Source organism: Bosea sp. BIWAKO-01 (genome assembly GCF_001748145.1).
Lineage (GTDB): Bacteria > Pseudomonadota > Alphaproteobacteria > Rhizobiales > Beijerinckiaceae > Allobosea.
In genome coordinates this window covers 5,429,966-5,886,361 of sequence record NZ_BCQA01000001.1, presented here as the reverse complement: position 1 = coordinate 5,886,361, position 456,396 = coordinate 5,429,966, and the positions used below count along the sequence as shown (strand labels likewise).

General features: G+C 65.1%; 397 protein-coding genes, 3 tRNA genes and 5 pseudogenes (2 of these 405 only partly in view). 219 read left to right on the top strand and 186 right to left on the bottom strand.

The features are described 5' to 3' along the window. On the top strand, nt 1–70 hold the end of the coding sequence (locus tag BIWAKO_RS27410) for an arylsulfatase (RefSeq protein ID WP_069881340.1). The gene continues 1,520 nt to the left of window position 1, outside the view; only the last 70 of its 1,590 coding nucleotides appear in the window; its start codon lies off the left edge, out of view; the stop codon is at nt 68–70. A 48-nt stretch (nt 71–118) separates the two neighbouring features. Here the strand turns inward: BIWAKO_RS27410 and BIWAKO_RS27405 are convergent, their stop codons facing one another. After that, nucleotides 119–334 (bottom strand): hypothetical protein, encoded by a 216-nt coding sequence (locus BIWAKO_RS27405; protein ID WP_141740252.1) that lies wholly within the window; start codon nt 332–334, stop codon nt 119–121. Nucleotides 335–482: 148 nt separating this feature from the next. Between BIWAKO_RS27405 and BIWAKO_RS27400 the strand changes: the two genes are divergently transcribed. Next, nucleotides 483–1,322 (top strand): carbon-nitrogen hydrolase family protein, encoded by an 840-nt coding sequence (locus BIWAKO_RS27400; protein WP_371332102.1) that lies wholly within the window; start codon nt 483–485, stop codon nt 1,320–1,322. A 76-nt stretch (nt 1,323–1,398) separates the two neighbouring features. Here BIWAKO_RS27400 and BIWAKO_RS27395 read toward each other — a convergent pair whose 3' ends face one another. Then, entirely contained in the window at nt 1,399–2,235 is an 837-nt protein-coding gene (locus BIWAKO_RS27395) for a helix-turn-helix transcriptional regulator (protein ID WP_069881337.1), read from the bottom strand. Nucleotides 2,236–2,332: 97 nt separating this feature from the next. Between BIWAKO_RS27395 and BIWAKO_RS27390 the strand changes: the two genes are divergently transcribed. Beyond that, nucleotides 2,333–3,796: an MFS transporter gene (locus BIWAKO_RS27390; RefSeq protein WP_069881336.1), complete on the top strand. Its 1,464-nt coding sequence runs from the start codon at nt 2,333–2,335 to the stop codon at nt 3,794–3,796. Nucleotides 3,797–3,821: 25 nt separating this feature from the next. On the opposite strand, the gene BIWAKO_RS27385 is transcribed toward BIWAKO_RS27390, so the two are convergent. Continuing rightward, nucleotides 3,822–4,553 (bottom strand): FadR/GntR family transcriptional regulator, encoded by a 732-nt coding sequence (locus BIWAKO_RS27385; RefSeq protein WP_244523566.1) that lies wholly within the window; start codon nt 4,551–4,553, stop codon nt 3,822–3,824. 210 nt (nt 4,554–4,763) lie between these two features. Between BIWAKO_RS27385 and BIWAKO_RS27380 the strand changes: the two genes are divergently transcribed. The 6 genes from BIWAKO_RS27380 (at nt 4,764) to BIWAKO_RS27355 (ending at nt 9,400) form a co-directional block, all read left to right on the top strand. Next, nucleotides 4,764–5,756: an ABC transporter substrate-binding protein gene (locus tag BIWAKO_RS27380; RefSeq protein ID WP_069881335.1), complete on the top strand. Its 993-nt coding sequence runs from the start codon at nt 4,764–4,766 to the stop codon at nt 5,754–5,756. Nucleotides 5,757–5,846: 90 nt separating this feature from the next. Then, nucleotides 5,847–6,665 (top strand): ABC transporter permease, encoded by an 819-nt coding sequence (locus BIWAKO_RS27375; protein WP_244523565.1) that lies wholly within the window; start codon nt 5,847–5,849, stop codon nt 6,663–6,665. Nucleotides 6,666–6,682: 17 nt separating this feature from the next. Beyond that, the gene (locus BIWAKO_RS27370) at nt 6,683–7,486 is read left to right on the top strand and encodes an ABC transporter ATP-binding protein (protein WP_069882846.1); all 804 of its coding nucleotides are present in this window, start codon (nt 6,683–6,685) and stop codon (nt 7,484–7,486) included. 9 nt (nt 7,487–7,495) lie between these two features. Continuing rightward, nucleotides 7,496–8,248, top strand: coding sequence for an ABC transporter permease (locus tag BIWAKO_RS27365; RefSeq protein WP_069881334.1), 753 nt, complete (start codon nt 7,496–7,498; stop codon nt 8,246–8,248). Nucleotides 8,249–8,280: 32 nt separating this feature from the next. Beyond that, the gene (locus tag BIWAKO_RS27360; protein ID WP_069881333.1) at nt 8,281–8,985 is read left to right on the top strand and encodes a fumarylacetoacetate hydrolase family protein; all 705 of its coding nucleotides are present in this window, start codon (nt 8,281–8,283) and stop codon (nt 8,983–8,985) included. A 184-nt stretch (nt 8,986–9,169) separates the two neighbouring features. Beyond that, nucleotides 9,170–9,400, top strand: a complete 231-nt coding sequence (locus BIWAKO_RS27355) for a hypothetical protein (protein ID WP_069881332.1) — start codon at nt 9,170–9,172, stop codon at nt 9,398–9,400. Between the two features lie 44 nt (nt 9,401–9,444). Here BIWAKO_RS27355 and BIWAKO_RS27350 read toward each other — a convergent pair. After that, nucleotides 9,445–12,601: pseudogene (locus BIWAKO_RS27350) on the bottom strand (efflux RND transporter permease subunit). Between the two features lie 2 nt (nt 12,602–12,603). Beyond that, entirely contained in the window at nt 12,604–13,734 is a 1,131-nt protein-coding gene (locus tag BIWAKO_RS27345) for an efflux RND transporter periplasmic adaptor subunit (protein WP_210185094.1), read from the bottom strand. Nucleotides 13,735–14,032: 298 nt separating this feature from the next. Here BIWAKO_RS27345 and BIWAKO_RS27340 point away from each other — a divergent pair, with 298 nt between their 5' ends. Continuing rightward, a complete protein-coding gene (locus BIWAKO_RS27340; protein WP_141740251.1) occupies nt 14,033–15,364 on the top strand; it encodes a helix-turn-helix transcriptional regulator in 1,332 nt (443 codons plus the stop codon). 113 nt (nt 15,365–15,477) lie between these two features. After that, nucleotides 15,478–18,483 carry a beta strand repeat-containing protein gene (locus BIWAKO_RS35585; protein WP_069881330.1) on the top strand — a complete coding sequence of 1,002 codons (3,006 nt, stop codon included), beginning with the start codon at nt 15,478–15,480 and terminating at the stop codon, nt 18,481–18,483. Nucleotides 18,484–18,630: 147 nt separating this feature from the next. Here BIWAKO_RS35585 and BIWAKO_RS35580 read toward each other — a convergent pair whose 3' ends face one another. The 9 genes from BIWAKO_RS35580 to BIWAKO_RS27295 form a co-directional block, all read right to left on the bottom strand. Further along, nucleotides 18,631–18,894 carry a hypothetical protein gene (locus tag BIWAKO_RS35580; protein WP_141740250.1) on the bottom strand — a complete coding sequence of 88 codons (264 nt, stop codon included), beginning with the start codon at nt 18,892–18,894 and terminating at the stop codon, nt 18,631–18,633. A gap of 154 nt (nt 18,895–19,048) precedes the next feature. Continuing rightward, nucleotides 19,049–21,232 carry a hypothetical protein gene (locus BIWAKO_RS27330; RefSeq protein WP_069881329.1) on the bottom strand — a complete coding sequence of 728 codons (2,184 nt, stop codon included), beginning with the start codon at nt 21,230–21,232 and terminating at the stop codon, nt 19,049–19,051. After that, on the bottom strand, nt 21,223–22,242 hold the full coding sequence (locus tag BIWAKO_RS27325) for a family 8 glycosyl hydrolase (RefSeq protein WP_069881328.1): 1,020 nt from the start codon (nt 22,240–22,242) through the stop codon (nt 21,223–21,225). Before BIWAKO_RS27325 ends, BIWAKO_RS27330 begins: the two co-directional genes overlap by 10 nt. Then, complete coding sequence (locus tag BIWAKO_RS27320; RefSeq protein ID WP_069881327.1) at nt 22,239–24,719, bottom strand: cellulose biosynthesis cyclic di-GMP-binding regulatory protein BcsB; 2,481 nt, start codon at nt 24,717–24,719, stop codon at nt 22,239–22,241. The genes BIWAKO_RS27325 and BIWAKO_RS27320 overlap by 4 nt, the downstream gene beginning before the upstream one ends. Continuing rightward, a complete protein-coding gene (bcsA, locus tag BIWAKO_RS27315) occupies nt 24,716–26,902 on the bottom strand; it encodes a UDP-forming cellulose synthase catalytic subunit (protein WP_069881326.1) in 2,187 nt (728 codons plus the stop codon). Before bcsA ends, BIWAKO_RS27320 begins: the two co-directional genes overlap by 4 nt. A gap of 26 nt (nt 26,903–26,928) precedes the next feature. Then, nucleotides 26,929–27,750 carry a cellulose biosynthesis protein BcsN gene (gene bcsN / locus BIWAKO_RS27310; RefSeq protein ID WP_069882844.1) on the bottom strand — a complete coding sequence of 274 codons (822 nt, stop codon included), beginning with the start codon at nt 27,748–27,750 and terminating at the stop codon, nt 26,929–26,931. A 155-nt stretch (nt 27,751–27,905) separates the two neighbouring features. Continuing rightward, a complete protein-coding gene (locus BIWAKO_RS27305; RefSeq protein WP_141740249.1) occupies nt 27,906–28,148 on the bottom strand; it encodes a hypothetical protein in 243 nt (80 codons plus the stop codon). Nucleotides 28,149–28,192: 44 nt separating this feature from the next. After that, nucleotides 28,193–29,104 carry an NAD(P)/FAD-dependent oxidoreductase gene (locus BIWAKO_RS27300; protein WP_069882843.1) on the bottom strand — a complete coding sequence of 304 codons (912 nt, stop codon included), beginning with the start codon at nt 29,102–29,104 and terminating at the stop codon, nt 28,193–28,195. Between the two features lie 7 nt (nt 29,105–29,111). Next, a complete protein-coding gene (locus BIWAKO_RS27295) occupies nt 29,112–29,897 on the bottom strand; it encodes a transglutaminase-like domain-containing protein (protein WP_069881324.1) in 786 nt (261 codons plus the stop codon). Between the two features lie 213 nt (nt 29,898–30,110). Here BIWAKO_RS27295 and BIWAKO_RS27290 point away from each other — a divergent pair, with 213 nt between their 5' ends. The 3 genes from BIWAKO_RS27290 (at nt 30,111) to BIWAKO_RS27280 (ending at nt 31,494) form a co-directional block, all read left to right on the top strand. Beyond that, a complete protein-coding gene (locus BIWAKO_RS27290; RefSeq protein ID WP_069881323.1) occupies nt 30,111–30,371 on the top strand; it encodes a GlsB/YeaQ/YmgE family stress response membrane protein in 261 nt (86 codons plus the stop codon). Between the two features lie 23 nt (nt 30,372–30,394). Next, on the top strand, nt 30,395–30,883 hold the full coding sequence (locus BIWAKO_RS27285; RefSeq protein WP_244523564.1) for a YidB family protein: 489 nt from the start codon (nt 30,395–30,397) through the stop codon (nt 30,881–30,883). A 182-nt stretch (nt 30,884–31,065) separates the two neighbouring features. Beyond that, nucleotides 31,066–31,494: a VOC family protein gene (locus BIWAKO_RS27280; protein ID WP_069882841.1), complete on the top strand. Its 429-nt coding sequence runs from the start codon at nt 31,066–31,068 to the stop codon at nt 31,492–31,494. 76 nt (nt 31,495–31,570) lie between these two features. On the opposite strand, the gene BIWAKO_RS27275 is transcribed toward BIWAKO_RS27280, so the two are convergent. The 3 genes from BIWAKO_RS27275 to BIWAKO_RS27265 form a co-directional block, all read right to left on the bottom strand. Further along, complete coding sequence (locus BIWAKO_RS27275; protein WP_069881322.1) at nt 31,571–32,341, bottom strand: pyrroline-5-carboxylate reductase; 771 nt, start codon at nt 32,339–32,341, stop codon at nt 31,571–31,573. A 157-nt stretch (nt 32,342–32,498) separates the two neighbouring features. Further along, the gene (locus BIWAKO_RS27270) at nt 32,499–33,143 is read right to left on the bottom strand and encodes a pyridoxamine 5'-phosphate oxidase family protein (RefSeq protein ID WP_069881321.1); all 645 of its coding nucleotides are present in this window, start codon (nt 33,141–33,143) and stop codon (nt 32,499–32,501) included. 70 nt (nt 33,144–33,213) lie between these two features. Beyond that, complete coding sequence (locus BIWAKO_RS27265) at nt 33,214–34,185, bottom strand: MBL fold metallo-hydrolase (RefSeq protein WP_069881320.1); 972 nt, start codon at nt 34,183–34,185, stop codon at nt 33,214–33,216. A gap of 135 nt (nt 34,186–34,320) precedes the next feature. On the opposite strand from BIWAKO_RS27265, the gene BIWAKO_RS27260 reads away from it, so the two are divergent. The 4 genes from BIWAKO_RS27260 to BIWAKO_RS27245 all read left to right on the top strand — a co-directional run bounded on the left by BIWAKO_RS27260 (nt 34,321) and on the right by BIWAKO_RS27245 (nt 38,849). Beyond that, nucleotides 34,321–35,235 (top strand): LysR family transcriptional regulator, encoded by a 915-nt coding sequence (locus tag BIWAKO_RS27260; protein ID WP_069881319.1) that lies wholly within the window; start codon nt 34,321–34,323, stop codon nt 35,233–35,235. Between the two features lie 111 nt (nt 35,236–35,346). Then, nucleotides 35,347–36,270, top strand: a complete 924-nt coding sequence (locus tag BIWAKO_RS27255; protein ID WP_069881318.1) for a hypothetical protein — start codon at nt 35,347–35,349, stop codon at nt 36,268–36,270. A 149-nt stretch (nt 36,271–36,419) separates the two neighbouring features. After that, entirely contained in the window at nt 36,420–38,039 is a 1,620-nt protein-coding gene (locus tag BIWAKO_RS27250) for an OpgD/OpgG family glucan biosynthesis protein (protein WP_069881317.1), read from the top strand. A 153-nt stretch (nt 38,040–38,192) separates the two neighbouring features. Beyond that, nucleotides 38,193–38,849: a DUF1345 domain-containing protein gene (locus tag BIWAKO_RS27245; protein WP_069881316.1), complete on the top strand. Its 657-nt coding sequence runs from the start codon at nt 38,193–38,195 to the stop codon at nt 38,847–38,849. A gap of 527 nt (nt 38,850–39,376) precedes the next feature. Here the strand turns inward: BIWAKO_RS27245 and dapF are convergent. Next, entirely contained in the window at nt 39,377–40,198 is an 822-nt protein-coding gene (dapF, locus tag BIWAKO_RS27240; protein WP_069881315.1) for a diaminopimelate epimerase, read from the bottom strand. Between the two features lie 113 nt (nt 40,199–40,311). On the opposite strand from dapF, the gene BIWAKO_RS27235 reads away from it, so the two are divergent. After that, nucleotides 40,312–40,674 (top strand): transposase, encoded by a 363-nt coding sequence (locus tag BIWAKO_RS27235; protein ID WP_141740248.1) that lies wholly within the window; start codon nt 40,312–40,314, stop codon nt 40,672–40,674. Between the two features lie 223 nt (nt 40,675–40,897). Here the strand turns inward: BIWAKO_RS27235 and BIWAKO_RS27230 are convergent, their stop codons facing one another. Beyond that, nucleotides 40,898–41,140, bottom strand: coding sequence for a hypothetical protein (locus BIWAKO_RS27230; RefSeq protein ID WP_069881314.1), 243 nt, complete (start codon nt 41,138–41,140; stop codon nt 40,898–40,900). A 298-nt stretch (nt 41,141–41,438) separates the two neighbouring features. Here BIWAKO_RS27230 and BIWAKO_RS27225 point away from each other — a divergent pair, with 298 nt between their 5' ends. Together BIWAKO_RS27225 and map are read left to right on the top strand one after the other, a co-directional pair. Beyond that, entirely contained in the window at nt 41,439–41,651 is a 213-nt protein-coding gene (locus BIWAKO_RS27225) for a ParD-like family protein (RefSeq protein ID WP_069882840.1), read from the top strand. After that, nucleotides 41,648–42,448 (top strand): type I methionyl aminopeptidase, encoded by an 801-nt coding sequence (gene map / locus BIWAKO_RS27220; RefSeq protein WP_069881313.1) that lies wholly within the window; start codon nt 41,648–41,650, stop codon nt 42,446–42,448. Before BIWAKO_RS27225 ends, map begins: the two co-directional genes overlap by 4 nt. Nucleotides 42,449–42,547: 99 nt before the next feature. Here map and BIWAKO_RS27215 read toward each other — a convergent pair whose 3' ends face one another. Together BIWAKO_RS27215 and BIWAKO_RS27210 are read right to left on the bottom strand one after the other, a co-directional pair. Next, nucleotides 42,548–43,024 (bottom strand): hypothetical protein, encoded by a 477-nt coding sequence (locus tag BIWAKO_RS27215; protein WP_069881312.1) that lies wholly within the window; start codon nt 43,022–43,024, stop codon nt 42,548–42,550. Between the two features lie 172 nt (nt 43,025–43,196). After that, a complete protein-coding gene (locus BIWAKO_RS27210; RefSeq protein ID WP_069882839.1) occupies nt 43,197–44,525 on the bottom strand; it encodes a PQQ-dependent sugar dehydrogenase in 1,329 nt (442 codons plus the stop codon). A gap of 461 nt (nt 44,526–44,986) precedes the next feature. Here BIWAKO_RS27210 and BIWAKO_RS27200 point away from each other — a divergent pair, with 461 nt between their 5' ends. Both BIWAKO_RS27200 and BIWAKO_RS27195 read left to right on the top strand, forming a co-directional pair. Further along, nucleotides 44,987–45,199 carry a hypothetical protein gene (locus tag BIWAKO_RS27200; protein ID WP_069881310.1) on the top strand — a complete coding sequence of 71 codons (213 nt, stop codon included), beginning with the start codon at nt 44,987–44,989 and terminating at the stop codon, nt 45,197–45,199. 122 nt (nt 45,200–45,321) lie between these two features. Continuing rightward, nucleotides 45,322–45,594 (top strand): hypothetical protein, encoded by a 273-nt coding sequence (locus BIWAKO_RS27195; RefSeq protein ID WP_069881309.1) that lies wholly within the window; start codon nt 45,322–45,324, stop codon nt 45,592–45,594. A gap of 90 nt (nt 45,595–45,684) precedes the next feature. Here BIWAKO_RS27195 and BIWAKO_RS27190 read toward each other — a convergent pair whose 3' ends face one another. Further along, nucleotides 45,685–45,876, bottom strand: a complete 192-nt coding sequence (locus BIWAKO_RS27190; protein ID WP_069881308.1) for a DUF3008 family protein — start codon at nt 45,874–45,876, stop codon at nt 45,685–45,687. Between the two features lie 285 nt (nt 45,877–46,161). Between BIWAKO_RS27190 and BIWAKO_RS27185 the strand changes: the two genes are divergently transcribed. After that, complete coding sequence (locus BIWAKO_RS27185) at nt 46,162–46,380, top strand: hypothetical protein (RefSeq protein WP_069881307.1); 219 nt, start codon at nt 46,162–46,164, stop codon at nt 46,378–46,380. Nucleotides 46,381–46,886: 506 nt separating this feature from the next. Here BIWAKO_RS27185 and BIWAKO_RS27180 read toward each other — a convergent pair. Beyond that, a complete protein-coding gene (locus tag BIWAKO_RS27180; RefSeq protein WP_201788655.1) occupies nt 46,887–47,945 on the bottom strand; it encodes a hypothetical protein in 1,059 nt (352 codons plus the stop codon). A gap of 372 nt (nt 47,946–48,317) precedes the next feature. Between BIWAKO_RS27180 and BIWAKO_RS27175 the strand changes: the two genes are divergently transcribed. The 3 genes from BIWAKO_RS27175 to BIWAKO_RS27165 all read left to right on the top strand — a co-directional run bounded on the left by BIWAKO_RS27175 (nt 48,318) and on the right by BIWAKO_RS27165 (nt 52,656). Then, nucleotides 48,318–48,650, top strand: a complete 333-nt coding sequence (locus BIWAKO_RS27175) for a potassium channel family protein (protein ID WP_069881305.1) — start codon at nt 48,318–48,320, stop codon at nt 48,648–48,650. Nucleotides 48,651–48,910: 260 nt separating this feature from the next. Beyond that, entirely contained in the window at nt 48,911–49,963 is a 1,053-nt protein-coding gene (locus BIWAKO_RS27170; protein WP_069881304.1) for an alpha/beta fold hydrolase, read from the top strand. A 290-nt stretch (nt 49,964–50,253) separates the two neighbouring features. Then, nucleotides 50,254–52,656 carry a multicopper oxidase family protein gene (locus BIWAKO_RS27165; protein WP_069881303.1) on the top strand — a complete coding sequence of 801 codons (2,403 nt, stop codon included), beginning with the start codon at nt 50,254–50,256 and terminating at the stop codon, nt 52,654–52,656. Between the two features lie 62 nt (nt 52,657–52,718). Here the strand turns inward: BIWAKO_RS27165 and BIWAKO_RS27160 are convergent, their stop codons facing one another. Next, nucleotides 52,719–53,159: an HD domain-containing protein gene (locus BIWAKO_RS27160; RefSeq protein WP_069881302.1), complete on the bottom strand. Its 441-nt coding sequence runs from the start codon at nt 53,157–53,159 to the stop codon at nt 52,719–52,721. A 367-nt stretch (nt 53,160–53,526) separates the two neighbouring features. Further along, complete coding sequence (locus BIWAKO_RS27150; RefSeq protein WP_069881300.1) at nt 53,527–53,859, bottom strand: hypothetical protein; 333 nt, start codon at nt 53,857–53,859, stop codon at nt 53,527–53,529. 219 nt (nt 53,860–54,078) lie between these two features. Between BIWAKO_RS27150 and BIWAKO_RS27145 the strand changes: the two genes are divergently transcribed. Beyond that, the gene (locus BIWAKO_RS27145; protein ID WP_069882838.1) at nt 54,079–54,726 is read left to right on the top strand and encodes an SGNH/GDSL hydrolase family protein; all 648 of its coding nucleotides are present in this window, start codon (nt 54,079–54,081) and stop codon (nt 54,724–54,726) included. 7 nt (nt 54,727–54,733) lie between these two features. On the opposite strand, the gene BIWAKO_RS27140 is transcribed toward BIWAKO_RS27145, so the two are convergent. Next, the gene (locus BIWAKO_RS27140) at nt 54,734–55,351 is read right to left on the bottom strand and encodes a GntR family transcriptional regulator (protein ID WP_069881299.1); all 618 of its coding nucleotides are present in this window, start codon (nt 55,349–55,351) and stop codon (nt 54,734–54,736) included. A 106-nt stretch (nt 55,352–55,457) separates the two neighbouring features. Here BIWAKO_RS27140 and BIWAKO_RS27135 point away from each other — a divergent pair, with 106 nt between their 5' ends. The 3 genes from BIWAKO_RS27135 (at nt 55,458) to BIWAKO_RS27125 (ending at nt 59,628) form a co-directional block, all read left to right on the top strand. Further along, on the top strand, nt 55,458–56,321 hold the full coding sequence (locus tag BIWAKO_RS27135; RefSeq protein ID WP_069881298.1) for an alpha/beta hydrolase family protein: 864 nt from the start codon (nt 55,458–55,460) through the stop codon (nt 56,319–56,321). A gap of 43 nt (nt 56,322–56,364) precedes the next feature. Then, nucleotides 56,365–57,903, top strand: a complete 1,539-nt coding sequence (locus tag BIWAKO_RS27130) for an ABC transporter substrate-binding protein (RefSeq protein WP_069881297.1) — start codon at nt 56,365–56,367, stop codon at nt 57,901–57,903. Between the two features lie 129 nt (nt 57,904–58,032). Further along, nucleotides 58,033–59,628: a gamma-glutamyltransferase family protein gene (locus BIWAKO_RS27125; RefSeq protein WP_069881296.1), complete on the top strand. Its 1,596-nt coding sequence runs from the start codon at nt 58,033–58,035 to the stop codon at nt 59,626–59,628. Nucleotides 59,629–59,693: 65 nt separating this feature from the next. Here BIWAKO_RS27125 and BIWAKO_RS27120 read toward each other — a convergent pair whose 3' ends face one another. Further along, nucleotides 59,694–60,740 (bottom strand): GntR family transcriptional regulator, encoded by a 1,047-nt coding sequence (locus BIWAKO_RS27120; protein WP_244523563.1) that lies wholly within the window; start codon nt 60,738–60,740, stop codon nt 59,694–59,696. A gap of 280 nt (nt 60,741–61,020) precedes the next feature. Between BIWAKO_RS27120 and BIWAKO_RS27115 the strand changes: the two genes are divergently transcribed. The 5 genes from BIWAKO_RS27115 (at nt 61,021) to BIWAKO_RS27095 (ending at nt 66,982) form a co-directional block, all read left to right on the top strand. After that, entirely contained in the window at nt 61,021–62,571 is a 1,551-nt protein-coding gene (locus BIWAKO_RS27115; RefSeq protein ID WP_069882837.1) for an ABC transporter substrate-binding protein, read from the top strand. Nucleotides 62,572–62,574: 3 nt separating this feature from the next. Further along, complete coding sequence (locus BIWAKO_RS27110) at nt 62,575–64,209, top strand: serine hydrolase domain-containing protein (RefSeq protein ID WP_201788654.1); 1,635 nt, start codon at nt 62,575–62,577, stop codon at nt 64,207–64,209. A gap of 78 nt (nt 64,210–64,287) precedes the next feature. Then, nucleotides 64,288–65,373: an isocitrate/isopropylmalate dehydrogenase family protein gene (locus tag BIWAKO_RS27105; protein WP_069881294.1), complete on the top strand. Its 1,086-nt coding sequence runs from the start codon at nt 64,288–64,290 to the stop codon at nt 65,371–65,373. A 64-nt stretch (nt 65,374–65,437) separates the two neighbouring features. Further along, on the top strand, nt 65,438–65,875 hold the full coding sequence (locus BIWAKO_RS27100; RefSeq protein WP_244523562.1) for a cupin domain-containing protein: 438 nt from the start codon (nt 65,438–65,440) through the stop codon (nt 65,873–65,875). 267 nt (nt 65,876–66,142) lie between these two features. After that, the gene (locus BIWAKO_RS27095) at nt 66,143–66,982 is read left to right on the top strand and encodes a hypothetical protein (RefSeq protein ID WP_069881293.1); all 840 of its coding nucleotides are present in this window, start codon (nt 66,143–66,145) and stop codon (nt 66,980–66,982) included. Nucleotides 66,983–67,059: 77 nt separating this feature from the next. Here BIWAKO_RS27095 and BIWAKO_RS27090 read toward each other — a convergent pair whose 3' ends face one another. Continuing rightward, nucleotides 67,060–68,505, bottom strand: coding sequence for an MltF family protein (locus BIWAKO_RS27090; protein WP_069881292.1), 1,446 nt, complete (start codon nt 68,503–68,505; stop codon nt 67,060–67,062). A gap of 281 nt (nt 68,506–68,786) precedes the next feature. Here BIWAKO_RS27090 and ppk2 (BIWAKO_RS27085) point away from each other — a divergent pair, with 281 nt between their 5' ends. Then, on the top strand, nt 68,787–69,686 hold the full coding sequence (gene ppk2, locus BIWAKO_RS27085) for a polyphosphate kinase 2 (protein ID WP_069881291.1): 900 nt from the start codon (nt 68,787–68,789) through the stop codon (nt 69,684–69,686). A 104-nt stretch (nt 69,687–69,790) separates the two neighbouring features. Here ppk2 (BIWAKO_RS27085) and BIWAKO_RS27080 read toward each other — a convergent pair whose 3' ends face one another. Continuing rightward, nucleotides 69,791–70,354, bottom strand: coding sequence for a GNAT family N-acetyltransferase (locus BIWAKO_RS27080; RefSeq protein ID WP_069881290.1), 564 nt, complete (start codon nt 70,352–70,354; stop codon nt 69,791–69,793). 26 nt (nt 70,355–70,380) lie between these two features. Then, nucleotides 70,381–72,750 (bottom strand): Orn/Lys/Arg family decarboxylase, encoded by a 2,370-nt coding sequence (locus BIWAKO_RS27075; protein ID WP_069881289.1) that lies wholly within the window; start codon nt 72,748–72,750, stop codon nt 70,381–70,383. 344 nt (nt 72,751–73,094) lie between these two features. Here BIWAKO_RS27075 and BIWAKO_RS27070 point away from each other — a divergent pair, with 344 nt between their 5' ends. Further along, a complete protein-coding gene (locus BIWAKO_RS27070) occupies nt 73,095–73,727 on the top strand; it encodes an HAD-IA family hydrolase (RefSeq protein WP_069882834.1) in 633 nt (210 codons plus the stop codon). Between the two features lie 210 nt (nt 73,728–73,937). On the opposite strand, the gene htpG is transcribed toward BIWAKO_RS27070, so the two are convergent. Both htpG and katG read right to left on the bottom strand, forming a co-directional pair. Then, nucleotides 73,938–75,818 carry a molecular chaperone HtpG gene (gene htpG / locus BIWAKO_RS27065; RefSeq protein WP_069881288.1) on the bottom strand — a complete coding sequence of 627 codons (1,881 nt, stop codon included), beginning with the start codon at nt 75,816–75,818 and terminating at the stop codon, nt 73,938–73,940. A 201-nt stretch (nt 75,819–76,019) separates the two neighbouring features. Further along, a complete protein-coding gene (katG, locus tag BIWAKO_RS27060) occupies nt 76,020–78,197 on the bottom strand; it encodes a catalase/peroxidase HPI (RefSeq protein WP_069881287.1) in 2,178 nt (725 codons plus the stop codon). Between the two features lie 343 nt (nt 78,198–78,540). Between katG and BIWAKO_RS27055 the strand changes: the two genes are divergently transcribed. From BIWAKO_RS27055 to BIWAKO_RS27025, 7 genes are all read left to right on the top strand, one after another. Then, nucleotides 78,541–79,446, top strand: a complete 906-nt coding sequence (locus BIWAKO_RS27055) for a hydrogen peroxide-inducible genes activator (RefSeq protein ID WP_069881286.1) — start codon at nt 78,541–78,543, stop codon at nt 79,444–79,446. A 141-nt stretch (nt 79,447–79,587) separates the two neighbouring features. After that, nucleotides 79,588–80,595, top strand: a complete 1,008-nt coding sequence (locus BIWAKO_RS27050; protein ID WP_069882833.1) for a LacI family DNA-binding transcriptional regulator — start codon at nt 79,588–79,590, stop codon at nt 80,593–80,595. 79 nt (nt 80,596–80,674) lie between these two features. After that, nucleotides 80,675–81,958 (top strand): extracellular solute-binding protein, encoded by a 1,284-nt coding sequence (locus BIWAKO_RS27045; protein WP_084652357.1) that lies wholly within the window; start codon nt 80,675–80,677, stop codon nt 81,956–81,958. A 76-nt stretch (nt 81,959–82,034) separates the two neighbouring features. Further along, nucleotides 82,035–82,883 (top strand): carbohydrate ABC transporter permease, encoded by an 849-nt coding sequence (locus BIWAKO_RS27040; RefSeq protein ID WP_069881285.1) that lies wholly within the window; start codon nt 82,035–82,037, stop codon nt 82,881–82,883. Further along, nucleotides 82,880–83,686, top strand: coding sequence for a carbohydrate ABC transporter permease (locus tag BIWAKO_RS27035; protein ID WP_069881284.1), 807 nt, complete (start codon nt 82,880–82,882; stop codon nt 83,684–83,686). The genes BIWAKO_RS27040 and BIWAKO_RS27035 overlap by 4 nt, the downstream gene beginning before the upstream one ends. Nucleotides 83,687–83,697: 11 nt before the next feature. After that, nucleotides 83,698–84,744 carry an ABC transporter ATP-binding protein gene (locus tag BIWAKO_RS27030; protein WP_069881283.1) on the top strand — a complete coding sequence of 349 codons (1,047 nt, stop codon included), beginning with the start codon at nt 83,698–83,700 and terminating at the stop codon, nt 84,742–84,744. 3 nt (nt 84,745–84,747) lie between these two features. Next, on the top strand, nt 84,748–86,046 hold the full coding sequence (locus BIWAKO_RS27025) for an MGH1-like glycoside hydrolase domain-containing protein (RefSeq protein WP_069881282.1): 1,299 nt from the start codon (nt 84,748–84,750) through the stop codon (nt 86,044–86,046). A gap of 125 nt (nt 86,047–86,171) precedes the next feature. Here BIWAKO_RS27025 and minE read toward each other — a convergent pair whose 3' ends face one another. The 6 genes from minE to BIWAKO_RS26995 all read right to left on the bottom strand — a co-directional run bounded on the left by minE (nt 86,172) and on the right by BIWAKO_RS26995 (nt 91,573). After that, nucleotides 86,172–86,447 carry a cell division topological specificity factor MinE gene (minE, locus tag BIWAKO_RS27020; RefSeq protein WP_069881281.1) on the bottom strand — a complete coding sequence of 92 codons (276 nt, stop codon included), beginning with the start codon at nt 86,445–86,447 and terminating at the stop codon, nt 86,172–86,174. Beyond that, a complete protein-coding gene (gene minD / locus BIWAKO_RS27015; protein ID WP_069881280.1) occupies nt 86,444–87,259 on the bottom strand; it encodes a septum site-determining protein MinD in 816 nt (271 codons plus the stop codon). Before minD ends, minE begins: the two co-directional genes overlap by 4 nt. Before the next feature lie 35 nt (nt 87,260–87,294). After that, the gene (gene minC, locus BIWAKO_RS27010) at nt 87,295–88,035 is read right to left on the bottom strand and encodes a septum site-determining protein MinC (RefSeq protein ID WP_069881279.1); all 741 of its coding nucleotides are present in this window, start codon (nt 88,033–88,035) and stop codon (nt 87,295–87,297) included. A gap of 494 nt (nt 88,036–88,529) precedes the next feature. Continuing rightward, on the bottom strand, nt 88,530–89,390 hold the full coding sequence (locus tag BIWAKO_RS27005; protein ID WP_069882831.1) for a GNAT family N-acetyltransferase: 861 nt from the start codon (nt 89,388–89,390) through the stop codon (nt 88,530–88,532). Nucleotides 89,391–89,533: 143 nt separating this feature from the next. After that, entirely contained in the window at nt 89,534–90,544 is a 1,011-nt protein-coding gene (locus BIWAKO_RS27000) for a hypothetical protein (protein WP_069881278.1), read from the bottom strand. A gap of 45 nt (nt 90,545–90,589) precedes the next feature. Further along, nucleotides 90,590–91,573, bottom strand: a complete 984-nt coding sequence (locus tag BIWAKO_RS26995) for an extracellular solute-binding protein (protein ID WP_176733414.1) — start codon at nt 91,571–91,573, stop codon at nt 90,590–90,592. A gap of 126 nt (nt 91,574–91,699) precedes the next feature. Here BIWAKO_RS26995 and BIWAKO_RS26990 point away from each other — a divergent pair, with 126 nt between their 5' ends. After that, a complete protein-coding gene (locus tag BIWAKO_RS26990; protein ID WP_069881276.1) occupies nt 91,700–92,755 on the top strand; it encodes an ABC transporter ATP-binding protein in 1,056 nt (351 codons plus the stop codon). Further along, entirely contained in the window at nt 92,752–94,425 is a 1,674-nt protein-coding gene (locus BIWAKO_RS26985; protein WP_069881275.1) for an ABC transporter permease, read from the top strand. Before BIWAKO_RS26990 ends, BIWAKO_RS26985 begins: the two co-directional genes overlap by 4 nt. A gap of 57 nt (nt 94,426–94,482) precedes the next feature. Here BIWAKO_RS26985 and BIWAKO_RS26980 read toward each other — a convergent pair whose 3' ends face one another. Continuing rightward, nucleotides 94,483–95,559, bottom strand: a complete 1,077-nt coding sequence (locus tag BIWAKO_RS26980; RefSeq protein ID WP_176733413.1) for a CapA family protein — start codon at nt 95,557–95,559, stop codon at nt 94,483–94,485. A gap of 233 nt (nt 95,560–95,792) precedes the next feature. Between BIWAKO_RS26980 and BIWAKO_RS26975 the strand changes: the two genes are divergently transcribed. The 9 genes from BIWAKO_RS26975 (at nt 95,793) to BIWAKO_RS26935 (ending at nt 105,696) form a co-directional block, all read left to right on the top strand. Continuing rightward, nucleotides 95,793–97,121, top strand: a complete 1,329-nt coding sequence (locus BIWAKO_RS26975) for an MFS transporter (protein WP_069882830.1) — start codon at nt 95,793–95,795, stop codon at nt 97,119–97,121. A gap of 88 nt (nt 97,122–97,209) precedes the next feature. Next, nucleotides 97,210–97,917 carry a GntR family transcriptional regulator gene (locus tag BIWAKO_RS26970; RefSeq protein WP_069881273.1) on the top strand — a complete coding sequence of 236 codons (708 nt, stop codon included), beginning with the start codon at nt 97,210–97,212 and terminating at the stop codon, nt 97,915–97,917. Nucleotides 97,918–98,585: 668 nt separating this feature from the next. After that, complete coding sequence (locus BIWAKO_RS36855; RefSeq protein WP_069881272.1) at nt 98,586–98,813, top strand: helix-turn-helix domain-containing protein; 228 nt, start codon at nt 98,586–98,588, stop codon at nt 98,811–98,813. 8 nt (nt 98,814–98,821) lie between these two features. Beyond that, nucleotides 98,822–99,058, top strand: coding sequence for a hypothetical protein (locus BIWAKO_RS26960; protein WP_141740247.1), 237 nt, complete (start codon nt 98,822–98,824; stop codon nt 99,056–99,058). Between the two features lie 887 nt (nt 99,059–99,945). After that, a complete protein-coding gene (locus tag BIWAKO_RS26955; RefSeq protein ID WP_084651883.1) occupies nt 99,946–101,004 on the top strand; it encodes an HlyD family secretion protein in 1,059 nt (352 codons plus the stop codon). Beyond that, nucleotides 101,004–103,340 carry an ABC transporter permease gene (locus tag BIWAKO_RS26950; RefSeq protein ID WP_069881269.1) on the top strand — a complete coding sequence of 779 codons (2,337 nt, stop codon included), beginning with the start codon at nt 101,004–101,006 and terminating at the stop codon, nt 103,338–103,340. The genes BIWAKO_RS26955 and BIWAKO_RS26950 overlap by 1 nt, the downstream gene beginning before the upstream one ends. Nucleotide 103,341: 1 nt before the next feature. Beyond that, entirely contained in the window at nt 103,342–104,310 is a 969-nt protein-coding gene (locus BIWAKO_RS26945; protein WP_069881268.1) for an HlyD family secretion protein, read from the top strand. An 18-nt stretch (nt 104,311–104,328) separates the two neighbouring features. After that, entirely contained in the window at nt 104,329–104,568 is a 240-nt protein-coding gene (locus BIWAKO_RS26940) for a hypothetical protein (RefSeq protein ID WP_069881267.1), read from the top strand. A gap of 66 nt (nt 104,569–104,634) precedes the next feature. Next, a complete protein-coding gene (locus BIWAKO_RS26935; protein WP_069878466.1) occupies nt 104,635–105,696 on the top strand; it encodes an IS110 family RNA-guided transposase in 1,062 nt (353 codons plus the stop codon). 484 nt (nt 105,697–106,180) lie between these two features. Here the strand turns inward: BIWAKO_RS26935 and BIWAKO_RS26930 are convergent, their stop codons facing one another. The 3 genes from BIWAKO_RS26930 to BIWAKO_RS26920 form a co-directional block, all read right to left on the bottom strand. Then, nucleotides 106,181–107,041, bottom strand: a complete 861-nt coding sequence (locus tag BIWAKO_RS26930) for an alpha/beta hydrolase (RefSeq protein ID WP_069881266.1) — start codon at nt 107,039–107,041, stop codon at nt 106,181–106,183. A gap of 11 nt (nt 107,042–107,052) precedes the next feature. Beyond that, nucleotides 107,053–108,744 carry an amidohydrolase gene (locus tag BIWAKO_RS26925; protein WP_069881265.1) on the bottom strand — a complete coding sequence of 564 codons (1,692 nt, stop codon included), beginning with the start codon at nt 108,742–108,744 and terminating at the stop codon, nt 107,053–107,055. A gap of 74 nt (nt 108,745–108,818) precedes the next feature. Then, the gene (locus tag BIWAKO_RS26920) at nt 108,819–109,637 is read right to left on the bottom strand and encodes a GntR family transcriptional regulator (protein WP_244523561.1); all 819 of its coding nucleotides are present in this window, start codon (nt 109,635–109,637) and stop codon (nt 108,819–108,821) included. Between the two features lie 71 nt (nt 109,638–109,708). On the opposite strand from BIWAKO_RS26920, the gene kynU reads away from it, so the two are divergent. From kynU to BIWAKO_RS26900, 4 genes are all read left to right on the top strand, one after another. Beyond that, the gene (gene kynU, locus BIWAKO_RS26915) at nt 109,709–110,971 is read left to right on the top strand and encodes a kynureninase (protein WP_069881263.1); all 1,263 of its coding nucleotides are present in this window, start codon (nt 109,709–109,711) and stop codon (nt 110,969–110,971) included. 123 nt (nt 110,972–111,094) lie between these two features. Continuing rightward, complete coding sequence (locus BIWAKO_RS26910) at nt 111,095–112,156, top strand: amino acid ABC transporter substrate-binding protein (protein WP_244523560.1); 1,062 nt, start codon at nt 111,095–111,097, stop codon at nt 112,154–112,156. Nucleotide 112,157: 1 nt separating this feature from the next. Further along, on the top strand, nt 112,158–113,333 hold the full coding sequence (locus BIWAKO_RS26905) for an amino acid ABC transporter permease (protein WP_069881262.1): 1,176 nt from the start codon (nt 112,158–112,160) through the stop codon (nt 113,331–113,333). After that, nucleotides 113,330–114,376, top strand: a complete 1,047-nt coding sequence (locus BIWAKO_RS26900; RefSeq protein WP_069881261.1) for an amino acid ABC transporter permease — start codon at nt 113,330–113,332, stop codon at nt 114,374–114,376. Before BIWAKO_RS26905 ends, BIWAKO_RS26900 begins: the two co-directional genes overlap by 4 nt. A gap of 150 nt (nt 114,377–114,526) precedes the next feature. Here BIWAKO_RS26900 and BIWAKO_RS26890 read toward each other — a convergent pair whose 3' ends face one another. Continuing rightward, nucleotides 114,527–115,693, bottom strand: coding sequence for a GGDEF domain-containing protein (locus BIWAKO_RS26890; RefSeq protein ID WP_201788653.1), 1,167 nt, complete (start codon nt 115,691–115,693; stop codon nt 114,527–114,529). A 282-nt stretch (nt 115,694–115,975) separates the two neighbouring features. On the opposite strand from BIWAKO_RS26890, the gene BIWAKO_RS26885 reads away from it, so the two are divergent. From BIWAKO_RS26885 to BIWAKO_RS26855, 8 genes are all read left to right on the top strand, one after another. Then, nucleotides 115,976–116,524 carry an RNA polymerase sigma factor gene (locus BIWAKO_RS26885; protein WP_371332221.1) on the top strand — a complete coding sequence of 183 codons (549 nt, stop codon included), beginning with the start codon at nt 115,976–115,978 and terminating at the stop codon, nt 116,522–116,524. 1 nt (nt 116,525) lies between these two features. After that, complete coding sequence (locus BIWAKO_RS26880) at nt 116,526–117,332, top strand: anti-sigma factor family protein (protein WP_069881257.1); 807 nt, start codon at nt 116,526–116,528, stop codon at nt 117,330–117,332. A 100-nt stretch (nt 117,333–117,432) separates the two neighbouring features. After that, nucleotides 117,433–118,761: a sulfite oxidase gene (locus BIWAKO_RS26875; RefSeq protein WP_176733412.1), complete on the top strand. Its 1,329-nt coding sequence runs from the start codon at nt 117,433–117,435 to the stop codon at nt 118,759–118,761. A gap of 2 nt (nt 118,762–118,763) precedes the next feature. Then, on the top strand, nt 118,764–119,111 hold the full coding sequence (locus tag BIWAKO_RS26870; RefSeq protein WP_069881256.1) for a hypothetical protein: 348 nt from the start codon (nt 118,764–118,766) through the stop codon (nt 119,109–119,111). Nucleotides 119,112–119,123: 12 nt separating this feature from the next. Next, nucleotides 119,124–119,513 carry a c-type cytochrome gene (locus tag BIWAKO_RS26865; RefSeq protein ID WP_069881255.1) on the top strand — a complete coding sequence of 130 codons (390 nt, stop codon included), beginning with the start codon at nt 119,124–119,126 and terminating at the stop codon, nt 119,511–119,513. A gap of 175 nt (nt 119,514–119,688) precedes the next feature. Further along, on the top strand, nt 119,689–120,216 hold the full coding sequence (locus BIWAKO_RS26860; protein ID WP_069881254.1) for a 2'-5' RNA ligase family protein: 528 nt from the start codon (nt 119,689–119,691) through the stop codon (nt 120,214–120,216). 163 nt (nt 120,217–120,379) lie between these two features. Continuing rightward, nucleotides 120,380–120,550: a helix-turn-helix domain-containing protein gene (locus tag BIWAKO_RS37425; protein WP_371332099.1), complete on the top strand. Its 171-nt coding sequence runs from the start codon at nt 120,380–120,382 to the stop codon at nt 120,548–120,550. Further along, nucleotides 120,541–121,305 (top strand): substrate-binding domain-containing protein, encoded by a 765-nt coding sequence (locus BIWAKO_RS26855; RefSeq protein WP_371332098.1) that lies wholly within the window; start codon nt 120,541–120,543, stop codon nt 121,303–121,305. The genes BIWAKO_RS37425 and BIWAKO_RS26855 overlap by 10 nt, the downstream gene beginning before the upstream one ends. On the opposite strand, the gene BIWAKO_RS26850 is transcribed toward BIWAKO_RS26855, so the two are convergent. Next, entirely contained in the window at nt 121,256–121,990 is a 735-nt protein-coding gene (locus BIWAKO_RS26850) for an SDR family oxidoreductase (RefSeq protein ID WP_069881253.1), read from the bottom strand. The genes BIWAKO_RS26855 and BIWAKO_RS26850 overlap by 50 nt on opposite strands. A gap of 484 nt (nt 121,991–122,474) precedes the next feature. Here BIWAKO_RS26850 and BIWAKO_RS26845 point away from each other — a divergent pair, with 484 nt between their 5' ends. From BIWAKO_RS26845 to BIWAKO_RS26830, 4 genes are all read left to right on the top strand, one after another. Then, the gene (locus BIWAKO_RS26845; protein WP_176733411.1) at nt 122,475–124,046 is read left to right on the top strand and encodes a DUF4153 domain-containing protein; all 1,572 of its coding nucleotides are present in this window, start codon (nt 122,475–122,477) and stop codon (nt 124,044–124,046) included. A gap of 13 nt (nt 124,047–124,059) precedes the next feature. Further along, nucleotides 124,060–124,764 (top strand): response regulator transcription factor, encoded by a 705-nt coding sequence (locus BIWAKO_RS26840; RefSeq protein WP_069881252.1) that lies wholly within the window; start codon nt 124,060–124,062, stop codon nt 124,762–124,764. Nucleotides 124,765–124,847: 83 nt separating this feature from the next. After that, a complete protein-coding gene (locus tag BIWAKO_RS26835) occupies nt 124,848–126,389 on the top strand; it encodes a sensor histidine kinase (RefSeq protein WP_371332097.1) in 1,542 nt (513 codons plus the stop codon). A 40-nt stretch (nt 126,390–126,429) separates the two neighbouring features. Further along, complete coding sequence (locus BIWAKO_RS26830) at nt 126,430–126,801, top strand: ribosomal maturation YjgA family protein (protein WP_069882826.1); 372 nt, start codon at nt 126,430–126,432, stop codon at nt 126,799–126,801. A 142-nt stretch (nt 126,802–126,943) separates the two neighbouring features. Here the strand turns inward: BIWAKO_RS26830 and ccoS are convergent. The 8 genes and pseudogenes from ccoS to ccoN form a co-directional block, all read right to left on the bottom strand. Continuing rightward, nucleotides 126,944–127,087, bottom strand: a pseudogene (ccoS, locus tag BIWAKO_RS26825) (cbb3-type cytochrome oxidase assembly protein CcoS); the annotation flags it as partial. Next, a complete protein-coding gene (locus tag BIWAKO_RS26820; protein ID WP_069881249.1) occupies nt 127,084–129,339 on the bottom strand; it encodes a cation-translocating P-type ATPase in 2,256 nt (751 codons plus the stop codon). The gene BIWAKO_RS26820 and the pseudogene ccoS, both read right to left, overlap by 4 nt. Beyond that, the gene (locus BIWAKO_RS26815) at nt 129,336–130,094 is read right to left on the bottom strand and encodes a DUF2189 domain-containing protein (protein WP_069882825.1); all 759 of its coding nucleotides are present in this window, start codon (nt 130,092–130,094) and stop codon (nt 129,336–129,338) included. The genes BIWAKO_RS26820 and BIWAKO_RS26815 overlap by 4 nt, the downstream gene beginning before the upstream one ends. Nucleotides 130,095–130,152: 58 nt before the next feature. Continuing rightward, the gene (locus BIWAKO_RS26810; protein ID WP_069881248.1) at nt 130,153–130,359 is read right to left on the bottom strand and encodes a hypothetical protein; all 207 of its coding nucleotides are present in this window, start codon (nt 130,357–130,359) and stop codon (nt 130,153–130,155) included. Then, complete coding sequence (gene ccoP, locus BIWAKO_RS26805) at nt 130,356–131,234, bottom strand: cytochrome-c oxidase, cbb3-type subunit III (RefSeq protein WP_069881247.1); 879 nt, start codon at nt 131,232–131,234, stop codon at nt 130,356–130,358. The genes BIWAKO_RS26810 and ccoP overlap by 4 nt, the downstream gene beginning before the upstream one ends. A gap of 3 nt (nt 131,235–131,237) precedes the next feature. Further along, a complete protein-coding gene (locus BIWAKO_RS26800) occupies nt 131,238–131,408 on the bottom strand; it encodes a CcoQ/FixQ family Cbb3-type cytochrome c oxidase assembly chaperone (protein WP_069881246.1) in 171 nt (56 codons plus the stop codon). Nucleotides 131,409–131,412: 4 nt separating this feature from the next. Continuing rightward, nucleotides 131,413–132,147: a cytochrome-c oxidase, cbb3-type subunit II gene (gene ccoO, locus BIWAKO_RS26795; RefSeq protein WP_069881245.1), complete on the bottom strand. Its 735-nt coding sequence runs from the start codon at nt 132,145–132,147 to the stop codon at nt 131,413–131,415. Between the two features lie 4 nt (nt 132,148–132,151). Beyond that, complete coding sequence (gene ccoN / locus BIWAKO_RS26790) at nt 132,152–133,813, bottom strand: cytochrome-c oxidase, cbb3-type subunit I (RefSeq protein WP_069881244.1); 1,662 nt, start codon at nt 133,811–133,813, stop codon at nt 132,152–132,154. Between the two features lie 514 nt (nt 133,814–134,327). Between ccoN and BIWAKO_RS26780 the strand changes: the two genes are divergently transcribed. Next, nucleotides 134,328–134,540: a hypothetical protein gene (locus BIWAKO_RS26780; RefSeq protein ID WP_141740244.1), complete on the top strand. Its 213-nt coding sequence runs from the start codon at nt 134,328–134,330 to the stop codon at nt 134,538–134,540. 43 nt (nt 134,541–134,583) lie between these two features. On the opposite strand, the gene BIWAKO_RS35570 is transcribed toward BIWAKO_RS26780, so the two are convergent. Next, nucleotides 134,584–134,802 carry a hypothetical protein gene (locus BIWAKO_RS35570; RefSeq protein ID WP_141740243.1) on the bottom strand — a complete coding sequence of 73 codons (219 nt, stop codon included), beginning with the start codon at nt 134,800–134,802 and terminating at the stop codon, nt 134,584–134,586. Nucleotides 134,803–135,111: 309 nt separating this feature from the next. Here BIWAKO_RS35570 and BIWAKO_RS26770 point away from each other — a divergent pair, with 309 nt between their 5' ends. Beyond that, nucleotides 135,112–135,708 (top strand): hypothetical protein, encoded by a 597-nt coding sequence (locus tag BIWAKO_RS26770; RefSeq protein ID WP_141740242.1) that lies wholly within the window; start codon nt 135,112–135,114, stop codon nt 135,706–135,708. Between the two features lie 60 nt (nt 135,709–135,768). Here the strand turns inward: BIWAKO_RS26770 and BIWAKO_RS26765 are convergent, their stop codons facing one another. Then, nucleotides 135,769–136,101 carry a hypothetical protein gene (locus BIWAKO_RS26765; RefSeq protein ID WP_069881239.1) on the bottom strand — a complete coding sequence of 111 codons (333 nt, stop codon included), beginning with the start codon at nt 136,099–136,101 and terminating at the stop codon, nt 135,769–135,771. 415 nt (nt 136,102–136,516) lie between these two features. Between BIWAKO_RS26765 and BIWAKO_RS26760 the strand changes: the two genes are divergently transcribed. Beyond that, nucleotides 136,517–136,963, top strand: coding sequence for a CBS domain-containing protein (locus tag BIWAKO_RS26760; protein WP_069881238.1), 447 nt, complete (start codon nt 136,517–136,519; stop codon nt 136,961–136,963). Nucleotides 136,964–137,097: 134 nt separating this feature from the next. Here BIWAKO_RS26760 and BIWAKO_RS26755 read toward each other — a convergent pair whose 3' ends face one another. Beyond that, the gene (locus tag BIWAKO_RS26755; RefSeq protein WP_244523559.1) at nt 137,098–137,733 is read right to left on the bottom strand and encodes an HAD family hydrolase; all 636 of its coding nucleotides are present in this window, start codon (nt 137,731–137,733) and stop codon (nt 137,098–137,100) included. Between the two features lie 154 nt (nt 137,734–137,887). On the opposite strand from BIWAKO_RS26755, the gene BIWAKO_RS26750 reads away from it, so the two are divergent. After that, complete coding sequence (locus BIWAKO_RS26750; protein ID WP_069881237.1) at nt 137,888–138,871, top strand: ABC transporter substrate-binding protein; 984 nt, start codon at nt 137,888–137,890, stop codon at nt 138,869–138,871. 74 nt (nt 138,872–138,945) lie between these two features. Here BIWAKO_RS26750 and BIWAKO_RS26745 read toward each other — a convergent pair whose 3' ends face one another. The 3 genes from BIWAKO_RS26745 to BIWAKO_RS26735 all read right to left on the bottom strand — a co-directional run bounded on the left by BIWAKO_RS26745 (nt 138,946) and on the right by BIWAKO_RS26735 (nt 141,192). After that, nucleotides 138,946–139,953 (bottom strand): SDR family NAD(P)-dependent oxidoreductase, encoded by a 1,008-nt coding sequence (locus tag BIWAKO_RS26745; protein ID WP_084651875.1) that lies wholly within the window; start codon nt 139,951–139,953, stop codon nt 138,946–138,948. A 214-nt stretch (nt 139,954–140,167) separates the two neighbouring features. Then, nucleotides 140,168–140,473, bottom strand: a complete 306-nt coding sequence (locus BIWAKO_RS26740; protein ID WP_069881236.1) for an AzlD family protein — start codon at nt 140,471–140,473, stop codon at nt 140,168–140,170. After that, nucleotides 140,470–141,192, bottom strand: a complete 723-nt coding sequence (locus BIWAKO_RS26735) for an AzlC family ABC transporter permease (RefSeq protein WP_069881235.1) — start codon at nt 141,190–141,192, stop codon at nt 140,470–140,472. Before BIWAKO_RS26735 ends, BIWAKO_RS26740 begins: the two co-directional genes overlap by 4 nt. Nucleotides 141,193–141,280: 88 nt before the next feature. On the opposite strand from BIWAKO_RS26735, the gene BIWAKO_RS36850 reads away from it, so the two are divergent. Beyond that, nucleotides 141,281–141,919, top strand: a complete 639-nt coding sequence (locus BIWAKO_RS36850) for a CGNR zinc finger domain-containing protein (protein ID WP_084651873.1) — start codon at nt 141,281–141,283, stop codon at nt 141,917–141,919. A gap of 218 nt (nt 141,920–142,137) precedes the next feature. Here the strand turns inward: BIWAKO_RS36850 and BIWAKO_RS26725 are convergent, their stop codons facing one another. From BIWAKO_RS26725 to BIWAKO_RS26715, 3 genes are all read right to left on the bottom strand, one after another. Continuing rightward, nucleotides 142,138–143,148, bottom strand: a complete 1,011-nt coding sequence (locus tag BIWAKO_RS26725; protein ID WP_069882822.1) for a glycosyltransferase family 4 protein — start codon at nt 143,146–143,148, stop codon at nt 142,138–142,140. A gap of 22 nt (nt 143,149–143,170) precedes the next feature. After that, nucleotides 143,171–144,769 (bottom strand): alpha-amylase family glycosyl hydrolase, encoded by a 1,599-nt coding sequence (locus tag BIWAKO_RS26720; protein ID WP_069881233.1) that lies wholly within the window; start codon nt 144,767–144,769, stop codon nt 143,171–143,173. Between the two features lie 344 nt (nt 144,770–145,113). Beyond that, the gene (locus BIWAKO_RS26715) at nt 145,114–145,323 is read right to left on the bottom strand and encodes a cold-shock protein (protein WP_069881232.1); all 210 of its coding nucleotides are present in this window, start codon (nt 145,321–145,323) and stop codon (nt 145,114–145,116) included. A 555-nt stretch (nt 145,324–145,878) separates the two neighbouring features. Here BIWAKO_RS26715 and BIWAKO_RS26710 point away from each other — a divergent pair. The 4 genes from BIWAKO_RS26710 to BIWAKO_RS26695 all read left to right on the top strand — a co-directional run bounded on the left by BIWAKO_RS26710 (nt 145,879) and on the right by BIWAKO_RS26695 (nt 148,959). Next, on the top strand, nt 145,879–146,232 hold the full coding sequence (locus tag BIWAKO_RS26710) for a hypothetical protein (RefSeq protein WP_069881231.1): 354 nt from the start codon (nt 145,879–145,881) through the stop codon (nt 146,230–146,232). 534 nt (nt 146,233–146,766) lie between these two features. After that, nucleotides 146,767–147,687 (top strand): dihydrodipicolinate synthase family protein, encoded by a 921-nt coding sequence (locus BIWAKO_RS26705; protein ID WP_084651871.1) that lies wholly within the window; start codon nt 146,767–146,769, stop codon nt 147,685–147,687. 144 nt (nt 147,688–147,831) lie between these two features. Beyond that, nucleotides 147,832–148,002 (top strand): hypothetical protein, encoded by a 171-nt coding sequence (locus BIWAKO_RS36125; RefSeq protein WP_176733410.1) that lies wholly within the window; start codon nt 147,832–147,834, stop codon nt 148,000–148,002. Between the two features lie 81 nt (nt 148,003–148,083). Further along, a complete protein-coding gene (locus tag BIWAKO_RS26695) occupies nt 148,084–148,959 on the top strand; it encodes a DUF4118 domain-containing protein (RefSeq protein ID WP_069882821.1) in 876 nt (291 codons plus the stop codon). Nucleotides 148,960–149,109: 150 nt separating this feature from the next. Here the strand turns inward: BIWAKO_RS26695 and BIWAKO_RS26690 are convergent, their stop codons facing one another. Beyond that, nucleotides 149,110–149,667 carry a dihydrofolate reductase family protein gene (locus tag BIWAKO_RS26690; RefSeq protein WP_069881228.1) on the bottom strand — a complete coding sequence of 186 codons (558 nt, stop codon included), beginning with the start codon at nt 149,665–149,667 and terminating at the stop codon, nt 149,110–149,112. A gap of 232 nt (nt 149,668–149,899) precedes the next feature. Between BIWAKO_RS26690 and BIWAKO_RS26685 the strand changes: the two genes are divergently transcribed. Then, the gene (locus BIWAKO_RS26685; RefSeq protein ID WP_069882820.1) at nt 149,900–150,346 is read left to right on the top strand and encodes a universal stress protein; all 447 of its coding nucleotides are present in this window, start codon (nt 149,900–149,902) and stop codon (nt 150,344–150,346) included. Nucleotides 150,347–150,479: 133 nt separating this feature from the next. Here the strand turns inward: BIWAKO_RS26685 and BIWAKO_RS26680 are convergent, their stop codons facing one another. From BIWAKO_RS26680 to BIWAKO_RS26620, 13 genes are all read right to left on the bottom strand, one after another. Next, complete coding sequence (locus tag BIWAKO_RS26680; protein WP_084651867.1) at nt 150,480–151,640, bottom strand: PLP-dependent cysteine synthase family protein; 1,161 nt, start codon at nt 151,638–151,640, stop codon at nt 150,480–150,482. A gap of 78 nt (nt 151,641–151,718) precedes the next feature. Further along, on the bottom strand, nt 151,719–152,105 hold the full coding sequence (locus BIWAKO_RS37420) for a DUF6455 family protein (RefSeq protein ID WP_371332096.1): 387 nt from the start codon (nt 152,103–152,105) through the stop codon (nt 151,719–151,721). Nucleotides 152,106–152,322: 217 nt separating this feature from the next. Then, nucleotides 152,323–153,294: an ABC transporter ATP-binding protein gene (locus BIWAKO_RS26670; RefSeq protein WP_069881226.1), complete on the bottom strand. Its 972-nt coding sequence runs from the start codon at nt 153,292–153,294 to the stop codon at nt 152,323–152,325. Continuing rightward, a complete protein-coding gene (locus BIWAKO_RS26665; protein ID WP_069881225.1) occupies nt 153,291–154,271 on the bottom strand; it encodes an ABC transporter ATP-binding protein in 981 nt (326 codons plus the stop codon). Before BIWAKO_RS26665 ends, BIWAKO_RS26670 begins: the two co-directional genes overlap by 4 nt. Continuing rightward, entirely contained in the window at nt 154,268–155,812 is a 1,545-nt protein-coding gene (locus tag BIWAKO_RS26660) for a gamma-glutamyltransferase family protein (protein ID WP_141740241.1), read from the bottom strand. The genes BIWAKO_RS26665 and BIWAKO_RS26660 overlap by 4 nt, the downstream gene beginning before the upstream one ends. Continuing rightward, a complete protein-coding gene (locus BIWAKO_RS26655) occupies nt 155,812–156,720 on the bottom strand; it encodes a polysaccharide deacetylase family protein (RefSeq protein ID WP_069882818.1) in 909 nt (302 codons plus the stop codon). The genes BIWAKO_RS26660 and BIWAKO_RS26655 overlap by 1 nt, the downstream gene beginning before the upstream one ends. Nucleotides 156,721–156,731: 11 nt before the next feature. Beyond that, entirely contained in the window at nt 156,732–157,517 is a 786-nt protein-coding gene (locus BIWAKO_RS26650) for an SDR family NAD(P)-dependent oxidoreductase (protein ID WP_244523558.1), read from the bottom strand. A gap of 11 nt (nt 157,518–157,528) precedes the next feature. Continuing rightward, the gene (gene nikC, locus BIWAKO_RS26645) at nt 157,529–158,386 is read right to left on the bottom strand and encodes a nickel transporter permease (protein ID WP_069881222.1); all 858 of its coding nucleotides are present in this window, start codon (nt 158,384–158,386) and stop codon (nt 157,529–157,531) included. After that, nucleotides 158,383–159,309, bottom strand: coding sequence for an ABC transporter permease (locus BIWAKO_RS26640; protein WP_069881221.1), 927 nt, complete (start codon nt 159,307–159,309; stop codon nt 158,383–158,385). The genes nikC and BIWAKO_RS26640 overlap by 4 nt, the downstream gene beginning before the upstream one ends. Nucleotides 159,310–159,315: 6 nt before the next feature. After that, nucleotides 159,316–160,821, bottom strand: coding sequence for an ABC transporter substrate-binding protein (locus tag BIWAKO_RS26635; protein ID WP_069881220.1), 1,506 nt, complete (start codon nt 160,819–160,821; stop codon nt 159,316–159,318). Next, a complete protein-coding gene (locus BIWAKO_RS26630; protein WP_069881219.1) occupies nt 160,818–161,600 on the bottom strand; it encodes a GntR family transcriptional regulator in 783 nt (260 codons plus the stop codon). The genes BIWAKO_RS26635 and BIWAKO_RS26630 overlap by 4 nt, the downstream gene beginning before the upstream one ends. A 275-nt stretch (nt 161,601–161,875) precedes the next feature. Further along, nucleotides 161,876–162,304, bottom strand: a complete 429-nt coding sequence (locus BIWAKO_RS26625) for a DUF2721 domain-containing protein (RefSeq protein WP_069881218.1) — start codon at nt 162,302–162,304, stop codon at nt 161,876–161,878. A 96-nt stretch (nt 162,305–162,400) separates the two neighbouring features. Next, nucleotides 162,401–163,111 (bottom strand): M15 family metallopeptidase, encoded by a 711-nt coding sequence (locus BIWAKO_RS26620; RefSeq protein WP_069881217.1) that lies wholly within the window; start codon nt 163,109–163,111, stop codon nt 162,401–162,403. A 20-nt stretch (nt 163,112–163,131) separates the two neighbouring features. Between BIWAKO_RS26620 and BIWAKO_RS26615 the strand changes: the two genes are divergently transcribed. The 6 genes from BIWAKO_RS26615 (at nt 163,132) to fhuF (ending at nt 171,807) form a co-directional block, all read left to right on the top strand. After that, nucleotides 163,132–164,616: an NAD(P)-binding domain-containing protein gene (locus BIWAKO_RS26615; protein ID WP_244523557.1), complete on the top strand. Its 1,485-nt coding sequence runs from the start codon at nt 163,132–163,134 to the stop codon at nt 164,614–164,616. A gap of 186 nt (nt 164,617–164,802) precedes the next feature. Continuing rightward, a complete protein-coding gene (locus tag BIWAKO_RS26610) occupies nt 164,803–165,708 on the top strand; it encodes a S1C family serine protease (protein WP_069881216.1) in 906 nt (301 codons plus the stop codon). A 201-nt stretch (nt 165,709–165,909) separates the two neighbouring features. After that, nucleotides 165,910–166,590: a redoxin domain-containing protein gene (locus BIWAKO_RS26605; protein ID WP_069881215.1), complete on the top strand. Its 681-nt coding sequence runs from the start codon at nt 165,910–165,912 to the stop codon at nt 166,588–166,590. 378 nt (nt 166,591–166,968) lie between these two features. Beyond that, complete coding sequence (locus BIWAKO_RS26600; protein WP_069881214.1) at nt 166,969–168,567, top strand: gamma-glutamyltransferase family protein; 1,599 nt, start codon at nt 166,969–166,971, stop codon at nt 168,565–168,567. Between the two features lie 152 nt (nt 168,568–168,719). Further along, nucleotides 168,720–171,062 (top strand): molybdopterin guanine dinucleotide-containing S/N-oxide reductase, encoded by a 2,343-nt coding sequence (locus tag BIWAKO_RS26595; RefSeq protein WP_084651863.1) that lies wholly within the window; start codon nt 168,720–168,722, stop codon nt 171,060–171,062. Nucleotides 171,063–171,078: 16 nt separating this feature from the next. After that, on the top strand, nt 171,079–171,807 hold the full coding sequence (gene fhuF, locus BIWAKO_RS26590) for a siderophore-iron reductase FhuF (protein WP_069881213.1): 729 nt from the start codon (nt 171,079–171,081) through the stop codon (nt 171,805–171,807). Between the two features lie 76 nt (nt 171,808–171,883). Here fhuF and BIWAKO_RS26585 read toward each other — a convergent pair whose 3' ends face one another. From BIWAKO_RS26585 to psrA, 7 genes are all read right to left on the bottom strand, one after another. Beyond that, complete coding sequence (locus BIWAKO_RS26585; RefSeq protein WP_176733408.1) at nt 171,884–172,561, bottom strand: phosphatase PAP2 family protein; 678 nt, start codon at nt 172,559–172,561, stop codon at nt 171,884–171,886. Nucleotides 172,562–172,756: 195 nt separating this feature from the next. Then, a complete protein-coding gene (phnY, locus tag BIWAKO_RS26580; protein WP_069881211.1) occupies nt 172,757–174,208 on the bottom strand; it encodes a phosphonoacetaldehyde dehydrogenase in 1,452 nt (483 codons plus the stop codon). A gap of 10 nt (nt 174,209–174,218) precedes the next feature. Then, a complete protein-coding gene (gene phnA, locus BIWAKO_RS26575; protein ID WP_069881210.1) occupies nt 174,219–175,466 on the bottom strand; it encodes a phosphonoacetate hydrolase in 1,248 nt (415 codons plus the stop codon). Nucleotides 175,467–175,614: 148 nt separating this feature from the next. Continuing rightward, a complete protein-coding gene (phnE, locus tag BIWAKO_RS26570; RefSeq protein ID WP_069881209.1) occupies nt 175,615–176,418 on the bottom strand; it encodes a phosphonate ABC transporter, permease protein PhnE in 804 nt (267 codons plus the stop codon). 20 nt (nt 176,419–176,438) lie between these two features. Continuing rightward, nucleotides 176,439–177,251: a phosphonate ABC transporter ATP-binding protein gene (gene phnC / locus BIWAKO_RS26565; RefSeq protein ID WP_069881208.1), complete on the bottom strand. Its 813-nt coding sequence runs from the start codon at nt 177,249–177,251 to the stop codon at nt 176,439–176,441. A 32-nt stretch (nt 177,252–177,283) separates the two neighbouring features. Then, entirely contained in the window at nt 177,284–178,162 is an 879-nt protein-coding gene (gene phnD, locus BIWAKO_RS26560) for a phosphonate ABC transporter substrate-binding protein (RefSeq protein WP_069881207.1), read from the bottom strand. 83 nt (nt 178,163–178,245) lie between these two features. Next, entirely contained in the window at nt 178,246–179,337 is a 1,092-nt protein-coding gene (gene psrA / locus BIWAKO_RS26555) for an iron-containing alcohol dehydrogenase PsrA (protein ID WP_069881206.1), read from the bottom strand. Between the two features lie 120 nt (nt 179,338–179,457). Here psrA and BIWAKO_RS26550 point away from each other — a divergent pair, with 120 nt between their 5' ends. Beyond that, entirely contained in the window at nt 179,458–180,327 is an 870-nt protein-coding gene (locus tag BIWAKO_RS26550; protein ID WP_069881205.1) for a LysR substrate-binding domain-containing protein, read from the top strand. A gap of 66 nt (nt 180,328–180,393) precedes the next feature. Here the strand turns inward: BIWAKO_RS26550 and BIWAKO_RS26545 are convergent, their stop codons facing one another. Beyond that, a complete protein-coding gene (locus tag BIWAKO_RS26545; RefSeq protein ID WP_069881204.1) occupies nt 180,394–181,017 on the bottom strand; it encodes a TetR/AcrR family transcriptional regulator in 624 nt (207 codons plus the stop codon). A gap of 106 nt (nt 181,018–181,123) precedes the next feature. On the opposite strand from BIWAKO_RS26545, the gene BIWAKO_RS26540 reads away from it, so the two are divergent. Further along, nucleotides 181,124–182,149 carry a saccharopine dehydrogenase family protein gene (locus tag BIWAKO_RS26540; RefSeq protein WP_069881203.1) on the top strand — a complete coding sequence of 342 codons (1,026 nt, stop codon included), beginning with the start codon at nt 181,124–181,126 and terminating at the stop codon, nt 182,147–182,149. A 263-nt stretch (nt 182,150–182,412) separates the two neighbouring features. On the opposite strand, the gene BIWAKO_RS26535 is transcribed toward BIWAKO_RS26540, so the two are convergent. Together BIWAKO_RS26535 and BIWAKO_RS26530 are read right to left on the bottom strand one after the other, a co-directional pair. Beyond that, nucleotides 182,413–182,838 carry a hypothetical protein gene (locus BIWAKO_RS26535; RefSeq protein WP_069881202.1) on the bottom strand — a complete coding sequence of 142 codons (426 nt, stop codon included), beginning with the start codon at nt 182,836–182,838 and terminating at the stop codon, nt 182,413–182,415. A 146-nt stretch (nt 182,839–182,984) separates the two neighbouring features. Then, on the bottom strand, nt 182,985–183,791 hold the full coding sequence (locus tag BIWAKO_RS26530) for an IclR family transcriptional regulator (RefSeq protein ID WP_069881201.1): 807 nt from the start codon (nt 183,789–183,791) through the stop codon (nt 182,985–182,987). Nucleotides 183,792–183,936: 145 nt separating this feature from the next. Between BIWAKO_RS26530 and BIWAKO_RS26525 the strand changes: the two genes are divergently transcribed. From BIWAKO_RS26525 to BIWAKO_RS26495, 7 genes are all read left to right on the top strand, one after another. Beyond that, entirely contained in the window at nt 183,937–185,112 is a 1,176-nt protein-coding gene (locus BIWAKO_RS26525; RefSeq protein ID WP_069881200.1) for an acyl-CoA dehydrogenase family protein, read from the top strand. 81 nt (nt 185,113–185,193) lie between these two features. Further along, nucleotides 185,194–186,183, top strand: coding sequence for an NADPH:quinone oxidoreductase family protein (locus tag BIWAKO_RS26520; protein WP_069881199.1), 990 nt, complete (start codon nt 185,194–185,196; stop codon nt 186,181–186,183). Beyond that, the gene (locus BIWAKO_RS26515; RefSeq protein WP_069881198.1) at nt 186,180–186,620 is read left to right on the top strand and encodes a PaaI family thioesterase; all 441 of its coding nucleotides are present in this window, start codon (nt 186,180–186,182) and stop codon (nt 186,618–186,620) included. The genes BIWAKO_RS26520 and BIWAKO_RS26515 overlap by 4 nt, the downstream gene beginning before the upstream one ends. Further along, on the top strand, nt 186,613–187,818 hold the full coding sequence (locus BIWAKO_RS26510) for an acyl-CoA dehydrogenase family protein (protein WP_069881197.1): 1,206 nt from the start codon (nt 186,613–186,615) through the stop codon (nt 187,816–187,818). Before BIWAKO_RS26515 ends, BIWAKO_RS26510 begins: the two co-directional genes overlap by 8 nt. Nucleotides 187,819–187,828: 10 nt before the next feature. Then, entirely contained in the window at nt 187,829–188,584 is a 756-nt protein-coding gene (locus tag BIWAKO_RS26505; protein WP_069882815.1) for an SDR family NAD(P)-dependent oxidoreductase, read from the top strand. Between the two features lie 8 nt (nt 188,585–188,592). Further along, nucleotides 188,593–189,660, top strand: coding sequence for a phosphotransferase family protein (locus tag BIWAKO_RS26500; RefSeq protein WP_069881196.1), 1,068 nt, complete (start codon nt 188,593–188,595; stop codon nt 189,658–189,660). A 24-nt stretch (nt 189,661–189,684) separates the two neighbouring features. After that, the gene (locus BIWAKO_RS26495) at nt 189,685–190,473 is read left to right on the top strand and encodes an SDR family NAD(P)-dependent oxidoreductase (RefSeq protein ID WP_069881195.1); all 789 of its coding nucleotides are present in this window, start codon (nt 189,685–189,687) and stop codon (nt 190,471–190,473) included. Nucleotides 190,474–190,645: 172 nt separating this feature from the next. Here BIWAKO_RS26495 and BIWAKO_RS26490 read toward each other — a convergent pair whose 3' ends face one another. The 6 genes from BIWAKO_RS26490 to BIWAKO_RS35565 are packed head-to-tail and all read right to left on the bottom strand — an operon-like array spanning nt 190,646 to nt 196,938. Next, nucleotides 190,646–191,446, bottom strand: a complete 801-nt coding sequence (locus BIWAKO_RS26490; protein WP_069881194.1) for an enoyl-CoA hydratase/isomerase family protein — start codon at nt 191,444–191,446, stop codon at nt 190,646–190,648. A 22-nt stretch (nt 191,447–191,468) separates the two neighbouring features. Next, a complete protein-coding gene (locus BIWAKO_RS26485) occupies nt 191,469–193,127 on the bottom strand; it encodes an AMP-binding protein (protein ID WP_084651859.1) in 1,659 nt (552 codons plus the stop codon). A 1-nt stretch (nt 193,128) separates the two neighbouring features. Beyond that, nucleotides 193,129–193,929, bottom strand: a complete 801-nt coding sequence (locus BIWAKO_RS26480) for an ABC transporter permease (RefSeq protein WP_069881193.1) — start codon at nt 193,927–193,929, stop codon at nt 193,129–193,131. Beyond that, nucleotides 193,926–194,774: an ABC transporter permease gene (locus BIWAKO_RS26475; RefSeq protein WP_069881192.1), complete on the bottom strand. Its 849-nt coding sequence runs from the start codon at nt 194,772–194,774 to the stop codon at nt 193,926–193,928. The genes BIWAKO_RS26480 and BIWAKO_RS26475 overlap by 4 nt, the downstream gene beginning before the upstream one ends. Before the next feature lie 24 nt (nt 194,775–194,798). Further along, a complete protein-coding gene (locus BIWAKO_RS26470; protein WP_084651855.1) occupies nt 194,799–195,842 on the bottom strand; it encodes an ABC transporter substrate-binding protein in 1,044 nt (347 codons plus the stop codon). A gap of 40 nt (nt 195,843–195,882) precedes the next feature. Further along, entirely contained in the window at nt 195,883–196,938 is a 1,056-nt protein-coding gene (locus BIWAKO_RS35565; protein WP_069881191.1) for an ABC transporter ATP-binding protein, read from the bottom strand. A 135-nt stretch (nt 196,939–197,073) separates the two neighbouring features. Between BIWAKO_RS35565 and BIWAKO_RS26460 the strand changes: the two genes are divergently transcribed. After that, nucleotides 197,074–197,793, top strand: a complete 720-nt coding sequence (locus BIWAKO_RS26460; protein ID WP_176733407.1) for a TetR/AcrR family transcriptional regulator — start codon at nt 197,074–197,076, stop codon at nt 197,791–197,793. A gap of 10 nt (nt 197,794–197,803) precedes the next feature. Here BIWAKO_RS26460 and BIWAKO_RS26455 read toward each other — a convergent pair whose 3' ends face one another. After that, nucleotides 197,804–198,583: an IclR family transcriptional regulator gene (locus BIWAKO_RS26455; RefSeq protein ID WP_069881189.1), complete on the bottom strand. Its 780-nt coding sequence runs from the start codon at nt 198,581–198,583 to the stop codon at nt 197,804–197,806. A gap of 271 nt (nt 198,584–198,854) precedes the next feature. Here BIWAKO_RS26455 and BIWAKO_RS26450 point away from each other — a divergent pair, with 271 nt between their 5' ends. From BIWAKO_RS26450 to BIWAKO_RS26420, 7 genes are all read left to right on the top strand, one after another. Next, on the top strand, nt 198,855–199,760 hold the full coding sequence (locus tag BIWAKO_RS26450) for an amidohydrolase family protein (RefSeq protein WP_069881188.1): 906 nt from the start codon (nt 198,855–198,857) through the stop codon (nt 199,758–199,760). 12 nt (nt 199,761–199,772) lie between these two features. Then, nucleotides 199,773–200,741, top strand: coding sequence for an ABC transporter permease (locus tag BIWAKO_RS26445; protein ID WP_069881187.1), 969 nt, complete (start codon nt 199,773–199,775; stop codon nt 200,739–200,741). A 10-nt stretch (nt 200,742–200,751) separates the two neighbouring features. After that, on the top strand, nt 200,752–201,654 hold the full coding sequence (locus BIWAKO_RS26440; protein WP_244523556.1) for an ABC transporter permease: 903 nt from the start codon (nt 200,752–200,754) through the stop codon (nt 201,652–201,654). After that, nucleotides 201,651–202,460 carry an ABC transporter ATP-binding protein gene (locus tag BIWAKO_RS26435; protein WP_069881186.1) on the top strand — a complete coding sequence of 270 codons (810 nt, stop codon included), beginning with the start codon at nt 201,651–201,653 and terminating at the stop codon, nt 202,458–202,460. The genes BIWAKO_RS26440 and BIWAKO_RS26435 overlap by 4 nt, the downstream gene beginning before the upstream one ends. Beyond that, nucleotides 202,457–203,500, top strand: coding sequence for an oligopeptide/dipeptide ABC transporter ATP-binding protein (locus BIWAKO_RS26430; protein ID WP_069881185.1), 1,044 nt, complete (start codon nt 202,457–202,459; stop codon nt 203,498–203,500). Before BIWAKO_RS26435 ends, BIWAKO_RS26430 begins: the two co-directional genes overlap by 4 nt. A gap of 41 nt (nt 203,501–203,541) precedes the next feature. Further along, nucleotides 203,542–205,176: an ABC transporter substrate-binding protein gene (locus tag BIWAKO_RS26425; protein ID WP_244523555.1), complete on the top strand. Its 1,635-nt coding sequence runs from the start codon at nt 203,542–203,544 to the stop codon at nt 205,174–205,176. 73 nt (nt 205,177–205,249) lie between these two features. After that, a complete protein-coding gene (locus BIWAKO_RS26420) occupies nt 205,250–207,367 on the top strand; it encodes an acetate--CoA ligase family protein (RefSeq protein WP_069881183.1) in 2,118 nt (705 codons plus the stop codon). A gap of 462 nt (nt 207,368–207,829) precedes the next feature. Here BIWAKO_RS26420 and BIWAKO_RS26415 read toward each other — a convergent pair whose 3' ends face one another. Both BIWAKO_RS26415 and folE read right to left on the bottom strand, forming a co-directional pair. Further along, on the bottom strand, nt 207,830–208,339 hold the full coding sequence (locus BIWAKO_RS26415) for a 6-pyruvoyl trahydropterin synthase family protein (protein WP_201788651.1): 510 nt from the start codon (nt 208,337–208,339) through the stop codon (nt 207,830–207,832). 11 nt (nt 208,340–208,350) lie between these two features. After that, entirely contained in the window at nt 208,351–209,016 is a 666-nt protein-coding gene (folE, locus tag BIWAKO_RS26410) for a GTP cyclohydrolase I (protein WP_069881182.1), read from the bottom strand. 243 nt (nt 209,017–209,259) lie between these two features. Between folE and BIWAKO_RS26405 the strand changes: the two genes are divergently transcribed. The 3 genes from BIWAKO_RS26405 to BIWAKO_RS26395 all read left to right on the top strand — a co-directional run bounded on the left by BIWAKO_RS26405 (nt 209,260) and on the right by BIWAKO_RS26395 (nt 213,438). Next, the gene (locus BIWAKO_RS26405) at nt 209,260–209,721 is read left to right on the top strand and encodes a putative pterin-binding protein (RefSeq protein WP_069881181.1); all 462 of its coding nucleotides are present in this window, start codon (nt 209,260–209,262) and stop codon (nt 209,719–209,721) included. Nucleotides 209,722–209,781: 60 nt separating this feature from the next. Then, nucleotides 209,782–212,178 (top strand): putative bifunctional diguanylate cyclase/phosphodiesterase, encoded by a 2,397-nt coding sequence (locus tag BIWAKO_RS26400; protein WP_069881180.1) that lies wholly within the window; start codon nt 209,782–209,784, stop codon nt 212,176–212,178. A gap of 525 nt (nt 212,179–212,703) precedes the next feature. Continuing rightward, nucleotides 212,704–213,438 carry a hypothetical protein gene (locus BIWAKO_RS26395; RefSeq protein WP_069881179.1) on the top strand — a complete coding sequence of 245 codons (735 nt, stop codon included), beginning with the start codon at nt 212,704–212,706 and terminating at the stop codon, nt 213,436–213,438. A gap of 359 nt (nt 213,439–213,797) precedes the next feature. On the opposite strand, the gene BIWAKO_RS26385 is transcribed toward BIWAKO_RS26395, so the two are convergent. Beyond that, on the bottom strand, nt 213,798–214,637 hold the full coding sequence (locus BIWAKO_RS26385; RefSeq protein ID WP_176733405.1) for a class I SAM-dependent methyltransferase: 840 nt from the start codon (nt 214,635–214,637) through the stop codon (nt 213,798–213,800). Nucleotides 214,638–215,367: 730 nt separating this feature from the next. Between BIWAKO_RS26385 and BIWAKO_RS26380 the strand changes: the two genes are divergently transcribed. The 4 genes from BIWAKO_RS26380 to BIWAKO_RS26365 all read left to right on the top strand — a co-directional run bounded on the left by BIWAKO_RS26380 (nt 215,368) and on the right by BIWAKO_RS26365 (nt 222,664). Then, complete coding sequence (locus BIWAKO_RS26380; protein ID WP_069881176.1) at nt 215,368–218,334, top strand: methyltransferase domain-containing protein; 2,967 nt, start codon at nt 215,368–215,370, stop codon at nt 218,332–218,334. A gap of 438 nt (nt 218,335–218,772) precedes the next feature. After that, entirely contained in the window at nt 218,773–220,398 is a 1,626-nt protein-coding gene (locus BIWAKO_RS26375; protein WP_069881175.1) for a B12-binding domain-containing radical SAM protein, read from the top strand. 204 nt (nt 220,399–220,602) lie between these two features. Beyond that, nucleotides 220,603–221,274 (top strand): response regulator, encoded by a 672-nt coding sequence (locus tag BIWAKO_RS26370; protein ID WP_069881174.1) that lies wholly within the window; start codon nt 220,603–220,605, stop codon nt 221,272–221,274. Further along, the gene (locus BIWAKO_RS26365; RefSeq protein ID WP_069881173.1) at nt 221,267–222,664 is read left to right on the top strand and encodes a sensor histidine kinase; all 1,398 of its coding nucleotides are present in this window, start codon (nt 221,267–221,269) and stop codon (nt 222,662–222,664) included. The genes BIWAKO_RS26370 and BIWAKO_RS26365 overlap by 8 nt, the downstream gene beginning before the upstream one ends. 92 nt (nt 222,665–222,756) lie before the next feature. On the opposite strand, the gene BIWAKO_RS26360 is transcribed toward BIWAKO_RS26365, so the two are convergent. From BIWAKO_RS26360 to BIWAKO_RS26350, 3 genes are all read right to left on the bottom strand, one after another. After that, nucleotides 222,757–223,632 carry an ABC transporter permease gene (locus BIWAKO_RS26360; RefSeq protein ID WP_069881172.1) on the bottom strand — a complete coding sequence of 292 codons (876 nt, stop codon included), beginning with the start codon at nt 223,630–223,632 and terminating at the stop codon, nt 222,757–222,759. A 111-nt stretch (nt 223,633–223,743) separates the two neighbouring features. Further along, nucleotides 223,744–224,568, bottom strand: coding sequence for an ABC transporter ATP-binding protein (locus tag BIWAKO_RS26355; protein WP_069881171.1), 825 nt, complete (start codon nt 224,566–224,568; stop codon nt 223,744–223,746). Between the two features lie 115 nt (nt 224,569–224,683). Next, nucleotides 224,684–225,682, bottom strand: a complete 999-nt coding sequence (locus tag BIWAKO_RS26350; protein WP_069881170.1) for an ABC transporter substrate-binding protein — start codon at nt 225,680–225,682, stop codon at nt 224,684–224,686. Between the two features lie 808 nt (nt 225,683–226,490). Here BIWAKO_RS26350 and BIWAKO_RS35560 point away from each other — a divergent pair. The 8 genes from BIWAKO_RS35560 to BIWAKO_RS26310 all read left to right on the top strand — a co-directional run bounded on the left by BIWAKO_RS35560 (nt 226,491) and on the right by BIWAKO_RS26310 (nt 242,795). Further along, entirely contained in the window at nt 226,491–234,914 is an 8,424-nt protein-coding gene (locus BIWAKO_RS35560; RefSeq protein ID WP_141740240.1) for an autotransporter-associated beta strand repeat-containing protein, read from the top strand. A gap of 219 nt (nt 234,915–235,133) precedes the next feature. Then, on the top strand, nt 235,134–236,168 hold the full coding sequence (locus tag BIWAKO_RS26340) for a substrate-binding domain-containing protein (protein ID WP_069881168.1): 1,035 nt from the start codon (nt 235,134–235,136) through the stop codon (nt 236,166–236,168). 2 nt (nt 236,169–236,170) lie between these two features. Further along, a complete protein-coding gene (locus BIWAKO_RS26335) occupies nt 236,171–237,670 on the top strand; it encodes a sugar ABC transporter ATP-binding protein (protein WP_069881167.1) in 1,500 nt (499 codons plus the stop codon). Further along, a complete protein-coding gene (locus BIWAKO_RS26330; RefSeq protein ID WP_069881166.1) occupies nt 237,667–238,611 on the top strand; it encodes an ABC transporter permease in 945 nt (314 codons plus the stop codon). The genes BIWAKO_RS26335 and BIWAKO_RS26330 overlap by 4 nt, the downstream gene beginning before the upstream one ends. Next, a complete protein-coding gene (locus BIWAKO_RS26325) occupies nt 238,608–239,561 on the top strand; it encodes an ABC transporter permease (protein ID WP_069881165.1) in 954 nt (317 codons plus the stop codon). Before BIWAKO_RS26330 ends, BIWAKO_RS26325 begins: the two co-directional genes overlap by 4 nt. 2 nt (nt 239,562–239,563) lie before the next feature. Continuing rightward, a complete protein-coding gene (locus tag BIWAKO_RS26320) occupies nt 239,564–240,604 on the top strand; it encodes a LacI family DNA-binding transcriptional regulator (protein WP_069881164.1) in 1,041 nt (346 codons plus the stop codon). Then, on the top strand, nt 240,601–241,650 hold the full coding sequence (locus tag BIWAKO_RS26315) for a sugar phosphate isomerase/epimerase family protein (protein ID WP_069881163.1): 1,050 nt from the start codon (nt 240,601–240,603) through the stop codon (nt 241,648–241,650). Before BIWAKO_RS26320 ends, BIWAKO_RS26315 begins: the two co-directional genes overlap by 4 nt. Further along, a complete protein-coding gene (locus BIWAKO_RS26310) occupies nt 241,647–242,795 on the top strand; it encodes a Gfo/Idh/MocA family protein (RefSeq protein ID WP_244523554.1) in 1,149 nt (382 codons plus the stop codon). Before BIWAKO_RS26315 ends, BIWAKO_RS26310 begins: the two co-directional genes overlap by 4 nt. A gap of 131 nt (nt 242,796–242,926) precedes the next feature. Here the strand turns inward: BIWAKO_RS26310 and BIWAKO_RS26305 are convergent, their stop codons facing one another. The 5 genes from BIWAKO_RS26305 to BIWAKO_RS26285 form a co-directional block, all read right to left on the bottom strand. Then, on the bottom strand, nt 242,927–246,382 hold the full coding sequence (locus BIWAKO_RS26305) for an autotransporter outer membrane beta-barrel domain-containing protein (RefSeq protein WP_069881162.1): 3,456 nt from the start codon (nt 246,380–246,382) through the stop codon (nt 242,927–242,929). Between the two features lie 521 nt (nt 246,383–246,903). Continuing rightward, nucleotides 246,904–247,674, bottom strand: a complete 771-nt coding sequence (locus BIWAKO_RS26300) for an acetoacetate decarboxylase (protein WP_069881161.1) — start codon at nt 247,672–247,674, stop codon at nt 246,904–246,906. Nucleotides 247,675–247,735: 61 nt separating this feature from the next. Beyond that, nucleotides 247,736–248,899 (bottom strand): patatin-like phospholipase family protein, encoded by a 1,164-nt coding sequence (locus BIWAKO_RS26295; RefSeq protein ID WP_244523553.1) that lies wholly within the window; start codon nt 248,897–248,899, stop codon nt 247,736–247,738. A gap of 98 nt (nt 248,900–248,997) precedes the next feature. Further along, a complete protein-coding gene (locus BIWAKO_RS26290; protein WP_069881160.1) occupies nt 248,998–249,636 on the bottom strand; it encodes a VOC family protein in 639 nt (212 codons plus the stop codon). A 107-nt stretch (nt 249,637–249,743) separates the two neighbouring features. Beyond that, nucleotides 249,744–249,817 (bottom strand) — tRNA-Gln (locus tag BIWAKO_RS26285). Between the two features lie 169 nt (nt 249,818–249,986). On the opposite strand from BIWAKO_RS26285, the gene BIWAKO_RS26280 reads away from it, so the two are divergent. Beyond that, nucleotides 249,987–250,607 (top strand): LbetaH domain-containing protein, encoded by a 621-nt coding sequence (locus tag BIWAKO_RS26280; RefSeq protein WP_069881159.1) that lies wholly within the window; start codon nt 249,987–249,989, stop codon nt 250,605–250,607. Between the two features lie 107 nt (nt 250,608–250,714). Here BIWAKO_RS26280 and BIWAKO_RS26275 read toward each other — a convergent pair whose 3' ends face one another. The 3 genes from BIWAKO_RS26275 to BIWAKO_RS26265 are packed head-to-tail and all read right to left on the bottom strand — an operon-like array spanning nt 250,715 to nt 254,202. Next, on the bottom strand, nt 250,715–252,400 hold the full coding sequence (locus tag BIWAKO_RS26275) for a flotillin family protein (RefSeq protein ID WP_069881158.1): 1,686 nt from the start codon (nt 252,398–252,400) through the stop codon (nt 250,715–250,717). Nucleotides 252,401–252,424: 24 nt separating this feature from the next. Continuing rightward, nucleotides 252,425–253,060, bottom strand: a complete 636-nt coding sequence (locus BIWAKO_RS26270) for an OB-fold-containig protein (protein WP_069881157.1) — start codon at nt 253,058–253,060, stop codon at nt 252,425–252,427. Beyond that, a complete protein-coding gene (locus BIWAKO_RS26265) occupies nt 253,057–254,202 on the bottom strand; it encodes a PspA/IM30 family protein (RefSeq protein WP_084651841.1) in 1,146 nt (381 codons plus the stop codon). The genes BIWAKO_RS26270 and BIWAKO_RS26265 overlap by 4 nt, the downstream gene beginning before the upstream one ends. Before the next feature lie 366 nt (nt 254,203–254,568). On the opposite strand from BIWAKO_RS26265, the gene BIWAKO_RS26260 reads away from it, so the two are divergent. Both BIWAKO_RS26260 and BIWAKO_RS26255 read left to right on the top strand, forming a co-directional pair. Then, complete coding sequence (locus BIWAKO_RS26260) at nt 254,569–255,894, top strand: aspartate aminotransferase family protein (RefSeq protein ID WP_069881156.1); 1,326 nt, start codon at nt 254,569–254,571, stop codon at nt 255,892–255,894. A 117-nt stretch (nt 255,895–256,011) separates the two neighbouring features. Then, nucleotides 256,012–256,557 (top strand): carboxymuconolactone decarboxylase family protein, encoded by a 546-nt coding sequence (locus BIWAKO_RS26255; protein ID WP_069881155.1) that lies wholly within the window; start codon nt 256,012–256,014, stop codon nt 256,555–256,557. 32 nt (nt 256,558–256,589) lie between these two features. Here BIWAKO_RS26255 and BIWAKO_RS26250 read toward each other — a convergent pair whose 3' ends face one another. From BIWAKO_RS26250 to BIWAKO_RS26210, 9 genes and pseudogenes are all read right to left on the bottom strand, one after another. Beyond that, a complete protein-coding gene (locus BIWAKO_RS26250) occupies nt 256,590–256,934 on the bottom strand; it encodes an ArsR/SmtB family transcription factor (protein ID WP_069881154.1) in 345 nt (114 codons plus the stop codon). A 280-nt stretch (nt 256,935–257,214) separates the two neighbouring features. Further along, nucleotides 257,215–258,872: pseudogene (locus BIWAKO_RS26245) on the bottom strand (OFA family MFS transporter). A 111-nt stretch (nt 258,873–258,983) separates the two neighbouring features. Beyond that, a complete protein-coding gene (locus BIWAKO_RS26240; protein WP_084651839.1) occupies nt 258,984–259,259 on the bottom strand; it encodes a formate dehydrogenase subunit delta in 276 nt (91 codons plus the stop codon). Next, nucleotides 259,256–260,098, bottom strand: a complete 843-nt coding sequence (fdhD, locus tag BIWAKO_RS26235; RefSeq protein ID WP_069881153.1) for a formate dehydrogenase accessory sulfurtransferase FdhD — start codon at nt 260,096–260,098, stop codon at nt 259,256–259,258. Before fdhD ends, BIWAKO_RS26240 begins: the two co-directional genes overlap by 4 nt. Further along, on the bottom strand, nt 260,085–262,964 hold the full coding sequence (fdhF, locus tag BIWAKO_RS26230; RefSeq protein WP_069881152.1) for a formate dehydrogenase subunit alpha: 2,880 nt from the start codon (nt 262,962–262,964) through the stop codon (nt 260,085–260,087). The genes fdhD and fdhF overlap by 14 nt, the downstream gene beginning before the upstream one ends. Before the next feature lie 10 nt (nt 262,965–262,974). Further along, entirely contained in the window at nt 262,975–264,546 is a 1,572-nt protein-coding gene (locus BIWAKO_RS26225) for a formate dehydrogenase beta subunit (RefSeq protein ID WP_244523552.1), read from the bottom strand. Next, nucleotides 264,543–265,031 (bottom strand): NAD(P)H-dependent oxidoreductase subunit E, encoded by a 489-nt coding sequence (locus BIWAKO_RS26220; protein ID WP_069881151.1) that lies wholly within the window; start codon nt 265,029–265,031, stop codon nt 264,543–264,545. The genes BIWAKO_RS26225 and BIWAKO_RS26220 overlap by 4 nt, the downstream gene beginning before the upstream one ends. 231 nt (nt 265,032–265,262) lie before the next feature. Next, nucleotides 265,263–266,177, bottom strand: a complete 915-nt coding sequence (locus tag BIWAKO_RS26215) for a LysR family transcriptional regulator (protein WP_244523551.1) — start codon at nt 266,175–266,177, stop codon at nt 265,263–265,265. Between the two features lie 68 nt (nt 266,178–266,245). Next, complete coding sequence (locus BIWAKO_RS26210; RefSeq protein WP_069881150.1) at nt 266,246–266,671, bottom strand: lipocalin-like domain-containing protein; 426 nt, start codon at nt 266,669–266,671, stop codon at nt 266,246–266,248. A 216-nt stretch (nt 266,672–266,887) separates the two neighbouring features. Here BIWAKO_RS26210 and BIWAKO_RS26205 point away from each other — a divergent pair, with 216 nt between their 5' ends. Further along, entirely contained in the window at nt 266,888–268,807 is a 1,920-nt protein-coding gene (locus BIWAKO_RS26205; RefSeq protein ID WP_084651836.1) for a hybrid sensor histidine kinase/response regulator, read from the top strand. A gap of 41 nt (nt 268,808–268,848) precedes the next feature. Here the strand turns inward: BIWAKO_RS26205 and BIWAKO_RS26200 are convergent, their stop codons facing one another. Further along, nucleotides 268,849–269,145 carry a hypothetical protein gene (locus BIWAKO_RS26200; protein ID WP_069881149.1) on the bottom strand — a complete coding sequence of 99 codons (297 nt, stop codon included), beginning with the start codon at nt 269,143–269,145 and terminating at the stop codon, nt 268,849–268,851. A gap of 247 nt (nt 269,146–269,392) precedes the next feature. On the opposite strand from BIWAKO_RS26200, the gene BIWAKO_RS26195 reads away from it, so the two are divergent. From BIWAKO_RS26195 to BIWAKO_RS26180, 4 genes are all read left to right on the top strand, one after another. Next, entirely contained in the window at nt 269,393–269,650 is a 258-nt protein-coding gene (locus BIWAKO_RS26195) for a hypothetical protein (protein ID WP_069881148.1), read from the top strand. A gap of 291 nt (nt 269,651–269,941) precedes the next feature. Beyond that, complete coding sequence (locus BIWAKO_RS26190) at nt 269,942–272,722, top strand: response regulator (RefSeq protein WP_141740239.1); 2,781 nt, start codon at nt 269,942–269,944, stop codon at nt 272,720–272,722. Between the two features lie 161 nt (nt 272,723–272,883). Next, nucleotides 272,884–274,062, top strand: coding sequence for a GAF domain-containing sensor histidine kinase (locus BIWAKO_RS26185; RefSeq protein ID WP_069881146.1), 1,179 nt, complete (start codon nt 272,884–272,886; stop codon nt 274,060–274,062). A 234-nt stretch (nt 274,063–274,296) separates the two neighbouring features. Further along, complete coding sequence (locus tag BIWAKO_RS26180; protein ID WP_069881145.1) at nt 274,297–275,049, top strand: SDR family NAD(P)-dependent oxidoreductase; 753 nt, start codon at nt 274,297–274,299, stop codon at nt 275,047–275,049. Between the two features lie 118 nt (nt 275,050–275,167). Here the strand turns inward: BIWAKO_RS26180 and BIWAKO_RS26175 are convergent, their stop codons facing one another. Together BIWAKO_RS26175 and pdxR are read right to left on the bottom strand one after the other, a co-directional pair. Then, nucleotides 275,168–275,968 carry a YggS family pyridoxal phosphate-dependent enzyme gene (locus BIWAKO_RS26175; RefSeq protein WP_069881144.1) on the bottom strand — a complete coding sequence of 267 codons (801 nt, stop codon included), beginning with the start codon at nt 275,966–275,968 and terminating at the stop codon, nt 275,168–275,170. Nucleotides 275,969–276,201: 233 nt separating this feature from the next. Beyond that, entirely contained in the window at nt 276,202–277,692 is a 1,491-nt protein-coding gene (gene pdxR / locus BIWAKO_RS26170) for a MocR-like pyridoxine biosynthesis transcription factor PdxR (RefSeq protein ID WP_069881143.1), read from the bottom strand. 115 nt (nt 277,693–277,807) lie between these two features. On the opposite strand from pdxR, the gene BIWAKO_RS26165 reads away from it, so the two are divergent. The 5 genes from BIWAKO_RS26165 to BIWAKO_RS26140 all read left to right on the top strand — a co-directional run bounded on the left by BIWAKO_RS26165 (nt 277,808) and on the right by BIWAKO_RS26140 (nt 283,860). Beyond that, a complete protein-coding gene (locus tag BIWAKO_RS26165; RefSeq protein ID WP_069881142.1) occupies nt 277,808–279,061 on the top strand; it encodes a benzoate/H(+) symporter BenE family transporter in 1,254 nt (417 codons plus the stop codon). A gap of 484 nt (nt 279,062–279,545) precedes the next feature. Beyond that, nucleotides 279,546–280,775, top strand: coding sequence for a 5-aminolevulinate synthase (hemA, locus tag BIWAKO_RS26155; protein ID WP_069881140.1), 1,230 nt, complete (start codon nt 279,546–279,548; stop codon nt 280,773–280,775). A 35-nt stretch (nt 280,776–280,810) separates the two neighbouring features. Next, on the top strand, nt 280,811–281,953 hold the full coding sequence (locus tag BIWAKO_RS26150) for an ABC transporter permease (RefSeq protein WP_069881139.1): 1,143 nt from the start codon (nt 280,811–280,813) through the stop codon (nt 281,951–281,953). Nucleotides 281,954–281,965: 12 nt separating this feature from the next. After that, nucleotides 281,966–282,688, top strand: a complete 723-nt coding sequence (locus BIWAKO_RS26145; protein ID WP_244523550.1) for an ABC transporter ATP-binding protein — start codon at nt 281,966–281,968, stop codon at nt 282,686–282,688. Then, on the top strand, nt 282,688–283,860 hold the full coding sequence (locus tag BIWAKO_RS26140; protein WP_069881137.1) for an HlyD family secretion protein: 1,173 nt from the start codon (nt 282,688–282,690) through the stop codon (nt 283,858–283,860). Before BIWAKO_RS26145 ends, BIWAKO_RS26140 begins: the two co-directional genes overlap by 1 nt. Before the next feature lie 52 nt (nt 283,861–283,912). Here the strand turns inward: BIWAKO_RS26140 and BIWAKO_RS26135 are convergent, their stop codons facing one another. The 4 genes from BIWAKO_RS26135 to BIWAKO_RS26120 are packed head-to-tail and all read right to left on the bottom strand — an operon-like array spanning nt 283,913 to nt 287,335. Next, nucleotides 283,913–284,632: a GntR family transcriptional regulator gene (locus BIWAKO_RS26135; protein WP_069882803.1), complete on the bottom strand. Its 720-nt coding sequence runs from the start codon at nt 284,630–284,632 to the stop codon at nt 283,913–283,915. Between the two features lie 23 nt (nt 284,633–284,655). After that, the gene (locus BIWAKO_RS26130; protein ID WP_069881136.1) at nt 284,656–285,528 is read right to left on the bottom strand and encodes an ABC transporter permease; all 873 of its coding nucleotides are present in this window, start codon (nt 285,526–285,528) and stop codon (nt 284,656–284,658) included. Then, the gene (locus BIWAKO_RS26125; protein ID WP_069881135.1) at nt 285,525–286,325 is read right to left on the bottom strand and encodes an ABC transporter ATP-binding protein; all 801 of its coding nucleotides are present in this window, start codon (nt 286,323–286,325) and stop codon (nt 285,525–285,527) included. The genes BIWAKO_RS26130 and BIWAKO_RS26125 overlap by 4 nt, the downstream gene beginning before the upstream one ends. Beyond that, nucleotides 286,322–287,335: an ABC transporter substrate-binding protein gene (locus tag BIWAKO_RS26120; RefSeq protein ID WP_069881134.1), complete on the bottom strand. Its 1,014-nt coding sequence runs from the start codon at nt 287,333–287,335 to the stop codon at nt 286,322–286,324. Before BIWAKO_RS26120 ends, BIWAKO_RS26125 begins: the two co-directional genes overlap by 4 nt. 171 nt (nt 287,336–287,506) lie before the next feature. Here BIWAKO_RS26120 and BIWAKO_RS26115 point away from each other — a divergent pair, with 171 nt between their 5' ends. The 6 genes from BIWAKO_RS26115 (at nt 287,507) to BIWAKO_RS26090 (ending at nt 292,829) form a co-directional block, all read left to right on the top strand. Next, a complete protein-coding gene (locus BIWAKO_RS26115) occupies nt 287,507–288,223 on the top strand; it encodes a fumarylacetoacetate hydrolase family protein (RefSeq protein ID WP_069882802.1) in 717 nt (238 codons plus the stop codon). 179 nt (nt 288,224–288,402) lie between these two features. Next, nucleotides 288,403–288,627: a hypothetical protein gene (locus tag BIWAKO_RS26110; RefSeq protein WP_069881133.1), complete on the top strand. Its 225-nt coding sequence runs from the start codon at nt 288,403–288,405 to the stop codon at nt 288,625–288,627. Between the two features lie 30 nt (nt 288,628–288,657). Further along, nucleotides 288,658–289,671 carry a DNA topoisomerase IB gene (locus BIWAKO_RS26105; protein WP_069881132.1) on the top strand — a complete coding sequence of 338 codons (1,014 nt, stop codon included), beginning with the start codon at nt 288,658–288,660 and terminating at the stop codon, nt 289,669–289,671. A 116-nt stretch (nt 289,672–289,787) separates the two neighbouring features. Then, a complete protein-coding gene (locus tag BIWAKO_RS26100; protein ID WP_069881131.1) occupies nt 289,788–291,860 on the top strand; it encodes an ATP-dependent helicase in 2,073 nt (690 codons plus the stop codon). Between the two features lie 178 nt (nt 291,861–292,038). Next, nucleotides 292,039–292,290: a hypothetical protein gene (locus tag BIWAKO_RS26095; protein WP_069881130.1), complete on the top strand. Its 252-nt coding sequence runs from the start codon at nt 292,039–292,041 to the stop codon at nt 292,288–292,290. 122 nt (nt 292,291–292,412) lie between these two features. Next, nucleotides 292,413–292,829 carry a DUF1236 domain-containing protein gene (locus BIWAKO_RS26090; RefSeq protein WP_069881129.1) on the top strand — a complete coding sequence of 139 codons (417 nt, stop codon included), beginning with the start codon at nt 292,413–292,415 and terminating at the stop codon, nt 292,827–292,829. A gap of 111 nt (nt 292,830–292,940) precedes the next feature. Here the strand turns inward: BIWAKO_RS26090 and ligD (BIWAKO_RS26085) are convergent, their stop codons facing one another. Further along, nucleotides 292,941–293,999, bottom strand: coding sequence for a non-homologous end-joining DNA ligase (gene ligD / locus BIWAKO_RS26085; protein WP_244523549.1), 1,059 nt, complete (start codon nt 293,997–293,999; stop codon nt 292,941–292,943). Nucleotides 294,000–294,209: 210 nt separating this feature from the next. On the opposite strand from ligD (BIWAKO_RS26085), the gene BIWAKO_RS26080 reads away from it, so the two are divergent. The 3 genes from BIWAKO_RS26080 to ku (BIWAKO_RS26075) all read left to right on the top strand — a co-directional run bounded on the left by BIWAKO_RS26080 (nt 294,210) and on the right by ku (BIWAKO_RS26075) (nt 295,882). Then, a complete protein-coding gene (locus BIWAKO_RS26080; RefSeq protein ID WP_069881128.1) occupies nt 294,210–294,401 on the top strand; it encodes a hypothetical protein in 192 nt (63 codons plus the stop codon). An 87-nt stretch (nt 294,402–294,488) separates the two neighbouring features. Beyond that, complete coding sequence (locus BIWAKO_RS35555; RefSeq protein ID WP_141740238.1) at nt 294,489–294,686, top strand: hypothetical protein; 198 nt, start codon at nt 294,489–294,491, stop codon at nt 294,684–294,686. A 368-nt stretch (nt 294,687–295,054) separates the two neighbouring features. Beyond that, the gene (ku, locus tag BIWAKO_RS26075; RefSeq protein ID WP_069881127.1) at nt 295,055–295,882 is read left to right on the top strand and encodes a non-homologous end joining protein Ku; all 828 of its coding nucleotides are present in this window, start codon (nt 295,055–295,057) and stop codon (nt 295,880–295,882) included. Here ku (BIWAKO_RS26075) and ku (BIWAKO_RS26070) read toward each other — a convergent pair whose 3' ends face one another. Together ku (BIWAKO_RS26070) and ligD (BIWAKO_RS26065) are read right to left on the bottom strand one after the other, a co-directional pair. Next, the gene (gene ku / locus BIWAKO_RS26070) at nt 295,883–296,671 is read right to left on the bottom strand and encodes a non-homologous end joining protein Ku (RefSeq protein ID WP_069881126.1); all 789 of its coding nucleotides are present in this window, start codon (nt 296,669–296,671) and stop codon (nt 295,883–295,885) included. It abuts the gene before it with no gap. Nucleotides 296,672–296,747: 76 nt separating this feature from the next. After that, nucleotides 296,748–299,369 (bottom strand): DNA ligase D, encoded by a 2,622-nt coding sequence (ligD, locus tag BIWAKO_RS26065; RefSeq protein WP_069881125.1) that lies wholly within the window; start codon nt 299,367–299,369, stop codon nt 296,748–296,750. A 230-nt stretch (nt 299,370–299,599) separates the two neighbouring features. Between ligD (BIWAKO_RS26065) and BIWAKO_RS26060 the strand changes: the two genes are divergently transcribed. The 6 genes from BIWAKO_RS26060 (at nt 299,600) to BIWAKO_RS26035 (ending at nt 305,402) form a co-directional block, all read left to right on the top strand. Next, a complete protein-coding gene (locus BIWAKO_RS26060; RefSeq protein ID WP_069881124.1) occupies nt 299,600–300,235 on the top strand; it encodes a DUF1989 domain-containing protein in 636 nt (211 codons plus the stop codon). Nucleotides 300,236–300,383: 148 nt separating this feature from the next. After that, nucleotides 300,384–301,505 (top strand): alanine dehydrogenase, encoded by a 1,122-nt coding sequence (gene ald / locus BIWAKO_RS26055; protein WP_069881123.1) that lies wholly within the window; start codon nt 300,384–300,386, stop codon nt 301,503–301,505. A 366-nt stretch (nt 301,506–301,871) separates the two neighbouring features. Then, the gene (locus tag BIWAKO_RS26050) at nt 301,872–302,459 is read left to right on the top strand and encodes a hypothetical protein (protein ID WP_069881122.1); all 588 of its coding nucleotides are present in this window, start codon (nt 301,872–301,874) and stop codon (nt 302,457–302,459) included. A 342-nt stretch (nt 302,460–302,801) separates the two neighbouring features. Further along, nucleotides 302,802–303,743, top strand: coding sequence for a GGDEF domain-containing protein (locus BIWAKO_RS26045; protein ID WP_069881121.1), 942 nt, complete (start codon nt 302,802–302,804; stop codon nt 303,741–303,743). 323 nt (nt 303,744–304,066) lie between these two features. After that, nucleotides 304,067–304,801 (top strand): outer membrane protein, encoded by a 735-nt coding sequence (locus BIWAKO_RS26040; protein WP_069882800.1) that lies wholly within the window; start codon nt 304,067–304,069, stop codon nt 304,799–304,801. Between the two features lie 190 nt (nt 304,802–304,991). Then, nucleotides 304,992–305,402: a DUF2177 family protein gene (locus tag BIWAKO_RS26035; RefSeq protein WP_069882799.1), complete on the top strand. Its 411-nt coding sequence runs from the start codon at nt 304,992–304,994 to the stop codon at nt 305,400–305,402. A gap of 30 nt (nt 305,403–305,432) precedes the next feature. Here BIWAKO_RS26035 and BIWAKO_RS26030 read toward each other — a convergent pair whose 3' ends face one another. The 6 genes from BIWAKO_RS26030 to BIWAKO_RS26005 form a co-directional block, all read right to left on the bottom strand. Beyond that, complete coding sequence (locus BIWAKO_RS26030; protein ID WP_069881120.1) at nt 305,433–306,455, bottom strand: SAM-dependent methyltransferase; 1,023 nt, start codon at nt 306,453–306,455, stop codon at nt 305,433–305,435. Beyond that, on the bottom strand, nt 306,452–307,255 hold the full coding sequence (locus BIWAKO_RS26025) for a DUF1295 domain-containing protein (RefSeq protein ID WP_069881119.1): 804 nt from the start codon (nt 307,253–307,255) through the stop codon (nt 306,452–306,454). The genes BIWAKO_RS26030 and BIWAKO_RS26025 overlap by 4 nt, the downstream gene beginning before the upstream one ends. Further along, nucleotides 307,252–307,878, bottom strand: coding sequence for a ChrR family anti-sigma-E factor (locus BIWAKO_RS26020; RefSeq protein WP_069881118.1), 627 nt, complete (start codon nt 307,876–307,878; stop codon nt 307,252–307,254). Before BIWAKO_RS26020 ends, BIWAKO_RS26025 begins: the two co-directional genes overlap by 4 nt. Then, nucleotides 307,875–308,444 (bottom strand): sigma-70 family RNA polymerase sigma factor, encoded by a 570-nt coding sequence (locus tag BIWAKO_RS26015; protein WP_244523548.1) that lies wholly within the window; start codon nt 308,442–308,444, stop codon nt 307,875–307,877. The genes BIWAKO_RS26020 and BIWAKO_RS26015 overlap by 4 nt, the downstream gene beginning before the upstream one ends. A gap of 82 nt (nt 308,445–308,526) precedes the next feature. Further along, nucleotides 308,527–308,898 (bottom strand): DUF2147 domain-containing protein, encoded by a 372-nt coding sequence (locus BIWAKO_RS26010; protein WP_069881117.1) that lies wholly within the window; start codon nt 308,896–308,898, stop codon nt 308,527–308,529. A gap of 32 nt (nt 308,899–308,930) precedes the next feature. After that, nucleotides 308,931–309,533: a hypothetical protein gene (locus BIWAKO_RS26005; RefSeq protein WP_069881116.1), complete on the bottom strand. Its 603-nt coding sequence runs from the start codon at nt 309,531–309,533 to the stop codon at nt 308,931–308,933. 161 nt (nt 309,534–309,694) lie between these two features. On the opposite strand from BIWAKO_RS26005, the gene BIWAKO_RS26000 reads away from it, so the two are divergent. The 3 genes from BIWAKO_RS26000 to BIWAKO_RS25990 are packed head-to-tail and all read left to right on the top strand — an operon-like array spanning nt 309,695 to nt 313,079. Beyond that, entirely contained in the window at nt 309,695–311,023 is a 1,329-nt protein-coding gene (locus BIWAKO_RS26000; RefSeq protein WP_069881115.1) for an NAD(P)/FAD-dependent oxidoreductase, read from the top strand. Then, entirely contained in the window at nt 311,020–311,823 is an 804-nt protein-coding gene (locus tag BIWAKO_RS25995; protein ID WP_069881114.1) for a DUF1365 domain-containing protein, read from the top strand. The genes BIWAKO_RS26000 and BIWAKO_RS25995 overlap by 4 nt, the downstream gene beginning before the upstream one ends. Continuing rightward, nucleotides 311,820–313,079 (top strand): SAM-dependent methyltransferase, encoded by a 1,260-nt coding sequence (locus BIWAKO_RS25990; protein WP_084651832.1) that lies wholly within the window; start codon nt 311,820–311,822, stop codon nt 313,077–313,079. The genes BIWAKO_RS25995 and BIWAKO_RS25990 overlap by 4 nt, the downstream gene beginning before the upstream one ends. Before the next feature lie 47 nt (nt 313,080–313,126). Here BIWAKO_RS25990 and BIWAKO_RS25985 read toward each other — a convergent pair whose 3' ends face one another. The 8 genes from BIWAKO_RS25985 to BIWAKO_RS25945 all read right to left on the bottom strand — a co-directional run bounded on the left by BIWAKO_RS25985 (nt 313,127) and on the right by BIWAKO_RS25945 (nt 320,974). Next, nucleotides 313,127–313,435, bottom strand: a complete 309-nt coding sequence (locus tag BIWAKO_RS25985) for a hypothetical protein (RefSeq protein ID WP_069881113.1) — start codon at nt 313,433–313,435, stop codon at nt 313,127–313,129. A 31-nt stretch (nt 313,436–313,466) separates the two neighbouring features. Then, the gene (locus BIWAKO_RS25980; protein WP_069882796.1) at nt 313,467–313,727 is read right to left on the bottom strand and encodes a hypothetical protein; all 261 of its coding nucleotides are present in this window, start codon (nt 313,725–313,727) and stop codon (nt 313,467–313,469) included. 69 nt (nt 313,728–313,796) lie between these two features. Next, nucleotides 313,797–314,018 (bottom strand): hypothetical protein, encoded by a 222-nt coding sequence (locus BIWAKO_RS25975; protein ID WP_069881112.1) that lies wholly within the window; start codon nt 314,016–314,018, stop codon nt 313,797–313,799. 599 nt (nt 314,019–314,617) lie between these two features. Continuing rightward, on the bottom strand, nt 314,618–315,916 hold the full coding sequence (locus BIWAKO_RS25965; RefSeq protein WP_069882794.1) for a glycoside hydrolase family 130 protein: 1,299 nt from the start codon (nt 315,914–315,916) through the stop codon (nt 314,618–314,620). Between the two features lie 37 nt (nt 315,917–315,953). Then, nucleotides 315,954–318,239, bottom strand: coding sequence for a glycosyltransferase family 4 protein (locus BIWAKO_RS25960; protein WP_069881110.1), 2,286 nt, complete (start codon nt 318,237–318,239; stop codon nt 315,954–315,956). Then, complete coding sequence (locus BIWAKO_RS25955; RefSeq protein ID WP_244523547.1) at nt 318,236–319,348, bottom strand: class I mannose-6-phosphate isomerase; 1,113 nt, start codon at nt 319,346–319,348, stop codon at nt 318,236–318,238. The genes BIWAKO_RS25960 and BIWAKO_RS25955 overlap by 4 nt, the downstream gene beginning before the upstream one ends. Nucleotides 319,349–319,438: 90 nt before the next feature. Then, nucleotides 319,439–319,855, bottom strand: coding sequence for a DUF1236 domain-containing protein (locus tag BIWAKO_RS25950; RefSeq protein WP_069881109.1), 417 nt, complete (start codon nt 319,853–319,855; stop codon nt 319,439–319,441). 384 nt (nt 319,856–320,239) lie between these two features. After that, entirely contained in the window at nt 320,240–320,974 is a 735-nt protein-coding gene (locus BIWAKO_RS25945; RefSeq protein WP_069881108.1) for a glycerophosphodiester phosphodiesterase family protein, read from the bottom strand. Between the two features lie 122 nt (nt 320,975–321,096). Between BIWAKO_RS25945 and BIWAKO_RS25940 the strand changes: the two genes are divergently transcribed. The 13 genes from BIWAKO_RS25940 to BIWAKO_RS25880 all read left to right on the top strand — a co-directional run bounded on the left by BIWAKO_RS25940 (nt 321,097) and on the right by BIWAKO_RS25880 (nt 342,272). After that, nucleotides 321,097–321,936, top strand: a complete 840-nt coding sequence (locus BIWAKO_RS25940; protein WP_069881107.1) for a MurR/RpiR family transcriptional regulator — start codon at nt 321,097–321,099, stop codon at nt 321,934–321,936. Nucleotides 321,937–322,022: 86 nt separating this feature from the next. Continuing rightward, nucleotides 322,023–323,618, top strand: coding sequence for an ABC transporter substrate-binding protein (locus BIWAKO_RS25935; RefSeq protein ID WP_069881106.1), 1,596 nt, complete (start codon nt 322,023–322,025; stop codon nt 323,616–323,618). 14 nt (nt 323,619–323,632) lie between these two features. Then, a complete protein-coding gene (locus BIWAKO_RS34920) occupies nt 323,633–324,478 on the top strand; it encodes an ATP-binding cassette domain-containing protein (RefSeq protein ID WP_069881105.1) in 846 nt (281 codons plus the stop codon). Further along, nucleotides 324,475–325,467: an ABC transporter ATP-binding protein gene (locus BIWAKO_RS25925; protein ID WP_069881104.1), complete on the top strand. Its 993-nt coding sequence runs from the start codon at nt 324,475–324,477 to the stop codon at nt 325,465–325,467. The genes BIWAKO_RS34920 and BIWAKO_RS25925 overlap by 4 nt, the downstream gene beginning before the upstream one ends. Next, the gene (locus BIWAKO_RS25920; protein WP_201788649.1) at nt 325,464–326,189 is read left to right on the top strand and encodes a glycerophosphodiester phosphodiesterase; all 726 of its coding nucleotides are present in this window, start codon (nt 325,464–325,466) and stop codon (nt 326,187–326,189) included. The genes BIWAKO_RS25925 and BIWAKO_RS25920 overlap by 4 nt, the downstream gene beginning before the upstream one ends. After that, the gene (locus tag BIWAKO_RS25915) at nt 326,189–327,121 is read left to right on the top strand and encodes an ABC transporter permease (RefSeq protein ID WP_069882792.1); all 933 of its coding nucleotides are present in this window, start codon (nt 326,189–326,191) and stop codon (nt 327,119–327,121) included. Before BIWAKO_RS25920 ends, BIWAKO_RS25915 begins: the two co-directional genes overlap by 1 nt. Before the next feature lie 7 nt (nt 327,122–327,128). Further along, nucleotides 327,129–328,004 (top strand): ABC transporter permease, encoded by an 876-nt coding sequence (locus BIWAKO_RS25910; protein ID WP_244523688.1) that lies wholly within the window; start codon nt 327,129–327,131, stop codon nt 328,002–328,004. A 117-nt stretch (nt 328,005–328,121) separates the two neighbouring features. After that, nucleotides 328,122–329,102, top strand: coding sequence for a LytTR family transcriptional regulator DNA-binding domain-containing protein (locus BIWAKO_RS25905; protein WP_201788648.1), 981 nt, complete (start codon nt 328,122–328,124; stop codon nt 329,100–329,102). Between the two features lie 156 nt (nt 329,103–329,258). Beyond that, a complete protein-coding gene (gene ampH / locus BIWAKO_RS25900; RefSeq protein WP_201788647.1) occupies nt 329,259–330,485 on the top strand; it encodes a D-alanyl-D-alanine-carboxypeptidase/endopeptidase AmpH in 1,227 nt (408 codons plus the stop codon). 179 nt (nt 330,486–330,664) lie between these two features. Beyond that, nucleotides 330,665–337,129 (top strand): autotransporter domain-containing protein, encoded by a 6,465-nt coding sequence (locus tag BIWAKO_RS25895; protein ID WP_141740236.1) that lies wholly within the window; start codon nt 330,665–330,667, stop codon nt 337,127–337,129. A 318-nt stretch (nt 337,130–337,447) separates the two neighbouring features. Further along, nucleotides 337,448–340,735 (top strand): adenylate/guanylate cyclase domain-containing protein, encoded by a 3,288-nt coding sequence (locus tag BIWAKO_RS25890; protein ID WP_069881101.1) that lies wholly within the window; start codon nt 337,448–337,450, stop codon nt 340,733–340,735. A 17-nt stretch (nt 340,736–340,752) separates the two neighbouring features. Next, nucleotides 340,753–341,433, top strand: a complete 681-nt coding sequence (locus tag BIWAKO_RS25885) for a peroxiredoxin-like family protein (protein ID WP_069881100.1) — start codon at nt 340,753–340,755, stop codon at nt 341,431–341,433. Nucleotides 341,434–341,462: 29 nt separating this feature from the next. Further along, on the top strand, nt 341,463–342,272 hold the full coding sequence (locus BIWAKO_RS25880) for a class I SAM-dependent methyltransferase (RefSeq protein ID WP_069881099.1): 810 nt from the start codon (nt 341,463–341,465) through the stop codon (nt 342,270–342,272). Between the two features lie 679 nt (nt 342,273–342,951). On the opposite strand, the gene BIWAKO_RS25870 is transcribed toward BIWAKO_RS25880, so the two are convergent. The 5 genes from BIWAKO_RS25870 to BIWAKO_RS25850 form a co-directional block, all read right to left on the bottom strand. Continuing rightward, the gene (locus BIWAKO_RS25870; protein ID WP_069881097.1) at nt 342,952–343,269 is read right to left on the bottom strand and encodes a hypothetical protein; all 318 of its coding nucleotides are present in this window, start codon (nt 343,267–343,269) and stop codon (nt 342,952–342,954) included. A gap of 260 nt (nt 343,270–343,529) precedes the next feature. After that, nucleotides 343,530–345,212, bottom strand: coding sequence for an aspartate-alanine antiporter (aspT, locus tag BIWAKO_RS25865; protein WP_069882789.1), 1,683 nt, complete (start codon nt 345,210–345,212; stop codon nt 343,530–343,532). Nucleotides 345,213–345,332: 120 nt separating this feature from the next. After that, on the bottom strand, nt 345,333–346,955 hold the full coding sequence (gene aspD / locus BIWAKO_RS25860; protein ID WP_069881096.1) for an aspartate 4-decarboxylase: 1,623 nt from the start codon (nt 346,953–346,955) through the stop codon (nt 345,333–345,335). Nucleotides 346,956–347,006: 51 nt separating this feature from the next. After that, nucleotides 347,007–348,698 (bottom strand): aspartate-alanine antiporter, encoded by a 1,692-nt coding sequence (aspT, locus tag BIWAKO_RS25855; protein WP_069881095.1) that lies wholly within the window; start codon nt 348,696–348,698, stop codon nt 347,007–347,009. Between the two features lie 67 nt (nt 348,699–348,765). Beyond that, nucleotides 348,766–351,516: an aminotransferase class I/II-fold pyridoxal phosphate-dependent enzyme gene (locus BIWAKO_RS25850; protein ID WP_069881094.1), complete on the bottom strand. Its 2,751-nt coding sequence runs from the start codon at nt 351,514–351,516 to the stop codon at nt 348,766–348,768. A gap of 293 nt (nt 351,517–351,809) precedes the next feature. Between BIWAKO_RS25850 and BIWAKO_RS25845 the strand changes: the two genes are divergently transcribed. The 5 genes from BIWAKO_RS25845 (at nt 351,810) to BIWAKO_RS25825 (ending at nt 358,309) form a co-directional block, all read left to right on the top strand. After that, the gene (locus BIWAKO_RS25845; protein WP_069881093.1) at nt 351,810–352,115 is read left to right on the top strand and encodes a hypothetical protein; all 306 of its coding nucleotides are present in this window, start codon (nt 351,810–351,812) and stop codon (nt 352,113–352,115) included. A gap of 108 nt (nt 352,116–352,223) precedes the next feature. After that, nucleotides 352,224–354,020, top strand: a complete 1,797-nt coding sequence (locus BIWAKO_RS25840; protein WP_069881092.1) for a DUF3300 domain-containing protein — start codon at nt 352,224–352,226, stop codon at nt 354,018–354,020. Beyond that, nucleotides 354,017–354,946: a DUF2950 domain-containing protein gene (locus BIWAKO_RS25835; protein WP_069881091.1), complete on the top strand. Its 930-nt coding sequence runs from the start codon at nt 354,017–354,019 to the stop codon at nt 354,944–354,946. The genes BIWAKO_RS25840 and BIWAKO_RS25835 overlap by 4 nt, the downstream gene beginning before the upstream one ends. Before the next feature lie 30 nt (nt 354,947–354,976). Next, nucleotides 354,977–356,563 (top strand): CYTH and CHAD domain-containing protein, encoded by a 1,587-nt coding sequence (locus BIWAKO_RS25830; protein WP_069881090.1) that lies wholly within the window; start codon nt 354,977–354,979, stop codon nt 356,561–356,563. 51 nt (nt 356,564–356,614) lie between these two features. Continuing rightward, nucleotides 356,615–358,309 carry a SulP family inorganic anion transporter gene (locus tag BIWAKO_RS25825; protein ID WP_069881089.1) on the top strand — a complete coding sequence of 565 codons (1,695 nt, stop codon included), beginning with the start codon at nt 356,615–356,617 and terminating at the stop codon, nt 358,307–358,309. Here the strand turns inward: BIWAKO_RS25825 and BIWAKO_RS25820 are convergent. The 5 genes from BIWAKO_RS25820 to BIWAKO_RS25800 all read right to left on the bottom strand — a co-directional run bounded on the left by BIWAKO_RS25820 (nt 358,306) and on the right by BIWAKO_RS25800 (nt 362,181). Then, nucleotides 358,306–358,992, bottom strand: coding sequence for a hypothetical protein (locus tag BIWAKO_RS25820; RefSeq protein ID WP_244523546.1), 687 nt, complete (start codon nt 358,990–358,992; stop codon nt 358,306–358,308). The genes BIWAKO_RS25825 and BIWAKO_RS25820 overlap by 4 nt on opposite strands. Nucleotides 358,993–359,162: 170 nt before the next feature. Next, nucleotides 359,163–359,774: a response regulator transcription factor gene (locus BIWAKO_RS25815; RefSeq protein ID WP_069881088.1), complete on the bottom strand. Its 612-nt coding sequence runs from the start codon at nt 359,772–359,774 to the stop codon at nt 359,163–359,165. A 9-nt stretch (nt 359,775–359,783) separates the two neighbouring features. Next, entirely contained in the window at nt 359,784–360,644 is an 861-nt protein-coding gene (locus BIWAKO_RS25810; RefSeq protein WP_141740235.1) for a sensor histidine kinase, read from the bottom strand. A 233-nt stretch (nt 360,645–360,877) separates the two neighbouring features. Continuing rightward, nucleotides 360,878–361,669 (bottom strand): polyphosphate kinase 2, encoded by a 792-nt coding sequence (gene ppk2, locus BIWAKO_RS25805; RefSeq protein ID WP_069882787.1) that lies wholly within the window; start codon nt 361,667–361,669, stop codon nt 360,878–360,880. Nucleotides 361,670–361,689: 20 nt separating this feature from the next. Next, complete coding sequence (locus tag BIWAKO_RS25800; RefSeq protein ID WP_069881086.1) at nt 361,690–362,181, bottom strand: hypothetical protein; 492 nt, start codon at nt 362,179–362,181, stop codon at nt 361,690–361,692. 621 nt (nt 362,182–362,802) lie between these two features. On the opposite strand from BIWAKO_RS25800, the gene BIWAKO_RS25790 reads away from it, so the two are divergent. The 10 genes from BIWAKO_RS25790 to BIWAKO_RS35550 all read left to right on the top strand — a co-directional run bounded on the left by BIWAKO_RS25790 (nt 362,803) and on the right by BIWAKO_RS35550 (nt 374,735). Further along, the gene (locus BIWAKO_RS25790) at nt 362,803–363,384 is read left to right on the top strand and encodes a hypothetical protein (RefSeq protein ID WP_141740234.1); all 582 of its coding nucleotides are present in this window, start codon (nt 362,803–362,805) and stop codon (nt 363,382–363,384) included. A gap of 59 nt (nt 363,385–363,443) precedes the next feature. After that, complete coding sequence (locus BIWAKO_RS25785) at nt 363,444–363,905, top strand: hypothetical protein (protein WP_069881083.1); 462 nt, start codon at nt 363,444–363,446, stop codon at nt 363,903–363,905. Continuing rightward, nucleotides 363,898–365,130, top strand: coding sequence for an HlyD family secretion protein (locus BIWAKO_RS25780; RefSeq protein WP_069881082.1), 1,233 nt, complete (start codon nt 363,898–363,900; stop codon nt 365,128–365,130). Before BIWAKO_RS25785 ends, BIWAKO_RS25780 begins: the two co-directional genes overlap by 8 nt. A 285-nt stretch (nt 365,131–365,415) precedes the next feature. Then, on the top strand, nt 365,416–367,119 hold the full coding sequence (locus tag BIWAKO_RS25775) for an adenylate cyclase (RefSeq protein WP_244523545.1): 1,704 nt from the start codon (nt 365,416–365,418) through the stop codon (nt 367,117–367,119). Nucleotides 367,120–367,419: 300 nt separating this feature from the next. Continuing rightward, on the top strand, nt 367,420–367,677 hold the full coding sequence (locus BIWAKO_RS25770) for a hypothetical protein (RefSeq protein ID WP_069881080.1): 258 nt from the start codon (nt 367,420–367,422) through the stop codon (nt 367,675–367,677). A gap of 589 nt (nt 367,678–368,266) precedes the next feature. Then, nucleotides 368,267–370,900, top strand: a complete 2,634-nt coding sequence (locus BIWAKO_RS25765) for an autotransporter outer membrane beta-barrel domain-containing protein (RefSeq protein WP_069881079.1) — start codon at nt 368,267–368,269, stop codon at nt 370,898–370,900. Nucleotides 370,901–371,327: 427 nt separating this feature from the next. Further along, nucleotides 371,328–371,696 (top strand): SpoIIAA family protein, encoded by a 369-nt coding sequence (locus BIWAKO_RS25760; protein WP_069881078.1) that lies wholly within the window; start codon nt 371,328–371,330, stop codon nt 371,694–371,696. A 452-nt stretch (nt 371,697–372,148) separates the two neighbouring features. Continuing rightward, nucleotides 372,149–372,412 carry a hypothetical protein gene (locus BIWAKO_RS25755; protein ID WP_069882786.1) on the top strand — a complete coding sequence of 88 codons (264 nt, stop codon included), beginning with the start codon at nt 372,149–372,151 and terminating at the stop codon, nt 372,410–372,412. A 390-nt stretch (nt 372,413–372,802) separates the two neighbouring features. Continuing rightward, entirely contained in the window at nt 372,803–374,248 is a 1,446-nt protein-coding gene (locus BIWAKO_RS25750) for a S41 family peptidase (RefSeq protein WP_141740233.1), read from the top strand. A gap of 283 nt (nt 374,249–374,531) precedes the next feature. Then, nucleotides 374,532–374,735, top strand: coding sequence for a hypothetical protein (locus BIWAKO_RS35550; RefSeq protein WP_141740232.1), 204 nt, complete (start codon nt 374,532–374,534; stop codon nt 374,733–374,735). A gap of 320 nt (nt 374,736–375,055) precedes the next feature. On the opposite strand, the gene BIWAKO_RS25745 is transcribed toward BIWAKO_RS35550, so the two are convergent. Further along, on the bottom strand, nt 375,056–375,295 hold the full coding sequence (locus BIWAKO_RS25745; RefSeq protein ID WP_069881076.1) for a hypothetical protein: 240 nt from the start codon (nt 375,293–375,295) through the stop codon (nt 375,056–375,058). A 115-nt stretch (nt 375,296–375,410) separates the two neighbouring features. Continuing rightward, nucleotides 375,411–375,662: a hypothetical protein gene (locus BIWAKO_RS25740; RefSeq protein WP_069881075.1), complete on the bottom strand. Its 252-nt coding sequence runs from the start codon at nt 375,660–375,662 to the stop codon at nt 375,411–375,413. Between the two features lie 251 nt (nt 375,663–375,913). Here BIWAKO_RS25740 and BIWAKO_RS25735 point away from each other — a divergent pair, with 251 nt between their 5' ends. Continuing rightward, nucleotides 375,914–376,261 carry a hypothetical protein gene (locus tag BIWAKO_RS25735; RefSeq protein ID WP_069881074.1) on the top strand — a complete coding sequence of 116 codons (348 nt, stop codon included), beginning with the start codon at nt 375,914–375,916 and terminating at the stop codon, nt 376,259–376,261. Nucleotides 376,262–377,193: 932 nt separating this feature from the next. Here the strand turns inward: BIWAKO_RS25735 and BIWAKO_RS25730 are convergent. Beyond that, nucleotides 377,194–377,418 carry a hypothetical protein gene (locus tag BIWAKO_RS25730; protein ID WP_069881073.1) on the bottom strand — a complete coding sequence of 75 codons (225 nt, stop codon included), beginning with the start codon at nt 377,416–377,418 and terminating at the stop codon, nt 377,194–377,196. Nucleotides 377,419–377,590: 172 nt separating this feature from the next. On the opposite strand from BIWAKO_RS25730, the pseudogene BIWAKO_RS35545 reads away from it, so the two are divergent. Continuing rightward, nucleotides 377,591–377,692, top strand: a pseudogene (locus tag BIWAKO_RS35545) (SDR family NAD(P)-dependent oxidoreductase); the annotation flags it as partial. Nucleotides 377,693–377,745: 53 nt separating this feature from the next. Here the strand turns inward: BIWAKO_RS35545 and BIWAKO_RS25725 are convergent. After that, a pseudogene (locus BIWAKO_RS25725) lies at nt 377,746–378,420 on the bottom strand (SDR family oxidoreductase); the annotation flags it as partial. A 108-nt stretch (nt 378,421–378,528) separates the two neighbouring features. On the opposite strand from BIWAKO_RS25725, the gene BIWAKO_RS25720 reads away from it, so the two are divergent. From BIWAKO_RS25720 to BIWAKO_RS25695, 5 genes are all read left to right on the top strand, one after another. Continuing rightward, a complete protein-coding gene (locus BIWAKO_RS25720; RefSeq protein ID WP_141740231.1) occupies nt 378,529–378,717 on the top strand; it encodes a hypothetical protein in 189 nt (62 codons plus the stop codon). A gap of 806 nt (nt 378,718–379,523) precedes the next feature. Further along, entirely contained in the window at nt 379,524–381,044 is a 1,521-nt protein-coding gene (locus BIWAKO_RS25710) for an MBOAT family O-acyltransferase (protein WP_069882785.1), read from the top strand. 26 nt (nt 381,045–381,070) lie between these two features. Beyond that, a complete protein-coding gene (locus BIWAKO_RS25705; protein ID WP_069881070.1) occupies nt 381,071–381,322 on the top strand; it encodes an acyl carrier protein in 252 nt (83 codons plus the stop codon). Further along, complete coding sequence (locus tag BIWAKO_RS25700) at nt 381,319–383,097, top strand: fatty acyl-AMP ligase (protein WP_371332071.1); 1,779 nt, start codon at nt 381,319–381,321, stop codon at nt 383,095–383,097. Before BIWAKO_RS25705 ends, BIWAKO_RS25700 begins: the two co-directional genes overlap by 4 nt. Nucleotides 383,098–383,125: 28 nt before the next feature. Beyond that, nucleotides 383,126–384,175: a hypothetical protein gene (locus BIWAKO_RS25695; protein ID WP_141740230.1), complete on the top strand. Its 1,050-nt coding sequence runs from the start codon at nt 383,126–383,128 to the stop codon at nt 384,173–384,175. Nucleotides 384,176–384,414: 239 nt separating this feature from the next. Here BIWAKO_RS25695 and BIWAKO_RS25690 read toward each other — a convergent pair. Then, nucleotides 384,415–384,492: transfer RNA gene (locus BIWAKO_RS25690), tRNA-Pro, on the bottom strand. A gap of 303 nt (nt 384,493–384,795) precedes the next feature. On the opposite strand from BIWAKO_RS25690, the gene BIWAKO_RS25685 reads away from it, so the two are divergent. Beyond that, a complete protein-coding gene (locus BIWAKO_RS25685) occupies nt 384,796–385,611 on the top strand; it encodes a class I SAM-dependent methyltransferase (protein WP_069881067.1) in 816 nt (271 codons plus the stop codon). Nucleotides 385,612–385,708: 97 nt separating this feature from the next. Here BIWAKO_RS25685 and BIWAKO_RS25680 read toward each other — a convergent pair whose 3' ends face one another. Both BIWAKO_RS25680 and BIWAKO_RS25675 read right to left on the bottom strand, forming a co-directional pair. Next, the gene (locus tag BIWAKO_RS25680; protein WP_084651814.1) at nt 385,709–386,974 is read right to left on the bottom strand and encodes an O-antigen ligase family protein; all 1,266 of its coding nucleotides are present in this window, start codon (nt 386,972–386,974) and stop codon (nt 385,709–385,711) included. After that, the gene (locus BIWAKO_RS25675; protein ID WP_069881066.1) at nt 386,971–388,518 is read right to left on the bottom strand and encodes an undecaprenyl-phosphate glucose phosphotransferase; all 1,548 of its coding nucleotides are present in this window, start codon (nt 388,516–388,518) and stop codon (nt 386,971–386,973) included. Before BIWAKO_RS25675 ends, BIWAKO_RS25680 begins: the two co-directional genes overlap by 4 nt. 530 nt (nt 388,519–389,048) lie before the next feature. On the opposite strand from BIWAKO_RS25675, the gene BIWAKO_RS25670 reads away from it, so the two are divergent. Beyond that, on the top strand, nt 389,049–389,405 hold the full coding sequence (locus BIWAKO_RS25670; protein ID WP_069881065.1) for a DMT family transporter: 357 nt from the start codon (nt 389,049–389,051) through the stop codon (nt 389,403–389,405). Next, nucleotides 389,402–389,740 carry a multidrug/spermidine efflux SMR transporter subunit MdtI gene (mdtI, locus tag BIWAKO_RS25665; RefSeq protein WP_069881064.1) on the top strand — a complete coding sequence of 113 codons (339 nt, stop codon included), beginning with the start codon at nt 389,402–389,404 and terminating at the stop codon, nt 389,738–389,740. The genes BIWAKO_RS25670 and mdtI overlap by 4 nt, the downstream gene beginning before the upstream one ends. Before the next feature lie 118 nt (nt 389,741–389,858). Here the strand turns inward: mdtI and BIWAKO_RS25660 are convergent, their stop codons facing one another. After that, complete coding sequence (locus BIWAKO_RS25660; protein ID WP_069881063.1) at nt 389,859–391,028, bottom strand: glycosyltransferase family 4 protein; 1,170 nt, start codon at nt 391,026–391,028, stop codon at nt 389,859–389,861. A 20-nt stretch (nt 391,029–391,048) separates the two neighbouring features. Continuing rightward, nucleotides 391,049–391,609: a polysaccharide biosynthesis/export family protein gene (locus BIWAKO_RS25655; RefSeq protein WP_069881062.1), complete on the bottom strand. Its 561-nt coding sequence runs from the start codon at nt 391,607–391,609 to the stop codon at nt 391,049–391,051. 180 nt (nt 391,610–391,789) lie between these two features. Between BIWAKO_RS25655 and BIWAKO_RS25650 the strand changes: the two genes are divergently transcribed. Next, complete coding sequence (locus tag BIWAKO_RS25650) at nt 391,790–393,964, top strand: GumC family protein (RefSeq protein WP_084651812.1); 2,175 nt, start codon at nt 391,790–391,792, stop codon at nt 393,962–393,964. A gap of 111 nt (nt 393,965–394,075) precedes the next feature. On the opposite strand, the gene BIWAKO_RS25645 is transcribed toward BIWAKO_RS25650, so the two are convergent. After that, nucleotides 394,076–395,353 (bottom strand): GNAT family N-acetyltransferase, encoded by a 1,278-nt coding sequence (locus BIWAKO_RS25645; protein ID WP_069881060.1) that lies wholly within the window; start codon nt 395,351–395,353, stop codon nt 394,076–394,078. A 106-nt stretch (nt 395,354–395,459) separates the two neighbouring features. On the opposite strand from BIWAKO_RS25645, the gene BIWAKO_RS25640 reads away from it, so the two are divergent. Further along, nucleotides 395,460–396,512 carry a polysaccharide deacetylase family protein gene (locus BIWAKO_RS25640; RefSeq protein ID WP_069881059.1) on the top strand — a complete coding sequence of 351 codons (1,053 nt, stop codon included), beginning with the start codon at nt 395,460–395,462 and terminating at the stop codon, nt 396,510–396,512. Nucleotides 396,513–396,604: 92 nt separating this feature from the next. Here the strand turns inward: BIWAKO_RS25640 and BIWAKO_RS25635 are convergent, their stop codons facing one another. Beyond that, a complete protein-coding gene (locus tag BIWAKO_RS25635; protein WP_069881058.1) occupies nt 396,605–396,817 on the bottom strand; it encodes a DUF2842 domain-containing protein in 213 nt (70 codons plus the stop codon). Between the two features lie 124 nt (nt 396,818–396,941). On the opposite strand from BIWAKO_RS25635, the gene BIWAKO_RS25630 reads away from it, so the two are divergent. After that, a complete protein-coding gene (locus BIWAKO_RS25630; RefSeq protein ID WP_069881057.1) occupies nt 396,942–398,021 on the top strand; it encodes a COX15/CtaA family protein in 1,080 nt (359 codons plus the stop codon). A gap of 129 nt (nt 398,022–398,150) precedes the next feature. On the opposite strand, the gene BIWAKO_RS25625 is transcribed toward BIWAKO_RS25630, so the two are convergent. The 3 genes from BIWAKO_RS25625 to BIWAKO_RS25615 all read right to left on the bottom strand — a co-directional run bounded on the left by BIWAKO_RS25625 (nt 398,151) and on the right by BIWAKO_RS25615 (nt 401,281). Then, on the bottom strand, nt 398,151–399,428 hold the full coding sequence (locus BIWAKO_RS25625) for an O-acetylhomoserine aminocarboxypropyltransferase (protein ID WP_069881056.1): 1,278 nt from the start codon (nt 399,426–399,428) through the stop codon (nt 398,151–398,153). Between the two features lie 67 nt (nt 399,429–399,495). Continuing rightward, the gene (locus tag BIWAKO_RS25620; protein ID WP_069881055.1) at nt 399,496–400,725 is read right to left on the bottom strand and encodes an FAD-dependent oxidoreductase; all 1,230 of its coding nucleotides are present in this window, start codon (nt 400,723–400,725) and stop codon (nt 399,496–399,498) included. Nucleotides 400,726–400,750: 25 nt separating this feature from the next. Continuing rightward, a complete protein-coding gene (locus BIWAKO_RS25615) occupies nt 400,751–401,281 on the bottom strand; it encodes a CoA-binding protein (protein WP_069881054.1) in 531 nt (176 codons plus the stop codon). 149 nt (nt 401,282–401,430) lie between these two features. Here BIWAKO_RS25615 and BIWAKO_RS25610 point away from each other — a divergent pair, with 149 nt between their 5' ends. Then, nucleotides 401,431–401,862, top strand: a complete 432-nt coding sequence (locus BIWAKO_RS25610) for a hypothetical protein (protein ID WP_141740229.1) — start codon at nt 401,431–401,433, stop codon at nt 401,860–401,862. Nucleotides 401,863–401,972: 110 nt separating this feature from the next. Here BIWAKO_RS25610 and BIWAKO_RS25605 read toward each other — a convergent pair whose 3' ends face one another. Then, nucleotides 401,973–402,788, bottom strand: a complete 816-nt coding sequence (locus BIWAKO_RS25605) for an enoyl-CoA hydratase (protein WP_069881052.1) — start codon at nt 402,786–402,788, stop codon at nt 401,973–401,975. Between the two features lie 103 nt (nt 402,789–402,891). Between BIWAKO_RS25605 and BIWAKO_RS25600 the strand changes: the two genes are divergently transcribed. The 7 genes from BIWAKO_RS25600 (at nt 402,892) to argC (ending at nt 408,040) form a co-directional block, all read left to right on the top strand. Then, entirely contained in the window at nt 402,892–403,308 is a 417-nt protein-coding gene (locus BIWAKO_RS25600) for a PaaI family thioesterase (RefSeq protein ID WP_141740228.1), read from the top strand. Nucleotides 403,309–403,592: 284 nt separating this feature from the next. Continuing rightward, complete coding sequence (gene rplM, locus BIWAKO_RS25595) at nt 403,593–404,054, top strand: 50S ribosomal protein L13 (protein WP_043232308.1); 462 nt, start codon at nt 403,593–403,595, stop codon at nt 404,052–404,054. Between the two features lie 2 nt (nt 404,055–404,056). After that, entirely contained in the window at nt 404,057–404,536 is a 480-nt protein-coding gene (gene rpsI, locus BIWAKO_RS25590) for a 30S ribosomal protein S9 (RefSeq protein WP_043232079.1), read from the top strand. 96 nt (nt 404,537–404,632) lie between these two features. After that, the gene (locus tag BIWAKO_RS25585) at nt 404,633–405,391 is read left to right on the top strand and encodes an SDR family oxidoreductase (RefSeq protein ID WP_069881050.1); all 759 of its coding nucleotides are present in this window, start codon (nt 404,633–404,635) and stop codon (nt 405,389–405,391) included. Nucleotides 405,392–405,537: 146 nt separating this feature from the next. After that, on the top strand, nt 405,538–405,783 hold the full coding sequence (locus BIWAKO_RS25580) for a hypothetical protein (protein WP_141740227.1): 246 nt from the start codon (nt 405,538–405,540) through the stop codon (nt 405,781–405,783). A gap of 21 nt (nt 405,784–405,804) precedes the next feature. Next, a complete protein-coding gene (gene speB, locus BIWAKO_RS25575; protein WP_069881048.1) occupies nt 405,805–406,761 on the top strand; it encodes an agmatinase in 957 nt (318 codons plus the stop codon). A 346-nt stretch (nt 406,762–407,107) separates the two neighbouring features. Then, the gene (argC, locus tag BIWAKO_RS25570; RefSeq protein ID WP_084652337.1) at nt 407,108–408,040 is read left to right on the top strand and encodes an N-acetyl-gamma-glutamyl-phosphate reductase; all 933 of its coding nucleotides are present in this window, start codon (nt 407,108–407,110) and stop codon (nt 408,038–408,040) included. Nucleotides 408,041–408,413: 373 nt separating this feature from the next. Here argC and BIWAKO_RS25565 read toward each other — a convergent pair whose 3' ends face one another. Continuing rightward, a complete protein-coding gene (locus tag BIWAKO_RS25565) occupies nt 408,414–409,262 on the bottom strand; it encodes a fumarylacetoacetate hydrolase family protein (RefSeq protein WP_069881046.1) in 849 nt (282 codons plus the stop codon). A gap of 431 nt (nt 409,263–409,693) precedes the next feature. On the opposite strand from BIWAKO_RS25565, the gene BIWAKO_RS25560 reads away from it, so the two are divergent. Then, nucleotides 409,694–411,055 (top strand): OmpP1/FadL family transporter, encoded by a 1,362-nt coding sequence (locus tag BIWAKO_RS25560; RefSeq protein ID WP_069881045.1) that lies wholly within the window; start codon nt 409,694–409,696, stop codon nt 411,053–411,055. Between the two features lie 83 nt (nt 411,056–411,138). On the opposite strand, the gene phaC is transcribed toward BIWAKO_RS25560, so the two are convergent. Then, complete coding sequence (phaC, locus tag BIWAKO_RS25555) at nt 411,139–412,962, bottom strand: class I poly(R)-hydroxyalkanoic acid synthase (protein WP_069881044.1); 1,824 nt, start codon at nt 412,960–412,962, stop codon at nt 411,139–411,141. A 116-nt stretch (nt 412,963–413,078) separates the two neighbouring features. Here phaC and BIWAKO_RS25550 point away from each other — a divergent pair, with 116 nt between their 5' ends. The 7 genes from BIWAKO_RS25550 to glpX all read left to right on the top strand — a co-directional run bounded on the left by BIWAKO_RS25550 (nt 413,079) and on the right by glpX (nt 419,832). After that, a complete protein-coding gene (locus tag BIWAKO_RS25550) occupies nt 413,079–413,429 on the top strand; it encodes a hypothetical protein (RefSeq protein WP_069881043.1) in 351 nt (116 codons plus the stop codon). A 161-nt stretch (nt 413,430–413,590) separates the two neighbouring features. Continuing rightward, nucleotides 413,591–414,427, top strand: a complete 837-nt coding sequence (gene blaOXA / locus BIWAKO_RS25545) for a class D beta-lactamase (RefSeq protein ID WP_069881042.1) — start codon at nt 413,591–413,593, stop codon at nt 414,425–414,427. A gap of 187 nt (nt 414,428–414,614) precedes the next feature. After that, on the top strand, nt 414,615–415,835 hold the full coding sequence (locus BIWAKO_RS25540; RefSeq protein WP_069882783.1) for an LL-diaminopimelate aminotransferase: 1,221 nt from the start codon (nt 414,615–414,617) through the stop codon (nt 415,833–415,835). A 77-nt stretch (nt 415,836–415,912) separates the two neighbouring features. After that, nucleotides 415,913–416,344, top strand: coding sequence for a hypothetical protein (locus BIWAKO_RS25535; protein WP_069881041.1), 432 nt, complete (start codon nt 415,913–415,915; stop codon nt 416,342–416,344). 158 nt (nt 416,345–416,502) lie between these two features. After that, nucleotides 416,503–417,318: a class I SAM-dependent methyltransferase gene (locus BIWAKO_RS25530; protein WP_069882782.1), complete on the top strand. Its 816-nt coding sequence runs from the start codon at nt 416,503–416,505 to the stop codon at nt 417,316–417,318. Between the two features lie 108 nt (nt 417,319–417,426). Further along, the gene (locus BIWAKO_RS25525; protein WP_069882781.1) at nt 417,427–418,773 is read left to right on the top strand and encodes a homoserine dehydrogenase; all 1,347 of its coding nucleotides are present in this window, start codon (nt 417,427–417,429) and stop codon (nt 418,771–418,773) included. A 63-nt stretch (nt 418,774–418,836) separates the two neighbouring features. After that, nucleotides 418,837–419,832, top strand: a complete 996-nt coding sequence (glpX, locus tag BIWAKO_RS25520) for a class II fructose-bisphosphatase (RefSeq protein ID WP_069881040.1) — start codon at nt 418,837–418,839, stop codon at nt 419,830–419,832. Between the two features lie 127 nt (nt 419,833–419,959). Here the strand turns inward: glpX and BIWAKO_RS25515 are convergent, their stop codons facing one another. Next, nucleotides 419,960–420,853, bottom strand: a complete 894-nt coding sequence (locus tag BIWAKO_RS25515) for a LysR family transcriptional regulator (protein WP_069881039.1) — start codon at nt 420,851–420,853, stop codon at nt 419,960–419,962. 120 nt (nt 420,854–420,973) lie between these two features. Between BIWAKO_RS25515 and ilvD the strand changes: the two genes are divergently transcribed. After that, nucleotides 420,974–422,647, top strand: coding sequence for a dihydroxy-acid dehydratase (gene ilvD / locus BIWAKO_RS25510; RefSeq protein ID WP_069881038.1), 1,674 nt, complete (start codon nt 420,974–420,976; stop codon nt 422,645–422,647). Nucleotides 422,648–422,824: 177 nt separating this feature from the next. After that, nucleotides 422,825–423,379 carry a hypothetical protein gene (locus tag BIWAKO_RS25505; RefSeq protein ID WP_069881037.1) on the top strand — a complete coding sequence of 185 codons (555 nt, stop codon included), beginning with the start codon at nt 422,825–422,827 and terminating at the stop codon, nt 423,377–423,379. 181 nt (nt 423,380–423,560) lie between these two features. On the opposite strand, the gene BIWAKO_RS25500 is transcribed toward BIWAKO_RS25505, so the two are convergent. The 3 genes from BIWAKO_RS25500 to BIWAKO_RS25490 all read right to left on the bottom strand — a co-directional run bounded on the left by BIWAKO_RS25500 (nt 423,561) and on the right by BIWAKO_RS25490 (nt 428,795). Then, on the bottom strand, nt 423,561–425,210 hold the full coding sequence (locus tag BIWAKO_RS25500) for a bifunctional aspartate transaminase/aspartate 4-decarboxylase (protein ID WP_069881036.1): 1,650 nt from the start codon (nt 425,208–425,210) through the stop codon (nt 423,561–423,563). A gap of 18 nt (nt 425,211–425,228) precedes the next feature. Continuing rightward, on the bottom strand, nt 425,229–426,914 hold the full coding sequence (gene aspT / locus BIWAKO_RS25495; RefSeq protein WP_069881035.1) for an aspartate-alanine antiporter: 1,686 nt from the start codon (nt 426,912–426,914) through the stop codon (nt 425,229–425,231). Nucleotides 426,915–427,139: 225 nt separating this feature from the next. Beyond that, complete coding sequence (locus BIWAKO_RS25490) at nt 427,140–428,795, bottom strand: FAD-binding dehydrogenase (protein WP_069881034.1); 1,656 nt, start codon at nt 428,793–428,795, stop codon at nt 427,140–427,142. 116 nt (nt 428,796–428,911) lie between these two features. On the opposite strand from BIWAKO_RS25490, the gene recJ reads away from it, so the two are divergent. Continuing rightward, entirely contained in the window at nt 428,912–430,714 is a 1,803-nt protein-coding gene (gene recJ / locus BIWAKO_RS25485; protein WP_069881033.1) for a single-stranded-DNA-specific exonuclease RecJ, read from the top strand. Nucleotides 430,715–430,844: 130 nt separating this feature from the next. Beyond that, a tRNA-Glu gene (locus BIWAKO_RS25480) sits at nt 430,845–430,919 on the top strand. Between the two features lie 291 nt (nt 430,920–431,210). Here the strand turns inward: BIWAKO_RS25480 and BIWAKO_RS25475 are convergent. The 5 genes from BIWAKO_RS25475 to BIWAKO_RS25455 all read right to left on the bottom strand — a co-directional run bounded on the left by BIWAKO_RS25475 (nt 431,211) and on the right by BIWAKO_RS25455 (nt 436,346). Further along, nucleotides 431,211–431,885, bottom strand: a complete 675-nt coding sequence (locus BIWAKO_RS25475) for an RraA family protein (RefSeq protein ID WP_069881032.1) — start codon at nt 431,883–431,885, stop codon at nt 431,211–431,213. Nucleotides 431,886–431,985: 100 nt separating this feature from the next. Continuing rightward, nucleotides 431,986–433,500, bottom strand: a complete 1,515-nt coding sequence (locus tag BIWAKO_RS25470) for a tripartite tricarboxylate transporter permease (protein WP_069881031.1) — start codon at nt 433,498–433,500, stop codon at nt 431,986–431,988. A 3-nt stretch (nt 433,501–433,503) separates the two neighbouring features. Further along, complete coding sequence (locus BIWAKO_RS25465; RefSeq protein WP_069882780.1) at nt 433,504–433,959, bottom strand: tripartite tricarboxylate transporter TctB family protein; 456 nt, start codon at nt 433,957–433,959, stop codon at nt 433,504–433,506. Between the two features lie 364 nt (nt 433,960–434,323). Beyond that, nucleotides 434,324–435,292, bottom strand: coding sequence for a Bug family tripartite tricarboxylate transporter substrate binding protein (locus BIWAKO_RS25460; protein ID WP_069881030.1), 969 nt, complete (start codon nt 435,290–435,292; stop codon nt 434,324–434,326). A gap of 49 nt (nt 435,293–435,341) precedes the next feature. Then, the gene (locus BIWAKO_RS25455; RefSeq protein ID WP_069881029.1) at nt 435,342–436,346 is read right to left on the bottom strand and encodes a hydroxyacid dehydrogenase; all 1,005 of its coding nucleotides are present in this window, start codon (nt 436,344–436,346) and stop codon (nt 435,342–435,344) included. Nucleotides 436,347–436,473: 127 nt separating this feature from the next. On the opposite strand from BIWAKO_RS25455, the gene BIWAKO_RS25450 reads away from it, so the two are divergent. From BIWAKO_RS25450 to BIWAKO_RS25430, 5 genes are all read left to right on the top strand, one after another. After that, nucleotides 436,474–437,373 (top strand): LysR family transcriptional regulator, encoded by a 900-nt coding sequence (locus BIWAKO_RS25450; protein WP_069881028.1) that lies wholly within the window; start codon nt 436,474–436,476, stop codon nt 437,371–437,373. Nucleotides 437,374–437,979: 606 nt separating this feature from the next. Continuing rightward, a complete protein-coding gene (locus BIWAKO_RS25445) occupies nt 437,980–439,149 on the top strand; it encodes a DUF937 domain-containing protein (protein WP_069881027.1) in 1,170 nt (389 codons plus the stop codon). Nucleotides 439,150–439,204: 55 nt separating this feature from the next. Next, complete coding sequence (locus BIWAKO_RS25440; RefSeq protein WP_069881026.1) at nt 439,205–439,702, top strand: hypothetical protein; 498 nt, start codon at nt 439,205–439,207, stop codon at nt 439,700–439,702. Between the two features lie 244 nt (nt 439,703–439,946). Next, entirely contained in the window at nt 439,947–440,408 is a 462-nt protein-coding gene (locus BIWAKO_RS25435) for a DUF3987 domain-containing protein (protein ID WP_141740225.1), read from the top strand. A gap of 451 nt (nt 440,409–440,859) precedes the next feature. Next, a complete protein-coding gene (locus BIWAKO_RS25430; RefSeq protein WP_069881024.1) occupies nt 440,860–441,324 on the top strand; it encodes a L,D-transpeptidase in 465 nt (154 codons plus the stop codon). An 83-nt stretch (nt 441,325–441,407) separates the two neighbouring features. Here BIWAKO_RS25430 and BIWAKO_RS25425 read toward each other — a convergent pair whose 3' ends face one another. The 8 genes from BIWAKO_RS25425 to BIWAKO_RS25390 all read right to left on the bottom strand — a co-directional run bounded on the left by BIWAKO_RS25425 (nt 441,408) and on the right by BIWAKO_RS25390 (nt 451,498). Then, complete coding sequence (locus tag BIWAKO_RS25425; protein WP_141740224.1) at nt 441,408–442,118, bottom strand: hypothetical protein; 711 nt, start codon at nt 442,116–442,118, stop codon at nt 441,408–441,410. Nucleotides 442,119–442,984: 866 nt separating this feature from the next. Next, nucleotides 442,985–443,572 (bottom strand): protein-S-isoprenylcysteine O-methyltransferase, encoded by a 588-nt coding sequence (locus BIWAKO_RS25420; RefSeq protein WP_069881022.1) that lies wholly within the window; start codon nt 443,570–443,572, stop codon nt 442,985–442,987. Next, nucleotides 443,569–444,798: a hypothetical protein gene (locus tag BIWAKO_RS25415; protein ID WP_141740222.1), complete on the bottom strand. Its 1,230-nt coding sequence runs from the start codon at nt 444,796–444,798 to the stop codon at nt 443,569–443,571. Before BIWAKO_RS25415 ends, BIWAKO_RS25420 begins: the two co-directional genes overlap by 4 nt. A 334-nt stretch (nt 444,799–445,132) precedes the next feature. After that, nucleotides 445,133–445,693 (bottom strand): IclR family transcriptional regulator, encoded by a 561-nt coding sequence (locus BIWAKO_RS25410; RefSeq protein ID WP_069881020.1) that lies wholly within the window; start codon nt 445,691–445,693, stop codon nt 445,133–445,135. Nucleotides 445,694–445,818: 125 nt separating this feature from the next. Continuing rightward, nucleotides 445,819–447,999: a glycoside hydrolase gene (locus BIWAKO_RS25405; protein WP_069881019.1), complete on the bottom strand. Its 2,181-nt coding sequence runs from the start codon at nt 447,997–447,999 to the stop codon at nt 445,819–445,821. Beyond that, a complete protein-coding gene (locus BIWAKO_RS25400) occupies nt 447,996–448,994 on the bottom strand; it encodes a glycosyltransferase family 2 protein (protein WP_069882779.1) in 999 nt (332 codons plus the stop codon). Before BIWAKO_RS25400 ends, BIWAKO_RS25405 begins: the two co-directional genes overlap by 4 nt. Before the next feature lie 34 nt (nt 448,995–449,028). Next, nucleotides 449,029–450,186 (bottom strand): GNAT family N-acetyltransferase, encoded by a 1,158-nt coding sequence (locus BIWAKO_RS25395; protein ID WP_069881018.1) that lies wholly within the window; start codon nt 450,184–450,186, stop codon nt 449,029–449,031. Next, nucleotides 450,176–451,498 (bottom strand): lipopolysaccharide biosynthesis protein, encoded by a 1,323-nt coding sequence (locus BIWAKO_RS25390; protein ID WP_069881017.1) that lies wholly within the window; start codon nt 451,496–451,498, stop codon nt 450,176–450,178. The genes BIWAKO_RS25395 and BIWAKO_RS25390 overlap by 11 nt, the downstream gene beginning before the upstream one ends. A 189-nt stretch (nt 451,499–451,687) precedes the next feature. Between BIWAKO_RS25390 and BIWAKO_RS25385 the strand changes: the two genes are divergently transcribed. Both BIWAKO_RS25385 and BIWAKO_RS25380 read left to right on the top strand, forming a co-directional pair. Next, nucleotides 451,688–452,419: a N5-glutamine methyltransferase family protein gene (locus BIWAKO_RS25385; RefSeq protein WP_069881016.1), complete on the top strand. Its 732-nt coding sequence runs from the start codon at nt 451,688–451,690 to the stop codon at nt 452,417–452,419. Further along, nucleotides 452,416–453,531: a hypothetical protein gene (locus BIWAKO_RS25380; RefSeq protein ID WP_069881015.1), complete on the top strand. Its 1,116-nt coding sequence runs from the start codon at nt 452,416–452,418 to the stop codon at nt 453,529–453,531. Before BIWAKO_RS25385 ends, BIWAKO_RS25380 begins: the two co-directional genes overlap by 4 nt. A gap of 45 nt (nt 453,532–453,576) precedes the next feature. On the opposite strand, the gene nadE is transcribed toward BIWAKO_RS25380, so the two are convergent. The 3 genes in view from nadE to BIWAKO_RS25365 are tightly spaced (at most 25 nt apart) and all read right to left on the bottom strand, a layout consistent with a single transcriptional unit that may run on beyond the window. Beyond that, nucleotides 453,577–454,584, bottom strand: coding sequence for an NAD(+) synthase (gene nadE / locus BIWAKO_RS25375; RefSeq protein WP_069881014.1), 1,008 nt, complete (start codon nt 454,582–454,584; stop codon nt 453,577–453,579). Beyond that, entirely contained in the window at nt 454,581–456,128 is a 1,548-nt protein-coding gene (locus BIWAKO_RS25370; protein WP_069881013.1) for a class I adenylate-forming enzyme family protein, read from the bottom strand. The genes nadE and BIWAKO_RS25370 overlap by 4 nt, the downstream gene beginning before the upstream one ends. 25 nt (nt 456,129–456,153) lie before the next feature. Next, nucleotides 456,154–456,396: the 3' portion of an acyl carrier protein gene (locus BIWAKO_RS25365; RefSeq protein ID WP_069881012.1), read on the bottom strand. The gene runs 24 nt beyond the window's last position; only the last 243 of its 267 coding nucleotides appear in the window; its start codon lies off the right edge, out of view; it ends in the stop codon at nt 456,154–456,156.

The window sequence follows — 456,396 nt, the reverse complement described above, 5'->3', positions numbered from 1 at the left end:
CCCGATCCGGCAGAAGCCGGCGAGCTTCAACCTCGATGACGTCATGCGCAAGCTGTCGCCCAAGAACTAGCCGGCGCATATGGTGGCCGCCGCCGATGCTGCCCGTTGGAGGGCAGTGTCAGCGGCGATCGTCATTGCGCGGTCCGCGCGCGGCCCGGCAGATAAAGGCCAGCCCGCCTGCGAGGCCAGCCAGCAGCAGGAATGCAATGACGCCGGTGTGGCGCCCGGTCATTTCGTAGAGCCCGACGAGCGCGCCCATGCCGAGCAGGACGGTGAGGCTCGGGCGGAGCTGCACGCGCCATACAGAGCTGATGATCGATTTCAGTACGGACATGAGCCCCGTCATGATGCGGCTTGGCGGGCGCTGATCGCAGCCCGGGTTCCGCATCATGGAGCAAGCGCCATAGGACTGCAGCCCCTGCAAGCGGTTTCACAGCGCGTCGAATCTTGCGAGATCTTTGGGGCGAGACGGAAAGGGGGGAGTGTTGAAGATAGCGGCCGCACAAACCGTTGTTTCGCCGGACATTGCCGCCAATGGCAGCACCATCCGCGCGATGATTGCGCGTGCGGCGGGCGAAGGGGCTCGCCTGATCAATCTCTGCGAAGGGGCGCTGTCCGGCTACGCAAAGAGCCAGATCCTGAAACAGGGCGACTGGCAGGGCTTCGATTGGGCAATTCAGGAGGCCGAACTTCGCGCGATCGCTGAACTGTGCGGGCAACTCCGCATCGTCGCGGTCGTCGGCGGGGCCCATCGGCTCGGTCGGGGATATCCGCCGCACAACAGTCTCTATGTCTTCTCTGATAGCGGAGCCCTGCTCACCCGATATGACAAGAGGTTTCTCTCGAATACCGAACTTGCCGGCTGGTACACGCCTGGAACGGAACCGGTCATCGTCGACGTCGATGGCTACAGGTTTGGCTGCGCGATCTGCATTGAATCGCAGTTCCCCGAAATCTTCAGCGACTATGAGCGTCTCGGCGTTGATGGGGTTCTGTTCTCGTCATACGGCCTTCCCGCGCATTTTCAGATCGCGCTCCGGGCTCATGCCGGCCTGAACTGCATCTGGATCGCTGCTGCCCCCCCCGCGCAGGAGGCCGCCAAAGGCCCTGCCGGCATCATTGGACCGGACGGGGCATGGGCCGCGCAATCTTCGCCATCCCCGGAGCCTGGCCTGGCCATGACAACGCTGGACCGGACCGACCCCGCCTATGAAATCGCGCTTCAAAGGGCGCGGCCCTGGCGGGCCAGGGCAAGGGAGGGGGAGATCTATCGCGAGAGGCCGGTCAACGATCCCAGGAGCGAAGACAGAAGCGCGTATTGAACCGTCGGTTCCCCCGACGGGACATCATGCCCGCGCCTTGGTTCACGCCTGAGGCTGCGCAGATGACGCGAAGCGCTCAGGTCTCCTCCAACGCAGGCAGGCACTCGGTCCGTTCGTTGGAGGTTTGAGGGGCAAGGGCGGCATAAACCACCAATCGCAGATGGCGCCCGCCATCGACGGTGAGCGACGTGTGTTCGAAGGTGACGGGGCGGCCCTCGACGCGGAGCATGCGCGTGCCGGTGCAGGGTGCGTGCACGTCCGGGCTGCGCCACCATGTCCTGAATTCTGGCGAAACATCTTCCAGTTCCGCCACCAGGGCACGCATGTCCGCATCCCCGCGCGCGCCTGCAAAATCCCGGCGAAAGCTCGCCAACATGGCCTGCGCCTGGTTTTCCCAGTCTACGAGCGTATCGGCGAGGTGCTGGTCGCAGAACAGCATCCACAGGAGGTTGCGCCGGTTTGAAGGCTGGCTGCCGAAGCGGAACAGGGCTTCGGCCGCGTCGTTATAGGCCAGCACGTCCCAGCGCAGGTTGAGAATATAGGCCGCGTGCGGAGCGAGATCGTCCATCAGCCGGTTCACCAGCGACGGAACCGTGCACCATGTCGTTCCCGGTTCGGCCGGTGGGCGCTCCTGGGCGAGCAGGAAGAGATGCCGTCGCTCGGCGCTATCGAGCTTCAGGACCCTGGCGAGATTGTCGAGGAATCCGGAGGAGACGCCGATATTGCGACCCTGCTCGAGCCATGTGTACCAAGTCAGGCCCACCCCGGCGAGCGCGGCAACCTCCTCGCGCCTGAGGCCAGGCGTACGCCGACGCTTGCCGGCGGGCAGGCCGGCATCCTCCGGCGTCAGCCGCTCGCGATGCGCACGCAGGAACTCTGAAAGCTCGGGTCGGGTCCGTTCGAAGGTCGCCATGGTCCCATCAGCACTAATAGTAATAGCATAATGAGTTAAATTGTATCAGCGTCAATGCCGCTTCATGGCTGTTGCGTCGTTAATCCGAGGACGCAACATGAGTTCCGATACCGCTACGGCCCAAGCCCTGCGCAGCCCGGCAGAACGTGACGGGGCCCGCCCGCCCTGGCTCGGTTTGTCCATTCTGCTTCTGGCGGGTTTCGTGACGATCTTCGATCTCTTCGTGGTCAATGTCGCGATCCCGGCCATGCAGGCCGACCTCGGCGCCAGCCTGTCGCAGATCGGCTTCATCGTCGCGGGCTATGAACTTGGCTTCGGGGTGCTGTTGATCACCGGTGGCCGGCTCGGCGACATTCATGGCCGCCGGCGGCTCTTCGTCGTCGGGATTGCCGGTTTCACGCTCGCCTCGGCACTCTGCGGATTGGCGCCGACCATCGAGATCCTCATCGCTGCGCGCGTTGTGCAGGGATTGGCGGCGGCACTCCTGTTTCCGCAGGTCTATGCCTCGATCCGGGTGAGTTTCTCCGCTGACGACGCTCGTCGCGCCTTCGGACTCCTCGGCATGACTTTGGGCCTTGCTGCGATCGCGGGCCAGGTGGTCGGCGGCTTTCTCGTCGAGGCGAACCTGTTCGATTTGGGTTGGCGCATGATCTTCCTCATCAATGTTCCCGTCGGTGTCTTCGCCATCCTGATGGCGCCGTACATTCCCGAGACATACGCGCCGGAGCGTCCGAGCCTTGACTGGTCCGGCGTCGCACTCGTGAGCCTGGGGCTGACGCTCCTGCTCGTGCCGCTGATCGAAGGGCCGGCGCAGGGCTGGCCGCTTTGGACCCTTGCGTCGCTGGCCGGAGCCGCCGCCCTGATCGCTGCGTTCTACTGGCAGCAGGAGAACCGACGCCGGGCGGGCCGCGAGCCTCTGGTCGATATGAAGCTCATGCGGCAATTGCGCTTTGCCCAAGGCAGCCTGTTGGTCGTCCTGATCTATTCGACATCGTCCTCATTCTTTCTATGTTTTGCTCTCCTGGCGCAGACTGGGTTTGGTCTCAGTCCCTTCGAGGCAGGTCTCAGTTTCGTCCCCTGCAGCATCGGGTTCGTCATTGCCTCCATGGCGGCGCCACGCCTCGTCGCGCGCCTTGGCGCAGCCGCCATTGCCGCGGGCGCACTTCTCTATGCCGTGTCGCTCGGCGTTCTGATCGCGCAGGTCTGGCTGGACGGAGCCGAGCTCGTCGTCGCGCATCTGATCCCGGCCTTGATCCTGGTCGGCGCCGGGCAGGGCCTCATCATGACGCCGCTGCTCAACCTCGTCCTCGGTTTCGTCGAGGAGGGACAGGCAGGCATGGCTTCGGGTGTCGTCGCAACGCTCCAGCAAGTCGGTGCGGCGCTGGGAGTGGCCGTCGTCGGCATCCTCTTTGGTGCGGCGCTTGCCGCCGGCATCGATGGGGATGGCCAGGCCCAGCTCTACGTCTCTGCCTTCGTCAGCGGGATGGCTTACAACCTCGCCGCCGCCATTGTCGCCGCTACCCTGATATTTGGGATTGCGCGCAGGAGATTGCCGCGATGACGTCGAAACTGGATCGGGGCTCGCCTCACACGGCGCGGCCGATCAGCCGGTCCTCCACGTTCTGGAGATGGCGGCGCATCGCGTCCGCGGCGCCCGCGGGCTCGCGGTGGGCGATCGCGTCGACGATCCGGTCATGGTCCTCGAAGCTGTGGTGATCGGCGGGCGGGCTTGAATGGCTCGGCCGCGGCCGCCCCCAGGTGACGGCGCGGCGCACCGCGTTCAGCGTTTCCAACAGCGCGATCAGGATCGGGTTATGCGCAGCCTCGGCGATCTGGTGGTGGAAGCGCGCATCATAGGCCTCGTATTCGCGCCAGCTCGTCGCGGCGCGGCAGGAGGCGTTCAGTTCGGCGAGCGTGGCGATCTCGGCCACCGTCGCGTTGATCGCCGCGAGGCGTGAAAGCTCAGGCTCGAGCCCGATCCGCGCCCTCATCACCTGGACCGGATTGCTGCGCTGCGCCAGGTCCGCGATATCGACCAGTTGCGGCGGCTTCGGTCCCACGAAGGTGCCCTTGCCGACATGGCGCCAGAGCTGGCCGTCGCGTTCGAGCACGGCGAGGCCCTTGCGCAGCTCGGTGCGCTTGACGCCGAGCAGTTCGGCCAATTCCCGTTCCGGCGGCAGGCGCCCGTCATCGGGCAGCCGCGCCGAGGCGATGAAGCCATAGAGCTGCGTCAGGACGCCCGAGAAATCAGCGTCGGGCGGGGTGGGGGATTTCTGATCCATCATGGCGAGACCGGTGGCAGGAGACCCGATCGTCATTCCACGGATCGCCGGTGGTTGCAACCATTTTTCAGATTGGTTGAAATTATGGCGTGGAAACGCAGGGGATTCTGATCGAAATAGCCGAAATGCCGCCCTTGACAGGATCAATCCTGCGCATGACAGTGCCCAAAATAAAATTGGTTGCGACCATAACGCAAAAGAACCAAGCCGAACTCTGGCAAACAGAACTCTGGGAGGAGTCGAGCCATGACGCTGTTAAGGAGAAGGTCCGTCCTGTTTGGTGCTGCCGCCGTCAGCGCCGCGCTGATGCTCGGAAGCGCCGCCGCGCAGGCGCAAGCCAAGGTCCGGGTGGCGCTGGGCGACGTGCTGTCGACCGAGACGCTCTCGATGATCATCGCGCTGGAGCGCGCCAAGGAGAAGGGCGTCGACTACCAGGTGACGCATTTCTCGAAGGAGGACCTTGCCATCCAGGCGGTGATCAACGGCCAGGCGGATCTCGGCGTCGGCACGCCCTATGCGGTCGTCCAGAAGAGCAAGGCGCCGCTGCGCGTGCTCTTCCAGGGCACGCGCCTCGTCTTTTTCCCGGTGGCGGACAAGTCCTACAAGACCTGGAAGGACATGAACGGCCAGCCGATCGCCTTTCACGCCCGGGCCACGGGGACCGAGGCGATCGGCAACATCATCGCCAAGCGTGAGGGCATCCAGTTCGGCGAGCGCAGCTATGTGCCGGGCTCGGAGAACCGGATCATCGGCATGATGAAGGGCCAGATCAAAGCCACCATCGTCGATCTCGCCAACAAGAACCTGCTGCTGGAGAAGGCGGGCGACCGCTTCCATGTCCTGCCCGGCGTCAGCGAGCCGGCCTCCGACGAGACCCTGTTCGGGCGGACCGACTGGATCAGCAAGAACGAGAAGCAGGTCGATGTCATCGTCACCGAATTCCTGCGGCTCTGGCAGGAAATGGCGGCCAATCCGGCCATCGTCGAGCAGGAGCGGGTCAAGCGCAAGCTGATGGCCGACCAGCCGAAGGAGGTGCTGGAGGGCATCACCAAATTCTACACGCTGGCGACCAAGGAGGGCGTCTATTCGCCGGGCGGCGGCAGTGCCGAGGTCGCGAAGGCCGATTTCGAGTTCTACACCGAGGCAGGCCAGCTGCAGGGACCGGCGGGCGAGCTGAAGGTCGAGGATTTCTGGTATCTCGCGCCGCTGGAGCGGGCACGCAAGGCCCTGGGCAGCTAGGCCCGTCCCGACCCGCCATGGGCTGGAGCGGCCTTGCCCCAGCCCATACGCCCCTCGTTTCGAAAACGTGCACAAGCGGAGTACTCTCCCTTGCAGATTTCCGAACTTGCTCCTGCCTTGCCGGCGCTTCGCAGGGCTCCGGCCCAGCGCTGGCGCGATTGGTTGATCCATCCGCTCGTGCTGCGCCTGGTGTCCTTCGCGGCCGCTCTCGCGCTCTGGGAATATGCCGGGCGGATTCCGCTCAGCCCCGCCTTTCCGACTTTCCTGGAAACGCTCAGTGGCCTTGGCGCGATCATGGCCGACGGAACCCTGTTCAAGGCCTTCCTGATCACGCTCCACCCGCTCGTCATCGGGCTGACCGCCTCGATCCTGTTAGGCGTCGCGCTTGGCGTGCTGATGGGGCTGCACGAACCCTCGGAATGGCTGTTCGCGCCGATCTTCGTGATCGCCCAGGCGGCGCCGCTGGCGGCCCTCATCCCGATCCTGACCTTCGCCTATGGCATCGGGCTGACCGCGAAGGTCATGACCGTCTGCATCATGGCGATGCCGGTCATCGTGTTGAACACGCTCGGCGCCGTGCGCAACACGCCGAAATCGCTTCTGGAAATGGGCAGCTCGTTTCTTGCGACGCGCAGCCAGAGCATCCGCCTCATCATCCTGCCGGCGGCCAGCCCGATGATCTTCGCGGGCCTCCGGCTCGGCTGCGCCGCGGCCTTCATCGGCGTCATCCTCGCCGAACTGCTGATCACGCCGACCGGCATCGGCGACGTGATCTCCTACAACCAATCGGTCGCCGATTATCCCAAGATGTACGCGGCCATCCTCGCCATCATCGTGTTCTCGGTCCTGTTCATCGAATTGCTCGAGCGGATCGAAGTCACCCTGTTTCGACCGGAGGTGCGCAGATGAATCCCAACGCAGCCATCATGCCGCAGCACCTCGGTGAGCGTCCGCCGTTTCCCGCCCGCGCGGCCCGGCCGATCGTCGAAGTGCGCAGCGTCTCGAAAACCTATGCCGGCGGCGTCGAGGCGCTCAGCGGCATCTCGTTGGAGTTTCCGGAAGGGCGCCTGACGACGCTGCTCGGCCCTTCCGGCTGCGGCAAGACCACACTCCTCAAGATCATCGCCGGCCTGATCCCCGCCACTGGTGGCCAGGTCCTCGTAGACGGCCGCGAGGTCACCGGACCCGGCCCCGAACGCGCTTTCGTCTTCCAGGATTTCGCGCTGATGCCCTGGGCCAGTGTCATCCGCAACGTCGCCTTTGGCCTCGAACTACGCGGCGTCGCCCATAGTGAACGCGAGGCGATCGCCGAACGCCATATCGCGCGCGTCGGCCTCAAGGGGTTCGAGCAGAAATATCCGCACGAACTCTCGGGCGGCATGCGCCAGCGCGTCGGCCTGGCGCGTGCGCTGGCGGTCGATGCCAAGGTCGTGCTGATGGACGAGCCGTTCTCGGCCGTGGACGAGCAGACCCGCCGGAAGTTCCAGGAAGAGCTGCTCGAACTCGTCGCCAATGAAGGAAAATCCTTCATCTTCGTCACGCACAGCATCGAGGAGGCGGTCTATGTCTCCGACCGGATCGCGCTGCTCTCGCGTCGGCCGAGCCGCGTCTCGGCGATCATCGAGCCGCAGATCATCCGTGGCGGCGACCCCGAGAAGATCAGGCGCGACAGCGCCTATCTCGATGTCGTCGAGGCGATCTGGCAGCAGCTCCGGCACTATCTGGACTAGGGGACGGCCATGGTCATTTCAGGTATCCGCCTGCCGATGATGGCGGCGCTTCTCGTCTGGGCCGTGGTCTGGGAGATCGCCGGCCATACCGATGCCGGCTTCATCCTGCCGCCGCTGTCGCGCATCATCTGGCGCGTCTTCGAGATCGTCCCGACGGCCTCGTTCCTCGACGCGCTGCTGATCACCGGCCGCGCCTTCCTGTTCGGCAATGCGATTGCGATCTGCGTCGGCGTCCCGCTCGGCATCATGATGGGCCGCTCGATCATCGCCGACCGGCTTCTGCTGCCCTGGGTGAACCTCTTCCTCTCCGCGCCGCTCAGCGCGCTGGTGCCGGTGATCATGGTGCTGTTCGGGCTGGGCGAGACCACGATCATCCTCACCGTCGTGCTCTTTTCGATGTGGATCATCGTCCTCAATACGCGCGCCGGCATCCGCGCCATTTCGCCCTCGCTGGTTGAGATGGCGCGCAGCTTCGGCGCCAATCGCTGGCAGGCTTTCAGCCGGATCTATCTTTGGGCGGCACTGCCCGAAATCCTGGCCGGAATCCGGCTCGGCATGATCCGCGCCGTCAAGGGCGTGGTCATCGGGCAGCTGCTGGTCTCCGTCGTCGGCTTCGGCACGCTCTTCGAAATCTACCAGTCGCATTTCCTGATGGAGCATTTCTGGGCGCTGCTGCTCGTGCTCTTCGCCTTCGCCTTCACCCTCAACGAACTGCTCGCCCGGCTCGAACGTCGCTTCGGCTACTACGCCGCCGCGCGCTGAAGACCTCTCTTGCCAACGAAGGATCCCGCAAGATGAATATCGCCACGCCTCAGAACCATGTCGTCCAGGCCCCGGAGCAGGTTTCGGTCCCGGTGCGGGGGACGCAAAGCCGTTTCCCCGTTCACCGCATCTACTGCGTCGGCCGCAACTACGCCGCTCATACCATCGAGATGGGTGGCGACCCCAATCGCGAGGCGCCGTTCTTCTTCCAGAAGAACCCCGACAGCGTCGTGCTCGATGGCGCCGATTTCCCCTACCCGCCGCGCAGCAGCAATGTTCACCACGAGATCGAGATGGTGGTCGCGCTTGCCAAGGGCGGCAAGGATATCCCGGTCGAGAGCGCGCTCGACCACGTCTATGGCTATGCCATCGGCCTCGACATGACGCGGCGCGATCTGCAGGACGAGTGCAAGAAGGCGGGCCGGCCCTGGGAGATCGGCAAGGCCTTCGAGCACTCCGCGCCGCTCAGTGAGATCGTGCCTGCGAGCACGATCGGCCATCCCGAGAACGGGGCGATCTGGCTCAAGGTGAACGGCGAGATCCGCCAGCAGGGCGACCTCAACCACATGATCTGGAAGGTGCCGGAGATGATCTCCTATCTGTCCGGACTGTTCGAGCTGCAGCCGGGCGATCTGATCATGTCCGGCACGCCGTCCGGCGTCGGCGCGGTCGTCCGCGGCGACGTGATGGAGGGCCATGTCGAGGGCATCGGCACGTTGCACGCCAAGGTCGCCTGAGCGACGGGCGCGCGCGTTCATGGCAGCCCGGCCTCGGCCGGTCGTGTCGTGAAGGGGCATCTCGACAGATGGGCGCCGACGGTCGCGACGAGACCGTCGGCGCTTTCGACCTGGCTGCTGTCGACAGCACCCTGGAACAGGCTCGCGGGCTGGCGGGTTACCCTGGAAACCAGGGAGGTTCCAAATGGCCAAACAACCCGAAGCCCTTGCCACATTCGCGGCAACGGCCCGCAATGACGGCAAGAAGCCCAAGGATATCGGTCTCACTGCGACGCCCGAGACGGCACCTCTTCCCGGCGACACGAAGAAGGAGGCTGATGCCGCCACCAAGGTCCTGCGCGAAGGCGTGCTCAAGAAGGACCAGGGCGCGGACGAGGCGATCGACAAGCTCCCCGACCGCACGCGGGATCTTTGAACCGAGCCGAGGGCGGGACGGACGGTCCGGCACTGGATCCGGGATCAGTGTCCAGGGCCCGGGGCCGGGGCCGGCTCGCGGGCCGGGGCCTCATCCTTCGGCCCGCTCTTGCTGCGTTCGCGCATCCGCTGGAACACGACATAGAGCATCGGGATCAGGAAGATGCCGAAGATCGAGGCGAAGAGCATGCCGCCGAAGACCGGCGTGCCGACCGCCCGCCGGCTGAGCGCGCCGGCCCCCGTGGCAATCACCAGCGGCAGCAGGCCAAGGATGAAGGCAAAGCTCGTCATCATCACCGGGCGGAAGCGCAGCCTGGCGCCAGACACCGCGGAATCGATGATCGACTCGCCCTTGGCGCGCTGCTCCAGCGCGAATTCGACGATCAGGATGCCGTTTTTCGCCGCGAGCGCGATCAGCACGACGAGGCCGATCTGGGCGTAGACGCCGAGGCTGACGCCGGTCAGCGCAACCGAGGCGACTGCGCCGAGCACCGCGACCGTGACCGAGAGCAGCACGGCGATCGGCACGTTCCAGCTCTCATAGAGCGCGACCAGGAAGAGATAGGCAAAGAGCACGGCCAGCGCGAGCACGATCGTGGTGCCGCCGCTTGCGGCCTTCTCCTGCAGGGCCGTGCCGGTCCATTCGAAACCGTAGCCCGCCGGCAGGGTCGTCGCCGAGATGCGCTCCATCGCCTGCAGTGCCTGGCCCGAACTGACGCCAGGCCGCGGCGAGCCGTTGATGATCACCGCCCGGTAGCCGTTGTAGCGCGTCAGGGCCTGCGGCCCGGTGACGAGGCGCACCTGCAAGAGCGCATTGAGCGGCACCATCGTGCCGGCATTGTTGCGGACATAGATCTTGCCGATATCGGTCACGGCCCTCCGGAAGGGAGTCTCGGCCTGGACATTGACCTGCCAGGTTCGGCCAAAGACGTTGAAATCATTGACGTAGAATCCGCCGAGCGTCGCCTGGAGGGCGCTGAAGATATTGGAGATCTGAACCCCGAGCACCTGGGCCTTGTCGCGGTCGATATCGAGATAGATCTGGGGCGTGTCGGCGGCGAAGGTGCTGAAGACCGCGGCGAGTTCGGGCTGCTGGTTGGCAGCGATCAGGAGCCCGCGCATCGTCGCGGCGATATCGGCGGGCGACTGGCCCTGCAAGGCTTCGAGCACATATTGGAAGCCGCCGGTGCTGCCCAGCCCGATGCGGCAGGTTGAAGGGAAAGACCGTTGCCTGCTGCACGGCGGCGAGCTGCGGCCGCAGCGCTCCGATGATGGCGCCGACCCCTTGCGCCGGATCCTTGCGCTCCTCGAACGGTTTCAGGCGGACGACGAAGAAGGCCTGGTTGGAGGAGGCGAGGCCGTCGATGAAATTGAAGCCGACGACGGAGAGCACGCCCTGGACGCCGGCGACCGGCCGGACGATGTTCTCGACTTGCTCGACCACGGCCGCGGTGCGGTTCACCGAGGCCCCTTCGGGCAGGCGCATGGCGATGAAGAACGCGCCCTGGTCCTCCTCGGGCAGGAAGCTCTGCGGCGTAGTCAGGAAGAGCCCGCCCGTCGCCGCGATGATGCCGATAAGGACTGCCACGACGACGATGGCGATCCTGACCAGGCGCTTGACGATCGCGGCGTAGCCGTCTCGGACCTTGTCGATGCCGTTCATCACGTAGCGCATCGGCCCGCCGCCGCCATGGCCGCGCTGGATCAGGATCGAGCAGAGCGCCGGGCTCAGCGTCAGAGCATTGATCGCCGAGATCAGCATGGCGGCCGAGACGGCGACCGCGAACTGCCGGAAGAGCTGGCCGCTGATGCCGGGAATGAACGCGACCGGCACGAAGACTGCGAGCAGCACGAAGGTGATGGCGATGATCGGCCCGGTGATCTCGGCCATCGCCTTCTTGGTCGCGTCCGCGATCGAAAGCTCCGGCTCCTCCTCGACGACGCGCTCGACATTCTCGATCACCACGATCGCGTCGTCGACGACGATGCCGATCGCGAGCACGAGCGCGAGCAGCGAGACCGTGTTGGCGGTGAAGCCGATCACCAGCATCACGGCGAAGGTACCGATGATCGAGACCGGCACCGCGATCAGCGGGATGATGGTGGTCCGCAGCTTGCCGAGGAAGAGGAAGACGACGATGCCGACCAGCACGAAGGCTTCGAGCAGGGTGTGGATGACCTCGTCGATCGTGGCACTGACGAAGACCGTGGTGTCGAAGAAGATGCCGTAGGCAAGATCCTCCGGGAAACGCTTGGAGAGCTCCTCCATCGTCGCCCGCACCTTCCTGGCGACCTCGATCGCATTGGCGCCGGGCGACTGGTAAATGCCCATGGCGGCGCCGGGTGCGCCGTTGAAACGGCTGTAGCGATCGGCCGTGCGGGCCCCGATCTCGACGCGCGCCACATCCCTGACGCGCACGACCGAGCCGCCCGGGTTGGTGCGCAGCACGATATTGGCGAATTCCTCCGGCTTGGTGAGGCGGCCCTGCGTCTTGACCGTGAGCTGGTATTGCTGGTCGCTGCTGACCGGGGCGGCGCCGATGCGGCCGAGCGCCGCCTGCACGTTCTGGCCCTGGACGGCGGAGATGACGTCGCTGGGCGTCAGGCTGAGCGCCGTCAGCCGGTTCGGATCGAGCCAGACCCTGAGCGAGTAATCGAGCGGGCCGAACAGGCTGACCTGGCCGACGCCGTTGATGCGGGCGAGCGCGTCGACCAGGTTGATGGTCGCGTAATTGCTGAGATAGAGCGAGTCGAAGCTGTGCTTCGGCGAGTGGATCTCGACCACCTGCAGCAGCGCGGCGGATTTCTTGCGGACGGTCAGGCCCTGGCGAGTAACCTCGGTCGGGAGCTGCGGCTGGGCCAGCGACGAGCGGTTCTGGACATTGACGGTGTTGATGTCCGGGTTGGTGCCGAGCGCGAAGGTGACGTTGAGCGTGTAGCTGCCGTCGGCGCCGCTGGTCGACTGGTAGTAGAGCGCGTTGTCGACGCCGTTGATCTGCTGCTCGATCGGCTGGGCGACCGTGGTCTCGACCACCTCGGCATCGGCGCCGGGATAGCTCGCGGTCAGGGTCACCTGCGGCGGCACGATGTCGGGGAATTGCGCGACCGGGATCGTCAGGATGGCGATGAACCCCGCCAGCGTAATGACGATCGAGATGACGAAGGCGAGGCGCGGCCGGTCGACGAAGATCGACGAGATCACGTCTAGCTCCCGCTTGCCGGAGCAACGGGCGTGGCGGACACGGTCAGGCCGGGGCGCACCTTGAGCAGGCCGTCGACGATGACGTTTTCGCCCTCGGTCAGCCCAGATTCGACGACGACATCGGAATCCTGCTGTGCGCCCAGCTTGATCCGGCGCTGCTGGGCCTTGTTGTCCTTGTCGACGACCATGACGTAGCTGCCGGCCTGGTCGACCTGGATGGCCGCCTGCGGCACGACGAGGCGCGGCTGCTCGCGCCGCTCGCGGACCTCGACGGAGACGAATTCGCCATCGATCAGCTGGCGCTCCGGGTTGGGCAGCGAGGCCCGCATCGTCACCGTGTCGGTCTGCTGGTCGACCTGCGGGTCGGTGTAGTTCCAGACGCCGGGATGGGGATATTCCTTGCCCGAGGACAGGCGCACGGTGATCGCGATCTTGCTCTGGCTGCCGTCCTCGCGCCGGCGCGCATCACGCAGTTCCTCAAGCTGGCGCACGCTGACCTGGAACAGGACATACATCGGATCCTGGCTGACGATGGTCGCGAGTGCGTTGCTACTGGGGCCGACGAGATTGCCCTGGGTATAGGCGGTGCGGCCGATGCGGCCGGCAATGGGCGCGATGATGTCGGTGTAGCCGAGGTTCTCCTTGGCCTGGGTCAAGGCCGCCTGGTTCTGCAGCACAGCTGCATGGGCAACGTCGAGAGCGGCGCGGTTGGAGTCGAGCGTCGCCTGCGAGACAGCCTGCGTCTTCACCAGGTCCTGCGAGCGCGCATAGGTCAGCTGGGCATTGAGCTCCTGAGCCTTCGCTGCTGCGAGATTGGCCAGTGCCTGGTCGAGCTGCGCTTGATATTGCACCTTCTCGATCTGGTAGAGGATGTCGCCTGTCTTGACGTCCTGCCCCTCGGTGAACTGGATCTTGTCGAGGAAGCCCTGCACGCGGGCCATCAGGGCGACGCTTTCCGGTGCCTTGATGCGGCCGACGAAGGAATAGGTCCAGGTCACGCCCTTCTTCATTGCCGGCATCACGCCGACGGCAGGCGCGGGCGGGGCGGCCGGAGGTTTCGCGGCCTGCCGCTCATTGCAGGCGCCAAGTGCCAGCGTCATGACCGCGATCGAGACAAGCAACCGGAACTTCATCCGCATGCCCCGCTGATCGATCCCAGGATCCAAGCCCCCCGGGAACCAAGTCCCGTGGGATCGAACCCCGCTGGGAACTGAGCCCATCGTGACAAACTTCCGGGCGCTTGCACAGGGCTCTGCTGATGCCGAAACCGCGAGGGCCCGGGTTCAGCGGACCTGGCGGCGGATCATGAGCAATTGCCTCGCCTTGCGGCATTCTCACGGTTGGAGGGGCGCGGCCGACCTTGGACGACCTGCTGCAGGCTGCGTGTCGGGACCGGTCCCCGACGCCGGCGTGACCGCATCTGGTGTGTGCTTGACGCCGCGTCAGATCATTTCATTATCTACCGTTGCGGAAGGCACGCACCGTGCCGAGGCGGGCTGCGGGAAGGGCATCGAGATGCGCCTTGGCAAACGGCCTCCGCCCGGCAATCCGCATTTGCAGGTGGCTTTGGATGCGATCGCAGACGGCGACGCTGCCCCATTTGGCGTGGGCCTTGCCAAGCCGGCCGGGCGCAAGGCTCCGCAGGGCCTTGACCTTGGAAAGCTTGAGAAGGTCGTCGCGCGCGTGCAGGACGCGGTGGCTGAACCAGGCGCCTGGGGTGGCATCCTCGAGGAGATATCGGCGGCGGCGGGTGCGCAGTGCGCGTCCCTCTTTCGTACCTCGCCAGGCATCTCCGGCGTGTCGTTGGTGGCAACGAGTACCAGTGCCGAACAGCTTGCCGAGCGCTATGTTCGCGACGGTTGGTTCCACCGTGACCTGCGCGTCCGCGCGATCCCGAAAATGCTGAAGACCGGCGTTGGCGTGGACCAGGATTTCATCACCCCACACACGATCGAGCGCGAGCCGTATTATCAGGAGTTCCTCGCACCGTTCGGATTGCGCTGGTGGGCCGGCGTCGGGTTCCAGTCGGGCGACGATCTCTGGTGCATGGCTATCCAGCGCACTGTCGGGCAAGGCTACTTCGATCCTGGCGAGCAAACGAAGTTGGCCACGCTCTGCCAACGCCTGACCGAAGCCGCGACCATCTCGCGGGCCGTCGGTCGCGCCCGCATTGCCGGGATGACGGACGCACTCGGTCTCGTCGGGCAGCCAGCCCTCGTACTCGACCATTTCGGCCGCGTCCTGCGCGAGAATACCGCGGTAACCGGTCTTTACGATCAATGGTTTCGCGTGGTTGGGGCGCACATTATCGTGCAGGACCGCGAGGCCGCAGCCGCCTTCGCCGGATTGGCCGACGCCTGCCGCTCGTATCACCCTCACGCGGTGAGCGGGAAAAGGATTCTCGTCCGTCGCGGCGAGCGTCGCCCGATCGTGGTCGAATCCCACGCCTTGTCCAGCGGGGCAATCGAGTCGTTTTCGGGCGGACGCGTTCTGCTCCTCGTGACCGATCTGGAGGCGCAGACGCGCCCTCTGGCTTCAGCCCTCGGTGCAACCTTCGGCCTGACGACCGCTGAAGCGCGGTTGGCGGCCATTATCGGCGGCGGGGGGAGCCTCGATGCTGCCTGCGAGGCGCTCCACGTGACGCGCGAGACGGCCCGCAATCAGTTGAAAACCGTTTTTGCCAAGACCAATACGCACCGACAGGCGGAACTGGTGTTGCTGCTCTCGCGCCTGTCGACAGCGTTTCCACCGCGCTCCTCTTGAGGTCCGGGAGCCGTCGCCTCTGACAGGCACCAGCTTAGCCCGTTTGGGTCATGCGGCAGTGAGCCGGACAGCGCAGTTTTGGCATCTCGCCTTCAGTTGCAGTGGAGAATGCCATGGCCCAGGTCATCGGTGACGAACTCAACAATGTCCTGGTCGGAACGGCGGAGGCTGACACGATCAGCGGCTTTGGGGGGAACGACACAATCAGTGGACTGGGCGGCGCCGACAGCATCGATGGAGGCGAGGGCTTTGATCGTGCCTCGTATCAGAACGACGCAGGCTTAGGCGGCGCAGCTGGTGTCATTATCAATCTGAGCGCGACCTCGCAGACGAGCAATGGCTTCACCGTGGCCGCCGGAACGGCCCGAGATGGCTTCGGGACGGTCGACACGCTGCTCGACATCGAGGCGGTGAGCGGCACGGCTGGTGCCGATGTCTTCTTCAGCGGCACGGGCAGCGGCGCAGCGGGGACGGCGAGCAATACATTCTTCGGGCTGGGCGGCGACGATGCCGTCTTCGGTTCGGGCGGCCAGAATGCCGATACCGTCGACTACAGCCTCGACGTCGAATTCGGCGCCACCCATGGCATCCGCGTGAACATGCGCGCGCAGACCGTTCAAGAGAGTATCCAGCCCGATACTGTTCTCGGCTCCTTCGGAGACACGGACTTCATCCCCGGTATCCGGAACATCACCGGCACGCTGTTCCGAGACGAAATCTACGGGGGGAACAATGCCAACGTTCTGAATACGGGCGCCGGCGACGACCTCGTCTTTGGCGGGGACGGCAATGATACGATCATCGCCGGGGACGGGAACGACACGATCATCGGCGGTGCGGGCGCAGACGCCATCGATGGCGGCGCCGGCGCCGATGAGCTGGACTATGGTGCCGAAGGGGGGCCACAGGGCGTCCGCGTCAACCTCAACGGCCTTGATTTTCAGATTGGCCTGCCGCCCGACACGGCGATCGACTCCTTTGGCGATACCGACACCGTTACCCGCATTCCCAATGTCACCGGCACAAGTCTCGTCGATGAGATCTATGGCGGCAATCACGATAATGTTCTGCGTGGCGGCGCGGGCAATGATGTGCTCCTGGGTGGAGCAGCCAACGACACGCTCGATGGCGGCGCAGACGACGATATGGTGAGGTATTACGGCAATCGAGCCGACTATCGAATCTCACAGAACCCCGATGGCAGTTTCACTGTCGTGGATCTGGTTACAGATATCAGCCCGCCTGCGAGCCCGGACACGCCGGCTACGATACGCGACGAAGGGACCGACCGGGTTCTCAATGTCGAACAGTTCCGCTTCGCGGACCAAACCATCGCCGCCGCACAGATCCTGATCGATGCCCCATCGATCACCTCGGACGGCGGTGGTGGCACGGCGGCAATCACCATTGCGGAGAACGGCACAATCGTCACCACCGTTACGGCGAGCGACCCGCAGGCCGGCGACACCCTGACCTATACGATCGCTGGCGGCGTCGATGGCAGCCGCTTCGCCATCAATAGCCTGACCGGTCTGCTGTCCTTCCTGCAGGCCCCCGATTTCGAGACCCCGACCGACACCGGTGGTGACAACGTCTACGACGTCACCGTTGCCGTTTCCGATGGCAATGGCGGCGCCGATACGCAAGACATCGCCGTCACCGTCGCAAACGTGGTTGGCAACTCGCCGGGTGCATCGAATGCAGCAACGATCACCGGCACGAGTGAGGACGATATTCTGACGGGTCTCGGCGGTGCCAATGCGCTGCTTGGGCTGGCGGGCAACGACATCCTCAATGGCGGCGGCGGGAGTGACACGCTCGACGGTGGCGTCGGCGCCGACACGATGGCCGGCGGAACCGGCAACGATAGTTATGTCGTCGACAATGCAGCGGACTCGGTCATCGAGAATATCGGCGCCGGGACCGACACGGTTCGGACCGCGCTGGCGGCTTACTCGCTCGCCGGCCTGGCCAATGTCGAGAACCTGAGCTTCACCGGCGCTGGCGCCTTCAGCGGGACAGGCAACGGCCTCGCCAACGTCATCATGGGCGGCTCAGGCAACGACATCCTCGACGGGGGGGCCGGCAACGATCGGATGCTGGGTGGCCTCGGCGACGACATCTACCATGTCGACAGCCCTTCCGACCTCGTGATTGAACAGGCCGGTGCCGGCAGCGATCTCGTGCTCGCAACCGCCGGCGTCTTCGCCCTCGGTGCCAATGTCGAGAACCTGACCTTCGTTGGCGTGGGGAATTTCACGGGGACCGGCAACGGTTCGGACAATGTCATCACCGGTGGAGCCGGCGATGACACCTTGGATGGCCGTGGCGGCGATGACGTGATCATCGCTGGCTCAGGCACTGACACCCTGCTTGGCGGGGGTGGGGCAGACCAGCTGGATGGCGGTGCCGGCGCAGATCTGCTGGATGGCGGTGGCGGCGCCGACGTGCTCATCGGCGGCCACGACGCTGACACCCTGCTTGGCGGAGGGGGCGCCGACCTGCTTGATGGCGGCCTTGGAGGCGATCGCATGGAGGGCGGCGCGGGATCCGACACTTACATTGTCGACGATGTGCTTGACGTGGTGATCGAAAACGCCGGCGCCGGGAGGGATGAGGTTCGAACCGATCTCCAGACCTACGTTCTGGCGGGCAATGTCGAGAATCTGAGCTTCGTCGGCTTCGGCCCCTTCACCGGCTCAGGCAATGGGCTCAACAACAGCTTGACCGGCGGAGCGGCTGGCGATGTGCTCGCCAGCGGTGGCGGCAATGACCGTCTCTCAGGCCTGGGCGGCAATGACACTGTGTCCGGTGAGGCAGGTGCCGATATCCTCGATGGCGGCGCCGGCGCCGACGTGCTCATTGGAGGCACTGGAAATGACACCTTCATATTCAGCCAGAATTTCGGCCATGACACGATCAGTGACTTTGGCGATGTCGGTGGAAACAACGATCGCATTCAGTTCTCGACCGCGACCTTCGCGAATTTCGGCGCTGTCGCGGCAGCCAGTCAGCAGATCGGAGCGGACGTCGTCATCACTGTCGATGAAAACAACAGCGTGATCCTGGCCAACATCGCAATCGGAACACTCGGATCGAGCGACTTCTTCTTCATTTAGCGAGCCGTCAGACCGTTTATGCGGGCGCGCACCGTGAGCGCCCTCATGGCCCTGTCGGTCGCTTCGACGTCACGATCTCGGCGACCGTCGAGGGCCGGCGCTCACCATGTCTGCACATTGTGAGAGGGCCTGCACCGTTCCGGCGGATCAGAGCGCTTCGACCACGTCGGGATTCATGGCGATGAAGAGTTCAGCCTGACGCTCGAACAGCATCCAGGCCGGATCATTCTCCGACCGTCCGGCGTGGCAATGCATGATCGTGAAGATCGCAACCGTCCCGGCCGGCTGCTCGGGGTCGATGCGCGCCGCTCGGCACATCGCCCTGGCAATTCTCTGGACGCGCGGATCATCCCGGCGACCTGCCGCGCTCACCCCGGCGGCTACGGGCTTTAATTCGTCGATCAGAGGCATGGCGGACCTCGCGTTCTGATAAGCCGATGCGAGACAGTGAAACGAGCGGCCCGGCCATCGGTTCCCGCGGCAAAGACGCGCGCCTTTGTCGGTTGGTCCTATGCGGGAGGTGAAGCGGTGCTCGCCCGGTCTGAGCCACTGGCCGCGTGCGAAATCAGTACCTGTTCTGGCGCGTCACATCGCCGATCGCGGTCAATCCGGCCAGCGCCTGCGGCGACCCGTTGCTCCTGTAAAGCGCCGTGAAGACCCTGCTGGCATCGGTGTAGCGGCCGAGATGGAAGTAGGACCAGCCGCGCATCATCATCAGATCGGTGGTTTCAGGCGCAAGACGGGCACGCTCCGACAGGGTCACCAAGGCGCCGTTGAAGTCCTTGTTGTCATATTGCGCATAGAACCGCTCGGAGAGCAGCAGCGCCGAGAGTTCGCGGCGCTTTGCGGGAGCCGGATTGGTCTGCGCGGCTGCGACATTGGCCTCCGCCGTCAGCCCCTGCTGGAGAGTTGCATAGGTCTTGCCCATTGCCGCGTCGGCCGCGACCTGAGCCGAACCGGTGCGCATGGCAGCCTCGAAGGCAGCGGCTGCCGCTGCAGGGCGCTTCAGGTTGAGCAGGCACCAGCCGCGCTGCAAGGCGGCTGCGCCCGACTGGCCATTGCCGCAACTGCCGGAAACGGGGGCTGCAGCCTGGCGGCGCCGGACGGGCTCGGCGTCGATATCGCTCTGGATAATCTGCCGGGCCGCCCGGGAGCGCAGGGGGCGGTTAGGGGCTGGTTCGACAAGGTCGCGCTCGCGCGCGATCGGCGCTGCCGTCGCGGCGAGATCCTCCCGGCGCAGCTGCTGGTCACGCGTGTCCTGACCTCGCACGTCTTGGCCGCGCGAGGTGCGGTTGCGGCGGGGATCGAGCAGCGCGGCAATCCGTTCCGAGCGGGCGCCCCAGTCGCTCACGATCGCGCGCAGGCCGGCCTGGTCGCGCAGGCGCTGTCGTGCCAGGGCAAGCCCATAGGCCGCCGGCTCATAGCCGCGGTCCCAGGAGAGGGCGGTTTCGAACCATGTCTCGGCCGACGAGGTCTGGCCGGCATTATAGGCATACCAGCCGAGGCCGGCCGCGCCTGGCGCGTAGCGGTCGGTCGCAACGGTCTTCGCGATCCGGTCGACGACGGCGCGATCCAGTTTTGGAGCGGGCTCCTGCGTGATCAGCGACGTCACCGCGCCGAGATAGGCCTTGCGGTTGGCGGCGCCGGCGTCCAGCCATTGCGCACCGAGCGCCTCGGCCTCGCGATATTTGCGATTGGCGGCCAGCGCGAGCACCGCGCCTTCGGCCGCCTTCGCCCCGCCCTTGCGCTGCAAGGCGGACTGGAACAGCGCCTCCGCCCTGACAGGATCATTGTGGCGCAGCGTGTAGAAGCCGAGCAGGATGGCATCGTCGGGCGTCGTCGCGGCGTTTGCCAGCGCCTCGACGCGCCGGATGTCGTCGGCGGATACGGTGAGCTTGGTATCTTCGGCAGCACGTCCGATCCGCCGCCGCGCGATCTCGTCGCGGATGCTGGAGAACTCAGTCTGCCTCTCCTGGGCCAGTAATCCGTCCGTCAGCGTATCGGGCAGCGTCGCCAGCGCCTTCTGCATCGTCCCGATCCGCTCTGCCGGGGTGTTGCAGTTGCTCAGCACATAGGCATAGGCGTCCCGGGCCCGCTCGGGCTTGCCGGTCTGCACGAAAGCCTCGGCCACCCGCCACAGCGCATCGACATTCGCGCAGGTCAGCAGGGCCGGCGTCTCGGTGCCGATCCGGATCACCTGCTCCCATTGCCGTGCATTGGAGGCATTGACCAGTCGCTGCGCCGCCTCGGCAGCATCGAGCCGGGCGACGAGATCGGCAGGCGCACGCCAGTTCGGCTCCCTGGTGCCGCGTTGCGCAATAGCGGCCCGGACCTCGGCGATCTTTCCTTCCGAGAAGAGCCTCCACAGCCGCTCGAGCTCGGGATCGCCGGTTTGTGCCGGAGATGTCAGGTCGGCGGGCGGTTTCCATTCCGGGTAGAGCGCTCGCAGACGGGCAAGCTCGGCCTCCAGGCGTCGCGTGTCGCCCTGAGAGGCGAAATAGCGCAGTGCGCTCTCGTCGACGACGGGGGGGCGCTGCGCCGATTGGCCGGACGGGGGCCCCGGCGACTGCGCCTGGGCGAGTTCCGGCGCGGGTTGCTGGCTGTCAGGCGAAGAGCTTCCGGCCGCGGCCGCCTGACGGATCGCCGCAGGCGGCGCCAATGACAGATCGACCTCCCGGCCGTGGCGGCCGAAGGCATAGAACGCGGCACTCGCCAGGGTTATCGCCAGAACGGCGTATTTCACATGCATTGCGGATACCTCTCGCGGAGCATCGAGAGGGACAAGAGGTGCAGGGTCGAGGGATAATAGGCCGTCGGCTGGAAGGTCTTCAATTCCGCCGGGATCGGCGTCTTGTCGAGCGCGCAGGCCATGGCCGCGGCGAGAATGCGATAGCCGGCGTCAGGCAGCGGCTCGACGGGATTGCCGGTCTTGACGTCGATCACGGCAGTCCCGCCGGCCCATGCCTTGCGGAACGGCTCCATGCGCGCCTTGTCGGCGAGCCCCGCCCGCATCAGATAGAGCGGGATGCGGATGGCGTTGTAGCCGAACTGGGGCGGGAAGCCGTCGGCAGGCCTGGGCGTGTCCTTGATCGAGACCCAGTCCGGGGCCAGCATCTTCGCCCTGGCAAGCGTATCGAGCAGTTTCAGGCCGCTCGCCTGCACCTGCATCCAGCTCTGATCGCCGGTGAGCTGGGCGAGCGCCGGCAGGGCTTCGAACACCCAATAGGATGGATTGACCACGGGCCCGTCGGGACGGTCCTTCTCGGAAAAACCGACGGCGCCGGGCATCAGCCAGGTCTCGCCGCCGCGCTTCAACAGCGCGACCTTGGCCAATGACCGGGCGATCTGGCGCGCCGCTGCCGTGTAGGCCGGCATGGCCCAGCGCGCGCCGGCGCAGGCGAGGGCTTCGGCGATCAGCAGATCGCCGTCGCTGGCATTGTTGATGTCGGTGACATGCGGGCTCGCCTTTGGATCCCAGCGCCAGGCCGCGAGCCCGTCGTCGCGGATCAGGAGTTCCGTGCGCGTGAAGGCGAATATGCTCGCGAAGCTGCTGCGGTCGCCCGCGAGACAGGCCAGCAGCAGGCCGTAGCCCTGGCTCTCGCTATGGCTGATCCCGCCATTGGCATCGTCGATCACGCGCCCTTCGGGCGTGACGAATTTCTGCCGGTAGAGCTCCCACGCGCCATCGGGGAGGGAGGCGGACAAGGCCGTCGTGAGAAGCATCATGGTGGCTGCGATTGTGGCCAGGAGCTTTCTCATGAGCGCCGCCCCAACCGTCCGAGCATCAACGCGGTGCCGATGCCGAGACTGATGCAGGCGGCCAAGAGCGTGAGCGCGTAGGTGCCGATATTGCTCGACATCCAGTTGGCGAGGACGAGGCGCATATTTGCCAAGCTGAAGGGCCGCGTCATGAAGAAGGAGGTGCGGTCGGCGGAGAGGACATGTGTCTCCTGCCCACCCCGGAAAGCCGTGATCCTGCCGGCCATGGCAGCCCAATTGCCCGGCGTCACGATGCGGGCGACGCTGCTCTCGAGCGCCTCTTCGCGCCGGGCGACGAAAGCGGTCCAGACCTGCCGGGTCTCCGGATCGGCGGCCTGGGCTGCGATCAGGTCGGTTCCCTCGGCAGGCTCGTAGAGCGAGGCCGCGCGCGAAGGTGTGCGCAATTGGGCAAATGACAGGTCGAAGGTGCGCTGCAGCCAGCCGTCGAAGGCAACGAGATAGCGAGCCAGCGGGCCACCGAGCGAGTTCCGCCACCGGTCGCGGATCTCGCTCGTGGATTGCGGCACGCCGCCTGAATCTTCCGGTGTCGTCTGGCGGCCCTGGAAACGGTTGAGCACGGCGTCGAACACGGCCGTGCCATCTGCATCGGGCGGGACCACGACGGCGTCGGCGCGCTGTGGCCATGTGGTGCGGACGGTGTCGGCGATGCCGACGCGCGGCAGCAGGCCGCTTGGCAACTGGCCGGCCGCTCCGACGATCAGCGCCGGGCGATCTCCCACAGTGGCGGCATTCGCAAGCGGATCGACCGCGATGGGCCGGCTGGCGCGCTGGGCCAGGCGCGCCAGCAGAGTGGCCGCCGCGCCGTAATTGGCGGCATCGAGCCGTCCCATGACCAGGGCCACGCGCGGCGCCACCGAGTAGGGAAATCCCGTGCCGGAAACGGCGGCGAGGTTTGGCTTGACGCCGATCTTCGCGAAATCCGGAACGGCAAGCGAGGTCGTATCGAACAGCGCGAAACGGCTCTTGCCCGGCAGCGTCGCGCCGGGCCCGCAGCTCAGATCGGTCTTCGCGATCGTGACGGCCTCGAGCCAGAGCTCATTGATCCCCGGCCGGAAATGCCGCATCGGCACGGTGATCGGGAACTGCTGGAACAGGCCGCCGGTCGTCGTGTTGAGCGGCACGGTCGCGGCGACATTGCCGTTGACGAAGATCTCGATATGGCTGACGCCGGGCAGGACCTCGGCGGAATAGGCTCCGTCGAGAAGAAGCGTGGCCTCACCGTAGGCGTTTGCAAAAAAGTCGCCGGGCATCGCGACGACGGCGCGCACCCGCATGCGCCGGCCGGTCGATTCCTGGGTGGGAACGCCGAGTTCGGCGAAGCGCAGCACCTGCCGGCCCGTGACGTAAGGCGGATTCGGCGTGTGCCAGCTCGCCGTATCCATGCTGGTGCGGTTGATATTGGTCGGCCTCGAAACCGGCTCGGTCAGGATCTTGGCGACGACCGCCTCGATGTCCGGCCAGCCCTGGCCCGTGACGAGAAGTGTGGCCGGACCCAGCTTCGGACTGGCGACGAAGCCGAGGAAGCTGCGGGTGGCCGCCTCCTCCGGGATCGTGCCGAGCAGTTCGCCCAGTTCGTTCGCTGTCCCGATGACAACCGTCAGCGAGCCCGGCCGCAGCCGCTCCGGTGGCCGTTCGGACACCCGCACCACGACCTGCCCAAAGCGCCCGCGCAGGGCTACGGCCTGGGCGACGGCGAGGATGGTGTTGCCCGCGATCGCCCGCGACGCGCTCGGCGCGACGATGTGGATCGTCGTCTGGCCGCTTTCGTCCCCGCCGATCGACGGCAGATCGTCGATGCCTCGCAAACGCAGTTGCGCGGCATCGGGGCTGCGAAAGCTCAGTCGCGTGCCGGCGCCGTCGATGCGCGTCCAGAGTTCGTAGGTGGAGGCCAGGGTGCAATCCGTGCGGTGGCGCTGCACGACCTCGAAACCGATCGTATTCTCGCCTGCGCGCAAAAGAGCCTTGCGGATCGCGACCGAGAGCCGCGCCAGCCGGTCCGACGATGCGATGGGCTGCTCGATGACGCGCTCGCCATTGATCCGCACGGTCAACCGCGAGGCTTCGGGCATCACGACGAGCGCATTCTGGAATGCCACGTCCAGGTTCAGATCGGCGGCGGCTTCGTCCTGCGTCAGGAAGAAAGCCCAGTTGCGGCTGTCGCTCTCGCCCTCCAGGGTGACGCGGGCGGCAGGAAGCAGCAGCTTGAACGCAAAGGGGACGGGCGCAGACGCTGCCGCCGCGGGCTTCGGCGGCTGGCTCGGGGCAGGGGGCTCGGCAGCAGGCGCAGCCGGTGCCACGGGGGCGGGCTTCACGGCCGGCGGCTGCTTCGGCGGCGCGATCATGAATGGCGCCGGCTCGGCCGGTGCCGGCTGCACGCGCTCGTCCTGTGCCATGCTGGCGCCGCAGAGCAGCGGCAGGGCCAGAACGGCCATCAGGGAGAATGGCTGCAGCCTCATTCCGCTGGCCTCGCCGGTGTCGCCGAAGAGCGTGTCAGGCGGTAGAGGCCGAAGAAATAAGACAAGCCGCGGCTCGTCTGGAAGAGCGCGATCCGCAGGAAGCGGATCGTGCCGTAGACGACCCCCATGTTCTGGCGCCGCGCCTTCTGGAACAGGGTCCAACGCTCGGCGTCGGAAAATGCGAGATCGGCGATCATGCGGCTGTGCAGGGCTTCGCTCGGGACGTAGCGGCAGCCCATCAGTAAGCCCTTGTCGTCGGGCGCAAGACGCATCACGCGCACCGGCAGCGTGCCGGCCGGCATGTCGATCGTGGTCTCGAAAGAAATGAGCGCCTCGCTGCCGACAGGCAGCTTGTCGAAAACATGGGACAGGACGCGGATGCCGACGCCGTCGACGGAGGCGTTCTCGGTGACGATCGGCGCGGTCTGCCCGTCGATGGTGATCTCGCCGCGGCGCCGCACTGCGAAGCGCCGGGCCGCGCGCCCCTCCGGCCGCTCCGAGACGACGCCGAGCGCACAGCCCGCCATCAGCAGGTTGAGCAGATTCCAGAGGCCGACGACCACGGTCGTGTCGGCATTGTAGGGCTCGGTGATGATCCGCCAGTAGGTCGCGACGACGCCGAGCGCCAGGACGCCGAAAATGATGAAGAAGGGTAGCCCCAGCTCCGAGACGCGACGGGTTTCCAGAGATTCGTTCTTGGCCGTGACCTTGAAGGTCGGCTTGCCCGGATTGATGAGGACCGAGACGACCGCGGGCAGCAGGTAGACGGACTGGATGAACTCGTAGAGTTCGGAGATCCATGGCCAGCGATAGCGGCCATAGAGATAGTTCTGCATCATCAGGTTCACGACCATATAGCTCAGGATATAGGCGAAGAATTCCGCCCCCGATGCCGTGAAGATCTGCAATCCGAAGAAGAGGTAGAACAGAGGCGAGATCAGGAAGATCCAGCGCGCAAAGGGAAACAGCCAGAACAGCGCCGAGGAGCAGTAGCAGAGCCGCTGCGGCAGCGAGAGGCCGGTTTTGAACAGCGGGCGATGATAGATCAGGATCTGCATCATGCCCTGCGCCCAGCGCGAGCGCTGCCCGATGAAGCTCGCAAAGGTCGCGGGCTGCAAGCCGGCGATCAGCGGCTTGTCGACATAGACGCTGTGCCAGCCGGTGGCGTGCAGCGTGATCGCCGTCTCGGCGTCTTCCGTGATGCTACGGCCAGCGAAGCCATTGGTGGTCTTGAGTGCCTGGCGGCGCAGCACCGCAGCCGAACCGCAGAAGAACGAGGCGTCCCATTTGTCGAGACCGCGCTGGATGATGCCGTAGAACATCTCGTTCTCGGACGGCATGTATTTGAAGGTCTGGAGATTGCGCTCCAGCGGGTCGGGATTGATGAAGAAATGCGGCGTCTGCACCAGGAACAGCTTCGGGTCCTGGCCGAAAAAGCCCACGGTCTCCGCGAGGAAGGACCGTGCGGGCGCATGATCGGCATCGAAGACGACGATCAGTTCGCCTTCGGAGTGAGCGATGCCGTTATTGAGGTTGCCGGCCTTGGCGCTGATATTGCGCTCGCGCGTCAGATAGGTGACGCCGAGGCCCTCGCATAGCTTTTGCAGCGTCGCCCGGCGCTCCCTGGCGGCGTTGGCAGCCACGAAATTATCCGCGTTGCACTTCTCGTCGGTTCCGCCATCGTCGAGGAGAAAGACCTTCAGGCGATCCGCCGGGTAATCCATCGCGAGCGCAGCCGCGAGCGTCGTCGCCAGCAGATCCGCCTCTTCGTTATAGGTCGGCACGAAGACGTCGACGGTGGGCGCATTCTGGAGGTCAACCGGCGGTGTCTTGCGCGGCGGCAAGGGAAGCGCGACCACGAACAGGCTGAGGAACAGCATGCCGATATTATAGAACTCGGCGAGGTAGAGGATCATCGCCGGGATGAAGTCCTCGATCTGGTTCGCGGGCGGCAAGGTGCTCGTCGTGCGCCAATAGATGTAGCGCAGCACGATCGCCGTTCCCAATCCCAGCGCGATCAGCCGCCAGACGCCGTCAGGCCGCAGGAACTTCAGCGCGATCATCGCCGTGACCACGATCGCACCCGCGATCAGATGCGCCTGCAGGCTGATCGGCAGCGTGATCAGCACCACGACCACGGCGGCGATCACAGCCCAGACGATGACGTAGCTTGCTGTTCGCATCGGTCTTCAGGTGATCCTGGTTGCGGTCAAGGTGACAAGGGCGGCGGAACGGTCGGGTATCCTTCCAGGGGGCGGTCCGGCAAAGGCCTGTCCGGCACAGGGTCTCTCACCTCCGTACGGGCCGGCTGCGGACGCTTCGGGCGGGCAACCCGAGGCGGCCGCTCGACCGCGTCAGGCACGGATGTCTGGGGCAGGGGATAGATCGGCGCGCCCGCCTCGCCGAGATCGGGCGAGGGGGATGGCGCATCCCCGATCGGGTTCCAGCCGGCGCGCCTGAGCGAGGCGTTGACGGAAAAGCCATAGGCCAGGCGCAGCAAGGCGGCTTCCGACGCACCCGGCGCGCAGATGCGCAGGCGCACGGAGATCACGCCCGATCTGGGACGGAAGAGGCTGTCCTCGCTCGCGACGCGCTGCCAGGCGTAAAGACAGCCATCGCCCCCGGGGCCGCGGCCGAAGGCATAGCCGAACGGGCCGTAGCGGTTCTGCACATAGGCGGCCGAGGGCACCATGGCGACGCCCGGAAGCCGCTCCTCCATCTCGCGCGCGATCGCGAAATCCTCGATGCTCGGAAGGGACAGAAGCTGGCCTTCGGCGCCGTCCGAGCTCGGAACATCGGCCGCTGTCAGGAAGGCGGCATGGATCGCATTCTCGCCCGGCGTCCGGCCTCGCGTGGCGAGCGTGATGGTCTGGGACACGGCATTTTCGTAATTGCGCTGCGTGACGTTCACGATCGGAGGCCCGCCCGGCGGCAGCATGATGAGGGCCCGGCTCGGAGCGACCGCGATGGAGCGCGTGGCGAAGGTCAGTTCGGCATCGGTCAGCCTCTGCTCGCCGCAACTGGCAGCCATCGCCCCCAGCAGGGCCGCGGTGGCAAGGCATGCGAGCCGCCCCCGGGGCTGGCCGCGCGCAGGGCCGGGCGCCGGACGCTGTCCGGACACGCTCATCGGCACGCAGGCCGGTGTCTTGGAGCGATCGACATGTCGGAACCCTTGATTAACAAAGATTAACACGCTCTTACCGCAGGCTGATGCGGCCAGTCTTTGGCCCTCGATCGAATCATGGCTCCCAGTACAGACAATTCCAGCACCGGCACCAACCCCTGTTGAGCGAGCGCAGTGGGAGATTGTGAAATACCGGCGATCTCATCCCCCATAATCTTCGCAATGGCCGCCGAGGCGTGCCTCAATAGTCGGCAGGCCTTCTCCTGTCCGGATTGAAAGCCGGCGAAGCGGATGATCTGGAACATCCTTTCGCCCGGCGTCGCACAGAGGAGGGGGCGTGCCGCCATAACTAGCGCAGCTGTGGACGGGACGCGGCGAGATCGTTGCGGATCGCTGTCGCGGCCACGCCGGCCTGACCCATGGCATGACTGATCTGGTCGAGACCGATCACGACATCGCCGGCCGCGTATAGTCCCGTGATGCTGGTGCGCTGGTGGCGATCGACCTGGATGCAGCCATCATCCGTGACAGTCGCGCCCAATGCGGTTGCAAGCTCGGAATGAACGACCGAGCCAAGGGCGGGATAGACGGTGTCGAAGCGCAGCCGCCCTGCGGCCGAAGACAGGCTCAGGCCGTCCTCCTCCAGTCGGAAATCCTGCGCCGGTCCGCCGATGATGCGAACGCCGAGACCCGTGAGACGCTCATTCAGGGGGGCGGCAAGGCCCTCGGCTCCATCGAGGACAAGGCTGACCCGCGCCGTATATGACCGCAGGAATTCGCATTCATTCGCAGCGCCGGCATCGGAGCCGATGACCGCGACGTCCTGCCCGGTGACCTCGTAGCCGTCGCAGACCGGACAGTAGCGCAGGCGGCCCGCCTTGAGCGCATCCGCATGCAGCGCGTCGGTCATCGGCGGCCGACGGTTCGTGACGCCGGTGGCGAGCAGGACCGAGCGCGCCGTGATGTCGATATCCCGCCCTCGCGCCGTGAAACCGGAACTGTCGCGGCTCAACTCCTCGATGCGGCGATCGACGATCTCCGTGCCGTAACGGATCGCCTGCGACCGCATGCGTGACAGCAGCTCGCGGCCGGAAATGCCTTCTGGGAAGCCGGCGTGATTATGGGTGCAGGGGATCTGCAGGGCCCGGCCATGGCCGGCGTCCATGACGGTGACGCCGAGGTGAAAGCGCGCAAGATAGATCGCCGCCGTCAGGCCAGCGGGGCCGCCGCCAATCACGAGGCAATCGAGTTGGTCTGCCATGCGTCCCTCAGGCTGCATCGCTGCGCCGGACCTGGACGGTCTGCGAGATCACGGTACAGGCGCTATCCGTGGTCAGGAAGGCGATATCCGTCGAATCCCTGCCATGGGCGATGCGGATGATGCCCTCGACAGGGGCGAGGCGCGTCGGGTCGACCAGCCACCAGGCGTTCTCGAGATAGACTTCCATGACGGCGTGGAAATCGGGCGGCTGGACATCGAGCGAATAGGCGCTGACTGCGCGGGCCGGTATCGACAGGGCACGGCAGAAGGTGATGCCGAGATGGGTGAAGTCGCGACAAACCCCCGCCCTGACGGTGAATGTATGCGCCGCCGTCGATTCAGGCGTGCTGACGCCCGCGACGTAGTCGACATGGGACGCGATCCAGTCGAGAACCGCCATGACCCGGCTGACGCCGTCGCCCGCGCCTGCGAACTCGCGCCGGGCAAAGCGCTGAAAGCGGTCGCTCGGGCAAAACCGGCTGGGCAGAAGATAGGGCAGCGCCTCGGCCGGCAGTTCGTTCCACGCATGCTGGCGCCCGGACGCTGGCAGCAACTGGCGCACGCCGTTATCGACCGTGGCGGTATAGCTGATCGTAGTCTCGCCCGAGAGGCAGGCCCGGAACCGGCGATCTCCCGAGGGTGTCTCGTCTGCGATGGGCCGCACATCGCCGCCGACCGTCAATTCTTCCGCAAGGATCGACTGATCGCTGGAATGTGACGCCTGGATCAGCCCGATCACCTGCGTCGGCGCAGAAAAGCCATAGACGAGTTGGGCCGATGCGATCAGCTTCATCTTGAACTCCGGACTGTCCCAGCGATCCAAACGGAGTTGGCAGTGGTTTCGTTCCGAACCGCCGGCGCGGATTCGCCCGGGCTGGCGAACCCAAGGGAACCTCTGTGCCGTTCGCCGGTTCAGGATCTGCGCTTGCGCGTCGCTTGCGGCGGCTCTTGCGCCTTCAGATGTGGCCAAGCTTCGAATGTGACCAGGCGCTTGAGGGAGGACATTATGGGCATTCTCGGGACCATCCTCGTCGGCTTTCTCGCCGGCGTGGTCGCCAAATTTCTGACACCTGGATCGAATGAGCCTTCGGGCTTCATTCTCACCACCATCCTCGGGATCGTGGGCGCCTTCGTGGCCACATACATTGGGCAGGCCATGCATTGGTACGCCCCAGGCGAAGGTGCTGGCCTGATCGGGGCCATTATCGGCGCCGTCGTCGTCCTGGCGGTGTGGGCGTTTTTCGCGAACCGCCGACACACCGTCTAACCCCGGCAGCAGGAGCAAACAGCATGAGCGACGACAACCAGGGCTTTCCGTCGATGACGGCGCTGCTGGGCCTGCTGGCCCTCGCAGGCTACCAGAACAAGGACAAGATCGCAGAGTGGCTCGGCCAGGTCACTCAGCCCAGTCAGCCGACCCCAACCGGGGCGCCCGCCGGCGACATCCCGAAAGGCGCAGATTCCGTGCTCGGCAATCTCGGCGGCACATTGGGCGCGGGCGGGATCGGCGGCTTCCTGAACGGAGGTCTGGGCGAGTTGATCGATCGCTTCAAACAGGCCGGCCAGGGTGAAAAGGCCGATTCCTGGGTGCGCCAGGGCGCCAATCAGGAGGTTGCGCCCCCGGATCTGGAACAGGCGATCGGACCCGATGTCCTGGCCAGGCTCGAACGCCAGACGGGCCTGTCCCGCGACGAGCTGCTGTCCCGGCTATCCCGGCAACTGCCTGACGCCGTGGATCGCTATACGCCCGATGGCAGGCTCCCCTCCGCCGGCGCCTGATCCCGCTCGTGCATGACCGGCAGAGCCCGTGACCGTCGACACCTCCAGCGACTGGCTCCGGTCATCCGGAGCCGGTTCGTCATCGGGCGAGGGGTTCACGAGGCTGCCGGGTCCTGCCAGATCTCGTCGCGGCCTGGAACCACGCTGTCCCGCCTGAGTCGATGCGCAATCGGGAGGAACAGATGGAAACCCAGGAACTACATCGCGGCCGGCTGATCGATCATATCCAGCTCGTTGTCGCGGATCTCGGCGCCTGCCGCCGCTTCTACGAGGGCATCTTGCGCGAACTCCACATTCCGATCGGCGGGACGGCCGAGGATTATTTCTGGGTGGACGAACTATTCGTCTCGAGCGCGCAGAGCAAGGCAGCGCAGGGCCAGCTCACGGGCCGGCATCATATCGCCTTCCAGGCCAGGAACCGCGCCATGGTCGACGCGTTCTACAAGGCTGGCCTCGACAGCGGCTTCCGGGATAACGGCGCGCCGGGCGAGCGCCCCTATCATCCCGGCTATTACGCCGCCTTCCTGCTCGATCCCGCCGGCAACAATATCGAGGCCGTCTTCCATGGCGAGGCCGAACGGAGCGCGCCATCGGTGAAGATCACATTCTGAGTGATCGGCAGGCACGCCCGGAAATTCGCGGATTCCCGGCTTCCTGCCGGGCGTCTGCGAGCGGGCTGGTCGTGGCTCACGCAGCGGCGATGCGGCGATGCACGTCGTCGAGACTGTCTGAGAAGACCTCGAATACGCGGCGATCCGTGAGCGCGCGCAAGACCTGCTCGTTGATGCCGCCGCGCGTCGCATACTCTTCCGCCAGGTGCATGAAGTCGGCACCCGGCGCAGCCTCCGGGGCGGATGCCAGCGCCTTGAACAGGCAGGCGATGTAATCGCGCGCCTGCGCGCTCTCCACGCCGCGGTCCTTCAGCCATCCGTGAATGGTGTCGAGATACTTGAAGTAGCTGGCATATGTCGCCGTCACGACACTCAGCGCATCGAACTTGCCGGGATCCTCGACCTCGATCACCTGTCCCAGCGCGCCAAACAAGGCCGCCACAGCTGGATCTGGCGGGTAGATGATCGTCGCTCCCTGCCGATGCGCGATCATGGGCATGGGCAGGGCTTTCGTCACGTGCCCGGCGGGAGCGGTCAGGGTGGCTATCGTCTCGAGCGGCAGCGTCGCGATCAGGCTGACGACATGGTGATCAGGGCGAAACCGCAAGTCCGGCACCACCTCATGCGCAATTTGCGGACGAACCGCGAGCATGACGGTGTCGCAATCGTCGAGAACGGCCTGGTTGTCCGACGCAACGCGGACATCCTGGTAGCGGGAAGCCAGGCTGGCAGCGATCTCTTCGTTGCGCGGCGACAGGACGACGGACACGGACCGGTCCGCGGCCGATCGAAGCCCGGTGACGATCGCGGCCGTGAGCGCTCCTGTGCCGATGAAGCCGAGTTTCATGGGATGCCCTGTAGCGTTGGTTTCTGGATGTCGTGTCTGGCACATTGGTAGCAGCGGTACCGGCTGGCTGGATCCTGGTATATTTGCAGTCCGCAATCAGGGTGAATCCATCGCCTTGCGGGGGACCGGCACTAACCGTCGTGGCTCGACGATGCGGTCATGCCGCCCCCGAGGCCAGGCGCTCCTTCAATTTGCGGTTCTCCTCTTCGAGAAACTGCAATCTGCTTTTGACCGGCTCCAGCCATTCGGCGAGCTCGGCCTCGCTGTAACGCGGCGTGATGTGCTGCGGACAGTTCCAGTCGAAGCCCTCGATCGTGATCGTGACAGCCCGTTCGACACGGGCGTCATAGCCCGGGACGCTCAGCCTGGCCGCCAGCGCCGTGTCGGCGGGCGCGTCGACGACATGCATATGTCCAAAGATCTTCAGACGGCGTTGATGGGCATAATCCATCAGGAAGAGCGACACCCGGTCGTTGCCGGCGACATTGCCCGTCGTGATGTATTGCCGATTGCCGCGGAAATCCGCGAAGCCCAGCGTCTTGCTGTCGAGAACCCGCAAGAAGCCGGCCGGTCCGCCGCGGAACTGGAGATAGGGCCAGCCCGTCTCGGAGACCGAGGCGAGATAGAACTCGCCGCGTTGAGCGATGAACGCCTCCTCGTCCGGTCCGAGCAGGTGATTTCGGGGCGTGGCGCCAGGATCGAGCGTGCCGTCGATCCGTGCGTATTGACCAGCGCTGCCATAGTGCTGGCGCGCAGCTTTGACGGCCGGGGTCGAAGCGATCTCAAGATATTTGTGAAGCATGCGAACCTCCGATAGCCGAGCCGGCGCAGCCGCCGGCTCGGAGCAATAGCGCCTGGCGCGACCAGGCCGTTTAGGCCTGGTAGGCCCATTCCGCAGCAAGCCAGCGCAACCGGCCGCCCTCGGAAACGATGTGGCCCAGCCCCGGGAAGGGCATGTGGGTGGCGGCAATCAAGGCCTTCTCCTCGGCCGCGCGCGGGAAGAAGCGGGCGCGCATCGCGCGGGCCGCCTCCGGATCCTGCTCGAAGACGAAGCCGATATCGGTGGCGGCCGGATGGAGCGAGGGATGGAAGAGCATGTCCGAGACCATCATCAGGCTCTTGCCGCCGTCCTCGATGCGCACCCCGATATGTCCGGGGGTATGGCCCGTCAGGTCGACGATCGAAACGCCGCGCGCAAGGCTGCGCTCGCCATCGATCGCCTGCAGCTTCGGATAAAGGCGGATGACCTCGGCCGATGCATCGAAGCTGCTCTTCAGGAAGTCAGGAGCCGCCGAGCGCTTCGCCGGATCGGTCCAGTGAGCGACTTCACGCCTGTCGACATAGATCTCTGCATTCGGGAAGTTCCGGCGCCCGCCGGCCACCAGGCCCCCGATATGGTCACGATGCATATGGGTCACGATGACCGCGTCGATGCTCTCCGGCCTGACCCCGATCGCGTCCAGGGCTGAGGGCAGCTTCCCGCTCTCTCCGATCAGGCCGGCCGGGCCCGTATCGATCAGGATGCGCCGCTCGCCATCCTCGATCAGGTACTGCGTAAACACCAGGCGGATGCCGCCGGGCCTGGCTGCGAACTGCGCCGCGGCCGCCTCTTCGATCTCCTTGGGCTGACGGCCCACGAAATAGGAGAACGGCATGTCGGCGAAGCCGTCGGTCAGCGCGGTCACCGTGAACCGGCCAATGGAGACCCGCGCCAATGGGGGAACAGCCCTCGACGCGGGCGGCTGCGCTTGAGCGATCGCGCCGCCGGCGGGCAGCACGGACGCACCTGCAAGGGAAAGCGCGGGAACGGAAAGCGCGAAGGCGCGACGGGACAGGACGGTCATCGAAGGCTCCTATGCTGCGCAGGGCAGTCTTTCAGGCTCGCACCACGCGGGGGTGAGGATCACGCTAGAGCCTTCCTTGAATCTGAGGTATCCAGAGAAATCGGGATGTTTCCTCCCGGAATTCGGGAGGCTGGAATGGATCGCTTCGACGCGATGTCGGTGCTTCTCGCGGTCGTCGACGAGGGCAGCCTTTCGGCTGGAGCGCGTCGTCTGCGCGCGCCGCTCACCACCGTCAGCCGGAAGGTGGCCGATCTCGAACAGCATCTGGGAACCCGTCTTCTCGTTCGCACCAGCCGACGGATCGCGTTGACGGATGCAGGTCGAGACTACGTCGCCATGTCCAGGCGAATCCTGGAACAGGTCGAGGAGGCGGAGCGGGCCGCTTCCGGCGAGTACAGCGAACCACGCGGCGAGCTCTCGGTAACGGCGCCGGTCGTCTTTGGGCGTCGCCATGTGCTCCCCGTCGCGGCCGGGTTCCTGTCTGAATTCGCAAGGATCGATCTGCGCCTGTTCCTGATCGATCGTCACGTCAATCTGCTGGAGGAGCACCTGGATATCGGCGTGCGCCTGGGCCATCTCGAAGACAGCAACCTGATGGCGATGCGCGTCGGCCAGGTCAGGCGCGTGATCTGCGCCAGCCCGGACTACCTGACGCGGCACGGTCGTCCCGCCGTCCCCGAGGACCTGCGCGAGCATGACGGCATCACGTTCCGCGGCTTCTCGACCTCTCCGGAATGGCGCTACCGTGGCGATACGACCGCGCTTTCGGTGGAGCCGCGCACGCGCCTGGCAGTCAACTCGACCGAAGCGGCCGTCGATGCGGCCGTGGCTGGCCTGGGGGTGGCGCGGGTGCTGTCCTATCAGATCGTCGATGAGCTGCGGTCAGGCGCTCTCGTGCCGCTGCTCGAAGCGTTCGCGCCGGAACCGATCCCGGTTCAGCTGGTCTACGCCGCCCAGGGCCAACTGCCGGTCAAGGCGCGCTCCTTCCTGGATTGGGTCGCCCCACGCCTTCGCACCCGGCTGGCGGACCTTCCAGTCTGCCCGGAATGAGATGGCGCGGAGAGCTGTCCTGCCGGTTTGAACAATTTCGGTGCAGTTGATGTTGCTTCCTGACCTCTTCCTGCGCTGAGTTCGCATATCGAGGGCAAGGGCGGAGCCGCGATGCCATCCCCGCGAGACAGCATCACCGTCGAACCGGCCGGCGAGGACAGGGCCGGCGCGACCGCGTCCTTCCCCTTTGACGCTGCACTGGTCGAGCGCTTCCGCACGGCCTTTCCCCGGGCGCGCTGGCGCGATGATCGCCATGCCTGGTTCGTGCCGGGGAGCACGGCCGAGAGGCGGCTCGATCGCTGGCTGCAGCGCGAGCTTTCTGGCGTTCTCGCCCATGCCGATGCGCGCGGCAGGGACGCCTTCGCATTCGATCCGATCGTGAGCGACTATCTCGCGCCGGCAGAGGACCTCATGGTCCGTACGCCTTATTCCAGGACCATCGTCTCGGAATTGCGCGCCGTACCCTGGGCCTGGTGGGACGGCGAGGAAAGGCTCTGGCGCATTCCCTATCGCTCGTTCGAGGAGCTGCGGCGCCGCTGGCCGGCGATCGAGGAGGCCGCCCGCCGCGCCGAGCCGGCGGAGCGGAAGCGGCGGCGAGACGAGCTGAAGGGCTCGGCAGAGCACCACGCGTTGCGCGCGAAAGCCAGGGAGCGGCAACGCCATCGCTACCCCGTCCTTGCCAGTCAGCTCCCACCCGGCGACCGCCCATTGATGTCCCATGCCGGCGCGCTGGTCTTCACCGAAGTCACGGGGGAGCTGGTCGACGACGAAAGCCTGCACCAGCATTACCCCTGGAGTGCCGGCGCGACCGGCGATTTCGTCTGGGCAAGCTGGCGCAGGCCCGGCCATGACGAGCTGGTGCGGACATGGCCGGCGCGGCAGCCGGCGAGCGGGGCGGATCTTGCCCGGGGGTGGTGGCAGCCGACGATCGAGGAGTTGCGCGACGCCCGACGAAAGGCGAGATCGCTCGAGCGCGCACAGGCGACACGCAGGCAGCGGCAGATGCAGGGAAGCCAAGAAGAGAAGCCCGTATAGGCAATGCGTTATGGCATTCCGCTTCCCTGGCTCGTCAGGGGCAGGCCAGGCGGACAGGAGATTGCACGTCCTCGTCCAATCGACCTGCGGAACATAAAGAGGCAGGCCGGGGTTAGGCTCCTACCCAATCACTGTCGAGCCGAACACTCATGAATTCAGGCGAAAGCCATTTCCACACCCGCCGCTCCGCTCTCGCGACGCTGATCGCAGCCGCCTTGCTTGCGAGAGGGCAGCCTTCGCTTGCCGCGCCAGCGCCTCAACCAGGCGCTGCCCGTTTTGGCTACGACGATGTCGTCGCGCAGGCGCGCATCCTGGGCGGGCGGCCCTTCGATTCCGGTGGCCTGACGATCCCGTCGGAGTTGTCGAAGCTGACCTATGACAGCTATCGCGAGATCCGTTTCCGTCGGGAAAAGGCCTTGTGGCAGGAGAGTGGTTCCGATTACCGCCTGCTCCCGTTCCATCTCGGCTTTCTGCACGACAAGCCGGTGCAGTTGCATGTGGTGAAGGAGGGCAACGCCATCCCGATCCCGTTCACGACGAGCCTGTTCGAATACGGCAAGGTGCCGGTGCCCAAGCAGCTCTCGCCGTCGCTTGGATTTGCCGGGTTTGCGGTGACGACCACCCTCAACGATCCCAAGGTCCAGGACGAGGTGATCTCGTTCCTGGGGGCGAGCTATTTCAGGCTGATCGGGCGGGGCCATCGCTACGGGCTCTCGGCGCGCTCGCTTGCGCTCGATGTGGGGGGCAAGCAACCCGAGGAATTTCCCTTCTTCCGTGCGCTCTGGCTGGAAGAGCCGAAGGCGGACAGCCTCGACCTGGTCATCTACGCCCTGCTGGATTCCCCGTCCGTGGCGGGCGCGTTCCGCTATGTCGTTTCGCCTGGCCGTACGACTGCGATGTCGGTCACGGCGACCCTCGTGCCGCGCGTGGAGATCCCGCGCATCGGCATCGCGCCGCTGACCTCAATGTTCCTTGCGGGCGAAGGCGACCTTGGACACCGAACCGATTTTCGGCCCGAAATTCACGATTCCGACGGGCTGTTGATGCAGAACGGCTCCGGAGAATGGATCTGGCGGCCGATCCGCAATCCCGCGAGCCTGCGGATCTCCAGTTTTGGCGACCGCGATCCGCGAGGCTTCGGCCTGATGCAGCGCGACCGCGAATATGGGCATTACCAGGACCTGGAAGCGCATTATCACGCACGTCCGGGATATTGGGTCGAGCCCATCGGTGACTGGGGCGAGGGCCGGGTCGACCTGATCGAGATACCGACCAACAACGAGGCATTCGACAATATCGTGACGTGCTGGACGCCAGCGCGGCCGCTCGACATCGGCAAGGCCAGTGAATTCACCTATCGGATCACGGCCTTGTCGACGACCAACGAGCTCCATGCCATGGCGCAGGTCCGCAACAGCTTCAGCGGTTGGGACAGCCGGGATCCCGATGCGGACGGAATGGGCAAGCAGCGGTTCATCATCGATTTTGGCGATGGCGATCTGGCGTATTTCGTGAGCGACCCCAAGCGTGTCGAGATCGTCGCCTCGACGACCGCCGGTTCGATCGCCCACACCATCATCGCCGCCAATTCTGCCACGAAAGGCTTTCGTGTCATCCTCGACGCGACCTTGCCAGTAGGGCAAACTGCCGACTTGCGCGTCTATCTCAAGTCGCGAAACCGCACCCTCTCCGAGACGTGGACGCAGTCTTGGTCGGTTCCTGCCCCTGCTGTCCGAGATGCGCCAGGCCATGTGGTCACTCGGGACTAGAGCTTCTGCCCGAAACGTGGATTGCGATTCCTGGGAAAGCCGATGCAAGCATGAGGGGCTGGATCATCGGCCCGGATGCGCCATCCCGCCCGATGATCTGACCGGCATCGCTCCGTCCTGGACAGGGTCGTTGGCCTGCAGGCGTGAGATCCGATGAAGCTCCTCCCACAATCCCTGCTCATTCGGCCCCGCCTTCTGATCGCGCTGGTGGCGGTGGTGTTGCTGACGATCGTGCTGCCGCGCGACTGGGGCTGGGTGACGCGGCTTCTGGTGGCGTGGGACGCGGGCGCGATCCTCTATCTCGGGCTGCTGACGACGATGATCTTCGGCGAGACTGTCGAGCAGATCAGGGCGCGCGCCGCCGAGCAGGATGAAGGTGCGCTTGCCATCCTGATCATTGCCTGCCTGGCGGCCGCCGCGAGCGTTGCGGCCATCGGCATTCAGCTCGCCGGCCTGAAGACCGTGCCGCCCGACGAAAAGTCACTGCACCTGGCGCTGGGCGCCGTCACCATCCTGAGCTCCTGGGCGCTGGTGCACGCCTTCTTCTCGCTGCACTACGCCCATGATTTCTACAGCGATGATGGTGCCGAGGGCGGCCTGGATTTTCCGGGGAAGGGCGAGCCCGACTATGTTGATTTCCTCTATTTCTCCTACACGATCGGTTGCACCTCGCAGACATCGGATGTCGGCGTCACCACGCGTGAGGTCAGGACGATCGTGCTCGCCCATTCCATTCTCTCGTTCTTCTTCAACACCACGATCCTGGCCTTCGGCATCAATGTCGGCGCCTCGCTGCTGTCGGGGGGCTGAAGGCTGGTCCGGGCTGGCCCTCCGGAGCGCTCACGGCGCATTCCGCCGCGATGGACGGGCGTGCCGGGTGGTCGGGTACAGTCGGGCGGGTGGTTCGGCTCTGCGTGAAGTCGGCTTATCAAGTAGAGATTCAGTCGAATATATTTCGATGCCGTAGAGGCAATATCGGAATTGCTTGCAATTTTGAAATAATGAACGCATGGCGATATTGCGTTTGCCGCTGTTCTATTGATTAGAGATCACACTAATCTGGTATTGCTCGCTTTCCCCTCCCATCGCGGGCAAGCCGGTCGGCGCGGCCTTTGCCGCTGCGCTGGCCGGCATTTTTTGCTAATCGGCGGCGTTCGTCGAAATGCCGATCGATCGCCCGACTGAACGGGAATGCCCCCCGGAATCGGGTGCGAGGCTCCGCCGGCGCAGGATATCAACTGGCGACGTCGACGCGGGAGCTGCCGACGATCTGCCGCTTGCCGCTGACGTGACGACGAAATTCCACCCGCCTGGGCCTCGTGGACAAAGGCGCCGTCCTAACGATGCATCGATTTCTCTGGGAGCGCGATTTCGCCATGGAAAACGGTTGCGACCCTGCCCGTCAGCCACACGCCGCCTCCAGCCTTCCAAGAAACACCCACGCTTCCGCCATCACATATGACCTCGACTTCGTTGTCGACAAGTCCGCGGCGGATGGCCGCTACGGCTGCGCCGCAAGAACAAGATCCTGATCCCGCCGGCACCGCTCCGCCTCGCTCCCAAATACGCAGCCGTATGCGCTTCCGGTCCAGCACTTGAACGAAATGGACATTGGTTTTTTCAGGAAACAGAGGGTGGTGTTCGATCTGCGGTCCTGCCGACCAAGGGTCGATCACTGAGAGATCATCAACGAAGAACGTGCAGTGCGGATTGCCCATGCTGCAGGCGGAAGGCTCGCCGGCAAGCGGCAATCGCAACGTGTCGCAAGGCTTGGCTAGAGGAATGTCGCGCCACTCGAGCAGAGGTGCGCCCATGTCGACGCTGATAGGCCCATCATGTGTCGACTGGCATCGCAACAAGCCTCGCTCGGTGCGCAAGGTCGTTTCTTGGCTCGCGGCCTCCTTCATCAAGAGGTGGGCGACGCCGCGCGTTGCACTGCCACACGCGCCCAGGGTCGTGCCGTCTGGATTCCAGAAGATGAGACGAGCGGCAGCATCGTCGCAGGGAAGCACCACCGCCAGCTGGTTGAAGCCGACGCCGCGGCTCCGGTCGCCAAGGAAGCTCGCGACGTCAGCATCAACCGGGTTGGGGCTCGTGCGGGCATCGACGATGACAAAGTCATCGCCGTTGGCATGCATCTTTACGAAACTGAGATTCATGCGCTGTCCATCACATCAAATCCGACGGCGCAGCCATGCGCTGCGCAGGCCAGAGTATTGGACGTCGACTGCCTGCCCAAGGCAATAATGCTGCGTATTGACGCACAGCCAACGTGTCGATTCAACGTTCCTTCCTCGAGGACGCCTTGGGCGAGCGGATCGGTCTGACGGACGAGGAATGGGCGCTGATCGGGCCTTTGCTGCCGGATGAGCGCGGGCGCGGCTGCCGACCCGCACAAGATAACTGCCGCTACTTCGAGGGCATGATGCGGCTGGCGTGCACGGGGTCGCAGTGGCGGCATCTGCCCGACGACTATGGCAAATGGAACGGCGTGTTCCGTCGGTACTGGCGCTGGCTGGAGGTCGGCGTGTTCGACGCCATGCTGGAGAGCCTGAGCGAGATGGTGGAGCGAGACCCCTCCGCTGACATGATCGACACTATCATCGTCCGGCGGATCACTGCGCAGGCGGCATAAAGAGGGGGACTCAAAAAGCCGAGGCGCTTGGCCAATCGCGCGGCGGCCTCACCGCCAGGCTCCACGCCTGCGGCGCCGCCAGGGGACGTCGCCTCGGATTTGTCCAGACGGGTGGAGAAACCCACGACATCAAGGGCTTGGCGTCGCTCCTGAGCATGATCTACGATAGGATCGAAACACTTCTCGCCGACAAGGGATACGGCGCTGACACCGTCTGCGAGGCCTAGTTGAAGGCCGCGTATTCGAGCAGCGCGATCAGGTCGTCATCCCGGATGATGATGGCGCAACCATTGGTGTGATCGATGATGATCTCCACGATTGCGCCACCCAGAAAGGCTGCATTTGCATAGCGCGCAGCCGCGCGTATGCCGATGAAAGTTGCGGTGGGACTCTCACCCGTCCAGACAGCAACCGTGCAGTTCACGGACTCGAATTGTTCCGCCATGAGCCAAGGATTGATCGTCACCTCTTGTCCCGCCCCGTTCGGCTGAAGGAGAATTATAAATCCATACTGAGGCCATCGGTGGCGCTGAAGGTGTCACAACTCGTCGGATGCGTCATCCGACCAAAGTCGATCCGGATATTTGCGGGCGGGACCTTGCGGATTGCTTGCCCGGCGGCGGTCATACCACGCTGTGCGATACGTCATGCTTTCTCCGGATCGGTGTCAGGCGGCTCGCATCGGGCGCGTGCGATGCTGCCACTTGGCTTTCGCATTTTCGGATTATATACGTTCCATATATGAAGCATATATGGAGGCCCCGATGGGCATCGTGAACATCGATGATGACCTGCACGATCAACTGCGCCGGGCGAGCAAAGTGTCGTTTCGGTCGATCAATGCGCAGGCTGCCTACTGGATCAAGCTCGGAATGCTCTGCGAGACCAATCCGGGGCTCAGTTTCCCTGAGATCATCGAGCGCGAACTGAGTGCCGCAGGCGTCAAGGCTCAGCCGCTGGCGGAGACTGACGCATGACGAAGCAGCCTCGCGAGCTGGCATTGCTGGCCGAATCCGGGAGGTTGCTGGCCTCCGTGTTCGGCATGCTGGATCGAACTGTGCTCGCCGGCCTGTCGACACTTCAGGTCAATGAATTGGTCGAGCACTTCATTGTCCATGATCTCCAGGCCCGACCTGCGAGCAAGGGCCAATATGGCTATGATTTTGTGTTGAATGCTTCGGTGAACGATGTGGTTTGCCACGGTGTTCCATCTGAAACGACCGTGCTTCGGGACGGGGACATCGTCAATTTCGACATCACGCTCGAGAAGAACGGCTATATCGCGGATTCCAGCAAAACCTATCTCGTCGGCGAGGTGAATCCCGCCGCAAGGAGGCTGGTCCAGACCACCTACGAAGCGATGTGGATGGGCATCAAGGCGGTTCGGCCGGGCGCGCGGCTCGGCGATATCGGCTGGGCGATCGAGCGGCATGCCAAGCGGAGCGGTTATTCCGTGGTGCGCGAGTATTGCGGTCACGGCATCGGCCGGGAGATGCACGAGGAACCGCAGGTCTTGCATTTCGGAAAGCCGGGAACCGGCCTCGCCCTCCGCGAGGGCATGGTTTTCACGATCGAGCCGATGCTCAATCGCGGCCGGAGTAGCGTGAGGACCGAGGCTGACGGCTGGACCGTCGTGACGAGAGACGGCTCGCTGTCCGCTCAGTTCGAGCACACCGTTGCCGTTACGGGGGCCGGCGTCTCGGTTCTGACACTCCGTCCTGACGAACAAGGCGTAGCGCCAATGAAGCGGCGTGCGCTGGCGGCGGCCGGTTGATTTAAACGGCAACGCGCGGAGGCGCTGCCGTGAGCGATCTGATCGGGGTGTCGCGGCCGGCCCCTCGAAGGCCTGGCGCAGGCGCCAGATCCCCTGAACCTAGTCCCATTCCCTCTCCTGGGATCGGATGTCGCGGATCGAGTGAACCAGACCGATCGCCTTGCTGAACAGACCGGCCCGCGGGATCGGGAGTGCGGATCCGCCGGCGGAGGATATCACCTCGGCGACGTCTTCATGGGAACTGCCGACGAACTGCCGCTTGCCGCTGATGTGAAGGGACGATGCAACTCCGTCCGCCTGGTGTCTGGATTCGAGCGGAAGCGGCCCTGATGCCTTCTCGGCATCGAACCAGACCGGCGATCCATCGGGCAGGGCGAGTTCGGCAAGCGTCGGGAGTTTCTCGCCGACGACGGCGGCGACATAGTCCGGCAGTTCGACCACCAGCAGGACATCGACGCAATCGATGCGGGTCTTGGCCTGAGGGTCGCCATCCCCGGGAACAGCCCTCCTGATCCGGGCGACCCGGCGTGGGAGAAGTTGAACCGGAGATCCGTCGGACAGCGTCAGCGAGATCATCGTCAGTCCTGGGGTTCGTTTCAGGTCAGCCAGGCTCAGCGTAATGCCCCTTCTGGCGGATACTCAATCAAGTCATCTTCATAACCTTAAGGCAGGGGCGGCGGCTGGTCTCGCGCGGCCGGATCTGACCGCCACCACATGCCGCTCGCCTGGGGGGACACCGGGCGCAGCCTCAGCCCGACGGTAGCGCCACGCGCCAGACCGTATTGCCGACATCGTCGGCCACCAGCAGACCGCCGCGCCGATCGATCAGCACGCCGACGGGGCGTCCCCGTGCCTCGCCCTTCTCGTTCAGGAACCCGGAGAGGATTTCCTGCGGCGTGCCGGCGGGCTTGCCATCTTTGAAGGGGACGAAGATCACGCGATAGCCGACCGGGCGCGAGCGGTTCCATGAACCGTGCTGGCCGATGAAGGCGCCGCCCTGATAGGGCGGGCCGAGGCGGCCCGGCGGCACGAAGCCAAGCCCGAGCGAGGCGGTATGCGAGCCCAGCGCGTAATCCGGTTTGATCGCCCTGGCGACCAGTTCCGGCTTCTGGGGCTCGACGCGCCTGTCGAGATGCTGGCCATAATAGCTGTAGGGCCAGCCATAGAAGCCGCCGCGCTTTACCGAGGTCATGTAGTCCGGCACGAGGTCGTCGCCGATCTCGTCGCGCTCGTTGACCGCCACCCAGAGTTCCCTGGTCACGGGGTTCCAGCCGATCCCGACAGGGTTGCGCAAGCCTGTCGCAAAGACCTGCGTCGCTCCCGTCGCCGGGTCGATCTCGAGCACGGCCGCGCGCCGCTCCTCTTCCGCCATGCCGTTCTCGGCGACATTGGAGTTCGAGCCGACGCCGACATAGAGCTTCGAGCCGTCGGCGCTGGCGGTCAGGCTCTTCGTCCAATGGTGGTTCCGGCCGGCGGGCAGGTCGGCGACCTTCACCGGCGCGCCCGCACTTTTGGTTTCGCCTTGCTGATAGGGGACGCGGACAAGTGCATCGGCATTGGCGATGTAGAGCTGCTCGCCGATCAGGGCCATGCCGAAGGGCGAGGTGAGGTTCTCCAGGAAGACGCTCTTCGTCTCGGCGACGCCATCGCCATCGGCGTCGCGCAACAGCGTGATCCGGTTGGCGCTGAGCGTCTGCGACCCAGCCTTCTTCATGAAGAGACCCTGCACCCAGCCGCGGATGCCCCCGCTCTTTTCCGGCGGCTTCGGTGGTGCGTCGCTTTCCGCCACGAGCACATCGCCATTGGGCAGTTCATAGAGCCAGCGCGGGTGCTGCAACCCCGTGGCGTAAGCCGTCACCTGTCCGCCGCTCGGCGTGGTCGGCTTCTCACCCAGCTTCCAGCCGATCGCATCAGCGATCTTTACGGTCGGAAACCATGTCGTCCTGGGCTCAGGCAATGTCGGGTTGGGGCCGTAGCCGGCCCCCTCGGGCAGGGTGGAGCGACTGTCGCAAGCGGCGAGCGCGAGCGCCGAGGCTGCGACGCCGGCGATGAGACTGACGGGGCGCTTGATCGCCATATGCGGTTCTCCTGCCTGGCTGCGGGAGGCACTGCCCGCCCGGATCATGGGGTGAACGTCAAACCCCGTCACTTTGTTCGCGATGGCTTGGTGCGCGACGGCCCGGGCAGCGTCCTCGACTGAGATCGCGGTGGAACGGATCAAACCGCGCGACGTTACCCCTGGACGCCCCTGTCGACGATGACACGGAAATGGAGACGAGCGATGCGCCCAGACACGAACCCGGCGGTTGAGAGCCTCCGTAAGGAACAACACGCGCAACGCAGGGCTGGGCGCGAAGTCACCGCAGATCAGCGGCTCGACAAGGCGCTGAAGGAGACATTTCCGGCGAGCGACCCGGTCGCGGTCCAGAGCCCGGCGAAGCCGGGTGCGCCCCGTCAGCGGCGGCAGTAGCGCCGTTCAACGCACGGGGCAAAACTGTCCTTGTGCGGTCGTTTCATGGTTTGCGGAAGGGAAGATGCATGCGCGCCCTCGTTCATCTCGTCGGGTTATGGCTGGCTCGCGACATTGCCGAAGGAAAGTACCCCAAGCAGTTTGCCGTTCCGCTCGGGTTCCTGATCGCGCGGTTGCGGACGCCGCCCCTGATGATCGCGGTGTTCGGCTGCGTGCTCGCCAAGCTCGCCATGGACCGACGCGGTCGGGGCAGAAAGCGCGCGCCCGCTCGGGCGCGTTGAGGGGGGCGGCCGCCCACCCGCACGGCTCCGGCCTTTCAGGTCGGCCAAAACGATTCCGCGTCAATATTTGCACTTGCATTTGAGGGGGGCGCCGCGCTCACTTCCCGTCCAGGGGAAGGTCGATGCCGTTCCATTCGATTGTCGCCACGCCAGAAGAAATCGCTGTCATCGTGGCAGCGTTCGAGACTGCGTGGGGCCAGATCCACGCACGCGGAGAGATCGAACGGTCGAGGGCGCCCTTACAACGGGAACGCCTGAGCTATATCGTGGTCGGGCTCTGGGGGGAGGGAAGCATCGGCCAGCTCGCGGAGCGGGCCGTTCAACAATTCGATGCCACGGCGGCGAACGCGCCAACGCTTCCACGACGCACGAAGCGCCCGGCTGACAGCCGCTGACCGCAGGCGTCCGTGCTCGATCGACAATTCGCCGCCGCATTCACGCCAGGTGGCCATCGACATGCGATCACCCGGGCGATGCGGCGAGGGTCAGTGCGCCTCGGGCACGTGTTCGGGTTTGCCCTTGCGTTTGGTCGAAGCCATGTCGTGCAGTTCCTCTTCGGTCATCGACTTCGCCATCGATTTGGACGCACCCTTCAGCTCGCTGGTCTTGATCTCGCCGCGCTTGGCGGCGAGCGCCGCTCCCGCGGCCTTCTGCTGGGCTTTGGATTTCGCCGGCATGATGATGCACCTCCTTTGAAAGGGCGGACGGAGATCAACGGCCGGGCCGCGCCTGCGTTCCCGGCCGGCTGAGCGATGCTGAGGCTCTGGCGCGCCAGCAGAAGTGGCGGTTGTCGTGGGAACAAGTGCCGACGCTGCGGGTTGTCCCGGCATCTCCCAGAGATCCCAAGGCACTGCCCGCCACTCCAAAAGGGGTGGCGGGCTTTTTGTCGGCGACCGGAGAGCTTGCATTTTTAAGCGCGATGGCCAGATTTTCGATGGAGCCTGGTGTTGGGGGGAGCGACGATGCCATTCTCATCGCTCACGGATCCGGTGGACATTGCGCGCGCGCAGGCGGCCTTGGATGCGGCCTGGGACAAGATCAGGCCCGGCCTCGACACTGGCCAGGACCTTGAGCGCGAACGACAGAGACTGGCCTATATCGTGGCGAACCTGGTGATGATCGCCATCGATGACGAGGACCTGATGCGGCGTACGCTCGAGAAGTTCAGGGCGCATCCCTAGCGCCGGGGCTCACAAGCGCCGGGGGCTCATACCTACCGCGCGCCTTGAATCGCGCGCAGGCTGTGGAGCCAGAGGCGCCACGATCGGCCTGAGCCCCGCCGCTTCTGCCGGAACGGCGGGGCACTGGTTTGGGCATCGGCCGCTCAATCCCGCTATCGCACGGCGGGTTTCGCCAGCCCATCGGTCCTGCCGCGTGGGGATGCCTTCAGAGCCGCCCGGCGTTTCGAACTGAGGCGGCCAACGAGATCGCCGAAGAACAGGACCTCATGGGTGGGGCCAGATGGGCCACCTCGATCGGCCTCCCTCAGGCGCCTGAGCAGTTCCTGCGCCGAACGCTCTGCTTCCACAAAGGGAGGCTGCCGGGACGCTGAAGAGCTAGGTCGTCTTTCAATTCCCGGATTCTCATGCGGGATTTCGATTGGCATGTTCGACGCTTTCAAAAATGATCGCCGGCGAGCGCGGGTGGCGCGCTCGCCATAGGGCTCGGGCTGCCTGGACGTGCCCGCCTATTGCGGGTTCGTCGCAACCGTCTGCGTTGCGCCCGCCTGCTGTTGCCGCGGGAAGCGCGGCTGGAGCTGGTCTTCGGGATTGACCGGGAAGGGGAAGCCAAGGACCGTTGACCGGCCGCGAACCCGGTTCTGCGCCTGGCATTTCTTGACGCATTCCGTGGCTGGCGGAGCGACCTCGACCGCATCCTCGCCCATCACCTGGCCCATGCGGCCGCCACTCGCCACGTCCCAGCGGGACACGCCGCCGCAATGACGCACGGTCGCGGGGCTGTTGGGAACGCGGGTGGCGATCAGGTTCACGCAGTCCGGTTCCGACCTGCGCGTGGCAACCTGAGGGCTGTCCCTGCCGACGAACTTGCGGGAGAAGTTATTGCCGAAATTGACGCGGGCTGAGACGGTGACCGTGATGTCCTTGTAGGGAACCTCGTCGCCTTCCCGGTTCCGGAAGTTGCGATTGTCGAAATAGAACGCCTTCAGCTGAGGGTTGGCGCCTTCCGCCAGGATATGGGTGAAGAGGGTCGGCGTGCCGTCCTGACGCTCCACCTCCATCTGGAAGATGCCGCCATTGGCGCAGTCCTTGGCCTGGATCTTCATGGCAAGGTTGCTGCCCGTTCGCCCGATCTCGATCGCTTCCCCCGTGATCTCGACGGTGAGGGAGCTGGTCAGTGTCAGCCCACGATGGTCGGGCAGCTTGCTGGCGTAGACCGGCGTCGGCACTCCGCCCGTGATGTCGAGCGGGTTTGGCGCGCCGGTCATCGTGAAGTTGCGGATGCCGAGGGTCGCCGAGTCGACATCGAATTGGGCATATTTGCCCTGCACCCGAAAACTCGTCCCAAGAGCGCTGGCGGGGATAGTGGCGTTCTGCGTGCGTCCCAGCACGGTAAAGCCGCCGCCCTCGCACCCCTCCGATGACGCGGCCTGGGCTGCGCCTGCTGCGAGGAGCAGCGGCAGCGCGACCAGCGCCACGGTTCCCAGATGACCGCTCGCGCGACCGCTCTCACCCGCTGCCCGCGCGCAGGGCGTAGTGCGAAAATGGCAAATACGTCGCATGACCATGAGTAACCTCCCTGGATTTTATGATTGACGGTCCCAATTTGGACCGGAGGCATATTCCAGCAGCATCGTTCGACCGGGTGATCCAGCCGGATACGCTTTGGATGACGTCGTGTTCGCTGTGTTCTTCGCAGGTGCGTGAAGGGCTTTTGGGGCATGCAGGTGCGGCGACCGGCAAACCCTACGCCGATGAACCTGACATTTACCTGACGCGACCTGTCAGGTTGTGCGTGCACCAGGGCAATGATTGGCGAAGCCAGCGAAGTGCGTCACGGAAACGTCTGGCGCCGGCCACGCGTAGCTCCTCCGCAACTGGCAATTACTGCTCGGCGAGGCTATCCTCGGCTCACGAAATCTTACGCGATTCTCAGATTCATGGATGCCAGGCAAAAGCGGCACGCTTTCTTCTTCGCGCTGATCGGGAGTTTCCGCGTGATGTGGCCGGTTCTCTCCGGTGTGCTCGCGACCATGCTCGTGCCGGGATTTCTGATCGGGCGCATCGAGGACTGGGGTATCGGCGACTCCCTCTATTTCACCTTCGTGACCGGCTTCACGATCGGCTATGGGGATTTCACGCCGACGCATTTCAGCTCGCGCATGCTTGCCGTGATCATTGGCTTCGCCGGTATCGTGCTGACCGGCCTCGTGGCGGCGGTTGGTGTCCAGGCGCTGCGAGCGACAGAGGTCGAGCCGTCGCAGGAGCAATAGGGCGACGGTTGCGGCTGTCTTGCTTCTGGAGGCTGGCGCTCGCACCGGATGAGAGGTCTGTGCCTGTCACCGTAGCCGGCGCGCTCTTCGCGCGGATCGCCTATGGTGTCCGTCCCAAGCCAGGCGGAGGCGGATTGTATCTGACCGTATCCCGGCCAGCCGATGCTACGCGTGATTTCAATTTTGGCTGCGCCGCGACACAGCCGGGATACAGCGGACCGGCTTCCTTTCCCTGTCATTCAGCAATCGGGACGAGAGCCATGTCGGACAAGATCGATCACCCCAGGAGGAGTTTCCTCGGCACTCTGGCGCTGGGAGCTGCGCTTGCTCCGTTCGCTGCGCTGGGCGATGCCCGCGCCCAGACCAGCCCGTCGCCCGCCGCCCCTGCGGGCGGCACGGGGCAGGGCGCGCAGACGTCCTTTGCCGCGCTGAAGCGGATCTCTGCCGGCGTTCTCGAAGTCGGCTATGCCGAGGCCGGGCCGGCGGATGGTCCGCCGGTGCTGCTGCTGCATGGCTGGCCCTATGACATCCACAGCTATGTCGAGGTTGCACCTCTTCTCGCCGGGGCCGGCTACCGCGTGATCGTGCCCTATCTGCGCGGATATGGAACGACGCGCTTTCTCAGTGACGGCACGCCGCGCAACGGCCAGCAAGCGGCCCTGGGCCGTGACCTCATCGCCTTGATGGATGCGCTGAAGATCGAGAAGGCGGTCCTCGCCGGCTATGACTGGGGCGCCAGGACCGCCAATATCGTCGCCGCGCTCTGGCCGGAGCGCTGCAAGGCGATGGTCTCGGTGAGCGGCTATCTCATCGGCAGCCAGGAGCTGAACAAGGCGCCGCTGCCGCCGAAGGCCGAACTGCAATGGTGGTACCAGTATTATTTCGCCACCGAGCGCGGGCAGGCAGGGTACGCAAAATACACACGCGACTTCGCGCGCCTGATCTGGGAGCTGGCCTCGCCGAAATGGGCCTTCGACGACGCGACCTTCGCGCGCTCGGCCACGGCCTTCGACAACCCCGACCATGTCGCGATCTCGATCCATAATTATCGCTGGCGGCTCGGCCTGGCCGCGGGCGAGCCGCAATATGACGAGGTGGAAAAGAAACTCGCTGCTTTTCCGGCGATCGCCGTGCCGACGATCACCATCGAGGGGGATGCCAATGGTGCGCCGCATCCGGAGCCTGCGGCCTATGCGAAGCGCTTCACCGGCAAATACGAGCACCGGCTCTTCAGTGGCGGCATCGGCCATAATCCGCCACAGGAGGCTCCTCGGGCCTTCGCCCAGGCGGTGATCGACGCCGACCGACTCTGACGGCGGTGGCGGGAGCGTCCCGGAGGCGCATGTCTCGGACGGTGTGGGGAGCGCCTCCTGCACCGTCAATGCCTGTTTTATGGGCAGGAATCCCGCCCTGAATCCGGGCATTGATCCGTGAATGGCGGTGGATTGCACAGGACGCAGCCGCGGCCCCTTCTTAAGTATAGATTCGCGCTCTGACCTTCGCCGTACGGATCGGCGGACCATCTTCTCTACAATTCGCGGCGCCCTCTAGCTATCACCGGTACGGTATTTCTGCCGCATCTGCGGCATCGGGGGAGGTCGGCATGTATCTACCGCGTCTGACCAAGGGTTTACGGCTGCGAGAGGCGCAGCGTGCGCTCGATAACCGGCTCGAGATCGTCAAGGCGCTGTCCATCGGGGAGATCACCAAGCGCGATCTGCTGCGCTGGGGCTATTTCACGGCGGGCGGCCTGCTGATCGCCAAGAACGGGCTCAGCCCCTTCGCCAAAAGCGCCTATGCGCAGGTGCCGACGGGCGCGCCGCGCAGCCCGACCTTCGGTGTCGCCAAGTTCCATGACCTGATGCCGCGCCCGGAGGTGCTGAAACCCCTGCCGCTGACGCGCATGTCGAATGGCGACGCCGCCTGGGGCGGGGCCTCGGGTGCGCAGGAACTGCCGGCGAAGAATTTCTCCTACCACACCGATTTCACCAGTTCAGGCGGTGGGCTCTACCGCAACCCGGTCACCAATGCGGGGCCGTTCGAGGGCCGCCCGCCCGGCGAGTTCTTTGCGCATCAGCGCTGGGAGGAGCTCTATCCCAAGAAGGGCTATCTTCTTTCGCTCGGGCAGGTGAAGGCCGGCTGCTCTTTCTGCGACGGCATGCCGGAACAGGCGGCGACCTCGATGTGGACCTTCGGCCCGCGCGCACCTGGCCGGGAAGGGCGGGCCGCCGGCCTGCGCACCGGCATCGGCCAGCCGACCCTGATCAAGGCGCGCTATGGCGAGCCGATCCTGACCCGGATCTATAACGATCTGCCGGTCGACCGGAGGAAGAATGGCGGCTTTGGGCGGAACGAGATCTCGATCCATCTCCATAACGCCCATAACGGCGCCGAAAGCGACGGCGCCTGCAACGCCTATCATTTCCCCGGCACCTTCTACGATTACCACTGGGGCATGGCGATGGCCCGGCGCGACATGCCGAATGTCTGGCCGACCGGTGATCGCGACTATGCCCGGAAATGCTCGGGGCCCGATGACCGCGAAGGCCTTGTCCAGGTCCCCGGCGATTTCCGCGAGATCCAGAGCAGCCTCTGGTTCCACGACCACCGCTTCTTCTTCACGGCGGAGAATGTGCACAAGGGCATCTTCGGGCTGTGCAATATCTATAGCGGCCCCGATCGCGGCCGCGAGGACCTCAATGACGGCATCAACCTGCGGCTGCCCAGCGGCTCGCAGCTGAAATGGGGCAATCTCGATTTCGACGTGAATCTGGCGGTCTCGAACCCCGCCTTCGACGCCAATGGTCAGGCCCGCTTCGACATTTTCGACACTGACGGCTTCCTCGGCGACATGCTTTGCGTCAACGGCACCTATTACCCCTATTTCGAGGTGCTGCCGCGGCGCTACCGCTTCCGCATCCTGAATGCGGCGATGGCGCGGTTCATGAAGCTGGCGCTGGCGGTCAACAAGAGCCGGCGCTTTTCACGCCTGACCAATGTGCCGTTCTACTTCATCGCCAATGACGGCAACCTGCTGGTCAACCCGATCGCCCTGACCGAGACCGACGAGATGGGCGTGGCCGAGCGTTTCGACATCGTCGTCGACTTCGCCGCCTTCGAGCCCGGCGACAGCGTCTACCTGGTCAACCTGCTGAAACAGACCGATGGGCGACTCCCCAAGGGGCCGGTCTCGATGGCCTCGGCCTTCAAGGGCGATGACGATGACCCCTGCATCGGTCCCTTCCTCGAGTTCCGGGTGGTGAACCAGCTCCAGAGCGTCGACAATCCCGGCAAGCTCTACAATGCCAGCAATCCGCTCGATGCCGATCGCAGCGCCAATTTCGCCGATCCCGACTGGCGCACGGGGACAAAGACGCTGACCACCCAGATCCCGATCGTCGCCCCTGTGCGCGAACGCGTGATCGAGTTCGGGCGCTCCGGCTCCGGCGATTCACGGGGCGCCGACGGCCAGTGCATCCCGGAATGCGGCGATATCGCGAGCTTCCCCTGGACGATCAAGATCAATGGCGAGAACGCGCATTCGCTCAACGCAAACCGCATCTCGCTCCTGATCCCGAAGCCGGGCGAGGTCGAGCACTGGACGCTGATCAATGGCGGCGGCGGCTGGGATCACCCGATCCACCTGCATTTCGAGGAGGGCGTCACCATCGATCGCGGCGGCGCGCCCATCCCGGCGACGGAGCGCCTGGCGCGCAAGGATGTCTGGCGCCTGCGGCCTTCCGGCCGGGTCAAGTTCCAGGTGCGCTTCGGCGAGTTCGGCGGCGCCTATGTCAGCCACTGCCACAACACGGCGCATGAGGATTTCGCGATGCTGCTGCGCTACCAGATCCAGACCGAGCAGCCGGGCGATCCCAATTTTCGCGGCCAGCCGCAATACCAGCTGACGATGACGCCGATCCCGACCCCGAACGGCGTCGTCTGGAAGCAGCCCGAGGTCTTGCCGGAAGGCGATCCGCGCGGCACGCGATTCGCCAGCAATGGCTGAGCGCTTATCGAAGGACGCCGTTGCCGCCTTCGGCGGCGACGGTTGCCAGATCGAGGGCGACGCTACCGTTTGAGCGGGGTTTCAGCGATCACGCGCAACCCCGCGGAATACTTGTTGAAAAGCCGCTCGCGGTCATAGACCTTCTCCATCCGCTCTTCCGCGAGGTTGTCGCGGATATCGGCCTCCTTGACGAAGCGCGCCAGCGGATGGCTGGCGGCGCGGCGGATATAGTCCACGTATTCCTCGCCGTCGCGCCGGGTCAGGGCTTCTAGCGCAGACAGGATCTCGGGGGAAAAGCCCTCGCGATGCAGGTCGTCGAGCGTCCATTTCGAATCCTGGACGACGTCGTGCAGCGTCGCGATGATCGCCGATTCCTCATTGCCGCCGGCCAGGAAGCGCGCCATCAGCCGCATCGGGTGGGCGATATAGGGGGTGCCGGCCTTGTCGAGCTGTCCGGCGTGAGCCTCTGCCGCAATACTGATCGCTCGTTCCAGGGTAGCCATCGTTCACTCTCCTCCGATGCCCCAGCTTAGGCCGTAAGACGCCCGGCAAGAAGATGGGACGTGTGCGGCGCCAGGGCGGGTCGAAAAGGCTGGGGGCTCGCTGCCGGCACCGTTGCGCCGCTCGCAGACCTATTCGCCGAGCAGAAACACACGCCAGAACCGGTCGGTGGCAATGCCAGCCATCATCAACGACAGGACGGCCAGTATCCTGTGGCCCGCGGCGAGCGGCGAGGCCCATGGCGCACCCGTGAGCCAGATGAGGGCGGCAAAGCTGACGCTGAAGCTCGCGCCGAAAAACAGCGCGTAGAGCAGCAGGGGCCCGAGAACGCTCTCGAGATAACGCTCTTGAGGATATCGCTCTTGAGGATCATGCGCCCTCAGGTCCTAGGAACCGCGCCCCGATCGGTTCGTGCAGTTCATGAAAGCCATAGGCAGGCGCGCGCCGGGACGGCCCGTTCCACTTGATCTTGCCCGGGCGATCGGGGTCTGCGGTTATCGAGCCACCATTGCTAAGGGCACAGTTGCAGCCAAGCGTATTCTTGACGCCCCTGCATTCCGGCCTCGTGCCGCCCGATTGCGCCGACGCAGTCGAGCCCAGACCCAGCATGCCCAGCAGCACGCTGCTCACGACCAAAGTCATCTTCACGGCAATCTCTCCCCAGCCGGGGGTAGCGTTCCACGCCGTGCTGCGGCTGTCCATGGGGCAGCGCCTCCCTGATGCGCCCTGGCTCGCTGGTTCCACGCTCGTCGCGAGGGGAGAGGCAGGCCGCTATCGGCTTCCATGCCTGGGTTGTCGCTGGATCTTCGATGGGCTTGATCGGTCTCGTCCCGGCGGTTACGGCAAGTCGTCCTGCTGGGACAAGCAGTCGAGCCATCGGCGGCAGCGCTGATCCGCGCTCTGCGAGATCTGGGATGTATGATGAGCTTCAATATTCTGGCTTTCGGCGACAGCCTCACCTGGGGCTCTGACCACCAGCGGGGCGGGCGCCATGCTTTTCAGGATCGATGGCCGAATGTGCTCGCGACTGGGCTGGGGCCTGCGGCGACCGTCGTGACCGAAGGGCTGGGCGGACGAACCAGCTGTTTCGACGATCACATGTCGCCGTCTGACCGAAATGGCGCGCGGATCCTGCCGACGCTGCTTGGCAGCCACTATCCGCTCGATCTGCTCATCATCATGCTGGGAGCCAACGATCTCAAGCCGCATATCTGCGGGCGGGCTGCAGGCGCCGCAGCCGGAATCGACCGGCTCATCGAGATCGCGCGGAGCTTTCCCTATGGCTGGGGTGCCGCGGCGCCCAAGGTTCTGGTGGTTTCGCCGCCGATTTTCGCCGCGTCGAGCGCAGCGGACGGGCAGCCTGCCGGCGGGCGTGATATCGCCGAGTCACAACTCCTGGCACCGGAATATGAAGCGGTTGCCCGCCGCCGCGGCTGCAGCTTCTTCGACGCCGCGTCGGTTGCGAAGGCTTCGATCATCGACGGCGTGCACCTGGACGCCGAGAACACGCGCAAAATCGGCCAGGCACTCGTGCCTGTCGTCGCCGCGATCATTAAGGCGTCGTCCTAAGGCGCCTTTACCGATCGTCAGTGCCATGCCGTCCCCTGATGACATGGTTCTCGATCAGCGCCGCCAGCAACGCCTCATCCCGTGCTGCAAGGGCGGCGATGATCGCATGATGCTCCGCATCGCTGCGGACCAGCGCCTCATGCGACGTCCACAAGGTCAGCGGGGCGGCACGCGAGCGTTCGCGAAGGGCCCAGATCGATTCTTCAAGAACGGCGTTGCCCGCGACCCGGAAGAACTTGCGGTGGAAGTCCCGGTTCGTGCGGCTGCGATCGAGATAGCTGCCGAGCTTTACCGCTTCGGAGAAGGTATCGGCGAGTTTCTCGAGCTCTTCGAGATCGGCGGAGGTGGCGTTCCTGATGATCAAGGGCGCGGCGCCCCGCTCCAGGATTGCCCTGACGGTGCGGATCTCGTTCAGGGTGGTGTCGTCGATGATGGCGACCCGATAGCCGCGATTGCGCACATGCTGGATCGCCTTGCGGACGACGAGTTCATCCAGGGCCGCGCGGACATCGGAGCGGCTGACTTCGAATTTCTCCTCGAGATCGATTTGCCGCAGCCATTCTCCAGGCCGTAGCTCGCCAGCTTCAATCGCCTCGACGATCTTGGCCGCCAGTGGTCGCTTCATCCCGTCGTTCCAGATTGCAGGTGGCAGCGCTGGAATAGCTCTTGCCGGCCCAAAATCAATCTGCAATAAAATTGGTACCAATTTTGGTTCGACGTGGAGGCGGGTCATGGGCCAACAGCTTGTTGGAGAGCGGGACAGTCTCCACGTCTTCGAACTTGGGGCGACGCCGACCGCGGCCAGCCGAGCCGATCCACGCTTCAGCTATTGCCTCTACGTTCCCCCCAGCATCGAAAGCCGACCCGAGGGCATGGAGCTCGTCGTGGCGATGCATGGCACCGGGCGCAGCTTCACGGAATATCGCGACGCCTTCTCCGCATTCGGCCGCTGGAACGATTGCATCGTCCTGGCGCCGCTCTTCCCGATCGGGCCGCTCGGAGACCGCAATCGCGACGGCTTCAAGTACATGCGCGAGGGTTCGATCCGCTATGACCAGGCGCTGCTCGCAATGGTCGATGAAGTCGTGCAGCGCTACGGCCTGTCCTGCGACCGCTTCGGCTTGTTCGGCTATTCCGGCGGCGGTCATTTTGCGCATCGCTTCCTGATGCTGCAGCCAAAGCGGTTATGGGCGGCTGCGATCGGCGCACCCGGTTCCGTGACGCTGCTCGATCCCACGCGCGACTGGTGGGTCGGCACCCGCAATGTCGCGGAACTCTTTGGAGCGCCGGTCGATCTCGATGCCATGCGGCAGGTCCCGGTCCAGATGATCGTCGGCGACGCTGACCTGGAAACGTGGGAGATAACCCATAAGCCGGGCGGTCCCAACTGGATGCCCGACGCCAATCATGCCGGCGCGACCCGTCCGGAGCGCCTCTTCTCGCTGCGCAAATCCTTCGAGGCTCACAAGATCGACGTCAGGTTCGATCTCGTGCCGAACATGGCTCATGACGGGCTGAAGGCCGTGAGCCGCGTCGAAGAGTTCTTCGCCGCCATTCTTGCCAAGCGCCGCGCCCAAGCGGCGAGGGCTGCCTGAATACGGTTGTTGCTCGACGAAAAAGAGAAAGAAGGGGATTCGCATGAACCGCTTGCTCACCTCGGCCTGCCTGTTGCCTCTCCTGTCATCCCCCGGAATTGCGCAGACCATCACCGCCGCGCTGAGCCAGGATATTCGCAGTTCGAACCCTGGCGTGAACAGGGACGGCAATACCGATATCGTCATGCTGCATGTCGTCGAGGGACTCGTCGGCTACTCGCAGGGAGGAATCCCAGGCCCACTCCTTGCGGAGAGGGTCGACGTCTCGCCGGATGGCAAGGTCTATACGTTTGCCCTGCGCAAGGGCGTGCGTTTCCACAACGGGGCGGAACTAACCTCCGCCGACGTGCTCTGGAGCTGGAACCGCTACATGGACCCAAAGACGGAGTGGCGTTGCCTGGCCGATTTCGACGGGCGCAACGGCACCAAGGTTGTCTCGGCGGAGGCTCCGGGGCCGGAGACCTTCGTGATGACGATCAACCGGCTGGATGCGATGTTTCTCGACACCATGTCCCGCCCGGATTGCGGCGGGACCGGCATTCTGCACAAGAACTCGGTGAAGGCCGACGGCTCCTGGGACAAGCCGGTCGGAACCGGACCGTTCAGCTTTGGCGAATGGAAGCGCGGGCAGTCCGTCCAGCTCCTGGCCTTTGACGCCTACTCATCGCCGAAGGGCGACAAGCGTGACGGCTTCCTGGGCGCGAAGAAGGCGCTGGTGAAGGAGGTCAAGATTCTCGCCATTCCCGACGGCGCAACGGTGAAGGCCGGGCTGCAGTCGGGAGCGATCGATATTTCGTCGGTGCCCGAGAGCGAAGTGTCGGAGATCCGCAAGAGTTCAAATCTCGAAATCAGGACCGGCACAAACCCGGTCAGGCATGGTTTCATACTTCAAACGCGCGACCCGCTCTTGAACAACGTTAAAATCCGGCAGGCGCTGGCCATTTCCATCAACTACGAAGAGCTGGTTGGCGCCGTCACCAGCGGCCTGGGCAAGGTCAATAATTCGCCGGTGTACGACACATCCCAATATTTTGGCCAGGCTGAAAGGAAGGGATTCTCCTACGATCCTGCGAAGGCTCAGGCTCTGCTGAAGGAGGCGGGATACAAGGGCGAGAAGATCTCGATCATCGCCAACAAGCGCGCGACCGTGCCGAGCTTCAATTCGGCCGTGGTGGCCCAGCAGATGTGGCGGTCGGTCGGTCTCAACGTCGATATCGAGGTGCTGGACTGGGCGACCCAGCTCGATCGCTACAACAAGGGCAATCAGATGATGGCGTCCATCACCTATTCGCCCCGCTTCGACCCGGCCCTCGGATTCGAGCAGATTTCGGGCCCGAAGGACAAGCAGCCACGCAAGGTCTGGGAAAACCCGCAGGCCCTCAAGCTGATCGAGAAGGCGAGCCAGACGACCGATGCCGCCATCCGACAGCCGATCTTCGACGAGCTCCACGCGATGCTGCTCGAGGATGTGCCGGTGATCTTCACCCATAACGACATCGACTGCCTCGCCCATAACAAGCGCATCACGGGTCTCGCGCCCTGGGCATCGAACCTCATCCTGTGGGGCGTGGCCAAGAACTGAGCGAACAGGCCGCGTGGGACAAGGCCGCCGGCTGACGGTCAGTCCATCGACGCCGCGGCGCTGAAGTCGCGGCATCGCTGACGCATCCTGGCGTCGCGACGCACTCCTTTTCTCTGGCGCAGTGAGACGATGCGAGATTTCGAACAACCCGGAAGGTCCCTGGCCGCAGCGCGGTCCGGGATGGCGGCGACATCCCATCCGGCGGCGACGCTCGCGGCGATCGACATCCTCCGGCAAGGCGGCAACGCGCTCGATGCGGCCATCGGCGCTGTCGCCGTGCAAGGCGTCGTCGAACCCGGATCGACGGGCATCGGCGGCGATTGCTTCGCGCTGCTGTCCAAGGGAGGCTCAGCCGACATCATCGCCTATAACGGCGCCGGCCGCGCGCCGGCCGCCGCAACGATCGACCGTTTCAGGCAGCTCGGCGTCGAATGCATCGACGGCCAGTCCGTGCATTCGGTCACGGTTCCAGGTGCGGTCGAGGCATGGGGCCGGCTCGTCGCAGACCATGGCAGGCTGGATCTCGGCGCAGTGCTGCAGCCGGCGATCGCACTTGCGCGGGACGGCTACGCGATCACCCCGCGGGTCGCCTATGATCTGCGCCATGCCGTCGGACGGCTCAGCGCCGACAAGGCCGCGAGCGAAATCTTTCTGGCCGAGGGCAGGGCGCTCGAATTCGGGCAGCTCCATTCCCAGCCAAGGCTTGCCTCGACGCTCGAGGCGATCGGGCGGGACGGTCCCGATGCCTTCTACAGGGGCACGATCGCAGAGGCGATGGTGGAGACCCTGCAGGATCGGGGCGGGCTGCATGAACTGGAGGACTTCGCGTCTACGCAGGGCGAATACGTCAAACCGATTTCGAGCAACTTTCGAGGCCGTCAGGTCCATGAATGTCCGCCGAACGGACAAGGCGTGATCGCGCTCCTGATCATGAATATCCTGTCGCGCTTCACTCTGAAGGGCGACCCGCTCGGGATCGACAACCTGCATCTCGAGATCGAGGCCGCGCGCCTTGCCTATGCCGCGCGCAACCGGTTTCTCGGTGACACGCCGAACGCGGGCGCCGCCACGGTGACCCATCTTCTCTCCGACCGGTTTGCGGACGAGCTTGCCGCCAGGATCGACCCGAAGGGGCGCGCGCTGAATCTGCCGAGCTTCGAAGACGTGGTGCACAAGGACACCGTCTATGTCTGCGTCGTGGACAAGGACCGCAATGCGGTCAGTCTGATCAACTCGCTCTTCTCCGGCTATGGCAGCGGAATCGCCTGCGGGACAAGCGGCGTGCTCTTCCACAACAGGGGGCAGAGCTTCTCGCTTGAGTCGGCGCATCCCAACGCCATCGCGCCCCGCAAGCGGCCGATGCACACGATTATCCCCGCCATGGTGTCCGAAGGCGGCCGCGTGTCGATGCCATTTGGCGTCATGGGCGGCCATTACCAGGCGATGGGCCATGCCTATTTCCTGTCGCGATTGTTCGACCATGACCTGGACATGCAAAGCGCCATGGCACTTCCGCGCCTGTTTCCCTTGCCGGGCACACGCATTGTCGAGGTCGAGCAGGCCCTGCTCGTGCGCCACGGCGCAGAGCTCGAACGCCGCGGCTTTGAGGTGAGGGCGGCCGCGAGGCCGATCGGAGGCGCCCAGGCGATCCGGATCGACTGGGCCAATGGCTCGCTGATCGGCGCCTCCGATCCCCGCAAGGATGGCTGCGCGCTGGGATGGTAGCCAATAGGCGGGGATCAGATGGCCGAAAGCATGCGTTGATTTAACTTCTTGCGAAGAAAAAACACTTACTGCGGAGTTGGGATCATGCTGACTGCTATCTCCAGGTGTCGCTTCATCAGCATGGAAGCCAGTTCCATATCCCCCGCCTCCAGCCTCCTCAGGATTTCCAGGTGCTCGGTGTAATTGGCGCGCACCCGTTCAAAGCCATGCTTCCAGTTGTAGATCGAGAAGCGTCGGAGCCGGTTCTGGCGCCGCATGGCTTCGAGGAAAAAGCGGTTGCCGGAGGCTTCCGCTATCCCCTCGTGAAACGCAGCGTTCATCTCGAAGAATGCGACGCTGGAGGTTTCGCTCCACGGCAGGGACAGGCTTTCATCGTGCCGGCGCCGCATCTCGTCGGCAAAGCCGGGCGGTAGCGCAAACCCGGGCTCGAGAATGGCGGCCGGCTCGATGACCAGCCGGAAACGATAGCTGTCCCGGCGCAATTCTGCGCTCCAGCTCGTCAGGAATCGCCAGCCATAGCCAGGTTTGCGCTCCACCATCTGCAAATCGGCGAGTAGATCGAGTGCTCTGCGGACCGTGGGGCGCGCGGCATCGTAGCGCTGCATCAGCTCCGTTTCCGAGATCTCGTCGCCGAGCCTGCCATTGTCCCGGTCTGTCGCGATGCGCACGAGCAGGTCGTCATCGCCGGCGCGTTCGCCGGATGCGGTCGCTTCCGCCGGCAGGGTGGCAAGCAGCTCGACGCCGCGCTGCGGCCGCCGGATGACGAGCCCGCGCATGGCCAGCAGATCAAGCGCGGCGCGCACCGGCGAGCGGGAGACGTTCAGGCGTTCGGCCAGGGTCTTCTCGTTCAGGCGGTCTCCCGGAACGACGCCGTCGACGCGGGCGAGCTCCATGATGCGCGCGGCGAGCTCTTCCTGGAGGCGCGTGGGCTGGCGGCTGGGTTCAGTGTCCATAATGGTCATTGTATCACAAAAAACATTCTGATACGTCTCGTCAAGGCTGCAGCGGGCCCGGGCGGCCCTTGAGGGGGGAGAGCTTAGCAACAATGCCGTTTTCCTCGCACTGCCCGCCGAGTGAAATCGCCAGCCCGTCGCGGCAGCGCAGCCGCCCATTCCCCGGGGGCACGCGGGATCGCAGCGGGCAGGGCGTCGGCCACCCGGCGACCCGGATGCCCGCCATTGGCGTCGCAGGGCGCCCGATCCGCGCGCTGAGCGCGCCGGCCAGGGCGCACGTCGCCGCCTGTTCGCCGGGAACGAGGATCGAAGTGCCGCGCACAACCGTCGGCCTCCCGAGCGAGGCGGCACGATCGGCGGCCTTGAATCGATCATGCCCATGGGCCGCAGCGCGACGGCCCGTGGAGCTGAAGCCAACTCAAGAAACGAGGGGATCAAGATGAGACTGCCCACGCTGCTGGTACTGTCCACCGGCCTCCTGGCCGGCATCGCCAATGCCCAGGAGGCGCAGCCGCTCCGCCTTCGCCTCAACGCCGATATCCGGTCGCTCGATCCGGGCGTCAATCGCGATGCCAATACCGACGCGGTCCAGAACCATCTTTTCGAAGGGCTGGTCGCCTTCAGGGAGGATGCGAGCGTCGGCCCGCTCCTGGCGAAATCGATCAGCGTCTCCGAGGACGGCAGGACCTATACCTTCGTGCTGCGGGACGATCTCCACTTCAGCAATGGCGAGCCGGTCGGCAGCGACGATGTCCTGTTCGCCTGGAAGCGCTACACCGATCCCGCCACCGGCTGGCGCTGCCTCTCCGAGGTCGATGGGCGCGGCGCCGTGAAGGTGACGGATGTCGTCGCCAAGGACGCCAGAACCGTCGCGTTCACGCTTGCAAAACCCTCCGCGCTCTTCCTCGGAACGCTCGCCCGTCCCGATTGCGGCGGCACCGGCATCTATCACAGGAGCTCGCTCGGCCCCGATGGCAAATGGCTTACGCCTGTCACGACGGCGCCCTTCAAGCTCGGCGAATGGCGGCGCGGCCAGTTCATCGATCTGGTCAGCAACGACAGATATTCCGCCTTGCCGGGGGAGCGGGACGGCCTCACCGGCAACAAGTCCACCACGCTCCAGAAGCTGCGCTTCGCCATCATCCCGGATGAGTCGACGGCGAAGGCGGCCCTGCTTGCGGGCAATATCGACGTCAATTTCGATGTCCAGAACGCCGATCTGGCCGAGTACAAGGCCAATAAGGATATCACTCTGGACTCGGCATCGGTGATGAATGTCAACGACATCCTGATCCAGACCAGGGATCCACTGCTGTCCGACGTCCGCATCCGGCGCGCCTTGCAGCTCGCCCTCGACCTGCCCGTCCTGGTCGACCAGGTCAGCGAGGGAACGGCCAGGCCCAACAACTCACCGATCCCACCGGCGAGCGCCTATCACGGAAAGCTCCAGGCGCAGCCGATCACGCGCAATCTCGCCCTGGCCAGGAAGCTTCTGGCGGAGGCGGGCTACAAGGGACAGCCGATCAGGATGATCACCAACAAGCGCTACCAGAGCATGTTCGACCAGGCGGTGATCGCGCAGGCGATGGCGAAGGAGGCCGGGATCAACCTCGATCTCGACGTGCTGGAATGGGGCGCGCAGCAGGACCGCTACCTCGCGGGTTCCTATCAATTGATGTCGCACGGCTTTTCCGCACGGCTCGACCCGTCCCTGTCCTTCGAGATGTTCACCGGTTCCAAGGCGGAGCAGCCCCGCAAGGCCTGGGACAACCCCGAGGCGCAAAAGCTCCTTGCTCAAAGCATGGAGATCGCCGACCCGGAGAAGCGCCAGGCGATCATGGACAGGCTCGAGGTGATGTTTCGCGAGGATGTTCCGATGATCGTGCTCTACTCGGAGGTCCGGACCAGCGCTGTCCGCTCCTATGTCTCCGGGTACAGGAGCTGGGCCATGGGGCAACCGCGAGCCTGGGGTGTCTCCATCGCCAGGTAGCCCATGCCGGGCACCGCCATGATGGCCGAAGGGCTGGTGCCGGTGCCGAAGCTGATCCCCAAAACTCTCTCGTCAGGCGCGGATGCCGGGCGCACCGCCCCTGACGCTCATTCCGCTGAACAGGACCGGACCATGACTTTGACACGACTGCCCCGGGCGACGCCTTCATCGCGCGATGTCGACGCCGCCGGGATCACGCGCTTTCTCGACGCCGTGCAACTCGCCGGCCTCGAACTGCATAGCTTCATCGTCTTCAAGGACGATGCCGTCGTTGCCGAGGCTTTCTGGAAGCCGTTCGGTCCCGACCGCCCGCATATGCAGCATTCCGCCACGAAGAGCTGGACGGCCGTCGCTGTCGGCTTCGTCCAGGCCGATGGGCTGCTCGACCTCGACGATAAGGTCGTCGACTTCTTCCCCGAGCATTTGCCGGCCGAAATCAGCCCGAACCTCGCAGCGATGACGGTCAAGGACCTGCTGACCATGCGCACGGGCCACCGCACTGGCCTGTCCGGAGGCGAATGGCGCTACCTTACCGGAAGCTGGATCGAGGCCTTTCTGAACGAGCCCGTCGTCGAACGCCCCGGCACGCGCTTCGTCTATAGCAGCGGCTCCAGCTACATGCTGTCGGCCATCGTCACGAAGCTGACCGGGCAGACCGTCAGCGACTATCTGGAACCGCGCCTGTTCCGTCCGCTCGGCATGGGCGAGATCGGCTGGGATGTCTCGCCGGAAGGCATCAGCACCGGCGGGAACGGGCTGAGCTGCTCCGCCGAGGACATGATGAAATTCTCCGTCCTGCATCTCCAGGACGGCATGTGGAACGGCCAGCAGGTGATCCCGGCCGATTGGGTCCGGGCGACACGGCACAACCATGTCGGTGAATTCGAGATGATGTCGTTCGACGGCAAGCGCTATCGCCCGGCCGATCCCGATGGCGTGCCCGATATCCGCCCGGGCTACGGCTACCAGTGGTGGACGACGCCCCATGGCGGCACCCGCGCCGCCGGCGTCTTCGGGCAATATTACATCCTGTTGCCGGAGCAGCGCGCGGCGATCACCGTCACCGCGGCCCTTCCGCTGAGCGAGAAGCGGCTTCTGAGCACTGTCTGGGCGGAGCTGTTTCCGGCCCTGACGCAGCCGGGCTCCGCGGCGGCGGATGCTGCGCTCGCTTCACGCCTGGCGACACTGGCGATGCCGGTCGAGATGGGAGCCCTGCAGAGCCCCCGCGCGGCCGAGATCAGTGGCCGCAGCATTCGCTTCGCGCCGAATGCCAACCAGGTATCGGAAGCGTCGCTCAGCTTCGGGGCAGGGAGCTGCGAATTCCGTCTCGTCGACCACCGCGGCACGCATAGGGTCACACTCGGCCTCGGACATGGCATCGAAGGCCAGACGACGATGAGCGGGCAGGATCTGCATCACGCCTACCAGCCGGACCGCATGCGCGTGATCGCAAGCGGCGTCTGGCGCGACGAGGCGACCTTCGTCATGACCTGGCGCTATGTCGAGACCGTGTTTTGCGACACCGTCATCCTCCGCATCACCGGCGACACTGTCGAGATCGACCGCAGCGTCAACGTCAATGCCGGCCTGACGAAGCACCCGACATTGAGCGGTTCGCTGTCACGGGCCGCAGCCTGAGCCGAGCGCCCTCCGGTGACAACACCCCGGAGGGCGCTCGCGTCACGCAAGCCGGCCGACAAACCCAGCAGGTTCATCATGAAAATCCTGGTTCTTCCCGGTGATGGCATCGGGCCCGAGATCACCGCTGCCACCCTTGCCGTACTCGAGGTTGCCGACGCGGCGCTCGCGCTCGGGCTCGATGTCGAGACGCGCGAGATCGGCCTCGCCAGCCTGAAGGCGCAGGGCACGACCTTGCCGCAGGACGTCATGACCCGGATTCCGGAGGTCGATGGCGTCATCCTCGGCCCGGTCTCCCACTATGACTATCCGGCACGCGACAAGGGCGGCATCAATCCGTCCGGCGAGCTGCGCGTGGTCTTCGAGCTTTTCGCCAATCTGCGCCCGTGCCGATCGCGCGAGGGCCTGAGCATCCTGCGCAAGCCGATGGACTTGGTCATCGTGCGCGAGAACACCGAGGGATTTTACTCCGACCGCAACATGTTCGCCGGCGGCGGTGAGTTCATGCCCGATCCTGACATGGCGTTGTCGATCCGCAAGATCACGGCGAAATCCTCTTCCCGCATCGCACGCGCTGCCTTCGAGCTGGCGCGCGGCCGCCGCCGCAAGGTCACCGCCGTCCACAAGGCCAATGTGGTCAAGCTGTCGGATGGCCTGTTCCTGCGCGAGGTCCGCAAGGTGGCAGCGGACTATCCGGACGTGGAGCTGGAGGAGCTGATCGTCGACGCGACGGCCGCGCTGCTGGTCCGGTCGCCGGATCGCTTCGATGTGATCGTGACGACCAACATGTTCGGAGACATCCTCTCCGACGAGGCGTCCGAGCTGTCCGGCAGCCTCGGTCTCGGCGGCTCGATCAATGCCGGCGACGATATCTGCGTCGCGCAGGCCCAGCACGGGTCCGCGCCTGATATCGCAGGGCAGAACCTGGCGAACCCGACCTCCCTCATTCTCTCGGCGGCGATGCTGCTGGACTGGCGCGGCCGGCGCGACGCCAACGCCAGGCTGATCGAGGCTGCGGGTGCAATCGAACGCGCGGTCGATATCGTCCTCGACGATCCGGCGACACGCACCCGCGATATCGGCGGCAGATTGGGCACGGATGCCTTCGCGGAGGCTGTGATCGCGGAATTGCGCCGGCAACTGTCGGGACGTGCCGCGGCCTGAAGCCGAACGCCGCCTTTGATCGGACCCGTCCGGTCCTGAACTCAATCCATCAGGAGAGACCCGCATGTCGACCGTCCAGGATATGGCCCGCGCCAGGCCCGCCGTTCTTCGTCCGTCCGAGATCCCGGCGCGCCAGCGCGGCGGTGGAGCCAAAACGATTCCGCTCGTCACGCGCCGCACGGGCTCGACCAGCTTCATCAATGGCATCACCATCTTCGAGCCGGGGGCTGCGATCCCTCTGCACAGCCACAATTGCGAAGAGAGCGTGATGCTGCTGGAGGGCCAGGCCATCGCCGAGATCGATGGGGTCGAGTACCCGATCGCGGCGGGCGACATCACGTTCATCCCCGCCAATCTGCCGCATCGGTTTCGCAACGTCTCGGCGACCGAGGGCATGAAGATCCTCTGGATCTATGCCTCGATCGACGCGACGCGAACGCTGATCGGGACAGGCGATACGCGCTCGATCGACGATGAGCACCAGGCGCCGGTGGTGCCCTGAGCAGGGGCGTACCCAGCCGGCTGAAGGTGATCGGGGCTTGGCCCTGAACTTAGGGTAGGGCGGCTGAACCCGGCCTTGCCAGAGGGGCCCGGAGGGGCAATCGCTTATGTTGCGGCGATTGGAGATGCCGCACAATCTTCGCGCAGATGTGTCCCGCAAACAACGGAGGCTCAACTTTATGTTTGCCAGGTGTTGCGAGGTCTAGCGTCCCAAACTGAACTCTGTTCCACTGGCTGCAGGCGGTCTGGACTTCAGACGGAGCATCTCATGTCTGCACGGCGCGATGGCTGCGGGCGTTTGGCACTGAGGTTCGCGCTCGCCATCTCAATCGGCTTGGCGAGCTCTTTCGCGGTCGCGCAGGAGGAACCAGGGAAAAGCACGGCCGATCTGGCCAAGGCGGCGCAGAACCCCGTTGCCGACATGATCAGCCTGCCCTTCCAGAACAACTTCAACTTCAATGTCGGGCCGCACAAGCAGCTGCAGAACGTCCTCAACATCCAGCCCGTGATCCCGATCACGCTGAACAAGGACTGGAACCTGATCACGCGCTGGATCACCCCGGTGATCTCGCAACCGGCCCTGACGGTGAATGGCGAGCGCGAGTTCGGGCTCGGCGACATCAACCCGAGCTTCTTCTTCTCGCCGAAGCAGCCGACGCACGGCATCATCTGGGGCATCGGGCCGACCTTCGTGTTCCCGACCGGCACCGACAAGACGCTCACGGCCGGCAAGTACTCGGCCGGTCCGGCCTTCGTCGCCCTGGCCATCGAAGGGCCCTGGGTCGTCGGCGTTCTCGTCAACAATGTCTGGTCCTTCGCGGGTAAGAGCAACCGCAGCGCGGTCAACGCGATGACGCTGCAGCCCTTCGTGAACTACAATTTCCACGGCGGCTGGTACCTGACCTCGTCTCCGATCATCACTGCCGACTGGGAAGCCGGCCATGGCGACCGCTGGACGGTGCCGATCGGCGGAGGTTTTGGTCGGGTGTTCAAGATCGGCCACCAGCCCGTCAACGCGCAGCTCGCGGCCTATTACAACGTCGCAAAGCCCAGCGGCGGCGCCGACTGGCAGCTCAGGGCCCAGCTCCAGTTCCTGTTTCCGAAATAATCGCGCACCGGGCATGATGGCCGGTCCGACCATCTGACCGACCGCGGATGGCGCTGACCGGGCGCCGGCGCCCCGGCTCACGGTGCCTCTGCTGCGACGCTGCGCTGCTGCTCGCGCTCGAGCATCAGCGAATAGGCGATGAAGTATTTGTAGATGTTGCTGACATACTGGACGGTCTCGCGGCCCACGACCTGGGCGGCGGCATGTTCGACATTGTCGAACCAGATAGTGGGGTTCAGCCCCTTCTCGCGGGCTATGCGCCGGAATTTCCGCAGGTTGCCCGGCCCGGCATTATAGGCCGCGAAGGCGAAGAGCACGCGATTGCGTGCATCGACGGCAGCATCCCTGACGATATAGGTCTCGGTGATGTGCCGCATATAGGCGGCCCCGGCCTGGATATTCCTGGCGGCGTCCTTGTCGACGCCTTCGATACTGATCGGCGGTGCCGCAGCGGTCTTCGGCATCAGCTGCATCACGCCGACGGCACCGCGGCGGCTGCGACGGCTCTGGTCGAGCTGCGACTCCTGATAGCCCTGCGCCATCAGCATCAGCCAGTCGAAGCGATAAGCTTCGCCCTGGCTCTTGAACTGGGCAACGAGCTCGCGGAAGCGCTTCTCGTCCTCCGGCGCATAGGCATTCCTGACGATCCGGTCGCTGCCATAGTAGCGGCGCCCGACATCATTGCCGAACGCGGTCCCCAGCCGATGCTCCTTGATGAAGGCAGCGAGTTCCTCGCGCAGGAGCGGGCTGTTCTTGCGCATGGCCCAGGCGATCGAACCATCTTCGTTGATCGCGAGATCGGGGCGCACCGAGAGACCCTTGTAGACTTTCGACCAGAGGGAGGCCTTGTGGTCGTCGACGATCGCGAAGGGCAGCAATCCGGCGCTGACCATCTCGAGGATATCCTCATCCTCGAGATTGGGGTCGGAGGGTTTCAGGGTGATGGCCTTGAGGCCGCGCCCCTCGAACGCCTTGCTCAGCGCGCGCAGATGCGTCGCATAGCTGCTGTCGGCCCGGACATAGATCTCCCGCCCGGCCAGATCGTCGATGCCCTTGAGTTCGGGGGCGGCCGGACCGGTCACCACGATCTCCCTGGCCCTCGTCGTCCAGGGATCGGCAAAATCGACCTCCGCCTGTCTTTCGGGCGTGATCGTCAGGTTGCCGGCCACGATATCGCCGCGTCCTGCATTCAGCGCGTGCAGGAGGTCTTCGCGCGGGACGGGCACGAATCCGACCCTGATGGTCAGGGCCTTCGCCTTGTGGCGCGCGTTCAGCCACGCCTCGAAGCGTTGCCCGATCTCGGCGACGACGCCGTATTGGCGCCCGCGATCGATGAAATAGAGCGACTTGCTGTAGGGGACGAGCAGCCGCACGACGCGGCGCTCCTGCATGCCGTCGAAATCGCCCGTCCAGGTTTTCAGCTGCGGAAGCGTCGCCACCGGTGCTGCCGGGCGCCTGGTTTGGGCCATCGTTGGGGCAAGCGACGCGAGAAAGACGAGCCAGGCCAGCAGGTATCCACGCATCGCGCCCTCCGGATATCGGTCTCGATGACATCAGAGGCAAAGAACAGGATGCCGTAAACCAGGAATTCTGGCCCGTTCCCCGTACGGCTATGCTCCGCCTGAGAAACCGCAGGGCATGTGGGTCATCGCAGCGTCACTTTAGCCGGCGAGACTGCTGCGGCAGGCGAGGGGCGCACAAGAATTTCGGCTGCGGATGGCGTGGATTTGATCCCCGCAAGACCGCGGTCTCCTGGTGCGTCCGTACCTCATTTGTCAAAACGCATGTCGAAGGTTTGCAGCTCATGACAATCGATCTGGACCGGATCAAAGCGGAGATCGCCGACAGCTTCGACGAGGAGCTGGAGCTGCAGCTTGAGGAGGATCGGCTCAACGAACTTGTCTCCGAGGGGCTGGGCTCAGGAGGTCCGACGCTGGACCGGAAGGTCTATTTCCGGGAGCTGTTCAACCTGCAGCACGAACTCGTGCGGCTTCAGGACTGGATCCAGTACAAGAAGCTCAAGGTTGTCGTGCTCTTCGAAGGGCGCGACTCTGCCGGCAAGGGCGGCGCGATCAAACGCGTCACGCAGCGGCTCAATCCGCGGATCTGCCGTGTCGTGGCGTTGCCGGCGCCGACCGAGCGCGAGCGCCACCAATGGTATTTCCAGCGCTATGTGCCGCATCTGCCGACGGCTGGCGAAATGGTGCTGTTCGACCGCAGCTGGTACAACCGCGCCGGGGTCGAGCGGGTCATGGGGTTCTGCTCGCAGGAAGAGCTGGAGGAGTTCTTCCGCTCCGTTCCGGATTTCGAGCACATGCTGGTGCGCTCCGGCATCATCCTGATCAAATACTGGTTCTCCATCACCGACGAGGAGCAGGAATTCCGCTTCCGCATGCGGATCGCCGATCCACTGAAGCAGTGGAAGCTCTCGCCAATGGACATGGAGAGCCGCGTTCATTGGGAGGACTATACTCGCGCCAAGGAGGAGATGTTCGATCGCACCCACACGGAGCACGCACCGTGGTGGGTGGTTCAGGCGGTCGACAAGAAGCGGGCCCGGCTCAACTGCATCGCACATCTGCTCAGCCAGATACCCTATGAAACCGTGCCGAAGCAGGACATCACCTTGCCGGAGCGGGTGCGCCATCCCGACTACACCCGAAACGCCGTTCCGCCGGAGCTCTACGTCCCGGAGGCCTACTGACGGTCGTCCGTGGGGCGGCTGACCGGAGGATCTGGCCGCGATGCGAGCCGACGGATCGCGGTGGCGGACCGTCGCGGCCCAGCTTGAAACGCCAGGCGCGCAGTTCAGGTCGGCGAGGCCGTGCCGTTTGGCGTCGCCGGCAAGGTGGCGCCAGCGCCGAGCGATCGCTGCACCATGACGCTGTCGGACCATTTGCCATAGCGATAGGCGACGCCCGGCAGCAGACCGACCCTGGCGAACGCGAAGCGCTCGTGCAGGGCAAGCGAGGCAGTGTTCTCGGCGTCGATATAGCCGATCATCTGCCTGAAACCCGCAGCCGCACAGGCGTCGATCAGCGCTTGCATCAGCAGGCGCCCGATCCCCCGTCCGAGATGGTCGTGGTGGACATAGATCGAATGCTTGACGGTGAAGCGATAGGCCGGGCGCTTGCGGAACAGGACGACATAGGCATAGCCGACGATCTCCCCTCCCAAGGTCGCGACCAGATGCGGCAGGCGGCGGTTACGCAGGTTCTTGCGCCGGTCGCGCAGATCGTCCGGCTGCGGCGTGCCGCTGTCCTCGACCCCGGCCTCGATGCCGCGCCGGATATGTCGGCGATAGATTGCCAGCATCGGCTCGACATCGGCGTCGCGCGACGGGCGGATGATGATCGGGATTTCGTTCTGCATGGCGTGTCGCTGCCGGTCCGCTGATCTTAACCCTGGGCCTGTTCGCTCACGACATAGGTGTGGAGCCGCACCCGCCCGGTGGCATCGGTCTCGCGATAGATGCCCTGGATCTCGACATCGAAGCCGGGGAAGGCATTGAAACTCGCCTCGAACATCCTGAGGTAGTCGATCATCGGCTGGGCCCGTGCGGTCAGTCGCTCGCCTGGAACGATCGATGCGATGCCTGGCGGGTAGACGACGAAGGGCGTCGTGGCGATGCGCCCGGCAATGGCGTCGATCGGCAGGTAGTCGACATCGTTGCGCACCAGGCAGCGCGCTGCGTCATGAGGCGACATCGCGATCTCCGGCAGGTGCTCGGGCGAGAACTGCCTGGCCTGCAGTCCGCTGACATCCGCCTCGCGGAAGAACCGGTGCATCTCGCCACAGAGATCGCGCAGCCGGACCCCGCCATAGCGCGAAGGCCGGCGTCGGCAGAACTCGGGAATCGCCTCCTCCAGCAGGGCGTTGTCGTCATGCAGCTTCTTGAAGGCGACGAGGCCGCTGATCAGGGTGCCGGCCTTGCTCGCCTCGACGCCCGGCGTCAGCAGGAAGAGCAGCGAGTTGAGGTCGTTCTTCTCGGCGACGATCCGGTTCTCGCGCAGAAACTGGGCGACGACCGGCGCGGGTATGCCGTGTTCGACATAGCTGCCGGTCGCGCGGTCGAAGCCCGGCGTCAGCAGCGTCAGCTTGTTGGGGTCGGTCATGGCAAAGCCCGGCTCCAGTCCAGGAAAGCCATGCCAGGCCGCCCCCGGCGCGAGCTGCCAATAGGCCGGGTCCAGGGCGAGCTGGTCGGTCGCGACCATCTCCCAGGCGACGTCATGGACCGCACCCTGCCGCGATGCATCGGGAATCGTCACCCGGTCGGGCACGAAGGGCTCGAAGAACCAGCGCCGCTCGGGCCGCGCTTCCTTCTCCTCGAATTCGCGCCGGACGGCCCGGATCTTCTTGCGCAGCTCGATTCCGAGCTTGATCGTATCGTCCCAGAGCACTTCGCCGGAGCGCCCCTTCATCATCTGCGCGCCGACATCCAGCGAGGCGAACAGCGGATAGAAGGGCGAGGTCGAGGCATATTGCATGAAGCTCTCATTGAAGCGTCGATGCTCGACCCGGCGCTTCTGCCCCCGGATGTGCCTGTCCTTGATATGGATCTGCGAGGCCTGGGAGAAGCTCGCCAGTTGCTTGTGCGTCGATTGCGTCGCGATGATGCCGGGCGCGTCAGGCCCGAGATCGGAGAGCCCCATCGCGAAGCGCCCGGCATAGAGCGGGTGGAACTTCATGAATCCGGCCCAGGCCTCGTCGAAGAGGATGTAATCGCAGAGATGACCGATGCGCTGCAGGATCATCTCGGCGCTGTGGATCGAGCCGTCATAGGTGCATTGCTCGACCACGGCGACGCGGAACGGGCGCGGCTTCTGCCAGGCATCCCGATCCGTGACCAGCGGATGCGTCCTGATGCGCTCGCGCAGCGCTGCCTCGTCGAATGTGTCCCAGCGCATCGGCCCGATCAGACCCCAGGCGTTGCGGACGGTGGGAACATAGACCGGGATCCCGCCGCCGATGAGCAGGGCGCCATGATGGGCGGCCTTGTGGTTGTTACGGTCGAAGAGCACGAGGTCGCCATCCGTGACCAGTGCCGCGAGCGCGACCTTGTTGGAGGTCGAGGTGCCGTTGAGGACGAAATAGGTCTTCTCGGCGCCGAAAATCTGGGCGGCTTCCTTCTGCGCTTTCAGCGCGGGCCCCTCATGGGTCAGCAGGTCGCCGAGATCGAGCACCGAATTGTCGAGGTCGTCGCGGAAGACCGCCTCGCCGAGATGCTCCATGAAAACGCGCCCGATCGGACTGCGGCTGTAGAAGACGCCGCCATTATGACCGGGGCAGGTCCACAGGTGATTGCCCTCTTCGGCATAGTCGACGAGCGCACCGAAAAATGGCGTTTTCAGCGTCTCGGCATATTGCTTGAGGCGGCTGATAAGGCTCTTGGCGATGAAGGGCGGTGTTTCCTCCGACAGGAATATATAGCCGTCGATGAAGTCGAGCACCTCGACCGGCACGTCCTCGAAGCGCTTGCGGCGGATCAGCAGGATGATCGGGAAGTCGAGCCCGCGGCGGCGCATCAGGTTGATCAGATGCGCCGTCTTGCCTTCCAGCCCCTTCTTGCCCCAATCGACCACCATGCAGCCGATGGCTGCATCGGTCTGGACCGCGATCTCGGCATCTTCCAACTTGCGCGCCTTGACGACCTCGAAGCCGGAGCGCTCGATCTCGTCGACGATCTGGTTGAACCGGATCCCCTCGAGATCCTCAGCGTCGAAGTTCGGCGTCGCGAACAGGAAGGTGAAGCGCCTGAAGTAATCCATGCCGGCCCCGTCGGTTCGAGCAGCGATATGTCGGTGGGTTCATGACCGTCGGACGACTTTTCGCCAGACTATGTCACAACCATGCATCCGGCGAAGAGATCCGGCGGTGTCGCCACTTTCCGTTCTCGGTCATTCGAGCTTCCGCTGCTGGACCGCGCCCACGGCTGACCTCGGTCACTCCATCGAAACCGGACTTTCCGAAATTGGCGCTGTGATCCGCGCTTGCGACGCGCTATCGGGCCAGCAGCATCTCACTCGCAAGCGACATCTCATTCAAATGAATGTCCTCAACCGCTGTCGATCAGGGTATCGCCGGCACACCGCTCACAGGTTCGACTCCGGCCATGCCTCGCTACGCGCTCGCCATCTTCGATTTCGACGGAACGCTGGCCGATAGTTTTCCGTGGTTCTGTTCGGTGCTGAACGAGACCGCCCGGCGATTTGGCTTCCGCGAGGTCCAGGAGCAGGAGAGGGACAATCTGCGGGCTCTGGGCAGCCGCGAGATCGTGGCCCATCTCGGGGTTCCCCTGTGGAAGCTCCCGGCGATCGCCGCGCATATGCGCCAGCTCAACGCGCAGAGTCAGGGCGAGGTTCGCCTCTTCGACGGGGTTGAACAGGCGCTCGCAAATCTCGCCCGTCATGGCATCCGGATCGCCGTCGTCAGCTCCAATGCGGAGGAGACGATCCGGCGGACGCTGGGCCGGGCCGCGGACCATGTCAGCGCCTTCGATTGCGGCGCCTCGCTCTGGGGAAAAAGCGCCAAGTTCAAGGCTGTAGCGAAGCGGCTTGGCATCCCGCGCGAGCGCGCGATTGCGATCGGCGATGAGCTTCGCGACATCGAGGCTGCCCGCAAGGCCGGGATGGCCTGCGGGGCGGTGACCTTCGGCTACAACGCCCCTGCTGCGCTGCTCGCGCAATGGCCGGATCTGGTGTTCACGGATTTCGCCGATCTGCAGGCTCAACTGACCAGCGGCTGAGGCTCATGCCTGCCCGTGAGGGCAGGTCGATCCAGGCGATTCAAAGTCTTAGAATTATCGGGCAATGCCTTGATTTTGCGCCTAAAAGACCGCTTTCCGTGGCCGGTTTGGCCCCCGCCGGAAACGGTGGTCTCGGACGCGTAGTCGGCACGTTCGTCTGGAGCCGAGAGGGCGTGCGCGCCGGACCGGCACGCACGCTGCATTCGGTCTCTACGAGGCTGCGAGGCCAAGCGCGACCAGCCGACCCAGGCGCTCGGAGAACGCCCTGGCATCGGTGGGACGCTCTCCGTCGAGCACGCGGGCGGTGTCGAGCAGGAGGTTCGCGACATCGCTGCGCACGGCCTCGTTCTGCACGCCGGCCAGTCCCTGGATCATCGCGTGGCGCGGATTGACCTCGAGGATCGGCTTGCTGGCGCGCTCGATGCGCCCGCCCGCGGTCAAGAGCCGCTCGAACTGGCGATCAGGACCGTCTTCCGCCGCGACCAGGCAGACCGCGCTGTCGGTCAGCCGGTCGGAGGCCCTGACATCGGCGATCTGGTCCGCGAGAACCTCCTTCATCGCTACGAGCAGGGCCTGCACCGCCTCGCTCGTCTCGGCAGAGGGCGCCGTCGCGTTGTCGAGAAGCGGGATCAGGCTGAGATCGGCAGCACCCTGCGTCACCGACTTGAAGGGCTTGCCCTCGAATTCCGGCGCTCCCGAGACCCAGAAGCTGTCGACGGGGTCGCTGAGCAGCAGCACCTCGATGCCACGCGCCCGAAAACCTTCGAGTTGCGGGGAATTCGCGATCCGCTCTGCGTCGTCGCCGGCGATATAGTAGATCGCCGTCTGGTTCTCCCTGAGCGCCCCGACATAGTCCTTCAGGCTACGCCGGCCGTCGCTTGCGGCCGTCGTCTTGAAGCGGGCGAGCCCGAGCAACTGGGCGCGGCGCTCGAAATCCTCGTAGATCCCTTCCTTGATGACCGCGCCGAAATTCTCCCAGATCCTGGCGAAGGTATCGCCGTCCTGTTCGGCGAGCTTTGACAGCTCGGAGAGAACGCGGCTGGTGACGCCCTTCTTGATCGCGCTCAGCAGCGGGCTGTCCTGGATCATCTCGCGCGAGACGTTCAGCGGCAGATCGGCGGTGTCGACGATGCCGCGCACGAAGCGCAGATAGCGCGGCAGGAACTCAGCCTCGTCGGTGATGAAGACGCGCTTCACATAGAGCTTGATACGGCCCTTGCGATCGGCGTCGAACAGGTCGAAGGGACGCCCGCCTGGCACGAAGAGTAGCGCGGTGTATTCGTGGCGGCCCTCGGCCCGGAAATGGATCGTCGCGGCCGGCTCGTCATATTGCGCGGCGACGCTGCGATAGAAATCCGTGTAGTCCTGCGTGCTGATCTCGCTCTTGGGCTTGGCCCACAGCGCCGCGCCGTCGGCCAGCGTGGTTGCCTCCGCGCCCGGCTTCTCGATCAGCGAGATCGGTACCGGCACATGGCCGGATTGTTCCCTGACGATGCGCTCCAGCGTCCAGCGCTCGGCATAGGATTTGGCATCCTCCATCAGATGCAGCGTCACGCGCGTGCCGCGCACAGGGGCATCATCCAGCGCGACCGGGGCGACGGTGAATTCGCCCTTGCCGTCCGATGACCAGAGCCAGGCCTCGTCGCTGCCGGCGCGGCGGCTGGCGACCTCGACCTTGTCGGCGACCATGAAGGCCGAGTAGAAGCCGACGCCGAACTGGCCGATGAGCTGTGCGCCTTCCTTGCCCTCGGCGGTCGCGATGCGCTCCATGAAGCCGCGGGTACCGGAGCGGGCGATGGTGCCGAGCGCCTCGATCATCTCGTCGCGGCTCATGCCGATGCCGTTATCGGCGATGACGAGCGTGCCGGCCTCCGGATCGGCCGCGATCGTGATCGCGAGCTTCAGATCGTCGCCGAGAAGCTCCGGCCTGGCGATGGCCTCGTAGCGCAGCTTCTCGCTGGCGTCGGCGGCGTTGGAAATCAGCTCCCGCAGGAAGACGTCCCGGTCCGAATAGACCGAATGCACCATCATATGGAGCAGGCGGGAGACATCGGCTTCGAAGCTGCGGCTTTCGGCTGTCTGGGTTGTCATGGCTGCATGCTGTCTGGCTGGGGAACGCGGCCCATCAGATGGCCGGAATAGCCGGATCTTGCAAGATGGGGCAGGGGCCATCGACGTCAGGGGCGTCGGGCTCTCGCTGACCCCTGGCCGGAAGCCGAGCCTGGCTCACGGGCAAGGACAGAGCTTCAGCGGCTGCCCGGGGGCGGCCGCTGAAGGTATTATTCGTCTGGATCAGACCAGATCGAAGCGATCGAGATTCGTCACCTTGGTCCAGGCTGCAACGAAGTCCTTCACGAACTTCGCCTGCGCGTCCGAGCTGGCATAGACCTCGGCCAGCGCACGCAGCACCGAGTTCGACCCGAACACGAGGTCGACGCGGGTGCCCGTCCATTTCGGTGCGCCGCTCTTGCGGTCGGTGCCCTCGAACACGTCCTTGGACTCAGGGCTCGCCTTCCATTGCGTGCCCATGTCCAGCAGGTTGACGAAGAAGTCGTTCGTCAACGCGCCGGGACGGTCGGTCAGGACGCCGTGGCTCGTGCCGTCGACATTGATGTTGATCGCGCGCAGTCCACCGACCAGCACGGTCATCTCGGGCGCGGTCAGCGTCAGCAGCTGCGCCTTGTCGATCAGGGCCACCTCGGCCGGCACCTTGAGGGCCGCCTTCTGGTAGTTGCGGAAGCCGTCCGCCAGCGGCTCCATGACGTTGAAGGCATGGATGTCCGTCTGCCCCTGCGAGGCATCGGTGCGGCCAGGCGAGAACGGCACGGTGACGTTCTGGCCGGCAGCCTTCGCCGCCTGCTCGACGCCGGCATTGCCCGCCAGCACGATCAGGTCGGCCAGCGAGACCTCCTTGCCGCCGGTCGCGGCCAGGTTGAACTCCGACTGGATGCCCTTGAGGACCTTGAGCACATTGGCGAGCTGCAGGGGCTGGTTGACCTCCCAGTCCTTCTGCGGCGCGAGGCGAACGCGCGCGCCATTGGCGCCGCCGCGCTTGTCGCCGCCACGGAAGGTGGAGGCCGAGGCCCAGGCCGTGCCGACGAGCTCGGAGACGCTCAGTCCCGAGGCCAGGACCTTGGCCTTCAGCGCCGCGACATCCTCGTCATTGATCAGGGGATGCTCGACGGCCGGCACCGGATCCTGCCAGGTCAGCTCCTCCCGGGGCACTTCCGGTCCGAGATAGCGCGAACGCGGGCCGAGATCACGATGGGTCAGCTTGAACCAGGCGCGGGCGAAGGCCTCCGCGAAGGCCTGCGGATTCTGCAGGAAGCGGCGCGAGATCTTCTCGTAAGCCGGGTCGACGCGCAGCGACAGATCGGTCGTCAGCATGGTCGGCTTGTGCTTCTTCGAGGGATCATGGGCGTCGGGAATGACGTCCTCGGCGTCCTTCGCCTCCCACTGGATGGCGCCGCCGGGGCTGCGGGTCTGCACCCATTCGTATTTGAACAGGTTCTCGAAGAAGTGGTTGCTCCACTGCGCCGGCGTCTGCGTCCAGGTGACCTCGATGCCGCTGCCGACGGCATCCGCTCCACTGCCTGTGCCATAGTTGCTGGCCCAGCCCAGGCCCTGCGCCTCGAGGCCGGCGCCTTCGGGTTCCGGACCCTTGTGGGATTCGGGCGCCGCGCCATGGGTCTTGCCGAAGGTATGGCCGCCGCCGATCAGCGCGACGGTCTCCTCGTCGTTCATCGCCATCCGGGCGAAGGTCTCACGGATGAAATGGGCCGCCGAGAGCGGGTCGCCATTGGCGCCGGGGCCTTCCGGGTTGACGTAGATCAGGCCCATTTCGGTGGCGCTGAGCGGGGCATCGAACGTATCGAGCGGGCGATGCGTCAGCCAGGCGGTCTCGGCCCCCCAGTTGACGTCGAGATCCGGCTCCCAGGTATCGGCACGGCCGGCGGCGAAGCCGAAGGTGCGGAAGCCCATGGTCTCCAGCGCGACATTGCCGGTGAGGATCATCAGGTCGGCCCAGGAGATCCGCTGGCCGTATTTCTGCTTGATCGGCCAGAGCAGGCGGCGCGACTTGTCGATATTGACGTTGTCCGGCCAGCTGTTGAGCGGGGCAAAGCGCTGCTGGCCGCGGCCACCGCCGCCACGGCCGTCACTCAGGCGATAGGTGCCGGCGGCGTGCCAGGACATGCGGACGAATTGCGGGCCGTAATGGCCGAAATCGGCCGGCCACCAGTCCTGCGAGTCGGTCATCAGCTTGCGCAGGTCATTCTTCAGCTCTTCGTAGTCGAGCTTGCTGAATTCCTGGCGATAATCGAAAGCCTGGTCCAGCGGATCGGACTTGGACGAGTGCTGGCTCAGCAAGTCGACGCGCAGCTGGTTGGGCCACCAGTCGCGGCTCTGGGTGCCGCTGGTCCCGTGAGCGACCGGGCATTTCCCGGCTCCCCCCTCAGTTTTCGCATTCATGATTCTCTCCAATTCACGTTACGCTGATTGCGCGTTTCTCGATCACAGGCGGGTCGGTGCCGGGGCAGGCGATCCGCCGTCATGGCCTGCCGGGCGAACGGGGCGGGCGCTGCAAAGGCCCGTTCCGTTCCGTAGGCCAGCCAGCCGGTGGGCTGGAAACAGGGGCGATCGACGGGCGCCGGCGGCTGCGATGGCCAGCTCGGCCATGAGCCGAACGCCAGCAGCCTTCACAACGCGAGGCGGTCTCGACATCGGCTGCTCCTCGTCTTCGCTGGAAGCCTCTTAGCAAAAGGGTTTCATTATATTAATTCCGATTTTCTGATTGCGTCGATAAGCTAAGATTATGACGAACCTGACACTGAAACAGCTCCGCTATTTCGAGGCGCTGGCCCGCCAGCGCCACTTCGGACGCGCGGCGGAGAGCTGCGCCATCTCCCAGCCGGCGCTGTCGATGCAGATCAAGGCGTTCGAGGAAGAGCTCGGCGCCGAACTCTTCGAGCGGGACCGGCGCCAGGTCCGGCTGACGAGTTTCGGCGAAGAGATCGCGCTGCGCACCAAGGACATCCTGCGCTCGGTCGACGAGCTGGAGGACTATGCGCGCAGCTCGCGTGGCGGGCTCGTCGCCAGGCTGCGCATCGGTGTGATCCCGACGGTCGCGCCCTATCTGCTGCCCGGCCTCATCGCCGACCTGACCGGCCTCCATGACGGGCTGGACCTGCATGTGCGCGAGACGCTGACGCCGAAACTCGTGCAGGAGTTGAATGAGGGCCGGCTCGACATGGCGGTCGTGGCGCTGCCGGTCTCGGAGCCTTCGCTGACCGAGGCCGCGCTCTTCACGGAGAGCTTCGTCCTCGTCCGGCCACGCGAGGAGGAGGGGAAGCCGGCTCCCAATCGCGAAGACCTTCACGAAATGCGGTTGCTGCTGTTGGAGGAGGGGCATTGCTTTCGCGAGCAGGCGCTCTCGTTCTGCAACAAGAACCCGCGCACCATGCACCCGCGCGACCTGCTGGATGCAAGCTCGCTCTCGACCTTGGTGCAGATGGTCGATGCCGGCATGGGCGTGACCTTGATTCCGGAGATGGCAGTCGCGGTCGAGACACGCTCGGCCTCGGTCTGCGTCACGCGCTTCAAGGACCCCCAGCCATCGCGCACGATCGGCATGGTCTGGCGCAAGACGAGCCCGCTCGCCAAGCAGTTTGCACAGATTGCCGAGGCCGTGCGCCTCTCGGCCGCAGCCCGCCGGGCCTAGGCACGAGCGACCTCAGCCGGAAAAACGCCGCGCAGGGGCCGCAAGCCGTGACGCATGCCAAGCTTGAACCGGCTTCCCAAAACGTTTTGGATCGGGTTATCCTGAACGTGAGGCGCCGATCGTCCAACCATTGAGATGCCGATGAGCTCGTTGCGCGCGCTGGCGCAAACGCTGGGATTGTCGATCACCACCGTCTCGCGGGCGCTCGACGGCTATGACGATGTTGCGCTCGCCACGCGAGACCGCGTGCGGGCAGCGGCGGAGGCGGCCGGTTACCGGCCCAATTCCGCAGCTCGGCGGTTGCGTCGCGGGCTGACCGAGATCGTCACGATGGTGCTTCCGGCCGGGCCGGGCCATTTCAACGAGCCGCTCTATCTAGAGCTGCTGGGCTCGATCGGCGAACGGCTGGCGGAGCAGGGCTATGATCTGACCTTGATCGCCGCGCTGCCCGGCCCCGACGAGCTCAAGACCTATCGCCGGCTTGTCGACGGCCGCCGCACCGACGCCATCATCGTCGTCCGCACCCGCCGCGAGGATGCTCGCCTGCGCTACCTCACCGATGCCGGCTTTCCCTTCGTCGCGATGGGGCGTAGCGATTTTCCAGAGCCCTATGCCTTTGTCGATGGGGATGGCGAGGCCGCGTTCCACGATGCCGTGCTGCGCCTGGCCGCCCTCGGCCACCGCCGGATCGGCCATCTTGCGGCGCCCTCGGCCTTCACCTTCGCGCATCTGCGCCGCAGCGGCTTCGCGCGGGCCCTTCGCCAGGCCGGCATTTTCGGCGCGATCATCGAGGACAGCGCCGACGAGGCCGGCGGCTATCGTGCGGCGGGGCTGATTCTGGCGCAGCCGGCGCAGCCCACCGCGCTGCTCTGTGCGACCGACAGCATGGCGCTGGGCGCGATGCGGGCCATCCGCGAGCGCGGTCTCGTCGTCGGGCGCGACATCGCGATCATCGGCCATGACAACATTCCCGCCTCCGCCTTCTCGGACCCCGCGCTCGCGACGATGGAGCTGCCCATCGCCGCGACCGGCCGCCGCCTCGCGGAGATGGCGTTGGCGCGCATCGGCGGAGCCGACCCCCGCGACCTGACCGAGATCAATTCGGTCGAGTTCATTGCACGCGCCTCGCTGGGGGAGGCGCGTCGCTGATCCGATCACGGAAACGGCCAGGCGCTCGCAACCGGCCTTATCCCAAGCAAACCAGAACAAGCGAGGCAGGGAGGACGATATGAAGACGCTCAACCATCTGGCATGCGCCGCCGTCGCGGCGGGGGCCATTCTCGTGGCGCCCGTAGCGAAGGCGCAGGACCTCGTTTTCCTCTCGACGCAGCTGCGCCCGATCGACGAGGCGCAGAAGGTGCGCGAGGTCCTGCTCAAGGGGGCGCCGAAAACCACCTATGTGGTCGAGGAGCCGCCGCAATTTGCCGTGCGCATGAAGGCGGAGCAGGCGGCAGGCAAGCGCACGATCAGCCTGATGGGCGCGCTGCATGGCGAATTACAGCCGCTCGTGCCGGCAGGCTCGCTCGACACGGTCGACGATATCGCGGCCAAGCTCGCCTCCAGCGGCATTCCGGCCGGGCTGATGGAACTCGGCAAGCTCGGCACGCCCAATCAGCAATATATCCCCTGGATGCAGGCGACCTACGTCCTCGTCGTCAAGAAGGCGGCGCTGCCCTTCCTGCCGGCTGGCGCCGATGTCAATGCGCTGACCTATGAACAGCTAACAGCCTGGGGCAAGGCGATCCAGGAGAAGACCGGCCAGCGTCGCATCGGCTTCCCGGCCGGTCCGAAGGGCCTGTTCGCCCGCTTCGTGCAGGGCAATCTCGTGCCCTCCTATACCGGCTCGATGGTGACCGAGTTCCGCTCGGCCGCGGCCGAAAAGGGCTGGGCCGATTTCAAGGCGCTCTGGGCGACCGTGAACCCCAACGCCAACAACTATAATTTCATGCAGGAGCCGCTGATGGCCGGCGAGGTCTGGATCGCCTGGGACCATATCGCCCGCGTCAAGGACGCCCTGACCGCCGAGCCCGACCAGTATCTCGTCGTGGCGCCTCCGGCCGGCGCCAAGGGGCGCGCCTATATGCCCGTCATCGCCGGGCTCTCCATCGCCAAGGATGCGCCGAACCGGGCCCAGGCCGCGGCCGTGATCGAGCACCTGCTGAAGCCTGCGACGCAGCTTGCCGCGGCGCAGGAGGTCGGCTTCTTCCCGGTCGTGGATGCGCCCCTGCCGCCCGACCTGCCGGCCGGCGTCAAGCTGCTCGCCGACGGCGTCGCCAAGACGCAAGGGGCGAAGGACGCGATCGTCGCCCTCCTGCCGATCGGCCTCGGCGACAAGGGCGGCGAGTTCAACAAGGTCTATTTCGACACGTTCCAGCGCATCGTGCTGCGCAATGAGCCGATCCGCGCGGTGCTGGACGCTCAGGCCGAGATCCTGCGCAGCCTGATGATCCAGACCGCCGCGCCCTGCTGGGCTCCCGACAAGCCGAGCCAGGGCGCCTGCCCGGTCACCTGAGCTCCGGATAAGCTGCGCTCCGGTCCCCCCGGCCGAAGCGCAGCCTCCCTGGAGCGCCTTGCAGAGGCCTTCGACCATGCTCCAGCCGCGCTGGCTGCCCTATCTGCTGATCGCGCCCTCGGTCGCCTTTCTCGCAGCCTTCTTCCTGATACCGCTCGGCCAGACCATCCTGCTCTCCTTCGATGGCGGGCAGGGGTTCTCGCTCGCCAATTATGCCCGCATGGCGGGCGACCTCAATTTTCCCACCGCGCTGCGCAACACCTTCGCCCTCGTCGCGGTGGTGATCCCGCTGCAGGTGGCGCTCGCGCTCGTCATGGGGCTGATGCTGCAGAGGATGACGCGCGGGCGCGAACTCGTGCTCTGGATCTGGACGATCCCGCTCGGCGTCTCCGACCTTGCGGCCGGCCTTGTCTGGCTCGCGATCCTGCAGGATTCCGGCTATCTCAACACGCTGCTGTTCCAGATCGGGGTGATCAGCGGCCCGACCGCCTATCTCAACAGCGAGGCGCCGGTTGCGCTGTTCTTCGCCGTCGTCCTGGCCGAAATCTGGCGTGCGACCGCGATCGTCCTGATCATTCTCGTCGCCGGCATCCAGATCATTCCCAAGGAGTTCGGCGAGGCCGCCGACATCTTCGGCGCCAGCCCCTGGACGAAGTTCCGCAAGATCACCTTGCCGCTGCTGAAGCCCAGCCTGCAATCGGCGCTGATCCTGCGCACGGTCCTGGCCTTCGAGGTGTTTGCGGTGGTCTATGCGCTCGGCGGGCGCAATTTCCCGATCATCGTCGGTGAAGCCTACACCTGGCAAAACGAGAACCAGAATTACGGTGTCGCGGCCGCCTATGCCGTGCTCGTGATGGTGATCTCGCTTACGGCGACGATCATCTACCTCAAGGCGCTGCGCGTCGATCCGGAGACGCAAGGATGAGCGCGCCCCGCAAATGGCTTTATGTCACGGGCGTCCTGGCGCTCTGCGCCTGGGTGCTGGTGCCGATCTACCTGATCGGGCTCGGCGCCATGGGCGGCAGGCTCGCCGTGTTCAAATGGCCGAAATCCTTCGCGCCCGGCGATGCTGGCTTCGCGGCGCTCGCGACGTTCCTGAAGATCGAGGGTGTCTGGAACGCCGCCCTGAATTCGCTCATCGCCGCATCGCTGACCATGCTGTTCTCGATCCTGCTCGGGGCGCCCGCGGGCTATGCCCTGGCGCGTTTCGCCTTCCGGGGGCAGAGCGCCTTTCGCCTGCTGGTGCTGCTGACGCGCGCCTTTCCGCTGGCGATCCTGGCGCTGCCGCTGACCGTCATCTTCATCCGCGTCGGGCTCTACGACACGCCCTTCGGCGTCTCGCTGATCCATACCGCGCTGGCGCTGCCCTTCGCCGCGCTCGTGACCTCGTCGCTCTTCATGGGCATTCCCCGCGAATACGAGGAGGCGGCCTGGGTCTTCGGCTGCACGCGCTGGCAGGCCTTCCGCAAGGTGGTGTTGCCGCTGGCGCTGCCCGGCATCGCGGCAGCGGCGATCTTCGCCTTCGTCATCTCCTGGAACGAGGTTTTTGCCGCCTCGGTGCTCACCGTGCGCGAGCGCACACTCACCGCCTATCTGCTGACCGTGCTCTCCGAGTCGCCGCTGCATTACCGCTTCGCCGGCGGCTTCATTCTCATCATTCCCTCGGTGCTCTTCATCTTCGCGGTCAGGAAATACCTGTTCGCGATGTGGGGCGTCTCGAGCAAATAGGGAGGAGACCGTTGGCCGGGATCCTGATCGACAAGGTCGCCAAGCAGTTCGGAAATGCGGTTGCCCTGCAGGAGATTTCGCTCACCGTCGAGGATGGCGAATTCGTCGCGCTGCTCGGCCCCTCCGGCTGCGGCAAGACCACGCTGCTGCGCATCATCGCCGGGCTGGAGGCGCAGAGCTCGGGCAAGGTCATGATCGGCGAGCGCGACGTCTCCTCCCTGAAGCCCGCCCAGCGCGGCCTTGCCATGGTGTTCCAGAACTATGCCGTCTTCCCGCATATGACGGTGTTCGAGAATGTCGCCTTCGGTCTGCGCATGAAGGGCGCCGACCAGGCGCGCGTCGAGGCCAGGGTGCGCAAGGCGGCCGAGCTCCTGCATATCGAGCCCTATCTCGAGCGCTTTCCGGCCAAGCTCTCGGGCGGCCAGCGCCAGCGCGTCGCGGTGGCGCGCGCGCTCGCGGTCGAGCCGGCCGTGCTCCTGATGGACGAGCCGCTCTCCAATCTCGACGCGCTGCTCAGGCTCGAGATGCGGGCGGAGCTGCGCAGCGTGCTCCGCGAGGCCGGAACGACCACGATCTATGTCACGCATGACCAGACCGAGGCCATGGGCCTGGCCGATCGGATCGCGGTGATGCATGGCGGCCATATCGTGCAGATCGGTACGCCGACCGAGGTCTATTCGCGGCCGGCGACCCGCTTCGTCGGTGGCTTCGTCGGCTCGCCGCCGATGAATTTCGTCAACACGGTCGCGACCTCCGGCCAGGCGCGGCTCGGCGGGCTCACACTGGCATCGCCTGCCGACGGGCCGATCGTCCTCGGTTTCCGCGGCGAGGACGCGAAACTGACCGATGCCGGCGGCGGCGTGCCCTTCACCGTGCGGGTCGCCGAGCCGATGGGCTCGCATCTCCTGCTCACCGGCAGGATCGGCGACGACCTTGCCCGTGTCGTTGCTCCCCCCGCGGCCCGGATCGCGGCGGGCGAAACGCTCGGCCTGGCGCTCGACCCCACCCGCATTGTCTGGATCGACCCGGAAACGGGCCGCACTCATCCCGGAGCCTGAGCCATGCTGTCGACCACACCTCCCTCCGACCGCGATGAGGCCGCGCGCGCCGTGCTGCGCCGCAACGACCGTGGCGGCTTCACCGTCCCCAATGGCCGCGTCTACCCGTTCCAGTGGAACTGGGATTCGGCCTTCGTCGCGCTCGGTTTCGCCACCTTCGATCTCGACCGTGCCTGGCGCGAGCTGGAGACCCTGTTCGAGGGCCAGTGGGACGATGGCATGGTGCCGCATATCGTGTTCCGCGCCCCGGCTGACGGCTATTATCCCGGCCCCGAGGCCTGGGGCATCCAGCGCCAGCCGCTGACCTCGGGAATCTCGCAGCCTCCCGTCGCAGCGACGGCGGCGCGGGTGCTGCACGGGCTCTCCGGCCGCGATGCCACGCGGATCCGGGCTCTCGTCCCAAAACTCTTCGCCTCGCATCGCTGGTGGCATGAGACCCGCGACCCCGACGGCACCGGCCTCGTCACCATGGTCCACCCCTGGGAATCGGGGCGGGACAATTCGCCGGACTGGGACGAGCCGCTCGCCAATGTCGTGCCGCAGGTCGATGTCGCGCATCTGCGCAAGGATCTCGGCCATGTCGATGCGGCCCACCGCCCGACGCATGATTTCTACAACCGGGTCATGACCTTGGTCGAGGAAGCTAAGGCCCTGCATTGGAACGGGGTGGCCGTGGCGCGCGGGCTCTCCTTCCGGGTCTGCGATCTCGGCATCCAGTCAATCCTGCTGCGCGCCGATCGCGATCTTCTGAAGCTGGCGGAGGTACTGGGCTTCACCGAAGAGGCCGCGGCTCTGCAAGGCTGGATCGCACGCAGCGAGAAGGCGATGTCGCGGCTCAAGGGGCCCGACGGGCTGTATCGGTCGCTCGACCTGCGCAGCGGGCGGCTCAGCGAGGCCGTCACCTGCGCCGCCTATCTCCCGCTCTATGCGCGCATGGCGAGCCAGGAGGATGCGCTCGCGCTCAAGCGCCATCTCGCGGCGACCCGTGCCGCAGCCGGCTTCTCCGTCGCCAGCAGCGACCCGCGCGATCGACGTTTCGATGCGACGCGCTATTGGCGCGGCCCGGTCTGGCTGATGATGAACCGGATGATCGCCGACGGCTTCGCGGCCTATGGTCTGACCGAGGAGGCTGGCCTGCTCCGGCGCGACAGCGCCGATCTCGTCCGGCAGAACGGATTCTGGGAGTATTTCGACCCGCGCGACGGCACAGGATGCGGCGGCCCGGACTTCTCCTGGACCGCTGCCATGTGGCTCAGCTGGGCCGGCTCGCAGGACGATCGTCAGGCTTTGACCGGGCTCTGAGCCGGGCCCGGACGCGAGCCCGTTCGATGCGTGCGAACGCAAAATGCTGGACTATCTGACCGGATACGCGCTCCGGTCGGATGATCCAGCATGGCTGATGCCTCTGGGCGAGGGTGGGGCGGCGCTCAGGCCGCCTTCTTCGTCTTCTTGTCTGCGTCGAACGGGATCTCGATATCGACGGCGAGCGTCGAGACCTTGGCGCCGCGCTCCATCTTGACGCTGACCCGGTCGTCATCGATCTGCATATGCTTCGAGATTGCACGCAGGATTTCGTCGCGCAGCTTGGTGACGAGATCGGAATCGCCGACCGAGGCGCGCTCATGGGCGAGCAGCACCTGTAAGCGCTCGCGGGCGGCGGGAGCCGACGACTGGGAGCGGGTGAAAATACGAAGGAAGTTCATGCCGCTTTCCTTCCGAAAATCTTGCCGAAGAAGCCCTTCTTTTCACCGGGAATAGTTACCGGCAGGTTTTCGCCGTTGAGGCGGCGCGCAGCCTCGAAATAGGCGATCGCCGGCGCGCTGCGGCCATCGGCCAGGGTGACCGGCGAGCCGACATTGGAGGCGCGCAGCACGTCCATGCTTTCCGGGATGATGCCGAGCAGCGGGATCGACAGGATCTCGAGGACATCGTCGACCTTCAGCATGTCGCCGCGCTCGGCCCGGAGCGGGTCGTAACGGGTCAGCAGCAGGTGCTTTTCCATCCGCTCGCCCTGCTCGGCCTTGAGCGTCTTGGAATCGAGCAACCCGATGATCCGGTCGGAATCACGCACCGAGGAGACTTCCGGATTGGTCACCACGATCGCGACATCGGCATGGCGCATGGCCAGCGTCGCGCCGCGCTCGATGCCGGCCGGGCTGTCGCAGATGACCCAGTCGAAGGCCGTTTTCAGCGCCGCAATGACCTTCTCGACGCCTTCGGGCGTGAGATTGTCCTTGTCGCGCGTCTGCGAGGCCGGCAGCAGGTAGAGCGATTCCAGCCGCTTGTCGCGGATCAGCGCCTGCGTCAGCTTCGCTTCGCCCTGGATGACGTTGACGATGTCATAGACCACCCGTCGTTCCGCGCCCATGACGAGGTCGAGATTGCGCAGCCCGACGTCGAAATCGACGACCACGACCTTGTCGCCATTATGCGCAAGCGCTGCCCCCAATGCGGCGGACGATGTCGTCTTGCCGACGCCGCCCTTGCCCGATGTGACTACGATGACCTTGCCCATTGCACTCTCCCGCTTTCTGTGGATACGCCGTCGTTTCAGGCGAGTGATCCAACCTTGAATGTTTCGCCTTCGAGCCAGATCTGGACGGCCTTGCCGCGCATGTCGGGTCCGAGGTCCTCGGCCGTCTTGTAGAAGCCGTCGATCGCGAGCAGCTCCGCCTCGAGCTTGCGGCAGAAGATGCGCGCAGACGCATTGCCCATCGCGCCGGCGATCGCCCGGCCCCTGAGCGTGCCGTAGACATGGATCGAGCCGCCGGCGACGATCTCGGCGCCCGATGCGACCGAGCCGATGACGGTGACGTCGCCTTCGGTGAAGATCAGCGACTGCCCCGAGCGCACCGGCTCGGTCACGATGATCGACGGCGTCGCCTTGACCGGTTGCGGGGCAGGGGCGGGAGGCTGCACGCTCTCGGCGACCTCGGCCTGCGGCGCCTGTTCGGCGGTCGGGGCTTCGATATCCGAGGCCGCGCGTCCGCCTGACATCGCCGGCGGCAGGTCCGCGCCGAGCAGCGAGGGTGGTGCGCCCTCGATGCCCATGATCCGCACATTGCGCTTGCCGAGCTGGCCGACGAGGTCGCGCAGCTGCGGCCGGTCGATATTCAGGCCTTCGACGTCGACCACCACCGGCCGCCGCAGGAAAAATCCGGCAGACAGGCCAGCCAGTTCGTCGAGCCGCGTCAGCCAGTCCTCGAAGGGAAGCTCCGGGGTCAGCGTCAGTGCAAGATAGGAGCGCCCCTTGAGGCGGATCGGCCTAGGTTGAGTTAACACGTCAGTCATCTTGGTAAATTTTCGGTTGCCTTGATCTAGGAATGGAATGGTTAACGAGTCGTAAAAATCCATTCCTTCACCTACCGGCATGCGAGCGTCGAAAACGGGAGGAAATGGACGAAACGCGTTTTCGGCCAACCGGTTGAATGCGAGGGATGATGTGTGTGGAGAGCTGCGCCTATCCCCAAGGGCGTGCCGGGCGCGCGGCCTCGGCCAGAGGCCGTTCCCCAATGCTGCCGGTCGGCGGCAGTGCTGGTCGCGGCGGGCATTTCCGCCTCGGTACGCCGGCCGCGCCGGAGCCACAGGCGCCGCGCGGGCCGGGGCATGAGTGGGTCCAGCGCAATCCAAGCGGGTTCGGACCGAGTGGGGATTCGATGATTCCGCCGATCCTGAGCCGTCAGTCCCGCGCGGACGATTCGATTCCCGCGGGGAGCGGGGCCGGTGTAGATGCGCGGGCGAAATGCCCCCCCGGCGACCGGAGGGTGGCCTGAAGCAGCCTGCGGCTAGATCCGCATGTCGGTAAGCATGAAGGCCTGGCCTTCGGGCGCGAAGGAGCCGCGGACCATGGATCCGTTATCGACCGGAATCTGCGGCTCGGGCGCCCAGGACAGACGGTCGGGCGTCAGGCGTACGCTGATCCGCTCTCCAGCGTAGCCAAGCGCAGAAACGATCTCGTCCAGCGAGGGTATCGCCGGGCCAACGATGTCGAGCAGGGTCATCGACGGCCCATTTCGCCCTTTGACCGCAACGACCACCGCAAATTCCGGAAGGTGGAGCAATTCGATTTCAGGTGCCGCGACGGCCTTCAACATGAACAAGGCCGGGTGGTCGCAAGCCGAAGCCACGAGCGAGGTCGGCGCTCTGCTGGAGAAGAGACCCCGTAGAAGCGCCAGATCGCCGTCCTCTTCCAACGACAGCGCACGATAGCTCGACTGTATCTGTCGTTGCGCCGATGCGGCGCTGAAGATTGTTTCGCCGAGCTGTCGGAAGCCGAAAGGCGTATAGAGGCTTGGTGTGTCGGTGGCGAGAATGACGAGGTCTGCTCTGGCGTCGGCGAAACCGAGTGCTCGCCCCATCAGGTCGCGAAACAAGCCTCTTCCACGCCATTCCGGTCGAACCGCGACGGATTGAACGCCAAAGGCTGTCACCCGTTTTCCCTGAAGCCAGAGCCGTCGCTCATAAAGGCTGACATTGGCGACCAGCTCATTACCGAGCCACCAGCCGAACCCGACGACGCTCGGATCGTGGCCCAGGCGATCCAGTGGCGAGATATCGATTTCAAAGACGTCGTGGATGAGCCGCGTCAGTTCGGACAAACCTTCATCGGACTGTGCATAGTCCGAGCGGAAGTCGAGCGATTTCATCATGGCCTCGCGTTCAAAACCGTCTGTCCGGCGGATAAGCGCCGCCGGCCGGAGGGGCGAGGCGACGCGCTTCCATTCCTGATTGCGGGCAGGGCAGACCAACGAAGCTGCGATCGCCCCGATCGACCTGACCTCGGAAGCGCTCAGCGGTCGAAGGCTACACCGAGATAGGTCCGGTCGTCGGTCCAGCCATCGGGGCCGGAGCCTTTCACGCTGGCATAGGGGCCGATCTTGTCAGGGTCGATGCGCTCGACCTCGGCGAAGCTCGCCTCCCAGGCGGCGACGCCAAAAGCCTCCGGCTCGGCGAAATAGCCGTCGCTGAACAGTTCGAGCCGGGCGACCTCGTCTGCGGCATAGTCGGCGGTGAAGACATGCCGCTCGGCGATGGCGAAGCCGTCGAGCACGCCATACCCGAGATCGCTTGCCGGATGATTGGCGAAGGCGCGCTGGCCGCTGATGCCGCTGTCGAGCAGCCGCTCGATCTCGGCCCGGGAGATCGTCGGCATCTCCTCGCTGCAAAGATGGAGCACATGAGCCCTGACCTCGGCGCAGGCCTCCGGGCCCAAACCCGCCGGCGGCACGCGCAACCCGTTCCAGACGGCCTCGTCCGAGATCGTGCGCTGCGGCAGCGGATCGGCCCGCATCCGGCCGAGATAGGCCCAGCATTCCCTCCGGATCAGCGCGGTGACGCGGTCGAGCGGCTTCGCTTCGACATGGCGGACCGTGCCCAGCGTTTTCCCGCTCAACCGGATGCCGGAATCGCCGATCGAGACCAGCTGCAGTGTCGGGCCGTCATGGTAACCCAGCGCCAGCGTGCAGCCGATCCGCGCTGACGCATCGGTTTCCGCCCGCGCCGACAGGCCATGCGCCGTGTAGCCCTCGCGCAGCGTGTCGCTGAGCGCCAGGACCAGCCGGCGCACGCGATCCGCGCCGCCGCGAACGCTCAGGTCTTCGCTGAGGAGAAAGCGGGCGACTTCGGTCGCGACCCGGGCCGAGGCGAAGCGCCCGGCCCGCATCGCCCCGAAGCGGCGTCCGCTGCGATCGGTCACGCCATCGATCACGGCATAGCCGCGGCCGGGCAGGATGACGACGCTGTCTTCGTTCTCCTCAGGGCTGGCGAAGCGCTTGCCGAGGCTGAAACATTCAATCTGCATGGGGAGTCTCGGCGCGAGGCGGCTTCAGCCGCCCCGTTCAGGCCATTACTGGCCGGTCGCCTGCCTCCACTTCTCGAGCATCGCCTTGGTTCCGCCGAGTTCGTCGACGGATTTGAGCTTGACCAGGGTCAGATCGGCGAGCGGCTTCACATCGCCCGGCGCCGCGACATCCCCGCGGACCGAACGGCGGCCGGCTTCCTTCACCAGCGCTTCCTGCGTCTTCTTCGACAAGGCCCAGTCGATGAAGCGCTTCGCCGGTTCGGGATTGGGCGCACCCTTCACCATCGCCACGCCGTCAGGGGAGGTCGTCGTGCCGTCCGCGACATAGGCGATCTTCACCGGCGCGCCGCCGGCGACATATTCGAGCGCGTTGTCCTCGAGCGTCAGGCCGAGCGGCGCCTCGCCATCGGCGACATAGCGCGGCACGGCGCCCGAGCTGTCGGAGAAGATGAAGTTCTTGGCGAGCTTGCCATAGACCTCCCAGCCCTTGTCGCCGCCGGCGGTCAGCACCGTCGTCATCTGCTGGAAGGCCGAGCCGGAATTGTCGGCACGGGCCGAGGCGACCTTGCCCTTCCATTTCGGGTCGGAGAGCTCGGCCCAGGTTTTGGGGATCTCGGCGTCCTTGACCATCTTGCTGTTGACCATCAGCACGTAGATCACGGTCGTATAGGGCGTCCAGGCCGGGCTCGCGATGAAGCGCGGGTCGATCGCCGCCTGGTCCTTGGGCGTATAGGGCGCCAGCAGGTCGGCATTTTCGGTCAGGAGCGAGCCGGTGACGCTCCAGATCACATCGGCCTTGGGCGCACCCGCCTCGGCACGAGCGCGGCGGAAGACATCGCCGGAGCCGAGCTGCACGACCTCGGCCTTGATTCCGGTCTCGGCCTCGAAGAGCGGGATCATCTTCTGCACGATCGAGGATTTATGCGCGGTGTAGAGCACGACCTTGTTGTCGGCCGCAGAGGCCCCGCCGGCCACGCCAAGCAGTCCGGCCGTCAGCATGAGATGCCCGATCCAGGTCCTGCGCGACATGTTTCCGCTCGCTGTCATAGCCATCCCCATCCCTGTCACACCGATCTGCGCCGGCGAAGTTTCTCATCTTGCCGTCCAATCGCGGCCATGCGCAACTAGGGACAAAAGCGGGGGTGCTTTGCCGGCATGGCGTATCTGACTGTCGATGGCGCGATCAAGCGCTACGGAGCGACGACGGCCCTGAAGGGCGTCTCCTTCTCGGTCGCGAAGGGCGAGTTCTTCACGCTGCTCGGCCCCTCCGGCTGCGGCAAGACGACCTTGCTGCGCTCGATCGCGGGTTTTTCGCAGCTCACCGAGGGCAGGGTCGATCTCGCCGGCCAGGACCTGCTGGCGGTGCCGCCGCACAAGCGCGATATCGGCATGGTCTTCCAGGATTATGCGATCTTCCCGCATCTGACGGTGGCCGAGAACGTCGCCTTCGGGCTGAAAGCCCGCAAGGTCGCGACCTCCGAAATCCGCGGGCGGGTCGCGGAGGCGCTGGCGACGGTCCGGCTGGCGGCGCTGGCCGACCGGCTGCCCGCCGCGCTGTCGGGCGGTCAGCAGCAACGCATCGGCATTGCCCGGGCGATGGTGGTGAAGCCGCGGCTGTTGCTGATGGACGAGCCGCTCTCCAATCTCGACGCCAAGCTCAGGGTCGACCTGCGCGACGAGATCCGCGCCATCCAGCGCACCATCGGCATTGCTGCGATCTATGTGACGCATGACCAGGAGGAGGCGCTCGCAATCTCCGACCGGATCTGCGTGATGGACCATGGCTGCGTCGAGCAGATCGGCACGCCGCAGCAGATCTACGGGAAACCGGCGACGCGCTTCGTCGCTTCCTTCGTCGGGACGATGAACCTGCTCGCGCCCTCGGCCTTCGGCCTGCCTGACGTGCCGGGCGTCGCGCAATGGGCGCTGCGGCCCGAGCGTCTGCGCCTCGCCGAGGCGGGGGCTAGCGAAGGGGGAAGCGAGAACGGCGCCGCGAGCATTGCCGGAACGGTCGAGCATTTCAGCTATCTCGGCCGCGAGGCGCATCTCACCGTCCAGGCGCAAGGGCACCGGCTCGTCGCGCAGATCGGCTCGCCGCCGCCCGATCTCGCGATCGAGGCCGGCCGGCAGATCCGCCTGAGCTTCGACAGGGCCGATCTCCATCCCTTCGATGCGCAGGGGCGGCGCGTCGGCGCGGAGCGTGCGGCATGAGCACTGTTGCCGTGCCAGCCACGCGCCGCAGCTGGCGCCCGGATTTCTGGACGCTGGTCGCGGTCGGGGCCTGGGCGATCCTGATCGTGCTGCTGCTGATCCCGCTCGGGCTCGTCCTGGTGTCCAGCTTCCGCGACGAGAGCGGCCAGCTCACTATCGCCAATTGGCAAAGGCTGTTCGGCAGCACGCGCTATTTCAACGCCTTCATCAACACGCTGATCGTCGGCTTCGGCGGGCTCGCCGGCGCGTTGCTGCTCGGCTCGATCATGGCCTTCTGCACGGCCCGAATCCACATCGCCGGCGGCCGTTTCGTCTCGATGCTGGCGATCCTGGCCTTGGTCTCGCCGCCCTTCATCGGCGCCTATTCCTGGATCGTGCTGTTCGGCTCGGGCGGCCTCGTGCGCCAGACTCTGATGTCCTGGGGCATCTTCATGCCGCCGATCTACGGCGTCTGGGGCATCCTCATCGTCTTCGCCTTCAAGTTCTATCCTTATGTGTATCTGCTGACCTCGGGCGCGCTCGCCAATGTCAACCGCTCGCTGGAGGAGGCGGCGGAGAATCTCGGGCTGACGCCGTTCCAGCGCGTGCTGCAGATCTCGTTCCCGCTGGTGCTGCCGGCGCTCTCGGCCGGCGGCCTGCTCGCGCTGATCCACGCCATCGCCGATTTCGGCACGCCGCGGCTGCTCGGGCGCGGCTTCAATGTGCTGGCGACCGAGGCCTATACCGCCTATTCCGCCGAGATCGGCTCCAATCTCGGCATGGCGACCACGCTCAGCCTGGCGCTGATCCTGATGTCGATGGTCTTCGTCTTCATCCAGCGCTTCATGTCGCGGAAAAACGTCTATCACAGCACCCTGATCAACCGGCCGGAGAAGGTCAGGCTGCGCGGTTTTGCCAATGTCGCGGCCCATGCCGCGGTTTATTTCATCGCGCTTGGCGGGGCGATGCCGGCGATCATCGCGGCGATCTATTCGGTCAGGAAGACGAACGGGCCGGTCTTCCAGCCGGGCTTCGGCCTCGACAGCTATCGCCGCATCATCGCGACTTTGGGCGATGTCGTGTGGAATTCGCTGCTGTTCTCAGGGGCATCGGTCCTGCTGATCGTGGTCATCGGCACCTTGATCGGCTGCCTGGTGGCGCGGCGCAACACCGCCCAGACCTCGCTGCTCGATGCCACCCTGATGGTGCCTTATGTCATGCCCGGCATCGTCGTCGGCGTCGCCTTCATCGCCGCCTTCAACACGCCGCCGCTGGTGATGACCGGCACGGCGGCGATCATCATCCTCTCCGTCTTCATCCGGCGCTTGCCCTATGCGGTGCGCTCTTCGGCCGCCGCGCTGCGCCAGGTCGGTCCGAGCATGGAGGAGGCGGCGATCTCGCTGGGCTACAGCCCGGTCCAGGCCTTCATGCGGGTGACGATCCCGCTGATCCTGCCCGGCATCATCGCCGGCGCGATGCTCTCCTTCGTCACGGCGGTGAACGAACTCTCCTCGTCGCTCGTGCTCTATGTCGGCGGCACCATCACCATGCCGGTCAAGATCTATATCGCGATCAATGACGGCGACTACGGCACCGCCGCTTCGCTCTCGACGATCCTGCTCGTGCTCAGCGCAGGCGCGATCTATCTCGCCTTCCGCCTGCTCGGCCGCGACGAGCGCGCGCTACTTTAGGGGGATTCGCGCCAGCGGCGTGGCGCCTTTCGCATCCACGCCGCCGCAATTCGCTTCTCAGCCTGAGAACCGGGTCGTGAGGCGCGCGCCGTCGATCTCAGCTTCCGTGCCCATGCCGCGTGAGAGCCGGTCGAAGCGGTCGAGCACGGGCAGGGCGCGGGCCGGCTCCTGGATCAGCACCGGCATCCCGTTTGCGTTGCACTCGGTCGCGCGGAATTCGATCGTCTCGACACCGCCGGTGCCGATGCCGACGCGGCAGACCAGCGACCAGGGGTCGATCTGCGAGAAGATCGCTTTCTGGTCGGGCGTGGCGTTGTCCCAGTCCTGCTGGGCGATGTGGTTGCCGAGGCTGTAGAGAATCGGCTTGCCCCGATAGGTCTCGACGCCGGCCGGGCTGTGGGCGTGGTTGCCGAGCACCATGTCGGCGCCGGCATCGATCAGGGCCTGGCCTAGCGGTCGCTGGTATTCGGCCAGCGGGTCGCCACGGCCATAGCCCCAATGCACGCTGACGATCAGCACGTCGACATGGGACCGCAAGCTGGCGATCTGACCGCACAACCGCGCGAGATCGCTCTCGCGCACCCGGCTGCGCATCCGCATCGGCGCACCGGGCTCGGTCGCGAGCAGGACAGGGTGGATTTCCGGCCATTGCTCGATTGCGAGCGGCGCGATGCCCGGCCGCGTCTCCGTCGCCGCATAGTCCGGCGGCAGCAGGCAGGAGACTGCGATGGTCCCTAACCTGCAGCCATTGATCACGCGCAGATCCGGCACGAGTGAGGCGGCAAGGTCCTTGCCGCCCCCGACCGTGTCGACACTGGCCGCGTGCAGATGGTCGAGCGTCTCCAGGAAGGCATGGGGGCCGAAATCGCAGGTGTGATTGGTCGCGACCGTCATCAGCCCGAATCCGGCCCGGCCGAGATCGCCGGCCACCGTCGGGTCGACGAGATAGGCGATCGGCGCATCGCTGCGATAGCCCTGGCGAGCGAACTGCACCTCGCAGGAGCCCCAGACCAGATCGCTCTGCCGGAGATAGGCCAGCGTCTCGCCGTAACCCTCATCGATTAGCGCGTCGCTGGCATAGAGCCGCTCGCGGACCACGATATCTCCGGCCGCGCCGAGTGTCAGAATGGACATGCTCATCCCTTAGATGTTTTTTTGATGTTTCAATTACTGCTCGCAGTTAGTGCCAGCGGTCAAGGGGTCGACGTTGGGATGGCGGGAGAGGGCGCGTTCAACCGATCGGCCTCGTCATAGCCCCGACCGTGCCTGTTGACAGGCTCGTTTCGTTTATGATGTTTTATTGATGCATCACAAATCGAGCCACGACTTCGCTCATGCTGGTCGAAGGCCGCCGAGGGGATTCTGACATGACCGATACATCGCTACCGGGCGCGGCCGCCCGCGCGACCGCGACGCTGCTCGACACCGCCTATCGCCGGATCTTCTGGCGCCTGATCCCGATCCTGATGGTTCTCTGGGTGCTGGCCTGGGTCGACCGCGTCAATATCAGCTTCGCCAAGCTGCAGATGGCCGACGAGCTGCGCTTCTCCGAGGCCGTCTATGGGCTCGGCGCCGGCATCTTCTATATCGGCTATCTCCTGTTCGAGGTGCCGAGCAACCTGCTGCTGCAGCGCATCGGCGCGCGCAAGACCATCGCCCGCATCGCCATCGGCTGGGGCACGATCTGCGCGCTGATGTCCTATGCGACGACGCCGACCACCTTCTACATCCTGCGCTTCCTGCTCGGCGCCTTCGAGGCCGGGTTCTTTCCGGGCGTCATCCTGTTCCTGACGCAATGGTTCCCGAGCGAGCGCCGGGCCAAGGTTTTTGGCATCTTCATGTCCTCGGTCGCCTTGTCCGGCGTCATTGGCGGCCCGCTCGCCGGCCAGATCATGACCGGGATGCAGGGCCTGGGCGGCCTGTCGGGCTGGCAATGGCTGTTCATCGTCGAGGGCATTCCGACGATCCTGATCGGGCTCTTTGCGCTCGCCTGGCTCACCGACCGGCTGGAACAGGCGCATTGGCTCTCGGATGCCGAGCGCAGCGCGGTCCGCGACGATCTTGAGCGCGACGCGAGGGTGCTCGGTCCGCGCGAGCATGGCCTGTCGATGGTACTGCGCGATCCGCGGCTCTGGATCTTCACGCTGGTCTATTTCTGCATCATCGTCGCCAACGCGACCGTCGCCTTCTGGGGCCCGACGATCATGCGCGAGGCCGGTTTCGGCAATGTCGCGACCATCGGCTGGCTGGTCTCGGGCGCCTCGCTCGTCGGTTCCGCGGTGATGATCGGCAACGGCCTGATGGCCGACCGGACGGGACGCCCGCTGCTGCAATGCGTCGGCTCGCTGATCGTCGGCGCGCTCGGCCTCGCCGGCGTCGCTTTTGCCCTGCACGGCTCGCCGCAGATGGTCGTCGTGCTGTTCTCGCTGGCGCTGGCCGGGGCCTATGGCGCGATTCCCGTGTTCTGGCAGCTGCCCAACCGGCTCTTCGCCGGCACGGCGGCTGCGGCTGGCATCGCGATCATCAACTCGTTCGGCAATCTCGGCGGCTTCCTCGCGCCCTATGGCCTTGGCCTGCTGAAGGACGCCACGGGCCAGATCGCGCCAGGCCTGATTGCGGTCGCGCTCGTCGAAGCGCTCGCAGCGCTGATCATCCTCGTCGTCGTCCAGCGCTTCTTCGCTGGTCGGCGGGCTTGACGGGGCCTGCCGAACCCGCCGACCAATAGGGCAGGGAGCGGTCGCGGCGCATCAGGCGCCGCGACCTTTTTCACGAAGGGCTTGAACAATGCCGGCCAAGGCCGAAGCAGGACAGGATGCCAAGCTCTCGCTGGCCGAGCGCGTCTATCAGGAGCTCCGCGCCGCGATCATCGTTGGCGAGATCGCGCAAGGGGCGGTCTTCAACGAATCGGATCTCGTCGCACGCTTCAAGGTCAGCACTTCGCCCTTGCGCGAGGCCTTGTCACGGCTGCGGCAGGACGGGCTGGTCCGCGTCATTCCGCGCCGCGGCTACAGCGTCACCGAGCTGTCGCTCCGCGATTTCCACGAGCTGATCCAGATGCGGCTGATCCTCGAATGCGCCGCAGCCGAACTCGCCGCCCCGCGCATCACCGACAGCCATGTCGAAATGATGCGCCGGCTATCCTCCGTCGAGCTGCGCATCGGCGACCAGGCGAGCTACCGCGCCTTCATGCGCGCCAACCAGGATTTTCACGAGGCGATCGCGACCATTGCCGACAACGCCCGGCTATTGCGCGGCATCGCCCAGACCATGGACGAGATGCAGCGCCTACTCTTCGCCGATCTCGGCGCGGCCGAGGATGGCGAGGAGGTCCGCCACGACCATGACGAGATCATCGAGGCGCTGGCGCGCAGGGATGCGTCAGCCGCCCGCGAAGCGGTGGCGCGCCACATCCGCACCTCGCGCGACCGGGTCGTGGGCCGGATGATGCGGCGGCATACGGGGTTTGCGGAGCGGTCGGTGTTTGCGGGGTAAGGGGGGCGAGATTGTCGGGGCCGCGAAGGGGTCGATTAGACCGGCAGGCGCGTCGTCGCGAATGTCTGAGATGACCGGGGATGCCTGACCTGACCTCCACCTGTGCCACGCCTTGGTCTGCGGTGCGCCACTTCCGGACGTTGGCTCGTTGCCCGCAACTGGACATTCCTGGACGGATTAAAGCCAGGTCCCGACCCAAGTTGGACGTTGGCCGCGTGGCGGCGTTGGTCTTGAGGAACGCGACAACGCGAGGGGACCGCGGGCGGGCGCTTTTGCAGAAACGAACCTTCCGTCGCGGAAGGAGGCCGGGCGGCCATCTGCTAACAACCGCCCGGCCAGTCACGCGCGGGCCGGGGAGGAGAAACCGGCGCGGTAGGCCTCGAGTGAGAATGCTCGTGGAATTGAGCGAGGAGGTCAATGGCGCGCCTCGCTGCGCCCCCGGTTGAAGTCCTTCGGAGCGCCCCGTCAAAGCCGATCACCGGACGGGGTTGCGGGCACTGAATGCCCTGCTGCGCGAGTTGAGAAAGCGTCGGGAACTAATGGCCTTTAGGCCCGCAGCAGCGCGGTCACAGTTCCGCCGCCCCTGCTCGAATTCACCAATTCTTAACCTTGAGGGCGCCCCCTTGTCGTCGTCCATCAGAGCTGGGGGCTCGGAGAGGACCGTGACCATGCCCGACCTAGACCTGGATCACGCCGTCGTTGAGCAGCTCGTCGGCCTGCCTGTTGCCGACGTCGAGCGTGACCTGATTTTGGCGACGCTGCGGGAGACAGGTGGCAACCGCACCCATGCGGCGAACATGCTCGGCATCGCTATCCGCACGCTGCGCAACAAGATCAGCGCGTATTCCGCCAAGGGCCATGACGTGCCCGACCCGCCGCAGCCAGCGGCGCAATGAGCAGCGGCATGTCTCTCCATCCGTCAGACGCGGCATCGGCCGGAAATCTCATCTCGACATCGACAATGGCGGGTCTGCTGCGATGTCTTGTACAAAAAGGTGTACTGGAACCGGATGACATTCGCGAGATCTACGAAACCGCGCTCCTGCTTCTGGAGCAGCAGCAGGGCAGCCTAGCGGTGAAGCGGGAGGTGTTTGTGGCCGCACGGACTGTCTTGGAAAACGGCCTTCAACCACGCGGATGAGGAGAGCGGGAGTTATCGAGCCGATGCAGAAGCATCCAGGCTGGCCCCACCATCTCGCTCCAGTTCATGAACGATCTGACGCGGCGTCGGGCGACCGATCCAAATTTGGCTTGCATCGCGCATTCATCGGGCGGGTTCGACTCCCGCCGCCGCACCAAAGACCCCAACCGGCTAGCCAGAGGCGGCAAACCTCCGTCAGGCTCCCGGAGTTCGAGGGCGCAATGCATTCGAGACGCTCGGTCGAGTCGGAAGCCGCACAACGTTCGAAGGCCTTGCGGCTCGTTCGGTGAGGGCCACCGCCTCTAGCAGAATCTCGATAGCGCGCCGCAGCCGATCGTCTTCTGGGCAGTCATCCTCAAGTGTAAGGAACGCGTGCATCAGGAAGGCTCTGCATTGGCGATAGTTGCTCATGGTGGGCAAGATGGCGCCGAGAGATGAATGCCCGGCAAGGTGATTCATCGCAATTCGATCCACAGGCATAGTTCACTCTTAGTCCACCAATTCGCTAAGCATCTTCATTTCGCGGATGAGCCCCAAATTTATGCGGCATCGCTGTGTAGCCGCCGTGTTTCAGAGGCACCTCTTGGCGCGCCCAGTTCGCTTCTCCGCCTCAGCCTTCAAGTGCCCTTTTGCAATGTGACCGCGAGTCGACGTTGGGCATTCCGCTGCGCTAGTTCGGCGCATGCCTGGCTGCGGGGAACCGTGGGCGCGTCGCGGCGGAAGTCGGGTGGAATCGCGCCCCAGGGTGATGCTGCGCTTGTCCAGCTCCCACTCGCGCCCGTCGCGGGCGAGGAGCGCCGGCGCAGTCTCCATTCCGCGCCTCGCCGTGACAGCAGGCCGGCGCGATGCCTATGATAGGGCGCGGGGCCTCTGAGGGAGGGCGCAGGATGGCTGTGACGGGGTCGCTTCGATCTGAACGGGTCGACGCCGCGGAGGCGCCGCCTCCCGCTCCCGAGCCGCCCGGGCCGTCGCGCGGCGCGGCAGCGGTGGTTGCGGTGTCGGTGGCGGCGATCGTCGGCCTCTCGCTCTGGTATCTCGCCCAGCCTCAGCCGCTTCTGATCCAGGGCGAGGCGGACGCCACGCGGATCGACGTCGCAGCGCGGGTGGATGGCCGCGTCGGCAAGCGTCCGCTCGCGCGTGGGGATAATGTTGCGGCCGGCCAGCTTCTGGTCGAGATCGACAACCCGCAACTGCTGACCAAGCTACGCGAGACCGAGGCGGCAAAGCAGGTCGCGCTGGCCGATCTGGCGCGCATCGAAGTCGGCACGCGCTCCGAGGTGGTGGCGCAACGCAAGGCAGCCGTCGCCTCGAGCGAGGCCAATCTGACGCTGGCGCAGCAGAATTACGACCGCACTAAGCGCCTGTCGGAGCGCGACTTCGCCTCGGTCCAGAGGCTCGACGAGGCGACGGCCACCCTCGATGTCGCCAAGCGCAGCGCCCAGCAGGCGAAGCTTGCCTATGACGAAGCCGTCGCCGGCTATACGCCGGAGGAGCGCGCCGTCGCCAAGGCGGCCGTCGTCAAGGCCGAGGCGGCGATCGAGACCCTGCGCGCGCAGGTGGCGGAACTTGCGGTCAAGGCGCCGGTCGCGGCGCAGGTCTATCAGCTCGGCATCGAGCTCGGGGAATATGTCTCGCCAGGCGTGGCGCTGCTCTCCCTCGTCGATCTGAGCGATGTCTGGCTGCGCTTCGACATGCGCGAGGATCTGGTGAAGGGCCTGAAGGTCGCAGACCGTTTCGCCGTGAAGATCCCGGCGCTCGGCGACAAGCCCGTGATGGTCGAGGTGCGCACCATCGCCACGCGCGGGGAATATGCCGGCTGGCGGGCGACGCGGGCGACAGGGGATTTCGATCTCAGGACCTTCGAGGTCCGGGCCTATCCGGTCGAAAAGGTGCCGCTGCTTCGCCCCGGCATGAGCGCCTATGCCGACTGGACCAGGGTGCGCTGATGGCCGCCCGGCCCGCCGTCGGCGTCCTGGCCGTCGCCACGCGGGAGCTTCGCTGGATCCGGCGCGACAGGGTGGCGCTGCTCTTGGTGATCGGCATTCCCCTGATCGCCTTCGCGCTGCTGGCGGCGACCTTTGGCAATGCGGTGATCCGCGATCTCAGGGTCGATATCGTCGACCAGGATCACTCCCAAAGCTCGCAGAACTTCGTGCAGGCGATCAATGCCGCGCCGGGCGTTCTGGTGGCGACGCGCTCGGCCGATCTCAGCAGCGCGATGCATGCAATCCGCGCGGGCTCGGTGCTCGCGGCTGTCTACATTCCGAGGAATTTCGAACGCGATCTGCTGGCCAGCCGGCGGCCGGAGGTCGTGATCTTCTACAACAAGCAGTTCTTCACCCCGGGCAATGCCGTGTCGAGCTCCCTGCAGTCGGCGCTCTCGGACGCCATCGCCCGGCTGCAGGGCAGCCGAGGCAACCGGGCCTATGCTCCGGGGCCGCTTGTCGTCGAGCAATATGTCCTGACCAATCCGGCCCTGAACTACGTGCAGTTCCTCCTGCGGGCGGTGCTGCCGACGGTGCTCCATGTGGTGGTCACGATCGCGGCCGGCTATGCGGTCGGCTCGGAGTTCAGGCGGCGCAATCTGGCGGAATGGCTCGCCGCCGCCGGAGGCAGACCGCTGACGGCGCTGGTCGGCAAGCTGATCCCCTATGTCTGCATCTTCATCACTGTGATGGCGGTGGAGCTCGGCATCATCCACGGCCTGCTCGATATCCCGTTTCGCGGCGATCCCGGCATGATGGTCGCCTCCGCTTTTCTCCTGATCATCGGGTATCTGTCGGTTGGCGCCCTGCTGCAGTTGCTGGTCAAGGACCTGCCCACCGGCCTTGGGTTGAGTGGCATCGTATGCTCGCCGGCCTTCGGCTTCGCGGGCGTAGGCTTTCCGGCGCTGGCGATGGGGACCTTCGCCCAGGCCTGGGGCAGCGTGCTGCCGCTGCGCTGGTACATCCAGCTCCTGTTCGACCAAGCGGCGCGTGGCGTCCCGGTCCAGGCCTCGGTCTATCCCTTCGTCATCCTGTCCGGATTGGCGGCGCTCTACTTCACCCTGGCCTGGCTGCGGCTGCGCGCGCTGGCGCGGGCGGGGCTGCCCGGCCTTGCGGCGGAAGCCGCGCCCCACGCTGCGGCGGGACCGGGGCTGGTCGCCGCCTTCGCCGCGGAGTATCGCCGCGTCCTCGGCGATCGCGGCGTCTTCAGCCTCATCGTGCTGGCGCCGATCATCTACGGGCTGTTCTATCCGCAGCCCTATCTGGGCCAGCTCGTCAAGGATATCCCGATTGCGGTCGTCGACGACGACTATACCGACCTCAGCCGCCGAATCCTGCAGACGCTCGATGCGCACGAGGCCATTGCCGTCGCCGCCCGGCCGGCGAGCCTCGCCGAAGCCGAGCAGGCACTAGCGCGCCGAGAGGTGTTCGGCATCCTCACCATCCCGTCCGGCACGCAGCGGGAGGTCCTAAAGGGCAATCAGGCGCGGCTGCCGGCCTTCGTCGATTCCGCCTATTTCCTGCTTTATAGCCGCACGCTGCAAGGCATCCAGGAGGGAGTAGCCACGGTGCGCTCGGACCTGAGCGCAGGCAGCGCCCGCCCTGATGGCAGCCTCGCCCTGGCCGCCCTGGCCGGCGGCTCGCCGGTCGCCGTGCTGAACCAGCCCTTGTTCAATCCCACCGGGGGCTATGGCAGTTACATCGTGCCAGCAGCCTTCGTGCTCATTCTGCAGCAGACACTGCTGATGGGGGCGGCGACGCTGGGCGGGGTCGCTTTCGAGCGCGGCGGGCATGGCGCCAGACGCAACCGCGCCGCCGTCACGGCAGTGCTTGGGCAGGGGCTCGCCCATCTCCTGCTGGCGCTGCCCGGCTTCGCCCTCTATCTGATCGTCCTGCCGCGGCTCTATGGCTTTTCAGCCAGCGATCGCGTTCTCGACCTGCTCGTGCTGGCGATCCCCTTTATCCTCTCGGTGAGCTTTCTCGGGCAGTTCGTCGGGAGCTGGTTCGAGCATCGCGAGACGGCGGTGCTGCTGCTGATCGCAATCAGTCTGCCGCTCTTTTTCCTTGTCGGCGTGGCCTGGCCGCCGGAGGCGATCCCGCCGCTGTTGCGCAGCGCCAGTTTTGCCCTGCCGAGCACCTCGGGCATCGATGCGCTGGTCCGGGCCAACCAGATGGGCGCCGCCTTCGTCGATGTCTTCAGGGACTGGGTCCGCCTTTGGAGCCTGGCCGGGCTCTATGCCGTGCTCGCCATTCTGGGCGTGCGGCTTTCCGGGAGAAGGGAGGCGTCTAGTGGCTAGAATGCGGAGACTTCTTCTGCTCGCCGCAGTGCTTGCCATCGCGGCGGCCGGCCTCGGCCTATGGCTGAGGCGCAGCGAGCCGTCACGGGGGCAGATCGCCGGCATGGTGCGGCAGACCGAAATCCGCGTCGCATCCGACACCACCGGGCGCCTCGCCAGCATTGCGGTTGCCCCCGGGCAGAGGGTCCGCAAGGGCGATCTCCTAGCGGTGCTCGCCAATCCCGACCTGGTCGCCCAGTTCGGCGAGGCGAAGGCTGCGGCCGACAGTGCCCGGGCCGATCGCGACAGGGTTAATTCCGGTGTGCGCGAGGAGCAGGTTCAGATCGCGGCAGAGGCGGTGCAGACCGGAGAGGCCAACCTGCTCCTGGCGAAACAACAATATGAGCGCGCTGCCGCGCTGGCGAACAACAGCTTCGCAAGCCAGCGGCAACTCGACGAGAGCACGGCCTCGCTCGCTAAGGCGCAGGCCGATCTCGACGCCAAGACCGCGCAGGCCGCGCTCGCGCGGGCCGGCCCGACTGCGGAGGAGCGCGCTTTGGCGGATGCCAGGGTCGCCCTGGCGGATGCGACGCTGGCCGAGACCCAGGCCCGGCTCGCCAAGACCCGGCTGACGGCCCCGGCCGACGGGACGGTCGGGATCCGAGTCGCCGAGACCGGCGAAATCATCGGCCCGGGCAAGCCGGTGCTGACGCTGAATGTCGACGGCGACCGATGGTTCGCCTTCACCCTGCGGGAAGACGCGCTGGGCGGCGTCGACATCGGCAGTAGCCTGACGCTGACGGTCGCGGGCGGACGCAAGCTTCCGGCGCGCGTGACCGAGTTGCTTCCGCTCGGCGAGTTCGCGACCTGGCGGGCCGCGCGCGCCGCAGGCGACCATGACCTGAACGCCTTCCGCCTCCGTCTCGACCCGGAAGGCAGCGGCGAGGGGCTCGAACCGGGGATGACCATATGGCTGCCGGAACGCCGCTGAACGCCCTCCGCGCTGGCCATGACGAGCTATAGCGACATCGTCGCGCTGCTCAGCGACCCGATCGTCTCGACCGGCATCCTTGCTGTCGTCGGGGCCGTGGTGACGCGGGTGCTCCTACGAAACCATCCGACCCGCCGCCAATGGACCGCGCTTCGGACCGAGATGGCACGATTGTCCGGAGCTATGATCCTCGTCGGAGGCGCGAAATTCGAAGGCGGTTCAGACTGCCCGAAAGCAGACTCCCTGGATGTCGGGTAATGGGATGGACCGGCTGCTCCCGCGGCCGCGTAAGCTGCGGCCTTACCGTCAAGCCGGAGCAGCCCCATGACCAGGACGACTTCGAACACTGAAGCAGAACTCACCGTTATCGGCATCGATATCGGCAAGGACGTCTTTCACCTCGTCGGCTTCGACGCGAACGGCAAGATCGCCTTCCGGCGCAAGATCCGACGCTTGGCGCTCGAAGAGACCTTCAAGATCCTTCCTGCCTGCATCGTCGGAATGGAGGCGTGCCTAAGTGCGCATTTCGTTGCCCGTACGCTGCGCAGGCTCGGCCATGAGCCCCGCATCATTCCGGCGAAGTACGCCAAGCCTTTCGCGAAGGGGCAGAAGAACGACTACAACGATGCCGAGGCCATCGCGGAGGCCGCGCTGCGACCGAACCTGCGGGTGGTGCGGGAGAAGACGCAGGACGAACTCGACTTGCAGGCCTACCACCGCATCCGGTCGCGGCTGGTCTCGCGCCGAACCGCAACGGTCAACCAGATCCGGGCGTTCCTGATCGAGCAGGGTATCGCCATTCGGCCGGGGTTGCGGGCCCTGCGCACCTCGCTCTTCGACATCCTGAAGAACCGTGCCGATGAGATCTCGCCTCGTATGAGCGATCTGATCGTCGGCCTCTACGAGGACTGGCTGTGGCTCGACGAGCGGATCGAGACGATCACCGCCGAGATCGAGAAGATCGCGGCCGAGCAGGCTGCTTGCACACGGCTCATGAGCGTTCCAGGTGTCGGGCCAATCATCTCGACGGCGCTGGTCGCCGCGATCGGCGACGGTGAAGCCTTCGACCGAGGCCGCGATTTTGGCGCCTGGCTCGGTCTCGTCCCGCGGCAATACAGCACCGGCGGGAGAACCGTGCTCGGGCGCATCTCGAAACAGGGCAACACCTATCTGAGAATGCTGTTCATCCAAGCCGCGAAGGTCATCATCATGAGACCGCAGAACTGGGAGAAGTTCAGCTTCGGAACCTGGTTGAAGGAGGCGGCTCCGCGGCTTCACCGCAACAAGCTTGCGACAGCCCTTGCCAACAAGCTCGCTCGCATCAGCTGGAGCGTTTTGCGCAACGGACGGTCGTTCGACACACACGAGGAGGCGCTCGCCATCTAGCAGCCTCCCAAGGAGTTCGCGACGGAGCAGGCATGGAACGGATTCAATATGCGCACCCAGAGCCTGGTGGCCCTTTTGGCCGCTGAACGGCCGATCTGGTAATGAGGCCAAAGGTGCGCGCGTATTCCCAACGAGGCCACGGCCCGCGAGCCGATCAGTAGGCCGGATACATATGAGCGACTTCCGTTATCGCGCCCAACCGTTGTGAAACGCAGCCGGTCCATACAAAAGGGCCAATTCCGGTCGTCAGGTCGTGACTTTGAAATGTTTCGTCTCGCTCGAAACTGGCGGCGTTGGTGCCGTCCTGTTGAGGTCGCTTCCGGCCGAAGCCTGGCCACAATTGCCGGTGCGTGGGGCAGCACTGGACGCCGCCAGGCGCGTTGACGCCACGAGAGCAAGGGCGGGGGCAGCGCGGATACCGTCGCCCCCGAATGCGGCTGGCGACCTTCCCGCAATGGGACCGTACGCCCGGAATTAGGCCGCTTCAGACGGCCTTCATGAGCGCGTCGAAGATCGGGCTATCCTGCGCGGCCAGCATGCGGCTGACCTCGAAATGGTTCTGCCCTTCGGCGCGCAGCAACTGCGTTGCCTTTCCCGCGTTCCGCAGGCTTGCGTGGAACGTCGTGGCGTGGCGCCGGTACTCGTCGGTTTCAGCCTCGCCATAGGCGACGAGAACGGGGCAGGTCAGCGCTTCGACATGGCGGATCGGGCTGAACGCCGCGATCTCGGCTGCGGTCAGGTCGAGATAGCGCCCCCGCGCGCTGAGCATCGGCCCTTCCAGATCATAGGCGCCGCTCGCACAGAGGGCCTCGGCGACCATGCCAGGCGCGATGCGATGCGGCGTCTCGGCGGTGAGCGCGGCCGAGACGAGATGCGCGCCCGAGGAGTGGCCGATCACGAACAGGCGTCCGGGGTCAAAACCCAGCTCGGTCGCGCGCAGTGCGAGCCAGCTTATGCCGCGCTGGACCTGCATCACCATCTCGGGCAGCCGGACGGCGGGAATGCTGGCGAAGTCGAGCACGGCGAAGTTCAGCCCCGCCCGCACGAAGGCTTCCGCCGCGAAGGCGCTGTCCATGCGGTCGAGCATGCGCCAGGCGCCGCCATGGACGTAGACGACGAGGGGCGCCCGCGGCGAGGCCGCCGGGAACAAGTCGATCCGCTCGGACGGTCCCTCGCCATAGGCGAGCGAGCGGCAGGCCAGGTTTCGATGCGCAATGAGGCTCGCCTCGCGGTACCAGGCGATGATCTCGTCTGCGTTGGCGGCCCAGGCGCCCTGATTGTAGTTCAGGTCGAGCCGGGCCTGATCATAGTCGAGAAAGACGGGTTTCGTCGGCAGTTCGGTCATGGCAGCCTCCCTCAGCGCCCGCCGCCGGCGTCCGCGCGATGGACGATCTGCCCGTCGACGACGGTCAACAGCGACTCGATCCGGGCGAGCTCGTCGGGCGCGCAGCGCAGCGGGTCGGCCGAGAGCACGGCCAGATCAGCGAGCTTGCCGATGGCAATGCTGCCCATCTCGCCATCCGCGAAGGTCAGCCTCGCGCCGCCGAGCGTCGCGCATTCCAGCGCCTCTTCGCGTGTCAGGGCCTGTTCGGGGGAGATGACGGCGCCTGTCCGGTCGCGTCGGTTGACCGCATGGGCGATCGAGTGGAACAGGCTGAGCGGTGCGTTGTCGCTGCCGAACGAAATCGGCACGCCGGCCTCGCGCAGGGAACGCAGCGGCACGATCTCGCCAGCCCGCTCGCGCCCGAGCTTCTCGACCAGCTCGCTGCCGCGCTTGTAGATATAGGCGGTCAGATGCGTGGTCACGGCCAGCCCGAGACCGGCAACCTGCCTCACCTGGTCCGGCGTCAGGCTGACGACATGGCCGAGCACCCAGCGCTGGCCGGCGAGCGGGGCGATCTTGTCCACCTCGGCGAAGAGGTCGAGCATATTGGGCAGGATGCCGACCGCCCGGATGCCATTGCGCGCGGCTTCGATCAGCACCGTCTTCAGGGCGTCGCGCGGCAACGACGAATTATAGTGGAAGCCGGCCCAGCCCGTCTGCGGAAAGGCTGCGCTGCGCAGCTCCCTCTCGGCGGAATCGTCGATTTCGCCGTAGAGCCCTGCCATGCCGAGCCAGGCGTCTCCCAGTCCCCGGCCGGCGAGCCAATGTCCCCAGGACTTGAGCAGGGCCCGGCAATCCTCCCCCGATGTCGAGGGCCAGGCCGGGCTGAAGATCATCGATGCCCGCACGGTCTGGCGGCCCTCGGACCGGACCTGCCGATAGGCGTCCAGCACCTCGGCGGCAATGCCGTGGCCCTCGAACACGCTGGTGGTGCCCGCCTGGTTGTAGAGTTTCATCGATGCGGCGAGCGCGCCGGCGCGCTCGCTGGCCGAGAAATGCGGCGCCCGGCGCATCAGGCTGAGTTCGACCACGGGCATCTTGTTGGTCTCGACGAAGATGCCGTTCGGCTCGCCGGCGGCATCGCGGCAGATCTCGATCGACGGGGCCGGCGGCATCGTCGAGGCATCGATGCCGGCCAACCGCAGGGCGCGGCTGTTGGCGATCGAAACCAGCGGCAGGGTCGAGCGCCAGTAGCCCCAGATCGAACGGATATAGACCGGGTTGTCCGGCGCGGCGCGGTCAAGGTCCCAGCGGTCGGGGAAGCGATGTTCCGCGATTCCGGCCAGCACGCTCTCATAGCTGGGAGGGATGCCGATCGGCATGGTGATGATCCACTCGCCCGGCTTCTTCTGCCGGGCGATCTCGGCGATGCGCGCGACGATGTCCTCGATCGAACGGCAATCGGCGAGCGAGGGCAGCACGCTCTTCAGGCCCTCGCGGTCGAGATGGGCATGGCCATCGATGAGGCCGGCAGTGACGGTCCTGCCGGCGAGATCGACATGCTCTGTCCCGGCCGAGGCAAGGGCGGCGATCTCGCTGGAGCTCCCAAGCGCGACGATACGGTTGCCGGCGATGGCCAGGGCCTCGCAGGGCCCCGCTTCACCGAGAATCCGGCCATTGACCAGAACGAGCGACGGGCTGGCGCCGGGGAGAGCGGACGGCATGGATATCCTCATCAAGGCTTGTCTGGGCCCGGTGTGACCGGCGACGGGCGGGAAGGACGAGAATGCGCGAAGGGTCAGGAAGCGGGGCCGGGGGCGCCGTCCAGGTCGGAGGCGACGAAGACCTTGCGGGTGAATTCGATATGCTCGTCGAGCAGCCTGACGGCGCGATCGACGTCATGGTCCAGGGCCGCATTCATCAAGGCGGTATGCGGCTCGAGCGCCAGCGCATCGCGCAAGGCCGTGAAGGCGGGGCTGTCCTGCCATGGCGTGCCCGCCTCGGTGTGCGAAAGCGCGGGCGCGATCGACAGGATGCGGTGATGCCGGCGCAGCTGATCCTTGATCTGAACGTAGAAGCGCATCAGCCAGCGCGACGTGCAGGCGCCCAGCAGGGCCAGATGGAAGGCCTCGTGCCGCTCTTCCCAATCGCTGATGACCAGCTCTTCCGGCTTTTCCACCGGCGGCGTGCAGCGCGAGAGCCGGAAATGGGCGGCGACCAGCGCGGTCTCCCACGCCTCGTCGCCATTGGCGATGGATTCCGCCAGCATCGGCAGCTCGACCAGGCGCCGGGCCCTGGTCAGGTCGCTCAACTCCTCCAGCGAGACGGGCGCGACCGTGTAACCCTTGTTGGCGCTGGACGTGACCAGGCGCTCGGCCTCGAGGCGAGACAGTGCCTCGCGCAGCGGGGTCCAGCCGATGCCGTAGGCCTCCCGCATGGCGCCGAGCTTGAGCGGAGCACCCGGCCTCAGCCGCGTTTCGAGGATCTCCTGGCGCAGCGTCCGGTAGGCGGTTTCGGTCTTGGTGGCGACGTCGGTTTCGTCCATCGGATCCTCGCATCGTGCCGGCAATATATATAATACCGCATGATTGGCAAAAATATATATATCATTTGACATCTTCGATATCCGTCCCAATAGTCCCCGACAGACGGGCCGCGCTGGCGGCATCGGCCATGAGTGGAGGCGAGATGAACCTGGCATCGCTGGACAGGGCAGGGGTGGCGTCCGAGATCGCGCGGCGCGATGCCGCCGATCCGCTGGGGCACCTGCGCGCCCGTTTCCATCTGCCCGCGGGCGCGATCTATCTGGCCGGCAACTCGCTCGGCCCGGCGCCGGTGGCCGCCTTCAGCGACATGGCGGTCGCCATGCGCGAGGAATGGGCGGAGGGGCTGGTGCGCAGCTGGAACGACGCCGGCTGGTTTGCGCTGGTCAATACGCTGGGCGACCGTCTGGGACGGCTGATCGGCGCGGCGCCGGGACAGACGGTGGTTTGCGATTCCGTGTCGGTGAATGTCTACAAGGCGCTGCATGCCGCGCTCGCGCTGCGTCCCGACCGCAATGTCATCGTCGCCGAAGGCGGCAGCTTCCCCACCGATCTCTATGTCGCCGAAGGCGTGGCGGCCGGGCGGCCCGATCTCGTCCTGAAGCTCGAGGGCGTCGACGGCCCGCGGATCGAGGATCTGATCGACGAGCGCACCGCGGTCGTGCTGGTCAACCATGTCGACTACAAGACCGGGGAGCTGCGCGACATGGCGGCGCTCAACCGGCTGATCCACGCCAAGGGCGCCGTCGCGGTCTGGGATCTCTGCCACAGCGCCGGCGTCGTGCCGGTCGATCTCGACGGCGCGGGAGCCGACCTCGCGATCGGCTGCACCTACAAATATCTGAACTGCGGACCAGGCGCGCCGGCCTTCATCTATGCGGCGGCGCGTCATCACGATGCCCTGTCGCAGCCGCTCTCCGGCTGGTGGGGCCATGCCGCACCATTCGCCTTCGAGCGCGGCTACCGGCCGGCAGGCGGCATCCAGCGCCTGCTGTGCGGAACTCAGCCGATCCTGTCCATGCGCGTCGTCGACGCCGGCCTCGCCGCGATCGAGGATGTCGAGATGTCCGCGCTGCGGGCCAAGAGTCTCGCGCTGACCGATCTGTTCATGGAGCTGATCGAACCGGTCTGCCGCGCCCATGGCGCCGCCATCGTCACGCCGCGCGCCCATGCCGCGCGCGGCAGCCAGGTCTCGATCACCTTCGACAACGGCTATGCCGTCGTACAGGCCCTGATCGCGCGCGGCGTCATCGGCGATTTCCGGGCGCCGGACATGATGCGCTTCGGCTTCGCGCCCGCCTATCTCGGCTATGGCGATATCGAGCGCGCCGCTGATGCCTTCAACGACGTCATGACCTCGGGGATCTGGCGCGACGAGCGCTTCGCCAAACGGCGCGCCGTGACCTGACGACGCCGCGACACGGCCAACAGCAAGAGCGCAGCCGGCGAAGCCCGCGCATGCGCCGGTCAACAAGAGCGCAAGTCCGCAAGCCGGTCGCAGCGGCGAGCGGCGGTTCCAGGGGAGGGACACGTGAAGACTCTGTTCAAGTCGGGACTCGTCAAATCAGGCCTCGTCAGATCGGGCCTCGCCGCGGCCGTGCTGGCGGCGGCCGCGACATTCTCCGCCGCGGCCCAGGCCGGGCCGACACTCGATGCCGTCCGCAAGCGCGGCGAAGTCACCTGCGGGGTCAGCACCGGCATCGGCGGCTTCTCGATCGCCGATAGTTCTGGCCGCTGGACCGGACTGACGACCGATTTCTGCCGCGCGGTCTCGGCGGCGGTGCTCGGCGATGCCGCAAGGGAGAAGTTCGTCCCGCTCAGCCCGCAGCAACGCTTCACGGCCCTGCAGTCGGGCGAGATCGACATGCTCACCACCGTCGCGACCTGGACGCTGACGCGCGACGCCTCGCTCGGCCTGCTCTATGCCGGCGTCTATTTCTACGACGGCCAGGGCTTCCTGGTGCCGAAATCGCTCGGCCTGAAGAGCGCACTCGAACTGGACGGCGCCAGCATCTGCACGGCCACCGGCACGACGAGCGAGCTCAATCTCGCCGATTATTTCCGGGCCAACGGCAAGAAATTCACGCCCGTCGTGTTCGAGGCCCAGAACGAGGCGCGCGCCGCCTTCTTCAGTGGCCGCTGCCAGGCCTTCTCTGCCGACATGTCATATCTGTCCTCGGTCCGGGCTTCCGACGCACCCAATCCCGATGAATGGCAGATCCTGCCTGACATGATCTCGAAGGAACCGCTCGGCCCGGTCGTCGGCCGCAACGACCTCGAATGGTTCACCGCCGTCAAATGGGTCCTGATGGCGCTGATCGAGGCGGAGGAGAAGGGCATCACTGCCGCCAATGTCGACCAGATGAAGGAGAGCGCGAACCCGGAGATCAAGCGCCTGCTCGGCCTCACCGGCGACATGGGCCAGAGACTCGGCCTCGACCCGGGCTGGGCCTATCGCGCAATCAAGCGGGTCGGCAATTACGGCGAGATCTTCGAACGCAATGTCGGCCCCAGGACAGCCCTGCGCATGGAGCGCGGTGCAAACGCGCTGTGGACAAAGGGCGGGCAGATGTACGCCATGCCGACGCGCTGAGATGAGCGTCGTCGCGATCGCGCCGACGCGCGTGGCGAGAGGCTGGAACGACCCGTCCTTTCGCGCCCTGGCGACGCAGGTGATCGTGCTGGCGGTGCTGGCGGGCACCGTCGCATTCCTGGCCACGAACCTCGTCGGCAATCTGGAGGCGCGCTCGATCCGGACGGGCTTCGGCTTCATCTGGCAGGCGGCCGGCTTCGAGATCGGCCAGAGCTTCATCGCCTACGGCGCCAGCGCCAGTTTCGGCCGGGCGCTGTTGGTCGGTCTGCTCAACACGCTCGTGGTTGCCGTGCTCGGCATCGTGCTGTCGACGCTTGCCGGCTTCGTCATCGGCATCGCCAGCCTGTCGCGCAATCCCCTCGTCAGCCCGCTGGCCAGGCTTTATGTCGAGCTTGTCCGCAACACGCCGCTGCTGCTGCAGCTCTATCTCTGGTATGCGGTGCTGACCCAGATGCTGCCGGCCGCATCGGCCGCGCCGCAACTGCTTCCCGGGGTCTATCTCGCCAAGAGCGGCCTGCATTTCCCGGTGCTGCAGCATGGCGCCGGCCTCATCCTGGTGGCGGCGCTTGTCGGCCTCGTCGCCTTCGCCGGCCACGGCCTGTGGGCCCGCCGGCGCGCGGAGTTGACCGGCGCGCCGGCGAAGCTCTGGCCCGGGTTGCTGCTGCTTTTGCTGCCGCTTGCCGCCGTGGCGCTCGATCTCGCCGCGACAACCTCCTTCGACATGCCGCGGCCGACCCGCTTCGGTTTCTCCGGCGGCGGCATGATCACGCCGGAACTGACGGCGCTCCTGATCGGGCTGTCGCTCTACAACGCCGCCTTCATCGGTGAGATCCTGCGTGCCGGAATCCTGTCGGTCAGCCGCGGCCAGCTCGAGGCCGCCGCCGCGCTGGGGCTGACGCGGGGCCAGGCGCTGCGCCTGGTGGTGATCCCGCAGGCGATGAAGGTCGCGGTGCCGCCGCTCGCCAGCCAGTATCTCAATCTGGCCAAGAACACCTCGCTCGCCATCGCGATCGGCTATCCCGACCTGATGTCGATCGGCAACACGATCATCAACCAGACCGGCCAGGCGGTCGAGGTCATCGCGATCCTGATGAGCGTGTACCTCACGATCAGCCTCGCGATCTCGGCCTTCATGAACTGGTACAATAGCCGCGTCGCGCTCAAGGGGGCGTCATGAGCGCCGCGGCCCCTTCGGTGCGGGAACGCCTGTTCGGCAGCGTCGGCAACACGCTGCTGACGGTCGCGATGCTCGGCCTCTTCGTCACCTATCTCCCGTCGCTGCTGCGCTGGGCGGTGTTCGATGCAACCTGGTGGGCGGCGTCTCCGGCGACCTGTCGCGCCATGGGCGGGGCCTGCTGGGCCTTCGTCCATGAGAAATTGCGGCTGATCCTGTTCGGCCGCTACCCGTTCGAGGAGCAGTGGCGACCTTTCGCAGCCTTGCTGCTGACCATCATGCTGGTGCTGGCGAGCTGCTCGCTGCGCTTTGGGGCGCGGGCCGTCATCGCGGGCTGGCTGCTGGGGATCCCCGCCGTGATCGTCCTGATGCGTGGCGGCGTGCTCGGCCTGTCCTTCGTGGCGACCGATCTATGGGGCGGGCTGCCGCTGACGGTCTTCCTCGCGGTCGGCGGCATCCTCGGCGCATTCCCGCTCGCCATTGCGCTGGCGCTCGGACGGCGCTCGCAGCTCGGCATCATCAGGGGCGTCTGCGTCATCTTCATCGAGATGGTCCGCGGCGTGCCGCTGGTCAGCGTGCTGTTCATGGCCTCGTTCATGATTCCGCTCTTCCTGCCGGGAAAGCTGCAGATCGATGCTCTGCTGCGTGCACTCATCGCCATCACGCTGTTCAGCGCGGCCTATCTGGCGGAAGCCATCCGCGGCGGCCTGCAGGCCGTGCCCGCGGGACAGGAGCAGGCGGCCAAGGCGCTCGGGCTCGGCTATTGGCAGACATCGTTGCTGGTTGTCGTGCCGCAGGCGCTCCGCCTTGCTGTTCCGGCGATCGCCAACCTGTTCATCGGCCTGTTCAAGGATACGTCCCTCGTCGGCATCGTCGGCCTGACCGACCTCCTGCTCGCAACCAAGCAGGCGCTGGGCGATCCGCAATGGCGCAGCTTCTCGCTCGAAGGCTACCTCTTCGTCGCTCTGCTCTATGTCGCGTTCTGCTCCTTCATCTCGCATTACAGCCGTGCGCTGGAGAAGCGTCTGCAACGCCAGGTTGTGTGAGTTCCAGCGAGCCGCGGCAAAGCGGACGGAACGGCCATTCGAGGCTGCTTCTGCGACGGCAGCCGCCGTCCGCGCAGGTCATGTCTCGCCCTTCCGCCTGGCCGTCCGGAAGGCGGCGCGGCTTGTCGCGATCGGGGCGTTCGATCGGCGTCAGGCCGCCTCGGAAACCCCCGTCGCGCCGGCCATCTGAATGCGGTTCCTTCCAAGCGCTTTGGCCTTGTAAAGCGCGAGGTCGGCCGCCGAGAGCAGCTCGGCGAGGGCGGTCGCGTTCGATTGCGCTTCGGCCAGCCCGATGCTGACGGTCGCCGTCAGGTTCAAGCCGTCGCTTCGCGCTGCGCGTTCGGCAAATGCCCTGGCGACGGCCTCGCCGATCCGGCCTGCGGCGGTGCTGTTCTGGCCGGGCAGCAGGAGCGCGAACTCTTCTCCGCCCAAGCGGCCGATGATTCCGTCGGCGTCGGCGATCTCGCGCGACACCGTGGCGAAGAGTTTGAGCACCGCATCGCCCGCGTCATGGCCGTAACGGTCATTGATCGCCTTGAAGTGGTCGAGATCGAAGGCAAGCAGGCACACCGGCTGTTGCGCGTCCGCATTCCTTAGCGCCTTGGCGCCGTGCTCGAAAAACCCCTGCCGGTTGCGCAGCCCGGTCAGGAAATCCGTGCGGGAATCCGCCAGGAGCTGCGCCTGATACTCTTCGCGGATCAGCGCCAGCAAGGCCATTGGCATGGCCATCATGAAGAGCACGGCCTCGTACATCGTGGCCTTGGCGAGAACCGGCAGCAGATGCTCGCCGTAGAGTTCCACGAGCAGGGGCGCGAGGGTCGCGCGCAGGGAATAGAACAGGCCGTGGCAGACGAAGACCGCGACGGCGATCGGTCGGGATCGCAGAGGCTTCACCGCGCGGCTGCGCAACAGGACAAGCGCGGTCAGGCCGCAGATCGCGGCAATCGGCAGCGAGGCGACATAGGTCCAGAAGAACACCGGAAACGCTTCGCCACCGATGGCCCACGCCGCAGCCAGGACAATGAGCACGGCGGCGCAGCGGCCGATGCGTACGCGCTCGTCGAGGCATCTGACGCCCTGGAGAACCAGGAGGTAGCCGAGAACCATGACGATATTGGTCAGCGCCGGGCCTATGATGCCGGGAAACGCCTCACGCCTCATGGCGAGCAGGCAGCCGACGGCGAAAACGACATAACTCGCAGCCCAGATGCCGAGCGGGCGTGAGCGCTGGCCATGCGCCTTGCGCTCCCACAGCGTCATGGCTGTGGCGACCAGCGATGTTCCAACGGTCAGGTACCAGAGGGTCGGCAGGTCCATGTTCATCGCGTGAGTGGGCCTGGGCAGCAGTGCCTCAGGCGAGGTCCGGAGAGTCCTTTATGGCAGCGTGGTTCCTCTGGTGTGGGAGAAAGGAATTAAGATTTGTTGAGACAGGCCGCCCGTATCTCGTCACGGGCGGGGCTGCAGCATCGGCTCCCGCGCAAGCGGCGGCATGCAGCGACGCAAGCTGCGCCTGGCTGGAGGTCGCGACATCCGCGGACGGGGCCGGAAACCCCTGGCCGAGCCTTGAGAAGCCCGGGAGCCTCTGCGATAGGATAGGGCCTGAAAGCCATCGCGGAGGGGCTCATCCTGCGTATCGTCGTCGAGCGTGCCCTGCGCCGGAACTGGGACCGCCTGTTCTTCTATGCGCTGCGGCTGAGCGGCAGCCGGGACGCGGCGGCCGATCTGCTGCAATCCTGCGCCATGAAGGCGCTCGCGGGGGCGCCGCCCGAGGAGGACGAGCGCCTCCGGCCCTGGCTGTTCACGATCCTGCGCAATCTCTGGATCGACGAGCATCGCCGCGAGCAGGCTTCCGAGGTTGCCGCCACCGAGGCGGACGCGCCCGAGGGCGGGTATTGGCGCCATCATGACAGCCTGATCGCCGAGATCACCGTGCGCCAGGCGCTCGAACGCCTCGATCCGTCGCATCGCGACATCCTCGAACTGATCGATCTCGCCGGCTTTCGCTATGGCGAGGCGGCAGAGATCCTCGGCATCCCCCAGGGGACCGTGATGAGCCGGATCAGCCGGGCGCGCGCAGCGCTGCTGGAGGCGGTCGAGGGCGGCAATCTTCGCGTTCTCCCGCTGCGGCGCCGCCAGGTGGGTGGCTGACATGACCGGGCGCGAAACCATCTCCTGGGATCTGCTCAACGCCTATGTCGATGGCGAGCTGGAGCCGGGCGAGACGGCCAAGGTCGCAGCCGCGATCGCGGTCGATCGTGAGATCGCCGCCAAGGTCGCGACGCTGACGCATCTGCGCGCCACCATGCGCGCCGTATCCCCGCAGGAGGAGGCGCCGGCCTTCGCCTTGCCGGAAGCCCTGCCGCCGACGCGACAGAACCCCCGGCCCTGGCTGCAGGTGGCGGCCGCGCTGCTGATCGCCTGCGGACTGGGCGTGGCCTGGTTCGGCCTGTATCGCGCGGACCCGGCAGAACCGCCGCTGTCCGCGGCGGTTGCCGCCCATCGGCTCTGGCTCGCGCAAGGGCCGGCCGGCCATGGGTCCGCGGCGCCGCGCCTCGGCGTCGAACTGGCGGGCGCCAAAGTCGACGCCCTGCCGGATCTGTCGCTCGCCTCGCTGCGCCTCGTCCATCTCTCGCTCGACCCCGCCGTGCGGCGCGGCGGCGGCGTGCTTGCCGGCTATGTCGGGCCCAATGGCTGCCGCGTCGGCCTGTGGATCTCTGCCATCGACGACAGCCTGCCGGCGCGGCCAGCCGTCCAGGATCGCGACGGTTTCGCGATCCGCGCCTGGCACGGCCACCATGCGAGCTACGCCCTGATCGGGCAGGGCATCGATCCCGCCCGCCTCGACGGTATTGCCGCCCTCGTCGCAAGGCTGACCGAGGACGAGCGCAGCATCCCGCGCGAGCAGATCGCGGCGCTGGCCGAGGCGCGCAGCCTCCGCCCGGCTTGCGTCGGCTGACGGTTCTTTCGCTCCGCCAGAATATTTTTCTCGACCTGGAATAAATCGCATCGGCCCGGCGTCGTCTCCAGCGAGGAACATGTCCTCGGGAGAAAACACCATGTTGGAAGACGTCCAGGCGCGGGATGCCGCCGCCGAACCGCATCACGATACAATCCCCGAACGCTCCACCGCTCCACGCGCATCGCGACGCCTCCTGCTCGGCGGCAGCCTGGCAGCGCTCGGCGCCTCACTTGGCGGCCTGCCGCGCCTCTCGATCATATCGCCGGCCGCCGCACAGGGCGCACCGGCTGCCGCGCCCGCAGCCGCTCCGCCAAAGGGTCCGCAGCCCTTCGATTTCCCGGGCAAGGACAAGGGCCTGGTGCTGCTCGGAGACCGGCCGCTCGTCGCCGAGACGCCGGAAAGCCTGCTCAATGACGACACCACGCCGATCTCAAAATTCTTCATTCGCAATAACGGCCAGATCCCCGAGCCGGTGGCGAATGCCGAGACCTGGCAGCTGAAGATCGAGGGCGAGGTCGAGAAGCCGCTGACCCTGACGCTGGCCGAGCTGAAATCCCGTTTCGCGGCGCAGACCTTCCGGATGGTGCTGGAATGCGGCGGCAATGGCCGCTCCTTCTACCAGCCGGCCGGGCGCGGCAACCAATGGACCAATGGCGGCGCCGGCTGCGCCGAATGGACCGGGGTGCGCCTCGCCGATGTGCTGAAGGCCGCGGGCCTCAAGGCCAGCGCCAAGTTCACCGGCCATTTCGGCGCCGATCCGCATCTCTCCGGCGACACCACCCGCGATGCGATCTCGCGCGGCATGCCGATCGAGAAGGCGCTCGAGCCGCATTCGCTGATCGTCTGGGCGATGAATGGCGAGCCGCTGCCGCATATCCATGGCGGCCCGTTGCGCCTGCTCGTCCCGGGCTGGCCGGCCTCGCTCTCGTCGAAATGGCTGAACCGCATCCTGGTGCGCGCGACCCCGCATGACGGGCAGGGAATGGGCGGAACCTCCTACCGCATCCCGACCGTGCCGCTGATTCCGGGCTCGAATGCCGACGGCAAGACCAATTTCACCGACATGACCTCGATGCCGGTGCGCTCGATCATCACGGCGCCCGCCAATGGCACGCGCCTGCCGGCCACGACGCGAGAGGTGCCCTTGCGCGGCGCTGCCTGGGCCGGCGATCATGATGTCGCCAAGGTCGAGGTCTCCTTCGATGCCGGCCAGCGCTGGCAGGCGATGACGCTGGCCAAGCCGAAGAACCGCTATGACTGGGTGCGCTGGACCGGCGCGGTGACCTTGCCGAGCGAGGGCTATTTCGAGTTCTGGGTCCGCGCCACGGATTCGCGCGGGGTCGCCCAGCCGCATGTCGCGACCAACTGGAACCCGCAGGGCTACGGCTCCAACCCGTTCCACCGCACCGCGATCCTGGTCGGTTGACGATGGCTGGTCTTCACTCGCTCCGGATGGCCGCTCTTGCGGCCATCCTCCTCGCCCCCGCCGGCAGCTTCGCCCAGGAGGAGACGCCCGAGTCGTTGCCCGATTTCCGCGGCCGCGACGAGACCTTCGGCTACTGCATCGGCTGCCATTCGATGAAGGTCGTCGGCCGCCAGGGCATGGACCGCGTCCGCTGGGACGAAACCCTGAACTGGATGACCGAGAAGCACAGCATGCCGGCCCCCGACGCCGAGATGCGCGCGATCCTGCTCGACTATCTCGCCCAGGCCTTTCCGCCCAAGGCTCCGGCCCAGAGCGGCGGCTGGGTCAGCCCCTTCGCGCCAAAACCATAGGATTCCAACGATATGAAGCTTGCCTACCTCATGGGCGCCGCGCTGCTCGCGGCCGCCGCCCAGCCCGCCCGCGCGCAGGATGCCGCCGCCGGCGAGAAGGTCTATGCCCAGTGCCGCGCCTGCCATCAGCTCGGCGAGACCGCAAAGAACACGGTCGGGCCGGTCCTCAACGGGGTCATCGGGCAAAAGGCCGGAACCCGCGAAGGCTATGGCTACAGCACTGCGATGAAGGATTCCGGCCTGACCTGGGACGACGCGACCTTCGCCGACTACATCCAGAACCCGCGCACAAAGGTGCCGGGCACCAAGATGATCTATGCCGGCCTGAAGGACGAGAAGCGGATCGCCGATCTCCTGGCCTTCCTCAAGCAGTTCGATGCGAGCGGAAAGAAGGGTGGGTGACGGAGTGCGCGCCGGTCATCCCTAAGCCCGGCCGTGCAGGTCGCAGCACCTGGTGAAGATCGGGGCTGGATCGGCGCGCGGCCGAGGCTGCCGGGGAGGGGCCGGAGATCACGGCGGTGCGCCACCCGCTTCTGCCGTTGCAGGAAGGGGCGAGGCGGGGCACACAGGCTGCCTCATGTTCGGCATCACCTTGCGCACGCAGGATCCTGCAACCCCCTTCTGGGAGCTGGTCGACAAGGCTTCGGCCTTCGAGACCGCGCCCTCGATCCGCGCGCTCGGCTATTTCCCCCACATCACGCTGGCGCGCTACCGGGCGATCGGGACATCCAGCCTCGCCGCCGCCGCGGAGGCGCTCAAGGGCGAGCCGGCCTTCGCGCTGACCTTCGAGCGGATGGCATTCTTCGATACCGAGCCGCTGGTGCTCTGGTTGAAGCCCAGCCCCGTTCAGCGCCTGATCGAGGCTCACGCAAAACTCCATGCACGCGTCGATCCCGCGCTCTGCGACCCGCACTACCTGCCGGAGCACTGGTGGCCGCATCTGACGATCGCGATGACGATCAGTGGCCCGAAGCGTGAGGCTGCTCTCGACTTGGCCAAGCGGCCCTTTGCGCCCTTTGCTCTCACCTTCGATTTGGTGGATTGCGTGTCCTGGCCGCCGGTCAGCATCCTGCAGACGCGAACGCTGGCCCAGGAGCCGGCTTAGCAGTCGCGTGGATTGAATCGGATGGGCGACACCGCCCACGGCGGTCCTCGCTGCCGGGAAGAGCGGTGCAGCCTGTCCGTTTGCGAGTGCTCGGAGGAGCGCGGCGGGTGGTCAGAGGGCGGCCCGCCGCGTAGCGTATCGACGCAAAATCGTGGACTGCGTCATGCTTACAAGATCGCTCAAGACCTTCCTGACCGTGGCGCGAACGCTGAACTTTACCCGCGCCGCCGAAGAGGTTCATCTCGCGCAGTCGAGCGTGAGCGACCAGATCCAGGCCCTGGAAACCGAACTCGGCGCTGCCCTTTCACGCGCTCGAGGATTGGCTTGGAGCTGACGCCTGCCGGAAAAGTTCTCCAGCCCTATGCCGAGGAGCTGATGCAGCTGGCGGATGAAGCGCGGGCGGCGATGGGCGCGATCGCGGCGCGCCCTGCCGGATCGGTCACCATCGGCGCGTTGGAGACCATCGCGTCGGCGAAGCTCCCGCAATGGCTTGCAGGCTTTTCGCGCGAGCATCCCGAGATCACGCTCACGATCAAGATCGCGAGCAGCGGCGAATTAATGAGGCGATTGGCGGATGGAGACATCGATGTCGCCTTCCGTTTCGACCCGCCGGACCTCGATGAACGTCTGGCCCGGCGTCCGATAGCAGCGGCGCCCCTCGTCATCATCGCATCGCCCGACAAACGCAGCGCGCTCGCCGGGGATCTTGCTGCATTCGCAGGCGCGCGCTTCATCGTCACCGAAGTCGGATGCGTCTATCGGCGTCTGTTCGACGAGGCTTTCGCTCAGGCGGGCCTCGCATGCCCAAGCCCCGCGGCCGAGGTCGGCAGCATCGCCATGATCGTGCGCCTGGTGGCGAGCGGGGCAGGAATCGGCCTCGTCCCGCACTTTGCCGTCGCCGAGGCCCTGGAGCGCGGCGAGATTGCCGGAGCACCATGGCCCGGGCCGCCGCCCTCGCTCTCGATGATATGGCGCCGCCGCCGCATCCAGCCCGCGGCGCTCAAGCATTTTCTGGCCGCCAGCGACAGCTTCGAACCGATCAGATCAGCCGGTGTCCGCCCTCGACATGCAATACCGTCCCCGTCGTGAAGCCATTGCCCATCAGGAACCGAACCGCGTCTGCAATGTCGTCGGGCTGACCGATCCGCCCGACCGGCAGGCGCTCGGCCATGGCGCCCAGCACCTCGTCCTTCCGGTCGCCGGCGACGAAGGCCCAGATCGGCGTGTCGACCCAGCCCGGCGACACCGCATTGACGCGGATCGGCGCCAGCTCGACCGCAAGCGCCCGGACCAGCCCTTCCAGCGCCGCGTTCACGGCGGCCACCGCAGCCCCGCGGGCCGAGGGTCTGTAGGCCGCGATACCGGAGGTGAAGGTGAGCGAGCCATCGCGACCGATCTTCGACACGCCATGCTTGGCCAGCAGAAGTGGCGCATAGATCTTGCTGTCCACGGCTCTCTGGACGGCCGTCAGGTCGAGTGCCGGCAGGAGTTCGTAAGCGCCCTCGATATCAGCCACGGTACAGACGACATGGTCGAGCCCGTCGACGTGCTCGAAGAGCTTCACCACCTGCTCTTCGCGGGACACATCTGTAACGACGGCGGTGAGCGCCGCGGGAAAGCCAAGAGCCTCTTCGGCAGCCCGCAACCGGGCTTCATTGCGTCCGGCGATGATGACTTCGGCGCCAGCGTCGAGGCAGTGCCGCGCCAGCGCCAGGCCCATTCCAGATGCGCCTCCTGCGATGAGAACCTTCTTATGCGCGAGCGCCTTATCCATGATGATCGATCCCTGCGGGTTTTGAAACGTCGTCGGCAGACGTCGCAGGCCGGGCGGGGCGGTTGAAGCGGAATAAACCGATCGTGGTATCGGAAGCACCGAGGCTTGCCCCGCCAAGCGACACTGTCGGTCATCAGGGTCGACGATCGGCCGCTTCCCGTGCAGGGGCTGTTTCCTGCACAAAAACTGCACAACAATCCTGAAATCCTGAGCGTTCTGCGGACCGGCGCTGCAATCGGCTGCCGCATCTCTGGCGCATGGCAGAGATCATCGCTCCCCGTTCCCTCGCATCAAGGCTGCCGCGCCGACTCGCCGGTGACGGCTGGTGGCTCGTGGCGAGATCGCTGCCTGCCGAGACCGCCATCCTGGCTTTTCCCGCTCCGCCGCGTGGTCCCCGCGCACCCGAATCCTCGATCAGCGAAACCCCATGCCCATGTCTTCACTCTCAGCAGAGCCCTCCGCTTCAGCAGTGCCCACAGAGCCCGTGTCCGCCCCGTCAGCCGAGCTGACGGCCGCTTCCTCCGCGCGCCGCGCGACGCGCTGGCTTAACCTCCGGCTCGCACTCGCCTCCGGCCTGGTGCTGCTGGCCGATATCCTGTTCTACGGTCATGGGCTCGGCATCTCGCTCGCCTATTTCCTTGGTGTGCTGGCGATCGCCTCGCTCTGGGCGAACCCTATCCGCGCCAGCGGCCGCAGGCGTGCCCTGGCACTCCTGGTGCTGGGGGCGGGGCTGCTCGCCATCGCTGAAGACGTCAGCCTGCTCTCCGCCTTGGTCGCCATTCTCTGCACGGCGGCCTTTGCCGTCATTCTCCGCCAGCAGCAGCAGGCGCGCTGGCAGGAGCTTTTCCGGCAGGCGCGGCTGATGCTGCTTGCCGGCGCCGGCAGGCTGATGCGGGATCTCGCCCGTGTCGGTCGCCTCGCGGCGCGGCGGCCGCGCCAGTCCTCGGGCAGCGCCTGGCTCATCAGCTGGATCGTGCCGCTGGTGCTTGTCGGCGTGTTCACGACGCTGTTTGCCTCAGCCAATCCGCTCGTCGAGATCTGGTTGAACCGCATCGACCTCAGGCTGTTGCTCGACCTTGCCTCGCCCTGGCGCGCCGCCTTCTGGCTGATGATGCTCTGCCTGGTCTGGCCGATGCTCCATGTCCGGCTCGCCCGCAAGCGCAAGGCGAAGGCGAGCCCGGCTACACCTGTGACCGTGACCGGGCCTGATCGCCACGGGCTCTTCGGAGACACGGCGATCCTGCGCTCGCTTGTCCTGTTCAACGCGCTCTTTGCCGTGCAGACCCTGCTCGACATCGCCTATCTCTGGGGCGGCGTCGCGCTTCCGGACGGCATGAGCTATGCCGCTTACGCCCATCGCGGCGCCTATCCGCTCGTCGTCACGGCGCTGCTGGCGGCTGTCTTCGTCATGCTCGCGATGCGGCCGGCCGGTGCATCGGAGCGCCATCGCCTGGTTCGGCCGCTGGTCCTCGTCTGGGTCGGCCAGAACATCATGCTGATGGTCTCGTCGCTGCTCCGGCTCGATCTCTATGTCGAAGCCTATTCGCTGACCTGGCTCCGGCTCGTCGCCTTCGTCTGGATGCTGCTTGTCGCGCTCGGCCTCGTGCTGATCATCGTCCAGATCGTCCGGCGGAAATCGGTCAACTGGCTCGTCACGGCCAATGCCACCGCGCTCGCACTGGCGCTCTACGCCTTCTGCTTCGTCAACACGCCGGCGGTGATCGCCAACTACAATTTCCGCCATTCCCAGGAGCTGCGCGGCACGGGCTCGCGACTCGACGCCGCCTATCTGAGATCGCTCGGTCCCCAGGTGATCCCGGCCTTCGACCGCTATACGCCGCGCATCGCCGCCGTCGGCCCGACGGTTGTAGGTTCGATCTGGGCGGGCAGCCAATACATGCCGGGCAGTCGCGTGAGCATGGTCGATCGTCACCGCTGGCAGCAGGCGGACTGGCGGGCCTGGGGCTTTCGGGCGTGGCGCCTGTCGCGCTACTTGGCTAACACTCCCACCGCCCCGCTCGGGGGCACGAGCAGCCCGGCCCCAGCCGGCCAGTGACAGGCACGTGACGATGGCGCCCCGCATTCTTGTGGTCGATGACGACAGCCATATCCGCGAGGTCATCTGTTTCGCGCTCGAGAAGGCCGGGATGACGACGACCATCGCCCGGGACGGCGTGCAGGCGCTGGATAGCTTCAGGCGGCAGCCGGCCGATCTCGTCATCCTCGATATCGGCATGCCCGAGATGGACGGGCTCGAGGTCTGCCGCCAGCTGCGCAGATCCTCGGATGCACCGATCCTCTTCCTCTCGGCGCGCGACGAGGAGATCGACCGGGTGCTCGGCCTCGAGATCGGCGGCGACGACTATGTCACCAAGCCGTTCAGCCCGCGCGAGCTCGTGGCGCGCGTCACCGTCATCCTGAGGCGCACGCGCCCAGGCCGCCCGGCTGCCGCCGCAGCGGCCGAGCCGCTCTCCTGGGGCGCGCTGCGGCTCGACCCCGAGTCGCATCAGGCCAGCTTCGCGGGCAGGGCGCTGCCGCTGACCGGGATCGAATTCGCGATCCTGAAGACCTTTGCGGCCCGTCCCCGCCAAGTCTTCAGCCGCGAGCAGATCCTGGAAAGCGCCTATGGCGGCGCGATCCATGTCGCCGACAGGACGATCGACAGCCATATCCGCAACATCCGCGCCAAGCTCGCGGCATCGGGCTGCGGCAGCGCCATCGACACCGTGCACGGCGTCGGCTTCAGGCTTGGGCGCTGCGAGGCCGGGAGTTAAACGCGCCTGGCTCATTCCCGGCCCGGGTCGCCGCGAAATGGCGGCCCAATCTCAGCCTCATCGTCTTCCTGATGCTGACGGCGGTGCTGGCTTTGCCTCTCGTCGGGCTGTTCTTCTTCCGGATCTACGAGAACCAGCTCGTCCACCAGACCGAGGCCGAGCTGATCGCCCAGAGCGTGGCGCTCTCAGCCGCCATCCGGCGCGACTTCGAGAGCAACCTGCCGGCCGACGCCGCGCTGGGGGCTCACGTTTCGGCAACGCCGTCCTCGCCGGCGGACGAGCCGTTCAGGCCGATCCTGCCCAGTCTCGACCTGACGCGCGACAACCTGCTCGGCCGCAGGCCGGACGCGCGGGCCGCTTCTCAGCCCACTGATACGGCCTTCAAGGCTGCCGGCGAGCGGCTGTCGCCGCTGCTGCTGGAAACGCAGCAGAACACGCTCGCCGGGTTCCGGTTGCTTGACCCCCGCGGCGTGGTGATCGCGGGCCGAGACGAGATCGGCCTGTCGCTCGCCCATGTCGAGGAGGTCGGGCAGGCGCTGCAGGGGCGTTTTGCCGCGACGCTTCGGCAGCGTGTGTCCAGCCATGCGCCGCCGCCGCTCTACTCGCTCAGCCGCGGCACCAGCATCCGCATCTTCACGGCGACGCCGGTCATCCTGCGCGATCGCGTCGCCGGCGTGCTCTACGCCTCGCGCACGCCAAGCAACGTCTTCCGCCATCTCTATGAGGAGCGCGGCAAGGTCGTGCTTGCCGGCCTCTCCGTCGCAGCGCTCACCCTGCTGATCGGGCTTGCCTTTCACCGCACCATCACCCGCCCGGTGCAGGGCCTGATCGCGCGCACGACCGCCATCGGTCACGGCGACCGCAGCGCCATGCGGCCGCTGCAAAACCACGGCACGGCCGAATTCGCGCGCCTGTCGCAGAGTTTTCTCGACATGGCCGGCAGCCTGAATAACCGCTCGGATTTCATCGCGACCTTCGCGGCCCATGTCTCGCACGAGCTGAAATCGCCGCTGACCTCGATCGAGGGCGCCGCCGAGCTGCTACGCGACGATGGCGCCGGCGACGGTCCGGCGATGAGCGAGGAGATGCGCCGCCATTTCCTCGGCAACATCATCGCCGACACGCATCGCCTGACCGCGATCACCAACCGCCTGCGCGAACTCGCCCGCGCCGAAAGCACGCCAACCGGCGGCACGACCAGCCTCTCTCCGGCCATCGCCGATCTGCAGCGGGATTGTCCCGGCATCCGGATACGCGCCGAGGGCGCGCTCGACAGCGCCATCCGCATCTCCGCCGAGAATCTGCGTATCGTCCTCGGCCATCTCGCCGACAACGCGGAGCGCCACGGCGCAACCGAGCTTGAGATCGTCGCGGACGTCGAGGCGGACCTGCTGCGCCTCACCCTGAGCGACAATGGCAGCGGTGTGTCGCCGAACAATCGGGTGCGGATCTTCGACAGCTTCTTCACGACGCGCCGCGATAGCGGCGGGACCGGCATGGGGCTGTCCATCGTCCGCTCCATGCTGAATGCGCATGGCGGCTCGATCGCGCTGCTCGAGGGCGCGCCCGGCACGACCTTCGCTCTGGCATTCCAGCGGGCGACCGAGGCGGAAACCCGTGTCTGAGACGAATGTGCCTGAGGCGGACCTGCGCTCGCGCGGGACCATGATCGCCCTTTGCCTCGCGACGATCGCTGCGGGGCTGCTCCTGCGCCGGTTCGGGATGGGCCTCGGCCTGCCGTTCGGCGTGGTGAAACATGGCGGCTCGCTGCTCTGGGGGACGATGGTCTATTGGCTGATGACCATCATCGCCCTGCGTCGGCCGGCATCCTGGCTTGCAATCCTTGCCGCGCTGGTCGCGCTCTGCGTCGAGCTCAGCCGCCTCTATCACACGCCCTGGCTCGATTCCTTCAGGCTGACGACGCCAGGTGCGCTGCTGCTCGGGCGCGTCTTCTCGCCCTGGAATCTGGTGGCCTACGCGGCCGGCATCGCGCTCGGCTGGGCGACCGACCTCTGCATCGCGCGCGGACGCTCATAGCGGCGAGGAATAGCCAATCCCGTGTCAGCCCCTGGCTTACCCTTCGCCTGATCGGCCGCGAATACCTTCACTTCATTGGGATGTTCTGCGGCGTGGTCCGCTCGAGCGGGGCGACGTCGTCCTGGTGTTCTGTTGCAATCCGGTCGTCCTTGTCATCGAGCAGGATGCGCTCGGCCGCTCCGTCGAGATCCTCGTACTGCCCGCTCTTGAGGGACCAGAGGAAAGCGGCGAGCGCCGAGGCGCCGAGCAGGAGGGCCAGTGGGACAAGGAAAACGAGGCTGCTCATTGGCCCGGCTCCGCGACCAGCGCCGGTTTTGCCGAGATCGTTCCGGCTGGCTGAGGAGAAACGGATGATCCGCTCTTGAGACGCAGCGCATTGGCGACGACGAGGACGGAGGACAGCGACATGGCGAGCGCCGCGATCAGCGGGGTGACATAGCCAGCAATCGCGATCGGCAATGCGACGGCATTGTAGAGGATCGCGAGCGCAAAATTCTGCCGCACCAGCCGGGCGGAGCCGCGCGCGAGCTCGAGTGCGGTCGGGACCGCGTCGAGTCCATCATGCAGGAAGACGAAATCGGCTGCATTGCGGCCGATATCGGCGGCCGAGGCCGGCGCCATCGAGACATGCGCCGCGGCGAGCGCGGGTAAATCGTTGAGGCCATCGCCGATCATCAGCACCTTGCGGCCCTGGGCCGCGAGGGCGGCGAGCCGCTCGACCTTCTGCGCCGGCAGCAACCCTGCGGCGACCGTGCCGATGCCGAGCCTGGCGGCAATGCTGTGCACGGAGGCTTCGGAATCGCCGGAGAGCAGTGCGATTGCGATGCCCTCGCTGCGCAACGCAGCGATCGCGGCCTTCGCCTGCGGACGCAGCGCCTCCTCGAATGCAAACTTGGCGAGCCACTTGCCGTCACGGCTGAGCACTGTACCGGCCTCGTGCCCGCAGACGTCTGCGGCAAGCGCCCATTCGGCCCGGCCGAGCCGGTAGAGCTGCCCCTGCAGCCGCCCCTCGATGCCCAAACCGGGATATTCCCGAAGGTCCGACAGCGTGTGGCCGCCGGCCGGCGCTGCAGCGGCAATCGCGCGCGAGAGCGGATGGCTGGAGCGGCGGGCGATCTCGGCCGCGATCGCCAGATCCGCCGGGGCGATGCCGCCGCCATTGACGAGGCGCGGCTGTCCGAGTGTCAGGGTGCCGGTCTTGTCGAAGGCCGCCATGTCGATCTCGGCCATGCGCTCGATGGCCGAACCGTCCTTGACCATGATGCCGTTCTCGAACAGGCGCCGCGACGCCAGCACCTGCACGATCGGCACGGCGAGCCCGAGCGCGCAGGGACAGGTGATGATCAGCACGGCGATGGCGACGGTGATCGCACGATGCCAGTCGCCCGTTGCCATCAGCCAGCCGAGAAAGGTGAGGAAGGCCGTGGCATGGACCACCGGCGAATAGAGCGCGGCCGCCCGGTCGGCGATGCGCCGATAGCCTGCGCGCCCGCCCTCGGCAGCCTCCATCAGCCGGACCATCTCGGCAAGGAAGGAGGTCTCGGCCCTTGCGGTTGCCGCAATGGTCAGCGGACCGGAGAGGTTGAGCGTTCCCGCCCGCACTGTGGCACCCACGGCCACGAAGCGCGGCGCGCTCTCGCCGCTGACGATGGCGCAATCCAGCTCGGAGGCTCCCTCCTCGACCACGCCATCGACAGGGATGCGATCGCCCGCGTTGAGCACGACGCGCATACCCGGCTCGATCTCGGCAAGTGGAAGATAGTCGCGGCTGCCATCGGCCCGCAGCACCATGGCTCCGCGCGGTGACAGGCGCATCAGGCCGCGCACCGCGGCACGCGCCTTCTCGCGCATGAGATGGTCAAGGGTCCGCCCGATCAGCAGGAAGAAGATCAGCGAGGTCGCAGCGTCGAAATAGGCATGCGGGCCGTCATGCAGCGTGTCGTAAAGGCTGAGACCGAAGGCGAGGCAGATGCCGATCGAGATCGGCACGTCCATATTGGTGCGACCGTGGCGCAGCGCCGACCAGGCCGAGTCGAAGAAGACGCGGCCGGAATAGATGAGGCAGGGCAGGGCCAGCGCGGCCGAAATCCAGTGGAAGGCGCTCCGGGTCTCCCGTTCGGCCCCGGACCAGACCGAGACCGAAAGCAGCATGATGTTCATCGAACAGAAGCCGGCGACCGCGAGCGCCCGGATCAGGCGGGCGAGCTCCGGATCGGACCGGTCCGCTTCGCTCTCGAAGAGGTGGCCGGGATGGCCGAGCCGGGCCAGTGCCGCCAGCAGGTCGGGAGCCTCCTCGCCGCGCCACTTCACGGCGACACGCCGGGTCGACAGGTTGACCCGGACGTTCTCGACGCCGGAAACCTGCATCAGGCCGGTCTCGATCGTGCGGATGCAGGCTGCGCAGTGAACGCCCGGAACGGAGAGATCGGCCTGCCTGAGGCCGTCGCCCAGTTCGCGGCTGGCGAGCCGGATTTCCTGCCGGGCCGCGGAACCGTCGAACGTGCCGGAGACGTCGAACGGCGGCGCGCAGCAGCTCATCTGACCGCTCGATAGCTATGCCAGGTCGCGTGGCCGAGCAGCGGGAAGACGACGATCAGACCGAGCAGTCCGGTCGCGACGCTCAGGAGGAAGAGCGCGAGCACGATCGCGCCCCAGGCGAGCATCACCGGCAGGTTGTTCCAGACGAGCGAGATGCTGGTGCCCATCGCCGTGAAGGCGTCGACCCTCTCGTCGAGCAGCATCGGGATCGCGAAGGTGCTGATCGCGAAGGAGAAGGCCGCGAACAGGCCGCCCGCCACCGTGCCGACGAGCAGCATCGCCCAGCCTTCCGGCGTCGAGACCAGCATGGCGAGGACATCGTTGAGGCCGGGGAAAGGTCGCAAGCCGAAGAACAGCGCATAGATGATCACGGCGGCCCGCATCCAGACCAGCATCAACAGGCACAGGATGGCGCCGGTATACCAGACCTGGCCGCCCGAGGCCGGTTTGACGAAGATCATGCGTGCGAGGCTGACGGGGTGGCCGGCCTCGATGTCGCGGCTCTTCTGGTAAAGGCCGATCGCCAGGATCGGCCCGACCACCATGAAGCCGGCGAGAGCGGGCAGCAGGATGTAGTCGAGTTCGTAGCGGAACAGCCCCCAGACGATGCCGAGCGACACCAGGAACACCGCTGTTCCGTAGAGCAGGCTCGGCACGGGGCTGTGGCAGAGATCGCGCCAGCCCGCTCCGAGCCAGGCGAAAGCCGTGCCCGCCGGCAGGTTGCGCCGTCGCTGTGCGGCGAGGGGCAGCGGCATGTCCTGGCCGCTTTCGATCTGGCCGTTTTCGATCGTGCCCATGATGCTCCTCCCCGCTTCAGCAGGCCGGGCGGGCGGCACGAAACATGCCTGCCTCGCCCGCCGATTTCGCATGTGGCACGCAGTCCGGCTGCGAGCCGATCGCCACAAAGACCAGATGCGCGTTGGCGACGGCGACGAGCGCCACTCCTGCGACCAGCAGTGCCAGCCAGAGCGCCCGCCGGCTGGCGGGTCGCCGCGCTCGCCCGTTGCCCGAGGGGCTCATCGTGCGCCATCCCGCAGCGTCCCGACATAGAGCGCAAGCAGCTTGATGTCGGTCGGTGAAAGGCGGCCCTCCCAGCTCGGCATATGGCCCTGGCGCCCGTAATGGACGCTGTCGAAGACCGATTGCGGATCGCTGCCATAGATCCAGGCGGCATCGGTGAGGTCCGGCGCGCCGAGATCGTGCCGCCCCTTGCCGTCCTCGCCGTGGCAGGCGACGCAGGTTGTTGCAAACACCTGCTTGCCGGCGGGCACGCGCGCCTGGTCCGCCTCCGAGAGCGGCTGCCCGGAAAGCGAGAGGACATAGGCAACGACGTTTGACACCTGCTCGCGGGTGAGCATGCCATCGCGGCCGAAGGCCAGCATCTGCGCGGCGCGCGTCTGCGCGCTCGTTCCGTTGATGCCGACGCGGATGGTCTCGGCGATCGCCTCGGGCTCGCCGCCCCAGAGCCAGGAGCCGGCGGCGAGATTGGGGAAGCCCGGTCCGCCCTTGCCATCGCTGCCATGGCAGACGGCGCAGTTGTCGCCGAACAGGGTCCGCCCGGTGTCGCGCACATGGCGCATCAGCGCGGGATCGGCGGCGATCTCCGCGAAGGAGGCCTTGGCGATGCGGTCGGTCCAGGCGGCGCGCTCGGCCACCGCATCCTGGACCTGGCGGGCCACGATCTGGCGCTGGTCGTTGCCGAGCAGACCCTTCGTATAGGTCCAGCCGAGCGGCCAGGCCGGCATCAGCAGCCAATAGATCACCGCAAACAGCGTCGAGGCCGCCAGGAAGAACAGCACCACGCGCGGAATCGGCGTGTCGAGTTCCTCAATGCCGTTCCACTCGTGACCGGTCGTCAACTGTCCCGTGACGGGGTCCCGCTTCGCCTGGTCCATGTTTCAGTCCCCCGGCCTGTCGTCCTTGTCGAGAATGCTCTTCCTGGCTCTGTCGAAGCGGGCCCGGTTCGAGGGCCACAGAGCATAGATCAGCACGCCAGCCGCCAGCGCGATCAGGTAGAAAAGGCCCCAACTCTTGGCGAATCCGACGAGCGATTGATGATCGATGTCCATCGCCTCACCTTGCCGTGGACGCCGGCAGCCGATGCGCCGCATCGGTCAGGCGGCCCAGGACCTGGAGATAGGCAACCACCGCGTCCATCTCCGTCAGGCGGCCTGGCTGCCCGTCGAACGCCCGCATGGTGGTGGCCTCGCCGTAGCGCTCGCTGACGCCGCTGGCATAGGGGCTGTCGGGGTTGGCCTGGCCATAGGCATCGGCGCTCGCATTCGCGATCATCGCATCGGTATAGGGCACGCCGACAACGCGCAGTGCGGCGAGGTGCTGGCCGAGATCCTCGGTCCGCAATTCGTTGCGCATCAGCCAGCCATATTTCGGCATGACCGATTGCGGCACCACCTCGCGCGGATTGATCAGATGCGCGACATGCCAGGCGTCGGAGTACTTGCCACCGAGCCGCGCCAGGTCCGGGCCGGTGCGCTTCGAGCCCCACAGCATCGGATGATCGTATTTCGACTCGACCGCGAGCGAATAGGGGCCATAGCGTTCGACCTCGTCGCGCAGTGTCCGGATCATCTGGCTGTGGCAGGCATAGCAGCCCTCGCGGATATAGATGTTGCGCCCGGCCGTTTCGAGCGGCGTGTAGACGCGCATCTCGGGCGCGGTCTCGACCGTCTCGTGGATGGTGAAGAGCGGCGCGATCTCGACGAACCCGCCGATCGCCGAGACGCCGATGATGGCCAGCACGAAGCCGATGGCGCTGCGTTCCAACTTGCGATGGAAGAACTCTGCCATGGTCTCACTCCCCCGGCTGCAGCGCCGGCCCGGCCCCGGGTAGGGCAGGCTGGTCGGCCCCGGTTGCTTGCGGAGCGGTCCGCGCGCGCGCCGTTCGGATCGTCATCCCGACATTGTAGGAGGCGACGATCGCCCCGAGCAGGAACAGCAGGCCACCGACCGTCCGTGCGATGTAGTAGGGATGCATCGCGACGACGCTGTCGATGAAGGAAAAGGCGAGCGTGCCGCTGGAATTATAGGTGCGCCACATCAGGCCCTGGATGATGCCCGAGTTCCACATCGAGAAGACGTAGATGACGGTTCCCGACAGTGCGAGCCAGAAATGGACCTCGACCAGCTTGGGCGAATAGATCTGATCGACCTTCCACATCCACGGCACCAGAGCGTAGAGCGAGCCGAAGGTGATCATCGCCACCCAGCCGAGCGCGCCGGCATGGACATGGCCGACCGTCCAGTCGGTGTAGTGCGACAGCGAATTGACGGCCCGGATCGCCATGAACGAGCCTTCGAAGGTCGACAGGCCGTAGAAGACGGCGGCGACCATCATGAAGCGCAGCGTCGCATCGTCGCGAACCTTGTGCCAGGCACCATTGAGGGTCGCTAGCGCATTGCCGGCCGAGGCCCAGGATGGCACCAGCAGCACGACCGAGAAGGTCATGCCCAGCGTCTGCACCCATTGCGGCAGGGCGGTGTAGTGCAGGTGGTGCGAGCCCGCCCACATATACATGAAGGTGATGCCCCAGAAGCTGATGATCGACAGCCGGTAGGAGAAGATCGGCCGGTCCGCCCGCTTGGGCAGGTAGTAGTACATCATCCCCAGGAAGCCCGAGGTCAGGAAGAAGGCGACTGCGTTGTGGCCGTACCACCACTGCGTCATCGCATCCTGCACGCCGGAGAACAGCGAATAGCTTTTCGCATGGCCGAACGAGACCGGCACGGCCAGGTTGTTGACGATGTGCAGCACCGCCACGACCAGGATGAAGGCCATGTAGTACCAGTTGGCGACGTAGATATGCGGCTCCTTCCGCCGCTGCAGGGTGCGGATATAGATCAGGAAGTAGACGACCCAGACGACGACCAGCCAGATGTCGGCATACCATTCGGGCTCGGCATATTCCTTGGACTGGGTCAGCCCCATCAGATAGCCGCTGGCGGCGATCACGCAGAACAGGTTGTAGCCGAGCAGCACGAACCACGGGCTGAACTGATCGGGCAGGCGCGCCCTCGTGGTGCGCTGCAGCACATGGAAGGAGGTGGCGATCAGCGCGTTGCCGCCGAAGCCGAAGATCACGCCTGAGGTATGGACGGGCCGAATGCGGCCGAAGCTCGCCCAGGCGGCATCGAAGGTCAGGTCGGGCCAGGCGAGGAGCGCCGCAACCCAGACCCCGAAAAACATGCCGACGACGCCCCAGGCGAGGGCGAGCACGATGCCGACCTTTGTCGGGTCGTCGTAGTAGTGCGCCAGGCGCTCATCCGATGGCTCCGGCTCGAAATACTTCGACAGGACCAGGAAGACCCCGCCGAGCCCGCAGAGAAGGATGATGACGCCATGCACCCCCATGAGGTCGTCGTGCCCGGCGATCGCCATCACGAGCCCGCAGAGGGCGACAAGCGCTGATATCGTGATGGCACTCTGGCGTTCTGCGACAGTCAGTCCGGCAACCATTCGCTCTCCCCCCGGTCATCACACAGCGCGGCTCGCGGTGCTCGAGAGAGGGACCGGAAGGTCGCAACCCGGACCGCGTCAGCCAGTGAATACTTGTCGAGAGCCGCCAGATGGGCCGTCGGCATTGTGAAGAACTTGCACCCATTAATATGCAGGACGGCGAGATACGCAATCGCCGCACCACGGCCGGGCGCATGCGAGCCGCGCAAGTTGGTCGTTCGAATGATGATCGAGCGCCTGCATGGCGTCGGCGGTTCGAAGCGCATGCGCCCCGGGGCAGCAGCGGTTATTCGCTGGTTGATTGCCATCAGCCGAATCGGCTTGGTTCCAACGTCGAAGCTCAGCCGGCAAATGGCTGGAGGCGTCGGTCGATGGCTATCGCGGGCATGTGCTGTGCAGCAGCGACGGAGCGCAAACCGCTATCGATCGTAGTCGATATTGGCAGTTTCGCTTCCGCCTCACATTCTTGCCCAACCGGCATGCTCCCGTCTGGCGCGTTCAATGGAGGAACCAGATGCGATCATTGATGCTCGCCCTTGTCGCTCTTTCCCTGCTCGGCTGCAGCGGCTCCCAGCAACCGCGCGGCGTCGCCCGCGACCTGACGCAGGGTACGGCGCAGTGTTCCAAGCACAAATGGGGCACTTCGGAGATGGCCGAGTGCCTCGATCGCGCCACCGGGAGCCAGTCCGCGACCGCACCCGAGGCCAAGGCGGGCAGCAGTGGCTGAAATCTGAACGCCACAGGATCAAGCCCGCGTTGAGCCTGTTGCTTTACGGTCCCGATCGTGGCGGCGGGTCTCCTGGCAGGATGGGCCCGGCGCCTGGAAAGCGCACGACGTTGGAGTACGCGCTGCTGCGCTGGGCGCGGCCCACCGCCTCGAGGAGTAATTCGACGGCGCGCCTGAGGCGGTCATCCTCGGGGTTGTTCCCGTCCAGGGTCAGGAAGGCGTTGATGAGATAGGCCCGGGCCAGTGGGTAATTGCTGTTCATGGCCGCCTCCGTGGAGCGGAGAGGGTCGCGCCAAAGGACGAGCGTTTCGTAAATGGGAAGGGTCGAATTTGAGCGATGGTCCGAGAGGACAATCGAGCGGTTCCATCGGTCCGGGCCCACAGGCAACGCGACTGGTTCGCCGCAGCGCTAAATCGGCTACGCCAATGAGAAAGTGCCACGCGCCGTGCGAGAGGAGACCTAGCGGAAAGTGGGATGCTCGGAGCCCTTGGCACCGAATTCCGCTTATGGCAGCACTGATTCATGCGCGAGATAACCGAGAGTAAGGCAAGGGCCCGTTTTGGATGGGCTATGGTTGTTCCGATCCTCGTCTCGTTTGCGTTCACAAGCGTTTTTGGAATCAAGGCGGCGCGAGCGCTCAAGCAGCAGCGCTGCGGCCTCGCTTTGCCCTGGGATCGTGCGACGAGCGAAACCTGGTTGCAGGCCTATTTCCCGGCAGCGTGGCGCGATGTGCAGACCTTGCGGCGGTTGTCTTCGGAGTGTTTCGCGGCCTTGCACACCGACCTCGCGGCGACTGGCCTCGTAGCGTTCGTCGCCACGGCCCTGATCGCAGTCCTTCTGTTCGCGCAATCCGGGATCTTGTCCGGAAAGGTGCTGCGCCCGCACACCAGCAGCCGTCCGGAGTGGGCAATCACATATGCGTTCTGCGCGGCTTTCGTGGCCGGGTGGATCGCGTACTCGTTAAGCAACGATCAGTTTATCAATTTCGGTGAGAAGCCCGTGCGATGGACCGTTGTTTTTAATGGGGATTATATAGCGCCATTCAATTTTGCATTTCTTCTGAATTCGGTCTCCATCAAGCTTATGTTCGCCGCTATGCTCGCCTTCGTGAGTCTCGAGTTGGCGCGGCTGAGTTGGCGCGACGGGGCCGCCCCAAACCCGGAATGAATCTCGGTTTGCGATGATCGACCGTCGCGCCAGACCGCGGCGGTGGACGCCCATGCCAATCTAGGAAGCGGCGCGGCGGACGTCCGCAGCGATATCCGGGCGGTGCCGATCGAGCCATGCCGTCGCCTCGGCGCCATCGACGCGGCACTCGAAGGTCGGCCAGGACGGATCCTCCCGCGACTCGAGTTCCAGCCGGTCCCGCGCATAGCGGATCAGGTCGCGGAGCGCTTCATATCCGGCCCGGCGCTCGAGGGCGTCGGCGACCCACGGCGCCGACCAGCCCCGTTTGGCGAGAAGCGCAATGGTGGCCAGGTCGGCCTCCTCGAACCAAGGGGTTGCGTCGAACTCGGCCCGCATCGCCTCATCGGCTGTGTGGCATGTCGCGTGGATCATGCTCCGCTCCTGCTGGTCGGACCCATCATCTGCATCATAGCCCAGGAGAAGGCGTGATGCGCAGGATGGGGATGCAAATCCGCCTTCCTCGCAATCTGCAGGAATGCCCGCCAGCCGCGGTTTTCCCCCGTTTGAAAATCACATATCCAGCCGCGGCAGGGTCTGATTTCCGGCTGGCCAGCACAGGATACTGGCCGGCCCCGCGATGATCCGCTATCATCCCAGCGCATGCCGCTCTTGGGGCGGGCCCTCGCCAAAGTCCTCTCCCAGACCACGCTTTCGGCGCGCGGGGCCATTATCCCGCAAGCGTACTCGGCTGGTCGCAGCGCATTCCGGTGCTACATGGAGACCACCAGGCAATCCCGCGGCGAGTGACATGCTTCGGATCTGAAGCCACGCAGAGCAGGAGGTAGCCATGCTCGTTCGTGACGCTATGACCGCGCATGCGGAATGGATCTCTCCGGACATCACCCTGGCCGAGGTCGCGCGCAAGATGCGCGACGCGGATATCGGATGCCTGCCAGTCGGAGAAAATGATCGTCTCATCGGAATGATCACCGATAGAGATCTTGCCTGCCGTGGCTGCGCCGAAGGGGCCGATCCCAACACGACAAGGGCGAGAAAGGTCATGACGGCGGGCATCACCTGGTGCTTCGAGGACGACGACATCAGGGATGCGACGCGCCGCATGAGCGAGAAGCAGATCCATCACATGCCGGTGATGAACAAGCAGAAGCGGATGACCGGCATCCTCTCGCTGTCGGATTTGGCGCTGAGAGCGCCGAAGGACCTGTTCGGCGAGGTTACGCGGCTGGTTGCACGTGACGCATCGCGTCACGCTGCGGCACCCATGGCGCACTAACTGTCGAGGCGATGAAAGGTGTTCCTCCGGGCCTGGACCGAGAGGCGGTGGGCGACGCTCCACCTCCTGGCCCGAAGGCGCCCGGGATGAAAGGGCCAGCATCCCGGCCTTGCCGGTTCGACCCCCATGCCGACCTACGAACCGGACTCCATCAGCAGGTCGGCAAGCCGGCGTTTCCCGGTCCACAGAGCCGCGCTCCAGCCCCGCGCGATGGCGGCCTCGATATTCGCGGGCGCATCGTCGATGAAGAACAGCTCGCGAGGCGCAAAGCCTGTTCGCGCCTCGATCGCGGCGAAGAAGCCCTGGGCCGGTTTCGCCCAGCCCAGCGCAGCCGCGTAGTGAATGGCGTCAAAATGGTGCTCGAAGCCGAGCGTATGCCAGAGATACCGGGCCCGCTCATGCTCCTGCACCGTTGCGAGATGCAAGGCGAGGCCGCGCTCCCGTAGCTCGGCCAATTGCCCCAGCAGATCCCGGTCGACATGGGCATCCCGTTCGAACCAGTAGCGGACAAGCGTGTCGGCGCTCACGGGCGCCCCCATTGTCGCCAGGGCGGGGCCAAGTCGCGCGTGGAGATCGGCACGTCCATGGATGATGTCGGGCCAATGCGGCGCGAAGAACTCAGCCTGCAAGCGGTCCCTGGACAGGCCGAGATCGCGTTCGAGATGGGCCGACCACCCCTTTGGATCGGGGTGTACGATCAGAACACCGTCGACATCGACCATCACCGCCTTGAAGCGCATCGCGCCAGGATAGGAGGGCTTCCTGTTCATGAGAAGAGCTGGCCCCTCGGCGCCGCGCACCGTCCGGGCATAACCGGATTGTCCTGTGCGGCCCGCCGGCGCTGCACTTGCTGCCGACCTTGGCCTCTATCTATGGACCGGCCTGAACCACTAAGATGCCAAATCCCGAACTCGGGAGCTGGCTATGAATCGGCGCGAGTTCATCTCCCTCAGTTGCGCGGCAGCCGCATGGCCGCTCGCCACGGGCGCCCAGCAGAAGCGTAAGCTCCCGCTTATCGGCATATTGAATCCGGGCGCGAGCGATAACCCGGGCGTTCTCGGCTTCTACAAGGGGCTGCACGAGCTCGGCTACACCGAGGGGGTGAACATCGCCATCGAGCGCCGCTACGGCGATTGGCGGGCAGACCGGTTCAAGGAACTCGCGGCCGATCTGGTTCGGCTCAAGGTTGATGTCATCGTTGTGGTGAGTACGTCGCCGGCTCGCGCTGCCAAGCAAGCGACCAGCACCGTTCCTATCGTCGTGGGCGGCATGGCCGATCCCGTTGGCGACGACCTGATCATCAGCCTGTCCCGGCCAGGCGGGAACCTGACTGGAACTACGTTTCTGGGCCCGGATTTGATCGCCAAGCGGTTTGAGTTGCTCAAGGACGCGATGTCCGGGCTCTCCCGCGTCGCCGCGCTCTGGCATCCCGGCGCCTACGGCAAGACGACGATGGAAGGCATGTTGCGGGAGGCCCAGGCTGCGGCCCAGATGTTGAACTTGCAACTTCGCCTTGTGCCGGCCCATGGCCCGGACGACCTTGATGGAGCGTTCCTCGCAATCGCCAAGGAACGTGCCGATGCCGTCATCCTCCTGCCCAGCCCGATGTTGTTCGGCGAGCACAAGCGGCTTGTGGAGCTGGCCGCGAAGAGCCGGCTTCCTGCCATGTACGCTGCACGGGAATTTGTTCTGGATGGTGGGTTGATGTCCTACGGGGCAAGCCAGCCCGATCTCTTCCGGCGTGCCGCCACACATGTCGACAAGATACTGAAAGGGGCCAACCCGGCCGAGCTGCCGGTGGAGCAGCCGGCAAAGCTGGAATTCGTCCTGAACCTCAAGACCGCGAGAGAGCTCGGGCTCGCCATCCCTCGCGAATTCCTGTTGCTGGCAGACGAGATCATCGAATGACGGGCGCCATGCCCGTCCCCGGCTGATCTCCTTCCGTGGATCGCGGAAGGACCGGCCAATTCCCCCTGCCCCTCTCAGTAGGCCGTCCAGCCGCCATCCGTGGCGTAGGTGCCGCCGGTCAGGTTGGAAGCCTCATTCGAGAGCAGGAAGAGCATGATGGCGACCTGTTCCGCCGGCGTCGCGTCGCGCTTATGGGAATCGGCCGCCTGCAGCAGGCTGTCGGTCTTCAACATGCCCATGCTCGGGCCGCCACCGGTGTCCTGCACCTTCCTGCTCACGAGCTCCAGTGCGCGCTCGACCATCGGAGTTGCAGTCTGCGCCATGTTCACCGAGTTGATGCGAATGCCATAGGCGGCATAGTCGATCGCGGCCGAGCGGGTGAGGCCGGTCACCGCATGTTTGCTCGCGACATAGGCCGGCGTTCCGCCAAACCCGGTCAAGCCGGTGACAGAGCCGACATTGACGATGGCGCCGCCGAGATTCTGCTTCACCATTTGCTTGAGTTCGGCGCGCATGGACTTGAACACGCCGGTCGCGTTGGTACGCATGACATTGTCCCAGTAGGCGTCCGTGGCCTCATGGATCGGCGCGAAGAGCAGGTGTTTTTGCCGCTCGTATTCGATCGGAGCGCCGGAATAGACGCCGTCCATGACGCCGGCATTGTTGATGGCGTAATCGAGCTGGCCGAAGCGAGCGACCGCGACCTTCACCATCTCCTCGCAGGTCTCGGTGTCGGAGATATCGCCGAAGACGAATTCCGCCTTTCCGCCGGCCTTTGCGATGGCATTCATATGTTCGGAGCCCAGTTCCTGCAGCCAGTCGGCGCCGACGACATTGGCGCCTTCGCGGGCGGCGCGAAGCGCTGCGAGTGCGCCCATGCCGCGGGCGCAGCCGGTGACGATGAGCGTCTTGCCCTTGAAGCGCTCCGGGATGAAATAATCCGGGCTGAGCGGCGTGATGTCCCGGGTGCCGATGCCGCGCTTGGCCGTCTGGGCCTGGGCTTCCGCAGCCAGTGAGAGTCCGCTGGCCGCGCCGGCGGAGGAGGCGAGCGCGATCGCCTTCAGCAGATCTCTGCGTTCCATCGATCGGTCCCTTCCGGTTCTGGGCGGCAAGGCGGACAGTGGCAATGCGTCGGGACGAACGGCGGCTGGCTCGGGCCTGCCGGGGACGGTGACGGCGACATGACCATGGGCAGCGACCTCCCGTGTCGGGAACAGGCTTTTGCTCAGATCGACGATTGTACCCGACGCGGCGCAACCTGGGAAAGGCGAGGCTGCACCGGTATGGACGCAACTTCTACTGGAGGCTTTGCCTCAGGAGCGCGACGACGGCGACCCCGGCGAGCGCTGCCGCAAGGTCGCTGCCGCTCGCTTTCATGACCAGGATGGTCACGGCGAGACCTGCGCATTCCGGGACGCGTCCCTGGAGTACGGCCGGCGCCATGATGCCCGTCATGACGCCAATGGGGAGGGCGCGCAGCGCCGCTTCGCGCCTGGGCGTCAAAGCAACGAAGCGCATGAAAAAGAACCCGCCGGCGCGGCAGAGATAGGAGGCCGCCGCCATCACCACGAGCGCGATCGCGAAGCGCTGGTCGAGGCTCACGGCAGGGCCTCGCTCGGGGCTGGATTGCGGAAGAGCAGGGCGCCGGCTGCGGCTGCGGCAAGTCCGCCGGCGACAATGATCCAGCCGCTGGAGACGAAGGGAGCGAGCATCGCAGCCGCAAGGCCGGCAGCGAGCACCGGTCCGAGATCGGCCTTGCCCTTCCACATCCCGATGAGGAGCGCTGCCGAGAAGGCGATCAGCATGAAGTCCAGGCCGTAGCGCGCCGGGTCGCCGATCAGGCCGCCGCTGAGGCGGCCGATCAAGGTGCCGAAAATCCAGGGCGCGAACATCGCGATCCCCGAACCCAGCACGAAGGCCGCATCGTCCTGACCGCGTTCGCGCTCGGCCATCGCCAGCGCCCAGTTGCCATCTCCGAGGAAGAACAGGGTTCCGTAGCTCGCGAGCGGCGGCGTTCCCGCGAGCCAGGGGCGCAGCGCCGCGCCATAGAGCACGTAGCGCGCGTTCATCAACACGATAGCGGCGAATAATGGCAGCAGCTGCGCCCCGTCCCGCCAGACCTGAAGAGCCGCCATCTGAGCCGAACCGGAATAGATGAAGATGCTGGTCAGGACGGATTCGAGCGCGGAAAGCCGTGCCTCCGTCGCCAGGATGCCGAACACGACGCCATAGAGGAGCACGCCGGGAGCCAAGGCCTGGGCGCGGACGAAGCCGTGCTTGAAGCCGACGAGGGTGAAAGGCGGTCGCGCACCCGATGCCATGTCAACCCTTTCTAACCTTTTAGAAGGTTAGTATTGTCGAGCAGCCATCGCAGCTGTCAAGTACGTCCGGCAAGAAGGGAAGTCTGGTTTGATCCAGCCGGCCACCGACCCGCGCTCCTATGCGACCCATCCCCCGCTAGCGTTGGGGGGAGCGCTTTGTCTCGACTTCATCAACACGACGGCCTGGCGGGGCGACCCGGCGCGAAGCGCAGAGCGGCTGCACGACTATGCCGAACTGGTGCATTGGGCTACCGGCTTGGAGCTCATCGACACGCGCTCCGCCGCGCTGCTTCTGGATGAGGCCGAGGCGAAAGTCCGGGCAGCAGAGCAGGTCCATGGTTTGGCGCTGCGATTGCGGGGAGAGATCGAACAAGCCCTCGATCCGGCGCATGCGGGCCTGGCGCGGCTTGTCGAGGCCGAGGCGTTGCTGCGCGACATCGAACGCGTGGGGCAGCTCGTCGACACTGGTGCAGCCCGCATCCATCACTGGCACCCCAGCGGATCCCCGCCGGATCTGCGGCTGCCGCTGCTGCCGGTCGCGGTCTCGGTGCTGGAACTGGTGGCGTCGCGCAGGCGATATCACCTGCGCCGCTGCGCCGATCCGAGCTGCGGCTGGGTCTTCCTGGACGAAACGCGCAACCAGTCACGCCAATGGTGCTCAATGGAGGGCTGCGGCAACCGCGCGAAGGCGCGCGCCCACTACGCGCGCCGCAAGGCGCGCGGGTGAGGCTCGACGGACGATGGGCTTGTCAGTCCGATCCTTCCGGCGCGTCGTTCAAGCCATCGGGCCTGGAATTCCGACAGGATCGTTGGACTAAGGCTGGCGCTCGGGCCAAAGCGCGGCAGTGGTCTGACCCTTCGGCGCGCCATTCAAAGGCGAAGGCGCGCTGCCATTCGCGGTCTCGTCGACCGCGGTCGCCCTGTCGGGCGCCGCCCCATCCTGCGCTAGCGACCGAGGATGGATCGGTACAGATTCAAGTATCGATCGGCCATGCGCTCCACCGTAAAACGTTCCGCGATGGACGCCCGGCAGGCTGCGCGATCGATCTCGCCGATGCGGTCGACAGCCGTGACGGCTTCATCGACGCTGTCGACCAGGAAGCCCGTGACGCCGTGCTCGATCAGCTCCGGCATCGAGCCGCGGTTGAAGGCGATGACCGGCGTGCCGCAGGCAAGCGCCTCGACGACTGATAACCCAAAGGGCTCCTCGAAGTTGATGAGGTGAAGCAGTGCGCGCGCCGAGCCAAGGGTCTTCATGCGCAGCGCCCCGCCAACCGGACCGAGATAGGTGACCGACCGATCGTCGAGTGCCGGAACGACCTGCGCCGCATGGTAGCCCTCATCCTGGACGATGCCCGCCATGACCAGCCGCCGACCCGCCCGGCGTGCCGTCGCGATCGCCTCGGCCGCGCCCTTGTCCCTGTGGATGCGGCCGAAGAAGAGCAGGTCCTGGCTGCCATCGGGGTCGAAGGGAAAATCCTCGAGCCGGATACCGTGATGGATCACCGCCGCATAGCGCAGGTCCGGATGCCGATCGGCCGCGCTGATCGCGACATAATGGACGCGATCTTCATAGGCCTTGAAGACCGGCAGGATGCGGTCCGACGAGAAGCCGTGGATCGTCGTCACGACCGGCGTCTCGACCAGCCTGGAGAACGCGAGCGGCACGAAATCCGCCTGATTGTGAATCAGGTCGAACTCGCCTGCGCGCTCGAAGACATGGGCGACGTGGAGCATCTCCCAGACCTTGGCGTCGATGGCAGGGTCCTCGGAATAGGGCGCCGGGCAAGGACCCGCCAGCGTGCCCGAGGTCTGGCTGTCCCTGGTGGCGAAGAGCGTGACATCGACGCCGCGCTCCAGCAGGGCCTCGGTCAGGAGGCTGGTGACCAGTTCCCATGGACCATAATGGCGGGGCGGCGTCCGCCAGGAGATCGGCGCCAGCATGGCGATACGCAAGCGATCGTCCTTTCCTTCTGGATCAGGCGGCAAGGATGACGCCCTCGTCTGGCCGGAGCAGCAGCCCATCGCTCTCGATGAGGGGCGCCGCGGCGAGCGTCGAAAGCAGCAAACGGCAATCGGTTGTGTCCCTGGGTAACGCCAGGCGTTGCGGGTGTCCGCCGAGATTGAGCGCGATGATCAGTCGCTGCGCCCCTTCGCGCCGCTCATAGGCCAGGACATCGCCGTCAGCTTCCAGCAGCGCGAAATCCCCGATCGCCAAGGCCGGATGGGCACGCCTGATGGCCAAAAGCCGGTGATAGAGCCGCAGGATCGAGGCAGGCTCCTGCATCATCCGCGCGACATTTCGCGTCGGCCAGTCCGCATTGAGTGGCAGCCAGGGCTGGGCCGTGCTGAAGCCGGCATGGACGCTTCCATCCCACGGCATCGGCGTACGCACCGGATCGCGGCCCAGGCGGAGCCCGGGTTCACGCAAGCCGCGCGGGTCGCGCTCCTGTTCGAGCGGGATCGGGACATCGCTCAGGCCGAGTTCGTCGCCGTAATAGAGGATTGCAGTGCCCCGCAGCGTCAGAAGCAGCATGGCCGCGACGCGGGCTTGAGCCTGTCCAAGCCGGGTGGCGACGCGGGGCCGGTCATGGTTGCCGAGCACCCAGTTCGGCCAGCCGCCCGGCGGAAGTGCCGCCTCGTAGGTCGAGATGAGCGCGGCCAGCGCACGCGCCTCCCAGACGGCATCGATCAGTTGGAAATTGAAGGGCAGATGCATTTCCGGCCTTTCGCGGCCGTAATAGTGCATCAGGCGATCGACCGGCAGATAGATCTCGCCGATCAGCAGGCGATCACCGCGCCCGGTCGCGCCGTAACTGTCGGCAATCGCGCGCATCTCGGCGGCGATCGCATGGACTTCGGGCTGGTCGGTCGAATGGAGCTGAAGCACGCGGTGCATCTCGCCGAGCGCGGGGTGATAGGCCGCGTTCGGCGGATTGTCCGGGAAGCTCTCTGCCTTGATCAGGTGCCAGAGCACGTCGATGCGGAAACCGTCCACGCCCCGGTCGAACCAGAAGCGCATCACGTCAAACATCGCAGCCTGGACGGCAGGATTGCGCCAGTTGAGGTCCGGCTGCTGCGTCAGGAAGGCGTGGTAGTAATATTGGCCGGTGGCCTCGTCCCATTCCCAGGCCGAACCGCCGAAATCGCTCACCCAGTTATTCGGCGGGCCGCCATCGGCGGCGGCATCGCGCCAGAGATACCAGTCGCGTTTCGGATTTTTGCGCGAGGCGCGGCTCTCGACGAACCAGGGATGTCGGTCGGAGCTGTGGTTCGGGACGAAATCGAGCAGGACCTTGATGCCGCGCGCATGGGCCTGGGCGAGCAGAGCGTCGAAATCGGCGAGTGTGCCGAAACGCGGATCGATGTCGCAGTAGTCGGAAACGTCATAGCCGAAATCGACCATCGGCGAGGGGTAGATCGGGGAGATCCAGATCGCGTCGATCCCGAGGCCGGCGAGATAATCGAGCCGTTGCCCGATACCCCCGAGATCGCCCATGCCATCGCCATTCCCATCCTGAAAGGAGCGGGGATAGATCTGGTAGATCACGGCGCTCTGCCACCAGGGCGCGGTCATGGGAGCGGCGTACCGGGAGCTGCCGCCGCAGCGGCGCGGTCGAGCGCCTCCTTGTTCAGCCGTTGATCCCTGAGTCTGGCGGAGTTGGCTTCGCGTGCTCGAATGACCGCTTCAGTCTCCGCGCTGATCCGGTTGCGCGACAGGGATCCGGTTAGCGTCCTGAGGGATGCGGCGTCTGCCTGAACGCGGGCTCTGGTTTTCTCGGACAGCGGCTTCTCCTGATGGGCGCTGAGCCAATACGGGCCAGCGGATATGAAAAAGGCCAGGCGTTGAACCTGGCCCTTCCTTCCAACCTCATGACCGACACCAGTACATCCGTGGCTATCGGCGAGGCTGAATATCGATTACGCGGCTTGCAGCTGCTCGGCGGCCATCTTGCCGGATTTGGTGTCGCGGACCGCTTTATAGCCGAGCTTCTGGCCTTCGACGATCTCGCGCATACCAGCGCGTTCGATGGCGGAGATATGGACGAAGACGTCCTGGCTGCCGTCATCCGGCTGAATGAAGCCGAAGCCTTTGGTGGAATTGAACCATTTTACTGTGCCGGTGCTCATTACGAACTCTCCTTCTGGCAATACTTCTTGGCCACCGAGCGAATGCCCGATGGGTTCACCACGATTTTCGAAGGGGGTTCGTCAGTCGGGCAAAGAGACGCGTAGAAAACTGCCAACAAATGATCGACAATCGGACAATAAACGAATTGCCGAAAAAGTAAACAATAAGTTTCATTGCGGATAAAATCAAAGCACAGGGTGCTGATCTTCAATAATTTTTCGAAGAAATTAAAATACTTGAGAAGGAATGGACCCTGTTCAGCGATGTCCGTTCGTCATGATGCAAAATATCGGTGCCGATGATGCCGAAATTGCCGAGACAGCCCGGAAGGCTGAGAGCCCGCCTCAGGATGATCTGAGGTTGGCTGAGCGCCCGCTCGAACCGCCGCGCTCGCTGACGGAGAGCACGGGCTGGCTCGTAAGTTGACGAGATCTCAGTGTAGATTTCAAAAACAGCAGAGAAGGGCACTGCGGCGAAAAGAAGTTGTGCGGTCGAAAAAGGTGATACTGTTGGTCGTCGGACGATTTTTCTTCCGATGAGGAAAGATAAAACTCATGAAAATTCCAGCAGAACTGAAACCGGCCGCCTGGGGCGCCGTCGGCGGAGCTGTCGCGCTTGCAATTATCGGCTTCAGCTGGGGCGGCTGGGTCACGCAGGGCAGGGCGGAGCGCGACGCCACGGCGCGTTCCAGCACGGCGGTAATCGCCGCCCTCTCGCCGATCTGCGTGGTCAGGTTCCAGCAGCAGGCCAACGCGACCGAACAGCTTGTCGAGCTGAAGAAGGTCGGCTCCTGGCAGCAGGGCGATTTCATCGCGAAGGGGGGATGGGCGACAATGCCGGGCAGCACGTCGCCCGATTCCGATGTCGCCAAAGCCTGCGCCATCGCTCTCGGGCTGACCAAGACCTGAGGTCAATCCGGCATCGGGTGGCCGCTTGCGGGTGCCCCCATGTCTTCGTCCGCGGATGGGCTGCTTTTGCCCAGCCGCACGCGATGGCGGACTGTCGACTCAGCTCTTCGCGTACCAGGTCAGCCCGGCCCGCTTCGGGGCAAGGCCGATCGCCTTGCCCTGCTGCAGCTGACCGGCCTTCATCACGGCGATCGTGTCGGCGATGCTCATGGCTTCGGTCTGGTCATCAGGAAGCGGCCATGCTGCTCCACGCCGCGCGTGAGATGAGCGTCGAGGCGTTTGGCCCGCCGGGCGGTTCTGCGCCGGGCATGTCAGTCGGGTCTGGGCTTGTCGGTGCGAGCCCGGCCGGGCGCTCCCGGACACGCGGCGCCCTTACGTGAGCCCCATGCCGATCCGCATCGAAACCTTATGCGGAACCAGCCGAGACTTTGAAGGTGGTTGCGCCTGACCATCCTCCCGAGCGGGACATGCCTGCCGGGACGATGGCCCGCAGCTCCGCGCCACGATCGATGGTCTGACAGGGTGAGGTTTGCGATGGATCACTGGCTTCGCGGGATGTTCACCCCGTTGGTGACGCCCTTCAGCGGCAACGCGCTGGACGAACCAGCCTTCCTGCGGCTGGTGGATTGGCAGATCCAGGAGGGGGCGGACGGCATCGTTCTCGGCTCTGCCAGCGGCGAAGGCTCGACGCTGACGGACGAGGAGCGCATGCGCCTGCTCAGACTGGCGCGGGCTGCTGCCGGGCCAGTCTATCCCATGATCGCGGCGGCCGGGTCGAACGCGACGGCGCAGAGCGTCGCGGATGTCCGCAACGCCACCGCGGCGGGAGCCAATGCGATCCTGCTGCGTCTGCCGTATTACAACAGGCCGACCCAGGCCGGCCTCGTCCAGCACATCCTGTCGGTTGCCGCTGCGACCTCCCTGCCGTTGATCATCGACAATGATCCCGAGCGCTGCGCGGTCGAGCTCGCGCCCGAAACACTGGCCGATCTGGCGGCGACGCCGACCATCATGGGCGTGCTCGAGCGTCGCGGCGATGTCGCGCGCTGCGACCGGATCATGCGCAGCTGCAGCCGGCACTTCATGCGCCTGACCGGTGCCGGCGACACCATCCCCGCCTATCTTGCCTCCGGTGGCTGTGGTGCGATCACCAGCATCGGCAATCTGGCGCCGCGCCTGCTGGGCCGGATCAGGGAGGCCTGCCGCATCGGCTCCTTCGAGCAGGCGCAGATCCTGCAACGCCGCCTGGTCCCGCTGCTCGGCCTCACCGCCAGGGAGCCGGACCCCGTCGCCATCAAACTGGCATTGTCGCTCCAGCATCCCGGTATCAGCCCCGCCTGTCGGCTGCCCCTGGTCACGGCGGCAGCGTCTCTCATCGAGGACCTGACCTATGCGCTCGACGATCTGCCCCGGCCGATCAGCGGCCGCGCGGCCGGCCAGCGTTCCGCAGCCTAGGCGCGGAACCCAGCCCTGTCTCTGAAGGGAGCACCGTGCCGGGGGTAGCCCCTTACGCCTGCTTTATGCCGCCGGATGACGGCTCGCATAGCGAGCTTACGAGGAGACGGCCGATCATCTGCTCTTCGCATGACGGAGGCGAACATGGTCACCTATGAGGCATCGCTGAGGCGGCGACGCGAAGCAGTCTATCGCGCCGCTCGCCGTCATCAGCCGTTCGGCGGGATCGCGCGCGACCTGTTGCAGTCGCTTGTCCTGCTGCTGCTCTTGGCCTGCATTCTGGCGGTCCGGATCAATTTTACGGCACCGCACTAGGCGCAGGCCGGAAGCGCGGCTGCCGATGCAGGATTGGCGCACCATATGGTGGGCATGCCCACCGGCATCAGGGAGATTGCCATGAGCACCCTCAGGTCTCCGGGTGAGTTCGAGCTTCTGCCGGACCCCGATACGCTGACGGCCTTGCAGCTCTTCAAGGCTCCGATGGTGGTCCGCTATGTCCTGGCGGTTGCGATGACCGTCATCGCAATCGTGGTGGCGGTCGGGCTCGACAACGCGGTGACGATCCCGAACCTGTCGCTCGTCTTTGTCGTCCCGGTGGTGATCGCGGCGGTCTTCTTCGGGCTGGGCCCCTCGCTCTGCGCGGCGGTCCTCGGGGCGCTGGCCTATAACTTCTTCCTGACCGAACCGCGTTTCACGCTGCGCGTCGACGATCCCGCCAATATCTGGGCAATCGGGTTGCTCTTCGTCGTCGGGATGATCACCAGCGCCGTGGCCTCGACCGCCCGCCGCCGGGCAGGCGATGCGGCGCTGGCGCGGCGGCAGGCCGCGCTGGTGCGGTCCTATAGCCGGGACATCGTCGCGGCCGGCGATCCCAGGGCGGTCTTCTCCCGCACCGCCAATGCGCTCGAAACCCTCTTCCAGGTTCCGGTCATCGTGATGCTGATGTCCGATCCCCTGGGCGATCTCGTCGAGAGACGCGGCGCCATCGAGCCCCGCGAGGTCGATATCGACGCGGCGCGGTGGTCGCTGACCAGTGGCACGGTTTCTGTGGCCGACGTCTACCCCTTCAACGGCTCGCGCTTCGACTTCTGGCCGGTGATGACGTCAGTGGGAAGCCGCGCCGTCATCGGGCTGGCGTTCGATCCCCAAGAGCGCCCGCCGCAACCCGGCACCCTTGTCGAAATCATCGCAAACCTTCTCGCCCTGGCCCTCGATCGCCAGCACCTCCGGACCGGATCGTACGCCGTCGCGGATGGGCCGGGGGCATACTAAGGCCTTGCCGACCCTTGTGGACGCCTGCGAGGAACTCCGTCCGAGCGGCGCGACCGGATTCGGCAGCAGCAGCGGGTATGCCGTTGCGCGGCGAGAAGGCTTCCTATGGCGCGCAGACGAGCGAGCTGAGCGCGAAGCGGCTGCTCTGGATTAGCGGGCGCGCCGGTAACGCATGGCGACGGCGCCATTGCGGAGCGGCGTGGCCGAGATCAGCTCGAGCCGTCGCGTGCCGGGCAGCCCGCTCTGGTAGAGGGTTGGGCCGTGGCCGGCGATCCTGGGGTGGACGAGGAGATTGTACTCGTCGATCAGATCCAACCGGTCCAGTTCGGTCGCGAGCTTGCCGCTACCCAGGAGCACGCCGGCCGGTGTCGCGTCCTTGAGCCTCTGCACGCCCGTGCGCAGGTCGCCGGCGATATGGTGGCTGTTGGTCCACGGGAAGGCCTTTCGCGTCGACGACACCACGTATTTCGGCTTGGCCTCCAGCTTGACCGCCCACTCGCGTATCGCCGGTGGCGCCTCCTCGTCGCCGCGGGCGACTGCCGGCCAGTAGCTCTCCATCATCTCGTAGGTGACGCGCCCCCACAGCATCGCCCCGCCCTCGTCCATAAGGCGGGTGAAGAAGGCGTGCGTCTCGTCGTCGGCAATTCCCTCCTGGTGGTCGACGCAGCCGTCCAGGGTGACGTTGATGCTGAAGGTCAATAGTCCCATGCGGTGAGCCTAAGCCATACAATGGAGAACACGTAGGCCAATTGCGCGTGGCTGATGTTGAACTTCCGCAATGGGTGGTGGGCTCAACTGATCGCGGCAACACACTCGGCGAACGTCTCCGCTGGGGCTCGATATGAGCGCATCGCACGAGCGTCACGAAGCCTGGCCGCGTACGCTTGTCTTTGGATCACCCTCGTCCAGAATGCCGATGCGGTTGCTGACGGAGAGGCAAATGTACAAACACATTCTCATCGCCACGGACGGCTCCGAACTTGCTCGCAAGGGACTCGCGCACGGCCTGGCACTCGCCAAGCCGCTCGGCGCGAAAGTCACGGTTCTGACCGTGTCGGCGCCCCTGAGTGCGGAGATGGCACGCGCAGCCCGACTGAGCGGCGTCGGTGATCCCATCGGGGGCTACGACCACCAGATTGACGCGCTCATGAAGGAACGATTTGCGTCCATCGAACAACACGCGTCCGAACACGGCGTTACGGTCGATCTGGAGCACGAAATTGATGACTCGCCTGCCGAGGCAATCGTCCGATCGGCCAAGCTCAATGGCTGTGATCTAATCGTGATGTCCTCTCATGGTCGGCGTGGCGTGCAGAAGGTGCTGCTCGGCAGTCAGACAGCAGAGGTTCTGGCAAATACGACAATCCCCGTTCTGGTGATCCGGTAGGCGACGATCTCTTCCGGTTTGTGACACATCTTCGGCATGTCGGTCCTGCGAGGCCGAGAGCGAGTTCTCGCGCCCCCGTCGTTTCGCGGAGGAGGGCGTCCCCTACGACGACGCCCGCATTTCGCTGGCTGCGTCAGCCGCGGCATTCCTCGAGGTCGAGATCTAGCCTGCCGCCCTGCAGGAAGGCCTCGAAGGCGGGCTCGAAGGGCGAGGGATCGAGCCCGTTGGCCTCCAGCCAGGCGTCGTCGTAGTAGCTCTTGGAATAGCGATCGCCGGAGTCGCAGATCAGAGTCACCAGCGAACCTGCCTCGCCCACGGTCGCCATGCGCGCCGCATGGAAGCACATCGCGGCGAAGTTCGTGCCGGTCGAGCCGCCCACGCGTCGCCCGAGCCGACGCGACAGCACACGCATGGCCGCCAGCGAGACTGCGTCGGGCACACGCAGCATGTTGTCGATCACGCCCGGCACGAAGGAGGGTTCGACACGCGGCCGCCCGATGCCTTCGATGCGCGAGGGGCGATCGCATCTGCATGTGGGATTTCGGGTGGAGAACCCCTCGAAGAAGGCGGAGTGCTGGACATCGGCCACCGACAGCAATGTCGCGTGGCGCTTGTAGCGGATGTAGCGGCCGATCGTGGCAGTGGTGCCGCCGGTGCCCGCGCTCATGACGACCCGGGATGGTATCGGGTAACGTTCGCTCGCCAGTTGCTGGAATATCGACTCGGCGATGTTGTTGTTCCCGCGCCAGTCGGTCGCCCGCTCGGCATAGGTGAACTGATCCATGAAATAGCCGGATAATCGCGCGGCCAGTTCGGCAGACTCGGCATAGATCCGTTCGCCATCGTCGATAAAATGGCAAAGGCCGCCATAATGTTCGATCGCCGCGATCTTTTCCGGCGAGGTGACGCGTGGCATGACGGCGAAGAACGGCGCGCCAATCATGCGGGCGAAATACGCCTCCGACACCGCCGTCGAGCCGGACGAGGCCTCGACCACCGCCGTGCCCTCGCGGAGATGGCCGTTGCAGAGCGCGTAGAGAAACAGCGAGCGCGCCAGCCGGTGTTTCAGGCTTCCTGTCGGATGCGTGGATTCATCCTTCAGGTAAAGGTCGATTCCAGCCAGCGCGGGCGTGTCGAGCTTCCACAGATGCGTATCGGCGGAGCGGCGCTGATCGGCCTCGATCAACGCAATCGCACGGTCGACCCAGTCGCGGGCCGTCGCTGTCGCGCTTCTGTTCGGTTCGCCTTTCACGTGAACGCTCCGCTCGTCGGCTGGCAGACTGTAGCTCGGCATCTGGCCGCGGTTCGCCTCCGGGGTAAAGCCCCGACATGTGCGACGTCCCGATCAGCCATGTTCAAGGCCCGGCTGCCGTTACGATCTCGGTCCGGAACCTTGGCTTAGCGCCCTGATGGTTCCTGTGTTCGGGCAGTATCGTCCGTGACGCAGGGGGACACCCTGCAGGTCCAGGTCGCTACGGCATCGACGCCTCATCGTGCATCCCGCGCAAACGACCGCCATATCCCGCATGACACCCGCGTGCCTGCGGTTCAGCTGTTCGGGGTCGAATCCCAGGCGCCAAAGCAGTCGGCGAAGCAGCGCAGAGTCGGTGTCGTCAAGGGAGGCGAGCCGGCGGAAATCGGCCTCGGAGACGGCATTGTCTCGGGCCAGTTCGGCGGTCGTCACCTGGCCCAGTGCCTCGAGTTTTCTCAGGAACACTTGAACGCGCCACCACTGGCGAATCGATTCAACGATTTGCATGGCTACCTCCACATCCTGGCGCGACTATCGGCGCGTCGGCTGTAGCATTCCTTGCGGTAGCTCAACCCCCAATCAAAGACCGGCAGCTTGAACGATGCCGATATCCCGTTGCGTCAATTCCACCCGCGCGCCCGATCGCAGAACGGAACCGCCTGGAAGCGGGCGTTTCAAACGTCGGGATCGGGCCAGCCCGGTCGCGGCCTCCGGGAGCCGGCCGCTAGCCTCTCAGGAGACAGGCCACGCGTGACCCCGCCGCGGTCTCCAGCAGGGGCGGGCGGGCCGCGCTGCAGGGCTCGATCCGGACCGGGCAGCGGCTGACGAAGGGGCAGCCAGGCGGTGGCGAGAGCGGGCTCGGCAGGTCTCCGGTCAGGATGATCTTTTCGCGCCGGCGTTGCAGCATGGGGTCCGGAAGCGGGATCGCCGAGAGCAGCGCCTGCGTATAGGGGTGCTGCGGCGCCTCGAACATCGTGTCGATCGGCCCGCTTTCCATGACCGTGCCGAGATAGAGCACCATCGCCTCGTCGGCGATATGCCTGACCACCGAGAGGTCATGCGAGATGAAGAGATAGGCCAGGTCGAGATCGCGCTGCAGATCGAGCAGCAGGTTCAGCACCTGCGAGCGGATCGAGACGTCGAGTGCCGAGACCGGCTCGTCGAGGATGAGCAGGCGCGGCGATAGCGCCAGCGCGCGGGCGATCACCACCCGCTGGCGCTGTCCGCCCGAGAGCGCGCTTGGCAGGCGCTCCGCGAAGGCTGCGGGCAAGCCGACCCGGTCGAGCAGCTCGGCCACCCGTTTGCGCCTGTCGCCGCGCGTCCAGCCGGCAATGGCAAGCGGCTCGCTGATGCTGGCCTCGATGCTCATCTTCGGATCGAGCGCGGCGCTCGGATCCTGGAAGACGATCTGGATTTCCCGGGCGAGCTGCGCCCGCTCGCGCCCCCTTAGGCCGGTGATGTCGCGGCCGTCGAACAGGACCGTGCCGCCCGTCGCCTGTTCGAGGCCGATGACCGCATAGGCGGTCGTGGATTTGCCGCAGCCGGATTCGCCGACCAACGCCAATGTGCGGCCGGCCGAGACGTCGAAGGAGACGCCGTCCACCGCCTTGACCACGCCGCCGGGCACACCGACGCCGCGACGCAGCTTGAAATGGACCTTGAGGTCGCGGACCTGGAGAAGGGGCGATCCGGTCATGCCAGCGCCTCGACATGGTCCGAATGCCAGCAGGCGGCGCGATGGCTCTCTCCGACGGAGGCGAGTGGCGGCGGCACCAGGCAGGCCTCGTCGGCCAGCGGGCAGCGCGTCCGGAAACGGCAGCCATCGGGCCAGGAACCGGCGCTCGGCACCATGCCCTCGATCGTGCGCAGCACGGCCTTGCGCTGGCCCTGCAGCGTCGGAATCGTGGCCAGCAGCAGCTTGGTATAGGGATGGCGCGGCGCGGCGAAGATCGGCTCGACGGCGCCGCTCTCGACGATGCGCCCGCCATACATCACGCAGACATCATCGGCGAGATCGGCGACGACGCCCATGTCATGGGTGATCAGCACGATCGCGGTGCCGACCTCCTCGCGGAGCCGCCGCATCAGGTCGAGGATCTGGGCCTGGATCGTCACGTCGAGCGCTGTCGTCGGCTCATCGGCGATCAGCAGGGCGGGGCGGCAGATCAGTGCCGAGGCGATCATGATGCGCTGGCACATCCCGCCCGAGAGCTCGAACGGATATTGGCGGGCGCGCCGGCCTGCATCGGGGATGCCGACGCGCGTCATCATCGCGATCGCCTCCTCGCGCGCGGCCCTGGCCGAGAGGCCGCGATGCAGGATCAGCGCCTCCTCGACCTGCTCGCCGACACGCATCAGCGGGTTCAGCGAGGCGACCGGCTCCTGGAAGATGATCGTCGCCTCATTGCCCCTGACATCGGAGAGCGCGGCCTCGCCAAGCCCCGTCAGGTCGCGCCCGTCGAGCCGGATCGCCCCACCCTTAAACCGTGCCGCCTTCGGCAGCAGGCCGAGCACGGAAAGCGCGGTCAGGCTCTTGCCGCAGCCGGATTCCCCGACGATCGCGAGGATCCGGCCGGCGCCGACCGAAAGCGAGACCTGGTCGATGATGCGGTTGCCGTCGATCTCGACGACGAGATCCTCGATCGCCAGGACGGGGGTGTCGCTCGTGCTCATGCGGTCGCCGCGACGACCGCCGCCCAGGCGCTGGTCGGGTGGGCCATGCCGATGAAGCCGCCGGCAGGAGAGGTCATCACCGCCGAGGGTATCGAGAAATTCACGGGATAGAGCGTGTCCTCGACGATCTCGACCGGGAAGGCTGTGGCAACCGTCGCGGCGACATCGGGTTCGGCGCGGGCGTCGATCTTGATGCGTGGTGTCGAGGCGTCGATGCGCGGACGATGGAAGGCCTCCTCCAGCGACAGGTCGAGATCGGCGATGCCCGAGATCAGCTGGAGCACGGTCGGGAAGATCGTGCGCCCGCCCGCCGCGCCGATGGCGAGCACCGGTCGCCCGTCCTGGCTCAGCACCAGCGGGCACATATTGGCGAGCGGCTTCTGCCCGGCCGCGATGCTGTTTGGCTGGCCGGGGCGGGGGTCGAACCACATCATGCCGTTATTCATGATGATGCCGGCATTCGGCAGAGCGACCTTGGCGCCGAAGCGCGAGAGCAGGGTGTTGGTCAGCGAGACCATGGTCCCGTCGCGATCGACCACGCTGACATGGGAAGTGCAGCCCGCCTGCGGTGTCGCTGCATGGCCGAGCGTGGTCAGGCGCGTGGCATAGGCCTCGCGGATGGCGCTGGCATAGAGCAGGGCCCGTTGCGCAGGCGTCGTCTCGGGCGAGAGCGGGCCGGCGGCCAGCCGCCCTGCCGCATCGAGGAAGCTTGGCCCGCCGCTCAGGCCGGGAATGGCGGCGATGTCGAAATCGCGATAACGCCCGGTCAGCGGCGGCGCCCAGGTGACGTCATAGGCTGCAAGATCGCCCGGCCGGATGGCCGAGCCGCCGGCCTCCAGATCGGCTGCGATGATCTGCGCGGTCTCGCCCTCGTAGAAATCGCGCGCGCCGTACGTCGCCAACCGCCTGAGCAAGGCTGCCTTCTGCACCATCGGCTTGAAGCGCCGCGTATCGGCGCCGGCCTTGGGCGCATGGCCATTGTCGAGCAGCAGCGCGGCCAGCACTGGGTCGCGGGCGATGCCGGCGACTTCGATCGCGATGCAGAGCGCCGCGAACCAGTCGATCTCCAGCCCGCGCTCGGCATGCTCGATCGCCGGCTGCAGCGCCTCCTCCCAGGACAGGGTGCCATGGCGCTCCAACGCCGCGGCGAAACCGGCGATCGCGCCGGGAACGCAGATCGCACCATAGCCGGAGACGTTCCGATCCCCCACCACGGACGGCCAGGCGAACCAGTTGCCGGTCTGGGCATCGGTGAGCGGATAGTCTGCCGGGTCGATCCCGGCAGGCGCGCGGACATTGAAATCGAGCGTTTCGGTCGCCCCCGTCCGGCCATCGGCATGGACGAGGAAGCCGCCGCCGCCGACGCCGGAGAGCCAGGGCTCGACCGTGCTGAGCACGAGCGCGGTGACGACGGCCGCATCTATCGCATTGCCGCCGCGTGAGAGCACGGCCGCGCCGGCCTCGGCGGCGTGCCGGTTCTGCGCGGCGACGAGGCCATGGGCCGAATGGACGGCAGGCCGGCGGACGGTGAAGGTCTGCATCAGCGCGGCGTCTTGAAGCGTCGTGGCGCGCTCGGCTCGGGCAGGCGCAGTGGCACGCTGAAGCGCTGGGCATTGGCGCTTGCGGCATGATGGGCCGCGAGTTCGCCGACGGTCGCGATCCAGACGCCGGGCGAAGAGGTCACCGCGTCGAGCAGCCGCTCCAGCATCCTGATCCGCCCGGCCCGTCCGGAAATCCAGTCATGGATCGTCAGCATCATCATCCGGCCCTCGCGATGCAGCATGTGCCACTCGTCGAGCCAGGCTTCGAGGATGCCGCCCTGCGGCGATGGCGGGGCCCGGTCCGTCGGGCTGCCGGTGAAGCGGAAATAGATCGCGTCATCGACCGCCCAGAGCACCGGCACCTGCGTGATGCCGTCGATCGTGTAGGGATGGTCGAAGCCCATCAGCGAGCTGTCATAGAGGCCGCGCCGCTTCACCTCCGCCAGCATGGCAGGCGTCATCTCCCAGGCCGGCGAGCGAAAGCCCTTTGGTACGATGCCGGCCTGGCTCTTGAACAACGCCAGTGATTCATCGAGCGCGCGGGCGAATTCGTCGGGACCGGCCTCGGTGGCGATCTCGTGGAAATAGCCGTGCAGGCCGATCTCGTGTCCGCGCTCGACGAAGGCCGGCAGCAATTCCGGATGGTTCTTCGCCACCAGCCCCGGCACGAACATCGTCGCCTTGATGCCATAGCGGTCAAGCAGGTCGAGGATGCGCCAGATGCCGATGCGCGGCCCGAACAGCCGCTGCTCGATCTGTCCAAGCGTCGCGGGCGCGGCCTCGGACAGGTTCCAGAGATAGGGGCTCTCGGCATCGACATCGACGCTGAAGCAGAAGGCGCTGCTCTTGCCCGCCGGCCATTCGTAATCGGAGACGGGAAAGCGCGCGGGCGCAAGGGAGGTCGTCATCTTGCCCTCCACTAGAGCGGGTTCTTCTTGTCCTGATGGACGGCGAGCGAGCCGATGGAGTTGCCTCCGTCGATCGTCAGGGTCGCGCCGGTGACATAGGCCGAGGCGCTGCTGGCGAGATAGAGCAGGCCGTTGCCGACATCCTCGCGCGAGGAGGGGCGGCCGAGCGGGATCTGGGAGATCGTGCTCTGGATATGCGCCTCGGTCAGGTCGCTGACCTTGCTGCCGGCGGCAAAGCCGGGTTCGAGCGCATTCACGCGGATGCCGAACTCGGCGAGCTCGACGCCAAAGCCCTTGGTCAGTCGGTCGAGCGCGGTCTTGGAGGTGCAATAGGGCACGACGGTGCGCCGCATCTTGCGCGAGGCGCCAGACGAGATGTTGATGATCGAGCCCTTGACGCCCTGGCGCACCATCTGCGTCGCGATTTCGCGGGTCAGGATGAAGGGCGCACGCAGATTGACCGAGAAGATGCGGTCGAACTCCTCCGTCGAGGTGTCGAGCAGGAAGCCGCTGGGATAGATGCCGGCATTGTTGACGAGGATGTCGACCGCGCCCCAGCGCGTGCCGATCTCGGCAGCAAGCGCCTTGATCGAGGCTTCGTCGGTCAGGTCGGCCGCCTTGGTGAAGCTCTCGCCACCGAGGCCGAGCCCTGCTGCAAGGGCCGCAAGCTCGTCGTCTCGCGCATCGGTCAGAGCCAGCACGGCGCCGGCCTCGTGCAGCGTTTCCGCGATCCAGCGTCCGATCACGCCGCAGGCGCCGGTGACGAGCGCGCGTTTTCCCTTGATGTCGTCGAACATGGTCATCATCCCTAGCGGAAACGGGGGTCGAGGCGGTCGCGTACGGCATCGCCCGTCAGATTGACGGCGAGCACGAGCACGAAGAGGCAAAGCCCGGGCAGCGTCGCCGCCCACCAGGCGGTCGCGACATAGTTGCGGCCGGTCGAGAGCATCGCGCCCCAGCTCGCGGTCGGTGGTTGCACGCCGAGCCCGAGGAAGGACAGGCCCGCCTCGAACAGCACCATCAGCCCGAATTCGAGGGTCGCGACCACGCTGACCGCACCGATGATGTTGGGCAGGATATGACGGAACAGGATCCGCCCGGAGCCGGCGCCCATCAGCGCCGCGAGCCGGACATAGGGCATGGTCGCGACCGAGAGCGTCTGGCTGTAGGCGACGCGGGCGTAGCGCGGCCAGCGCGTCAGCGCGAGCACCATGATGACGTTGACGAGGCTCGGCCCGAGCACCGCAACCGTGATGATCGCCAGCAGCACGGCCGGGATAGAGAGGAAGATGTCGACGACGCGCATCACGACGGTCTCGATCAGCCCGCGCCGATAGCCCGCGATCATGCCGAGCACGGTGCCGACGGTGCCCGACAGGATGACCGAGGCGAAGGCGACGATCAGCGAGACGCGGGCACCATGGATGATCCGGCTGAGCAGGTCGCGGCCGAGTTCGTCGCTGCCGAGCCAGTAATGGAAGCTGCGCGAGACGGTGCCTGGCGGTTTCAAGCGGCCGGCCAGGTTCTGGGCATTGGGGTCATAGGGTGCGAGCCAGGGCGCCAGGATCGCGGCCAGCACCACGAGCGCGATGATCGCGACCGGCCACCAGCGGCGCAGCGCGAGACGGCGGCGCGGGCGAGGCGGAGTGGAGGCGACCACGCTCATCGCGTCCCTTCCAGGACGATGCGCGGATCGATGATGCTGTAGAGCACGTCCGAGAGCAGGTTGAGCAGGACGGTGACGAAGGCACCCATCAGCACGACGCCCTGCACGATCATGAAATCGCGGGCGAGGATCGCCTGCACCGTGACCTGGCCGATGCCGGGCCAAGCGAACACCGTCTCGACGATCACCGCGCCTGCGAGCAGGTTCGAGATTTCCAGCGCCGCGACCGTGATCAGCGGGATCGAGGCATTGCGGGCGACATGGCGCAGCAGCAGCCGGCCGGTGCGGACCCCGCGCGAGCGGGCGGTGCGGGCATAGTCCTTCGAGAGTTCGTCGAGCAGGGCCGAGCGGGTGATCCGCGCAAAGGTCGCCATGCTGAGCAGGCCGAGCGCGAAGGAGGGCATGATGAGATGCGAAAAATCGCCGGTGGAGGAGGGCGGCAGCCAGCCGAGCAGCACCGAGAAGACCAGGATCATCAGGATGCCGCTCCAGAAGGTCGGCATGCTCTGGGCCGCCAGCACGATGCCGGACGCGGCCTTCGCGATCGGGCGGTCGCGAAACACCGCGAGCAGGATGCCCATCGGCACGCCGATGCCGCAGGCGACGACGAGCGCGCCCGCCGCCAGCATCAGCGTATAGGGCAGGCGCGAGGCGATGATCGTCAGCACCGGCACGCGCTGCACCACCGACTGGCCGAGATCGAAACGGGCGAGCTCGGCGAGGAAGTCGAAATACTGCACCAGGAGCGGCCGGTCGAAGCCGAGCGCATGGCGCAGCGCTTCGACATCGGTCTTGGTCGCGGTCTCCGGCACAAGCAGATAGGTCGGATCGCCGGTCAGGCGCTGGACGAAGAAGATCAGCGTCACCACCCCGAGGATGGTGACGAGCGCCTGTCCGGCACGCCTGAGAAGAAAGCCCTGCACGAAGCCTCAGTCCACCCAGCTCATACGGTTCAGGAACATGCTTTCATTCGGCGTCGGCTTGAACTGCAGGTTCTTGGTCGCGCCGTAGAGCACGGCGGCCTGATAGAGCGGCACGAGCGGGGCTTCCGTCGCGATGATCTCGTGAACCTGCTTGTAGGCGGCCAGGCGCTTGTCCTTGTCGAGCGTCTGGCGCGCCTCCTCGAGCAGGCTGTCAGCCTTCGGATTGCGATAGGCCGACCAGCCGCTGCTCTTGTGGACGAGCGGGAAGAGCACGCCATCGGCATCCTGGCAGGCGCAGGACCAGCGCCCGAAGCTCAGCGTCGAGGTGGCTTCCGGGCCGGCCTGCGAGCGCTTGAGATAGGTCGCCATGTCCGTCATCGCGATCTTGACGGTGAAGCCGGCATCAACGAGCTGCTGCTGGATCGCCTGGACGATGCGCTGATCGAACACCGGCGCGGTCGCGAGCTCGATCTCGGCCTTGGCCGCCGGACCGGCCTCCGCGATGAGGGCCTTGGCCTTGGCGAGGTCGTAGTTCGGGCCGGTCATGCCCTCGATCCAGCCGAAGCTTGCCGGCGTCAGCAATTGCGAGACGGGCTTGTCGAAGCCGCCGAGCAGGCCGTCGACCATGCCCTCCTTGTCGATCGCATGGGCTGCGGCCACGCGCAGCTTGACGTTGTCGAAGGGCGGCTTGGTGGTGTTGAGGCGCAGATAGGCGACGCGTTCGGTCAGGCCGATCAGGGCCTTGGCCTTGGCCGAGGATTTGAGCTGAGCCGCCTGGTCGCTGTCGAGCGTGACGCCGAGATCGCTGGTGCCGGCCTGGAGATTGGCGACCCGCGTCGCTCCGTCCGGCACGGCGCGGAAGATCACCGCCGGGAACGGCCCCTTGTCGCCCCAATAGGCATCGTTGCGGGAGAGCGAGACCTGGACGCCGCGCTGCCAGCCCTCGAATTTATAGGGACCGCTGCCGACGGGCTTCAGGTTGAAAGCATCCTTGCCGACGGCCTCGACGACCGCCTTCGGCACAATCGAGAGCTTGACCAATTGGGCGAGCAGGGCGGGATAGGCGCCGTTGGTGGTGAGCTTCACCTTGGTCGGCGAGAGTGCGACGGCGTCGGTGATCTTGTCGAACTGGCCAAGCTGCGGGCTGCCGAATTTCGGGTCGGTGATGCGCTTGACGCTGTAGGCGACATCCTCGGCGGTCAGCTTCGAACCGTCATGGAAGAGGATATCGGAGCGCAGCTCGAATTCGATCTCGGTGTCGGAGAGGTATTTCCAGCTCGTCGCGACCTGCGGGACGATCTCGCCCTTGTCGTTGCGGGTGACGAGGTTGTCGAAGATATTGCGGTAGACATAGTAGCTGTCGGGGTTCCACTGCACCTGCGGATCGAGCGACGACGGCTCGTTGACGAGGTCGACAATGAAGCGCTCCTTCGACGCATGGGCGGGCGCCGTGCTGAGCGCGAGCGCTGCGGCCAGCGCAGCAAGACGAGCGTTCCGTGAGAGAGGGGTCATCGCTGCTGCTCCTTCGGGAGGGGGCGGGGCTGTTCGGTGGTGATGGTCGTCGTCCGTCGCGAGCGCCTTGCCGAGCGGGCTGGCGGTGGCGCGGGCCGCGATGCCGCGAGCATCAGGCCCTGGGCAATTGCCTCGGTGAAGCGCCGGTGCTCCGCGGCGATGGCGAGGCTCGCCGCCTCCGCATCGCCAGCGGCAAGCGCGCTCACGAGATCGCCGAGCTCAGCCGGCGGTACCGGGTGGCCGGCGAGGTCGAGCATGCGCACGATCCGGTCGGCATGGTCCCAGATGTCGCCGAGCCAGCGGCGGGCCAGCGTCCCGGTCGCCGCGGCCAGCAGGTTGCGCAGCTGCCGCTCGGCAGAGCGCGCGGTCGAGAGCGCAACCGGCTCGGTCCGGCCCCGGACAGAGTCCATCACGCCGAGCAGTGCGGCGAGCGCGGCTTGTGTCTGCCCGCTTAGCTGCAGCGTCGCCAGCGACGGCTCCAGCCTGCGGCGGCCGTCCAGCACGCTTGCGATCAGGGCGCCATCGACGGGAGCGATCTGCCAGCCCTGGCGGGCGTGCCGGTCGACGAAGCAGGCCGCGGTGAGCTCGGTCAGCGCGACGCGGATGCCGGCGCGTCCGAGCGCGAAACGCTCGGCCAGGGCGGCCTCGTGGACGAATTCGCCCGGCGCCAGCTCGCAGGAGACGACCGCCTTGCGCAGCCGCCGGCTCGCGACATCGAGCTGCGTCTCCGCAACCGGGAGCGACGAGGATGGCGCGAAGGCAGGCGAGGTATCGAGCATGGCAGGCATGCTGGATCAGCTTCTGAGATTTCACAAGTGCTTTGTGACATCTCAAAAAACATGGCCTGGAGGCGTCGAGCGCACACGACGCGGTCGGCTGTTCGGGCCGGGCCGATAGCGACTACTGTCTCTTCGGTTGATGTGCGGTGAGGACCTGAAGCATGGGCCTGAAAAGTGGATTGAGGATTTCGGAAAAGCCGATGCCCCCATTGAGAAAGGGTGGATCATCGGACCGGATCCGGCGTCTGGTCCGATGATTTGGCCCGGGTGTTCGGTCAACTGATGAGATCGATCTTCTGGAGCGCCATCTGGACCTCGCGAAGGAACTGAGTGAGCGAGGCGCCGAACAGTCCAACGGACAGGACGAAGAGAAGCGCGACGCCGCGTTCGTGAGCTAGGCCCAGGAAGGCGAAGCCGAAGGCAACAACCATCAGCAGGATCGTCGTCACCCCGCTGGAAATCGCGAACACGATGGCGCTGTTGATCAGGCCTGCTCGCCGTTCGAGGCGGGGCAAGTCGGCCTTGAGATCGGGAGCGATCGAACGATCGAGCGCGTTCAATGTTCGCGACCGATCGAGAATGCGCTCGAGGCGGTTGATCAAGACCGAGATCAGGCCGACCACCGCGCCAAGGAGGAAGGCGGGTGCCGTTGCCTGGGTTATGACCAGCGACAGGTGATTGACAGAGGGCAGCTCGGAAAACACTGTTTCACCGTGCCCGCTGAGTTTGCTTGACTTGCGGGGCGTGACGGGCCGGCGGGGCCCACATGGGCGCGAGTGGGGCTGCAGCGTATTTGGGGTTCATGGCGCCCTTCCAGAAAGCGTTGCGATCTGCGGATGAGTCACGGCGGGCAGCTTTGATCCGCCTGCCGTGATATGGCTTTGGCCGTAGTCTTGGCCCTTGCTTGCCCTGAGCGACAGCTCGAAATGCGAGCGGTCCATGTGCTTGTAGCCGCGGAAGCGGCCGCCCCAGCGCAGCGATACGCCCAGTTCGGTGGCGGCACGCTTGAGCGCAACCGCGATCCGGTTCTGGGCATTCGGATCGAAGATCACCCGACCCTCCGCATCGAGCGGCCACAGGTCCACGGCATTGCCCGAGCGGTGCGAACTCGCATGCACCCTGGACCAGCCCCAGGCGACCGCCTGGCGTTGCAGCCTGCGGTCGCGCCGGCCTGAGCCGATCACGAAGCGCAGGCCGGGATTCTCGGCCTGGGCCCGGCGCACCACCCTGGCGAGCGGCGGCTGGATCGCCCGGAGATTGGCCTCATGGTTTCCGACCGGATCGGGATTCCAGGCGCGGAACATCGCCAGTTGATCCCGCCCATATTCATCCCGGGCCGGAATCCGCGCGTAGACGCCGCCCGGTCCGTAGAGGGCAGCGGCGATCTGACCGGCCTGCGCACCCGGTCCGGCCTGGGCAAGGGAGTTGCCGTTCCAGCCGCTGCCGAAGAGCGCTGCGGCGAGGAGGCCCGGGCGAAGGAAGCGTGCAAGGCAGCGTCGATGTGCAGGCATGGCCGCACAGTCGCAGCCAGATGCCGCCAAGGGAAGGCGCGATCGACCGGCTCGGAAATGCCAGCCGCGAACTTATCGCCGCGCTTTCGGGGGAGGTCTCGGGTCGCGAGGGCGGCGCGTTGCGTGTGGCGGAGCGGATTGCCGGAGAGATCGAGGGGTTCGACCGAACCCTGCTGCGGCATCTCTGGGATGAAGAGGACCTGATCATCCCGCTCCTCCTTGAACGCACCCGGGATGACCCGGAATTCGGGTGCCCCTTCGCGGCACGCGGCGTCGACCGCGCGGCGGCCGGCGTCGTGCCTGCGCTTGCGGAGGACGGCTTGAGTTCGCGCGCCTCCTGTCTCATGGCTTTGGGAATGAGCGCCGATCTTGAGCCTTCCGACTCGCCCGATACGACCGAGCCGTCCCCGTCGAGGGGCGATGTCCGGGCCGTATTCAAGGTTGATGTCATGGTCATCGGCGCCGGCCAGGCGGGGCTGTCCAGCGCCTATCACCTGCAGAATCTCGGTCTTGTGGCCGGCAGGAACTATCTCGTTCTCGACAAGTCCCCGGAATCCGGCGGCGCCTGGCAATATCGCTGGCCATCACTGACCCTGAGCACGGTCAACCGGACCCATGATTTGCCGGGCATGCAGTTCTCCGATGTGATCGAACCCGGCCTGACCGAGGTGAGGGCCTCCGAGGCTGTTCCCCAGTATTTCGCGGCCTATGAACGCAAGTTTCGGCTGCCGGTCTATCGCCCGGTGGCGGTCAAGGTCGTCTGCGACCGTGGCGACCGCTTCAGGATCGAGACCGATCGCGAAACCTTCTCGGCCCGCGGCATCATCAATGCCACCGGCACCTGGGAGACACCCTATATTCCGAGCTATCCAGGGGCCGATCGCTTCCTGGGCCGGCAGCTTCACACCCGCGATTACCGCACGGCCGACGCGTTTGCCGGCCAGCATGTCGTCGTGGTCGGCGGCGGCATTTCCGCGCTGCAATTGCTCGATGAGATTTCCCGCGTCACCTCGACCACCTGGGTGACCAAGCGCGAGCCGCAGTTTCGGGAGCGTCCCTTCACGGCGGAAGATGGGCGCGCCGCCGTCGCCATGGTCGAAGACCGGGTCAGGCAGGGCCTGATCCCCGGCTCCGTCGTATCGGTGACCGGGATTCCGCTGTCGCCGGCCTTGCTCGCCGCTCGCGAACGCGGCGTGCTGAAGCGCTTGCCGATGTTCAGCGAGATCACCGAGCGGGGTGTGCGCTGGGCCGACGGTGCCGAGCAAAGGGCCGATGTCATTCTCTGGTGCACCGGATTTCGCAGTTCGCTCGACCATCTCGCGCCTCTGCAGATCCGGGAGGAGAAGGGCGGCATCGTCATGACCGGCCGGCTCGCGACCCAGGTCGGCAAGGACCCGCGCATCCATCTGGTCGGCTATGGCCCCTCGGCCTCGACGATCGGCGCCAACCGGGCGGGCGCTGCCGCGGCGCGCGAACTTGCGGGCTATCTCGGCCTCGTCAGCTAGTCGCGGCGGGTAACGCTCCATGGGACCGGGCGTTCTGCGCCGATCACATTCGGGTCACCGGCCGCTCAATCATCGGCGGGGCCTTGCGTCGATCGAGCCGGTTCATACCTTTTGAGAGAGCTATCCAGTTTCTGCCGGCCGGCACGCCGTCTCGATCCCAGCGCCGCGCCCTTTCAGGATGGAACGATGAGAATCGGCCCGATCTTGCACTCCGTCGTGGGCGTTCGCTCGTCCATTCCTGCCGATGCCTTCACCGCCTCCGCGCTGGGAACACGGCGGGAAGGCAGCGGGGTCGTCATTCGCGACAATGGGCTGGTGCTCACCATCGGCTACCTGATCACCGAGGCCGAGGATGTCTGGCTGACGACCCGGACCGGTCGCGTGGTGCCCGCGCATGCGCTGGCCTATGATCAGGAAACCGGCTTTGGCCTGGTCCAGGCGCTTGAACGGCTCGATCTGCCCGCGGTTTCGTTCGGCGCCGCCACTGATGCCGAAATCGGCGAGTCCGTCGTGCTGGCGGACGGCATCGGGCAAGTCGTGGAGGCCAATATCGTGGCCAAGCAGGAATTCGCCGGCTACTGGGAATATCTGCTGGACGAGGCCATCTTCACCGCCCCGGCGCATCCGTCCTGGGGAGGCGCGGCGCTGTTCGGGCCGGACGGAAAGCTCCTCGGCATCGGCTCGCTGCACCTGCGAATGGGCCGGGCCGGCGAGATCTTCGACGTCAATATGATCGTGCCGATCGATCTGCTTCCGCCGATCCTCGACGATCTGCTCGCTCGGGGCCGGGTCGACAAGCCGCCACGCCCCTGGCTCGGCGCCTTCTCGGCCGAGAGCAATGGCAAGGTCGTGGTGATGAGCGTGGCCGAGGGCGGCCCGGCGGCCCAGGCGGGCCTGCGTCCCGGCGACATCATCTCGGATGTTCGCGATGGCGAGATCGATGGCCTGGCCGATTTCTACCGGAAGCTCTGGGCGAGCGGCCCGGCCGGCGCGGAGGTCCCGATCAGGGTCGTCCGCGACGGCCGCGAGACATGGCTGCGCATCAGGTCCGCCGACCGGAGCAGCTTTCTGAAGAAGCCGCATCTGCAGTGAGCGGCGACGCTGGCCGGGCGGCCGGCCTGGCTGCGTCGGTCTTGTTGCCAGGATCCCGCCACGCCGCACCGCAAGGCTGGGAACCGGGCATCCGCTGAGCTATAGTTGGCAAAGTCAGAAGGGGGTGTGCGCCTCGGCCCGACGCTTCCCTGATCCTGCCCGTTCCCACGCGATCCGGTTCGTCAGGCGGAGGAGCGTCCCATGGCAAATGGATTGCGCCCTCCGGTCTCTCCAGGTGAACGGGCGCCTGATTTCGTGCTCCCGACGGTCGATGGGAGCGGGATCGCGTCGCTCTCTGATTACCGCGGCAGGCATTCGGTGTTCCTCGCACTGTTTGTGGGGCTGTGGTGCCCGTTCTGCCGGCGGGCGATCGCGCACATGGCCGTCACCGATCGCGAGCTCAAGGCCATCGGCGTGGAAACACTCGCGATTGTGGCAACGCAGCTCGAGAACGCGCAGCTCTATTTCAAGTTCCGACCGAGCAACATGCGCCTGGCGGTCGATCCGGAACTCTCAACCCATCGCGCCTATGGTGTGCCAAAGCCGCCTGCAACCCCGGAATATCTCGAGGCCTATGCGACGTTGCGGATCAATCCCAACGACGAGTTCCCGCAACCGGTGCCGATCAAGGAGGCTGCCGACAGGCTGACCAGGCGAGACGGCTACAGGGAGAACCCGACTGACCACTCCGACATGGAGCGGCAATGGCCCCAGCTCAAAGGTCAGTTCCTGATCGATCCGCATGGGATCATCCGCTGGGCGAACATCGAATGCAGCTCCGAAGGGCTTGCCGGGATCGGGAAATTCCCTTCGACGGCCGAAATCCTCGACGCGGCGCGAGCCCTCTTTGCGTCCGGAGCGGGGAGCACGCAGCCCCGCTAGAGCAGCATCGGCCCGTAAAGTGGACGCCGGCATTCAAAGAGAAGCCTATGCTTCGACATGGCGATCTGGATGAAGAGCGGGAGGCGGGGCAAGGGAGAGCATGCAGCCCTCGGCGGGGCAGCGGCTGCGGGTATATTATCTCGAAATATCAAATATCTACATCGATTTTGATATGTGATCCCGAAACTCCCTCGGCGGCCTCGTGACCGGCTCCTTCGACGAGAAACCCGCCATGGCGCCGGCCTTGCGACCGTGCCAGCCATGCATGCAGCTCCGGCGGCACCTCCGGAAAAAGCTTGGGGTGGCGGCCTGTCCTTGTCGGCGAACTGTGCTCTGATCGCACCCAGCCTGAGGACAGGGACGCAAGGACGACTGACAATGCATGGCCGCCGCCCCACGTTGTTTTCTCGCCACGGCATGGTCGCCGCGGCCCACCCGCTTGCCGCCCAGGCCGGCGCACGACTCCTGATCCAGGGTGGCAATGCGTTCGACGCGATTGCGGCGACCGCTGCCGCCCTGACCGTGGTCGAGCCGTTCATGTCGAGCCTGACCGGCATGGGGTCGGCGACGCTCTGGAGCGCCACCGAAAGCCGTGTCCGCGTGCTCGACTTCGTGCCGCCGATCCAGGCGAGCTTCCCGGCCGAGCGCTTCACCAAACGGGCCGAGCTGGAGCGCGGCCCGCATGCGGTCGCGGTGCCCGGCAATCTCGCGGGCTGGTGCGAGCTCGCGGCGCGCTATGGCAGGAAGCCCCTTAGCGAGATCCTGGCGCCGGCGATCGCGCTCGCCCGGGACGGTTTCGCGCTCTCCGAATTCGGTGTCGATGAGTTCAACGAGCAGGCGCCGCTGCTTGAGGCCTGGCCCGAGCTCTATCCCGCATTCAGCGCCAACTACCTGCCGCAGGGCGGGCCGGTGAAGCTCGGCCATGTGCTGCGGCAGGCCGATCTCGCCGGCACATTCGCGGAGATCGCCGCCAAGGGACCGGACCATCTCTATCGCGGCGCGCTCGGCGAAAGGATCGTCGGACATCTCAGCGGGCTCGGCGGCAAGTTGACGATGGCCGATCTCGCCGCCGTGCAGCCGCGCTGGCGCGAGCCGCATGCCGTGAGCTATCGCGGCTTCGAGATCCATGTCCCGCCGCCGCCCTGCGAGGCGTTCCAGTTCCTGCTCAGCCTCAAGATCCTCGAAGGGTTCGATCTGGGGAGCCTGACCAAGGACGGGCCGGAGCATCTCGACCTGGTCTATCGGGCGATCAGGCTCGCGGCCGGGCTCAGGATCGCGAGCAACAATCCCTCGGCCGAGATCCTGGCCGAGATCTTCTCCGATGCCGCCATTGCAGGCCTGCGCCAGCGCGTCAGTGATGGCGAGCCGATCGAGGGCCCGACGGAGCAATGGACGCCGCAGGAGAGTGAGGATCCGGCCCATACCACCTCCTTCTCGGTCGCCGATGCCGAGGGCAACCTGGTCTGCATCACCAACAGCCTCGGCAGCCCGTTCGGCAGCGGCATTGTCGTGCCGGGCACCGGGCTCTGCCTCAACAATTTCCTGTACTGGGCCGATGTCCAGCCCGGCAGCCCGAACCGCTCGAAGCCGGGCGACGAATTGCCGATGTGCATGTCGCCCAGCATCTCGACGCGGGCCGGCAAGCCCGTGCTCGCGCTCGGCACGCCCGGCAGCTACGGCATCATGCAGACCCAGACCCAGGCGATGGTGCAGCACCTCGATTTCGGCCTGCCGCTGCAGGAGGCGATCGAGGCGCCGCGCGCACGGCTCTGGGACGGGCGCTTCATCCAGGCCGAGAACCGTATCGCCGCCGCGACGCTTGAAGAGCTGCGCCGGCGCGGCCACGAGATCGAGGCCTTCGATGTCGGCTGGACGATGCGATGCGGTGGCATGCAGGCCGTGGCGATCGACCCCGCGACGGGGGTGATGACCGGGGCGGCCGATCCGCGCCGGGATGGCTATGTGGTAGCGGTTTGAGAGACGGCAGGTGATGTGCCGGGCCGGCGCGTCATGCCGGCCCGCGGCAGCGAGCATCGGCCGGGATCGCAGAAATAGCTTGCGATGAACGGGCAATGTGCCGGATGGCTGGACCGGCTGTGGCGGCGTTCTCGCCTTCGGAAAGACATGTGATGACCACGTCGAGCGACCAGATGAGCGAACCGTCCGGGGCGGATGAGAGCTTCCGCCCGCATACCTCGCATTGGGGCGTGTTCTCGGCGCGCATGCAGGATGGCCGGCTCGAAGTCCGGCCTCATCCGGGTGACCCCGACCCGAACGAGATCATCCAGAACTTCCCCGCCGCCCTGCGCCACCGCGCGCGGATCGCGCAGCCCATGGTCCGCCGCGGCTGGCTCGAGCGCGGCCCCGGCCCGGATGATAGGCGCGGACGCGACGAATACCTGCCGATGTCCTGGAGCGCCGTGCTCGATCTGCTCGGAGGCGAGCTTGCGCGCATCCGCGACAATCACGGCCCGGGCGCGATCTTCGGCGGCTCCTATGGCTGGGCGAGCGCCGGGCGCTTCCACCACGCCCAGAGCCAGATCCACCGTTTCCTGAACACCTCGGTCGGCGGCTATGTCCGCTCGGTCAACAGCTATTCCTCGGGCGCGTCCTCGGTCCTGGTGCCGCATGTCATCGGAGACTACGAGGACCTGGTGAAGCGCAATGTCTCCTGGGAGCAGATCGCCGCGCATAGCGAGATCGTGCTCGCCTTCGGCGGCATGGCCCTGAAGAACAGCATGGTGGCCGGCGGCAGCATCAGCAAGCATGTCGAGCGCGGTGCCATGGACCGGGCGAGGGCGCGCGGTTGCCAGTTCGTGCTGGTCGGGCCGCTGCGGGGCGACCTGCCGGAGGAGGCAGGCGCGGAGTGGGTCTCCTCCAATCCCGGCAGCGACACGGCGCTGATGATGGCGCTCGTCCATACCCTCGTCGTCAATGGTCTGCATGATCGCGGCTTCCTCGAGCGCTGCACGATCGGCTGGCCGATCTTCGAGCGCTATCTCCTGGGCGAGACCGACGGCCAGCCCAAGGATGCGGCCTGGGCCGCGGCGATCACCGGCGTTCCAGCCGATGCGATCACGGCGCTGGCCAAGCGGCTGCATGGCCAGCGCGCGCTGATCGTCGTCGCCCATGCGCTGCAGCGCGCCGAGCACGGCGAACAGCCGGTCTGGATGGGCATGGTGCTGGCGGCAGCACTCGGCCAGATCGGCCTGCCGGGCGGCGGCTATGGCTATGGGCTGGGCGCGATCGCCTATTACGGTCGGCGCTACAATGCCGTGCCGGTGCCGACCTTCTCGCAGGGGCGAAACGGGGTTTCCGATTTCATTCCGGTCGCCCGCATCGCCGACATGCTGCTGAACCCGGGGACCAGCTATCGCTATAACGGCCAGACCCGGACCTATCCCGAGATCAAGCTGGTCTACTGGGCCGGCGGCAATCCGTTCCACCATCATCAGGACCTGAACCGCTTGCGCCAGGCCTTCGCCTGGCTCGATACGCTGGTCGTGCATGAGCTCGCCTGGACGGCAACCGCGCGCCATGCCGACATCGTGCTGCCCTGCACGATGACGCTGGAGCGCGAGGATATCGGCGGCAGTTCCAACGACCCGCTGCTCGTCCCGATGCAGCCGGTCGTCGAGCCCTATGGCGAAGCGCGCGACGACTACGCGATCTTCGCCGATCTCGCCGAGCGGCTCGGCACCCGCCAGGCCTTCACCGAGGGCCGTTCGGTGCGGCAATGGCTGGAGCATCTCTACGAGCCGACCCGTGTCGAACTCGCGGCCCAGGGCCTGCCGGCGCCCAGCTTCCAGGAGTTCTGGGCAGGCGAGGGCTTCGAGCTGCCGCAATTGCCGGACGATGGTGGGCGCCTGCGGAAATTCCGCGAGGACCCGGCGGGGCATCCGCTGCCGACGCCGACCGGCAAGCTGGAGATCTATTCGGAGACGATCGCGAGCTTTGGCGAGGCGGATTGCCCGGGCCACCCGACCTGGCTCGGGCCGACCAATGTGCCCGACAAGGCCTCGCCCTACGTGCTGGTCGCGAACCAGCCGCGCACGCGGTTGCACAGTCAGTTCGATTTCGGCGGCCATAGCAGCGAGGCCAAGCATCGCGGCCGCGAGGTCGCCAGCATGCACCCCGCGGATGCGGCCGCGCGCGGCATCGCCGATGGCGACATCGTCCGGATCTCGAACGAGCGGGGCGCCTGCCTTGCCGGCTTGCGCGTCACCGATGGCATCCGCCAGGGCGTGATCCAGCTCCCGACCGGCGCCTGGTACGATCCTGCCGACCCGACCGAGGACAAGTCGCTCTGGGTCCACGGCAACCCCAATGTCCTGACTCGGGATGTCGGAACCTCGGCCCTGGCGCAGGGCTGCACGGGGCAGCTGACGACGGTCCAGGTCGAGCGCTTCGACGGCAACCTGCCGCCGATCCAGGCCTATGATCCGCCCGCGCGCCAGGTCGTGCCGGCCTAGGCACCAAAGCCGGACCATGACCATTCCGGTATTCGCGCCGCTGTTTTCGGGTGAACTGGCGCCCTATGGCGACCGTTTCGTCCTGGCTGCGGATGCTCCGGCCCCCTCGCCGGGCAGAGATCTCGGCGATGCCACCAGGCTGGCCGAGTTGCTTGCGCTCTATTCCCGGCAATGCCCTGGAGGCGACCGGCGCGCGATCGCCTCGCTCTGGTCGAAGCAGCATTTCGCCACGCTGCTGCCGCCCTATCTGGCGTTCGCGCTGATGGCGCAAAGGGCGGTCGATATCGACTTGGCCGCCATCGGCTGCACCTTCGGTCCCGATGGCACGACACGCCACATCCACCTGCACGGCATCGGAAGCAATGCAATCCCGGCTGATGAAGGCCCGCGCTTCATGCCGCTGATCCAGGGACATATCGAGCCCATGGTCCTGGCGCTGTCGGCGGCCGCCGGCATTTCGCGAAAAGTGGTCTGGAGCAATGCCGGCAACATGTTCGAATTCGTCCTGCGGCGCATCGAACGCGCTATCGGCGTCAATGACGCCGTCGCCGAGGCCTTGAGCTTTCTGGAGAGCGCACGCTTGCCGAATGGCAAGCCCAACCCGCTCTTCAAGCCTGTGTCCTATGCCGATCCGGCTGACGGAAGTGGCCGGCAGCGCCGGGTCTGCTGCATCCGGTACCTCGTTCCCGGACGCAGCTATTGCTCGACCTGTCCATTGCCGGCCGCAAGGGCGGCGGCGGGATAGTCGGGTATCCCTGCGGCGAATGCCGGTGCCATTGGCCGTCGAAGCGCGAGGCCGTCTGTCGAACGCCGAGGCAGGGCTATGATTCAGCCGGCACGGCCGCCGGCGCTTGAACGTCGCGGCGTTGCTGGAGACGAAGTCCAAGCGTCCAGCAGAGTGCGGCCCAGACGCTGCCGATGCACCATCCTGCCAGGACGTCGCTGGGATAATGCACGCCGAGATAGATGCGGCTGAGGCCGACGGCCACTGTCAGAATGATCGCCAGCGCCATCAGATAAGCTCTGACTCGCCTGTCGGTCGCCATTTGCGACAGCACGGCGCCAAGCGTCAGGAATGTCATCGCAGACAGGGTTGCATGCTCGCTTGGAAAGTTCGCGGTGAAGACGACATAGGGACCATCGGGTCCCGGTCGGTCCAGCCAGAGCTGCAGCGCGGCGCTGACCGCAGCACCGCCTATCACGGTCACGCTCACGAGCTTCGCCGCATCGCGCCTGCCGATCAGGATGAGATAGCCGACCGTCGCAGCGAACAGAATGCCGAGGAAGGCAAAGCTGCCCAATGCCGTGATGTCGCGGCCCGCCTCCTGGAGCCATGGCGGGCCGAGCGGTCGTCCGAGATCACCGGCACTCCTGAACGCCGCCAGTACCGCCATGTCGAGGCGCGCGAGATCACCAGCGATCATTTCGCCGGCAAGGAAGCACAGGCCGAGCACAGCGACGGCAAAGGCCGTGGGCGCCAGCCGGGAAGCCGGTTCCATGTTTTCGACCCGGTCAAAGGCGCGATGCGGGACTTCCATCGGGCCAGAGTAACCCGGCGTTTTGCCGAGGAATAGCGCGATCTGCGGTCGGTTCGGCCAGCCGCTATCATGGTTGGGCCGAACAGAAGGGCTCCGAGACCGTCAACCGCTTCAGGATCGCCCCACGCCCGGCAACGTGCGTCTGCCGACCCAGGATCATGCGGTCCAGGGCAGGGACCATGTCTTGACGTTTGTGAAGCTCTTCATGGCTTCGACGACGCCCTCCTTGTAGCCGAGGCCTGAATCCTTGATGCCGCCGAAGGGCGACATCTCGATGCGGTAGCCGGGAACCTCCCAGAGGTTGACGGTGCCGACCTCGAGCTCGGCGACGAAGCGCTGGATATAGTCGAAGCGGTTGGTGCAGACGCCCGAGGACAGGCCATAGGCCGTCGAGTTCGAGATCGCGATCACCTCGGCGATGTCGTTGGGCACGCGGATGATCGGGATCACCGGGCCGAAGGTCTCCTCATGCACCAGCTCGCAGGTATGGGGGATGCGGTCGACCACGGTCGGGTGGAAGAGCGCACCCTCGGCCCGCTGGCCGTAGAGCACTTCGGCGCCCTTGCTTACGGCGTCGTCGACGCGCGCCTGGAAGAGCGCGGCCGAGCGAGCGTTGATGACGGTGCCGACATCGGTTGCCGGATCCATCGGGTTGCCGCATTTCAGCTTTTTCGCCTTCTCGACGACCAGCTTGGCGAAGGCGTCGGCGACGCTCTCGACCACCAGGATGCGCTTCACCGCGGTGCAGCGCTGCCCGGAATTCTTGGTCGCACCGGTGACCGCGAGCTCGGCCGCCTTGTCGAGATCGGCATCCTCCATGACGATCAGCGGGTCGTTGCCGCCGAGTTCGAGGACGATGCGCTTGTAGCCGGCGGTGGCGGCGATGTGCTTGCCGACGCGGACCGAGCCGGTGAAGGTCACCAGATCGGCATCGGGATCGGTGATCATCGCATCGCCCATGGTCGAGGGGTTGCCGGTGACGACCGAGAGCATCTCGGGCGGCAGCCCGGCTTCGTAGAGCACGTCGGCCAGCGCCAGCGCGGTCAGCGGCGTCAGTTCGGTCGGCTTCAGCACCAGCCGGTTATTGGTGGCGATCGCCGGCGCCAGCTTGTGGCTGACCATGTTGAGCGGATGGTTGAACGGCGTGATCGCCGAGATCACGCCGAGCAGGGGCTGGCGCGTCGTGAAGATCTTGCGCGCCTTGCCGTTCGGCGAGATGTCGCAGGAGAACATCTCGCCATCGTCCTTGATGGTGAGCTGGGCCGCGAAGGACCAGACGTCATAGGCGCGGCTCGCCTCGTAGAGCGAATCCTTCCAGCACAGCCCGGCTTCGGCCGTGATCAGCCGGGCGAACTGGTCCTTGCGGTCGCGCAGCAGCTCGGCCGTCTTCTGCAGGATCTGCTGGCGCTCATAGCGGGTCAGCGTCGGCTTGAAGGCGCGCGCCTTGGCGAAGGCCTCGCGGACATGCTCGGGCCGGGCCGCCGGCACCAGGCCGACGACGGAGTTGTCATAGGGGTTGCGGACCTCGACCATGTCGTCCGTCGAGACGAGCTTGCCGGCGATCCGCATCGTCTCGCGGCGGGGTGTCGGGCTGAAGGGAGCGTTCATCACCAGGTCCTCAAGCCGCGACGCAGTTCAGGGCGACGTCGAAGACGTCGAAATTGCGCAATGGTTCCTTCGGCCAATCGACTGAGCGGTTGACCAGCATCGGCACCAGCTGCTCGGTCAGGCCGCCATGCGAGCGCAGCGGCTCGGTCAAGCCGGTCAGGTCGTGTCGCGCCGCGCTCGTGCCGAGGACCTTGTGGCGGGTCGAGATCACCACGATGTCGCCGATCCGGTCGGCCGGAAGCGAGAAGCGGGCGCAGGCGGCGGCGCTGTCGAGCACGACCTCGACGCCGTCGGTCGCGGCAAGCTCGGCGATGAGCGCCCGGCCGTCTGTTCCCTCCGGCAGGTAGATGGTCGCGAAGGAGCCGAGCGCGCCGTGATGGGCGACATAAGGGTCGGTGATCGGCAGGATCACGCGCGCCTGGCCGACGTCGCAACGCCCGTCGACCCAATCCTGGAGATAGAGTACATCGGGCTCGCCCGACGCGAGGTGCTTGTCGTTCATGCCGTGATCGGCGGTGAGCGCCAGGACGCAGCCGAGCGCATCCAGTTCGCCGATATAGCGATCCATCATCGCATAGAAGGCGTTGGCGACCTCGCTGTCCGGCGCAGCCTTGTGCTGGATGTAGTCCGTGGTCGAGAGATACATGACGTCCGGCCGGAACGTCCTGATCAGCTTGACGCCGGCCGCGAAGACGAATTCCGAGAGATCGGCCGAATAGACCTCCGGCAGCGGCTTGCCGACGAAGGCGGGCAGGTTCTCGATGCCGTTCTCGGCCAGCGTCGCCTTGTCCGCCTTTTCCGAGGAGAAGGCGATCGAGCGGCCGCTCTTCGGATCCAGGCCCTTGCCGAGCAGGGTGCGCAGCTTGTCCTTGGCGGTGACGACGGCAACCTTGGCGCCGGCCTCCTCGAAGGCCTGCATGATGGTGTCGGCGCGCATGAAGCGCACATCGTTCATCATCACCTCTTCGCCGGCCGCCCGATCGTAGAAGTAGTTGCCCGCGATGCCGTGGACCGCCGGCGGCTGGCCGGTGATGATCGAGATGTTGTTCGGATTGGTGAAGCTCGGGATCACCGAGCGCGCCAGCCGGTAGGAGCCAGCGCGCAGCAGCCGGTCGAGATTGGGAGCCAGTCCCCTGGCGATGGCCGCCTCGATATAGCCGGGCTCGGAGCCATCGATGCAGACCACGACGGTCGGGACATCCGGCTTGCGGTAGCTGCGGCCATTGGCGTTGACGGTATTGGGGGCTCGGGTGAGCATGGCTCTTCCTTTCGAGAAGCTGGCCTGGCGCTTCAGCGATATCGGCAGGTGGGGCAGGGCAGGGATTGAGGGCGGTAGCCGCGCAAGCGGGTCCGTCGCGCAGGAGGGGCAGCCGACCGTGGCAAACCGGGCCACGGTCGGCAGCGCCTTACCGGATCATGGCGCGGACACGCGACGAGATGAGATCGGCGGCGAGCACCATCGCCAGGATCATCAGGATGCAGGTCGCGGTATCCTGGTACTTGAAGAGCTTCATCGAGGAGACGAGCTCGAAGCCGATGCCTCCCGCACCCACCATGCCGAGCACGGTCGACTGGCGGACATTGGTTTCCAGCCGGTAGAACACCGTGCCGAGCCAGGTCGGCAGCACCTGCGGGAGGACGCCGAAGAAGAAGGTCTGGAACGGCCCGACGCCGGCCGAGCGGAACGCCTCCAGCGGCCCCTCGTCGATATCTTCCATCGCCTCGGCGAAGAACTTGCCGAGCATGCCGGCGCCGTGGATCGCAAGGGCCAGGACGCCGGCGAAGGGGCCGAGGCCGATGGCGGCAACGAAGATCAGCGCCAGGATGATCTCGTTGATGCCGCGCATGCAGTTCAGCACCTGGCGCGTGGCGTGGTAGACGACCGGGCTCGGGCTGAGATTGCGGGCCGCGAAGAAGCAGATCGGCAGCGCGATGACGACACCGAGCAGCGTGCCCCAGACGGCGACCTGCAGGCTTTCCAGCGCTGGCTTCCAGAGCCGGTCCAGGAAATCCGGATTGGGCGGCATCATGCGGACCAGGAAGTCCCACATGTAGGGGATGCCGTTCCACAGATTGCTGGCATTGATCTGCGACCCGAGCGCAGCCCACCAGAGGAAGACGAGGGTCGCGAGCGACAGGGCGCTGACGCCCCACCAGCCGAAGCGGCCCTGCGGCGGGCGAAGGACGAGTTGCAATGTTCCAAATGACATGATCGGGCTCCCCGTCGCGTTCAGGCGGTTGCGGTGGCGATGAACGGGGACGCCAGCACCGGCTGGGCCACCGGGCGCGGCTTCAGGACGCGGCTAATTCCGGGGTCTTCGAGGCCGGGATAGATCTGGTGGACGATCTCGGAGGTCAGCTGGTCCGGCGCGTCGTCGAAGATTACTTTGCCGCCGCTGAGCCCGACGATGCGCTCGCCGAATTCCACGGCATAGTCGACCTGGTGCAGGTTGCAGATCACGGCGATGCCTTCCTCCTTGCAGATCGCCTTGAGGTAGCCGAGCACCACGCGCGAGGTCTTCGGATCGAGGCTCGCCACCGGCTCGTCGCACAGGATCACCGCCGGCTGTTGCGCCAGCGCCCTGGCGATGCCGACGCGCTGCTGCTCGCCGCCTGAAAGCTGGTCGCCCCGCGCATTGGCCTTGTGCGCCAGCTCGACCCGCGTCAGGCATTCCATCGCGATATCGACGTCCCGCCTGGGAAAGAGCTGCAGCATCGACAGGAAGGATGAGAGCCCGGCCATGCGGCCGACGAGCACGTTCTTCAGCACCGAAAGGCGCTTCACCAGATTGTGGTGCTGGAAGATCATGGCGACGGGCCGCTCGCCGCGCACGCTGCGTTTGGCGTCGAAGACGGTGCCGTCGATTACGGTCCGACCCGCATCGGGCTGCACCAGCCCGTTGATGCAGCGCAACAGCGTCGACTTGCCGGCACCGCTGGGGCCTAGCACGACCAGGAACTCGCCTGCTCTCACGGTCAGGTCGATGCCCTGCAGCACCGGCCGACCGACATAGGACTTCTTCAGCCCTTCGATCTTGATCATCTCGGATCCTCCGTGAACCGCGCCAGGCGCGGTTACTTCATCTTGGCCAGATCGAGATTCAGCACTTTCGCTGTGTCCCGGATGATGTCGTAGGCTTGGTCGTTGGTCTCGACGAAGCGGTTGAGCTTGCCCTGATCGGCCCAGGTGATGTCCCTGATGTTCAGGAAGGCGGTCCTGATCTGCTTCTTCAGGTCGTCGGGCAGGTTCTTGCGCCAGCAGGTCGGCGATTCCGGGATCGGGTCGGAGCGCCAGACGACCTGGATATTCGCCGGGTCGATCAGCTTCTTCTGGACCGCGGCATCGAAGATGCGGTCGGCGATCGTCGCGGCGTCGACGCGTTTATTGGCGACGGCGAGCGCATTGGCGTCATGCGAGCCGGTGAAGAGCACGCGGCCGAAATCCTTCTCCGGATCAAAGCCGATCTTCATCAGCCCGGCCTTCGGGAAGAGGTGGCCGGAAGTGGAGGAAGGATCGACGAAGGCAAAGGTGCGGCCCTTCAGGTCCTTCACTTCCTTGATGCCGCTGTCTTTCCGCGTGATGATCTGGGCGTGGTAATAGGTGCGGCCGGACTTGGCGGTTTCGGCGGTCGCGAAGGCCTCGATCGGCGCGACCGTGGTGCCGAGCACATAGGAGAACGGGCCGAGATAGGCGACCTCGACATGGCCCGAGCGCATGGCTTCGATGACGCCGTTATAGTCCGAGGCGACGAAGCCCTGGACCTTGATGCCGAGATTCTTCTCCAGTGCGTCCAGCAATTGCTGACTCGATTCCAGCATGGCGCGGGAATCCTCCGACGGGATCAGCCCGACCCGGATCAGCTTCGTCTGGGCCCGAACCAGATGCGGCATGGCCAGAACGGCCCCCGCTGCGGCAAGCGAACCCGTCAACACCTTCCGACGCGAAATGTTCATGTCATCCTCCCAAGATGATCCGGTGGTCCTTTGACCTTGCCGGTGAACCGATTACGGGCGCCGTAGCCCTGATGTGAGTGATGTTAGGCAGCTTTGGCGGCCTGTCTCCCGATGAAATTGCGACCCCGCTCACCCTCCAGCGCCTTTGCCACCAGCCGGTCCCATTCGACCGGCGAGACGCCATAGGCGGCCGGGTCGGTCTTGACGCCGAGCCCTTGCAGGAACAGGCCAAGCCGTTCGGCGCCGGCATCGAGATCGCTGCCGAACACCCGCCGGAGCGCGGCATCGCATTGCGGCTGCGTGCCCATGGCCCAGCGCATCACGATCGGCAGCGAGAACGAGCAGGCGATGCCGTGGATCGTGCCGCTCTTCAGCGTGATGTCGTAGGAGATGTTATGGGCCAGCGCCGTCTTGGTGTTGGAGAAGGCGAGGCCCGCCAGCAGGCTGGCGCGCATCTGGCGCTCCCTGAGGCCGATATCGTCGAGCCGCTCCATCAGCCGCGGCAGGGTGTCGATGATCTCGCGCGCGGCCTCCACGGCGTAATTGGCCGAGACCGGGTTGCCATTGACGTTCCAGATGCTCTCCAGCGCATGCGAGAGCGCGTCGAGCCCGGTCGCAAGCGTCAGGCCGCGCGGCGCCCCCAGCGTCAGGGCAGGGTCGAGCACGGCCGCCTCGGGATAGAGCCGGGGATGGGCGAGCGAATATTTGCTGCCATGGGCGGCGTCCCAGACGGTGGCCCAGGAGGTGACTTCGCTGCCGGTTCCGGCCGTCGTGGGAACGGCGATGATCGGAATGATGCTGGAGGCATCGAGCGGAGCCTTGTCGACGAGATGGCGGCGCACGGTCTCGAAATCGCCCCCGCTGGCGGCAAGCACCTTGGCCGCGTCGATCATCGAGCCGCCGCCGAGCGCGACGATGACCTCGGCCCGCTCTACAGATGCGCCGAACAGGCGGCAGGATTCGACGAGATCGGCACAATCGGGATTGGTCTCGATATTGGCGATCGTCACCACCGGCGCCCCGGCAGCCTGTGCCAGGCGCTCCGCGAGGTCGCGAAAGATCGGCTGGTCATAGGTGACGAGCGCCCAGCGCCGCTTGCCGATCAGGCCGGCGACCTCATCGAACAGGCCGGCGCCGAACCGAATCCTGACGGGATTCCAATAGGCCCAATGCATGCGTTCCACCCTCGTTCCGTCTCGTTCGCCGCGCTTTCCCGGCGCTGTTGGAGTGGATGCTCACAAAGGGCGATCGAATAAACAAATTGATTTTTCAGAGCTGATAGATAGAAATTTACTATGCGTTATACGCGCCTTCGCTCTTTCCATGCCGTTGCCACGGCAGGCGGCTTCAATGCCGCTGCCGCGGAGTTCAACATCAGCCAGCCGACGCTGACCGCACAGGTTGGCGCGCTCGAGGACGAGTACGGGGTCGAACTCTTCGTCCGGAAGGGGCGGCGCCGGGAACTGAGCGACGCGGGGCGACAATTGCTGGCGATCACCACCCGCCTGTTCTCGGAGGAGGACGAGGCGATCGCCTTTCTCGAGCAGTCGCGCGAACTCAGGACCGGCCGGTTGTCGATCAGCGCGGTTGGCCCCTATCACGTCACCGAGATGCTCGCGGCCTTCAACCGTGCCTATCCCGGGATCGAACTTGCCGTGAAGATCGGCAATTCGACCGAAGTCCTGGACGATCTCTTCGAGTATCGCTGCGACGTCGCCGTGCTGGCCTATCTCGACGAGGATGATCGGCTGCTCACCATTCCCTATCGCCGGCATCCGGTCGCGGTGTTCGTGCGGGCGGATCACCGGCTGGCCGGATGCCCGAGCATCGACATTGCGGCGCTCGACGGCGAGGCGATGATCGTGCGTGAGCGCGGATCGACGACGCGAAGGGCCTTTGAGGAAGCGCTCGCCGCGACCAGGACGAGGCCGCGCACCGTCATGGAGATCGGTAGCCGCGAGGCGATCCGCGAGGCAGTGATCCGCGGGCTCGGCATCAGCTATGTCTCGGTCGCCGAATTCGTGCCTGACCCGGCACTCCGCCTGATCCCGATCGCGGATGCGGAGATCTACACCTACGCGCATGTCGTCATCTTGCGGAAGCGCGAGGCCAGCCGGATCGTGAAAGCCTTCCTCAATACCGTCCGGCAGACCAAGGACATGTGATCGCCCAAACCGCCCGTGTTGGGGCGCGTTCGGGGCCGGCCAAAGCGAGAGTGCTGTGCGCTACGGCTACGCGGCGCGAGCCGGAGCGTGCCGGGCCGCCGTGATCAGGGCGTGCGTCATCTGCCGCAGGATCGCTGTCGCATCGCAGGAGGAGAGGATCTGCGAACTGACGAAGGCCCCATTGATGAGCACCGAGAGTTGGGTCGCAAGCACGTCGGGATGCTTGACCCGGAGCCGCTCGGTGATGCCCTGCAGGCGGTCGTACAATTGCTGCTTGTGCGTCCTTGCCACGAGCCGGGCAGGGTGGTCTTCGTCCGGAAATTCCGCGGCGACGTTGATCTGGGGGCAGCCGCGATAATGCGGCCGGCCGACGCGCTCGCCGATCCAGCCCATATGGGCGTCGAGCTCGGCTTCGCCGTCGCCTGAATGGCGCGCTGCCACACTATCCCAGAGTGCCCAGAAATCCGCGTCCTCCCGCTGCAGATACGCGGCGATGAGGTCGTCCTTTGTGCGAAAGTGCCGGTAGAGGCTCGTCTTCGCGACGCCGGCCGCCTCGATGATCACATCGACGCCGACGGCGCGGACGCCACGGCGGTAGAACAGGTCGGATGCGGTCGCGAGCAGCCGCTCGCGCATGTCGACCTGGCCCGTTTCCTCGGCCGGCCGTTGGTTCGTTGGCTCCGTCCGCATGCACTGCTCTCCCGTGATGAGGCGATGATAGCAGCTTGCTGCTTGACACGCTACAGACCTGTCTGTACCCAAAAAGAAGCAGACAGGTCTGTAGCGGGAGGATGTCATGAGCGATCAGTTTGAGGCGGCAGGGATCAGCAAGCCTGCCATTGCAGTCTACGGGGCCGCCGGACATACGGGCCGCTTCGTGATCAGGGAGCTGCTGCGGCGCGGCTTCCCGGCCATTGCGATCGGGCGTGATGCCGAAAAGCTGGCGGCGGCGGGTTTCCCGGCCGGGGTCAGGCAGGACGTTGCAGCGCTTGCGGATTCGGCAGCGCTCGCCCGCGTCCTCTCCGGAGCGGCGGCGCTGATCAACTGCGCCGGGCCGTTTCTCGACACGGCCGAGTTCCTGGTCCCGGCAGCCTTGCAGGCGCGCATCCCCTATCTCGACGTGACGGCAGAACAGCCCAGCGCCCGGGCGACCTTCGAGCGCTACTCCTCGGCCGCGGAAGAGGCAGGCGTCGCCGTCATTCCCGCCATGGGCTTCTATGGCGGCCTGAGCGACCTGCTGGCGACAGCCGCGATGGGCGACTGGCCCCACGCCGATGAGGCCCGCGTCGCGATCGCCCTGGACAGCTGGCATCCGACCGAGGGCACGCGGGTGACGGGGCAACGCAACACGGCGAGGCGCGTGACGATCTCGGAGGGGAGACTGCAGCATCTGCCCGATCCGGCTCCGAACGCCGTCTGGCCCTTCGCCGAGCCCTTTGGCGCGCAGGAGATGGTCGAACTGCCCTTCACCGAGGCGATCCTGATCGACAGCCATCTCCAGCTGTCGGACCTTCACAGCTACCTGAACACGGCGCCGCTGCGAGATCTGCGTGACGTCACCACGCCGGCTCCGGTCGCGGCCGATGCCTCAGGGCGCTCGGCGCAAAAGTTCCTCGTCGAGGTCGAAATCCGACGGGGGGAGACTGTGCGGCGGGCGTCCGCTCGTGGCCAGGATATCTATGCCATCACGGCGCCGCTCGTGGTCGAAGCTGTCGAGCGGCTCCTGAACGGCGGGAAGGCACGGGGCGGCGTCTTCGCTCCGGGCGCGCTGTTCGACGCCCGGGACTTCCTGGTGGCGCTCGCTCCCGATCTGGCGTTCTGATCGCAAGGGGAACGCAGCCGGATCGCCACGACGGCGCTCCGGCAGGCGCGCAATTTTCTGTTTCAGCTAAATGGTTTCGCTGAGTTTATTGATTCGTCTTCTGATCAGGCGGAGCCAAGGCAAGGCTGGTGCGGAGTGGCTTCTGCCGCCATTCCATCGGGATTCTGGCTGTGCCGAGCATGGTGCTGGCCGGCTGACCGTCCAGTACCGATGCACGCGCTCAGCTCAGCGGATCGCCGTGAGCATCAGTAAGCGGTGCCCGCCTATTTCGGGCAAAGCCTGTAATTTGTTCCGCTGGTGTCGGCCGCGCTGTAGAAGCGCTTGAGGCGGCCATCCGCTCCCTTGCCCATGATCGCGGTCGTCTGAGCCGTGGAGACGGAATTGACACAGCCGAGCGACAGGATGTCGCGATCGCCGACTTGTTTGACGGACCGGATCTTACAGGTGGCAACTGGTGTCCTGATGCGGTCGCCGCTGAAAATGAAGGCCGCCACGAAAAGATCGGGTGGGCTCTTGAAGACCGTGCCGCTGCGGCTTGATGTGAATACGTCCTCACAGGCCGAGCCGTCCGCAAGCCAGGCTCCCTGATAGGCCGCGAACCGGCCCTCCGCCGCCGAGCCATGCGAGACCAGGACTGTTGCAGCAACAAGGCCGGCGATGGCGGCACTTACGTAAGAGGCGATAGGCATGCGATCCCCCAATGCTCGGTTTTTCCGACTATAGCGGGACTTTCATCCACGTCGACGCGGTGAAGATGGTTTTTCGCACAAGGGTGGGTCTTGGTCGGGTTCGGGGGGCAGCACGGCCCCCGCCCTATGGCCTTCATCGCGCAGGGTCAGTCGCTGCCCAGTGCCTGGCGGATCCGGCGGGCGACGTCCTGCAACTGGGCTCCGACCTCGTCCAGCTTCTCCTTTGGCAACGAGAGTGCCGATCCCCCGCAGTTCAGCGCGAAGGGGCGCGAGCCGTGCAGGAGGATTGGCACGCCAACCGAATTGATCTCCTGCTTCCATTCCCCCACCGAGCGAACGTAGCCATGAGCGGCGTATTCGCTGACGGCAGTGTCGATTCCGAAACGGATGCTTTCGGCGTCGAGCTCGTGGTCGCAGAGCACATCGACGATGCGTGATCGGGTCGCCGGATCCAGGCTTGCGAGATAGGCGCGCCCCATCGCCGAGGTCGCCATCCTGATATGCGAGCCGATCTCGATACCGAGATGGAGCGGGCTCGAACCGCGGCATTCCTCGATATAGATCATCGTGCGCTGGTCGGCTGCGCCAAGTGCGACCGAGGCGCCGACGCGGTCGGCCAGTTCCTGCATCAGCGGCCGTGCGACGTCCCGGATGGCCAGGTTGCCAAGCGCCGAGAAGCCGAGCGCCAGGGCTGCGGCCGAGAGCGAGTACTGACCGCTCATCGGCGAGTACTCGAGATAGCCCAGCTTGCTCAACGTGTAGGTCAGCCGTGAAATCGTCGACTTCGCCAACCCGGTCCGGTCGGCAAGCTCCTGATTGCCGAGGGCGCGATCCCCGCGCTTGAAAGACCGCAGCACATTCAGGCCGCGCGCCAGCGCCGTAACGAAGCGGGGGTCCTGGTCCTCGGTCTCGCCCGGGAGGGCGGCGCCCACCGGCGTCTCGCGCTTTCGCATGCTGCTTCGTCACCATCGTCCAGCTGATCGGGACACAAGAAAGCACATCCCCGAGCGGTCCAACCGCCCCAGCCGGCTTGACGGTCAGATAGACCATATGCGAGAAAACTCAATAATGGAATTAAATTCCGAGGAATGGAATTAGATGGCGCTCGACCCTGATGTGTTCCGCCAGCTGCTCGACACGGTCGAGCGCTTCGTCCGCGAAAAGCTGAGGCCGAGCGAGGCGCTCGTCTCGCAGAACGATCAGGTGCCTGCCGGAATCATTGCGCAGATGCGTGAGCTGGGGCTGTTCGGCATGGCGATTCCGGAGGCCTATGGCGGCCTCGAACTCACGCTTTCGGAAGAGGTCCAGGTCTCGTTCCTGCTTGGCGGAACCTCTCCGGCCTTCCGCTCGATGATCGGCACCAATAACGGCATCGGTTCGCAAGGCATCATCATCGACGGCACGGAGCAGCAGAAGAGCCATTACCTGCCTCAAATGGCGAGCGGGGAGCTCGTCGGCTCCTTCTGCCTGACCGAGCCGGAGGCAGGCTCCGATGCAGGGTCGCTGCGCAGTTCGGCCCGTCGCGATGGCGATGATTTCGTCATTAACGGCACAAAGCGCTTCATCACCAACGCCCCGGTCGCCGGTCTCTTCACGGTCTTTGCGCGCACCGACCCCGACAGCAAAACGGCTTCGGGTATCTCGGCGTTTCTGGTCGATGCCGATCGGCCCGGCATCACGCTGGGACGAACCGACAAGAAGATGGGGCAGCAGGGCGCCCATACCTGCGACGTGATCTTCGACAATGTCCGTGTGCCGAAGAGCGCGATCCTTGGCGGCCCTGACTATGAGGGCAAGGGCTTCGTGACCGCCATGAAGGTGCTCGATCGCGGCCGCCTGACCATTGCCGGCGTCTGCGTCGGCGTCGCCGAGCGTTTGATCGCCGACAGTCTCGCCTACGCCATGGAGCGGCACCAGTTCGGCAAGCCGATCGCCGAGTTCCAGTTGGTGCAGGCCATGCTGGCCGACATGAAGGCGGAGAGCTTTGCCGCGCGCTGCATGGTCGAGGAGACCGCGCGTCGGCGCGATGCCGGCCACGGCATCGCCACCGAAGCAGCCTGCGCCAAGATGTTTGCCTCCGAGATGGTGGGGCGTGTCGCGGACAAGGCTGTCCAGATCCATGGCGGAGCCGGATACGTCGCCGATGCGGGGATCGAGCGGTTCTACCGGGATGTGCGCCTGTTCCGGATCTACGAGGGCACGACCCAGATCCAGCAACTCGTCATCGCCAGGAACATGATCCGCGACGCCCGCCGGGCCGGCGCTGCCGCCTGATTCATCTGCGAGCGCCGCCTGCCGGGTCGTCCGACCGCGGTTTTCGGCGGCACCCTCGAATCCGACCATAGGGAGAGAAAAATGCGCGCAGTCATCTGCAAGGCGTTTGGGCCGCTGGAAGATCTCGTCGTCGAAGCGAAGGAGTTGGGCGAGCCAGGGCCGGGCGAGGTGCGCGTCGCCATCGAGGCTGCAGGGGTCAATTTCCCCGACACGCTGATGGTCGAGGGAAAATACCAGGTCAAACCACCGCTGCCCTTCACGCCCGGCACCGAGATCGCCGGCATCGTGCAATCGGTTGGAGATGGCGTTACGCATCTAGAAGTCGGCATGCCGGTCGTCGGCATGGTTGGCGTGGGTGCGTTCGCCGAGGAATCTGTGGTCAGCGCGGCGCGGTTGATGCGGCGTCCGGCCAGCATGGATCCCGTCACGGCCGCCGGCTTTTCGATGACCTACGGCACGAGCATGCACGCTCTCAAACAGCGGGCGCAGCTGCTGCCCGGTGAAACGCTCCTCGTCCTCGGTGCAAGCGGTGGTGTCGGCCTGGCCGCCGTCGAAATCGGCAAGGCGATGGGCGCAACCGTTATTGCTGCCGCAAGCAGTGCGGAAAAGCTGGAGGTAGCGCGCGCTGCCGGCGCGGATCACCTGATCAACTACGCAACGGAATCGCTTCGGGACCGCGTCAAGGAACTCACGGCCGACAAGGGCGTCGACGTGGTCTACGATCCGGTCGGTGGGGATTTTCTGGAGCAGGCTGTGCGCGTCACGGCGTGGGAGGGACGCGTCCTCGTCGTCGGTTTCGCCGCGGGCACCATTCCGCGCATTCCCGCGAACCTTCTGCTGCTCAAGGGCTGCGCGCTTGTGGGTGTCTTTTTCGGGACGTTCGCCGCGCGCAACCGCCAGGCCAACAAGGATAATTTCAGCCAGCTCTTCACCTGGTTCGAAGAGGGCAAGCTGAAGCCTCTGATCAGCCGCACCCTTGATCTTGCGGATACGGTCGAGGCGCTTCAGCTGCTCGCGGCCCGCAGCGCCATCGGCAAGATCGTCCTCACGACCGGCCGGGCCCTGTCGTGAGCGCCACGAGCTATGCCGATATCGGCGTCTTTGGCCTGCTCGGGCTCGACCTCCAGGAATCGGCGGTCGGTCACGTCAAGGGCGGACTTCAGATCGGCCCGGAACATCTCAATCGCATGGGCTACGTCCATGGCGGCGTGCTCTGCACGATGATCGACTTCGCCGCCTGCGCGTCTGGCCTGCACGCCGAAGAGGGGCAGGCGCCACGTTTCGCCATCACCATTTCGCTGACCACGCAATTCACCCGCCCGGTCCGTGCCGGGTGGCTATCGGTCGAGGGACGGACGATCTCGGCCGGCAAGTCGAGCTTCACCGCCGAGGCCCATGTCTTCGACAGCGAAGGCGAGCGTGTCGCCCACGGCATCGGCACGTTCCGGTGGCGGCCGGGAAGTCAGCCCAATCCATCCATCCAGCATGCGGAAAAAGCAGATGTTTGAGCTCAGGGACATCCACAAGCCGCGTCTGGCGGCCTTGCAGCGCTTCATGGACGAGCACGTCTACCCGAACGAGGAGGTTTTTGAGCGCCAGCACGCCGCCCTGCCGTCACGGTGGGGCACACCCCGGATCATCGGCGAGTTGCAGCAGCGCGCCCGTGCCGAAGGACTGTGGAATCTGTTTCTGCCCGACACGCGCTACGGGGCAGGGCTCAACAACCTGGACTATGCCCATTTCTGCGAGGTGATGGGCCGTTCCGCCATCGCGCCCGAGATCTTCAATTGCTCGGCGCCCGACACCGGAAACATGGAAACCCTGGTTCTCTATGGCACGGAAGCCCAGAAGCGGGATTGGCTCGAGCCGCTTCTCGACGGGGCGATCCGCTCCTGCTTCTCGATGACCGAACCGGACGTCGCCTCCTCGGACGCCACCAATATTCAAACCGAGATCCGCCGCGACGGCGACGAATACGTCATCAACGGGCGCAAATGGTGGAGTTCCGGTGCGCTCAGCGATCACTGCAAGATTGCCATCGTCATGGGCCGGAGCAATCCGGACGCTGCGAAGCATCAACAGCAGTCGATGATCCTGGTGCCGCTCGACACGCCCGGAGTCACCGTGGAACGGGCGCTGACGGTCTACGGCTATGATCATGCGCCGCATGGCCATGCCGAGATCACTTTCGAGAATGTCCGTGTGCCGGCGACCAACATGCTGCTTGGCGAAGGGCGTGGCTTCGAGATCGCACAAGGGCGGCTCGGGCCTGGCCGCATCCATCACTGCATGCGTTCGATCGGCCTGGCCGAACGGGCGCTGGAGGCAGCCTGCCGCCGTGCGCTGTCTCGGACGGCTTTTGGCAAGCTGCTGGCGGATCAGGGCGTCGTCCGTGATCAGATCGCACGCTCGCGCTGCGAGATCGAGGCGGCGCGGCTGCTCGTCCTGAAGGCCGCGCATATGATGGACACGGTCGGCAACAAGGCTGCTCGTCGCGAGATCGCGATGATCAAGGTCGTCGTGCCGAACATGGCCTGCGACGTCATCGATCGCGCTATCCAGATCCATGGCGCGGCCGGCGTCTCTCAGGACCATTTCCTCGCCGCCGCCTGGGTCAAGTCCCGCAGCCTGCGCTTCGCCGATGGTCCAGACGAGGTTCATCGCGACAGCATCGCCCGCATGGAATTGAAGACCTACCGCAACTGAGGTGCATGCGATGTTCGATGTCCAAGGCAAGGTCGCCCTGATCACGGGCTCGTCCCGCGGGATCGGCAAGGCGACGGCGCAGCAGCTCGCGCGCAGCGGTGCCCGGGTCGTGGTGTCCAGCCGAAAGCAGGACGCCTGCGACGCCGTGGCCGCGGAAATCCGGGCGAGCGGCGGCGAGGCCATTGCCAAGGCCTGCCATGTCGGTTCGCATGAGCAGCTGAAGGGGCTCGTCGACCACGTCCTGGAGCTCTGGGGCGGGATCGACATCCTGGTCTGCAACGCGGCGATCAATCCGGTCTACGGGCCCTTGTCGAGCCTGCCGGACGAGGCCTTCACCAAGATCATGTCGGTCAACGTGCAGAGTGCGATCTGGCTCAGCAATCTCGTCCTTCCACAGATGGCCGAGCGTGGTGGCGGCGCCGTCATCATGATGTCCTCGATCGCAGGCCTCCGCGGCACGGGGGTGATCGGCGCCTACGGCATGTCCAAGGCCGCGGAGGCCGCCCTGGCGCGCAATCTCGCCGTGGAATGGGGCCCGAGGGGAATCCGGGTCAACGCCATCGCGCCCGGCATCGTGCGCACCGACTTCGCTCGCGAACTGGTGGAATCGCCCGAACGGCGCGCGCAGATGGAGCAGCGCACTCCCTTGCGCCGCTTCGGCGAGGTCGAGGACATCGCCGGCATCGTGCATTTCCTGGCCAGCCCGGCATCCGCCTACATCACCGGCCAGGTCATCGTCGCCGATGGCGGCGAAACCATCAGCTGAGGCGTGTGATGACAGCTCCCGTCGCGACACTCGTCGAAGTGATCGAGAACCACCGGTTCGATGAGCTGTCACTGGCTCGCTGGCTGGAGGTCCATGTCCCCGGTTTCGGGGGCCCAATTTCCGTGCGTCAGTTCCAGGGCGGGCAATCCAATCCGACATTCCTGATCTCCACGCGGGACCGACGCTGCGTTCTGCGCAAGAAGCCCCCCGGAAAGCTGCTGCCGAAGGCGCATCAGGTCGAGCGCGAGTTCCGGATCATCAGGGCGCTGGCGGAGACCGCGGTTGCGGTTCCCCAGGCTCTGGCGCTTTGCGAAGACGCCGAGGTGATCGGGACAGCCTTTTACGTCATGGATTTCGTCGACGGGCGTCAGTACGACAGCCTGGCGCTTCCCGACCTGCCGCGTGACGACCGCGCTTCGCTCAATTTCGCCGCCGTCGATACCCTGGCGGCGCTGCACGCGGTGGTTCCCGAGGACGTCGGGCTCGGCGATTATGGTCCGCCCGGCGGCTATGTCGCGCGTCAGGTCGACCGTTGGACGAAGCAGTATCGTGCTTCGTCGGAGGCTGGCGAGATCGCTGACCTGACCTGGCTCGCCGATTGGCTGCGCGAGCATTGCGGCGTGGCGGATGAAACCACGATCGTGCATGGCGACTACCGGATCGGCAATCTCTGCTACCGCCGCGATGGCCCGCAGGTGGCGGCGGTGCTCGACTGGGAGCTGTCCACGCTCGGCCATCCGCTCAGCGATCTCGCCTATTACTGCATGCCCTATCACATCGCTCCGACCGTCGCGGGCGGACGGGGGCTATCGGGGCTCGATTTCAAGGAGCTGGGCATCCCCCGCGAAGAGGACGTGATCGCGCATTACTGCCGGGCGAGCGGCCGCGCCTCGCTCCCGGACTGGCACATCTTCCTGGCGCTGTCCTTCTTCCGGCTGTCGGCGATCCTGCACGGTGTGATGGCCCGCTCCGTGCTCGGCAATGCCAGCGACGCCAATGCCGCCGATGTCGCACAGCGCGCAGGACTGCTGGCGGAGCTCGGCCGGCAGGTGGCCCGATCCGGCGCGAGCCACTGACACTGACCGAGAGGCGAGGCAGGAATGACAATGCGATTCACGGACCAGCTCTGCATCGTGACCGGGGCGGCCAGCGGCATCGGCCGCGCCACAGCGCAGCGCTTTGCCACCGAGGGCGCGTTTCTCGTGCTGGTCGATCGGAACGAGGCCGAACTTGCGAGCGTCACAGCGGGCCTGCCGCGTGCCGCTGACCATTCCGTCGAGGTGCTGGACATTGCCGACCAGGACGCGGTCTCCGCCTGCGTGTCCCGCGCACTGGAAAGGCACGGGCGCATCGATGTCCTCTGCAACAATGCCGGCATCGCAAGCTCGAAGGGAAGTGCGCTTGAGCAGGACCTCGCCGAATGGGACAGGGTGATGCAGGTCAACGTCTTCGGCGCGATGTTGTTCATGAAGCATGCCGGCGCGGCCATGGTCGAGGCTCGCCGCGGCGCGATCGTCAACACCGCGTCCGTGGCGGGAATCAGGGCCGGTGCGGGCGGCAATGCCTACAGCGCGTCGAAGGCAGCCGTGATCAACATGACCCAGACGGCTGCCTGCGATTTCGGAGCCTATGGCGTCCGGGTGAACGCGGTCTGCCCCGGCCTGATCGAGACGGGGATGACCCGGCCGATCTTCGAGAAGGCGCGTGAACTCGGGAAGGAGGACCGCTTGGGCGCACGCTGCGAATTGCGACGCTACGGCCATCCCGACGAGGTCGCCCGCGTGATCGCCTTCCTGGCCAGCGAGGACGCGAGCTATGTCACGGGGCAGGCTCTCGCCGTCGATGGCGGCAACACTGCCTCGCTCAATCTCCCGGGCATGAAGGTTTAGTTCGCCATGCGTCCGAGCGGACGCATCGGCGTTCCATTTCTCCGCGTAGTGCAGGATTGGTCCGAAAGGTGGATTTAGCTTCTCGGTCCGATGCTCAGGCGTGCTGCGAGGCTGGGAGCGCGGCCGATCGGCAGGGAAGTCCCTGCCGGCCGGCTCGGCAGCACATCCTTGCTCAATTCTTGGCCTTGTAGAGGAAGGCATCGACCTTTTCCTCGCCGTTATAGGCGAGGCGCTGCATGCGGTAGAGGTTCTTCACATAGTCGAGCGCGTCCTGGCGCGACATGTCCATGCAGCGCATCGAGGCTTCCATCTCGATCCGCAATGCAAGCTGAGGGTGGCGTGCGATGCGCGCGGCATACTCCTCGGCCTTCGCCAGAACCTGGTCGGAGGGGACCACCGCATTGACGAGGTTCGCCCGCAGCGCGTCCTGCGCCGAGAGCGGGTCGCCCGTCAGCAGCATTTCCATCGCGATCGTATGGGGCACATACCGCGACAACCGGGTCGAGCCGCCCGCACCGCCCATGCCGTAGGCGATCTCGGGGAAACCGAACTTGGCATCCTCCGACGCCACGCGGATATCCGTGAGGTGGCTGAGATAGATCATCCCCTGGCCGTAGCAATAGCCGCGCACCGCACCGACGATCGGCTTGAAGCGGTTCAGAGAGAGCACTTCGCGCGACCAGGTGAATGTGTCCGGCTCGCCCTCCGCGACGCGGTGCTTCGGGGCAAGGTAATAGGTGAGTTCGTCCTTGGGCGTGGCGAACTTGGCGTAGTCGTTCTTGATGTCGTCGCCGGCCGAGAAGGCCCGGTCTCCGGCACCCTGCAGAATGCCGACACGCACCTCGTCGTCGGCGAGGAATTCGAGCATCATATGATAGAATTGCTTGTGCATCGCGGGTGTCATCGGATTTACCGATCCATTGCGGATGGTGAAGTAACCGACCTTGCCGACGCGCTCGTATTCGAAAGGCATGAGAGCTATCCCTTAGATATAATCAGATCCACTGATTGGTGACGCGATCGAAGCTGCCGACGCGAAGGTCGGATTTTTCTGCGATCAGCTTTTGCTTGGCGATCTTCTCGGACGGGGTCTTCGGAAGAGTGTCGCGATACTCAACGTAACGAGGCGTCTTGAACGGAGCGAGCCGGCTCTTGCAGTGCTCGAAGATCATTTCGGGCGAGGCCTCGGCTTCCGAAACGCCTGGCTGCAGGACGATATAGGCCTTCACTTCTTCGCCCCGCGCTGCATCCTTCACGCCGACGACGGCGGCTTCGAGGACCTGCGGCATTTCGGTCAGCGCAGCTTCGACTTCGCGGGCGGCAATATTCTCGCCGCTTCTGCGGATCATGTCCTTCAAGCGCCCGACGATATAGTGGAAGCCTTCGGCGTCGCGCCAGAACAGGTCCCCGGTGCGGAACCAGTCGCCCCTGAACGAGGCTTCGTTCGCTTCCGGCTTGCGGTAATAGCCCCGCATGATGCCCGGCCCGCGAACGCAAAGTTCGCCAATCTCGCCAGCGGGCAGGACATTGCCTTCCGGGTCGGTGATCTGTGCCTCGCGGAACGGCGCGACCATTCCGCAGGAGCCGGAGCCGACCATGTGATAGGCTTCTCGCGGCAGGAACAGAGCCGATCCAACCTCCGTCATCCCGAAGGATTCCCGGGCGATCGTATTGTAGCGACGCTCGAAATCGGCGTGCTTTTCCTTGTTGAACCCGAAGATCGAAACGCGCTTCAACTCATTGTCGGCGTCGGATGGCTTGGGTGCCTGCTGATAGACAATCTCGGGAAAGAGGCAGTAATGGATCTTGTATGTCCTGACCCAATCCATGAAACGCGTTGCGCTGGCGCGGCGGGCGACGAAGACCTGGCCGCCGACACGCATCGCCATCAAGGTCAGCCACTGCGGGTCCATGTAGAAAAAGGGCTGGGCCGCCAGGATATTCGTGGCATTCTCGGCTTCTCCGCCTCGCATCGCGGCCACCAGGGAAATGGTGAGCCAGTATCGGTGCGTCAGCATGCAGCCTTTGGGAAATCCGGTCGTGCCGGACGTGTACTGGATGTTGACGAGGTCATCGAGCGCGGGTTGCGGCAGGTCCGCTGGGAGGGCGGGCGGATTGCGGTCGATCCGGGCATATTGGTCCGTCGTATCGCGATCATTGCCAATGAGAAATACGGCGGAACTCCGCAGCGGCGCCTCTGCGCCCAACGCCTCGTAGGAGGGCAGACAATCCGCGTGGATGACGAGGTGGGTGGCCTGCGAGTCCGTGAGCACATAGTTGAGCTCCCGGCCGGTATAGCCGATGTTGACCGGCACCATGACCGCCCCGAGTTTGGCCAGGGCAAGCCATGTGACCGGAAACGCCGGAATGTTCGGAAGCATGACGGCGACGTGAGAGCCCTTGCGTACGCCAGCCGCATAGAGGCCCGCCGCCGCCTGCTCGATCGCCGATCTGGCTTCGGAATAGGTCGCGACGCCGCCCTCGCTCTCTTCGAAGAATGTCCAAAGAGTCTTGTCGCCGTTCGCTAAAGCTCGCTCATCGATGAACGCGCCGATGTTCCGCGCAAGTGGAGCCGCCTCGATATTGGCCCTCATGCGCTCGACGAGAGGCTTGAGCTCGGACCAGTCTTTGGGTTTGCTGTCGTTTTGCTGCATGTCAGGCCTCGGACACTGAATTCGTCTGGTATCGGCGTTCGTTCCGGCGGCGAGCGATTTCGCCCACGGTCATCCCGACAATGCTGAGAAGCGTCAGCATCACTGCGACGGCAGGCACGGTCGGGTCGAGCTTCAGGCTGAGATCGTTCCAGATGCGGACGGGAAGCGTCTGCAGGCCGCCGGAGACGAAGAGCGTGATGATCAGTTCATCGAAGGACGCGAAGAAGGCCAGGATCGCCGAAGCGAACATGGCGGGCGCAAGATAAGGCAGCGTCGTGTAGAGGAATGCCCTGACGGGGCTCGCGCCAAGGACGCGCGCCGCCCGCTCGATCGTCATGTCGTATCTGCGAAGGCTCCCCGATACGATCATGACGACATAGGGCAGGGCGATCAGCGCATGCACCAATGTCAGCGCATAGATGTTGTTCACCAGCTGCCAGCGCAGGAACACGATGTAGAGCGCCAGCGCGATGACCACCGATGGAATGATAAGGGGCGCGATGAAGATGGCCGTCAGCAGGCCTTTGGCGCGAAAATCCGCACGGACGAGAGCGATCGACGCGAGCGTCCCGAAGAGCAGGCTCAGGATTGTAGCGCCAACCCCGATCTTGAGGCTCGCGAGCGTGGCATCGGCCCAGCTCTGATCGACGAAGAATTCCCTGTACCAGCGCAGGGACAGCGACTTCGGCGGGAACTCGAGGAACTGGCTGTCGGTCAGCGAAATCGGAACGAGGAAGAACAGCGGCAGCAGCAAAAAACTGGTGACGAGGACAAAGTACGCGGTCAGGACGGCCCTGGTCATCGTGCGAGTCCTCCTGTCGCGAACTCGGAGCGCTTCCGCGTGAGGGCCCAGTAAGCCAGAAGACAGGTGAAGGTCGCCGCCAGCAGGGTCGAGGCCATCACCGCCGCAAGGTCCCATTTCAGCGTCTTGTGAACCTGCAGATCGATGAGATTGGCGATGAGGGTGCTGGTTCGCCCACCGAGCAGCGTCGGTGTGACGTAGAAGCCGAGGCAGAGAATGAAGCAGATGATGCCACCCGTCGCCGCACCGCTCACGCTGAGCGGAAAGACGACCTTCCAGAAGGCCTGCCTTGGCGAGGCGCCGAGCGATCGGGCGGCCTTCACGAGATCGCGCTCGACATCGAGGATCGAGGTCAGGCAGGTCAGGATCACGATCGGCAGCAGGATCTGCACCATTCCGATGTGAACGGCGATCGGTGTGTAGAGCAGCTGAATCGGCTCAGCCGTCAGGCCAAGGGCGGCCAGCGCCTTGTTGAAGATACCTTCACGCCCGAGAAGAATGATCCAGGTATAGGTCCTGACCAGGATGCTGATCCAGAACGGCAGGAGGATCAGATAGGTCGCAAGCACCCGTTTGCGGGGCGAAAGCCCCGCCATGAAGTACGCCATGGGATAGCCCATGACGAGGCAGATCACCGTCACGGTCGCGGCGGTGACGAACGTCCTCTGCAGGACGACGATGGAAAGCTGCGACTGATAAACTTGTCGCAGCGCATCAGTGGTGAACGCCATTCCATCGTGGACGCTCAGCTTCAGGACGCCGAACACCGGATAAACGAAGAGGAGCGCTGCCAGCACCGTCGCCGGCGCGAGAAGAAGTGTGGTTTTCGTCCACCGGAGTTTCATGGTGCGATCAGATTCCCGAGCGGCTCAGATCAGCAGCCATTCGTTCCAGCGCGTCGTGACCGCGTCGAGATTCTCCGCCCACCACGCGCTGTTGAACTCGAACTGCACCGCCGCGTTTTCCGGCGAGGTCGGCAGGGTCGCCGCGAAGGCCGGGTCCAGCAATTCCATCATTCCTGGCACGAATCCGGGGTAGGGGACCTGCTTCACGAATGCCGCCGACGCCGCAGGATCCATGCGGAACTTCATGAAGCGCATCGCCTCGGTGGGGTGCTTCGCGCCTTTGGGAATGGCGAGGAAGGAGAGCATCAACGCTCCGCCCTTGAAGGTGATGTCGACGGGCTTGCCCTCGTTCCTCAGGGGCGTGATGCGGCCGTTCCAGCATGATGTCATGCTGACCTCGCCGTCGATCAGCAGCTGGACGTGCTGGGCTCCGTTGGTCCACCAGACCGGAATATGGGGTTTGAGCTGATCGAGCTTCTTGAAGGCGCGGTCGACGTCGATGGGATAGAGCTTGTCAGGCGAAACGCCATCGGCCAGCAGCGCGAATTCAAGGTTGCCCTTGGGAGAGTTTTCCAGCGAGCGCGGGCCCGGGAAGGCTTTGACGTCCCAGAAATCGGCCCAGGATTGCGGCGTCTTGCCCTTGCCGAACTTGTCGGTCCGGAAAGCGATCACGGTTGAATAGGACGCCCGGACCATCGCTGTCGGTTGCTTTGCGATGGCCGGCAGCTTGTTGTCGGGATCGATGATCGAATAGTCGATCTTTGCAAGCCATCCGGCCTTGGTGGCCGTCACGACGTCGTCGCCGTTCAGCTCGGTCAGATCCCACTCGACATTGCCGGACTCGACCATGGCCTTGAGCTTCGGAAGGCTCACGGGCGCGGTCGGCCTGACCTTGATCCCGGTTTCCCTGGTGAAAGGCTCTTCGAAGATCTTCGTGATCATGGTGGCGAGCGCGCCACCGGACCCGTTGACGACGATGGTCACGTCCTGGGCGAATGAGGGTTTGAATGCGAAGACGCCGGCGAGTGCACCGGTGCCGATTCCGAAAGCTCTTCTGGTCATCGTCATGATCGATAGTCCCCTGTGTTTTTATCGTGGTCTGGGAAGCTCAACCCTTGAGTGAGACAAGATCAGCGACGTTGAGATCGAAGCTGATCGGCGTGCCCAGCGGCAGCACATCCTGCCCTGGCCTGCGTGGCGAGATGGCCGAGATGTCCTTGCCACCGGCGGCGCGCAGCACGTAGCGGACGGAGTTGCCGAAAAAGACGGCCTCCGCGAGAATAGCGCGATGCGCGCCAGCGGCATCCTGGCGGATCTGGATGAGCTCCGGCCGGATTGACGCGAAGCTGGCCGCTGCGAGATGCGCGACATTGCCGGGTACGCGGCCGAGCCCTTCGAGCATCACGGAACCGGGCGTGGCGCCCTCGACCTTGAGAATGTTGTTTGCTCCCACGAACTCCGCCACGAAGCGCGATTGCGGCTTGTCGTAGAGCTCCTCTGGGGGGCCGATCTGCAGGACCTGGCCCTTGTCCATGACCGCCAGCCGGTCGGAGAGCGTCAGCGCCTCGCCTTGATCATGAGTGACATAGATGACGGTGCATCCGATCTGGCGCTGGTATTCCTTGATCTCGAGCTGGAGAGTCTCTCGCAGCTTCAGATCGAGGGCGCCGAGCGGCTCGTCCATCAGCAGCACCCGCGGCTCGAACACGACGGCGCGTGCAAAGGCCACACGTTGCTTCTGACCTCCTGACAGTTCGTGCGGCATGCGGTTCGCAAGCGCGTCCAGTCGAACCATCTGGAGCGCCTTTTCCGAGCGCCGCCTGGCTTCGGCCCGCGGCACGCCGCGCATCTCGAGGGGGAACGTGATGTTGCGGATGACATTGCGATGGGGAAAGAGCGAATAGCTCTGGAACACCATGCCGATGTCGCGCTTTTCCGTCGGCAGCTTGGTGATCGGCACGCCGTCGATGAGGATTTCACCGCTGTCGATATCCGTGAAGCCGGCCAGAGCGTTGAGAGCGGTCGTCTTTCCCGAGCCGCTCGCGCCGAGCAGGGTCATGAACTCCCCGCGCTTGACGTGCATCGAGAAGCTCTCCAGCGCGACGAACTTTCCATACGTCTTTCGAACGCTTCTGAAGTCGATCGTCGCTCCGGTCGAACTCATTTGATCCGGCTCCAAGTAAGAGGTGCGAATGAAAAGTGACGATGGTGTCATTTTTTGTCAAGCGCGCTATGATGGGATCGAGATTGCAGCGCGATAGGGCGCGCTGTTAGAAGCGAGCGTGAGAAGGGCGGGCCCTTGTTGTTGGAAAACGTAGATTTCGATTACGTAGATTATCTCGAGAAGCGCTTGGCCGCTGCACAAGGCGAAAAGAAGATAATTCGCACTGAGCTGCAGCTCGAGCTGGCAACCGCGCGTCTGCTCAGAGAAAAAAACTATCACGCGATTTCAGTTGATCTCATTGCGACGACCGCAGGCGTCGCGCACGGGACATTTTACAGGTATTTTGCAGCCAAGCGTGACGTCGTTGCTAAAACGATAGCTGACTATTTCATGTTCGTGCGTGCATCTCGCCGCCCGATTCCGCGCGATGCGTCGCAATACGAAGCCATCCACCAGGCCAATCTGCACTATGTCGAATGCTTCCGCCGCAATGTCGGACTGATGCGCTGCCATTTCCGGCTCAAGGACGAGGACGAACTGATCGCCGAGGTCGGACGAAGCGCCGACAACGCCATGGTGGAGCGCGTCCTCGCGAGACTTCGCCGCGAGGGGCAGCTCGGGTTGTGGGACGCGGAGAAGCTCAAACTGACGATCTTCTGCCTGATCGGGATGGTCGATGAATTGCTCCTGAAGATCTATGGACAGACACAGCCTTCGCTCGCGGCGTTTCAAGCCAGGCCCCAGCTCGTGGCGAGCACCGTCTCCGATATGTGGTTCTCGACGATCTACGGTTCACAATCCATCGAGGGCATTGCGCCAGCGGCGAACTTGCCGGGCCTTCGTCGGGTCGACTGAGCGATCGCCCTCAACTCGGCATGATGTAGCTCAGTTGATTGCGAATATTCGCGGCCAGCGAAATCAGCCGGGGCGCGACCTCTTCCTCGATCTGGTTGGGGCTGAGCCGGAAGACAGGCACCCGGCAATTCATGCCGAAGCAATCGCCATTGGCGTCCCGGATCAGCGGCACGCCAGCGGAATGGGTACCGGGAATCCAGACCCCCTTGGCCACCGAAAACCCCCGGCTGCGGCAATCGGCGACGCCCTGCAGGTAGGATTCGGAGTATTTCGCCCAGAGCTCGGGCGAGCGGCGCTTCATCTCCTCGAGTTTCAGCTTGAGTTCGTCTTCCGACAGGAGCGAACCCAGCGCATGGCCGATCGTCGCCGGCAGCAGCGGCCCGATCGTGCCGAGGTCGGGCGAGGTCCAGATATTCTCGTTCACCCGCGAGGTCTCGAGATAGACGAAGTTGATTCGGTCGATCGTGCCGATCGACACCGTACCTCCGAGGTCCTGAGCCAGCTTCTGCATCGAGGGTCGCGCGATATGCAGCAGCTTCAGGTTCACCAGCAGCGGGTTGACCAGCATGAGCGCGCGCCAGCTCAGCCGGAACTTGGACTTCTCCTGCCTAAGATAGCCCATTTGCTCCAGCGTATAGGTCAGGCGCGCGACCGTGGAGCGGTTGATCCCCGATTCCTTGGCGATCTCGCCATTGCTCATCAAGGTACGGTTCGGGCGAAAAGTCTCCAGAACGGCAAGCCCTTTGACGAGAGTTGTTGCGATGTCGGGGTCGTCAACCGGAATCTTCAAGGTCTTCTCCGCATGATGTCTTGAGAGGCGCTGCGTTAGTTCGATCGAATAATGATGAATTGCGATTTGTTCTGCTTGATGCGCTGGCGCGGGAGGTCCGGCATCTCTGCCGTTTCGCCACGGTTAGAACTGGCCCTATTTTGACCAAATGTCAAGATAGTGAACATTTCAGACGAAATTTAATCACTGTATTGACTCCTATCGCGGGCGGGCGCTCAATATTCGAAGGCGGGTGACATCTGCGCCTGCACTCGTCACGGAGAAAATGTGAATGAGCCGCGTGATCGACATGGAACTGAGCTTGCCTCACAGCGAGGCGAATCCGGATCTGGAGCGCATCTCGCGAGGGCGACCCGGAACGCCTTTCGCCCAGTCGCTGCCGCGCCCCGAGGGCTACGGCTTCGCCAATTACGGCAATGTCTTCAGGAGCAAGGAGACGGCCCCGGCGAACAAGGGCGAAGCCAATGACGGCGGACTGGTGCGGCTGGTTGAGGACATGGATCGCGCCGGCATCTCGCGGGGTCTGCTGGTTGGCGCCGAAAACAGCGCAACGGGCCGGATTCACCAGGCTCATCCCGGTCGCTTCTTCCTCTTCACGACCTTCGACCCCTTCGACGGCATGCGGGCGGTTCGCGAATTCGAGCGACTGGTCAAGGAGGAGGGCGCAAACGGCCTGCGGCTATCGGCGCTCTATAACGGCGTGCCCGCGAATGATCGCCGCTACTATCCGCTCTACGCCAAGGCAGCCGAGCTCGACGTCCCGGTCCGCATCTATACGGCGATGAACTACGCCAATGACCGGCCGTATGATCTCGGACATCCGCGCTATCTCGATGATGTGGCCATCGATTTTCCCGAGCTCAGGATCGTGGCCGGCCTGGCTGGATGGCCCTGGGTGAACGAGATGGTCGGGCTGCTCCGCCGACACCCGCGGCTCTATGTCGATACGGCGGCCCATCATCCCCGCTATTTCAGCCAGCCCGGCTCAGGCTGGGAGCAGTTCCTGCAGTTCGGCAACACGCTGCTCCAGGACAAGGTGATGGTCGGGCTCTCGCGCTACCTGTTCGGGACCTCCTTCGAGAGCATCATCGGGGAGTACAAGCAGCTGCCGCTCAAGGAAAAGGTCATCGAGAAATGGCTGTACGGCAACGCCGCTGAATTCTTTCGGCTGAACTGAGGGCGCGGTCCGATGCTTCGCTTCGTCGGCCGGCGGGCGCTCTACGCAATCCCTCTGCTCCTGGCGATCATCGTCCTGATGTTCTCCATGCTGCACATGATCCCTGGGGATCCTGTGCAGGCTCTCGTCGGCGACTACCCGGTTCCGCCGGCGTATCGGCAGGCGATCGAAGAGAAGTATCGCCTGAACGACCCTTTCCTCGTTCAGGTCGGCAATTATCTCTTGAATGTCGCGCAGGGTGATTTCGGATTCTCCTATCAGAACCAGCGCGGCGTTCTCGACCTGATCCTCGAGCGGGCGCCGCGGACGATCCTGTTGGCATCGGTCAGCTTCGCGCTCGCGATTCCGCTCGGCATGGCGATCGGTATCGCGGCGGGAACGACGCGCAGGCCGGGAGTCGACAAGTTCTGGACCACGACCGCCCTGATTGCCTACGCGATCCCGACATTCTGGCTCGGTCAGCTCCTGGTGATGCTGTTTGCGCTCCGGCTGGGCTGGTTTCCGACCCAGGGCATCGGCCCGTTGATCAGCCGGACGCATGGGCTCGCCTGGCTCTTCGAGAAGATGCGCTACCTCGCGCTGCCGGTCCTCGCCTTCGGCGTCCACGAGGGCATGCGGATCGCGCGGATCATGCGCGCCAGCGTCATCGACACGCTGTCGCAAGGCTACATCATCACGGCCCGTTCCAAGGGCTTGAGCCGCGGGCAGATCATCCGCAACCACGTGATGCGTAATTCGAGCCTGCCCCTGGTCACCATCGCTGGCTATGCCTTCGGCTCCGCGCTCGGCGGCGCCGTCCTGCTCGAAACGGTCTTCACCTGGCCGGGTCTTGGCCTGCTGCTCGTCGACTCGATCCGGCTCAGGGACAACATGACGGTTGTCGGTGTCGTGATCTTCTCGGCCGTCGCCGTCGTCGCCATGAACCTGATCGTCGATCTCCTTTACGCGGCGCTCGACCCGCGCATCAGAACCATGCGGTGAGGCCGAAGCCATGTCAGACAGCAAAACCACCATGGCGCCGGCATCCGGCAACGGCATCCCGGTCGGGAGCTGGCAGGCCCATATCGCCAATCTCTTCGGGACGCGTCACGGCGCGCTCGGAGCAGGCATCCTCATCGTCCTGGTGATCGTGGCGACGGCCGCCCCGCTGATCGCGCCCTACAATCCGCTGGAGCAGACCCCGCTCAGCCTCGCGCCGCCATCGTCCCAATTCCTGTTCGGCACGGATAATATCGGCCGGGACGTGTTCTCGCTGGTCGTCCACGGCAGCCGCTCGTCCCTGCTAGTAGGGTTGGGGGCGGCGCTGGCCGCACTGCTCATTGGCGGCACTCTGGGGATCCTGGCCGGCTATTTCCAGGGCCCGGTCGAGGCGGCGCTGATGCGGCTGGTCGAGCTGTTCCAGACACTCCCCGTCATCATTCTCGTGCTCTGCGCCGTTGCGCTGTTCGGCTCGAACTTCTGGCTGCTCATCGCGGCGGTGGCGCTGGCGATCTGGCCGATGGAGGCTCGCCTCGTCTACGGCCAGTACATCAAGCTTCGCGATCGCGAATTCATTGCGGCCGCCCGCGTCGCCGACCTCTCGACGGCGCACATCATGTTCCGCGAGATCCTGCCCAACGCGATCCAGCCGATCATCGTCCAGGTCGCGCTCGACGCCAGCATCGCCATCCTGATCGAGGCCGGGCTCGGCTTCCTCGGTCTCTCCGACCCGAGCAAGGTGAGCTGGGGCCGGCTGCTTTTCGTGGCGCAGGACTACATGGACAGCGCCTGGTGGATGAGCCTGTTCCCGGGCGCGGCCATCTGCATCACCGTGGTCGGCCTCAATCTCTTCGCCGACGGGCTGAACGAGGTCATCGATCCACGCAGCACGAGCGGGATGGGAGGGCTGCAATGAGCGCCTCGCTTCTCGATGTGCGCGACCTGAAGGTCCATCTGCGTCTCGGCCACAAGGTCGTGAAGGCGATCGACGGAGTCGATTTTCAGGTCCGCCCGGGCGAATGCGTCGGTATCGTCGGCGAATCCGGTTCCGGCAAAAGCACGATGGCGCGCGCCGTGACGCGCCTGATGCCAAACGTGAACATCGAGGAGCTGAGCGGCAAGCTCGCCTTCGAAGGGCGCGACATCCTGGGCATGGCCGATGCCGAGCTGCGCGCCCTGCGCCGCGGGCGGGGCTTCTCGATGATTTTTCAGGATCCGCTCGGTTACCTCAATCCGACACAGCGCATAGGCCGCCAGATCCAGGAGGCGCTCTCCCGGGATGCCGGGCGAGGTTCGGACAAGGCTCGCGTCCACACCTTGCTGGACGAGGTGGGGCTACCCGACGCAGCCAATCTCGCCAGGCGCTACCCGCATGAACTCTCGGGCGGCATGCGCCAGCGCGTGATGATCGCGATCGCACTGGCCAGCGATCCCCAGCTTCTCTTTGCCGACGAGCCGACGACAGCGCTCGACGCGACCGTGCAGCTGCAGGTCCTGCAGACCCTCTACAGGCTGCACAAGGAGCGCAACATGGCGATGGCCATCATCACCCATGACCTTGGTGTCGTCGCCGAGCTTTGCGACCGGGTCTACGTGATGCGCGCGGGCAAGGTGATCGAGAGCGCCGAGACCATCACGCTTTTCGAGCAGCCTCAGCAGGACTATTCCAGGCGCTTGATTGAGCTCAGCACGCGCCGGCTGACGCGGGAGCTTCAGTCATGACCGCTCCAATCCTTCGCCTGCAGAGCGTCGAGCAACTCTACACCAGCCGCAACGCCAATGGCCCGGGCTGGAATACGGTTCGGGCGGTGGATGGTGTCGATCTCGATATCAACGAGGGCGAGACCCTGGCGATCGTCGGCGAGTCCGGCTCAGGCAAGAGCACGCTCGCGAAGCTGCTCCTGATGCTGAACCGGCCGACGGCGGGCGACGTGCAGTTTCGTGGCACCTCGCTGGCCTCGCTCGGCTCCTCCGGGAGACAGGCGTTCCGGCGCCAGGTCCAGGCGGTGTTTCAGGACCCGGCCTCGTCGCTGAACCCGCGCATGACGGTCGAGCGCATGCTCGGCTACATCGTCCAGCGCCATGAGCTTGCCTCGTCGCGCGAGACGCGGGCCTTTCTCGCCGGCCATCTTGCCGCGGTCGGCCTTAACCCCCCGGACCATTATCTCGACCGCTATCCGCACCAACTCTCTGGCGGGCAGCAGCAGCGCATCGCGATCGCGCGGGCGATGATGCTTCGGCCAGCGATCATCATTGCCGACGAACCGCTGTCGAGCCTCGACGTGTCGGTCCAGGCCCAGGTCCTGCAGTTGATGCGCGACCTGCACAAGGCGACCAATGTCGGCTTCGTGGTGATCAGCCACGACCTCGGAGCAATGGAGTCGATCGCCGACCGGACGGCCGTGATGTATCGCGGCCGGATCGTCGAGATCGGCCGCTCGATCTACGAACGCCCGTTCCATCCCTATACGAAGCTGCTGCTCGACGCGCGACTTTCGCTCGATCCGCGCCGCGGTCGGATCCGCAGCCTGAGCACGACGCAGACGCGAGCCGAGATGCCTGAGCCCAAGCAGGGCGGCTGCCGGTTCCGCCACCGCTGCCCCTTCGCAATTGAAATCTGCGCGACGGCCGACCCCGCACTGAAGCCGGTTGGCCAGGCCGGGACCTTTGCGGCCTGCCACCGCGCAGGCGAAATCGGCGAGTCATCGCGCCCGGCAACTGCGGCCGCCGTGGAGAGGACGCCCGGGCCCGTCGAGACCTGAAGCAGGGACTACCCAGAAAAGCCAAAGGGAGAGAGCACATCATGGACACGGCTAAACGAAGCGATGCGTGGACGATGCACAGGCTGGGGGCGATCTCGCTGCTTGCGGGAGCGTCGAGCCTTCTGCTCTCCGCCGCAGCCCAGGCGGACGATGGCAAGCCCGTCCCGGGTGGCACGGTCATCGCCGCGCTGAATTCGACGACGATTCCGAATCTGAACACCCAGATGACATCGTCGGTCCCGGCGCTGTTCGCCGCTGATGTCTGGGCGGACGGGCTGATGACCTATGACCGCGAAGCCAATCGCGTTCCGCGCCTGGCAAAGAGCTGGACCATTTCCGAGGACGGCAAGACCTACACCTTCAACCTTCGCGAGGGCGTGAAGTGGTCGGACGGCAAGCCGTTCTCTGCCGCCGACGTGGTCTTCACGCTGGAGAATTTCGGCAAGTTCAACACCTATCTCACCAAGCTCATGCCGCTGGTCGAGAAGTCCTCGGCTCCCGATGACAAGACCTTCGTCCTGACGCTCAAGCAGCCGCTGACCGCGACGCTCGATCTGTTCGACAAGGAGGTGTTTCCGCTGATGCCGAAGCACGTCTACGAGGGCAAGGACATCGCCACTCATCCAGCCAATATCGCTCCGGTGGGCCTTGGTCCGTTCAAGTTCGACAAATGGGTCAGCGGCCAATCGATCACCTTCGTGCGCAATCCGCACTACTGGGAGGCGCCCAAGCCCTATCTAGACTCGGTGATCTTCGCGCTCATCCCGAACCCCCAGCAGCGCCTGAACGCCATCGTCAACGGCGAGGTCAACTGGTTCCGTCCCGAGGTGGTGCAGGTCCCGGCGACCCAGCAGGCAGCGAAGCGCGGTTCGTTCCGGGTCGTGCCGATCGTGACCAACGCGCCCGAGACCGCCGTCATCGACTTCAATCTGCGGCGTTCGCCGATGAACAACGTCAAGGTCCGGCAGGCACTGTTCCACGCCATCGATCGCGAGCGGATCGTAAGGGATGTCTACCAGGGGCTGGCCGAGACCGCCAAGAACGCCATCCCGACGCAGTTCAAAAACCTGCACGACCCGTCGGTCAACTATGACACGATGTATGCCTATGATCCGAAGCGCGCCGCCCAATTGCTCGACGAGGCCGGATTTCCGCTGAAGGACGGCAAACGCTTCGCGCTCGAGTTGGCCGTGATTTCGGCTGCTCCCTATGACGCGGTGGCGCAGGTCGTGCAGGCGCAGTGGACGGCGCTCGGCATCGACGTGAAGCTCAGCGCGCTCGATCAGCAGATCTGGACCAACAAGGTCTATACGCAGCATGATTTCGATGCGTCGATCATCTCGCTGACCGGGCGTTCGAACCCGGTCCTCGGCGTCGACCGCAGCTTCGTCTGCAACGAGACCAGCGTCCCCTACGCCAATCCGACCAGCTACTGTAACCCCGAGTTCGACAAGGTCGCTGCCAATGCGGCTTCGGCGCCGGCGGATCAGCAGAAGGCGCACTACAAGACCTATGCCGAGATCATCGCGCGCGATCTGAACCAGCTTGCCCTGACGAATTCGCGCGTCTTCGAGGCCGTGACGAACAATTTCAAGAACCTGGACGCTCAGTTCAACTTCTCGTTCAACACCCATCCGAACTGGGCAGAAGCCTGGCTCCCCAAAGACAAGCAGTAACCCCTCCGGCCTCAACGCCCGCAGCCGCCGATGGCGGCTGCGACGGCGCACCGCTATCGAAGGACATATCGCCTTGCATATCGACGTCACCCCCATGGTCAGGCCACGCTCTGTGGCCATTATCGGCGCCTCGGCGAAGCGCGTCACGCAGGGCAACGTGGTCATCAGCAATCTGAAATCCTGGGGCTATGCGGGGGAGATCCTCCCGATCCATCCCCAGGCCGATCAGATCGAAGGCCTGCGCGCAGTCAACTCGGTTGCCGAGATCCGCGCGGAGACGGACCTTGCGATCATTGCCATTCCCGCGGCGCATGTGCCGGGCATGTTGCAGGAACTCGAGTCGAGTTCCGTGCGTTCGGCGATCGTCTTCACCAACGGATTCTCGCATGACGAGGAGAGGGCGATTCGGGCATTCGGCGCCCAGAGCCGCATCGTCGTGCACGGCCCCAACTGCATGGGGCTGGTCAATTTCACCGACTCGATCCCACTCTACCCATCCAGGCCGTCGCTGCGCCTGAGGCCCGGCAACGTGGCGCTGGTGGCCCAATCCGGGTCGGCGGCGATCTCGGTGATGAACTCGACGGTCATCGGGCTTTCAAAGGTCGTGACCGTCGGCAGCGAGTTCCAGGTCGCCGCCGCAGATTATGTGCGCTGGCTTGCGGACGACGATGAGACACGGGTCATCGGCGTAGTCGCGGAGTCGATCAAGTCCCCCCGCGCGCTCGCCGAGGCTGCCGAATGCGTTCATGCCGCGGGCAAGTCCCTGGTGGTGCTCAAGGTTGGTCGCTCGGATGTCGGCGTTGCGGCCACCCAGGCTCATACCGGGGCTCTGGTCAGCGATCGCGACGCCTATGACAGCTTCTTTCGGGAGACCAATATCGCGACGGTCGCGGATTATGACGAGCTCATCGCGGCGCTCGAATGCTCGGCGGTGGCGCGGCGCATGGTCCGGGGAGCAAGCATCGGCATCGTTGGCATCTCCGGCGGTCAGACGGCCCTGGCCTGCGACGTGGCGGAAGTGCAGGGCGTGCCTGTTGCGGCGTACAGCGCAGTGACCGGGCAACGTCTGCGTGCTGCCCTGCCGGGAACGGCCGGCAACAATCCGGTCGATTTCGGAGCGACGGTCAATGTCGAGGACCGCAATACGCCCGAGGCCATGAAGGCGGTCCTCTGCGACGAGAATGTCGGTGCCGTCGTCGCCCTTCAGGACACGCAGGAGAGCCTCAATCCCGCGACGTTGCAGAATTACATGAATGTGCTCGGCGTCTATGCCGAGGCCGGCAAGGCGAGCGAAACGCCGCTGGTCGTGATCTCGCCGACTTCGGAGAATGTCGATCCGGGCGTTCGTTCGATGCTGGCCGATCACGGGGTACCGCTGCTGCGCGGGCTTCACGCTGGACTTCGCGCTGTCGGTAACCTCGCCCTCGGCAAGCCGGGCCCTGCCGGCTCCTGGGCCAGCCAGCGCAGCGCAACGCGTCCCCCCTTCAACAAGGAGGTTGCCAGCCTGAGGCGCGAGATCGAGCAGTGCTCGGGCTCTCTCGATGCCGAACTGTCATTCCGACTGCTGCGCGCCTATGGAATCCCGCTGGTACGATCGATCGTCGTGAAGGACCAGAGCGAGGCGATCGACCGCGTTCGGGAGGTCGGCTTTCCCCTGGTGGTCAAGGTCGCATCCCGCGACGTGCAGCACCGCTCGGATGTCGGCGGCGTGATGCTGGGCATTCGCGATGAGGACGGATTGCGTCGTGCGATCTCGACCATTGCCGAGAATGTCGGCAGGGCGCTGCCGGCGGCGACGATCGACGGCTATGAATTGCAGGAACAGCTTGTCGACGCGGTCGAGGCCATGGCCGGGTTCACGGCTGCGCCCCCCTTTGGCCAGATGGTTGTCCTGGGAAGTGGCGGCACGCTGGTCGAGCTCATTGCTGATCGGGCGGTCGCACTGGCGCCGTTCAATCACCAGCAAGCCGGCACGATGCTCCGCCGGACCAAGCTCGACCGCATCCTGGGGGGATACCGCAACCTGATGCCTCGAACCGACACGAGCCATCTGGTCGATCTCGGGGTGAGGCTCTCGCAGCTCGCCAGCGATTGTGAGGATCTGCTGTCCGCGTGCGATCTGAACCCGATCCTCGTCCGAAAGGGGTCCGGCGAGGTGCGCGTTGTCGATGCTCTCTTTGTGCGCCGCTAACGATCGGGTCCGTCGCAGCTGATCGGTCGCGGGACGGAGAGCCCCGCCTTGCGCCGATCGCAGCCGATACACCCAGGCGGCCTATGCCCGACGGCGGGGGTCGTGCGAGCCCTGCCCGTCGCTAGCTCTGGGCGGGCGAGGTCCGCAAACGCGCGGCACGGCCAACGCCGCTACGCCACATCGGGCGGGGAGGGCGCAGGTTCATTTCCTGTTTCAATTCAACGAGCTTTCGTCGTTTCCTGAATCAGCCCCTGATCCAGCAGAATGAAGGTCCGGTCCGCGTGCAAGACGCGTCGGCCATCAACCACCAGGAAGCGATAAGCGAATCGAGTCGGTTTCGTCCAATTCCCGTGGGGCTCGCGCCGTCGAGAGCCGGGGGAAAGGCGCGCCGCCTGATCATGCCACGCTGCCTCGCGCCCGGCGCCTACCTGAAGATCGACGCAGGTCTTGACGCGGCGGCCCTCAGCCCTGCCGGCGCTCGAAGATCGCCGAGTTTCCGTCGTGTTCGCGGACCTCGACTGATTCCAGCCAGACACGCTCGCCGATCTGATTGGCGAGCCAGGCCGCAACGTGGTCGAACGTGTAGCGCGCCGTCGCCTCGCAGCCGACTGCAGGCATGATCCGCAGGTCGACAAGGCCCTTGTCGGCGAGCCCCTGGAACGCGTCGAGATGCGGGTCGTCGGCCGCGACAATCATCGTGTGGTCGAACATGTGCTTCAACCAGGTCTTGATCTCCTTCATCCCGCCGAAATCGAAGCACCAGTTGCGCTCGTCGAGCTCGTGGGTGGCGAAGATGAATTTGAAGGACAGCGCATAGCCGTGAACCAGGCTGCAATGCGAATGCGTTGCGCGCCATTGGCGGAAGCAGCAGGACAGGCCTTCGACGAAGTCATAGGTCTTGGTCGACCGATAGACATCCCGGTGAACGGTCCGCGCAGGCTTGTGGTCCTGCATCATTGCAATGCTGTCCATTGATCTGGGTCCTAAAACCGTTCCAGAGATGTGCATTCCTGTATGAATTCGGCCTTGTATGACGCGTTTGTGGCAAACTCGCCGTAGAACGAGCTGTTCACCATGCGGCTGGCATGGCTGGCCCGAACACCGCGATGGGTCTTGCACATGTGGACGGCGCTGATCCTCACCGCCAGGCCGCGGGGATTGGTGGTCTCTACGATATGCTGCTCGATCTGCTTGACCAGCTCTTCCTGGATCTGGAGGCGGGCCGCGAAATGCTGGATGATGCGATCATATTTCGACAGGCCGATGATCTTGCCTTCCGGCGACGGCAGCACGCCGATGAAGGCCACGCCATAGATCGGCATCAGGTGATGGGCGCAGGTCGAGCGGACATCGATCGGGCCAGTGACGATCAGTTGGTCGTAGCTCGTGGCATTGTCGAACTCGGTGATCTTCGGCGGCGGGTTGTAGCGGCCGTGCAGGAGTTCCTCGACGAACATCTTGGCGACCCGCGCCGGTGTATCGCGCGTGTTGTGGTCGTTCTGGTGGTCGATCTGCAGAATATCGAACAGCTCTTCGATCTTCTTCGCAGCCGCGGCCCTCATCTCCGCCCGCTCGGTCTTGTCCAGGTAGCCGTCGACCGCGTGGTTTCCGAGGCGGGCTGAATTCTGTAGGCTATTCGCTCGTGACATGTTGCATCCAGATGCCTTCGTGGGCGGTAGGGGTCGCACGTGGGTCGGGTTAGTACGTCAAAATCGCAGAGGAATTCGCAGGGGTCTTAAATATATCAGTAATTTAACCGATTTCCGCTTTTAGAGGTTTTTAATGGCCGGCTCGTAGGATTTCGAGCTTGGACCGATCGGGAGCCCCTCATGTCTATAGACACATTGCGACGTGGAATCACCCTGGGCGCGATCTCGTCCATTGGTCTGCTCATGGCCGGGACGGTCAGCGCCCAGACCTTGGCCGCTCCGACGGACAAGGTCATCCTGACGATATCCGGAAAGATCTCGGTGACCAATAGCGGAGATACCGCACAGTTCGACCGCGCTGCGCTCGAGGCGATGGGGCTCATGACAATCGAGACGAACACTCCGTGGTACTCCGGACCGCAGAAATTCGAGGGCATCTCCCTCGATAAACTGATGAAATCGGTCGGCGCCAAGGGCGACACCGTTCAAGCGATCGCACTCAACGACTATACGACTGAAATACCGCTCGAGGACTTCGCGAAGTACAACGTCATCCTGGCGCTGAAGCGCAACGCTGAATACATGCCGATTCGGGACAAGGGTCCGCTTTTCATTGTCTATCCCTATGACAGCAACCCTGAGTTGCGTAGTCAAAAGTTCTACAGCCGTTCGGCCTGGCAGGTTTCAAAGTTGATTGTCCGCTAGAGATCGGGGTGGTATCAGTCAACGGTTCGCATCTGTGGGAGAATCTGCCGGGATTAACTCATGCTGAAGATGCGAAAGATAGAAACCTTGCTCGGGGCCGTTCTTGTCGGCCTCGTTTTGTCTGCATTGTATGTATCAAGTCTTATCGTCGAGCAGCAGAATCTGATCCGGCAGACGGCGCGTTACAATGTAACCTGGCTTGCGAGCCAGTCCGTCGTCGAGCTGCAGCGCTTCCAGGAGCGCGTCGCCAGCTTCAGCATCCCGTCCAGCAAGGTCGATGCAGACGAGATAGCGCTGCGCTATCAGATCCTGCTCAACCGCCTCAGCCTGCTCAGCTCCGGCGAGTTCGAGGAATTCGTCAATCAAGGTGCCGACAGGCGTGCGACCGTCGATGAATTCCGCCAGGCCCTGGCCGAGATCGAGCCCTGGGTCGACCATCTCACCCCGGAGAATGCCGCACGGATCCGCGCGCGGCTGGCGCCGCTCGACCAGAAGATGTCGAGCCTCGCGGCCGCGGCCAACCGCATTTCCGGCGATCAGGTCGATGGCGATCAACGTGAGCTTCTGAGCCTGCACTGGTTCTTCTCGGGCATCATCGTGACGCTCGTGCTGATGTCGCTTGGCCTGGTCCTGCTGCTTCATTTTCGTAACCGGCTGCTCAATCATGCGCATCGCGAGATGCATGTGCTGACCGACGGGCTGAAGGAGGCGAAAGGCGAACTCGAACGGGCCAATGAGGACATTTCCAGCAAGAACGACAGCCTGAAAAATCAAAACGAGATGCTGGTGCTGCGCGACATCGAATTGCGGACCCAGAACCAGCGCTTCGATGCAGCCTTGAACAACATGTCGCAGGGATTGCTGCTGGTCGACGGCGAGCACCGCCTGATCGTCTGCAACGAGCGCTTTCGCCAGATGTTCGAGCTGCCGGCGTCGAGCACCAAGCCGGGGGCGAGTCTTACGACCGTGGCTGACGAGCGCTTCGCTGCCCTGCTAGCCCATCAGAAGGCCATCGCGTCCGGACCGCGATCGGCGACATTCTCGTTCGAGCTTGCCGCCGGCACGGTCTGCTCCGTCTCGCAGCAGCCGATGCCCGATGGCGGCTGGGTTGCAACCTATGAGGACGTGACCGAGCGCCGGCGCTCGGAGGAGCGCATCGCCTATATGGCGCATCATGATGCGCTGACGGACTTGCCGAACCGCGCCCAGTTTCGCGAACATCTGGAGCGCGCGCTCGAACTTCATCAAGGCGAGGTCGGCAGTTTCGCCGTGCTCTATCTCGACCTCGACCGCTTCAAGACCGTCAATGACACGCTCGGTCACGAACTGGGCGACGCATTGCTGAAATCCGTCAGCGTACGGCTGAAGAAAGCGGTTCGCGGCAGCGATATCGTCTCGCGCTTCGGTGGCGATGAATTCGCTGTGCTATGTCGCGGCTACCCCGATCTCGACGAGCTTCGCCGGATCGCAACCCGAATCGTCGAACGCATGGGGCAGCCTTTCCGCATCGCCGGCCGCGACATCAGGATCGGGACCTGCGTCGGCATCGCGCTCGCCATCAAGGATGGCAGCGATTGCGATTCGCTGCTGCGCCATGCCGATATGGCGATGTATGCGGCGAAGAACACCGGCCGGGGAACCTACTGCTTCTATGAAGCCCCCATGGAAGAGCAGATCGACGCGCGGCGCGCGCTGGAAGATGCGCTCCGTCGGGCGCTTCAGGAAAACGAGCTGGAGGTCTACTACCAGCCCATCGTCAATCTGAAGCGGATGGAGATTGTCAGTTTCGAGGCGCTGCTGCGCTGGACCCATCCGGTCCGTGGGGCGATCTCGCCGGCGGAATTCATTCCGGTCGCCGAGGAAACCGGGCTCATCGTGACGATAGGAGAATGGGTATTGCGGCGCGCCTGCGCGGATGCGGCGCAATGGCCGAACGGCACGCGGGTATCGGTCAATCTTTCGGCCGTCCAGCTTCGCAACGACGACTTCGCGCAGATCGTGTTCAGTGCGCTGGCTGCCAGCCAGCTGCCGGCTCACCGGCTCGAACTCGAGATCACCGAATCCGTGCTGCTTCAGGACAGCGACGCGACGCTCGCCGTGCTGCACCAGTTGCGTCGCTTCGGCATCCGCACCTGCATGGACGATTTCGGCACCGGCTTTTCCTCGCTCAGCTACCTCAGAAGCTTCCCCTTCGACAAGATCAAGATCGACCGGTCCTTCGTCAAAGACATGCATGTGCAGGAGGATTGCCGCGCCATCGTCACCTCGATCGCCCATCTCGGGCAAAGCCTGAACATGACGACCACCGCCGAGGGCGTCGAAACCCGCGAACAGCTGGAGGCGGTCATGGCGGTCGGCTGCACTGAGGTGCAAGGCTATTATTTCGGGCCGCCGACCCCCGCGGCGGATGTCGCGCAGGTCTTTTCGCGCCTGGAGAAGATGCGTCTCGCGGCCTGACGCCGCAGACCGCCTGCCAGGGAAGAGGGCGACGTCGCGCCTCAGGCCACCCATCCCGGCACAGGATCCGCTCCGACCGATGATCCGGGCGGCCTCGCTGCCGTCCTTCCGGCCGGGCAGACAGCCCAGCCCCAGGCCCAGCTCCGGCAGGCCAGCCCGCCGGAGACCAGCGCCCCCTCATGCATCGTTTCCCGCGACAGCGTCGCATCGATCCTGCCCGGCAGGCAGGCGCTTGAGCCTCATCCTTCGAACAGAGGATGACGTTCGCGAAGCGCCTTCCTAGTTTCCCAAGGCTGCCTCAAGCGCCGCTTCGGCGAGGCCAGGAAGCAATGGGATGGCGGGATTCCGTCTGGGGCCGAAGCCGATCTGCGTCGGGCCTTGGTGGGGAGGGGCAGGCAAAATGCCGTCGATCCATGGAATGCACGCACGGGCGGGAATGGCCAGGCGCGGGGACCATGGCGCAGCCAAATGCCCTGAAGTCAGCGCTCGGTTCCTGGGCGCCCAGGCAAGACGGAGAGGCTCGCGATGATCCTGGAGATGTTTGGGCCGTCCGGCGCCGGAAAGACGACGATGGTTTCCGCCCTGACCGCCCATCTGCGCGGCCTGGGCTATGTCGTGAACCCTCTGATCGGTGTGCGGGCCCATCCGCTGAGGCGCGGCATTCTCAAATGTCTGGCCAGCGCCAGGCTGCTCAGGTCCGCCGGCCCGGCCGCTGGCATCGCGGATCTCTTCCGGATCCTGCCGCCGAAGGACCGGCTTTGGTTCATTCGCCTCTACTGGCACCTGGCCCTGCTCCATCACGAATGGGTGGCGGCACAAACCTCCGATGCGATCACGATCTTCGATCAGGGCATGGTCCAGGCGGTCGCCTCGCTCATCATGCTCAGCGGCATAACCGACCGCGACCCTGTCGGACGCGCGCTCGACATCGTGCCTAAGCCGGACCTGCTCGTCCGCTTCGAGGCACCACGCTCTCTCCTGGAGGAGCGCCTTCGGGATCGCTGGCGGAAGATCGGCCCGCTTCAGCGCTACCTCGAAATCGACCTGCAAGGCAGCCTGGCCCATGTCGACGATGTCGACCTGGTCTCCGACATGGTCAGCGCACGCGCGCTCCCGATGATCCGGATCAGCAGTATCGATGCCCCAAGCCGCAATCTGTCGATCGATCGGATCACCGCCGAGGTGCAGGCCAGGATGCGCCCATCGCGCGTTGTCGCGGAGGAGCCGGCAGCACGTGGTTACGCCGCGCTCTCACATTAGATCATCCGACCGGATCCCCGCGATCCGCCCCGATGATCCACCCCGTTTGTGAGTTCACCAGCTCTCCCGAAAACCGTAATCCCGCTCCCGAGCCGATGCTGGAGCGTCAGCGTCGGGGCGGGAGAGCGGCATCGGCCGGGGATCTGAGCGCTGCCGTGAGGGAGGCCACCGCGATCACCGGCCCTGTCGTCGAGGGTGTCGCCCGCGACATGCAGGATTTCACCCGGAGCGGGCGTTGTCTGGGCCCCGACCGTCGGGCCCCTGGCAGCGTAGCGCCGGCACGCAGCATCGGCTTCGACAGGGGGGAGAACGCAAAGGGGCCGGCGGAGTCCCCGCGAGCCCATGCATACCCCATCGGGTCAGGTTGAAGCGCTCCGTCCTGAAGCGCTCCGTCGCGTTTGGAGTTCGGACCGGCGCAAGGGCGAGGACACGGTGCTCTCAGTTTCGGCCACGGCGGCAGTCCGTTGCAGCATGCCGAAATAGTGAGATCGAAGGGCGGGGAAGAACGTCAGCGCCGGATAGAGCGGATCGGTGAGAGCGCCGAGACGGTAGGCAATGGGAGGAATCAGCGTTTTCGAGGCCAGTTCACTCTCGAAATCGGGAAACAGGTCCTGGATGTGGCGCCGTGTCATGGCCCTGACATTGCGGTTCCAGGGATTGGGGTAACGCATGTCATACCAGATGATCACCCCGTTCGGAGACAGGACGCGATTGATCTCGCGCGCCACGTTCCTGGCCATGAGGGGGCTCAGGATCGAGGAGAACACCGTGAAGGCCAGGATGAAATCGAAATGCTGGTCGGGAAACGGCAGATTCTCCGCATTGGCTTCCGTGAACGACACGTCCGGGCATTTTCGTCTGGCGATCGCGAGGGCTTCCGGAAGCAGGTCGACCCCGAACAGGCGGTCATTGGGAAAGCCGTAGCGCTGCAGTCGGCGGACCAGATCGCCCGTCCCGCAGCCCAGGTCCAGTACACGATACTGCTTGAGGGGAGGCGCCGCTTCCCGATCAAGCAAGCGGTACAGGGCGACATCGCGATCGCGCACCATGCGCAGGCGCCCGGGGCGCCTCTCCTTGTCCGGGTTTCCGCGATCTCTCTCCGCATATTTCGCATAGGCGGATTTGATCCGCTCGATCTCGGCCGACGTTGAGTGATCGCAGATATCATAGCTGAATGGACGCATTTGAACGACTGGCATCGCAATCTCCCAGGATGAATAGCCGATGGCTTCTCGCCTGCGGATGCTTCGGGGTTTGTCACCAGCTCCAGGCGTCGGAGGCTGTTGGAACGCCGCCGACAACAGGGCAGGCGGGGCGCCCGAGGCATCCTGCGTACCACCGAGGCCAGGGTGCAGCTGGGCCCGAACGCTCGCTTCGTGCGGCCATCCGGTCATCGAGACGCATGCAAGGGTCTGGAGCCGAGGCGCCCAGGGTCGGCGTCCAGGTCGCATGAGAAACGAGGGCTCCTCCCACTCGGGGCTTCCCAAAAGTCAGCTGCGCCCGAGCGAGCCAGGCCCCTCTCTGGTACGCGCCCAGCAGGCGCTCGGCATCCTCCGAACGAAGGATGACCGGGCATTTCCTGGCCGTCGGGCCGACTGCTCCGGCCCCTGCGCCGAGGCGCCGCCTGGCGCAATCGACGCCGGCTTCGTTCATTCGAAGGATGAACTGGCCGTGCCCCGGGCGTAGCCGGTTGAGGTCAATCCCACAGCCGGCCGCCGAAAACAGGGTTGATCCGATGCGCGACGAGCAACCGACACCGATCGTGGGAGGCCCGCGAGGTCGCCTGCTGCACGGTCTCCCTGCTTCGGCAGGGTGGCGCTGCCATCGCCGCCGAATGACGGCAATCACGAGAGCCGAGCGTCAACACGCCGGAGTGCACCCGGCCCCCCAATGCAGTGGCACTTTCTTTCAATGCAAGGGTATCGGCCTATGATCATTGATCTTTTCGGCGCCACCGGTGCAACCAGAGCAAGCTTCGCCAGCGAATTGTGCAAGAGGCTCCGCGAGAGCGGTCAGACAGCCGAGATCATTCAGGGCGACTGGCCCGCAACAGGGGATCCGGCCCGAGACCCTCCGGGCAAAACCACCGGGCATGTCTTCCGCGGCATCGGCCAATGGGCCGCGGCGGCGGTCCTCCCGCTCAGTCGCAGGCTCGGATTCTGGCCCGGCTTCGATATCCTCGCCATGCTGCCGCCAGCCAATGCGGCCTGGTTCGGCGTCCTGCGCCAATATAATGCGAGCCTGAGCCATGCCTGGTCGGAGGCTGCCCGGTCGGACCAGATCGTGATCTTCGAACAAGGCTTCGTTCAAACCGTCTGCCTGCTCGCCACGCACAGCTGGGCCCTCAGCGAGGCCACCCTGGAAGCAGCCCTCGAACAGGTGCCAAAGGCCGATCTGGTTATCTGCATCGATGCACAGTCGGAGACGCCCGAGACGGATTTCGGAATGAGCCACGCCGCGGCGCCCGTCATCGCTCGCGCCGACGGGCTCCTGCATGAGCACGGGACGCCGGTGATCTCGCTTGCCTTTCAAGACGAGGCGACGCTCGGCAGCGCGCTGGACGTAGCCGTCGAGGAGGTCCTCGCGAGGCGCCCGGTTCGCGCCCCGATCGGTACGTCCGCCGCGCGAGCCGCCGCGGGCCTTACGACAGGGCGCTCCGGTCTGGCTCATCCCACTGTCCCTGCGCCGGCCGCCACCGCGGCAGCGGGGAGTGTCGCCTCTGCCGCCTGGGCTCCTCAACAGGCCATTCCGCTCCCCGGCATGCACGCGCTGCTGCCCTATCTGATCGGGGCCCTTCTCGCTTTTCTCGTCGAGTTTCTCGCCGCCAGGGTCATCGGCGCCCATAGCTACGGCATCTACGCCTTCGCCTTCGCCTGCGCGAGCGTGGTCGCCTACAGCTCCACGCTGGGCTTCAACATTTCGCTGGTGCGCCTCCTGCCAGCCTATCTCGCGCGGCAGGAGAGCAGCCTAGCCCGGGGCGTGATCCAGTATGCCGTCCGCAGGACGCTGGCGACCGCCATGGCGATCGCCGTCGTCGGAGCGACCTTCGTCACCATGTATCCCGGCTTCTTGCGGCCGGAGGTCATCGCGACCTGTCTGATGGCTCTGGCAGCGGCACCTCTGCTTACGCTTCTCCTGATCAGCGGCTCCGTCACACGGAGCTTCGGCGGCGCGCTGTCGGTCCTCGCGATCGAGCGTGTCGTCCTGAACGGGCTTGTTCTCGGCGTGATCTTCCTGACAGCCTGGTACCATCTGTGGCCACGCGACGCGACGCTCGTCATGGGCTCCACGCTTGTCGGCTCGGCGATGGCGGCCATGGTGCTCGTGCCGGCCCTGCGGGGGGGGCGGCCGCGGGCTGTCCGCGTGGCCGTCGCGAATTATGCCGCCGCCGAATGGCGCTCCTCCATCGCGCCCCTCACGATGATCGTCGCCGCCGAGATCGTCCTGAACCGGGCCGGCGTCATCGTGCTCGGACTGGAGGGGCGCATTACCAAGGTCGGCATCTTCGGCATTGCCCTCAGCATGGCGACACTGGCGACACGTCCCCTGGTGGCCTTTGGCCGATCGATCCTGCCTCTGGCTTCGCGATTGGATGGCGGGGATGATCGACCGCAACTTCAGGCGCTGCTGAGCCACTCCGCCAGACTGTCATTGATGGCGGCGGTCCTGATCTCCGTTCCGCTGCTCCTGCTCACCGATCCGCTGCTGAACTGGCTGGGGCCCGACTTCGAACGCGCGGGCCCCGTCCTTCGCATCCTCCTGGTAGGTCAGGTCGTCGCGGCCGCTTTCGGTTCCCAGCAAGCGCTCATGACGATGGCTGGGCAAGAGCGGGCAGCAGCAACCATGCTGATCGCGGGGGCTGCGGTGAACATCGTGGCCACGATTGTGGCGAACCGGTTCTGGGGACTGACCGGCGCCGCGGTGGCAACGGTCGTCACCGTCATCGCCTTGAACCTGGCGCTCGCCATCTTCCTGCGCCTGCGCCTCCAGATCAGGCCGGGCCTGGCCTCGGCCGCGCCTCCGGTGCCGATGCATTGGTCCAGATCACAGCTGGCGAACGGACGGAGCGATGCTTCGACCGTTGGCGCGACCTGGGAGAGGGAGCCACGAGGCGGAGCGCGCGGGGGCGGTGGCCTGGGCCAGCCGTACGTCCCGCAATGCGAATCCTACCGCGTGAGATCGACCGGCGCAGGCTATGGCCAGCGTTATGTCAGGATCTTCTCCGAGGGCTACTACGCCATCAACTGGCGCGAGGTCGAAGCGCCTTTGCTCAGGGAGATCTTTGCGGGGCTTGCGTCCCGAGGCGCGTCGAGGTCCCTCGATTTCGCCTGCGGGACCGGGCGCATCCTGGAACTGCATGAAGAGGCTTTCGACGACATCGTCGGCGTCGATATTTCGCCGGAAATGCTCGCTCACGCGCGCGCGCGCTACCCTGAAATCCGCTTCGTCGAGGCCGACCTGACCCGGACCGGTGCGATCGAGGCCGTCAGCGACCGGCAGGTTTGCACCGCCTTTCGCTTCTTCCTCAATGCCGAGCCTTCGCTTCGCGCGGAGGTGCTCGACGTCCTGAGGAACTGCCTCGTCAAGGACGGCGTTCTCGTTGCCAATTTCCATGGCAACCCGGCAAGCCTGGTGGGGCTCGTCTATCCCCTTCGCAACCGTATTGCCGGGCGTGAGATCTACAAGCTGATGCGCGAGGACGAGGCGGTTGCACTGCTCGAGGCGCACGGCTTCGCGGTCGAGGAGGTGCATTGGTACGGGCTCTGGCCACCGGTCTTCCGGAAGTTCGATTGGTTGAACACGCTGTGCATGGCCCCGGTCGAGGCCCTGGGGCGGCGGTTCCCGGCCCTGATGAGGCGGTGCCAGACCTTCGTTGTCGTCGCCAGGCGCCGGTGACGACGAGGCGCCGCGCGACAGGCCGCAGGCGCGGCGCAGCTGGCGCGACGGAGTGGTCGCGGCAGCTCCAGCGTTTGGAGCTTCCGTGATGTTTTGAGGGGCTCTTGGGGGCGTTCTCGCTCAGGAAGCGCTGAAAACACCGTATTCTGACGCGTGGAGTGCACCAGGTTCTCAGGCACGGTCCTTGCTGATGATGTCCCTGCCAACCCGGAGGCAGCGACGCAATGCCCGTCTTTCCACCCGCCCAATGCTGAATTCGAGCAGCGATCGCTCAACGACGGTAGCAGCGATGTCTCGAGCTTCTCCCCCAGTCCGCAAGTCCTAGCAATCAGCAAGTCCTTGCAGCCCCCCGTTTTGGGCACGCAGGCGCGCCCGTCCGGAGGCTCGTCGGCCGATGAGCCCGCATTCCTCCGGTCAAGGCGCGAAGCAGGAGACGACATGCACAGTGAACGCTGCAGGGTCTTGATGGTCTATCCGCGTTTCAACGCGGGCTCCTTCTGGAACTACAAGGCGACTTGCGAGCTCGCCGGAGCGCTCCATCCCGCCGCTCCGCTTGGATTGATCACGGTTGCTGCGCTGTTGCCGGCGGCGTGGGAGATCCGGCTCGTCGACCTGAATACGGAAGAACTCGCCGAAGAGAACCTCGGCTGGGCCGACCTCGTGATGACGGGGGGCATGCTGCCGCAGCAGGAGGGCACGCTCGCCATCATCGAGCGGTGCCGCATGCACCGCAAACCGGTCGTCGTAGGCGGGCCCGACGCTACCTCCACGCCGCATGTCTATGCGGCCGCGGACTTCCTGGTGCTCGGGGAGGCCGAGGAGATCATGGCCAGCTTCGTGTCCGCCTGGCAATCAGGGGCGAGGACCGGCGTCTTCAAGTCCGAAATGGGCAAGACCGATGTCACGAGGAGTCCGACGCCGCGCTTCGATCTGCTGAAGTTCGAGCGCTATCTGCATGTCGGCATCCAGTTCTCGCGCGGCTGCCCCTTCAATTGCGAGTTCTGTGACATCATCGAGCTCTATGGGCGCGTGCCGCGCACCAAGACGAACGCGCAGGTCCTGACCGAGCTCGAGTTGCTGCATGCGCTCGGCTATCGCGGCCATGTCGATTTCGTCGACGACAATCTCATCGGCAACAAGAAGGCGCTCAAGCAGTTCCTGCCCGATCTCAAACGCTGGATCACCGAGAAGGACTTCCCCTTCGAATTCTCGACCGAGGCGTCGATCAACCTTGCCGATGATTCGGCCCTGATGCAGGCGATGAGCGAGGCCAATTTCTTCACGATCTTCGTCGGCATCGAGAGCCCGGACTCCGATACGCTGATCTCGATGCAGAAGAAGCAGAACACAAGGCGCAGCCTGCAGGAGAGCGTGCACAGGATCTACCGGGCGGGGCTGTTCGTGAATGCCGGCTTCATCCTCGGGTTCGACAGCGAGAAGGGCAGCGTCGCGCGCGACATGATCGCCTGTATCGAGGATACCGCGATCCCGGTCTGCATGGTCGGCCTGCTCTATGCCTTGCCCAACACCCAGCTGACGCGGCGCCTGGAACGCGAGGGAAGGCTCCAGATACCCGATGACACCGCTCCCGCACGGCAGTTCGGTGACCAGTGCACCGCAGGCCTCAACTTCGAGACCAGTCGCCCGCGCCGCGCCATTCTGGCGGATTACAAGGCCGTTCTGGAGGCCGTCTATGCGCCTGGGGCTTTCTTTAGCCGGGTTCGGCGCGTCGGCCGGATGCTCGATTGCACCAATCGCCGTCTGGAACTGCCGAAATCCATGGAATGGCAGGAGCTGAAATCGTCCTGGCGTCTGCTCTGGCGCTTGTCGACGATGACGGGCGACGTCAGGCGCGAGTTCTGGAAGACGCTGGTAGATTGTCTCGCGCATAACCGCCGGGCCTTGCCCTATGTGATGATGATGGTCGCGCTCTACGTCCATCTCGGCCCGTTCTCCCGCCAGGTGATCGGCCAGGTGCAGCAGCAGATCACCGATATCGACAAGGGGCGCCATCCGCAGATCCCCGCGAAGCAGCGCGTGCTGGAGGTGATGGCCACAGGCTGAGGGGCGCTTCGCATTTACGACGACGCCTTCCGCCCACTCATTGTTTGGCATGGCGTTGTCGATCGCTCCTCGCAAGGTGGGCGAAGCGTCCCTGAAACCGGACGCCGCGGCACGGCTTTTCCTTCACAGGGCCCGGCCCGACCGTTTAGGAAGAAAGCTCGGAATGGTTCGTGCCGCCGATTGGCCTGCGAGAACGCGTATCCAATGCGAATACTGCTCGTCGAGGATAATCAGGAGCTGTCCGATTGGCTGGCTCGCCTGCTGCGCAAGAGCCGTTATGTCGTCGACTGCGTTCGTGATGGGAGCGACGCCGACGCTGCGCTTTCGACCCAGGTCTATGACCTCATCATTCTCGACATGGCCTTGCCTGGCATGGGCGGGATCGAGATCCTCAAGCGCTTCAGGGCTCGCAAGGGCGTGACGCCCGTCATCATCCTCACCGCCAATGATGCGATCTCCAGCCGTATCGCCGGGCTGGATAGCGGCGCCGACGACTATCTGGTCAAGCCGTTCGACCCGCTCGAGCTCGAGGCACGGGTCCGTGCACAACTGCGGCGCAAGCAAAGCGACAGGCTGGTGACGGTCGCCTTCGGTGCGATCGTCCTGGAGACGACCACACGGCAGTTCTCGGTGGGAGGCGTGCCCCTGCCGTTGACCCAGCGCGAGCACGCGGTTCTCGAGACCCTGGTGCTGGCGGCGGGGCGCGTCGTCTCGAAGGCGACGCTCACCGATACCGTATTCGGCCTCGACGATGACGCGACCTCGAATGCGATCGAGATTTACGTCCATCGTGTCCGCAAGAAGCTCGAAGGCACCGGCGTCTCCATCGGGACGTTGCGTGGGCTGGGCTACGCGCTGAGGAAGCAGGATGGCTAGGAGCCTGCGAGGCGAGCTTCTCGGCTGGCTGCTGGTTCCGCTCGCCGGTATCGTCGCTTTCAACGCCTGGACGGCGCATGGGAGCGCGGTTTCCACGGCCAACCTCGTCACCGATCGCATGCTGCTGGCTTCGGCGCGGGTGATCGCGGAGCAGGTCAAGGAAAGCGACGGCAGCGTAGAGGCCCTGATTCCGCCTTCGGCAATCGAGATGTTCGCAACCTCCGATCGCGACCGGGTGATCTACCAGGTGATCGCGCCCTCGGGCGAATTGATCGCCGGATTTCCCGATGTCGCGGGGCCGCCCGCGCCGCCGAGCGACCTGCAACCCGTCTTTTTCTCCGCGCGCTTTCGTATCGACGACATCCGGGCGGTGGCGCTGGCACAGCCCGTCGTGTCGAAGACGGCCGGCGGCAATGCCATTGTGATCGTGGGCACCACCTTGCGCGGCCGCGACCGGCTGGTGACCGAACTTTGGTTGAATTCGGTCCGCGATCAGGCGTTGCTGGTGGGGCTCGCCGCGCTCCTGGCGCTCTTCGGTCTGCATCGCGGCCTTGGGCCGCTGCTCGGGCTGCGCAAGGAATTGGCGGAGCGCCGCCCCGGTTCGCTGCAGCCCGTCGAGACGGCGCATCTGCAGAGTGAGTTGAGACCGCTGATCGGCGCGCTCAATCACGCCTTCGGGCGCATCGAGCGCTATGTGGCCTTGCAGAGGCGCTTCGTCGCCAATGCCTCCCATCAGATGCGGACGCCACTTGCCGTCCTGAAGACCCAGTCGACCGTCGGATTGCGGGAAACCGAGCTCGCCTCCAAGGACGAAACCCTCCACGCCATCGACCGAGGGCTCGATGCCCTGGCCCGGCTGGTCAACCAGTTGCTGACCTTGGCCCGTGCCGAACCGGGTGGCGCGGCCCTGCGCAAGGTCCCCGTCGACTTCGCCACGGTAACGCGCGAGGCCCTGGAGGGCCTGGCGCCGATTGCCTTCGAGCGCGAGATCGACCTCGCCTTCGATCTGTCGGGCGGGGCGGCCATGCTGCAGGGGCACGAGACGCTGTTGCGCGAGATCGTCGTCAACCTCGTCGAGAATGCGCTGCGCTACACGCAAACGGGCGGTGCCGTCTCCGTCGCGCTGTCGCAGACAGAGGGCCAGATCCGCCTTGTCGTCGAGGATACCGGGCCGGGCATCCCCGAAGAGGAACGGGAGAGGGTCTTCGAGCGCTTCTACCGCCTGCCGGGCGCCGGGCCGGACGGCACGGGCCTCGGGCTTCCGATCGTGCGCGAGATCGCCGCAGCGCATGGCGGCAGCGTCGCCCTCGCGGATCGTTCCGCCGGGCCGGGCCTGCGAGCCGAGGTCAGGCTTCCGTCGCTGCCGGCTGCGGCGCCGGACCAGAGCTGATCCACCCAGGCTGAACCGGGTATCGCCAGTCACAAAAATAGCCTCGCCCGGTCGGTGGACCGGGCGAGGCCTTTTCTTTCGTTGCGCGTGTCCTACTGCGTGTCTTGCAAGGGGGCGGGCCGCCATGTCGCGAGGCTGCGCTCCAGCCGGGTCATCAGGTATTCGGCCAGCAGGGCGACAACCATGATCACGACGATCGCGGCATACATGCCGGCGGAATCGAAGGAGCCTTTGGCGATGTTGATCAGGAGCCCGATGCCGTAGCGCGCGCCGACGAACTCCCCGACGATCGCGCCGATGATGGCGAAGCCGAAACTCACATGCAGCGAAGCGAAGATCCAGCTCATCGCCGAGGGGATCACCACCGAGCGCGTCAGCTGCCAGCCGCGCGCACCGAGGATCTGGGCATTGGCGATCAGGTTTCGGTCGGCCTCGCGCACGCCCTGGAAGGCGTTGGCGAAGACCACGAAGAACACCATGACGAAGGACAGGGCGACCTTGGACGCGAGGCCGAGCCCGAAGACCATGATGAAGATCGGTGCCAGCACCACACGAGGAATCGAGTTGATCACCTTGATATAGATCGAGAAGATATCGGCCAGCATGCGGTTGCGGCCGAGCGCGATGCCGACGACGATGCCGGCGACCGAGCCGGTCGCGAAGCCGATCAGCGATTCCTCCATGGTCACCCAGAGATGGAACCAGAGCGGCCCTTCCGAGGTGCCCTCGAAGATCCATTCGACCAGGCGCGACCAGATCGCGCTCGGGCTCGAGAAGAAGAACTCGTCGATGATGCCGGTGCGCGCGCCGATCTCCCAGCCACCGAGGAAAGCGAGCAGGATGGCCCAGCGCCAGAACAGGACGAGCTGCGTGCGGCGGCGCGCCGCCTTGGCGGCGGCGGCCTCGATCTCGGCGTCGGAGGTCCCGGCGCGATAGACCGGCCCGGAGGCGATTGCGATATCGGCCATGTCAATTCTCCCTAGGCATCGGCCCGAAAAGTGGATTGCGCTTTTCGGGAAAGCCGACGCAATCACAGATGGTTAGATCATCGGTCCGGATACGGTATCCGGTTCGATGATCTAGGCTGCGCGGGCTTCGTCGCGGGCGGCGCCGCGCTGCACTTCGTCGCGCAGGTCGTCCCAGATCGTCTTGGACAGGGCGATGAAGTCCTGCTCGTAGCGGATTTCGCTGACCACGCGCGGGCGCGGCAGATCGACGGGATAGACCGATTTCACCGTCGCGGGCCCCGAGGTCAGCACATAGACCTTGTCGGCGAGCGCAATCGCTTCTTCCAGGTCATGCGTCACGAAGACGACCGAGGCCTTCGCCTCCGACCAGAGGTCGAGCAGCACGTCGTGCATCAGCACGCGCGTCTGCACGTCGAGCGCCGAGAAGGGCTCGTCCATCAGCAGGATCTGCGGCTCGTTGATGAAGGTCTGCGCCAGCGAGACGCGCTTGCGCATGCCGCCGGAGAGCTGGTGCGGGTATTTCGTCTCATGTCCGGTCAGGTGGACGCGCGCCAGCCATTGCCTGGCCTTCGCATAGGCCGCGTCGCGCGGTGTCCCCCGGAAGAGCGGGCCGGCCACGACATTGTCGATCACGTTGCGCCAGGGGAACAGCGCATCGGTCTGGAAGGCGAAGCCGATGCGTGGGTCGATGCCGTCGACGGGGGCGCCGAACAGGCGGACTTCGCCGCTCGAGGGGCGGGCGAGGCCGGTCACCAGGTTCAGCGTGGTCGACTTGCCGCAGCCTGTCGGGCCGACCACGGCGACGAACTCACCGCGCGCCACGCTCATGTTGAAGTCGCGGATCGCGGTCATCGACCGGCCATCGGGTGTCAGGAAGCGGCGGCTGACATTGATCAGCTCGATCGCCGGGCTCTCATCGGAAGCGGTCGCGGACATGGCTTCTCCTTCGCCGGCAGGCCGGCGTTCGCGGATCGCAAGAGGCGCAAGGCAGGGAGGCTAAGGGTAGCAAGGCGGGCGATGGCCTCACGCCATCGCCCGGGCGCGGGTGGACCTATTTGACGTTCTTCACGAACTCGGTCGTGTAGGTCTTCGACAGGTCGATCTGCTTGCCCTGGATATTCTTCGAGAAGGCCGAGAGCACGGCGAGGACCGTTTCCGGGCCGCCTTGCGGCATCACGCCGTCGACCGTGAACATGGCCTTTCCGTCGGCCAGCGCCTTGACGTAGGCCTCCTTGTTGCCGGCGTAATAATCCTTCGGCATCTTGTCGGCGATGTCGGCGGCATCATGCGTATTGATGTAGCGCAGCGTCTTGACGAAGGCGTTGGCGAGCTTCTGGACGATCGGCTTGTTCTTCTCGATCCAGGCCGTCTGCATGTAGAGCGAGGCGGCCGGATAGGTGCCGCCGAGCGCTTCCTTGGTCTTCTCGACGGTGCGCATATCGACCAGGACCCGGGCCTCGCCGGTGGCGAGCAGGCGGGAGATCGTCGGTTCCGTCGTCATGCCGGCCTGGATCTTGTCCTGCTGCATGGCCGCGATGAAGGTCGTGCCGGCGCCGACCGGAAGCGAGGTGAAGTCGCCGAGCTTCACGCCGGACTTCATCATCAGGTACTGCGTCAGGAAATTGGTCGAGGAGCCGAGCCCGGTCACGCCGAGCGTCTTGCCCTTCAGGTCCGCCATCGACTTCACGTCGGGATATTTGGACGAGACCAGCTCGACTTCGCCCGGCGCCTGGCTGAACTGCACCACGGACATCACATATTTGCCCTTGGCCTGCAGGTCGACGCTATGGTCGTAGAAGCCGACGACGCCCTGAACCGCGCCGGCCAGCATCTCGTTCTCGGCGTCGACGCCGGCGGCTTCGTTCAGCAGCTCGACATCGAGCCCTTCGTCCTTGAAGTAACCCAGGCTCTCCGCGAGCTTGGCCGGCAGGTAGATCTGCTTCTCGTAGCCGCCCACCATGATGGTGACCTTGTCGGCAGCCAGCGCGACGCCAGCCGCAGTCAGCAGTGCGGCGACTGCGATCGATGTCGTGAGAATACGGGCGCGCATGGCGGCCTCCTCGTTCAGGTTTCCTCCTGCGCTTCGTTCCGCCTTGTGTGACGGATTGAATGAACCGCAGCGTCGTGACCGATATCCCGCGAACCTTTCACCAGACTTTCAGGGCTGCGGAAGTCACAGTCCTGTGCTTGGCGCAGCCCGCACCATGACGTGGGAGGCGTGATGGCCCCGGTGCTCTACCTCGGGCGCATGCGCTCCGTGGGCGTTGCGTACCTCCCGGAGTCCGAACATCCGAGTGCGTCCGGCAGCCCTGGTTCCGCCCGTCGCCGGGCTCACCGGAATTTGGCTCCGGAAGGCCGCGATCGGCTACGGAGCGCACATTTTGCCGGCATAACGCGGTAAATTACCTCAAATACTAACGACCGTTCACATCGCGCGGCCGTGCCCGTCTGGCCCCGTCCGGACGTTCTGCTAAGACCGGACTGTCGTAGCGGCAGGATTCTGCTTCGTGCTCGCTGGGGTGATGATCACGGAGGTTCCGCTGGAGTGGCGGAGCACGGGCGATGGGCCCGGGAGGGAGCGCTGCTTGCCTGGCTTACCGACGATACTCACCCGGGCGGTGGTTTCGACCATTCGCGACGGATGCCGGCAAGCGGCATGCTCGGTGTGATCGTGGAAGCCGCTCCTGTGATGTCCGGGCAATTTGACGGCCGCCTGTCGCCAGGCGCCTCTGCGACCATCGCGTTTCCCAACAAAAGCTGGACGACGAAGGGGCAGCGCTGCGGGGCAGCGCTTGCTGCTGATCTGATGTGAGTTTTGGCCAACGGCGCCCTGACATGCGCTGATTCAGAAGACGGGGATGAACCTCTCGCAACAGGGGTTGCATCGGGGGCTGGGGCGCTTCGCGCCGGGGGATTTGGGTTTGGCTATGGGCGCGAAGATCGAGATGAAGCGGCCGGCGGCAACGCCGAGCAGCGGCTACGGCCTGCCTCAGGTCGGAGCGGCGGCGAGCCCGAAGCGCACCCCGCATGGCAGGTTGCGCCGTCAGGCGCTGTTTCTCACCTGCACGGCGCTGGTCGCGGCGCCCCTATCTGCCTGGGCGGTCACCTTCAATGCCAATGATGCGGCTTCGCTGCAGGCGGCGATCGCCGCCGTCAACAGCGGCGCTGCCGATACGATCAACATCACCGGAAACATCACGCTGACGAGCGAATTGCCGCCGATCACGGCGGCCGTGACGATCAACGGCAACGGCAACACGGTCAGCGGCAACAACCAGTACCGCGTCCTCTTCGTCGCCGCGCCGAGCGGCGCCGCGGTCAACATCTCGAACGTGACGCTCGCCGACGGCTACGCCAAGGGTGGCAATGGCGGTGGCGGCGGCGGCGGCGGCATGGGCGCCGGCGGTGCGATCTTCGCAATGTCGGGCGCAAACACGCTGACCGATGTCGGATTTTCCGGCAATCGCGCGCAGGGCGGCAACGGTGGCACCGGAGCCACGGGCGGCGGTGGCGGCCTTGGTGGCAACGGCAGCGGCCCAGGCGGGTTCATATCCGGCGGTGGCGGCGGCATTGGCGTCGGCGCCACGGGCGGAACCAACTCCACAGGGGGTGGTGCCGGCATCCTGCCGGGGGCGGGGGGCGGTTCGGCCAGCAGCACCGGTGGCGGTGCGAACGGTGGCGGTGGTGGCGGCAGCAGTGCCGGCAGCGGTGGCGGTGGCGGCGGCGTCGGCGGCGGTAACTCCGGTGGTTCGGCCGGCGGCAGCGGCGGATTTGGCGGCGGTGGCGGCGGTTCTGGCAGCAACGCAGCAGGCAATGGCGGGTTCGGCGGCGGCGGCGGCGGCGGCTACCAGGGCACCATGACCGGCGGCTGGGGCGGTTTCGGCGGCGGCGGCGGAGCAGCAATCAATGGTCCCGGCGGGAGCGTTTACGGAGGGGGAGGCGGCGGGTCCTCGGGGTTGGGCGGCGGCGGCGGCGGCATGGGCGCCGGCGGGGCGGTGTTCGTCTGTTCAGCGACGATCAATGCCAGCTGCGGCGCGACGCTGACGATTTCGAACAACGCCAACAAGACCATCGATGGTACGGTGGTAGCGGGCATCAGCCAGGGCAGTGGCGGCGCGGGTACGGCACAGGGTGGGTCGCTCTTCCTGACCAATGGTACGGTTGGAAACATCAGCGTCGCCAGCGGTACGACGACAACGATCTCGGGCTCGATCGTCGGCACCGGCGATGGCGGCATCGCACTCTCGGGCGGCGGCACCCTGGCGCTGACCAGTACGACGAACAGCTTCAACGGAATCTCGGTCAGCGGCACGGGCTCGACGCTCAGCGTGGCGGCCCCGGGCAGCGTGACAGGCACGATCGCGCTCGCTGACCGCACCCGGCTGCATTTCGCCGGAGGTGGCAACTACGGCAACGCCGCGACGGTGGCCGGCGTCACGACGCTGGATACGGGCGGCGTCGGCAATACCGTGACCTATTCCGGACAGATCTCCAATGGCAGCGGGGCCGGCGCCATCGAGGTCATCGGCGGAGGCACGCTGGCGCTGACCAATATCGCCAACAGCTATTCCAACGGCACCACGGTCAAGGGCAATACCACCCTGAGCCTCAATGACGACCGTGTGCTCGGTGCTTCCACTGGCGGCCTGACGCTCGGCGACGCCACGAGCTTTGGCCGGGTGGCGTCGACCGCAGGCTTTTCCTCAGCACGCGCCATCGTGCTCGGCCAGGGCGGCGGCGAATTCGCGCCGGGGCTCGGCGCCACTGTGACCTTGAGCGGAACGGTCAGCGGAACGGGTGGGGTCCTGAGAGTGGCGGGGCCGGGCCGATTGGTGCTGACGGCCAGCAACAGCTATGACGGTGGGACGGAGGTTACGGGCGGCACGCTCGCCATCAGCCACAACAACGCGCTGGGTTCGGGCACGCTTACGCTCGCGGATCAGTCGACATTGCTTCTGAACAGCGGCGGCATGAATGTCGCGAATGCGATGAAGCTGCGCGGCACCGCAAACTTTGCAATCGCGTCGGGCTCCCAGAGCACCTATTCCGGTGTGATCTCGGATGACTCCGGCCCGGCCGGCCTCTCCGTGAGCGGCTCCGGGAAGCTGATCCTGACCGGTGCGAACAGCTATAGCGGCGGAACGACGATCTCCGCGGCCACCACGTTACAACTCGGCAATGGCGCCACCAACGGCACGATCGTCGGCCCTGTGGTCAACAACGGAACCCTGGCGTTCGAAACCCTCGGCAGCGTCGGCTTTGGCGGCACGGTCACCGGCACGGGCGCTCTGACCAAGTTGGGCAGCGGCACGCTGACGCTCACGGGTGCCGTCGGCAGCACCGGTGCGACAAATATCAATGGCGGCACGCTCGCGATCGGTGCAGGCGGCAGCCTCGCCAGCACGGGCACGGTTTGGCTCAACGCGTCAACCGCCGTCCTCGACCTCAACGGCCATGCGCTGACGATCGGTGGGCTCGGCGGTTCGTTCGGTGAGGTCAAGCTCGGCAATAGCGGCGTGCTGACCCTTGGCGGCTCGGGCAACAACTATCTCGGCATCATCTCGGGTGCCGGCTCGGTGATCAAGAGCGGAGGCTCTACGCAGGTCCTGGCCGGCGAAAACACCTATACCGGCGGCACAACGATCAGTTCCGGTGCGCTGCAGATCGGCATGGGCGGAACCACGGGTTCCATCATCGGCAACGTCGTCAATAACGGTCTTATCGCCTTCAACCGCTCGGATGATTACACCTTCGCTGGCAATATTTCCGGCACGGGCGGCATGATTAAATCGTCCACCGGCGTATTGACGCTGACCGGCGTGCATACCTTTACCGGCGAGACCAATGTCAGCGCAGGGACACTGCAGATCGGCGATGGCGTCACCGATGGCTCTTTCGCCGGCAGTATCTTCAATATCGCCCATGTCATCTTCAACACGGGCGGCAGCAGCAGCTATGCCGGCAGCATCTATGACACGAGCGGCCCAGCAGGCACCTTGACCAAGACCGGCGCCGGCACCCTGACGCTGACCGGCGCGAACACCTATCGCGGCGGCACCACGGTGAGCGCTGGCACGCTGGCGCTGGGCGGCCACGGCCGGCTGCTGGGTGATGGCGCGGTTACGGTGGTCGCGGGTGCGACCTTCGACGTCGGCGGCTATGCGCAAGGCGTAGGTGCGCTCTCGGGCGCCGGCACGGTCCAGCTCGGTTCGGGCGGCGCACTGACGGTCGGCAACGCCGATGCCTCCTCGACCTTCGCCGGTAGCATCATCGGCGGCGGTTCGCTGACCAAGGCGGGGACGGGCACCTTTACGCTGACCGGAGCCAACAGCTTCACCGGTGGCACGACGATCAGCGGTGGCACATTGCAGATCGGCGACGGCGCCGGCACCGGCTCGCTCGTCGGCAATGTCGTCAACAACGCCACGCTCGCCTTCAACCGCACCGGCAGCCTGACCTTGGCGGGCGATATCTTGGGCACGGGCGCGCTGACCAAGAGTGGGACTGGCACGTTGACCCTGGCCGGCGCGGCCAGCCATACCGGCGGCACCACAATCAGCGCCGGCGCCCTGCAGATCGGCGACGGCGGCACGATCGGCGCGATTTCCGGCAACATTCTCAACAACGGCGCGCTGAGTTTCAAGCGCTCCAACGAGCTGAGCTATGCCGGCGTGATCAGCGGCAGCGGCTCGCTGACCCAGGCCGGCGGCGGCACCCTGACGCTGACGGCTGCGAACACCTATTCCGGCGGCACCACCATCAGCGCCGGCATCTTGCGGATCGGCAATGACGGCACGAACGATGGTTCGGTCGGGGGCGCTGTTTTCAACGACGGCACGTTCGAATTCGACAACCTGAACGCTGCCAGCATCGCCGGCGTGATCTCCGGCAATGGCGCGCTCCGCAAGCTTGGCAGCAACACGCTGACGCTGACCGGCGCCAGCACCTATTACGGCCCGACCTCCATCGCCGCCGGCACCTTGCGGCTCGGCGGCAACAACCGGTTGAACGCGAGCGGCGATGTCTCGGTCTCCTCGGGAGCGTCCTTCGACCTTGGCGGCTTCTCGCAAGCCATCGGCGCACTCAGCGGTGCAGGCGAGGTCAAGCTCGGGTCGGGCGGGGCGCTCAGCACGGGCAGGGCCACCGATGCGATCTTTGCCGGCGTCATCAGCGGCGCGGGCTCGCTGACCAAGACGGGCACGGGCCGCCTGACCTTGGCGGGCGACAACACTTTTACCGGCAGCACGACGATCGCCGCCGGCACGCTGCAGATCGGCGATGCCGGAACGGCTGGCGCCCTTGCGACTGATGTCAGCAATAGCGGCGTCCTCGCCTTCAACCGCACGGACGAACACATCTTCGACAAGGTGATTTCAGACGGCGTCGGCGCAGGCTCGGTCGAACAGAACGGCACCGGCCGGACAATCTTCACCGGCGCAAACACGTATACGGGCGGCACCACGGTCAATGCCGGCGCATTGCAGATCGGCAATGGCGGCGCGGCGGGCTCGATCGCGGGCTCGGTCACGGTTGCGTCCGGCGCCGAATTCGCGGTCAAGCGCTCCGATATCTATGCGCTGCCCAACGCCGTCAGCGGCGCAGGCAGCTTCGCCCAACGCGGCACCGGCACGACGGTCCTCGGCGATGGAATGACCTATAGCGGCGGCACCGTGATCGAGGCCGGTACGCTCAAGGTCGGCAGCGGCGGCGCACAGGGCTCGCTCGGCAGCGGCGCCATCGCCAATGCCGGCGCCCTCGTCATCGACAAGAACAACGCGGTCATGATCGCCGGCGCGATCAGCGGCACCGGCAGTTTCGAAACGACCGGCGGTACCGGCGGTTCGGGCGTCACCAAACTCTCGGGCGCCAGCACCTATACGGGCGCGACCACGGTCAGCGGCGGTACGCTGGAGGTGTCGGGCTCGCTCGGCAATACCGCGGTCACGGTGCAGAGTGGTGCGACCCTGGCGGGCGCGGGCTCGATCACAGGCGCGGTCACGGTTGCCAGCGGCGCACGCCTGGCGCCGGGCGCCAATCCCGGCACCCTGGCCACGGGCACGCTCACCGTCGGCGCGCTGGTATTGTCCTCCGGTTCGCAGCTCGACTTCGATCTCGGCCTGCCCAATCTTCCGGCTGGGAGCGGCAGCGACCGCGTCGACGTGACCGGCAATCTCACGCTCGCAGGCACTCTCAATGTCGCGAATGCCGGCGGCTTCGGCGGCGGCATCTATCGCCTGTTCAACTATGGCGGCACGCTGACCAATAACGGCGTGGTGCTGGGCACCCTGCCGGGCGGCGTTTCGGCCGGCGATCTCTCGGTGCAGACCTCCGTCTCGAGCCAGGTCAACCTGGTCAACAGCAACGGCCTCACCCTGAAATTCTGGGACGGCGGCGCGGCGGGCAACGCCAATAACGGCGCGATCGATGGCGGCGCCGGAATCTGGAGCGCGACCAGCGGCAACTGGACCAACCAGGACGGCAGCATCAACGCCCCGGCGGCGCCGGCCCCGGGATTCATGGTCTTCCAGGGTACGGCCGGCATCGTCACGGTCGATACCAGCCTCGGTGCGGTCTCGGCGACCGGCATGCAGTTCGACGCGAACGGGTACAGGATCGAGGGGGGCGCGCTTGCCCTCAGCGGCACGCAGGCGATCATCCGTGTCGGCGACGGCACCACGGGCGGCGCCTCTTATGTCGCAACCATCGCATCGAACCTGACCGGTGCGAGCGAACTGGTGAAGACCGATTTCGGCACGCTCGTCCTCTCCGGCACCAATAGCTACACCGGCGGCACGCTGCTGAATGCCGGCACGCTCTCGGTCTCCGCCGACGGCAATCTCGGCCAGGCGGCTGGTGGCCTCGCCTTCAATGGCGGCGTGCTGCGTGTCACCGGCACGAGCTTCACCTCGACCAGTCGGACGGTGAGCTGGGGCAGCAATGGCGGCGGCTTCGACATCGCGGATGCCGCCAACAGCTTCACCCTGAGCCAGGCGCTCAGCGGCACCGGCGGGCTTGCCAAGCTCGGCGCGGGCACGCTCGTCCTGACCGGAACGAACAGCCATACCGGCGGCACGACGATCTCGGCCGGCACCTTGCAGGTCGGCGCCGGCAGCACGACGGGCGAGATCACGGGTGCTGTCGTCAACAACGGCAGGCTCGCCTTCAACCGCTCAGATAGCGTGACCTTCGCAGGCGCCATATCCGGCTCGGGCGCCCTGACCCAGATGGGGTCGGGCACACTGACCTTGACGGGCGCCAACAGCTATACGGGCGGTACGGCGATCAGCGCCGGCACCTTGCAGATCGGCGATGGCGGCACGACAGGCGCGATCAGCGGCAATGTCGCCAATAGCGGCACGCTGGCCTTCAAGAGGTCCGACCTGGTCGCCTTTTCCGGCCAGATTTCGGGAACGGGTGCGCTGAAGCAGCTCGGAACCGGCACGCTCAACCTGACCGGCGTCAACACCTATTCCGGCGGCACGACGATCACGGCCGGCACGCTGCGCGGCAGCGCGACCAGCTTCGGCAGCGGCGCGATCCTGAACAACGCCGCGCTGGTGATCGACCAGAACAGCGACGCCCAGTTCGCCAACGCCATCAACGGCAATGGCCGCTTCACCAAGACGGGTACGGGCTCGCTCAACCTGACCGGCACCAGCACGCTGTCGGGCCCCACCACGATCGCAGCCGGGCGGCTGGCCGTGAACGGCTCGCTCGCCAATTCGGCCGTGACCGTCGAAAGCGGGGCGACGCTCGGCGGCAATGGCACGATCGGCCGGCTGAACGTGCTCAGCGGAGGTATCGTCGCCCCGGGCAACTCGATCGGTACCCTGACCGTCAACGGCAACGTGCTCTTCGCACCCGGCTCGATCTATCAGGTCGAGGTCAATGGCGCCGGCCAGTCGGACCAGATCATCTCGACCGGCACCATCACGGTCTCCGGCGCCACGCTGGCGATCGCGGCCATCTCGGGTTCGATGCCGCCATCCGCGCGCTTCAAGCTCTTCGATGCCGCTGGCGGTGTGTCCGGGCAGTTCAACTCGGTGACGAGCAATTTCGCCTTCCTGACCACGGGCCTGAGCTACGACGCCTCGCAGACCTACCTGACGATCGCGCGCAACGATGCCTCCTTCGGCAGCGTCGGCCAGACCCGCAACCAGACGAGCCTGGGTGCGGCGGGCGAGCGGCTCGGCACCGGCAATCCTGTCTATGATGCCATCGTCAAGCTCGATGCACCCTCGGCGCGCCAGGCGTTCGACGCCCTGTCGGGCGAGGTGCACGCCTCGGCGCAAAGCATCCTGGTCGAGGACAGCACTGTGGTGCGCACAACGGCGATCGATCGCCTGAGGTCGGCCTTCGGGACCGTTGCGGCGGCGCAGCAGCCGGTGATGACCTACGGCTTCACGGCCGATATGGCAGCGCCTGTCACCGGGCCGATGCCGCGGCTTGTCCCCAATGACCGGTTCGCGGTCTGGGGGCAGGGCTTTGGTTCCTGGGGCCGCAACGAAGCCCAGGGTGGCGTCTCCAAACTGTCCCGATCCAGCGGCGGCTTCCTGCTCGGCGCCGATGCGGCGGTCTTCGACAACTGGCGCGTCGGTCTCTACAGCGGCTACAGCCGTTCGACTTTCGAGGCGAAGGGCCGGATTTCCTCCGGCAACAGCGACAATTACCATCTCGGCCTCTATGGCGGCGGCCAATGGGGCGCGCTCGGGCTGCGCGCCGGCGCCGCCTATAGCTGGCACGACCTCACGGTCGACCGGACCGTCTCCTTCACCGGCTTCTCCGACCGGCTGAGGGGTGATTACAACGCTGCGACCGCACAGGTCTTCGGCGAGCTGGGGTACCGCATCGATGCCGGGCGCGTCGCGCTCGAGCCCTTTGCCGGTCTTGCCTATGTCAACCTGCAGACCGATGGCTTCAGCGAGCGGGGTGGGACGGCGGCTCTCGCCAGCCGCAGCTCCGACATGAGCACCGCTTTCTCGACGCTGGGCATGCGGGCATCGACGACCGTGACCGTGAACGGCATGGCGCTGGAATTGCGCGGGGCGCTTGCCTGGCGGCATGCCTTCGGCGACGTCATGCCGGCTTCGCTCCTGTCCTTCGCCGGCGGCACGCCTTTCAGCATCACCGGCATCCCGATCGCGAAGAATGCAGCCGTGCTCGACGCAGGCCTCGACCTCGCCGTGGCGCCCAATGCGAGGCTCAGCCTGTCCTATGGCGGCCAGTACAGCGCCCATGCGATCGAGCAGACCGTCAAGGGCAGCCTCGCCGTCAAATTCTGACCGGACGAATCCTGCCAGGCCTCCAGCAAGGGGCGCCCTCGGGCGCCCCTTGCTGCGTTGCACTCCGCGCTGATCGCCCAGCCTTGCCGCCGCGCGGCGCCCCTCTGATCCCAGGACGCCATGAGGGAGAGCGGACCAGCCATTTGGCGTATTGACGCTCGATGCAATCGATTACATCCTGCCGATAGTCCCGATTAATACGGGACAAGGGAGGAAACGATGAGCAAGAGCATCACAACCCGCAGGGGACTACTGACGGCTGCCGCAGTGCTCGCGATGAGCGGCGCGGCAAGTGCCCAACAATCCTACAAGATCGGGCTGTCGAACGGGTGGGTCGGCAGCGAATGGCGCACGCAGATGATCGAGGAGGCCCAGGCCGCGGCCGCCGCCTGGAAGGCGAAGGGCGTCAATGTCGAGGTCGTGGTCCAGAGCTCGACCGTGGACGTGCAGGGTCAGATCGGCCATGTCCGCAATTTCGTGAACCAGGGCGTCAACGCCATCATCATCAACCCGAACAGCCCGACGGCCTTCGACCCGGTCTTCGCCCAGGCCAAGGCGCGCAACATCCTCGTCGTGTCCACCGATGCCGAGGTCTCGTCCAAGGACGCGATCTATGTCGGCATCGACCAGAAGGACTGGGCGGTGAAATCGGCGGAGTGGCTCGCCAAGGCGCTCGGCGGCAAGGGCAATATCGTCACCATCAACGGCATCGCCGGCCACCCCGCCAACGAGATGCGGGTCGCGGGCTATCGCGAAGTCTTCGCCAAGCATCCCGACATCAAGGTGCTGAACCAGGCCAATGCCGACTGGGACCAGGCCAAGGGCCAGCAGGCAATGCAGAACCTGCTCGCGACCTATCCGGCGCTTAACGGCGTCTGGGTGCAGGACGGCATGGCGGACGGCGCCTGGCGTGCGATCGATGCCGCCGGCAAGAAGGACCAGACCGCCGCGACCGGCGAGATCCGCAAGGATTTCCTGACGCGCTGGTCCGAGCAGAAGCTGAACTCGGGCGCTTCCGTCAATCCGCCGGGCGTCATGGCCTCGGCGCTCAACGTCGCGGTGCTGCGCCTGATGGGCAAGGAGTTCAAGGATGGGGTGTTCAAGGGGCAGTATGGCAACGCCATCTACATCCCGATCCCGTTCGTCGACAATGCCAGCCTGCCGGCGGCCCTGAAGCAGGCTGAGGGCAAGCCGGGCTACTGGTCTGTCACTGCGGTCGTGACGCCTGACGAGGCCCAGCAGTACTTCAAATAGCCATGGCGCTTCTCGAGGCCCGGGGCGTCGGCAAGCGCTTTGGCGCCGTCGTTGCCCTCTCAGACGGGCGGCTCAGGGTCGAGGCGGGCGAGATCCACGCTCTTCTCGGCGCCAATGGCTGCGGCAAGAGCACCTTGTGCAAGACCGTGGCAGGCGCCGTTGCGCCTGACGCGGGAACCATTGCGATCGATGCCGAGCCGCGGCGTTTTCGCGGTCCGCGCGATGCCGAACGGGCCGGCATCGCCCTGTTCTACCAGGAGCTCAGCCTCATTCCGCAGCTCAGCGTCGAGGCCAATCTCGGCCTCGGCCATGAGCCGCGCACGCGGCTGGGCTTCATCGACCGTCGCAGCCTGCGGGCGAGGGCCGGCAAGCTCATCGCGCTCTTCGACGGCGTCGCGGGGCCGGAGCTGACCCCGGATGCGCTCGTTGTCGACCTGACGCCGGATCTGCGCCAGATCGTCGAAATCCTGAAGGTGCTTGCCCGCGAGCCCCGCCTCCTGATCCTGGACGAGGCGACGGCGGCCCTCGACGGGCGCCAGGCCGAGCGGCTCTTCGAGATCCTGCGCCGGCGCAAGGGCGAGGGCGTCTCGACCCTGATGATCTCGCACCGTCTCGACGAGGTCTTTGCGGTTGCCGACAGGATCACGGTGATGCGCGGCGGGGCAACGGTCGCCGAGCTCGCAACGGCAAAGACCGATCGCGACACCGTCGTGCGGCACATGGTCGGCGAGACGAAGCTTCGCCCCGCTGCCGGACGGCGCCCGCCTGCGGCACAGGCGGAGGCAGGGCTGGTCGTGGCCCATGTTTCGAACCCACGCCTGCGCGATGTCTCACTCAGGGTGGCGCAGGGCGAGATCGTCGGTCTCGGCGGACTGCAGGGGCAGGGGCAGTCGGCCTTCCTGCAAGGGCTTTTCGGCGTCCTGCCGTTTTCCTCCGGAGCGGTCACGCTCGCGGGCGAGGCCTTCATGCCGGCCCGACCGGCCGATGCGATCCGGCGCGGCCTGGCCTATGTCTCCGGCGACCGTGGGCGCGACGCCGCCCTGGGTGGCCGCTCGATCTTCGAGAACCTGATCGCTGCCGTGCTCGTCCGCGAGAAGCGGGCGCTCGTCCGGCGGGGCACGCTCGTGCCGCGCGCGGCGCAGCATGCCGACAGCCTCAGGACGAAATATGCGAGCCTCTCCGCAGCGATCGGCACGCTGTCCGGCGGGAACCAGCAGAAGGTCTTCATCGCCCGCTGGCTCGCGACCGGGCCGCGCGTCATCCTGCTCGACGATCCGACCAAGGGCATCGATCTTTCCGCCAAGGCCGATCTGCTGGCCATTATGCGTCAGCTCGCCGAGGCGGGCGCGAGCATCCTGATCTATTCCTCCGAGGATGCCGAATTGCTGGAATGGTGCGATCGCGTCGCCGTGTTCAACGCCGGGCGGATCGTGGCCGAGCTTGCGGAGGACACGCTGGATCCCTTCCACCTGACGCGCGCCTCCTATGGGGAGGTGGCATGAGCACGGCCCTGATCCGCAGCCGGCCCTGGATGCTGACGCTCGCCGCGCTGATCGTGCTCGTCCTGGTCAACACGGCGTTCCAGCCCTCCTTCGTCCAGCCGGCGGTGCTGCAATCGAATCTCACGACCTTCCTGCCGCTGGCGCTTGTGGCGATCGGCCAGACCTATGTCGTGCTCAGCGGCGATATCGATCTCTCGGTCGGCGCCATTGCCGCGCTCGTGAATGTGGTGACGGTCAGCGTCATCGCCGCGATCGGAGGCGAGGGGATGGCCGCCATCCTGGTCGGCATGCTGGCGGGGCTGGCGACCGCGCTGTTCTGCGGGCTCGTCAACGGCCTGCTCGTCGCGCTGCTCCGGCTCCAGGCGATCGTCACCACCTTCGCGACCGGTATCGTCTTTGCGGGCGCGGCACTCTTCGTGCTGCCGCAGGCGGGCCTGCCGGTGCCGGAGCGGTTCTGGCGCAGCTATGGCGCGACGCTGCTCGGGCTGCCGGTCGTGCTCTGGATCCTGCTGGCTGGCCTCGCCTTTGCGCTCGTCTTCGCCCGCCGGCCCTTCGCCGCGCATCTGCTGGCCGTCGGCGGCAGTCGTGTCGGCGCCTTCCAGACCGGCCTCAGGCTGGAGCGCATCCGCATCGGCGCCTTTGCCCTGTCGGCCCTGTTTGCCGGTTTCGCGGCGCTGTGCCTGACCGGGGAGACGGCGAGCGGCGATCCGCTGCTCGGACAGAGCCTCGCGCTCTCGTCGATTTCGGCCGTCGTGCTTGGCGGCACGGCGCTCTCCGGCGGCTCGGGCAGCCCGGTCGGTTCGGTGCTGGGCGCACTGGTGCTGGGTATGATCGGCAATGTCATCTTCTTCGCCGGCCTGCCCTTCGCCTGGCAGACCCTGGTCCAGGGCGTCATCGTTCTCGCGGCGCTGGCCGGCGGTGTGCTGGTGACGCGGCGATGACGGCGCGGGCCCTTCTCACCAATCCGCTGGCGCTCGCCGCAGGCGCGATCGCGCTGCTGCTCGCCATCGGCGAAGCGCTGTCCCCGGGCTTTGCCCAGGGCGACCAGATCGTCCGCCTGACGACGGTGGCCGCGATCCTCGGCATCGTCGCCGCCGGCCAGAACCTCGTCATTCTCGGCGGGCGCGAAGGCATCGATCTCTCTGTCGGGCCGATGGTCTCGCTCGGCGCGGTCATTGCCGGCAATGTCATGGCCGGACAGGACGCCGCCATCCTGCCGGCGGTGCTGGCCGCCTGCGCCGTGACCTTCGCCATCGGGCTGGTCAACGGGCTCGGCGTCACCCTGGTCCGGATACCGCCGCTCGTCATGACGCTCGGCATGACTGCGATCATCCAGGGCGGCCTCGTCGTCTATTCGCAGGGCGTGCCCTCCGGCAATGCTGCACCAGCCCTGATGGCCTTCGTCAATCGCCCGTTGCTGTTCGGGCTGCCCGGCATCCTCCTGGTCTGGGCCGTCATCGCGCTGGCGCTCGGCTTCGTCCTGCGCTGCACGGCCTTCGGGCTTGGCGTCTACGCGATCGGCGCCAATGAGCGCGCTGCCATGCTCGTCGGGCTGCCTGTCGCGCGCATCCGCTGCCTGCTCTACGGCTTCTCCGGCCTGTTCGCCGGCCTCGCAGGGGTCTGTGTCATCGGTTACACCGGCAGCTCCTTCATCAGCGTCGGCGACCAATACGTCCTGTCCTCGATCATCGCGGTGGTCATCGGCGGCACGTCGCTCGCAGGCGGTGCCGGCGGCTATCTCGGCACAGTCCTGGGCGCGCTGGCGCTTGTGCTGCTGCAGAGCGTGCTGACGACCTTGCAGCTTGAAACCTATGGCCGTCAGATGATCTTCGGGCTGACGCTGCTGGTGCTGATGCTGCTTTACGGCCGTCAGGCCAGGCTGCGGGTCTGATCATGAGCGTGCCCACCATCGCCACGGTCGCAGAACTCGCCGGCGTCTCGACGGCGACCGTCTCGCGGGCATTGCAGCGCCCCGACAAGGTGCAGCCGGAGACGCGCAAGCGCGTGCTCGAGGCCGTGGCGGCGACAGGTTTCGTGCCGAACTCCCAGGCGCGCAATCTTCGGAGCCGCGCGACCCGAACGGTCATCCTGCTGGTGCGCGACATCTCGAACCCGTTCTATCTCGAGATCTACAAGGGCGTCGAAGAGGCGGCCATGCGAGCCGGCTACAAGGTGCTGATGGGCGATGCGCGCGATGACGACGAGCGCATCGCCCACTATGTCGACATGGTGCGCGCGCGACATGCCGACGGGCTGATCCTGATGGTCGGTCGCTTCCCGGACGCCCTGCAGACGGAGCTGTCGCGGCTGCCGCCGATCGTGATCGCGCTCGAGACCTTCCCCGAACTCGCGCTCCCGACCGTCTCGATCGACAACATCGCGGCCGCCCGGCAAGCCGTCGAACACCTGCTCGGGCTCGGCCACCGCCGCATCGCCCATATCACCGGGCCGCTGCCGGAGCGGCTCGCGGTCGACCGGCTGGCGGGCTATCGCAGCGCTCTCGCCGCAGCCGGTATCGCTGCCGATGAGGCGCTGATCGTCGAGGGTGATTTCAGCCTGGATGCCGGCCGCCGAGCCGTGCGCCGTCTCCATGAGACCGGGACCGGTTTCACGGCGCTGTTTGCGGCCAGCGACCAGATGGCATTCGGTGCGATCAGCGAATTGCGCGCCTGCGGGTTTTCTGTCCCCGCCGATGTCTCGGTCGTCGGCTTCGACGATATCGTGCTCGCCGACGCCTTCATGCCGCCGCTGACCACCATCCACCAGCCGCGTTTCGATATCGGCCGGCAGGCGATGGCGCGCATGATCGGTCTCCTTGGCGAGGAGCCGACGGCGGCCAATCTGGTGATGGAGACACGCCTCGTCGTGCGCGGTTCCACCGCTCCTGCGCGTCAGCACCCGAACTCCTCCGAGAATGAAGGAATGAGACGATGAAAGGTCCAGCCCTGTTCCTTGCCCAGTTCGTCGGCAAGGCGGCGCCCTTCGACAGTCTCGACGGCCTCGCCGGCTGGGCTGCCGGACATGGCTATGTCGGCGTCCAGATCCCGACCAACGATCCCGCGCTGTTCGATCTGGCGCAGGCGGCGCAGTCGAAATCCTATTGCGAGGACATCGCTGCCCGGCTCGATCGCCATGGCCTTCGGGTTACCGAGCTATCGACCCATCTCCAGGGCCAGCTGGTCGCGGTGCACCCGGCCTATGATCTGCTCTTCGACGGCTTTGCGCCGGCCGCCCTGCGCGGCAAGCCGGCCGAGCGGCAGGTCTGGGCCGTGGAGCAGCTGAAACTTGCCGCCCGGGCCTCGCGGAATCTCGGTCTCGCCACGCATGCCACCTTCTCCGGTGCATTGGCCTGGCCCTATGTCTATCCATGGCCGCAGCGGCCGCAGGGCCTCATCGAGGAAGCCTTTTCGGAGCTGGGCCGGCGCTGGACGCCGATCCTCGACGCCTTCGACGAGGCCGGCGTCGATCTCGCCTATGAGATCCATCCCGGCGAAGATCTCCATGATGGCATCAGCTTCGAGCGTTTTCTTGAATCGGTTGGTGAGCATCGACGCGCCACCATCCTCTACGATCCCTCGCATTTTCTGCTGCAGGCGCTCGACTATCTCGCCTTCATCGACATCTACCACGAGCGCATCCGGGCCTTTCACGTCAAGGACGCCGAGCTGAATCCGACCGGCCGTTCCGGCGTCTATGGCGGCTATCAGGGCTGGGTCGAGCGGCCCGGCCGTTTCCGCTCGCCGGGCGACGGGCATGTCGATTTCGCCGGCATCTTCTCGAGGCTGGCCCAGTACGATTATCAGGGCTGGGCGGTCGTCGAGTGGGAATGCGCCCTGAAGCACCCCGAACAGGGAGCAGCCGAAGGTGCAGCGTTCGTCCGCAGTCATATGATCCGTCGGGCCGAACGCCCCTTCGACGATTTCGCTGCGAGCGGCGCCGACAGCGCGACCAACGCCAGGCTCCTGGGGCTTACACGATGAATGCGCGAATCCGGCTCGGCATGGTGGGCGGCGGCGAGGGCGCATTCATCGGTGCGGTGCACCGCATGGCGGCGCGTCTCGACGGCGAATACGAGCTTCTCGCCGGGGCGCTCTCCGCCACGCCCGAAAAGGCCCAGCGCTCGGGTCTTGCGCTCGGTCTCGACCCGGCGCGGGTCTATGCCGATTTCGAGGCGATGGCGGGGGCCGAAGCGCGGCGTCGCGACGGCATCGAAGCCGTGGCCATCGTCACACCGAACCACATGCACGCTCCCGCCGCGCTCGCCTTCCTGAAGCGCGGCATCCATGTGATCTGCGACAAGCCGCTGGCGACGAGCCTCAAGCAGGCGCAAAGCCTGAAGGCGGCGACGGACCGCGCCGGCGTGGTCTTCGCGGTGACCTATAACTATTCCGGCTATGCCATGGTTCGCCACGCCCGGGCGATGGTCGCAGCCGGCGAGATCGGCCGCATCCGGGTCGTCCAGGTCGAGTACCCGCAGGAGTGGTTGACGGAGGCGCTCGAACAGACCGGCCAGAAACAGGCGGAATGGCGCACCGATCCGGCACGCTCCGGCGCCGGCGGGTCGATCGGCGATATCGGCACCCACGCCTTTCATCTGGCGGGCTTCGTCTCGGGGCTCGCGGTGAGCGAGATCTCGGCCGAACTCACCAGTTTCGTGGCCGGCAGGCGCCTCGACGACAATGTCCAGGTCATGCTGCGCTATGAGAACGGTGCGCGCGGCAGCCTCTGGGCGAGCCAGGTCGCGCCGGGCAATGAGAACGGCCTGCGCCTGCGCATCTATGGCGACAAGGGCGGGCTCGAATGGGCACAGGAACAGCCCGATCAGCTGAAATGGTCCCCCTTCGGCGAGGTGCAGCGCATCGTCACGCGCGGCTCAGGCGGCGCCAATGCGGCAGCGCAACGTGTCACCCGCGTCCCCGCCGGGCACCCCGAAGGCTATCTCGAAGCCTTCGCCACGATCTACCGGGAGGCCGCCGCAGCCATCCGGGCGCGTCAGGCCGGACAACCCGTCCCCAATGACTGCGCGTTCCCGACGCTTGAAGACGGGCTCCAGGGCATGGCCTTCATCGAGGCCGCGGTCGCCTCATCGAAGGCAAACGCGCGATGGACGAAACTGAAGGGCTGAAGGAGCTGCCACCCTGCGAGCCGCGTGCGGCTGGATCAGGGGGAGATTTAAAGCTCCCCCTGGCGCAGTCAGTGCGTTCGCTTCCATGAGACGCCCTGGCGGGAACAGCTCATTGCTGCAGTGGTTTGCGCTCAGAAGCTCACCCTGATCTGAGCCTGGCCGCCGAGGCGGTTTGTGGAGCCGGAGAGCTCGCCGTCGAGGCGGGCGCCGAGCGTGACGGAGGGGCTGAGCTTGAGGTCGAGCCCGGCGGCGAGCAGCGCGCTGTTGCGGGCGGGCCTTGCGCCTTCGACCGCAAAGCCTGCGCCGGTCAGGCCGGCAATCGAGGCGGAGAGGCCGGCATCGCGCTGGTAGTAATGCGCCCAGCTCGCCCGGAGATAGCCCGCGACCGGCAGCCCGTTGAGGCCGCTGGCATAGTCGAGCTGCAGGCCAAGCTCGCTGCGCGAGGTGATGTCGTTGCGCCGGGCGAGGGTGAGTGCGCCGGCATTGGCGCCGGCCCAGTTCGCTTCGGTCAGGGCCGGGCTGCGCGCCTGGATCGCCTGCAGCGCCGCCAGCGGCGAGAAGGTCAGGCCGTTCCAGGACAGCACCGCGGCGCTCGCCTGCAGCCGGCCGCTCCAGGCGGTGGTGGCATAGGACGAGGACAATGCGCTGCCGAGCACCGGGATCGCGCGCTTGATCTCGTTCTCGAGCCGGCCATAGCCGAAGGCGGCGGCAAGATTGACCGGCCCGAGCCGGGTCGTGCCGTAGAGGCCGGCCTGGAAGACATCGGCCTCGGCCTTGCCGAGCCCGCCGGACAGCGAGGAGCGGGCGCTGCCGCCGGAGACCGCAAAACCCGCGACCGTGCCGGGCATGATCCTGACATCGGCGCCGACGGCGAGATGGGCATCGTCGAGATCGCGCTTGGCCGAGCCGACGCGCGCGCTGCCGTCGGTGCGGCCAACCGAGCCGAAGGCCGCGCCCCAGACGGTGTATGGCGGCGGATCGAGGAAAGCCGGCGCGGTCGGTGCGTCGGCGCCCTTGCGGACGAGGCCGGAGAACGAGGCTTCGCCAGGAGCAGCCCCCGCGCTGCCACGGCCCGCTGCGAAGGGATCGAGCATCGCACGCAGGAACTGGTCGGCGGCAGAGACCGCCATCGCCGGGGCCGCCGTATGCGCCTCGCCCGAAAGCTGGTTCACCGCCCCGGGGATCGCCGCGGCCGGCAGGTTGTAGATGCCGAACAAAGCCGACGGATCGGCCCCGCCCGCGACCGCCCGATCGAGCCCGGCGGCCACCGCATAGGCGTTCAGCGGAGCCGTGACGCCGAGCGTCGTCATCGCTTTGGGCGTCAGTGTCAGGAGCACGTCATTGGCGGTGTAGCTTACCGCGCTGGTGACGCCGTCGCCGAAGGACGAGGTGACATCGGTCGTGCCGAACGTGCCGCTGCGGCCGCCCGCCGCCGAGAGCAGGGTATAGGCGCTGTTGAAGGTATAGGGGCCTCCCAGCGGCACGATCCGCAGCGTACCCGCAAGGGTTGCCGTGCCGGTGACGTTGACCCGGTCGGAGACCGCGCCCTGCACTTCGGCAATGTAGGTCGAGCCCGCACCCAGCGTCAGGTTGCCATTGACCGTGATCGTGCCCGGCGAATTGCCTGGCGCGAGCGTGCCGTAAATCGTGGTGCCGGGGACCTGGCCGGAGCCACCGAGCGTGGCGCCCGCATTGACAGTCAAGCTGGAGGATGAGGCGATAGAGCCGTTCACCACCAGCGTTCCGACAGTCACGGATGTCGGACCTGTATAGGTGCTGGTGCCCGAAATTGCCGTCGTGCCGGCGAAGTTCTGGTTGAGGCTGCCCGCCCCGGAGATCGTCCCGGCAAAGACCGATCCGGTGTTGTCCTCGGTCGTCAGCGTCTGGCCGTTGGCGATGATGACCTGCGCGCCCGAAGCTCCCGAAAGGAAGCCAATCGTCTCGCTCTGCGCGACATCGAGGGTCGCGCCGCTGGCGATCTCGATGCGACCGGCGTCACTGATCGCCCGGCCACCGGTGATGGTCAGGGTGCCGGCGGTGATGAAGGTCGTTCCGGTATAGGTATTGACCCCCGAAAGCGTCAGCGTGCCGTTTCCGGTCTTGACCAGGCTGCCGGCCGATGTCCCGTTCGAAATGACGCCTTGCACCGTCGTCGTCGTGCCGCCCGCCACATCGATGCCGCCCGAACCGGTGACGCTGAATGTCCGCGCCGCCGCCAGCGTGGTCGTAGCGGTGACAGCCAGCACGCCGCCGTTCGAGAGCACCAGGTCGTTGGCTATGTTGCCGAGGTTGCCGGTGGCACTGATCGACAGCCTACCGCCGCTGATGTTGACGTTGCCGATGAAGTCATTGGCGCCGGACAAGGTCAGCGTGCCCGCGCCGGTCTTGTTGAGCGCCGTGCTCACGCCGCCGCTGGTCAGGCCGGTGCCGCCGATCGTGTTGGCGTAGGTCACCGTCCCGCTGGAGACGCCGATATTGGCCGTGACGCCGCTGAGATAGATCGCGGCGCCCGAGGCGCTCCCGGCCAGACCAGGCGATCCGTTGATCGAGCTGGGGCCCTGGCCGACGCCGTTACTGCCACCGGTTCCACCAGTGACGGAGACGCCCGAAATCGTGGAATCGAGGATCGTCAGCGAACCACCGGTGGCGACATAGACTGCGCCACCACGTCCCGCGCCACCATTGCCGCCTGAGCCGCCATCCGAGCCTGGGCCTTGCGACCCGTTGTTGTTGGCGACGCCGTCGCCGCCTGGCCTGCCACCGCCGCCACCGGCATTCCCGCCGCCGCCGGGGTTGTTTGACGTGTAGGACGTGCTGTTGTGGGTACCGGAGCCGCCGCCGCCGCCGCCGCCATCGCCGAAGGATGATCCCGTCGTGCCGGCGGTCCCCTGCGTACCGGTGTTGCCACCGAGGCCGCCTGCGCCGCCGCCACCGGTGGCAGCGCCATTATTGGCCGCACCGCCGGCGCCGCCATTGCCGCCACTGACCGGATCGGATGCAATGTTCTGCGCGACGCCGCCATTGCCGCCGGCGCCGCCAGTCGCCGCGTTGCCGCTGAAGCTGACTTCGGCGATCGTGACATTGGCGCCGCTACCGACCAGCAGGCCGCCGCCGGCACCGAGGCCGCCGCCGCCGCCGCCGCCCGCGCCATAGGACAGGCCGCTGCTGAAGAAGCCGTTCTGGCCGTTTTGTCCCTTGCCGCCGCGCGCGGCGGTGTTGGTGATCGACAGGTTGGAGATGTTGACGGTCGGCGCATTGGCGCCATTGACCTGGATGCCTTGAAAGGCCGCCGCACCATCGATCACCTGGCTGTTACCAGTGATGTTCACCGTGACATTGGCGTTGCTCGCCTGGAGCTGGGCGAGCGAGCTCGTCAGTGTAAAGCCGTTGGTGATGTTGATCGTGGTCGTGGAGCCGGCCCCCGCCGCAGCCACGGCCGCAACGGCCGCGTTCCAGTCGCTCTGGTTCGCGACATCGATCGCCAATGCCGGCGTTGCCGACAGGGCTCCAAGCATGGCGAGCGCCGATACGCTGGCCAACCAGGCCCGCCGCATGCCGGAATATTGGCGCTCGGGTCCCGTAGACATGCCCGAGTTCGTGCTTGCTACAAGCGCCTGGCGCCCAGTCGATGCCCAGAAATTCAAGTTGCGCCCCCCAAAGGCACGGCCCAACGCGATTCGTTCGTTGGCCTCGTCAACTTCGAGCCAAAGAGCAAAAATCGAATGGAGGATAGCCGTCCTGGCGGCGCCGATACCTGCGCGCGATCGGAATATGAGAGTAGATACAATTCGGCAACACGGATGGATAATACTGACGCTAGGGCATAGTGTGTGATGCTTGTATCGGAGTGGCGACGTTACGTCAGTTTCGGGCCGATTCGAGATCTTGACGTTCCGCCGCCTACGTCAATGATTGCTTGCCTGGAAGCGCGCGGACCTTCCATTTGCTGGGCGAGGGAGACAGGGCGTCGCCACCTCGGCAGCGTCGATCATTTCAACCCGGAGTGAAGGGCCGGTTGCTCTTCGACGACGGCCGATAGGGTGTGCCGACATTGAAGCACAGATCCCGTCGGCCGATACACGCTTCGACGCGCCGAACGGATCGCCGTTCAGGCCTTGGCTTCGCCGGTCGCGAGGTAGTCAAACACGACCTCACCGAGACCCAGCGTCAGATCGGCAATGTAGTGGCTCGCCGAGACCACTTCGTGGACGGGCAGCCGCGCCACGTCACACATCGCATGCTCGAAGAGCTGCAGGGCGGCGGGGCCGGACCAGGCCCCCTTCAACGTCACGTCCTCCATGTAGTAGCGCACCAGCTCGCAGATGCGCGGCGAGCCGTCGACATGGGGGATGATCTTGATCATGAAGGCGGGCTTGGCCATGGCCTTGGCAAGCGGCGCCAGATCGAGCTCGCGATGCTTGTAGCCCATGGTGGCGGTCGCGCAGAGGACCGAGCCGTAATGCAGGGTGCCGACGAGCGTCTCCTGCTGATGCATCAGCTTCGGCGTCGCCAGTTTCTTCGGAAAGCCCCAGATCTCGCGCCCGCCGGCAATGGGTGAATTGTCGTCGAGATACATGGCATGGACATAGCCGCCTTCCTGGACCTCGCCCGACGCGGTGGTGAAGCGCACCGGGATGACCTGCCCGGTCTCGGTATAGTCGCCGAAGCCGGTCGAATCCGGCATGCGGATGAACTCATAGGCCACGGTATCGCCGATGACCTCCAGAGGCTCGGGCACGAAGGCGCGCAGCCGTTCGGGATCCGTCTGGTAGTTGATGACGACGAATTCGCGATTGTAGAATTTGTAGGGCGGCTTCGGGTAGGCGGGGTTGTTAAGTGGCATAGCGAAAGCATTGGCGCGCACATCGGCGATCTTCATGACGCTGTGTCCTCATTGCTCGTTGTCGGTCTGAAACCTGCGGCGACACGCTCGCAAGCCACTAACTGCGCTTTCGCATCGCGAGCTCAGCCAGATCGAAGGTGGCGACGCCATCGGGCGTCTCCGCGGGCCGAAGCACCTCGGGATAGCTCAGGGTGAGGGACGCGTCTTCGTAGCCCGAGGCCCAGTGCTCTTCCATCGTCGCGCGCGAAAACTCGTAGTCCTTGGAGGAACCCTCATAGCTCTTGGAGCGGTAGATCAGGTGGACGATGTTGTGGATCTTGTCGTCGGCTTCGGCGATCAACGCGAGAACGTCAGGATCGGCGTTGGCCAATGCCGCTTTCGGAACGTGTTCGATCAGCTGCCGCAGCGCGCGCCGCAGGCTCTGGTTCTTCCGGAACTGGTCGGTCGCTGCACGGGTCCGGCTTGAGAAGCGAATATCCTTCAAGCGCGAATCCTGGCTGGCCAGATCCGTGGGAAACTCGCCCTTCGCACTCCACAGGTCGACCTGAAAGGCGAGCGTGTCCTGGCGCGGCCGGCTGTCCAGAACCCATTGCAGCGGAGTGTTGGAAACAAGTCCGCCATCCCAGTAGCTCTCGCCGTCGATCTCTACCGCCGGAAAACCCGGCGGCAAGGCCCCACTGGCCATCACATGCTCGGCCGCGATGACATGGGTCGCCGTATCGAAATAGGCGAAATTGCCGGTTCTCACATTCACGGCTCCCACGCTGAAACGCATCGGGCCGGCATTGATGCGATCGAAATCGACGAGCCGCTCCAGCGTCAGCTTGAGCGGGCTGACATCGTAGAAGCTCTCTGCGGCGGCTCCGCCGGCCGCAGACAGGAAGGGCGGGATCGGGCGCGGGCTGAAGAAGTCCGGCGCGCCGCCCATCAGCGTGGAAAAGGCGCGCGTCTGGTTGAGCCAGCCATGAGCGAGATCGCCGTTCCCCACCATCGCCCCCATCATGGACGAGACCATCGCAGGGAAACCCGGCAGCGGCGCGGTAACCGCCTCCCAGAAGCTGCGCAGCGCATCCACGCGCTTCTCCGGCGGATTGCCGGCGATCAGCGCGGAATTGATCGCGCCGATCGAGATGCCCGCAACCCAGTCAGGATGCAGTTCGGCTTCGGCCAGGGCCTGGTAGACCCCGGCCTGATACGATCCGAGCGCTCCTCCGCCTTGCAGAAGCAGCGCGATACGCTCGAACGGTGGGCGTTTGGGCATGCAGCGTACCTTGTTCATGAAGCGCAATGGTCAGGCATCTTGCGTCGAACCGCTCTGCGATGGGTCGAGCGTCCGGCGGGATCGGGTGTTTCGCTCACTCAGGACAGTTCCTTCACGCCGGCCGGCGTTTCGATCAGCGCGCGATAGCGCAGATCATCGCCAGGTATGATGACAGGCGGACGGTCGATCCCGATTTCCTCATAGAGCGCGGAGAGGGCGACGGCGTCACGGTGTTCGAGCGTGAACGAGCGCAGCCGTGCGCCCAGATCCGCAATCGCAGACATGGCGCGCGGCTTGCCGCGCCGGTCGATGAGAGAGGGAGCCGCTCCGCCGAGGGGCAGGGTGCCGTCATCGGGGATGGCGAAGTCAAAGGAGGGGGCGGTCCATGGCAGCGAGACCTTTCGCCCAAAGATGTCTTCGCGTCCTTGAAGGACAAGGTCGATGGCGTTGGTTCGTGCGACCCAGCCGCGCAAGCGGCGCCCCGCATCCCAATCGGCTTTCACCGCTCCGGGATTGTCGAGGCCGAACCAGCGTGCGCGCCCCGGCCCTTGCGCATCCGGGTCGAGCGCGACGATTTCCAGATAGACGGCCCCGCCGAGCTGCAGCAGGTGATTATAGGTGCCCATATAGCCATGCCGCTGTCCGAACGGGACATCGAGGTCGAGGCAGGTTCGAACATGGCAGACGCCTTCGACCAGAGTCGGCGCAATCACGGTGAGATGGTCGAGCGTCAGCATATCTTGGCCAGCCCTCCAGCCTCTTCAGGTTTGGCCTTCATTGCGCATGAATGTCCGAAACCGCGAATAGCGGGAGCAGGTAATGCCGGCCGATAATGTGGTCTGGGTGGTTCCCGCTCATGGATTCGAACCACAATTCCCTGAGCCAAAATCAGGTGTCCTGCCGTTAGACGAAGCGGGATCGTCTAACCCTGTTGTCGCCCGGCACTATGCGCGCAGATATACACCAAGCGTCCTCGGTCCGGTCTGAATACAAAGTGTTGCATGGCTCGCGGCTGCACATCAACGGCAATTGGCGTTGGGATGCTGACCTCGGCCCAGCGAAGGGATCGAGAGAGTGAGGAGACGCCATGTCTGCCGATCTGCAGATCGAGAAATTCGTCGCGCTTTGGCCGGATTCGCCAGTCCGACGGGACGATCACTACGCCTGGCAGATCACCCGGAGGGCCGCGGAACTGGTCGGGGCGGCGCTCAACGATCTCCATGACGGTTACAGGCGCGAGGGCGATATCGCCGTGCACCGGACCGCGACCATCGAGAGCGGGGCTGTCCTGAAGGGACCCGCGATCATCGGGCCGGGCTGTTTCCTGGCCGCCGGCGCCTATCTTCGTGGCGGCGCATTCCTGGACGAGGGCTGCATCATCGGGCCCGGATGCGAGCTCAAGTCGAGCTTCATGTTCAAGGGGGCCAGGCTGGCGCATTTCAACTTCGTCGGCGACTCGATCCTGGGCGCGGACGTCAATCTCGAAGCCGGGGCCACCATCGCGAACCATCGCAACGAATGGGAGGAAAAGGCCATCCGCTTCGTCTTCGATGGGCGGATCGTGGAGCCGGGCGTCGACAAGTTCGGGGCGCTCGTCGGGGATCATGTGCGGGTCGGCGCGAACGCGGTCATCGCCCCCGGCGCGATCATCGCGCGGGGGACCAAAATCCCCCGCTTGACGGTCATCGATCAGGCTCCCGGCGTCTGACGAAGGGGGAGCCCTCGGGCAAGCTTCCCCGCCTGCTTTCGGCTCCCTTCTCCGCGGATCAAGCCGGGGGGAGCGCTGCGCGCTGATGTCGCGCAGCTCTCGTTCGCTTACGCCGCACCGGATTCGGTTGCCGCAAGCCCGCCTGGGCGTTGCGTTCCGTTGAGCAAGGCATGCACCGGATCATCGCCTGCGAAGCCGGCCTGGGCCAGGATCGCATCGACGATCGGCTTTTGCGCGCCGTAGCTGAGGAGCTGGCTGCTGAGGTCCGCGATCGGGCCGGCCTGGCCGGCCGAACCTGCGCCGCCTGCGCCCATCGCGCCGAGCAGGCCACCGGCGCTGAAGATCTTGATGTCCGAGATCTTCTCGATCGGCTTCATCGCCTGCGCGAGCGCTTCGGGAATGACGGCGATACGCTGTTTCGTCAGCTCGAAATCGACCATCTGCGGCGAGAGCGAGTTGCGGGCTTCGTTGATCGCACGCTCGCGCTTCGCCTCTGCCTCGCCGAGTTCGATGATGCCGCCGGCGCGGAACTTGGCGGCATTGGCCTCTGCCTGCGCCTGGGTCAGCATGGCCGCCGCGAGGTTCTCGGCGGCTTCCCGTTCGGCCTCGGCCTTCACAGTGATACCGGTCGCGGCCTGCTCGGCATCCTTGCGGGCGTCGATGACGGCGATCTTCCTGGCGCGTTCGGCGACCTCGACGGCGCGCGCGGTCGCGACCTGCTCCTCGGCGGTGACGGCTGCGGCCTTGGCTTCTTCCGCCTTTGCCTTGGCCTGCGACTCGGCTTCGCTCTTCTGTGCAACGGCGATGGCGGCGTCGATCCTGGCCGTTTCGGTGATGCGCGTCGCTTCGGCCGCGCTTTCGGCAATGCCGCGCTCGGCCGTGATGCGGGCGGTCTCCTTGGCCTGGCGTGCCTCTGCCTCGTTCTTGGCGACGCCGCGTTCGGTTTCGAGCCGTGCCGTCTCCTCGGCCAGGCGCGCGGCCTGCTCCGCACGGGCCTGTTCCGCGCGCGTCTCCGCCGTCTTGTTGACGATGTCGCGCTGCTGGTTGAGTTCGGCGTCGCGTTGCTCGCGCTCGATCGTCAGGCGCTTCAACGCCGCCTCGCGGTCCTTCGTCGCGATCGCCACCTCGTTCTCGCGCACGATCTCGTTGCGCTCGCGGCGGCGCTCCTCGGTGACGCGGGTCAGGGCCGTCAAACCCTCGGCGTCGAAGGTGTTGTTGGGGTTGAAATGCTTGATGTCGGTCTGGTCGAGGCGGGTGAGCGAAACAGATTCGAGCTCGAGACCGTTGGATTGCAGGTCGGCTGCGACGGCATCCTGCACGGCTTTCACGAATTCGGAGCGCTTTTCCTGAAGATCCTTCAGGCTCATGGTCGCAGCAACCGAGCGAAGTCCGTCGACGAACTTGGCTTCCACGAGGGTCTTCAGCAGGTCGGCATTGTTCGTCCGGTCGCCGAGCGTCTGGGCCGCCAGAGAGATATTGTCCGCATCCGGCTTCACCCGGACGTAGAACTCGGCGGTGATATCGGCCCGCATGCGATCGGCCGTGATCAGCGACTCGCCTTCGCTGCGCTGCACTTCAAGCCGCAGCGTGCTGAGCTGCACCCAGGAATAGGAATGGAAGATCGGCAGGATCACGGAGCCGCCGTCCAGGACGACCTTCTTGCCGCCGAGGCCGGTGCGGACATAGGCCTTGTCCCGGGTCGAGCGCGTATAGAGCGCCGCCATGACGACGCCGATGCCGATGATGAGCACGATCGCCGTTCCGGCAATCGTGAGGACGGAAACATAGTCCATGAACGTATTTCCCCTTACCCAGCTTTAGGACTGCGCGCCGAGTTCCTCAGGCGCTGGAATGGCCTCGAAAAGTCCATTGGAACCATCGACCAGCAGGACGCTCGCCCCTTGCGGGATGAAGTGGCCCGCGGCGGCCTTGGCCCGCAGGACATGGATATTGCCGTGCAGGTCCCTGACGCGGACCTGGCCTGGCTTGCCCTGGTCGAGCGGGCCCAGCGTCACCGTGCCGGTCATCCCGATCAGCTCGGACTGGCTGATGGCGCTGGATTCGTCGCTCGGAATGATCCGTGCCGTCCAACGCGACAGCGCACGCGTCATCGGCAGCGCTGCCATCACGGCGAGCACGCTCGCAACCAGTGTCGGCAACGGCGCAAGGAGCGCCTTGGCCACGCCCTGAATCGCGAAGCCCGCGATGGCGAATGAGGCCAGCCCGATCATGATCAGGACGAGCAGCGGTACGCCGCCCCGATTGAGCCAGGACATCCAGGCATCGAGCGGGCCGTGATCGCTGTGAACGCCGTGATGGGAGAGCCCGTCATTCACCAGCGACGAGATCGACATCCCTACGACCATCGCGATGATCTCGATGGCAACAATGCCGACCAGGATCAGCGCGGCGATCGTGAAGGGATAGAAGCCCGGCGCAGTGAGCGCGCTCATGAACCGCTCTGTCCCTTGTAGCGGGCCAGCCGCTCCTGGATTGCCTTCTCGCGCTGCAGGCGGGCGAGTTCCTCGACCTCGGACGCCCCCGTCGTCGGCCGACCCGAGACACCCGTGACGCGCTCGATCGCGTTCAGCGATTGCGCCAGCCTGTTGTCATTGCGGACCGAGGCGCTCGCGCCCTGGCTTGCGTCCTCCGCACCCTTGCTCTTCTTCAGGGCCGCGAGCCGGGCAACCGCATCCTGCCTGGCCGAATTGACCGCCTGGAGCGCCTTGCCCGCGTCGTCGATCTTGCCAGCAGCCTCGGCGAGTGCCGTCTCCAACGCCGAGCGCTGGGCCTCCAGGTCGATCTGCAGGCCGATCACCGGTGTGACCAGATCCTCGCGGCCGCTGGCCAGGCCCACCTCGATCTTGCCGGCGAGATCCTCGATTTCCTCGTTGATCTCGGCAATCTTGGCCTTGAGACGGTGCTCCTCGGCGCGTGCCTTGCCGGCGCCGGCCCGTGCATCCTCCGCGACCGCGTCGATCTCCCTGATCGACTGCTCGACGGTGGCGATGGCGTTGGCGCCTTCGAGCGCATCGACGGTGCCGTGGGCGGCGCCTGCGATGATCCGCCCGATGCGCGATAGAATTCCTTCGGTGGCCATGACGGTCTCCTTCGGTGTGATGACTGAGGTGATGCCGACGAGGATGAGCGTCTCATCATCCCTCAGCACCAGCCGTGCTTCGGCGTGATCAGACCAACCCGGTACGTAGCCGGCAACGGAATAGGGAATCAGCCTGCGCCCCTCGATGGTGGAGAGGCTCAGATGCGTGGGTGTCTTGATGGCATAGAGCCGCCCATCGAGCGGCAGGTCTGAGACTGTGGCCCCGCTTGTCCGCCCGGCGTGATCGCGCAGGCCGAGCGTCACCAGCCGCGCCGGCAACCGGGTCTGTTCCCGGATGGTGGCATAGGCCTGCTCATGCAGGGCAACGAGATTTGCGCTGGCGCCGCGATCACGTTCGATCTCGTCGAGGATGCGCATCATCTCGGCATAATCGGAGAGCGTCGCGCGGATCGCGAGCATGTCATCCGGCGAGGGGGCCAGGACGTAGCTCATGGTCGACTGATAGCGCGAAACCATGCCGGGGATATAAAGCACTTCCTTTGTGCTTTCAAGGGATGTGTACGTAACGTCAGCTGTGGCCTGCCGTTGGTGCGTCGGTCATGAATACGCCAGGCTGCCGAAGCGGAACGGATGTTCGCCCGGAAGAGGGAAATTGCGGGCTCGAATGCGTCGGAATGCCGGGCAAGAGCACCCCAATATCGCGAGGAGCGCGGGCGCGAGGCCTCTGTTTCGCCATGCCGCAGGCACTTCAGGCCGCAGTGTTCAGCAAGAGCATGGTCGTTGCGCCACAGGATATTCGGTTGGAGCCGGTGTCTTCGCAAGGTGCGCCGATCGCTGCCCTGTGCCATGAATTGCAGGCCGCGATGAGGGCGGCTGGGCCACGCTAACCCGGAAGCCAGGATGACCAGGATTCTTCATCGCTCCCTCAACGGGCGGCTGCCGGAAGCGGTTGGCGGGCAGGGCGTCACCATCACGGATGCCGACGGCCGCAGCTATATCGATGGTTCCGGCGGGGCCGCGGTCTCCTGCCTCGGCCATGGCCACCCCGAGGTGCTCGCGGCGATGCGCGCCCAGATGGACCGCATCAGCTATGCCCACACCTCCTTCTTCACCACCGATGTTGCGGAAGAACTTGCCGAGCGCCTGATCGATCTGGCGCCGGCAGGGCTGGATTACGTCTATCTCGTCTCGGGCGGGTCGGAGGCGGTCGAAGCGGCGCTCAAGATGGCGCGACAGTATTTCGTCGAGATCGGCCAGCCGCAGCGCCGCCATTTCATCGCCCGCCGGCAGAGCTACCACGGCAATACGCTCGGCGCGCTGGCGGCCGGCGGCAATGCCTGGCGGCGGGCGCAGTTCCAGCCGATCCTGCCACAGAGCCACCATGTCTCGCCCTGCTATGCCTATCGTGACCTGAGGCCGGATGAAACACCGGAAGCCTATGCCGCTCGGCTCGCCGACGAGCTGGAGGCGAAGATCCTCGAACTCGGCGCCGAGGAGGTGATCGCCTTCGTGGCCGAGCCGGTGGTCGGCGCGACGCTGGGGGCTGTCGGGCCGGTCGCGGACTATTTCGCACGGGTGCGCCGCATCTGCGACAAATACGGCGTTCTGCTGATCCTCGACGAGGTGATGTGCGGCATGGGCCGGACCGGCACGATGTTCGCCTGCGAGCAGGATGGCATCTCGCCCGATCTCGTCACCATCGCCAAGGGATTGGGTGGCGGCTACCAGCCGATCGGTGCCGTGCTGCTGTCGCAGCGGATCTATGACGCCTTCGCCCAGGGCTCAGGGCTGTTCCAGCATGGCCACACCTATATCTGCCACCCGCTTGCGGCGGCGGCGGCGAACAAGGTCGTCGAGATCATCTCGCAGCCGGAGATGATGGGACATGTCCGCCTGATGGGCGAGCGCCTGCAGGCCGGGCTCGACGCTCGGCTCGGCCAGCATGCCCATGTCGGCGACATCCGCGGGCGCGGTCTGTTCCGCGGCATCGAGATCGTCGCCGACAAGGAGACCAAGGCCCCCTTCGATCCGGCCCTGAAGCTGCATGCCCGGATCAAGCAGGAGGCGATGGCGCGCGGCCTGATGAGCTACCCGATGGGTGGCACCGTGGACGGGCGGATCGGTGACCACGTGCTGCTTGCGCCGCCCTACATCATCCAGCCCGGCGAGATCGACCTGATCGTCGAGCGGATCGGCGCTGCGATCGAGGCTGCGCTGCGCAGTTGACCGGCCCGGTGCTTCAGCCTTTCCGTGTTTGCATCGATCCCAAAACCGCAATCCAATTTTCCAGCCCATGCTTTCGAGAGCCGGCATTCCCCGGCGCTGCCTGCAACGAGATTGACGATGACGACCTCTCCCTGCCCACCGATCACTGACGCCGATTGGCCGGACCAGATTGCCGAGATGCGCACCGGGTTCGCCGGCGCGCTCAATGTCTACCGGACGATGGCCCATCATCCGGAGCTGCTGAAGGCCTGGGCTGCGCTACGCCAGCATGTGGTGAAGGACAGCGCGCTCGGCGCCGTGCGATCGGAGCTGGTGATCCTGCGCGCCGCGCACCGGATGGGCTCGCCCTATGAATGGGCCCATCATGTCAGCCGATCCCGGGTTTTGGGGATGAGTGACGCGCGTATCGCCGCGATGCGCGGAATGCCGGAGGGCGAGGACGGGCTGGTCGCCCGTGCCGTCGACGCGCTCTTCGATCAACGGCGCCTGCCGGCCGATCTCGAGGCCGAGCTTGCGGAGGCATTCGGGCGTAAGGCGGTCTTCGACCTGATCGCGACCGTCGGCTTCTATTCCGTGCTCGGCTATATCCTGATGACCTACGACACGCCGATCGACGGGCCGGTCGCGACGGAAATGGCGGAACGGCCCCTGTCCGGCGCGTAGCGGGACCAGGCGGGCCTTTGCGCACGCCTCGCTCAGGCGTGAGCTTTCGTCCAGTGCGCAGCCGTCGCATCGAGGGTGGCTGCGATCACGGCGCCGACGCCTCGGTCGTTCAGGCGGTAGAAGATCCGCCGGCCGACGCGGCGGGTCGACACGATTCTCTGAAGCCGCAGGCGGGTCAGCTGCTGGGAGACCATGGCCTGGCTCAGGGACAGGGCGGTTTCGAGCTCAGTGACCGAGCGCTCCTGCTCTGCAAGCAGATAGAGCAGCTGCAGCCGGTTCTTGTGAGCCAAGACCTTGAACAGCTCGCTGGCCTGAAAGGCCTTGGCCTCCAGCGTCGCGGCTCGTTCCTGGAGGGAGGTCGCTCTGTCTTCCGGCATGGCACCTAATGATCGCGGGATCAGGAATCTCGTTATATTCCAAAAAATATAACCGATTGGGCCGATCATTGTCCACGCAGCTCTTCCAGGGCATCCCTGGAAAGGAAGGTTCTTGAGCGATCGCGCCTTCACAGCCCTGTCGAGGAGAGGCGGTTAGCTCATTGTATTGTCGCTGGAATAGCGGGGAGGGTGGAGAGCCGCTACCTCGGCTGGCATGCCCAAACAGATCGAGCCCCGCGGCATGCCGCGGGGCTCGACGGTCTCGTCCGAATCCTGTCGGTTAGCGGAACAGCGCCAGCGACTTGGACAGGGTGATCCAGACACCCCAGGCAATCGGGATGCCGACGACGGCCCAGGCTAGGAGCGCCGTGCCGTCGAGCCCGCCCTTGCCGATGCCGAAGGAGCCGTAATGCTGGCTGGCGCTGGCATTGGCCGACTTGGCCTGGAGGGCGGCGACTTCCGCGTCCTTCATGAACCACTTGGTCGCGACGGGGCGCACGAGCAGGTTGCAGATGAAGCCGAGGACCAGCGTGCCGGCCAGGATATACATCGTCCGGTCGTAGACCTGCGCACGGGGCACGCCCGCATTGATCTGCGCCTCGCGGATATAGTTCACCACCACCGGGCCGACGATGCCGGCGGTGGACCAGGCCGTCAGCAGGCGCCCGTGGATCGCGCCGACGAACTGAGTTCCGAACATGTCGGCGAGATAGGCCGGAACGGTCGCGAAGCCGCCGCCATACATCGACAGGATGATGCAGAAGAAGGCGACGAACAACGCCAGCGATCCGGCATGCGCCGCCCAGGGCGAGAGCCCGTAGAGCAGCATGCCGAGGCCGAAGAAGGTGGCATAGGTCAGCTTGCGCCCCAGTTTGTCCGACAGCGAGGCCCAGAAGAAGCGGCCGACGATGTTGAACAGCGAGAGCAGGCCGACAAAGGCCGCGGCGATCGTCGCGATCTGCTTCTTCTGCTCGGCATCGAGCGCGGCAAAGCCGATCTCGGGCTTGCCGATCAGCGACCCCGCGAAAATCTCCTGCAGCATCGGCGATGCCATGCCGAGCACGCCGATGCCGGCGGAGACGTTGAGGCAGAGCACCGCCCAGATCAGCCAGAACTGCCGTGTCTTGTGCGCATCCTTGAGATGGACATGGCCGGACGTGATCATGGCGTTCTGGGTTGCCGGCGGCGTCCAGCCCTCCGGGCGCCAGCCAGCCGGCGGAATGCGATAGCCGAAGGCACCCGCCATCATGAAGGCAAAGTAGATCACGGCCATCACGACGAAGGTTTGCCAGACACCGACGGAGGTCGGCGTCTTGAAATAGTTCATCAGAATATCCGCCAGCGGCGAGCCGATCATCGCGCCGCCGCCGAAACCCATGATCGCCATGCCGGTCGCCATGCCGCGCCGGTCTGGGAACCATTTCACCAGCGTCGAGACCGGAGAGATATAGCCAAGGCCAAGTCCGATGCCGCCGATCACGCCCGAGCCCAGCCACATCAGCCAGAGCTGGTGCGTGTAGACGCCCAAGGCCGAGATCAGCAGTCCGCCACACCAGCACAGCGCGGATACGAAGGCTGCCTTGCTCGGGCCCGAACGTTCGAGCCAGCCGCCCCAGATCGCTGCCGAAGAGCCGAGCAGCACGAAGAACAGCGTGTACATCCAGCCGAGATCGGCGACCTTCCAGTCGCAGCTCGTCGTGAACAGCGAGCCGATCAGCCCGACATCCGCCGCGCAGGCGACGGGCTTGGTGATGCCGATCGCCTGGCTGAGCGGCAGCCAGAACACGCTGAAACCATAGGCCATGCCGATGCATAGATGGATGCAGAGCGCCGCGGGCGGTACAGCCAACGATTGAACCCCGCCGTCGCAATGATCCGTTCCCGGTCTAATAGGCCGGGCGAGGGTGCGACCTGCGCTATATCTTGTGCGATGCTCATCCCAGTCATTCTCCCCCAAGCGGTTGGTGTCGTGGCCGGCTTCTGCGCCGACTTCTCCCCACACCGGCCTTCCCACGAAGGGCCGGTGGCATTCCGTGAACAGCAGAAATGTCAGCGTCCGGCGGGCGCGCCCTTGATCCTGGGCAGCGCCTTGCGCAGCAGCGGTGGCAATCCGGATGGGTTTGTAGCGAAGGCTGCGATGAAGTCGTCGCGCATGCGCCGGCTCCAGAACTGGTTGATATGGTCGGCGATCGCGGGCACGGCCTGCTCGTCCGGGTAGGATTGGAAGAACTCGGCGATCTGACCGCCCATATGCGCGAGCTTGGCGCCTTTGCCCGCCAGCACCGCTTCGGCATGCGAGGAGGGCGTATTGCTGGTCGTGCTCATGACGTATGGGCCTCCCGCTCATGTGCGAGCGTACCGGCGAAAAGCATGGCCGCGTCGCTGCGGGCGATGCTGACCAGGGTGAGACCGAGGCGCTTTGCTCGCTCGATCGCCAGGGATGTCGGGGCAGAAACCGAAACCAGTGTTCCGGCTCCGAAGATCGCGGCCTTCTCGACCATCTCGAAGGAGGCGCGGCTGGTGACGAGAACAAAGCCGTCATCGGCGCGATGGCCGGCGCGAAGCCGGGCGCCGATCAGCTTGTCCAGCGCGTTGTGGCGGCCGACATCCTCGCGCGCAGCCAGGATCGCTCCATTGCTGTCGCACCAGGCCGCGGCATGGACGGCGCGCGTCAGGCGATGCAGCGGTTGATGGCCCTCCAGGGCCGCGAGCGCTGCGCGGATGGCGCTGGGCGTGACCGGGGAACTGCCGCGGGACACCAACTCCGCGACCGGCAGATCGGCCAGGGTTTCGACGCCGCACAGGCCGCAGGACGTCCGGCCCGAAAGATTGCGGCGGCGGGCGAGATGTTCGCGGAAGCGACCGGGCGCGAGTTCGACCGAGACCAGGATGCCGTCATCCTGCTGGGTGACCCGGATTTCGCGGATCTCGTCGACCCCGGCGATGATGCCTTCGGTCAGGCTGAAGCCGACGACGAAATCCTCCAGGTCTGCCGGGCTCGCCATCATCACCGCATAGGGCAGGGTGCCGTAGACGACATTGACCGGCGTCTCGACCGGGACCTCGGCGATCGCAAGCGGCTGCGGACCTGTGTCGAACCGCAATGGTTCGACCTGGACGGCGCTGGAGGCCGGAGACTGGGCGGGCGAATTATTCCGCGGCATCTGCCAACCTGCCTGCGATCAGCCTGAGTGAGACGTCTTCTTCCCGGTTCCGCTCCTGCCATTGCGAATAGGCGTTGGTGCGCCGAACCTCGACGGCCGTGACCTTGTATTCCGGACAGTTCGTCGCCCAGTCCGAATAATCGGTGGTGATCACGTTGGCGCCAGTCGAGGCATGGTGGAAGGTCGTGTAGACCACGCCCGGTTGCATGCGCTCCGAGACCTCGGCCCGCAGTGCGATATCGCCCGAGCGGCTGGCAAGGGAGACCAGATCGCCCGTCTGGATGCCGCGATTCTCCGCATCGAACGGGTGGATCTCGAGGACATCCTCGTCATGCCAGGCGGTGTTCTCTGTCCGCCGCGTCTGCGCGCCGACATTGTACTGCGAAAGAATGCGGCCGGTCGTCAGGATCAGCGGGAAGCGCGGGCCGGTGCGCTCCTGCGTCGGCACGTATTCCGTGATCATGAATTTGCCCTTGCCGCGCACGAAGCGGTCGACATGCATCAGCGGCGTGCCGTTCGGGGCTTTCTCGTTGCAGGGCCATTGCACCGAGCCCTGCTTGTCGAGCTTGTCATAGCTCACCCCTGCGAAGCTCGGCGTCAGTCGCGCGATCTCGTCCATGATCTCGCTGGGATGGGCATAGGCCATGTCATAGCCGAGCGCATTGGCGAGATCGATCGTGACCTGCCATTCCGACTTACCCGAGAGCGGCGCCATGACCTGGCGGACGCGGTTGATCCGGCGTTCGGCATTGGTGAAGGTGCCGTCCTTCTCCAGGAAGGAGGAGCCCGGCAGGAAGACATGGGCGTATTTCGCCGTTTCGTTCAGGAAGAGATCCTGGATGACGACGCATTCCATCGCAGCGAGCCCCGCCGTGACGTGCTGGGTGTTGGGATCGGATTGCGCGATGTCTTCGCCCTGGACATAGAGCCCCTTGAAGGTGCCCCCAACCGCCTCGTCGAGCATGTTGGGAATGCGCAGGCCCGGCTCGGTCTCGAGCGGCACGCCCCACATCATCTCGAAGATCTGGCGGGTCGCATCGTCCGAGACGTGGCGATAGCCGGAAAACTCATGGGGGAAAGACCCCATGTCGCAGGAGCCCTGGACGTTGTTCTGGCCGCGCAGCGGATTGATGCCGACGCCCTCGCGCCCGATATTGCCGGTGGCCATCGCCAGGTTCGCCATCGCCATGACCATGGTCGAGCCCTGACTGTGCTCGGTGACGCCGAGCCCGTAATAGATCGCACCATTGCCGCCGGTGGCGAAGAGCCGCGCGGCGGCGCGAACCTCGGCCGCCGGCACGCCGGTGAACTCCTCGCTCGCCTCGGGCGAGTTGCGCTCCTCGGCGATGAAGCGGGCCCAGATCTCGAAATCGGTGAGGTCGCAGCGCTCGCGGACATAGTCCTCGTCGATCAGCCCTTCGGTGACCACGACATGGGCAATCGCATTGACCAGCGCGACATTGGTGCCGGGCTTGAGCTGAAGATGGTGCTCGGCCTGGATATGCGGCGACCTCACGAGGTCGATCCTGCGCGGATCGGCAACGATCAGCTTGGCGCCCTCGCGCAAGCGCTTCTTCATCCGCGAGGCGAAGACGGGGTGCCCGTCGGTCGGGTTGGCGCCGATGACGATGATCACATCCGCCTTGTCCACGGACTTGAAGTCCTGGGTGCCTGCGGAGGTGCCGAACGTGGTCTTCAGCCCGTAGCCGGTCGGCGAATGGCAGACGCGGGCGCAGGTGTCGACATTATTGTTTCGGAACGCGGCCCGCACCAGTTTCTGGACGAGGAAGACCTCTTCATTGGTGCAGCGGGACGAGGTGATCGCACCTACCGATTCCCGGCCGTAGCTGGCCTGGATTCGCTTGAACTCGGACGCCGCGTAGCCGATCGCCTCCTCCCAGCACACCTCACGCCAGGGATCGGTGATCTTTTCGCGAATCATCGGCTGGGTGATGCGGTCCTTGTGGGTCGCATAGCCCCAGGCGAAACGGCCCTTGACGCAGGAATGTCCCTCATTCGCCTTGCCGTCCTTGTAGGGAACCATCCGGACCACGCGGTCGCCCTGCATCTCGGCCTTGAACGAGCAGCCGACACCGCAATAGGCGCAGGTCGTGACCTTGGAATGCTCCGGCTGGCCCATCGCGATGACGGAATTTTCCATCAGGGTCGCGGTCGGGCAGGCCTGCACACAGGCGCCGCAGGAGACGCATTCGGAGCCGAGGAAGTCCGTCGGGCCGGCCGCAACGCGCGACTCGAAGCCACGCCCCGTGATCGTCAGCGCGAATGTGCCCTGCACCTCTTCGCAGGCGCGGACGCAGCGGTTGCAGACAATGCATTTCGACGGGTCATAGGTGAAATAGGGGTTCGAGGAGTCCTTGCCGAGGAACAGCGCGTTGGCCATGCCGTCCTGCTTGGCGAAGACGTGGTTCTCGCCCTCATAGCCGTAGCGCACCTCGCGCAGGCCGACAGCGCCGGCCATGTCCTGCAGTTCGCAGTCGCCATTGGCGGAACAGGTCAGGCAGTCCAGCGGGTGGTCGGAGATGTAGAGCTCCATCACGCCCTTGCGCAGCGTCGAGAGTTGCTCGCTTTGCGTCTTGACCACCATGCCGTCCTCGGCCGGCGTCGTGCAGGAGGCAGGGGTGCCGCGCCGTCCTTCGATCTCGACGAGGCAGAGTCGGCACGAGCCGAAGGGTTCGAGCGTATCGGTGGCGCAGAGCTTCGGGATCTTGGTGCCGAGGCTCATCGCCGCGGCCATGACGGAGGTGCCGTCCGGCACAGTGACACTTTGCCCGTCGACCGTCAGCGTGACCAGCTTCTCCGCCACGCGGATCGGCGTTCCGAAATCGATCTCCTTGATCAGGCTCATCAGACGCTCCTCATTCGGCGGCCATCGGCAGCGGTGGCCGGTCGAAATCCTCGGAAAAATGGTCCAGGGCGCTCAGCACCGGCATGGGGGTCAGGCCGCCCATCGCGCAGAGCGAAGCGTCGGTCATCAGGCGCGACAGATCGCGCAGCACGGCGATGTTCTTGGGACGCTCGTGGCCTGCGATGATGCGATCCATCACCTCGACGCCACGCGTCGCGCCGATCCGGCACGGCGTGCACTTGCCGCAGCTTTCCTTGGCGCAGAACGCGAAGGCGAAGCGCGCCTGCTTCGCCATGTCGACCCTGTCGTCGAAGACGACGATGCCGCCATGGCCGAGCATCGCCCGCATGGCGGCCAGCGCCTCATAATCCATTGGCGTATCGAGCTGCTTCTCCGTCAGATAGGCGCCGAGCGGGCCGCCCACCTGGACGGCTCGAATCGGCCGGCCGCTCAGCGTTCCGCCGCCGAAGCCCTCGATGATTTCCCGCAGCGAGATGCCGAAGGCGAGCTCGATCAGCCCGCCGCGCCTGATATTGCCGCCGAGCTGCACCGGCAGCGTGCCGCGCGAGCGACCCATGCCGAAATCGGCATAGGCCTGCGCACCATGCGTCAGGATCCACGGAACGGCGGCGAAGGAGAGCACGTTGTTGACGATTGTGGGCTTGCCAAACAGGCCCTGCAGCGCAGGCAGGGGCGGTTTGGCCCGGACGACAGCCCGCTTTCCCTCCAGGCTTTCAAGCAGCGAGGTCTCCTCGCCGCAGATATAGGCGCCGGCGCCAAGCCGGGCCTCGAGGTGGAAAGCCTGTCCGGAACCGAGAACCGAGTCGCCGAGCAAACCTGCATTCTCGGCCTTCAGAATCGCCCGGCAGAGTGCGCGATAGGCGTGCGGATATTCGGAGCGCAGATAGATGTAGCCACGGGTCGCGCCGACGGCGACGGCTGCGATCACCATGCCTTCGATCAGGAGGAAGGGATCGCCCTCGATGAGCATACGATCGGCGAATGTGCCGGAATCGCCCTCATCGGCATTGCAGACGATGTATTTCTGGTCGGCCCTGGCATCATGGACGGTCTTCCATTTGATCCCGGTCGGGAACCCGGCGCCGCCCCGGCCGCGCAGGCCGGACGCGCGAACCGTCTCGACGATCTCGGCCGGCTGAAGCGCAAGCGCCGCCTGCAGCCCGGCAAGGCCGCCATGGGCGCGATACTCCGCCAGGGAGAGCGGGTCGGTGAGGCCGACGCGCTCGAATGTCAGGCGTTGCTGGCGCTTCATCCAATCGAGCTCGGCGGTCGGGCCAAGCCGTAGCGCATGCACATCGCCGCGGGCGAAACCGGCATCGAACAGGCCTGCCACGGCAGCCGCCGTGACCGGGCCGTAGGCGATACGGCCTTCGCTGGTTTCGACCTCGACCATGGGTTCGAGCCAGAGCAGGCCGCGCGAGCCGTTGCGGACGAGTTCGATCTCGATGCCGCGCTCGACCGCTTCTCGCTGGATCGCCTGCGCGACCCCCTCGGCGCCGACTGACAGCGCGGCGGCATCGATCGGCACGAAGACTCGTGTGCGGGAGATCATGTCACTCATCCCTGACCTCTTGAGTCAGTCGCCACCTCGCAAAGCGCCAGCAGGCGTGTGGCGTCGACGCGGCCGATCAATTCGCCGTCCACCATGGCGGAGGGGCCGAGCGCGCAATTCCCCAGGCAATAGACCGTCTCGACTACGACCGGGCTGTCGGCAGCCGGATGATCGACTGCGATCCCGCCCACCCGGGCGAGATGCGCGACGAGCTCTTCGCAGCCCAGCGCCTGGCAGGCCTCGGCCCGGCACAGTTTGACGACGCGGCGCGGCGGCGGCTCAGTCCTGAAGTCGTGATAGAAGGTGATCGTGCCATGAACCTCGGCACGCGACAGGTTCAAGGCTTCGGAAATCACCGCTACGGCTTCGGCATCAATATAACCGAATTCGTCCTGCAAGGCATGCAGAATGGGCAGGGTGGCGCCTTCCAAATGAACGAACCCGCCGACGATTCGACGTGCTTCGTCCCGGTCCCATGCCGAAAACTCAGCCATATTTCCTCCAAGCGGCGCCGTTGAACCGGCTGTCGTGCTTGTGGTCAGGGTGGCCAAGGCTGGAACGATTTCAAATCGTTTGTTCCAACTACATGATAGTTTCTAACTATCAAAAAGCCGCATTCTCGGGATGCTCGCCGCATCTCCTTGCGTGCCGATCAATAGAACGCGGCCAAACGATTATAGTTCCCTCTGGGATGAGCCGGATCTGCCGTCTTAGATAGAACCCAGCTATCTCACGATGGGCAGGCGTGGCAGGCCCGCCTCACTGATCGGGCGCGACATCATCAGCAGGTTGCGCGCCAATGGTGCGAAGGGCTGGCGGTCCGCCACGATCAGTCCGATGGTGCGCTTGGCGTCTGGTTCCACAAGGGGCAGCGCCTTGGTTCCGAGCGGCACGCCGAAGAACTCGAGGAGCTGCAGCGAGACGATGCTCGAGACGCCCTGGATTCCGGCATGGGAGCACAGGTTGAAGATCGAATTCGTCTCGATCGCCGGTCGCGGCGAATGTCCGACGGAGCGAAAGATGCCGTCGATGATCCGCCGGTTCTGCATGTCGGAGGTCAGCAGGCAAAGCTTGAGTTCCGCAGCTTCCGCCCAGGTGATGGTGTCCTGCCGCGCGATCTCACCATCCTCGCGCGTCAACAGCACATAGGATTCCAGGTAGATCGGCTTCGAGATCACCCGGTCGAGAGGTTCATTGTCGAGATAGGTGAGGCCGACGTCGAGCTCGAAATTGTCGATGCGGCTCTGGATCTCGGCCGAGGTCAGCGACAGCACGGTCAGGGAGACGGCCGGGTAGCGCGATGAGAACGGCGCGGTGATATGGGCGATCATCGGCAGGGCTGTCGGAATAGCGCCGAGCCTGATGCGACCGCTCACGCCCTGCCTGAGCTCGGCGATCGATTCCTTCAGCAGGTCGGCCTCTGCCAGGATACGACGCGCATGGGCGAGCACGACCTCGCCTTCCTTTGTCAGCCCCTGGAAGCGGCGCCCGCGCTCGACGATGAGCACGCCAAGCTCCTCCTCAAGCTGTCCGATGGCGGTGGACAGGGTGGGTTGGGAGACATGGCAGGCCTCGGCTGCGCGTCGAAAATGCTTCTCGCGGGCAAGGGCGTCCAGATACACAAGCTGACGAATGATCATTGCAGCTAGGCTAGCGCGGCGGTCGTTCGGTTCAATCTGAAAATGTGCCGATCTGCCCGCGAAAGCGCTCAGACCTTCCGGAACTCCATGCGGTAGATCACCGCTTCGCCGGTTGCGGGATCGTGGCCGGGCGCTCCGCTGATCACGAGTCTGTCCCCGACCAGGGTGTAGGGCCGGATCAGGTCGATCTGCCAGGTCGGGTTCCAGGCCGCGTCGACATGGTGGGTGACCTTGTCGTCCTCCAGCGTGTAGGCCGCCGCATAGGCAAGCATCGAATCGAAGAGATCGATCTTTTCCTCGGGCGATGGCGCAGAGCCGACGGGCTTCACCCTGTTCCGGTCAAGTACGAGCGCCATCATTCGACCGTCGGGCTGATAGGAGATGTAGCCGACCGGATCAGACCCCATGGCGTCGGTCACAGCCCCGGTCGCGACAAGCTCGCGCGTCCAGGAGATCATCTTCCAGGTGCCCAGCAAAGCTTCGGCAGTAGCCATGTCAGCCTCCAACTCCGCCTTCGCGTCTGGGACCCATCATGCGCGCGGCATTCCATCGAGCAAATGGACCTGCACGCGGGCGCTGCAGAAGAGTGTCTGCACGTCCCAAGGCCCGTACGGCGCCGCCATCGGCGCTGTGCGGACTTTTCCATTCCGGTGACGGAACAGTTCGGGTTCGTCGGCGTTCCCTGTTCCGGTGTGATGCGTGGGGACGCTATGGGTAAGGCCGAACAATCTGCAATGGGCGACGAGCGCTATCGCATCCTGGTCGAGGCCGTCACGGATTATGCGATCTACATGCTCGACCCGACGGGCACGATCAGCAGCTGGAACCGGGGCGCTGAACGCTTCAAGGGCTACACAGCGCTCGAGGTTCTTGGCACGAATTTCTCGCGTTTCTACACCGATGCCGATCGCGCACGCGGACTGCCTGCCTTTGCGCTGGGCACGGCGGCGCGCGAGGGCCGCTTCGAAAGCGAGGGCTGGCGCGTCCGCAAGGACGGCACGACCTTCTGGGCCAGCGTCGTCATCGACGCGATCTATGGAACGGACGGCGAAATCCTCGGCTTCGCCAAGATCACGCGGGATCTGTCTGAGCGTCGGGAAGCCGAGAAGGCCCTGCGCCGGAGCGAGGAGCGTTTCCGGCTCCTGGTGCAGGGCGTCACCGACTACGCCATCTACATGCTCGATCGCGACGGCATCATCAGCAATTGGAACCAGGGTGCCGAGCGGATCAAGGGCTATGCGCCGGACGAGATCATCGGGCAGCATTTCTCCCGGTTCTATACGGCCGAGGATCGCGAGAAGGGCGAGCCCCAGCGCGCACTCGACACGGCCATGCGCGAGGGCAAGTTCGAAAAGGAGGGCTGGCGCGTCCGAAAGGACGGGACGCCGTTCTGGGCAAGCGTGGTCATCGATGCGATCAAGGACGATGGCGAGGTCATCGGCTTCGCCAAGGTCACCCGCGACATGACCGAACGGCGCCGCCAGGAGCAGGCGCTGGAGGAGACGCGGCAATCCCTGCTTCAAAGCCAAAAGACCGAGGCCATCGGTCAGCTCACCGGCGGCGTCGCGCATGACTTCAATAATCTGCTGTCCGCCATCCTCGGCAGCCTGGAGCTCATCCGCAAACAGGCCTCGAACGAGAAGATCGCTGCGCTCGCGGACAACGCGATCGAGGGCGCGCGTCGGGGCATTTCCCTGACGCAGCGCATGCTGTCCTTCGCGCGCCGGCAGGACCTCTCTCCAACGACCGTGGATCTGCCGAAGCTGGTCTCGGGCATGTCGGAGCTGCTTCAGCGCTCGCTCGGTCCGCTCGTCAGCATAGAGACGCGATTTCCGCTGACGCTGGATGCGGCGCGCGTCGATCCGCACCAGCTCGAACTGGCGCTGCTGAACCTGACCATGAATGCGCGGGACGCCATGCCGGGTGGCGGGACGATCATCATTGCGGCGCGCGCCGAGGATATTTCGGCAGGCGGGCGCTCGAACCTGGCGCCAGGGCGCTATCTCTGCCTGTCGGTGAGCGATGTCGGCGAGGGAATGGACGCGCAGACGCTGGCGCGCGCCACCGAACCGTTCTTCACGACCAAGGGGGTTGGCAAGGGCACGGGGCTCGGGCTGTCCATGGTCCATGGCATGTCCGAACAATCCGGCGGACGCTTCGTCCTCAATAGCCGGTTCGGAGAGGGGACGACGGCCGAAATCTGGCTTCCCGCCGCAGGGCGCTTGCCGGAAGAAGCCTCGGCCGAGGCTCCATCGCCTCGGTCGGATGACAAGCCCCAGCGCTCGTTGCGGGTGCTCGCGGTCGATGACGACGCGCTCATCCTGATGAACACGGCGGCCTTGCTCGAGGATCTGGGCCATAGCGTGATCGAGGCGGCCTCGGCCAGGGAGGCGCTCGAGGTTCTCGACGGCGGCGCCAAGATCGATCTCGTCATCACCGATCACGCAATGCCCCGGATGACGGGGGCCCAGCTCGCCGAAATCATCAGGGCGAAATGGCCCGGCCTGCCGATCATCCTGGCGACCGGCTATGCGGAGTTGCCAAGCGACGAAACACAGAAACTGCCGAGGCTCTCAAAGCCGTTCTGGCAGGCAGATCTCCAGCGTGCCGTCGACGCGGCAACAAGTTGAGATGACGCTGCGCGGGCTCGGGCGCGCCGCTGCCCGATGAGCTAACCGGCGAGTGCTGCCGTCGTGGTTGTCGCGTCCAGGCAATCGGAGTTCGTGGCGGCGGCTTCCAGCGCGGCGATGAACAGTGCGCCCTTGTCGGTCACATGCGTGATCAGCACCTCGACCGATCGCCCGTCATTGCAGAGCAGTCTGAGGCGGTCGGCAAAGACCAACGGATCCCAGGCGTCCAGATCGCCGATCAGCTCTCCCGACAAGAGGCCGTCCGACTGCGTCACCATACGGTATTCCAGCGGAAGCTGTGCTCCGCTCTTCAGCACGATTTTTCCTGCGACTGGCATCACTGCTCCTGTTCCGGAACGGCGCTATTGCGGCGCGCTCCCTGAAATTATTTTCGCAAGGTTACCGCGTTTCGCCGGTCGACTCGATAAAAAACCAATTGGTGCAGTGGCTTATAGGGAGGCGTGCACGCCGCCTGCTCATTTCGAGGTAATCGCTCAATGGGAACAAATGAGTAAGTGGCGCATTCTGAGGGGAGTGATGCTTTTGCGTCGATTGAGTGATCCCGGGTCAGCGCAGGGTCGAACGATGAGCGAGACAACGATCAAGGGCACAAGCCTCAGCCGTGGCGAGCGACTTCAGGTCATGCTCGACGAGGACGAATTGACGGTGATCGATGACTTCCGGTTCAGTAACCGCATGCCGACGCGTGCCGCCGCCGTGCGCGAACTGCTCAGGAGAGGTCTGGAAGCCGTCGGCTACACGCTCGTGCCGGGGGTAAAATCCAGCTCTTACGGCGTGAGGAATGGTGGCAACGGCGACGAGTCCCAGGCTGGATCAGAATGAGGGTGCCTCTTCCTGCCAGCGCCTGGACGACGTCGTGAGGCGCAGTTTCTTTTTGGCTCGATGGAACCTGGAAGGGGGGCATTGCAGTTGAGTGTCGCGCGCCGGTTGCCGGTGTCGAGATCGTTCGTCTCCCCGGCGGCCTTCCGGCGTGTCTATCTCCCGGCTTTTCCTCCCACCCTGCTCAATCTGGCGGCTCCGCGATGATCCCCTCAAATTTCAATTCATGCCGAATGCCGCTAGGAACGCTCGCAAGCTCCAGACCTCACGCAGCGCAATGAGCAGGGACTGACTGTGACGACAGACGTGGAGTGCGACCGCCGGCTGATCCAGAGCGTGCTCGCGATATCTGACGATTGCATCAAGGTTCTCGACCTCGACGGCAAGCTGACCTTCATGAGCGAAGGCGGTATGCGGGGCATGGAGGTCGCCGATTTTGGGTCGATCTCGGGCCGCGCCTGGACCGATTTCTGGGAGGGCAAGGATCGGACAGCGGCGATCGCCGCCGTTGCAGCGGCCAGGGCCGGCGGCATCGGCCAATTCGAAGGCTTTGCCAGGACGCTGGCGGGCACGCCCAAATGGTGGAATGTCCGCATCACGCCCGTCCCCGGGCCCGACGGTAAGCCGGAGCGGCTGCTGGCGATTTCCCGCGACATCACGGAGCAGAAGTCGGTCGAAGAGGCGCTGGTCGCGACCGAAGAGCGCTATCGCACCCTGTTCGACAGCATCGATGAGGGGTTCTGCATCATCGAGTTTTTCGATGGGCCGCATGGCGCGCTGAGCGACTACATCCATATCGAGGCCAATCCCGCCTATGCGGTTCATGCCGGCATACCCGATGTCGTCGGCCAGAAGCTCCGCGAAATGGTACCAGACGAGGCCGATGGTTGGGTCGAGCTCTATGGCGGCGTGCTGCGCACCGGCCAGCCGATCCGATTCGAACGCGAGCTCGTCGCGACCGGGCGTTATCTCGAGCTATCGGCTTTTCGCATCGAGCCGGCCAGCGCGAAACAGGTCGCGGTACTCTTCCAGGACATCACGGGTCGCAAGAAGGCCGAGGCCGCCTTGCAGGAGAGCGAAAGCCGCTTCCGCACCCTGTCGCAGTCCATGCCGAACCATGTCTGGACAGCGACGCCGGACGGCATGCTCGATTGGTTCAACGAGCAGGTCTATTCCTATTCCGGTACGGAGGCAGGCGCGCTCGACGACGATCGCTGGGCATCGATCGTTCATCCCGAGGACCTCGCCGGCGCAGCCGCAGCCTGGGAGAATGCCCGCCGCGACGGAATCGGCTACGAGACCGAGTTCAGGCTGAGGCGCCATGACGGGGCCTTCCGCTGGCACATTGCCCGCGCCGTCCCGATCCTGGGCGAAGACGGCGCGGTGGCGCGCTGGATCGGCACCAACACCGATATCGACGATCAGAAGACGGCTGAAGCGGCGCTATCGGACCTCGCCACGACCCTGGAGGATCGCGTCGAGCTCCGCACGGCCGAGCTCGCCCGGGCGCAGGACGCCCTGCGCCACAGCCAGAAGATGGAGGCGATCGGGAACCTGACGGGCGGCGTTGCGCATGATTTCAACAACCTGCTGCAGGTGATCAGCGGGAACCTGCAGCTCCTCTCGCGCGATATCAGCGGCAATGAGAGGGCCGAGAAACGGGCCGCAAACGCCATGGCAGGCGTCGCGCGTGGCTCAAAACTCGCTGCGCAGTTGCTGGCTTTCGGCCGCCGGCAGGCGCTGGAGCCCAAGGTCGTTAGCGTCGGCCGGCTGATCCGCGGCATGGACGATCTGCTTCGCCGCACGCTGGGTGAAGCCGTCGAGGTCGAAACGATGATCGCCGGCGGGCTCTGGAACACATTGGTCGATCCGACCAATGTGGAGAATGCGCTCCTCAATCTCGCGATCAATTCGCGTGATGCGATGGATGGCCAGGGCCGCCTTACCATCGAAGCAGGCAACGCCTTTCTCGACGACGCCTATGCGCGGGCGCATTCCGATGTCTCGGCTGGCCAATATGTCATGGTGGCGGTGACCGATACGGGCTCGGGCATGAGCCCCGAGGTGATGGAGCGGGTCTTCGAGCCGTTCTTCTCGACAAAGCCCGAGGGCAAGGGCACAGGCCTCGGCCTCTCCATGGTCTATGGCTTCGTCAAGCAGTCCGGCGGCCATGTGAAGATCTACAGCGAGGCCGGCCATGGCACGACGATCCGGCTCTACCTGCCGCGTTCGACCCAGGTCGAGGATATGCCGGTCGAAAGCGAAACCGGACCGGTCAGCGGCGGCAGCGAGACCATCCTGGTCGTCGAGGACGACGAGGGCGTTCGCGATACGGTGATCGCACTGCTGGGCGAACTCGGCTACCGCGTCTTGAAGGCACATGACGCGCAAAGCGCGCTCGCGGTGATCGAGAGCGGCATCCAAATCGACCTGCTCTTCACCGATGTCGTGATGCCGGGAGCATTGAAGAGCCCGGAACTGGCACGCAAGGCCAAGGAGAGGCTGCCGGAACTCGGCGTGCTCTTCACCTCGGGCTATACGGAAAACTCCATCGTGCATGGCGGACGGCTCGATGAGGGTGTCAACTTGCTGTCGAAGCCTTACACGCGCGAGGCCCTGGCCAGGAAGATCAGGCAGGTCCTGTCGCATGGCGGCAGGAAACCGTCCGGGGACACGTCGCAGGCCGCGGCCGGCCCCGATCCGCTCGCGGCACCCCAGCCCGCGCGAAAACTCACGGTCCTCGTTTGCGAGGATGACGCCATCATTCGTATGGATACCGCCGATCTGGTCCGCGAGCTCGGCTATATCGCGATCGAGGCCGATAGCGGGCGCGAGGCGATCGACATCGCGTCGCGCGAGGAGATCGACATCCTGCTGACCGATGTCGGCCTGCCCGACATTTCGGGCATCGAGCTCTCCCGGAGCTTGCGTGAGCTCAAGCCGGCGATCGCCATCGTCTTTGCGACGGGGCGGGACCAGGTCGACGGCCTCGATGCAGAGCCGCGCACCGAGCTGCTCAAGAAGCCCTATGGCCTGGATCTGCTCGGGCGGGTGTTGGGGCGCGTCACAAGCTAGGCTCGATCCTGAGGTATATGACCGGAATGGCCGTTATCCCTATGGCTACGGGGAAATGTCTCGGCCGCATATCCGGGCGTGGATGGGCGATCGTGACCGGTCTTTTGACATAGACGCGTCGTCACGATTGTGTTTCGGCTCGCTTTTCCAGGCGGGGTTTGATGCGTCAAGATTTCTCTGAGGATATTGCCGCGATCTCGTCCATCGCCGCAGTACCGAGCATTCTGGAAGTGGTTTGCCGGACGACGGGCATGGGCTTTGCGGCTGTCGCGCGCGTGACCGAGGATCGCTGGGTCGCCTGTGGCGTTCGCGACGAAATCGCGTTCGGCCTGCAGCCGGGCGGCGAGCTCAAGATCGAGACCACGATCTGCAATGAGATCCGCGATCATCGCGAGATGGTCGTCATCGACCATGTCGACGCGGACCCTGTCTATTGCCGGCACCATACACCTGCGACCTATGGCCTGCAGAGCTATATATCGATGCCGATCATCCTGCCGGATGGGACATTCTTCGGCACGCTCTGCGCAATCGACCCGCGGCCGCATGTCGTCAACACGCCGGCCATTACCGGCATGTTCAAGCTCTTCGCGGAACTGATCGCCTTCCACCTCGACGCCCACCAGAAACTCGCCGACAGCGCGGCCAGGCTGGTCGGCGAATTGCAGAACACCGAGATCCGCGAGCAGTTCATCGCCGTGCTCGGCCATGACCTTCGCAATCCGCTTGCCTCCATCCATTCCGGCCTTCGCATGGTGCTGAAAAGCGATGACATGGCGAAGGTGCGCACGCTGGCGACGATGATGCAGAGCAGCGTCAGCCGGATGTCGCGCCTGATCGACGACGTCCTTGATTTTGCACGCGGTCGGCTGGGCGGCGGGTTCATTCTCGAGCGCGGCGCCGAGACGAACCTGAAGCCTGCGCTCGAACAGGTCATCGGCGAACTCCAGACGACGCATCCCGATCGCGAGATCGCGACGGCCCTGCGGTTCGACGGCGTCATCGACTGCGATCCGGCGCGCATCGCCCAGATGGCGTCCAACCTCATCGCCAACGCACTGAGGCACGGCGCCGAGGACGGCCCCGTGATCGTGGACGCTCATCAGTCTCCCGATTATTTCGAGCTGTCGGTCTCGAATATGGGAGAGCCGATCCCGCCCGAGATCATGGCCGAGCTCTTCAAGCCCTTCGTGCGCGCCTCCGCCAGAGCCAACCAGCAGGGCCTCGGCCTCGGCCTCTATATCTGCTCGCAGATCGCCAAGGCGCATGCGGGCACGCTGGATGTCATCTCGACATCCGAGGGCACGAGGTTCAGATTCAGGATGCCGCTTGCGCGCTGAGCGGTCCCGGTTCCAGCGAGCGCTCGTCACTCCATCACTGCTCACATTCTGGACATGAGCGGAGGAAACCTGCGCCTTCCCGCGAAAACTCCCGCCCGAGACGGACAGAGCCGGCGGGGTTCGATCCGCACTGGGGTGTGGACATATCACCGCCCGGTCATATTCGTATTGAGGCCGCTTTGTCCAAGGCGCACCATGGCGTGATCTGCCAAATGATTTGCACGGGGCTACGCAATGGAAATCTCCTTGAGGGGCAAGAAGGCCGTTGTCGCGGGTGGTAGTCGCGGCATCGGTCGATCCATCGCTCTCGCCTTCGCTGCGGCGGGTGCCGGTGTGGCGGTCTGCGCTCGCAATGCGGAGGGGCTCAGCGCGGTAGAGGCCGAGCTGAAGCGGCATGGCGGGGCGGTTTTCGGCATGGCCTGCGATCTCGGCGAGGCATCTGCGGCCGCAGACTTCGTGACTGGCGCGGCGCGTGCGCTCGGTGGCATCGATATCCTGATCAACAACGCGTCGGGCTTCGGCTCGAAGGATGACGAGAGCGGCTGGCTTGCCAGCATCAATGTCGACCTGATGGCGACGGTGCGCGCCACCCAGACGGCGATACCGTTCCTGGAGGAAGCGGGCGGCGGCGCCATCATCAACATCTCTTCGATTTCCGGCCTGATGGCGGTGCCGCGCTCGCTGCCTTACGCCGCCGTCAAGGCGGCGGTCGTCAACTACACGATGGGGCAGGGGCGGGCGCTGGCGCCGAAGCGCATCCGGGTCAACGCGATTGCGCCCGGTTCGATCGAGTTTCCCGGCGGCTCCTGGGAAAGCCGCAAGACGACCGATCCGCAACTCTACGAGCGTACGCTCGGCAGCATCCCCTGGGGGCGGTTCGGGGCGCCGGAAGAGGTCGCAAATGTCGCCTTGTTCCTGGCGAGCGACATGGCGAGCTGGGTGACCGGGCAAACGATCGTCGTCGATGGCGGGCAGTTGTTGACCTGAACGGGCAGAGCAGGACCTGTGCCTCGACGTCAGGCCGGGGCTGGTGTCCAAGGGTATCGAAGCGAAGCCCCGCGTTTCCGCTTCCGGCCCCCACCGCAACCCTGCGGGCACGGTGTCGTCACTCTCCCCCTTGAGAGGCTGGGACGAGGCCAGGCCAGTAGAGTGCGTCACTGGTCGGTCGCGCACCGAAAATGGCCTGGCCGACCCGAACGACATTGGCGCCTTCTTCGATGGCGATCTCGAAGTCACCGGACATGCCCATCGATAGCTGCACAAGGCCGGGATTGATCATGACGGCCCGGTCCCGCAGGCTACGCAGCAGCCGGAAACAGGTGCGCACACGCTCGGCATCCGCGCTGAAGATCGCCAACGTCATGAGGCCGCGCGGCTTGAGGCGAGGATAATCGCACAGACGTTCGACGAACGGCACAAGCTCGTCGGGATGCAGGCCGTACTTGCTGTCCTCGCCGGACGTGTTCACCTGAACGAAGACGTCGAGGTCGCGGCCCTCGGCCTCCAGCCGGCGGTTGAGCTCATCGGCCAATCGGACGCTGTCGAGGGCATGAAACTCCACGGCGATGCGGGTGAGATACTTGACCTTGTTCGTCTGGAGGTGACCGATGATGCTCCAGCGGATCGGCAGGTCGCCAAGTGCCGCCTGCTTGTCTCGGGCCTCCTGGAGCTTGTTCTCCCCAAAGCTGGAGATGCCAGCGCCAAAGGCCAGCCGCAGGATATGGGCGGGGACCGTCTTGGTGACCGGCAGCAGGCGCACATCGTCAGGATTCCGCCCGCAGCGGCGGCAGACCGATGCGATGCGCTCCTGAACGGCTCTCAGATTCCTGGCAAATACTTCGGCAGGATCTTGGCCGAAGCGCGCGATATCTTCGGCTGAAGGGGCGCTCTGTGATGGTGCACCCATGCGGAAACAAGCTCCTGATGAGACTGCCGGGCCAGCCTTGCGAAGACTTTTCCGAGGGTGGAAGCCTCACGGTCCCGCCTGAAGGCCGCCCGGTCATGCCCGGATGAAGCGCCATCCCCGAACCTTCGACCCGGCCGATAGGTCTGTCCGTTTCTACCTTGAAAGTGGCCTGCTGAACCCATCCACTTTCAGAAGGTGAGACATACCATTTGCGAGTGCCGAATGGTGGGAGATTAGGTGCCCTTCACCGTCTGGAGTGCGCCTGCGAGCTTCTTGACCGCGACTTCGAGCTCCGCCGGAGTGTAGGCGGCAAAACCCATCAGAAAGCCCGCTTCGCCATGGCCTGATGCATGAAGCGCCGACAGACCCAGAAGCTCGACGCCAACGCGCTGCGCGGCGTCGACGGCCGCGCGCTCCGGAATGTCAGCGGTCAGCACGCATGGCATCTGGAGCCCACCGATTGGAGCCCGCGGCTCGACGAAGGCCGAAAGCTGCGTCCGTACGAGGTCGGTCAGGATTTCGAGCCGTGCGGCGTAGACACCTCGCATGGCACGGACATGCGCGCCGAAATGGCCCCCTTCCATGAAACGGGCGAGTGTCAGTTGCGCGATCGGGGCGGTGTGGCCGTCCTGGAGCGTGCGTGCAACCGTCATCGGCTTGACCAGTTGCGGGGGCAGCACGACATAGCCGACCCGCAAGCCAGGAAAGAGCGATTTCGTGAATGTGCCGATATAGACGGTTCGGTCATGCTGATCGAGGCCCTGAACGCAGGCCATTGGTTTGCCGGCGTAGTGGAACTCGCTGTCATAGTCGTCCTCGATGATCCAGGCCTGGTGCTTGGCGGCCCATTCGATCAGGGAGAGACGCCGGTCGAGCGCAAGCGTCGCGCCCGTCGGAAACTGGTGGGACGGCGTCAGGAAGACGGCCTTGGCCTTGCGCGGATCGTCAACGAGCCGCTCGACCAGAATTCCCTGATCGTCGACGCGGATGGGTGCACATTCCAGGCCGGCGGCATCGAACGCCTTGCGCGCCCCGTAATAGGCGGGATCCTCGACGAAGATGCGATCTCCAGGATCAAGCAGCATCGTGGCGCAGAGCGCCACCGCCTGCTGTGAGCTTGTCAGAACAAGCACGCGGTCCGCATGGGCACGAGCACCTCTCTCCAGATTTACATAGTCGGCGATTGCGCGTCGCAGCGGCTCCGCGCCCTGGGGATCTCCGTGAAGCAGTGCCGGGGTGCCTGTCTCCTTCAGCACCTGCCGTTCCAGGCGTTGCCAGAGCGACAGCGGAAAGCTGCGTGTCTCGGGTACGCCCGGCGCAAACGGCCGGGGCGATAGCTGCTCGCGAACGCCGCCACTGCGAAAGATGGCCGCCCCGCGCCTGCTCAGGTTCGGCGCTTGGTTGCGCAGAACCGCGCTGCGATGAGCGAGCCTGTGGCCAGGAGAGAACTCGGTCATCTCAGCGACGAAACTGCCACTGCCCACCCGCCGGTCGATGAAACCCTCGGCATGGAGCTGGGCATAGGCGGTTTCGATCGTGTCGCGGGACACGCCGAGCGAGTTGGCGAGCGCGCGGGAGGCCGGCAGCGGCTTGCCCGGGCCAATCGCGCCATCGAGGATCAGTTGTCGCAAGGCCCGCTGGATCCGCGCGTGAAGCGGGAGTTCCGCATGGGCGGGAAGGGCGAGCCAAGCCTTCACGGATTCCAATTGAGAATGCTTGAACAATTGGTCTGAGCTTCCCGATGAAAGTGGAGGGGATCAACAGACCATTGCTCCGCTAGGAGTCAAGCCCGCCTCGCTGGACTGGGCCAGGTGGGCTTTCAGGAAAACGAACACGATCATGCCGCCTGTCTCGTCATCATCTTCGCTCGGTCCACGCGATCTCACGCCTCCGATCGTTGCCGGCCTGATCTCTGTCATCGTCAACTATGGAGGAACCTTCATTCTGGTCTTTCAGGCGGCAAAGGTCGCCGGCCTCAGTCCCGAGCTGACCGCATCCTGGGTGTGGTCTGTTTCCATCGGCGTCGGGTTGACGGGGCTATATCTGAGCTGGCGCTATCGCGAGCCGATCATCACGGCCTGGTCGACGCCGGCTGCAGCCTTCCTTGTCACGGCACTCACTACGACCCCTTATGCCGAAGCGGTAGGCGCCTATCTGATCTCGGCAGCCGCATTCGTCGCTCTTGGACTCTCTGGCTATTTCGAGAAGGTCATCAGGCTGATCCCGCCCGGCATTGCATCAGGTCTGCTCGCCGGTATCCTGCTGCAGTTCGGCATCGGGGCCTTTGGCGGAGCGAGCGTCGATCCACTGTTGGTTGGGCTTCTGATCATCGCCTATCTCGCGCTGAAGCGGTTCAGCCCCCGCTATGCGGTCATTGGTATTCTGGCGCTCGGCCTCGCCTTCTTGACGGCGCAGGGACGTATCGATCTCTCGGGGCTTCAGTTCAGGCTTGCTGCTCCGGTGTTCACCGCGCCGGAATTCTCGCTCAACGCGCTTTTGAGCGTCGCGCTGCCGCTCTTCCTGATCACGTTGACCGGCCAGTACATGCCGGGGATGCTCGTGCTGCGCAATGATGGCTTCAGGACCAACGCCAATCCGATCGTGACAGTGACAGGGCTCGGTTCGTTGATCATGGCGCCGTTCGGTTCCCACGCCGTCAACGTTGCAGCCATCACGGCCGCGATCTGCACGGGCAAGGAAGCGCATGAGGATCCCTCGAGACGGTGGATCGCCGGAATCGCCGCAGGGTTCTCTTATGTCCTTGTCGGCGTTTTCGGCGTGGCGCTTGCGGCTGTCTTCATGGCGTTCCCGGCGACCTTCATCACCACGCTTGCAGGGCTGGCTCTGCTGGGAACGATTGGCGGCAGCCTCGCCGGCGCGATGGCTGATCCGACCTCCCGTGAGGCAGCATTGATCACATTCCTTGCCTCGTCGGCCAAGATCAGCCTGCTCGGCATCGGCGGAGCGTTCTGGGGGCTGGTGATCGGTCTCGTCGCCCACGCGATACTGCATGGCCGTTTGCCGCGCCGTGAACCTGTCGCGGGCGCTAGTCCCTTGGCAATAGGCAGGGGCGCGACTGACCTAGGGCCATGAGGTCTCGCCTTCGCCCATGTCGGCGGCCCCGCAACCTGCCCATTCCTGGGATCCCAAGCTGAACACCGCGGCCGCAACGAAGGTCTTGCGGTGGGGCGGCGTGCTCTCGACGCTGTGGCCAGGCTCGCGCAGGAAACCGAGCGCGCGTCCTTTGGAATCAGGGGAGGTGGCTCGAGATTCGGGCGTCATGATCGGGAAGGTTCCACCGGGGCCGATCAACGATCCGGATCGGTCTCCGGCGGCATTCCGTGGCACGCGCTTCCTGGCCTCGGGAATCGCCGGCCGTCTTGCACTTTAGAATGAGAACAAAGTCCGAGCCAGTCCGCGACAAAGGTCGCAATATCGCAAAGTCATTGGTCCATGGATTAGTGATCGTCCATAGGGCAGTATATTTCGGTTAAGCTAAATATATCAAAATTATACCGGATAACTTGAGTAGAAATGGAGAGATATAGATTTAGAAAGAGAGGGCGGGGCGGTCGCTATGCAATACAACGAGCGGTTTTCCGAAAAGATCTGTGAGTTGAAACGCGAAGGACGCTATCGCGTTTTTGCAGAGGTGCTTCGCGCTCAGGGGCATTTTCCCGCGGCGGAGCAGTTCCTGGAAGGGCGCACCCGCGAGATCACGGTGTGGTGCGCCAATGACTACCTTGGAATGGGCCAGCATCCGGCCGTGCTCGCCGCCATGCACGAGGCCATCGACTGTGCCGGCGCTGGCTCGGGGGGCACGCGCAATATTTCCGGCACGACGCACTACCATGTCGAACTCGAGGCGGAACTTGCCGACTTGCACGGCAAGGAATCCGCCTTGCTCTTTACTTCCGGCTACGTGGCCAACGACGCGACACTCTCGACCCTCGTCAAGCTGTTGCCGGGCGCAGTGGTCTTCTCGGATGAGAAGAACCACGCCTCGATGATCGAGGGCATCCGCCATGGCGGCGGAGAGAAGCGCATCTGGCGGCATAACGACGTTGCCGATCTCGAACGGCAACTCCGATCGGTCGATCCGGATCTGCCCAAGATCGTGGCGTTCGAGTCCGTATATTCGATGGACGGGGACATGTCGCCAATCGCAGAGATCTGTGAGCTCGCCCGGCGCTACAATGCCCTCAGCTATCTCGATGAGGTCCATGCCGTCGGCCTGTACGGGCCACGCGGTGGTGGCGTCGCCGAGCGGGACGGGCTCGCCGACAGCGTCGACATCATCGAGGGAACGCTCGCCAAGGGCTTCGGCCTGATGGGCGGCTATATTGCTGCCAGCCGCGATTGCTGCGACGCCATCCGCTCTTATGCGCCCGGCTTTATCTTCACCACATCGCTGGCGCCGACTATCGTCGCTGGCGCACTCGCCAGCGTCCGCCACCTGAAGGCAAGCCAGACCGAGAGACGGCACCATCAGGAGCGGGCGCAACTCGTGAAGCGCCGCCTGGCGCAAGCGGGTCTCCCGGTCATGCCGAACCCCAGCCACATCGTCCCGGTCCCCGTTGGCGATCCGGTCATGTGCAAATGGCTGAGCGATGCCTTGCTCGACCGCTTTGCGATCTACATTCAGCCGATCAATTACCCGACAGTGCCGCGCGGGACAGAGCGTCTGCGCCTGTGCCCGTCCCCGGTTCACAGCGATGCCGACATAGATCACCTGGTCTCGGCGCTTTCGACACTCTGGGAGGAGATGCGTTTCACCGCGAAAGCAGCAGCGATCGCTGCGGAATAGGCGTTCCAAACCTCCTCACACCCTGCGAGAGACGCATGCTCGGGCTCGCCCTCAAGATGTTGTTCGGTGATCGGGCCAAGGTGTTGGGGCTGGTATTCGGCGTGGCCTTCGCGACGCTGCTCGTCACCCAGCAGGGCGCCATGTTCGTCGGCCTGATGACGCGCTCGCAGAACATCATCGCCGATGCCCAGGATGTCGACATCTGGGTAATGGATCCTTCGGTCGAGCATCCGGACCTGATCCGACCGATGCGGGACGTTGAGCTCTTCAAGGTCCGGGGCGTCCCGGGAGTGGCTTGGGCCGCCCCGTTCTTCAAGGGCGGCGCGCCTGTAAGGACCCAGGAAGGGCGCACCAAGGGCGCCGTCATTCTGGGCGTCGACGACGCGACCCTCGTCGGCGTCACCCAGCGCTTCATCATCGGATCGCCGGCTGACCTCATGCGCCCCGATGCGATTGCCATCGACCGGGTCGGTTTCATGCAGCTCTGGCCGGGCGAGCCCTTGAGCGTCGGGAAAGTGCTGGAACTGAACGAGAGACGGGCTGTCGTGACTGCAATCACGGACGCCGCTCCGGCCTTCTCGGCGCAGGTGATCATCCATGCGCGTTACAGCCAGGCCTCAAGCTATCTCCCGAGCGGCCGCAACCGGCTTTCCTTCATCCTGGCCAAGGCGATGCATGGCACGGAACCATCTTTCGTCGCTCGCGACATCACGGAGCGCACCGGGCTAAAGGCGCATTCCTCCGAGGAATTTTCTCAGCAAACCGTCAGATACTATCTCCGCAATACGGGCATTCCGATCAGCTTCGCGACGACGATCCTGCTTGGCATCGTTGTCGGAGCAGCGATCGTCGGCCTGACCTTCAGCATGTTCGTCTCCGAAAACATCTTTCAATACGCGATGCTGAAGGTCATCGGCGTGACGAATATTCGCCTCGTGGGTCTGGTCCTGTTCCAGGCCTGCGTCGTCGGCGTCATCGGCTACGCCATCGGCACGGGACTCGCCGCAGCTTTTTTCGCATTCGCCTGTACGCCGACCTCGGCTTTGCGCGGCTTCGTCCTGCCCTGGTGGATCGCAACGGCCGTCGCCGGAACGATACTGGTCCTGATCCTGCTCTCCTCATTGGCCAGCTTGCGACGCGTGCTCGTCGTCGAGCCGGCTGTCGTGTTCTCGGGATGAGGGATGCAAACCGTGAGTGCACCTGACCGAAGCCCGACTGCCGTCTCCTGCCGGGGCCTGGTGAAGCAACTCGGCAACGGCAGCACCCGGACGCGCGTGCTTCACGGCATCGATCTCGACGTGTTTCCCGGCGAGATGACGTTTCTGCTCGGTCCCTCCGGATGTGGCAAGACGACGTTGATCTCGACGATCGCCGGGCTTCTCGTGGCCGACGAAGGCAAGGTCGAGCTCTTCGGCACCAACCTCGCCGAACTTAGCCGCAGGAGCCTCGTTCACTTTCGGGGCGCCAGCGTCGGCGTCGTCTTCCAGCAGTTGAACCTGTTCCCGGCCTTGACCGCGACGGAGAATGTTGCGGTTCCCCTGCTTGTGCAGGGGCGGACGGGGACGCAGGCGAAGGCCCTGGCTCAGGCCATGTTGCGCGAGGTTGGGCTCGCCGATCATCTGTCGAAATACCCCTCGCATTTGTCGATCGGCGAGCGGCAGCGTGTCGCCATCGCGCGCGCGCTCATCCACGAACCGCGATTGATCATCTGCGACGAGCCGACCTCGGCCCTCGACAGCGCATCCGGCCAACTGGTGATGGAACTGTTGCGAAAGGTCGCTCGGGATCCTGATCGGGCTGTCCTTGTCGTCACCCATGATGCGCGCGTCGTGCCCTTTGCCGACCGGATCGCGCATATGACCGATGGTCGGGTCACGCGGATTGACGTCGGTGCGGAGAGGGAGGCTGCGTGATGATTGGCCGTTCCACCATATTCGCCAGCATCCTGATCATGACCGCCGCAATCTCGCTTGTCGGCGCCATTGGCTCGATGAGCGGGAATGACAATCGCCGTCCCCGCGCCTCGCCGCCAATCGAACCGCCGACGCCGGTCCTGCTGGCTCAAGGGACTGATCGCGCGCGGCCGATGGCCGACCGCATTGGCGCGGTCGGATTGGTCGAACCATTGGGCCAGGAAATGCAGATCGGGACGCATGCCTCGGGCAAGGTCGCGCAGGTCTTTGTCGAGCCAGGCGCCTTCGTGAAGCGCGATCAACCGCTGTTTGCGCTCGATTCCCAGGTCGCCGAAGCGGTTCTGGCCCAGCGCCGAGGAGATCTTGCCGCCGCCCAGGCGCGTCTGGCGCTCGCCCGTGCGCGCGTGCCGGGCCTGCGGGCGGAGGTCGAGGCCGCACAGACCGCGGTCGACGCGACACGGGCTGAGCAGGACGAAGGCATCGACCTCGTTCGCGCCGCCTCCGCCCTGAACAGTGGCGCGACCATCACGGCACGAGAGATTACCCGGCGCCAGAATTATCTGCGCACCGCGGAAGCCAACCACAAGAAGGCCCGCGCACGGCTTGCGATTGCCCGCGCCAATCTCTCGCTCCTGGACGAAACCGAGGGGGTTGGAGCGTCGATCGCCGTGGAGCTCGCAGGTCTCCAGCAGGCACGGCAAGCCGTAACGCGTGCCGAGATCGATCTGGAGCAGCGAACGGTGCGGGCACCGGCTGACAGCTCGGTGCTGCGGGTCAATCTCCGGCCAGGGGAATTTGCCCAGGCAGGAGCGCTCGATCAAGCGCTCATGGTCCTGGGGCGGACAGAGCCGATGCATGTCCGCATCGATATCGACGAGGCCGACATCCCGCGCTACAGCCCGGGCGCGGCGGCGATGGGTTCCGTTCGCGGCAGGGCCCAACACCTCCTGAAGCTCAATTTCGTCCGGGTGGAACCGCTGGTGGTGTCCAAGCGCGCGCTGTCCGGTCAGAAGACGGAACGTTCCGACACCCGGATCCTGCAGGTTGTCTATGAAATCGAACCCGGATCACCCGCGGTCTTCATCGGCCAGCAGATCGATATCTTCATCGAGTCGGAGCGTGAGCCGGATAAGGATCGCAATTTCGTCTCATACAATCATCTGAAGCAATAGCGAGGTCGCATGGGACGGCGCAGCGTTTCCAGCCATGCGCCTCCCACCGGTGTCAGTCGGTGAGCTCCGCGGTTCTCGTGGGGCCGCTCCCCGTTGCCAGAGTCGCGAAACGCTCCTCCGTGAACAGTTCTTCGATCGTCTGGAGCGTCTTGGTGTAATGCGCGACGAGCAGGGCGCAGGCCTCCTGTGGCGTGCCGTTGAGCACTGCCTTCATCAGTGCCTCGTGCTCGCTCTGGCCATTGCGCGGCATCCTGCCGAAGGCGTGCGAGATCGAGATATAGCGCGAGGCGTGGTCGGCCAGGATCTCGCAGAACTCGAGCAGCCAGGGCGAGCCACAATTCGCCAGCAGCGCCCGGTGGAAATTGCGATGGGCGTCCTCCCAGGCGGCGCGCTCCGCCGGAAAATCCGAGCGATAGCGCGACAGCCGGTGGAGGGCGAGCACGATGCCTTCCTCCCAGCGCTCGTCGCGATGGCTGATCGCTTCCTCCAGCGCCCTGGTTTCAAGCCAGCAGCGCGTGCGGACCAGGACGCGCCAATCGTCGAGGGCGATCGTCGGCACCGAGAAGCCGCGCTGCTCGTGGCGCTCGACCAGCCGCTCGGATGACAGCCGCGACAGAGCTTCGCGAACGGCGTTGCTGCCGACGCCATAGGTCGAGGCGATGCCCTCGATGCGCAATTTCTCACCCGGCCTGAACTCACCCTGGATGATGTCGCTGCGCAGCTTCTGGTAGACCGTCGTCGACAGCGTGGTCTTCTCGGCAGTCTTCGCCATGGTCGTTTCTGTCCTGCTGCCGCTCACCGGGGTGCCCTGGAAGAGATGGTGTTACTCGAACGCTGCCAGAAGACGAACCTGTACTGCATCCAGGACACGACGCCGAACATGAAAAGCCCGAGCAGGCTGAGATAGATGATCAGCGAGAAGACGCGCGGGGTGTCGAGCTGCGATGCGGCAACCCGGATCAGCTCGCCGAAACCCTGACCGCCGCCGAGGAATTCGCCGGCGATCGCGCCCGAGACCACGCTGATCGCCGCGATCTTCAGGCCGGTGAAGAACTGCGGCAGGCCGGTCGGGATCTTCAGCTTGACCAGCGTCTGCAGGCGCGAGGCGCCGATGCTCTTGAACAGCATGCGCGCATTCTCGTCGGCCGCATGCAGCCCGGCCGCGGTGCCGACGATGATCGGAAACACCGAGATGAAGGCCGCCAGCGCGACCTTCGACATGATGCCGAAGCCGAGCCAGGCGACGAAGAGCGGAGCGAAGGCGAGCTTGGGCATGGTGTCGACCGCGACGATGTAAGGCATCACCGCGCGCTCGCCGAAACTCGTTTCTCCGACCACGACGCCGAGCGTGACACCGATCGCCAGCGCTACGATGAAGCCGACGAGGACCTCGCTTGCCGTGACCCAGAAGGCAGGCAGCATATAGTCTCCCGCCATCAGGTTGCGCCCGACGAAGCCGATATCGCGCAGCGTATCGCCGGGGGTGGGCAGGATCAGCGGCGAGACGATCTCGGCGGAGGTGATGCCCTGCCAGAGCCCGAGAAAGAGCACGAGCAGCCCAAGCATCGAGGCCCAGCGCGGGGCCTTGGAAATCCACGAGACCTTTTCGATCCAGACCGTGTCGGCGGGCAGGGCGGTGGCCAACGGCTTCTCCGCGACGTCGCTCACAGGAATGCTCCCTTGTCGAGAAGCCCGCGGATCAGGCCGACATACTCGCCGAAGAGCGGCAGCGTCGTCATGTCGAGCGTCCTCGGTCGCGGCAGCGCGATCGGGATGCTGCGCACGACCCGCCCGGGGCGCGACGACATCACGTGCACGATGTCGGAGAGGATGACGGCCTCGGCGATGGAGTGGGTCACCAGGAAGGCCGAGGCGTTGCGCTCGCGGCAGATGCGCTGCAGCTCCATGTTCATGAAATCACGGGTGATCTCGTCGAGCGCGCTGAACGGCTCGTCGAGCAGCAGCACATTCGGCTCCGAGATCAGCATCCGGCAGATCGCGGCGCGCTGCGCCATGCCGCCCGAGAGCTGGGACGGGTAGGTGTCCTCGAACCCTTTCAGTCCGACCAGCTCAAGCAGGACGCGAGCACGTGCAGCGGCCGTTTCGGCCGCAGCGCGCCCTTCGCGGACTTCGATCGGCAGCAGGATGTTCTGGAGCGTCGTCCGCCACGGAAACAGCGTCGCCTGCTGGAACATCATCCCGATATCGGCACGCGCTCCCAGTACCGGTGTCCCCGCAAGCATCACCCGGCCCTTCGAAGGCGGTGTCAGGCCGGCCATGATCTTGAGCAGCGTCGACTTCCCGCAGCCGCTCGAGCCGATGACCGAATGAAACTCACCCTCCCGGAGAACCAGATCGACGTTCTCCAGCGCCACCACGCGCTCGCCATAGGATTTCGAAACCTGCGCGAGTTCGTAGACCGGCCGAGGTCGCGCCTCGGCCGATACAGTCGCCGCCATCGTCATCGCGGAGCGTTCCAGGCCGTGACGAGATCGTTGGAATAGGCCCTGGTCAGGTCGGCCAGCGGCTTCTTGAGATCTCCCGAGGCAACGAGGGTCTGTTGCCACATCTCCCAGGCCGCGGGGTGGTTGTAGCCAAAGCCCTTGGCGGGATCGATCGGGCTGGTCAGCTTGTAATAGACGTCGAGCAAAGCCTCGGCGAACGGCATGTTTTCCAGCTGCTGCGGATTGCCCATGCGCGCGTGTTTCAGGGTCGCGGCCCGGTTGGCGGGGTCGATCCCGAATTTGGTGCCCCTGACCAGCGCGCGGCCGAAGCGCTCCAGCATGCTGCGGTTCTCGTCGAGATATTTGCGCGTCACCACATAGCCGTTGCCGAAGAAGGACTGGAACGGAGGAGGCGTCAGCGAGCGCAGCTTGACGCCGCGCAGCGTCAGCGTGGCAGCGCCGGCGGTGTCGGAGGCATAGGCGTCGATCGCCTTCTGCATGAAGCCGGCAACCGCCATGCCGCCCTCGCCAACGGTGATGAACTTGTAGTCCTGGCCTTCCTTCATGCCCTCGGCGTCGAAGATGGAGCGCACGAATGCGACCTCCGCCCCATCTGCCGTGCCGACGCCGATGACCTTGCCCTTCAGGTCGGTGGGCTTCTGGAACGCCGAAGCCTCCGGCACGACGAGGTTGAACTGGCTGCGGGTGAAGTAATTGTAGATGTAGACCAGATCCTGGCCCCTCTCGCGCGCCGCCATCAGCGGCCCCGGGCCGGGATGGGCGAGCTGCGCCTGGCCCGCAAGCAGCGCCTGGATGGCCTGGGCCGAACCATTGACGCTGCGCGGCTGGATCTTGAGCTTCTCCTCGGCGAAGTAACCTTCGCCGATCGCGGCATAGAGGGCGAAATAGCCCAGCCCGCCCGGGCTCGGATAGACGATCGTGAGTTCGTCCTGCGCCTGCGCATGGACACGCGACGCTGCAAGCGCAAGCGGCAGGCCCGCCGCCGCTGCCATGAACTGCCTACGTTTCATCCCGTTCCCCTGGGTTTTTCTGATACGGATGAACGAACGATGCATTATCGGTCATGGGTGTCAAATAAATTCAGATTATTATCATGTAAGATAAAATATGCAGATTTATCTGGACAGGTGCGCCACGGCCCATATGCTGTCCCGATCGTGACCCAGCGCATGGCTTCCCAGATGACGACACTCGCAGACTTCGCCGTTCCGGCGCCGGCCCTCCAGTCGCTGCCCATCGAGGGCTCAACAGAGCGGTTCCCGATCCGGCGGATCTATTGTGTCGGTCGAAACTATGTCGCCCATGTCAGGGAGATGGGCGGCGACGAGACCCGCGATTTCCCGCTGATCTTTCAGAAACCGGCCGATGCGGTCGTGCAGAGCGGCGGCATCGTTCCCTATCCGCCGATGACGGACGATTTTCACTTCGAGCTCGAGCTCATGGTGGCGATGAAGTCCGGCGGCTACAACATCCCGCAGGACGAAGCGCTCGAGCATGTCTTCGGCTACGGCATTTGCCTCGACATGACCCGCCGCAAGCTGCTCGACACGCCTGACGGCCCGCGGATCCCGTGGGAGCTCAAGAAATCATTCGATCACTCGGCGCCCTGCGGCCCGATCTATCCGGTCGAACAGGTGGGCCACCCGTCGACGGGCAAGATCCGCCTCGAGGTCGATGGTGTCGCGCGCCAGGATTCCGATCTGTCCCTGATGATCTGGCGCACGCCCGAGATCATTGCGACACTCTCGAAATATTACTCGCTCGAGCCCGGCGATGTGATCATGACGGGCACGCCGCATGGCGTTGGCGCAGTGCTTCCCGGCCATGTTCTCGTCGGGAGCATCGAGAGCCTCGGCGCGCTCACCGTCACGATCGGCGCGTCGCCCATAGCCGCCTGACACAGAGGGGGCGATCCTCGATTGCCGGTTTCTCCGGCTGGATCGCCCTCCTGCCTGGCTCCTGGCCCGGCGCCCATGGATGGATAGGTTCGGGCGCATCTCGCCGACCGATCGGCCCTGAACGGAACAAGCGCTCGCCTGGCGGGGTTTCATGCGAAGCTTCCTCGGGAGGTTTCGCCATGCAGCTATCGGCCAAGGATAGATTGATTGCGGCCCTCGTGGCCCAGCTTCATGCCGAACGCGAGACGCGGGATGCGTTGGCCTTTGTGATCGCGAATGGCCAGCGAGACGCGGAAATCCTCGCCGCGATCCTCACGGATCCGGTGCCGGCCTTCACGCAGGCTGATCTGGCCCACGCCGATGACCTCGTGCGACGTTATCACAACCGTCGGGAAGCGGCATGACGCGGGAAACGCTGGGCAGCCAGTAGGGTCATGGCCGCGGGCAAGCCATCTGGAGCCTCGGGGCGGCTGCGAATCGTCAATCCCGGGGATCTGACGATCCGCAGGGTCGGACGCGGCAAGGGCTTTTCCTATCTCGACGCGTCCGACGTGCCGATCAGGGATTCAGGATTGCTCGAACGGATCGGCTCCCTTGCGGTTCCTCCGGCCTATCGCGAGGTCCGCATCGCGGCCGATCCGCGCGCCCATCTCCAGGCGATCGGGCGGGATGCGGCCGGGCGGCTGCAATATCTCTATCACCCCGAATGGGAGCGGGTCCGCGAACGCCGTAAACTGAAGCGACTGCGGCTGCTGATCGAGGCGCTGCCCCGGTTGCGCAAGGCGGTCGCCGATGATCTGAAGACGCGTTTGCTCTGTCGCCGGAAAGCGCTGGCCTGCGCGGTCGCCATCATCGACCGCTGTCATCTGCGCGTTGGCGGCGAGGCCTATGCGAGGAGCAATGGCAGCCATGGGGCCTCGACACTCCTCAAGCGCCATGTCGCGTTGACGGCCTCGCGGATCGACCTGTTGTTTCGTGGCAAGAGTGGAAAGCAGATCGCGTGCTCGCGGCAGGATGGCCCGCTCGCCCGAGCACTTGCCCGGATCGCGCAATTGCCCGGCCGGCGATTGCTGCAATACCGGGACGAGGACGGCAAGGTGATGCCGGTCCATGCCGCCGACATCAACGCCTATCTCCGCGAGGTCTCAGGGCTCGCCATCAGCGCCAAGGATCTGCGGATGCTGGCGGGCAACGCGGCTGCGGCGGAGCTGCTGCTTTCCAGCCAGATCATGATCCGCGACGGCAGCGAGAAACGGCAGCTTGCCGCGATCATGCGCGCCGTCTCGGAGCAACTGGCGAACACGCCTGCGGTCGTGCGCAAGAGCTATGTCCACGCGATCGTGGTGAAGTCCTATGCCAACGGCTCGCTTGCGGCCTCCTTCGAGAAGGCGCGCGCCAGGGGCGGCTGCTCCCGGATCGAGCGGGCGCTCGCCTCGCTGGCTGGGTGAGGTTGCAGCGCCGCCGCATGATCAGGTCGAAGCCGGTCCTGCCATCGGGGGACGGCTGCCCCATTCCCGATCTTTTGCGTTGCGAACAAAACGCGAAAAATGATCGAATATGAGACATGTTCGCTCTCGATTCGCTGGCGCCACCAAGCTATCTCGACAAGCTCAACCCCGCGCAACGCCGCGCGGTTGAGCACGGCGTCGGCACGCAGCCGGGCCCCCTGCTGGTGATCGCGGGGGCGGGATCCGGCAAGACCAACACGCTCGCGCACCGTGTCGCGCATCTGATCCTGAACGGCGCGGATCCGCGCCGCATGATGATGCTGACCTTTTCCCGACGCGCCGCAGCCGAGATGGCGAGGCGGGTTGAGCGCATCGCCCGCGATGTGCTGGGCGAGGGGGCCGCCGTCATGACCGACGCGCTGACCTGGGCTGGAACCTTTCACAGCGTGGGAGCAAGGCTGCTCCGGGATTACGCGCCCGAGCTTGGGCTCGATCCGCATTTCACGATCCATGACCGCGAGGACAGCGCCGACCTGATGAACCTCGCTCGTCACGAGCTTGGCTACTCGAAAACGGAAGGGCGCTTTCCCAAGAAGGGCACCTGCCTGGCGATCTATTCGCGCTGCGTCAATGCCGAAGAACCGATTGAAGCCGTGCTGGGGGCTTCCTTTCCCTGGTGTGCATCATGGGCAGGCGAGCTGAAGCAGCTCTTTTCAGCCTATGTCGAGGCCAAGCAGGCCCAGAACGTCCTAGATTACGATGATCTTCTGCTGTGCTGGGCCCAGGCCGCAAGCGAGCCCAGCCTCGCCGCCGAGATGGGCGGACGTTTCGACCATGTCTTCGTCGACGAGTATCAGGATACCAACAAGCTGCAGGCCTCGATCCTGCTTGCGCTCAAGCCCGACGGCCAGGGGCTGACCGTCGTCGGCGATGACGCGCAATCGATCTACTCGTTCCGCGCCGCCGAGATCCGCAATATCCTCGATTTCCCCCAGACCTTCAGCCCCCCGGCCGAGGTGGTCACCCTCGATCAGAACTATCGTTCGAACCAGCCCATTCTGGCGGCCGCGAATGGGGTGATCGAACTCGCCCGCGAGCGCTTCACCAAGAACCTCTGGACCGATCGCCAGTCGGCCGCCAAACCCCAGCTCGTCAATGTTCGCGACGAAGCAGACCAGGCGCGTTTCGTCGCGACGCGCGTGCTGGAGAACAGGGAGGCGGGGCACGCGCTCAAGCAGCAGGCGGTGCTGTTTCGCGCCTCGCATCATAGCGGCCCGCTCGAGGTCGAGCTGACACGGCGCAATATCCCTTACAAGAAGTTCGGCGGCCTGAAATTCCTCGATGCCGCCCATGTCAAGGACATGCTGGCGATGCTGCGCTTCGTCGAGAATCCGCGCGACAGGGTCGCCGGATTCCGCTTGCTGCAGCTGCTTCCGGGCGTCGGGCCGACATCGGCGCAACGCGTGCTCGATCAGGCCGGCACGGCAGATGATTTCGCAGCGGGCCTCGCGGGGCTGTCTGCGCCGGCGCGCACGGGCGACGCGTGGCCGGATTTCGTCGCGACATTTCGGGCGCTGCGCTCAGGGATAGGCTGGCCGGCGGACCTCGAACGGGCCCGTCTCTGGTACGACCCTCACCTGGAGCGCATTCACGAGGATTTCACCACGCGTCGCGCCGATCTGGTTCAGCTGGAGCAGATCGCGTCGGGCTATCCGTCCCGCGAGCGCTTCCTCACCGAGCTCACCCTCAACCCGCCCGACGCGACCAGTGATGAAGCGGGTCCACCATCGCTGGACGAGGATTTTCTCATCCTCTCGACCATCCACTCCGCCAAGGGACAGGAATGGAAGTCGGTGTTTGTGCTGAACACGGTGGATGGCTGTCTTCCCAGTGACCTTGCTGTCGGGGAAACCGCCGAGATCGAGGAGGAGCGCAGGCTGCTCTATGTTGCGATGACGCGTGCCAAAGACGACCTGCATCTGGTCGTGCCGCAGCGCTTCTTCACCCATGGCCAGGCGGCGCGCGGGGATCGGCATGTCTACGCCGCACGCACGCGGTTCATCCCGCACGCTCTGTTGCACCTGTTCGAGCAGGCGACCTGGCCCATCGAGCCGGCTCAGGCCGCGCTGCAACCCCGCAGCGCGGTGAGAATCGACGTCTCGGCACGGCTCAAAGGCATGTGGCGCTGAGGCATCGGCCGAAAGGTGAATTGCGGTCTTCGGGAAGTCGATGCAATCACACAAGGCACGCAATCGGGCAGGGTCGGCGGTGCAGGCCCGCATTTTGCTTGTCCTCCTTAAGCTCTCGGTAACCCTGAGGCCCCAGCCTTCTTGGCTGACCTGACACGATTTCACGCGGAGTGCCTCCATGGATGCCTTCACGATGGTCATTGTTGCCTGCATTTCCGGCGAAGCGACCTGCACCGCCGCCCGGATCAGCGAACTGGGTTTCACAACGGTGCAGGCCTGCGAAGCCCGCATCGAAGACATCGCGCGCTCGATGACGGTGGAGTTCGGAAAGCGACCGGAATTCAAGGGCCGACAGGTCACCTACGACGTCTCCTGCATGGACAGGGAACAGCTCTGGCAAAAGCTTGGGGTGACCCAGGCCGAGACCTGATTGCGGCCGTTCGCGGCGCAGGCGGCCTCTCGCTGAACGCCGACGTCCGGACGCCGATCGGTGGAACAAACCGGAATCGAGCCCGTTCCTGAACACAGAACCCTCAGCGAAGGAGATCTGTGATGATGAAGAAACTTGCTCTCGCCGCGACCCTGATTCTCGTGCCCGTCGCGTCATTCGCCCAGAATCCGCAGGGCGCGCAGGGTGGCGCAGCAGCCGGTGCGGCAACAGGCGCCGTGGGCGGAGCCATCGTCGGCGGTCCTGTCGGTGCTGTCGTCGGCGGCGTGGGTGGCGCTGTCGTGGGCGGTATCGTCGGCGACAACACTCCCCGCTTCAAGACCTATGTGGTCGAGCAGCGCGTGCCGTCCTACACCTATGCCGAGCCGCTCGCGGTCGGCACCGTCCTCCCGAATGAGGGCGTGACCTATCGCGAAGTGCCGCGCGAGTATGGCGCGACCCAGTACCGCTATACGGTTGTGAATAATCGCACTGTGCTGGTCGAACCCGGCACCCGCCGGATCGTTCAGATCATCGAGTGATCAGCACAATCGTCCAAGCGTTCGGCCCGCCAGCGGTTTCGGTTGGCGGGCCGTTTGCTGCCAGGCGAACGCGATGTCAGGGGCGCAGCAAGCGAGCGAGGGGCCTGTTTCCTACGCGTCATCGAACCGAAAGATCTTCGCAGCGCCGGTTTCGTCGCGCAGGCCCTTGTAGGTTGCGTGGCGAAGCTTCCCGTCATCAGTCCAACCGCGGAATTCGATGTCGGCAACCAGCACGGGCGAAACCCAGCGCGCGGCTGTCCGCTGGATGGCCAGGGGTGGTCGCGGAACGAGTCTCGCGTCGAGCCGCGCCTTCAAGGCCGCGCCGGACGCCTCGGTGAAGCCGCTGCCAACCCCGCCCACATAGACCAGGCCTTCGGCCTTTTCCGCAGCGAGCAGCAACCTGCCGATTCCTCCAAAGCCGATCGAAGGCTCATATCCGATGATGACGAAGCGCTCCGACTGGATGCACCTGATCTTGAGCCATTCGCCACCGCGGCCGGAGCGATAGGGCGCATCGAGACGTTTGGCGATGATGCCTTCGAGGCCGAGCTTGCAGGCAAGGGTGTAGAATGCCTCTCCGTCCGCAATCACATCCTCACTGAGCAGGATACCGGGAGAGGCGCCGTCGATTGCATCGGCCACGACCTCGCGCCGCTGCGAGAGCGGCAGATGCCGCAGATCCTGTCCATTGAGGTAGAGAATATCGAAGGCAAACAGTACCGCGAGTTCGGCGCTGCCGTTGCCGTCACGCCCGCCGAGCGCTTGCTCCAACGCTGCGAGATCCGATTTTCCGCTTCGGTCGAGCATGACGGCCTCGCCATCGAGGATGGCACTGTCGACGACGATCTGCTTCGCTGCCGCCACGATTGCGGGAAAGCGGGCCGTCCAGTCCCGGCCATCTTGCGTCATCAGGCGCACCTCGCGCGAAGGCTCGATATGGACGGCAAGCCGGTAGCCGTCCCATGCCACCTCGAAGGACCAATTGGACCCCTTGGGCGGCTTTGCCGCCTCACTGGCAAGGCATGGTTCGACATGCCGCGGCATGGGATCGTCGTCTTCCGTGCTGTCGTCAGGGAGACGGGCCTCCACTGGTATGGCAGCGGGCGACACGATCGCGCCCTTCGACGCCTCTGAACCGGGGCCGGACCGCGACATCTGGCGCGCGCGCATGACGGGTTCTCCTCCACCACAGACAAACGCCGGGCAGCGGGCACTCGTTCCGGCGACGTGGAACCTCGTGCCGCCTCAGCAGTTAGGATATGGTGGTGATATGGGAGTGCTGTCATGGGTTCGTTACCCCGCGCTTTTCATCCCAAGCGGAAACCCGGACGACCTTCCGATCGACGGCCGCTGAATAGTCGCCCCCGGCCGACTGCCATCATGCCGACCGAGCTTTCACGCGAGATCTGTGAGGACGAGGACGGCAAGCATTATGCGGTCATTGTCTGGCGGCTCTATCCCGGTCTGCGCAGCATCACCTACACGCTCGATAGCGGTGCGCTCGTGAACTATGTCGACGAGCGCAGGTTCGAGATCGCCAGAACCGGCTTGCTCATCACCCGGCTGGCGTGATTTCGGCCATAGGCGATGGTACCCGGCAAATGACATTGCCGGTCCCGCTCCAAGGTCTAGCTTGCTCCTTACAGGGAGGTGCCTTGCATGCCCGATAATCTTGCCAGATCAGACGAAATGACGGTGACGCTCCGCACGCACGAAGACTATCGCAATGCTTGTGAGCGCATTGGCCAGTTGGAAGGCATTCGGCCAAGTGCCATCAGAGATCGTCAACTCGCGGCGCTCAGAACGGCGATCCACGATTACGAGCCGCGGCAGACCTCATTGCGGACATCGCGATGAGCTCATGAGTCCTGGGTCGCACGCGATCGTCGCTGACGAGTGAGGCTCTGCACCTGGCAGGGCCGTGCCACCAACTGGTCCACGAGACGGACAATGCGAGAGCGCCGCCACGACGCGCCCTTCCGGTGGGCCTTGCTCAACCGAACGAGCTTCAACGCTGGTGCGTACAGGGTCGGAGCGATCTCACGATAACGTGTTTCCTGCAGCCGCCACTCGAACTCCGTTTCGGTCGTGAACGCGCGCCGCCACGAGCCAGCATCCCCATGGTTCCAGCGCTTCCTTGGTCGCCCGGTACGGCGCAAGCTGGAACCATTACGGACGCCCGCTCGTTCCTCGCTCGCGTCAGCTGAAACGCATGGGGAAATGACATGGCTCCGCGCGCTATCTGGAAAGGCGTTCTGAAGATTGCCGAGGTGAGCTGCCCGGTGTCGCTTTACACCGCAGCCTCGACCGCCGAGCGGATCTCGTTCCACACCTTGAACCGCAAGACCGGCAATCGCGTCCATCGTCAGTACATCGACGAGGTCTCCGGCAAGCCGGTCGAGACAGAGGATCAGGTCAAGGGCTACGACAAGGGCAATGGCGTTTACGTCCTCCTCGAGCCGGAAGAGATCGCCGCCGCGATCCCGGAAAGCGACAAGACCCTCACGGTCGAGACATTCCTGAGGTCCGATGAGGTCGACGAGATCTTCTTCGACAAGCCCTACTATGTCGCGCCTGCCTCACCCGTGGCCTCCGAAGCCTTCGCGCTGATCCGCGAGGGGATGAAGGACCGGAAATCGGTCGCACTGGCCCGGACGGTGATCTTCCGCCGGATGCGATCGATCCTGATCCGTCCTCAGGACGAGGGGTTGATCGCGACGACATTGAACTTCGACTACGAGGTCCGCTCGGCCGAGGACGCTTTCAGCGAGATCCCGGACATCAAGATCGACGGTGAGATGCTCGACCTGGCCGAGCACATCATCAAGACGAAGGCTGGCCAGTTCGATCCCAGGCAGTTCGACGATCGCTATGAGGCCGCGCTGGCGGAACTCGTCCAGGCCAAGATCGAAGGTCGCAAGATCAAGCCGCAGAAGCGGCCCGAGCCCTCGAAGGTCGTCAGCCTGATGGAGGCATTGCGTCAAAGTGCCAAGGCAGGCGGCGGCGAGAAGCCCGCAGCGGCGAAGCAAGCGCCGCGCAAGAAGGCGAGTTGATCATTTGCGCCGCGGTTCCAGGCTGCGCTTGAGCGCGTCCATGATGTTGACGACATTGCCTTCCGCGGCCGGAGGCGGCAACGTCCTCGTCGGTTTGCGACCCTTCTCCTTGGCCTTGATGATACCAAGCAGCTCCTCCTGGACCGGGTCCCTGGCAAGCTCCGGCGACCAGTCCTTGGTCCGGCTCGTGATCAGCTTGTCCATGAGGGGACACAGATCAGCGTCCGGTGCGGCCTCGCCGATCCCGGCGAAGTAATCCTTCTCGGGCCGGACCTCATCGCCATAGCGCAAGGTCCATAGGACGATGCCGTTATCCCGGGCGTCCAGCAGCACGGCCCGTTCGCGCCTGTAGAGGACCACCCGCGAAATCCCGACCGTCTTGGTGCGCTTCATCGCTTCGCGGATGACGGAGAATGCCTCTTCCCCGACCTTGGCATCGGGCACGAGGTAATGCGGCGTGTCATACCAGATCCAGCCGACCGATGATCTCGGGGCGAAGGTCTGGATGTCGATGGTTCTGGTGCTCTCCAGCGCCACGGAATCGAGTTCGTCGTCTTCCAGCATGACGTAGTCGTCATCGCCCCTCGGGTAGCCCTTGACCTCGTCCTCGTCGCGGACGGGCTTGCCGGTGACCGCATCGACGAAGCGACTTCGGATACGGTTTCCGGTCTTGCGGTTGAGCGTATGGAAGCGGACCTTCTCGTTGTCCGAGCGGGCCGGCATCATCGCGACGGGACATGTCACGAGGGACAGCTTGAGATAGCCCTTCCAGAACGTCCGCGGCACCATGGTCCCATCTCCCCGACACGCCCGGTGAACGCGGTGGGGTGGCTGATCGTTCCCCGGCGCCGCTTATCGGCCCCCGTCAGGCTGCCGTGGCGCGCGTGCCCAGCTTCTTGATCGCGTCGAAGAGCGAGCCTGCCGCGTCGTCGTAGCCTTCCCAAGCCTCGGTCCTCGTCAGCAGGCCCGGCACGGTCCGCACGGTAAAGCGCTTGGGGTCGAGGTCGGCTTTGACCTGCGGCCAAGTCAGCGGCATCGACACCTGAGCGCCTGGCCTTGCCCGCGGCGACAGGGGGGCGACCGCCGTCGCCATGCGGTCATTTCGCAGATAGTCGAGGAAGATGCGGCCATTTCTGAGACGCTTGGCCATGTTGACCACGTAGCGTGACGGCTGATCGGCGGCGAGTTGCGCGCAGATCTGGCGGGCGAAATCCTTCGCCGCAGGCCACTCGACCTTGTTGCGCTTTCCAGCGGCCAAGGGCGTGACGACATGCAGTCCCTTGCCGCCTGTGGTCTTGCAGAAGCTGACCAGTCCAAGCGCATCCAGCCGTTCGCGCATCTGCCTTGCGGCCTCGATCACCTCGCCGAATGTCACGCCCGGCCCCGGATCGAGATCGAAGACCAGGCGACCCGGCGTCTCCGGATCACCGGGCATGCAGTTCCAGGGGTGAAGCTCGATGCCGCCGATCTGGGCGGCCGCCGCCAGCGCCTCGATCCGATCGATCTGGAGATAGGGCTTCTTGTCGCCAAAGACCCGGACGAGTTCGAACAGGTTCGAAGTTCCCATGCCGGCGTGGCGCTGGAAGAACATCTCGCCCGTAATTCCATCGGGCGCGCGCACGATCGAACAGGGCCGGCCCTTGATATGCGGTATCATCCAGTCGCCCACCGCGGCGAAATATTCGGCCAGGTCCTGCTTGGAGACGGGCCGATCATCCCCCGCATTCGGCCACAAGATCTTCTCGGGGTGGCTGATGCCGACTCCCATGACAGTGGCCCTTTCACCCCGACGGCGCGGGGATGCCGGTTTCGGCTGCGGCGTTTCGGTGTCTTCCGGATCGGCGGGGAGGTCGGTTTCCACTTCGTCGGCGGGTTTGTCTTCCCGCAATCCCTTGAAGGCGGCCTGACGAGCCATGCCATCCCCGGTCCATCCGGCAAACTCGATCTCCGCGACAAGTTCGGGCTTCAACCAGTTGACCCCGGGCTCGCGCTTTGGAGAGCCGGCCCCTTTGAAGGGCGAGGCTGTCGCCGCCGCCGCCTTCAGCTTTGGCAACAGCGCCTGCACCTTGGCGGCGCTGTAGCCCGTGCCCACCCGTCCGATATAGACGAGATCCGACCCTCGATTGACGCCGACCAGCAGCGACTTGAATTTGCCGGCTGTCGTCGACCATCCGCCGATCACGACCTCATGCCCGGCGCGGCATTTGGCCTTCGTCCAGCTGTTGCTACGCCCTGACATATAGGGCGCATCGACCGCCTTCGAGACGATGCCTTCCAGGGAGAGTTGGCAGGCCGATTTCAGGACGGCGTCGCCGCCGGTCTCGAAATGCTCGACATAGCGCAGGATGATGCCGTCGCCGTGGTCGTCGAGGGTCTCCTTCAGCCGCTCCTTGCGCTGCAGGAGTGGCAGTTCGCGGAGATCGGCCCCGACGTTGAACAGCATGTCGAAGGCGAAGAAAATCAGATCCTCCGTCCTGCTCTCCGAAATAGCGGCCTGGAGGGCGGCAAAATCCGGCGTGCCCTGCTTGTCGAGCGCGACGATCTCGCCATCGATGATGGCATCCGGCAGGCTCTCTCCCGCCTTTGCGATCGTTTCAAATCGGGAGGTCCAGTCGAGCCCCTTTCGGGTCTTGAGCGTGACTGTCCCGCCCTGGATCCGCATCTGGATGCGATAGCCATCGAACTTGATCTCATGCACCCACCCGCCACCATTGGCGGGGCGCTCGACACTTCGGCATAGCTGCGGCGCGATGAACGGCGGCATGGGGCCCGGGCGAGATCCCTTGGGCGATCCAGACCGTTCCGGGCTTCGCCTGTGCTGCGCGGCCAGACCCTTCCGGCTGTCCCATTCGGCGTCAGCGGCGAGGGCGTCCTTCGCGAGGAGGAATGGCTTGGGCGAGCGCCCCTTTCCGGCCGCGATCGCGTCCATGCTGCGGCCGGAGGCAACGGACGTGTCGGCCTTCAAGACCGCATCACCGTCGCCATCCACGGAATGCGCGTCCCGGTGCTTGATCAGAAGCCAGTTGGTGCGCTTGCCGCCGTCGCGGTCATGACGCATCCGAACGAGGACAAAGCTGCCATGGAGGCGCTCGCCGTCCAGGGCGAACTTGAGTTCGCCCTTTTCCAGTTGGCGCTCCGGGCTGATCTTGCCCTCCGGCTGCCAGTAGCCGCGATCCCAGAGCAGGACCGTCCCCCCACCATATTGCCCCTTGGGTATGGTCCCTTCGAAATCCCCATAGGGCAGGGGGTGATCTTCCACCTCGACTGCGAGGCGCTTGTCGCCAGGATCAAGCGATGGACCCTTAGTGACCGCCCAGGACTTGAAGACCCCGTCCAGTTCCAGGCGCAGATCATAATGAAGCCTGGTCGCATCATGCTTCTGGATGACGAAGCGCAGGCGGTTCGATTTCGAAACCGCAGCGTCTCCGTCAGGCTCCCTGGTCTTCTTGAAATCGCGCTTCTGACGATATGCCTTGAGCTTTTCCAAGTGACTCTCCGCGTTCGCGGCTGAAGCAAGATGCACGCTCTGTCGGCTCTCCGCGCAAGACAACACAGGAACAGGCGCGGGAAATGATTGTTCCGAAACTGCGAGACCTGCGACGCAAGGGGCGCGTGCGGTCCAGATGAAGCGCCATCGCGCGCTCCGAACCATGAACAAGCCATCCTGATCGTCGATTAACACCGGCACCTTAGGATGAGCCGGAATGAGGATCTGGAATGCAGTCGAATTCTGTGAAGCTTGAGCCAGGCGACCTGTCGATCGTCGTTCCGGCTCAATCCGGACGGTCAGTTCGCGTATCGGATGGCGATATCATCCGCATCGTCGATCCGAAGGGGCAGCAGGTCGCCGATCTCTGGGCCTTCGTCACCTCGCCCCAACTCGACTGGCTGAGCACGGCCCAGACCCGAGACATCAATGAGCGCTTGTTTCCGAAGGTCGGAGAGCGCTTCTACAGCGACCGCGGCGTTCCGTTGCTGACATTGGTCGAGGACGGATCACCCGGTCCGCACGACATGCTGTTTCCCGCCTGCAACCGTGAGCTCTACGAGCGGGCCGGGCTGTACGATCACCCAAATTGCAGGGACAACCTGCTCCTGGCACTTCAGGAGGAGGGCGTCGCGCTACCTTTCGTACCCGATCCGGTCGACCTGTTCCAAAACTCGCCTCCGCAACCAGACGGTCGGCTTGAGGTTCTCCCGTCGATCAACCCGCCTGGCGGGTATGTCACCGTTCGCGCCGAGTGCGATCTTCTCCTGGTCGTTACGGCATGCTCCGTCGATTTCCATCCAACGAACGGCGAGTGCTGTACAGAAATCGAGATCGAAGTCGTTCGCAGCCCACGCTCTTGGTGATGGGGTGACCAGATTGTCGTGCACTGGCCAGCGGGCCCATTTGACGCAATGATCGAGCGCGAGCTGGTGAATGATCATGCCAGCTGCGCAATCAAACGCGCACTATGGGCCAAACATAAAGGCCCTGGCTCCATGGGAGGAGAATTCCATGCTCGTCGGCGTGCCCTGCGAAATCAAGGACAACGAAGCGCGTACCGGGCTCGTCCCCTCATCCGTCCGGGAGCTGGTCCATCATGGTCATCAGGTCATGGTCCAGTCGGGCGCAGGTCTTGGTGCCGGCATCACCGATGAGGATTACGTCGCGGTCGGCGCCAAGATAGTCGACGGCCCGGAGAGAATATTCGCAGAAGCCGAGATGGTGGTGAAGGTCAAGGAACCTCTGGCCCAGGAGCGGAAGCGTCTGCGGCCCGGACAGATCCTGTTCACCTATCTGCACCTTGCTCCCGATCCTGCGCAGACCCGCGATCTCATTCAATCCAAGGCGATCTGTATCGCCTACGAGACAGTCACTTCACCCTCCGGCAGCCTGCCGCTTCTGGCGCCGATGTCCGAGGTGGCGGGCAGACTCGCACCGCAGGTCGGGGCACATGCGCTGGAGAAGGCCCAAGGGGGGCGCGGCATCCTGCTGGGTGGCGTGCCGGGTGTCCCGGCAGCGTCCGTCGTGATTCTCGGCGGAGGCGTGTCGGGCACCCATGCGGCGACCATCGCCATTGGCATGGGAGCGCAGGTCACGGTCGTGGACCGGTCAGCAGAGCCGCTGAAGCGCCTGGCCACCCAGTTCGGCAATGCGATTACCACCGTCTTTTCGACGCAGGCGGCGATTGAAGAACTCGTCAGGCAAGCGGATCTGGTGATTGGTGCGGTGCTGATCCCTGGCGCGTCGGCACCCAAGCTGGTCAGCCACGCTATGATCCGCACCATGAAGAAGGGCGCCGTCGTCGTGGATGTGGCCATCGATCAGGGCGGCTGTTTCGAAACATCTCGGGCCACCACGCATTCCGACCCGACCTATATCGTCGATGGGGTCGTGCATTATTGCGTGGCCAACATGCCCGGCGCAGTCGCTCGCACATCCACCTTCGCGCTCAACAACGCGACATTGCCCTTCGTGCTGGCCATAGCCAATCACGGCTGGCGTGAGGCCTTGAGGCAGGACCCCCATTTGCGCCAAGGCCTCAATATATGCTTCGGGCAGGTCACCTGCGAGCCTGTGGCAAGGGCTCAAGGCCTGCCCTTCGACGAGCCTCTCACGGTGATCGAACGCGAATGAGCGCAAGCAAGGTTCCCGTGCAACGGAGAAGCCTCGGCGCGGCAGTGGTTGCGGGGGAATCTTCGCCCTGGGGCAGCACGGCGTGCACAGCGCGAAACGATCGGACAACACGTCTGCAATCGTGGCAACGGCCCGGTACACTGGCAGTAAGGAGTCCTTGGCCAGCAACGCTCGCGTCGTTCTGATCAAAACCAAGTGATCCGGGGTAGGCGATGCATGCATTGCCCCGGAAGCAGGGCCAGTCCTTCTGGAAAGAAGCGATTCCGGTTTCAGACGTGATTTCAAACACTTCAAGGCAAAAATGAAAGGTCCGCTTTGGAGCTGAGCCGGATTCCATTTTCCGGCCGGATGTTCTAATCACACGCGATGGATAACGTCGCGCCGCATGAACTTTTTCCCCATGTCCGCATCGTAATGGGCATGATCATCGGCCTCGGCATCACCCGGATGCTGACTGGCATCGCCGGTTTCATCCAGCATCCCGATCGTTATCGCGTCTCGATGCTTCACATGCTCTGGGTCGGCTCGATCCTGCTGGAACTCGTGCTGTTCTGGTGGTGGGAATTCGGGCTGTCGCGCATCCCCAACTGGAGCTTCGGCGTCTACATCTTCCTGATCGGCTATGCCATCGTGCTCTATTTGCTGTCGGCGCTGCTGTTTCCGGACAACGTCGCTGAATATGCCGGCTACGAAGACTTCTTCATCAACCGGCGGCGCTGGTTCTTCGGCCTCATGGCGACGTCCTTCGTTCTCGATGTGATCGATACCCTGATCAAGGGCACGGAGCGCTGGACCCAGCTGAGCGGCGATTACCTGATCCAGGTGCCGATTGGCCTGGCTCTCTGTCTCGTTGCCTGTGTTTTCGCGCAACGTTGGGTCCAGATGTCCATGGCTGCCGTGCATCTTGCCTATCAGGGCTATTGGATCGGGCGCATCGTCCACACCATGCAGTGACGACGCGGCGCGATTGGCGCTTCAGCCGGAACAACCCGGGTCGCGACCGGCGGACGACCTCATGGCAGCATTGCGTGTCAGTGCCGGAGCCAGGGCGCCTGTAAAGCCTGCAGCAAGAGGTTCAACCGCTGCCCGGCAAAAGGCTGGTTGATCGGCGGTGCGAGGGTTGGGTACGGTGAGCCGTCGTCACTGCTTACTGGCCTTATGCTGCAAACCTCTGCTCGCCTGCCTGTTCGGCAGTTCCTTTCCAGCGAAGCCGTGCTCATCGGACAGAAACCGGGGCGGTCATTCGTCGGGTGAAGGGCTGCTTCCCCTCCCGGTAACGTGTTAGGTTCCCGATCGATGGACGAGACGACTCAACAGCTCATTGAGATGCTTGAGGGCTCCCCGGTCCTGGTCGCCCTGTATGACCAGTTCGACCGGCTTCGAAAGGCGAACCGAGCCTTTCGCCAGGCCTATTCGATCCGCCCCAGAGAGGATCCGACATGGTCGGAGATCATGCGCCGGAATTTTTCGGCGGAAACGGGGACGGTCGTTCGAACCACGAATTTCGAGGAATGGCTGATCTCGACGCAGTCGCGGCGAGGCAAGGTCGGTTACCGCGCCTACGAGACCGATCTGCATGACGGGCGGTGGCTCTGGATGACCGAGATGGTCAGCGATGACGGTTGGATGCTCTGCATCGCAAGCGTCACGACCGATCTCCATTCCGACAACAGAACCCTGCGCCAGGCCCGGGACAGCGCGGTCAAGGCCTCGTACACGGACGAACTGACCGGGGTCGCCAACCGCCGGTTCGTGATGGCCCGGATCGACGATATGCTGCTTCAGCGGCGCCTGGACAGCCGGCTGACGGGCTGCCTGGCCGTTCTCGACATCGACCATTTCAAGGTCATCAACGATCGCTTCGGGCACGCAGCCGGGGATGAAATCCTGTGTCGATTTGCGAAGGAGATCCACGCGAATGTCAGGCGCTCCGATTGTTTTGGCCGGGTCGGCGGCGAAGAGTTCGTCCTGGTGATGCCCAGGACATCCGCTGCCGAGGCCGCGCTGGTCCTGGAACGCATGCTCATCGTCGTTCGGGCGATGAGGCCGCTCGGCGGCCATGGCGATTTTCGTTGCACCTTCTCGGCAGGAATCGCCGAAACAGACCCGACGGATGTATCGCTGAGCCTGTACGCGCGTGCCGACAAAGCCCTCTATGCCGCCAAGTCGAGAGGCCGAAACTGCATTGTCGCTGCCGAGGGCGAAGCCGAGCGATCCCCCCAATCGATCGCGCCGTAGCGCGCAATTCTCATTTGCAGCCGAGAGACACCGCCATCGGTCGCACCGTCCCGCGAGGATGATCTGGAAGGCGCCCCGGCCAGGCCATGACGGCCTGAGCTGGACTGAAATCGCCCCGGCGGGCGTGGCGACTGTGAAGCGCCCGCCGCATCGGGATGCGGTCGGCAGCACAGATTCCACGTTTGGAATCGGATGGTTGGCCAAAGCATCTCCATCGGAATACCAGGCCATTCCTGCAGTAAAGGACGGCCGATTATTGAGGTTCACCGATGTGGATTGTTGTGCAACAATTGTGAGCCGAAATGCTGACCTCGGAGGACACCATGCGACTAGGGCTTGCATCCACCGCCGTCCTTGCGACCTGCCTGGCCACGTCTGCCTTCTCCGCCGATCTTCCCAGCCGCCAAGCGCCGCCTCCGCCGATCGTCTACGCTCCCGTCTTTACCTGGGCCGGCTTCTACGTCGGTCTCAACGCCGGTGTGGGCTGGGGCGGCTCGCGTGACGTCATCGTCACCGGGCCGACGGCTGGCTCCTCGGGAATTCTAAGTGGCGGTGGCGGCGACGGCGCCTTCGTCGGCGGCGGCCAGATCGGCTATAACTGGCAGTCCGGCGCCTGGGTCTACGGTCTCGAGACCGATATCCAGTATGTCGGTTCGAGCGGCGATGTGTCGTGGGGGCAGTACACCTGGTGGGCAGGCAGAGGCGGCGGTGACGGCGGCTATTTCGGCACCGTGCGCGCCCGCGTCGGCTACGCCATCGATCGGACCCTGATCTACATCACCGGCGGCCTGGCCTATGGCGGGCTGAACAGCAACCCGCTGACCGGCAACACGACGAGCAATACCGGTTGGACCATCGGCGGCGGTGTCGAATATGCCTTCACCAACAACTGGACGGTCAAGCTCGAAGGCCTCTACGTCGATACGGGCGAGGGCCGACGGAACAGGTTCTTCGAAAACCCCGCGGGCGGCGTGCTCCCGGCCGGAACCTACACGGCAACCACCAATGGTGGCGGCAATGGCGGCATCGTTCGCGTCGGTGTGAACTACAAGTTCTGAGCCGCGCATCCTGGATCTGCAAACAGCCCGGCCCATGCGCCGGGCTGTTTCCGTTTCTTCGACCTCGCAGCTGGCAGACCGGGCGCCATATCGCCCGGCGCCCGACGCGGCTTTCGCGCGAAGCCCGGCCTTCGGCAGAACCGATGAGCGGCCGCCGCCGTATAGGTTCATGCAGCCTTGGGAGGTCGTCATGCGCTTCGTCACCGGCTACATCGCATTTCTCGTCGCCTTCGGACTCTGCGATGCCATCTGGCTGAGCACCATGACGCCACGACTCTATCGTCCGACGCTGGGCGAGGGGCTTCTCGACCAGATCCGCTATCTTCCTGCCGTGCTGTTCTATTTCGGCTTTCCGCTCGGCGTGGTACATTTCGCTCTCATGCCGGCGCTGCAGGATGGATCGGGACGAGCCGCCTTGATCAACGGCGCGCTGATCGGCCTCCTGGCCTATGCGACCTATGACCTGACAAATTACGCCACGCTGCGGGCATGGACATTGACGATCACCCTGGCCGACCTCGCCTATGGCACGGTCGTGGTCGGGTTCTGCACCTGGATCGCCTTTGTTGCGGTGCGCCGGATCGAGGGCGGCCTTGGTTAGCTTTCCTGGGATGGCCGCCTCCGGCAGGGACTAGGCCGGCTTCAGCCGATAGTGGCTGACGCCCCAGACATCGCCGCCGGCATGGCCGAAGAGACCGCTGGTCGCCAGGAAGAACAGGCGCCAGCGCCGGCACCAGAGCGCTGCATCCTGGCCGTAGACCTCGCGCAGGATTGGGCGGATGACAGGCAGATTGAGGTCGAAATTGCCGAGCCAATGCTCGGCCGTGCGGCGATAGTGCTCGCCGCTCCAGCGCCACTCCTCCTCGACGGCGAAGAGGTCCGGGAACTGATGCGCGAGCTGCACGCTCGGCATCAGGCCACCCGTAAAGAAATGCTGGGCGATCCAGTCGGCACTGTCGGCGACGTCGAAATGATAACAGCCCCGGGCATGGGCGAAGACATGGATGAAGAGCCTGCCGTCCGGCTTCAGCCAATGCCTGGTGCGCGCGAGCAGGGCGCGCCAGTTCGCCATATGCTCGAACATTTCGACCGAGACGACGCGGTCGAAACGCTCCGGGGTGGCGAAATCGTTCATGTCGGCGGTGACCACCCGCAGGTTGCCAAGCCCGCGCGCCTTGGCCTGCGCCTCGATATAGCCGCGCTGCGAGGCCGAGTTCGAGACAGAGACGATGCGCGATGTCGGCAGTCGCTCCGCCAGCCAGAGCGAGAGCGAGCCCCAACCGCAGCCGAGTTCCAGGATATCCTGGCCATCTGCGAGCCCGGCATGCTCCGCTGTGAGCGCAAGCGCCGTCTCTTCCGCTTCGGCCAGGCTGTCCCCGGAGCCGCGATAGTAGCAGCTTGAATATTTGCGGCGCCGACCGAGCACCTGCTCGAAAAAGGCGGCGGGTACCTCGTAGTGCTGGGCATTGGCCGCGCCGGTGTGCTGTGCGATGGGGCGTTGCGCCATCGCACGGGCGAAGGCGGCGGCATCGCCTTGCCCCGATGCGAGTGCGCGGTCGGTCCGCGCCACAAGGGAGCCGATCACCACGCGGCTCAAGGCATCCGGCACCGGCAGGGCTTCGCCCCAGCTCGAGAGTGTGCGCATGATCGTCATGGCTTCACCTTTCCAGGTGGCAATGGGAGGAGCGCGCTGGTCCGCGCCTGATAGGCGCGATAGGCCGCGCCGTGCTTGGCAAGCATGTGCTCCTCCAGCGGCGGTATCCCGGAGATCCACACGAGCAGCAGGGTGATGCTGGCCGGCGCAAGAAGGGCGAGCCAGCCCCAGGGATAGGAGGTGGCGGGGGCGATCACCGCATAGCTGCACCAGAGCACGCACTCGAAGAAGTAATTGGGATGGCGGGACCAGCCCCAGAGGCCTTGATCGCAGAGGCCAGTCTTGCCCGAGCGCGTGAAGGCCCGAAGCTGCGCATCGGCGATGCCGCCGCCGACAATCCCGACCAGGAAGATCACGGTCGCGGCTGCGTCCCGCCAGGTGAGCGCGGGCGAGGGGCTATGGGCGGCGAGGATCATGCCGAGCGCGAGCGGAATGCTCGCCAGCGCCTGCATCTGAAGCAGCTGCACCATGCGGATATTGGCCTGGGCGCCCCAGTCCTGCTTCAGCCTGGCATAGCGCGGGTCCTGCGTGATGCCGCGCGTTCGTCTGGCGATATGGAGGCCGAGCCGCAAGGCCCAGGCCAGCGCCAGGCCTGCCACGAGTGCCCGCCGCGCGATCGGGCCATCGCCGAACGGCAGGAGCGCGCCGAGCACGCCGGTCAGGCCGAGACCGAAGGTCCAGACCACGTCGATCCAGCCGGAATTGCCGCTGCTCCGTTCGATGATCGCCGCCAGGGCCATGGCCCCCGACATTGCCAACGCCGCAAAGGCCAGCGCCGCCGCAAAGGAGACCGCCGTCACAACCGCACCAACGGCTGCAGCAGCCGCCCGAGCCAGCCTTGAAACAGGACCTCGCCGGTCACGGCCGCGATACAGGTACAGCCCTCGGTCGGATCGACGCGGGGCGTGTGATCGTGCTCTGCATCCGCCTCGTCGAAATCCCCGGCGGCATAGCGACCATATTCGTGCTCATAGGCGCCCGACAGAATGGTCGTCCATTCCAGCCCGCTGTGCTTGTGATGCGGCAGGGTGACACCTGGCCCGGCGCGCAGCAGGAAGACCCGCGCTTCGGCGCCCGGAACCTCGACGCGGCGCATCGCGATCCTGATGCCGATCGGCCGCCAGGCGCCGAGGGCATAGGGCCGCAGGACGCGTGGCAATCCCGGGTCCGATGCACCGGCTGGTCGTTGCGGAGGCTGCGGAATAGCACCCCGGGCGAGCACGTCGGCGGCGGCTGCCTGCATCGGGACAGGGTCGATGGCGTCGAGAAGCCCGCCTTGCAACGACTGGAGGTCCCGCAGGCGACGCCGGCTTTGCGCGTCGGCCTCGATATGGGCTGCGACGACCAGCGCGAGACCTTCGTCCAATCCACCGGTGGCGAAGGCGGCAAGCGTCTCGTCCGAGGGGCGATGTCCAGCCCTCATCGCAGATCCTCCAGCTTTCCGCGCAGATGCGACAGGGCCAGCCGCAATCGGGATTTGACCGTGCCGAGCGGGATGGCGAGGCGCTGCGCTACGTCCTGATGGGTGAAGCCCTCGAGGAAGGCGAGCTCGATGACGCGGTATTGATCGGGCGACAGGTCGGTCATCGCGGCCCGTACGCGCGCGTCGCGCTGCGCTCCGGAGACGACGTCATCGGGCTGCTCCGGTCCGTCCTCGTCGATAATTTCGTAGATCTGCGACAAGCGCGAGCGTGTCTCACGCCTGGCGACGTCGATGCGCAGATTGCGCGCGATCGTGGCGATCCAGGTTCCGGCGCTGGCCTTGGCGGGGTCGAACAGCGCTGCCTTGCGCCAGACGGCGAGCAGGGTTTCCTGCGCCATGTCCTCGGCCAGATCGGCCGGGGCACCACCCTTCATCAGAAGGCCCTTCACCCGCGGGGCGAAATGGTCGAACAGCGCGGCAAACGCGGCCCGGTCGCCCGAGCGCGCAATCGCGGCGATGAGTGCGTTGGGGTCGAACAAGGTAACGAACCGACCTCTCTGCGCCACCGTTCTCGCCCGGCGCATCTCATCGACTCTCAGGGCGAGCGCGGTAACCATGCTCCATCTACGGGCGCCGCCGCCTTGCGGATCACTCGGCGGCCTTCCAGTTCACGTTGCGACAGAGCAGCCCGCCGAGCACGCAGCCATGAGTGCTCAGCACGCGCGCCGTCGCCTTGATCGTCATGGAATAGCTCCAGTCGCGCTTGGGATCGTAGGCCGTGCCGGAAAAGCTGCCGTCGGCCTGGCGGGCCAGCGTCATGATGAGCCTGTCGCCCACCGCCTCGCCCTTGCTGGTGTCGCCGATCCAGAGATTGGTCGCACAGACATTGTCGCCACAGGGCGCGATGCGCACGCGCGCATTGCCGTCATCGCGCAGCCAGGTGCCGTTGAGCTCGGCCGCTCCCGCGGCCGGTGCCGCGGTCATGGCGACGATGATCAGGACGGTGCGAGTACTCGTCATCGCAAGACCCTTTCGCGTTCCCTAAAACCTGCCTACGTCCTTCGAGGCCCATCGGTTTCATCGGGCTGCGCATTCGCATCGTCGAAGGCATGGGCGAACAGCAGCGCTATCAGCGCGGTCAACGTCGCTCCGCTGATAAAGTTCAGACGCCGGAAGGCGGCGTATTCGTCGACGCCGTAGACATGGGCGGGTTCCCCAAGAAGCCCACCCGGCGCCAGGTAGACGGCGAAGGCGGCCGCGACGAGGGCCAAGGCGACCACTCGCTCAGCCCGCCTGAACAGAAGCGCTGCGAGCGCGATGCAAGGCAGCAGGAAGATGTCCACGCCCGAGGCTGTGCCGAAGACCATCTGGCAGAGCAGGGTGTTTCCGACGCCGGCCAGAACCAGGGTCGTCTTGCCGAGCAGGGGACTGCGCCGCATCAGTGCGGGAACCGCGAGGAAGAACGGCGTCGACAGAAAGCTCACGGAAGCCGGCCAGATCGTCTGCGACACAGCCCAGTACAGATAGAGCGGATAGAAGGGCTGGTTCGACGCGACGATGAGCGCGACCGTATTGGCGAGAGCGGCCCGCCGATCGCGATGGGCCGCATAGCGGCGGATGGCTGCGATTGCGCCGCTCAGCCTGCTCTCCGTCATGGCTCACCTCCCGGGCGTCTTCTTCTGGGGCGTCTTCGGCTCCCTTGGTCTTACGCGCGCGGCATCGCCCCGGCTCACCAATGGCGGGCATTTTCCTGGCCACCCACAAATCCGGGTCACTCCCTGCCGCGTATATCGACTGTGAGACGGGGAGACAGAGCATGCTGCAGCGAACCAGAATCGCGGTGATCGGCGGCGGCATCTCCGGCCTCTCGGCTGCCTGGCTGCTTGGTCGAACCCATGATGTCGTGCTGTTCGAGGCCGCCCCGCGGCTCGGCGGTCATGCCAACACCGTGACCATCCGCAGCCCGAACGGTGACGAGACGCCGGTCGATACCGGCTTCATCGTCTATAATGGGGCGACATACCCGAATTTCGTCGCGCTGATGGAGCATCTCGGGGTCGCGACCCAGCCGACGGAGATGTCGTTTGCGGTCTCGCTCGACGGCGGCAATCTTGAATATGGCGGCACGAGTCTGGCGGGCCTGTTCGCGCAGCGTCGCAACCTCGTCAGTCCGCGCTTCTGGTCGATGCTTCAGGACATCCGGCGCTTCTATCGCGAGGCGACGATCGACGCGCAAGCCGCCCCAGAGAACGCCGTCTCGCTTGGCGACTATCTCGCCAATGGCCGATATGGCCGGGCCTTCCGTGACGATCACCTGTTGCCGATGGCGGCCGCCATCTGGTCTGCGCCCTGTGCCGAGATCCTGTCCTACCCGGCCGCCGCATTCCTGCGGTTTCACCATAATCACGGTTTGCTCCGGCTGACCGACAGGCCTGTCTGGCGCACGGTTTCGGGCGGCAGCGCGGTCTATGTCGCAAAACTACGGGCCGCCTTCGCCGGCGAAACCAGGACCGGTACGGCGGTGCGACAGGTCCGGCGGTCGCCGAATGACGTCATGGTTTCAGGCGACGGTTGGAGCGAACGCTTCGACCAGGTCGTCTTCGCGACCCATGGCGATCAGGCGCTCGCGCTGATCTGCGACCCCAGCGACGCGGAAGCGGCCTCGCTCGGGGCCTTCCGGTACAGCCGCAATCGCGCTGTCCTGCACGGGGACGCCGCCTTGATGCCGAAGCGCCGCCAGGCATGGGCCAGTTGGAACCATCTCGGAAACCGCAGTCGCCCGGAAGAGACCTGCGCCGTCACCTATTGGATGAACCGCCTTCAGGGCCTGTCGGATGATCGTCCCCTCTTCGTGACGCTCAATCCGCCGGACATCCTGGACGCCGGGGCGATCCTGCACGAGGAAACCTACGAGCACCCGCTATTCGACGCCGCAGCTCTAGCGGCCCAGGCCCGGATCTGGGCGCTGCAGGGTCAGCGGCGCAGCTGGTTCTGCGGCGCCCATTTCGGTGCGGGCTTCCATGAGGACGGGCTTCAGGCGGGCCTCGCGGTCGCCGAAGCGTTGGGGGGCGTTCGGCGGCCATGGCAGGTCGCCGATGCGTCAGGACGCATCCCGCGCGTGACGGCGCAGGAGCGGGCCGCATGACCCTGCAATCCTCCCTCTATGTCGGCCGTGTCCGACATCATCGCTTCCGTCCGCGGCGCCATGCCCTGGCCTACCGTGTCTTCTGGCTGCTGCTCGACCTCGACGAGATCGACGGCCTCGCGGCGCAGCTTCGCGTCTTCTCGCGCAACCGCTTCAATCTCTATGCCTTCCGGGATTCCGATTATGGGGATCGCAGCGGCCGCCCCTTGCGGGAGCAGGTCGACGAGGCGCTGGCGAGCGCTGGAATCCCGTGGGATGGCGGCGCGATCCGCCTGCTGACGATGCCGCGCATCCTCGGATACGCCTTCAACCCGCTCAGCACCTATTTCTGCTATCGGCGCGACGGCGCCCTGTGCGCCACGATCTACGAGGTGCACAACACCTTCGGCGAGATTCACAGCTACGTTGCGCCTGTCCTCGCGGAGGCCTCGCCGCTGCGACAGGAGGCCCCGAAGGCCTTCCATGTCTCGCCCTTCTTGGGGCCGGCGATGCGCTATGCGTTCCAGGTTTCACCCCCGGGCGCGTGCGTTTCGGTCGCCATCGACGGCCACGACGACGAGGGGCGCCTGATCGCCACCGCGCTGACCGGCAAGCGCCGCGAGCTCAGCGACGGGGCGCTGCTGCGCCTGCTCGTCAGCCACCCGCTTCTCACACTGAAGGTGACCGCCGCGATCCACTGGCATGCGTTGCGCCTGTTGGCCAAGCGCATTCCCCTATGGCCGCACCCGCCGCCGCCGGACCGGCCGCTCAGCCTTGGCGATGCGCTGCTTCGCCATTCGAAGGGAAAGCTGCAATCATGAGCCTGCCTGACACCGAACGGCACCATCCCGGCGCAGAGGAGCATCTCACGCTGCCGCGTGGCTTCGGATCTGCGCGCTGGTTCCTGCGCCGGTTGCTCTCGCGCATCGAGATCGGTCGCCTGACGGTGGTGACGCCCGAAGGAGAGCGCCTCCGCAGCGGGCATGGTGCGCCCGGGCCGCATGCGACGATGGTTCTCAGGCGTTGGCGAGCGATCAGGCGCCTGCTGCTCGATGGCGATATCGGCCTGGCTGAAGCCTATCGCGACGGCGATCTCGAAACGCCGGATCTGACCGCTCTGATCGAGCTCGGCGCCCAGAACGACGCGACGCTCCGGACGCTCATCTGCGGCACATGGCTCGCCCGCCTGCTGAACCAGCTGCGCCATCTGCTCAACGCCAACACCCGCGCCGGCAGCCGGCGCAACATCATGGCGCATTACGATCTCGGCAATGCGTTCTACGGGCGCTGGCTCGATGCGAGCATGACCTATTCCTCGGCGCTCTACGCAGCCCCGGCGGAGACGCTGGAATCGGCGCAGCAGCGCAAGCTCGACAAGATCGTCGAGATGCTGGCCCTGACTGGCGGCGAGCACGTGCTGGAGATCGGCTGCGGCTGGGGCGCACTCGCGGAGCGGCTCGCCCGCGAGGGCTGCCAGGTGACGGCGATCACATTGTCACCCGCACAGCTCGCCTTCGCGCAGGAGCGGATCGGCGCGGCCGGCCTTGCCGACCGGGTCTCCCTGCGCCTTCAGGATTATCGGGATGTGGCCGGGCAATTCGACCGCATCGTGTCGATCGAGATGATCGAGGCCGTCGGCATGGCCTATTGGCCTGCCTTCTTCGCGAAATTGCAGATGTCGCTGCGGGCTGGCGGCTGTGCCGTGTTGCAGGCGATCACCATCGACGATGGGTTGTTCCGATCCTATGCCGATGGCACCGACTTCATCCAGCGCTATATCTTCCCCGGCGGCTGCCTGCCGTCGGTGCATGCCCTCGATCGGGAGGTGGCCCGCGCCGGTCTCGCCGTCCACGACGGTCACCAGTTCGGCGCGAGCTATGCCCAGACGCTGAAGGAATGGCGCCAGCGCTTCCTCGGGCACTGGGCGCAGATCGCTCCGCTCGGCTTCGATGAGCCGTTCCGGCGGCTCTGGGAGTACTATCTCTGCTATTGCGAAGCCGGATTCCGCGCCGGCACCACAGATGTCCGACTCTTGAAGTTGGTCGGCAGTCCATGCGCCGCAGCGCAGGCTGGATGAGCGGGCCTTTGAGTGATCCTCGCCGATCATCATCGCAGGCGCGATGATCAATGTCGCCATTCCTGCGGCGTAGCCGGCAGATCTCCCGTGACCTCGACATGGACGGCGCCACTCGTCGGCGGAGATTCCCAATAGGAGAATCTGAGATCGAGGAGATGGCCATCATCGGTCAGCAACTGCACATCCGTGCGGCCGAACACGGTCTTCAGAGCAGGAAAGGCCAGCCGAACCTCCCCACAGCTGGTCACTCCGATCGGATTCTGGAAAAAGCCTTCAAAATCGTAGGAGGCACGGCCGATCTTGATGCCGTTGCTCATCAGGGCGCCTCGCCCCGAGATTCCACCGAGATAACGCATGATCGTTTCACTTCACGGTTCATAGGCGTGACTAGGCCTGCTTATCCTTCTCCAGGGCGGCAGTCAGTTCGATCGGGTCCACGAGGATGATCTGCGAGGAACCGCGTGAAAATTCGATGGCCGGGATCTGCAGCATCGTGGCTGTCCGGCGGAAGGCCCGGAACGACACGCCCACGATCTCTTCCTCGTCGGTGACGACGCGATAGGTTCCGGCCGGCTGAGGATCCGACAGCGCGCTCAACCTGAAGGGATGGCTGAACGTGATCTCCGTTTCGGTGGTCCGGTCCGTCATGATCCGCACCTGTCATTCCCTGCCAGGGGTATCAGGGCCGCCGGCTCGGCTCTCTTCGGGGCGCCTCGGCTATTTCAGATTGCCGAAATGGTTCGTTTGCGTCACGCCGGCCCGGATCTGGAACTCTTCGATGGCGCGTTCGTGACCATCGGCTCCTCGAACCCGGTATTGCCGCTGTCCGTTTTCGCTCGCCGGAAGCACCCGCAGAATCTCGTATTGTCCGAGGCCGGTCCTGTCGAGGAAGCCGAAGACCAGGCTGATGACATCGCCTGCCTTATACTTTGTTGTCATGACATGGTCCCTCAATGTTCGATCCATTGCGCGCCTTCTCATGCGTCGGCGAAGCCAGGTAACCGATGAAGGCCGCTCCATCGTCGCGATGGCCCATGATCAGAAGATCCACGACGTCTCGGTCATCCTGAATCAGATGAATCGGAAAGGCGAACTGGAGAGGGTCTGTCCGGCTCAGGTTCGCGACAAGATGCCCGCAGCACATGTCCCTGGCAGCCAGTGACGTTCTGAAGCTGAATGATGCCGGCTGACGCGTGCCGATGCGCCAGATGATCTGGCCATTGCCTTGCAAGACGAAAATCCAGTGTCGGCCGGCGCCACATTGACGCCGCGACTCGCTCTCGATCCAATTTGAAAGAAGGCGACGATTTACTATGCGCTTGGTTCAGTAAATAAGCAAGAGCGAAGTCTGCGTCGTCTTCGCGCAGAGATAGCGTTCCGTTCTTTGACCGCTTTGACCTGCGATTATTTGCCAGAATATTTGGGTTCGGCGGCGCCGACCGGCGGCTTGCTGCATGAGCGATTCAACGCTTACCCAGGGAAAGAGCGGGCGAAATCTTCGCCCCACCGCTCGCGCGAGCAATCTCCGAACGACGTCTCTAGTGCTCCAATGCCTGCATCAGCTCCGCGATCCTGATCGTCGCGAAATTGCAATACGTGTCCGAGACCGCGTAGGGCAGGATGATGTGGTCGTTATGGCGGATCGCGCCGCAGGTGTAGACGACGTTGGGGACATAGCCTTCGCGTTCGGAGGGCTCCGGCCGAACCAGCGGCTCGCGGGAACGCGCGAGGACTTTCGACGGGTCCTGCTTGTCGAGAAGAACCGCTCCGATCGCATATTTCCGGACCGGCCCGACGCCGTGGGTCAACAGCAGCCAGCCCTCGTCTAGTTCGATCGGGGACCCGCAGGTGCCGATCTGAACGAACTCCCACGGGAACTGCGGCTTCAGGATCACGACACCGCCGTTCCAGGTGAAAAGGTCATCGGAATGGACGAGATAAAGGTTCTCGTTGTCCTGCCGCGCGATCATCGCGTAGCGTCCGTCGATCTTCCGGGGAAACAGCGCCATGCCCTTGTTCGCGGCGGCCGTCCCGCGCAGTGGCGACAGCCGAAACGACAGGAAATCGTTGGTCTCGATCAGTTCGGACCGGATCGCCCTGCCGTTATAGGCGGTGTAGGTCGCCCGAAACACTGTCCTGCCATCTTCGTCGAATGCGACGAAGCGCGCGTCCTCGATGCCATTCGATTGGGATGCGGTAACGGGAAAGATCACCCGCTCGCTGATGTCGCCGTCGGGCGAAAAGACGACCTCGACATCGTCGCCATCGAGACGCGCCATCCGGTTGCGCAAGGTAGCGATCGACGCCAGGCGCGATGTCGGATCGACGCTGACGCTGCCGTCACTCGCGATCGAGCCCGAGCGGAAGGTCAGCGATGAGATATGTCCCTCGCCAACCGCACGAACGCTCAGGATGAAGCGGCGCCCGCCTGGGGGAGCGCCGGACTGATCAGGGTGCGAAACGATGCTCGGATTGAAGAGAGCCGCGGCCTCGAACGAATATTCATGGAGGAAATAGGCTCCGACCAGCTGACGCTGGATCCTGGTGAAGTCGCAATGCGTCGCGAAGGCGTCCTCCATCTCGTCGGCGCGCTGCTCGAATTTTTCAAGCAGGTTGCGGTGCCGGCCTTTGAAATTCTCCAGCACGTCGGCGAGCAGGCTTTCGGCCGTGTCGCAATCAAGCGCCAGGACCCGGTCGACGATATGGTTCGCCCGGGTCTTGTCGACGGGGTTGAGGTCCCTCGGCTCGGCCGTGGGGCCGAACCGGCGCACGACGACTCTGGAGGGATCGGGGCGCAGATACAGGGCCTGACGATTCAGGAACGCGGGTTGGGACAAGGCGACCCCAGTCTGTTTGTGCGCGATCGCCGAAGGCTCAGGCATGCAAGACCCGAAGCGGCGCCAGTTTCGGGCGGTCCCCGCTGATGCGGGCTTGCTGGCGAATCTCGGCGAGGCTGAGAAGGTAGGATACCACGGATTCGCCACCGCGGTTCTCATTCGCACGGTCGCGATGCAGGCCGTCGCGACAAGCGCCTGTGTCGAGGTCGACCAGCGGCGCAGAGAGGTCGTTATGCCCGAGGAACCAGGCGAAGGCGCGGGCGGCCTCGGTCCGCCAATGCGGATCGCCATCGGCGCGCCAGGCCGCGAGGCAGGCCGAGATCGTCGCCGTGGCCTCCAGTGGCTGCTGGTCGAAAGACCTGGGCGCACGGCGCTTGTCGCCAAAGCTGTCGGAGCCGACCGGCCTGAACAAGCCCGCGGGCGTGGTCTGCAGATCCGCGAGCCAGCGCAGCGAGCGCAATCCGGCCTCGAGATAGCCTGGAACCTTCATCGAGGCTCCGGTTGCGATCAGGGCCTGGGGCAGGCGCGCATTGTCATAGGAAAGCCCATCCTCGAACCATACCCAGTTCGGCGTCTCCGCGGCTGAGAGCAGGCCGAGCAGGCGATCGGCAAGCAGCGTGCGCAGCCAGATGGCGGTTGGCGGCGCCGCGGCGATGGCGCAATAGGCGTCGAGGCCGAGCAGGGTGAAACCCCAGGCGCGGGGCGAGGTGAAACTCTCGACGACGGGCAAGGCCTGCGCGAACAAGGCGGCCGCCCATTGCCGGCGCGAGGGGCTGACATCGTTGCGCGCGCATTCGCCCAACGCCCAGAGCGTTCTGCCATGGCTGTCCTCCGAACCGATCTCTTCCAGCCAGCGCCGGTCGAAGCTCATGAAGTTGCGGAAGCGTCGCATGTCGGGATTCCAGGCGTGCTGGACAAAGGACGCGAAGCACGCCGTCAGCGCGTCACCGAGCTGCCGTTCTCCGCTGCTGTTCAATGTGCAGGCGAGGAGCAGCGCGCGGGCATTGTCATCGACGCAGTAGCCATGCGCGCGATCCGGCACGGAATGAACGGCGTGCTGGAACAGGCCGGTATCGTCGCACATGGACAGGAGATGGCCTGTCTGCATCTCCGGAGGCGCCGGCACCTGCGGCGACGGGGTCGTCATGGTCGGGCCGGCGACGACGCTCAGCACCCGACCCCGGCGCGCGGTCTCGAAGGCGGCGAGATAGCGCTTGGCCGTTCGCTCCCATGTCATCGAACGGCTGCTGGCATAGGCGCGCAGCCGCATAGCCTGACGCCGGTCGACATCGGTCAGCAGTCCCGCGATCTCATCGCCGATGGCAACGGTGTCCCCGAACGGCACCAGGATGCCGCGTCCGTCGGCGAGCAGTTCCTGTGCGTGCCAGTACGGCGTCGAGACCACGGCTTTCCCGAGGCCGAAACTGTAGGCCAGCGTACCCGATGTCATTTGCGCCTCGTTGAGATAGGGCGTGACATAGACATCGCACATCGAGATGAAGCCGAGCAGGGTCGCCTGATCGACGAACTGGTCGAGAAAGACCACATGATCCTCGACGCCCAGTTCGCGTACGCGGTGCATCAGGCTGGCGCGATAGGCCTCGCCCTGCTCGCGGACCAGATTGGGGTGGGTTGCACCCAGAACCACATAGACCGCATCGGGGCGACGCCGCAGGATGGCAGGCATCGCGTCGATCATCACCTCGATACCCTTGTTGGGCGACAGCAGCCCGAAGGTCAGGATGACGGAGCGCCCGCTGAACCCGAGCCTGGTCTTGGCGTCATCAGGGGCGAGAAAGGCGAATTCGGGGATACCGTGCGGGATCACCTCGATCTTGTCGGCAGGCAGCCGGTAAACCGTCCGCAGCAGGTCGCGCGCCTTCTCGGCCATGACGACCACTCGCGCGGAAGCGTCGACGATCCGCTCCATGACATCGCGTTGCACCGGCGTCGGCTCGGACAAGACGGTGTGTAGCGTGGTGACGACCGGCATCTTCAGGCGCGACAGGAGCGCCATGATGTGGCCGCCCGCGTCGCCGCCGAAAATGCCGAATTCATGCTGGAGCGAAACGACGTCGAAGCGGCCGTCATTCAGGAAGTCGGCAGCCCCTGCATAATCCTCCAGCCGGTCATCGCCCACCTGATAATGGACGGAGCGTGGATAGTCATAGGCGTGGCCATGATCGTTCATGGCCACGATCGAGGTTTCGAGATCCGTGCCCGACGAGGCGACCGCCTGCTGCAGGTCCGTCGTGAAGGTCGCGATTCCGCAGCGACGCGGAAGCGAGTTGCCGATGAAGGCAATGCGGTGGAGTGGGCTCATGGACGGGCCTCCGTGAAAAGGTTGGACGAACCCGCCAACGCGGGCAGCGGCAGGGGCGGCGCAGACGCGGCGTCGGCCGGCGCGCTCGCATGGATGTCAGGGACGGCATGCAGAAGATCGGGGCAGGGGCCCGCAGCGTCATAGGCCACCAGGCAGGTCAGCCCGTCGCGGCCCGCCTCGATGCGCATGCTGTCGGCTTCGATGAAGCAGCCTTCTCCGACGCGGGCCTGCAACGATCCGAGCCTGACCTCGCCGGCGATGACGATCAGCCAGGTTTCATGGTTTGCATGCAGGTCCCAGACAGAGCCTGAAGGCAGTTCGAGCCGCTCGAGGACGAAATACGGGCTAGCGACGAGCAGGGTCCTGGCCTCGCTGAGGCGCCGCGCCGGTTCCTGGGCAGCGGCCGGCCCGGCAAGGGCGGCTGCGACGCCTTCCTCGATGTGAAGTTCGCGCCGGCGGCCGTGGTCGAACAGGCGGAACGTCGTATCGCTCCGCTGCTGGATCTCGGCGAGGACGAGCCCGGGGCCGATGGCGTGGATCGTTCCGGCCGGCACGAAGATGACATCGCCCTTGCGGGCCTTGCGCCATTGGAGAAGGTGGGCGATCGAGCCATCCGTGATGGCGGCCCGCAATTCTATCTGCGTGAGGGCCGATTTCAGCCCGACACCGATCGTGGCATCGGGCGAGGCGGAGAGGATGTACCAGGCTTCGGTCTTGCCACGAGCCAGGCCCATCGCTTGCGCGAAGGCGTCGTCGGGATGCACCTGGATCGACAAGGCTTCCTGCGTGAACAGCAGTTTGAGCAGCAAGGCGGGTTCGGTCGCGTGGAGATCGTGACGTTGAAACCAGAGCTCGCCGATCGCGGTGCCGCCATGATCGACCTCGCTCCAGGGCAGGAGATCGGTCGAGCCCCAGGGTTTGGGCATCACCTGCACGCAGGCCTGTTCTAGCGCCATATCGGTCTCCAGGTTCGCATCGCCAGTGATCGATCGACGGCTGTCGATCGATGCGGCAATGGTCGGCGACAGCTTCAATGGCGCAGGTCTTGAGGGGGCGGGCCCCATCGCGAGCGGCATCGTGCGCGGCGAGCGCGCATCGTCATGGGCCAAAGCCCACTCCATCGCTGGAGCGGGCTTTCGACCCGGATAGGCCGGCGACAGCGCGTGGTGCGCCGTCACCTTCGCGGCAATCGATCGATCCTACTGAAGGACCTGCACGACCCGGCGTGTCCTCGGGTCAACCAGCACGGTGCGATTGTTCACAACGGTGTAGCGATAGGTTGTCTGGCCGTATTCGGGCGGCACGTCGTAGTAGACGATGCCTTCATTCGGGAGCGTAACGCCGACATCGAGCGGTTCGGCATAGCTGTAGGACGGACGGCGCTGCTCCACGACATAGGCCTGGAACCGTGGTGTCTGATCGCCGATGATCGCGCCGACCACGGCGCCTCCTACACCGCCGACGACGGCACCGACCGGGCCACCAACAATGGCCCCGCCCACCGCTCCCGTCGCCGCCCCACTGAGCGCGCCCCCTTGGGCAGCCGGTGCGTTCTGAGCGAAAGCGGCCACTGGAATGGTGGAAATCGCAGCGATAAGAATAAATTGCTTCAGCATGAAAGTATCCCTTCACATGAACCGGCCGGAAGGAATATCCATCAAGCTGCTCACTTAGCAGCTAAACGTATTTTATGCGAGGAAGTTCCATTTTTATTTTCATCACTTATTGATCGGTGCGGAGAATTGGCGATTTTCTGAAATGAAATCCAGATCTATCGATCGCTCATTATAATTGGCGCGCCAGGCCATGCGTAAAACCGTCCCGTTGACGGTATTAGCGCCCACCAGGACGCGCGGAATTTCGGACGCGGGGGCAATCCGCCACGTGGCTCCAACGATAGCCGGCAGGCGCACCGAACAGGCGCCGCGACGAAATCGGCGCGGCGGTGTCCCACTCAGGCTTTGGAAGGTGTCCCCCCGGCCTTGCGCAAACCGATCTGCCTATGGCCTCAGGGCGACTGCCAGGTCCGGCCGATCGGTCGTGAAGGCGCTCACACCCGCGGCGAAGGCCTGCTTGATATCGGCCTCCTCATGCACGGCAAAGAGCCCGTAGCGGATCGCCTCGCGCCGGCAAATCTCCGCGTCGGCGTCCTCCGCTTGCGATATCCGCACAGCAATCTCAGGAACGCCCGCCATGCGAGCCTTTCGGCACAAGGCGCCGAGGTCTCGTGCCGGAGCGGCAAGAACCTTCTCGGAAATCAGCCAGATCAACGGCGTGGCCGGCGCTGAGCTGGCCAGTTCTCCGAGCGTTTCCAGGTCGAACGCGGTGAAGGTCGTCCGGTCGAGCAGGCGCCTTTGCGTGAGTGCCTCGACGACCTCCGCCTCGATTCCCGGATAGCGGCTGCCATCCCCACGGTTCTTCAACTCGATGCGCAGCTTGATGCCGCTCGGCTCGAGAATGTCGAGCACCTCGTCAAGACTGGGAATGGTCTCGTCGCTTGTGCGCAGCAGCGCCACCTCCCGAAGCTCGGCCCAGTCCTTGTCCGCGATCGCTCCCATGCCGGCTGAGGTTCGGCCGAGCAGCGGATCGTGATGGACGACCAGCACGCCGTCGCGACTGCGATGGATGTCGAACTCGATGAAGTCGACGGCCATCGCGGCGGAGTTGCGGAAAGCGAGGCGGCTGTTCTCGGGCCAGAGTCTGGCGCCGCCGCGATGAGAGGCGATGTCTGTCATGTCACCGTCACAGTCCAAGGATGTTTCTGCGTTGCAAGATAAATTGCGCTATCAAGATTCAGCAATTTATCTTGCATAGCGGCGGAGAGCTTGTCTACCGTGGGCGGCATGGGGAGGGGTGCATGAGCCTGACGGAGATTATCGCGGCGCACCGGGACGAACTGACCGAAGCCGATCGGCGGCTGATCGAGGTTCTCCTGGCTGACCGGACAGCCGGCAGCTTCCTGCCGGCGCACAAGGTCGCAGGGCAGGCCGGCGTGCATCCCTCAACCGCGGGCCGGCTCGCGCGCAAGCTCGGCTTTGCCACCTATCGCGACATGCGCGGCGCCTTGCAGGATGCGGTCGTCGCCGATCTCGACGCGTCGGTTCGCGTCCGGCGCCGGCTCAGCCGCGTCCGCGGCGATTCCCTCCTGGGCTCTGTCGTCGATGGCGAAATCCGGGCCCTGAACGCGCTGGCTGCGCAGATTTCGGATGCCGACATCATTGCCGCCGCCGGTCTGCTGCGCGACGCCGGGCGGATCCTGGTGGTCGGTGAGGGGCATGCGAGCAGCCTTGCCGACCTGTTCGTGCGCCGTCTCGTCAGGTCCGGCTACAGGGCGGCAGTGGTCGCCCATGCCGACTGGCAGGCGGCTGACCAATTGCTGGGCCTCGCCGCCGGCGATGTCGTCGTCGCCCTGGTCTTTCGCCACGAGAGTCCGGCAGCCGCGCGGATCATCGCCTATGCGCAGGGCATCAATGCCGGAACGCTCTTGATCACGGACCGGCGCACGGGTGTGCCGAATTGCGACGCGCAACTCGTTGCCGACCGTGGCGAGCAGGGCGAATTCCATTCGCTCACCGTCCCGATGGCGATCTGCAACACGCTGATCCTGGAATTATCGCGCACCGACCGCGGTCGCTCGCTCAAGACGCTGGCAAAGGTCGAGACGCTGCAACGGATGTTTCGCGGCAAGCCGGGATAGCGGCTGCGGCGTCGCGAGTGATCGGACCACTGAACAAGGACCCCGGTAGCGGGGCGCCCCCAAGGGAGGATGCAATGGCAAGAGCGATGAAACGCAACGCTGGGCTTTGGGCGGTGCTTGGCTCGGGGCTGGTTGCGTCCGCGCAACCCGGCGCCGCGGCAGCGGAGCGGCCGGTACTCACGGTGGCCGTGAACGAACTGGCGCGCTCGCTCGACCCCGGCGAGAACACCGGCAATGTCGACGTCCGTGTCTATTACTCGATCTTCGATACGTTGATCCGGCGCGATTTCGCGCATCCGACGGCTGACGGCGGCGCAAAACTGGTTCCTGGGCTGGCGGAAAGCTGGTCCTGGAGCACGCCGACCACCTTCGACATGAAGCTGCGCAGCGGCGTCGTCTGCCATGATGGCAGCCCGTTCAACGCCAATGACGTGCTGGCGACCTTCTCCGCCGACCGGCTCTGGGGCGCCAAGCCCTATTATCCCGATGGCCGCGTCTATTTCGGCAATTTCACCAATGTCGAGAAGCTCGACGACCTTACGATCCGGATCACGACGGCCCAGCACGACCCGATCATCGAGCACCGCCTGTCGAGCTACATGTCCTTCGTCATTTGCGACGAGGCCTGGAACAAGTTCAGGACGGAGGGTGTCGAAGCGAAGACCTGGATGGATCAGGCGGCCAAAGCGCTGCGCTGGAAGCCCGTCGGCACGGGCCCCTATAGCTTCGTCGACTACCAGAAGAACGACCGCATCAGGCTTGCCGCGTTCGATCGCTATTTCGAGGGCGCGCCGGCGGCGAAATCCATTACCTTCCGCTCGGTTCCCGAGGTCGCAGCCCGTGTTGCCGGCCTCGTCGCGGGTGATTTCGATATTGCCGTCGAGATCCCGCCGGACCAGTGGGACGGCCTCAAGCGCTACAAGGATGTCACGCTGAAGACGGAGCCACTGGAGAACAGCCATGTGCTCCAGTTCAACACCAGTGACCCGGTGCTCTCCGACAAGAAGCTGCGCCACGCGATGAGCCTGGCGATCGACCGCAAGGGGCTGATCGACGCTCTCTGGAAGGGCCAGACCTATGCACCAAACGGCCACCAGCTGCCGAGTTTCGGGCCGATCTATGTCAAGGAGAACAAGGGCTATTCCTACGATCCCGTGCTCGCCAAGAAGCTCCTCGCCGAAAGCTCCTACAAGGGCCAGGAGATCTCCTACAGGCTGATCCCGAACTATTACCTCTATAATGTCGAGGCAGCGCAGGTCATCCAGGAGATGTGGCGGGCAGTCGGCATCAATGCGCGCATCGATTTCGTCGACAGCTTCAAGGATGTCCGCAAGCCCGGTGCCCAGGTATTCGCCTGGTCGAACACCTATCGCGTGCCTGATCCGGCAGGCGCGATCCTGACCCTGTGGGGCCCCGCCACCGACAATCAGAACACCTGGAAATATTACGGCGCGAGCGCGGCGTTCAACGAGGCCGCCAGGGAACTGCTCGCCGAGACCGAAGAGACCAAGCGCAAGGCGCAGTTCGCGAAGCTGCTCGTCGCCTTCGAGGACGATATGCCGATGACGATGCTCTACAACCCCGTCACCGGCTACGCGCTCAAGAAGGGCGTCAACTGGACGCCCTATAGCCAGTACTACATGGACTTCCGCCCCTCGAACCTGTCGATCGGCGCGAAGTGACGGATACCGGCCGCATGGCGGAAGCCGGCGAGGGGAGCGACGCGCTCCTCTCCGTCGAGGATTTGACGGTCGGCTTCCGCACCGCCGCCGGCTATGCCGACATTCTCCACTCCGTCTCGTTCTCCGTGCGCCGCGGCGCCACGACATGCGTCGTCGGCGAGAGCGGCAGCGGCAAGAGCGTCTCCTGCCAGGCCGTGCTCGGCCTGCTGCCGCGGAACGGCCGGCGCGTTGGCGGGCGCATCCTCTTCGAGGGGCGCGATCTCGCCCTGGCCAGCGAAAGCGAGCTGGAGACGATCCGTGGACGCGGTATCGGCATGGTGTTCCAGGATCCGCTCGGCTCGCTCAATCCGCTGCATACCGTCGGCACGCAACTGCGCGAGACCTTGCGGCTGCACACCTCCCTGTCCGAGCCGCAGCGCCAGGCGCGCGAGCTCGAGCTGCTGCGGATGGTCGGAATTCCCGAGCCCGCACAACGATTGGCATCCTATGTCCACCAATTCTCCGGCGGCATGGCGCAGCGCGTGATGATCGCGATGGCGCTGGCCTGCGAGCCGCGCCTGCTGATCGCCGACGAGCCGACGACGGCGCTCGATGTGACGATCCAGGCGCAGATCCTTGACCTGCTCAACCGGCTCAAGGCCGAGCTGGGCATGGCCATCCTATTCGTCACCCACGATCTCGGGGTTGTCGCCGAGATGGCCGACGACGTCGTCGTGATGCGCCATGGCCGTGTGGTCGAGGCCGGGCCGGCGGAGCGCGTCCTGCATGCGCCGGAAGCGCAATACACAGGCGAGCTTCTGGCCGCGATGCCGCGCCTCGATGTCTCCGCGCCAGTCTATCGCGAGCGGGTTGCCTCATGAATGAACGGTCGGAGCCGCTGCTGCGGGTCTCGAAGCTGCGTCGCCATTTCGGCGGCGGACGCTCCTTCTTCCGGTCGCAGCGGACGATCCGCGCCGTCGAAGATGTCTCGCTCATGCTGCGGGTCGGTGAGACGCTCGGCCTTGTCGGGGAATCCGGTTGCGGCAAGTCCACGACCGGCCGGATGATCGTCGGGCTCGAGCGTCCGAGCGGCGGCGAGATCGTCTTCAAGGGGCGCGACCTTGCCGGTTTGAGCCCGGGCGACTGGCAGCGGCAGCGCCGCGACATCCAGATGATCTTCCAGAATCCGCAATCGGCGCTCGATCCGCGGCTGAGTATCGGCCAGCAGATCCGCGAGCCGCTCGACCTGCACGAGATCGGAGATCGGGCCGGTCGCGATGCCGAGGTCACGCGCCTGATGCGGGCGGTGGCCCTCCCGCCGGAAACAGCCGGACACTTTCCCCATCAGATCAGTGGCGGCCAGGCGCAGCGCGTCGTCATCGCCCGCGCGCTGGCCATGAAACCCAGCCTGATCGTCTGTGATGAACCGGTCTCGGCGCTCGATGTCTCCGTTCAATCGAAGGTGACCGAACTCCTGCAGGAGCTGCAGGAGCGGTTCGACATCGCCTATCTCTTCATCTCCCACGATTTGCGCGTGGTGAAACAGCTCTCGCACCGCATCGCCGTGATGTATCTCGGCCAGATCGTCGAGGAGGGGCCGACGGATCCGGTCTACCGGCAGCCGCTGCACCCCTACACCATGGCGCTTCTGGCCGCGATACCCGATCTCTCGGCGCCCAGGCGCACGCGATCGGCCCGGCTCATGGGCGATCCGCCGTCGCCGGCCAATCCGCCTCCGGGCTGTCATTTCCACACCCGCTGCCCCTATGCCCGCCCGCGTTGCTCCGCCGAGATGCCGCAGTTGCGAGCGGTCGAGGGGGGCCGCAGCGTCCGCTGCCATTTCGCCGAAGAACTGAGGGCAGAATCGTGAACCGGCCGCTTGTCATTGCCCATCGCGGTCACTCCGCCAGATACCCGGAGAATACGCTGGAGGCCTATCGGGCGGCGATCGCCGCCGGGGCCGATCTCGTCGAGACCGATGCGCGCCTGACCGCGGACGGCGTCGTCATCGCCGCGCATGATCCAGACCTGGCCCGGCTTGCAGGCAGCGCCGCGGCTATCGCGACAACCACCCACGCGGAACTGGCGGCGATCGCGCGCTCAAGCGGCATCCGGCTCGCGACGCTCGCCGAGGCGCTCGCAGCGATCTGCCCACATCGGCAAGCCCTGATCGACGTCAAGACGCAGGACCTGACAATCATCGACGCGGTGATCGCGGTGATCGGCGGGGCAGGCCTGCGCGACCGGGTATGGATCGGCGTGCGCGACGTCCTGCAGGTCGCCCATGCCCGGCTCCAGATGCCGGGCGTCCGGGTGCTCGCCTTCCTTCCCGACACGGCAAATCCGAACCATTTCGCGGCGGCGGGAGCAAGCGCCTTCCGTATCTGGGAAGGCGCTCTCGACGGAAAGGTTGCGACAGGCCTGCTCGGCCGTGTGCCGGTCTGGGTCACGGCGGGGGGGAGCGGAACCGGGCGCCGCGTCGGTGATGTCGATACCGAGGGCCTTGCTGCCATCCTCGGGAAATCCCCGCAGGCCGTGCTGCTCAATGACCCCGACCTGCTCGTCGGGGCACAGAACCGCGTGGCGTCATGATGCCGGGCCGTCAATTCCTGACCAAGCTGGCGCGCGGCCTCCTGACGGTGTGGCTGATCGTGACCCTGACCTTCGTCGCGCTGAACCTGTCGGGGGATCCGATCGACGCGCTGGTCGGAGACCAGGCCTCGCCCGAACTCATCGCGCATTACCGCGAGAAATTCGGGCTCGATCGACCCCTCTGGCAGCAATACGTTTCCTATCTCGCTGGCATCGCACAAGGCGATTTCGGCCTCTCGCTCTCCGACCAGCGCCCGGCGGTGGAGCTGATCGCAGGCGCGCTCCCCCATACGCTGAGGCTTGGGCTGACGGCCTTCGTGCTTGGCCTCATTCTCGGCGTCGGCTTCGGCATCGTCGCGGCGCTGAACCGCAATCGGCCGGTGGACCGGCTGGTGATGAGCTTCGCCGTGCTCGGCTTCAGCCTGCCGAATTTCTTCCTCGGCATCCTGCTGATCCTGCTGTTCTCGCTGCATTGGCGGCTGCTGCCGAGTTCGGGCGACGCGACGGCCCTGCACCTGATCCTGCCGGCCGTGACGCTGGGAACGCATTTCGCCGGTACATTCGCGCGTTTCACCCGCTCGGCGATGCTCGAGGTCCTCAACAAGCAATATGTCGTGGCGGCCCGCGCCAAGGGCGTGCCGAGCATGCGCCGCGTGCTCTGGCACGCACTGCCCAACGCCGCGATCCCGATCATCACCATCATCGGGCTCAAGCTCGGCGATCTCGTCGCGGGCTCGATCATCGTCGAGACGGTGTTTGCGGTCCCCGGCGTCGGTCGGCTTCTCGTCAACGCGGTGACGTCGCGCGATTTCGCGCTGGTCCAGGCGATCCTGATCATGGTCTCGGTCACCATGATCCTCGCCAATCTCGCTGTAGACGCGATCTACACCCTGATCGATCCGCGCATGCGCGCCGCACGTTCGGAGAACTGAGATGGCGATGCCATGGTCCTTCCGTCGGGCTGACGACACTCCGGTGCGAGCGGAAGCGCGCTATCCCGTCCTCGTCGTCGTCGCCCTTGCCCTGCTGGCGTTGATCGTCGTCGTCTTTCTCTTCGCGGATTGGCTGGCGCCCTATGACTATCGCGCGCAAGCGCTGCTCAAGCGCCTCAGGCCGCCGGTCTTCCTGGGTGGGACGACGGACCACCTGCTCGGCACCGACGAACTCGGCCGCGATGTCCTGAGCCGCTTGATCTACGCCATCCGCTTCAGCGTGCTTGTCGCGCTCGGCGGCACCTTGATCGGTGCCCTGATCGGCACGGCGCTCGGCTTCATCGCGGCGCATTTCCGCGGCTTCGTCGAGGAGGCGATCATGATGCTGGCCGACGTCCAGGCGTCGCTGCCCTTCATGATGATCGCGCTCGCACTGATCGCCATGTTCGGTGGCGGCTTCATGCTCTTCATCGCCATCATGGGGTTCTACGGCTGGGAGGTCTTTGCGAGGCTGACGCGGGGCGTCGTCATCGCCGCAAACACGCAAGGCTATGCGACGGCCGTGGTCGCGCTCGGCGCTCCGGCGCGACATGTCTATCTCCGGCATATCCTCCCCAACATCCTGAGCGTGCTGATCGTTCAGTTCACGCTCAATTTCCCGCAGGTGATCCTGCTCGAAACCTCGCTCAGTTTCCTCGGCCTCGGCATCCGCCCACCTCTGACCAGCCTTGGCCAGATGCTGGGGGCAGGGCGCGCCTATCTGACCACCGCATGGTGGATCGCGATCCTGCCCGGCATGGCGATCTTCCTGACGACCATGTCGATTTCAATCATCGGCGACTGGGTCCGCGACCGGCTCGACCCGACGCTGCAATCACGCTGAGCGAGCAAGCACGGCCCCGCCTGCCATCGCTCGGACTGGTTGCGCAGCTGCCGATATTTCGGTTGCACCTGCACAGTGGGCGCCGCCAAATGTGCGGATGCAGCAGGGGGAATCGCCGTGCGTGGCACAGGCAGCTGGCAGGTCGTTGCACAGGCGGAGGCAGGCACCCCGGCAGGCGAGCTGCCTGATGCCGTCTACGAGGCCTGTTCGCTGTCCGATTGCGGCGATGGACCGGGGCCGGACTGGCCCCATCGTACGGCCAAGCGGCTGATTCAGGAGCCGGCGGATGTCGGGATCACGGCTGCGCTGGCTGAGATCGGCGCGCTTGCCGGTGCCGACCGGGCCTGGATGTTCGAATACGACGCCGCGTTGCTGCGCTTCCGGAACACCCATGAATGGAGCAGGCAGGGCGTTCGCTCCTTCGTCGAGGACCTGCAGAACACGCCGGTGACGATGATTGCCTGGCTGCAGCAGTTTCTGGTGTCGGGCAAGGCTGTGATGATCAATCGGGTTGCCGACTTGCCACGCCCGGCTCGCCAGCTCCAGGTCGAGATGCTCCGCCAGGGCGACCGGAGCGTGCTCAGCGTGCCGGTCTTCCATGGCGGACAGCTCCGCGCCTGTATCGGCTTCGACGCGACTACTGCAGCCCGGCGCTGGCCGCAGGCGGATATCAGGGCCCTGTTTCAATGTGCGGAGCTGATCGCGCTGGCGCGTTACGGATCGCACCGCAGCGAGCAGGTGCTGGCCGACCCGGCGAGGGCGTTCGCACCCTTGATCCATCTGCGTCGGCAGGGGCAGATCATCGGTGTGGAGCCGCATACCATTCTCGGCGTCCGCTCGGCGCGCGACTATGCGAAGGTCTGGCTGAAAGATGGCTCGACGGTCCTCGACCTGCGCCCGCTCGCCCTCTGGACCGGGCTGCTGCCGTCGGCCTCCTTCCTGCGCGTCCACCGCACCGCGATCGTCAACCTGCAGCATGTCCGCGGCCTCGACCGACGCGACGGGAATGGCTGGAAGATTGCGCTCGGCCAGCTCGCGGACGCCTGGCCCGTGTCGCGCCCCTACCGGCAGGAATTGCGGCAGCGACTCGGAATTTGAGCGGGGCGTTTTGCGCACCGAATCCCGCTGCCGGTTTACCGATTTCTCACGATGAAACCGATCGGCAGGGGCATTCATCGAACCGGCATGTCGGTTGGTCGAATTCGGCTTGCCTCCCGCCCGGCACGCCAACCCGATAGGCGAACCGATCAACCGATGCACGCTTTGCCCATGCCGCTCCGCCGCACCGTCACCGCTCCGACCGTCAGACGCATCCCGGGCCGCAGGGCGGCAAGGTTCGCCGTCGCCTCCCTGCTGACCGTCATGCTGTCCGCCGGCTGGCAGCGCCAGGCAGCTGCCGAAGATCTGGCCCTGCAGGATGCGGCATCGATGGCCGGCGTCGCGATGTTCCTGAACGCGCGCGCCCCGGGGCTGATCCTCGCCGTCGTCAGGGGCGAGGACAGCGTCATTGCGGGCTATGGCGAAACCGCGCCAGGCAGCGGCAAGGAGCCCGACGGCCGATCGATCGTCCGCGTCGGTTCGGTTTCAAAGGTCTTCGCAGCCGATCTGCTTGCCGCGATGGCCGCAACCGGACAGCTCTCCCTCGACGCTCCGCTCAGTCGCTATGCCCCGCCCGGCAAGGCTCCGCTGGATTTCGCTGACCGGCCGATCACGTTGCTCGACCTCGCGACGTATTCGGCCGGGCTGCCGCGCGAAATGGCGGACCCGGCGACGCCCGCGGAAGAGAAGAACCCGTTTGCGACCTTCAAGGCATCCTATTACTGGGACTGGATCTCGGGGCATCGCCCGGCCTACCGCCCCGGCACTACGGCGATGTACTCCAATTTCGGCTTCGGCCTGCTCGGCGACGCGCTCGGCAGGGCCGGTGGCAAGTCCTTTGCCGAACTGGTGCGCGAGCGCGTCACCGCGCCGCTCGCCATGGCGGACACGGCCCTGCGTCTCTCGGAGGCTCAGAAGCCCCGGCTGATGACCGGGCTCGACCCGTTCGGCAAGCCCGATCCGAACTGGGAGGCGAGCGAGGTGATGCAGGCCAGTGCCGGCATCTACACCACCGCCGAGGACATGGTGAAATGGATGCGCTGGCATCTGGCCGATGACACGGCCGGGCGCCCGGCGCGGACACTCGCGCATGCGCTCTGGCGGCCCCATGACGGGCTTGCGCGCCTCGTCGGCGTCGAGGCCACGGATTCCGACGGGATGGGGCTGGGCTGGATCGTCAGCCCGGCGCGCGAACGCGTGCCGCTGCTGCTCGGCAAGAGCGGCGGCATCGGCGGCTTCATGAGCTATGTCGTGCTCTCGCCCAACCGCAGGCTCGGCATCTTCGTCGTCGCCAGCCGCGTCGACTTCGCCATGTTCGGGGGGATACGGCAGGCGGTCCGAGATCTCGCGGCCGAACTCGTGCCCGCGGCGGAAGGGCGCTGAGCGTTGCGGACGGTATGGGCATGAGTGTGGCTGGGCCGAGCCCGGCCTTTCGAACCGGCCGGCGTCCTGACCTGACGCTGACTCTAAGCCTGTGCGCATATCGCGGCGCGGCATTGCAGCAGAAGCGGGCTGCACTGCGCTCGTCCACGGCGATCGCCGGAGTTCTGGCCGGAAGCGTCATGCTCGCCGCCATCCTGAGCGGTGCATCTCCGGCCGAAGCCCAGTCGCTGGGCGCAGGCGGCGCGGGCGGTCGCCATGGTGTCAGCAGGCCTGTTTCTGGCGGAGCGGGCGCCGGCTCTGGATTGTTCGCAGGCGGCGGTGGCGGCGGTGGCGGTGGCCGGCACGGCGACAAGCGCAGCGGCACTGCCAGCGGCGGCCAGGGCGGAGCCGGTGGCAGCGGCGCGCACGCCAAGGGCGGTGGCGGAGGTGGCGGTGCCGGAGCCATTGGCTTTGACGGCAGGAGCGGCTCCGGCACGCTGCCGGGCGGCCAATCGCTCACGGGTGGTGCAGGCGGACCAGGCAATGGCGGCGGAAACGGGAGCGATGGCCAGCCCTTCGGCGGTATCTGGGGACATGACAGCGGCAGTGGTGGTGGCGGCGGCGGCGGCGGCACCGGCGCAATCCTGAGCGGCCCAGGCGCCAGTTTCGTCACCGCGCCGATCACCGGTGGTGGCGGTGGCGTGGGCGGGCAAGGGGGCCAGGCCGGCGCCGGCGTCGTCGGAATGGTCGGGCCGGTGCCGGGAGCGGGTTATGGCGGCGCCGGTGGCGGCGGTGGCGGAGGTGGTGGCGGCGGTATCGGTCTGGTGCTGCTGCAATCCGGCGAGATATTCCTCCGCTCGGCCATGTCCGGCGGCAATGGCGGCGCAGGCGGCGCCGGAGGGACCGGCGGTGACGGAGCCCGCGGCGCGCTCGGCCAGAATTGCCCGCAGGGTCTGCCCTGTTTCCTCTGGGGAACGGATGGCGGGGACGGATATTACGGCGGCAGCGGCGGCAATGGCGGCGATGGCGCGACCGGGCTCTACGCCCTCGGTTCGGGCCCCGTCATCGTCCAGAATCAGGCCGCGCTGCGTGGGGGCGACGGCGGCGCGGGAGGCGCCGGCGGCACGGGGGGCGGCGGCAAGAACGGCGGTGACGGCGGCCACGGCGGCAATGCCGGCAATGGCGGTGACGGTGCCGTCCTTCCAGCCGGCGGCAGGCTCGAGGTCCAGGCAGGGGGGGTGGTTGCCGGCGGCAGGGCCGGCGTTGGCGGGGCAGCCGGCGGGGCGGGATACGGATCCTACAATACCGATCCCGGACATAATGGCGCCGCGGGCCAGAGCGGGCGCGGCGGGCGAGCCGTGTCGGGAGGCGGCGGTGTCAGGGTCGTCGCGGCCGGGCAGATCGAAGGCGGCCTCAATGCCGACGGGACGCATGCCGACGCCATCAATCTGAGCGGCGGCGGCAATACCCTGGAATTGCAGGGGGGCTATCGTCTCCTCGGCAATGTCGTCCTGACCCGCGACGACGGCAACCCGAACACGCTTGTCCTTGGCGGCTGGCAGAACGCCAGCTTCGATTTCGCCGCGCTGGGCAATGCCGGTCAGGCCTTCGGCGCTTTCGAGAAGGACGGACGGAGCACCTGGACGCTGGCGGGTACCGCGAGCTTCACCAGTGTCAGCATCCGGAACGGCGGGCTCGTATTGTCCGGTGCGGCGGAACTCTCCAGCACGACGGCGGTGATCGCGCCTGATGCGGGCTCCCATGCTGCCGTCACGATCTCCGGTTCCGCGGCCAAATGGAACAATGCGGTGCCCATGGTCGTGGGCGACAGGGGGGATGCGTCGCTCACCATCACAAATGGCGGCACCCTGATCAGCCTGTTCACGCTCTTCCAGCCGCAACTCGGCATCGCCACAATCATCGGCAGGGAGGCCGGCTCTCACGGCACGGTCCTTGTCACCGGGGCCGGCTCGAGCTGGAGCAATTATTCGGCGCTGTACCTCGGGATCGACGGCTCTGGCCAGGTGACCGTCGCCAATGGCGGGCGCCTCGACAGCTATGGCGAGACGATCGTCGGGGGCAAGCCCGGCGCGCCCGGCTCCGACGCCGTCGTCACGGGAGCAGGCTCACGCTGGAGCGTGCATCGCGGTCCTGGTTACCTTGAGCGTGCCGATTTCGGCATTGGCGACACGAGTTCGCTCGTCATCTCCGACGGCGGACGTGTCGAGAGCGACACGATGTCCGTGACCGGCAGCCTTGTCGTCACCGGCGCCGGTTCGGTGCTGACCACCGTCAACTCGGATGCCCTCTACCATGGCGACGAGGCGTTCATCCTGTCGGGGCGCGGTGGCGGATCGGCAGCAGTGACGGTCTCGGATGGAGGCCTGATCGATACCGGCAGATACGTCATCGCCTTGAAGGACTACGGCCCAAGCGTCTTGAACATCGGCGCCGCCGCCGCGGCGCCGGCCGGTGCTCCCGGACGCCTCAAGACCGGCGGCGTGCGAATCTCCACCGCCGGCAGCCTTGTCTTCAACCACACCGCGACGGATTACCGTTTCGATGCGGCGCTCTCTAGCGCCAGTGCGAGCGCCGGGACGATCCGTGTCCTCGCGGGCACGACGATCCTGACAGGTGACAGCTCGGGCTTCTCGGGCGCTGTGACAGTGGCGAACAGCACGCTCAGGATGGCGGGGTCGGCGCGTCTTGGCGGCGCCATCGCGATCAATGCCGGCGGCCGCGTCGAGGGCGAGGGCGGTTTGGGTGCGATCACGATCGGCAATGGCGGCACGCTGGCGCCCTCCGGCCCGACCTCGCTGACCGTCAACGGCAACCTCACCGCGAATGCGGGCGGCACCATCAAGCCATCCGATGCCGCCGCCCTCATCGTCAACGGCACGCTGACCCTCAGCGCCGGCAGCGCCTACGAGTATCAATTGCGCAGCGGCGGCACCCCCGCGATCGATTCCGCCACGACACGGGTCAATGGAAACCTCGTGCTCGATGGCGGTTTTCTGAACATCAGATCCGGTTCGCAGCCCGCAATCGGCTTCCATCGCGTCTTCACTTATACCGGCGCCCTGTCGGGTGGCGGCCTCGGCATCGGGAGCACGCCGGCGACCAGCCCCTTCGCCTATAGTTACGTCATCGAGACCTCGCAGGCGGGCAAGGTCGACCTGCTCGTCCAGCAGAACGGCCTCAACATCCTGCAGCTCTGGGGCTCGACATCGGCAGGCGGCGCATCCGGCACCTGGAATGCCGGCAGCCAGAACTGGTTCGACTATGCCGGCGCCGCTCCGACGCAATGGGGCAGCGGCTACGGTGTCTTCCGCGGACCGGGCGGCACCGTCACGGTCGACGGCCAGCAGAACCTCGTCGGGCTGCAATTCGCGGGCGGCAGCTACACGCTGGTCGGCGGGGTCGGCGGCAGCCTGAACCTGCGCGGCTACAATGGCGGCAGCTTCGTCATCACGACGCCGGAGATCCGCGTCCTCGACGGCGAGACCGCAACGATCGCCCTGACGATCACGGGGTCCGACGGTCTGGCCAAGACCGGCGACGGCAGGCTGATCCTGTCGGGAGCCAATACCTATACCGGCGGCACTGTGATCGCAGGCGGGACGCTGCAGATCGCGAACGATGGCAATCTCGGTGGAGCGGGCGGGCTCACCTTAGACAATGGCGCGCTCCATACGACCGCGAGCTTCGCCTCCGGCCGCAACATTTCCTTTCTCGACACCGGTGCGATCGACACCGATGCCGGTACGACGCTGCGGCTCACCGGGGGCCTCAGCGGTACGGGCGGGCTGATCAAATGGGGTGCCGGTGCGCTTGCGCTCACGGGCAGCAACAGCTGGTCCGGTGGCACGCTCGTCACGGCCGGAACGCTGATCGCAGAGAGCGCCGGAGCCCTGCCAGGGATGACCGGCTATGCCCTGACCGGCGGCAGGCTCGATCTCAACGGCTACGATCTGGCGATGAGCCTGCTCGCCGGGACCGGCGGCGAGATCGCGCTCGGCGCCGCTGCCCTGACCGTCGACCAGGCCGAGGACAGCGTCTTCGCCGGCAGCATCACCGGCTCCGGTCGGGTCGAGAAGGCGGGCTCCGGTACGCTGCTTCTGACGGGGACGAGCAGCTATTCCGGGGGCACGGCGATCCGCGGCGGCACGCTGGCGATCATCGCCGATGCCAATCTCGGCAACGCCTCCTCGAACCTTGCACTAAGTGGGGGAGGCCGGCTGGCAACGCTCGCCGACATCACCAGCGGCCGCGCGATCGCGCTTACCGGCTCGGGCACGATCGAAACCATGGCGGGCACGACCTTCGCCCTCGGCGGGGCGATCAGCGGCACTGGGAGCCTGGTGAAGGACGGTTGGGGCACACTCGCACTGACGGGCAGCGCCAGCCATGGTGGCGGGACGACGATCGCCGCCGGCATGCTGCAGATCGGCAATGGCGGAACCTCCGGCGCACTCGCCGGCGATGTCGTCAACAACGCCCTTCTGAGTTTCAACCGCACGAACGACTACGTCTTCGCCGGCGCCATTTCGGGCAGCGGCAGCGTCGTTCAGTCCGGCAGCGGCACGACGATCCTGACGGGCAATAACAGCTATTCCGGCGGCACGGTGATCAGGGCCGGCGTGCTCGAGGTCGCATCCGACGGCAATCTCGGCGCCCAGGGCACGGCGATCAGCTTCTTCGGCGGCGCCCTGCGCTTCGGCACCGCGTTCGACACCAGCCGCACCGTGCTGCTGCTGGGCAACGGCACCATTGACACCAACGGGCGCGATGCGACGCTGACGGGCAACGTCTATGGCTTCGGCGATCTGATCAAGACCGGGGCGGGAACGCTGACGCTGACCGGCACCAATTTCTATCGCCGCACCATTGTCGCGGCGGGCAGGCTCGTCGGCGACGCAGCCTCGATCTCCGGCGACATCGCCAATAGCGGCACGGTGGTGTTCGATCAGCGCAGCGATGCCAGCATCGCAAGCGTGTTCTCCGGCACGGGACGGTTCGACAAGACCGGCCGCGGCCGGCTCGAACTGCGCGGCGACAGCGCGGGCTATTCCGGCACGACGACGGTGTCGGCGGGTATGCTCGTGGTCAATGGTTCCCTTGGCGGCGAGATCGACGTGCTGGCCGGCGCCAGACTTCAGGGCAGCGGTTCCGTCGGCGCAACGACGATCCGCTCCGGCGCGACGATCGCGCCGGGCAACTCGATCGGCACGCTGACGGTTACCGGCGATATCGCGTTCGAGCGGGGCGCGATCTACGAGGTCGAGGTCGATGCCAGCGGCATGTCGAGCGACCTGATCCGTGCCGGTGGTGCGGCACGGCTCGGCGGCGGCTCGGTGGTGCATCTCGGTGAGGACGGCAATTATCGGGCGAACCAGCGTTATACGATCCTGACGGCAGATCAGGGCGTGCAGGGCCGCTTCGACGACGTCAGCTCGCGCTATCTCTTCCTCGATCCGACGCTGGGCTATGACGCGACCAGCGTCACCTTGACCTTGCTGCGCAACGACCTGCCTTTCTCCGCCCTCGCTCAGACCCGCAACCAGACCCAGACCAGCCTCGGCCTGGAGAGCCTGGACGAGGCCAATCCGCTCTGGCAGCGTTTCACGCAACTGCGCGACGAGGATGAGGGCCGACGCGCATTCGACAGCCTGTCCGGCGAGATCCACGCCTCGGCCAAGACCGTGCTGATCGAAGGCAGCCAGATGGTGCGCAGTGCGGTTTCCGACCGGATCCGCGCGGCCTTCGACGGGATCGGTGCGCCGCACATCGCGACGCTGGCCTATGCCTCGGGCAAGGGGGCGATCTCGACGGCCCCGGCGGAAAGCCTGTCGCTATGGGCGCGCGGCTTCGGCTCCTGGGGGCAGACGCAAGGAGACGGCAATGCCGCCTCGCTCACGCGCTCGACCAACGGCCTCGTCGCCGGCCTCGACCTCGCTGCCACGTCCGATAGCCGGGTCGGCATCATGGCGGGATATTCGCGCTCGCATTTCGAGGTGGCCCGCCGCAGGTCGCAGGGCGACGCGGACAACTATACGATCGGCCTCTATGGCGGGGCCCGCTTCGATCGTCTCCGCCTGACCGGCGCGGCGAACTTTACCTGGCACGATCTCTCGATGCGGCGCTCGGCCTCTTTCCCGGGGAGCGGCGAGCAGCTTCTGTCGGGCTATGGCGCCCACAGCCTGCAGGCCTTCGGCGAGATCGCCTATCGTCTCGACTTCGGGGCGGGCGTATTCGAGCCCTTCGCCAATCTGGCCTATGTCAACCTGCGCAGTGATGGGTTTCGTGAAACGGGCGGCATCGCAGCTCTGTCCGCCGGCCCGCAGACCACCGCCGTGACCTTCGCCACGCTCGGCCTGCGCGCGCAGACCAGCGTCGAACTCGGCAGCAGCACGGTGCAGCTCAACGGTACGCTCGGCTGGCGCCATGCTGGCGGCGACCTGACGTCAATCTCGCTCCAGGCCTTCGCCGGCGGCGCTCCGTTCTCGATCGCGGGCGTTCCGATCGCCCGCGATGCGCTGGTGGTCGGCGCGGGCATCGGCATGAAGCTCACGCCGGCGGCCGAGTTCAGCATCGCCTATGACGGCCAGTTCGCGCAGGGCGCCACCGACCATAGCTTCAACGCCAGGGTTGGTATCCGGTTCTGACGCTGCGCCCCGAGGGCCGCCCGGCTGCTTGACCTTGTTCGTATCCTGCAGTGCACGAACGACAGGCCGGGTCGACCAGAATGCGGATCCCCATGAACAATCAGCGAGCACCGCTCTCCTGCCGTGGCTGCGTGTGGCTCCCCGTGCCATCGGCAACGTCCAGCCTGAGAGCTCGTCTCCGTCATCGCAAGACCGATCGGTGGGGGCGTCCACGCGCCGTCCCTTGCGGCCAGACCGTTATCGGTTCAACCTTCTGAAGGCCGTTCGGCAAGGCATGAGGCGAGACCAGGCTCTTACGGCCCCGCGAGGTCTTGGTCGATGGACTGCTCGGGCTGCGGCTTCCAGATCGAAAGCGGCTTTGCCTTCTGCCCGAAATGCGGCGCGCGCCAGCCTGTGCCCTGTTCGAGTTGCGGCTATTCCTGCTCGCCGGATTTTACCTTTTGCCCGCAATGCGGCGCCCGCACTGCTGCGAAAGCCATACCCCGGACTGCGCCGGCACCAAGTGCAGCCTCTTCCTTGCGACTCCGCACGCCGGCGCCGTTTCCGGACGTCGAGAGGCAACATTCAGTCGCGCAGCCGGCCTCGGATGCGGATCGCAGGACCGTAACGATCCTGTTCGCCGACCTCAGCGGCTTCACCACGCTCAGCGAGAGCCTTGACCCGGAGGTCGTTCAGACCCTGCAGACCGCCTTGTTCACGGAATTGACGGCGGCCGTGCAGAGCTTTGGCGGTTTCGTCGACAAGTTCATCGGCGATGCGCTGCTTGCTCTGTTCGGCGCACCGATCGCGCATGAGGATGATCCGGAACGTGCGCTCCGTGCCGCTCTCGACATGATCGCCCGCACGGCGCGGCTCGGCGAAAGCTCCGCCGCCGCAAGTCCTGAAATGGTTCTCCATATCGGGATAAACACCGGTCCGGTCGTTGCGGGAGGCCTCGGGGTCGGCACGGCGAAATCCTATTCCGTGACCGGCGACACGGTGAACACAGCCCAACGGCTGCAATCGCTGGCTGCCCCAGGCGAGGTGCTGGTGGGGCCGTTGACCTACCGACTGACCCGGCATGCCTTCTCCTATACCTCGCTCGGCGATGTCGCACTTCGCGGCAAGTCCGGCAGCGTTCTGGTGCATCGGCTGGGCGGGCCGCTCGCATCGCCGCGTGCAGCGCGTGGACTTGATGCGCTCGGCCTCAGCACGCCGCTGATCGGTCGTGATGCAGAACTCCAGCGCATGCTGGCGAGCCTCGACCAGGCTTGTGCCGGTCAGGCGCAGCTTCTGCGCCTCGTTGGTGAGGCCGGCATCGGGAAATCACGTCTGGTGAACGAGTTCGTCGGTCGGCTCGGCTGCGAGGAGCGCTTTCGCGACGTCGCCGTGCGGCAGGCTGCCTGCTCGCCGCTCGGCGAACAGTCCTTTGGCGCGATCGGTGCCGTCGTGCGTAGCGCGGCCAAGGTGATGCAGAACGATGCCCCCGACGAAATGCGCTTGAAGCTCGCAGCCTTGCTGGCTGATCTTGGCATTCCAGATGAAGAGACGGAGCGGCTGATGCCGCTGCTCTACCATGTGCTCGGCCTGGGAGACCCCAAGGCGAGTTTGCAGCATGTCGAGCCCGAGCAGTTGCGGCGGCAAATCCTCCATGCGGTCTGCACGATCATCGAGCGGCGTCTGGCCCTGTCGCCGCTGCTCATCATCGTTGAGGATCTGCACTGGGCTGACGTTGTATCGCTGGAAGCGCTGCGTTTCGTGATGGAGAGGCTGGATCGATCCCGGCTGATGCTCGTGGTCACGCATCGCCCTGCTCAGCAAAGCGACCCACTGGATTCAAGCCGTTTCAGCCATACCGCGCTCAGGCTCTCGCAACTCGCCGACAGCGACGGACGGCGCCTGCTCGCGGCGCTGTTCGGCGAGGACTGGGCCAGTGGGGCACTCGCTCACAGGATCCTGGACCGCGCCGGCGGCAACCCGCTGTTCATCGAGGAGATCGTCCGCAGCCTGATCGAGCTCGACGTGCTGAAGCGCGACGGCCAGCACTGGCAGGTCATGACAGGCGAAGCGGCGGTCAGCATTCCAGACACGATCCAGGCGATGTTGCTCGCCCGCTTCGATCGCCTGCCGCAGGACGCTCGGCGGCTCGCTCAGGAAGCGGCAGTCATTGGCCCTCGCTTCGACGGCAAGATTCTCGCAGTGGTGACGGCAGACCCCGCCAGGCTCGAAGCCGGGCTGGAACTGCTGGGCGATGCGGAAATCATCCAGAAGGCCGGGGCAGGCGCGATCTCGTCGCAATGCTACCGCTTTACGCAGACATTGCTGCACGACGTGATCTATCAGAATCTGCTGCTGCAACGACGGACCGAGTTGCACGGGCAGATAGCCGCCGCATTTGAAGACCTGTGCGGCGAGAGCCCCGAACGGCTCGAGGACCTGACCGTGCTCGGTCATCATTTCGGGTTGAGCGCAGAGCGGGAAAAAGGGGCGCGTTACCTGCGCGAGGCCGGTGATCGCGCTCGCATGATCTATGCCAATGACGACGCCCTCCGCTTCTACGAGCAGGCAATGGCAGCCCTGGCGACAGCAGAACCCACTCCGCTCAGGCAGCAGATTGGCGAGCGGATTGGCGATCTCTGTGGCCCGACTGGTCGTCGCGCGCTGGCGCATGAGCACTATGGAACGGTGCTGCGGACCCACCGCGAAAACGGCGACCGGGTCGCCTCGGCGCGGGTTCTTCGCAAGATCGGTCGCCTGCTCTGGGACGCGAGCAAGCGCGACAAGGCAGAGGCTTGCTATGCGGAATCTGCAGCGCTTCTTGACGGAGCCGACGCGCCGATCGAGCAGGCGCATCTCTGGCAGGAGCGCGGCCGCCTGGCGTTCCGGACCGGCGATCACGCTCGTGCCGCAGAATGGGCCGACGCAGCGCTCGCATGTGCGCGCAACCTGACCGGCGATGCGGCCTCCGAGATGGGCCGTGACGCAGCGCTTGCGACCGCCGAAGCGCTCAACACCAAGGGCGTCGCGCTGGCTCGGCTCGGGCGCAGTCGCGAAGCGGTGCGCGAAGTGGAGCGAAGCATCGCGGTCGCCGAAGCTGCGGACCTCCCCGGCGCCGCCTGCCGCGGCTACACCAATCTCGGCGTGCTCTACACGACGATCAACCCTGCGCAGGCGATGGAGGTCTGTCGACGCGGCCTCGAGATATCACGGCGGATCGGCGATCTGGGTTTCCAGGCACGCCTCCTCACCAATCTGGCGGTCGCCTGCTGCACCTTCACGGACCGTTGCCCGACAGAGGGTGTTCCGGCGGCCGAGAAGGCGGTGGAGATCGACCGGGCGCTCGACCAGCGCGAGCACCTGCCGGTGCCTTTGATCGTGCTCGGGCAGATCCACCAATGCCAGGGGCAGTCCGAAATCGCGGCCCGGTTCTATGAGGAAGCGCTCGATGTGGCGCGGGAAACGGGCGAGCCGCAGCTGCTCTTTCCGTGCTATGATGGCCTCGCAACTCTCAATCTCGATCGTGATGATCTGGCGGAGGCCGACCGTTACTTCTCGCTGGCGCAGGATGTCTGCGCCCGGCATGGGCTCGACCCGGAAGCGCTCGTGGTGCTGCCATTCCTCGATTGACCGCGGAGGAGGTGGAAATGTTCGCGCAGACCGACATAGGTCCTCTTCAACCAGGCGACAGGGCACCGAACGTCGTGCTCGACGCCATCACCCGCGAGGGAAAGATCGCGATCGACGACTTCCGTGGTCAGAAGCCGGTGCTGGTCGGCCTGTTCCGCGGCCTTCACTGCGCCTTCTGCCGGCGCCACATCGCCGCCCAGGCGCAGCTCGATCCGGAACTGCGCGCAGCGGGTGTCGAAAGCCTGACCGTGGTCAACACCCCGATCGAACGCGCGCGGCTCTATTTCCGCTACCATCCGATGCCCAATCTTCTCGCCGCCTCCGATCCCAAACGAACCTCTCACCAGGCATTTGGCCTGCCCAATCTCGAATTCACGGAAAATGAGACGGCATGGCCGCACAAGGTCTCGATGGCTGCCGTGCTGGGCATGAAGATCGAGATCCCAGGCGAAACACCGGGGCCGCTCGACCCGATGGCGGGTTCGCAATTCCTCGACAGCAAGGACGGCTACGAATTGACCGAGGCCGACCTCGAAATGAAGGCGACAGGCCTCGGCCAGCTTGTCGGCCAGTTCCTGCTCGACCGGCAAGGCATTGTGCGCTGGAGTTTCACCGAAGTTCCGGAAGGCGGGCGATACATGTTCGGGGCTCCGAACCCACAGGAGCTCATGTCGGCCGTTTCCCAGGTTGCGCAATAGGTTGGTTCATTCGCGAGCGGGGGGACGCAATGCCGTCCAGCTTCACCGTCCGCAGCGCCAGCGGTTACGAGCAGCTCATGGGCCGCTGGAGCCGGCGACTTGCAGGACCGTTCATTGATTTCGCCGGCATCGCCACTGGCGAGCGGGTTCTCGATGTCGGCTGTGGGACAGGCAGCCTGACCTTCGCGCTGCCGCAGGCGGCGGAGATCGCTGAAGTCGCAGCGATCGACTTTTCACCGATCTTCGTGGAGGAGACCCGGCGCCGGAACAGTGATCCGCGGATCACGATCAGGGAGGGCGATGCCTGCGCTATCCCTTTCCCCGATGACGAATTCGACCGGGCCCTGTCGTTGCTTGTCCTCCATTTCGTGCCCGCCGCCGATAGGGCGGTCGCCGAAATGCGGCGTGTCGTGCGGCCGGGAGGCGTTGTCGCAGCCGCCGTTTGGGACCACCTCGGCGGAATGTCCGGGATGCGCATGATGTTGGACACCGTCGCCGCGCAGGACGAGCAGGCGCGAAGCCTGCGGGCGCATTACTGCTTCCAGCCCATGATGAGGCCCGACGAAATGCGGCAGACCTTCGTGGCGCAGGGCCTTCAGGAGGTCGAGCAGACCTCGCTGATGATCAGGATGGATTACGAGAATTTCGCCGACTACTGGGACCCGTTCGCCGCTGGGGAGGGGCCACTCGGCAAATATGTGGCGGGGCTCGATCCAACCTCCCGATCAATCGCCAGCGAGGCCGTCAAGGCAGCCTATCAGGCCGGCGAGCCCGACGGTCCACGCTCATTTGCGGCCGTGGCCTGGGCCTGCCGGGGTGTGGTTCCCGGCGGAGGCTGAGGGGGCACCTGCATAAGCCTCGCTCTGCTATCTGCTTCGTACGCGACGGCATGAGGCCAACAAAGCCAGGGATGGCAGGTGCCCGAACTCGCCCGTTTTCCTGGCTGCGGCAGTCCTGACGACGGGAGGGTCAGGGCGCATACCGGTTTCGCAAATGCCTCGGAAATGTTCAGGCAAGCCGCTCATGCTGAAGACTTCTATCAGAATGGGTTTGGCGTTCAGTATCCCCTAGAATTTGCTTGCCTCGCGAGCGGGCTCCCCCGACAAATGAGGATGAGTCTCCTCTCGTTCACCACCGTTCAGCGGCTTGCGCCTGAAACGGATTTTGGGAAAGGGGATCAAGATGTTGGACCGCTTCGTTGAGTCGGTTCTGAACGTTTCCGCGGTTGTCGCTGGGTGGTTTCTGCCGCCAGGCGCACACAAATTCGGGCTGATCCAGATGGGCGTTTCGCTCCTTCTGGTAACCGCCCTGATTGCCCTTGTGGCGTTCTGGCGGCACGCGCGAAGTCGGCGCAGACACGCGCGCGATAATCCCCAGGGCTAGCCGGATCGAGGCCGACACTCAGCGCCACGCGACGATGCCGCGGAGCTTGTGAGTCAAGAACCGGTCGCATCCGGGAAGGGCCGGCTGCCGGCCCTTCGCATCTGTCGCGAGCGACTTATCCGCAGGCATTCGAGACTACCAACGCTCATAGTGGTGCCGGCGGTAGCCATGTGCAGGCGCCCATGGCGGCGGCCCGCCGTGATGCCGGCCATAGCCGTAACCGCGGCTGTAGCCATCGCGGCGACCGTAATATCGCTGCCGATCCATGTTTTCCTGGATGATCATCAAGCGTTCCCGCTTCGCCTCGGTCATGGCGAACTCCAACGGTTGCTTGTCGAGCTGCCGCGCGATTGAGGGCGCAATCGCTTCGCTTGCCTGAGCTGCAGGCGCGAGGCCGGCCATGGTTGCGGCCGCGCCCAGGACGATGGTGGCTGTGATCAAGAACCGACGCATCGGGGTTCTCCTTGTTTCCTCCCGGCGATTAAAGCCGTCCGAGAGGGAACGCAGGATGAACGGGATCGTTCGGCTCTGTTCATGAAGGACCCAATCCGGCGCGTCTCCCTGTGAGAGGAAGAGGGCGCCGTCCCTGCCGCGATCAACCCGCGCACCGTCGCGGTTCCTTCCTCGAACACCCGAAAGTGCGCCCGACCTAAGCGTTCGCCACAGGGGGATGTCCACAGCGTGGAAACGGGCCCGCACCAGATCGGCTGCGCCTAACGCGACATGATCCCGATGAGGATGGGCCCCCAGGCCGTGAGCAGGATGTTCCCGATGGCATAGGGTACCGTGTAGCCGAGCGCCGGAATGCTGCTCTGGGCCTCGTCCTGGATCGCCCTGAGGGCCGCCGTGATCGTGCCGGCCCCGGCGCAGGCGCCAAGCACGATGAGCGGATCCATCTTCAGGACGTAGCGCCCGAAGAGAATCCCAACGATGTGCGGCACCAGCGAGGAGACGAGGCCGACGGCGATCAGGCTGACGCCGGTTGCTTTCAGGCCCGCGACGAAGCTTGGCCCGGCGCCGAGCCCGACGATGCCGATGAACATGCAGAGCCCGACCGTATCGAAGATCCAGATCGCCGGTTCGGGAATGCGGCCGTAGAACGGGTAGACGGAGCGCAGCCAGCCGAAGACGAGCCCCATGAAGAGCGCGCCGCCGCTGGCGGTCAGGGTCAGCGGGACGCCCCAGACGACCAGGGTCAGCAGACCGAACAATCCGCCCAGGAAGATCCCGAGCCCGACGAAGACCATGTCGGTTGCCGAGGTCCGCCGGTCGGGGTAGCCGAGTTCCGTCGCGGCCCGCTCGACTTCCGGGAGCGGCCCGACCAGCGACATGACGTCACCGCGATTGACCCGTGTCGCTGGGGTGATCGGCATCGTGATGCCTGAGCGGGTCAGTTTGGACAGGAAGACGCCTCGCGCGAACTCGGCTTCGGCCAGTTCCGCCAGCGATTTCCCATCGATGCTGCGGGCCGTCGCGATGACGTCGAGCGCTTCGAGCGGAATGTCGAGCAGTTCGGGGTCGCTCACTTCGGGACCGATCACGTCGCCGCGGGCCGTGTGGATTTCATATCGTGCCATCACGGCAATGACGTCGCCCGCCTGGATCCTGCGATCCGAAGCGTGGCCGAACATCACGACACCACTGCGGACGCGCAGAATGAAGGCGCGTGTCCCGTGGATGAGAGCTTCGAGCTCGGTGATCGTCTTGTTGGTCAGGACCGGATTTTCGACCCGATAGGCGCGAACGTCGAACAGACGGGCAGCCGAGGTGACGCCCTCGGCTTCGCTGCCCGGACCGGCCTTCTCCGCGCGCTGCGCCGCGGCCTCGCGCAGGTTGATGCCCATGAGCTTGGGCCCGACTTTGGGAAGGAACCAGACAAGGACCGCGGTCCCGACCAGATAGGTGACGGCGTAGGCGACGGGGATGTTGTTGATGAGCGCCGTCCGCTCGGCCTGCGGAAGGTCGAGGCGCTGGATCGCTTCGCCTGCGGTTCCGATGACGGTCGACTCCGAAAACGCCCCGGCAAGAAGCCCGGCCGCCGTGCCCATGTCGAAGCTCAGCAATTTTGCGAAGCCGAGCGCCATCAGCAGGCACGTGACGCACAGCACCACCGTCAGCGCCATTTGTGGGAGCGCATCGCGCTTCAAGGCGCGGAAAAACTGCGGGCCGACCTTGTACCCGGTGGTGAAGAGGAAGAGGTCGAAGAAGACCGTTTTCACGGCCGCAGGCACCTTGATGTCGAGCTGGCCGACCAGGACTCCCGCCAGCAGGCAGCCGACGACGACCCCGAGGCTGAAGCTCCCGAACTTCAGCTTCCCAATCAGGAAGCCGAGAGCGATCGTCAGGAAAATGGCGAGCTCTGGATTATTGCGGAGGGCTTCGACCACGTAGTTCATGCTCTGTCTCGCAGCATGGCGCTCGGACATTCGATCATGTGGGGATTGATCGAATGTCCGATGGGCGCCGAAAGGACGAGATATTTGTCCGCGCGCCGTCTCTCCTGCAGAAGCCGCGCGTCAGGTCTTCGTTTTGCCCAGAGCAAGATTGTAGGCGTCGAAGGCCTGGCGGTAGCCGCGCGCCACAGCGCGCGTGGCCCGGCCGATCTGGCTGTAGACCTCGTCGTCGAGATTGGCGAAGGAGACCCGTACCGACCAGTCGGGGGCGTGGAAGCCGCCGCCGTTCAGCAGCACGATGCCGTGGTCCTCGGCGAGGCGGAAGACGATGTCGAGTGGGTGGACGTGCTCCTTCATGTAGCTCACCACCTCGGGGCCGACATATTTGTTCGCCCAGAATTCGAAGTCGACCAGGCCGTAATAGCGATCGTGCAGGGGGTTGTCGGGCACATCGATGCCCAATCCTTCGATCATCCGGTCAGCGCGGGATTTCACGATGTCCATGCAGGTCTTCTGGTAGAGCTTGGCCTCGTCCATCATCTCGGACAGCGAGAACATGGTCATCATCACCTGCTGCGGCAGGGACAGGCCGGCCGTGTGGTTCAGCGCGATATCGCGGCTGTCGGCGACGATGCGGTCGATCAGCTTCAGTTCGCGCGGCTTGAGCGTGATCGGGCCATATCGTTTATCGAGCGCCGCCAGTGTCTTCTCCGGGTGCTTGGCGATCGCCTTGTCCAGGATGTTGTCACGGTGGATGGCGATGGCGCCCAGCCTCCAGCCGGTGCATCCGAAGTATTTCGAGTAGGAATAGACGCCGATGGTATTGTGGGGGAGGGCGCCGAGCAGCCCACGGAACCCCTTGACGAAGGTGCCGTAGACGTCGTCGGTGAGCAGGATCAGGTCAGGACGCTTGGTCTGGACGAGTTTCACGATCTTGGCGATCGTCTCCTCGCTCAGGGCAACGGCATAAGGATTGCCGGGATTGACGACGAAGAAGGCTTTGACCTTCGGGTCTTCCAGCTTCTTGAGTTCCTCGTCGGTGAACTGGAAGCGGTTCTCCTGAGGAGCGGCCACAGAGACGATCTTAAGGTCGTAATCCTCGAGATGCGGCATTTCGAGATAGGGCGTGAAGATCGGCGTGGCCAAGGCGATCGTGTCGCCCGGGTTCAGCAGCCGGTTGGCCTTCAGCGACTTGAAGATGTAGCACATCGCTGCCGTTCCGCCCTCGACGGCATAGAGGTCGAACTGGCCGGATGGGTGCGGATTACCGCACATCGCCCACATCAGATACTCGTGCACGATGCGCTCGTTATGCACGAGCATGCGGTCGGGGACCGGATAATTGTCACCGATGATCGAGTCGACGAGCTCGTGCACGAAGGCATCGGGCTTGAAGTCGAACTTCTTGACCGCGAAGGCGACCATGTCCCGAAGGAACGTCGCACCAGGCGAGTCCTTGTGATCGGCCAGCCAGTCCTCCAGCCGCCCGGCGATGCCGTCGGCCTTGGGCATGCCGCCGATGCCGGCGGGCTTGTTCATCACGCGCCGGCTTTCGGTGATCGCAAACTGACCGAGCAAGAAGAAGCCCTCGCGCGGCGTCATCGCGACCCAGTTCGGGTTGCCGCGCCCTGCATTCAGAAGGGCGATCGACGAGGTCTGCGCCGTCTGCTTTGCGAGACGGATCAGTTCGTCCTTGATCTCGAAGGGGCTGAGTGTTTCGAAAGTGCGTAACTTCACCAGGTCCATGGCATTTCCCCATGTTCTATGTGCGACGAATGCGTCTGCGCGTGTGGAGTGTCAGGTCAGCAGCATGATGATCACCATGCCCCAGATCGTCAGAAGGGTGTTTCCGACCGCGTAGGTCACGGTGTAGCCCAAGGCCGGGACCTGGCTGCCTGCGGTCTCGCAGATCATGCCGAGCGCAGCCGTGGTGGTGCGTGCGCCGGCACAGGCTCCGAGCAGGATGGCCGGATCGAACCGGAAGATGTATTTGCCGGCGAACATCGCCAGGATGAGCGGGATCGCGGTGGCCAGTGCACCCCAGAGGAAGAGGCCAAGGCCTTGCGTCTGCAGCCCCTTGACGAAGCCGGGGCCAGCGGAAATTCCGACGCACGCGATGAAGATGTTCAGGCCTACCGAGTTCATGAACCAGACGGTGGAACTTGGGATGCGGCCGAAGAGCGGGCGCACGGAACGGAGCCAACCGAAGACCAGGCCGGAAATCAGCGCGCCGCCGGCTGTCGAGAGGGTCAGCGGGACACCGCCGACCTTGAACACGAGAGCGCCGATCAGCGCGCCAAGGGTGATGGCCGCACCGATGAAGGCAACATCGGCGACGTCGCTGGCACGGTCGGGATGGCCGATGACCTTGCCGACGGCGGCAATGTCCTGGGTCCGGCCGACGATCGTCAGGATGTCGCCACGATGGATCACGGTATTGGCAAGGATCGGGATGCTGGTGGCGGTTGCGCCCCGCACGATCTTCCGGAGGAAGACGCCGCGCGCCTGCGGCATATGCGCAATTTCCGCCAGCGTCTTGCCGTCGACATCCTTGCTGGTGACGTAGACATCGACACCCTCGGCCTTGACGTCGAGGAGCTCGGCATCTTCGACCTCTTCGGCGGCCTGGCCGATCAGGTTGACGAGAACCTCCCGCGGGCCGGCAATGGCGACGATGTCGCCCTCCTGCAGAATGGTATCGGTGGTCGCGTCCTCGATGACGCCATTGCGGCGGATACGTTCGACGAAGACCCGCGCATCGGGAACCAGCGCCTCGGCATCGACAGCGCGCATGCCGGCAACCCTGGCGCCGCTTCGCACCTTGAAGGCGCGCAGCTCGAAGCGCCGCCAGACCGACCCCGGACCGCCAAGCTCCTTGTCGCCGCCGAGCCGTGCCTCATAGTCCTTGCAGGCCTGGACGAGGTCGATGCCGAGAAGCTTGGGCCCGAGCTGGGCGAGGACGACGGCGGATCCCACCGTGCCGAAGATATAGGTCACCGCATAGGCGATGGGCATCGCGTCGAGCAGTTCCTTCGTCCTTTCCGGCGGGAGGCCGAGGCGATTGATCGCATCTGTGGCCAGGCCCATCGAGGCCGAGATCGTCTGCGAGCCGGCATAGAGGCCCGCAGCGTATCCAGGATGATAGCCGGCTATCTTTGCGATGATGACCGGTATCGCGAGGCAGAACACGGTGACGACGACCGCAAAGATCGCCTGGGGCGCGCCGTCCTTGGCGATGCCGCGCACGAATTGCGGACCGACACCGTAACCGACGGCGAACAGGAACATCAGGAAGAACGTCGATTTGACGTTCGGGGAGATCGTGATCCCGAGCTGGCCGATGAGGACGGCGGCGATCAGGGTGGAGGTGACCGCTCCCAGGCTGAAGCCCTTATAGGAGAAGCCGCCGACATAGTACCCGATCGCCAAGGATAGAAAGAGCGCGATCTCCGGATAGCTGCGAAGCGTACTGGCGAACCATTCGAACATGCCGATCTCCCTATTTGGCGGCCTAGTACTGCCGCGCTTTCGCTGGCGTGGGCGCCTAGGAAGCCCGCTATTTCTTGCGAGCCTTTTCGTGATTGGCGCTCTTCTTTCCGGCGAGCACGTCTGTTTTGAGCAGTTTCAGGCCCTTGGCCTTCTCGTAGCCATGGATCTCCTTCACATCGAGCTTGCGCATGAAGGTGATCGTTTCCTGCGTGATGACCTGGCCGGGCACCATGATCGGGAAGCCGGGCGGGTAGGGGATCACGAAATTGGCCGAGACCATGTCCGGTCCGTCCTTGAGGCGCCGGTCGCATTCCGGGCTGTCGATCGGCAGATACTCGCACTGCTTCTCGGAATAGGCGGCGAAGAACGCGGTGCGGATGTCACCTTCCGGGGTCTTGTCGCCCGCGTCCTGCCGGAAGAATTCGTGGAAATGGCTGAAATTCGGCAGGTCGGGCACGTCCTTCATCAACGCCTTGACGCGCGCTGCGAAGGCCTTCTGCTCGGCCTCGCCACCGTGCTTGAGCCTTGTATCGATGCTTCCACAGATCTTCAGGAGCACGCTGATCAGAAGCGCGACATCGCTGCGCGTGTTGTTGATGTTCGATTGCAGCAGCACCGAGTTTCGCGAGGTCTTGTTGACCTGGATGTTGTATTCGGAGGCAAGCAGCCCCTTGAAGCTGGTGCCGTCGAAGCCCGCCGTGCCGCAGACCAGGGTCATGCGGGTGGGATCGAGGCAGAACTCGTCCTCCCGCATGCTGCGCAACTGATCGTCCCAGCGGGTTCCCGGCGCCAGGAAATCGACGAAGCCGCTGGAGCGGTATTCCTTGGGCACCATGCCGTCGGCGCCGACGATGCTGAAATACTTGGAGATCAGCGGATGCGAGTTGATCTCGCGGCGAATGTCGAGCGCGACCTCGATCGCGTTCATGACGAGCCCGTAGCCTTCGAGCTCCATCTGGCGGCGGGCGACATCGAGACTCGCGATCAGCTGCTGGTTCGGACTGGTCGAGGCATGGGTGAAGATCGCCTCGTGGAACTGAGCCTCGATCGTGTGGAAATCGACATCCCTCACCAGCACCATCGATCCCTGGCGGATGGCCGACATCGACTTGTGGGTCGAGTTGGTCTGGTAGACCCGCAGGCGAATGGCGCGCGGATCGGGAATGAGGCGCGTCTGCAGCAGCTTGTCGGCTGAGGGCGCATTGCCGAGTTCGGCGCGCTGCTTCTCGAACTGTTCGATTGCGCCTTGCGTCTGCGCCCAGGCTTCGATGTCGGCGGCTGCTCCCATGCCGGTCCGGGGCCGGAGGAAGGGCGACCAGCGCGCGAAGCCGAACCAGGCTTCATCCCAGAGGAAGATCAGGTCGGGCTTGATCGCCAGGCATTCCTCCATGACGCGCCGCGTGTTGTAGATGTGGCCGTCAAAGGTGCAGTTGGTGAGATCGAGCATCTTCACCCGGTCGAGCCGTCCCTCGGACTTCAGGTCGAGCAGCGCCTTCTTGATGGTCCGCAGCGGGACCGCGCCATACATCGAGAATTCCGCCATCGGGAACGCCTCGACATAGAAGGGCTGCGCCCCGCTCAGGACCAGCCCGTAATGATGCGACTTGTGGCAGTTGCGGTCGAGGATGACGATGTCGCCCGGAGCGACCAGCGCCTGCAGCACCATCTTGTTCGAGGTGCTGGTGCCGTTGGTGACGAAGAACGCGTGCTCGGCGCCGAAGGCCCGGGCCGCCATGTCCTGCGCCCTTTTGATGTTGCCCGTGGGCTCCAGCAAGCTGTCGAGCCCGCCCGTCGTGGCGCTGCTCTCCGCCAGGAAGAGATTGATGCCGTAGAACTGCCCCATGTCGCGGATCCAGGGCGATCGGAAGACCGATTTACCCCGCGCGATCGGCAGGGCGTGGAACGTGGCGATCGGCCTTTGCGCGTAGAGCTTGAGATTGTCGAAGAAGGGGGTCTCGAAGCGCGCCTTGATGCCCTCCAGCAGCGAGAGATGGAGTTCGAGCGGCTCCTCGATCTGGTACATGATCCGCCGGATGATGGCCGCACGGGGATCGCCGGCGAGCTTCTCCACCCGCCGGTCGGACAGAAGGTAGATATCGAGCTCCGGCCGGATCGCCTTCAATCCCGCAGCCAGGCGCAGCGACAGATCGGCCTCGTCCGACTCCAGCAGCAAGGGGTGCTGGGTGGCGAGCACGTTCCTCAACACCGGGGCATCATGGCGAGAGCGCAATGCGAAGCCCTCGTAGATCGCGACCGCCGCAATGTCCGGGTTCAGAATGGCGGCGCAGACGGCGTCCTCCAGGCTTCCGACCAGGACCGATTCATAGATGAAGGCATCTTCCTGCCGCCGCAGCCGGCGGAATTCGGAGGCGATATGCGGCCAGCGAGCCGCAGGCGCGGGAGTGACGGTCAGCAGCTCGAAATAGGGCCGGTATGCCCGCGTTTCGCCAAGCGCCGGCGGCAGCACGTCGGCGGGGTCCGGCAAAGCAAGGTCGGCCTTCTGCCATTCGCCAGCATCTTGCTTGTAGTTGCCTGTGATGATGTCGAGCGAGATGCGCTTGGCCAGCGCGAGAAAGCCGGGCTTGTCGTCGTTCTTGAGCCGCTCGCGCAGCGCCGTCATGAGCTCCGTGCCGGGAAAGGCATGGAATTCCTCGAGCACGGCGAGGTCTTCGAGGGCCGACTCGACCGCCGCTCGCTTCGCGTCCCCATTGGCCCAGGATCTTGCGATGGAATGAAGGTCCCGCCACCGATCATGGCGTCCGGACGGTGCGGAGAAGAAATGGTCGATCGAGCGCGCGTCTTTGGCAGAGCTGGACATTCCGGTTCCTTCCCTGGCTGAATGAGGTCGAGGTTCAGGAAACCTCCGATACCCTCCGACGCAGTGCCCCGCGGGCAGGCCCCGCCGGCGCCGGCCGGCGCTAGAAAATTCCAGGTTGAGAACAGCACAATGACGAGCGTCGGCGTATTGTCCTTAGGGACAGGTTCTTGTTGCGAGGAATCCGCTAGAATTCACGGGGCAGGTCGGAACGCATTGCGATATCCTGCGTGGGTATATGCTGCGACTCCAAGTCGATAGGCAGATACGGTTTGCGTGGCAGCTTACCCGGATCCGTGCACGAATTGATCGTGGAGGCTTTGATGATGAGAAAGCTGATTCCCCTTGCAGCGTCTGTCGTAATCGCCGCCGCGGTTCTTGCCGCAACGGTCGTATTCGTTGCCGCGCAGACCGTCGGATCAGCGAATTCATGCAACAAGATCAATGGCTGCCAGTGGGATTTCATCTACGAACAGCAGATGATGAAGCAGACCGGCCTCATGACGAAAGCAATGGAGGAGGCTCGCGCCAACAAGGAAGCGTTCGAGCGACTGCGAGAGTGGGAGCGCACCCATGGCGCCGCACCGAGCAACCTGCGGTAGCGACACTTCGAATTCGATATCCGGAGCCGACAGCACGGCTCCGACCTTCCGGCAGAATGCCTTTGCGCGGTGTCCGTGCCCCAAAGGACCAGACATCAGGAGAGCGCGATGATTCTCCAGATCGTCCTGACGGGCGTGTTGGCCCTGGGCGTCCCCCTCCAGTCTCTTGCGCAGGCACAGGCGCAGGCGCCGGTGCAGCCTCCCGCCGCTTCGCCAGGCGCAGCCGTGACGCCGGCAGTCCTGCCGGTCGATCAGACGCTGCTTGCGGCCGCCCAGCTCGACGCGCTCCTCGCCCCCGTCGCGCTTTATCCGGACACCCTGCTTGCCCAGGTGCTGATGGCGTCGACCTATCCGCTCGAAATCGTTCAGGCCCAGCGCTGGGCCGCCGAGAACAAGAAGCTCAAGGGAGATGCCCTCAAATCAGCCGCCGAGAAGCAGGGCTGGGACGACAGCATCAAGGCTTTGGTCGCCACGCCGTCGGTGCTCGATATGATGAGCAAGAACCTCGAATGGACGCAGAAGCTCGGCGACGCGGTTCTCGCTCAGGAGCCCGACGTCATGGATGCGGTTCAGCGCATGAGGTCGCGGGCGTATGACAACAAGAAGCTCTCCTCGGGCGCGCAGCAGACGGTGACCGTGCAGCAGGAGGGACCGAAGCGGACCATCGCAATCGCTCCGACCGCACCGGACACCATCTATGTGCCGTACTATGAGCCCAGCGTCGTCTACGGCTCCTGGCCCTACCCGGAATATCCACCCTACTACTTTCCCTACACGGGCTACATCGCGACCGGCGTGATCGCGACAGGGCTCGCCTTCGGAGCCGCCTACGCGCTCGGCCGCTGGGCGACCGGCGGCTATTGGGGCGGCAACATCAACTGGAACAACAACAACATCAATATCAACCGGGATCGCGTGTCCCACTGGCAGCACAACCCTCAGCATCGCCATGGGGTCAGATACGGCAATTCGTCGGTCCAGCAGCGCTTCGCAAACACCAGCCGCCCCGGCAGCGACGGACGCATGGACTTTCGCGGGCGGGACGGAAACCAGGTCATCCAGCGCCCTGACCGGCCCAATGCCGGCGACCGCCCGAACGCCGGCAACCGGCCCAACGCCGGCGATCGCCCGAACGCCGGCAACCGGCCCAACGCCGGCGACCGCCCAAATGCCGGCAACCGGCCCAATGCGGGGGGAGGCAGCGCGCGTCCTGATCGGGGCCCCGGGAACCGTCCCGCCACTGCCGACCGGGCGCGCCAGAATCGTCCGAACGCTCAGAGGCCGGCAAATAGACCCGCACAGGCCAACCGCCCCGCCAATCGCGGCAATGTCAACCGGGCTGCGCCGCGCCGAGACAACGCCTTCGGCAATATGCAGCCCGGCAGGGCCGCCAGTCTGCAGTCGGCGCGTGGGCAAGCGAGTTTCGCGCGAGCAGGCGGAGGACCTCGCGTTGGAGGTGGCGGCTTCCAGGGCGGTGGTGCGCGCATGGGCGGTGGCGGCTTCGGTGGCCGAGGCGGCGGCGGCTTCCACGGCGGTGGCCGAGGAGGTGGTGGCCGAGGCGGTGGCGGCAGGCGTTCCGACATCGCGCTCAAGGATCACATTATCGAGCTCGGTCGGCTCCAGAGCGGAATCGGGTTCTATCGGTTCACCTATCACGGCAGTGACAAGCGCTATGTCGGCGTGATGGCGCAGGAGGTCCAGCAGGTCGTGCCAGACGCCGTGATACGGGGCCCCGATGGTTTCCTGCGCGTGTACTATGAGCGGATCGGTGTACGCTTCCAGACCTATAATCAATGGCGGGCGTCCGGTTCGCATCTTCCGAGCGGTGCCATTCCCCATGAATGCCGGGCGGCCGCAGAATGCAGCGCCGATTTCCCGGAGATGTCCGGAGGTGCGATGCCATGACGGGCTCAATCTGGTTCTTTCGACGTTGGATGGCCGTCGCAATTGCGGCCGGCACCCTTGCCGGGGTCTCAACGGCGAGCGCCCAGCAGGCTTTCAAGACGCCGGAAGCAGCCGCCGCTGCCCTGGTGGAAGCCGCCCGCACCAGCGCGACGGGGCCGATGCTCGGCGTGCTCGGGCTCAAGGGGCGAGACATCGTCTTTTCCGGCGATGAGGCCGCCGACGCGGCGGACAGGGAGCGCTTCCTCTCCGCCTATCAGGAAAAGCACCAGGTCACCGTCGATGGCGACAAGGCGACATTGATCGTCGGCCAGAACGACTTCCCGTTCCCGATCCCGCTCGTGCGCAAGAACGGTGACTGGCGGTTCGACACCGAGGCCGGGCGCAAGGAAATCGTGGCCAGGCGCCTCGGGCGCAATGAGCTCGATGCCATCCAGGTCAGCCTGGCCTATGTCGACGCCCAGAACGAATATGCCAGCAAGGACAGAACTGGCGCGGGTGTGGGCTCCTATGCCCAGCGTGTCGCGAGCCGGCCGGGGAAGCGGGACGGCTTGTACTGGGGCACGGGGGCAGGGGAGGAGGCCAGTCCGCTGGGCGCGCTCGCCGCGCAGGCCGAGCGCGAAGGCTACAAGGGCGGGCAGGGCAAGACGCCCTATCATGGCTATTTCTACAAGATCCTGAAGCGTCAGGGGCCTGCTGCGCCGGGCGGCAGCATGGACTATGTGGTCGGCGGCAAGATGATTGGCGGCTTCGCCCTGCTCGCCTATCCCGCTGAATACGGCAACTCCGGCGTCATGAGCTTCATCGTGAACCAGGACGGAACGGTGTATCAGAAGGATCTCGGCCCCAGGACGAGCCGGCTCGCCACGCGTATTCGCTCATACGATCCCGACAAGACCTGGGAGAAGGTTTCGGTGCCGCAGAGTTGATGGCAGTCCACCTGGCGGACGCGACCGGGAATGGCTTTGGTGCCGATGATGCCGGACAATCGCGAGGTCGAGCTGAAACTCATTCCCATGAGTGGGGACCTCGAGCACTATGCCCGGGCGGCCAAGGTGTTGGGGACAGCTGGGAAGAGCAGGACGCGGCGCCTGAACTCCGTCTACTTCGACACTCCCAAGCTCAAGCTGCGGCGCAAGGGCTACTCGCTTCGCATCCGGCATGACGGCCGGAAGAACATCCAGACGGTCAAGTCGAGTGGCGCCGGAGCGATCATGCGCGGCGAGTGGGAATGCGTCGTCACGGCTGATGCACCGTCGAAGGATACGCTCGCAGGGACGCCTGTGGGCGATGTGCTGGGCGACCGCGGATTGAGCAGCTTGCGACCGGTCTTCAGCACTCAGGTCAGCCGCAGGACCTTCGTCATCATGCGCCCCGATGCGACTGTGGAACTGGCGCTCGACATCGGAGAGATCCAGCGCGACGACCGGTCGTTGCCGATCTGCGAGGCCGAGCTCGAGCTCGCAAGCGGTACGCCGGCTGCGCTCCTGAACTGTGCCCGTGATCTGGCATCGGTCGTGCCCTCGCTGCCGGTCTTGTCGTCCAAGGGCGAGCGGGGCTTCCGGCTGATGGCGGATTTCCCGCAGAACGCCGTCAGCGAGCTGTCCTTCGACGTCACGCCGGACATGAGCACGAAACAAGCCATCCAGAGCGCGTTCTCCACCTGCTTCGCCGGACTCTTCGATAATTTTGCCTTGCTCGCGGCGGCCGGCGACGGAGAGGCGCTGCACCAAGCGCGGGTCTGCATTCGCCGGATACGGGCGCTCGCTTCATTGTTCGAACCGGCCCTGCAATGGCGAGGTGAAAATGACCTTTCGCCACGGCTTCGCTGGCTGACCCAGTTTCTCGGCGCATCCCGCGAGGTCGATGTCCTCTGCGAGACCGTCCTGGCCACGCTTGTCATGAGCCATGGCAACGCGCCGGGCGTTGCGGATCTGAGGGCGGTCTTTGAAGCCCGGAGTGCGCACGCTCGCGAGGCGGCGATCGCCTATCTGAAATCGCCGGCAGTCCTGGACCTCAGCCTCGACCTGCTCGGCGCGCTGGATGCCGCGCTCGCGCGAACCTCGCCGACGCCGGAGCAGACCGAGCTGCTCCAGATGCCGATCGGCCGCTATCTGAGGCACGAACTTCGGCCGCGGCTGAAGTCGTTCCTCAAGCGCTGCCGGCACATCGAGCGGCTCGATCCACCCGAACAGCATGAGGCGCGCGTTCGCGCCAAGAAGCTCCGCTACATGATCGACCCCTTCGGTGCGCTGCTGCCCCGGCGAAGCTTCTCCGGCCTCATCGAGCCTCTCCAGACAATCCAGCGCGTCCTTGGCGACCTCAATGATCGCAGGACCGGCGAGGCCTTGCTCCGGAGCTATGTCGAGGAGGTGCTGGGCGGGGACAGCGGCAGCGGCCGCCTTCTCTTTGCCGCAGGCCTTGCAACTGCGCTCTGCCGCACCTCCGACACCAAGGACGTGATGGATAGCGCAGCGTCTGCCCGCTCCTCGCTGCAGCGGGCCGATCTCGATTTCGACGAGGGGAAAGATCCCGATCCGGCATAGCCCGTTCCGGCGAGCCTCCGGGCTCGGCGGAACGGGCGCAAGGGAGCAACGATGTTCGGTCGCCTTCCAATCCTGAGCGGCTTCTCCGGCTTCTCGCCCGACTGGCTGCGTTTTGATGTGACCGCAGGCCTGGCGGTGGCCGCGGTCGCGATCCCGAGCGCCATTGCCTATCCCGCGATCGCAGGGCTGCCCGTCGAGGTGGGGATCTATGCGAGCATCCTGCCGCTCGTCGGCTACGCGCTCTTCGGCCCCTCCCACAAGCTCATCCTCGGCCCCGATGCGGCGACCATGACGGTGCTCGCCGCGGTCATGGCCACGCTGCCGGCCGCCTCTCCCGAAGACCGGGTCGCCACGGCTGCGGCACTTGCATTGGCTGTCGGCATCCTCAGCATTCTCGCCAGCACCGTCGGGCTTGGCGCCATCGCGGCCTTCCTGTCCAGGCCGATCCTGATAGGCTTCATCAGCGGCATCTCGATATCGATCATGGTGGGCCAGATCGGCCGGTTGACCGGCGTGAAGATCGATGCCGACGGCCTGCTGGCTCCCGTCCTGGAATTGTTGCGAAGATCGGACCTGATCCATTGGCCTTCGGTCACGCTGGGAGCTGTCATGCTGGCGCTTCTGCTGATCCTGCCGCGCCTGCGCTTTCCGATCCCGGGGCCTCTCGTCGTCGTCGTCGTTGCAGCGATCGCCTCCTATCTGTTCAATTTCGAGGGGATGGGCATCAAGGTCGTCGGCAGCCTGCCGAACGTGCTCCCGGCCCTGTCGTTTCCCACCGGGACTGCTTTGCCGCTGCGCGAGCTCGTGCTCGGCGCGGGGGCCATATGGCTCGTCAGCGTCAGCTCGGGGCTGGTTAGCGCGCGCAGTTTCGGGGTGCGCGGCAATTTTGCGATTGATGCGAACCGCGAGCTCGTCGGCATCGGTGCGGCCAATATCGCGTCTGGACTGTTCAGCGGGTTTCCCATCACCGTCTCGGATTCGCGAACGGCGATAAACCTCTCGGCCGGCGCGCGTTCGCAGCTGTCTGGGTTGGTCGCGGCCGGCGCTCTGACGGCGCTGCTGCTCTATCTCAATCAGGCCCTCCGTATCCTGCCCGTGCCGGCACTCGGCGCCATTCTCGTCTCTGCGGCCTTGAATCTCATCGACCTGTCCGGCTTGAGGGAAACCTGGCGGATCAGCCGGGTCGAGTTTGTCTTTGCGCTGATCAGCATGTGGGGAGCGATCAGCCTGGGGGTGCTGAGCGGCGTGGTGATCGCCATAGCCGGGACGCTGCTGCATCTGCTGCTGAAGGGCATGCGACCGCGCGATGCCTTGCTCGGGCGCGCTCCCGGCAGGCCGGGCTTCTACAAACTGCATCGGGTGCAGGAGGCGCAACCCGTTCCCGGACTGGTGATCTACCTCGTGCAGGGCAGCGTGCTGTTCTTCAACGCCGAATACGTCAAGGCCCGGATTGAGAGCCTTGTCGACGCGGCGCCGCCGGGGACGCGCTGGCTCGTGATCGATGCCAGCGCGATCGCCCAGATCGATTCAACCGCTGCAGTGATGTTCGACCAGTTGCGAAGAGCGCTTGCCGAGCGCGGCGTGACGCTGGCGTTCGCGGAGCTGCACCGGGATCCGATGGATATTCTCAGGCGGTCAGGCTTCGTCGATGCGCTTGGGCCAGGGCTGATCTTCGACGAGCTTCAGGATGCCGTCGGGGCCTTTGAAGCCGAGCGGCACGTCATTCCAGCAGGCGCGGGGACCTAACTGGTCGCACGCGAGCGGGCCTCCCGAATGAGGATGTCGACGCTGACGATGAAGACCCAGACCGGGAAGATGATCACGGTCCAATCCATGAATTGACTGCCGATCAGGATGATGGCGGCGGCAATGTACCCGATGATCGCCGTTACGCGTGCGGCAATCCCGGTGCGCAGGACGATCGTCGAAGCCGTCATCAGGAAAACGCCCGCCATTTTCAGTGCGTAGATGCTGGTCAGATGGTAGGCGAGCGACCTTGCCAGCATGAAGGTCACCGATCCCGGCATGTCCCGGGGAAGCGCGGAATAGGCGATGAGGATGGCTCCGATCGATGAAGCGGAGACGAAGAGAAGGCCGATGAACAGAAGGCCGCTTCCGAGAAAGACCGTCGCAAAGAGCTTGTCTTCGGCCGCCCCCATCCGGTCGCGGAGGACGCCGACGAACCACAGGAACGCGATGCCCGCGAACGGGATCAGGTTGAGTGCGAGCGCCACTTTCCAGGATTGCGGGCCGAGCCAGTCGCCAGGGTCCCGCGGGTCCAGCCGCACGGTGTCGAGGAGCAGGAAGAGCGAGGTCAGCAGCAGCACCGAAAACAGGATCCCGGCCGCGGCGGCAGCTCTCGGGGTCTTCAGACCCTTGGCCGGATGCTGGTCTAATCCACTCCGTGCGGGGTCGGTCGTCATCGCCATGCAACCTCGTTTCTTGGGCAACCTCGTTTCTTGGGACTGCCGCCGGCTCGTGCATCTCCGGGAAGCGCACCGTTTCGTTCGGCGCCACCTGTCCCCGTGACCGTATCCTTCGAGCTGCACGGACGTGATGCAAGGCGTGCGGGCTCTGGCGAACCGGTTGCCCGTCCTTGCTAGGAAATCAGACCCAGCTGCTCCGCGGACAGGACAAGCTCGGCTATCGAGCGGGCGGCCATCTTTTCCATCACATTGTGCCGGTGAGCCTTGACGGTGCGGATGGTGGTTCCGAGTTCGTAGGCGATCTGCTTGTTCATCCGGCCTCTCGCCACGAGAACGAAGACCTCGCGCTCCCGTGGGGTGAGGCTGCCGAGCCGGAGCGCTCGCAATACGGCGCCATCGCCATCGTGCCGGGTGCGGCGACACCGTGCCAGGGCCCGGTTTATCGCATCGAACAGCACGTCCTTGCTGACCGGCTTTGTCAGGAAATCTTCTGCGCCGGCCTTGATCGTGCGGACACTGGTTGGAATGTCGCCGTGACCGGTGAGGAATATCACGGGCAATCGCGATCCGGCTGCATTCAGGCGAATCTGAAGCTCAGGGCCGCTTACGCCCGGAATGTCGACGTCGAGCAGAATGCAACCGTCAGTTCCTTCGTCGGGAAGCTGGTCCAGGAACTCGGCTCCGGTGCCGTATGATTTCGCCTGGAAGCCGGACGCTTCGAGCAAGCGGACCATTGCGGTTCTGAAGGACGTGTCGTCATCGACCAGGTAGATATTGGCTGGCATCAAGGCCCCTCATGTCTTCATGGCGGGGAGATGGATATGGAAGGCGACACCGCCATCATCGCGGTTGGCGACCCAGATCCGCCCGCGATGCGCGAGAATGATCCTCCTGCTGATCGCCAGTCCGAGGCCCAGGCCGTCGGCCTTTGTGGTGTAATATTCATCGAAGACCTTCTCCAATGCATGAGGCGGCACTGAAGGTCCGTAGTTGATGATGGATAGCTCGATGATGTTTGGTCCACGGGCTACGCTCCTTGCGACGATTTCCTGTCGGGAGCTGCCATGGCCGATCATGGCATCGAGTGCGTTGATAGTGATGTTGAGGATCACCTGCTGAATTTGGATGGCGTCGGCCGCAATCTCCGGAAGTCTCTCGTCCAGCTCTGCTTTCAGGACGATAGCGTTTGCTGCAGCGCGGCCGGAAACGAGCCGGAATGTATCGCGGATGCAGCGATTGAGATCCATCGTCCGTGCGGGCGTTGGTGTCGGTCGGATCATGTTCCGCACGCGGTCGATGATCTCGACCGCGCGCATCTCGTCCCGCTTGATGTCCGCGACGATGTCCTGAAGGTCCGCGATGCTGGGGGCTGCTTTCCTAAGGATGATCTCGGCCGCTTCGGTATTGATGAGGATCGCGCCGAGCGGCTGCTTGAGCTCGTGCGCGATGTACGCGGACATTTCTCCCAGGGAAATCCGCCGATCGACCGCCACGGCTTCGGACTGGAACCGACCTGCCTCCCGCTCTGCAGCAGCGCGTCGTTGACGTTCGAAGAGCAGCAGGACGATCAGGACTGCCTGCAGGAACAGCGCGATCGAGAACCCTGCGATCGGCCAGCCGTACTGCTCCCAAGCCGTGGGCTGACGCGCGACCATGTCTGCGTATCTGATCGCATTCGAGACCTCGCCCGGTCTCGAGCCGAGGACGAAGTTGAGAAGGAGGCCGGAGATCACGGCCAGCGCGAGGACCCCACACAGGATCAGGTATCGGTGCCGGACAGCACGCAATGCCGCCGCGGCGGCCTCCGCTCCCGCGGGAAGTCGAACGCCCAGTGCCGCCTCGGAGCGCTGCAATGTGGCCTCCCTGTCGCTGCCTTACCCGTTGCGCTTCAGCAGGTCTCCGCGACCCAGTGCCTTGCGAAGTTCGTCTCCTGGTGGTCGTCCAGTTTCCCGCGCTTCGGCAGCTTGATCTTCTCGCGCGGTAGCGCCTCGTAGGGAATCGAGGACAGGATATGGGAGATGATGTTCAGCCGGGCGCGGCGCTTGTCGTCGGAGTGCACCGCAAACCACGGCGCCCAGCTCGTATCGCTGGCCCGGAACATGTCGTCGCGGGCCTGGGAATAATCATTCCAGCGGCCATAGGATTTCAGATCCATCGGCGACAGTTTCCAGATCTTGCGCGGGTCGGTGATGCGCTCCTCGATACGTCGCGTCTGTTCCTTCGGACTGACCTCGAGCCAGTACTTCAGCAGGATGATGCCGGATTCGACGATGACCTTCTCGACGCTCGGGACCGCGAACAGGAAGGCCTTGGCCTGTTCTTCCGTACAGAACCCCATCACCCTCTCGACGCCGGCGCGGTTGTACCAACTGCGGTCGAAAATCACGACTTCGCCGGCCGCCGGCAGATGCGGCAGATAGCGCTGGACATACATCTGGGAGCGCTCGCGCTCGGTCGGCGGGGGAAGCGCAACGACGCGAAAGACCCGGGGGCTCACCCGTTCGGTGATCGCCTTGATGACGCCGCCCTTGCCGGCGCCATCACGGCCTTCGAAGAGGATGCAGATCTTGGCGCCGGTATGCTTGGCCCATTCCTGGAGCTTGACCAGTTCGCCGTGATACTCCTTCAACTGGCGCTCGTAGGGCTCTCGCTTCATGGCCTTGCTGACGGGGGCATCCATGATCACGCACTCCGTTTCGGTCAGGACCAGGCCAGGAAGAATGCAACGTCGCCCGGCAGCCCGCCGGGCCAGTCGATGATCATCGCGCGCAGCCGATAATTCGCGGGCTTCAGATGCTCCCTCCAGAATTCATAGGCCTGGCGCGGCCGGCCGGTGAGGGTGGTGGGCCAATCCGGCTCTGAATTGTTGAGCGCACGGCCCTTGTCGTTGCACAGCGCGCTCGGGAACCGCATCACCATGACCTCGCGCTCGCCGCGCTCGGCGGCCGCGCGCGTCTTCACTGCGAGGTTGTGCTTGATCCGGGCAATCAGCTCCGCGTTGACCTCGACCTCTTCCCGAAGCGTCTTGACCAGCTTCTGGCGTGCCTCCTCGGCCTTATCCATGGCACCCAGCATCTTGGATGCCTTCGCCATCTCGATTTCTGCCATGTAGGCATTCAGGTCGTCGGCCGACATGAAACTCTCGTCGGCGAGAATGTTGGTTTTCACGCCGTGCGCCGCGGTCTGGGACATTGCCGTCTCCTCTCCGGTCGAAATCGCGATTTGCCGCCTCGTCAAATACCGTCTGGTCGACCAAGGGCTTCCCTGAGCTCGGTTTCGAGGCTCTCGATGAGCTGTCGGTATTCGATGCAGCGCGCCTTGCGGACGGGCAGCAGCGAATTCTCCCACTCCGCGAGGGCCCGTTCGGCCTCAGCCAGGTCTCCGCATAGCGTACGAAAACTCTCGCTTCGGAGTGCTCGTTCCTTGATCGACCTCCCATGGGCCGGAAGATGCCGAATGGCAGCCAGCACGCCCTGATCCATCGCAACGGTACTCCCGCCGATGAGCGCTACAGTGCGACCACTATGGAGAAAGATCGCGCCTGCGGGAGTAACTAACGGGAGGCTACGCCCGCCGGGCGACCGCAAACGACGCGTGCGGCCATTAAGACCTGGTCGACGGGGGCGGGGCTTGCGGCGGATCGAGCGGCGTTCTGGCCACTGGACAACGTCGTGCGGGCGTAACCTCCCGTTAGTTACTCCCGCTCCCCTGGGCCGTCGCCTATCGTTGCGCCTTCACCGAAGCCCCGCTCCCAGCCGCGGCCGCAGTGACGGAAGAAGCAGCTGCCAGATGGGCGAACCCGGAGGCCACACCGTGTCGACATTGAAGAACTGGTCGCTTGCCTTCGCCCTCGTTGCCGGCGTGGCCTCCTGGTCCGGCAGCCAGCCGGCTACAGCGCAGACGGTCATTGTCGCTGGCGTCGGCCCGGCAGCCATCGATGAACTCAATGTCAAGGTTGCGGCAGTCGACCGGCCCAATCGCACGATGATCGTGCAGCAGCGACAACATCGCTGGCTCGTCGAAGTGCCCGAAGTGTTCGGAGATCTCTCCAAGGTCAAGGTCGGAGACAATCTCGAGATCAGGCGCATCGACGGGGCGATCGCAGCCGTGACCAGGGGCAAGAAGGGCCTCAAGCCCGGCATCCGGTACTCCGAGGGCAAGTCGGATGCGGTCTTCCAGAACCTCCCCTCACGGTTTGTGACCCGTACCGCGACCGTGACGGCGAAGTTCAACGGCTTCGACCCCGCCAAGAAGATTGTCACGATCGACGGTCCGGATGGTCGGCGTTCCCTACCGGTTGCGGACCCCGTCCTTGCCGCTGATCTGCAGAAGCTGAAGCGCGGCGACATGATCGAACTCGTCTTTACCGAGGCGTTCCAGGTGACGCTCAAGTAACCGCGCCGTGCCTGACACGGATACCGTTGCGAAAGCGCTCAGGGTCGGATGGGGAAGTCATGGCGTCGCCGAACATTCATCCCGCTGCCCCGCACTATTTGCCGCCTTTCATCACGGCTCCGGGCGAGACCGACTATCTCATGGTCGCCATGGCGGTGCTCCTCCTCGTCGCGGTCCTGACGGTCGGCATCATCTTCTTTCGGCTGCACACCTTGCCGGAACGGATGGCCCACAAGTCGCAGAAGCTCCAGTTCGAGATTGTCGCGGTCCTCGGGCTTCTGGCGCTGTTCACGCATGTCCACCTGTTCTGGGTGGCGGGGCTCCTGCTGGCGCTGATCGACTTGCCTGACTTCTCCGGCCTCTTCGGCCGCATGGCTCATGCTCTCGAGCGAATTGCGGGTGTGGCGCCCCGCCGTGGCGGCTCGACGACCGAGCAGCCTGCCTCGACCGATCCCCATGAAGGTCCGGTCGATCGCACAGCCGAGGTTCATGCGCCGCCGAAGGAGCCGACCCATGCTTGAGCTGATGTTCTGCTCGCTTCTGACGATCCTGCCCGACTACCTCTTTCGCCGCTACGGTCAGGGCAGGCGCATCGGCAAGGAGATCACGCTCTACTCGGTCTGGTTCGAATTGCGCTGGGGCATCACGGCCTGCGCGATGCTGACCATCGGGTTGATCACCGTGATCTTCTACAATCACCCCTCGACCTCGAATGCGGCCCTGTTCTTCAGAACGGTGCCGATTGTTCCCGAGATCAATGGACGGGTCGCCGAGGTCTATATCCGGGGCAGCGGCAGGATCGAGAAGGGCGCACCCATCTTCCGCCTGGATAGCAGCCGGCAGGAAGCTGCAGCAGAAACCGCCCGCCGCAAGATTGTCGAGACCGACGCTGCCCTTACCGTCGCCCGCTCGGAACTCGCCTCGAACGAATCCAAGATCCAGGAGGCGAGGAGTGACCTGCAGCAGGCGCAGGACGAGTTGCGGACCAAGCAGGAATTGATGCGACGGAACGCGAATGTCGTCGCGCAGCGTGAGATCGAGCGGCTGGAGGTTATGGTGGCCGGGCGAGAAGCGGCTGTGAATTCTGCCATCGCGGCGCGCGATACGGCGCAGATACGGATCTCGACACTGCTCCCCGCGGAAAGGGAAAGTGCTGTGGCGGCTCTGGCTCAGGCTCAGGCCGATCTTGACAAGACGGTTGTCAGAGCAGGTGTGACCGGACGCGTTGAACAATTTGCCCTTCGTGTTGGTGACATCGTCAACCCGCTCCTGCGCCCGGGCGGCGTGCTGATCCCCGAGGAGGCGGGGCGATCCTCCCTGCAGGCGGGCTTCTCCCAGATCGAGGCGCAGGTCATGAAGGTGGGCATGGTTGCCGAGGCCACCTGCATTTCGAAGCCCTGGGTCATCATTCCGATGGTCGTGACCGGAGTGCAGGACTTCATAGCAGCCGGGCAGTTTCGCGGCGGCGAGCAATTGATCGATGTTCAGCAGATTGCCAGGCCCGGCACGATCCTGACATTTCTCGAGCCGCTTTATCCCGATGGTCTCGACGGGGTGACGCCGGGCAGCAGCTGCATCGCCAACGCCTATTCGAGCAATCACGATCGCATCGAGTCAAAGGAAACCGGCTCCGTCAAGAAGGTCGTGCTTCATGCGGTCGATGCGGTCGGGCTTGTTCATGCCATGCTGCTGAGAATCCAGGCTCTCGTTCTGCCCATTCAAACACTGGTTTTCACCGGGCACTGATCCGGCGGTTCTCTCACCGATCGATCGACTTCACTCGCGCCTGCAATGCGCGCAACTCGCGGCCCTTGGCTCTCGCAGGGCATAGCGGCCGCACGAGATCCCCATAAAAATGGTGGCCGAACGCGTCGGGCGGGCGTAAGCTCCCCGCGCGCTTCTTAAATTTGTTACGGATTTCAGACCTGTACGTGGAGATATTGGTCGGGGGAGGCCAAGTCCATGCAGCGCAGAGATTCTGGCAGGGCCTTTCTGAGTTCTGACGGAAGCGGCCCATCATCTAGAGATATTATGGAACAACTTGAACTGATCCTGGCAAGTCCGGAGTTCAAGGTATCCGATCGGATCAGGCGGTTTTTAAGCTATGTTACCAGTGAGACGCTTGCGGGCCGGGCCGAGCGCATCAAGGCCTATTCGATCGCGACCCAGGTTCTGGGCCGGGACTCACATTTCGATATTCAGAATGATCCCGTCGTGCGCATCGAAGCCGGGCGTCTCAGACGCGCGATGGAGCGCTATTACTTTGTCGCGGGGCAGGCCGATCGCGTGCTCATCGAAATTCCGAAGGGCGGCTACGTTCCGCATTTCTCATGGCGCTCGCTCGATCCATCGGTCGGGCACGAGCAGAGGCCGCAGCACGCGGCTATAGCCGTCTCGGCCCGGCCGAAGCCGCGGACACCCTGGGTCTGGGCGCTGATCGGCGCCATGGCGCTGGTCGTCGGCGGCGTCGGGATGAGTCAGGTCTGGCGCAACGATCGGGCGGTCGACCCGGTCCGGCCAGCCCTTGTCGTGGCGCCCTTCGCCAATCTCTCGGCTGGCTCCGAGGCCGGGCTGCTGGCAGCGGGCATCACCGAAGAGGTGCTCGTCCAGCTGGCGAGGTTCAAGGAAGTGTCGGTCTATGTGCGGGAGTTGCCGGGCAAGACGACGTCCGCGCTCCCCGCACCGGAGGCCGGAGGCAGGCCGGGCAGGGCGTTCGTCCTTGAAGGCAGCATACGCACCGCTGACGGAAAGCTCCGGGTCTCCAGCCGCCTGCTCGATGGCGCTACGGCGGCGATCCTCTGGTCCCGGGCGTATGATGCGGATTTGCGCGTCAGGGACATCCTGGGCGTCCAATCCGATATCGCCGCCAAGGTCGCGACAGCCGTCGCCCAACCCTATGGGATCATGTTCGATACCTCGCAGATGAAGGCGGAGGACGGCAGGCCCGAGAGCTTCGATGCCTATCAGTGCATGCTCCGCTTCTACCGGTACAAGCAAAGCCTGGGTCAGGACGAGCACATCGCGACGCGGCAATGCCTGGAACAGACGACTGCACTCTATCCCAATTATTCGACGGGCTGGGCCATGCTGTCCTATCTCTATCTCGACGAGGACCGCTTCCAGCTGAACCGCCGGCCAGGACTCCCGGATGCGATCTCCAGGGCCCGCAGCGCCGCACAGCGCGCTGTCGAGCTCGATCCGGAGAATGTGCGGGCTCAACAGGCTCTGATGACGACGCTGTTCTTCAACCAGGAGCCGACCGAGGCTCTACGGATCGGGGAGAGGGCGCTGGCTCTCAACCCGAATGACATGGAACTGCTCGGGGAATATGGCAGCCGCCTCGCGCAGGCAGGTCAGTGGAAGCGCGGCTTTGATCTGCTCGATGAAGCGGTTGCAAGAAATCCGGTCCGATCGAGCTACTATGTCGGGATGCAGGCGCTCGCGGCCTATATGCTGAATGATGATCAGATGGCGCTCTCATTGATCCGGCGGGCGGATCTCGCCAGCTTCTCGCTCTATCATTTCGTGGCCGCACTCATCTATGCGCGCGCCGGCCTTGATGCAGAGGCCACCGCGAGCAGGGCGCAGTTTCTCAAGCTGCGTCCCGACTTCTTCGCCAATCTCGATGCGGAGCTCGCCAAGCGCAATTTCAACGAAAGGGATCGCGCCGTCCTGATCGAAGGTGCCCGGCTCGCCGGCTTTCCGCTCCGGCAGCGCCTAACCCATGCAGATTAGGCCCTCGCGGCGCGATATTCGACTGGGGAACCCTCGGCACGGCGCTCTGTCAACTGCGGGTCGGAGGCGAGCAGCTGAAGGCGATGCCACTCTACAAAACCCTGAGCGAAAAGAGATACGGCGGAGAAATCTGGGGCACTGATCTTTCAAACGCGGGCTCTTTGTCAGTAAGATGCGAGAATTCGCCGCAGAGGGTGAAATCGAACATAGGCGTACACTGTGCCCCAGGGTGACGAATAGATACGGCTCGCGCGGCAACCTGCGAGGTTCAATGCGCGGACCGAGCGTGGAGGCTTTGAGATGAGCAAGCTGATCACCCGCGCAGTGTTGCTGGCAGGGACACTCGTACTGGCCGCCTGGGTTCCTCTGCCCAGTCAGGCTTCGTGCAACAGCCCCAAAGGCTGCACGATGGATGACATCTATGAAAGCTACGACATGATGCAGAGCGGCAAAATGCAGAGGGCAATGGACGAAGGACAGGCGAATGTCGCGGCGTTTCATGCGTTGAAGGAGTGGGAGCTCACGCATAGCGAAGCGCCCGTCCACCACCACTCGTGATGACCGCTCGTATTCGCCCTCTGAGCGACCCGTTCTCGCGCTGGACCCGTTCTCGCGCTGGTTTGCCAGTTAACGCGTCACCGGGACCATTGTCATAGAGATCCTGGATCGATGGCCCGGAGGCGGCGGCCTTTGACAGGAGCTGGAAGCCGGCGGACTTCGAAGAGGTCAAGCCTGACTTGCGGTGTCTGGATCCGCGCCTTGGCGAACAGGATGAAACCACCCCCCTGCGGTAGCGCGAAGCGCTCGCCGCAGGGCACTTGGGTTTCGTTACGTTAGGTTGATTGTGAACAGCTAGTCACAATCGTTATCGATCCGTTAATTTCACGTTGGTTGCACGGCAACGTGCGTGCTAACCCCAAAAGAAAATGCTGTCTTCTGGGGGCTTTCTGTGCCGATTTCATGTAACTATCAGGTGCTTTCTGCGCCTGTGATCTCGTTTTTGCCTGTATTACCTTACGGCCTGAAGGCGATATCGAGGGCGCTGCGTTCAACCACGTCTGTCGCGAGTTTGCTGTCCGCCTGTATTATTGCAGGCGTCATGGTTCCCCCGGCATCTGCCGCAGACATAACGATTGGCCCGGGGCTCTTGCCGGTATCGAGTGATGCCGATGTCGGTCCGTCTGGCGATGGGGTCATCTTCAACGGCGGCACGCTCCAGTTCGGCACGAGCTTCAACCTCTCGACGGGGCGGGCGCTAAGCCTTGATGCCGCCAGCGGCACCATTGACACCAACGGCTTCGACACGACGTTCGCCCGCGACATCACGGGGGTGGGCGGCCTTAGCAAGACCGGCGCCGGCACTCTCACCTTGAGCGGCATGAACACCTATACGGGCGCGACGAGTGTCGCGGCTGGCGGCACCCTTGCCCTGACAGGTCAAGGCCGCATCAACCAGTCGAGCGGCATCACCGTCGACGGTGTCTTTGACGTAAGCGGGGCAGCTTCTGCGCAGGTCAAGGCTTTGAACGGCAGCGGCGAGGTCCGGCTCGGAACCGCGACCCTTTTGGTCAACACTGCCAGCGGCGTCTTTTCCGGCGCCATCCGCGGCACCGGCGGAATCTCGATCAATGGCGGCACCCAGATTCTGACCGGCGCCAGTGATTTCTCCGGTGGGGCCGGGATCGCGAGTGGCGCCACCCTTCAGATCGGCAATAACGGCAATACGGGGTCGATCACCAGCAATGTGACGAACTATGGCAGCCTGATCTTCAAACGATCCGATGACGTGACCTATGCCGGGAGCATCTCGGGTCCGGGCACGTTCTCGCATTTTGGGTTGAGCAAGCTCACGCTGACCGCGACGAACAGCACCCGAGGAAACGTCTTCATCGGAGCCGGCAGCACCTTGCAGCTGGGCAATGGCGGAACGACCGGCTGGATCGGCGGCACCGGCAACTTTGTCGGCTCGATCAGCAATGCGGGCGCCTTGATCGTCAACCGATCGAACAACGTTTCGTATCGCGGCGTCATATCCGGAAGCGGCACGCTTACGCAGATGGGCAGCGGCACGCTGACCCTGGCCGGCACCAACACCTATACGGGCGCGACACTGGTGACCGGCGGAACGCTCGTCGTGAATGGTTCGATCGCATCCTCTTCGAGTGTGACCGTTTCGCCCGGCGCCACGCTGAGTGGCTCCGGCCAGATTCCCGCGATGATCGTCAATGGCACCCTCGCTCCGGGCAACTCGCCCGGCACGCTTACGGTCAACGGCAGCCTGACGCTGGCGGCAGGATCGAGCTATCTCGCGGAGGTTCAGGGTGCGGTCTCCGATCGCGTCAATGTCACGGGCTCTGCAGCACTCGCCGGTACGCTCCGGATCGTGCCGCTTGGCGGCGCGTACACATTCTCCAGCCCCTACACGTTGCTCTCGGCCGCGGGCGGGCTCGGAGGAAGTCGCTTCGGCACCGAGGCAACATCCGGTACGTTCGGCGACGGCGTTACCACGGCCATCTCCTACACCAGCAACGACGTCCTCCTGACATTGACGCCAAAGCCGCTGGTGCCGATCGTCACGCCGCCGGGAGTTCCCCCGGGAGCCCTGTCGCCGCGCATGTTTGGCGCCAGGATGTTCAGCGGCTTCTCGATTGCCAGCGCGATCGATCGGGCCGTCGCTGCCGGTGCCGATCCATCCCCGCTGTTCGCGATCTACAACCTGCCGGCCGCCGAGATCCCCGCTGCCGTGAACCAGCTTTCCGGCGAAGCCCATACGTCGGTGCCGGCCATGGCCAACTCCGCCGCGGACCAGTTCCTCCACGCCATGCTGAACCCGGCGAGCGCCGGGCGAAGCGGGGCTGGCCCAGGCGCCGCGACGTTCTCGGCGTTGGGCGGCAAGGGAAGCGACGAACCGGTTCGGCCGGCCTTCCTCGACGCCCCCGCATACTCGGTCTGGGGGGCGGTGCTCGGCTCCGTGGGGCGCAATGACGGAGGAGCCCGGGACGGTTCGGCCAAGCGCGATGTCGACGACGTGCATCTCGCCGTCGGTGCCGACCTTCGCGTTGGCCCTGGAAGTACCGTCGGCTTCGCCGTGGCTGGTGGCAGCGCCCGCGCATCGCTCTCGGGCGGGCTCGGAAAGGCCGATGCAGACATTTTCCAGGCCGGCATCTACGGCATGACCAAGCTCGGACCGGTCAACCTGGCTGCTGCCCTGGCCTATGCGCGCCTGGAGAACGATGTGAACCGGGCCGTACCGGCTCTCGGTGCATCCAGCCTTTCATCGTCCTATGGCAGCAACGCCTGGAGTGGGCGCCTGCAAGCCAGCGCCGCTCTGTTTGAGTGGTCCGGCGTCACGCTTTCACCTGTGGCAGCATTGCAGGCCATCCAGGTCCGCAGCCCGGCCGTGACCGAGGCGAGCTGGAATGGCGCCAATGCCGCCGCGTTGAACCTGGCTCGGCGGAGCGACGTTACCAGCCGAAGCGAGCTCGGTATGCAGCTTGATCTGGCTGGGGCTGTGAACGGCCTCCCGGCTGCCGGTTATCTGCGGGCTGGCTGGGCGCATTACTATCAGCGCGAAGCCGGTTTGAGCGCCACGATCAGCGGTCTCGCGGGTTCAGGGTTTGCGATCGACGGCGCGCGCGCTCCCCGCAACAGTGCGCTCCTGGCGGCCGGGCTCGATCTGAAGATCACGCCAGCCATAACCCTGGGCGCTCGCTTCGATGGTGAACTCGCAGCAAGTGCAAATCGCCTCGGCGGACAGGCGCTGGTCAAGATGAGCTTCTAGGCTGCCGCTAGGACGTCCGGGCGAGGCTCTCGCTAGGACGTCCGGGCGAGGCTCTCGCTCGGACCCGGTCGATAGAGGGCGCCTTGCGCGCCGCCTGATCTGCGGTCGACGTTGCGACGGAGTTCGGCGGCGCGGGAGAGGCGGTTTGCGCTGGTCGCAGCCGGCTCAATGGGAGGCTGGGCCCCAGGATCAGCGCAGGAGCCATTGGCGTTGGGCCTGTCCGCGTTGCCGTGATCATTCAGCCTGGCGCAGCGGAAACTCATGGAACCATCGGAGGGATTCAGCGATTATCTGAGCGGGGGGCCGCTTGCCGATATGCGAACTGCATGCGCGCCATGGCACATGCGCCCAGGCTCCTGGCGGAGGAAGACGCCAAGGGTTTTCCCGATGCGAGGGGCCGCCTCGAACGCCATATCGGGAGGGAACGATGATCCAGTTCGAATTGCTACGCGACCAGGCTGTCCTTGTGCTGTCGCCGGACGGGCCGATTGAACAGGCCGATTTTGAACGGATCGCCCGGGAGGTCGATCCGTTCATCGCATCCCATGGCAGGCTCGCTGGAGTGATGATCTGCGCAAAGGCCTTTCCGGGCTGGGACAGCTTCGGCGCGCTCGTATCCCATCTCCGCTTCGTCAGGGATCATCACCGCAAGATCGATCGGATCGCGGCGGTGACCGATAGCGAGTTGCTGAAAATCATGCCGCATATCGCCAAGCACTTCGTTGCGGCGGAGGTTCGGCGATTTCCCTTCGGTGAAAGGGTGCAGGCCCTGGCGTGGCTGGAAGCCGCGCGCTGATTGCGGCTGTCCGAAGTGATGGATGGAGCAGGGCCGGCTCGTCGGGGGAGACAATCAGGAGCCCAAGGACAATCAGGAGCCCAGCAGCGCCGCGGCAGCCGGCTGCAACATCACATGTGCGATTCAGGCCGCAGACGAATATCCTCTTCCAGCGAAAGCGGGCTCCGCGGCTCAGGGCTCAATCTGCAGGGGACGCCGAAAGAGCGCCTTACGAGATGTCCCCGCAGGGGCTATAAATACGCGCCGGATAGCTCAGGTATTCGCTGCCGATATACTTGAGGTGCCTGAGCCGTCGTATTCTCTCGTCTGCAACAGACCGATAGCGCCTCGCCTGACGAGGCCACGGAGATCATGTCGGTCGGCTGTCGGCCGGACAGAGGCGCGTTGATCAGGGCGATCCAGGTGCCTTTAGCCGCCGCATGAGGGTCATCTGCCGCAAGTGGAGCATCCCGATGTGGATTCTGATGTATGTCTTCTCCTACTCGGTCAACCCCGCCGCTACAAACGACAGGGCGGAATGGAGGCTCCGTCCGAGCGTAGTGTTCCAGGAATTCTCAACGGAAGAGCGATGTCTGTCCGCAAAATCGAAACTTGATAGCAGCTTAAAGGAGGCTGGAGACAAGCTTAGACGTGGGTTGGAGGATTTGAAGAGCATCGGGAAAGCCGGGCCGGGGCAGATCATCGTTGCCTATCAGGTGGAGTGCCTTCCGAAATGATTTCGGATCTGATGCTCTGAATCGACTGCCATGTGCCGCTTGATACAGCGAAGTCGGCCGGGAATGGCGTTCGCATCGGTCCGCGCGTGGTGACATCTGCGGTGTCTTCCGTGGACACGGGTGCCATGGATGATGAGCGCGAGCGACGGACTCCGTTGCAACATTTGACGGCGCGGGCCTCTCCGCCCATGGCCGGAGTGCGCACCTGAACCAGGATCGGCGCAGCTGAGCGGCGGACCGGCGATGAAGCCACGAATTCGCGTCGTTATTGCAACACGCGCCAGCCGTGCTCCGCCCTCGGCCACAACCTGTGCGTTCAGGCTGGCGGAGCGGGCCGGGGGCATGCCATAGCCACGGGATCGACAGGGTGCTTAAGGATTGGCCAGGTCAATGCGACGAGACGGTGATGCTCCCAGGCGGTCGCGCCGGCGCTGGATCAAGGCCTCCCTCATCGCAATAGCGGCATTGCTTGTTCTCGTCTTGCTGCCCCTCGGCCTCATTCTCTATCCGACGCTCAAGCCCTATCCGAAGACGGATTATCAGGCCGCCGCTTCACAGGCCGAAAGGAACCGGCAGGATCTGGCCCATCTGCGGCGTCTGCCCGAGGTCGAGCGGAGCTTCACCAGCGAATCCCGTACGGCGTTTGGGCAAGCCCTCGATGCGATCGAGCAGCGGGCAGGTGATCTCGACAGGGCGGGTATGGCGATGGCGACGGCAAAGGCTGTGGCCCTTGCCGATAACGGCCACACCAATATCGTTGGGATGGCAGGGGATCATGGCTTCAACGCCGCGCCCATCCGCTTGGGATGGTTTTCTGACGGCTTGTACGTGATCGCGGCCGCCGACAGTCAGCGCCATCTTCTCGGTGGGCAGATTCTCGGCGCAAACGAGCGCCCCACCGAAGCCCTGGTGGAGGCGTTGCGCCCCTATGTCGGCGGCCCCGCCAATCTGTCGAAGGAGTTCGTACCGAATTTCCTGATCTCGCCTGAACTTCTCCATGCCGCCGGCCTCGCCGACACGGCAAGCAGCAGCATCTTCGACATCCGGGCCCCAGATGGGAGCATGAGACGGACGAAGCTGGCTGCACTGCCTGCCAGCCAGGCGCCGTTGAGTGGCAATTTTTGGCCGAAGCGCCAACTGAGCCCCGTTGCGCCAGCCACTGGCGCGACAGAATGGCGGCACGTCCTCGATGGCGTTGCTCTGCCGCTCTATCTCGCTCGCCCCGACGAGAACTATTGGCATGTCTATCCGGCGCGGGATCTGCTCTATGTCCAGATCAACCGGATGAGCGACAAGGGGCCGGTCTCCGCATCCCGGTATCTGTCGGACATGCTCGACGAGGCGGGCAAGAAGTCCATTCGAAACGCCGTCGTCGACCTGCGCTTCAACCGCGGCGGCGATTATGTCCTGACCGCGGATTTCTCGCGCCGCTTGCCTGAGCTTCTGCCGCCTGGTGGCAGGCTCTTCATTCTGACGAGCGCAAACACCTTTTCCGCAGCGATCAGCACGGCGGCACGGCTGAAATATTTCGCCGGCTCTCGCGCGCTCCTGATCGGTGAGGCGATGGGCGACCGGTCCCAGTTCTGGGGCGAGGGCGGAACCACCCTGTTGCCGAATACGAAACTGACGTTGCGCTATACGACGGCCTATCACGATTGGGAGAACGGCTGCAGCCTTTCGCAGATCATGACGTGCTTCCTGCTGAACTATGCCTATGCCGTGCCGGCAGGATCGCTCCAGCCGACGCTGACGGTCGCACCGACCTTCGCGGACTATGCCGCCGGCAAGGATCCCGTGATGTCGGAGGTCATGCGGCTGATCACTGCCGGCCAATAGGCGCGAGCGGCTCGCGTGCGATGGCGAGCCGGCCTCCGCTCCAGGGCTGCCGGCGTCAAGCAATTCGGTCCGGAGCGATATCAGCGGGCCGCTGGCGCCTACTCGGAATAGTCGATGGGGGCTTCGGCGGGCGCAGTGTTGTCGGCGCTCGCGTCGACGCAGAGCAGTCGATCGAGCTTGACCCGACCGTTGCCGGCCCGACAGGGCCCTGACCGACAGTTTGTGACAGATCAATGCCTCCCCGCTCGACTGCCGTGATGGTGTCGGTTGCGGGGGAAGGGTAATGAATGGTTCTTCGCGCGAAGTCTTGCGGTTCGGTGGGGTAGCTTTGGCGCTTGCAAACGCCGTCATGCTGCTGCTCAGCTTCATCGATGCGGTGAACGATGAAGAGGCGATCGAAGCCGCTCGGTCCACTGCCACTCTGCCGACGCTTCTACTGATCCTCGGCTCCATAGCTGTGGCAATCAGCTTTGCGGGAGAACGCTAGAATCCCGTCGCTTCGAAAGGGCTGGAGAATTTTCTCATTTTGGGCGATGCTGAGGCGGAACTTGGGCAGTGCTGCCGCAGTTGAAGCTGAGCAAACCTCGGAGGCGACAATGGGCATTCTCGAGCTATCGATCGTGTTGGCATGTGCATCGGCCATCGGTTTCTACATCGCTGATGGAGCGGCGTGAGGCATGTCGCCTCCGCCTTGATCTGATGCAGGCGCGCAGCCGCGCCACCAATGCACGTGACTTCATGATCGCTGCCGCAGGGGTTCTCTGGAACGGCCTGTGATGCAGGTCCTGAGCCGGTCTGTGAGAGCGGTCAGCTGTCTGGATTGGGAAATCGGCCGGGCTCTCCCAGCTGGACGTGGTCCGCCTCGTTGTCCTGCCCCGTCTGCAGCGAGATGTTCAAGGCAATCAGCAGCGAAACCCTCCCTGTGAGTTCGTTGATCGCGTCGATCATCTCATCGACGATTTCGGCGCTGTGATCGAGACCACATTGCTCGAGGAACACGACAGCTTTGCGCGCACGAAGGATCAGGTCGTCATAAACAGGTTGCATAACGATCACCGCCAGCTGCGGGAGCCCATGAGCATGATGCAGCCTGGGCGTGCGCGGGTAGAGACTTACGGCCGATATCTTCCGAGCCCTAAGACCCCAGACCCTTTGGGACCTATCATGCAGCCCTGATGCCTTCCTCGAATTCCTCGGGAATGGCGCCGTGGCGGGCGAGAACCTCAATCGAGCTGAGTTCGCTGGTCTCGTCATCAGCCACGACATGGATGACGGCGACGCCTTCCGCCCGCCCCGCAAGCCGCTCCGCATCGCGCAGGGCATGGTGCTTGGTCTTGGCGGGCGTCTTGTTGCCCGGCACCAGCCGTTTCCGGCGGGTGACGAATTCCTGGATGATGAAGGTGTCGACATTCATGGCGTGAATCTCCGCGATCTCCAGATGTTCTATCTATGTTCTCACGCGAGTGCGAGTCAAAATCTCGGCGACCATGCGTGTCTGCGACATGCTCACCTGGCGGTGATCGGCGGCGTCCAGGGGCGCTCCTGCGGCGTGCCGCGATAGCGCGGCCGGGCCCTGCAGTGGCGAGGATGGGCGTCCGGTTTCGGGCATTTTTGAACCGGCGCCAGGATCATGCGTTTAGCCTTGACCTCAACAGAGTGCCAATCATGATCCGTTCGACTGTCCATAGCCTGATTGCGCTGGCGCTGCTCTCGGGCGCGGCATCCAGCCAGACTGCTCCGGCAGAAAATCCTTCCTCACCCGAGATCGTCGCCTGCAAGGCCACGGCGCTCCATACGATCTCGGCGCGGGAGCCAGACATCAAGGACATCTATATCGACGAGGACGGGGCGACGATCGCCACCTCCGAAACCAAGGTCGGTGATACGCCGATCACACGCATCATCATGGGCGAAGCCTATTTGCGCACCGACCGCACGGACAAGCCGCGGCGGTTCCTGTGCCTGATCGGAGAAAAGGGCAAGGTGCTGCTGACCTTCTTCACGCAGCGCTGACAACTTGGCGGCACTCTTCCAGGCCCCGTGGCGCGGGCATTGGGGCCAAAGCATCGGCCCGAAAAGTGGATTGCGGTTTTCGGGAAAGCCGATTCAAGCGCGAAGGGTTAGATCATCGGACTGGATACCATATCCGATCCGATGATCCGGGCACGTCGGGTACGACCACTCACAGGCGCCGACCATGCCCGCTGCGCCGGACGGGGGCAGCGGGCTCGTTCTCGTTCTGCGGCCGGAAAACGCGATGCGGCCATGGTGCGATCAATGCGGGGGACGGTCTCGAGATGGATGAATGCGCTTAGCCTGGGCGACGACGATCCGGCGGCAGTCACAGGGAAACGTTCCGGACCCATCGCTTCACACCCCGGCAAGATCCGCTCCGCGATCGCGCCGTCAGAACGTGCGTTCCTCCATCATCTTCACTGAATCGGGAGCAGGCTTATAATGCCATGTTGATGTTGCTATGGAGGACGTTGTCGTGGGGGTAGACATCGTGCGGCTCGCCTGTTGTTCCATACATCCCGCGAGCGGCATCAAGATTAGAACAGCCAGTGAAAGACGAAGCACATAGGTCATCACTACACCTCATCGTGAAAGGTGAGACGATATTGCCCCCTCGGCCTCGGCGATAACTGCAATATACGACGCATTGTCGCAGCCAGAGATCACAGCCCGGTCGAGCATCATCACGTCATCGCGACTGTGTTTCAGGAGCGGATCTGATGGCAGAGCTCTATGAAAACGGATTGCACTCATCGCGCGTCGACCATCGGAACCAAATCGTTCGCTGCGCGTTTTCAGGACGAGTTAGTGACCCCAAACTTGGCCCGGCTCTCCGAAAGGGGGCCGGGTTTCTGTTATCTGGGTCAGAGCGGGCGAGGCATCGGCAGGACTCGGCTCAGGGGGCGTGCAGTCCAGAAGGCATCTGCGAGTCAGGAGACCAGGAGCGCGACCACAATCCAGGCCAGTACGGCCAGAACGAGCCCAGCGATCAGGACCTTCAGAACCGGGCGGCCAAGGAAACCCTGCCGCGCTTCGACCGGCGTTTCCTGCGCAGGATGCGCCGCCGAGTGATCGTCGGGGCGCAGGGGAGGGATCGGGTCGCCACCCCGTGTCGCCGATTGGTTTTCGGCCCGTCGTTCAGTCTCCGTTTCCATGGCGTTTTCCTCCGCACGGTTCCGAGCTCGCGGCTGTCCACGAATGACGGAACAACGGTGCCGCCCTACGCCAGGTTCCGCTGCACGGCTGATCCGGACCACAGGAAACGGGTGGCTGCACCCTGCGGCCACTCGCTAGTTCGCCCTGACGACACCGACGGAGGAGCGAGCTGTGGAACTGGAAGACAAGGCGATCATCATCACGGGAGCGAGCAGCGGAATCGGCGCTGCGGCGGCGCTGTTGTTTGCAGCCGAGGGAGCCAAGCTGGTGATGCTTCTGATCGTCGCCCGGCAATCCTGATCTGGCGCCTCACTTCAGCGCCAGCATCAGGCCAGCCGCACCGAAATGCCCCCATCCACGAGCATCGGGCTTCCCGTCACGAAGCTGGACCTGTCGGACAGCAGGAACAGGGCTGCCTGGGCAATCTCCTCTGAACGCGCCATGCGCTTCATGGGGTGCAGATTGGCGACGAAATCCAGGACGGCCGGCTGTCCCTCGCCACCGCTTGGCGTGATGGTGCCGCCCGGCAGGAGCGCATTGACGCGGATGCCGTCCGCGGCATGTTCGGACGCCAGCGACTGCATCAGGCCGATCATGCCGGCCTTGGACGCGGCATAGGCCGCCATTCCCGGCAGCCCGCCATTGCTGAAGCCGACGAAGGAGGATGTGAAGACGATCGAGCCATGCCCGCTCTCCTTCATGACCGGGATCTGGGCTTTCGCTGCGAGGAATGCGCTCGTCAGATTGACCGCGATGACATCGTTCCAGTTCGCCATCCCCATCTCGGCGACCGGCACCATGTCGCCGACGATGCCGGCATTGTTGAAGGCGCCGTCCAGGTGACCGAATTCCTTGAGGGCCAGGGCGACGAGAGCGCTGGCATAGTCCCCATCCCTGACGTCGCCGGCCAGACACACGGCGCGCTCATGGTTCTTTCGAATCTGCGCAGCCAAGGCTTCCATCTCGGGGCCACGGCGGGCTCCTAGCACCGATCGGGCGCCTCGTCATCCCCGGCGCGGACTGGGAGGAGCGATACGGTTTGGGAACGTATGTGTTTCGCTGGCGTTACCTCGTCGTCTATCGGCTTCATCAACGGCAGAGGCATGGCAATGCGAGAGCACACAACCCCGGCGGTCGAAAGTCTCCGGAAGGAGCAGAAACAGCAGCGAAAGACCGAGCGTGAAAGCACCCCGGAACAACAGCTCGACAAGGCGCTGAAGGACACGTTCCCCGCAAGCGACCCGGTCGCCGCGCAGAGCCCGGCCAAGCCTGGGGCGCCGGGCAAGAGGCGGCAGTAGGACGAATAGCGCCGGCTGGCTCCTCCGGCGCGGAACCAGTTCCAAGGGGCGCGTCAGCGGGCATGGAGGGCGCTCATCCTCTTGCGCGGCGTCCATGATGTGCCCCGTTGGCGAGCAAATGCGCAGTCTCGCCACAGAGAACGGAGGCACACCGTCTGCGCAGGCCGCAAGGCGTCGCCGGAGCGCCTGGTCAGCGCCGCGGCCGCTTGCCACGCAATCGAGGCCGCCTCCGCCGGCCGCTGAATCCCTTCATCATAAGCAAGATCAGCGAAATCAGCATGGTCAATGGCAGGCCCGGCACATCATGCTCCAGATCCTCCTTGCGATCGGCGGCGGCGGTGTGACGAAAGGCTGGATCAATCGCGGCGCGCCCGCGGCGATTATGGGGGCGCGCCTTGCCCTGGGGCGGCTACCAGATGGGACAGAGTGGCGCTCGCGTGCTTATGACGACAGGCTCGGTATCAAGGTCAGCCGGTCGATGGACCAGAGGCCCAAGGGCCGGAGGCGGTTCATGCCCCGGTCGGGCCGCTGTCCAAGGCGTCCGAGCGCCAAGCCGGGCTGGATGCCCCGTGGCAAGTCTCAAATGCGATAACGGGAAGAACCGCGAAGCTTGGTCTTTACTGAGGCTCCCAGGCTGCCATGCAGATGGCCCGATCGCTCACGGCGAATGCGAATCAACGGCCGCAGTATCGGTGACATATTTCACACATGAGGCCGGCTAATGAGGCCCAGGGTCCCCGTCCGTCTTGCGCACGTGCAGCCCGGCTGCGAGTCTGTAGCCTCGCACGGCTCCAATGGCACGCCCGATGCTCTTCAATTCTACCGAGTTCATCTTTGTCTTTCTTCCGCTTGCGGTGCTCCTGCACTTCGCACTCGCGCGCGTGAGCGCGGCGGCCGCGATCATCGGCACGACGCTGTCGTCGCTCGTCTTTTATGCATGGTGGAACCCGCCCTATGTACTGCTACCGGTAGCGTCGATCGTAGCGAATTTCTGGTTCGCGCGGCTGATTGCGGCGGCGGAGAAACCGGCGGCGAAGCGGCTTCTGATCTTCGGAATCGTCAGCAACATCCTGGTGCTATGCTATTGGAAATACGCTGACTTCCTTCTTTCGATCGTTCATTCCTACAAGGCCGCGCCCCCCGTCGTTCCACTCGCCTTGTCGTTCACGACATTCGTGCAGATCGCCTTTTTGGTCGACGTCTACCGCCGCAAAGTTCCGCTTGATTTCAGCCGCTACGCGTTCTTTGTCGCCTTCTTCCCGCATCTGATCGCGGGACCCATCGTGCGCTGGAACAGCTTCGGCAGGCAGCTCGGCGATAATGCGCGCTTCCGGTTGGATTGGTCGAACGTCGCCCTTGGACTGACGATTTTCATCATCGGCATCGCCAAGAAGGTGCTGATCGCCGATTCGCTTTCGCCGCATGTCGGCACGGTCTTCGACGCTGCGGCGAGGGGCGACCCGGTCACCGCCATCGCCGCCTGGGGCGGTGCCCTGGCCTTCTCGGCCCAGATCTACTTCGATTTTTCCGGCTATTCCGAAATGGCGATCGGCCTCGGGCTGTTGTTCAATTTCCGGCTGCCGGTGAATTTTGCCGCACCGTTGCGCGCAACCAGCATCCTGGACTTCTGGCGGCGGTGGCACATCACGCTGTCGCAGTGGCTGCGGGACTATATCTACGGGCCGCTGACCTTCGGCCGGCCGATGGGGTGGTGGCGCGCCATCGCGGTGATGATCACGATGACCCTGGCCGGGCTCTGGCACGGAGCCGGGTGGACGTTCGTGGTATGGGGCGCCTATCACGGCTGCCTTCTCACCATCAACACGATCTGGCAGCGGATCGTGCCCGAGCGGGATGAGCCGACGCAGGCTGGGCGGTTCGTCGGATGGGCGCTGACCTTCACGGCCTTTGTGGTGGGCTCAGTCCTGTTTCGCTCTGCGGATATCGAGACGTCGGGGCATCTCCTCGCCGCCATGGGCGGCATGGGCCAAACCCCGGTCGCGGAGGCGCTCACGCTGCAGCACGACTGGTGGGCCATACGCCAGGGCTGGATATCGGAGGCCTTCATCCGCACCTGGCTCGGCAGCACCTGGTCGCTCACCGGGACTGCGCTGACCCTGCTGGCGCTGGCGATTGCCCTGCTCCTGCCAGACCCGATGGAGATCACCGGTTATCGCGAAGGCGATGCCCAGTCGAATTGGCGAAGACATGTCGGCGTGCTGGCCTGGCGCCCCTCGCTCATCGCCCTCGGCACGGCTTTCCTGCTCTTCGGCGAGGTGTTCTTCCGGCTCGGGCAGGTGAGCGAGTTCCTCTATTACCAATTCTGACGATCAGTCTGGGAGCGTAGCGTTTGATGGCAAGTGACAAGGGCGAAGCAGAAATCACCGCGTGGTGCGTCGCGCATCTCGCCAAGGGGCTGCGACGTCCTGCGGAAAAGATCGATCCGCAGGCCAAGTTCACGCGCCTGGGCGTCGATTCCGCGATGGCGGTTTACCTGGTGGCCGAGCTCGAGGAATGGCTTGGGCGCGAACTTGCCCCTGAACTGGCCTTTGAATACCCCACCATCGCAACGCTTGCCCGTCACCTCGCGGGAGAGCCGGATTGAACCAAATCCCAGCAGTTCAAGAGAGCCCGGCGGTCCTCGGGACCGGGTACAACTCGATGGTCGAGCTGCTGCGTGCGCGCGCCGCGGAGCAGCCGAACGAGCGTGCCTATGCCTTCCTGTCGGATCGCGGCGGCGAGGAGGCATCGCTCACCTTCTCGGAGCTCGAGAGCCGCGCCCGTGCGCTAGCGGCGGAGCTGGTAGAGCGCGGTCTCTCCGGCGAGCGCGCGCTCCTGATGTTCCCGCCCGGGCTCGATTTCCTCGTCGCCTTCTTCGGCTGCCTGATCGCCGGCACGATCGCTGTACCGATGATGCCGCCACGGCGCCTGGGCGCGCGCAATTCGAGCGCCAGCATCGTCGCCGATTGCACGCCGCGTATCGCATTGACGAGCCCGGCACTGCAGGCGACACGCGGCGACCTCGCGGAGCGTCTCCAGGCACCCGCACTCGATTTCATGGCTGTCGACGCCACGAAGGAGGTCGAGGCGCCGGCGGGAAGCATGTTCCCGGAGCCCGGCCTGCAGGACTTGGCTTTCCTGCAATATACCTCGGGCTCGACCTCGGATCCCAAGGGCGTGATGGTGAGCCATGGCAATCTTCTCGCCAATAGCGAGATGATCCGGCTCGTCTACGGCAACACCCGTGCGACGACCTATGTGAGCTGGGTGCCGCTCTATCACGACATGGGGCTCATCCTGAACGTGCTGCAGACGCTCTATGTCGGCTCGCTTTGCGTGCTCATGGCCCCCGTGAGCTTCATGCAGCGCCCCCTGAACTGGCTGCGCGCGATCAGCGACTACCGCGCCGAATTCGCGACAGCGCCGAATTTTGCCTTCGATCTCTGCGTCGATCGCTTCCGCCCCGACCAGATGGCGGGCATCGACCTATCCGGCTGGAAGATTGCGCTCAACGGCGCCGAGCCGGTGCGCGCGGAAACGATGGAGCGCTTCACCGAGACCTTCGCGCCCTATGGCTTCGATCCCAAGGCATGCTCTCCGGCTTATGGCCTCGCGGAGGCGACGCTTCTGGCCTCCGGCGGCGGGCGGGGGCGGGGGCTCGTAAAGCTGAGAGTGAGCCGGGAGGCGCTGCAACGCTATCGCGCAGCCGCGCCGTCGAGCGATGAGGACGCGCAGTTCGTCGCAGGTTGCGGCAAGGCCCTCGTCGGCGAAAGACTCGCGATCGTCGATCCGGAGACGTGCCGTCGCCTTCAACCCGGTCATGCCGGCGAGATTTGGATTTCCGGTCCGAATGTCACCCAGGGCTATTGGCAAAACGCCAAGGCCACCGCCGCGACCTTCTGGCCGCGTATCGAAGGGGAAGCCGAGGAACGCTGGCTTCGCACCGGCGATCTCGGGTTCCTCGATGACACCGGTGAGCTCTTCATCACCGGGCGCATCAAGGACGTGATCATCATTCGCGGCGTCAACCATTATCCGCAGGACCTGGAGGACACCGTGCAGGCGAGCCATCCAGCCTTGCGCCGGCATGGCGGCGCCGCCTTCTCGATCCTGGACGAGGATGGCGAGGGGCGTCTGGTCGTGGTGCAGGAGGTCGAGCGGACGCAGATGCGCCACGTCTCCATCGATGACATCGAGGACACGATCCGCGAGGCGATCGCGACCGAACACGAACTTGCCATCCAGGAGGTCGTGCTGATCCGCCCCGGCAACCTGCCGAAGACGACGAGCGGCAAGATCCAGCGGGGCCTTGCCCGCAGTCTTTTCCTCGACGGACACCTTGCCGAACTCCAGCCAGGTTTGCCCGATGCTCTGGCGTAAGAAGAAGCCGGGTTCTGCCGCGCCCGGGATGGCTCCTCGGACATATGCGCTGGCGCTGATCCTGGGTGCTGCAGCGCTTTTTGCCAGCGTGGTCGCTGCCAATGTCCTGATCGACCCGCAGGGCGTCTTCGGCACGAACGTCCTTCCGCGTACGCCCAACATTAATTACCACTACCGGAATCTCGCGGCCTATGACGCTGCGCCGGACAGTTTCGGCGGCGTGCTGTTCGGCTCTTCCCGCGCCCAGGCCACTCCGCCGGCGGAGCTGTCCCGCCGCTTGGACGGGGTGAATGTCGCCAGTTTCTGGGCCACACGCGGCATGCTGCCGGACTTCCTGCCCGCGCTCGAATACGTCGTCGCCGACAAGGCGAAACGAGGGCAGCATTTGCAGGCCGTGTTCCTGCTGCTCGATATCGACACCTTCGGAGATCCCCCAGCGACCAACCGCTACATCGAGACCTTGCTGCCTCAGGCCCTGAGCGGCGAAAGCGGTATATATTTCTGGTGGCGCAACCTGACGGCGCTGCAGGTCAGGAGCTGGCAGCGCATCCTGCGCGAGGCCCGGGCCGCCATCGAGGAGAGAGATCGCAAGACCCCTTCGGTCGCCAACAAGGTGAAACTGGCATTCGTCCGCTTGGCATCGTTGAGCGCCGTGGCCGGGCGCGGCGCGCAGGCAGGAAGCGACTACAACAGGCCGTTCGCGCAGCGCGCGTATTTCGCAGACCAGCTGCAGATCCTGCAGCGCATCGCCACGCTGACCCGGCAGAACGGCACCAGGCTCATCGTGGCCGTCAGTCCGCTTCATCGGGCCGTCGAGAGCCGCTATCTGCCGAAGGACCTGGCGCAAGCGCTTGATCAGGTTGCGCGCGTCACGCCGCTCTGGGACTTCACGGGCGCCGACTGGCTCTCCGATGATCCGAACTATTGGATGGGCGACCAGGCCCACTATTCCGCGGAGGTCGGCCGCATGATGCTGGCCCGCATCTTCGGCGAGCCGATGCCGCCCAACTGGGAACGGTTCGGCCGCTTGAGGGGCGCCGAGGGGGCTGTCGCTTCAGAGGTCGAAGCGCGGCGCTGAAGTGCGGCGCTGCTGGAACCTGAGCCGCCCGATTCCCCTCCTGCCGCGCTCGGTCAGATTCCAGATCAGAATGGCATAGCGGCAGAGTGCGGCAACTCCCTCGCGAGCCGCGGCTGGCGCTTGGCCCACGTGCTGGAAATGCCAGAATCGCGCTGATGGAGCCCCAGACTGCCCAAAGCAGAAAGAGCGGCGCGGCATTTGGATGCCGCTCGCCAACTCAATGATTCCACGAGGTTTTATGGTCGGAGCGAGAGGATTCGAACCTCCGACCCCTTGTCCCCCAGACAAGTGCGCTAACCGGGCTGCGCTACGCTCCGACAGGGCGGCTTATAGAGGGGCGAGCGCGCGGATGCAACGCGCTTCGGCATACTCTCCGCAGGGTTTTTCAGAAGGGCCGCATCGCCTCCATGTCGCGCTGCCATGTCTCGCGCCAAGCCCTGGTTCGGGGCGCGAAAGGACCACGCCCAGCTGGGCTTCGGCGTGCACCGGCAAGAAGCACCAAGGGCTCCATGACAGGTGCCGGCTTCGAAACCATCAATATTAACCGCATGTTAAGCAAAACATTGCGAGCCGAGCCGTTCGTCCACATCCTCCCTCCCGGTTGATCGGTGGAGAGTGGCATGACCGCGACGATTGCGTTGGGCGCGAAGGGAACAGCCGCCAGGGCGATACGCAGCCCGGACCGCGCTCTCGAAACCTTCTTCGCCGAACTGCAGCCCGATTGGCATTCGCGCTGGGCCTGGAAGAACTACGAACCGACGATTCTTGCCGTGACCCGACAGTTCGGCTTGAGGCGGATCTGCGAGATCGGCGGCGGCCGCGATCCGCTGTTCTCGGCCGCGGAAGCCGCCAGCCATGGTCTGGACCTTGTCGTCAACGATATCGATGCGGACGAGTTGGCCTTGTCGGCGCCCGGCCTGCGGACGGCGCGTTTCGATATCGCTGGCGACCTGTCCGAACCTGATGTCGAGCGCGGCGGCTACGACCTGATGATCTCGCGCATGGTCTTCGAGCACATCCGGGATGTCGAGCGGGCCTGGACGAACATCCATGCGCTACTGGCGCCGGGTGGAATGGCGCTGGCATTCTTCCCGACGCTCTGGGCGCCGGTCTTCGCGCTGAACCACATCCTGCCGGAGGCCGCCTCGCGCGCCATCCTGCACGCGCTGTTTCCGGCACGCCAGCAGGATGGCGGCGATCCCAAATTCCCGGCTCATTATGACTGGTGCCGCGGCAGCCGCGCGCAGCTGACGCCGATGCTCAACCGGGCCGGATTCCGCGATGTTCACATCCAGCGCTTCTGGGGGCATGGCTATTTCGAGCGTTTGCCGGGGCTGCGCGAGATCGACCACGCCTTCAATCTGCTGGCTGCGAAAGCCGGATGGGACCTGGTGACGACCTACGACTACGTGCTGGTCCGCAAGGCGCCGGTCTAGAGCATTGGCCTGAGAGGCTGATTGCGGTCTTCGGGAAGGCCGATTCAGGCACAGGAGGGCAGGTGAGCGGACCGGATACGGTATCCGGGCGACCGACCTATGCCAGACCAGCGGGCAGCCGTCCCCGCGGGATTTGCCCGACAGCGTCGCCCGGCTTGAGCGCTGCCAGTCCCCAGACCAGCCCGAGCAGCAGGTAGAAATGCCGCCAGTGGTCCGTGTCGATCTGGACACCCTGCAGGATGGTGATGAACAGCACCGACCACAGCACGATCGCGTGGTTCTGCCAGGGGGAGCGGCTGAAGACGACGCGCCAGCCGACATAGCAGGTGGTGACCATCAAGCCGAGATAGGCGATGCCGCCGAGCCAGCCATAGGAGGCGAACGCATTGACGTAGACGTTGTGCGGATCTTCCGGGAAATGCCAGCGGAAGCGCAAAGGGCCGAGCCCGTTCGGCGCATCGAGGAGGAGCGGGAGCGAGCGCAGCTGGCTGCCGAATCGGCCGGTGACCCCCTGGTCGTAGCTCTGGTTGAGGCTGGCGCGAATCTCGAAGATGTCGCGGATGCTCTCGAACGAGAGCGCGATCAGCAATGCGACAAGGATGCCCCCAAGCGCAGTGAGGGTGAGCATCACGATTCGGGCGCGGCGGGCAGCGTTGGGCGCGGTCAGGAACATCAGCCCGACCATCATCAGGGCCGAGCCAGCCAGATTGCCCCAGGCCCCGCGCGAGAAGGCCAGCAGCACGGCCATCAGCGGCACGCTCATCACCAGGAAGCCGCGGATCAGACCCAGGCGCCCGATCAGGATATGTTGCAGCGCGTAGACGATGGGCACCACGAGGAAGGGTCCCAGCACATTGGGATCCTTGAATGTCCCGGAGGCGCGGCCGGCATAGGAGAAGACGTCGGAGAGGCCGGCAATGTTGAAATAGCCGAGGATGCCGGCAAAGCTCGCGCACCAGGCCGAGAAGAGATAGCCCTTGCGCAGGGTTTCCAGCCGGCCGAGCGGGTCCTCCGCCATGATGGCCGCAAAGAAGATCGCGGTGATCATCAGGTAGACCGAGACGGCCGTGAAGCGCACGGAAGCCGGCTCGTCCATCCAGGGAATCAGCGAGAAGATGCCGCCGATATTGTAGAGCAGCAGCAGCACGACCATCGGCAGCAGCTTTTGCGAGAAGCGAATGCCTGTCAGCGCGAAGACGAACAGCGTCAGCAGGAAGAAGAATTCATAGGGTGATGGCTCGATCAGCGCGAAGCCGCTGGAGGCCGTCAGCAGCCAGAGCGTGCCTCGCTTGATCGAGGCAAGGGACACCCTCAGGCCGCCGCGGCCGCCTTCGTCTTCCGCGCGGTCGGCGAGCGCACTCAATAGGCGTTCTCGGACTTGGTCAGCAGCGAGATCGGCGTCTTGTACAGAATGTAGAGGTCGAGCATCACCGACCAGTTTTCGATATAGTACAGGTCGTGCTCGACGCGGCGCTGGATCTTGTCCTCGGTGTCGGTCTCCCCGCGCCAGCCATGGATCTGAGCCCAGCCGGTGATGCCCGGCTTGACCCTGTGGCGGGCGAAATAGCCGTCGACCACCTGCTCATAGGCACGGTTGTCCGCCTTGCCGTGGACGACATGCGGGCGCGGGCCGACCAGCGAGAGATTGCCCTTGAACACCACATTGAAGAGCTGCGGCAACTCGTCGATCGAAGTCTTGCGGATGAAGCGGCCGACGCGGGTGACGCGCGGATCATCCTTGGTCACCAGCTTGCTGGCGGCGACATCCTGCATCTCGTGATAGAGCGAGCGGAACTTGAAGACTTCGATCAGTTCGTTGTTGAAACCGTAGCGCTTCTGCCGGAACAGGACCGGACCCTTCGAGTCGAGCTTCACCGCGATCGCCGTGATCAGCAGCACCGGCGAGAGCGCGATCAGGGCCAGGGTGCCGACGATCTTGTCGAACAGCCATTTCACCACGATGTCCCAGTCCGCGATCGGCCGGTCGAACACATCGAGCACCGGCACCGCGCCGATATAGGAATAGGAGCGCGGCCGCAGCCGCAGCTTCGACATATGGGCGGAAAGCCGGATGTCGATCGGCAGAACCCAGAGCTTGCGCAGCATCTGCAGGATGCGCCCCTCCGCCGAGATCGGCAGGGTGAAGATCACCAGGTCGAGCTTGGTGCGGCGGGCGAACTCGACAAGGTCGTCGATCGTGCCGAGCTTTGGATAGCCGGCGACGAGATCGGGCGAGCGATCGTCGTTGCGATCGTCGAAGACGCCGCAGATTTGCAGTCCGGAGTCCTTTTCCGCCTCAAGCGCCTTGATCAAGGCTTCGCCGGCAGCGCCGCCGCCAACGATGGCGGTGCGGCGCTCGAGCCGCCCTTTGCGGGTCAGCCCGCGCACGGTCATTGTCACGAGAAGGCGCTCGCCGAGCAGGGCTGCGAGACCGCCACCATAGAAGCCGGCAAGCCAGACACGGGAAAACTGGCTCCCGACCTTCATGAAGAAGAAGGCGGCGAGTGCGATCAGGAACAGCATGGTCCAGCCCACGACCAGTCGGGCCGCCGTCGGGACGAAATGGCGCAAGGCGCCGATATGGTAGAGATGCAGCGCCTGGAAGGCGGCCAGCGCGCCAACGCTCACCAGGAGAACGGTGATCTGATAGAGCAGGGTGCTGCTGGTGGTGCCCGCGACGTAGAACCAGTAGATCAGCCCTGCCACGCTGACGATGGCCAGAACATCGAACAGGCGCACCAGGCCTTCGATCAGGACGGGGGAGAGCGTCGGCTTGACCGGCATCGCCGCGATGCGTTCGGCCAGGGGATGGAAAGCGCGGGTCGAACCCGTCTTGCTCCCGCCGGCTGGATCTGATGCTCCGGCCGCGTCGGCCTGGATCAGGTCACGCACATCGAAAGTGCCCATCACACGCTACCTCTACTCAGACCGGAGCAATACTCACCTCCCGGTCCCGGCCTGCGATTAGCTCAAAATGCTCTCGGAAGGCTTAATCCGATGCTTCGCTGTCTTGTGGCCAGCGAGGCGACTCTACGGCATTCCGGACCATCGCGTTCGGGTCAGTTTACCCCCCTGCAGGCGTCGTCTCAAACCCGATGCAAAGAAAGTTGATTTTCTCTCGTCCGGCCAAGGAATTAGCTCACTCCCATTTTTTCCGATTTTGCATCGAAAAGCAGTCGTTTCCGGCTCATAAAGTTGATGTTGGTTGACAAAAAGCATTAAAACGGGCATATCCATTCGCGATGAGTGTCTGAGAAGCACATTTCTGAGCGATGCCCGCGGTTGCCAATTCAGGCAATTGGGCAAGTCGCTGTGCCGCCCCAGCAGTTCGCTCTGCCAGGGTTTTAACTCTGAGACTCGTTCGTAAAAACTCTAACTTTGCTTAGCTGCCTAACGTCGTTTCCCGACGGTAAGCGCCGGCTTCGCCCGTGTGCATCATGTCTTTTCATTGGTTGGTTCTGCTCGCAGCGATCGCTGTCGAGATTGTCGCGACGGCCGCGTTGAAGTCGGTCGTCGCCGAGCCGTGGCTCATCACGGCTCTACCGCTCGTTCTGATCGGATTGTCCTTCGCGCTGCTCAGCGTGGCGCTACGTGTCATCCCCATGGCGGTTGCCTATGCCGTCTGGGAGGGGCTCGGCATCGTCGGCATCGCCGCTGCGGGCCATCTTCTCTTCGGCGAGCATCTGACGCCTGAGCGTCTGCTGGCGCTTGCGGCCATCATCGCCGGTATCGTGCTGCTCGAGCGCGGTGTCGGGCACGGTGTCGAGGAGGGTAAACAGGGGAGGCTGGCGTGACCACGCTTCTTCAACCGCAGTCGCTTGCCTTTGCCTGGCTCGGACTTGCGGTCGTTCTCGAAGTCCTCGGGACCTATCTGCTCAAGCTCTCCGACGGCATGAGGCGGCGATTGCTCGGCGCCGTCGGGATGGTCCTCGTCGTCGGCGCCTTCGCGGCCCTGGCACAGGCCATCCGCGGCATGGACCTTTCGGTCGCCTACGCGGTCTGGGGTGGAGCGGGACTGGTGATCACGGCCATCGTTGGAGCCCTTGCCTTCGGGCAGCGGATCTATCTGTCCGGCTGGGTCGGCATCGCGCTGGTCATCGCAGGCGTCGTCGGCCTGAAGTTCCTCTAAAGCATCGCCCCGAAAAGTGGATTGCGGTTTTCGGGACAAAGCCGATGCAAACACAAAGGGTTAGATCATCGGACTGGATACGATGTCCTGTCCGGAGATCTAACGCGGCTGCGTCTCATCACGCATCGACACCGCGTCGCGCCAGCGCGACGCGGTATGCTGCCAGTACGCCGTCGATCATCGCATTGAGGCAGAAATTCTGGCGGACATGTTGTGCCAGATCGGTGGCCTGTGCGCATCTTTCGGGCTCGGGCATGGCCAGGATCGAACGAATGCTCCCGGCCAGGACCGCCGGGTCATCGGCCGGTATCAGGCGGTGCGCGTGATCCGGGCCGTAGATTTCCTTGATGCCGCCGACATTCGTCGAAATCAGCGGCTGGGCCGCTGCCGCCGCTTCCAAGATGACATAGGGCAGCGATTCCGCCCGCGACGGGATCACCATGACATGGGCCTGCGCCAGCGCGGCGCGAATCGGGCCCGGCGGCTCGAACACGCATTGACTGCCGATGCCGCGGTCGAACGTCATCTGCCGCAGCACGGCCTCGTCGGGGCCCGAGCCCACGATCAGGATGCGCGGCTCGAGGCCTTCTCGACGCTTCAGCAATGCCAGCGCATCGATCAGCGTGTCGACCCCCTTCGCAGAGCGCAGTTCCCCGAGATAGACGAGGTCGAACCTTGCCTTGGCATGGTCGATCGGCTCGAACTCGGCTTCCGAAATGCCGTTCAGGACGATCCGGTAATCGCTGCGCGGCTTGTGGCCGATATAGGCTTCGAACCGCCCCGCGATGAAGGCGCTCTCGAAGCAGAACATGTCGGTCGCCCGCTCCAGCAGCCGTTCGACCGACATATAGATGCGATGCTCGGTGCCGCCGGGCTTGTAATTGAAGCTGCCGCCATGCGGCGTATAGGCCGTGATGTAACGGCGCCGCGGTGAAACCAGTGCAGGCAGGCGCGCATAGACGCCGCCCTTCGAGCCATGGGCGTGCACGACATCGGGGACGAGGCGCGCGCGCGTCGCGCTGGCCGCCATTTGCGCCTTGGCGTCCATGAGGCTCGGGTAACGCGACATCGGCACACGCGTGACGCCAAGCGCGAGATCAGGGCCAAGCTCGGCGAAAACCTGGTCGGCGCGGGCGCCACCGGTATTCGAATCGCAGAAGATGCCGACCTGATGCCCGCGCTCCACTTGCCCGCGGGCGAGATCGAGGACATGGCGAAACAATCCGCCGAGCGGCGCACGAAAAACGTGCAGGATGCGCAGCGGCTTCATGCCGGGGGCGTCCGCCATGGCCGTCACCTCGTTTGCGCTCAGAACCAGCGTTCCTTGATGACGATCGTGTCGCCTGGCTGCACCTGGTAGGTGATCGGCACAGTTCCGGTGACGAGCTGGCCGTCGATCTGGCGCGTGACCTCGGCATAGTTGCGCTGGCCGCGCGGAGTGAAGCCGCCTGCGATGGCGACTGCGGTCTGCACGGTCATGCCGTTCACAAAGGGGAACTGGCCTGAATTGGTGACTTCGCCCAGGACGAAGAACGGGCGGTAGGTATCGACTTCGACCGAGACCTTGGGTTCGCGCAGGAAGCCGCCGCGCAGCTTGCCTTCAATAGCCTGCTCGAGTTGCCGGGTCGTGCGTCCCTGGGCCTCGACGGGCCCGATCAGCGGCATGGAGATGCGCCCGGAGCCGTCGACGGCGTAGATGTTCGACAGATTGTCCTGACCGAAGACGATGACGCGCAGCCGGTCGCCGCTGGCGAGCCGATAGGGCACATTGACGTCGACAACCGCGAGTTCCTGCGCTGCATAGCGCGGCGCGCAGGCGCTCGTCGCTAGTGCAACCGCCAGGGCCAGTGGGGCGAGTGATCGACTCATCGCATCTTCAGTCCATCCAAATTCTGCCGTCACGTTAGGGCGGCTATGGTTAACAAAAGTTGAGCGCACTATCCCGGGCAGCGGCCGCGCTCGGCTCTTAACTCGCCAATAACCTTAATCAGCTTTGATTGACCCTGCGTCCTGTGCTGGGCGCGCGAGTTTTGCGTGAATGGGTGAGTCATGACCTCTCGATCCGATGACGGAATGCGGGATGCCGGCGAGAGCCGCGGCGACATGCTCGATCTTTCCGCGCTCTGGGCCGCCATCAAGCGGCGCAAGCTCTGGGTGCTCGGCCCCACACTGCTGGCGCTCGGCCTCTCCTTCGTCGCCGTCAATCTGGTCACGCCGCGCTACACGGGCGAGGCGCGCCTCCTGCTCGAGAACCGGGACAGCTTCTATACCCGTCCGGGGCAGGGCGGGGCAGAAGCCACAAGCCAGCAATTCGACAGCGAGGGCGTGCAGAGCCAGGTCCAGGTCATCATGTCGCGTGACCTTGCCCGCGAGGCGATCAAACGCATCGGACTCGTCGGCAATCCCGAATTCGATTCGGGCGCCGGCGCGCTGAGTGCGCTGAAGCGGCTCCGTGTGCTGGTCGGGCTGGGCGCGCATCCGGCCGATCGCTCGCCCGAAGAACGCGTGCTCGATAAATTCTACGACCGCCTGCTGGTCTTCCCGGTCGGCCGGTCCCGCATCGTCGCGATCGAGTTCACGTCGCGCGATCCGGCGCTTGCGGCGCGTGGAGCTAACGAGATCGCCAATATCTATCTCGAGATGCTGGAGGCGGCGAAGCAGGACACGGCGCGCAGTGCTTCGTCCTGGCTCTCGACCACGATCGAGCCGCTGCGCAAGCGTGTTGCCGAGGCGGAGGGCAAGGTCGAGGACTTCCGCTCGCGCAACGGACTGCTCGTCGGAACGAACAACACCACCATCACTGCACAGCAATTGGCGGACCTCTCGACCCAGCTCTCCAATGCCCGCAGTCAGCAGGCCGAGGCCCAAGCCAAGGCCAGCGTCATTCGCGATGCGATGAAGAGCGGACGGACCTTCGAAATCCCCGACGTTGCCAATAACGAACTGGTCCGCCGCCTGATCGAGCAGCGCGTCAATCTGCGTGCCCAGATCGCGCTGGAATCGCGCTCGCTCCTGCCTGGGCATCCGCGCATCAAGGAACTCAGTGCCCAGCTCGCCGATCTGGAAGGCCAGATCCGCGCGGCCGCCGAGCGCACGGTTCGCACCCTGGAGAACGAGGCGCGCATATCGGGCCAGCGCGTCGACAGCTTCACGGCCGCCCTCGAAGGGCAGAAGAAGAACGTCTCGAGCGCCAACGACAAGGAAGTGCAGCTGCGCGCGCTGGAGCGCGAGGCACGCACCCTGCGCGATCAGCTCGAGCAATATATGCAGCGCTATCGCGAGGCTGTGGCGCGCGACACCCAGAACGCCAGCCCGGCCGATGCACGCATCATTTCGCGCGCCGTCGAGCCCACCGAGCCGTCCTTCCCGAAGAAGATCCCGATCATCCTCGTTGCGACGCTCGCGACCTTCCTCGTCGCGCTCGCCATGGTGGTCTCGCGTGAGCTCCTCAACGGCACTGCGGGGTCATCTCCCGGCTCCAATGGCCCGCGGCGTGCACCGGGCTGGGTCGGCGGTGGCGGGGCAGGGGCCGTGCAACATCCGTCCGACGGAGACGAGCGCCGCGAACGCGTTGCGGGGCTGCTGACCCATACCGGCCGAGTGGGCCGGGTTCCCCTGGCCGCGGCCGATCCCGAAGGGGCCCTCACGGCGCTTTCGGAGCGGATTGCTGCTCCTCCAGCCGATATGGCGCCGCTGGCCGTGCTGGTCGACGGCGCCGGTCCCGAGGCGATGTCCGCACGGGACCTTGCGGAACTGCTGTCCCGTCACTCCCGTTGCGTGCTGGTGGATCTTGCCAGCGACGATGACGAACTGGATGAGCTGGGGTTCTCCGAGCTTCTCGCCGGCGAGGCCCAGTTCTCCGAGATCATCATGCGCGAACCGGGCTCTCGGCTGCATCGCATCAGCGCCGGACGAGCCGGGCGCAGGGCGGTCCTTGCCGCGCCGGATATCGTCGAGGTGGCGCTCGATGCACTCTGCGAGACCTATGACTGGGTGCTGGTCTCGGCGACTTCGGGCGACGAGAGCGCCGTGCTCGCGCCGCTGGTCGGACGTGCGCAAGGTGTCTTCGTCATGGCGGGCAGCATCGGCAACGGGCACGCCATGGAGGCCGCCTATCGGCTCGCCGATTTGACGACGGCGCCGGTTTCTCTCGTCGTCGACAAGCTCGAGGAGACGGCGGGCGTCCCGTTCTCCGTCCGCGAGCATGATGCGGCGATGGCTTGAACGCAGACGTATCCCGGCCGGGGGCGGCTGGGATCGTCAGGGCTCCGTGGTGCTTGGCGTCCTGCGAGATGCGCAGATCCTGCGCATCTGATGTGCGAGAGGCGTTACCGCTCAGTCGTCGTCGGTGGCGAGTGTCCGGCTCCGGTTCAGCCAGCCCGAGGCGCGTTGCGCCAGCTTCAGTGCCACCGGTGAGCTCTTGATCTTGCGCTTGGCGGCACGTTTGGCCCGGCTGAACAGGACAAAGGCATGCCCCTTCGGCGTCAGCGGCAGGAAGGTGTCGACGAGTTCGTCCCGGTCGTCGCATACCGTCGTCTTGTAGCGGGCTTCGCCGACACCGAGGTCGAAGACCTCGATTCCGGCACGGCATTTCAGCTTGATCAGGTCGACCAGCAGGATCTCGCCAGGGCTCGACTTGGCGAGTTCGCCGTCCATCTCGAAGGACGTGGCCATGCCGGAGAAACGCAATCCCTGCACGGCGCCGACATAGGTTGCGACACAGCGGCCGTCGAGGTCGAGCGAGTAGAGTTCGAGAACGGGCGCTTCGCCGCGGTCAGGGCTTGCCCCCTGGCGCAGGAAGTCACGCAGGGCGGGCTCCGCAAAGGGGTTTGGAACGCCCATGCTGGCAAACCGCGCCGCCTTCTGGCTCAGGAAAGCGGAAACGACCCGCTCGATATCCTCCGGGGTCTCGGCCCTGAGCAGGACTGAGCTGCCGAAGCTTCTGAAGCGATTGCGCTTGTTCTTCAGCTTCTTGCGGGCATGCGAGCTCATCGAGCGCCGCAGCGAGCCTTCGCAGTCTCGTCCCTCCAGCGCGAGCTTGTAGGCTCCGCTTGGACTCGGCCCTGCCGCAAGCTGCGCCAGCGGGTTGGGAACGCCTTGCCAGTCCTTCGGCTGGTTGACGAAGATGAAGGCGTCGAGATCACCAATGGCCGTGCCGATCTCGACAAGCAGGGCTCGCGCCGCGGCCGCATCGAGCGCGGCAGCGAAATCGGGGGCATAGAGCCCCATATGATAATTTGCGTGCTTGCCGCCGATGAATTCGCCGAAGCGAACGCCGTTGCGCCGCGTCAGCGCCAGCGGCAGGAGGGCCTGGGTGCGCCCGGCCGCGTCGCGCAGAGCGGCATATCGGAACTCCGTACCGTGGGCTGCCCCGACCGTCTCGACGAAGGGCCTGATCCAGCCATAGGCCTGGTAGGGCGTCACCAGGGCCGCCGCCTCCAGATTGCGCCACTCGGCTTCCAGGGCGGCGGGATCGCAGTCGATCGTGATGCTGTGCCAGGGGCGCGCGCGCTCCCCCCTGCTCCTGACCGCTGTCAGGTTCAGGGCCGAGGCCGGAGTTCCGGCGCGTTCGGCAAGTGCAGACATCGTCTCTGGGCCCTCGGGTGTCGGCATTCCTCGCTGTCCTTAACCCGCTATTGTGAACGAACCTGCCAGGTTGTCTTCGACCAGCCGAAGCATCGGCGAACAATATTAGCGAGCGGTTGCTGCCCGGAGCCGGATGAGCCTGCGACACCAAGCCTTTTCCGCCGCATTCAAGGCGATTGCGCTGACCGGCGCCGACCGATGGGCGAAGGATATCGCTCAGGGCGCGGGCATAATTCTGACCCTGCATCATGTCCGGCCCTGGCGCGAACGGGGCTTCGCCCCCAATCGCCTGCTGGAGATCACGCCTGAATTCCTCGACCAGACGCTGACACTGATCAAGGCGCAGGGCTATGACATCGTCTCGCTCGATGAAGCGGTGGCGCGGCTGCAAAGCCCGCTCTCCCAGCGCTTCTTCGTGGCGCTGACCTTCGACGACGGCTATCGCGACAATCTCGATCATGCCTGGCCGGTCCTGGCCAAGCATGGCGTACCCTGGACATTGTTCGTGACGACCGGCTTCGCCGAGCGCACCGCGCGGCTCTGGTGGCTGGAAATGGAGGAGGCGATCCGGGCTCTGCCGCATTTGGCCCTGGACTTGCCGGATGGCGGCTTCTCGGCCCGCACCGAATCCGATCGCGAGAAGCAGCTGGCCTTCGAGACGCTCTACTGGCGTCTGCGCAAAGGGCCGGAAGCGATTCTGCTGTCAGCGATTTCCGAGCTTGCGCGTCAGGCCGGCATCGACAGCGCAGCCCTGGTCGAGCGCGAGTGCCTGCCCTGGGAAACGCTGCGCTCGCTCGCCGGCGCCCCCGGCGTGACCATTGGGGCGCATACGCTGAGCCACCCCATGCTCGCCAAGCATCCCGAGGATTTTGCCCGGGCCGAGATCGTCGAGAGCAAGACACGGCTCGAGCAGGAGCTCGGCCTGCCCATTCGCCATTTCGCCTATCCCGTCGGCGATCCGGGCTCCGCCGGCAAGCGTGAGTTCGCCCTGGCCCGAGCGGCTGGCTTCACAAGCGCCGTCACCACGCGGCCGGGCCATCTCTTCGATCGGCATGAGCGGCATCTGCATGCGCTGCCGCGTGTCTCGCTGAATGGCTATCACCAGAGCGAGGCAGCGCTGCGGGCGCTGCTGTCGGGACTGCCGTTCCTGCTCTGGAACAAGGGGCGGCGGCTGAATGTCGGCTAGATCCCATCGGACCGGATATCCGGTCCGATGATCCAGGGTTCTATGTTTGCAACGGCTTTGTCCGAAAGCCTCAATCTACTCTCGGGCCGATGTCAGCGTGGCCCGTCTTTCCGTTCCATCCACTTGATCAGCGGCAGCAGGGGCAACACCCAGGCGAGGCCGAGCGCGATATAGGCGATGGTCTGCACCAGCTTGGGCGCATCCGTGATCCGGCCCTGCGCCAGTGCCATGGCGACCAGCGCATAGACGCAGACGAAGATCAGGATCACCACGGTGCCGATCAGCTTGCGGTGGCTCTGGGTCATCTCTCGTCTCCATGCCGGCACGGCTGCGGCATTGCGGGCGTTGTTCGCGTCTTCGCGCGGGTCTATCTGTCACCCCCAACGACGCTTGTGAAGCGCGACATTTGCGACCCGAGGTCCCCATCCCGTGACGATTGCTCTCGATCAGCCGCGTGGCGGCGCTGTCAGCTCCGCCAACCACGCAGGCATCCGCCGCTGGCTCTGGATCGTCGCGGCACTCGTCTTCGCGATGGTCGTGGTCGGCGGCGCAACCCGCCTGACCGGCTCAGGCCTCTCGATCACCGAGTGGCGACCGGTCACCGGCGCGATCCCGCCGCTCTCCGACGCCGCCTGGGCGCTGGAATTCGAGAAGTACCGCGCGAGCCCGCAGTACCAGCTGCTCAATGCCGGCATGGCGCTGTCGGAGTTCAAGTTCATCTTCTGGTGGGAGTGGGGGCACCGTCAGCTCGGCCGTTTCATCGGCTTGGTCTATCTCCTCGGCTTCCTTGTCGTCGCGCTCCGCAGGCTCCTGCCCTGGCGCCAGAGTGCCGTGCTGTTCGGCATGGGGCTGCTGCTTGGCCTGCAGGGTACGATCGGCTGGATCATGGTCGCGTCCGGGCTCCAGCCAGGCATGATCGCGGTCGCGCCGGTCAAGCTGACGCTTCATCTCACCTTCGCCGGCCTGTTCTTCGCCGCCGTTGTCGCGTTCGCCACCTGGCTGACGCCGCTGCGGCGGGTCGAGCAGGCGAGGGGCCGCGTGGCCGCCTGGGTGTTGCTGGTGCTCACCTTCGCGCAGATCGCGCTTGGCGGCCTCGTCGCCGGCTCCCGTGCGGGCTTCACCTTCAACACCTGGCCGCTGATGGATGGGGGGCTGGTTCCCGCTTCGTCGACGCTGTTTGCTCAGACGCCGCTCTGGGAGAACTTTGTCGATAACGTCGCCCTGGTGCAGTTCAACCACCGCATCGGCGCCTATCTGTTGCTGGCGGCCGCGCTCTGGCATGCCGTTGCGATGCGCCGCGCAGCGCCTGGGTCAGGCAGCGCCAAGCGCGCAACGGCGATTGCCGGCCTCACCCTGGCACAGGCCGCGCTCGGCATCGTTACGCTGCTGCTGGTGGTCCCGCTCTGGGCGGGGCTCGCCCATCAGGCGCTCGCCTTCATGGTGCTGGCGATGACAGTCGTGCATGTCACGCGGAGCGGGGCCAGCACCGCGCATCCTGTCCGGGCCTGACGCCACCTGAACGCTGTCGCGCCGCGGCAAAAGAAAGAGACCCGGGATCCCTGCCGGAATGGTTCAGGCAGGGATCCCGGGTCTGCATTTCTCTTCCCGGGGGACGCCCCGTCGAATCGCGGCCGGATGCTAGATCAGCGCCTGGTCGAGATCGCCGATCAGGTCGGCCACGTCCTCGAGCCCGATCGAGAGGCGCACGACCTCCGGTCCGGCGCCCGACGCGGTCTTCTGTGCGTCCGAGAGCTGGCGATGCGTCGTCGAGGCAGGGTGGATCACCAGCGAGCGCGTATCGCCGATATTGGCGAGATGCGAGAACAGCTGCAGGTTCGAGACCAGCTTGACGCCGGCGTCATAGCCGCCCTTCAGGCCGATGGTGAAGACCGCGCCCGCGCCCTTCGGCGAGTAGCGCTTGGCGAGGTCGTGATATTTATCGCCGTCCAGGCCGGGATAGCTGACCCATTCGATTGCCGGATGCGTCGAGAGGTGCTTTGCGACAGCGAGCGCGCTCTCGCAGTGGCGCTGCATTCGCAGCGGCAGGGTCTCGATGCCCGTCAGGATCATGAAGGCATTGAAGGGCGAGAGCGCCGGGCCCATGTCGCGCAGGCCGAGCACGCGGGTCGCGATGGCGAAGGCGAAATTGCCGAAGGTCTCGCCGAGCACCATGCCGTTGTATTCCGGCCGCGGCTTGGACAGCATCGGGTAGCGCTCATCGCCCACCCAGTTGAACGAGCCGCCATCGACGATCAGGCCGCCGATCGAGTTGCCGTGCCCGCCCAGGAACTTGGTCGCGGAATGCACGATGATGTCGGCACCGTGCTCGAACGGGCGGATCAGGTAGGGGCTCGCCATCGTGTTGTCGACGATGAGCGGGATGTTGTGCTTCTTGGCGATGGCCGCGACGCCGGCAATGTCGACGATCACGCCGCCCGGATTGGCGATCGACTCGATGAAGATCGCCTTGGTGCGCGGGGTCACCGCGGCGGCGAAACTCTCGAGATCGTCGGAATCGGCCCAGATCACGTTCCAGCCGAAATTCTTGTAGGAATGATTGAACTGGTTGATCGAACCGCCATAGAGCTTGCGCGCGGCGACGAACTCATCGCCCGGCTGCAGCAGGGCGTGGAAGCAGAGGAACTCGGCGGCGTGGCCAGACGCGACGGCGAGCGCCGCGGTGCCGCCCTCGAGCGCGGCGACGCGCTCCTCGAGCACTGCGTTGGTCGGGTTGCCGATCCGCGTATAGATGTTGCCGAAAGCCTGCAGGCCGAACAGCGAGGCGGCGTGGTCGACATCGTCGAAGACGAAGGATGTCGTCTGGTAGATCGGCGTGGCGCGCGCGCCGGTGGCTGCATCAGGCGCTGCACCGGCATGAATGGCGAGCGTATGGAAACCCGGTGAGCGGTCTGACATGGCGTGCTCCCTGCAAATTCTGATCGTGAAACGGTCTCGTTCGATTTAACGAACGCTCTGTGCGGCGTCAATTCGGCCGGACAGGCCTGAGAGCGGGGCCGATATGCTCCGGCCTGATTCCCAGGCCGATCAGCCGTGCCGGCAGGCGGCGCAGCAGCGGGAAGCGTTGCAGGAGCCGTAGCGGCAGAGGCGGCGCCACCGGTCCGCGGCTGGCGAGCAGCGGCGCGATCACCCGATTCTGGATCGCGATCTGCATGGATTGGGTGAGTTTTGCCGGGAATTCACGGCGATGCTGCACGGCTGCCAGAGCGGTATCCGTCAGCCGCTTCTCGCGGAGCGGCGCTGCCAGCAGGTTGGCCGTTGCGACGGCATCCTGCACCGCCAGATTGATGCCGACGCCGCCGATCGGGGACATCGCATGCGCAGCGTCGCCGATGCAGAGCAGGCCGGGCTTCCACCAGCGAGTCAGGCGATCGACGGCGACCGAGAGCAGCTTGACGTCGTCCCAGCTGCGCAGCTCCGCTATCCGGTCCTTGAGAAAGGGCGAGAGCGCGACGACACCGTCCCGGAAGGCCCGCATGCCCCGGACCTGCAAGGATTCCAGCGAACCCTTTGGGATGATGAAGGCGCATTGCCAGTAGTCGCCGCGGTTGAGCATGATGAAGAAGCGCCCGCCCGCGACCTGACCGAAGGTCTGGTTGCGATCGCTCTTGTTGCGCGAGAGCCGGAACCAGAGCACGTCCATCGGCGCGCCGAGCACGTTCACCGGGAGGCCGGAGGCCGCGCGCAAATCGGAACTGCGCCCGTCAGCCGCAACCACGAGATCGGCCCTGATCGAAAGCGGGCCGTCGGGCGCCATGGCCGTGACGCCAGCTACGCGCCCGTTCTGCTTGATCAGCCCCTCGGCCTTTGTCTGCATCCGAAGATGGAAGGAGGGCTGCTCGCGTCCCCGTTCCGCCAGGAAGTCGAGGAAATCCCATTGCGGCATGAAGGCGACATAGGGAGCCTTGACCGGCAAATGGCTGAAATCGGCGAGCGTGATCTCGTCGTCTCCGAAGCGCGCGACGATATGGTCTTCCTTGCTGTGCGGCAGCTTCAGGAAGGCCTCGAGCAGCCCGAGTTCATGCATCAGTTCGAGTGTCGACGGGTGGATCGTGTCGCCGCGGAAATCCCGGAGGAAATCGGCGTGCTTTTCCAGCACCGTGACCTCGATGCCGGCTCGCGCGAGCAGGAAACCGAGCATCATCCCGGCGGGGCCGCCTCCGGCGATGCAGCAAGTGGTCGTTTCCTCGCGCATCGCCGTTTCCCTGGAGATGGCCGGGTCAGGTCCCGGGCCGGTTGATCGACAATTTCTGGAAGCCCTTGCCGGCCAGTTGCGGCCTCTTGTTCGAGATGATGCGCGAGTTGATGCCCTGCCAGCCGATCTCCCCGGAGAGCCGGCCATACTCGATCTTCGGGCAGCGGTTCATGATCACGGTGAGGCCCTTGGCCTCGGCGCGGGCGGCGGCCGCGCCATTGCGGACGGACAGCTGCATCCAGATCACTTTCGGCAGAGGCGAGAGTGCCAAAGCCTCGTCCGTGATCGGCCCGGCGGCTTCCGAATTGCGGAAGATCTCGACCATGTCGACCGGAACCGGAATCTCCTTCAACGAGCCGTAGACCGTCTTGCCGAGAAGTGTCTGGCCGGCAAGGCCGGGATTGACGGGGATGACGTCATAACCGCGATCGAGCAGATATTTGGTGACGATCCAGCTCGGCCGCGCCTCGTTGGCCGAGGCGCCGACCAGAGCGACGGTCTTCACCTCGCGCAGGATGCGGCGGATTAGCGCATCTTCATAGACCTCATGATTCAAGGTGCTGAATCCTCACGAGAAATACGCGGCGATCATGCCCAGGTATTTTGGCGCCGAGGGGCTGAACCACAGCTTTGCCACTCTTATCTGATGTAATGGAACACAGGGCGAACAACCCCGGTTGTTCCGTCATGAAAGGAGGGTCTACCATGTGCGACTATAGCCTGCACAATGTGATGTCCACTCCCGCCAAAGTGGGCGACGAACTGACGACCACCAGCTTCCCGAATTCGAGCACGCGCGGATTCTGCACCTCGGCACAGCCGGAGGTGGCAGTCTGCGTGCTGCCCGGCACGGAGCTGGCGTTCGCGAGGGAGATCGAGTGCGATAGGGTGGTCGGCTTCCTGCCGCATCGCAAGATGGCAGCGACGATGGCCCGCTTCCGTCAGATCGATCTCGACAAGCCCTATGCGCATCACGATGCGCTCGAGCTGCCCGACGGGCAGGTCATTCTGCTGACGAACCTGTCTACGGGACAAAGGGCGACCGTTTTGCAGTTGCCAGCCGTGCCGCAGCCGGAAGGAGAGGCCAAGGAGCACCTGCAGACCGAGACGCCGGAGCATTTTCCCGCGATCCTGTGAAACAGGCGCCTGATGGATAGCTGCACGCGGCCGCAGCGTGTCTCGGTTGTCGCCGCGTGCGGCGCTGATTCTGGATGGATGGAGAGAGCCCGGCTGAGGTTCGTGAGCCGCTAGTTGCCGCTCCAGACCGGCTGGCGTTTCCCCATGAAGGCGCCGATCCCTTCCTCGGCGTCGCGGGCGAGCATGTTCTCGACCATGACCGCCGATGCGTGGTCATAGGCTGCCGCGAGGCCCATCTCGCGCTGCTGGTAGAAGGCGCGCTTGCCGATCTTCACGGTGGCTGGCGATTTCGATGCGATCACGCCCGCCAGTCGCAAGGCCTCCGCAAGCGCAGCACCTGCCGGAACGACCCGGTTGACCAGCCCCATCCGTGCGGCCTCCTCGGCCGGGATCATCTCGCCCAGCAGCAGCATCTCCAGCGCATGCTTGGCCGCGAGATTGCGCGAGAGCGCCACCATGGGCGTCGAGCAGAACAGCCCGATATGGACGCCGGGGGTACAGAACCGCGCCTGCGCACCGGCGACGGCGAGATCGCAGGTCGCGACGAGCTGGCAGCCTGCAGCGGTCGCCGTGCCTTCCACCGCTGCAATGACCGGCTGGGGCAGAGCGGTGATCTGCTGCATCATGGCCGAGCAGCGGCCAAGGATATCGGTGAAATAGGCACGGCCACGGTCCGGATCGGAGCGGTGCGCGCTCATCTCCTTGAGGTCATGACCGGCAGAGAAGACCGGGCCGGCGGCCGTCAGCACGACGGCGCGCACCGTCTGGTCCTCAGCAATGGCCCCGAAAGCTTCGCTCAACGCGGCCAGCATCGCTTCGCCAAGCGGATTGCGCGCCTGCGGACGGTTCAGCGTCAGTGTCGCGATGCCGTCCTGGTCTGCGCGCAGCAGAACCGGGGCGATGTCGGGCTCGATATGGGCATTCATGGCATGGCCTTTCGCGTCCGTGGCTATTGTCGGAGCCCAACCGTCATGCTGCAAGGGGAGGAGTTTCCCGCTGGCATCCGGTTTCCCGCACATGACACCCCGCATGACGATCTCAGAGGTGGAGACCTATCTCGATCAGGTCTTCCCGCAACTCCATTATGGCGGGCGCACCTATTTCATCGAAGATGTCGGCCCGCTGACGGCGCGCATGCGCTGCGACTATCACGAGCGGCATTTGCGCCCGGGGGGCACGATCTCCGGCCCGACCATGATGGCGCTGGCTGATCTCGCCCTCTATGTCGCGATCCTCGCCCAGATCGGCCCGGTCGGCCTCGCCGTGACGACGAGCCTCAATTACAATTTCCTGCGCAAGCCGGGGCCGGTGGCGCTGATCGCGGAGGCCAGGCTGCTCAAGCTCGGCAAGCGGCTCGCCGTCGGAGAGGTCGCGCTGTTCTCGCAAGGCGGCAGCGCGATGGTCTGCCATGCCACCGGCACCTACTCGATTCCGTCGGAGCGCTAGGATTCGAGCGCTCGTCCTGGCCGCAGATCGGTCTCCCTGGGGGAATCGAAGCCCCGCGAGAGGCGCAGAAAAAGGGACGATCCTGCCGAACCTCGCAGGATCGCTGGATGGGAATACGGTACCTAAATACCGTTTTTGCCATTGCACTGAAAACAATGCGATTTTTCGCCTTGAGGCGTGATCGTGGTGCTTGACAGTACGGCAGCATGCCCCTATCCACCGCCCCACACCGCCGCCGGCCTTCCGGCGGCTTGTCCTTTTTCAAGCAACCGAAGGGTGCCGCGATGAAGACCGTCTCGCTCAAGCCCGCCGACGTCGAGAAGAAGTGGGTTGTGATCGATGCCTCCGGGCTGGTCGTTGGTCGTCTCGCCTCCGTTGTGGCGATGCGTCTGCGCGGCAAGCACAAGGCCGCCTACACCCCGCATGTCGACTGTGGCGACAACATCATCGTCATCAACGCCGAGAAGGTGGTCCTGACGGGTCGCAAGCGCGACCAGAAGGTCTACTACCATCACACCGGCTTCCCGGGTGGCATCAAGGAGCGTTCCGCCAAGTTCCTGCTCGAAGGCCGCTTCCCTGAGCGCGTCGTCGAGAAAGCTGTCGAGCGCATGCTGCCGCGCGGCCCGCTGTTCCGCCAGATCATGGGCAACCTGCGCGTCTACAAGGGCGCTGAGCACCCCCACGCCGCCCAGTCGCCGGAGGCGCTCGACGTCGCCGCGCTCAACAGCAAGAATGCGAGGCTCTGATCATGGCTGAGGTTCTTCAGTCTCTCGAGCAGCTCGGCCAGGTCGCCAAGACGGCTCAGCCCGACGCTCCCGTTCACGTCAAGAAGGTCGATGCGCAGGGCCGCGCCTATGCCACCGGCAAGCGCAAGAACGCCATCGCCCGCGTCTGGATCAAGCCGGGCTCCGGCAAGATCACAGTCAACACCCGCGACCAGGAAGTTTACTTCGCTCGCCCGGTGCTGCGCCTGATCCTGCAGCAGCCGCTGATGATCGTCGACCGCATGACCCAGTACGACGTCGTCGTCACGGTCAAGGGCGGCGGTCTCTCCGGCCAGGCCGGCGCTGTGCGCCACGGCATCTCCAAGGCCCTGACCTTCTACGAGCCGGAACTGCGCGGTCCGCTCAAGAAGGAAGGCTTCCTGACCCGCGACTCGCGTGTCGTCGAGCGTAAGAAGTTCGGTAAGGCCAAGGCCCGCCGCAGCTTCCAGTTCTCGAAGCGCTGATCCGGCTCACGCAGTCTGGCTATGCTTTCAGGGCGGCTCGCAAGAGCCGCCCTTTTCGTATTGGCTGCAGCTCAGTCCCAGCTGGAGTCGCCGCCGATGAGCGCTACCCGTCCCGTTCTTCTCGTCACCGGAGGCAGCCGCGGCATCGGCGCCGCCATCGCAGTCATGGCGGCCGGCCGTGGCTATGATGTCGCCGTCAACTACCAGCGCGACGCGGCCGCGGCCGCATCGGTTGTCGCGGCCTGCAAGGCCGCGGGCGCAAGCGCCCTTGCACTCCAGGGCGACATGTCTGGTGAGGCGGATATCCTGCGCGTCTTCGCCGAGGCGAAGGGGAAGCTGGGGCCCATCTCCCAGGTCGTCAACAATGCCGGCATCACCGGCAAGTCGGGCCCGCTTGCCGAGGCGGACGCAGAGGTCATTCGCAACTGCATCGACGTGAACGTTACCGGCGCGCTCCTGGTCGCGCGTGAAGCGGCGCGGGCGCTGCTCGCTCAGCCGGAGCGGAAGGGCAGGGCGATCGTCAACATCTCCTCTGCTGCGGCAACGCTCGGCTCGCCCGGCGAATATGTCTGGTACGCGGCCTCCAAGGGAGCGATCGATACGCTGACGGTTGGCCTCGCGAAGGAACTTGCTCCTGCCGGCATCCGCGTCAATGCGGTTTCGCCCGGCATTACCGAGACCGAGATCCATGCCCTCTCGACGGGTGAAGCCGGCAGGGTCGAGCGCATCGCGCCGCTCGTTCCCCTGCAGCGGGCGGCATCTCCTGACGAGATCGCCGAGTCCGTGCTGTTCCTGCTGTCCGAGGCTTCCGCCTATACGACAGGCGTAGTTCTGCGCGTGGCGGGCGGGCGCTGATAGCACCGGGGCCCTGAACGACAGATTCGGCTGCGACTGCCGCCCGGCGCGGCTGGATCAGGGCCGCGGCCATGCTAAACCGCAGGCTCACGTCTCCGGTTCCAGCCTCCGCCATGCGCATCCTGCTCGTTCTCATTGCTTTCGGAATGATAGCGGTTCCCGCGTTGCTTGCGCTTGCGCGGACGGGGGAGCCGACCGGGCGCCGGGTCGGGCGGGCCTTGATCATCTTCCTGACACCGGCTTTCGCGCTCGGCCTGATCCACGGCGTGCCTGAACTCGATGGCCGCGCTCTGCAGAACCCCATCGCCTGGACCACGTTTCGGCTGGTCCTGACCGGCCTCGCCCTGATCCTGCCCTGGTGCCTCTATGTCTGGCTCACGGGCAGGAGCTGACTTCATTCACGGATTGTTGCCATGACCGAACCCGTCGACACCCCCTCCATCGACCACGCCTTCACCGGCGATCGGCGCGGCCCGGCCCAGGACCCGACCTATGCCGGCGCGCTCTCCTTCATGCGCCGCCGCTACAGCAAGGATGTCGCTGGCTGCGACCTCGTGATCTGGGGCGTGCCCTTCGATCTCGCGGTCTCCAACCGGCCGGGTACACGCTTTGGGCCGCAATCACTGCGCCGCGTCAGCGCGATCTTCGACGGCGATGCCCAGTATCCGTCCCGCATCGACCCGTTCGAGCATCTCTCGGCCGTGGATTACGGCGATTGCTCGCTGCCGCGCAGCGACCTTCAGGGCTGCGCCAAGGCGATCGAGCGCGAATCCGCCGCAATCATCGCCACCGGTGCCCATCTGGTGACGCTCGGCGGCGACCATTTCATCACCCTGCCGCTGCTGCGCGCCCATGTCGCCCGCCATGGCAAGCTGGCGATCGTCCAGTTCGATGCGCATCAGGACACCTGGGACGATGGCGTCGGCGCGGTCTCGCATGGCACGTTCATGCTGGAGGCGGTGCGCGAAGGGCTGATCGATGTCGATCGCTCGATCCAGGTCGGCATCCGCACGGTTGCGCCGCGCGATTGCGGCATCCAGGTGCTCGGCGCCTATGAGGCCCATGAACTCTGCGTCGATGGCGTCGTCGAGCGCATCAAGCAGCGCGTCGGGCAGGGACCCGCCTATCTCACCTTCGATATCGACGCGCTCGATCCGGCCTTCGCGCCGGGCACGGGCACGCCTGTCGCCGGCGGCTTTACCGCGGCGCAGGCGCTGCGCATGGTCTGGGCCATCCGCGATCTCGACTTCCGCGGCATGGACATCGTCGAGGTCTCCCCGCCCTATGACCATGCCGACGCGACGGCGATCGCCGGTGCCGCGGTGGCCCAGCACTACATTCAGGCACTGGCGCTGAAGAAGGCCGGTTGAATCACCGTGCGAGCGGGCTGCATCGGCTTGCGAGCCACGCACGCCAAGCGATTCAATCCGTTGGCAAATCAGGCATGACGCAAACCTCCGCCCCAACGGGCGAGAGGTTTGTCGTGCCCGCAGGGCGACGTCGCGTCACATGCCGATTGACAGGGACGACGCCCTCCCACATATCAGCGTCATGATCATGTGCTCGATCCGACGTCGCACCAACCAGGCCGCCCCGGCGCGCCCGCGATGACGCTCGGCTGAACCCCGAATTGTCCGCGAACCGCGCCCGGAGCGCGGTTTTTTTATGCCTGATGCTGACCTATCAATGAGCGCGAGCGCGCTTTCGGAGGCCCTGATGAGCCAGAATCTGAAATCGATCTTCATCGACGGCGAAGCCGGTACCACCGGCCTTGGCATTCGCGACCGGCTGGCAGAGCTGCCGGAGGTCGTCGTGAAGAGCATCGATCCCGACAAGCGCAAGGATCCGGCCGCCCGCAAGGCGATGATGGCCGGGGTTGATCTCGTCGTGCTCTGCCTGCCTGACGAGGCAGCGAAGGAATCGGTCGCGCTCGCCGACGAACTCGGCGCGGACGCTCCCAAGATCGTGGATGCCGCGACTGCCCATCGCGTCGCGCCGGGCTGGGTCTACGGCTTTGCCGAACTCGCCCCCGGCCATGCCGCGGCAATCGCCAATGCCAACCGCGTCTCCAATCCCGGATGCTACCCCACCGGCGGCATCGCACTGCTGCGGCCGCTGGTCGATGCGGGCCTGCTTGGGCCGGATCATCCGGTGACGGTCAATGCCGTCTCCGGCTATTCGGGCGGCGGCAAGAGCATGATCGAAGCCTATGAGGCCGGCGCCGCGCCGTCCTTCGAGCTCTACGGGCTGGGGCTCAAGCACAAACATCTGCCTGAGCTGCAGGAATACGCGCGCCTGACCCGGCGGCCGATCTTCGTGCCGTCCGTCGGCAATTTCCGCCAGGGCATGCTCGTCTCGGTGCCGCTGCATCTCGACACGCTTCCGGGCAAGCCGAAGGTCGCCGACCTGCACGATGTGCTGGCGGCGCGCTATGCCGGCTCGACCTATGTGAAGGTGGTTCCTGCCGAGGCCGGCGGCAAGCTGGAAGCGGAGTCACTCAACGACACCAACCAGCTCGAATTGCGGGTCTTCGGCAATGAGGACCTGCGGCAGGCGGTGCTCGTCGCCAAGCTCGACAATCTCGGCAAGGGCGCCTCGGGCGCTGCGGTCCAGAATATCCGCCTGATGCTCGGGCTCGGCGAGGCCTAGATCATCGAGCCGGATATCGTCCGCAAATGCGAAAGGCCCGGCCGCAAGCCGGGCCTTCTCCGTTGAGGCAAGGGGAGCAGCGCCGGCAATCCGCCGAAACCATGACGTATCGTCACCTGACGGGGTCGTGATGACCCTTTGCCTTGACGTCCCCCAAATGGGGGTAGCCGATATGGGAAGGGATGGCCTCTATCGGAGGATCGGTTGTGCGTAATGTCACGTCGCTGCGGCGACTGGTGGCTTTCCGACACGAGACCCGAGACTAGTCCCCGCCGCTTTGGCTGCCTCCATGGCAGCTGTGAGCGACATTATTTGCGGTGTGGGCAACGCCGCCATGGTTGGGTCAAGCAGCCATGGCGGCGTCTTTTTTATCTCAACCCTCGTAGGGGACGAAGTTCTGCTTCTGCGTGCCGAGGCCGTCGATGCCGAGAGCCACGACCTCACCGCCCTTCAGGAAGCGCGGCGGCTTGAAGCCGAGACCAACGCCGGGCGGAGTGCCGGTGGTGATGACATCACCCGGATCGAGCCGCATGAACTGGCTGATATAGTGCACGAGATAGGCGGCGCCGAAGATCATCGTCTTGGTCGAGCCGTTCTGGACCCGCTCGCCATCGACCTCGAGCCACATGCCGAGATTCTGGATATCGGCGATCTCGTCGGGGGTCACCAGCCAGGGGCCGAGCGGACCGAAGGTCGGGCAGCCCTTGCCCTTGGCCCATTGGCCGCCGCGCTCGGTCTGGAATTCGCGCTCCGAGACGTCGTTGCAGACGCAGAAGCCCGCAATCGCGGCCATGGCGTCCTTCTCGGCGATATAGGAGCCGCCATCGCCGATCACGATCGCAAGCTCGACTTCCCAGTCGGTCTTCTTGGAGTTCTTCGGGATGGTGACGTCGTCATAGGGGCCGACAATGCAGTTCGGCGCCTTGTTGAACAGGATCGGCTCGGCCGGGATCGGCGCGCCGGTCTCAGCCGCATGGTCGGCGAAGTTGAGGCCGACAGCGATGAAATTGCGCACGTCGCCGACGCAGGCGCCGATGCGCGGCGAACCTTGCACCACGGGGAGCGATTCGGCATCGAGCGCCTTCAGCGCCGCAAGCGAGGCCGAGGTCAGCGCCTTGCCGGCGATGTCGGGAACCTTGCCCGACAGGTCGCGCAGCACGCCCTTGGAGTCCAGCAGCGCGGGCTTCTCTTGGCCGAAAGCGCCATAACGTACCAGTTTCACGTCGTTTCCCCCGTTTCAATCGATATGATCAAAGGTGGCGCGATCCTGTGCGGATGGGGCGCTGGAGGCAAGCGGTTCCTGCGCATGACGAGACTGCACAGGGGGACCCCGAAACTTGTTGCGGGAATGCAACGGCCACCGCGAAAGCAAAAGGTTCTGCAACCATTAGACGTAGACCTGCAGAACTGCCACCTGCGCAAAACCTGCGATAGTTCGCATGTAAACGATCTTTTTCGCACGCCGACTTGATCGGCACTGCAGGAATCGGGGGATTTTTAGTCGATTCTGCCTGCTGCGGTGCAAGCGCATGGAGAAGCATGGCGAAATTGTGCCGTTCAGGGCGGGATTGCGGCAGAAACGCGAGCGCGGCATGGTCGTTGGCGAAGCGGGTGATTTGCCCGAAAGAACGTCACTCCTGGGATGGATAGTCGATGAAGAGCATCGTTCGCTACACCGCCGCTGCTACCGTTTCGGTCGCTGCTCTTCTGGTTTCAGGCGTCGCTTCAGCGAGCTCGTTTTCACTGCGCAGCGGAACAAGTGCCGAGGGGCTCGGCATGGCGTTTGCGGGCGCGGCCTCTGGCGGCATCGGCATGGGAGCCATGACGTTCAACCCGGCCACGATCACGATGTTTCCGGGCCGGAACAGCAATTGGAACTTCAGCTACGTCGCCCCCAGCGCCAGCTACGATCCAACCTCTGCAACTCGGGTGCGGCTGCCCAACGGTGCGATCGTTCCGATCGGCGCCGCTGGCGGAAGCAACCTGGGCACCGGCGAGATCGGCGGCGATGGCGGTTTCGTTCCGGCTTCGTATTCCGCCTGGCAGCTGACGGACCGCCTCTGGATCGGCATGCACACCGGGGTGCCGTTCGGGCTGCGTTCGAAACCCGAAAACCAGTTCAATGCGTCTCAGATCTACGGTCGGTCGGCGCGCGTCGCGACGATCAACGTTACGCCGACGATCGGCTACCAGGTGAATGACTGGCTCGCCGTTGGTGCCGCGCTCCAGGTGCAGTATTTCAAGACCAACCTGAAGCAGGCCGCCGGCATCACGGCTACCGCGCCCAACACCATCCTCGAAGGCGACTCGATCGATTTCGGCTACAAGTTCGGCGTCACGCTGACGCCGTGGCAGGGGACCAATATCGGCCTGGCCTACCGCTCGATGATCCATCATACGCTGGAGGGAACATTCACGACCCCTGCAGCGGTCCCGCCGATCCTCGCCGCGGGTTCCAATCCGATCAAGGCCAACCTCAACCTGCCAGATTCTGTCGTGTTTGGCCTCTCGCAGGTCATCAATGACCAATGGCAGGCGCATCTCGGCGTCGAATGGACGAACTGGAGCCGCTTCCGCCGCATTCCGATCGTCGCCAGCAATTTCGGCGTGCCATTCACCAGCCTGAACTTCCAGTATGACGACAGCTGGTTCTTCTCGGCAGGTCTTGAGTACAAATACAACCGCGATCTGACCTTGCGCGCCGGTGTCGGCTACGAGCTTTCGGCCGTGAACGACGAGAATCGTACGGTCTTCATCTCGGATAATGATCGCCTCTGGTTGTCGGCGGGTTTCAGCTATCAGGTCTCGGATAAGATCAAGTTCGATCTGGGCTATACCTACCTCCACGTCCAGAATGCGAGCGTGAACTATGCTGGCACGCATCCGCAGCAGGGCGCCGTTCTCTACACGGCAGAGGCCAAGCCGCATGTTCATGTCGTTTCCGCCGGCATCACCTATCGCTGGGACAATCCGCAGGAGCCGATCCCGATGCGCCCGGTGGTTCGGAAGAACTGACCGACGCAAGCTGCGTCAGTGAAAAGCCGGCCCTCGGGCCGGCTTTTTTGTTGTCCGGGAAGCCATGAAACTCCGAAGTGGGCTCAGACCCTGATCTTGACGTAGCTTCCGGGCGCGTCCTCGAGCGGCGTCAGCGCGCCACCGCCCGGCTCACGCGCGGAGACCTGCTTCGGCGCCTGCGAGGTCACCCAGCCGAGCCAATGCGGCCACCAGGAACCGGGATGCTCCACCGCTCCCTTGGCCCAATCGGCGAAGACGCCCTCAGGCCTCCCGCCGGTCCAGTACTGGTATTTCACCTTGCTCGGCGGGTTGATCACGCCGGCGATATGCCCGGAACCCGCCATGACATAGTCAACCGGCCCGCCGAAACATTGCGAGCCGATGAAGACGGATTGGGCCGGAGCGATGTGGTCTTCCTTGGCAGCGAGGTTGTAGATCGGAATCTTCACGGCCTTCAGATCGAGCCTCTTCCCGCCGATCGTCATTTCGCCCTTGGAGAGCCGGTTCTCCAGATAGCAGCCGCGCAGGTAGAAGGAGTGGTTGGCAGCCGGCATTCGCGTCGAATCGGAGTTCCAGTAGAGCAGGTCGAAGGCGGTCGGGAGCTTGCCCTTCAGGTAGTTGTTGACGGCATAGGACCAGATCAGGTCGTTCGGCCGCAGCATGTTGAAGGCTCCGGCCATGCGCGCGCCGTCGAGATAGCCGCGCTGTGCCATCTGCTCTTCGACGGCGCGGATCTGATCCTCGTCGACGAAGACCGAGAGTTCGCCGGCCTTCGAGAAATCGACCTGCGTCGTGAAGAAGGTTGCGCTCTCGATGCGCTTGTCCCTGCTCGCGGCCATATAGGCGAGGGTGACGCCGAGCAGCGTGCCGCCGACACAGTAGCCGATGGCGGTCACGCGCTTTTCGCCGGTCGCCTGCTCGACCGCGTCAAGGGCCTCGAAGATGCCCTCGCGCATGTAGCTCTCGAAATCCTTGGCGGCATGGCGTTCGTCGGGGTTGACCCAGGAGATGCAGAAGACCGTCAGTCCCTGCGTCACGCACCAGCGGATGAAGCTCTTCTCGGCGTTGAGATCGAGTATGTAGAACTTGTTGATCCAGGGCGGCACGATCAGCAGGGGGCGCTTGAAGACCTGCTCGGTCGACGGCGCGTACTGGATCAGCTCCATGATCTCGTTGCGATAGACGACCTTGCCCGGCGTCGTGGCGATATTGACGCCGACCTCGAAGGCCCCCCCGTCCGACTGGCGGATCTTGAGTTCGCCGCCGCCGGCTTCGACGTCCTCGGCCAGCATCTTCATCCCGCGCACGAGATTCTCGCCGTTCTGCTTCAGCGTCTCACGCAGGAGTTCGGGATTCGTTGCGACGAAGTTCGAGGGCGAGAGCGCGCTGGCGATCTGCTTGACGTAGAAGCGCGCCTTCTCGCGCGTATGCGGGTCAAGGTCCTCGGCGCGATCCACCATCGACTCGGCCCAGCGCGAGCCGATCAGATAGGCCTGCTTGACGAAATCGAACATCGGGTGGGCCGACCAGTCCGGATCGGCAAAGCGCGCATCGCGCTTGTCGGGCTCGGCGACCGGTGCAGCTTCCTCGCCGCTGGCTCGCTTCAGGGTTGAGGCCCATAGACTCATGAAGTCGCTGGTCAGCGAGGCTTGTGCCTCGATGACCTTGCGCGGGTCCGTCACCCAGCGCTCTGCGACGCGGCCAATGGTCTTGACCATTTCGCTGACCTCGTCGGCCGCGCCGGTCTTCGCCTCGCCGCGTTCGATCGGCTTCAGATAGGCGGCCGTGACCTTCCCGGCTTCCTCCATGAAGCGCCCCATGTTCTGGGCGAGCAGGTCGAAATCCGGCACAGGCGCTTCGTCCGAGCCGGCGGGACCCTTCGGCTTGTCGTCGGCTGGCGGGCACATGAATCGTCTCCCCTTGCCACGTCTTTTGCGGAAGCCCTTGCTTCCTATTTTGGTCCCATTAAGGACGTAAACGATATGGTGTAAAAAGATAATTCTGCAACGCGCCGGACCTGCTCATGTCACTCAACAATCCTACGACAAGGTTCCTGCCGCTGCTGCTTCTTTGCGCCCCATTTCTCGCCGGCTGTGCGGGGGATGGCGTGAAGGGGGTCGCCGAGGCCGCGGGACTTGCGACCACGCCGCAGGAATCGAAGCCCTTCGTCAAGGAGAGCCGCTCGACGGAGCGGGATTACATCTCGGTCGGCACGTCTGCGACGCGCGCTGCAGCCCGCAAGCCCGTGGCAGATTTCAAGACGCTTGAGACCGATCTCGAAGCCAAGCGCATCTCGAACGAGGCTGCCGGTGAACAGGCCAAGTCTCTCGGCGCCACGCCGCCGCCGGCGCCGGCCACGGTTCCGACCAACTGATCGGCGTTTCAGTTAGCCGCCTATTTTCTCGGGACCTGCCCGAGGACGCTCCGTCTTCACCAATCGGTTAGGTTAATTCCAGCTTGCCGGAATGGCGCCATATCCGGGACAGGCCAGCTCGCTAGGGCGGGGGGGCGTTGCCGTTCCGGAGACCGTGCCCCATGGCGCAAGCTGAGCATCGTTCATTCTCCTTCGCCACAGCCATGCTGATCGCGGGCGCACTGCCGCCCAATTCTGCGCAGGCTCAGATAGTCCCGGTGAAGCCCTATCTCGAATGCACGCTCATTCTCGAGGCGGAATCGGGAAAGACACTCCACCGCGAAGGAACCTGCGACAAGCGCTTCAGCCCTGCTTCGACCTTCAAGGTGCCGCTTGCCGCGATCGGCTATGACGCGGGCATACTGGAAGATCAGCACAAGCCCCTTTGGGACTATCAATCGCGCTTCAACGCGGTGGCGCGGGATCGCAAGCCGGTCGACCCGACGATCTGGGAGGCAGATTCGGTCATCTGGTACTCGCGCGAGATGACCGCCCGGCTCGGGCCCAAGCGCTTCGCCGCCCATGTCTCGAAGCTCGGCTACGGCAATGGCGATGTCTCGGGCGATCCCGGCCGGAACAACGGATTGACCCATTCCTGGATCTCGTCATCGCTGACGATCTCGCCGGAGGAGCAGGCGGGCTTCCTGAGGCGCCTCCTGTCCGGCTCGCTGCCGGTTTCCGGCAAGGCCCATGAGATGACCAGGGCGATCCTTCCCAGATTCAGCGCCGGAGACTGGACCGTGAAGGGCAAGACCGGCAGAGTCTGGCTTCGGAACGCTGCCGGCGAAATCGATCGGAAGCGGCCTCTCGGCTGGTTCGTCGGCTGGGCCGACAACAAGGACAGGCGCGTCGTCTTCGCGCGCCTGCTGATCGGCGCGGAACGCACGGATGGCATACCCGGCCGGAAACTCCGCGACGCCTTTCTGAAGGAACTGCCGGTGCTGATGAAGGCCAAATGAGCGGCACGCAAGCTGCGGCCGGAGAGCCATGCCGATGGGAGAGGGCTGAGGCGCCCCTGCCACGCTGGCGTCTTTCGTCGAAAATTGCGTCTCGTGGCCTGTCCTGACCGAAGATGCGATGCTAAGGGCAGTCAACGCACAATTGTGACGGGCCGGTTCTCGCGGCGCGTCCAGGGACATGTTTGATATGACCGATTTTCATCGCATCAAGCGCCTGCCGCCCTATGTTTTCGAACAGGTCAACAAGATCAAGGCAGCCGAACGGGCCAAGGGCGTCGATATCATCGACCTCGGCATGGGCAATCCCGATCTGCCGGCACCGAAGCATGTCATCGAGAAGCTGGTCGAAACCGCCGGCAAGCCGCGCACGGACCGTTACTCCGCTTCCAAGGGCATTGCCGGCCTGCGCCGCGCTCAGGCGCATTACTACGCGCGCCGTTTCGGCGTGAAGCTGAACCCCGACACCCAGGTGGTCGCGACACTGGGCTCGAAGGAAGGCTTCGCCAATATGGCGCAGGCGATCACCGGCCCCGGCGACGTCGTGCTCGTGCCGAATCCGAGCTATCCGATTCATGCCTTCGGCTTCCTGATGGCAGGCGGGGTCATCCGCTCCGTTCCCGCCGAGCCGACTCCGGCCTTCTTCCCCGCCTTGGAGCGGGCGATGATCCACTCGGTGCCTAAGCCGATCGCACTCGTGACCTGCTATCCGGCGAATCCGACCGCCTATACCGCCTCGCTCGATTTCTACCGCGACCTCGTCGCCTTCGCGAAGAAGCACGAGCTGATTCTGCTTTCCGATCTCGCCTATGCCGAGGTCTATTTCGACGAGAACGACCCGCCGCCCTCGATGTTGCAGGTGCCGGGCGCCGTGGACGTCACGGTCGAGTTTACCTCGATGTCGAAGACCTTCTCGATGGCCGGCTGGCGCATGGGTTTTGCCGTTGGCAACGAGCGCCTGCTCGCGGCGCTGGCGCGGGTCAAATCCTATCTCGACTACGGCGCCTATACGCCGATCCAGGTTGCCGCAGCCGCCGCCCTGAATGGCCCCGACGATTGCATCCGCGAGATGCGCGAGATCTATCGCAAGCGGCGCGACGCGCTTGTCGAGAGCTTCGGCAAGGCCGGCTGGGACTTCCCCGCACCGCAGGCCTCGATGTTCGCCTGGGTGCCGATCCCGGAGAAGTTCCGCCATCTCGGCTCGCTCGAGTTCTCGAAGCTGCTGATCGAGAAGGCGGAGGTTGCCGTCGCACCCGGCATTGGCTTTGGCGAACATGGCGACGATTTCGTCCGTATCGCCATCGTCGAGAACGAACAGCGCATCCGGCAGGCGGCCCGGAATATCGGTCGCTTCCTCAAGGGCGCGGATCAAACGCTTCACAACGTCATCCAGATATCCAAAGCTGGGTAAGCTGAGCTAAGACGAGTGCGCGATGGCCGGCGCAGACGCGCCGCCATCCGTCTTGCAGTTGAGGGCAGGGGCTCGGCATGTTCAGCAAAGGCCGCTTGATCGGCATCGGTTTTGGCCTGTTCGCGCTGGTCTGCCTCGTCGTCACCTATGATTATTCGCGCGGGCGCAACACCCAGACGAACTCGCCGCTGGTGTCCGATATCCTCACGGCGACTCGCTCCAACGAATGCGGCCGGGACGCGACGGAGATTGCCGCACGCTATTTCCCCCTGGGACTGGAACAGGCTGAAGCCGAACAGCGCCTGGGCACCATCAGCATCGAGCGGCCTGCCGCCTGGTTCTGGCGCCCCGTAGTCGAGAACGCGACGACCTGGACCGGGCCGACGCTGGAAGCGCTGCACACCATCAAGACCACGGCCTTCGGCAATCAGCTGCTGCGGCTGCATCTGACCTTTGCCGATGGCAAGCTAAAGCGGCTCGCAGCCGAGGTCGTCTGCCGGTTCGACTGACCAGCGACCCAAGCCCGCACCAGCGTCCAGCCGTTCGAGATATCCGTTTCGCAGTCACGCGCTCCCGCGTAGGGTTCTTCAGCCTGGATACGCGCTGAATGACCGGTTGCGGCTCGATCCAGCGGCCTATCGAACGTCCTGTCTTACAGGAGCGCGCCATGGCATCGACCGACAAGCTCTTCGCGGGGCCGATCCCCGAAATCTACGACCGTCTTCTCGTTCCGCTGCTCTTCGAAACTTACGCCGCCGATCTCGCCGAGCGCGTCGCGCAGGTGAAGCCGCGGCGCATCCTGGAAATCGCGGCCGGCACCGGCGCGTTGACACGGGCGATGGCAGCAAGGCTCGACGGCGAGGCGCGTTTCGTCGCATCCGACCTGAATCAGCCGATGCTCGAGCGAGCCCAAGAGCGGCTGGGGGCGGATACAAGGATCACCTGGCAACAGGCCGATGCGCTCGCACTCCCGTTCGAGGAGCGCGGCTTCGACCTCGTGGCCTGCCAGTTCGGGGTGATGTTCTTTCCGGACAAGGCGCAGGGCTACAAGGAGGCGTACCGCGTCCTGATGCCTGGCGGGCGCTACCTCTTCAATGTCTGGGACAGCATCGCGGAGAATGAGTTTCCGCAGATCGTCACGGAGGCGCTGGCGACGATGTTCCCGACCGATCCGCCGTGCTTCATGGAACGCGTCCCGCATGGTTATCACCATCAGGATACGATTCGCCGGGAACTGGCCGACGCAGGCTTTGATGCGATCGCGATCGAGACCATGCCCCGCAAGAGCAGGGCAAGATCAGCTCAGGAGGTCGCAATGGCTTATTGCCAGGGCACGCCGCTCCGGGCGGAAATCGAAACGCGTGATCCGTCCGCACTGGAAGCTGCCACCGACGCCTCGGCCCAGGCACTGGCTCGCCGCTTCGGAAGCGGGCCGATCGAAGGGCGGATCAGCGCGCATGTGGTGTCCGCCGTGCGGCCCTGATTGGCTCCCACCCTCGAGCTGAGAAACCGCGCCCGTCGCGCCGGGCTTCGCACCGAACCGCGCATCCGCTCCGTTGACTCGCCCGTTGTCGCGTGCGACCCCGACGACATGACGACGCTCGCTTCCTCACCCGGTCCTGCTCCCTTGCGCGTTGGTGTCGCCGGCCTTGGCACGGTCGGCGCTTCGGTGCTGCGCATCCTCAACCGCCAGGAAAACGCCATTGCGGCCCGCTGCGGCCGCGCCGTGCGAGTGACGGCCGTTTCGGCCCGCGACCGAACCCGTGATCGCGGCATCGATCTCACCGGCTACACCTGGTTCGACGATCCGGTCGAGCTGGCGCGCTCGTCGCAGATCGATTGCTTCGTCGAACTCGTCGGCGGTGCGGACGGCGTCGCCAAGGCTGCAGTCGAGGCCGCTCTGTCCTCCGGCAAATCGGTGGTGACGGCGAACAAGGCGCTGCTTGCGCATCACGGCGTCGCGCTTGCCGCGCTCGCTGAGGAGAAGGGCGTGGCGCTTGCGTTCGAAGCCTCCTCCGCCGGCGGTATTCCGGTGGTCAAGACGCTGCGCGAGGCTCTCTCCGGGAATAATGTCTCGCGGCTCTATGGCATCCTCAACGGCACCTGCAATTACATCCTCTCGCGCATGGAGCTGGAGGGGCTGACCTTCGAGGCCTGCCTCAAGGATGCCCAGCGTCTCGGTTATGCCGAGGCCGACCCGACCTTCGATGTCGAGGGTTACGACACAGCCCATAAGCTCGCCATTCTGACCAGCCTCGCATTCGGGGTGAAGATCGACGCCGAAGCGATTCATGTCGAAGGCATTTCCTCGATCACGCCGCTCGATCTGAAGATGGCCGACGAGCTCGGCTATCGCATCAAGTTGCTCGGTGTCGCCGAGCGTACCCGCACCGGAATCGAGCAGCGCGTGCACCCGACGATGGTGCCGAAATCCTCCGCCATCGCGCAGGTCATGGGCGTCACCAATGCGGTGACGATCGATGCCGACGCGGTCCGTGAACTGACCCTGGTTGGTCCCGGTGCCGGTGGTGATCCCACTGCGTCTGCCGTCGTCGCCGATATCACCGATGTCGCGGGCGGCACCTCGGGTTTGCCCTTCGGCCTGCCGGTCTCGCGGCTCGAGCAGCCGGCGCGCACACCGATGCAGCGTCATGAAGGCGGCTATTACATCCGCCTCGCGGTTGCGGATCGGCCGGGCGCCGCCGCGGCCATCGCAACCCGCATGGCGCAGGCCGATATCTCGCTCGAGAGCATCGTCCAGCATCGTTCGGAAGCCGCCGCCACCCGGGACCCGACCGGTCGTTCCGGAGCGCCGGTGCCGGTCGTACTCATCACCTACGCCACCAGCGAGTCGGCGATCCGCGACGCGCTCGAAAAGGTCACCGCCGACGGTCACATTGCTGAACCGCCGCAGGTGATAAGGATTGAACGGGAATAGGCCTTCGGCGCCTGCGTGTCCGACCTGCCGATTGCCGACTGCTGAATAGTTCGAGGGAGCCTCATGTCCGAACTCACCATCGCCTCATCCCATATCATCGAGCGCTATCTCTCGATGGAACTGGTCCGCGTCACCGAGCGCGCAGCGGTTTCCGCAGCGCGCCTGCGCGGCCATGGCAATGAGAAGGCAGCCGACCAGGCAGCGGTCGATGCCATGCGCCGCGAGCTCAACCGCCTGCCCATCGATGGCGAGATCGTCATCGGCGAGGGCGAGCGCGACGAGGCCCCGATGCTCTTCATCGGCGAGAAGGTCGGCAACCGGCACGGGCCCAAGGTCCACATCGCCGTTGATCCGCTCGAAGGCACGACGCTTTGCGCCAAGGACATGCCCGGCGCCATCGCCGTCATGGCCATGGCTGAAGCCGGCAAGCTGCTCTATGCGCCCGACGTCTACATGGACAAGATCGCGATCGGCCCCGGCTATGCGCAGGGCGTCATCGATCTCGACGCCTCGCCGACCGACAACATCCATGCGCTCGCCAAGGCCAAGGGCGTGAAGCCGCATGAGATCAGCGCACTGGTCATGGACCGTCCGCGCCATGCCAAGCTGATCGAGGAGATCCGCAAGACCGGCGCATCGATCCGCCTGATCACCGATGGCGACGTCGCCGGCGTGATCTTCTGCACCGAGCCGGCCAAGACCGGCATCGACATCTACATGGGCATTGGCGGCGCGCCCGAGGGCGTGCTGGCAGCCGCTGCGCTGCGCTGCGTCGGCGGCCAGATGCAGGGCCGCCTGATCCTCGACACCGAGGAGAAGCGCAAGCGCGCCCATGGCATGGGCGTCCTTGATCCGAACAAGAAATACGACATGTCGGAGATGGCCTCGGGCGACGTCATCGTCTCCGCCACCGGTGTCACTGACGGCGGCATGCTGTCAGGCGTAAAGTTCGGCAAGGACGTGATCGAGACCGAGACCATCGTCTACCGCTCGATCACCGGTACCGTCCGCCGCATCTATGGCGAGCACCGCGAATTCGGCAAGTTCAAGCTCGATTGAGACGGCGAGCCCTAGCGCGCCGCCAGCGCAGGATATCAAAACGACGGCCGGGCATGTCCCGGCCGTTACTGTTTGGGGGCAGCCCAGCCGTGGGCCGCGAGCAGGCTCGCCCTTGCAGGAACGGCGTCTAGGACGCGATCTCGAGGAAGCGCTGCAGCGTCGGCGAGCTGTTGGCCGCGCGCCAGACCAGGCCGGTTTCGATCTCCGGAGCGGAATCCTGGAGAGGCAGGTAATGCGCCCCGCGCCGGCGCAGGTTGGTCATCGATTGCGGCACCAGCGCGATGCCCATGCCGGCGGCGACGAGCCCGATGATCGTCTGCATCTGGATCGCCTCCTGATGGACGGCAAAGGGCGCGCCATGCTCGGCGAAGTAGCCTGACACGATGTCGTGGAAGGCCGGTGCGATATGGCGCGGAAACAGGATGAGCGGCGCGGCCATGATCGCCTCGGCGCGCAACGTCTCGGCCGTAAAGCCCGGGCGGTGGGCCGCGATCCAGGCCTCAGGCACAGCGGCGACCAGTGGCTCGCGCAGGAGCGGGCGATAATTGAGCGTGGCCTGCAGGGCCTTGCGGTCCGGGGCGATGATCATCCCTGCATCGATCTCGTCGTTCAGCACCGCCTCGATCTGAATGTCGCTGGTCGCCTCGCGCAGCAAGACGGCGACTTGCGGAAAACTCTGCCGGAACCGGCTGACCATCCCCGGCAGCACGCTGTAATCGGCCGTGCTGACGAAGGCGAGGCGCAGGCTGCCGAGTTCGCCGCGTGAAAGGCGGCGAGCGGTTTCCGGCAACCCGGCGGCCTTGTCGAGAACGGCGCGCGCGTGAGCAAGCCATTCCTGGCCGACGGGCGTCAGGGCGACGCTACGCTTCGTCCGTACGAAGAGCTGCACGCCCAGTTCACTCTCCAGGGACTGAATTGACTGGCTGAGGGGCGGTTGCGTCATGCCCAGGCGCTCGGCAGCCCGGCCGAAATGCAGCTCTTCTGCGACGGAGACGAAATGGCGGAGCTGACGGAGATCCATATGATCTTCTAATATGCCCTGCGACCTAATGGCGATGAAAAAGTATATTTCTCATTAGATTGGAGTGGCTCTAAAACGGGCTGATCACGTCTGACTGCCGCCGACCGGGAGCACATGCCCATGCCCTTCAACGAACGTTCCAAGAATATCACCCAGGGCATCGCCCGCTCGCCGAACCGCGCGATGTATTACGCGCTGGGCTACGAGAAGGCGGATTTCGACAAGCCGATGATCGGCATCGCCAACGGGCATTCGACGATCACGCCGTGCAATGCCGGCCTGCAGCCGCTGGCGGACGCCGCGATCGCAGCGGTCAAGGAAGCCGGCGGCAATCCGCAGGTCTTCGGCACGCCGACGATCTCGGACGGAATGTCGATGGGCACCGAGGGCATGAAATACTCCCTGGTCTCCCGCGAGGTCATCGCCGATTGCGTCGAAACCTCGGTGCAGGGCCAGTGGATGGACGGCGTGCTCGTCCTGGGCGGCTGCGACAAGAACATGCCGGGCGGCATGATCGGCATTCTGCGCGCCAATGCGCCCGCGATCTATGTCTATGGCGGCACCATCAAGCCGGGAAAATGGAAGGGCGAGGATCTGTCGATCGTCTCGGCCTTCGAGGCCGTCGGTGCCTTCATGGCGGGAAAGATGAGCCAGGAGGACTTTGACGGGATCGAGCGCAACGCCTGCCCGACCACCGGCTCCTGCGGCGGAATGTATACCGCAAACACGATGAGCTCTTCGTTCGAAGCGCTCGGCATGTCGCTGCTCTACTCCTCCAACATGGCCAATCCCGATCAGGAGAAGGTCGACAGCACCGCTGAATCGGCGCGGGTTCTGGTCGAGGCGGTGAAGAAGGGCATCAAGCCGCGCGATATCGTCACCCGCAAGTCGATCGAGAACGCGGTTGCGCTGATCATGGCGACCGGCGGCTCGACCAATGCCGTGCTGCATTATCTTGCGATCGCCCATGCCGCCGAGGTGGAGTGGACGCTGGACGATTTCGAGCGCGTTCGCCGCAAGGTTCCGGTGATCTGCGACCTCAAGCCATCCGGCAAATACATGGCTGTCGATCTGCATAAGGCCGGCGGCGTCCCGCAGGTGCTGAAGGTGTTGCTCAATGCCGGGCTCCTGCATGGCGATTGCCTGACCATCACCGGCCGCACCATGGCGGAAGAGCTGGAGCATGTGCCGGATGTGCCGGGAACCTCGCAGGAGGTGATCCGCCCGATCAGCGGGGCGCTCTACCAGGAAGGCCATCTCGCCATCCTGAGGGGCAATCTCGCGGAGGGGGGTGCAGTTGCCAAGATTTCGGGGCTGAAGAGCCCCGTCATCAGCGGTCCGGCTCGGGTGTTCGAGGACGAACAATCCGCGATGGAGGCGATCCTCTCCGACAAGATCCGCCCCGGCGACGTCCTGGTCCTGCGCTATCTCGGACCGAAGGGCGGCCCGGGCATGCCTGAGATGCTGGCTCCGACCTCGGCGATCATCGGCCGTGGCCTCGGCGACAGCGTCGGCCTGATCACGGATGGCCGCTTCTCCGGCGGCACCTGGGGCATGGTCGTCGGCCATGTCACGCCAGAGGCGTTCGAAGGCGGCACGATCGCCCTCGTCCACGAAGGCGACCAGATCACGATCGACGCTCACAAGCTGCTGCTGCAGCTCGATGTCGACGCGGCCGAGATCGAACGCCGGCGCTCTGCCTGGACACAGCCGGAGCCCCGCTACAAGCGCGGCGTGCTGGCAAAATATTCGGCGCTCGCACGCTCCGCCAGCGAAGGTGCGGTGACGGGATAATTCCGAAGGGCGTTTGGGAACGAACGCCTCTGAGGATGGCCGGGCTCGTCCCGGCCATTCTTCGTTCAGACTGTTCGCCGCGCATTCGTGCAATCGCTGAAACGTGTGCCGCACGCGACATCCCCGGCCACCTCGTTCGCGCTATGATTGTGATCTGTTCCGTCGCGGGAGCGTGCCATGCGCCACATCCTACTTCTTGCGGCTTCAGTTCTTCCCCTTGTCACGGTCGCGGTCGACGATGCCTCGGCCCAGGGACGCTACGGCGGAGGGGGCTTCCATGGCGGTGGCTGGCATGGCGGCATGCGCGCCGGCGGCTGGCACGGGCGAGGCGTCGGGTTCCGACCAGGAGGGTACGGATATCGCGGCGGCGGCTGGAGGGGCGGCTGGAACCGACCCTATATGCGGGCAGGGAACTATTGGGGCTGGCGTCGCGGCTGGGGTTACTCCCGTTACGGCTATGGCTGGGGCGCGGCCGGGCTCATCGCCGGCACTGCGATCGCGGCCTCGGCGGCCTATCCCTACTACGGATACGACAATTCCTATCCCTACGAGTCTCCCTACGCCTACTCGTATAGCTACCCTGCCTATTCCACGCCGGTCTCGGGCGATGTCGGCGGCTATTGCGCCACGCCGGTCAGGACCTGCGCGCTGATCGACCCGGGATTGGTCGGCACGGGCTGCTCCTGCCGGGTCTCCGGTGGCCGGGCTCGGGGAACCGTGATCGGTCCTTGATTGCCGACGCGGCGTTGCGCGCCGTGGCCGGGGCTGGGTTGGCCGCGAGGCCCGGTTTCGAACCGTGTTCCCGAACAGGAAGACACCTCAGGGCTTTGTCCGGACCCATCCGGCTGCATCGTCCCAGGCCGACCGTTGCGGTTCGGGATGATGCAGCCGATGGCCTACGGCCCGATCGGGATCAGGATTTCTTCTTCTTGCCCGGTTTCTTCGTGGCGGAATCCTTGGCCTTGGCCGGTTTCCCGACCTTCTTCTTGAACTCCGCATAGAATTCGTCGGCCATGCCGAGCAAGGCGTGGCCGATCCGGGCGTATTCGAACTCGTTCAGATTGGCGAGCGAGGCTCGGCCTGCCGGTTGCTGCGTTCCGAAACCGCGACCGGGCAGGAGCACGATTCCCGTCTCGTCGGCGATGCGGAACAGAAGATCGCCGGCACTCGCGCGTTCCTTGACCCAGGCCGCGAATTCGGGGCCGTGGAGCTTGCGCGCGATGTCTTCGAGATCGAGCAAGGTGTAGTAGTCGACCGCATTCGGTCCGGTTTCCGGTGGAAGGCCCAGTTCGCGGTAGAGTGCCGCCTCGCGACGCCGGATCAGCGTCTTGAGTTCGGTCTTGTAGTTGTCGCCCTCGTCCATCAGCGCGAAGAGCGAGAACAGCACCATCTGGACCTGCTGCGGCGTCGACAGGCCGGCCGTGTGGTTGAGCGCAACGGTGCGGCTGTCGGCGACGAGCCGGTCGATGAACTTGAGCGAGCGCACATCGGGAAGCAGGGAGCCGTAGCGCTTGTCGAGCGCGACCTTGGTGGCTTCGGGCAGGGCCGCGAGCTGGTCGTCGAAGATGTTCTGCTTGTGCGTCGCGATCACGCCGAGCCGCCAGCCGGTCGCCCCGAAATACTTCGAGAACGAATAGACCAGCATCGTGTTCTGCGGGCAGATCGCGAAAAGCGAGCGGAAATTGTCGGCGAAGGTTCCGTAGACATCGTCGGTGAGAATGGTGAGGTCGGGCCGGTGATCCCGGACGATGCGCGCGACCGTATCGAGGCTGCGGTCGTCCATCTTGACGGAAGGGGGGTTGCTCGGATTGACGCAGAAGAACACCTTGATCGCCGGATCCTTGAGCTTCTCGAGCTCCTTGTCCGGGTATTGCCAATCCTGCTTGGGGTCGGCGTTGATCGCGACTTCTTCCAGCCCGTATTCGTCGAGTTCCGGGATCTCGATATAGGGTGTGAACACAGGCAGGCCGATGGCGACCTTGTCGCCGCGCTTGAGCAGCCCGTTCTGCTTCAGCGTGTTGAAGATATAGGTCATCGCGGCGGTTCCGCCTTCGACGGCAAAGAGATCGATGCTTGCCGCCGGCAGGAAGCCGCCGATCATCTCCTTGACGATGTATTGCCGGACGATGTCCTCGCTGACCTTCAGCATCCGGGGCGGCACGGGGTAATTGCTGCCCAGGATGCCTTCGACCATCTCATGCAGGAAATCCGAGGCTGAAAGTCCGAGCTGGTCGCGGACATAGCTGAGTGCGCGCCCGAGGAAGACGACGCCCTGCTGGTCGCGATGCTCGGCCGTGAAACGCTCGAAGCGCCCCTCGATGCCCGCGATCTTGGGCAACCCGCCGACGCCGTTCTGCATGTAGGAATAGCTGAGCTCAGCTTCTGCAACGGCGAACAGGCCGAGGCGGAAGAAGGCGCGTCGCGGCAGCGTCGCCAGGAAATTCGGATTGCCGCGCCCGGCATTCAGCATCAGCCGGTTTTCCCTGCTGGAGGCGAGCTTGATCAGCTCGTCCTTCAACTCGAAGGGGCTCAGCTTGGCATATTGCGAATAGTCGGTGGTCATGAGGCGTCTCCGGCTGGTTCAGGCAAAGGCGACGACGAGGGGACCTAGCAAGGTGAGGAAGACGTTCGCCAGCGCGTAGGTGATCGCGAAGGGCGTGGTCGGGATCGAGTTTCCGGCCTTGTCGAGCACCTCGCCAAAGGCAGGATTGGCGCTGCGCGAGCCGGAAAGCGCACCGGCGAAAATCGCCGTGTTGTCGTAGCGAAGGATGTAGCGGCCAACCAGCATGGTGATGATCAGCGGCAGGATCGTCACGATGACCCCGGCGATGAAGATCGAGACGCCGCTTTGCACGATCGTGCTGACCGCCTGCAGGCCGGACTGCAGACCGACGACCGCAACGAACCCGGCGAGGCCGAGGTCTCGCAGCAGGGTCGAGGCCGGCGTCGGCATGTTGCCGATCGTCAGGTTGCGGCTGCGATACCAGCCGAAGGCGAGGCCGGAGAGCAGGGCCCCGCCGCCGCTGCCGAGCGTTAGCGGGATCGCGCCGATGCGAACGACCAGAAGACCGATCAGCAGGCCGACGACGAGGCCGAAGCCATGGAAGACGAAATCCGTCTTGTCGCTGGGCAGGATGATGCTGCCGACGATCCTTGCCATGCGCTGCACATCGTCCGAGGTGCCGTAGAGGGTGACGACGTCGCCGGGCTCGATCATCGTGTCGCCCTTCAGGACGATCGGCTTGCCGGCCCGCTTGACCTCGATGACATAGATGCCGTGACGGAGCTCCCCCGCGGTGGCGGCATTGATTTCGGCGACCGTCTTGCGCACGAAATCGGGATTGGTGATCGCAACGTCGCGCGTGACGACGATGACATCCATGCCTTCCGAGGATTGCAGCTCGGGCCCCAGCTTGGGTGCCAGCCCGACGACGCCCACCCGTCGACCGATGACGAGGACGATGTCGCCGGCCGCCAACGGCAATGAAGGCTGCACTGCGATCAGAGCGCCGCCACGCTTGACGCGTTCGACGCTGACGGGGGAGGGCGCGCTCGCTTCCAGGTCTTCGACGGTCTTGCCGGCTCCGGCCTCGATGCGGAAGATGCGTCCCACGAGATCGGGAGCGGCCGCATGTTCGCCGGCTCCATAGATCTTAGCGCCAGCCAGAAGTTCGGTCTCGGCCTTGATCGCGTCGTCGCGGATGGTGCGCCCCATCAGCCAGGGCAGGACGTTGACGCAGACGATGATCGCGCCGAACGAGCCGAAGATGTAGGTGACGGCGTAGCCGACGGCGACATTGCCTTGCAGCCGCTGCACCTCCTCGGCTGCGAGACCGAGCTTGCCGATGGCGGCGCTCGCGGTGCCGATGATGGCCGACTGGGTCAGGCCACCGGCCGCGATACCGGCGGCGAGGCCCTTGTCCAGCCCCATCACCCGCGCCAGAACGACGACGGTCGCCAGGCCGCTGAGGGCGAGGACCGCCGCCATGACGATCTCACGGATCGATTGGCGGCCGAGCGAACGGAAGAATTGCGGTCCGCTTTCAAAACCGACCGCGTAGATGAACAGGGCGAAGAGGACCGATTTGATGCCGTTGTCGATGGAGACACCGACCTGGCTGATCACCACGGCCACAAGCAGCGAACCGGCGACGCCGCCGAGCTGGAACTTGCCGAACTGGAACTTGCCGATCCAGTATCCGATCGCCAGCGACAAGAAGAGCGCGATCTCGGGGGATTGGTTCAGGACAGAGTGAACCCAGGACACGGAGCCTCCTTGGTATCGACAAAGTCTTCCGCTGAGGAACTTCGCAGCTTCGGCCGCGGTTGCAAGCTACAAATGCCAGAACCGCATGAGGGCACTGCATCTGACATGTGTTTGCGGAAGGGCATGTCTAAAATGCGAGGAATCTCGCCGTTCTTCTCATCTTTTTCTAAAGTACGCCGGGATGCTCTTCTCTCGTTTCGCTCAGGGTAAGGTCGCCGGTTATGCTCAGCGAACCGCGCGCGCCGCTTCCCGCCCGGCAATCCTGCCGGAGAACAGGCAGCCGCCAAGGAAGGTCCCTTCGAGCGCGCGGTAGCCATGCATCCCGCCACCGCCGAACCCGGCCGCTTCGCCGGCCGCATAGAGGCCTGCCAGAGGCGCTCCATCGTCTCCGAGCACGCGCGACGACAGGTCGGTCAGCAGCCCGCCCAACGATTTGCGCGTCAGGATGTTGAGGCGCACGGCAATCAACGGGCCGTGCCGTGGATCGAGGATGCGGTGCGGCCTTGCGGTGCGGATCAACCGGTCGCCGATATAGGCGCGTGCGCCGCGCAGCGCCGTCAGTTGCAGGTCCTTGCCGAAGGCACTGTCGGCCTCGCGGTCGCGCGCTTCGATCTCGGCGCGAAGACGCGCCTCGTCGATCAGGTTGTCGCCCATCAGGGCATTCATGCGGGCGACGAGACGCGAAAACTCCGCCTCGACGATGAAATCCTCGCCCTTGTCCATGAATGCCTGAACCGGCGCCGAAATGCCGGCCGTGGCGCGCTCGATCACCTTGCGCCAGCTCTTGCCGGTAAGGTCGGGATTCTGCTCCGAACCGGAAAGCGCGAACTCCTTGGCGATGATGCTCCGGTCGAGCACGAACCAGGAATAGTCGAAGCCGGTCTTCATGATGTGCTCGAGCGTTCCGAGCGTGTCGAAGCCGGGAAAGAACGGCACCGGCAATCGGTTGCCGCGCGCGTCGAACCAGAACGGGGAGGGGCCGGGCAGGATGCGGATACCGTGCTTCGGCCAGATCGGGCTCCAGTTCCCGATGCCCTCGACATAGTGCCACATCCGGTCGCCATTGATCAGGCGCGCGCCGGCCGCCTCAGTGACCCCGAGCATCTTGCCGTCGACATGCTCCGGTACGCCCGACAGCAGGCGCTTCGGCGGCGTACCCAGTCGCGCGGGCCAGTGTCGCCGCACGAGGTCATGATTGCCGCCGATGCCACCCGAACAGACGATCACGGCCTGGGCCTTCAGCGCGAACCCGCCCACGACGCCGCGGGAGCTCGCCTCTCCGCGTCCGGCCCCGCTCGCCTCCAGGATTTCGCCCTCGACGCCATCGATCTCGCCTGCATTCTTCGTCAGCCCGGTGACGCGATGGCGGAAGCGCAGCGAAACCAGCCCGCTTGCCGCAGCCTCGCGCACGCGGCTCAGGAAGGGGTCGAGCAGGCCGGGCCCGGTGCCCCATGTGACGTGGAAACGCGGTACCGAATTGCCATGCCCCGTGGCGAGATAGCCGCCGCGCTCGGCCCAGCCGACGATCGGAAACCAGCGGACGCCCTGGCCGTGCAGCCAGCTCCGCTTCTCGCCCGCGGCGAAATCGACATAAGCCTCGGCCCAGCGCCGCGGCCACGCATCCTCCTCGCGGTCGAAGCCGGCCGAGCCGAACCAATCCTGCAGTGCAAGCTCGCGCGAATCGCGAATCCGCAGCCGGCGTTGCTCCGGCGAATCGACCAGGAAGAGCCCGCCAAAAGACCAGAAAGCCTGTCCACCGAGCGACTGCTCCGGTTCCTGGTCGAGCAGGATTACCTTGCGCCCGGCATCGGCAAGCTCTGCTGTGGCGACGAGACCGGCGAGGCCTGCCCCTATGACGATGACATCTGCATCGAGCGGCATGATCAGCCCCTTCGCCAGGCCACGTTCCCCACAACAACTATGGCTGAGCGGTCTGCGGCGACAAGGCGGCGCTACCCAGGTTGACGAATGGCGCGGGCTGCGCGAACCCCTTGGGCATGAATCTGATCGCCCAGCGCCCATTTCTCGGTGTCACCAACTCGGCGCTCGGCCGCATCTGGCGTGACCGGCTCGATGCCGCAGGGCTCGGCCGGGCCGAGGCCCTCTCTCAGGTCGAAGGGCTCCCCGATATCGTAGCCCGCGTGCTTGCCGGACGCGGCGTCGAGGCTGCCGATGCCATGCGCTATCTCGAGCCGAAGCTGCGCGATCTCCTGCCTGACCCCTCGACCCTGGTCGGCATGGATGCGGCCGCTGCGCGCCTGGCGAGGGCGGTTGCAACACGCGAGGCCGTCGCGATCTTCGGGGACTATGACGTCGACGGCGCCTGTTCCTCCGCCCTCCTGGCGGGTTTCCTGCGCGATGCCGGCGCCCGGCCGCGCATTCACATTCCCGACCGGCTGATCGAGGGATACGGCCCCAACAGCGAAGCCATCCGCATGCTGGCCGCCGAGGGCGCGACGCTGCTCGTCACCGTCGATTGCGGCACGACCAGCCATGAACCGCTGGCAGAGGCGCGCCGGCTCGGTCTCGATGTCGTCGTGCTCGACCATCACCAGGCGTCCGAACAGCTTCCGCAGGTCGAGGCGCTGGTGAACCCGAACCGCCAGGACGATCTCTCGGGGCTCGGCCATCTCTGCGCCGCCGGCGTCGTCTTCCTGACGCTGGTCGCGACCGCCCGCGAGCTACGCCGTCAGGGGCACTGGGCGCAGCGTGGCGCCGAGCCGGATCTGCTGGCCTCCCTTGATCTCGTCGCGCTTGCGACCGTCGCGGATGTCGTGCCGCTCAAGGGGCTGAACCGCGCCTTCGTCCGGCAGGGCATCGCGATGCTGCGTGGTCGCACGCGGGCAGGGCTCGCAGCTCTGCTCGACGTCGCCGGGCTCGATGGCCCGGTCCAGCCCTGGCATCTCGGCTTCCTGCTCGGACCGCGCATCAATGCGGGAGGACGCATCGGCGATGCCGGCCTTGGCGCGCGGCTGCTGATGACCGCCGACGAGATCGAGGCGCGCAGCATCGCCGCCGAACTCAACCGCCTGAACCAGGAACGGCAGGAGATCGAGAAGCTCGCCGTCGAGGAGGCGGTGGCGCAGGCCGAGTTCGCCTTGACGAAGACTGAGGATCTGCCGGTCCTGCTGGCGCGTTCGGCCGACTGGCATCCCGGCATCGTCGGCCTCGTCGCAGCGCGCCTCAAGGAACGTTTTCGCCGCCCGGCCTTCGCGCTGGCGCTGAACGGGGAGGGGGGCGCGACCGGCTCGGGCCGCTCGGTCGCCGGCGTCGATCTCGGCCGCGCCGTCAGGCTGGCGGTGGACGCGGGTCTTGCCGTGAAGGGTGGAGGCCACGCCATGGCGGCCGGCGTCACGCTGGCCCCGGGGCAGGATAAGGCCTTCCATGCCTTTCTCGCCGAACGTCTCGCTCCGGAGGTCGCCCAGGCGCGCGAATCGGAATCGCTGCTGGTCGATGCGGCGATGAGCGCGGGCGGCGCCAATCCCCGCCTGCTGGCCGAGATCGAGAAGGCCGGCCCCTATGGCGCCGGCTGCCCGGAGCCGGTCTTCGTCTTTCCCTCGCATCGCCTGGTCGATGCCGTCGAGATCGGCAGCGGCGGCCATGTCAGGATCAAGCTTCGCAGCGGCGACGGCGCCACCATCGGCGGCATCGCCTTCCGCGTGGCTCAGGAACCGCTGGGCCGTGCACTGCTGGCCGCACGCGGCGAGAGCGTGCATCTCGCCGCAAGCCTTACCCTCAACCGCTGGGGCGGCAGGGAAACTGTGGAGGTGCGGGTGATCGATCTGGCCCGGGTGGCATGACCGCAATGGCCTGTGCATGACTGCGATCGGGCAGCGAGAATTTGACAAACTCAGACTTGCCGATCCGGGAATGTCGCACTATAGCTCGCCCCGCTTCCGATGGGTTGCAGCGAATTGCAACCGAAGCCTTGCGGCCTTCGTCTATCGGTTAGGACACCAGCCTTTCACGCTGGGGAGACGGGTTCGACTCCCGTAGGCCGCGCCACACCCCAATTGGGGTGCCAAATCCTGGAAATAGAGATTATTGCCGACAGGCGATCGGAGTGTTCCTACGATGGCGCCCGGTGCACCGCGTTGCAGGGTGTCCTGTCGCCCGAGCACGAGGGAACCGTGCCGCCGCCGCCCCATAATTGGACGGTTCTATAGTTGATCCCAGATCCGGGCGGCTGGGCCTGTCCCCGGGACCATCCGCACGTCGCCGAGCACGAATGTCGGCATCCCCCCAAGGCGGACACGCCGACCGAGGGGATGCCAACGCGAGTGCGGCTTGCCGCCGTCAGGCTTCGATGGCGCAGCCCAGGCGGGCAAGAGTGGCATCGATCCAGCGCCGATCGTCCTTGCCCTCCCTGATCGCCAGCATCTTCTTTCCTTCCGCCTCGTGCTTCTTGCGCGCGGCTTCATAGATCGCGTCGGCATGGTCGAAGGGCACGCAGAGAATGCCGTCGTCATCGCCAATGACGAGATCGCCGGGCTCGATCACCATGCCCTCGATCGAGATCGGAACGTTGATCTCGCCGGGCCCGTCCTTGTAGGGGCCGCGATGGCTGATGCCCGCCGCGAAGATCGGCATGTCGTTCTCGCGGATCCAGGCAGCGTCGCGCACGGCTCCGTGGAGCACGATGCCTGCGATGCCACGCGTTTGAGCATGCGAGATCATGAGTTCGCCGATCAGCGAGTTCGTGAGATCGCCACCGGCATCCACGACGATGACATCACCGGGGGCGGCGAGATCGAGCGCCTTGTGGATCATCAGGTTGTCGCCGGGGCGTGTCTTGACGGTGATGGCCGGCCCGGCCATGACGCCGCCGCGATGAAGCGGCCGGAGCGCCGCGCCGCCCGCCGTCATCCGCGACATCGAATCGCTGACATTGGCGACCGGCAATTCGCGAAAACGCGCGACGAGGCTGCCGTCGACCTGGCGGCAACGCTTGAGAATCCGAAATCCGAGCATGAGCTATCCTTTGCTGTCTGCGCCAGCCGGCCGGGGTCGAGTTGCATCCGTGGCGGCGCCGAGGGATTGCCCCGTTTGGGGCAATGACGGGCGAGGCCGGCTATGTCGCGCCGGCCTCTTCGCGGTCGACGCGTTCCTTGCCCCGGCGGATCGCCGGCAGAACCATGCTGCCGAGAAGCAGCATCGTCACGATGAGGAAGCCGAGGCTGATCGGGCTGGTGAGGAAGACCGTGAAGTCGCCTTGCGACAGGAGCAGAGCGCGGCGGATGCTCTCTTCCATCAGGGGGCCGAGTACAAAGCCGAGCACCAGGGGCGCAGGCGGGCAGTCGAGCTTGGCCAGGACGTAGCCGAGCACGCCGATGCCGGCACAGAGATAGACGTCGATCGCGCTGCCGTTGATGCTGTAATTGCCGACCGCGCAGAACATGATGATCGACGGAAAGAGCCAGCGATAGGGCACGCTGAGCAGCCGCACCCAGATTCCAACCAGCGGCAGGTTGAGCGCCACCAGCATGACGTTTCCGATGAACATGCTGGCGATGACGCCCCAGAACAGCTCCGGGTTGCGGGTCATGACCGTCGGTCCCGGCTGGACGCCGTTCATCACGAGCGCGCCGAGGATCAGCGCCATCGTGGCGCTTCCGGGAATTCCCAGCGTCAGCGTCGGGATGAAGGCCGTCTGGGCGGCGGCATTGTTCGCAGCCTCGGGAGCCGCGACGCCCTCGATCGCGCCCTGACCGAAGCGCGAGGGATCCCGTGCCAGCTTCTTCTCGAGCATATAGGCCGAGAAAGACGAGATCGAAGGGCCGGTACCCGGCAGGATGCCGAAGAACGAGCCGATCGCGGTCCCGCGCAGGGTCGGCAGGGTGATCGCCTTCAGATCGGACAGGCTCGGCATAAGCCCGGCGATATTCGCCTTGAAGATGCCGCGCTCTTCCTTCTGCTCCAGATTCATCACGACTTCCGACAAGGCGAATATGCCGACTGCCAGGACCGTGAAGCCGATGCCGTCGGCAAGTTCGGGCAGGCCGAACGTGTATCGTTCCATGCCCGAGTTCACGTCGGTGCCGATAAGGCCGAGGAGCAAGCCGACGACAACCATGGCAAGCGCCTTGAGCATGTCGCCATGCGACAGCACCGATGCCGAAACGAGCCCCATCACCATCAGCGAGAAATACTCAGGCGCGCCGAACTGCAGCGCCCATCCCGCGAGCGGCGTACCGAGCAGGACGATCAGCAGCGTGCCGATGCAGCCGGCAACGAAGGACGAAATCGCAGCCGTGGCGAGAGCTGCCCCGGCGCGTCCGTTCCGCGCCATCTGGTAGCCGTCGAGGCATGTCACGGCCGACGATGTTTCACCCGGCAGGTTGACGAGGATCGCGGTGGTGGAGCCGCCATACTGGGCGCCATAATAGATGCCCGACAGCATGATCAGCGCCGAGACCGGTGGGAGCCCGAAGGTGATCGGCAGCAGCATCGAGATCGTGACCAGCGGCCCGACGCCCGGCAATACGCCGATGAGCGTTCCGAGCGCGACGCCCAGAAGGCAATAGGCCAGGTTCTGGACCGTCATGGCGACGCCGAACCCGAGCGCGAAATGTTCGAGGATCTCCATGGCTCAGAAATTCCAGGCGAAGAGCGGGTAGGGGAGCTTCAGCCCCCAGATGAAGACGATCACGGCGAAGGTGCTCATCACCGCGGTCAGCACGAAGACTTCGCGCAGCCTGAACTCGTTGCCGGCATAGGCGGAGACCAGGAACATGAGCGCCAGCGCGGGCACGAACCCAAGGCGCTCGATCGTGAAGCCGAACAGCACCATGGCCAGGGTCAGCAGGAAAAGCGGTGCCCAGGACCATGGGCCGGCCAGGTTTCCGCCCTGCCTCAACCCCTTGACCAGGATGGCGACGCCGAAGGCGATCAGCAGGCCGCTCAGGATCTTGGGGAAATAGCCCGGCCCCATCCTCTGGGTGCTGCCGAAGCGGTAATCGAGCGAGATATAGAGCGCGATCGAGCCCAGGCCCATGAACAGGAGCCCGGACAGGACATCCTTGTTTCTCATCACATCCGATTTCATCAGGATCTCCATGCTCCGGCATCGGGGGCGCAGCGAGCGGGCTATCGAGGGCAGGCCCTGGCGCAAAGCTGGCAACCGGAAGCCTCATTCCCGGATGGTCCCTGCCTGACATCGACGAGGCGAGCCAATCCGAGGATTTTGGTCTGGTCGCAGGGTGTCACGGCATCTCGGTCCCGGCCCTCAGGGCTTCGCAATGGCTGCTTCACTGGGGCTGTTCGACGCGCCGGCACGGAACACCGGACCGGGCGCGGATCGATGCCGCGGTAAGCCACCTTGCGGGCAGGCGCCCGAGAGTGCAGGCCGGACCGGAATGCCCGTGCACAAGGCAATGGCCGCCGGCGCCTCGCCAGCAGCCAACCCGACCCTAGTCGTCAGCCTTGACGTCGGCGGTCTTGATGACCGCGGTCCATTTCGGCACGTCCGATTTGATCAGGGCGGAGAACTCCTGTGCGGTGCCGCCGATCGCATCGGCGCCAGCCGCCCTGAGCTTCTCCTTGGTGTCCGGCATCTGCAGGATCTTGTTGATCTCGGTATTCAGGCGCGTGACGATCGCGTCGGGCGTGCCGGCCGGGGCGGCCACGCCCCACCAGGTCACGGCCTCAGAATCCTTGACGCCAAGCTCCTCGAAGGTCGGAACCTCCGGCAGGTCGGCGCTGCGGGCCTTCGCGAAGATCGCGAGCGGGCGCATCGTGCCTTCCTTGATATGAGCCATCGCGGAGGGCACCGAGGCGACATAGACGTCGACGCGGCCGCCGAGGAGATCGGGAACTGCCTGCCCTGTGCCCTTGTAAGGCACGTGCAGGAACTTCACCGCGGTCCGCTGCTGCAGCAATTCGCCTGCAAGATGCGAGCTGGTCCCGACGCCGGGCGTCGCGAACTTGATCGCGTTGGGCTTGTCCTTTGCCGTGCTCAGCAGATCCTTCACCGATTTGATCGGCGAATCCTTGGCGACGACCATCACCTGCGGCGCCGACGCGGTGAGCGCGATCGGGGTGAAATCCGCGATCGGGTCGTAGTTCGCCTTTCCGAGAATGGGGTTGATGACCATGTTGGCGTTCTGCGCCAACACGAGCGTATAGCCATCGGGCTTGGCCTTGCCGGCCAGGCCCAGGCCAACGCTGCCGCCGCTGCCGGGCTTGTTCTCGGGCACAACCGTCCAGCCGGTCGTTTCGCTGAGCTTGGCCGCGACCACCCTGGCCACGACATCGGTCCCGCCGCCGGGAGGGAAGGGCACGATCATCCGGATGGCCTTGTCCGGATATTGCTGGGCATGCGCCACCGATGCCAGCGCCGATAGCGCCAGCCCCGCGAGGGCTTTGTAGGCGATCCTCATGTTCGTCTCCTCCCGGTTGTTTCTGATTGCCCGGCTTCGTGCGCCAGGTTCATTCCGCAGCGAGTTCCGCCAGCCTTGCCAGGCTGCGTGCATCGGCTGCGTTGCCGTCCAGCACCGAAATGACGTGCTGGGCCGCGATTTCTGCCATGGCCTTGGCCGAACCCTGTGTCACGCCGGCGATATGCGGGGTCACGATCAGGTTGGGCAAGGTCCAGAGCGGGTTGTCCCTGGCTGGCGGTTCGAGCGCGAAACTGTCGAGGCCGGCGCCGGCGATCTTGCCCTCGCGCAGCGCCTCAAAGAGAGCCGGCTCACTGATCAGGCCGCCGCGCGCCGTGTTGACGACGAAGGATGTCGGCTTCATCAGGCCGAAGCGCTCTGCATTGAGGAGATTTCGCGTCGCGTTGGTCAGCGGGCAATGCAGGCTGACGATATCGGCTTCCGCGAGCAGGCTTTCCAGATCGCGACTGCCCCCGTTTCCGAACTGCGCGATTTCGCGCTGAGCATGGGGGTCGTGCATGATCACGGGCATGCCAAGCCCGGTGGCGATCCGCGCGACCTCCTGGCCGATCGCGCCGAAGCCGACGAGACCCATCACGGTGCTGGCGATGTCACGCCCGAGGAAACTAGGCTTCGGCCACTCGCCGCCCTTCACGGCCCGATCGAGGCGAGGAATGTCCTTCAACAACGCCAGCGACAGCGCGATCGTGTGTTCGGCAACGGCACGCGAGTTCGAGCCCATGGCGCGAATGACGGGGATATTCCGCGATGCCGCGGCGTGAAGATCGATATTGTCGACGCCGACACCGTGCTTGGCGATGACCCTGAGCCTGGGCGAGGCGGCGATGATCGCATCATCGACGCGGCCCTGCCGGACGATCAGCGCATCGACCTGCAGCTCGGCAACCCGCTGCGCCACGAGATCGGGTGCAGCATAGGCGGGCGAGAAGAAGACATCGACGTCATGGGCGTTGAGAAGCTGGATGGCGCCTTCGGCCAACCGGTCATGCGTGACAAGCACGCGTCTGCCACGCGTGGCGACACGGGTATCGATCATCGGTGCGTTTCCTCGTGGCGCTTTCTGTCCCCGGGTGATGCCAGGTGCCGCGCCTTCCCCAACACTATTGACCGATGGGCCGCCACTCGTATGCTGAAATAATGACATATATCGATGATCTTTTAGCATGAAACACCCAATCGACGGGGTCGAGGCGTTCATCCAGATCGCCGAGCTCGGCAGCTTCAACAAAGCGGCCGAAAAGCTGCATGTCACCCAGACCGGACTGACGCGCCGCATCCAGAGGCTCGAGAGCCATGTCGGCCTCAAGCTGCTGGACCGCACGACCCGCACGGTGGCGCTGACGAGCATCGGCCGGGAGTTCCTGCCGGAGGCCAAGCGCATGGTCGACGAGGTCGGCCGATCCTTCGACCGACTGAAGACGATCTCGCGCTTTTCGACAGGCGACATCGCGATCGCCTCGGTGCCCTCGCTGATGTATGGGCGCCTGCCGCGCATTCTGCGAACCTATGCCACGCAACATCCGCATAATCGCGTCGAGATCCTCGACCGGACCAGCATCCTGGTCATCGAAGCCGTGCGCCGACGCCAGGCTGAGTTTGGCTTGCATGTGCAGCCGCCGAACCAGCCTGACCTCCATAACGAGGTCCTGGTTCGCGATCCCTTCGTCGCCTATTGCCGCACCGACCACCCGCTCGCCGGAAAAGCGGCGATAGCCTGGGCAGAACTTGCGGATTTCGACCTGATCACGCTCGGCGGCAGCAGCGGCAATAGGCTGCTCATGGAGGCCCAGCTCGCCCGCTCGGGCATCGAGGTCAGGACCAAGTTCGTCGTCGAGTATTTCTCGAGTGCGATTGGGCTTGCGTCCGAAGGCCTGGGCGTGGCGATCCTGGTCGCCTCGATCGTCGAGAACCTGCGCCCGGACCTTGCCCAGATCCCGCTGGTGGACCCCGTCATCGACCGGCCGGTCTCCGTAATCCGGCGGCACGGGGAAACGCTGACCCCGGCGGCACAGGCGCTCTACAGCCTGATCGCGCGGGACCTAGGTCCACTCGGGGGAGCGTGAGGGAAACGCCGTTCGCGCGGCACTCCGATCCGTCTCTTCCGGCTGCCGAAAGGAGGCTCCGCCGTGAGGGGCTGGCACGGCTGTCGCCGCTGCATCTCACAGTGGCTTGCTCACGTGGAGGCGCGTTACACGAGGACCGGAACGAAACCAGAGATGATGCGCGCATGAACCCTGGGGCAACTCGCATCGCCGATGACCAAACGCCCCGATGCAAACCGATCGGCGTGCAATCAGGTCTTCTTAATTGCGGCCAAGCCTGCAAGGGTGTAACCTCACCGGGCGTTGATACTGCTGCGCAGCTGCTATTCCGCGTGCCTATTGCCGGTCAGAATGACGCTTGGGCGATACTTGCGCCGTGAGTTCTCATCAGAGAAATGAGCACCCTCATTCTGTAATAACATCCCTGCCGAGCTGCTCTCCGGGGATCAGGCGCAGTGCCTTTTCTCGGTCGCAATTGTTATATATCGGCCTCCACTCCGAAGCCATACTTCGATTGAAGCAAAATTACCGACATTGAATTGAAATAACTCAATCATATACGACGATATCTGCAGAGACCTCTCGTATTGGCGTGTTCATGCGCCGATTTCAGCGGAGTAACCCGCCATGAGTGTGAATCTCGTATCAGTCATCATGCAGTTCCTGTCGCCTGATCTGATGTCCAAACTGGCTGCATCACTGGGGGTCGACCAGTCTTCGGTCGGCAAGGCGACCAACGCCGCTGTCCCTGGCTTGCTGGCGACCCTTGCGGGTGTCGCGTCCACGCCGGAGGGATCACGCAAACTGTTCGACACGGTTTCGCAACAGAAGCCGGGAATGCTTGAGAGCCTCGCCAGCATGATCGGCGGCGCTGGTCAGAAAACGGTCGCCGATAGCGGTGCGAACATGCTCTCCTCGCTGCTTGGAGGTTCGGCGCTATCCGGGCTGGCCGGCGCGATCTCGAAATTCGCAGGCCTCGGCGGCGGGGCAAGCTCCTCGTTGCTTGGCCTCTTGACGCCGGTCGTGATGGGGGCGCTGGGTCAACAGAAGTCGGCGGCGGGATTGGATGCCTCAGGCCTCGCCCAGATGTTGACGTCGCAGAAGGCGAACATCTCGGCTGCCTTGCCCTCGGGCTTTGCTGACATGCTTGGCAAAGCTGGCCTTCTCGGCGCGGTCGGCAGCGGCGCGAGCGCTGTCGCGGACGCTGCAAGGTCGACAGCCAGCACCACGGGCGCCATGGCCGATCGCGCCGCAGCGCAGGCAAGAACCGGTGGAATGCCGGGATGGCTGACATGGGCCTTGCCGATCCTTGCTGTGCTTGCGGTTGGCTGGTGGTTCTTCGGGCGTCATGCGCCCGTCGTCGTTGAACAGCCCAGGCCTGTGGCAACCCAGCCGGTGCTGCCGGCCCAAACTGCCATTGGGCAGGCGGGCGCCGTGGCGACGCAGGCGCTGCAGTCCCTGCAGAACGTGACGGTAGGCGGCGTGAATGTGGGGACCGAAATTCAAACGGCGATTGATGGGCTCGCAAGCACGCTCAAGGGCGTTACGGATGCGGCCTCGGCGCGAGCGGCGTTGCCAAGGTTGCAGGGCGCGGCAGCCCAGCTCGACAAGGTCAACGGCGTGGCCAGTCAGCTACCGGCCAGCAGCCGCTCCGCGCTGATGGCTTTGATTGGCGCCGTCAGGCCGTCGCTGGAGGACCTGTTCACCAAGGTGCTGGCGATCCCCGGCATTGCCGAGATCGCCAAGCCGACGATCGATGGTGTACGGGCGAACCTCGATGCCTTGGCACGGGCCTAGCACGGGGCAGGCCGTTCGTGATGTCTCGATAGTGCGCCAACCGCAGGAGGCCCTGATGGCAATCAAGGCGAGCTTTGGAGCAGACGAATGGAAATTGATCCTGGGCAGCCCGCTATTGGCCGGCATGGCGGTCACGCTTGCCGAACCTAACGGGCTGTGGGGCGTGTTCAAGGAGAGCCTGGCCAGCGGGCGGGCGCTTCTGGGCGCCAAGAGCGACGCGGACGCGGGCGAGCTTGCGAAAGCCATTGTTGCCGACATGGAGAGCTCGGAAGGGCGCGGTGAGGCACGCGAGTCGCTTCGTGCCGAACTGGCCGGAAAGACCCCGGCAGATGCGAAGCAGAGCATTCTGGCCATGCTGACGCGTGTGGCGGAAATCGTCGACACCAAGGCACCGACCGAAGCTCCTGCATTCAAGACATGGCTCTCGCATGTGGCGGAGACGGTGGCGGAGGCCTCGAACGAAGGCGGCTTCATGGGATTTGGTGGCACCCAGGTCAGCGCGGCGGAGAAGGCCACCTTGACCGATGTGGCAAAGGCGCTGAGCGCCGCCTGAGTGAGGCGCGTCACACAAGCGCGCACGTGAATGAGATAGTGAGTGACTGAGTTCCATGGATCGCTGCGCTGCGGCGCCCATGAGCCGTTCGAAGGGCGGGAGAGTAGGTCTGGGTGCAATCCGGCCTGCGGCGCGATGTGTCGAAACCGTCATCGCAGGCTTTGGATCGACAGTGCCCAGGCGATCAGTTCGCGAGGATGGGCCTATGAAACATGCGCCAAGCTGTAGGCTGCTCATCATTGGCATGACCAGCTGCCTTCTGGTGCCACCCGCCCAATCAGCCGGTCTTCTGGAAGACCTGGCGCGCGCGCTGTTCGGGCGACCTCAGCCGCCTCCGCAAGTCTATTTTGTTCAACCCGACCCGCTGAGCGTGACCGTCCGCCCCAAGCGGCGGCAGCAGCCGCGCAAACTCGTGGCGTCGAAGCCGACGCCACCAGTGGTCAAGCTCGATCCGGCCGCCGATCAGTACTGGTATCTGGATGACCCGACCTTGCGGCGCGGCGATATCGTCGTGACCCATGCCGATGTGCTGGTCTTCGAGGGGCGCGCCGGCCAGAACCATCGGGCCAGCGATTTCACGGCTCTCAGTCGGTCTCAGCTCGTATCGAAAGCAACCCAGCAGCGAGTCGGGGCGGCTGCAGGTGGTCACAAGCCCGTGCTGCCAGCGGGCGTTCAAACGATGGCGGCTCGCGATCCTGAGAACTGACCCGGGCAGCCTTGGAATTGCTGGCTGAGTGTCCTGGCCCGTTCGCGCCCTGCGGGAAGCCTTCGGCAACGCCCGTAATCCGCCAGGCTCAAAAGATCCGGAGCGATCTGGTGGGCGTTGCACCGGTTCCGACGGCTTCGTCCTGAGGTTCTCCGGAGCCCGCACCGCGATCGCGTCGGCGACGATGCACGCCGACAGCGCGTTCATCCGGCATGGCCTCGCCCGCGGATAGGCGCCATGCTGCATTCGGCTCAAGTTCCGCTGCTCCGATCTAATTGATCCCCGGGGCCAGCGCTAACCTGTGCGTTACACTTCCTCTGGAGCAAACTCAAATCATGCACTAATAATCAACCAGACCTTGGTATGAACCGATCGTTGAAGTCGTCGCGACGCAGACGATCTGAGTGCAGGAAGCTTGGCAGTGCTCCGGACATGCATCGTACTCGCGGCCATGATGGTCGCCATCCCAGTCAGTGCTCGCGAAACCGTTACCTATAAGGGAGATGGGACGCCAGGCGCCATCGTCATCAAGACAAAGGAGCGCCGGCTCTACCTGGTGCAAGGAGACGGGACTGCCATCCGCTACCGGGTGGCGGTCGGGAAGTCATCCAAGCAATGGCTCGGCGAGGTCGAGGTCGAAGGCAAGCATGTTGCACCTGCCTGGTCGCCTCCCGATGAAATCAAGCGGGATAACCCAAGTCTGCCGGACGTCATACCGGGCGGCTCCCCACGAAACCCGATGGGAGCGCGCGCGCTCACATTGTCCGGCGGCGGTCAGTACGCAATCCATGGTACCAACCGGCCGGATTCCATAGGCACGTTCGCGTCTTATGGCTGCTTTCGCATGTTTAATGACGACATCGTCGATCTGTTCGACCGCGTCGCCGTCGGTACGCCGGTTATCGTCCTGCGCTGACGGGCACGCGCGCAGCGCCTTTCGCCATTGCCACCCGCTGCTCGTCGCGCATATGCGAATGAGCAGCGAGATGACCTCCCGGCTTACTGCTGAAGAGATGCCGGCATGGCGTCGTCTCTGGCGCGCCCGGCGTTGACGGCGCGCAGGCTGGCGATGTACTCAGCCGGGTAGAGCATTGTATTGTCAGGGGCCTTCAGGCCCATGTACTGCGCAACTTCGCCAACCCATCTGTTGCAGTTATAGAGCACGGCATGCCAAGCCGTCGGCTTCCGCTGCTTCTGCCTGATATAGGCCGCTACCCGTTGATACTGGGCTTCGGTCAACAGAACCCGGTACCGCGCCGAGATGTATTCATCCTCCAGGTCGCCGTCGCTGGGGCCTGTCTCCGCTGGAACGGGAAGGACGTGCCCGACAGACCAGAGCTGCGGGCCTTCGCCGGCCGGATGCAGGCCGGCAACCTGATCTGCCCGCACCTGGCCGACTTCGCCCCGCGCGTTCAGCCGGCCATAGACGAGAAAGGTATGGCCGTAGCTCAGTGCATAGCGCGACCGAAACTCGACGAAGTACTGACCGCTTCGCTGGTCAGCCTGCCGTCGGGACTGCCGGGACGTCGTCCTGCCGACCGAGCCGGTCGGCCGTGGGTCGGGCGCGATAGCCTCATCGCTGGCCTCGGGAGGAGGCAGGTAGCGATCCTCCTGGGCACTGGCAGGAGCAAGCCAGAGAGGCAAAGAAATGGCAGCAGCACAAGCAAAGAGAATGCTGGTGCGCGCTAGATTGCTTGATTTGTTCCGCATCGCAGAGCTCCGGTTTCCGGAAGAATAACAGCCTCGGCGATAGGCACGACAACAGCAGTAGCCGTGTCATCAAACTCCCGGAAGAGTTTCTAATCAAATGAAGAAAACGGCCGGACTAAGCCGGCCGTTTTCAGTATATTGGGTGTCAGCCCTTCGTAACGATCGGGGAAGCAACTGGAGGCGGTGCCTTCCCCTTGCCCTTGCCAACACCGTAGGCACATCCGCCGACGCCTACCAACGCCACTGAAACGGCCAAGATCATAAGTTTTTTCATCGATTCGCCCTCGTTGAGAACATTCCAACTATGACTGAAACATGTTCGACTACTAGTGCGGATGCGCAACACCAAACCCACTTCCTTGCCCCGGATCGCGGTAGTGCGGCACAACGTCGAGTATTCCAAATATCCTCAGCACTTTCAATCGGCTAAGGCCAGGCTTTGCTGGCGCGAAGACGTTCGTGGTTTCCGGGAGCTGAACCGGCCGAAGGTGCTCTAGCGTCCTTGATGCTTCGCTCACAGCGTTCGAGCAACGCTCTCGACTGCGGGAGATCATTCTTCGCCCAGACGAAGTAGTTAGGCAAAGTGGAAGTTAGTCAGCTCTTGGGTCGTCACGAGAAGGAACATGGTTCCTTCGCGGCACAGCGTACTGGTAGCGACAATTTTGCCGGTTGCGCGCGACGAACGCATCGGCATATCAGCTTACCTTCATCACTCGGCTTGGCGGGCCAATCGCAAAGGCGGTTCCCTTGCGGAGTACTTGGCAAAATGCTTGGGCAGATTCGGCGTTCTCCGCCGGTTCACCCTCTTGGGAGCGAGCGCGACGGAGCCCTCTGCGCGCGCAGGTCGCGAGACTGTGACCTTGCCCTCAGGCGTGGAACCTTGGCATGACGCGCCCGGTCCGCGCCATGTAGTCGCCATATTCCGCACCGAACGCATCGAGCATCAGGCGCTCTTCCTGGGCAACGCGAAAGAAGTACAACGTTCCAAAACCGACCAAGCCGGAGAGCCCGGCGATAAAGTTGGGCAGCAGGAGAGCCTGGGCAATCGCCCATAGCCAGAACGCCGAATACATGGGGTGCCGCACATAGCGGTACACGCCCTCCGTCACGAGCCGATGGCTCTCGCGGAGATCCAGAGACACGGACCAGTTGCGGCCGAGAGCCCGGTGCGTGAGGTGGAACAGGATGAGCGCGGCGATCGCGACTAAGGCTCCGAGCCAGGCGAGAGCGGGCTGGAACGGGTAGTTCGCGAAGCGCGGGAATCCCGTCGCGACATAGATGAACGGCAATAGTCCGAGGCCCGTGAACGAAATGCTCAGCAGGATGATTTCCTGCAACCCACGAGCGCTCCGGGAAACCGGGGTCCGGCGCGCGCGTCGCTCATGCGGGATACGAATGATGTACCAGCCAACGGCAAGCAGGGCGTAGATCGCTTTGGCGATGCTCAGGGTCATCGCTTGGCGACCTCGGTGCTGTGACCGCCCGCCAGGGACGGGGAGGGGGAAACGAGGAATCGACCGTCGGCATCGAGTGCTTGCATGGCACCTTCCTTGGCATTGACCTGTTGTTCTGCAAAGAGCGGCCCGCAGACGAACATGAAATAATCATACGGCGCTCGCCGATCATTGCCCCTGACGAACTGGCAATGCATCCGGTACCAGTTCTTGCGAATGCGGGGATAGCGGGCAGGATCAATCATCCGCCTGATGCTGACGCTGCGAATGACCGGGGAGCCCGTGGCGGCCAGACCCATCAGCGGCAGAGGATCGGCCCGGTAGAAATTCATCACGTCCGAGCGCGCCTGGTAGTCGGCCCAGAATACGGCGCGGCAGGCGCTCACGCGCTCGACCGCGGCGCGGAAACGACCGGCGGCGCGATGAAGCCCGATCTTGAGGGTCGACGATCCCACGGAAAGAAACGCGAGGCGAGGACGATCGTCCTGGTCATCCAGCCCGTGTCTGATCGCGTGGTCGATGAGATCGATCGCAAGCACGGCTCCGAGGCTATGACCGACGATGAGAATCTCGTCCGCCGAGCCGCTGCGCCTAGCCTCGACAATCTCGGCCGCAACGCGTCGCAAGCGCCCGTCGAGGATCGGATCGCCCCGCCGGATGTACTGGCGGGCAAAGATCCAGTCGTCAAAGAGAAGCCCCAGATAAACCCAACGATCGGCGGCGAGAAACGAGAGGAGGAAGGTGCCGATTGCCGCCAAGGCTCCAATCGCGCTGGAGTCGGTGGCTCGCGTCAGGGCCATCCCGCCTGCAAGCGAAAACGCAGCAATGATCGCCAGAATCAAGAATGGATAGAGGAAGAACATCGCGTAGCGCCAACTGGCGCACAGATAGCCCCATAGCGCTCCGCCCACGATAAAATCGACGAAGGCGAGGAGTCCCTGGGGAATGCGCCACCATATCGGGCGCCTGTTCGTGGCTTCCACCACATCGTCCCATCTGATCGCGCAATACTCGGTTTCGACCCGCCAGTTTGGGCCGGTCGCGAGCACTTGCCAGGTCGAGACGTCATCGCTGTTGGTGGGCTCCGACGAAACCACGGAGGCTGCCCACGCACGCTCAAAACGCCGCGTTTCCCTGACAAAGCGACCATGCACAACCGCGGGCTGCGCATGATCGTAGCCGCCGATGTGATACACGCGACGCCTGATAACACTCGAATCCGCCATCGCCGGCTGTCCCGCTCCCAATGCGTGGCCTGCGCTGTTTGTTAGTGGATCGCCGGCACTTGCGCCAGCGAGCCGTGATTCAACCAAGCACGCATGTGGACGACGCAGACGACGTCACTTTGCGCCCGCGAAAGGCGATCAGCCTCTTCGTGCGAGAAGAACCTCCCCTTTTCCAGAGCGCAGGGGCTCTCTGCCGGGGTAATGATCTGTCGAACGAGTGACCGTGGATGAAGCGCTCGGCGAGGGCGTACCGTCATGAGGCGGGCCGGATCGGCCGAGCCGTCGCGGTTCTTCTGCCTGATTCGATCGAGCAGTGTCCGCTGCGTATAAGGTGCTACCGCCCGGTCCCGGCATAGCCGAGCCCGCGCGATATCGCGTCTGCGGCCTCCATGACCTGCTCCGCCATGAGCTTGATCATCTCCGGTGTCAGCCGCGTCGATGGCCCCGATACGCCAACAGCGGCCTCGACCACGTCGTCGGCGCGCCTGATCGGGGCCGCCAATCCATATACGGCTCCGCGCCATTCGCCGAGGTTGACGGCATAGCCCTGCGAGCGGACCGCTGACAATTCGTGCTCGAGCCCTTCAAGGCTATCGATGGTCCTTGGCGTGAAGGCGAGAAGATTTCGCCCGATCTCTTCGATGACATACGAAGGCTGAAACGCGAGAATAGCCTTGCCGATCGCAACCGCGTGGGCTGGAGCCTTGCCGCCGATATCGGAGCTGGCATGAAGCGGCTCGGGGCTATCGATTTTGTCGATATAGATCACATCAGGGCCCGCGAGGACCGCCAGATGCACGGTCTCGCGTGTGCGCAGCGCGAGTTCGGAGAGATGGCGCTGCGCTTCCCGTTTCAGCTCAAGTCGGCGAACAGTCCGACCCGATGGGGCGGTCATTCAGCCGCGGCCAGGAACCCTCCCATGCGTCAGGATGTCGTGCCCGGCCGCGGTTTCAGGTCCGGGCGCCACTCACGCACCAGAGCGGCGGCCGGCGTCGAGGGCCAGCGGGCTCGGCAGAGCCGTCAGCTTTCCAGGAGTTCCAGCAGGAAATAGGTCGTCGGGCCGGTCGGGAGATCGTTCGAGAGGCGGAAGGAAATCGGGCCCGCGCCGCGGGTGATCGGCGGTTTCACCGTTCCGTCGAGAGAGACAGGTGAGAGCTGCCATCGCGGCGCCGTCCTGTTGATCCGCAGATCGACCTGCCCCTTGCGGATCAGCACCGGAAGCCGCCCGAAGTCCTCGATGACCTTCTCCTGCCGGTCGCGGAAGGTCATGCCGGTATTGCGGGCATCGGTGGCGAAGATCAGCAGGAAGCGGCTGCCCTTGGCGAGGGAGGCCGGCTTGTCGAGCGAGGCCAGGGCAACGAGGCCGTCCCCCTCCGCAGCTTCAACGCTCATCGTCCCGAGCCTGGCCGGCAGGCTCTGAGAGGAAAAGGCGACGGCTTCCGTCGCGGGGGTCGAAACGCGTAGCTCCCGCTTCGGGCGGTTCAAGACGATCTCGCCCGTGTCGCTCTGATAGAGCCCCGCCGCGATGTCGGTGGCATTTCCTTGCGGGAGCGCGCCGCTCGTCTTCAGCCTGTCGATGATCGCGGCGGCGCGATTGGCATCGCGGGGCTGAAGAACGGCGATCTGTTCGCCGATGCGGTCGGCGGCCTGCAATCCGATCCGCCCGACCAGAGCCAGATCCGTGAGATTCTCAGGCTCACGGGCCTGCATATCCCTGCCGAGATCCTCCTCGCCGCGAACCGCGAACGGGATCGTGATCCGGGAGGTGGAGACATCGCCGCGCCTGAACAGGAGTGCGGAGAGGGTCTCGCCGGCGCGGGCCACGGGGTCGAGTGCGATCGCGTAGGGCAGCATCGCCCGCTTGTGCGGATAGGGCTCGCCATAGGCGAGTGCGATCGGGCCGTGGCCATGCCGGCAGAGCACGTCCCAGCCTTGCAGCGCAGCATAGGCCGGAAAGACCAGCCCGCCTTCATAGCGATAGCGGTTCCAGAACAGGTGATCGTATTCGCTGACGATGAAGGGCTTTCCGAGCCAGCGCGCCGCCGCGATCATGCGCATGGAATTGGCACCGTCGGCGACCGAACTCTGCTGGAGCAGCTTGCTACCGGGCGCATAGCCTCCGACCCAGTCATGATAGGTATTCGCCGTTACCGCTTCGAGGCTGCGCCGACTAAGAGCGGCCTGGATTGTCGGCCAGTTATTGTAGGTGCTGATCAGGCCCTTGTAGCCAAGCACGCGAAGCGCCTGGCTCATCTTGTTGGCGGATGTCGTCTCGACCTCGGTGAAGAAAGCCTGCAGATCGCGCATGCGGGGGCTGTCGGCGTAACGGTCGACGGGCAGTGCGATCGAGCCATTCTCCAGCTTCTCGGTCCAGCCGAGCCCGCCCCAGGCTTTCGAAAGGACTGCGGTCGACGCATAGCGCTTCGCCAGCCACCGATTGAAGGGGGCCGCGAGCATCGCGTCATAGGGCGGCTTGCCGGGGCGGTCGTGAACGACGCTTTCAAATTCGATGTTGTTTTCGTTGACGAGGATGACCAGCGTCAGCGCATCGTCATGGATCGGCGCGATGCCGGTATGAGGATTGACCCGTGCGAGGAATTTTTCGGTAAAACTCTTCCAATGGGTGAAGGCGGCGTCCTCGAGATGCAACGCGAGCTTCAGGTTGCCGCCCGGATCCCAGCGATCGTCATAGCCGCCATAGGCGCCGCGCCATGACGACAGCCCGTCGATCATCCAGTAGATGCCGTTCCGCTTCAGCGCTGCCAGCAGATAGTGGATGCGATCCAGTGTTTCCGGATCGAAATCGAAATCCGTCTTACGGCCAAACATCAGGCTGCCATCGACGAAATGAAGCCGCGCGATGTTGTAGCCATGCAGCGCCAGTTGTCGGGCATAGCGATCAGCGCCTGCCCGATCGGGAAACCCTCCCGAAGCCGGGCTCCAGGCCAGCGAGGCGCAGGACAGTCTCGCCGGCGTGTCAGGGGCCTTCGCGAACGTCAGCCGGCCATTGGATCCGGCGATCAGCCGATTACCCGTATCGATCTTTGGGTTCGGCAGGATCGACGAGAAGTCCAGAGGGCTGCCGGCGCGCAGTTCGAGCGAAATCTCCCGGACCGGCAACCATTGCTCATCAGCCTTGGTTGGCGCGCTTGCAAGACTGAGTGCCGCGCCAGCCAGGGCAAGCCAGACCCCCGCTTTCATGGCGCACTCCCGATGATGCGGCTCTCGATCGGTAGCTCGGGTTTCCGCCGTTTGCGAAGGAACCCTGCCGGAAGCGCGGCCGCGTGAAAGAACCAGGCAACGACTGTATAGAGGCCCATACGCAGGCCGCCTTTGCGCATGCTCATTAGCGCCACGATGCCAACGAGGAGAGCGAGGACCAGCGCGACCGCCAGGGACTTGTTCGGCACAAACAGGATTAGGGCGATGGAGAGCGCCCACCAGAGATAGACCGCTCCCCAGAGCTTGAGCTCGGGCAGTTCCTGCAGGACCTGCCGGAAATAGGGCTTGCCCAGCGAAGCGCGCAGGAGTTCACCGATACCGTGGAGGTACTTGTTCTTCCAGCGGCGGATGAGCAGCCGGTAGGAGTTGAGGGAGTGGCCAAAATGCTGGACGAAGCGCCGGTCGAGTCGATGCATCTCCCAGCCACTATTCCTCAGGCGTATCCCGAGATCGAACTCCTCATAGCCGTGCAGATTCCGGTCCGACAGGTAGCCAGCCTGCTCGATGGCGCTGCGGCGGTAAAGTCCGCCGCCGTTCATCCGATCGATCCGCCCGGTTCTGTTCTCGGGTCCATTGCGCTGCACACGTCTCGCATATTCGAGATTGGAGACCTGCATCTCCTCGACATGTCCGGTTACGCCGGCCACGGCAGGGTTCTCGACGAGAAAACGGATGGCAGCATCGAGAAAGCCGGCGTCGACCAGCATGTCGCCGTCGATCAGGCAGATGTACTCGTAGCGGGAATGCTGGAAGCCGAGCTGTGGCCCGATCCCGCAACTCGGCCGCGCCGGCGCAACGATCTGGGCGATCACGACCGGGTAGCCTGACGCGATCTCGATGGTGCGGTCGGACGAGCCGCTATCGGCGATGATCACCTCGCCCTGCAGGTCGCCAAGCGCCGCCAGCACGCTCTCGATCGTCGCGGCGATGCGCTTCTCTTCGTTCAGGGTCTTGATGATGATGGAAACGGCCAATCGGGCCTCCAGTGTCGATACGGGCGCCACGACGTCAGAAATCCGTGAGCAGCCGGCTCCAGCTTTCCGATGCAAGCCCGCCGAAATAGATCTCGTTGCGAAGCGTGGCGTCCTTGATCTCGGCATGGCGCGTGACCAGGCAGAAATAGCCGCGGTGCTTGAAGGACAGCCAGCGCTGCCGCGATATCGCGTTCATCAGGAATGGCTGCGCCATCCCGTTCGCCTGGGCATAGCCCTCTGCGTCCAGATGCGCGAGCATCTGGCCGGTGACGTCGAACTCGTGGCCCGCCGCGCACAGGAGGTTCAGGACGTTGGCTTCCCGACCCTTGTTACCGAAGAAGAGGAACGCTCCGATCACGCGGCCGTCCTCGGCGATCACCGTCCTGTACTGCAGGGAGCCGAGGCGCTGGTTCAGCGCGGCGACGCTGACGAGCCAGTCGAACTCAGGCTTTGACCAGACCGGACGGACTGGAAAGCGTTCCATCATTGGACCGGCACAGCGGAAGAACTCGTCGGGGCTGACGCTGATCGTCCGGCAGCCCGCCGCCGCGGCCGGGGCCAGCGAAGGCCTTCGCCGGCGCAGCAGGCCATCGAACGGGCCGAGAAAGCGCAGGACGCCAGGGGACCGCGACAGCGGCACGTAGCGGCTCCACGCGATCGCCCCGGCAGCGAGCGGCCGGAACGTGCGGTGCCATTCGAGGCTCTGTATCGGCAGAACCGCACCGCCTCCGGCAACCCAATGATCGGCGCTGACGGGCGAGGAATTGTCGGAGAAGCAGAGATCCTGCCGGGCAGCGCGCATCTGGCGGGCAAGGCGCGCCGCGCCGGCCGCTCCTTCCTTCCCATCCGCCATGAAGGCGCAAAGAAGCTTGGCGATGATCGGCCGACCATGGACGGTGAACTCCATGGGAAGAGCAAGAATGGCGCTGGCAACGTTGCCGGCAGCACCGTCATAGACGATGCTACCGTGCTCCGGCCGGTAATGCGGGCTGCCGAAGAAGACCGTCTCGAGATATCCTTCCAGATCCGGCGCGACCTCGCTCCTGTGGCTCCGGAAGGTCCTGCTGAACAGCTGTGCGATGATTGGAATATCGCGCTTCGTCATCGGGCGGACGCCACAGCCGCGCGGAGGGCTCTCCTCGCCACCGGTCGCGAGGGATGACTGCAGATTCGGTTGCAGGTCAGCGTCCATGCGCGATTCCCGCAGAGAGACCTTGCTTGCGGGCCTGCTCCCTGTCCCTGTTCACGACATGCAGGAGTGCCCCCCAGGCCGCAGCCACCATGGCGATCTCGATGACGTAGAATGAAACGAACGTTCCGGTGGGCGGCGCATACCAGGTCGCGCAGGCGGCAACCGCAGCGCCGATGACGCTGCCAAGCCCCATGACGGCGGCGCGGGTCGGCTGGTGGCCCGACGCTCCGAGCGCCTCCACCGCCACGGACCACATCGCCAGCGGTATCACCACCCAGCAGAGAGCCCTGACGAAGGAGACGAGCGAGACATAGTCCTTGCCGAACAGATAGGGCAGGACCGGCGCCAGCACGAAGACGGCGATCGCCGCCGGGATGCTGATGGCAGTGGCTGCGACGAGAACCTTCCTGACGCGGGGCAGGGCGTGCTGCAGGCCGGCGGCGGTAGCCTTGGCCGACCCCGGGTAGACAAGGCGATTGAGCGCCTCGACCGAGAGATAGCTGCTTTCCAGCATCCTTCGCGCCACGCTGTAGCTCGCCATGATTTCGGCTGTCGCAACGAGGCTGAGCACAAGCAGGTCGGCGTTCTGCCGCATCGCACGCAGGATGAAGGGAATGCTGAAATAGAGCCCGAGCGGCAGCTCTTCGCGCACGATCCGGTATTTCGGCTGGCCCAGCCCTCGAATGGCACGCCAGCATGCCAGCGCAACGAGCACATGGCAGGCAAACTGCCACACCACCCAGTTCGCGAGCGTCGAAACACCGAAAACGATGCAGGCAAGGCAGGCGGCGATCGTCCGCGCGACGGCGAAGCTGACCACCACCGTGTTGGCCGAGCCGAAATCGGAATGGGCGATGAAGATCTGCTCGGCCAGCACGATGATGCGGACCAGCATGATATTCGTGACGAGCATCAGGGTGATCACTGCGACATTCGTCGCCGGATCGCTGGAAAGCGTGAAGAAGAAGGGCAGAACCACCGCCCCGAGCAGGACCAGGACCACACCGCTGGCGGCCGTCAGGATGATGTTGTGGCCAAGCATGTCCGGATAGATCGCCCGGTCGCGCGCCACGCGGCGAACCAGGCACTCCATGGCACCGAGCCCGCACATATGGACCGCGATGTTCGAAATCGCGGTGATGGCGACGAAGAGACTGAACTCATGGACGCCGAGCCAACGGGCCAGGATGGCGAAGGTCAGAAGCTGGGCGGCGGAACTGATGACGAGGCTGCCGCCGGACGCGGCATAGGACACGAGCATAGGCAGAAACGCTCTGCGATGACTCGATCCTTTCGCGTTATCCGAAGCCATCCGGTCCTGCCTTTGACAACAACCGAGATAGCGGCACTCGGTGGCGTCCACCATCGACAATACGGCCAGTAACACGCAGAAATGATTGTGCGGTTAACACTCTCCGATCACTTCATTTCAGCCTCCGTTTACCTGACCGCCATAGTTTCGCGCGGATGAATAAGGCGCTCAGCAAGGGAAGGGGCGTTCATGCCGGACACAGCGTTGGATTTCGACGGCAAGCCTCGGCCCGGCCTGCATCGCTTCATGAGCGTGAACCTGGAGCTGGCGCCCGACGTTCTCGTGCCACGCCAGGAAACCGAACTCCTCGGCCAGAGAGCCGCCGCGATCCTTCGCGAACGCGCCGCTGCCGAGCCGATCGTGATCGACATGTGCTGTGGCTCGGGCAATCTCGCTCTGGCGATCGCAGCCGAGATTCCGTCGGCGCGCGTCTGGGCCGCGGATCTGACCGACAGCACGGTCGAGCTCGCCCGCCGAAACGCGGAGCGCCTGGCATTTCAGCACCGTGTCACCATCAGGCAGGGAGATCTGTTCTCCGCTCTCGCAAGCGATGGCCTGGAGGGAGCCGTCGACCTGATCGTCTGCAACCCGCCCTATATCTCCACGTCGCGCCTTGAGGGGGAGAGCGCCCATTTGCTCGAGGCCGAGCCGCGCGAAGCCTTCGACGGCGGCCCTTATGGCATATCGATCCACCAGCGGGTGATCCGGGACGCCGTGGCGTTTCTCAAACCAGGCGGCTGGCTGCTGTTCGAGTTCGGCGAGGGCCAGGATCGCCAGGCGGCGGCGCTCATTGCCAGGACCAAGGCCTACGAATCCATGACCTTCGCCGCGAATGAGGCGGGAACGCCGCGGGTTGCCCTTGTCCGCAAGCTACAGGAGTTCGAGCAGGCATCGACCGAAGCGACAGGCCGACCGGAATGAGCGAAATCCGCCCGCTGCTCGCCGCCGATATCCCGGCGGTTACGGGGCTCTTTCAAAGGATATTCCGGGATCGCGGCGTGCCTCCACCGCCCACGCTCGCGACTTATCTGCGTCGACACTATCTTGAATCGCCTGGCTGCGATCCCGAGATCGCTCCCCTCGTCCATGTGTCTGGTGAGGGCGATATTTCGGGCTTTGTCGGTGTCAATGTGCTGCCGATGAGCCATGGCGGCCGCAAGCTGCGGGCCGCGATCTGCGGTTCGCTGATGGTCGAGCGACGGGCGAGCGACCCGATGGCCGGTGCCCGACTGCTCAAGACCTTTCTCGCTGGGCCGCAGGATCTCTCGTTCAGTGAAACCGCCAGCGAGATCTCCGCGCAGATGTGGACGAGGCTGCGCGGGATCACCCTGCCGCAGTACAGCCTGGACTGGGTCCGCATCATCCGGCCATCGGCCTTCATGCTGGACCTGGCCGCGAGCCGGATCGGTGCGGTGCGGCTGCTGAACCCGGTCTCCCGGGGGCTCGATCGCTATCTGCGCGGCCGGATGCAGGATAACGATCTGCGCTGGTCGGGCGTGCCGGCAAACTGGAATGTCAAAGGCGGCCTCAAGGTCGCAGAAGTCGATCAGCCCGGCTTTGCCGCGCTTGTCGCTCCGCTGACGGAACAGTTCGCGCTGCGTCCGGATTGGTCAGGCGAACAACTCGCCCACATCGTCGCCGAGGCGTCCGAGAAGCCAGATTATGGCGAGGCGGTGTATGCGTCCGTCACCGCGGCCAGCGGGGCGCCGATCGGCGCCTTTCTCTATCACGCCCGCCCGGGGCGGATCGCGCGCGTCCTTCAGGTTCTTGCCAGGCCCGGGCAGGCAGGCCCGGTCATCGATTGCCTGATCGGTCACGCGGCGACGCGCGGCGTAGCGGGGTTGCGCGGCCGTACGCAGCCCGCATTGCTGGAAGCCATGCTGGGGCGGCGCATTGCCTTCAGCCACATCGCATCGACAGTCGTGCATTCGCCCGATGAAGAGCTCGTTCAGGTCTTCCGCAACGGGCAGGGCTTTCTGAACGGCTTGGCGGGCGAGCATTGGAACCGCCTGAACGGCGGCAGCTTCGACTAGTTTTCGCGCACCGAAGACGGACAGGCCGCCGCCAGTGCGCCGGCCTCAATGTGCGATTTCACCCACCGGGCGCACGAGCTGCGGCCCCAGGTGCAGGTAGCGGGTCGCCTTGCGCTTGGCTGCGATATCGGCCCAGACCCGTTCGACCTCGACGGCAGTCAGCTGCGTGGCTGTGCCGACCTCTTCGGCGGAGAGGCCGTGATTGAGCCCGTAGAGGCACAGATCCATGCGGTCATAGGGCAGTGAGAAGTAGAACTCCTCCTGCGTCTGCTCGAGGGTGTAGGTGTCGGTCGTCGGGGGCCGCCTGCGGATCTCGTCGGGGATGCCGAGATGAGCCGCCAATGCATAGACCTGACTCTTGTAGAGATGGGCGATCGGCTTCACGTCTGCGGCACCGTCGCCGTTCTTCACGAAGAAGCCCTGATCATATTCGAGCCGGTTCGGCGTGCCGAGCACGGCAAAATTCAGCCGGTCGGCGTGATAATATTCGATCTGCTTGCGCGTGCGCTGCTTCATGTTGGTGGCCGCGACGATGCCGAGATAGACGGCAGGCGGCATGCGCAGCTTCGTCTGCCGGCCTTCGGGGTCCTGAACGACCAGATACGAGATGTTGTAGCCGTCGCCCGAGAGCGAGCTGGCGATGACGATCTTGGAGGCCCAACCCGGCCCGTACGCGGGTACGAGCTCGCGGATGAAGCCGTCTCGTCGTTCATAGCAACCCATGGCCTGCAGCGTCGGGCCGATATCCTCGACCGCGGCCTCGATCCCGAACGTGTAGGCGACCAGCCGGCCGAGCCGAAGGCTTTCAGGGTCTGAATCGTTCTCCGGCATGAACAGGCAGAAGACGTTCTTGGCGCCGACGGCGCGGACCGCCAGCGCGACGGAGACGCTGGAATCGATGCCGCCGGACAGGCCGAGCACGAGCCCGCGCTTGCGCATGCCGCGCAACTGCCCGCGCAGTTCGGCGACGATCCGCTCCGTCTCCGCGGTGTTGTCGATCGTCAGGGTTGCTGCCGAGAAGGCGAGCAAACTTGGGGCAGGGGGGAGGTTCATTCCGCTGCTCCCAGCGTTTCGGCGGCCAGCCTGCGGCTGACCTTTCCTGTATCCGTCTTCGGTAGTTCGGTGCGGAAAGCGACGATCCGCGGCACCATGAAATCCTCGAGATGGACAGCGCAGTGGCGAATGATGTCCCGCTCGGTCAGGCTCGCATCCGACAGGACGACGAGGGCGGCAATGGCTTGGCCGAGCACCGGGTCGGGCACGCCCATCACCACCGCTTCCGCGATGCCTGGATGGCCGTGCAGCACCGCTTCCACTTCCTTCGGGGCCACCTTCTCGCCGCGCGTCTTGATGATGTCGTCCTTGCGGCCGACGAAATAGAGGAAGCCCTCCTCGTCCGTCCGGAAGAGATCGCCGGTATGGAGGCGCTTCTCCCATGGGTTCGGGCCGGGGCGCAGCATCTGTGCCGTGGCCGCCTCATTGCGCCAATACCCTTGCATGACATGCGGGCCGCGGATCACCAGCTCGCCCGGCACGCCCGGAGCCACGCGGTTTCCCTCATCGTCGACGACCAGCGCCTCGGTGTTGGGAATGGCGATCCCGACCGAGCCCGGCCGGCGGCCCAGTTCTTCCGGCGGCAGATAGGTGCAACGCTTGCATTCCGTCAGGCCGTACATCGAATAGAGCCGTACGCCGGGGAACAGTTCACGCAATCGCGCAATATGGGCGGGCGGCAGGGCTGCGGCCGTGTTCGAGAGATAGCGCAAGCTCGGCAGGAAACCTGGCTCGAGATCGCGCATCTGCAGGATCATCGCGGCCATCGTCGGCACGAGCGGGAAACCAGTGACATTCTCGGTGCGAATGCGCTCGAAAATCGCCTGAGGGAAGGCGAAGGACTTTTCCAGGACGAGGGTCGCCCCAAGCTTCATCGCCATGAGGAATTGGTAGAGGCCGTAGTCGAAGGCCAGCGGCAAGACGTTGAGGATGATGTCGTCAGGCGTATTGCGCAGATAGGTCGTGATCGAGTCGGCCGCCGCGTCGATATTGCGATGCGTCATCATCACGCCCTTGGGCCGGCCTGTGGAGCCCGAGGTGTAGATCAGCATGGCAAGGTCGATATCGATGCCGCCGTGACCGACTGGAGCGGGCGAGCCCTTCAGGCAATCCTCGAAGGGCACCGCGCCTTCGAGCGACCCGCCGGCCGGCGGCTGTGTCGAAGCGACAAAGAGCGCCTGCCCGGGCACCAACGCGCGCGCCTGCGTCACGACCGGCAACAGTTTCGCCTGCGTCAGGATCGCGGCGGCCTCGCAATCCCCGATGACATAGGCCAGCTTGTCGGCCTTGGTCGAGGCGTTGATCGGGCTGAAGGTCGCGCCGGCCTTGAGAACCGCGAAGATCGAGACGGCGGCTTCCCAGCAATTGTCCATGAAGACGAGGACGCGGTCGCCCCGCTTCACGCCGCTTGCGGCGAGCGTGGTGGCTAGCCGGCTGGAAAGATCATCCAGCTCGTCATAGCGGATCCGCCTCTGGTCAGTGACCAGCGCCGTTTTCGCAGCCTGTGCGGCGGCGTTCGTGACGAGGAATTGCTCGATCCGCATGAGCCTGTTGCTCCGCCCCTAATCGTCACGCCGTGACCGGCGCGGCCACCTTCGACGCAATGAAAGCCGAGATGCGATCAAGCGAATCCAGGTTCGCGGGCACGATATCGGCATCGGCCACGGTGATCCCGTAGCGATCCTCGATGAAGGCCACGAGCTCCAGGACCCCGGTGGAATCGATGACGCCGTTCTCGATCAGCGACGCCGTACCGGAGAGTTCATGGTTGGTATCGCCGAACAGGAAGTTCTCGACGACGAAGGCCTTCAC

Excerpts from the sequence above, each read along its gene's own strand:
- BIWAKO_RS27280 (WP_069882841.1), top strand. The coding sequence starts at position 31,066 with ATGGAAACCCAGGAACTACATCGCGGCCGGCTGATCGATCATATCCAG.
- BIWAKO_RS25540 (WP_069882783.1), top strand. The coding sequence starts at position 414,615 with ATGACCGATTTTCATCGCATCAAGCGCCTGCCGCCCTATGTTTTCGAA.
- BIWAKO_RS25525 (WP_069882781.1), top strand. The coding sequence starts at position 417,427 with ATGACGACGCTCGCTTCCTCACCCGGTCCTGCTCCCTTGCGCGTTGGT.
- BIWAKO_RS25450 (WP_069881028.1), top strand. The coding sequence starts at position 436,474 with ATGAAACACCCAATCGACGGGGTCGAGGCGTTCATCCAGATCGCCGAG.
- BIWAKO_RS26480 (WP_069881193.1), bottom strand. The coding sequence starts at position 193,929 with ATGACCAGGGCCGTCCTGACCGCGTACTTTGTCCTCGTCACCAGTTTT.
- map (WP_069881313.1), top strand. The coding sequence starts at position 41,648 with ATGACGAAGCAGCCTCGCGAGCTGGCATTGCTGGCCGAATCCGGGAGG.
- BIWAKO_RS27150 (WP_069881300.1), bottom strand. The coding sequence starts at position 53,859 with ATGGACAGCCGCAGCACGGCGTGGAACGCTACCCCCGGCTGGGGAGAG.
- BIWAKO_RS25420 (WP_069881022.1), bottom strand. The coding sequence starts at position 443,572 with ATGACCCTGAGCATCGCCAAAGCGATCTACGCCCTGCTTGCCGTTGGC.
- BIWAKO_RS34920 (WP_069881105.1), top strand. The coding sequence starts at position 323,633 with ATGGCGGAAGCCGGCGAGGGGAGCGACGCGCTCCTCTCCGTCGAGGAT.
- BIWAKO_RS36855 (WP_069881272.1), top strand. The coding sequence starts at position 98,586 with ATGCCCGACCTAGACCTGGATCACGCCGTCGTTGAGCAGCTCGTCGGC.
- BIWAKO_RS26305 (WP_069881162.1), bottom strand. The coding sequence starts at position 246,382 with ATGTCTACGGGACCCGAGCGCCAATATTCCGGCATGCGGCGGGCCTGG.
- BIWAKO_RS26870 (WP_069881256.1), top strand. The coding sequence starts at position 118,764 with ATGGCTGGTCTTCACTCGCTCCGGATGGCCGCTCTTGCGGCCATCCTC.
- BIWAKO_RS27275 (WP_069881322.1), bottom strand. The coding sequence starts at position 32,341 with ATGAAACTCGGCTTCATCGGCACAGGAGCGCTCACGGCCGCGATCGTC.
- BIWAKO_RS26425 (WP_244523555.1), top strand. The coding sequence starts at position 203,542 with ATGGACACGGCTAAACGAAGCGATGCGTGGACGATGCACAGGCTGGGG.
- BIWAKO_RS26335 (WP_069881167.1), top strand. The coding sequence starts at position 236,171 with ATGGCGCTTCTCGAGGCCCGGGGCGTCGGCAAGCGCTTTGGCGCCGTC.
- BIWAKO_RS27305 (WP_141740249.1), bottom strand. The coding sequence starts at position 28,148 with ATGTTCCAGATCATCCGCTTCGCCGGCTTTCAATCCGGACAGGAGAAG.
- BIWAKO_RS26365 (WP_069881173.1), top strand. The coding sequence starts at position 221,267 with ATGGCTAGGAGCCTGCGAGGCGAGCTTCTCGGCTGGCTGCTGGTTCCG.
- BIWAKO_RS27045 (WP_084652357.1), top strand. The coding sequence starts at position 80,675 with ATGAAGACGCTCAACCATCTGGCATGCGCCGCCGTCGCGGCGGGGGCC.
- BIWAKO_RS26780 (WP_141740244.1), top strand. The coding sequence starts at position 134,328 with ATGCGATCATTGATGCTCGCCCTTGTCGCTCTTTCCCTGCTCGGCTGC.
- aspD (WP_069881096.1), bottom strand. The coding sequence starts at position 346,955 with ATGGACCTGGTGAAGTTACGCACTTTCGAAACACTCAGCCCCTTCGAG.
- nadE (WP_069881014.1), bottom strand. The coding sequence starts at position 454,584 with ATGAACCTCCCCCCTGCCCCAAGTTTGCTCGCCTTCTCGGCAGCAACC.
- ppk2 (WP_069881291.1), top strand. The coding sequence starts at position 68,787 with ATGACAATCGATCTGGACCGGATCAAAGCGGAGATCGCCGACAGCTTC.
- BIWAKO_RS26760 (WP_069881238.1), top strand. The coding sequence starts at position 136,517 with ATGCTCGTTCGTGACGCTATGACCGCGCATGCGGAATGGATCTCTCCG.
- BIWAKO_RS25770 (WP_069881080.1), top strand. The coding sequence starts at position 367,420 with ATGAGCAAGCTGATCACCCGCGCAGTGTTGCTGGCAGGGACACTCGTA.
- BIWAKO_RS27095 (WP_069881293.1), top strand. The coding sequence starts at position 66,143 with ATGTCTGCACGGCGCGATGGCTGCGGGCGTTTGGCACTGAGGTTCGCG.
- BIWAKO_RS26865 (WP_069881255.1), top strand. The coding sequence starts at position 119,124 with ATGAAGCTTGCCTACCTCATGGGCGCCGCGCTGCTCGCGGCCGCCGCC.
- BIWAKO_RS26150 (WP_069881139.1), top strand. The coding sequence starts at position 280,811 with ATGCTCGGGCTCGCCCTCAAGATGTTGTTCGGTGATCGGGCCAAGGTG.
- BIWAKO_RS26510 (WP_069881197.1), top strand. The coding sequence starts at position 186,613 with ATGTTTGAGCTCAGGGACATCCACAAGCCGCGTCTGGCGGCCTTGCAG.
- fdhF (WP_069881152.1), bottom strand. The coding sequence starts at position 262,964 with ATGAGCCTGATCAAGGAGATCGATTTCGGAACGCCGATCCGCGTGGCG.
- BIWAKO_RS26705 (WP_084651871.1), top strand. The coding sequence starts at position 146,767 with ATGGATCACTGGCTTCGCGGGATGTTCACCCCGTTGGTGACGCCCTTC.
- BIWAKO_RS26755 (WP_244523559.1), bottom strand. The coding sequence starts at position 137,733 with ATGAACAGGAAGCCCTCCTATCCTGGCGCGATGCGCTTCAAGGCGGTG.
- BIWAKO_RS25840 (WP_069881092.1), top strand. The coding sequence starts at position 352,224 with ATGATTCTCCAGATCGTCCTGACGGGCGTGTTGGCCCTGGGCGTCCCC.
- rplM (WP_043232308.1), top strand. The coding sequence starts at position 403,593 with ATGAAGACCGTCTCGCTCAAGCCCGCCGACGTCGAGAAGAAGTGGGTT.
- BIWAKO_RS25455 (WP_069881029.1), bottom strand. The coding sequence starts at position 436,346 with ATGATCGATACCCGTGTCGCCACGCGTGGCAGACGCGTGCTTGTCACG.
- BIWAKO_RS26200 (WP_069881149.1), bottom strand. The coding sequence starts at position 269,145 with ATGCCAGTCGCAGGAAAAATCGTGCTGAAGAGCGGAGCACAGCTTCCG.
- BIWAKO_RS26165 (WP_069881142.1), top strand. The coding sequence starts at position 277,808 with ATGCCGCCTGTCTCGTCATCATCTTCGCTCGGTCCACGCGATCTCACG.
- BIWAKO_RS26500 (WP_069881196.1), top strand. The coding sequence starts at position 188,593 with ATGACAGCTCCCGTCGCGACACTCGTCGAAGTGATCGAGAACCACCGG.
- BIWAKO_RS27035 (WP_069881284.1), top strand. The coding sequence starts at position 82,880 with ATGAGCGCGCCCCGCAAATGGCTTTATGTCACGGGCGTCCTGGCGCTC.
- BIWAKO_RS26355 (WP_069881171.1), bottom strand. The coding sequence starts at position 224,568 with ATGTCCGCGACCGCTTCCGATGAGAGCCCGGCGATCGAGCTGATCAAT.
- BIWAKO_RS26690 (WP_069881228.1), bottom strand. The coding sequence starts at position 149,667 with ATGGGACTATTGACCTTCAGCATCAACGTCACCCTGGACGGCTGCGTC.
- BIWAKO_RS26005 (WP_069881116.1), bottom strand. The coding sequence starts at position 309,533 with ATGACGGAGAGCAGGCTGAGCGGCGCAATCGCAGCCATCCGCCGCTAT.
- BIWAKO_RS26125 (WP_069881135.1), bottom strand. The coding sequence starts at position 286,325 with ATGACGATGGCGGCGACTGTATCGGCCGAGGCGCGACCTCGGCCGGTC.
- BIWAKO_RS26475 (WP_069881192.1), bottom strand. The coding sequence starts at position 194,774 with ATGAAACTCCGGTGGACGAAAACCACACTTCTTCTCGCGCCGGCGACG.
- BIWAKO_RS26960 (WP_141740247.1), top strand. The coding sequence starts at position 98,822 with ATGTCTCTCCATCCGTCAGACGCGGCATCGGCCGGAAATCTCATCTCG.
- BIWAKO_RS27200 (WP_069881310.1), top strand. The coding sequence starts at position 44,987 with ATGCGCGCCCTCGTTCATCTCGTCGGGTTATGGCTGGCTCGCGACATT.
- bcsA (WP_069881326.1), bottom strand. The coding sequence starts at position 26,902 with ATGCGAACAGCAAGCTACGTCATCGTCTGGGCTGTGATCGCCGCCGTG.
- BIWAKO_RS26720 (WP_069881233.1), bottom strand. The coding sequence starts at position 144,769 with ATGACCGCGCCCTGGTGGCAGAGCGCCGTGATCTACCAGATCTATCCC.
- BIWAKO_RS26990 (WP_069881276.1), top strand. The coding sequence starts at position 91,700 with ATGGCGTATCTGACTGTCGATGGCGCGATCAAGCGCTACGGAGCGACG.
- BIWAKO_RS27285 (WP_244523564.1), top strand. The coding sequence starts at position 30,395 with ATGAGCGACGACAACCAGGGCTTTCCGTCGATGACGGCGCTGCTGGGC.
- ccoN (WP_069881244.1), bottom strand. The coding sequence starts at position 133,813 with ATGGTTGCCGGACTGACTGTCGCAGAACGCCAGAGTGCCATCACGATA.
- BIWAKO_RS26710 (WP_069881231.1), top strand. The coding sequence starts at position 145,879 with ATGAAAATTCCAGCAGAACTGAAACCGGCCGCCTGGGGCGCCGTCGGC.
- BIWAKO_RS26340 (WP_069881168.1), top strand. The coding sequence starts at position 235,134 with ATGAGCAAGAGCATCACAACCCGCAGGGGACTACTGACGGCTGCCGCA.
- BIWAKO_RS26250 (WP_069881154.1), bottom strand. The coding sequence starts at position 256,934 with ATGCCGGAAGACAGAGCGACCTCCCTCCAGGAACGAGCCGCGACGCTG.
- BIWAKO_RS25530 (WP_069882782.1), top strand. The coding sequence starts at position 416,503 with ATGGCATCGACCGACAAGCTCTTCGCGGGGCCGATCCCCGAAATCTAC.
- folE (WP_069881182.1), bottom strand. The coding sequence starts at position 209,016 with ATGTCACGAGCGAATAGCCTACAGAATTCAGCCCGCCTCGGAAACCAC.
- BIWAKO_RS26980 (WP_176733413.1), bottom strand. The coding sequence starts at position 95,559 with ATGTCCATTCTGACACTCGGCGCGGCCGGAGATATCGTGGTCCGCGAG.
- BIWAKO_RS25380 (WP_069881015.1), top strand. The coding sequence starts at position 452,416 with ATGAGCGAAATCCGCCCGCTGCTCGCCGCCGATATCCCGGCGGTTACG.
- BIWAKO_RS26985 (WP_069881275.1), top strand. The coding sequence starts at position 92,752 with ATGAGCACTGTTGCCGTGCCAGCCACGCGCCGCAGCTGGCGCCCGGAT.
- BIWAKO_RS26375 (WP_069881175.1), top strand. The coding sequence starts at position 218,773 with ATGCACAGTGAACGCTGCAGGGTCTTGATGGTCTATCCGCGTTTCAAC.
- BIWAKO_RS26635 (WP_069881220.1), bottom strand. The coding sequence starts at position 160,821 with ATGACCCCTCTCTCACGGAACGCTCGTCTTGCTGCGCTGGCCGCAGCG.
- BIWAKO_RS35560 (WP_141740240.1), top strand. The coding sequence starts at position 226,491 with ATGAACCTCTCGCAACAGGGGTTGCATCGGGGGCTGGGGCGCTTCGCG.
- ilvD (WP_069881038.1), top strand. The coding sequence starts at position 420,974 with ATGCCCTTCAACGAACGTTCCAAGAATATCACCCAGGGCATCGCCCGC.
- BIWAKO_RS26600 (WP_069881214.1), top strand. The coding sequence starts at position 166,969 with ATGCATGGCCGCCGCCCCACGTTGTTTTCTCGCCACGGCATGGTCGCC.
- BIWAKO_RS27050 (WP_069882833.1), top strand. The coding sequence starts at position 79,588 with ATGAGCTCGTTGCGCGCGCTGGCGCAAACGCTGGGATTGTCGATCACC.
- BIWAKO_RS26485 (WP_084651859.1), bottom strand. The coding sequence starts at position 193,127 with ATGCAGCAAAACGACAGCAAACCCAAAGACTGGTCCGAGCTCAAGCCT.
- BIWAKO_RS25745 (WP_069881076.1), bottom strand. The coding sequence starts at position 375,295 with ATGCAACCTGTTTATGACGACCTGATCCTTCGTGCGCGCAAAGCTGTC.
- BIWAKO_RS27160 (WP_069881302.1), bottom strand. The coding sequence starts at position 53,159 with ATGGCTACCCTGGAACGAGCGATCAGTATTGCGGCAGAGGCTCACGCC.
- ligD (WP_244523549.1), bottom strand. The coding sequence starts at position 293,999 with ATGCGCGCGCGCCAGATGTCGCGGTCCGGCCCCGGTTCAGAGGCGTCG.
- BIWAKO_RS26440 (WP_244523556.1), top strand. The coding sequence starts at position 200,752 with ATGTCAGACAGCAAAACCACCATGGCGCCGGCATCCGGCAACGGCATC.
- dapF (WP_069881315.1), bottom strand. The coding sequence starts at position 40,198 with ATGAATCTCAGTTTCGTAAAGATGCATGCCAACGGCGATGACTTTGTC.
- BIWAKO_RS27385 (WP_244523566.1), bottom strand. The coding sequence starts at position 4,553 with ATGACGATCGGGTCTCCTGCCACCGGTCTCGCCATGATGGATCAGAAA.
- BIWAKO_RS26470 (WP_084651855.1), bottom strand. The coding sequence starts at position 195,842 with ATGACGATGACCAGAAGAGCTTTCGGAATCGGCACCGGTGCACTCGCC.
- BIWAKO_RS25660 (WP_069881063.1), bottom strand. The coding sequence starts at position 391,028 with ATGGCGGACGCCCCCGGCATGAAGCCGCTGCGCATCCTGCACGTTTTT.
- BIWAKO_RS27190 (WP_069881308.1), bottom strand. The coding sequence starts at position 45,876 with ATGCCGGCGAAATCCAAAGCCCAGCAGAAGGCCGCGGGAGCGGCGCTC.
- BIWAKO_RS26350 (WP_069881170.1), bottom strand. The coding sequence starts at position 225,682 with ATGCGCGCCCGTATTCTCACGACATCGATCGCAGTCGCCGCACTGCTG.
- BIWAKO_RS25870 (WP_069881097.1), bottom strand. The coding sequence starts at position 343,269 with ATGCGTCGGTTCTTGATCACAGCCACCATCGTCCTGGGCGCGGCCGCA.
- BIWAKO_RS26950 (WP_069881269.1), top strand. The coding sequence starts at position 101,004 with ATGGCCGCCCGGCCCGCCGTCGGCGTCCTGGCCGTCGCCACGCGGGAG.
- BIWAKO_RS25910 (WP_244523688.1), top strand. The coding sequence starts at position 327,129 with ATGCCATGGTCCTTCCGTCGGGCTGACGACACTCCGGTGCGAGCGGAA.
- BIWAKO_RS26325 (WP_069881165.1), top strand. The coding sequence starts at position 238,608 with ATGACGGCGCGGGCCCTTCTCACCAATCCGCTGGCGCTCGCCGCAGGC.
- BIWAKO_RS25430 (WP_069881024.1), top strand. The coding sequence starts at position 440,860 with ATGATGGTCGCCATCCCAGTCAGTGCTCGCGAAACCGTTACCTATAAG.
- BIWAKO_RS27125 (WP_069881296.1), top strand. The coding sequence starts at position 58,033 with ATGCGAGATTTCGAACAACCCGGAAGGTCCCTGGCCGCAGCGCGGTCC.
- BIWAKO_RS26995 (WP_176733414.1), bottom strand. The coding sequence starts at position 91,573 with ATGTCGCGCAGGACCTGGATCGGGCATCTCATGCTGACGGCCGGACTG.
- BIWAKO_RS25475 (WP_069881032.1), bottom strand. The coding sequence starts at position 431,885 with ATGCTCGGATTTCGGATTCTCAAGCGTTGCCGCCAGGTCGACGGCAGC.
- BIWAKO_RS26875 (WP_176733412.1), top strand. The coding sequence starts at position 117,433 with ATGTTGGAAGACGTCCAGGCGCGGGATGCCGCCGCCGAACCGCATCAC.
- BIWAKO_RS25445 (WP_069881027.1), top strand. The coding sequence starts at position 437,980 with ATGAGTGTGAATCTCGTATCAGTCATCATGCAGTTCCTGTCGCCTGAT.
- BIWAKO_RS25435 (WP_141740225.1), top strand. The coding sequence starts at position 439,947 with ATGACCAGCTGCCTTCTGGTGCCACCCGCCCAATCAGCCGGTCTTCTG.
- BIWAKO_RS26550 (WP_069881205.1), top strand. The coding sequence starts at position 179,458 with ATGCGTTATACGCGCCTTCGCTCTTTCCATGCCGTTGCCACGGCAGGC.
- BIWAKO_RS27090 (WP_069881292.1), bottom strand. The coding sequence starts at position 68,505 with ATGCGTGGATACCTGCTGGCCTGGCTCGTCTTTCTCGCGTCGCTTGCC.
- BIWAKO_RS27165 (WP_069881303.1), top strand. The coding sequence starts at position 50,254 with ATGTATCTACCGCGTCTGACCAAGGGTTTACGGCTGCGAGAGGCGCAG.
- BIWAKO_RS25490 (WP_069881034.1), bottom strand. The coding sequence starts at position 428,795 with ATGCCGCTCGATGCAGATGTCATCGTCATAGGGGCAGGCCTCGCCGGT.
- BIWAKO_RS25470 (WP_069881031.1), bottom strand. The coding sequence starts at position 433,500 with ATGGAGATCCTCGAACATTTCGCGCTCGGGTTCGGCGTCGCCATGACG.
- BIWAKO_RS26585 (WP_176733408.1), bottom strand. The coding sequence starts at position 172,561 with ATGGAACCGGCTTCCCGGCTGGCGCCCACGGCCTTTGCCGTCGCTGTG.
- rpsI (WP_043232079.1), top strand. The coding sequence starts at position 404,057 with ATGGCTGAGGTTCTTCAGTCTCTCGAGCAGCTCGGCCAGGTCGCCAAG.
- BIWAKO_RS26295 (WP_244523553.1), bottom strand. The coding sequence starts at position 248,899 with ATGCCCAAACGCCCACCGTTCGAGCGTATCGCGCTGCTTCTGCAAGGC.
- BIWAKO_RS26545 (WP_069881204.1), bottom strand. The coding sequence starts at position 181,017 with ATGCGGACGGAGCCAACGAACCAACGGCCGGCCGAGGAAACGGGCCAG.
- BIWAKO_RS25440 (WP_069881026.1), top strand. The coding sequence starts at position 439,205 with ATGGCAATCAAGGCGAGCTTTGGAGCAGACGAATGGAAATTGATCCTG.
- BIWAKO_RS26655 (WP_069882818.1), bottom strand. The coding sequence starts at position 156,720 with ATGACGACCTCCCTTGCGCCCGCGCGCTTTCCCGTCTCCGATTACGAA.
- BIWAKO_RS26175 (WP_069881144.1), bottom strand. The coding sequence starts at position 275,968 with ATGGGTGCACCATCACAGAGCGCCCCTTCAGCCGAAGATATCGCGCGC.
- BIWAKO_RS27145 (WP_069882838.1), top strand. The coding sequence starts at position 54,079 with ATGAGCTTCAATATTCTGGCTTTCGGCGACAGCCTCACCTGGGGCTCT.
- BIWAKO_RS26030 (WP_069881120.1), bottom strand. The coding sequence starts at position 306,455 with ATGACGATCATGCGCACACTCTCGAGCTGGGGCGAAGCCCTGCCGGTG.
- BIWAKO_RS25610 (WP_141740229.1), top strand. The coding sequence starts at position 401,431 with ATGTGCGACTATAGCCTGCACAATGTGATGTCCACTCCCGCCAAAGTG.
- BIWAKO_RS35565 (WP_069881191.1), bottom strand. The coding sequence starts at position 196,938 with ATGAGTTCGACCGGAGCGACGATCGACTTCAGAAGCGTTCGAAAGACG.
- BIWAKO_RS25850 (WP_069881094.1), bottom strand. The coding sequence starts at position 351,516 with ATGTCCAGCTCTGCCAAAGACGCGCGCTCGATCGACCATTTCTTCTCC.
- BIWAKO_RS26100 (WP_069881131.1), top strand. The coding sequence starts at position 289,788 with ATGTTCGCTCTCGATTCGCTGGCGCCACCAAGCTATCTCGACAAGCTC.
- BIWAKO_RS26940 (WP_069881267.1), top strand. The coding sequence starts at position 104,329 with ATGACGAGCTATAGCGACATCGTCGCGCTGCTCAGCGACCCGATCGTC.
- BIWAKO_RS25640 (WP_069881059.1), top strand. The coding sequence starts at position 395,460 with ATGAGCCTGCGACACCAAGCCTTTTCCGCCGCATTCAAGGCGATTGCG.
- BIWAKO_RS25835 (WP_069881091.1), top strand. The coding sequence starts at position 354,017 with ATGACGGGCTCAATCTGGTTCTTTCGACGTTGGATGGCCGTCGCAATT.
- BIWAKO_RS27130 (WP_069881297.1), top strand. The coding sequence starts at position 56,365 with ATGAACCGCTTGCTCACCTCGGCCTGCCTGTTGCCTCTCCTGTCATCC.
- BIWAKO_RS27255 (WP_069881318.1), top strand. The coding sequence starts at position 35,347 with ATGCCATCCCCGCGAGACAGCATCACCGTCGAACCGGCCGGCGAGGAC.
- BIWAKO_RS26650 (WP_244523558.1), bottom strand. The coding sequence starts at position 157,517 with ATGTTCGACGACATCAAGGGAAAACGCGCGCTCGTCACCGGCGCCTGC.
- BIWAKO_RS26810 (WP_069881248.1), bottom strand. The coding sequence starts at position 130,359 with ATGAGCCCCTCGGGCAACGGGCGAGCGCGGCGACCCGCCAGCCGGCGG.
- BIWAKO_RS25810 (WP_141740235.1), bottom strand. The coding sequence starts at position 360,644 with ATGGTCGCGCGTCAGCCCACGGCTTGGGAGCAGTACGGCTGGCCGATC.
- BIWAKO_RS26840 (WP_069881252.1), top strand. The coding sequence starts at position 124,060 with ATGGCGCCCCGCATTCTTGTGGTCGATGACGACAGCCATATCCGCGAG.
- BIWAKO_RS25975 (WP_069881112.1), bottom strand. The coding sequence starts at position 314,018 with ATGACAACAAAGTATAAGGCAGGCGATGTCATCAGCCTGGTCTTCGGC.
- BIWAKO_RS27345 (WP_210185094.1), bottom strand. The coding sequence starts at position 13,734 with ATGAAGTTCCGGTTGCTTGTCTCGATCGCGGTCATGACGCTGGCACTT.
- BIWAKO_RS26930 (WP_069881266.1), bottom strand. The coding sequence starts at position 107,041 with ATGACCGAACTGCCGACGAAACCCGTCTTTCTCGACTATGATCAGGCC.
- BIWAKO_RS25710 (WP_069882785.1), top strand. The coding sequence starts at position 379,524 with ATGCTCTTCAATTCTACCGAGTTCATCTTTGTCTTTCTTCCGCTTGCG.
- BIWAKO_RS26920 (WP_244523561.1), bottom strand. The coding sequence starts at position 109,637 with ATGTCAAATGATATATATATTTTTGCCAATCATGCGGTATTATATATA.
- BIWAKO_RS26680 (WP_084651867.1), bottom strand. The coding sequence starts at position 151,640 with ATGCCGAGCTACAGTCTGCCAGCCGACGAGCGGAGCGTTCACGTGAAA.
- BIWAKO_RS27120 (WP_244523563.1), bottom strand. The coding sequence starts at position 60,740 with ATGGGCGGCTGCGCTGCCGCGACGGGCTGGCGATTTCACTCGGCGGGC.
- BIWAKO_RS25950 (WP_069881109.1), bottom strand. The coding sequence starts at position 319,855 with ATGCTGAAGCAATTTATTCTTATCGCTGCGATTTCCACCATTCCAGTG.
- BIWAKO_RS26595 (WP_084651863.1), top strand. The coding sequence starts at position 168,720 with ATGACCACGTCGAGCGACCAGATGAGCGAACCGTCCGGGGCGGATGAG.
- BIWAKO_RS27390 (WP_069881336.1), top strand. The coding sequence starts at position 2,333 with ATGAGTTCCGATACCGCTACGGCCCAAGCCCTGCGCAGCCCGGCAGAA.
- BIWAKO_RS26525 (WP_069881200.1), top strand. The coding sequence starts at position 183,937 with ATGGCGCTCGACCCTGATGTGTTCCGCCAGCTGCTCGACACGGTCGAG.
- BIWAKO_RS27075 (WP_069881289.1), bottom strand. The coding sequence starts at position 72,750 with ATGGATTACTTCAGGCGCTTCACCTTCCTGTTCGCGACGCCGAACTTC.
- BIWAKO_RS27330 (WP_069881329.1), bottom strand. The coding sequence starts at position 21,232 with ATGCATGTGAAATACGCCGTTCTGGCGATAACCCTGGCGAGTGCCGCG.
- BIWAKO_RS27370 (WP_069882846.1), top strand. The coding sequence starts at position 6,683 with ATGCCGCAGCACCTCGGTGAGCGTCCGCCGTTTCCCGCCCGCGCGGCC.
- minD (WP_069881280.1), bottom strand. The coding sequence starts at position 87,259 with ATGGGCAAGGTCATCGTAGTCACATCGGGCAAGGGCGGCGTCGGCAAG.
- BIWAKO_RS26330 (WP_069881166.1), top strand. The coding sequence starts at position 237,667 with ATGAGCACGGCCCTGATCCGCAGCCGGCCCTGGATGCTGACGCTCGCC.
- BIWAKO_RS26685 (WP_069882820.1), top strand. The coding sequence starts at position 149,900 with ATGTACAAACACATTCTCATCGCCACGGACGGCTCCGAACTTGCTCGC.
- BIWAKO_RS27040 (WP_069881285.1), top strand. The coding sequence starts at position 82,035 with ATGCTCCAGCCGCGCTGGCTGCCCTATCTGCTGATCGCGCCCTCGGTC.
- BIWAKO_RS25830 (WP_069881090.1), top strand. The coding sequence starts at position 354,977 with ATGGCTTTGGTGCCGATGATGCCGGACAATCGCGAGGTCGAGCTGAAA.
- BIWAKO_RS25820 (WP_244523546.1), bottom strand. The coding sequence starts at position 358,992 with ATGGCGATGACGACCGACCCCGCACGGAGTGGATTAGACCAGCATCCG.
- BIWAKO_RS26210 (WP_069881150.1), bottom strand. The coding sequence starts at position 266,671 with ATGGCTACTGCCGAAGCTTTGCTGGGCACCTGGAAGATGATCTCCTGG.
- BIWAKO_RS26445 (WP_069881187.1), top strand. The coding sequence starts at position 199,773 with ATGCTTCGCTTCGTCGGCCGGCGGGCGCTCTACGCAATCCCTCTGCTC.
- BIWAKO_RS25515 (WP_069881039.1), bottom strand. The coding sequence starts at position 420,853 with ATGGATCTCCGTCAGCTCCGCCATTTCGTCTCCGTCGCAGAAGAGCTG.
- BIWAKO_RS26900 (WP_069881261.1), top strand. The coding sequence starts at position 113,330 with ATGAGCGCCGCGGCCCCTTCGGTGCGGGAACGCCTGTTCGGCAGCGTC.
- BIWAKO_RS27140 (WP_069881299.1), bottom strand. The coding sequence starts at position 55,351 with ATGAAGCGACCACTGGCGGCCAAGATCGTCGAGGCGATTGAAGCTGGC.
- BIWAKO_RS26320 (WP_069881164.1), top strand. The coding sequence starts at position 239,564 with ATGAGCGTGCCCACCATCGCCACGGTCGCAGAACTCGCCGGCGTCTCG.
- BIWAKO_RS26060 (WP_069881124.1), top strand. The coding sequence starts at position 299,600 with ATGCAGTCGAATTCTGTGAAGCTTGAGCCAGGCGACCTGTCGATCGTC.
- BIWAKO_RS25625 (WP_069881056.1), bottom strand. The coding sequence starts at position 399,428 with ATGTCAGACCGCTCACCGGGTTTCCATACGCTCGCCATTCATGCCGGT.
- BIWAKO_RS25945 (WP_069881108.1), bottom strand. The coding sequence starts at position 320,974 with ATGACAGACATCGCCTCTCATCGCGGCGGCGCCAGACTCTGGCCCGAG.
- BIWAKO_RS27300 (WP_069882843.1), bottom strand. The coding sequence starts at position 29,104 with ATGGCAGACCAACTCGATTGCCTCGTGATTGGCGGCGGCCCCGCTGGC.
- BIWAKO_RS26665 (WP_069881225.1), bottom strand. The coding sequence starts at position 154,271 with ATGAGCACGAGCGACACCCCCGTCCTGGCGATCGAGGATCTCGTCGTC.
- BIWAKO_RS26360 (WP_069881172.1), bottom strand. The coding sequence starts at position 223,632 with ATGGCCGATATCGCAATCGCCTCCGGGCCGGTCTATCGCGCCGGGACC.
- BIWAKO_RS36125 (WP_176733410.1), top strand. The coding sequence starts at position 147,832 with ATGGTCACCTATGAGGCATCGCTGAGGCGGCGACGCGAAGCAGTCTAT.
- BIWAKO_RS27180 (WP_201788655.1), bottom strand. The coding sequence starts at position 47,945 with ATGGTCATGCGACGTATTTGCCATTTTCGCACTACGCCCTGCGCGCGG.
- BIWAKO_RS25785 (WP_069881083.1), top strand. The coding sequence starts at position 363,444 with ATGGCGTCGCCGAACATTCATCCCGCTGCCCCGCACTATTTGCCGCCT.
- BIWAKO_RS25465 (WP_069882780.1), bottom strand. The coding sequence starts at position 433,959 with ATGAAATCGGATGTGATGAGAAACAAGGATGTCCTGTCCGGGCTCCTG.
- BIWAKO_RS26630 (WP_069881219.1), bottom strand. The coding sequence starts at position 161,600 with ATGCTCGATACCTCGCCTGCCTTCGCGCCATCCTCGTCGCTCCCGGTT.
- BIWAKO_RS26185 (WP_069881146.1), top strand. The coding sequence starts at position 272,884 with ATGCGTCAAGATTTCTCTGAGGATATTGCCGCGATCTCGTCCATCGCC.
- ku (WP_069881126.1), bottom strand. The coding sequence starts at position 296,671 with ATGGTGCCGCGGACGTTCTGGAAGGGCTATCTCAAGCTGTCCCTCGTG.
- BIWAKO_RS26140 (WP_069881137.1), top strand. The coding sequence starts at position 282,688 with ATGATTGGCCGTTCCACCATATTCGCCAGCATCCTGATCATGACCGCC.
- BIWAKO_RS35580 (WP_141740250.1), bottom strand. The coding sequence starts at position 18,894 with ATGCCTCTGATCGACGAATTAAAGCCCGTAGCCGCCGGGGTGAGCGCG.
- BIWAKO_RS26000 (WP_069881115.1), top strand. The coding sequence starts at position 309,695 with ATGCTGCAGCGAACCAGAATCGCGGTGATCGGCGGCGGCATCTCCGGC.
- aspT (WP_069882789.1), bottom strand. The coding sequence starts at position 345,212 with ATGAACTACGTGGTCGAAGCCCTCCGCAATAATCCAGAGCTCGCCATT.
- BIWAKO_RS26240 (WP_084651839.1), bottom strand. The coding sequence starts at position 259,259 with ATGAGCACGACCAGCAATACGCCCTCCTCGCATGCCGAAGCGGTGCTG.
- BIWAKO_RS26970 (WP_069881273.1), top strand. The coding sequence starts at position 97,210 with ATGCCGGCCAAGGCCGAAGCAGGACAGGATGCCAAGCTCTCGCTGGCC.
- BIWAKO_RS26370 (WP_069881174.1), top strand. The coding sequence starts at position 220,603 with ATGCGAATACTGCTCGTCGAGGATAATCAGGAGCTGTCCGATTGGCTG.
- BIWAKO_RS26695 (WP_069882821.1), top strand. The coding sequence starts at position 148,084 with ATGAGCACCCTCAGGTCTCCGGGTGAGTTCGAGCTTCTGCCGGACCCC.
- BIWAKO_RS26090 (WP_069881129.1), top strand. The coding sequence starts at position 292,413 with ATGATGAAGAAACTTGCTCTCGCCGCGACCCTGATTCTCGTGCCCGTC.
- BIWAKO_RS35570 (WP_141740243.1), bottom strand. The coding sequence starts at position 134,802 with ATGAACAGCAATTACCCACTGGCCCGGGCCTATCTCATCAACGCCTTC.
- glpX (WP_069881040.1), top strand. The coding sequence starts at position 418,837 with ATGTCCGAACTCACCATCGCCTCATCCCATATCATCGAGCGCTATCTC.
- BIWAKO_RS26880 (WP_069881257.1), top strand. The coding sequence starts at position 116,526 with ATGACCGGGCGCGAAACCATCTCCTGGGATCTGCTCAACGCCTATGTC.
- BIWAKO_RS27185 (WP_069881307.1), top strand. The coding sequence starts at position 46,162 with ATGCCATTCTCATCGCTCACGGATCCGGTGGACATTGCGCGCGCGCAG.
- psrA (WP_069881206.1), bottom strand. The coding sequence starts at position 179,337 with ATGCATTGGGCCTATTGGAATCCCGTCAGGATTCGGTTCGGCGCCGGC.
- BIWAKO_RS27380 (WP_069881335.1), top strand. The coding sequence starts at position 4,764 with ATGACGCTGTTAAGGAGAAGGTCCGTCCTGTTTGGTGCTGCCGCCGTC.
- BIWAKO_RS26310 (WP_244523554.1), top strand. The coding sequence starts at position 241,647 with ATGAATGCGCGAATCCGGCTCGGCATGGTGGGCGGCGGCGAGGGCGCA.
- ampH (WP_201788647.1), top strand. The coding sequence starts at position 329,259 with ATGCACGCTTTGCCCATGCCGCTCCGCCGCACCGTCACCGCTCCGACC.
- BIWAKO_RS25505 (WP_069881037.1), top strand. The coding sequence starts at position 422,825 with ATGCGCCACATCCTACTTCTTGCGGCTTCAGTTCTTCCCCTTGTCACG.
- BIWAKO_RS27290 (WP_069881323.1), top strand. The coding sequence starts at position 30,111 with ATGGGCATTCTCGGGACCATCCTCGTCGGCTTTCTCGCCGGCGTGGTC.
- BIWAKO_RS26435 (WP_069881186.1), top strand. The coding sequence starts at position 201,651 with ATGAGCGCCTCGCTTCTCGATGTGCGCGACCTGAAGGTCCATCTGCGT.
- BIWAKO_RS26135 (WP_069882803.1), bottom strand. The coding sequence starts at position 284,632 with ATGGCGAAGACTGCCGAGAAGACCACGCTGTCGACGACGGTCTACCAG.
- ku (WP_069881127.1), top strand. The coding sequence starts at position 295,055 with ATGGCTCCGCGCGCTATCTGGAAAGGCGTTCTGAAGATTGCCGAGGTG.
- phnC (WP_069881208.1), bottom strand. The coding sequence starts at position 177,251 with ATGATCAAGATCGAAGGGCTGAAGAAGTCCTATGTCGGTCGGCCGGTG.
- BIWAKO_RS35555 (WP_141740238.1), top strand. The coding sequence starts at position 294,489 with ATGCCCGATAATCTTGCCAGATCAGACGAAATGACGGTGACGCTCCGC.
- BIWAKO_RS25925 (WP_069881104.1), top strand. The coding sequence starts at position 324,475 with ATGAATGAACGGTCGGAGCCGCTGCTGCGGGTCTCGAAGCTGCGTCGC.
- BIWAKO_RS27080 (WP_069881290.1), bottom strand. The coding sequence starts at position 70,354 with ATGCAGAACGAAATCCCGATCATCATCCGCCCGTCGCGCGACGCCGAT.
- BIWAKO_RS26020 (WP_069881118.1), bottom strand. The coding sequence starts at position 307,878 with ATGAGGGCTGGACATCGCCCCTCGGACGAGACGCTTGCCGCCTTCGCC.
- BIWAKO_RS26195 (WP_069881148.1), top strand. The coding sequence starts at position 269,393 with ATGAGCGAGACAACGATCAAGGGCACAAGCCTCAGCCGTGGCGAGCGA.
- BIWAKO_RS26105 (WP_069881132.1), top strand. The coding sequence starts at position 288,658 with ATGGCCGCGGGCAAGCCATCTGGAGCCTCGGGGCGGCTGCGAATCGTC.
- BIWAKO_RS26110 (WP_069881133.1), top strand. The coding sequence starts at position 288,403 with ATGCAGCTATCGGCCAAGGATAGATTGATTGCGGCCCTCGTGGCCCAG.
- BIWAKO_RS25620 (WP_069881055.1), bottom strand. The coding sequence starts at position 400,725 with ATGCGCGAGGAAACGACCACTTGCTGCATCGCCGGAGGCGGCCCCGCC.
- BIWAKO_RS26225 (WP_244523552.1), bottom strand. The coding sequence starts at position 264,546 with ATGAGTGACATGATCTCCCGCACACGAGTCTTCGTGCCGATCGATGCC.
- BIWAKO_RS26275 (WP_069881158.1), bottom strand. The coding sequence starts at position 252,400 with ATGGACTATGTTTCCGTCCTCACGATTGCCGGAACGGCGATCGTGCTC.
- BIWAKO_RS25645 (WP_069881060.1), bottom strand. The coding sequence starts at position 395,353 with ATGCCGACACCCGAGGGCCCAGAGACGATGTCTGCACTTGCCGAACGC.
- BIWAKO_RS26050 (WP_069881122.1), top strand. The coding sequence starts at position 301,872 with ATGGATAACGTCGCGCCGCATGAACTTTTTCCCCATGTCCGCATCGTA.
- BIWAKO_RS26380 (WP_069881176.1), top strand. The coding sequence starts at position 215,368 with ATGATCATTGATCTTTTCGGCGCCACCGGTGCAACCAGAGCAAGCTTC.
- aspT (WP_069881095.1), bottom strand. The coding sequence starts at position 348,698 with ATGTTCGAATGGTTCGCCAGTACGCTTCGCAGCTATCCGGAGATCGCG.
- BIWAKO_RS26610 (WP_069881216.1), top strand. The coding sequence starts at position 164,803 with ATGAGAATCGGCCCGATCTTGCACTCCGTCGTGGGCGTTCGCTCGTCC.
- BIWAKO_RS26270 (WP_069881157.1), bottom strand. The coding sequence starts at position 253,060 with ATGAGCGCGCTCACTGCGCCGGGCTTCTATCCCTTCACGATCGCCGCG.
- kynU (WP_069881263.1), top strand. The coding sequence starts at position 109,709 with ATGAACCTGGCATCGCTGGACAGGGCAGGGGTGGCGTCCGAGATCGCG.
- BIWAKO_RS26315 (WP_069881163.1), top strand. The coding sequence starts at position 240,601 with ATGAAAGGTCCAGCCCTGTTCCTTGCCCAGTTCGTCGGCAAGGCGGCG.
- htpG (WP_069881288.1), bottom strand. The coding sequence starts at position 75,818 with ATGACAACCCAGACAGCCGAAAGCCGCAGCTTCGAAGCCGATGTCTCC.
- phaC (WP_069881044.1), bottom strand. The coding sequence starts at position 412,962 with ATGTGCCCGCCAGCCGACGACAAGCCGAAGGGTCCCGCCGGCTCGGAC.
- BIWAKO_RS25740 (WP_069881075.1), bottom strand. The coding sequence starts at position 375,662 with ATGAATGTCGACACCTTCATCATCCAGGAATTCGTCACCCGCCGGAAA.
- BIWAKO_RS26400 (WP_069881180.1), top strand. The coding sequence starts at position 209,782 with ATGCTGAAGATGCGAAAGATAGAAACCTTGCTCGGGGCCGTTCTTGTC.
- BIWAKO_RS27265 (WP_069881320.1), bottom strand. The coding sequence starts at position 34,185 with ATGACCGTCCTGTCCCGTCGCGCCTTCGCGCTTTCCGTTCCCGCGCTT.
- phnD (WP_069881207.1), bottom strand. The coding sequence starts at position 178,162 with ATGAACATTTCGCGTCGGAAGGTGTTGACGGGTTCGCTTGCCGCAGCG.
- BIWAKO_RS26215 (WP_244523551.1), bottom strand. The coding sequence starts at position 266,177 with ATGATCATTCGTCAGCTTGTGTATCTGGACGCCCTTGCCCGCGAGAAG.
- BIWAKO_RS25695 (WP_141740230.1), top strand. The coding sequence starts at position 383,126 with ATGGCTCCTCGGACATATGCGCTGGCGCTGATCCTGGGTGCTGCAGCG.
- speB (WP_069881048.1), top strand. The coding sequence starts at position 405,805 with ATGACCGAACCCGTCGACACCCCCTCCATCGACCACGCCTTCACCGGC.
- BIWAKO_RS27025 (WP_069881282.1), top strand. The coding sequence starts at position 84,748 with ATGCTGTCGACCACACCTCCCTCCGACCGCGATGAGGCCGCGCGCGCC.
- BIWAKO_RS26925 (WP_069881265.1), bottom strand. The coding sequence starts at position 108,744 with ATGCCGTCCGCTCTCCCCGGCGCCAGCCCGTCGCTCGTTCTGGTCAAT.
- BIWAKO_RS26955 (WP_084651883.1), top strand. The coding sequence starts at position 99,946 with ATGGCTGTGACGGGGTCGCTTCGATCTGAACGGGTCGACGCCGCGGAG.
- BIWAKO_RS27355 (WP_069881332.1), top strand. The coding sequence starts at position 9,170 with ATGGCCAAACAACCCGAAGCCCTTGCCACATTCGCGGCAACGGCCCGC.
- phnA (WP_069881210.1), bottom strand. The coding sequence starts at position 175,466 with ATGCTCACCCGAGCCCCCAATACCGTCAACGCCAATGGCCGCAGCTAC.
- BIWAKO_RS27295 (WP_069881324.1), bottom strand. The coding sequence starts at position 29,897 with ATGAAGCTGATCGCATCGGCCCAACTCGTCTATGGCTTTTCTGCGCCG.
- BIWAKO_RS27170 (WP_069881304.1), top strand. The coding sequence starts at position 48,911 with ATGTCGGACAAGATCGATCACCCCAGGAGGAGTTTCCTCGGCACTCTG.
- BIWAKO_RS26415 (WP_201788651.1), bottom strand. The coding sequence starts at position 208,339 with ATGGACAGCATTGCAATGATGCAGGACCACAAGCCTGCGCGGACCGTT.
- BIWAKO_RS27070 (WP_069882834.1), top strand. The coding sequence starts at position 73,095 with ATGCCTCGCTACGCGCTCGCCATCTTCGATTTCGACGGAACGCTGGCC.
- BIWAKO_RS25980 (WP_069882796.1), bottom strand. The coding sequence starts at position 313,727 with ATGACGGACCGGACCACCGAAACGGAGATCACGTTCAGCCATCCCTTC.
- BIWAKO_RS27395 (WP_069881337.1), bottom strand. The coding sequence starts at position 2,235 with ATGGCGACCTTCGAACGGACCCGACCCGAGCTTTCAGAGTTCCTGCGT.
- BIWAKO_RS27365 (WP_069881334.1), top strand. The coding sequence starts at position 7,496 with ATGGTCATTTCAGGTATCCGCCTGCCGATGATGGCGGCGCTTCTCGTC.
- BIWAKO_RS25995 (WP_069881114.1), top strand. The coding sequence starts at position 311,020 with ATGACCCTGCAATCCTCCCTCTATGTCGGCCGTGTCCGACATCATCGC.
- BIWAKO_RS26715 (WP_069881232.1), bottom strand. The coding sequence starts at position 145,323 with ATGAGCACCGGCACAGTAAAATGGTTCAATTCCACCAAAGGCTTCGGC.
- BIWAKO_RS26180 (WP_069881145.1), top strand. The coding sequence starts at position 274,297 with ATGGAAATCTCCTTGAGGGGCAAGAAGGCCGTTGTCGCGGGTGGTAGT.
- BIWAKO_RS26405 (WP_069881181.1), top strand. The coding sequence starts at position 209,260 with ATGGCCGGGACGGTCAGCGCCCAGACCTTGGCCGCTCCGACGGACAAG.
- BIWAKO_RS26220 (WP_069881151.1), bottom strand. The coding sequence starts at position 265,031 with ATGGCTGAGTTTTCGGCATGGGACCGGGACGAAGCACGTCGAATCGTC.
- BIWAKO_RS26255 (WP_069881155.1), top strand. The coding sequence starts at position 256,012 with ATGACGACCTCTCCCTGCCCACCGATCACTGACGCCGATTGGCCGGAC.
- BIWAKO_RS25775 (WP_244523545.1), top strand. The coding sequence starts at position 365,416 with ATGGAACAACTTGAACTGATCCTGGCAAGTCCGGAGTTCAAGGTATCC.
- BIWAKO_RS26945 (WP_069881268.1), top strand. The coding sequence starts at position 103,342 with ATGCGGAGACTTCTTCTGCTCGCCGCAGTGCTTGCCATCGCGGCGGCC.
- BIWAKO_RS26530 (WP_069881201.1), bottom strand. The coding sequence starts at position 183,791 with ATGCGAAAGCGCGAGACGCCGGTGGGCGCCGCCCTCCCGGGCGAGACC.
- BIWAKO_RS25815 (WP_069881088.1), bottom strand. The coding sequence starts at position 359,774 with ATGCCAGCCAATATCTACCTGGTCGATGACGACACGTCCTTCAGAACC.
- BIWAKO_RS26395 (WP_069881179.1), top strand. The coding sequence starts at position 212,704 with ATGATCCTGGAGATGTTTGGGCCGTCCGGCGCCGGAAAGACGACGATG.
- nikC (WP_069881222.1), bottom strand. The coding sequence starts at position 158,386 with ATGAGCGTGGTCGCCTCCACTCCGCCTCGCCCGCGCCGCCGTCTCGCG.
- BIWAKO_RS26040 (WP_069882800.1), top strand. The coding sequence starts at position 304,067 with ATGCGACTAGGGCTTGCATCCACCGCCGTCCTTGCGACCTGCCTGGCC.
- BIWAKO_RS25370 (WP_069881013.1), bottom strand. The coding sequence starts at position 456,128 with ATGCGGATCGAGCAATTCCTCGTCACGAACGCCGCCGCACAGGCTGCG.
- BIWAKO_RS25650 (WP_084651812.1), top strand. The coding sequence starts at position 391,790 with ATGACCTCTCGATCCGATGACGGAATGCGGGATGCCGGCGAGAGCCGC.
- BIWAKO_RS25635 (WP_069881058.1), bottom strand. The coding sequence starts at position 396,817 with ATGACCCAGAGCCACCGCAAGCTGATCGGCACCGTGGTGATCCTGATC.
- BIWAKO_RS26615 (WP_244523557.1), top strand. The coding sequence starts at position 163,132 with ATGCCGCCAAGGGAAGGCGCGATCGACCGGCTCGGAAATGCCAGCCGC.
- BIWAKO_RS26095 (WP_069881130.1), top strand. The coding sequence starts at position 292,039 with ATGGATGCCTTCACGATGGTCATTGTTGCCTGCATTTCCGGCGAAGCG.
- BIWAKO_RS27210 (WP_069882839.1), bottom strand. The coding sequence starts at position 44,525 with ATGGCGATCAAGCGCCCCGTCAGTCTCATCGCCGGCGTCGCAGCCTCG.
- BIWAKO_RS26750 (WP_069881237.1), top strand. The coding sequence starts at position 137,888 with ATGAATCGGCGCGAGTTCATCTCCCTCAGTTGCGCGGCAGCCGCATGG.
- BIWAKO_RS27005 (WP_069882831.1), bottom strand. The coding sequence starts at position 89,390 with ATGAAATCGCTCGACTTCCGCTCGGACTATGCACAGTCCGATGAAGGT.
- BIWAKO_RS26975 (WP_069882830.1), top strand. The coding sequence starts at position 95,793 with ATGACCGATACATCGCTACCGGGCGCGGCCGCCCGCGCGACCGCGACG.
- BIWAKO_RS35585 (WP_069881330.1), top strand. The coding sequence starts at position 15,478 with ATGGCCCAGGTCATCGGTGACGAACTCAACAATGTCCTGGTCGGAACG.
- BIWAKO_RS25825 (WP_069881089.1), top strand. The coding sequence starts at position 356,615 with ATGTTCGGTCGCCTTCCAATCCTGAGCGGCTTCTCCGGCTTCTCGCCC.
- BIWAKO_RS25755 (WP_069882786.1), top strand. The coding sequence starts at position 372,149 with ATGTGGATTCTGATGTATGTCTTCTCCTACTCGGTCAACCCCGCCGCT.
- BIWAKO_RS25990 (WP_084651832.1), top strand. The coding sequence starts at position 311,820 with ATGAGCCTGCCTGACACCGAACGGCACCATCCCGGCGCAGAGGAGCAT.
- ccoP (WP_069881247.1), bottom strand. The coding sequence starts at position 131,234 with ATGGACCAGGCGAAGCGGGACCCCGTCACGGGACAGTTGACGACCGGT.
- BIWAKO_RS27115 (WP_069882837.1), top strand. The coding sequence starts at position 61,021 with ATGAGACTGCCCACGCTGCTGGTACTGTCCACCGGCCTCCTGGCCGGC.
- BIWAKO_RS26260 (WP_069881156.1), top strand. The coding sequence starts at position 254,569 with ATGACCAGGATTCTTCATCGCTCCCTCAACGGGCGGCTGCCGGAAGCG.
- BIWAKO_RS25585 (WP_069881050.1), top strand. The coding sequence starts at position 404,633 with ATGAGCGCTACCCGTCCCGTTCTTCTCGTCACCGGAGGCAGCCGCGGC.
- BIWAKO_RS27105 (WP_069881294.1), top strand. The coding sequence starts at position 64,288 with ATGAAAATCCTGGTTCTTCCCGGTGATGGCATCGGGCCCGAGATCACC.
- BIWAKO_RS26300 (WP_069881161.1), bottom strand. The coding sequence starts at position 247,674 with ATGAAGATCGCCGATGTGCGCGCCAATGCTTTCGCTATGCCACTTAAC.
- BIWAKO_RS25935 (WP_069881106.1), top strand. The coding sequence starts at position 322,023 with ATGAAACGCAACGCTGGGCTTTGGGCGGTGCTTGGCTCGGGGCTGGTT.
- BIWAKO_RS25675 (WP_069881066.1), bottom strand. The coding sequence starts at position 388,518 with ATGGGCACTTTCGATGTGCGTGACCTGATCCAGGCCGACGCGGCCGGA.
- BIWAKO_RS26290 (WP_069881160.1), bottom strand. The coding sequence starts at position 249,636 with ATGCTGACGCTCGACCATCTCACCGTGATTGCGCCGACTCTGGTCGAA.
- BIWAKO_RS27225 (WP_069882840.1), top strand. The coding sequence starts at position 41,439 with ATGGGCATCGTGAACATCGATGATGACCTGCACGATCAACTGCGCCGG.
- BIWAKO_RS25895 (WP_141740236.1), top strand. The coding sequence starts at position 330,665 with ATGCTCGCCGCCATCCTGAGCGGTGCATCTCCGGCCGAAGCCCAGTCG.
- BIWAKO_RS27135 (WP_069881298.1), top strand. The coding sequence starts at position 55,458 with ATGGGCCAACAGCTTGTTGGAGAGCGGGACAGTCTCCACGTCTTCGAA.
- BIWAKO_RS37420 (WP_371332096.1), bottom strand. The coding sequence starts at position 152,105 with ATGCAAATCGTTGAATCGATTCGCCAGTGGTGGCGCGTTCAAGTGTTC.
- BIWAKO_RS26280 (WP_069881159.1), top strand. The coding sequence starts at position 249,987 with ATGTCTGCCGATCTGCAGATCGAGAAATTCGTCGCGCTTTGGCCGGAT.
- BIWAKO_RS26010 (WP_069881117.1), bottom strand. The coding sequence starts at position 308,898 with ATGACGAGTACTCGCACCGTCCTGATCATCGTCGCCATGACCGCGGCA.
- BIWAKO_RS25960 (WP_069881110.1), bottom strand. The coding sequence starts at position 318,239 with ATGAGCCCACTCCACCGCATTGCCTTCATCGGCAACTCGCTTCCGCGT.
- BIWAKO_RS25405 (WP_069881019.1), bottom strand. The coding sequence starts at position 447,999 with ATGAAAGCGGGGGTCTGGCTTGCCCTGGCTGGCGCGGCACTCAGTCTT.
- BIWAKO_RS27245 (WP_069881316.1), top strand. The coding sequence starts at position 38,193 with ATGAAGCTCCTCCCACAATCCCTGCTCATTCGGCCCCGCCTTCTGATC.
- BIWAKO_RS26860 (WP_069881254.1), top strand. The coding sequence starts at position 119,689 with ATGTTCGGCATCACCTTGCGCACGCAGGATCCTGCAACCCCCTTCTGG.
- BIWAKO_RS25985 (WP_069881113.1), bottom strand. The coding sequence starts at position 313,435 with ATGCGTTATCTCGGTGGAATCTCGGGGCGAGGCGCCCTGATGAGCAAC.
- minE (WP_069881281.1), bottom strand. The coding sequence starts at position 86,447 with ATGAACTTCCTTCGTATTTTCACCCGCTCCCAGTCGTCGGCTCCCGCC.
- katG (WP_069881287.1), bottom strand. The coding sequence starts at position 78,197 with ATGAATGCGAAAACTGAGGGGGGAGCCGGGAAATGCCCGGTCGCTCAC.
- BIWAKO_RS26800 (WP_069881246.1), bottom strand. The coding sequence starts at position 131,408 with ATGGACATCGATCATCAATCGCTCGTCGGATTCGCCAAGAGTTGGGGC.
- BIWAKO_RS26120 (WP_069881134.1), bottom strand. The coding sequence starts at position 287,335 with ATGAAACGTAGGCAGTTCATGGCAGCGGCGGCGGGCCTGCCGCTTGCG.
- BIWAKO_RS25750 (WP_141740233.1), top strand. The coding sequence starts at position 372,803 with ATGCGACGAGACGGTGATGCTCCCAGGCGGTCGCGCCGGCGCTGGATC.
- BIWAKO_RS26080 (WP_069881128.1), top strand. The coding sequence starts at position 294,210 with ATGCCGACCGAGCTTTCACGCGAGATCTGTGAGGACGAGGACGGCAAG.
- BIWAKO_RS25940 (WP_069881107.1), top strand. The coding sequence starts at position 321,097 with ATGAGCCTGACGGAGATTATCGCGGCGCACCGGGACGAACTGACCGAA.
- BIWAKO_RS25800 (WP_069881086.1), bottom strand. The coding sequence starts at position 362,181 with ATGTCCCAGACCGCGGCGCACGGCGTGAAAACCAACATTCTCGCCGAC.
- BIWAKO_RS26520 (WP_069881199.1), top strand. The coding sequence starts at position 185,194 with ATGCGCGCAGTCATCTGCAAGGCGTTTGGGCCGCTGGAAGATCTCGTC.
- BIWAKO_RS26850 (WP_069881253.1), bottom strand. The coding sequence starts at position 121,990 with ATGGATAAGGCGCTCGCGCATAAGAAGGTTCTCATCGCAGGAGGCGCA.
- BIWAKO_RS26670 (WP_069881226.1), bottom strand. The coding sequence starts at position 153,294 with ATGACCGGATCGCCCCTTCTCCAGGTCCGCGACCTCAAGGTCCATTTC.
- BIWAKO_RS35550 (WP_141740232.1), top strand. The coding sequence starts at position 374,532 with ATGAATGGTTCTTCGCGCGAAGTCTTGCGGTTCGGTGGGGTAGCTTTG.
- BIWAKO_RS26205 (WP_084651836.1), top strand. The coding sequence starts at position 266,888 with ATGGGTAAGGCCGAACAATCTGCAATGGGCGACGAGCGCTATCGCATC.
- recJ (WP_069881033.1), top strand. The coding sequence starts at position 428,912 with ATGAATCTGATCGCCCAGCGCCCATTTCTCGGTGTCACCAACTCGGCG.
- BIWAKO_RS27260 (WP_069881319.1), top strand. The coding sequence starts at position 34,321 with ATGGATCGCTTCGACGCGATGTCGGTGCTTCTCGCGGTCGTCGACGAG.
- BIWAKO_RS27250 (WP_069881317.1), top strand. The coding sequence starts at position 36,420 with ATGAATTCAGGCGAAAGCCATTTCCACACCCGCCGCTCCGCTCTCGCG.
- BIWAKO_RS37425 (WP_371332099.1), top strand. The coding sequence starts at position 120,380 with ATGCTTACAAGATCGCTCAAGACCTTCCTGACCGTGGCGCGAACGCTG.
- BIWAKO_RS26620 (WP_069881217.1), bottom strand. The coding sequence starts at position 163,111 with ATGCCTGCACATCGACGCTGCCTTGCACGCTTCCTTCGCCCGGGCCTC.
- blaOXA (WP_069881042.1), top strand. The coding sequence starts at position 413,591 with ATGGCGCAAGCTGAGCATCGTTCATTCTCCTTCGCCACAGCCATGCTG.
- ppk2 (WP_069882787.1), bottom strand. The coding sequence starts at position 361,669 with ATGGATGCCCCCGTCAGCAAGGCCATGAAGCGAGAGCCCTACGAGCGC.
- BIWAKO_RS26115 (WP_069882802.1), top strand. The coding sequence starts at position 287,507 with ATGACGACACTCGCAGACTTCGCCGTTCCGGCGCCGGCCCTCCAGTCG.
- BIWAKO_RS25560 (WP_069881045.1), top strand. The coding sequence starts at position 409,694 with ATGAAGAGCATCGTTCGCTACACCGCCGCTGCTACCGTTTCGGTCGCT.
- BIWAKO_RS26605 (WP_069881215.1), top strand. The coding sequence starts at position 165,910 with ATGGCAAATGGATTGCGCCCTCCGGTCTCTCCAGGTGAACGGGCGCCT.
- BIWAKO_RS25655 (WP_069881062.1), bottom strand. The coding sequence starts at position 391,609 with ATGAGTCGATCACTCGCCCCACTGGCCCTGGCGGTTGCACTAGCGACG.
- argC (WP_084652337.1), top strand. The coding sequence starts at position 407,108 with ATGAGCCAGAATCTGAAATCGATCTTCATCGACGGCGAAGCCGGTACC.
- BIWAKO_RS25460 (WP_069881030.1), bottom strand. The coding sequence starts at position 435,292 with ATGAGGATCGCCTACAAAGCCCTCGCGGGGCTGGCGCTATCGGCGCTG.
- BIWAKO_RS26505 (WP_069882815.1), top strand. The coding sequence starts at position 187,829 with ATGTTCGATGTCCAAGGCAAGGTCGCCCTGATCACGGGCTCGTCCCGC.
- BIWAKO_RS26745 (WP_084651875.1), bottom strand. The coding sequence starts at position 139,953 with ATGGAACGCAGAGATCTGCTGAAGGCGATCGCGCTCGCCTCCTCCGCC.
- BIWAKO_RS26660 (WP_141740241.1), bottom strand. The coding sequence starts at position 155,812 with ATGCAGACCTTCACCGTCCGCCGGCCTGCCGTCCATTCGGCCCATGGC.
- BIWAKO_RS25880 (WP_069881099.1), top strand. The coding sequence starts at position 341,463 with ATGCCGTCCAGCTTCACCGTCCGCAGCGCCAGCGGTTACGAGCAGCTC.
- BIWAKO_RS27360 (WP_069881333.1), top strand. The coding sequence starts at position 8,281 with ATGAATATCGCCACGCCTCAGAACCATGTCGTCCAGGCCCCGGAGCAG.
- minC (WP_069881279.1), bottom strand. The coding sequence starts at position 88,035 with ATGACTGACGTGTTAACTCAACCTAGGCCGATCCGCCTCAAGGGGCGC.
- BIWAKO_RS25500 (WP_069881036.1), bottom strand. The coding sequence starts at position 425,210 with ATGACCACCGACTATTCGCAATATGCCAAGCTGAGCCCCTTCGAGTTG.
- BIWAKO_RS26830 (WP_069882826.1), top strand. The coding sequence starts at position 126,430 with ATGATCGCCCTTTGCCTCGCGACGATCGCTGCGGGGCTGCTCCTGCGC.
- BIWAKO_RS25780 (WP_069881082.1), top strand. The coding sequence starts at position 363,898 with ATGCTTGAGCTGATGTTCTGCTCGCTTCTGACGATCCTGCCCGACTAC.
- BIWAKO_RS26770 (WP_141740242.1), top strand. The coding sequence starts at position 135,112 with ATGGTTGTTCCGATCCTCGTCTCGTTTGCGTTCACAAGCGTTTTTGGA.
- BIWAKO_RS26495 (WP_069881195.1), top strand. The coding sequence starts at position 189,685 with ATGACAATGCGATTCACGGACCAGCTCTGCATCGTGACCGGGGCGGCC.
- BIWAKO_RS25760 (WP_069881078.1), top strand. The coding sequence starts at position 371,328 with ATGATCCAGTTCGAATTGCTACGCGACCAGGCTGTCCTTGTGCTGTCG.
- BIWAKO_RS27325 (WP_069881328.1), bottom strand. The coding sequence starts at position 22,242 with ATGAGAAAGCTCCTGGCCACAATCGCAGCCACCATGATGCTTCTCACG.
- BIWAKO_RS26450 (WP_069881188.1), top strand. The coding sequence starts at position 198,855 with ATGAGCCGCGTGATCGACATGGAACTGAGCTTGCCTCACAGCGAGGCG.
- BIWAKO_RS25550 (WP_069881043.1), top strand. The coding sequence starts at position 413,079 with ATGTCACTCAACAATCCTACGACAAGGTTCCTGCCGCTGCTGCTTCTT.
- hemA (WP_069881140.1), top strand. The coding sequence starts at position 279,546 with ATGCAATACAACGAGCGGTTTTCCGAAAAGATCTGTGAGTTGAAACGC.
- BIWAKO_RS25415 (WP_141740222.1), bottom strand. The coding sequence starts at position 444,798 with ATGGCGGATTCGAGTGTTATCAGGCGTCGCGTGTATCACATCGGCGGC.
- BIWAKO_RS26890 (WP_201788653.1), bottom strand. The coding sequence starts at position 115,693 with ATGGACCTGCCGACCCTCTGGTACCTGACCGTTGGAACATCGCTGGTC.
- BIWAKO_RS25890 (WP_069881101.1), top strand. The coding sequence starts at position 337,448 with ATGGACTGCTCGGGCTGCGGCTTCCAGATCGAAAGCGGCTTTGCCTTC.
- BIWAKO_RS26815 (WP_069882825.1), bottom strand. The coding sequence starts at position 130,094 with ATGCCGCTGCCCCTCGCCGCACAGCGACGGCGCAACCTGCCGGCGGGC.
- ald (WP_069881123.1), top strand. The coding sequence starts at position 300,384 with ATGCTCGTCGGCGTGCCCTGCGAAATCAAGGACAACGAAGCGCGTACC.
- BIWAKO_RS26935 (WP_069878466.1), top strand. The coding sequence starts at position 104,635 with ATGACCAGGACGACTTCGAACACTGAAGCAGAACTCACCGTTATCGGC.
- BIWAKO_RS26905 (WP_069881262.1), top strand. The coding sequence starts at position 112,158 with ATGAGCGTCGTCGCGATCGCGCCGACGCGCGTGGCGAGAGGCTGGAAC.
- BIWAKO_RS26035 (WP_069882799.1), top strand. The coding sequence starts at position 304,992 with ATGCGCTTCGTCACCGGCTACATCGCATTTCTCGTCGCCTTCGGACTC.
- BIWAKO_RS25730 (WP_069881073.1), bottom strand. The coding sequence starts at position 377,418 with ATGGAAACGGAGACTGAACGACGGGCCGAAAACCAATCGGCGACACGG.
- BIWAKO_RS26430 (WP_069881185.1), top strand. The coding sequence starts at position 202,457 with ATGACCGCTCCAATCCTTCGCCTGCAGAGCGTCGAGCAACTCTACACC.
- BIWAKO_RS27055 (WP_069881286.1), top strand. The coding sequence starts at position 78,541 with ATGACGAACCTGACACTGAAACAGCTCCGCTATTTCGAGGCGCTGGCC.
- phnY (WP_069881211.1), bottom strand. The coding sequence starts at position 174,208 with ATGAACGCTCCCTTCAGCCCGACACCCCGCCGCGAGACGATGCGGATC.
- BIWAKO_RS26540 (WP_069881203.1), top strand. The coding sequence starts at position 181,124 with ATGAGCGATCAGTTTGAGGCGGCAGGGATCAGCAAGCCTGCCATTGCA.
- BIWAKO_RS26045 (WP_069881121.1), top strand. The coding sequence starts at position 302,802 with ATGGACGAGACGACTCAACAGCTCATTGAGATGCTTGAGGGCTCCCCG.
- BIWAKO_RS26765 (WP_069881239.1), bottom strand. The coding sequence starts at position 136,101 with ATGATCCACGCGACATGCCACACAGCCGATGAGGCGATGCGGGCCGAG.
- phnE (WP_069881209.1), bottom strand. The coding sequence starts at position 176,418 with ATGTCATTTGGAACATTGCAACTCGTCCTTCGCCCGCCGCAGGGCCGC.
- BIWAKO_RS26820 (WP_069881249.1), bottom strand. The coding sequence starts at position 129,339 with ATGAGCTGCTGCGCGCCGCCGTTCGACGTCTCCGGCACGTTCGACGGT.
- BIWAKO_RS27110 (WP_201788654.1), top strand. The coding sequence starts at position 62,575 with ATGCCGGGCACCGCCATGATGGCCGAAGGGCTGGTGCCGGTGCCGAAG.
- BIWAKO_RS27175 (WP_069881305.1), top strand. The coding sequence starts at position 48,318 with ATGGATGCCAGGCAAAAGCGGCACGCTTTCTTCTTCGCGCTGATCGGG.
- BIWAKO_RS27215 (WP_069881312.1), bottom strand. The coding sequence starts at position 43,024 with ATGATCTCGCTGACGCTGTCCGACGGATCTCCGGTTCAACTTCTCCCA.
- BIWAKO_RS26490 (WP_069881194.1), bottom strand. The coding sequence starts at position 191,446 with ATGCCTTTCGAATACGAGCGCGTCGGCAAGGTCGGTTACTTCACCATC.
- BIWAKO_RS25705 (WP_069881070.1), top strand. The coding sequence starts at position 381,071 with ATGGCAAGTGACAAGGGCGAAGCAGAAATCACCGCGTGGTGCGTCGCG.
- BIWAKO_RS25735 (WP_069881074.1), top strand. The coding sequence starts at position 375,914 with ATGATCCGTTCGACTGTCCATAGCCTGATTGCGCTGGCGCTGCTCTCG.
- ccoO (WP_069881245.1), bottom strand. The coding sequence starts at position 132,147 with ATGGCAGAGTTCTTCCATCGCAAGTTGGAACGCAGCGCCATCGGCTTC.
- BIWAKO_RS25605 (WP_069881052.1), bottom strand. The coding sequence starts at position 402,788 with ATGAATGCCCATATCGAGCCCGACATCGCCCCGGTTCTGCTGCGCGCA.
- BIWAKO_RS26535 (WP_069881202.1), bottom strand. The coding sequence starts at position 182,838 with ATGCCTATCGCCTCTTACGTAAGTGCCGCCATCGCCGGCCTTGTTGCT.
- fhuF (WP_069881213.1), top strand. The coding sequence starts at position 171,079 with ATGACCATTCCGGTATTCGCGCCGCTGTTTTCGGGTGAACTGGCGCCC.
- BIWAKO_RS25720 (WP_141740231.1), top strand. The coding sequence starts at position 378,529 with ATGCGAGAGCACACAACCCCGGCGGTCGAAAGTCTCCGGAAGGAGCAG.
- BIWAKO_RS25600 (WP_141740228.1), top strand. The coding sequence starts at position 402,892 with ATGACGATCTCAGAGGTGGAGACCTATCTCGATCAGGTCTTCCCGCAA.
- bcsN (WP_069882844.1), bottom strand. The coding sequence starts at position 27,750 with ATGGCTGCCAGTTGCGGCGAGCAGAGGCTGACCGATGCCGAACTGACC.
- BIWAKO_RS25580 (WP_141740227.1), top strand. The coding sequence starts at position 405,538 with ATGATAGCGGTTCCCGCGTTGCTTGCGCTTGCGCGGACGGGGGAGCCG.
- BIWAKO_RS25425 (WP_141740224.1), bottom strand. The coding sequence starts at position 442,118 with ATGCGGAACAAATCAAGCAATCTAGCGCGCACCAGCATTCTCTTTGCT.
- BIWAKO_RS25915 (WP_069882792.1), top strand. The coding sequence starts at position 326,189 with ATGCCGGGCCGTCAATTCCTGACCAAGCTGGCGCGCGGCCTCCTGACG.
- BIWAKO_RS27100 (WP_244523562.1), top strand. The coding sequence starts at position 65,438 with ATGTCGACCGTCCAGGATATGGCCCGCGCCAGGCCCGCCGTTCTTCGT.
- BIWAKO_RS27270 (WP_069881321.1), bottom strand. The coding sequence starts at position 33,143 with ATGCTTCACAAATATCTTGAGATCGCTTCGACCCCGGCCGTCAAAGCT.
- BIWAKO_RS27405 (WP_141740252.1), bottom strand. The coding sequence starts at position 334 with ATGTCCGTACTGAAATCGATCATCAGCTCTGTATGGCGCGTGCAGCTC.
- BIWAKO_RS25885 (WP_069881100.1), top strand. The coding sequence starts at position 340,753 with ATGTTCGCGCAGACCGACATAGGTCCTCTTCAACCAGGCGACAGGGCA.
- fdhD (WP_069881153.1), bottom strand. The coding sequence starts at position 260,098 with ATGCCGCGGAATAATTCGCCCGCCCAGTCTCCGGCCTCCAGCGCCGTC.
- BIWAKO_RS27195 (WP_069881309.1), top strand. The coding sequence starts at position 45,322 with ATGCCGTTCCATTCGATTGTCGCCACGCCAGAAGAAATCGCTGTCATC.
- BIWAKO_RS25385 (WP_069881016.1), top strand. The coding sequence starts at position 451,688 with ATGCCGGACACAGCGTTGGATTTCGACGGCAAGCCTCGGCCCGGCCTG.
- BIWAKO_RS25395 (WP_069881018.1), bottom strand. The coding sequence starts at position 450,186 with ATGGACGCTGACCTGCAACCGAATCTGCAGTCATCCCTCGCGACCGGT.
- BIWAKO_RS26385 (WP_176733405.1), bottom strand. The coding sequence starts at position 214,637 with ATGCCAGTCGTTCAAATGCGTCCATTCAGCTATGATATCTGCGATCAC.
- BIWAKO_RS25685 (WP_069881067.1), top strand. The coding sequence starts at position 384,796 with ATGACCGCGACGATTGCGTTGGGCGCGAAGGGAACAGCCGCCAGGGCG.
- BIWAKO_RS27000 (WP_069881278.1), bottom strand. The coding sequence starts at position 90,544 with ATGCAGATTGAATGTTTCAGCCTCGGCAAGCGCTTCGCCAGCCCTGAG.
- BIWAKO_RS25410 (WP_069881020.1), bottom strand. The coding sequence starts at position 445,693 with ATGACCGCCCCATCGGGTCGGACTGTTCGCCGACTTGAGCTGAAACGG.
- BIWAKO_RS25670 (WP_069881065.1), top strand. The coding sequence starts at position 389,049 with ATGTCTTTTCATTGGTTGGTTCTGCTCGCAGCGATCGCTGTCGAGATT.
- BIWAKO_RS26735 (WP_069881235.1), bottom strand. The coding sequence starts at position 141,192 with ATGGCATCGGGTGCGCGACCGCCTTTCACCCTCGTCGGCTTCAAGCAC.
- BIWAKO_RS25390 (WP_069881017.1), bottom strand. The coding sequence starts at position 451,498 with ATGGCTTCGGATAACGCGAAAGGATCGAGTCATCGCAGAGCGTTTCTG.
- BIWAKO_RS25535 (WP_069881041.1), top strand. The coding sequence starts at position 415,913 with ATGTTCAGCAAAGGCCGCTTGATCGGCATCGGTTTTGGCCTGTTCGCG.
- BIWAKO_RS27320 (WP_069881327.1), bottom strand. The coding sequence starts at position 24,719 with ATGAGGCTGCAGCCATTCTCCCTGATGGCCGTTCTGGCCCTGCCGCTG.